This window comes from Exiguobacterium sp. s91 (assembly GCF_018618915.1).
GTDB lineage: Bacteria > Bacillota > Bacilli > Exiguobacteriales > Exiguobacteriaceae > Exiguobacterium_A > Exiguobacterium_A abrahamii.
This window is the reverse complement of the sequence record NZ_JACSMZ010000001.1, coordinates 571,961-1,033,333: the sequence shown is the minus strand read 5'-3', so window position 1 is coordinate 1,033,333 and position 461,373 is coordinate 571,961. Positions and strand designations below refer to the sequence as shown.

At 47.4% G+C, this 461,373-nt stretch carries 454 protein-coding genes, 1 tRNA gene, 1 other RNA gene, 1 pseudogene, 1 riboswitch and 6 other annotated features (2 of these 464 only partly in view); of the genes and pseudogenes, 54 read left to right on the top strand and 403 right to left on the bottom strand.

The window, feature by feature from the left end:
- From KNQ06_RS05135 to recU, 4 genes are all read right to left on the bottom strand, one after another.
- Positions 1 to 861, bottom strand: the 5' portion of a protein-coding gene (locus tag KNQ06_RS05135; protein ID WP_215147471.1) for a ribonuclease H-like domain-containing protein. The gene continues 345 nt to the left of window position 1, outside the view; the window shows 861 of its 1,206 coding nt (coding positions 1-861); it begins with the start codon at positions 859 to 861; its stop codon lies beyond the left edge, outside the window.
- The gene (locus KNQ06_RS05130) at positions 858 to 3,122 is read right to left on the bottom strand and encodes a DEAD/DEAH box helicase (RefSeq protein ID WP_215147468.1); all 2,265 of its coding nucleotides are present in this window, start codon (positions 3,120 to 3,122) and stop codon (positions 858 to 860) included. The genes KNQ06_RS05135 and KNQ06_RS05130 overlap by 4 nt, the downstream gene beginning before the upstream one ends.
- Before the next feature lie 103 nt (positions 3,123 to 3,225).
- Positions 3,226 to 5,892 (bottom strand): PBP1A family penicillin-binding protein, encoded by a 2,667-nt coding sequence (locus tag KNQ06_RS05125; protein WP_215147466.1) that lies wholly within the window; start codon positions 5,890 to 5,892, stop codon positions 3,226 to 3,228.
- Between the two features lie 20 nt (positions 5,893 to 5,912).
- Complete coding sequence (gene recU / locus KNQ06_RS05120) at positions 5,913 to 6,539, bottom strand: Holliday junction resolvase RecU (RefSeq protein WP_215148244.1); 627 nt, start codon at positions 6,537 to 6,539, stop codon at positions 5,913 to 5,915.
- Between the two features lie 74 nt (positions 6,540 to 6,613).
- On the opposite strand from recU, the gene KNQ06_RS05115 reads away from it, so the two are divergent.
- The gene (locus tag KNQ06_RS05115; protein WP_023468613.1) at positions 6,614 to 6,916 is read left to right on the top strand and encodes a DUF1798 family protein; all 303 of its coding nucleotides are present in this window, start codon (positions 6,614 to 6,616) and stop codon (positions 6,914 to 6,916) included.
- 175 nt (positions 6,917 to 7,091) lie between these two features.
- Positions 7,092 to 8,006 carry a DUF3800 domain-containing protein gene (locus KNQ06_RS05110; protein ID WP_023468614.1) on the top strand — a complete coding sequence of 305 codons (915 nt, stop codon included), beginning with the start codon at positions 7,092 to 7,094 and terminating at the stop codon, positions 8,004 to 8,006.
- A 187-nt stretch (positions 8,007 to 8,193) separates the two neighbouring features.
- Here KNQ06_RS05110 and nth read toward each other — a convergent pair whose 3' ends face one another.
- The 13 genes from nth to bshA all read right to left on the bottom strand — a co-directional run bounded on the left by nth (position 8,194) and on the right by bshA (position 21,144).
- Positions 8,194 to 8,850, bottom strand: coding sequence for an endonuclease III (gene nth / locus KNQ06_RS05105; protein WP_058704905.1), 657 nt, complete (start codon positions 8,848 to 8,850; stop codon positions 8,194 to 8,196).
- A gap of 4 nt (positions 8,851 to 8,854) precedes the next feature.
- Entirely contained in the window at positions 8,855 to 9,433 is a 579-nt protein-coding gene (locus tag KNQ06_RS05100; RefSeq protein WP_023468616.1) for a DnaD domain-containing protein, read from the bottom strand.
- A gap of 75 nt (positions 9,434 to 9,508) precedes the next feature.
- On the bottom strand, positions 9,509 to 10,798 hold the full coding sequence (asnS, locus tag KNQ06_RS05095) for an asparagine--tRNA ligase (protein WP_197273419.1): 1,290 nt from the start codon (positions 10,796 to 10,798) through the stop codon (positions 9,509 to 9,511).
- A 29-nt stretch (positions 10,799 to 10,827) separates the two neighbouring features.
- Complete coding sequence (locus KNQ06_RS05090) at positions 10,828 to 12,009, bottom strand: pyridoxal phosphate-dependent aminotransferase (protein WP_214723546.1); 1,182 nt, start codon at positions 12,007 to 12,009, stop codon at positions 10,828 to 10,830.
- Positions 12,010 to 12,023: 14 nt separating this feature from the next.
- Complete coding sequence (locus KNQ06_RS05085; protein ID WP_215147464.1) at positions 12,024 to 12,491, bottom strand: hypothetical protein; 468 nt, start codon at positions 12,489 to 12,491, stop codon at positions 12,024 to 12,026.
- The gene (locus KNQ06_RS05080) at positions 12,488 to 12,658 is read right to left on the bottom strand and encodes a YpmA family protein (RefSeq protein WP_012370646.1); all 171 of its coding nucleotides are present in this window, start codon (positions 12,656 to 12,658) and stop codon (positions 12,488 to 12,490) included. The genes KNQ06_RS05085 and KNQ06_RS05080 overlap by 4 nt, the downstream gene beginning before the upstream one ends.
- Before the next feature lie 62 nt (positions 12,659 to 12,720).
- A complete protein-coding gene (dinG, locus tag KNQ06_RS05075) occupies positions 12,721 to 15,537 on the bottom strand; it encodes an ATP-dependent DNA helicase DinG (RefSeq protein WP_353049186.1) in 2,817 nt (938 codons plus the stop codon).
- Positions 15,538 to 15,639: 102 nt separating this feature from the next.
- Positions 15,640 to 16,023: an aspartate 1-decarboxylase gene (gene panD, locus KNQ06_RS05070; protein ID WP_029341994.1), complete on the bottom strand. Its 384-nt coding sequence runs from the start codon at positions 16,021 to 16,023 to the stop codon at positions 15,640 to 15,642.
- Between the two features lie 2 nt (positions 16,024 to 16,025).
- Positions 16,026 to 16,856, bottom strand: coding sequence for a pantoate--beta-alanine ligase (panC, locus tag KNQ06_RS05065; RefSeq protein WP_215147460.1), 831 nt, complete (start codon positions 16,854 to 16,856; stop codon positions 16,026 to 16,028).
- On the bottom strand, positions 16,853 to 17,692 hold the full coding sequence (gene panB / locus KNQ06_RS05060) for a 3-methyl-2-oxobutanoate hydroxymethyltransferase (RefSeq protein WP_050677432.1): 840 nt from the start codon (positions 17,690 to 17,692) through the stop codon (positions 16,853 to 16,855). The genes panC and panB overlap by 4 nt, the downstream gene beginning before the upstream one ends.
- 248 nt (positions 17,693 to 17,940) lie before the next feature.
- Positions 17,941 to 18,912, bottom strand: coding sequence for a biotin--[acetyl-CoA-carboxylase] ligase (locus KNQ06_RS05055; RefSeq protein WP_215147458.1), 972 nt, complete (start codon positions 18,910 to 18,912; stop codon positions 17,941 to 17,943).
- Positions 18,882 to 20,015 (bottom strand): CCA tRNA nucleotidyltransferase, encoded by a 1,134-nt coding sequence (locus KNQ06_RS05050; RefSeq protein WP_251133478.1) that lies wholly within the window; start codon positions 20,013 to 20,015, stop codon positions 18,882 to 18,884. The genes KNQ06_RS05055 and KNQ06_RS05050 overlap by 31 nt, the downstream gene beginning before the upstream one ends.
- Complete coding sequence (gene bshA / locus KNQ06_RS05045; protein ID WP_215147456.1) at positions 20,002 to 21,144, bottom strand: N-acetyl-alpha-D-glucosaminyl L-malate synthase BshA; 1,143 nt, start codon at positions 21,142 to 21,144, stop codon at positions 20,002 to 20,004. The genes KNQ06_RS05050 and bshA overlap by 14 nt, the downstream gene beginning before the upstream one ends.
- A gap of 170 nt (positions 21,145 to 21,314) precedes the next feature.
- Between bshA and KNQ06_RS05040 the strand changes: the two genes are divergently transcribed.
- Positions 21,315 to 22,202: a YitT family protein gene (locus tag KNQ06_RS05040; protein ID WP_215147454.1), complete on the top strand. Its 888-nt coding sequence runs from the start codon at positions 21,315 to 21,317 to the stop codon at positions 22,200 to 22,202.
- A 42-nt stretch (positions 22,203 to 22,244) separates the two neighbouring features.
- On the opposite strand, the gene KNQ06_RS05035 is transcribed toward KNQ06_RS05040, so the two are convergent.
- The 26 genes from KNQ06_RS05035 to prsW all read right to left on the bottom strand — a co-directional run bounded on the left by KNQ06_RS05035 (position 22,245) and on the right by prsW (position 43,311).
- On the bottom strand, positions 22,245 to 22,925 hold the full coding sequence (locus tag KNQ06_RS05035) for a zinc metallopeptidase (RefSeq protein WP_023468628.1): 681 nt from the start codon (positions 22,923 to 22,925) through the stop codon (positions 22,245 to 22,247).
- 45 nt (positions 22,926 to 22,970) lie between these two features.
- A complete protein-coding gene (locus KNQ06_RS05030) occupies positions 22,971 to 23,573 on the bottom strand; it encodes a DUF1405 domain-containing protein (RefSeq protein ID WP_251133477.1) in 603 nt (200 codons plus the stop codon).
- Positions 23,574 to 23,627: 54 nt separating this feature from the next.
- Complete coding sequence (locus tag KNQ06_RS05025) at positions 23,628 to 24,419, bottom strand: menaquinol-cytochrome c reductase cytochrome b/c subunit (protein WP_058704896.1); 792 nt, start codon at positions 24,417 to 24,419, stop codon at positions 23,628 to 23,630.
- Positions 24,420 to 24,459: 40 nt separating this feature from the next.
- Complete coding sequence (gene qcrB / locus KNQ06_RS05020; RefSeq protein ID WP_012370658.1) at positions 24,460 to 25,131, bottom strand: menaquinol-cytochrome c reductase cytochrome b subunit; 672 nt, start codon at positions 25,129 to 25,131, stop codon at positions 24,460 to 24,462.
- 3 nt (positions 25,132 to 25,134) lie between these two features.
- Entirely contained in the window at positions 25,135 to 25,641 is a 507-nt protein-coding gene (locus KNQ06_RS05015) for a ubiquinol-cytochrome c reductase iron-sulfur subunit (protein WP_023468631.1), read from the bottom strand.
- Positions 25,642 to 25,745: 104 nt separating this feature from the next.
- Complete coding sequence (locus tag KNQ06_RS05010; protein ID WP_023468632.1) at positions 25,746 to 26,186, bottom strand: DUF2487 family protein; 441 nt, start codon at positions 26,184 to 26,186, stop codon at positions 25,746 to 25,748.
- A gap of 181 nt (positions 26,187 to 26,367) precedes the next feature.
- Positions 26,368 to 26,898, bottom strand: a complete 531-nt coding sequence (locus tag KNQ06_RS05005) for a ReoY family proteolytic degradation factor (protein ID WP_214723550.1) — start codon at positions 26,896 to 26,898, stop codon at positions 26,368 to 26,370.
- A gap of 28 nt (positions 26,899 to 26,926) precedes the next feature.
- Positions 26,927 to 28,189 carry a tetratricopeptide repeat protein gene (locus KNQ06_RS05000; protein WP_214723552.1) on the bottom strand — a complete coding sequence of 421 codons (1,263 nt, stop codon included), beginning with the start codon at positions 28,187 to 28,189 and terminating at the stop codon, positions 26,927 to 26,929.
- A gap of 35 nt (positions 28,190 to 28,224) precedes the next feature.
- Positions 28,225 to 29,481: a 3-phosphoshikimate 1-carboxyvinyltransferase gene (gene aroA, locus KNQ06_RS04995; RefSeq protein ID WP_214723554.1), complete on the bottom strand. Its 1,257-nt coding sequence runs from the start codon at positions 29,479 to 29,481 to the stop codon at positions 28,225 to 28,227.
- Positions 29,472 to 30,533, bottom strand: coding sequence for a 3-dehydroquinate synthase (aroB, locus tag KNQ06_RS04990; RefSeq protein ID WP_214770646.1), 1,062 nt, complete (start codon positions 30,531 to 30,533; stop codon positions 29,472 to 29,474). The genes aroA and aroB overlap by 10 nt, the downstream gene beginning before the upstream one ends.
- The gene (aroC, locus tag KNQ06_RS04985) at positions 30,530 to 31,684 is read right to left on the bottom strand and encodes a chorismate synthase (protein WP_215147452.1); all 1,155 of its coding nucleotides are present in this window, start codon (positions 31,682 to 31,684) and stop codon (positions 30,530 to 30,532) included. Before aroC ends, aroB begins: the two co-directional genes overlap by 4 nt.
- 19 nt (positions 31,685 to 31,703) lie before the next feature.
- Positions 31,704 to 32,480, bottom strand: coding sequence for a CheR family methyltransferase (locus tag KNQ06_RS04980; RefSeq protein ID WP_023468638.1), 777 nt, complete (start codon positions 32,478 to 32,480; stop codon positions 31,704 to 31,706).
- 192 nt (positions 32,481 to 32,672) lie between these two features.
- Positions 32,673 to 33,089 carry a nucleoside-diphosphate kinase gene (gene ndk / locus KNQ06_RS04975; RefSeq protein ID WP_058704890.1) on the bottom strand — a complete coding sequence of 139 codons (417 nt, stop codon included), beginning with the start codon at positions 33,087 to 33,089 and terminating at the stop codon, positions 32,673 to 32,675.
- Between the two features lie 93 nt (positions 33,090 to 33,182).
- Positions 33,183 to 34,145 carry a polyprenyl synthetase family protein gene (locus KNQ06_RS04970; protein WP_023468640.1) on the bottom strand — a complete coding sequence of 321 codons (963 nt, stop codon included), beginning with the start codon at positions 34,143 to 34,145 and terminating at the stop codon, positions 33,183 to 33,185.
- Between the two features lies 1 nt (position 34,146).
- Complete coding sequence (locus tag KNQ06_RS04965) at positions 34,147 to 34,854, bottom strand: demethylmenaquinone methyltransferase (RefSeq protein WP_215147450.1); 708 nt, start codon at positions 34,852 to 34,854, stop codon at positions 34,147 to 34,149.
- A 22-nt stretch (positions 34,855 to 34,876) separates the two neighbouring features.
- Positions 34,877 to 35,455: a heptaprenyl diphosphate synthase component 1 gene (locus tag KNQ06_RS04960; protein ID WP_023468642.1), complete on the bottom strand. Its 579-nt coding sequence runs from the start codon at positions 35,453 to 35,455 to the stop codon at positions 34,877 to 34,879.
- 140 nt (positions 35,456 to 35,595) lie between these two features.
- On the bottom strand, positions 35,596 to 35,868 hold the full coding sequence (locus KNQ06_RS04955) for an HU family DNA-binding protein (protein WP_012370671.1): 273 nt from the start codon (positions 35,866 to 35,868) through the stop codon (positions 35,596 to 35,598).
- An 85-nt stretch (positions 35,869 to 35,953) separates the two neighbouring features.
- A complete protein-coding gene (locus KNQ06_RS04950; RefSeq protein WP_029342012.1) occupies positions 35,954 to 36,688 on the bottom strand; it encodes a hypothetical protein in 735 nt (244 codons plus the stop codon).
- Positions 36,685 to 36,861, bottom strand: coding sequence for a DUF2768 domain-containing protein (locus KNQ06_RS04945; protein ID WP_034786022.1), 177 nt, complete (start codon positions 36,859 to 36,861; stop codon positions 36,685 to 36,687). The genes KNQ06_RS04950 and KNQ06_RS04945 overlap by 4 nt, the downstream gene beginning before the upstream one ends.
- Before the next feature lie 39 nt (positions 36,862 to 36,900).
- Positions 36,901 to 37,926 carry an NAD(P)H-dependent glycerol-3-phosphate dehydrogenase gene (locus KNQ06_RS04940; RefSeq protein WP_058704888.1) on the bottom strand — a complete coding sequence of 342 codons (1,026 nt, stop codon included), beginning with the start codon at positions 37,924 to 37,926 and terminating at the stop codon, positions 36,901 to 36,903.
- Between the two features lie 14 nt (positions 37,927 to 37,940).
- Positions 37,941 to 39,251, bottom strand: coding sequence for a ribosome biogenesis GTPase Der (der, locus tag KNQ06_RS04935; RefSeq protein ID WP_029342014.1), 1,311 nt, complete (start codon positions 39,249 to 39,251; stop codon positions 37,941 to 37,943).
- 123 nt (positions 39,252 to 39,374) lie between these two features.
- Positions 39,375 to 40,508: a 30S ribosomal protein S1 gene (rpsA, locus tag KNQ06_RS04930; RefSeq protein WP_050677442.1), complete on the bottom strand. Its 1,134-nt coding sequence runs from the start codon at positions 40,506 to 40,508 to the stop codon at positions 39,375 to 39,377.
- A 102-nt stretch (positions 40,509 to 40,610) separates the two neighbouring features.
- Complete coding sequence (locus KNQ06_RS04925) at positions 40,611 to 41,210, bottom strand: lysophospholipid acyltransferase family protein (RefSeq protein ID WP_214723560.1); 600 nt, start codon at positions 41,208 to 41,210, stop codon at positions 40,611 to 40,613.
- Positions 41,207 to 41,881: a (d)CMP kinase gene (cmk, locus tag KNQ06_RS04920; RefSeq protein ID WP_214723562.1), complete on the bottom strand. Its 675-nt coding sequence runs from the start codon at positions 41,879 to 41,881 to the stop codon at positions 41,207 to 41,209. The genes KNQ06_RS04925 and cmk overlap by 4 nt, the downstream gene beginning before the upstream one ends.
- A gap of 76 nt (positions 41,882 to 41,957) precedes the next feature.
- A complete protein-coding gene (locus KNQ06_RS04915) occupies positions 41,958 to 42,614 on the bottom strand; it encodes a flagellar brake protein (protein ID WP_214723564.1) in 657 nt (218 codons plus the stop codon).
- Positions 42,615 to 42,633: 19 nt separating this feature from the next.
- Positions 42,634 to 43,311: a glutamic-type intramembrane protease PrsW gene (gene prsW, locus KNQ06_RS04910; RefSeq protein WP_023468651.1), complete on the bottom strand. Its 678-nt coding sequence runs from the start codon at positions 43,309 to 43,311 to the stop codon at positions 42,634 to 42,636.
- 169 nt (positions 43,312 to 43,480) lie between these two features.
- On the opposite strand from prsW, the gene KNQ06_RS04905 reads away from it, so the two are divergent.
- Positions 43,481 to 44,449, top strand: coding sequence for an asparaginase (locus KNQ06_RS04905; protein ID WP_214723566.1), 969 nt, complete (start codon positions 43,481 to 43,483; stop codon positions 44,447 to 44,449).
- Positions 44,450 to 44,502: 53 nt separating this feature from the next.
- On the opposite strand, the gene KNQ06_RS04900 is transcribed toward KNQ06_RS04905, so the two are convergent.
- From KNQ06_RS04900 to KNQ06_RS04865, 8 genes are all read right to left on the bottom strand, one after another.
- On the bottom strand, positions 44,503 to 45,492 hold the full coding sequence (locus KNQ06_RS04900) for a YpdA family putative bacillithiol disulfide reductase (RefSeq protein WP_214723568.1): 990 nt from the start codon (positions 45,490 to 45,492) through the stop codon (positions 44,503 to 44,505).
- 121 nt (positions 45,493 to 45,613) lie between these two features.
- The gene (locus tag KNQ06_RS04895; protein WP_023468654.1) at positions 45,614 to 46,879 is read right to left on the bottom strand and encodes a Glu/Leu/Phe/Val family dehydrogenase; all 1,266 of its coding nucleotides are present in this window, start codon (positions 46,877 to 46,879) and stop codon (positions 45,614 to 45,616) included.
- 134 nt (positions 46,880 to 47,013) lie between these two features.
- Complete coding sequence (locus KNQ06_RS04890) at positions 47,014 to 47,958, bottom strand: D-alanine--D-alanine ligase (RefSeq protein ID WP_214723570.1); 945 nt, start codon at positions 47,956 to 47,958, stop codon at positions 47,014 to 47,016.
- A 139-nt stretch (positions 47,959 to 48,097) separates the two neighbouring features.
- Positions 48,098 to 48,688, bottom strand: coding sequence for an adaptor protein MecA (locus tag KNQ06_RS04885; RefSeq protein WP_195864803.1), 591 nt, complete (start codon positions 48,686 to 48,688; stop codon positions 48,098 to 48,100).
- A 56-nt stretch (positions 48,689 to 48,744) separates the two neighbouring features.
- Positions 48,745 to 49,629 carry a MerR family transcriptional regulator gene (locus KNQ06_RS04880; protein ID WP_195864802.1) on the bottom strand — a complete coding sequence of 295 codons (885 nt, stop codon included), beginning with the start codon at positions 49,627 to 49,629 and terminating at the stop codon, positions 48,745 to 48,747.
- 71 nt (positions 49,630 to 49,700) lie between these two features.
- Positions 49,701 to 49,895, bottom strand: coding sequence for a hypothetical protein (locus KNQ06_RS04875; RefSeq protein ID WP_023468658.1), 195 nt, complete (start codon positions 49,893 to 49,895; stop codon positions 49,701 to 49,703).
- A gap of 43 nt (positions 49,896 to 49,938) precedes the next feature.
- Complete coding sequence (locus KNQ06_RS04870) at positions 49,939 to 51,369, bottom strand: RecQ family ATP-dependent DNA helicase (RefSeq protein ID WP_251133474.1); 1,431 nt, start codon at positions 51,367 to 51,369, stop codon at positions 49,939 to 49,941.
- The gene (locus KNQ06_RS04865) at positions 51,369 to 52,391 is read right to left on the bottom strand and encodes a YpbB family protein (RefSeq protein WP_214770667.1); all 1,023 of its coding nucleotides are present in this window, start codon (positions 52,389 to 52,391) and stop codon (positions 51,369 to 51,371) included. Before KNQ06_RS04865 ends, KNQ06_RS04870 begins: the two co-directional genes overlap by 1 nt.
- Positions 52,392 to 52,619: 228 nt before the next feature.
- Between KNQ06_RS04865 and KNQ06_RS04860 the strand changes: the two genes are divergently transcribed.
- A complete protein-coding gene (locus KNQ06_RS04860; RefSeq protein ID WP_029342027.1) occupies positions 52,620 to 52,868 on the top strand; it encodes a ferredoxin in 249 nt (82 codons plus the stop codon).
- Positions 52,869 to 52,996: 128 nt separating this feature from the next.
- Here KNQ06_RS04860 and KNQ06_RS04855 read toward each other — a convergent pair whose 3' ends face one another.
- The 85 genes from KNQ06_RS04855 to smc form a co-directional block, all read right to left on the bottom strand.
- Complete coding sequence (locus KNQ06_RS04855; RefSeq protein ID WP_023468662.1) at positions 52,997 to 53,956, bottom strand: ABC transporter permease; 960 nt, start codon at positions 53,954 to 53,956, stop codon at positions 52,997 to 52,999.
- Complete coding sequence (locus tag KNQ06_RS04850; protein ID WP_029342028.1) at positions 53,956 to 55,026, bottom strand: ABC transporter permease; 1,071 nt, start codon at positions 55,024 to 55,026, stop codon at positions 53,956 to 53,958. The genes KNQ06_RS04855 and KNQ06_RS04850 overlap by 1 nt, the downstream gene beginning before the upstream one ends.
- On the bottom strand, positions 55,023 to 56,552 hold the full coding sequence (locus KNQ06_RS04845) for an ABC transporter ATP-binding protein (RefSeq protein WP_029342029.1): 1,530 nt from the start codon (positions 56,550 to 56,552) through the stop codon (positions 55,023 to 55,025). Before KNQ06_RS04845 ends, KNQ06_RS04850 begins: the two co-directional genes overlap by 4 nt.
- A gap of 66 nt (positions 56,553 to 56,618) precedes the next feature.
- On the bottom strand, positions 56,619 to 57,692 hold the full coding sequence (locus tag KNQ06_RS04840) for a BMP family lipoprotein (RefSeq protein ID WP_029342030.1): 1,074 nt from the start codon (positions 57,690 to 57,692) through the stop codon (positions 56,619 to 56,621).
- A 129-nt stretch (positions 57,693 to 57,821) separates the two neighbouring features.
- A complete protein-coding gene (locus KNQ06_RS04835; protein WP_023468666.1) occupies positions 57,822 to 58,541 on the bottom strand; it encodes a GntR family transcriptional regulator in 720 nt (239 codons plus the stop codon).
- Between the two features lie 222 nt (positions 58,542 to 58,763).
- A complete protein-coding gene (locus tag KNQ06_RS04830; protein ID WP_215147445.1) occupies positions 58,764 to 59,777 on the bottom strand; it encodes a BMP family lipoprotein in 1,014 nt (337 codons plus the stop codon).
- Positions 59,778 to 60,109: 332 nt separating this feature from the next.
- Positions 60,110 to 62,257: a DNA translocase FtsK gene (locus tag KNQ06_RS04825; RefSeq protein WP_215147443.1), complete on the bottom strand. Its 2,148-nt coding sequence runs from the start codon at positions 62,255 to 62,257 to the stop codon at positions 60,110 to 60,112.
- Positions 62,258 to 62,325: 68 nt separating this feature from the next.
- Positions 62,326 to 63,990 (bottom strand): ribonuclease J, encoded by a 1,665-nt coding sequence (locus tag KNQ06_RS04820; protein WP_023468670.1) that lies wholly within the window; start codon positions 63,988 to 63,990, stop codon positions 62,326 to 62,328.
- A 153-nt stretch (positions 63,991 to 64,143) separates the two neighbouring features.
- Positions 64,144 to 64,806: a M15 family metallopeptidase gene (locus tag KNQ06_RS04815; protein WP_251133473.1), complete on the bottom strand. Its 663-nt coding sequence runs from the start codon at positions 64,804 to 64,806 to the stop codon at positions 64,144 to 64,146.
- Entirely contained in the window at positions 64,806 to 66,065 is a 1,260-nt protein-coding gene (locus KNQ06_RS04810) for a lipid II:glycine glycyltransferase FemX (RefSeq protein ID WP_214770670.1), read from the bottom strand. Before KNQ06_RS04810 ends, KNQ06_RS04815 begins: the two co-directional genes overlap by 1 nt.
- Positions 66,062 to 67,510 carry a UDP-N-acetylmuramoyl-L-alanyl-D-glutamate--2,6-diaminopimelate ligase gene (locus KNQ06_RS04805; RefSeq protein ID WP_483299296.1) on the bottom strand — a complete coding sequence of 483 codons (1,449 nt, stop codon included), beginning with the start codon at positions 67,508 to 67,510 and terminating at the stop codon, positions 66,062 to 66,064. The genes KNQ06_RS04810 and KNQ06_RS04805 overlap by 4 nt, the downstream gene beginning before the upstream one ends.
- A 74-nt stretch (positions 67,511 to 67,584) precedes the next feature.
- Positions 67,585 to 68,817 carry a M16 family metallopeptidase gene (locus tag KNQ06_RS04800; protein ID WP_215147441.1) on the bottom strand — a complete coding sequence of 411 codons (1,233 nt, stop codon included), beginning with the start codon at positions 68,815 to 68,817 and terminating at the stop codon, positions 67,585 to 67,587.
- Between the two features lie 74 nt (positions 68,818 to 68,891).
- Complete coding sequence (gene pnp, locus KNQ06_RS04795) at positions 68,892 to 71,111, bottom strand: polyribonucleotide nucleotidyltransferase (RefSeq protein ID WP_215147439.1); 2,220 nt, start codon at positions 71,109 to 71,111, stop codon at positions 68,892 to 68,894.
- A gap of 138 nt (positions 71,112 to 71,249) precedes the next feature.
- A complete protein-coding gene (gene rpsO / locus KNQ06_RS04790) occupies positions 71,250 to 71,519 on the bottom strand; it encodes a 30S ribosomal protein S15 (protein ID WP_023468676.1) in 270 nt (89 codons plus the stop codon).
- Between the two features lie 123 nt (positions 71,520 to 71,642).
- Positions 71,643 to 72,572, bottom strand: a complete 930-nt coding sequence (locus KNQ06_RS04785) for a bifunctional riboflavin kinase/FAD synthetase (protein ID WP_214723588.1) — start codon at positions 72,570 to 72,572, stop codon at positions 71,643 to 71,645.
- Positions 72,573 to 72,588: 16 nt separating this feature from the next.
- Positions 72,589 to 73,497 carry a tRNA pseudouridine(55) synthase TruB gene (gene truB / locus KNQ06_RS04780; protein WP_214805148.1) on the bottom strand — a complete coding sequence of 303 codons (909 nt, stop codon included), beginning with the start codon at positions 73,495 to 73,497 and terminating at the stop codon, positions 72,589 to 72,591.
- A gap of 50 nt (positions 73,498 to 73,547) precedes the next feature.
- On the bottom strand, positions 73,548 to 73,889 hold the full coding sequence (gene rbfA, locus KNQ06_RS04775; RefSeq protein WP_023468679.1) for a 30S ribosome-binding factor RbfA: 342 nt from the start codon (positions 73,887 to 73,889) through the stop codon (positions 73,548 to 73,550).
- 39 nt (positions 73,890 to 73,928) lie between these two features.
- Positions 73,929 to 76,100, bottom strand: coding sequence for a translation initiation factor IF-2 (gene infB, locus KNQ06_RS04770; RefSeq protein WP_023468680.1), 2,172 nt, complete (start codon positions 76,098 to 76,100; stop codon positions 73,929 to 73,931).
- A gap of 15 nt (positions 76,101 to 76,115) precedes the next feature.
- Positions 76,116 to 76,418: a YlxQ family RNA-binding protein gene (locus KNQ06_RS04760; RefSeq protein ID WP_023468681.1), complete on the bottom strand. Its 303-nt coding sequence runs from the start codon at positions 76,416 to 76,418 to the stop codon at positions 76,116 to 76,118.
- Positions 76,411 to 76,680 (bottom strand): RNase P modulator RnpM, encoded by a 270-nt coding sequence (rnpM, locus tag KNQ06_RS04755; RefSeq protein ID WP_023468682.1) that lies wholly within the window; start codon positions 76,678 to 76,680, stop codon positions 76,411 to 76,413. The genes KNQ06_RS04760 and rnpM overlap by 8 nt, the downstream gene beginning before the upstream one ends.
- Positions 76,681 to 76,683: 3 nt before the next feature.
- Positions 76,684 to 77,793 (bottom strand): transcription termination factor NusA, encoded by a 1,110-nt coding sequence (nusA, locus tag KNQ06_RS04750; protein ID WP_058713731.1) that lies wholly within the window; start codon positions 77,791 to 77,793, stop codon positions 76,684 to 76,686.
- A 17-nt stretch (positions 77,794 to 77,810) separates the two neighbouring features.
- On the bottom strand, positions 77,811 to 78,278 hold the full coding sequence (rimP, locus tag KNQ06_RS04745; RefSeq protein WP_023468684.1) for a ribosome maturation factor RimP: 468 nt from the start codon (positions 78,276 to 78,278) through the stop codon (positions 77,811 to 77,813).
- 129 nt (positions 78,279 to 78,407) lie between these two features.
- Positions 78,408 to 82,697, bottom strand: coding sequence for a PolC-type DNA polymerase III (locus tag KNQ06_RS04740; protein WP_483299325.1), 4,290 nt, complete (start codon positions 82,695 to 82,697; stop codon positions 78,408 to 78,410).
- A 129-nt stretch (positions 82,698 to 82,826) separates the two neighbouring features.
- Entirely contained in the window at positions 82,827 to 84,527 is a 1,701-nt protein-coding gene (locus KNQ06_RS04735) for a proline--tRNA ligase (protein ID WP_047393839.1), read from the bottom strand.
- A gap of 34 nt (positions 84,528 to 84,561) precedes the next feature.
- On the bottom strand, positions 84,562 to 85,803 hold the full coding sequence (gene rseP, locus KNQ06_RS04730) for an RIP metalloprotease RseP (RefSeq protein ID WP_215147437.1): 1,242 nt from the start codon (positions 85,801 to 85,803) through the stop codon (positions 84,562 to 84,564).
- Positions 85,804 to 85,817: 14 nt separating this feature from the next.
- Entirely contained in the window at positions 85,818 to 86,972 is a 1,155-nt protein-coding gene (locus KNQ06_RS04725) for a 1-deoxy-D-xylulose-5-phosphate reductoisomerase (RefSeq protein ID WP_215147435.1), read from the bottom strand.
- A 14-nt stretch (positions 86,973 to 86,986) separates the two neighbouring features.
- Positions 86,987 to 87,787: a phosphatidate cytidylyltransferase gene (locus tag KNQ06_RS04720; RefSeq protein ID WP_023468689.1), complete on the bottom strand. Its 801-nt coding sequence runs from the start codon at positions 87,785 to 87,787 to the stop codon at positions 86,987 to 86,989.
- Between the two features lie 19 nt (positions 87,788 to 87,806).
- Positions 87,807 to 88,547: an undecaprenyl pyrophosphate synthase gene (locus tag KNQ06_RS04715; RefSeq protein ID WP_029342046.1), complete on the bottom strand. Its 741-nt coding sequence runs from the start codon at positions 88,545 to 88,547 to the stop codon at positions 87,807 to 87,809.
- Between the two features lie 79 nt (positions 88,548 to 88,626).
- Positions 88,627 to 89,184: a ribosome recycling factor gene (frr, locus tag KNQ06_RS04710; RefSeq protein ID WP_058704863.1), complete on the bottom strand. Its 558-nt coding sequence runs from the start codon at positions 89,182 to 89,184 to the stop codon at positions 88,627 to 88,629.
- 1 nt (position 89,185) lies between these two features.
- Positions 89,186 to 89,905: a UMP kinase gene (gene pyrH / locus KNQ06_RS04705; protein ID WP_029342047.1), complete on the bottom strand. Its 720-nt coding sequence runs from the start codon at positions 89,903 to 89,905 to the stop codon at positions 89,186 to 89,188.
- A gap of 111 nt (positions 89,906 to 90,016) precedes the next feature.
- Positions 90,017 to 90,898, bottom strand: coding sequence for a translation elongation factor Ts (gene tsf / locus KNQ06_RS04700; protein WP_023468693.1), 882 nt, complete (start codon positions 90,896 to 90,898; stop codon positions 90,017 to 90,019).
- An 82-nt stretch (positions 90,899 to 90,980) separates the two neighbouring features.
- Positions 90,981 to 91,715 carry a 30S ribosomal protein S2 gene (rpsB, locus tag KNQ06_RS04695; protein ID WP_012370721.1) on the bottom strand — a complete coding sequence of 245 codons (735 nt, stop codon included), beginning with the start codon at positions 91,713 to 91,715 and terminating at the stop codon, positions 90,981 to 90,983.
- A gap of 129 nt (positions 91,716 to 91,844) precedes the next feature.
- The gene (locus tag KNQ06_RS04690) at positions 91,845 to 92,273 is read right to left on the bottom strand and encodes a hypothetical protein (protein WP_214770683.1); all 429 of its coding nucleotides are present in this window, start codon (positions 92,271 to 92,273) and stop codon (positions 91,845 to 91,847) included.
- Positions 92,274 to 92,284: 11 nt separating this feature from the next.
- Positions 92,285 to 93,058 (bottom strand): FliA/WhiG family RNA polymerase sigma factor, encoded by a 774-nt coding sequence (locus tag KNQ06_RS04685; protein WP_215147433.1) that lies wholly within the window; start codon positions 93,056 to 93,058, stop codon positions 92,285 to 92,287.
- A gap of 13 nt (positions 93,059 to 93,071) precedes the next feature.
- Complete coding sequence (locus KNQ06_RS04680; RefSeq protein ID WP_214770686.1) at positions 93,072 to 93,554, bottom strand: chemotaxis protein CheD; 483 nt, start codon at positions 93,552 to 93,554, stop codon at positions 93,072 to 93,074.
- The gene (locus tag KNQ06_RS04675; RefSeq protein ID WP_029342053.1) at positions 93,547 to 94,155 is read right to left on the bottom strand and encodes a chemotaxis protein CheC; all 609 of its coding nucleotides are present in this window, start codon (positions 94,153 to 94,155) and stop codon (positions 93,547 to 93,549) included. Before KNQ06_RS04675 ends, KNQ06_RS04680 begins: the two co-directional genes overlap by 8 nt.
- Positions 94,148 to 94,576: a chemotaxis protein CheW gene (locus KNQ06_RS04670; protein ID WP_029342054.1), complete on the bottom strand. Its 429-nt coding sequence runs from the start codon at positions 94,574 to 94,576 to the stop codon at positions 94,148 to 94,150. Before KNQ06_RS04670 ends, KNQ06_RS04675 begins: the two co-directional genes overlap by 8 nt.
- Positions 94,577 to 94,587: 11 nt before the next feature.
- Positions 94,588 to 96,591, bottom strand: a complete 2,004-nt coding sequence (locus tag KNQ06_RS04665) for a chemotaxis protein CheA (RefSeq protein WP_215147431.1) — start codon at positions 96,589 to 96,591, stop codon at positions 94,588 to 94,590.
- Positions 96,592 to 96,612: 21 nt separating this feature from the next.
- Entirely contained in the window at positions 96,613 to 97,467 is an 855-nt protein-coding gene (locus KNQ06_RS04660; RefSeq protein WP_050677468.1) for a MinD/ParA family protein, read from the bottom strand.
- Positions 97,464 to 98,507, bottom strand: coding sequence for a flagellar biosynthesis protein FlhF (locus KNQ06_RS04655; RefSeq protein WP_214770692.1), 1,044 nt, complete (start codon positions 98,505 to 98,507; stop codon positions 97,464 to 97,466). The genes KNQ06_RS04660 and KNQ06_RS04655 overlap by 4 nt, the downstream gene beginning before the upstream one ends.
- A 3-nt stretch (positions 98,508 to 98,510) precedes the next feature.
- Positions 98,511 to 100,535, bottom strand: a complete 2,025-nt coding sequence (gene flhA, locus KNQ06_RS04650; protein WP_215147429.1) for a flagellar biosynthesis protein FlhA — start codon at positions 100,533 to 100,535, stop codon at positions 98,511 to 98,513.
- 14 nt (positions 100,536 to 100,549) lie between these two features.
- Positions 100,550 to 101,641 carry a flagellar biosynthesis protein FlhB gene (gene flhB / locus KNQ06_RS04645; protein WP_029342059.1) on the bottom strand — a complete coding sequence of 364 codons (1,092 nt, stop codon included), beginning with the start codon at positions 101,639 to 101,641 and terminating at the stop codon, positions 100,550 to 100,552.
- Positions 101,642 to 101,645: 4 nt separating this feature from the next.
- Positions 101,646 to 102,413 (bottom strand): flagellar biosynthetic protein FliR, encoded by a 768-nt coding sequence (gene fliR, locus KNQ06_RS04640; RefSeq protein WP_029342060.1) that lies wholly within the window; start codon positions 102,411 to 102,413, stop codon positions 101,646 to 101,648.
- A complete protein-coding gene (fliQ, locus tag KNQ06_RS04635) occupies positions 102,410 to 102,682 on the bottom strand; it encodes a flagellar biosynthesis protein FliQ (RefSeq protein ID WP_023468705.1) in 273 nt (90 codons plus the stop codon). The genes fliR and fliQ overlap by 4 nt, the downstream gene beginning before the upstream one ends.
- Before the next feature lie 11 nt (positions 102,683 to 102,693).
- Complete coding sequence (gene fliP / locus KNQ06_RS04630; protein WP_029342061.1) at positions 102,694 to 103,362, bottom strand: flagellar type III secretion system pore protein FliP; 669 nt, start codon at positions 103,360 to 103,362, stop codon at positions 102,694 to 102,696.
- Positions 103,359 to 103,850 (bottom strand): flagellar biosynthetic protein FliO, encoded by a 492-nt coding sequence (locus KNQ06_RS04625; protein WP_050677472.1) that lies wholly within the window; start codon positions 103,848 to 103,850, stop codon positions 103,359 to 103,361. Before KNQ06_RS04625 ends, fliP begins: the two co-directional genes overlap by 4 nt.
- Positions 103,847 to 104,212 carry a response regulator gene (locus tag KNQ06_RS04620; protein ID WP_029342063.1) on the bottom strand — a complete coding sequence of 122 codons (366 nt, stop codon included), beginning with the start codon at positions 104,210 to 104,212 and terminating at the stop codon, positions 103,847 to 103,849. The genes KNQ06_RS04625 and KNQ06_RS04620 overlap by 4 nt, the downstream gene beginning before the upstream one ends.
- A 12-nt stretch (positions 104,213 to 104,224) precedes the next feature.
- Positions 104,225 to 105,358, bottom strand: a complete 1,134-nt coding sequence (gene fliY / locus KNQ06_RS04615) for a flagellar motor switch phosphatase FliY (RefSeq protein ID WP_050677473.1) — start codon at positions 105,356 to 105,358, stop codon at positions 104,225 to 104,227.
- A gap of 1 nt (position 105,359) precedes the next feature.
- Positions 105,360 to 106,343 carry a flagellar motor switch protein FliM gene (gene fliM, locus KNQ06_RS04610; protein ID WP_029342065.1) on the bottom strand — a complete coding sequence of 328 codons (984 nt, stop codon included), beginning with the start codon at positions 106,341 to 106,343 and terminating at the stop codon, positions 105,360 to 105,362.
- 9 nt (positions 106,344 to 106,352) lie between these two features.
- The gene (locus tag KNQ06_RS04605; protein WP_029342066.1) at positions 106,353 to 106,802 is read right to left on the bottom strand and encodes a flagellar basal body-associated FliL family protein; all 450 of its coding nucleotides are present in this window, start codon (positions 106,800 to 106,802) and stop codon (positions 106,353 to 106,355) included.
- Positions 106,777 to 107,013 carry a flagellar FlbD family protein gene (locus KNQ06_RS04600; protein WP_029342067.1) on the bottom strand — a complete coding sequence of 79 codons (237 nt, stop codon included), beginning with the start codon at positions 107,011 to 107,013 and terminating at the stop codon, positions 106,777 to 106,779. Before KNQ06_RS04600 ends, KNQ06_RS04605 begins: the two co-directional genes overlap by 26 nt.
- Complete coding sequence (gene flgG / locus KNQ06_RS04595; RefSeq protein WP_149427591.1) at positions 107,010 to 107,861, bottom strand: flagellar basal body rod protein FlgG; 852 nt, start codon at positions 107,859 to 107,861, stop codon at positions 107,010 to 107,012. Before flgG ends, KNQ06_RS04600 begins: the two co-directional genes overlap by 4 nt.
- Positions 107,861 to 108,331, bottom strand: coding sequence for a flagellar hook capping FlgD N-terminal domain-containing protein (locus KNQ06_RS04590; RefSeq protein WP_029342069.1), 471 nt, complete (start codon positions 108,329 to 108,331; stop codon positions 107,861 to 107,863). The genes flgG and KNQ06_RS04590 overlap by 1 nt, the downstream gene beginning before the upstream one ends.
- On the bottom strand, positions 108,324 to 109,448 hold the full coding sequence (locus KNQ06_RS04585; protein WP_215147427.1) for a flagellar hook-length control protein FliK: 1,125 nt from the start codon (positions 109,446 to 109,448) through the stop codon (positions 108,324 to 108,326). Before KNQ06_RS04585 ends, KNQ06_RS04590 begins: the two co-directional genes overlap by 8 nt.
- Positions 109,449 to 109,461: 13 nt before the next feature.
- Positions 109,462 to 110,007, bottom strand: coding sequence for a MotE family protein (locus KNQ06_RS04580; RefSeq protein WP_214770710.1), 546 nt, complete (start codon positions 110,005 to 110,007; stop codon positions 109,462 to 109,464).
- A complete protein-coding gene (locus tag KNQ06_RS04575) occupies positions 110,004 to 110,438 on the bottom strand; it encodes a flagellar export protein FliJ (RefSeq protein ID WP_029342072.1) in 435 nt (144 codons plus the stop codon). The genes KNQ06_RS04580 and KNQ06_RS04575 overlap by 4 nt, the downstream gene beginning before the upstream one ends.
- 12 nt (positions 110,439 to 110,450) lie before the next feature.
- A complete protein-coding gene (gene fliI, locus KNQ06_RS04570) occupies positions 110,451 to 111,764 on the bottom strand; it encodes a flagellar protein export ATPase FliI (protein WP_214723607.1) in 1,314 nt (437 codons plus the stop codon).
- Positions 111,757 to 112,494: a FliH/SctL family protein gene (locus tag KNQ06_RS04565; protein WP_149427592.1), complete on the bottom strand. Its 738-nt coding sequence runs from the start codon at positions 112,492 to 112,494 to the stop codon at positions 111,757 to 111,759. Before KNQ06_RS04565 ends, fliI begins: the two co-directional genes overlap by 8 nt.
- On the bottom strand, positions 112,478 to 113,485 hold the full coding sequence (gene fliG / locus KNQ06_RS04560; protein ID WP_050677479.1) for a flagellar motor switch protein FliG: 1,008 nt from the start codon (positions 113,483 to 113,485) through the stop codon (positions 112,478 to 112,480). Before fliG ends, KNQ06_RS04565 begins: the two co-directional genes overlap by 17 nt.
- A gap of 4 nt (positions 113,486 to 113,489) precedes the next feature.
- Positions 113,490 to 115,058, bottom strand: a complete 1,569-nt coding sequence (gene fliF, locus KNQ06_RS04555; protein WP_214723609.1) for a flagellar basal-body MS-ring/collar protein FliF — start codon at positions 115,056 to 115,058, stop codon at positions 113,490 to 113,492.
- Between the two features lie 28 nt (positions 115,059 to 115,086).
- Entirely contained in the window at positions 115,087 to 115,374 is a 288-nt protein-coding gene (gene fliE / locus KNQ06_RS04550; protein ID WP_029342077.1) for a flagellar hook-basal body complex protein FliE, read from the bottom strand.
- Between the two features lie 17 nt (positions 115,375 to 115,391).
- Positions 115,392 to 115,790 (bottom strand): flagellar basal body rod protein FlgC, encoded by a 399-nt coding sequence (gene flgC / locus KNQ06_RS04545; RefSeq protein WP_029342078.1) that lies wholly within the window; start codon positions 115,788 to 115,790, stop codon positions 115,392 to 115,394.
- A 3-nt stretch (positions 115,791 to 115,793) separates the two neighbouring features.
- Positions 115,794 to 116,156: a flagellar basal body rod protein FlgB gene (gene flgB / locus KNQ06_RS04540; RefSeq protein WP_214723611.1), complete on the bottom strand. Its 363-nt coding sequence runs from the start codon at positions 116,154 to 116,156 to the stop codon at positions 115,794 to 115,796.
- Positions 116,157 to 116,406: 250 nt separating this feature from the next.
- A complete protein-coding gene (gene codY, locus KNQ06_RS04535) occupies positions 116,407 to 117,186 on the bottom strand; it encodes a GTP-sensing pleiotropic transcriptional regulator CodY (RefSeq protein ID WP_023468725.1) in 780 nt (259 codons plus the stop codon).
- Between the two features lie 16 nt (positions 117,187 to 117,202).
- Positions 117,203 to 118,576 carry an ATP-dependent protease ATPase subunit HslU gene (gene hslU, locus KNQ06_RS04530; RefSeq protein WP_058705424.1) on the bottom strand — a complete coding sequence of 458 codons (1,374 nt, stop codon included), beginning with the start codon at positions 118,574 to 118,576 and terminating at the stop codon, positions 117,203 to 117,205.
- Complete coding sequence (gene hslV, locus KNQ06_RS04525; RefSeq protein WP_023468727.1) at positions 118,569 to 119,120, bottom strand: ATP-dependent protease subunit HslV; 552 nt, start codon at positions 119,118 to 119,120, stop codon at positions 118,569 to 118,571. The genes hslU and hslV overlap by 8 nt, the downstream gene beginning before the upstream one ends.
- Before the next feature lie 14 nt (positions 119,121 to 119,134).
- Positions 119,135 to 120,013: a tyrosine recombinase XerC gene (locus KNQ06_RS04520; protein WP_214723613.1), complete on the bottom strand. Its 879-nt coding sequence runs from the start codon at positions 120,011 to 120,013 to the stop codon at positions 119,135 to 119,137.
- Positions 120,014 to 120,185: 172 nt separating this feature from the next.
- On the bottom strand, positions 120,186 to 121,490 hold the full coding sequence (gene trmFO, locus KNQ06_RS04515; RefSeq protein WP_215147425.1) for an FADH(2)-oxidizing methylenetetrahydrofolate--tRNA-(uracil(54)-C(5))-methyltransferase TrmFO: 1,305 nt from the start codon (positions 121,488 to 121,490) through the stop codon (positions 120,186 to 120,188).
- Positions 121,491 to 121,493: 3 nt separating this feature from the next.
- Positions 121,494 to 123,590, bottom strand: coding sequence for a type I DNA topoisomerase (gene topA / locus KNQ06_RS04510; RefSeq protein WP_029342082.1), 2,097 nt, complete (start codon positions 123,588 to 123,590; stop codon positions 121,494 to 121,496).
- A 47-nt stretch (positions 123,591 to 123,637) separates the two neighbouring features.
- Positions 123,638 to 124,465: a DNA-processing protein DprA gene (gene dprA / locus KNQ06_RS04505; RefSeq protein ID WP_214805163.1), complete on the bottom strand. Its 828-nt coding sequence runs from the start codon at positions 124,463 to 124,465 to the stop codon at positions 123,638 to 123,640.
- Between the two features lie 83 nt (positions 124,466 to 124,548).
- On the bottom strand, positions 124,549 to 125,466 hold the full coding sequence (gene sucD, locus KNQ06_RS04500; protein ID WP_023468731.1) for a succinate--CoA ligase subunit alpha: 918 nt from the start codon (positions 125,464 to 125,466) through the stop codon (positions 124,549 to 124,551).
- 13 nt (positions 125,467 to 125,479) lie between these two features.
- On the bottom strand, positions 125,480 to 126,640 hold the full coding sequence (gene sucC, locus KNQ06_RS04495) for an ADP-forming succinate--CoA ligase subunit beta (protein ID WP_215147423.1): 1,161 nt from the start codon (positions 126,638 to 126,640) through the stop codon (positions 125,480 to 125,482).
- An 87-nt stretch (positions 126,641 to 126,727) separates the two neighbouring features.
- Positions 126,728 to 126,988 carry an EscU/YscU/HrcU family type III secretion system export apparatus switch protein gene (locus KNQ06_RS04490; RefSeq protein WP_214723618.1) on the bottom strand — a complete coding sequence of 87 codons (261 nt, stop codon included), beginning with the start codon at positions 126,986 to 126,988 and terminating at the stop codon, positions 126,728 to 126,730.
- Complete coding sequence (locus KNQ06_RS04485) at positions 126,985 to 127,851, bottom strand: flagellar hook-length control protein FliK (RefSeq protein ID WP_214723619.1); 867 nt, start codon at positions 127,849 to 127,851, stop codon at positions 126,985 to 126,987. The genes KNQ06_RS04490 and KNQ06_RS04485 overlap by 4 nt, the downstream gene beginning before the upstream one ends.
- 12 nt (positions 127,852 to 127,863) lie before the next feature.
- Positions 127,864 to 128,616, bottom strand: a complete 753-nt coding sequence (locus tag KNQ06_RS04480; RefSeq protein WP_214723621.1) for a ribonuclease HII — start codon at positions 128,614 to 128,616, stop codon at positions 127,864 to 127,866.
- Between the two features lie 51 nt (positions 128,617 to 128,667).
- Positions 128,668 to 129,531, bottom strand: a complete 864-nt coding sequence (gene ylqF, locus KNQ06_RS04475; RefSeq protein ID WP_214723623.1) for a ribosome biogenesis GTPase YlqF — start codon at positions 129,529 to 129,531, stop codon at positions 128,668 to 128,670.
- 147 nt (positions 129,532 to 129,678) lie between these two features.
- Positions 129,679 to 130,218 carry a signal peptidase I gene (gene lepB / locus KNQ06_RS04470; protein ID WP_034786034.1) on the bottom strand — a complete coding sequence of 180 codons (540 nt, stop codon included), beginning with the start codon at positions 130,216 to 130,218 and terminating at the stop codon, positions 129,679 to 129,681.
- Between the two features lie 104 nt (positions 130,219 to 130,322).
- Positions 130,323 to 130,676 (bottom strand): 50S ribosomal protein L19, encoded by a 354-nt coding sequence (gene rplS / locus KNQ06_RS04465; protein ID WP_023468738.1) that lies wholly within the window; start codon positions 130,674 to 130,676, stop codon positions 130,323 to 130,325.
- Between the two features lie 112 nt (positions 130,677 to 130,788).
- Positions 130,789 to 131,517 carry a tRNA (guanosine(37)-N1)-methyltransferase TrmD gene (gene trmD / locus KNQ06_RS04460; RefSeq protein ID WP_023468739.1) on the bottom strand — a complete coding sequence of 243 codons (729 nt, stop codon included), beginning with the start codon at positions 131,515 to 131,517 and terminating at the stop codon, positions 130,789 to 130,791.
- On the bottom strand, positions 131,514 to 132,023 hold the full coding sequence (rimM, locus tag KNQ06_RS04455; RefSeq protein WP_023468740.1) for a ribosome maturation factor RimM: 510 nt from the start codon (positions 132,021 to 132,023) through the stop codon (positions 131,514 to 131,516). Before rimM ends, trmD begins: the two co-directional genes overlap by 4 nt.
- Before the next feature lie 62 nt (positions 132,024 to 132,085).
- A complete protein-coding gene (gene rpsP, locus KNQ06_RS04450) occupies positions 132,086 to 132,361 on the bottom strand; it encodes a 30S ribosomal protein S16 (protein ID WP_023468741.1) in 276 nt (91 codons plus the stop codon).
- Positions 132,362 to 132,454: 93 nt separating this feature from the next.
- Positions 132,455 to 133,804, bottom strand: a complete 1,350-nt coding sequence (gene ffh, locus KNQ06_RS04445) for a signal recognition particle protein (RefSeq protein WP_023468742.1) — start codon at positions 133,802 to 133,804, stop codon at positions 132,455 to 132,457.
- A 12-nt stretch (positions 133,805 to 133,816) separates the two neighbouring features.
- Positions 133,817 to 134,137 carry a putative DNA-binding protein gene (locus KNQ06_RS04440; protein WP_023468743.1) on the bottom strand — a complete coding sequence of 107 codons (321 nt, stop codon included), beginning with the start codon at positions 134,135 to 134,137 and terminating at the stop codon, positions 133,817 to 133,819.
- 99 nt (positions 134,138 to 134,236) lie between these two features.
- Positions 134,237 to 135,241, bottom strand: coding sequence for a signal recognition particle-docking protein FtsY (gene ftsY, locus KNQ06_RS04435; protein ID WP_215147421.1), 1,005 nt, complete (start codon positions 135,239 to 135,241; stop codon positions 134,237 to 134,239).
- Positions 135,238 to 138,801 carry a chromosome segregation protein SMC gene (gene smc, locus KNQ06_RS04430; RefSeq protein ID WP_215147419.1) on the bottom strand — a complete coding sequence of 1,188 codons (3,564 nt, stop codon included), beginning with the start codon at positions 138,799 to 138,801 and terminating at the stop codon, positions 135,238 to 135,240. Before smc ends, ftsY begins: the two co-directional genes overlap by 4 nt.
- Positions 138,802 to 138,927: 126 nt before the next feature.
- Between smc and KNQ06_RS04425 the strand changes: the two genes are divergently transcribed.
- On the top strand, positions 138,928 to 139,128 hold the full coding sequence (locus KNQ06_RS04425) for a DUF1128 family protein (protein ID WP_023468746.1): 201 nt from the start codon (positions 138,928 to 138,930) through the stop codon (positions 139,126 to 139,128).
- A gap of 70 nt (positions 139,129 to 139,198) precedes the next feature.
- Here KNQ06_RS04425 and rnc read toward each other — a convergent pair whose 3' ends face one another.
- From rnc to KNQ06_RS04370, 11 genes are all read right to left on the bottom strand, one after another.
- Positions 139,199 to 139,969: a ribonuclease III gene (gene rnc / locus KNQ06_RS04420; protein ID WP_023468747.1), complete on the bottom strand. Its 771-nt coding sequence runs from the start codon at positions 139,967 to 139,969 to the stop codon at positions 139,199 to 139,201.
- A gap of 56 nt (positions 139,970 to 140,025) precedes the next feature.
- Positions 140,026 to 140,265 carry an acyl carrier protein gene (gene acpP / locus KNQ06_RS04415; protein WP_029342095.1) on the bottom strand — a complete coding sequence of 80 codons (240 nt, stop codon included), beginning with the start codon at positions 140,263 to 140,265 and terminating at the stop codon, positions 140,026 to 140,028.
- 70 nt (positions 140,266 to 140,335) lie between these two features.
- Positions 140,336 to 141,067: a 3-oxoacyl-[acyl-carrier-protein] reductase gene (gene fabG, locus KNQ06_RS04410; protein ID WP_035396763.1), complete on the bottom strand. Its 732-nt coding sequence runs from the start codon at positions 141,065 to 141,067 to the stop codon at positions 140,336 to 140,338.
- Complete coding sequence (gene fabD, locus KNQ06_RS04405; RefSeq protein WP_035396761.1) at positions 141,064 to 141,984, bottom strand: ACP S-malonyltransferase; 921 nt, start codon at positions 141,982 to 141,984, stop codon at positions 141,064 to 141,066. Before fabD ends, fabG begins: the two co-directional genes overlap by 4 nt.
- A 16-nt stretch (positions 141,985 to 142,000) precedes the next feature.
- Positions 142,001 to 142,996, bottom strand: a complete 996-nt coding sequence (gene plsX / locus KNQ06_RS04400) for a phosphate acyltransferase PlsX (RefSeq protein ID WP_050677493.1) — start codon at positions 142,994 to 142,996, stop codon at positions 142,001 to 142,003.
- Positions 142,993 to 143,562: a transcription factor FapR gene (fapR, locus tag KNQ06_RS04395; RefSeq protein WP_023468752.1), complete on the bottom strand. Its 570-nt coding sequence runs from the start codon at positions 143,560 to 143,562 to the stop codon at positions 142,993 to 142,995. Before fapR ends, plsX begins: the two co-directional genes overlap by 4 nt.
- 85 nt (positions 143,563 to 143,647) lie before the next feature.
- A complete protein-coding gene (recG, locus tag KNQ06_RS04390) occupies positions 143,648 to 145,678 on the bottom strand; it encodes an ATP-dependent DNA helicase RecG (RefSeq protein ID WP_035396758.1) in 2,031 nt (676 codons plus the stop codon).
- Positions 145,662 to 146,558 (bottom strand): L-serine ammonia-lyase, iron-sulfur-dependent, subunit alpha, encoded by an 897-nt coding sequence (sdaAA, locus tag KNQ06_RS04385; RefSeq protein WP_023468754.1) that lies wholly within the window; start codon positions 146,556 to 146,558, stop codon positions 145,662 to 145,664. The genes recG and sdaAA overlap by 17 nt, the downstream gene beginning before the upstream one ends.
- A gap of 4 nt (positions 146,559 to 146,562) precedes the next feature.
- Positions 146,563 to 147,225 carry an L-serine ammonia-lyase, iron-sulfur-dependent subunit beta gene (gene sdaAB / locus KNQ06_RS04380; protein WP_215147417.1) on the bottom strand — a complete coding sequence of 221 codons (663 nt, stop codon included), beginning with the start codon at positions 147,223 to 147,225 and terminating at the stop codon, positions 146,563 to 146,565.
- Between the two features lie 100 nt (positions 147,226 to 147,325).
- Positions 147,326 to 148,999 carry a DAK2 domain-containing protein gene (locus KNQ06_RS04375; RefSeq protein WP_369815311.1) on the bottom strand — a complete coding sequence of 558 codons (1,674 nt, stop codon included), beginning with the start codon at positions 148,997 to 148,999 and terminating at the stop codon, positions 147,326 to 147,328.
- Positions 149,000 to 149,024: 25 nt separating this feature from the next.
- Positions 149,025 to 149,387: an Asp23/Gls24 family envelope stress response protein gene (locus tag KNQ06_RS04370; protein ID WP_023468757.1), complete on the bottom strand. Its 363-nt coding sequence runs from the start codon at positions 149,385 to 149,387 to the stop codon at positions 149,025 to 149,027.
- Positions 149,388 to 149,670: 283 nt separating this feature from the next.
- On the opposite strand from KNQ06_RS04370, the gene rpmB reads away from it, so the two are divergent.
- Together rpmB and KNQ06_RS04360 are read left to right on the top strand one after the other, a co-directional pair.
- Entirely contained in the window at positions 149,671 to 149,859 is a 189-nt protein-coding gene (rpmB, locus tag KNQ06_RS04365; protein ID WP_023468758.1) for a 50S ribosomal protein L28, read from the top strand.
- A gap of 140 nt (positions 149,860 to 149,999) precedes the next feature.
- The gene (locus KNQ06_RS04360; protein ID WP_064299638.1) at positions 150,000 to 151,403 is read left to right on the top strand and encodes an amino acid permease; all 1,404 of its coding nucleotides are present in this window, start codon (positions 150,000 to 150,002) and stop codon (positions 151,401 to 151,403) included.
- A 54-nt stretch (positions 151,404 to 151,457) separates the two neighbouring features.
- Here KNQ06_RS04360 and KNQ06_RS04355 read toward each other — a convergent pair whose 3' ends face one another.
- The 12 genes from KNQ06_RS04355 to gmk form a co-directional block, all read right to left on the bottom strand.
- Positions 151,458 to 152,060 (bottom strand): thiamine diphosphokinase, encoded by a 603-nt coding sequence (locus KNQ06_RS04355; protein WP_029342104.1) that lies wholly within the window; start codon positions 152,058 to 152,060, stop codon positions 151,458 to 151,460.
- A 1-nt stretch (position 152,061) separates the two neighbouring features.
- Positions 152,062 to 152,622 carry an energy-coupled thiamine transporter ThiT gene (gene thiT / locus KNQ06_RS04350; protein WP_023468761.1) on the bottom strand — a complete coding sequence of 187 codons (561 nt, stop codon included), beginning with the start codon at positions 152,620 to 152,622 and terminating at the stop codon, positions 152,062 to 152,064.
- A gap of 60 nt (positions 152,623 to 152,682) precedes the next feature.
- Positions 152,683 to 152,792, bottom strand: a riboswitch (TPP riboswitch).
- A gap of 22 nt (positions 152,793 to 152,814) precedes the next feature.
- Complete coding sequence (gene rpe / locus KNQ06_RS04345; protein ID WP_029342106.1) at positions 152,815 to 153,471, bottom strand: ribulose-phosphate 3-epimerase; 657 nt, start codon at positions 153,469 to 153,471, stop codon at positions 152,815 to 152,817.
- Between the two features lie 2 nt (positions 153,472 to 153,473).
- The gene (rsgA, locus tag KNQ06_RS04340) at positions 153,474 to 154,379 is read right to left on the bottom strand and encodes a ribosome small subunit-dependent GTPase A (protein ID WP_215147415.1); all 906 of its coding nucleotides are present in this window, start codon (positions 154,377 to 154,379) and stop codon (positions 153,474 to 153,476) included.
- Between the two features lie 25 nt (positions 154,380 to 154,404).
- On the bottom strand, positions 154,405 to 156,339 hold the full coding sequence (pknB, locus tag KNQ06_RS04335; RefSeq protein ID WP_215147413.1) for a Stk1 family PASTA domain-containing Ser/Thr kinase: 1,935 nt from the start codon (positions 156,337 to 156,339) through the stop codon (positions 154,405 to 154,407).
- A 2-nt stretch (positions 156,340 to 156,341) separates the two neighbouring features.
- Complete coding sequence (locus KNQ06_RS04330; protein ID WP_023468765.1) at positions 156,342 to 157,076, bottom strand: Stp1/IreP family PP2C-type Ser/Thr phosphatase; 735 nt, start codon at positions 157,074 to 157,076, stop codon at positions 156,342 to 156,344.
- Between the two features lie 18 nt (positions 157,077 to 157,094).
- The gene (gene rsmB, locus KNQ06_RS04325) at positions 157,095 to 158,426 is read right to left on the bottom strand and encodes a 16S rRNA (cytosine(967)-C(5))-methyltransferase RsmB (protein WP_215147411.1); all 1,332 of its coding nucleotides are present in this window, start codon (positions 158,424 to 158,426) and stop codon (positions 157,095 to 157,097) included.
- Entirely contained in the window at positions 158,423 to 159,805 is a 1,383-nt protein-coding gene (gene fmt, locus KNQ06_RS04320; protein ID WP_050677507.1) for a methionyl-tRNA formyltransferase, read from the bottom strand. Before fmt ends, rsmB begins: the two co-directional genes overlap by 4 nt.
- Positions 159,806 to 159,814: 9 nt before the next feature.
- On the bottom strand, positions 159,815 to 162,139 hold the full coding sequence (priA, locus tag KNQ06_RS04315; RefSeq protein WP_064299632.1) for a primosomal protein N': 2,325 nt from the start codon (positions 162,137 to 162,139) through the stop codon (positions 159,815 to 159,817).
- Complete coding sequence (gene coaBC, locus KNQ06_RS04310; RefSeq protein ID WP_133207524.1) at positions 162,136 to 163,326, bottom strand: bifunctional phosphopantothenoylcysteine decarboxylase/phosphopantothenate--cysteine ligase CoaBC; 1,191 nt, start codon at positions 163,324 to 163,326, stop codon at positions 162,136 to 162,138. Before coaBC ends, priA begins: the two co-directional genes overlap by 4 nt.
- Before the next feature lie 56 nt (positions 163,327 to 163,382).
- On the bottom strand, positions 163,383 to 163,586 hold the full coding sequence (gene rpoZ, locus KNQ06_RS04305; protein WP_149427612.1) for a DNA-directed RNA polymerase subunit omega: 204 nt from the start codon (positions 163,584 to 163,586) through the stop codon (positions 163,383 to 163,385).
- Between the two features lies 1 nt (position 163,587).
- Positions 163,588 to 164,205, bottom strand: a complete 618-nt coding sequence (gmk, locus tag KNQ06_RS04300; protein ID WP_174316772.1) for a guanylate kinase — start codon at positions 164,203 to 164,205, stop codon at positions 163,588 to 163,590.
- A gap of 169 nt (positions 164,206 to 164,374) precedes the next feature.
- Between gmk and KNQ06_RS04295 the strand changes: the two genes are divergently transcribed.
- The gene (locus tag KNQ06_RS04295) at positions 164,375 to 166,066 is read left to right on the top strand and encodes an Rqc2 family fibronectin-binding protein (RefSeq protein WP_215147409.1); all 1,692 of its coding nucleotides are present in this window, start codon (positions 164,375 to 164,377) and stop codon (positions 166,064 to 166,066) included.
- A gap of 63 nt (positions 166,067 to 166,129) precedes the next feature.
- Here the strand turns inward: KNQ06_RS04295 and KNQ06_RS04290 are convergent, their stop codons facing one another.
- The 4 genes from KNQ06_RS04290 to KNQ06_RS04275 all read right to left on the bottom strand — a co-directional run bounded on the left by KNQ06_RS04290 (position 166,130) and on the right by KNQ06_RS04275 (position 169,169).
- Positions 166,130 to 167,041, bottom strand: coding sequence for an FUSC family protein (locus KNQ06_RS04290; protein ID WP_058704466.1), 912 nt, complete (start codon positions 167,039 to 167,041; stop codon positions 166,130 to 166,132).
- Positions 167,038 to 167,940 (bottom strand): DUF4097 family beta strand repeat-containing protein, encoded by a 903-nt coding sequence (locus KNQ06_RS04285; protein ID WP_215147407.1) that lies wholly within the window; start codon positions 167,938 to 167,940, stop codon positions 167,038 to 167,040. The genes KNQ06_RS04290 and KNQ06_RS04285 overlap by 4 nt, the downstream gene beginning before the upstream one ends.
- A gap of 205 nt (positions 167,941 to 168,145) precedes the next feature.
- Positions 168,146 to 168,835 (bottom strand): metal-dependent hydrolase, encoded by a 690-nt coding sequence (locus KNQ06_RS04280; RefSeq protein ID WP_023468776.1) that lies wholly within the window; start codon positions 168,833 to 168,835, stop codon positions 168,146 to 168,148.
- 19 nt (positions 168,836 to 168,854) lie between these two features.
- Positions 168,855 to 169,169, bottom strand: coding sequence for a winged helix-turn-helix transcriptional regulator (locus tag KNQ06_RS04275; RefSeq protein WP_023468777.1), 315 nt, complete (start codon positions 169,167 to 169,169; stop codon positions 168,855 to 168,857).
- A 104-nt stretch (positions 169,170 to 169,273) separates the two neighbouring features.
- On the opposite strand from KNQ06_RS04275, the gene KNQ06_RS04270 reads away from it, so the two are divergent.
- Together KNQ06_RS04270 and KNQ06_RS04265 are read left to right on the top strand one after the other, a co-directional pair.
- Positions 169,274 to 169,765: a lactoylglutathione lyase family protein gene (locus KNQ06_RS04270; protein WP_023468778.1), complete on the top strand. Its 492-nt coding sequence runs from the start codon at positions 169,274 to 169,276 to the stop codon at positions 169,763 to 169,765.
- 2 nt (positions 169,766 to 169,767) lie between these two features.
- Entirely contained in the window at positions 169,768 to 170,739 is a 972-nt protein-coding gene (locus KNQ06_RS04265; RefSeq protein ID WP_215147405.1) for a zinc-binding dehydrogenase, read from the top strand.
- Between the two features lie 103 nt (positions 170,740 to 170,842).
- Here KNQ06_RS04265 and KNQ06_RS04260 read toward each other — a convergent pair whose 3' ends face one another.
- The 35 genes from KNQ06_RS04260 to KNQ06_RS04090 form a co-directional block, all read right to left on the bottom strand.
- On the bottom strand, positions 170,843 to 171,652 hold the full coding sequence (locus tag KNQ06_RS04260; protein WP_214858041.1) for a GNAT family N-acetyltransferase: 810 nt from the start codon (positions 171,650 to 171,652) through the stop codon (positions 170,843 to 170,845).
- A gap of 80 nt (positions 171,653 to 171,732) precedes the next feature.
- Positions 171,733 to 172,374, bottom strand: coding sequence for an orotate phosphoribosyltransferase (pyrE, locus tag KNQ06_RS04255; RefSeq protein WP_483299329.1), 642 nt, complete (start codon positions 172,372 to 172,374; stop codon positions 171,733 to 171,735).
- Positions 172,362 to 173,063: an orotidine-5'-phosphate decarboxylase gene (gene pyrF / locus KNQ06_RS04250; RefSeq protein ID WP_215147401.1), complete on the bottom strand. Its 702-nt coding sequence runs from the start codon at positions 173,061 to 173,063 to the stop codon at positions 172,362 to 172,364. The genes pyrE and pyrF overlap by 13 nt, the downstream gene beginning before the upstream one ends.
- Entirely contained in the window at positions 173,038 to 173,970 is a 933-nt protein-coding gene (locus KNQ06_RS04245; protein WP_215147399.1) for a dihydroorotate dehydrogenase, read from the bottom strand. The genes pyrF and KNQ06_RS04245 overlap by 26 nt, the downstream gene beginning before the upstream one ends.
- Positions 173,967 to 174,698 (bottom strand): dihydroorotate dehydrogenase electron transfer subunit, encoded by a 732-nt coding sequence (locus KNQ06_RS04240; RefSeq protein WP_215147396.1) that lies wholly within the window; start codon positions 174,696 to 174,698, stop codon positions 173,967 to 173,969. The genes KNQ06_RS04245 and KNQ06_RS04240 overlap by 4 nt, the downstream gene beginning before the upstream one ends.
- Positions 174,695 to 177,904, bottom strand: a complete 3,210-nt coding sequence (gene carB / locus KNQ06_RS04235; protein WP_055968653.1) for a carbamoyl-phosphate synthase large subunit — start codon at positions 177,902 to 177,904, stop codon at positions 174,695 to 174,697. Before carB ends, KNQ06_RS04240 begins: the two co-directional genes overlap by 4 nt.
- The gene (locus KNQ06_RS04230; protein WP_023468786.1) at positions 177,897 to 178,985 is read right to left on the bottom strand and encodes a carbamoyl phosphate synthase small subunit; all 1,089 of its coding nucleotides are present in this window, start codon (positions 178,983 to 178,985) and stop codon (positions 177,897 to 177,899) included. The genes carB and KNQ06_RS04230 overlap by 8 nt, the downstream gene beginning before the upstream one ends.
- Positions 178,978 to 180,249, bottom strand: a complete 1,272-nt coding sequence (locus KNQ06_RS04225; protein ID WP_215147394.1) for a dihydroorotase — start codon at positions 180,247 to 180,249, stop codon at positions 178,978 to 178,980. Before KNQ06_RS04225 ends, KNQ06_RS04230 begins: the two co-directional genes overlap by 8 nt.
- Positions 180,233 to 181,168, bottom strand: a complete 936-nt coding sequence (locus KNQ06_RS04220) for an aspartate carbamoyltransferase catalytic subunit (RefSeq protein WP_215147392.1) — start codon at positions 181,166 to 181,168, stop codon at positions 180,233 to 180,235. The genes KNQ06_RS04225 and KNQ06_RS04220 overlap by 17 nt, the downstream gene beginning before the upstream one ends.
- A gap of 123 nt (positions 181,169 to 181,291) precedes the next feature.
- Positions 181,292 to 182,605 carry a uracil-xanthine permease family protein gene (locus tag KNQ06_RS04215; protein ID WP_050677526.1) on the bottom strand — a complete coding sequence of 438 codons (1,314 nt, stop codon included), beginning with the start codon at positions 182,603 to 182,605 and terminating at the stop codon, positions 181,292 to 181,294.
- Positions 182,606 to 182,656: 51 nt separating this feature from the next.
- Positions 182,657 to 183,187, bottom strand: a complete 531-nt coding sequence (gene pyrR / locus KNQ06_RS04210) for a bifunctional pyr operon transcriptional regulator/uracil phosphoribosyltransferase PyrR (protein ID WP_035396895.1) — start codon at positions 183,185 to 183,187, stop codon at positions 182,657 to 182,659.
- A gap of 248 nt (positions 183,188 to 183,435) precedes the next feature.
- Complete coding sequence (locus tag KNQ06_RS04205) at positions 183,436 to 184,359, bottom strand: RluA family pseudouridine synthase (RefSeq protein ID WP_023468791.1); 924 nt, start codon at positions 184,357 to 184,359, stop codon at positions 183,436 to 183,438.
- Positions 184,356 to 184,832 carry a signal peptidase II gene (gene lspA / locus KNQ06_RS04200; RefSeq protein WP_023468792.1) on the bottom strand — a complete coding sequence of 159 codons (477 nt, stop codon included), beginning with the start codon at positions 184,830 to 184,832 and terminating at the stop codon, positions 184,356 to 184,358. Before lspA ends, KNQ06_RS04205 begins: the two co-directional genes overlap by 4 nt.
- 72 nt (positions 184,833 to 184,904) lie before the next feature.
- Entirely contained in the window at positions 184,905 to 187,640 is a 2,736-nt protein-coding gene (ileS, locus tag KNQ06_RS04195; protein ID WP_215147390.1) for an isoleucine--tRNA ligase, read from the bottom strand.
- 57 nt (positions 187,641 to 187,697) lie between these two features.
- Positions 187,698 to 187,938: a binding site (T-box leader), on the bottom strand.
- Positions 187,939 to 188,460, bottom strand: coding sequence for a DivIVA domain-containing protein (locus KNQ06_RS04190; RefSeq protein WP_023468794.1), 522 nt, complete (start codon positions 188,458 to 188,460; stop codon positions 187,939 to 187,941).
- Positions 188,461 to 188,485: 25 nt separating this feature from the next.
- Positions 188,486 to 189,256, bottom strand: a complete 771-nt coding sequence (locus KNQ06_RS04185) for a YlmH family RNA-binding protein (RefSeq protein ID WP_214723655.1) — start codon at positions 189,254 to 189,256, stop codon at positions 188,486 to 188,488.
- Positions 189,253 to 189,528, bottom strand: a complete 276-nt coding sequence (locus KNQ06_RS04180; RefSeq protein ID WP_023468796.1) for a YggT family protein — start codon at positions 189,526 to 189,528, stop codon at positions 189,253 to 189,255. Before KNQ06_RS04180 ends, KNQ06_RS04185 begins: the two co-directional genes overlap by 4 nt.
- Positions 189,529 to 189,530: 2 nt before the next feature.
- A complete protein-coding gene (locus KNQ06_RS04175) occupies positions 189,531 to 189,857 on the bottom strand; it encodes a cell division protein SepF (protein WP_231496839.1) in 327 nt (108 codons plus the stop codon).
- Between the two features lie 193 nt (positions 189,858 to 190,050).
- The gene (locus tag KNQ06_RS04170) at positions 190,051 to 190,722 is read right to left on the bottom strand and encodes a YggS family pyridoxal phosphate-dependent enzyme (protein WP_149427625.1); all 672 of its coding nucleotides are present in this window, start codon (positions 190,720 to 190,722) and stop codon (positions 190,051 to 190,053) included.
- Positions 190,709 to 191,485 carry a peptidoglycan editing factor PgeF gene (pgeF, locus tag KNQ06_RS04165; protein ID WP_215147388.1) on the bottom strand — a complete coding sequence of 259 codons (777 nt, stop codon included), beginning with the start codon at positions 191,483 to 191,485 and terminating at the stop codon, positions 190,709 to 190,711. The genes KNQ06_RS04170 and pgeF overlap by 14 nt, the downstream gene beginning before the upstream one ends.
- 84 nt (positions 191,486 to 191,569) lie before the next feature.
- Positions 191,570 to 192,724 (bottom strand): cell division protein FtsZ, encoded by a 1,155-nt coding sequence (ftsZ, locus tag KNQ06_RS04160; RefSeq protein WP_029342137.1) that lies wholly within the window; start codon positions 192,722 to 192,724, stop codon positions 191,570 to 191,572.
- A gap of 47 nt (positions 192,725 to 192,771) precedes the next feature.
- Positions 192,772 to 194,076: a cell division protein FtsA gene (gene ftsA / locus KNQ06_RS04155; protein WP_029342138.1), complete on the bottom strand. Its 1,305-nt coding sequence runs from the start codon at positions 194,074 to 194,076 to the stop codon at positions 192,772 to 192,774.
- A 229-nt stretch (positions 194,077 to 194,305) separates the two neighbouring features.
- A complete protein-coding gene (locus tag KNQ06_RS04150; protein WP_050677530.1) occupies positions 194,306 to 195,085 on the bottom strand; it encodes a cell division protein FtsQ/DivIB in 780 nt (259 codons plus the stop codon).
- 60 nt (positions 195,086 to 195,145) lie between these two features.
- A complete protein-coding gene (murG, locus tag KNQ06_RS04145) occupies positions 195,146 to 196,240 on the bottom strand; it encodes an undecaprenyldiphospho-muramoylpentapeptide beta-N-acetylglucosaminyltransferase (protein WP_149427627.1) in 1,095 nt (364 codons plus the stop codon).
- The gene (murD, locus tag KNQ06_RS04140; RefSeq protein WP_149427628.1) at positions 196,237 to 197,583 is read right to left on the bottom strand and encodes a UDP-N-acetylmuramoyl-L-alanine--D-glutamate ligase; all 1,347 of its coding nucleotides are present in this window, start codon (positions 197,581 to 197,583) and stop codon (positions 196,237 to 196,239) included. The genes murG and murD overlap by 4 nt, the downstream gene beginning before the upstream one ends.
- A 33-nt stretch (positions 197,584 to 197,616) precedes the next feature.
- Positions 197,617 to 198,579 carry a phospho-N-acetylmuramoyl-pentapeptide-transferase gene (gene mraY / locus KNQ06_RS04135; RefSeq protein ID WP_050677532.1) on the bottom strand — a complete coding sequence of 321 codons (963 nt, stop codon included), beginning with the start codon at positions 198,577 to 198,579 and terminating at the stop codon, positions 197,617 to 197,619.
- Positions 198,580 to 198,602: 23 nt separating this feature from the next.
- Positions 198,603 to 199,922 carry a UDP-N-acetylmuramoyl-tripeptide--D-alanyl-D-alanine ligase gene (locus KNQ06_RS04130; protein WP_244290044.1) on the bottom strand — a complete coding sequence of 440 codons (1,320 nt, stop codon included), beginning with the start codon at positions 199,920 to 199,922 and terminating at the stop codon, positions 198,603 to 198,605.
- A gap of 108 nt (positions 199,923 to 200,030) precedes the next feature.
- The gene (locus tag KNQ06_RS04125; protein ID WP_029342144.1) at positions 200,031 to 202,169 is read right to left on the bottom strand and encodes a penicillin-binding protein; all 2,139 of its coding nucleotides are present in this window, start codon (positions 202,167 to 202,169) and stop codon (positions 200,031 to 200,033) included.
- Positions 202,166 to 202,552, bottom strand: coding sequence for a cell division protein FtsL (gene ftsL / locus KNQ06_RS04120; protein WP_023468808.1), 387 nt, complete (start codon positions 202,550 to 202,552; stop codon positions 202,166 to 202,168). Before ftsL ends, KNQ06_RS04125 begins: the two co-directional genes overlap by 4 nt.
- Positions 202,553 to 202,565: 13 nt before the next feature.
- Positions 202,566 to 203,504, bottom strand: a complete 939-nt coding sequence (rsmH, locus tag KNQ06_RS04115) for a 16S rRNA (cytosine(1402)-N(4))-methyltransferase RsmH (protein WP_029342146.1) — start codon at positions 203,502 to 203,504, stop codon at positions 202,566 to 202,568.
- 161 nt (positions 203,505 to 203,665) lie between these two features.
- Positions 203,666 to 205,228 (bottom strand): bacillithiol biosynthesis cysteine-adding enzyme BshC, encoded by a 1,563-nt coding sequence (bshC, locus tag KNQ06_RS04110; protein WP_149427629.1) that lies wholly within the window; start codon positions 205,226 to 205,228, stop codon positions 203,666 to 203,668.
- Positions 205,229 to 205,257: 29 nt separating this feature from the next.
- The gene (locus KNQ06_RS04105; RefSeq protein WP_023468811.1) at positions 205,258 to 205,614 is read right to left on the bottom strand and encodes a DUF3397 domain-containing protein; all 357 of its coding nucleotides are present in this window, start codon (positions 205,612 to 205,614) and stop codon (positions 205,258 to 205,260) included.
- The gene (locus tag KNQ06_RS04100) at positions 205,611 to 206,420 is read right to left on the bottom strand and encodes a ketopantoate reductase family protein (protein ID WP_149427630.1); all 810 of its coding nucleotides are present in this window, start codon (positions 206,418 to 206,420) and stop codon (positions 205,611 to 205,613) included. The genes KNQ06_RS04105 and KNQ06_RS04100 overlap by 4 nt, the downstream gene beginning before the upstream one ends.
- Before the next feature lie 83 nt (positions 206,421 to 206,503).
- A complete protein-coding gene (rpmF, locus tag KNQ06_RS04095; protein WP_012370841.1) occupies positions 206,504 to 206,677 on the bottom strand; it encodes a 50S ribosomal protein L32 in 174 nt (57 codons plus the stop codon).
- A gap of 46 nt (positions 206,678 to 206,723) precedes the next feature.
- The gene (locus KNQ06_RS04090) at positions 206,724 to 207,248 is read right to left on the bottom strand and encodes a YceD family protein (protein ID WP_023468813.1); all 525 of its coding nucleotides are present in this window, start codon (positions 207,246 to 207,248) and stop codon (positions 206,724 to 206,726) included.
- A gap of 156 nt (positions 207,249 to 207,404) precedes the next feature.
- Here KNQ06_RS04090 and KNQ06_RS04085 point away from each other — a divergent pair, with 156 nt between their 5' ends.
- Positions 207,405 to 208,556 carry a tRNA(Met) cytidine acetate ligase gene (locus KNQ06_RS04085; protein ID WP_149427631.1) on the top strand — a complete coding sequence of 384 codons (1,152 nt, stop codon included), beginning with the start codon at positions 207,405 to 207,407 and terminating at the stop codon, positions 208,554 to 208,556.
- Here KNQ06_RS04085 and KNQ06_RS04080 read toward each other — a convergent pair.
- From KNQ06_RS04080 to KNQ06_RS04060, 5 genes are read right to left on the bottom strand one after another with little or no spacing between them, the layout of a single operon-like run.
- Entirely contained in the window at positions 208,529 to 209,527 is a 999-nt protein-coding gene (locus KNQ06_RS04080; RefSeq protein ID WP_215147385.1) for a SepM family pheromone-processing serine protease, read from the bottom strand. The two genes, KNQ06_RS04085 and KNQ06_RS04080, sit on opposite strands and share 28 nt — an antisense overlap.
- The gene (coaD, locus tag KNQ06_RS04075; RefSeq protein ID WP_029342153.1) at positions 209,527 to 210,018 is read right to left on the bottom strand and encodes a pantetheine-phosphate adenylyltransferase; all 492 of its coding nucleotides are present in this window, start codon (positions 210,016 to 210,018) and stop codon (positions 209,527 to 209,529) included. The genes KNQ06_RS04080 and coaD overlap by 1 nt, the downstream gene beginning before the upstream one ends.
- On the bottom strand, positions 210,015 to 210,596 hold the full coding sequence (rsmD, locus tag KNQ06_RS04070) for a 16S rRNA (guanine(966)-N(2))-methyltransferase RsmD (protein WP_074668417.1): 582 nt from the start codon (positions 210,594 to 210,596) through the stop codon (positions 210,015 to 210,017). The genes coaD and rsmD overlap by 4 nt, the downstream gene beginning before the upstream one ends.
- A gap of 46 nt (positions 210,597 to 210,642) precedes the next feature.
- Entirely contained in the window at positions 210,643 to 210,900 is a 258-nt protein-coding gene (locus KNQ06_RS04065) for a YlbG family protein (RefSeq protein ID WP_023468818.1), read from the bottom strand.
- Positions 210,901 to 210,924: 24 nt separating this feature from the next.
- Positions 210,925 to 211,365 (bottom strand): YlbF/YmcA family competence regulator, encoded by a 441-nt coding sequence (locus tag KNQ06_RS04060; RefSeq protein ID WP_214859713.1) that lies wholly within the window; start codon positions 211,363 to 211,365, stop codon positions 210,925 to 210,927.
- Between the two features lie 101 nt (positions 211,366 to 211,466).
- Between KNQ06_RS04060 and KNQ06_RS04055 the strand changes: the two genes are divergently transcribed.
- A complete protein-coding gene (locus KNQ06_RS04055) occupies positions 211,467 to 212,234 on the top strand; it encodes an ATP-grasp domain-containing protein (RefSeq protein WP_231681737.1) in 768 nt (255 codons plus the stop codon).
- 110 nt (positions 212,235 to 212,344) lie between these two features.
- On the top strand, positions 212,345 to 212,695 hold the full coding sequence (locus KNQ06_RS04050) for a YugN family protein (protein ID WP_023468821.1): 351 nt from the start codon (positions 212,345 to 212,347) through the stop codon (positions 212,693 to 212,695).
- Between the two features lie 145 nt (positions 212,696 to 212,840).
- On the opposite strand, the gene KNQ06_RS04045 is transcribed toward KNQ06_RS04050, so the two are convergent.
- The 9 genes from KNQ06_RS04045 to cyoE form a co-directional block, all read right to left on the bottom strand.
- Positions 212,841 to 213,098 carry a hypothetical protein gene (locus KNQ06_RS04045; RefSeq protein WP_023468822.1) on the bottom strand — a complete coding sequence of 86 codons (258 nt, stop codon included), beginning with the start codon at positions 213,096 to 213,098 and terminating at the stop codon, positions 212,841 to 212,843.
- A 6-nt stretch (positions 213,099 to 213,104) separates the two neighbouring features.
- Entirely contained in the window at positions 213,105 to 213,710 is a 606-nt protein-coding gene (locus tag KNQ06_RS04040) for an SCO family protein (RefSeq protein ID WP_023468823.1), read from the bottom strand.
- A 12-nt stretch (positions 213,711 to 213,722) separates the two neighbouring features.
- Positions 213,723 to 214,184: a DUF420 domain-containing protein gene (locus KNQ06_RS04035; RefSeq protein WP_023468824.1), complete on the bottom strand. Its 462-nt coding sequence runs from the start codon at positions 214,182 to 214,184 to the stop codon at positions 213,723 to 213,725.
- Between the two features lie 18 nt (positions 214,185 to 214,202).
- Positions 214,203 to 215,108: a cytochrome c oxidase assembly factor CtaG gene (gene ctaG, locus KNQ06_RS04030; protein WP_023468825.1), complete on the bottom strand. Its 906-nt coding sequence runs from the start codon at positions 215,106 to 215,108 to the stop codon at positions 214,203 to 214,205.
- 131 nt (positions 215,109 to 215,239) lie between these two features.
- Entirely contained in the window at positions 215,240 to 215,569 is a 330-nt protein-coding gene (locus tag KNQ06_RS04025) for a cytochrome C oxidase subunit IV family protein (RefSeq protein ID WP_029342160.1), read from the bottom strand.
- A 1-nt stretch (position 215,570) separates the two neighbouring features.
- Positions 215,571 to 216,200 carry a cytochrome (ubi)quinol oxidase subunit III gene (locus KNQ06_RS04020; protein WP_029342161.1) on the bottom strand — a complete coding sequence of 210 codons (630 nt, stop codon included), beginning with the start codon at positions 216,198 to 216,200 and terminating at the stop codon, positions 215,571 to 215,573.
- A gap of 1 nt (position 216,201) precedes the next feature.
- A complete protein-coding gene (ctaD, locus tag KNQ06_RS04015; RefSeq protein WP_174514739.1) occupies positions 216,202 to 218,070 on the bottom strand; it encodes a cytochrome c oxidase subunit I in 1,869 nt (622 codons plus the stop codon).
- Between the two features lie 35 nt (positions 218,071 to 218,105).
- Positions 218,106 to 219,137: a cytochrome c oxidase subunit II gene (gene coxB, locus KNQ06_RS04010; protein WP_081637364.1), complete on the bottom strand. Its 1,032-nt coding sequence runs from the start codon at positions 219,135 to 219,137 to the stop codon at positions 218,106 to 218,108.
- 64 nt (positions 219,138 to 219,201) lie between these two features.
- On the bottom strand, positions 219,202 to 220,134 hold the full coding sequence (gene cyoE, locus KNQ06_RS04005; protein ID WP_023468830.1) for a heme o synthase: 933 nt from the start codon (positions 220,132 to 220,134) through the stop codon (positions 219,202 to 219,204).
- A gap of 325 nt (positions 220,135 to 220,459) precedes the next feature.
- Here cyoE and KNQ06_RS04000 point away from each other — a divergent pair, with 325 nt between their 5' ends.
- Positions 220,460 to 221,353: a COX15/CtaA family protein gene (locus KNQ06_RS04000; protein WP_023468831.1), complete on the top strand. Its 894-nt coding sequence runs from the start codon at positions 220,460 to 220,462 to the stop codon at positions 221,351 to 221,353.
- 47 nt (positions 221,354 to 221,400) lie between these two features.
- On the opposite strand, the gene KNQ06_RS03995 is transcribed toward KNQ06_RS04000, so the two are convergent.
- From KNQ06_RS03995 to KNQ06_RS03980, 4 genes are all read right to left on the bottom strand, one after another.
- Positions 221,401 to 222,756 (bottom strand): cryptochrome/photolyase family protein, encoded by a 1,356-nt coding sequence (locus tag KNQ06_RS03995; protein WP_149427633.1) that lies wholly within the window; start codon positions 222,754 to 222,756, stop codon positions 221,401 to 221,403.
- 75 nt (positions 222,757 to 222,831) lie between these two features.
- Positions 222,832 to 226,266, bottom strand: coding sequence for a pyruvate carboxylase (locus tag KNQ06_RS03990; protein WP_149427634.1), 3,435 nt, complete (start codon positions 226,264 to 226,266; stop codon positions 222,832 to 222,834).
- Positions 226,259 to 227,530 (bottom strand): FtsW/RodA/SpoVE family cell cycle protein, encoded by a 1,272-nt coding sequence (locus KNQ06_RS03985; RefSeq protein ID WP_149427635.1) that lies wholly within the window; start codon positions 227,528 to 227,530, stop codon positions 226,259 to 226,261. Before KNQ06_RS03985 ends, KNQ06_RS03990 begins: the two co-directional genes overlap by 8 nt.
- 70 nt (positions 227,531 to 227,600) lie before the next feature.
- Entirely contained in the window at positions 227,601 to 227,879 is a 279-nt protein-coding gene (locus KNQ06_RS03980) for an Fpa/YlaN family protein (protein ID WP_023468835.1), read from the bottom strand.
- Positions 227,880 to 228,002: 123 nt separating this feature from the next.
- Between KNQ06_RS03980 and KNQ06_RS03975 the strand changes: the two genes are divergently transcribed.
- On the top strand, positions 228,003 to 228,464 hold the full coding sequence (locus KNQ06_RS03975; protein WP_215083907.1) for a hypothetical protein: 462 nt from the start codon (positions 228,003 to 228,005) through the stop codon (positions 228,462 to 228,464).
- 39 nt (positions 228,465 to 228,503) lie between these two features.
- Here KNQ06_RS03975 and KNQ06_RS03970 read toward each other — a convergent pair whose 3' ends face one another.
- Together KNQ06_RS03970 and KNQ06_RS03965 are read right to left on the bottom strand one after the other, a co-directional pair.
- The gene (locus KNQ06_RS03970) at positions 228,504 to 229,820 is read right to left on the bottom strand and encodes a PhoH family protein (protein ID WP_215147383.1); all 1,317 of its coding nucleotides are present in this window, start codon (positions 229,818 to 229,820) and stop codon (positions 228,504 to 228,506) included.
- Between the two features lie 40 nt (positions 229,821 to 229,860).
- Entirely contained in the window at positions 229,861 to 230,313 is a 453-nt protein-coding gene (locus tag KNQ06_RS03965; RefSeq protein WP_149427636.1) for a PNPOx family protein, read from the bottom strand.
- Positions 230,314 to 230,430: 117 nt separating this feature from the next.
- On the opposite strand from KNQ06_RS03965, the gene KNQ06_RS03960 reads away from it, so the two are divergent.
- Entirely contained in the window at positions 230,431 to 230,634 is a 204-nt protein-coding gene (locus KNQ06_RS03960; protein ID WP_029342171.1) for a YlaI family protein, read from the top strand.
- A gap of 43 nt (positions 230,635 to 230,677) precedes the next feature.
- Here KNQ06_RS03960 and KNQ06_RS03955 read toward each other — a convergent pair whose 3' ends face one another.
- From KNQ06_RS03955 to typA, 3 genes are all read right to left on the bottom strand, one after another.
- Entirely contained in the window at positions 230,678 to 231,772 is a 1,095-nt protein-coding gene (locus KNQ06_RS03955; protein WP_149427637.1) for a PQQ-dependent sugar dehydrogenase, read from the bottom strand.
- Positions 231,773 to 231,894: 122 nt separating this feature from the next.
- Entirely contained in the window at positions 231,895 to 232,248 is a 354-nt protein-coding gene (locus tag KNQ06_RS03950) for a YlaH-like family protein (protein ID WP_023468841.1), read from the bottom strand.
- Between the two features lie 26 nt (positions 232,249 to 232,274).
- On the bottom strand, positions 232,275 to 234,122 hold the full coding sequence (gene typA, locus KNQ06_RS03945) for a translational GTPase TypA (RefSeq protein ID WP_195864716.1): 1,848 nt from the start codon (positions 234,120 to 234,122) through the stop codon (positions 232,275 to 232,277).
- 184 nt (positions 234,123 to 234,306) lie between these two features.
- On the opposite strand from typA, the gene KNQ06_RS03940 reads away from it, so the two are divergent.
- On the top strand, positions 234,307 to 234,477 hold the full coding sequence (locus KNQ06_RS03940) for a DUF5325 family protein (protein ID WP_023468843.1): 171 nt from the start codon (positions 234,307 to 234,309) through the stop codon (positions 234,475 to 234,477).
- Between the two features lie 41 nt (positions 234,478 to 234,518).
- Here the strand turns inward: KNQ06_RS03940 and KNQ06_RS03935 are convergent, their stop codons facing one another.
- The 3 genes from KNQ06_RS03935 to KNQ06_RS03925 all read right to left on the bottom strand — a co-directional run bounded on the left by KNQ06_RS03935 (position 234,519) and on the right by KNQ06_RS03925 (position 236,172).
- Positions 234,519 to 235,304, bottom strand: coding sequence for an inositol monophosphatase family protein (locus KNQ06_RS03935; protein WP_215147381.1), 786 nt, complete (start codon positions 235,302 to 235,304; stop codon positions 234,519 to 234,521).
- A 124-nt stretch (positions 235,305 to 235,428) separates the two neighbouring features.
- Positions 235,429 to 235,617, bottom strand: a complete 189-nt coding sequence (locus tag KNQ06_RS03930) for a hypothetical protein (RefSeq protein WP_023468845.1) — start codon at positions 235,615 to 235,617, stop codon at positions 235,429 to 235,431.
- A 282-nt stretch (positions 235,618 to 235,899) separates the two neighbouring features.
- A complete protein-coding gene (locus KNQ06_RS03925) occupies positions 235,900 to 236,172 on the bottom strand; it encodes a UPF0223 family protein (protein ID WP_023468846.1) in 273 nt (90 codons plus the stop codon).
- 132 nt (positions 236,173 to 236,304) lie between these two features.
- On the opposite strand from KNQ06_RS03925, the gene KNQ06_RS03920 reads away from it, so the two are divergent.
- Positions 236,305 to 237,792: an aminotransferase class I/II-fold pyridoxal phosphate-dependent enzyme gene (locus tag KNQ06_RS03920; RefSeq protein WP_035406702.1), complete on the top strand. Its 1,488-nt coding sequence runs from the start codon at positions 236,305 to 236,307 to the stop codon at positions 237,790 to 237,792.
- A gap of 56 nt (positions 237,793 to 237,848) precedes the next feature.
- Here the strand turns inward: KNQ06_RS03920 and KNQ06_RS03915 are convergent, their stop codons facing one another.
- From KNQ06_RS03915 to pdhA, 5 genes are all read right to left on the bottom strand, one after another.
- A complete protein-coding gene (locus tag KNQ06_RS03915; protein WP_023468848.1) occupies positions 237,849 to 238,154 on the bottom strand; it encodes an SAV0927 family protein in 306 nt (101 codons plus the stop codon).
- Between the two features lie 110 nt (positions 238,155 to 238,264).
- On the bottom strand, positions 238,265 to 239,677 hold the full coding sequence (gene lpdA / locus KNQ06_RS03910; RefSeq protein ID WP_064299598.1) for a dihydrolipoyl dehydrogenase: 1,413 nt from the start codon (positions 239,675 to 239,677) through the stop codon (positions 238,265 to 238,267).
- 3 nt (positions 239,678 to 239,680) lie between these two features.
- On the bottom strand, positions 239,681 to 240,973 hold the full coding sequence (locus tag KNQ06_RS03905; protein ID WP_023468850.1) for a dihydrolipoamide acetyltransferase family protein: 1,293 nt from the start codon (positions 240,971 to 240,973) through the stop codon (positions 239,681 to 239,683).
- Between the two features lie 101 nt (positions 240,974 to 241,074).
- Positions 241,075 to 242,052, bottom strand: coding sequence for an alpha-ketoacid dehydrogenase subunit beta (locus KNQ06_RS03900; protein ID WP_023468851.1), 978 nt, complete (start codon positions 242,050 to 242,052; stop codon positions 241,075 to 241,077).
- Positions 242,053 to 242,055: 3 nt separating this feature from the next.
- Entirely contained in the window at positions 242,056 to 243,138 is a 1,083-nt protein-coding gene (gene pdhA / locus KNQ06_RS03895) for a pyruvate dehydrogenase (acetyl-transferring) E1 component subunit alpha (RefSeq protein ID WP_023468852.1), read from the bottom strand.
- Between the two features lie 377 nt (positions 243,139 to 243,515).
- Between pdhA and def the strand changes: the two genes are divergently transcribed.
- Positions 243,516 to 244,055 (top strand): peptide deformylase, encoded by a 540-nt coding sequence (def, locus tag KNQ06_RS03890; RefSeq protein ID WP_029342180.1) that lies wholly within the window; start codon positions 243,516 to 243,518, stop codon positions 244,053 to 244,055.
- Between the two features lie 45 nt (positions 244,056 to 244,100).
- On the opposite strand, the gene rnjA is transcribed toward def, so the two are convergent.
- Both rnjA and KNQ06_RS03880 read right to left on the bottom strand, forming a co-directional pair.
- On the bottom strand, positions 244,101 to 245,768 hold the full coding sequence (gene rnjA / locus KNQ06_RS03885) for a ribonuclease J1 (protein WP_035396693.1): 1,668 nt from the start codon (positions 245,766 to 245,768) through the stop codon (positions 244,101 to 244,103).
- On the bottom strand, positions 245,765 to 245,980 hold the full coding sequence (locus KNQ06_RS03880) for a DNA-dependent RNA polymerase subunit epsilon (protein ID WP_023468855.1): 216 nt from the start codon (positions 245,978 to 245,980) through the stop codon (positions 245,765 to 245,767). Before KNQ06_RS03880 ends, rnjA begins: the two co-directional genes overlap by 4 nt.
- Positions 245,981 to 246,153: 173 nt before the next feature.
- On the opposite strand from KNQ06_RS03880, the gene KNQ06_RS03875 reads away from it, so the two are divergent.
- The gene (locus KNQ06_RS03875; protein WP_064299596.1) at positions 246,154 to 246,930 is read left to right on the top strand and encodes a Cof-type HAD-IIB family hydrolase; all 777 of its coding nucleotides are present in this window, start codon (positions 246,154 to 246,156) and stop codon (positions 246,928 to 246,930) included.
- 39 nt (positions 246,931 to 246,969) lie between these two features.
- Here the strand turns inward: KNQ06_RS03875 and KNQ06_RS03870 are convergent, their stop codons facing one another.
- The 5 genes from KNQ06_RS03870 to KNQ06_RS03850 all read right to left on the bottom strand — a co-directional run bounded on the left by KNQ06_RS03870 (position 246,970) and on the right by KNQ06_RS03850 (position 252,396).
- A complete protein-coding gene (locus KNQ06_RS03870; protein WP_023468857.1) occupies positions 246,970 to 247,638 on the bottom strand; it encodes a potassium channel family protein in 669 nt (222 codons plus the stop codon).
- Positions 247,639 to 247,742: 104 nt separating this feature from the next.
- The gene (locus KNQ06_RS03865) at positions 247,743 to 248,765 is read right to left on the bottom strand and encodes a cytochrome d ubiquinol oxidase subunit II (protein WP_215147379.1); all 1,023 of its coding nucleotides are present in this window, start codon (positions 248,763 to 248,765) and stop codon (positions 247,743 to 247,745) included.
- A 12-nt stretch (positions 248,766 to 248,777) separates the two neighbouring features.
- Positions 248,778 to 250,175: a cytochrome ubiquinol oxidase subunit I gene (locus KNQ06_RS03860; protein ID WP_023468859.1), complete on the bottom strand. Its 1,398-nt coding sequence runs from the start codon at positions 250,173 to 250,175 to the stop codon at positions 248,778 to 248,780.
- A gap of 234 nt (positions 250,176 to 250,409) precedes the next feature.
- A complete protein-coding gene (locus KNQ06_RS03855) occupies positions 250,410 to 251,522 on the bottom strand; it encodes an N-acetyldiaminopimelate deacetylase (protein ID WP_215147377.1) in 1,113 nt (370 codons plus the stop codon).
- Positions 251,506 to 252,396, bottom strand: coding sequence for a transcriptional regulator CcpC (locus KNQ06_RS03850; RefSeq protein ID WP_053453890.1), 891 nt, complete (start codon positions 252,394 to 252,396; stop codon positions 251,506 to 251,508). The genes KNQ06_RS03855 and KNQ06_RS03850 overlap by 17 nt, the downstream gene beginning before the upstream one ends.
- 65 nt (positions 252,397 to 252,461) lie before the next feature.
- Here KNQ06_RS03850 and KNQ06_RS03845 point away from each other — a divergent pair, with 65 nt between their 5' ends.
- On the top strand, positions 252,462 to 252,857 hold the full coding sequence (locus KNQ06_RS03845; protein ID WP_023468862.1) for a disulfide bond formation protein B: 396 nt from the start codon (positions 252,462 to 252,464) through the stop codon (positions 252,855 to 252,857).
- 49 nt (positions 252,858 to 252,906) lie between these two features.
- Here the strand turns inward: KNQ06_RS03845 and KNQ06_RS03840 are convergent, their stop codons facing one another.
- From KNQ06_RS03840 to KNQ06_RS03810, 7 genes are all read right to left on the bottom strand, one after another.
- The gene (locus KNQ06_RS03840) at positions 252,907 to 254,178 is read right to left on the bottom strand and encodes an FAD-dependent oxidoreductase (RefSeq protein WP_215147375.1); all 1,272 of its coding nucleotides are present in this window, start codon (positions 254,176 to 254,178) and stop codon (positions 252,907 to 252,909) included.
- A gap of 115 nt (positions 254,179 to 254,293) precedes the next feature.
- Positions 254,294 to 255,112 carry an ammonia-dependent NAD(+) synthetase gene (gene nadE / locus KNQ06_RS03835; protein WP_215083893.1) on the bottom strand — a complete coding sequence of 273 codons (819 nt, stop codon included), beginning with the start codon at positions 255,110 to 255,112 and terminating at the stop codon, positions 254,294 to 254,296.
- Positions 255,113 to 255,145: 33 nt separating this feature from the next.
- Positions 255,146 to 255,592, bottom strand: coding sequence for a BsuPI-related putative proteinase inhibitor (locus KNQ06_RS03830; protein WP_215147373.1), 447 nt, complete (start codon positions 255,590 to 255,592; stop codon positions 255,146 to 255,148).
- 80 nt (positions 255,593 to 255,672) lie between these two features.
- Entirely contained in the window at positions 255,673 to 255,885 is a 213-nt protein-coding gene (locus KNQ06_RS03825) for a hypothetical protein (RefSeq protein ID WP_023468866.1), read from the bottom strand.
- 360 nt (positions 255,886 to 256,245) lie between these two features.
- Positions 256,246 to 257,337, bottom strand: a complete 1,092-nt coding sequence (locus KNQ06_RS03820) for a conserved virulence factor C family protein (RefSeq protein ID WP_215147371.1) — start codon at positions 257,335 to 257,337, stop codon at positions 256,246 to 256,248.
- Between the two features lie 86 nt (positions 257,338 to 257,423).
- Positions 257,424 to 258,137, bottom strand: coding sequence for an alpha/beta fold hydrolase (locus KNQ06_RS03815; RefSeq protein ID WP_058705378.1), 714 nt, complete (start codon positions 258,135 to 258,137; stop codon positions 257,424 to 257,426).
- A gap of 8 nt (positions 258,138 to 258,145) precedes the next feature.
- Positions 258,146 to 258,703 (bottom strand): GNAT family N-acetyltransferase, encoded by a 558-nt coding sequence (locus KNQ06_RS03810; protein ID WP_195864703.1) that lies wholly within the window; start codon positions 258,701 to 258,703, stop codon positions 258,146 to 258,148.
- Between the two features lie 132 nt (positions 258,704 to 258,835).
- On the opposite strand from KNQ06_RS03810, the gene KNQ06_RS03805 reads away from it, so the two are divergent.
- The 4 genes from KNQ06_RS03805 to KNQ06_RS03790 all read left to right on the top strand — a co-directional run bounded on the left by KNQ06_RS03805 (position 258,836) and on the right by KNQ06_RS03790 (position 262,720).
- Positions 258,836 to 259,567 (top strand): hypothetical protein, encoded by a 732-nt coding sequence (locus tag KNQ06_RS03805; protein WP_214723680.1) that lies wholly within the window; start codon positions 258,836 to 258,838, stop codon positions 259,565 to 259,567.
- A gap of 247 nt (positions 259,568 to 259,814) precedes the next feature.
- Positions 259,815 to 260,108: a hypothetical protein gene (locus KNQ06_RS03800; protein ID WP_050677561.1), complete on the top strand. Its 294-nt coding sequence runs from the start codon at positions 259,815 to 259,817 to the stop codon at positions 260,106 to 260,108.
- A 345-nt stretch (positions 260,109 to 260,453) separates the two neighbouring features.
- Positions 260,454 to 261,779, top strand: coding sequence for a branched-chain amino acid transport system II carrier protein (brnQ, locus tag KNQ06_RS03795; RefSeq protein ID WP_214723682.1), 1,326 nt, complete (start codon positions 260,454 to 260,456; stop codon positions 261,777 to 261,779).
- A gap of 65 nt (positions 261,780 to 261,844) precedes the next feature.
- Positions 261,845 to 262,720 carry a DegV family protein gene (locus KNQ06_RS03790; protein WP_215147369.1) on the top strand — a complete coding sequence of 292 codons (876 nt, stop codon included), beginning with the start codon at positions 261,845 to 261,847 and terminating at the stop codon, positions 262,718 to 262,720.
- 55 nt (positions 262,721 to 262,775) lie between these two features.
- On the opposite strand, the gene KNQ06_RS03785 is transcribed toward KNQ06_RS03790, so the two are convergent.
- From KNQ06_RS03785 to KNQ06_RS03775, 3 genes are read right to left on the bottom strand one after another with little or no spacing between them, the layout of a single operon-like run.
- The gene (locus tag KNQ06_RS03785) at positions 262,776 to 263,273 is read right to left on the bottom strand and encodes a hypothetical protein (RefSeq protein ID WP_055968682.1); all 498 of its coding nucleotides are present in this window, start codon (positions 263,271 to 263,273) and stop codon (positions 262,776 to 262,778) included.
- A complete protein-coding gene (locus KNQ06_RS03780; protein ID WP_133207554.1) occupies positions 263,273 to 263,893 on the bottom strand; it encodes a phosphatase PAP2 family protein in 621 nt (206 codons plus the stop codon). The genes KNQ06_RS03785 and KNQ06_RS03780 overlap by 1 nt, the downstream gene beginning before the upstream one ends.
- A complete protein-coding gene (locus KNQ06_RS03775) occupies positions 263,893 to 264,435 on the bottom strand; it encodes a phosphatidylglycerophosphatase A family protein (protein WP_034786059.1) in 543 nt (180 codons plus the stop codon). The genes KNQ06_RS03780 and KNQ06_RS03775 overlap by 1 nt, the downstream gene beginning before the upstream one ends.
- Positions 264,436 to 264,580: 145 nt before the next feature.
- Between KNQ06_RS03775 and KNQ06_RS03770 the strand changes: the two genes are divergently transcribed.
- Complete coding sequence (locus tag KNQ06_RS03770; RefSeq protein ID WP_023468877.1) at positions 264,581 to 265,093, top strand: YjcG family protein; 513 nt, start codon at positions 264,581 to 264,583, stop codon at positions 265,091 to 265,093.
- A gap of 4 nt (positions 265,094 to 265,097) precedes the next feature.
- Here KNQ06_RS03770 and KNQ06_RS03765 read toward each other — a convergent pair whose 3' ends face one another.
- Positions 265,098 to 265,316 carry a hypothetical protein gene (locus KNQ06_RS03765; RefSeq protein ID WP_023468878.1) on the bottom strand — a complete coding sequence of 73 codons (219 nt, stop codon included), beginning with the start codon at positions 265,314 to 265,316 and terminating at the stop codon, positions 265,098 to 265,100.
- Positions 265,317 to 265,428: 112 nt separating this feature from the next.
- Positions 265,429 to 266,202 carry an enoyl-ACP reductase FabI gene (gene fabI / locus KNQ06_RS03760; RefSeq protein ID WP_029342212.1) on the bottom strand — a complete coding sequence of 258 codons (774 nt, stop codon included), beginning with the start codon at positions 266,200 to 266,202 and terminating at the stop codon, positions 265,429 to 265,431.
- Between the two features lie 144 nt (positions 266,203 to 266,346).
- On the opposite strand from fabI, the gene KNQ06_RS03755 reads away from it, so the two are divergent.
- Entirely contained in the window at positions 266,347 to 267,516 is a 1,170-nt protein-coding gene (locus KNQ06_RS03755; protein ID WP_035396680.1) for an FtsW/RodA/SpoVE family cell cycle protein, read from the top strand.
- Between the two features lie 53 nt (positions 267,517 to 267,569).
- On the opposite strand, the gene KNQ06_RS03750 is transcribed toward KNQ06_RS03755, so the two are convergent.
- From KNQ06_RS03750 to yjbM, 3 genes are read right to left on the bottom strand one after another with little or no spacing between them, the layout of a single operon-like run.
- On the bottom strand, positions 267,570 to 268,454 hold the full coding sequence (locus KNQ06_RS03750) for an RluA family pseudouridine synthase (RefSeq protein WP_215147367.1): 885 nt from the start codon (positions 268,452 to 268,454) through the stop codon (positions 267,570 to 267,572).
- Between the two features lie 18 nt (positions 268,455 to 268,472).
- Positions 268,473 to 269,276: an NAD kinase gene (locus KNQ06_RS03745; RefSeq protein ID WP_023468882.1), complete on the bottom strand. Its 804-nt coding sequence runs from the start codon at positions 269,274 to 269,276 to the stop codon at positions 268,473 to 268,475.
- 10 nt (positions 269,277 to 269,286) lie between these two features.
- Positions 269,287 to 269,931 carry a GTP diphosphokinase gene (gene yjbM, locus KNQ06_RS03740; RefSeq protein ID WP_035396676.1) on the bottom strand — a complete coding sequence of 215 codons (645 nt, stop codon included), beginning with the start codon at positions 269,929 to 269,931 and terminating at the stop codon, positions 269,287 to 269,289.
- Positions 269,932 to 270,027: 96 nt separating this feature from the next.
- On the opposite strand from yjbM, the gene KNQ06_RS03735 reads away from it, so the two are divergent.
- Positions 270,028 to 270,609, top strand: coding sequence for a CYTH domain-containing protein (locus tag KNQ06_RS03735; RefSeq protein ID WP_323680069.1), 582 nt, complete (start codon positions 270,028 to 270,030; stop codon positions 270,607 to 270,609).
- A 94-nt stretch (positions 270,610 to 270,703) separates the two neighbouring features.
- On the top strand, positions 270,704 to 271,495 hold the full coding sequence (locus KNQ06_RS03730) for a DsbA family protein (protein WP_050677567.1): 792 nt from the start codon (positions 270,704 to 270,706) through the stop codon (positions 271,493 to 271,495).
- A 218-nt stretch (positions 271,496 to 271,713) separates the two neighbouring features.
- Here the strand turns inward: KNQ06_RS03730 and pepF are convergent, their stop codons facing one another.
- The 3 genes from pepF to cls all read right to left on the bottom strand — a co-directional run bounded on the left by pepF (position 271,714) and on the right by cls (position 276,061).
- Positions 271,714 to 273,516 carry an oligoendopeptidase F gene (pepF, locus tag KNQ06_RS03725; protein WP_050677569.1) on the bottom strand — a complete coding sequence of 601 codons (1,803 nt, stop codon included), beginning with the start codon at positions 273,514 to 273,516 and terminating at the stop codon, positions 271,714 to 271,716.
- Positions 273,517 to 273,580: 64 nt separating this feature from the next.
- A complete protein-coding gene (locus tag KNQ06_RS03720; protein ID WP_214723690.1) occupies positions 273,581 to 274,531 on the bottom strand; it encodes a competence protein CoiA family protein in 951 nt (316 codons plus the stop codon).
- Positions 274,532 to 274,549: 18 nt separating this feature from the next.
- Positions 274,550 to 276,061: a cardiolipin synthase gene (gene cls, locus KNQ06_RS03715; RefSeq protein ID WP_050677571.1), complete on the bottom strand. Its 1,512-nt coding sequence runs from the start codon at positions 276,059 to 276,061 to the stop codon at positions 274,550 to 274,552.
- A 68-nt stretch (positions 276,062 to 276,129) separates the two neighbouring features.
- Here cls and KNQ06_RS03710 point away from each other — a divergent pair, with 68 nt between their 5' ends.
- On the top strand, positions 276,130 to 276,852 hold the full coding sequence (locus KNQ06_RS03710) for an SDR family NAD(P)-dependent oxidoreductase (protein WP_047393679.1): 723 nt from the start codon (positions 276,130 to 276,132) through the stop codon (positions 276,850 to 276,852).
- A 62-nt stretch (positions 276,853 to 276,914) separates the two neighbouring features.
- Here the strand turns inward: KNQ06_RS03710 and mecA are convergent, their stop codons facing one another.
- The 3 genes from mecA to KNQ06_RS03695 form a co-directional block, all read right to left on the bottom strand.
- Positions 276,915 to 277,550, bottom strand: coding sequence for an adaptor protein MecA (mecA, locus tag KNQ06_RS03705; protein ID WP_369815310.1), 636 nt, complete (start codon positions 277,548 to 277,550; stop codon positions 276,915 to 276,917).
- 162 nt (positions 277,551 to 277,712) lie between these two features.
- Positions 277,713 to 278,111: a transcriptional regulator SpxA gene (spxA, locus tag KNQ06_RS03700; protein WP_012370920.1), complete on the bottom strand. Its 399-nt coding sequence runs from the start codon at positions 278,109 to 278,111 to the stop codon at positions 277,713 to 277,715.
- Between the two features lie 172 nt (positions 278,112 to 278,283).
- Positions 278,284 to 278,421, bottom strand: a complete 138-nt coding sequence (locus KNQ06_RS03695) for a hypothetical protein (protein ID WP_023468890.1) — start codon at positions 278,419 to 278,421, stop codon at positions 278,284 to 278,286.
- Between the two features lie 224 nt (positions 278,422 to 278,645).
- On the opposite strand from KNQ06_RS03695, the gene KNQ06_RS03690 reads away from it, so the two are divergent.
- Positions 278,646 to 279,179 carry an HD domain-containing protein gene (locus tag KNQ06_RS03690; RefSeq protein ID WP_215147365.1) on the top strand — a complete coding sequence of 178 codons (534 nt, stop codon included), beginning with the start codon at positions 278,646 to 278,648 and terminating at the stop codon, positions 279,177 to 279,179.
- 46 nt (positions 279,180 to 279,225) lie between these two features.
- Here KNQ06_RS03690 and KNQ06_RS03685 read toward each other — a convergent pair whose 3' ends face one another.
- From KNQ06_RS03685 to KNQ06_RS03665, 5 genes are all read right to left on the bottom strand, one after another.
- Complete coding sequence (locus KNQ06_RS03685) at positions 279,226 to 280,179, bottom strand: ABC transporter ATP-binding protein (protein ID WP_029342202.1); 954 nt, start codon at positions 280,177 to 280,179, stop codon at positions 279,226 to 279,228.
- Positions 280,179 to 281,252, bottom strand: coding sequence for an ABC transporter ATP-binding protein (locus tag KNQ06_RS03680; RefSeq protein ID WP_029342201.1), 1,074 nt, complete (start codon positions 281,250 to 281,252; stop codon positions 280,179 to 280,181). Before KNQ06_RS03680 ends, KNQ06_RS03685 begins: the two co-directional genes overlap by 1 nt.
- Positions 281,253 to 281,279: 27 nt before the next feature.
- A complete protein-coding gene (gene opp3C / locus KNQ06_RS03675; protein WP_050677572.1) occupies positions 281,280 to 282,311 on the bottom strand; it encodes an oligopeptide ABC transporter permease in 1,032 nt (343 codons plus the stop codon).
- Positions 282,311 to 283,237, bottom strand: coding sequence for an oligopeptide ABC transporter permease (gene opp3b / locus KNQ06_RS03670; RefSeq protein ID WP_058703812.1), 927 nt, complete (start codon positions 283,235 to 283,237; stop codon positions 282,311 to 282,313). Before opp3b ends, opp3C begins: the two co-directional genes overlap by 1 nt.
- Before the next feature lie 334 nt (positions 283,238 to 283,571).
- A complete protein-coding gene (locus KNQ06_RS03665) occupies positions 283,572 to 285,185 on the bottom strand; it encodes a peptide ABC transporter substrate-binding protein (RefSeq protein WP_047393676.1) in 1,614 nt (537 codons plus the stop codon).
- A gap of 271 nt (positions 285,186 to 285,456) precedes the next feature.
- Between KNQ06_RS03665 and KNQ06_RS03660 the strand changes: the two genes are divergently transcribed.
- Positions 285,457 to 285,837 (top strand): DUF3899 domain-containing protein, encoded by a 381-nt coding sequence (locus tag KNQ06_RS03660; protein WP_029342197.1) that lies wholly within the window; start codon positions 285,457 to 285,459, stop codon positions 285,835 to 285,837.
- Between the two features lie 56 nt (positions 285,838 to 285,893).
- Positions 285,894 to 286,099: a binding site (T-box leader), on the top strand.
- 51 nt (positions 286,100 to 286,150) lie between these two features.
- Entirely contained in the window at positions 286,151 to 287,152 is a 1,002-nt protein-coding gene (trpS, locus tag KNQ06_RS03655; protein ID WP_149427655.1) for a tryptophan--tRNA ligase, read from the top strand.
- 97 nt (positions 287,153 to 287,249) lie between these two features.
- On the opposite strand, the gene KNQ06_RS03650 is transcribed toward trpS, so the two are convergent.
- The 15 genes from KNQ06_RS03650 to recD2 form a co-directional block, all read right to left on the bottom strand.
- The gene (locus KNQ06_RS03650) at positions 287,250 to 288,893 is read right to left on the bottom strand and encodes a peptide ABC transporter substrate-binding protein (protein ID WP_215147363.1); all 1,644 of its coding nucleotides are present in this window, start codon (positions 288,891 to 288,893) and stop codon (positions 287,250 to 287,252) included.
- Between the two features lie 203 nt (positions 288,894 to 289,096).
- On the bottom strand, positions 289,097 to 290,524 hold the full coding sequence (locus KNQ06_RS03645) for a peptide ABC transporter substrate-binding protein (protein ID WP_215147361.1): 1,428 nt from the start codon (positions 290,522 to 290,524) through the stop codon (positions 289,097 to 289,099).
- A gap of 226 nt (positions 290,525 to 290,750) precedes the next feature.
- Positions 290,751 to 291,989: a beta-ketoacyl-ACP synthase II gene (gene fabF, locus KNQ06_RS03640; RefSeq protein ID WP_050677577.1), complete on the bottom strand. Its 1,239-nt coding sequence runs from the start codon at positions 291,987 to 291,989 to the stop codon at positions 290,751 to 290,753.
- Between the two features lies 1 nt (position 291,990).
- Entirely contained in the window at positions 291,991 to 292,935 is a 945-nt protein-coding gene (locus KNQ06_RS03635; RefSeq protein WP_050677578.1) for a beta-ketoacyl-ACP synthase III, read from the bottom strand.
- Between the two features lie 106 nt (positions 292,936 to 293,041).
- Entirely contained in the window at positions 293,042 to 293,740 is a 699-nt protein-coding gene (mtnN, locus tag KNQ06_RS03630) for a 5'-methylthioadenosine/S-adenosylhomocysteine nucleosidase (RefSeq protein WP_023468903.1), read from the bottom strand.
- 52 nt (positions 293,741 to 293,792) lie between these two features.
- Entirely contained in the window at positions 293,793 to 294,266 is a 474-nt protein-coding gene (greA, locus tag KNQ06_RS03625; protein WP_029342224.1) for a transcription elongation factor GreA, read from the bottom strand.
- 56 nt (positions 294,267 to 294,322) lie between these two features.
- On the bottom strand, positions 294,323 to 294,970 hold the full coding sequence (udk, locus tag KNQ06_RS03620; RefSeq protein ID WP_023468905.1) for a uridine kinase: 648 nt from the start codon (positions 294,968 to 294,970) through the stop codon (positions 294,323 to 294,325).
- A 16-nt stretch (positions 294,971 to 294,986) separates the two neighbouring features.
- Positions 294,987 to 295,625, bottom strand: coding sequence for an O-methyltransferase (locus tag KNQ06_RS03615; protein WP_023468906.1), 639 nt, complete (start codon positions 295,623 to 295,625; stop codon positions 294,987 to 294,989).
- Positions 295,626 to 295,696: 71 nt separating this feature from the next.
- The gene (mltG, locus tag KNQ06_RS03610; RefSeq protein ID WP_149427657.1) at positions 295,697 to 296,845 is read right to left on the bottom strand and encodes an endolytic transglycosylase MltG; all 1,149 of its coding nucleotides are present in this window, start codon (positions 296,843 to 296,845) and stop codon (positions 295,697 to 295,699) included.
- Between the two features lie 78 nt (positions 296,846 to 296,923).
- The gene (locus tag KNQ06_RS03605; protein ID WP_023468908.1) at positions 296,924 to 297,217 is read right to left on the bottom strand and encodes a DUF1292 domain-containing protein; all 294 of its coding nucleotides are present in this window, start codon (positions 297,215 to 297,217) and stop codon (positions 296,924 to 296,926) included.
- The gene (locus KNQ06_RS03600) at positions 297,204 to 297,491 is read right to left on the bottom strand and encodes a DUF1292 domain-containing protein (protein WP_023468909.1); all 288 of its coding nucleotides are present in this window, start codon (positions 297,489 to 297,491) and stop codon (positions 297,204 to 297,206) included. Before KNQ06_RS03600 ends, KNQ06_RS03605 begins: the two co-directional genes overlap by 14 nt.
- Positions 297,492 to 297,505: 14 nt before the next feature.
- Positions 297,506 to 297,928, bottom strand: a complete 423-nt coding sequence (gene ruvX, locus KNQ06_RS03595) for a Holliday junction resolvase RuvX (RefSeq protein WP_023468910.1) — start codon at positions 297,926 to 297,928, stop codon at positions 297,506 to 297,508.
- Positions 297,925 to 298,194 carry an IreB family regulatory phosphoprotein gene (locus KNQ06_RS03590; protein WP_029342229.1) on the bottom strand — a complete coding sequence of 90 codons (270 nt, stop codon included), beginning with the start codon at positions 298,192 to 298,194 and terminating at the stop codon, positions 297,925 to 297,927. Before KNQ06_RS03590 ends, ruvX begins: the two co-directional genes overlap by 4 nt.
- Before the next feature lie 34 nt (positions 298,195 to 298,228).
- Entirely contained in the window at positions 298,229 to 300,871 is a 2,643-nt protein-coding gene (alaS, locus tag KNQ06_RS03585) for an alanine--tRNA ligase (RefSeq protein WP_215147358.1), read from the bottom strand.
- A 57-nt stretch (positions 300,872 to 300,928) separates the two neighbouring features.
- Positions 300,929 to 301,139 (bottom strand) — a binding site (T-box leader).
- 42 nt (positions 301,140 to 301,181) lie between these two features.
- Entirely contained in the window at positions 301,182 to 303,407 is a 2,226-nt protein-coding gene (gene recD2 / locus KNQ06_RS03580) for an SF1B family DNA helicase RecD2 (RefSeq protein WP_215147356.1), read from the bottom strand.
- A 116-nt stretch (positions 303,408 to 303,523) separates the two neighbouring features.
- On the opposite strand from recD2, the gene KNQ06_RS03575 reads away from it, so the two are divergent.
- Positions 303,524 to 304,072, top strand: a complete 549-nt coding sequence (locus KNQ06_RS03575) for a VOC family protein (protein ID WP_023468914.1) — start codon at positions 303,524 to 303,526, stop codon at positions 304,070 to 304,072.
- A gap of 44 nt (positions 304,073 to 304,116) precedes the next feature.
- Here KNQ06_RS03575 and KNQ06_RS03570 read toward each other — a convergent pair whose 3' ends face one another.
- From KNQ06_RS03570 to cymR, 4 genes are read right to left on the bottom strand one after another with little or no spacing between them, the layout of a single operon-like run.
- Positions 304,117 to 304,782, bottom strand: a complete 666-nt coding sequence (locus KNQ06_RS03570; RefSeq protein ID WP_056062473.1) for a tetratricopeptide repeat protein — start codon at positions 304,780 to 304,782, stop codon at positions 304,117 to 304,119.
- Between the two features lie 13 nt (positions 304,783 to 304,795).
- Complete coding sequence (mnmA, locus tag KNQ06_RS03565) at positions 304,796 to 305,917, bottom strand: tRNA 2-thiouridine(34) synthase MnmA (RefSeq protein ID WP_214805221.1); 1,122 nt, start codon at positions 305,915 to 305,917, stop codon at positions 304,796 to 304,798.
- Between the two features lie 16 nt (positions 305,918 to 305,933).
- Complete coding sequence (locus tag KNQ06_RS03560) at positions 305,934 to 307,061, bottom strand: cysteine desulfurase family protein (RefSeq protein ID WP_149427659.1); 1,128 nt, start codon at positions 307,059 to 307,061, stop codon at positions 305,934 to 305,936.
- 13 nt (positions 307,062 to 307,074) lie between these two features.
- Positions 307,075 to 307,482 carry a cysteine metabolism transcriptional regulator CymR gene (cymR, locus tag KNQ06_RS03555; protein ID WP_029342236.1) on the bottom strand — a complete coding sequence of 136 codons (408 nt, stop codon included), beginning with the start codon at positions 307,480 to 307,482 and terminating at the stop codon, positions 307,075 to 307,077.
- Between the two features lie 60 nt (positions 307,483 to 307,542).
- On the opposite strand from cymR, the gene KNQ06_RS03550 reads away from it, so the two are divergent.
- Positions 307,543 to 308,880: a replication-associated recombination protein A gene (locus KNQ06_RS03550; protein WP_214805223.1), complete on the top strand. Its 1,338-nt coding sequence runs from the start codon at positions 307,543 to 307,545 to the stop codon at positions 308,878 to 308,880.
- 11 nt (positions 308,881 to 308,891) lie between these two features.
- Here the strand turns inward: KNQ06_RS03550 and KNQ06_RS03545 are convergent, their stop codons facing one another.
- The 19 genes and pseudogenes from KNQ06_RS03545 to KNQ06_RS03450 all read right to left on the bottom strand — a co-directional run bounded on the left by KNQ06_RS03545 (position 308,892) and on the right by KNQ06_RS03450 (position 331,168).
- The gene (locus tag KNQ06_RS03545; protein WP_023468920.1) at positions 308,892 to 309,656 is read right to left on the bottom strand and encodes a tRNA threonylcarbamoyladenosine dehydratase; all 765 of its coding nucleotides are present in this window, start codon (positions 309,654 to 309,656) and stop codon (positions 308,892 to 308,894) included.
- Between the two features lie 93 nt (positions 309,657 to 309,749).
- A non-coding RNA gene (gene ssrS, locus KNQ06_RS03540) (6S RNA) lies at positions 309,750 to 309,939 on the bottom strand.
- 74 nt (positions 309,940 to 310,013) lie between these two features.
- Positions 310,014 to 311,198 (bottom strand): DASH family cryptochrome, encoded by a 1,185-nt coding sequence (locus KNQ06_RS03535; protein ID WP_215147354.1) that lies wholly within the window; start codon positions 311,196 to 311,198, stop codon positions 310,014 to 310,016.
- A gap of 290 nt (positions 311,199 to 311,488) precedes the next feature.
- Positions 311,489 to 312,073: a DNA-3-methyladenine glycosylase gene (locus KNQ06_RS03530; protein WP_215083853.1), complete on the bottom strand. Its 585-nt coding sequence runs from the start codon at positions 312,071 to 312,073 to the stop codon at positions 311,489 to 311,491.
- A gap of 62 nt (positions 312,074 to 312,135) precedes the next feature.
- On the bottom strand, positions 312,136 to 313,902 hold the full coding sequence (gene aspS, locus KNQ06_RS03525) for an aspartate--tRNA ligase (RefSeq protein WP_064299564.1): 1,767 nt from the start codon (positions 313,900 to 313,902) through the stop codon (positions 312,136 to 312,138).
- The gene (gene hisS / locus KNQ06_RS03520; RefSeq protein ID WP_023468925.1) at positions 313,899 to 315,179 is read right to left on the bottom strand and encodes a histidine--tRNA ligase; all 1,281 of its coding nucleotides are present in this window, start codon (positions 315,177 to 315,179) and stop codon (positions 313,899 to 313,901) included. Before hisS ends, aspS begins: the two co-directional genes overlap by 4 nt.
- A gap of 42 nt (positions 315,180 to 315,221) precedes the next feature.
- Positions 315,222 to 315,443: a binding site (T-box leader), on the bottom strand.
- Between the two features lie 45 nt (positions 315,444 to 315,488).
- A complete protein-coding gene (gene dtd, locus KNQ06_RS03515) occupies positions 315,489 to 315,938 on the bottom strand; it encodes a D-aminoacyl-tRNA deacylase (RefSeq protein ID WP_058713802.1) in 450 nt (149 codons plus the stop codon).
- Between the two features lie 14 nt (positions 315,939 to 315,952).
- Positions 315,953 to 318,151 carry a RelA/SpoT family protein gene (locus tag KNQ06_RS03510; RefSeq protein ID WP_023468927.1) on the bottom strand — a complete coding sequence of 733 codons (2,199 nt, stop codon included), beginning with the start codon at positions 318,149 to 318,151 and terminating at the stop codon, positions 315,953 to 315,955.
- 141 nt (positions 318,152 to 318,292) lie between these two features.
- Positions 318,293 to 318,811, bottom strand: coding sequence for an adenine phosphoribosyltransferase (locus KNQ06_RS03505; RefSeq protein ID WP_023468928.1), 519 nt, complete (start codon positions 318,809 to 318,811; stop codon positions 318,293 to 318,295).
- Positions 318,790 to 321,099, bottom strand: coding sequence for a single-stranded-DNA-specific exonuclease RecJ (recJ, locus tag KNQ06_RS03500; protein WP_215147352.1), 2,310 nt, complete (start codon positions 321,097 to 321,099; stop codon positions 318,790 to 318,792). The genes KNQ06_RS03505 and recJ overlap by 22 nt, the downstream gene beginning before the upstream one ends.
- Before the next feature lie 72 nt (positions 321,100 to 321,171).
- Positions 321,172 to 323,383: pseudogene (gene secD, locus KNQ06_RS16950) on the bottom strand (protein translocase subunit SecD).
- A 153-nt stretch (positions 323,384 to 323,536) separates the two neighbouring features.
- Positions 323,537 to 323,827 carry a preprotein translocase subunit YajC gene (gene yajC, locus KNQ06_RS03485; protein WP_029342244.1) on the bottom strand — a complete coding sequence of 97 codons (291 nt, stop codon included), beginning with the start codon at positions 323,825 to 323,827 and terminating at the stop codon, positions 323,537 to 323,539.
- 71 nt (positions 323,828 to 323,898) lie between these two features.
- Positions 323,899 to 325,044: a tRNA guanosine(34) transglycosylase Tgt gene (tgt, locus tag KNQ06_RS03480; protein WP_029342245.1), complete on the bottom strand. Its 1,146-nt coding sequence runs from the start codon at positions 325,042 to 325,044 to the stop codon at positions 323,899 to 323,901.
- Positions 325,044 to 326,084, bottom strand: coding sequence for a tRNA preQ1(34) S-adenosylmethionine ribosyltransferase-isomerase QueA (gene queA, locus KNQ06_RS03475; RefSeq protein ID WP_023468934.1), 1,041 nt, complete (start codon positions 326,082 to 326,084; stop codon positions 325,044 to 325,046). The genes tgt and queA overlap by 1 nt, the downstream gene beginning before the upstream one ends.
- Positions 326,085 to 326,088: 4 nt before the next feature.
- Positions 326,089 to 327,084: a Holliday junction branch migration DNA helicase RuvB gene (gene ruvB, locus KNQ06_RS03470; protein WP_023468935.1), complete on the bottom strand. Its 996-nt coding sequence runs from the start codon at positions 327,082 to 327,084 to the stop codon at positions 326,089 to 326,091.
- Between the two features lie 4 nt (positions 327,085 to 327,088).
- On the bottom strand, positions 327,089 to 327,682 hold the full coding sequence (gene ruvA, locus KNQ06_RS03465) for a Holliday junction branch migration protein RuvA (RefSeq protein ID WP_023468936.1): 594 nt from the start codon (positions 327,680 to 327,682) through the stop codon (positions 327,089 to 327,091).
- A gap of 163 nt (positions 327,683 to 327,845) precedes the next feature.
- Positions 327,846 to 328,943: a quinolinate synthase NadA gene (gene nadA / locus KNQ06_RS03460; RefSeq protein WP_215147350.1), complete on the bottom strand. Its 1,098-nt coding sequence runs from the start codon at positions 328,941 to 328,943 to the stop codon at positions 327,846 to 327,848.
- Entirely contained in the window at positions 328,933 to 329,775 is an 843-nt protein-coding gene (gene nadC, locus KNQ06_RS03455) for a carboxylating nicotinate-nucleotide diphosphorylase (protein WP_215147348.1), read from the bottom strand. The genes nadA and nadC overlap by 11 nt, the downstream gene beginning before the upstream one ends.
- Complete coding sequence (locus KNQ06_RS03450) at positions 329,699 to 331,168, bottom strand: L-aspartate oxidase (protein WP_215147345.1); 1,470 nt, start codon at positions 331,166 to 331,168, stop codon at positions 329,699 to 329,701. Before KNQ06_RS03450 ends, nadC begins: the two co-directional genes overlap by 77 nt.
- Before the next feature lie 98 nt (positions 331,169 to 331,266).
- On the opposite strand from KNQ06_RS03450, the gene KNQ06_RS03445 reads away from it, so the two are divergent.
- Both KNQ06_RS03445 and KNQ06_RS03440 read left to right on the top strand, forming a co-directional pair.
- A complete protein-coding gene (locus tag KNQ06_RS03445; RefSeq protein WP_215147343.1) occupies positions 331,267 to 332,349 on the top strand; it encodes a cysteine desulfurase family protein in 1,083 nt (360 codons plus the stop codon).
- 24 nt (positions 332,350 to 332,373) lie between these two features.
- Positions 332,374 to 332,916, top strand: a complete 543-nt coding sequence (locus tag KNQ06_RS03440; protein ID WP_133207575.1) for a transcription repressor NadR — start codon at positions 332,374 to 332,376, stop codon at positions 332,914 to 332,916.
- 41 nt (positions 332,917 to 332,957) lie between these two features.
- Here KNQ06_RS03440 and KNQ06_RS03435 read toward each other — a convergent pair whose 3' ends face one another.
- The 23 genes from KNQ06_RS03435 to KNQ06_RS03325 all read right to left on the bottom strand — a co-directional run bounded on the left by KNQ06_RS03435 (position 332,958) and on the right by KNQ06_RS03325 (position 353,719).
- The gene (locus tag KNQ06_RS03435; protein ID WP_251133471.1) at positions 332,958 to 334,232 is read right to left on the bottom strand and encodes a hemolysin family protein; all 1,275 of its coding nucleotides are present in this window, start codon (positions 334,230 to 334,232) and stop codon (positions 332,958 to 332,960) included.
- A gap of 53 nt (positions 334,233 to 334,285) precedes the next feature.
- Complete coding sequence (gene obgE / locus KNQ06_RS03430; protein ID WP_149427670.1) at positions 334,286 to 335,581, bottom strand: GTPase ObgE; 1,296 nt, start codon at positions 335,579 to 335,581, stop codon at positions 334,286 to 334,288.
- A 15-nt stretch (positions 335,582 to 335,596) separates the two neighbouring features.
- Positions 335,597 to 336,079, bottom strand: a complete 483-nt coding sequence (locus KNQ06_RS03425; RefSeq protein ID WP_215147339.1) for a Spo0B domain-containing protein — start codon at positions 336,077 to 336,079, stop codon at positions 335,597 to 335,599.
- A gap of 68 nt (positions 336,080 to 336,147) precedes the next feature.
- Positions 336,148 to 336,426: a 50S ribosomal protein L27 gene (gene rpmA, locus KNQ06_RS03420; RefSeq protein ID WP_012370976.1), complete on the bottom strand. Its 279-nt coding sequence runs from the start codon at positions 336,424 to 336,426 to the stop codon at positions 336,148 to 336,150.
- Between the two features lie 14 nt (positions 336,427 to 336,440).
- Positions 336,441 to 336,779 carry a ribosomal-processing cysteine protease Prp gene (locus KNQ06_RS03415; protein WP_023468945.1) on the bottom strand — a complete coding sequence of 113 codons (339 nt, stop codon included), beginning with the start codon at positions 336,777 to 336,779 and terminating at the stop codon, positions 336,441 to 336,443.
- 3 nt (positions 336,780 to 336,782) lie between these two features.
- Entirely contained in the window at positions 336,783 to 337,091 is a 309-nt protein-coding gene (rplU, locus tag KNQ06_RS03410; protein ID WP_012370978.1) for a 50S ribosomal protein L21, read from the bottom strand.
- Between the two features lie 15 nt (positions 337,092 to 337,106).
- Positions 337,107 to 337,176: a sequence feature (ribosomal protein L21 leader region), on the bottom strand.
- A gap of 74 nt (positions 337,177 to 337,250) precedes the next feature.
- Entirely contained in the window at positions 337,251 to 338,591 is a 1,341-nt protein-coding gene (locus KNQ06_RS03405) for a ribonuclease E/G (RefSeq protein ID WP_215147337.1), read from the bottom strand.
- Positions 338,592 to 338,654: 63 nt separating this feature from the next.
- The gene (gene minD / locus KNQ06_RS03400) at positions 338,655 to 339,458 is read right to left on the bottom strand and encodes a septum site-determining protein MinD (RefSeq protein ID WP_029342255.1); all 804 of its coding nucleotides are present in this window, start codon (positions 339,456 to 339,458) and stop codon (positions 338,655 to 338,657) included.
- Between the two features lie 50 nt (positions 339,459 to 339,508).
- A complete protein-coding gene (locus KNQ06_RS03395; RefSeq protein WP_035406484.1) occupies positions 339,509 to 340,183 on the bottom strand; it encodes a septum site-determining protein MinC in 675 nt (224 codons plus the stop codon).
- Between the two features lie 3 nt (positions 340,184 to 340,186).
- A complete protein-coding gene (gene mreD / locus KNQ06_RS03390; RefSeq protein ID WP_023468949.1) occupies positions 340,187 to 340,690 on the bottom strand; it encodes a rod shape-determining protein MreD in 504 nt (167 codons plus the stop codon).
- Positions 340,683 to 341,567 carry a rod shape-determining protein MreC gene (gene mreC / locus KNQ06_RS03385; RefSeq protein ID WP_215147335.1) on the bottom strand — a complete coding sequence of 295 codons (885 nt, stop codon included), beginning with the start codon at positions 341,565 to 341,567 and terminating at the stop codon, positions 340,683 to 340,685. The genes mreD and mreC overlap by 8 nt, the downstream gene beginning before the upstream one ends.
- Positions 341,568 to 341,581: 14 nt before the next feature.
- Entirely contained in the window at positions 341,582 to 342,616 is a 1,035-nt protein-coding gene (locus KNQ06_RS03380; RefSeq protein ID WP_029342258.1) for a rod shape-determining protein, read from the bottom strand.
- A 162-nt stretch (positions 342,617 to 342,778) separates the two neighbouring features.
- A complete protein-coding gene (gene radC / locus KNQ06_RS03375; RefSeq protein ID WP_215148234.1) occupies positions 342,779 to 343,411 on the bottom strand; it encodes a RadC family protein in 633 nt (210 codons plus the stop codon).
- Positions 343,412 to 343,457: 46 nt separating this feature from the next.
- Positions 343,458 to 344,033 carry a Maf family protein gene (locus KNQ06_RS03370; protein WP_215147333.1) on the bottom strand — a complete coding sequence of 192 codons (576 nt, stop codon included), beginning with the start codon at positions 344,031 to 344,033 and terminating at the stop codon, positions 343,458 to 343,460.
- Between the two features lie 107 nt (positions 344,034 to 344,140).
- Positions 344,141 to 344,863: a YfgM family protein gene (locus KNQ06_RS03365; RefSeq protein ID WP_215083845.1), complete on the bottom strand. Its 723-nt coding sequence runs from the start codon at positions 344,861 to 344,863 to the stop codon at positions 344,141 to 344,143.
- Complete coding sequence (locus KNQ06_RS03360; protein ID WP_215083843.1) at positions 344,860 to 346,596, bottom strand: type IV pilus biogenesis protein PilM; 1,737 nt, start codon at positions 346,594 to 346,596, stop codon at positions 344,860 to 344,862. Before KNQ06_RS03360 ends, KNQ06_RS03365 begins: the two co-directional genes overlap by 4 nt.
- Before the next feature lie 18 nt (positions 346,597 to 346,614).
- Positions 346,615 to 347,370: a prepilin peptidase gene (locus tag KNQ06_RS03355; RefSeq protein WP_215147331.1), complete on the bottom strand. Its 756-nt coding sequence runs from the start codon at positions 347,368 to 347,370 to the stop codon at positions 346,615 to 346,617.
- Positions 347,371 to 347,427: 57 nt separating this feature from the next.
- The gene (locus KNQ06_RS03350; RefSeq protein ID WP_215083839.1) at positions 347,428 to 347,946 is read right to left on the bottom strand and encodes a type II secretion system protein; all 519 of its coding nucleotides are present in this window, start codon (positions 347,944 to 347,946) and stop codon (positions 347,428 to 347,430) included.
- A gap of 137 nt (positions 347,947 to 348,083) precedes the next feature.
- Positions 348,084 to 349,301, bottom strand: coding sequence for a type II secretion system F family protein (locus tag KNQ06_RS03345; protein ID WP_215083837.1), 1,218 nt, complete (start codon positions 349,299 to 349,301; stop codon positions 348,084 to 348,086).
- Positions 349,302 to 349,305: 4 nt separating this feature from the next.
- The gene (locus tag KNQ06_RS03340; RefSeq protein WP_058703845.1) at positions 349,306 to 350,352 is read right to left on the bottom strand and encodes a type IV pilus twitching motility protein PilT; all 1,047 of its coding nucleotides are present in this window, start codon (positions 350,350 to 350,352) and stop codon (positions 349,306 to 349,308) included.
- Entirely contained in the window at positions 350,349 to 352,013 is a 1,665-nt protein-coding gene (locus tag KNQ06_RS03335; protein WP_195864660.1) for a GspE/PulE family protein, read from the bottom strand. The genes KNQ06_RS03340 and KNQ06_RS03335 overlap by 4 nt, the downstream gene beginning before the upstream one ends.
- 8 nt (positions 352,014 to 352,021) lie before the next feature.
- The gene (locus KNQ06_RS03330; protein WP_029342268.1) at positions 352,022 to 352,336 is read right to left on the bottom strand and encodes a hypothetical protein; all 315 of its coding nucleotides are present in this window, start codon (positions 352,334 to 352,336) and stop codon (positions 352,022 to 352,024) included.
- 15 nt (positions 352,337 to 352,351) lie between these two features.
- Positions 352,352 to 353,719: a G5 domain-containing protein gene (locus tag KNQ06_RS03325; RefSeq protein WP_251133289.1), complete on the bottom strand. Its 1,368-nt coding sequence runs from the start codon at positions 353,717 to 353,719 to the stop codon at positions 352,352 to 352,354.
- A 190-nt stretch (positions 353,720 to 353,909) separates the two neighbouring features.
- Between KNQ06_RS03325 and KNQ06_RS03320 the strand changes: the two genes are divergently transcribed.
- Genes KNQ06_RS03320 through KNQ06_RS03310 form a run of 3 tightly spaced genes read left to right on the top strand, consistent with a single transcriptional unit; the run spans position 353,910 to position 356,610 of the window.
- Entirely contained in the window at positions 353,910 to 354,437 is a 528-nt protein-coding gene (locus tag KNQ06_RS03320) for a prepilin-type N-terminal cleavage/methylation domain-containing protein (RefSeq protein WP_029342270.1), read from the top strand.
- Complete coding sequence (locus KNQ06_RS03315; RefSeq protein WP_215083832.1) at positions 354,400 to 355,020, top strand: prepilin-type N-terminal cleavage/methylation domain-containing protein; 621 nt, start codon at positions 354,400 to 354,402, stop codon at positions 355,018 to 355,020. Before KNQ06_RS03320 ends, KNQ06_RS03315 begins: the two co-directional genes overlap by 38 nt.
- Before the next feature lie 18 nt (positions 355,021 to 355,038).
- Positions 355,039 to 356,610, top strand: a complete 1,572-nt coding sequence (locus KNQ06_RS03310) for a type IV pilus modification PilV family protein (RefSeq protein WP_214805248.1) — start codon at positions 355,039 to 355,041, stop codon at positions 356,608 to 356,610.
- A 48-nt stretch (positions 356,611 to 356,658) separates the two neighbouring features.
- Here the strand turns inward: KNQ06_RS03310 and KNQ06_RS03305 are convergent, their stop codons facing one another.
- The 30 genes from KNQ06_RS03305 to KNQ06_RS03160 form a co-directional block, all read right to left on the bottom strand.
- Positions 356,659 to 357,345: an ankyrin repeat domain-containing protein gene (locus KNQ06_RS03305; RefSeq protein ID WP_214805249.1), complete on the bottom strand. Its 687-nt coding sequence runs from the start codon at positions 357,343 to 357,345 to the stop codon at positions 356,659 to 356,661.
- 18 nt (positions 357,346 to 357,363) lie between these two features.
- Positions 357,364 to 360,975 carry a DUF5057 domain-containing protein gene (locus KNQ06_RS03300; protein WP_215147330.1) on the bottom strand — a complete coding sequence of 1,204 codons (3,612 nt, stop codon included), beginning with the start codon at positions 360,973 to 360,975 and terminating at the stop codon, positions 357,364 to 357,366.
- A gap of 82 nt (positions 360,976 to 361,057) precedes the next feature.
- The gene (locus KNQ06_RS03295) at positions 361,058 to 362,290 is read right to left on the bottom strand and encodes a bifunctional folylpolyglutamate synthase/dihydrofolate synthase (RefSeq protein WP_214771060.1); all 1,233 of its coding nucleotides are present in this window, start codon (positions 362,288 to 362,290) and stop codon (positions 361,058 to 361,060) included.
- Between the two features lie 54 nt (positions 362,291 to 362,344).
- Positions 362,345 to 364,981: a valine--tRNA ligase gene (locus tag KNQ06_RS03290; RefSeq protein WP_483299324.1), complete on the bottom strand. Its 2,637-nt coding sequence runs from the start codon at positions 364,979 to 364,981 to the stop codon at positions 362,345 to 362,347.
- A 50-nt stretch (positions 364,982 to 365,031) separates the two neighbouring features.
- Positions 365,032 to 365,261: a binding site (T-box leader), on the bottom strand.
- A gap of 54 nt (positions 365,262 to 365,315) precedes the next feature.
- Positions 365,316 to 366,626 (bottom strand): glutamate-1-semialdehyde 2,1-aminomutase, encoded by a 1,311-nt coding sequence (gene hemL / locus KNQ06_RS03285; protein ID WP_214771063.1) that lies wholly within the window; start codon positions 366,624 to 366,626, stop codon positions 365,316 to 365,318.
- Positions 366,623 to 367,612, bottom strand: coding sequence for a porphobilinogen synthase (gene hemB, locus KNQ06_RS03280; RefSeq protein WP_215147328.1), 990 nt, complete (start codon positions 367,610 to 367,612; stop codon positions 366,623 to 366,625). The genes hemL and hemB overlap by 4 nt, the downstream gene beginning before the upstream one ends.
- On the bottom strand, positions 367,609 to 368,289 hold the full coding sequence (locus KNQ06_RS03275) for a uroporphyrinogen-III synthase (RefSeq protein WP_214723757.1): 681 nt from the start codon (positions 368,287 to 368,289) through the stop codon (positions 367,609 to 367,611). The genes hemB and KNQ06_RS03275 overlap by 4 nt, the downstream gene beginning before the upstream one ends.
- A complete protein-coding gene (gene hemC, locus KNQ06_RS03270; RefSeq protein ID WP_023468972.1) occupies positions 368,279 to 369,205 on the bottom strand; it encodes a hydroxymethylbilane synthase in 927 nt (308 codons plus the stop codon). The genes KNQ06_RS03275 and hemC overlap by 11 nt, the downstream gene beginning before the upstream one ends.
- Before the next feature lie 83 nt (positions 369,206 to 369,288).
- Positions 369,289 to 370,629 carry a glutamyl-tRNA reductase gene (gene hemA, locus KNQ06_RS03265; RefSeq protein WP_029342279.1) on the bottom strand — a complete coding sequence of 447 codons (1,341 nt, stop codon included), beginning with the start codon at positions 370,627 to 370,629 and terminating at the stop codon, positions 369,289 to 369,291.
- Between the two features lie 214 nt (positions 370,630 to 370,843).
- A complete protein-coding gene (locus KNQ06_RS03260) occupies positions 370,844 to 371,986 on the bottom strand; it encodes an AI-2E family transporter (RefSeq protein WP_050677618.1) in 1,143 nt (380 codons plus the stop codon).
- Between the two features lie 27 nt (positions 371,987 to 372,013).
- Positions 372,014 to 373,447, bottom strand: a complete 1,434-nt coding sequence (locus KNQ06_RS03255; RefSeq protein WP_050677619.1) for a glycosyltransferase family 2 protein — start codon at positions 373,445 to 373,447, stop codon at positions 372,014 to 372,016.
- Positions 373,437 to 374,456, bottom strand: coding sequence for a HEAT repeat domain-containing protein (locus tag KNQ06_RS03250; RefSeq protein WP_214723759.1), 1,020 nt, complete (start codon positions 374,454 to 374,456; stop codon positions 373,437 to 373,439). Before KNQ06_RS03250 ends, KNQ06_RS03255 begins: the two co-directional genes overlap by 11 nt.
- Positions 374,456 to 375,202 (bottom strand): response regulator, encoded by a 747-nt coding sequence (locus KNQ06_RS03245; protein ID WP_214723761.1) that lies wholly within the window; start codon positions 375,200 to 375,202, stop codon positions 374,456 to 374,458. The genes KNQ06_RS03250 and KNQ06_RS03245 overlap by 1 nt, the downstream gene beginning before the upstream one ends.
- Positions 375,203 to 378,250 (bottom strand): hypothetical protein, encoded by a 3,048-nt coding sequence (locus KNQ06_RS03240; protein ID WP_251133469.1) that lies wholly within the window; start codon positions 378,248 to 378,250, stop codon positions 375,203 to 375,205.
- Positions 378,251 to 378,433: 183 nt separating this feature from the next.
- Positions 378,434 to 379,015: a ribosome biogenesis GTP-binding protein YihA/YsxC gene (gene yihA, locus KNQ06_RS03235; protein ID WP_023468975.1), complete on the bottom strand. Its 582-nt coding sequence runs from the start codon at positions 379,013 to 379,015 to the stop codon at positions 378,434 to 378,436.
- Position 379,016: 1 nt separating this feature from the next.
- Positions 379,017 to 381,326, bottom strand: coding sequence for an endopeptidase La (lon, locus tag KNQ06_RS03230; RefSeq protein ID WP_215147326.1), 2,310 nt, complete (start codon positions 381,324 to 381,326; stop codon positions 379,017 to 379,019).
- 69 nt (positions 381,327 to 381,395) lie between these two features.
- Positions 381,396 to 382,661 carry an ATP-dependent protease ATP-binding subunit ClpX gene (clpX, locus tag KNQ06_RS03225; RefSeq protein WP_023468977.1) on the bottom strand — a complete coding sequence of 422 codons (1,266 nt, stop codon included), beginning with the start codon at positions 382,659 to 382,661 and terminating at the stop codon, positions 381,396 to 381,398.
- Between the two features lie 234 nt (positions 382,662 to 382,895).
- On the bottom strand, positions 382,896 to 384,188 hold the full coding sequence (gene tig / locus KNQ06_RS03220) for a trigger factor (protein ID WP_023468978.1): 1,293 nt from the start codon (positions 384,186 to 384,188) through the stop codon (positions 382,896 to 382,898).
- A gap of 110 nt (positions 384,189 to 384,298) precedes the next feature.
- The gene (locus KNQ06_RS03215; protein ID WP_215147324.1) at positions 384,299 to 385,282 is read right to left on the bottom strand and encodes a hypothetical protein; all 984 of its coding nucleotides are present in this window, start codon (positions 385,280 to 385,282) and stop codon (positions 384,299 to 384,301) included.
- 28 nt (positions 385,283 to 385,310) lie between these two features.
- Entirely contained in the window at positions 385,311 to 385,835 is a 525-nt protein-coding gene (locus KNQ06_RS03210) for a hypothetical protein (RefSeq protein ID WP_251133468.1), read from the bottom strand.
- A 102-nt stretch (positions 385,836 to 385,937) separates the two neighbouring features.
- A tRNA-Arg gene (locus KNQ06_RS03205) sits at positions 385,938 to 386,011 on the bottom strand.
- A gap of 73 nt (positions 386,012 to 386,084) precedes the next feature.
- The gene (locus KNQ06_RS03200) at positions 386,085 to 386,594 is read right to left on the bottom strand and encodes a metallophosphoesterase family protein (RefSeq protein ID WP_050677624.1); all 510 of its coding nucleotides are present in this window, start codon (positions 386,592 to 386,594) and stop codon (positions 386,085 to 386,087) included.
- 5 nt (positions 386,595 to 386,599) lie between these two features.
- Complete coding sequence (locus KNQ06_RS03195; RefSeq protein ID WP_215147320.1) at positions 386,600 to 387,193, bottom strand: XTP/dITP diphosphatase; 594 nt, start codon at positions 387,191 to 387,193, stop codon at positions 386,600 to 386,602.
- Positions 387,190 to 387,945 carry a ribonuclease PH gene (gene rph, locus KNQ06_RS03190; RefSeq protein WP_087681203.1) on the bottom strand — a complete coding sequence of 252 codons (756 nt, stop codon included), beginning with the start codon at positions 387,943 to 387,945 and terminating at the stop codon, positions 387,190 to 387,192. The genes KNQ06_RS03195 and rph overlap by 4 nt, the downstream gene beginning before the upstream one ends.
- Complete coding sequence (gene racE, locus KNQ06_RS03185; RefSeq protein WP_023468984.1) at positions 387,946 to 388,752, bottom strand: glutamate racemase; 807 nt, start codon at positions 388,750 to 388,752, stop codon at positions 387,946 to 387,948. It abuts the gene before it with no gap.
- An 86-nt stretch (positions 388,753 to 388,838) separates the two neighbouring features.
- On the bottom strand, positions 388,839 to 389,102 hold the full coding sequence (locus KNQ06_RS03180) for a phosphocarrier protein HPr (protein ID WP_012371023.1): 264 nt from the start codon (positions 389,100 to 389,102) through the stop codon (positions 388,839 to 388,841).
- Positions 389,103 to 389,167: 65 nt separating this feature from the next.
- Positions 389,168 to 389,623, bottom strand: coding sequence for an acyl-CoA thioesterase (locus tag KNQ06_RS03175; RefSeq protein ID WP_215147318.1), 456 nt, complete (start codon positions 389,621 to 389,623; stop codon positions 389,168 to 389,170).
- A 56-nt stretch (positions 389,624 to 389,679) separates the two neighbouring features.
- On the bottom strand, positions 389,680 to 390,486 hold the full coding sequence (gene sdhB, locus KNQ06_RS03170) for a succinate dehydrogenase iron-sulfur subunit (RefSeq protein WP_023468986.1): 807 nt from the start codon (positions 390,484 to 390,486) through the stop codon (positions 389,680 to 389,682).
- Positions 390,486 to 392,249: a succinate dehydrogenase flavoprotein subunit gene (sdhA, locus tag KNQ06_RS03165; protein WP_023468987.1), complete on the bottom strand. Its 1,764-nt coding sequence runs from the start codon at positions 392,247 to 392,249 to the stop codon at positions 390,486 to 390,488. The genes sdhB and sdhA overlap by 1 nt, the downstream gene beginning before the upstream one ends.
- Before the next feature lie 19 nt (positions 392,250 to 392,268).
- Positions 392,269 to 392,886 (bottom strand): succinate dehydrogenase cytochrome b558 subunit, encoded by a 618-nt coding sequence (locus KNQ06_RS03160; protein WP_029342294.1) that lies wholly within the window; start codon positions 392,884 to 392,886, stop codon positions 392,269 to 392,271.
- 213 nt (positions 392,887 to 393,099) lie between these two features.
- On the opposite strand from KNQ06_RS03160, the gene KNQ06_RS03155 reads away from it, so the two are divergent.
- Positions 393,100 to 393,519 (top strand): DUF2507 domain-containing protein, encoded by a 420-nt coding sequence (locus KNQ06_RS03155; protein ID WP_214723770.1) that lies wholly within the window; start codon positions 393,100 to 393,102, stop codon positions 393,517 to 393,519.
- A 117-nt stretch (positions 393,520 to 393,636) separates the two neighbouring features.
- Entirely contained in the window at positions 393,637 to 394,251 is a 615-nt protein-coding gene (locus KNQ06_RS03150; RefSeq protein WP_023468990.1) for a PH domain-containing protein, read from the top strand.
- Between the two features lie 41 nt (positions 394,252 to 394,292).
- Here KNQ06_RS03150 and uvrC read toward each other — a convergent pair whose 3' ends face one another.
- On the bottom strand, positions 394,293 to 396,077 hold the full coding sequence (gene uvrC, locus KNQ06_RS03145) for an excinuclease ABC subunit UvrC (protein WP_047393598.1): 1,785 nt from the start codon (positions 396,075 to 396,077) through the stop codon (positions 394,293 to 394,295).
- Between the two features lie 82 nt (positions 396,078 to 396,159).
- On the opposite strand from uvrC, the gene KNQ06_RS03140 reads away from it, so the two are divergent.
- Positions 396,160 to 397,482, top strand: coding sequence for a dihydrolipoyl dehydrogenase family protein (locus KNQ06_RS03140; protein ID WP_215147316.1), 1,323 nt, complete (start codon positions 396,160 to 396,162; stop codon positions 397,480 to 397,482).
- Between the two features lie 14 nt (positions 397,483 to 397,496).
- The gene (locus KNQ06_RS03135; protein ID WP_050677629.1) at positions 397,497 to 397,874 is read left to right on the top strand and encodes a VOC family protein; all 378 of its coding nucleotides are present in this window, start codon (positions 397,497 to 397,499) and stop codon (positions 397,872 to 397,874) included.
- Between the two features lie 61 nt (positions 397,875 to 397,935).
- Here KNQ06_RS03135 and trxA read toward each other — a convergent pair whose 3' ends face one another.
- From trxA to zapA, 11 genes are all read right to left on the bottom strand, one after another.
- Positions 397,936 to 398,247 carry a thioredoxin gene (gene trxA / locus KNQ06_RS03130; RefSeq protein ID WP_023468994.1) on the bottom strand — a complete coding sequence of 104 codons (312 nt, stop codon included), beginning with the start codon at positions 398,245 to 398,247 and terminating at the stop codon, positions 397,936 to 397,938.
- Between the two features lie 161 nt (positions 398,248 to 398,408).
- On the bottom strand, positions 398,409 to 399,374 hold the full coding sequence (locus KNQ06_RS03125) for an electron transfer flavoprotein subunit alpha/FixB family protein (RefSeq protein WP_215147314.1): 966 nt from the start codon (positions 399,372 to 399,374) through the stop codon (positions 398,409 to 398,411).
- A 13-nt stretch (positions 399,375 to 399,387) separates the two neighbouring features.
- Complete coding sequence (locus KNQ06_RS03120) at positions 399,388 to 400,161, bottom strand: electron transfer flavoprotein subunit beta/FixA family protein (protein ID WP_050677631.1); 774 nt, start codon at positions 400,159 to 400,161, stop codon at positions 399,388 to 399,390.
- 74 nt (positions 400,162 to 400,235) lie between these two features.
- Complete coding sequence (locus KNQ06_RS03115) at positions 400,236 to 400,814, bottom strand: fatty acid metabolism transcriptional regulator FadR (RefSeq protein WP_215147312.1); 579 nt, start codon at positions 400,812 to 400,814, stop codon at positions 400,236 to 400,238.
- 71 nt (positions 400,815 to 400,885) lie between these two features.
- Positions 400,886 to 402,559, bottom strand: coding sequence for an AMP-binding protein (locus KNQ06_RS03110; protein WP_050677633.1), 1,674 nt, complete (start codon positions 402,557 to 402,559; stop codon positions 400,886 to 400,888).
- A gap of 198 nt (positions 402,560 to 402,757) precedes the next feature.
- Entirely contained in the window at positions 402,758 to 403,654 is an 897-nt protein-coding gene (locus tag KNQ06_RS03105) for a YitT family protein (RefSeq protein ID WP_050677634.1), read from the bottom strand.
- Positions 403,655 to 403,839: 185 nt separating this feature from the next.
- A complete protein-coding gene (locus KNQ06_RS03100) occupies positions 403,840 to 404,247 on the bottom strand; it encodes a DUF350 domain-containing protein (RefSeq protein WP_023469001.1) in 408 nt (135 codons plus the stop codon).
- Positions 404,248 to 404,257: 10 nt separating this feature from the next.
- A complete protein-coding gene (locus KNQ06_RS03095; RefSeq protein ID WP_214771082.1) occupies positions 404,258 to 406,624 on the bottom strand; it encodes an endonuclease MutS2 in 2,367 nt (788 codons plus the stop codon).
- Positions 406,625 to 408,340, bottom strand: coding sequence for a DNA polymerase/3'-5' exonuclease PolX (gene polX / locus KNQ06_RS03090; RefSeq protein ID WP_214771085.1), 1,716 nt, complete (start codon positions 408,338 to 408,340; stop codon positions 406,625 to 406,627).
- Between the two features lie 46 nt (positions 408,341 to 408,386).
- Positions 408,387 to 408,935 carry a CvpA family protein gene (locus KNQ06_RS03085; protein WP_050677637.1) on the bottom strand — a complete coding sequence of 183 codons (549 nt, stop codon included), beginning with the start codon at positions 408,933 to 408,935 and terminating at the stop codon, positions 408,387 to 408,389.
- Positions 408,936 to 408,938: 3 nt separating this feature from the next.
- A complete protein-coding gene (zapA, locus tag KNQ06_RS03080; RefSeq protein ID WP_029342308.1) occupies positions 408,939 to 409,175 on the bottom strand; it encodes a cell division protein ZapA in 237 nt (78 codons plus the stop codon).
- Between the two features lie 120 nt (positions 409,176 to 409,295).
- On the opposite strand from zapA, the gene rnhC reads away from it, so the two are divergent.
- Positions 409,296 to 410,216 (top strand): ribonuclease HIII, encoded by a 921-nt coding sequence (gene rnhC, locus KNQ06_RS03075; RefSeq protein WP_149427699.1) that lies wholly within the window; start codon positions 409,296 to 409,298, stop codon positions 410,214 to 410,216.
- Positions 410,217 to 410,239: 23 nt separating this feature from the next.
- Here the strand turns inward: rnhC and KNQ06_RS03070 are convergent, their stop codons facing one another.
- A complete protein-coding gene (locus KNQ06_RS03070; protein WP_149427700.1) occupies positions 410,240 to 411,706 on the bottom strand; it encodes a UDP-N-acetylmuramoyl-L-alanyl-D-glutamate--2,6-diaminopimelate ligase in 1,467 nt (488 codons plus the stop codon).
- 258 nt (positions 411,707 to 411,964) lie between these two features.
- On the opposite strand from KNQ06_RS03070, the gene KNQ06_RS03065 reads away from it, so the two are divergent.
- Together KNQ06_RS03065 and KNQ06_RS03060 are read left to right on the top strand one after the other, a co-directional pair.
- Positions 411,965 to 412,393, top strand: a complete 429-nt coding sequence (locus KNQ06_RS03065; RefSeq protein WP_023469008.1) for a MarR family winged helix-turn-helix transcriptional regulator — start codon at positions 411,965 to 411,967, stop codon at positions 412,391 to 412,393.
- On the top strand, positions 412,390 to 413,577 hold the full coding sequence (locus KNQ06_RS03060) for an MFS transporter (RefSeq protein ID WP_215147310.1): 1,188 nt from the start codon (positions 412,390 to 412,392) through the stop codon (positions 413,575 to 413,577). The genes KNQ06_RS03065 and KNQ06_RS03060 overlap by 4 nt, the downstream gene beginning before the upstream one ends.
- Positions 413,578 to 413,642: 65 nt before the next feature.
- Here the strand turns inward: KNQ06_RS03060 and pheT are convergent, their stop codons facing one another.
- The 8 genes from pheT to infC all read right to left on the bottom strand — a co-directional run bounded on the left by pheT (position 413,643) and on the right by infC (position 420,988).
- Positions 413,643 to 416,039: a phenylalanine--tRNA ligase subunit beta gene (gene pheT / locus KNQ06_RS03055; protein WP_149427702.1), complete on the bottom strand. Its 2,397-nt coding sequence runs from the start codon at positions 416,037 to 416,039 to the stop codon at positions 413,643 to 413,645.
- Positions 416,040 to 416,051: 12 nt separating this feature from the next.
- Positions 416,052 to 417,074, bottom strand: a complete 1,023-nt coding sequence (gene pheS, locus KNQ06_RS03050; protein ID WP_035396564.1) for a phenylalanine--tRNA ligase subunit alpha — start codon at positions 417,072 to 417,074, stop codon at positions 416,052 to 416,054.
- A gap of 308 nt (positions 417,075 to 417,382) precedes the next feature.
- A complete protein-coding gene (locus tag KNQ06_RS03045; RefSeq protein ID WP_369792088.1) occupies positions 417,383 to 418,168 on the bottom strand; it encodes a TrmH family RNA methyltransferase in 786 nt (261 codons plus the stop codon).
- Positions 418,143 to 419,225: a M42 family metallopeptidase gene (locus tag KNQ06_RS03040; protein ID WP_064299521.1), complete on the bottom strand. Its 1,083-nt coding sequence runs from the start codon at positions 419,223 to 419,225 to the stop codon at positions 418,143 to 418,145. Before KNQ06_RS03040 ends, KNQ06_RS03045 begins: the two co-directional genes overlap by 26 nt.
- A 12-nt stretch (positions 419,226 to 419,237) precedes the next feature.
- Positions 419,238 to 419,720, bottom strand: coding sequence for a dUTP diphosphatase (locus KNQ06_RS03035; RefSeq protein ID WP_023469014.1), 483 nt, complete (start codon positions 419,718 to 419,720; stop codon positions 419,238 to 419,240).
- A 118-nt stretch (positions 419,721 to 419,838) separates the two neighbouring features.
- Positions 419,839 to 420,198, bottom strand: coding sequence for a 50S ribosomal protein L20 (gene rplT, locus KNQ06_RS03030; RefSeq protein WP_012371057.1), 360 nt, complete (start codon positions 420,196 to 420,198; stop codon positions 419,839 to 419,841).
- A 37-nt stretch (positions 420,199 to 420,235) separates the two neighbouring features.
- Positions 420,236 to 420,430 carry a 50S ribosomal protein L35 gene (rpmI, locus tag KNQ06_RS03025; RefSeq protein WP_023469015.1) on the bottom strand — a complete coding sequence of 65 codons (195 nt, stop codon included), beginning with the start codon at positions 420,428 to 420,430 and terminating at the stop codon, positions 420,236 to 420,238.
- A gap of 27 nt (positions 420,431 to 420,457) precedes the next feature.
- On the bottom strand, positions 420,458 to 420,988 hold the full coding sequence (infC, locus tag KNQ06_RS03020) for a translation initiation factor IF-3 (protein WP_029342318.1): 531 nt from the start codon (positions 420,986 to 420,988) through the stop codon (positions 420,458 to 420,460).
- Positions 420,989 to 421,422: 434 nt separating this feature from the next.
- On the opposite strand from infC, the gene KNQ06_RS03015 reads away from it, so the two are divergent.
- The gene (locus KNQ06_RS03015; RefSeq protein ID WP_215147308.1) at positions 421,423 to 422,892 is read left to right on the top strand and encodes a catalase; all 1,470 of its coding nucleotides are present in this window, start codon (positions 421,423 to 421,425) and stop codon (positions 422,890 to 422,892) included.
- Positions 422,893 to 422,943: 51 nt separating this feature from the next.
- Here KNQ06_RS03015 and KNQ06_RS03010 read toward each other — a convergent pair whose 3' ends face one another.
- The 13 genes from KNQ06_RS03010 to KNQ06_RS02950 form a co-directional block, all read right to left on the bottom strand.
- Positions 422,944 to 424,149 (bottom strand): glycoside hydrolase family protein, encoded by a 1,206-nt coding sequence (locus tag KNQ06_RS03010; protein WP_214723784.1) that lies wholly within the window; start codon positions 424,147 to 424,149, stop codon positions 422,944 to 422,946.
- Positions 424,150 to 424,368: 219 nt separating this feature from the next.
- Positions 424,369 to 426,309: a threonine--tRNA ligase gene (gene thrS / locus KNQ06_RS03005; RefSeq protein ID WP_029342321.1), complete on the bottom strand. Its 1,941-nt coding sequence runs from the start codon at positions 426,307 to 426,309 to the stop codon at positions 424,369 to 424,371.
- A 310-nt stretch (positions 426,310 to 426,619) separates the two neighbouring features.
- Entirely contained in the window at positions 426,620 to 427,537 is a 918-nt protein-coding gene (gene dnaI, locus KNQ06_RS03000; RefSeq protein WP_023469020.1) for a primosomal protein DnaI, read from the bottom strand.
- Positions 427,538 to 427,549: 12 nt separating this feature from the next.
- Positions 427,550 to 428,911: a replication initiation and membrane attachment family protein gene (locus KNQ06_RS02995; RefSeq protein ID WP_214771098.1), complete on the bottom strand. Its 1,362-nt coding sequence runs from the start codon at positions 428,909 to 428,911 to the stop codon at positions 427,550 to 427,552.
- 72 nt (positions 428,912 to 428,983) lie between these two features.
- The gene (nrdR, locus tag KNQ06_RS02990; RefSeq protein ID WP_023469022.1) at positions 428,984 to 429,460 is read right to left on the bottom strand and encodes a transcriptional regulator NrdR; all 477 of its coding nucleotides are present in this window, start codon (positions 429,458 to 429,460) and stop codon (positions 428,984 to 428,986) included.
- Between the two features lie 13 nt (positions 429,461 to 429,473).
- Positions 429,474 to 429,842 (bottom strand): hypothetical protein, encoded by a 369-nt coding sequence (locus KNQ06_RS02985; RefSeq protein ID WP_023469023.1) that lies wholly within the window; start codon positions 429,840 to 429,842, stop codon positions 429,474 to 429,476.
- A 107-nt stretch (positions 429,843 to 429,949) separates the two neighbouring features.
- Positions 429,950 to 430,336, bottom strand: coding sequence for an adenosylmethionine decarboxylase (gene speD / locus KNQ06_RS02980; protein ID WP_023469024.1), 387 nt, complete (start codon positions 430,334 to 430,336; stop codon positions 429,950 to 429,952).
- Positions 430,337 to 430,594: 258 nt separating this feature from the next.
- Entirely contained in the window at positions 430,595 to 431,638 is a 1,044-nt protein-coding gene (locus tag KNQ06_RS02975) for a glyceraldehyde-3-phosphate dehydrogenase (RefSeq protein ID WP_058264727.1), read from the bottom strand.
- Between the two features lie 132 nt (positions 431,639 to 431,770).
- Positions 431,771 to 432,376, bottom strand: coding sequence for a dephospho-CoA kinase (coaE, locus tag KNQ06_RS02970; RefSeq protein ID WP_214771101.1), 606 nt, complete (start codon positions 432,374 to 432,376; stop codon positions 431,771 to 431,773).
- Positions 432,373 to 433,203, bottom strand: coding sequence for a DNA-formamidopyrimidine glycosylase (mutM, locus tag KNQ06_RS02965; protein ID WP_035396555.1), 831 nt, complete (start codon positions 433,201 to 433,203; stop codon positions 432,373 to 432,375). The genes coaE and mutM overlap by 4 nt, the downstream gene beginning before the upstream one ends.
- A 16-nt stretch (positions 433,204 to 433,219) precedes the next feature.
- Complete coding sequence (gene polA, locus KNQ06_RS02960) at positions 433,220 to 435,817, bottom strand: DNA polymerase I (RefSeq protein WP_214771104.1); 2,598 nt, start codon at positions 435,815 to 435,817, stop codon at positions 433,220 to 433,222.
- Between the two features lie 212 nt (positions 435,818 to 436,029).
- Positions 436,030 to 437,763: a two-component system histidine kinase PnpS gene (gene pnpS, locus KNQ06_RS02955; RefSeq protein ID WP_050677648.1), complete on the bottom strand. Its 1,734-nt coding sequence runs from the start codon at positions 437,761 to 437,763 to the stop codon at positions 436,030 to 436,032.
- The gene (locus KNQ06_RS02950; protein ID WP_369815309.1) at positions 437,760 to 438,479 is read right to left on the bottom strand and encodes a response regulator; all 720 of its coding nucleotides are present in this window, start codon (positions 438,477 to 438,479) and stop codon (positions 437,760 to 437,762) included. Before KNQ06_RS02950 ends, pnpS begins: the two co-directional genes overlap by 4 nt.
- Before the next feature lie 211 nt (positions 438,480 to 438,690).
- On the opposite strand from KNQ06_RS02950, the gene KNQ06_RS02945 reads away from it, so the two are divergent.
- Entirely contained in the window at positions 438,691 to 439,116 is a 426-nt protein-coding gene (locus KNQ06_RS02945) for a divergent PAP2 family protein (RefSeq protein WP_133207611.1), read from the top strand.
- A 59-nt stretch (positions 439,117 to 439,175) separates the two neighbouring features.
- Here KNQ06_RS02945 and KNQ06_RS02940 read toward each other — a convergent pair whose 3' ends face one another.
- The 11 genes from KNQ06_RS02940 to dnaE form a co-directional block, all read right to left on the bottom strand.
- The gene (locus tag KNQ06_RS02940; protein ID WP_035396552.1) at positions 439,176 to 440,315 is read right to left on the bottom strand and encodes a zinc-dependent alcohol dehydrogenase; all 1,140 of its coding nucleotides are present in this window, start codon (positions 440,313 to 440,315) and stop codon (positions 439,176 to 439,178) included.
- Positions 440,316 to 440,771: 456 nt separating this feature from the next.
- Positions 440,772 to 441,710: a malate dehydrogenase gene (gene mdh / locus KNQ06_RS02935; protein WP_214771107.1), complete on the bottom strand. Its 939-nt coding sequence runs from the start codon at positions 441,708 to 441,710 to the stop codon at positions 440,772 to 440,774.
- Between the two features lie 22 nt (positions 441,711 to 441,732).
- Complete coding sequence (gene icd, locus KNQ06_RS02930; protein WP_149427711.1) at positions 441,733 to 443,007, bottom strand: NADP-dependent isocitrate dehydrogenase; 1,275 nt, start codon at positions 443,005 to 443,007, stop codon at positions 441,733 to 441,735.
- A gap of 71 nt (positions 443,008 to 443,078) precedes the next feature.
- A complete protein-coding gene (gene citZ, locus KNQ06_RS02925) occupies positions 443,079 to 444,191 on the bottom strand; it encodes a citrate synthase (protein ID WP_053454034.1) in 1,113 nt (370 codons plus the stop codon).
- A 218-nt stretch (positions 444,192 to 444,409) separates the two neighbouring features.
- Entirely contained in the window at positions 444,410 to 444,880 is a 471-nt protein-coding gene (locus KNQ06_RS02920; protein ID WP_023469036.1) for a DUF441 domain-containing protein, read from the bottom strand.
- Between the two features lie 59 nt (positions 444,881 to 444,939).
- Positions 444,940 to 446,688: a pyruvate kinase gene (gene pyk, locus KNQ06_RS02915; RefSeq protein WP_050677653.1), complete on the bottom strand. Its 1,749-nt coding sequence runs from the start codon at positions 446,686 to 446,688 to the stop codon at positions 444,940 to 444,942.
- A gap of 65 nt (positions 446,689 to 446,753) precedes the next feature.
- The gene (gene pfkA, locus KNQ06_RS02910; protein ID WP_029342336.1) at positions 446,754 to 447,722 is read right to left on the bottom strand and encodes a 6-phosphofructokinase; all 969 of its coding nucleotides are present in this window, start codon (positions 447,720 to 447,722) and stop codon (positions 446,754 to 446,756) included.
- Positions 447,723 to 447,869: 147 nt separating this feature from the next.
- Positions 447,870 to 448,805 (bottom strand): acetyl-CoA carboxylase carboxyl transferase subunit alpha, encoded by a 936-nt coding sequence (gene accA, locus KNQ06_RS02905; protein WP_023469039.1) that lies wholly within the window; start codon positions 448,803 to 448,805, stop codon positions 447,870 to 447,872.
- The gene (accD, locus tag KNQ06_RS02900; protein ID WP_023469040.1) at positions 448,792 to 449,652 is read right to left on the bottom strand and encodes an acetyl-CoA carboxylase, carboxyltransferase subunit beta; all 861 of its coding nucleotides are present in this window, start codon (positions 449,650 to 449,652) and stop codon (positions 448,792 to 448,794) included. The genes accA and accD overlap by 14 nt, the downstream gene beginning before the upstream one ends.
- A 21-nt stretch (positions 449,653 to 449,673) precedes the next feature.
- The gene (locus tag KNQ06_RS02895) at positions 449,674 to 450,192 is read right to left on the bottom strand and encodes a FadR/GntR family transcriptional regulator (RefSeq protein ID WP_050677654.1); all 519 of its coding nucleotides are present in this window, start codon (positions 450,190 to 450,192) and stop codon (positions 449,674 to 449,676) included.
- Positions 450,193 to 450,294: 102 nt separating this feature from the next.
- Entirely contained in the window at positions 450,295 to 453,456 is a 3,162-nt protein-coding gene (gene dnaE, locus KNQ06_RS02890; RefSeq protein WP_214771109.1) for a DNA polymerase III subunit alpha, read from the bottom strand.
- Positions 453,457 to 453,602: 146 nt separating this feature from the next.
- Between dnaE and KNQ06_RS02885 the strand changes: the two genes are divergently transcribed.
- Entirely contained in the window at positions 453,603 to 453,797 is a 195-nt protein-coding gene (locus KNQ06_RS02885) for a YtzJ family protein (protein WP_023469043.1), read from the top strand.
- A gap of 65 nt (positions 453,798 to 453,862) precedes the next feature.
- Here the strand turns inward: KNQ06_RS02885 and KNQ06_RS02880 are convergent, their stop codons facing one another.
- Complete coding sequence (locus KNQ06_RS02880) at positions 453,863 to 454,798, bottom strand: DHH family phosphoesterase (RefSeq protein WP_149427714.1); 936 nt, start codon at positions 454,796 to 454,798, stop codon at positions 453,863 to 453,865.
- 63 nt (positions 454,799 to 454,861) lie between these two features.
- On the opposite strand from KNQ06_RS02880, the gene KNQ06_RS02875 reads away from it, so the two are divergent.
- Positions 454,862 to 455,170 (top strand): YtpI family protein, encoded by a 309-nt coding sequence (locus KNQ06_RS02875; protein WP_023469045.1) that lies wholly within the window; start codon positions 454,862 to 454,864, stop codon positions 455,168 to 455,170.
- Between the two features lie 51 nt (positions 455,171 to 455,221).
- Here the strand turns inward: KNQ06_RS02875 and KNQ06_RS02870 are convergent, their stop codons facing one another.
- On the bottom strand, positions 455,222 to 456,532 hold the full coding sequence (locus KNQ06_RS02870) for a DRTGG domain-containing protein (protein WP_023469046.1): 1,311 nt from the start codon (positions 456,530 to 456,532) through the stop codon (positions 455,222 to 455,224).
- A gap of 155 nt (positions 456,533 to 456,687) precedes the next feature.
- On the opposite strand from KNQ06_RS02870, the gene KNQ06_RS02865 reads away from it, so the two are divergent.
- Positions 456,688 to 457,791, top strand: coding sequence for a M24 family metallopeptidase (locus KNQ06_RS02865; RefSeq protein WP_149427715.1), 1,104 nt, complete (start codon positions 456,688 to 456,690; stop codon positions 457,789 to 457,791).
- Between the two features lie 429 nt (positions 457,792 to 458,220).
- Here KNQ06_RS02865 and KNQ06_RS02860 read toward each other — a convergent pair whose 3' ends face one another.
- Entirely contained in the window at positions 458,221 to 458,946 is a 726-nt protein-coding gene (locus KNQ06_RS02860) for an SDR family oxidoreductase (protein WP_214771111.1), read from the bottom strand.
- A 154-nt stretch (positions 458,947 to 459,100) separates the two neighbouring features.
- On the opposite strand from KNQ06_RS02860, the gene KNQ06_RS02855 reads away from it, so the two are divergent.
- Positions 459,101 to 459,538 (top strand): universal stress protein, encoded by a 438-nt coding sequence (locus KNQ06_RS02855; protein WP_029342342.1) that lies wholly within the window; start codon positions 459,101 to 459,103, stop codon positions 459,536 to 459,538.
- A 109-nt stretch (positions 459,539 to 459,647) separates the two neighbouring features.
- On the opposite strand, the gene KNQ06_RS02850 is transcribed toward KNQ06_RS02855, so the two are convergent.
- Positions 459,648 to 460,253, bottom strand: a complete 606-nt coding sequence (locus tag KNQ06_RS02850; protein WP_050678579.1) for a 3D domain-containing protein — start codon at positions 460,251 to 460,253, stop codon at positions 459,648 to 459,650.
- Between the two features lie 304 nt (positions 460,254 to 460,557).
- Positions 460,558 to 461,373, bottom strand: the 3' portion of a protein-coding gene (locus KNQ06_RS02845; protein WP_023469051.1) for an acetate kinase. Its footprint extends 396 nt past the window's final position; only the last 816 of its 1,212 coding nucleotides appear in the window; the start codon falls outside the window, past its right edge — the gene reads right to left on this strand; the stop codon is at positions 460,558 to 460,560.

Here is a 461,373-nt window from a genome sequence, read left to right as displayed (position 1 = left end):
CGCGATATTTTCTTGAATCGGAGAAGGCGCCTCTGCTCGATGTGTGACGAGTCGATTGCACGCATCATACAGTCCGACAAGCGTCAGACAGTCATCCAGATGATGTTGCAAGACCCCTGTCATGATATCCGGATGCTGGTGTTCGACGTACTGAAAGTAATGCATCGGCGCCAAAAATCCAGGTAAATCCCCTTCCCGTTCAAATCCGATTCGCTCTTCCATCGCTGTCAATCGATAGGAATCATACATTCCTTTAAAGATTCGTCGCGCGACATGAAGTAAATCGAGATGACCGACTTTCGGCAAACGCGGAACACGTTCCCGAACGAAGACATGACGTGTCTTGATTTGCGGCCAATCAAAACTTTTCCCGTTATAGGTCACAAAGCGGACATCATCTCCGATATCGTGCAGGAAGTGATGGTAAAAGGCTGCTTCAAAGTGCGGATGCGGTAAGAAATATTGTCGCATCAGCAATCCGCCCTGCTCAAAGCGCGCGAACCCGAGTAAAAAGATCGTCGTTCCGGTTCCTCGTAATCCTGTCGTCTCTGTATCAAAGAAAATGACCTGCTCGAGCGGGACATCTAACGCAAGCGGCGGATGCGGCAATTGTAAGGACTTATACACTTCAGCAAAGCTTCGGTCTCCATGTCGATCTGTTAATGCATATCGCTTGTCGATCCTGACGATCCACTCTTCTTCGAACGTCAAGATATCGGCCCCACGATCAATCCAGGCTTGCTGTTCGTCAGTCCACCCGATTGGTGTTTTCAGCGTCTCCACTTCAGGAGCGGAAGACACTTGATCCTCCGTTGCGGCGTCTGATGTAGATTTCAGCATACGTCTAAGACGATTTTTCATGATAGTTCCTTCTCCATTTCTGCTAACAACTGAATCGTTCGTTCTTTCTCGTCTGCTACGCCAACCATACCGATACAGGCAGGACAACCGTCCTGACACGGGCATGTGACGATCGAATCACGGGCGGCACGCAACATGACAGCGCGTTGCTTATAAATCGACTCCGCGAGACCGACACCTCCAGGGTAACGATCATATAGATAAACAGTTGGCTGTTGCGTGTGTGTCGCCTTGACTTGCGGCACGACGAAGACATCACTGGCATCACACATCAAATAAAGCGGTGCGACACGTCTGAGACTATTCGCGACTCCTTCTAGCACTTGTTCGAGCTCTGTCGAAGAGCGTGCGTGATCGGGTAACGTGAACCAAACACCTGTTGTATGAATTTCTCGTTCCGGTAAGTGAATCGGACCAGAGCCGATGTTCTCATGCGTACCAAACTTAATCTTCTTAAACATCGTCGCCATTCCGCGGACGCTAACATCGCCACGCGCAACACTATATTCTCCCTCTGCATACTGTTCATCTTCTTCGAGCACGGAAAGGTCGACTGAAAAATTAGCATCCGTATAATAATCAACGTCCACGGCACGGACGAATGCTTTTTTCTCTTCAAAATCCAAATGCTCAACTTGGTATTGATCAGCTCCGTGAAGATAAATGGCCTCGTCATGTAACAATGTCATCGCACTAAACGTATCCATTTCACCGATGACTCGATTCGGTACCTCGGTCTGATCGACGATGATGACGTTCTCTTGATCACTCGACCGAAGCGATATTCCATGAGCCGGAAACGCATCGTTCATCCAATAAAATCGATCGCCACGTTCGTGCAGGACACGCTCTTCGACTAAGTATTCGAGGATATCTTCCGTCTCGAGCGTTCCAAATGATTCTCCTTTCGTAAAAGGCAGTTCAAACGCTGCACATTTGACGTGATCGACAGCAATGATCAAATTATCTGGATCGAGTCGGGCTGCTTCCGGGGATTGATTCAAGAACAACTCTGGTCGTTCTGCGACGTATTGATCGAGCATACCGGAAGAAGCGACAAGAATGATTAACGCATCATCTTGGCGGCGCCCCGCTCGTCCTGCTTGTTGCCAGAGCGAAGCAATCGTTCCCGGATAACCATTCATGATACAGACTTGCAGTTGACCGATGTCGACACCAAGTTCGAGAGCGTTCGTCGAGACGATACCGGTGATCTCTCCTTGACGCAACCGTCGTTCGATATCGCGACGCTCACTCGGCAAATAACCGCCCCGGTACCCTTCGATCGATCGCGGACCGAGCTCATGCGGATAGATGCTTCTTAGATACGTCAGTAAGACTTCAACGCGAACGCGTGACCGTGCAAAGACGATCGTTTGGAACTTTTTCTTGATGAAACGCATCGCCAGTTGTTTCGTTTCAAGCGTCGCTGAACGTCGAATGCCGAGTTGTGCGTTGACGATCGGTGGTTGATAGACGAGAAAATGTTTACGTCCTGTTGGCGCACCGTTATCATCAATCAAACCGACTGTTTTTTCTGTCAGTCGTTCTGCTAGTTCCTGCGGATTAGCAATCGTCGCACTCGTCATGATGAAGACGGGATCACTACCATAATACCGACAAATCCGTCGCAGGCGACGAATGACATTGGCGACATGGCTACCAAACACGCCACGATATGTGTGAAGCTCATCAATGACGATATACTTCAAGTTTTCGAACAGTTCGATCCATTTCGTATGGTGTGGTAGGATGCCTGAATGTAGCATATCCGGATTCGTGATGACGATATTACCAGCTTTTCGTACTTTTGTTCGAATCGTCGGTGACGTATCTCCATCATAGGTAAAACATCGGATCGGCGCCTCTAATTGATCGATCAGTTCAAGTAATTCACTATTTTGATCCTGTGCGAGGGCCTTTGTCGGATAGAGATATAATGCCCGCGCGTTCGGATGCTCGAGCAGGTGCGATAAGACCGGTAAGTTAAAACAATAGGTCTTTCCGGAGGCAGTCGGTGTGACGATGACCGTCGATTCTCCCGCTTGTACACGTTCAAACGCTAACCCTTGGTGACGGTACAATTGCGTGATCCCACGTGTGCGAAGGGCTTGTCGTAAACGCTCCGGGAGTCGCTCTGGAAAATCGACATAGCGCCCAGCTGTCGCTTCCATCGTTTTCATATACGTAATCCGCTCCATGAACGAGCGGTCCTGTTTCAATTCTTCGAGAAATGCAACGAGCGTTTGTTTCGCTTGCATGCCTTCACTTCCTTCCACTTCTCATTATACAAAAAAAGAGGCAAGACCAAAGAACGAACTACTCGTCTTTGGTCTTGTCTACTTTACAAGTGACGCTCCTTTATTAATCTTCAGAGTCATCTCCACTGTTATTCGGATTGTTGGTATTGTTGTTTCGTTCCATCGAACCATTCGAATTATTTTGCGCGTTTGCTCCATCATTCGAATTCGGTGCATCTGTTGCTGGTTCGTCCGTCGTTGGTTCATCCGTCGTCGGTTCATCTGTCGTCGGCTCGTCCGTTGCCGGTTCATCCGTCGTTGGTTCGTCCGTCGTCGGTTCGTCCGTTGCAGGTTCGTCCGTCGATGGTTCATCCGTTGTCGGTTCGTCCGTTGCAGGTTCATCCGTCGTCGGTTCATCTGTCGATGGTTCGTCCGTTGCAGGTTCATCCGTCGATGGTTCATCCGTCGTCGGTTCTTCTGCTTCAGGATCGGTAACGGTTACCGTCGTCGAGACCGGACCAGATTCCTCTCCAGACGCTTTCGCTACGACTTGGAACGTTGACCGTCCTGGTTTCAAACCATTGATGGCAATTCGATTCGTCGTGCTCGTACCAATCGTTGATGTTTCACCGTCAGCATCTGTCATCGTCACTTCAAACGATACATCGTCATACCCATTGGCACGAAGCGCAGCATCATTATAGTTCCAAGTCAGTTCACCGCTCTTTGTGTCTTCATCGTAAGATGCTTGTAATCCAGTCGGAGCGGGTACCGTCTTTTTTTCAACGACAGGTTCCTTCGTCCCTTTCACGTACAATTCGTTTCCGATACTGAGGACAGAACTAGGTTGTTCAAATGGTGCTGGCGTACGATCACGTGTCTTCGTGATGAAGTCTTTCCAGATTTGCTGTGCCATCGTACTGTTGTACGGACCGCTAAGTCCGGCTCCATTGTTGTTTCCGGATTTCGTCGTCCCAGTCCAGACACTGATTGAGACATCCGATGTATATCCTGCGAACCAGACATCTTTATAGGCATTCGTCGTTCCTGTCTTACCGGCTGCATCAAATGACAATCCAGCACTCGGGAACGTACCACCTGGTTTTAAGACGTCACGCAGCATGTCCGTCAACATATACGCTGTATAGTCTTCCATTGCCTTTTTCGATTTGATTGGTGATTTGATTTTCGATCCATCACTATACTCAATCGATTTGATGACGTGTGGCTTGATATAATCGCCACCATTACCGAGTGTGGCATACGCTCCTGCCATCTGTGTCGTATTGAAACCGTGTTTCATCCCACCAATCGCATACGCAGGCGAAATCGACTCATCGTCTTTCATCTTTAAGCCAGATTTTTCAGCGAACGCCTCGACTGAATCACCACCGATTTCTTGATACGTTTGGATGGCCGGTGTGTTCGCCGAGATTTTTAACCAGTGGCGGATCGTATTCGTGCCACGGTATCCATCATAATAGTTTCCAATCTCTTTGCCGTTGACTTCTGTTGGTTTATCCGTCAATTGTTTCGCAGTCGACCACTTATCATTTTCGATCGCTGGTCCGTAAGCGAAGAATGGTTTTGCAGACGATCCCGGTTGATGCGGTTCATTCGCAAAGTTTCGTCGCGCTGTGCCTTTACCTGGATTTTTACCATCAACGACCGCAAGGATTTCTCCGGTTTGCGTGTTGACCGCTGTCGCAGCTGTTTCCGCATATTCCGGTAACTGAACGATTTGGTCTTTCTTGATCGCTTCATTCATATAGTCATGCATCGGTTTATCGATCGATGTATAGATCTTCAACCCTTGACCGTAAATGTCTTTTCCTTCTAAACCAAAATCATCTTCTAACTCTTTTGATACCATATCGAAGATGACGCTGTCGTACGATTCATCCTTCGTCGACTTCGGCGCCGGATTGATTAATTTTGAGATCGGTTGTTTGACCGCTTTGTCTCGTTGCGCTTGTGAGATGACGCCTGTCGTCAACATCGCATCAAGAACTTGTGTCTGACGCCATTTCGTCAGTTTTGGATCTCCTTTAATTGGATCGTATGCGGTCGGACGTTGTGGCAGTCCTGCGAGCATCGCAGCTTCTGCATAATTCAACTTATCAACTGATTTGTTGAAATAAGCTTTTGAAGCCGTCTGAATCCCAAACGAGTTTTGACCATAATAGTTTTTGTTCAAGTACATCTCTAAAATTTGATCTTTTGTATAGTCCTGCTCTAACCGGATTGCGAGCCATTGTTCTTGGACTTTTCGCGTGACCGTTTTATCGAAGCTAAGGAATGATTGTTTGACGACCTGTTGTGTGATCGTCGACGCACCTTCCGATCCGAAACCATCCGTCACGTTCGCGATGATGGCTCCGCCCAGACGACGGAAATCAATTCCGTTGTGCTGATAGAAACGACGGTCCTCAATCGAGATGAATGCGTCTTTAACGACTTCCGGTACTTCATCGATTGACACGTATTCTCGACTCGTTCCGCCTTTCGTAATCTCTTCCTTATTGCTCGCATAGATTTTCAATGGCAGAGCATCTCGAAGTTCTGTCTCATCGAGCTCAGGTGCCGTAGCAATCGCGTAAGCGGCAAATCCGCCTCCGACTAACATCATGACGATGAATAATCCGGTAGCGATCAGCAATAACTTTTTCCAAAGTGGACCTTTCCCACCGGAACCTCCACCTGACTTTTTCTTTTGGGGACGTTTCGTCCGTTTCATCTTTTTCTCAGATGACTTCGTCTCTTCACGACGTGCGACACGACTTCTTTCCATATGCTATCCTTCTCCTTCAATCAAAAAGTGTCTGAATTGAAATATAGTTCGTCCACTGCCTTTAAATAATCGATGGCAGGGTACGCGCCAGTCTCGACTTTGATACCGTCTCGTTCAATGATCGTCAGCGGAATTGATTTTCGTCCGCTTTCTAGCTGATCCCACCAGGGGAACACGTGCTCGACTGAAAGCACATATTGCACATTATACAGACTGAAACGAATGATGACAAAACAAATTCCTCCATGTTCGACACATTGTCGCATGTGTGCGATTTGATGGGGGTGAAAATTTTTTATCGGGAAGGACGTTTTATTCGTCGTCTCCTTCGCTTCGAAATCAATATATTTTCCGCGATAAACACCGTTATAGTCCGTCGTCGACGGTTGCTTGAAATAGGCTTCCTTGACGACCGCTGCCGAACGTTTCGGATAATCAACTTGGACGATTTGTAACGGAGTGGGTTTCTTGTGAATGATTGCCCGATTATGAGTCAGGTAAAACGTATTACTTTCATTCAATAATTTTTCGAGCGTCATCCCTCGATTCGAAAAGGTGGAATCGGTTGATCGCGCCTTCTTGATTCGGGTTCCATGCGACTCGAGTGGCTTTTGAAATTTTTTCCCATTCGGGTAATTCAAAACGATTCCCCTCCTATCGCGTTTATTGTACCATGATATGTGATTGTACCGTATCGGCCGAGAGGAGTAGTTAAAAACCAATGACAATTGAACCGTTATTACAAGAGATTGAACGTATTTATCAAGAAGGACGTGCCGGAACCGAATATGACTTCAATCGGGACGTCGTACCGTTCGTTGAACGAGCGGATCAACTGATTGCACAGTGGCAAACGAATGCCCAAGATAGTCCTTACTTACGACCTAGCATGGTCGAAAGCGCCGTTGATCAACTGAAGCAAATTTCCGTCCAAGCATTTCAGCCGAAAACGAGTCTGAAACGCTTCAATGAAACGATTAAATCCGTTCGTTATATCGATCGCTTAATGAATGGTGAAGAATAACGATTTAAAAACAGGAATTATCTTCCTTAAGTCGAACACCTAATCATACGAGGGAATGTTTCTACGGTTTCACTTATCAGGCTATGGCTTTTCAGCCGCCTAGCGTGTAAAGTGGCATCAAGAGCATTTCTTTCGAAAAGACTGTGTAATTATTGTGCAATTGGAGGAGATTCATTTGAACAAACGGGTACAATCGAACGTCAAAGGCGTTGACGTCAAAGGATTTCCTAAGAATTCGACCCCTGCCCCGAAGAAATACATTATGTTCGTCGACGAAACTGGGACACCGAAGGGTAATACACAATTCAATTTAACGGGTGTCTTGATGGAATATAAATATGCCATCGATTCGGACGAGACCGGTGAACCAAGTCCGCTTCGTCAACGTTTGATGGATTTTAAGGCAAAAGTTTTTGAAGATCCGCATATTCCCCTTCATTTGAAGGAGATTTTAAAAGCTGAGCATCCGTATGGTAAAGAAGATGGTATCACGATCGATATGTTACGTCATTTCTGGATCGCCTTACCAGAATTTTTAGTTGATATCGATTGTACGATCGTCAGCGTCGAAGTCGATAAACAGAAGCTACAAGACTTCTTCTCGACACCGAAGGATCCGTATGTCGTTGCCTTCGCCCATCTGATGAAGTCGTTTTATTCCTTCCTCGATGAGACAGAAGCAACGAGTGCGCGTGTCGTTCTTGAAAGCCGTGATGATTATCAAAACTTGCTCATTCAAAAGGCGTTCTTCGATATCTTCAATTCGGGAACGGTCCATCTCGACGTCGAAAAAAGCCGTCAAAAAATCAAAGGCTTCATCTTTGCTGAAAAAGACAGCGACCTCTACCAATCTGGTCTTGAGATTGCCGACTTGGTCTGCTTACCTTTATCTCGCGTCCGTCGTGGTGTCATCGAGGTAAAACCACGGTTTGTCCATTATGGGGACGAAAACCGGATTTTTAAAGCCATCAAAGATAAGATTTACATTCGACGCGATAGTCCGGACCAAGATTTCCGAAACTGGGGATTCAAAAAAGTACCGATCACGAAAAAGCGTCGTGAATGGTCCGATACTCCTTGGAATGGGTAATGACTCAAAAATTAGTCTCTACAAAGATAAGGGTGGCAGAATGATCTGTCACCCTTATCTAATAAAAAAGAATGACTCGTCTTTTCACGCTCTTTCCTCAGGTCTTGTTTGTCTCTGACAGCGCAAAATGCGCTTTTCCTGTAGGAGTTGCGTATGACGAGTCATTCTTTTTTATAGTCTGTCCCTTTTAGGGTGTAGCTATTCCTTTTGTCCGCTTTTTCCCCTCTCGACACATGTCGAGTAACGGGCACGCTTCACAGTTCGGACGTTGCGCCTTGCAGTGATAACGTCCAAAGAAGATGAATTGATGATGGAGCTTTGACCAACGCTCCCGTTTGAAACGACGCATCAGTGTTGCTTCGACCTGCGTGACATTATCCTTCCAGCGACAGATCCCGAGGCGTTTCGAGACACGTTCGACATGTGTATCGACCGCAAAGGCCGGTACATCGAAAGCAACAGACAGAACGACGTTCGCCGTCTTGCGTCCTACGCCAGGTAAGGCTTCGAGCCCGGCGCGTTCCGTCGGGACTTCTCCGTCGTGTTGCGCAAGGAGCTGTGCCGCAAGCGCCTTGATGTTTTTGGCTTTATTCCGGTACAATCCAAGTCGTTTGATTTTGTCCTCGATTTCCTCAACGGGTGCCGCAGCAAGCGAAGCAGGATCCGGATACGCTGCGAACAACCCAGGCGTCACCTGATTGACCAGTACGTCGGTCGCTTGTGCACTGAGTGCGACCGCTACGACCAGTTCAAATGGGTTGCGATGAATCAACTCACAAAATGCATCTGGAAACATCTCTTCTAACGTTGCTTCAATCCGATCGATTTCTGCCTTTCGTAACATCTCCTTAACCTCCCCGCCCTGCGAGATCCTCAAGCGTCTTGATCCCTTCACGTTCCCACGTCCGCAAAATTTGATTGATATAGGTCATTTTGCGGACATTATGATAGACCGCTTCTCGAAGTGCGGCAAGCACCAGCTCTTCTGAAATGTTCTCGATCGTCAACCACTGAATGATCTGCTCCATCTGAAACGGTGACATCATCCCGAGTTCCCGCTCGAATTGTTGGAAGACGGACGGGTTGATCGTATCAAAGTTCGGTGCTTCCTGTTCCGGTGGTGCCATCAGCTTTTCGTAAAGCGGAACAAGCGAATAACGTTCAGACCCGTTGACGTTCTCCATTGCCAGTAATCCTTTTTGTAATAAACCGAGTGTCGTCTCGATCGTTTCCGTCTCGGATAGTCCAAGTCGATTACTTAACTCTTCCGGTGACGGCATCTCCATGCCTTCTGCCCGGCAAGCAAACAATTGACCAATCAACGTGAACTCGACGAAACTGATGCCTAACCGTTTTGCCTCGGTGAACAATCGTTTCGGTAAGACGACCGTCCCTTCCTCGAATAATTGCACTAAATTATGATTCATCGTATTTCCTCGATTCTCTAGTCTAAACAAGAAATCGACCCGTCGAGACGATGGGTCGATGTTTTTCCTTACTGCTTATGGATAGAGGCGGTTCAGCAAACGTGGGAACGGAATCGTTTCCCGAACGTGCTCGACACCTGTGATCCAAGCGACTGTCCGCTCTAAACCAAGACCGAAGCCACTGTGTGGAACAGAACCGTATTGGCGTGTTTCGAGATACCATTTATAAGCACCTGTCTCGTCAAGACCATGCTTCTTCATCTCTGCGAGGAGTTTTTCATGATCTTCTTCACGTTGTGAGCCACCGACGATTTCCCCGTATCCTTCAGGGGCAATCAAATCATCACACAAGACGAAGTCTGGGTTTTCCGGATCTTCTTTCATGTAGAACGGTTTGATTGCTTTTGGCCAGTGCGTGATGAAGACAGGACGTGCGAAGCTGTTTGCGATTGCTGTCTCGTGTGGTGCACCAAAGTCATCGCCGAATTCGATATCGTCGAATCCTTGCTCCTTGAGCATGTCGATTGCTTCCGTGTACTTGACGCGCGGGAACGGTGCTTTAATGTTTTCAAGGACCGTCAAGTCACGTCCAAGCAACTCAAGTTCCGCACGACAGTTTTTCAGTGCCGATTGCACAAGGTGCGAAACATAGTTTTCTTGGACTTCGAGGTTCATCTCGTGATCGTGGAATGCCATCTCAGGCTCCATCATCCAGAATTCGATCAAGTGACGACGTGTTTTTGATTTTTCAGCACGGAACGTTGGACCGAACGAGAAGACCTTTCCAAGTGCCATTGCTGCCGCTTCCATGTAAAGCTGACCCGATTGTGAAAGGTACGCATCTTCCTCGAAATATTTCGTGTGGAACAATTCTGTTGTTCCTTCTGGTGCGCTACCTGTCAAGATTGGCGGATCCACTTTAATGAATCCTTCTTGGTTAAAGAATTCGTACGTCGCACGAATCAATTCGTTCCGAACGACCATGACCGCATGCTGACGCTTTGAACGCAACCAGAGGTGACGGTTATCCATCAAGAAGTCCGTTCCGTGTGCTTTTGGTGTGATCGGATAATCGATCGCTTCATGGATGACTTCGATTTTTGAAATTTCCATTTCATGACCGATCGCTGTCCGACCGCCATCTGATTTGATGACACCTGTCACCCATAGTGATGATTCCTGCGTTAAGCCTTTTGCTTGCTTGAATAAGTCTTCGCCGACTGTTTCTTTGACGACGACACCCTGCATGAATCCAGAGCCATCCCGAAGTTGGAGGAAGGCGATTTTACCGCTTGAGCGTTTGTTTGCTAACCAACACCCGATCGTCACTTCTTCTCCTACATATTTGTTTACATCCCGAATCATTGCTTTCAACAGTCAACATCCTCTCTCTATTAAACGGCTGTATGTGCCGTGATGAATCCTTCAATCCGGTCGAGTGCCTCTAGGACACGTGCCGGATCCGTCGCGTAAGATAGGCGGACATAGTCCGGTGCACCAAATCCTGAACCTGGAATCAAGGCGACCTTCGCTTCAGATAAAACAGCTGTACACCAGTCATCGACATTATCGAATCCACACATCTCGGCAGCTTGCTTTGCATGTGGGAACAAGTAGAATGCCCCTTCTGGCTTCAGACACGTCAATCCTTTGATTTCAATGAGTCGTGCATAGATTTTCTCAAGTCGTTCCTCAAAGATGACACGCATCGCTTCGACCGGTGCATCGCCTTCTGCATACGCAGCAACCGATGCTGCTTGCGCAATCGATGTCGGGTTCGACGTCGAATGGCTCGCTAAGTTCGTCATCGCTGAGATGATCTCTTTCGGTCCGATTGCATACCCGATCCGCCAGCCTGTCATCGCATGGGACTTCGAGACACCATTGATGATGACCGTCCGTTCGCGCATCTCTGGCAAGGACGCGATCGAGATATGTGTCGCACCGTTATAGAGCAACTTTTCATAAATCTCGTCACTGATGACGAGTAGATCGTGCTTGATCGCAACATCTGCTACCATCTCGAGTTCTTCTTTCGAATAGACCATTCCTGTCGGATTCGATGGTGAGTTCAAGACGAGTGCTTTCGTTTTTGGGGTAATGTGTTGTTCGAGCAATTCCCGTGTCACTTTGAAGCGAGACGATTCGTCCGTTTCTAAAATGATTGGTACGCCGTCACTAAGTTTAATCTGCTCTGGATAACTGACCCAGTATGGTGCCGGGACGATGACTTCATCGCCTGGATCGAGAATCGCTTGGAACAACGTTGATAGTGCATGCTTTGCTCCTGAAGCGACCATGACTTCTGAGCGTTCGTATGGCATCCATAAGTCACGGCGTGTCTTTTCGATGATCGCATCCTTCAAGGCAACCGTTCCGCCAGACGGCGTATACTTCGTATCGCCCGCTTCTGCTGCCTCGAATGCTGCTTGGATGATGAATTCCGGTGTATTGAAGTCGGGCTCTCCCGCACCTAAACCGATGATGTCTTGACCTTCTTCACGTAGTGCCTTGGCTTTCGCTGTGATGGCTAGCGTCGTAGATGGTGTCAATTGTCGTACGCGTTTCGATAACATGTCGCCCACTCCCTTTACTTGATTCGTAATCGTTTAATGAAAGAACCTTCTTGATACGTGTAATACGAATAATCATAACCTGTTGTCGTCTTTGAAACGATCTCGATGACAGCACGATCCTCAAAGCCGTACTTAGCAGACACGATGTCTCCTAGTTCCGGATGATCCGCGATGACAGTCTTGATAGCAATACCATCAGCAACTGGTCGTGTCTCAATCGTTCCTTTTTTCGGAACGAACGCCCGTACCGCCTGTTCGTTCTGCTTCATCGTAAAAACGACATATTGACGTTTCCCGTTAAAGACAGATTCGAACCGGACGTCCGTCGGTTTGAGTTCTTTTTTCAGACGCGCCTCTGCTTGTTCGGCGACGCTCTGTTCCCGGTCTTTTGCCTCAGCGATCGTCACCTGATAAACGGCGGAGCCAAGTACAGTCAAAAGGATGAGTGCACTTAGCAGACCAAGCGTGATTTTCCACTTCATGTGCGGTAGATGGTAAAGACCATCTGCTCCTTGTCTTTTTCATCGAGAGCAAGACCGAACATTAAATCTTCCGTTTTCAGTGTCCGATTCAACAAGTCGACGATTTTATACGTATCGTCATGGCGGTTCACTTTGACGGTCGCAAGTGTTTCAATTTTTGAATCCATCTGTATGTCCTCCCTCATTTTTCTCTATCTATTATAATGCGATAGGGTTTATCTGAATAGACTTAATCGCCATCATTCAAGAACAATTCTAGTTCTGCCGTCAGTTCATCAAGCGGTTTTGATAAAACAGGTACTTTCGGCAGACTCGTGACGAACCGTTTTCCATAACGCGTCGTCTCAATCCGGCGATCAAGTACGAAGACGACACCTCGGTCGTTCGTCGTCCGGATCAAGCGACCAAAGCCTTGCTTAAAGCGAATGATCGCTTGCGGTAAGCTGTATTCGAAAAATGATGATTTCCCGAGTTTTTCGATCCGTTCCGAGCGTGCCTGGACGATCGGTTGATCCGGTGGCGCGAACGGTAGTCGGACGATGACGAGACAACTGAGATCATCTCCTGGGATATCGACCCCTTCCCAAAAGCTAGCCGTCCCGAACAAGATACAAGCGTCGAGTTGCTTGAACTGTTTCATCAGTCGTTGCCGTGAACCTTGCGTGACTCCTTGCGAGAGTAACGTAAACCGGTCAGGTAACAGCGGTTTCGTCGCTTCATGCGTCAGTCTTAGCAAGTCATTTGAGGTAAACAAGACGAGCATCCGTCCTTCCGTCACCTCTGCGATTTGTAAGATGGCTTCCGCAATCGTCTCTGCGAATTCCGGCAATGGTACATCCTGTAGGAGCGGGAGATCCGTCGGAATCATCAATCGCACGTTATCAGCATATCCGAACGGCGACGGAACGACGAAACGACGTGTCTCAAACGCATCGAGCCCTAAACGGTTCTCAATGAACTGGAACTTGTTCGAGACAGTCAGCGTCGCAGACGTCAGGATACACGTCCGCTTCGAAAAGACGTCCCGTCGCAATCGCTCTGAAATGTCGATTGGCTGTGTGTAGACCCGTGTCAGTTTCCGGTTCTTAACGGACGTCTCGATCCAAGATACCGTCTCATCGTGCGGGGCAAGCATCGTCTCGAAGATGGCGAGCTCCGCTTCTTCGATTTGTGACGTGATCGCTTTTAAATCCGCGACGAGTGAACGTTCGCGATAACTCATCTGCTCCCGGTGTTCATGGAACAGTTTATGAATCGCCCGGATTGCTTGACGCAAACGCCGCAACACCAATTCAACCCGCTTGGCACTTTCCTGGACGGCACGCATCGAACGGTCGAGTCGCTTGAAGCGAATGCTGACCATTCCTTCCCGTCGTGCTTTGCGGGAAGCCAGTTCGAGCCCGTATGCTTGAATGATCATTAACAGCCCGTCTGCTTCTTCGAGTAACGTCGTTAGTGCCTCATCAACCGTCTCACTATGGGCTTCGACCATCTCGGCGATGTCCCATTCTTCCGACAGATCGAGCAAGCGGTGTAATAATTTTTTATCGGACGAATACCCGAGTTGTCGGAACAGACGATCAAATGTATGTCCATCAAAGACGAGACCAAAATGATGGCTCGCGACTTCTTCGATTTGGTGTGCCTCGTCAAGAATCAACGGACTTCCTTTCGGTAAGACCCCTGCTTCGAACTGCAGGTCACTAAACAACAAGGCATGGTTCGTGACGATGATCGTCGCATCCTTTGCTTGGCGAATCGCATGTTGGAAGAAGTCCCGGCTGTACCACGGGTCAAATCGTCCGAGCTGCGATTGGCTATCAGACTGGATCAACTGTTTAATGCCGATATTGCCTTGCGCTGCACCGCCTGGTAAGCTGACTTCTTCTAAATCTCCCGTTTCCGTCTCCGTCAACCAGACGAGCAGAATCGCTTTTGCGAGCGTGAAGTTATAAGCATCCTCTTGATCATTCAAGAAAAATTCGAATTTCCGTAAATCAATATAGTTACTTCGTCCCTTAAGCAATGCAATCTGGACCGGCGCATCGAACAGTTGACGCAAGAGCGGTAAATCACGCGCGAACAGTTGCTCCTGCAATTGAATCGTGTGCGTACTGACGACGATCGGGACTTCATGTTCGAGTGCGTAATGCGCTGCAGGAACAAGATAACCGAGCGATTTCCCGGTTCCCGTTCCCGCTTCGACAAGTAACGGCGTTTCTTGATCGAGTGATTGATAGACATGACGCATCATCTCGAGCTGCCCACGTCGCTCTTCATATCCTTCGAATAGACGAGGGAACGTCACGGCATTCAATTCATCAACGAATGGTCCGAACGGTTCAAGAACGGGTGGATGTGCCAACCGCTCCATCGTCTGGCGCTTTTTCAAAGCGATTTTACGGAAACGATCAAACTGTGAATCCTCCTCGATGCCGACTAAACGAATCGCATGGTCGATTTCCTCTTCGATGGCACTGAACAGGCGTGGTGATAAACGTCTTAAGTGCTTCAATGTCTCAAGCGGCAACGTATGTAGTCGTTTGAGTAGTTCAAGCAACAATTCAGCCGTCGCCGAAGCGTCACTCCCTGCCCGGTGCGCTTCTTGATGGGCAAGGTGTAATGACTCTGACAGATGCGACAGCGCGTGGCTTTCTGCTGTCGGAAGTAAGATTCGTGCGAGTTCGACCGTATCGATGACAGGACCTGTGTACGGCAAGTATCCTTCCTCTTCTAACGCATCGTTTAAGAAGTTTAAATCGAACTGCACATTATGTGCGACGAAGACACCACCATCGAGCAATGATAAGACACGCGGTGCGATGACATCGAATGTCTCGGCCTCTTTGACATCCTCATCCGTGATGCCCGTCAACTGGGAAATGAACGGAGGAATCGGTTGGGTCGGACGCACGAAGGCAGACAATTGTTCTGTCAACTGTCCATCTTCAATTACCGCCATGCCGATCTCAATCATCTCATCGCCAGCCTTTATGGAATGACCTGTCGTTTCCAGGTCGACTACGACGTACTTTTTCTTCAACACTGATCCTCCACCTTTTATCCATCCTCTCCATGACCGGATGGCATTTCATTCTTCATCTTAACAAAAAAAGAGACCCGCTGACATGATCGGGTCTCTAAAATTTCATAAGATCGTGTGGGCGATTTCTTGAGACAACATTTGTTTGATGTCGTTCTGTTCATTTAGAACAGCCACTTTTGGAACATGTGTCGCGATTTCTTCCGTCGATAGTTGTGCGTACGCCATGATGATGACCTCATCTCCGACTTGGAAATGGCGAGCTGCCGCACCGTTCAAACAGATGACACCTGAACCACGAGCACCTTTAATCGCATACGTTTCAATCCGTGCACCGTTCTGATTGTTCGTCACTTGGACTTTTTCATTTTCAAGAATCCCGACAGCATCGAGTAAATCTTCATCGATCGTAATCGAACCAACATAGTGTAAGTTTGCCTCGGTGACCCGAGCTTTGTGTAGTTTAGCGTGCATGAATGTGCGTAACATCGTCATGCTCCTCTCGTATATAGTAAATTATCGATCAAGCGTGCCGATGCAAACTGCACGGCGACAGCTAAGAGAATCGTAGTCGTTTGTTCCGTAACGTGTCCTAGTGATGGATAGTCGACGGCTTCGACGTAATCGATCGTCGTCCCTTCGAATTGAAGTGCTTCGCGCGTCCGATCGAGAACCGTTTCAACAGGCACCCCTTGATCGAGTGCTTGTTTCGCTTGTTGCAACGCCTGCTGGATGCCCGGTGCTTGCGCCCGCTCTGTTTCCGATAGATAGACATTGCGTGACGATTTTGCTAGACCATCCGCTTCGCGAATGATCGGGCAACGGACGATCTCAACCGGAACAAAGTAATCAGCGACATACGCTTCAATCAATGCGAGCTGTTGTGCATCCTTTAAACCGAAATATGCACGGGTTGGACGGACGACGTTCAATAGTTTGCTGACGACCGTCAACACACCATCAAAATGTCCTGGTCGTGATGCGCCGCATAAGACATCATCACCGGAGCGGACCGTAACACGAGCCATATCCAGCGGATACATCGTCTCGTTCGTCGGATAGAACAGATAATCGACCCCTTCTGCCTCCGCAATCTTCTGATCGCGTTCCGCGTCTCGTGGATAACGATCCAAATCTTCGTTTGGTCCGAATTGTGTCGGGTTGACGAAAATACTCAAGACGACGACATCGTTCTCTTGTCGTGCTTGTTTGAGCAAGGAGGCATGACCTTCATGCAAGAATCCCATCGTCGGTACAAAACCGATTGAACCGGCTCCCGCTAAACGTTCGCGTAACGTCTGGACGTCCTGGATGATTTTCATTCTTTAGTCCCTCCATAAAGCGCACCAATCAGTTCTTCGTCCATCTGGAACGAGTGTGCTAGTTCAGGGAAGGCACCGGCTTTGACGTCTTTGACGTAAGCAGCAATCGCTTCCGTTCCTGAAGTATTCCAATCCGTGTAGGCTTTGACGAACTTCGGTAAACGACCGACACCATACGTCAAGATGTCATGATAGACAAGTACTTGACCGGCGACGTCTGCACCGGCACCGATTCCGATGACCGGAATCGAGAGGAGCTCTTGAATGCGTTTCGCGAGCGGATGCGGCACACATTCGAGGACGAGCATCTTTGCTCCGGCACGCTCTGCTTCCAAACTGTCTGCAATCAGTTGTTCGGCTGCTTCTAATGATTTCCCTTGGACTTTGAATCCTTCAAGGACACCAACGGATTGTGGTGTTAATCCGAGATGCGCGACGCAAGGCATCCCAGCGTCCGTCAAACGACGAATCGTCTTTAAGATCTCCCCTGCCCCTTCCAGCTTCAAGGCATCTGCCTGCGATTCTTGGAAGATACGCGCCGCTGATTCAAGCGTGCGATCAAATGAACCATGATAACTTGCGAACGGCATATCGACGATCATGAACGTCTGTGGTGCGCCGCGGCGTACCGCGCGCGCATGATGAACCATGTCGTCGACCGTGACAGCAATCGTTGAATCATAGCCGAGGATGACGTTCCCGAGGGAATCGCCGACGAGCAACATATCGACTCCTGCTGCTTCCGATAGTTTTGCTGAAGGATAATCATACGCCGTCAACATGACGAGCTTCTCTCCAGCTTGTTGTTTTTTGAGTAATGGACCCATTGTGTGCATCGTGTTCTCTCCTTACGTGTGTAGGGAGGACAAAAGGAAAACGCCTTCTTCTCCAAAATAAATGCATGCGGAAAAGAAGGCGGAATAATTGAATATCGTCCTTCTGTCCCTGTCCGTTAAGATCAAGGCAGTTGAAACAGCTAAAACTGGCACCTGTCAATTCGGTATGGTTCCGGCAAGCGGATACCATCCGTGGCTTTATTATACATGACGGGAAAAGCTCTCTGCAAACCGTCTGATTCAAACCTTTATTCTTTTTCCCAGTAAATCAGCTCTGCCGAATGGAAACGGGTCTCCCCCGTTTCCGTCTCAATCCGAATCGTGCCCGTCTCGTCAATACCGATCAATGTTCCGGAAGCGGTCATCTGACGTGTCCGTAGCGTCACTCGTTCATGTAAGCGATCTGCGAGTGTTTCCCACTCCGAGACGAAAGATCCGAATCCTAGCTCGAGCCACTGCGTGTATAGTCGTTCAAATCGATTCAAGAAAGTCGCGACGACCTCCGCACGTCGGAAAGTTCTTCCTGATTCTCGGACGAGCGAGGTAGCACGGTCCTCGATCCCTTCCGGAAACTGCTCGTGATGCACATTGATGCCGATGCCAATGATGACTGAACTGATCCGATCCGCCTCGGTCTGCATTTCCGTCAAAATGCCTGCCACCTTACGACCGTTGATCAAGATGTCGTTCGGCCATTTAATCGTAACTGGAACATCGAATGTCCGGAGAGACTGTGCAAGTGCAATACCTGCTACGAGCGTTAATTGACCTGCTTGGTGCATCGGTACATCTGGTCGGACGAGTAGACTCATCGCGATGCCCTCATTTTTCGCCTCATGCCACGTTCTCCCTAGCTGTCCGCGTCCATTCGTCTGGTGATCGCATACGACGAGTGTTCCTTCCTGCGCTTGCTGTTGCGCTTGCTCATGTGCAATCCGCTGCGTCGTGTCCAGTTCTTCGAAATGAAGGATGTGGCGACCAAGACGTTCTGTCGTTAACCATTGTTCAATCGCAATCGGTGTCAGCAAATCGCCTTCATCGACTAATTGATAGCCTTGTTTTTTATTCGAGATGATCTGGTATCCTTCTTCCTTCAAAGTTTGCATATGTTTCCAAATAGCGGTACGTGAAATATTTAACGTCTCTGCTAATTCCTGTCCGGAGTACCACGTCCGCTGACGAAGTGCGATCAAGATTTGTTCTCGGACTGAGTGCGCCATCGCTCTACCTCCTTCAATAATGTTACGCGGTCGTTTGGGCAAGCGCGGGTGACGACACTGTATTCCAAATGCAAAAGTGCTTCTTTGATCTGTTGTTTTTGAAGACCGAGGCGGATCATGTCTTTTCCGTCGACAGCGAGCTCTTTACGACTGCGAATCGGTAAGTCTGATCGCTCCGGATAATCCGTTCCTGTCATTTCCCGAAGGATCATCAGTTCTTCGTCCGACAATTGATAACGATCCCAGTCTTGTAACGGTCGGTGTAACAGAGGTGTTAAACGCGTTGCGAGCTGCACTTGATGTTTCGATCGTTTCCAGCGTGTCAATTGATCTTTCGCGAGACCGGCATCGAGTACGAGTGTCCAGACAGCATCCTTTGAAACACCCCGAAACGACTGTTGCGCGAGTCCTGTGACGATTTCTGAAGTCATGCCGGGGAGGTAGCGTTCGATTCCAGTCCGGAGCATCGCCTGTAACGCCCGCTGTTTTCCAGGACCAAGTAAGAGTTTCTCGAACTCGATCGCAATCCGCTCAATCGCAACGGCCGCTAGGTGCGGAGCGAGTTCGACAATCGCTTGTTCAGTTGCCTCGTCAAGCGAGAAATCCAGTTGGCTCATGAAGCGGAACGCCCGCATCATTCGAAGCGCATCTTCATTAAAACGTTCGGCTGGTTCGCCGACCGTCCGGATGATCCGCTCTTCGATGTCACGCGCTCCTCCGAACAGATCGACACGACCGGTTGGTCTGAGTGCCATCGCGTTGATCGTAAAGTCACGTCGAGTCAAGTCCTCTTCCAAACTAACGCCAAGCGTCACCGCATCCGGTCGTCGGCGATCGCTGTACGTTGCTTCCGAGCGAAACGTCGTGATCTCGTACGGCACGTGGTTGAGAACGACCGTCACGGTTCCATGCTCGAGTCCTGTCGGAATGACGACAGGGAATAAGTCGATGATTTGTTCCGGTAACATCGAGCTCGCTAAATCATAGTCTCCTGGTGTCCGGTCGAGTAACATGTCGCGAACGGCGCCACCGACGATATAGGCTTCACCACCCGCTTGTTCGATCGTCTGAATGATATGATGTGCGCCTTCAAGCAAGTTCATGACGCGCACACACCCGTTCATAGACTTGTTCATAACGCAGCACGATCTCATTCGAATCAAAACGACGACGCGTATCACGAATGCCCTCTTCTGCCATCCGTTCCCGTAACATCGGGTCATCCGCGAGTTCACCGATTCGTGCCGCAGCCATTTTGACGTCGTAAGTCGGAACGATATATCCGGTTAATCCGTCCTGGATGACTTCCGGTAAGCCACCTGCTGTCGAGACGACACTCGGGACACCAATTGCCATCGCCTCAAGGACGACGAGTCCGAACGCTTCTTTTTCAGACAACAGGACATGAATATCACTAATGGCGAGCAATTGCGCGACATGTTCCTGTTTACCTGCAAAGATCACTTTGTCGTAAATGCCGAGTTCCTTTGCGCGACGTCTCGTTTGTCCCATCTCTGGACCATCCCCGACGAGTAATAGACGCATCTTCCGGCCTTTCGCTGCAATGGCGAACGCCGCAAGCGTATCATCGATTCGTTTGACCGGTCGGAAGTTCGAGATATGAATGACGACGACTTCGTCCGCTTCGATGCCGTAATGCCGCTTCAAGCGTTCATCCCGCATCGGATAATAGACACTCTCATCAATCGAGTTCGCAATGACATCGATGTCGTAGTGTGCGTTGAGCGTCGCATTCGTCTCAAGCGCTAGACTCTCGGAGACGGCCGTGACCGCGTCTGATCGTTCGATGCCGTACCGGATGGCCGGTTGCATCTCTAAATCTTGCCCGATGACGGTGATGTCCGTTCCGTGTAACGTCGTCACGACGGCGACACCTTTTTTCTTTGCCATGTTTCGTCCGAGATCTGCACAGACCGCGTGCGGAACGGCATAATGAGCATGGATGACATCGAGATCGAATAAATCAATGATTTCTGCGACTTTTGACGCTAACGTAATGTCGTATGGTGGATATTTAAAAACGGAATACTGGTTGACTTCAACCAAGTGGACCGTGATGTTTGGCCGATATTCCGTCAGGCGAAACGGCATGCTCGACGTAATGAAGTGGACGTCATGTCCACGATCCGCTAATTTCATACCGAGCTCCGTCGCGACGACCCCACTCCCGCCGACGGATGGATAACAAAGAATCCCAATTGCTTTTTTCATGATAAAACCACACTCTCTTTATGACTTCTATTCGTTTCTATTCTAAGCAATATCAATCGGAATGACCATACTGATCACTTTTCGACTGATTTTCATAGGAAAAGCTAGTCTTTTTCCGACCGTGCCGTTACCCTAGAGAAAGAGTCTTGATTTGAAAGGAGCATACGGAAATGGCACCTCCATTCCAATTTCCGATTCGGATCCAGAACATTTTCTGGATTTTGATCGGATCATTCATCTTTGCTTTTGGTATTTATCATTTTAACGTTCAAAATGAGTTAGCAGAAGGCGGTTTTACTGGGATTACCTTGATCTTAAAAGGACTGTTCGGATGGTCTCCATCGATCACGAACTTAGTATTGAATGTCCCACTTTTTTTCGTCAGTTATAAAATTCTTGGTCGGACGACCTTCGTCTACACGTTGATCGGTACATTCAGTTTTTCCTTCTGGTATGGATTAATTGCCAAATATTCACCACTCGTCATCGACCTGCGCGACGATATGGTGCTTGCTGCGCTTTTTGCCGGTGTCTTCATCGGCGTTGGTCTTGGTATCATCTTCAACAATGGTGGTACGACAGGTGGCGTCGATATCATCGCGCGTTTGACGAAACGCTACTTCGGTTGGTCGATCGGTCGAACTTTCTTGATTTTCGATTTCTTCGTCATCGTCGCATCCTTGACGTATCTCGACTACAAACAAGCGATGTATACGTTACTTGCCGTTTACGTCGGCGCCCGCGTCATCGATTGGATGCAAGAGGGCACTTATGCTGGTAAAGCAGCGATGATCATCAGTGATCACCGGACGGAAATCGCCGACGGTATTCATGCGACGATGAATCGTGGCACGACCCGTCTGATCGCAAAAGGCGGTTACTCTGGACGGGATCTCGAAGTACTGTACGTCGTCGTCGCTCGCAATGAGATCAATCGCTTGAAGACGCTCGTTAAAAGTGTCGACCAGCACGCCTTCATCACGTTGCATGACGTCTATGAAGTAACAGGAGAAGGTTTCACGTTCGACGAAAATCGGGTCCCAATCAAAGAAACGTAAAAAAACACGGATCGCTCAAACGAGCAATCCGTGTTTTTCGTTTTAGTCATCACTTGACGGGTTGAAGACGAGCAGTGCGAGACGAAGGAACTCGGCAACAGCAACGAGTGTTGCTGCCACGTACGTCCAAGCCGCTGCGTTCAAGACACGACGTGAACCACGTTCTTCTTCGGCATCAATGATGCCATGCTCCGTCAACTGCGCCATCGCTCGATTTGAGGCATCAAACTCGACCGGTAACGTGACGAGTTGGAAGATGACGGCACCGAGCATCAAGACGACACCAAGCATCGCAAGACCACTAAAACCAGCGAATAGACCGATCAACAACAGTGGGAACGATAAGTTCGATGTGATTGACGCGACAGGTGCGATCCGGTGACGGACACGCATCATGTTGTAATCCGTCGCATCTTGAATGACGTGACCGATTTCGTGCGCTGCAATCGAAACGGCTGAGACCGTCGAACCGTAATAGACGTCTTCCGACAAACGAACGACTTTGTTCGTCGGGTCATAATGGTCGGACATCGTTCCACCGATCGGCTCGAGACGGACGTTCGTGATGCCGTTCTGCTTCATGATGAAGTCTGCGACCTGCGCTCCCGTCACCCCACTCTGAATCGGAACATCTTGATATTTTTTATAGGTGCTCCGCACCCGCATCTGAGCCCAGATCGGGACGATGATGATGATCGCGAGATAGATCAAATAGTTTGCCACGAGACATCGTTCCTTTCTTTTTTTGATTATAGGTCTATTTTATGTTCAAGTGATCTTATTGTCAATTGAATCGCGCGCGACAAGCAGATATCCCATCAAAAGACATAATCCGGTCAACCAGAAAGAGCCGTAGCCGATCCACTGGATATGCTCCGCAAGCGCTGGGTAACGCGGCCATTGTCCGAGGACGTAATCGACGACATCGTTGTGAATGACCCAGATGGCGACGAGGACAAGATCCTTGACGCGAAACGTCATCAGCGGACTGTATAACAACGCCTGGAACGCCATCGCTCCGTGCGACACCATCAACATCAGTGCCATTGCTGTTAAGATTGGATCCTCCGTTCCGAGTTGATTCAACATCAACGCATTCATGACGACTGCCCAGACCCCATATTTGATCAATGTCACGAACGCGAGCGCTTCAAATAGGCGGGAACGTCGTCTGAAAATCCAGAAAAAGACGATGATCGTAAAGAACAGGGATGCTGTCGGGCTATCCGGAATAAATGGGTAGTAATACCACTTCGATGTCGCAAGTTGTGGTTCATACCAGTAGTAACCGTATAATGTGCCTGCTAAGTTGATCAACCCGACAATCCAGAGTACGGCTTTATGTCGGAGTAATGTCAAAATACCTTGCAATCGTTTCACCTCATCATCGACAAAAGCCGGAGGATTGCTCCCCCGGCTTTTGGCTTATTTATTGTTTTCGCCGCCTTCACCGTATGAAGCGATGAATTTCGCGAGTTCTTTACGATCCGCATCTGATCCTTTGTACTGACCAGCAGGCATCGAACCGATCCCTTTATCTGCGATTTCATAAATCTCTTCTTCTGTCTTCTTCGTACCGACGAGTGCCGGAGCTGCTGCTCCACCCTCGAGGTTTTTACCATGACAGTTGACACATGACTGGTTCGAATAAATTTCGTATCCTTTTGCCGCTGTATCAATTTCTGGTCCTTCGTTCATCGTCAACTCACCTTGTTTATGGATTGTATCCCAGTGAGTCGTTTGAACAGATTCCCAAGTCAAGAAGACGATCGAGACGACTGCGAGGAGCATCATGCTGACTGCGATCGGACGTTTCGCAGGACGACGTTCAAGACCTTGGTCGAGCCATGGCGCGACGAGAAGTGCTGTGAACGCAAGACCTGGGAGAATGACCGTTCCCATCAAGATATATGGACCTGCAGCGAATTGGTATTTCAAGAGCTGATAGAGGAATAGGAAGTACCAGTCCGGAAGTGGAATGTACGACGTATTCGTCGGATCGGCAATGTTTTGAAGTGGTGCTGCTTCTACGATTGTCAGTGTCATGAAGCCGATCAAGAAGACCGCTCCAACCATCCATTCGCGAAGTAAGAAGTTTGGCCAGAACGCTTCCGTTCGACCTGGATATTCCGAGTAGTCTTTCGACTTGTTCGGCATCCGGTTGTTGATCGACACCCGTGAATCGGTGACGAATTTCATTCCTTTACCACGATGCATCGTGTTCTCCCCCTTTTTTGTTGTCTAGATGATAGTCGGTTTAAAGTGGTCCAGAGATCCCTTGTTTACGGATCATCATGAAGTGGGCCCCGAGCAAGACGAACAATGCTGCAGGAAGGAAGAAGACGTGAATCGCAAAGAATCGAGCGATTGTACTTGCGCCGACGATTTCTCCACCCGCAAGGAGGGTCTTCGCGATACCACCGATGACCGGAATACTTTCAGCAATCTGAATCGTAACTTTTGTCGCGAACAACGCTTTCATGTCCCAAGGCAATAGGTATCCTGTCAGACCGAGAGCTAAGACGACGAAGAACAAGAGAACTCCGACGACCCAGTTCAATTCACGTGGTTTCTTGTATGAACCAGTGAAGAAGACACGTAATGTATGTAGGAACAACATTACGATAACGACCGACGCACCCCAGTGGTGCATACCACGAACGATTTGTCCGTGTGCGACTTCATTTTGAAGATAGTAGACGGACGCGTGTGCGTTGATGATGTCCGGTACATAATACATCGTCAAGAACATCCCCGAAAGAATCTGGATGACGATCGTAAAGAACGTCAATCCGCCAAAACAATAAACGAAAGCTGAAAAGTTATGTGCCGGGTTGACGTGCTCCGGTACTTCATGGTCGGCGATATCTCGCCAGAGCGGCGTAATGTCAACGCGCTCATCGATCCAATCATAGATTTTTTGCATCATCGCTTACGCACCTCTTTCGACTGGTTTACCAAGGTAGAGGAAACCATCTTTCTGCTGCATTTCATAACCATCGAGTGGTTTCGTCGGAGGCGTTCCTGGAACGTTGACGCCATCTTTCGTGTACCGACCGAAGTGACATGGGCAATAGAATTGCTCCGGGTGCGTCGGATCTGAACCGAAGCTGACTTGGCAACCTAAGTGTTTACAAATTGGTGAAAGGGCTAAAATTTCTCCCTTATCATCTTTGAACACCCAAGCTGACAACGTTTCTTCGAACTCATACCATGCATCTTGCGTTTGTTTCTTGAAGTCGACCCGTTTTGGTTCTGTCGTGATATCCGACAACTTCATTACTTTTACTTTATCGCCTGCTCCTGATTTCTTCAGGACTGGATCAACTGCGAAGTTGACCATCGGCATGACCATCGTCGCCGCCATGAAACCGCCGACGCCTGTCAATGTATACGTCAAGAACTGACGACGTGTTACGTTAGACCCGTTTTGAGCCATCTCGATCCCCCCTTGTGATGTACGCTGTGCCCCAAGACGACAGTACTTCACACAAATTTCTCACATGGTAATAGTATCTTAATAAAATCATTGCGTCAACCGCTTCATAGCGCGGTCCAACGGTTTCCTAACTGTTCGAGAACTTGTCCTACAAAATTCCCGACCATCTGACCTTGTTGGTCACGACTCATCGTCTCAAGAGCTAGACGTGGCACGTAGATAATCTCTTCGGCGGCAGTCTCCTTCCACCTTAAATCAGCAGTGATGAAGGTGATGAAACGGAATTGCCCGGAAGCAGCCGCTTGACGCCATCCTTCCAACTGTTCGATCGACGGTGCATCGATATAGGTCAGAGCAGGAACGAGCAACGCCCGTCCGGATAGCTGGCGTTCGACTTCGGACGCCACCGTCAATGTCATGTCTGCGCATTCCGCGTAAGCATGCATCGCCTCATCGAAACCGACCGGAAGCAAAGGCACGATCAGCGTATCGATGTACGCTTGCTCGCTTCGTGTCCGCTGTACGTCGGATGGTTTGAAACGCAAGTCATTTCCCCCTTTCTTCGTACTTACAATTCGTCACATTTAATGTATCATATCCGCATTTCCTCCTACTCTCTTAATGTGAACGTTTTATGAAATTCCACTCTATTTTTCTTCATATTTTGCACAAATCTTCACATACGAAAGGACCCTACTACCTCTGCTGGGCAATAGAGTCCTTCTGTTAAGGAAGTTGACTTCGAACGAGCCGTAACTGTTCGGAAAGAGAGTGGAATCGATGTTGATCGCGTGCATCCAGCGCTTCATCAATCAAGCGGACTAAACGTTCTTCTTCCTGCCGATTAACCGTGACCGCGATGAAATGTGTCGCTTCATCTGCTAAGCGCGGTTCAACAGCAACTTCTGGGCGAAACGGATTTTCTTCTAGTAAAGACAAATACTCGTCATCCATCATCATACCTTGGAAATTCAACTCGATATAGACATCTTCCGAGGTCAGGCGGATGTCATGATACGCTTTTTCTGGATCTAACGTTGTGACATCCCCTTTTTTGAAGAGAAACGGTTCCGCATCGAATCCGTATGTCGTCATGATAATTGCCTTCGGAGCGAAGGTCGCATTTTGGACGAAGTGTACTTGCTCGAGTTTTGCCTCATTACGCAGCCAATAATCGATAATCCATTTCGCTTCCCGTCGCTTTAACGTGTAATAGGTCAAGATGCGGCGTAAGAATCGCTGCTTTCTCTCTATCATCTCAATCCTACTCCCTTCTCCCGTGAAGTCATCCATCCATTCGTTCAACATAGTCGACGAGTTCGTTATCTTCTGGTGTCAACTTAGCAGCGCGGCGGAGAAGACGTTGTCCCTCTTCACGCCGTCCTTCCTCGACGAGTGCGAATCCATACTCTTTCAAGAAGAGCGCATCTTCCGTGAATGCACCTTCGACTATCGCATAATTCTCCATCGCTTGTGTGTATTCCTCTAAGGCATACAAAGCGCGTGCACGGTACCATGTTAGAATCGGAGCCGTGACGTGTTCTTCGATGGCAGAGATCGTCTCGATCATCGCTTCGTGGTCCTCGTCTTCAGCAAGTAACGACAGCAAACGTTCCGCTGCGACGATCGATTCCGGATTCAAGGCAAGCGCCTCACGTAGCGCTTGGACGCTTCCAGCGCGATCGCCGAGTTTTAGAAGGAACAAGGCTTCCATCGTCCGCAACTCATCATTGTAATCGTCGCGCTCCATTCCTTGTTTGATGACGTTCAGTGCTTCTTTTGTCAAACCAAGTTCGGCTTGGCTTTCCGCATATGGTACGTACGCCGACGTATAGTCAGGATCCTGTGCAATCAATTGCTGGAATGTCTCGACCGCTTTTTGATGTTGACCGACACGGTGAGCCGTCATCGCAAGACCAAACAGCGTATGCAGGTCGGAACGTTCTGCGACAGCACGTTCGTACAGTGGAATCGCATCTTCAAATTGTCCTGTCATCGCGAGTGATTCCGCGTAAAGGGCATCGAGCGGCAATTCAGCACGTAACTCTGGTCGCTCCGCGATTTCGGCGAATAACGGTACCGCCTGATCAAACGCACCAAGCGTCATGTAGAGCTCAGCCAAACCGTATGCTAGTAACGGTTCGTCCGGTGCAAGGTTACGCGCTTCCTTCAGCTTCGCTAACGCTACTTCGTCAAGACCTTGCGACTGATAGAGGTCAGCGAGTAATACGAGAGAACGTGGACCATATTCCGTGTCCATTGTGTCGACCTGTTCGAGGACGGAGATCGCTTCTTCTTCGCGATCCAAATCGATATAACATTCTGCTAGTAACAAGGCTACTCCCGCGTTACCCGCATATTCGACGTAAAGCGGCGCCAAGAGATCGACCGCTCGGTCAGACAAACCGAGTTCGATATAGAGATCGGCAACAGCGAGGCGGTCCTCATCCGTTCCTGTCTTTTCGAGTTTTTCTAATGCTGCTAACGCTTCTGAGGTGTGACCATGTTCTAATTCTTCGATGATGCCATTCAATAGTTGTTCATTCAAGGCAAACGCCCCACTTTCTGTCATCCGCCTATTGCTTACTCAGATTGGTCGGATTGAAGTTTCTTTAAATCATCATAGAACGTTGGGTAGCTGACTTCAACTACTTCGCGTCCATGAACCATAATTTCTGGATTGATCGTCGCCGCGATCGTCAACATCATCGCGAGCCGGTGATCACCTGCACTGTCGACTTCCGCTGCTTGCAGAGGTGTCGGTCCTTCGATGATCATGCCGTCATCCGTTGCCTCGATGTTCGCTCCAAGACGCTGTAATGCCGTCACGACGGTCTCGATCCGATCCGTTTCCTTGACACGAAGCTCTTGTGCATCACGAATGATTGTTCGTCCTTCAGCTTGCGTCGCAAGCAAAGCGAGTAACGGAATCTCATCAATCAAGGATGGAATCTGATCACCTTCGACCGTGATTGCTTGTAACGATGTCGTCTCGACGGTCACATCTGCCGTCTCCTCTCCACCGTCTTCTGAACGATGATTGATTTCGACACTTGCACCCATCTGGCGTAACGTCTGTAAAAAACCAATCCGTGTCGGATTCATCAAGACGTGGGTCGTCGTGATGCGACTATCCTGCCCGATTGCTGCTGCCGTCCACCAAAACGCTGCTGACGATGGATCGCCTGGAATGTCGAGTGACGTTGCTTGTAAGCGTACAGGACCTTGAACACGAATGTGCCGACCATCCTCACGTTCATCGATCGCTACGTCAACACCGAACTGCGGCAACATCCGTTCCGTATGGTCGCGTGACAGGATCGGCTCGATGACTGTCGTCTCACCCGTCGCATGCAGACCTGCGAGCAACACGGCACTTTTCACTTGTGCACTTGCGACTGGCAACGTATACGTCGTTCCGACAAGCGGCGTTCCTGTGATGTGAAGCGGCGCCGTCTCACCTGTGATGTTCGCTCCGAATAAGGCAAGCGGTTCCGTGATCCGTTTCATCGGACGTCTACGCAAGGAAGCGTCGCCATCGAGTGCATACGTCGCTTGACCGCCTGCTAGGATACCGCTCAAGAGACGAATCGTCGTCCCCGAGTTTCCGCAATCGATCGTTGCTTCTTGGAATGTATCCGTTCCGGTGATCCGAATTTCCTCTGGTGTTCGATCGATCTGTGCACCGAGCGCCTGCATCGCTTCTAGTGAAGCAAGACAATCGGCCCCTTCAAGTGCGTTTCTGACACGTGTCGTTCCCTCGGCGATTCCGCCGAACAGGAAAGCACGGTGCGTCATTGATTTATCGCCAGGTACTTGTACTGTTCCTCTTAAGCCCATTCTAGACACCTCACTGTTTGATTGAATGCTTGACGCAATCGTTCTTCGCTGATCGCTTCTAAAATGAAGCGCCCTTCTTTTTCAAGGACGAATCGAATCGTTGCTTGGTGGTTCTTCTTGTCGCGACGCATCAGTTCAAGGTATGTCTTAAACGATTGTCGATCCGGTAATTCCGTTCCAAGACGATGGAGCAATTGCCCAAGCTGCTTCGCCTGTTCGTCATTTCCTTCCAAGAACTTGACGAAGACGAGTCCGATCCCTACTGCCTCGCCATGCGCAAGACCAGGACTCGCATATTCAACGGCATGACCGAATGTATGTCCATAGTTCAAAAAGGCACGCATCCCTTGCTCCGTCTCATCTTGTTCGACGATATCCCGTTTCACATTGATCCCCCGTGCGAGCCAGTCTTCCAAATCGAGTCCTTTGACAGCATCCAGCGAAATATCGAGTAACGAATCCGCAAATGATGGTCGCGCAAGGAACCCATGCTTGACTAACTCAAAGAAGCCACTTCGCCATTCCCGGTCTGGTAATGTCTGAAGGAGCATTAAATCATACACGACACCACTTGGCTGATAAAATGCACCGACTAAGTTTTTACCGAGGGAGAGGTTGAGACCAACCTTTCCACCAACACTTGAATCGTGCGCTAACAGTGTCGTCGGAATTTGAATGAACGGGATGCCGCGCAAAAAGGTTGCCGCGACGAATCCCGCTAAATCACCAATCATTCCACCGCCAAACGCAAGGATCAGGCTATGACGTGTCATCCCATACCGAACCCCTTCTTCGAGTAGAGCGCCATAAACGGCAAGCGACTTACTGTGCTCCCCAGGCGCAACAGTGCTGATATGAACGTCGATCGACGGCGATGCATCCGCTAACGCATCCTGCAATCGATCCATCTGCAAGTGATGTACCGTTTCATCCGTGATGACCCAGATGCGGTCCGCCTCGTTCAGCGCTGAAAGATGCGATAACCGGGCTAATGCCCCATTTCCGATAAGTACTGGATATGACGTGTTCAACCGGATATCAAATTCGATCAAAACGTCCGAACCTCCTCTTTATAAGCGGCGACGGCAGCCTGAAGACGATCGAGTGTCGATGTCCCGAACATTTCAAGGATAGCGACCGCAATCTCAAATGCGACGACGGCTTCTAGAACAACCGATGCGGCTGGAACGGCACAGGCATCACTTCGCTCGATTTGTGCCGTGAATGCTTCCTTCGTCTCGATATCGACTGATTGCAGTGGACGATAGAGCGTCGGAATCGGCTTCATCGCAATTTGGACGCGAATCGGCATGCCTGTCGACATCCCGCCTTCGATTCCGCCTAGATGGTTCGTCCGCCGATGATAGCCGGATGCATCATGAACGATTTCATCTTGGACGGTACTCCCCTTGCGACGACCAAGTTCATATCCGTCACCAAAACCGACTGATTTCATCGCATTGACGCTAATGACAGCTTGTGCAATCCGGCTGTCGAGCTTTAGATCGTTTTGGGTGAAGGACCCGACGCCTGGCATCATGCCTGTCACGACGACTTCGATTTCACCGCCGAGTGTATCCCCTTCTTTTTTGGCCGCATCAATTTCCTCCATCATCCGTTTTCCTGCTTGTTCGTCAGCACATCGAACGGGTGAAGCGTCAATCGTTTCCTTATGTTCGACGGGATCCTTCCACGGTGCATCGATGCCACCGATCGACCGTACGTGCGAGAACACTTCAATCCCGAGTTCATTCAGTAATTGTTTAGCGAAGGCGCCGACGGCAACACGTGCTGCCGTCTCACGAGCGGAAGAACGTTCTAGTACATCGCGTAAATCGCGATGACCGTACTTCAATCCACCAACGAGATCCGCATGTCCAGGACGTGGACGCGTCAACGTCCGCGGGCGCTCCAACTGTTCTTCGAGCGGTTCCGCTTGCATGACTTGTGTCCAGTGCGTATGATCCTTATTCTCGATGAACAAACTGATTGGTGATCCCGTCGTATATCCATGACGAATCCCACCACGTGCATCAATTTGATCCTGTTCGATTTGCATGCGTCGTCCGCGTCCGTATCCGCCTTGGCGACGTGTCATTTCACGCTGGATGGCTTCGAAATCAATCGTGAGTCCTGCTGGCATCCCATCGATGATGACGGTCAACCCTTTTCCGTGTGATTCTCCTGCTGTCATGTAACGCATTCGCTTCATCCCTTCCTGTTTAACCGATTTTTTCGTAAAAGAAGCTCTGTTTCATCTTTAATCCAAACCGTTCGGGCTGGAAAATTTGTTCCGTTCCACCAACGAATAGGATTCCGCCTGGCTTTAAGGCCTCGACGAACGAACGATAGACGTGCGCTTTCGCTTCTTCTGTAAAATAAATCAGCACGTTGCGGCAGATGATTAAATCAAACCCTGTATCGTACCGGTCTCCTAACAGATTATGTTTACTGAAACGAACGAGTCGTTTGATTTCTGGAACGACTTCGAACGTTTGCTCTTGCTCGATGAAATATTTCTTTTTACGCGCTTCGACGACTTCATTTAATGCAGAAGCTCCATATCGACCAAGCTTGGCTTTTTCAAGAACGAGTTCATCCAAATCCGTTGCTTGAATCGTAAAGGCGGATGGATCGAGCCGTTCACTTAAAATCATCGCGAGAGAGTATGGTTCTTCTCCGGTCGAACAAGCTGCGCTCCACGTCCGGATTCGTCCATGTGCTCGCGACTCTAGGATCGGTAAAATATCTTGTTCCAATTGTTGCCAACGAATCGGATTACGGAAAAATTCACTGACATTGATCGTCATCCGGTCTAAAAACTCGTCGTATAACGATGTGTCCTTATCCATTGCCTGCATATAAGAAGCAAATGTACTATATCCTTTTTTGTCACGTAACGCCGTCAATCGCCGCTTCATCTGTGCTTCTTTATACTGACCGAGATCAATCCCTGATTTGGTCTTGAATCGTTGAATAAAAAGTTCATAATCTTCCAATTGGCACACCTCGCTCACTCTCGATATCGAATGGTCATTTCCATGACCGGTTCAACTTATTTTCTATAGTAGCATAAAGCTATAGGCATTCCAAAAAGCAATTAGACAATTGGGTCATTCCGTTTTACAAGAACACGACAAAAGGGATTCGATCAAATCGAATCCCTTCCCCGTTGTCTTTCTATTCATGTATTACGCGTTGACTGGTTGTCCTTGAAACCAGAGGGCAAGCTCACGCTCCGCACTCTCGACACTATCCGAACCATGGATGACGTTCTCGCTCATCGTGTTCGCGAAATCACCACGGATCGTTCCAGGTGCTGCTTCAAGTGGTTTTGTTTTCCCAATCATCAAACGCGAGACGGCGACGACGTCTGTACCCTCGACACGAAGTGCAACGACAGGACCCGATGTGAGGAAAGTGACCAACTCTCCAAAGAACGGTTTCTCCGCATGCTCTTCGTAATGTGCTTTTGCTAGCTCTTCTGTGACGTTCATCATTTTCATTTCACGAATGATGAATCCTTTGCGTTCGATCCGTCCAATGATTTCCCCAATCAATCCACGTTCTACGCCATCCGGTTTGACCATCAAAAATGTCTGTTCCATCTCTAGTTCCCCCTATGAAATGCTTTTAGAAAAGCGCTTACATAGTCAGTTTACTGGCTTTTGAGAAGAACAGCAAGAAATTTTTGACAATCTTTATCCTTTTCGTTTTCCAACGTAGCGTGCGACTTCTTCAAGCGATCGTTTAGCAGAAGATTTAGGTAATGGTTCGAGACGTTTGATGGCACGATGGATATAATGATCGACTGTTTGTTGCGTTCGTTCAAGAGCTCCCGAAGTTTGAAGAAACGATAATAAGGGTGCGACTTCTTCATGTGTTGGCATACTCTCGATTTTTGAAAGACGTTCATAAAAGACAGCATCTTCTGCACCATAAAAGACAGGTAACGTTTTGTGTCCATGACGCAAATCCTCTGCTACGGGCTTACCAAGTTCTGTGCGATTCGCTGTGAAATCAAGCAAATCGTCAGCAATTTGAAAAGCAAGTCCGATATCTCGTCCAAACAACCGTAACGCTTTCGTATCGGCTGCAGAACAGTTCGCAACAATTGCACCCAGGTGACAACTCGCTTCGATGAGAATAGCTGTTTTTCGTTCAATCCGTTTGATGTAGCGTTTAATTGATTGTTCCCAATCATATTGGTCATAGATTTGTTCAATCTCACCCTCGCAAATTTCACGCATCGTATGGACCATTACTTGGACAAGTTCCGGCTTTCCGACTTCACCAATCAATCGAATCGCCTCTCCAAACAGATAGTTCCCGGAATACAGTGCTACTTCTTCATCAAAGTATTGCATGACAGTCGGTTTCCCTCGTCGTAGTTCCGCGTCATCAATGACATCGTCATGAACGAGTGATGCCATATGGACGAGCTCAAGACTGGCCGCCACACGAATCAGCTCATCCCGATCTGCTTCACCGAATTTAGACGCTAACAATACGAATGCCGGTCGAATCCGTTTTCCACCAGCCTTCAACAGTTGCTTTCCAGCCGCATCGATCGTTGGTTCCTCAGAAGCGATATGACTGATCAGAAAACGATCGACTAAATTAACTTCCTTCGTGACATCACGGTATATGGAATGCAGTGACATCTCACCACTTCTTCCCAAGGTGCATCGCAGCAGCCCCACCCGCGAATGACTTGACTTCCACTTGCATGAAGCCTGCCTGTTCGAAGAGTTGTTTCAGTTCGACGCGGTCGAGGAACACTTCCGTCGATTCTTGTAGCCAGTTGTATTGATCGTATGATTTCGCAAGCAATCGCCCGACTTGTGGCATGATTTTTCCGAAATACAATGAATATGCTTCGCGGAAAATCGGTGCCGTCGGTTGACTCGTCTCGAGACAGACGACCGTTCCACCTGGTTTTAAGACACGATGCATCTCTTTGATGACCTGTAGATAATCCGGTACGTTTCGTAGACCAAAACCAATCGTCACATAATCGAACGAGTTATCACCGAACGGTAGATCCATCGCATTTCCGTGAATCAATTCGATGTTTTTCATATCGAGCGCTTCTACCTTCTCCACGCCGACTCTTAGCATGTTTTCTGAAAAATCAAGTCCTTTGATGACACCTGTCGGACCGGCTGCTTTCGCTAGTTGAATCGTCCAGTCCGCTGTCCCACAACAAAGATCGAGACATTTAGCGCCCGGGAAGACTTGCATCCGGCGCATCGTCTCGCGTCTCCATAGTTTATGCAGTCGGAAGCTGATGACTGAATTCATTTGATCATAGTTCGTTGATATCGATTGAAACACTTCATATACTTTTTTTTCTTTATCTTTTGCCTGCACACCGCTCACCCTTTCCAAGATCTCATGCTACCGCCATCTGCTCGAGATGCGATAACAGTAATTTCTGTGCGACCAGATCCAATTGTTCTGCCTGTTGTTGAATGATCTGTCGCCCCTGTCGTGTCAGCCATTCTCGTTTCGTGATTGCCGCGAGTCCTTGCATTAATCCGAACTCTGCTGTTAACCATAAGAGAACCCGTTCTTCCGTCGATGCATAATTCATTTCGTGAAGGGCACACTTTGCCTCGTTGACCCGTTGAATCGTCCGTCCGAGTGAAACGAGAATCTCTTTTGGTAACCCAGCTAGCTGTTCGAAAAAGTAGCTCGAGAATAAATCCCCTGCTAATACAAGCAACTGTCGCTCCTTCGAACCGCGTAGCGTTTCATTGACACGCTCATGCAGACGTAGCGCTACTTGTGCGAAATGAATCGCTTTGACGAGTGCTTCCGTATCCAGCGTGTCATGTTGAGCGACATCAATCAACCAACTGATCTGTTCACGATCGATGGAAGGGAAATCCACATGTCGAGCCAATCGTGTCGTTTGTTTAGTGGTGAGTGCAGTGATGATTTCATCCACGCGCAGCTCATGTTGTTCCATGCTTTTACCCCCCGATCTCCAGTGCCATCTCGTTGATGGACGTTCTTCTTTTTTAATATACCATAATCGGCGGGCTTTCACGCTTCTGAATGTCCACAAAAAAGCCGCCCGAGAAAATCTCGGGCGACTATGTAGCCGGATTACTTCACAGCATCTTTCAATGCTTTACCTGGTTTGAAGGCAGGTACTTTGCTTGCTGGAATCTCGATATCTTCTTTCGTACGTGGGTTGCGACCTTTACGGGCTGCACGCTCACGGACTTCGAAGTTACCAAATCCAATCAATTGGACTTTCTCTCCAGACTGAAGTGTCTCAGTGATCGATTCGAATGTTGATTCAACAACTTTCGTCACGTCTTTTTTTGTAAGACCTGATTTTTCGACGACTGCTTGAATGAGTTCAGTTTTGTTCATTACTTTCACCCCCTCCCAATCACTTCTTCGAGGGTAATCATACCCCATAAACGTTGCTATTACAACATTTTCGTGTAAATAACGTTCAATTTTCAGATTCTTCGCTCGATTCCTCTGAAAACACAGGTTCGCCTTTTTCGTTTATCGTGTAGCTTTGAGAATAGGCAGGAACAAAAGGTTGATCTTCATAGAGCAAATACCGAATATCCTGACCGACTTTCGGCTTTTTCTTCGCAGTTTGAACAGCTTTCTTCAACTCAGGTAAATAGTTGATGAAGAGGCGTCCTTGACCATCGACATAGATCGACAACTTTTCATCTGAATACGGACTTGGGACAGTCGGTTCTTTTTTGATGAATAGTTTTTTATAGTCAAGCGTAAACTGGTTTTTTCCGAACGATCCTTTAAACGGATACTTTTCGTTCTTCTTCCGATACGCATCAATCCGAACTTGGAGCTTCTGTAACTCTTCTGCAACAAGTAAATCCATCAACTTAACAGTCGGTTTCGTGTCGACATCGACTAACAGATAGATGAATGTTCCGCCACCTTCAAAACTGTTCGATGGTGGATCACTCATATAACGCGGAATGAGCCGCCCTAATTCGATTTGATAACGCTCCATGAGCGGAGTATCTGCTTCCATCGTCTTGATGGGCAAAACACCCGTGTCTTTTTGATACGCATCGACAGCATCCTGTACGGTACGCAACTGTTGCGGATACGGTACGCGGTTCGACGGTTTCTGACTGTCTGGAAACAGACAACCCGATAACAACGTCACCGGAATGAGCATGAGGATCACGAACCACTTCTTCATGCGCTTGGCCCCGCCATGACGATGAATACCATGATGATCGACGCAACGATGAAACATACGAATGCCAAAGTCGATACGAGAACCTGCCATATCCCCTTCAACTTCGTCCGACTGACCGTGACCAGCAAGACACTGATCGCAAAGAGTCCAATGCCAGCGAACGAGATCCACATTTTTATTAATCCTGGACTCAAGGTTTCCACCCCACTCCGTTAATCTTTCGTCGTGAAGAGATGCTCGATCTCATTTTTCTGTGGTCGTTGCATCAACTTTTTGACTTCTTCTTCCGGTGTATGACCGTCAAAGAGAACATGGTAGAGGGCGGAAGTGATTGGGAGTTCACACTGTTTCGTCTCCGCCAAATCATATGCCGCTTGAGTCGCGCGAACACCTTCGACGACCATTCCCATGTTTTCTAGCACCGTCTCTAATTTTTCACCGCGACCGATGGCATTCCCCGCACGCCAATTTCGACTATGAACCGATGTACAAGTAACGATCAAGTCACCCATTCCTGTCAATCCAGTGAACGTCATCGGGTTAGCTCCAAGCATCGTACCGAGACGTGCGATTTCGACCATTCCACGCGTAATCAATGCTGCTTTGGCATTGTCCCCGTAACCGAGACCATCCGTCATACCTGCGGCAAGCGCAATGATATTTTTGAGCGCCCCACCGAGCTCAGCTCCAATGATATCCGCATTCAGATAGACGCGGAAGTTTTCATTCGTAAACAGCTCCTGCACACGACCAGCCTCTTCTAAATCATCCGATGCGATGGTCACTGTCGTTGGTTTACGTAACGCGACCTCTTCGGCATGCGATGGACCCGTCAAGACACAAACCGCTTTGCGTTTCGCAGGATCGACCTCTGCTTCGATTAATTCTGACAACCGAAGATGGGTCTTTGGCTCGATTCCTTTTGACGCATGAATCAGAACGACTGGTTCCGTCAACAATTCATTCAATTGTCGGGAAACCGAACGAATCGCAGAGGACGGTGTGACGATCAAGATATGTGTTGCGCCTTCAACCGCCACTTTAAGATCCGTCGTCGCCTTCAATGATTGTGGTAACATGACACCCGGCAAAAATTGCGCGTTTTCATGATGTTCATTGATGCGGTCGACAGTTGTTTGTTCACGACCGTAAAGCATGACTTCCTGATCATTATCGGCTAGGACGAGCGAGAGCGCCGTTCCCCAGCTTCCCGCTCCGATGACAGCGATTTTGGTCATACTGACTCACCCCATTATTGTTTTTGACGAGCTAAAATCCGGATTGGTGTACCTGTAAAATCAAATGCTTCCCGAATCCGATTCTCAAGATATCGTTTATAAGAGAAGTGCAGCAATTCTGGATCATTGACGAACAAGACGAACGTTGGCGGACGTGAGGCGACTTGAGTCGCGTAGTTGATCCGAAGACGAACGCCTTTATCCGTCGGCGCTGGGTTCATCGCGACAGCGTCAACGATGACATCGTTCAAGACGCTTGTCTGAATCCGTTGTGCATGGCTGTGCGCTGCTTGTTGAATGACCGGTAACAACGTCTGCAAACGACGTTTTGTTTTCGCTGAGACGAAGACGATTGGTGCATAGTCAAGGAAACGGAATTCTTCCCGAATCTCTTCTTGCATCTTTTTCATCGTCTTATCATCTTTTTCGACAGCATCCCATTTATTGACGACAATGATGACCGCGCGACCTGCTTCGTGAGCATATCCCGCCACTTTTTTATCTTGCTCGATGATGCCTTCTTCGCCATCAAGCACGACACAGACGACATCTGCCCGTTCGATTGCTTTTTGAGCACGCATGACGCTGAAACGTTCTGTTGATTCATAGACTTTCCCGCGTTTTCGCATCCCGGCCGTATCGATGATGACGTATTCTTGCTCATCTCGCGTAAACGGTGTATCGATCGCATCGCGTGTAGTACCAGCGATGTTTGAAACGATGACACGTTCTTCACCGAGAATCGAGTTCGTCATACTTGATTTCCCGACGTTCGGACGACCAATCAAGGCAAACTTGATCGTGCTTTCGTCATATTCTAATTCTTCTTTATCTGGTGCGAGTTCAAGGACACGGTCGAGTAAGTCACCTAGACCAAGACCATGTGTACCAGAAATCGGGAACAAGTCTCCGAATCCAAGGGAGTAAAATTCATACATTAAATCACGCATTTCAAAGTTATCGACTTTGTTGACAGCTACGACGACTGGTTTGTTCGAACGGAATAACATGTTCGCGACTTCCTCATCCGCTGCTGTGATTCCTTCGCGTCCGTTCACCATGAAAATGATGACATCCGCTTCATCAATGGCGAGCTCCGCCTGATGACGCATCATTTGAAGTAGGGGCTCATCCCCGACTTCGATTCCACCTGTATCAATCAAATGAAAATGACGATTCAGCCATTCTCCAGTTCCGTAAATACGGTCGCGGGTAACGCCTGGCTTGTCTTCTACGATTGAAACCCGATCTCCAATCACCCGGTTAAAAATCGTCGACTTTCCGATATTTGGGCGACCTACGATCGCCACGACTGGAATTGCCATCCCAACACCTTCTTTCTCTTCTCTCGCTTCATAGCCGTTCTATTGTATCAAATCAAACTGTCATATACCATAACAAACCGCATATAAAAAGCGGACACGCTTGTGTCCGCTTTGTGTCATTGCTTATTCTTTCTTATCAGAATCGTCCTCAGTCAAGTCAGCGACCGAGAATCCTTCTGATTGATTCGTATAATCCGAATAATCGTCAGCGGATGATTCTTCCTCTTCAAGGACACGTGTTGATAGCGAAATCTTATGCTCATCAAGACGTACTTCAAGCACCTTCGCCTCGATTTCCTGTCCTTCTTCGAGTACTTCCGAAGGTGAACCGATGTGACGGTTCGCGATTTGCGAAATGTGCAAAAGTCCTTCTACTTGCGGCGCAAGTTCGATGAAAGCACCGAATTGGACGAGACGGCGTACACGTCCTTTGACGATATCGCCAGCTTCGATCTTCCCTTCCATCTGTTGCCATGGACCAGGTTGTGTTTCCTTGATCGATAACTTGACCTTTTCCGTATCACGGTCGACACCAAGTACTTTGACTTCGACTTTTTGACCTTCCGTGACGATATCCGAAGGACGTTCGACACGGTGGTGTGCCATCTCCGAAATATGAACGAGACCGTCAACGCCACCGATATCAACGAAAGCACCAAAGTCCGTTAAACGTTGGACTGTACCTTCGAGGATTTGACCTACTTCTAAATTTTCGAGTGTCTCTTTTTTCTTCGCGTTCAATTCGCCTTCAACGACGGCTTTGTGCGAGAGAATGACACGGTTCTTCTCTTGATCGAGTTCAACGACCTTGACTTCGATCGAACGACCAATGTAATCCGAGAAATCCTCGACATAATGCCGTTCGACGAGTGACGCCGGAATGAATCCGCGGACACCGATATCAACGACGAGTCCACCTTTGACGATGTCTTTGACGACAACTTCAAAGATCTCACCTGATTTATACTTCTCTTCTACTTGCTCCCACGCTTTGAGCGCGTCGATTTCTCGTTTCGAGACGACGACCTCTTCATCCGTGATTTTCTTGACCTTCACTTGTAGTTCATCTCCGACGTTCAGCACGCCGCGAATATCATCGAGATGAAGACTCGATACTTCGCTGATCGGTAAGATGGCTTCTGTTTTATATCCGATATCAATGAGTGCTTGCTTGTCTTCAATTTTCACGACCATTCCGGTAACTACCTGGTCCCGATGAATTTCAAAATCAGGCATATCTTTCATTTCTTCGACCATTCCAAAACAACCTCCTCACGATGAGTACAAGAAACGCCTGACATATGTCAATGCGTTTATCCTGCTTCTAACTTCTTACAATTCTGACTATTTGTCAAGGTATTAAGCGTGATTGAAGTAGACGGATTTGATTTCGTCCATGATTCGGTCAGAAATCGATTTCGCTGCGCCGCGTTGGTCACGTAAATCCGAAATATCAACCGGTTTTCCGATCGCAACGTGCATCCGTTTGAACGGACGGTATGATCCGATGATGGCAATCGGTAAAATCTGCGCATTCGATCGTAAGGCAAAGAACCCGACCCCTGGTTGTGCTGCTGTAAATTCACCTGGCGCAGAACGCGTTCCTTCTGGGAAAATACCGACCGTCTCATCTGAATTCAATAGTTCAATCGTCCGTTTCAAGGCTTGACGATCTCCTTGACCGCGACCGACAGGGTATGTTCCTGCCGCAATCATTAATTGTTTTAAGGCAGGAACTTTGAACAGTTCTTCTTTTGCCATGTAACGTACCGCACGTTTTGGCGGAATCGCACTGACGAGGAAGACCGGGTCCCAGTTCGAACTGTGATTGGCACAGACGAGTAAGGAACCGTCTTTTGGAATGTTCTCCTGCCCCGTCACTTTCACTCGAAAGACTGTTTTGGCAATGACCCAAACGACGAACCGCGCAATCCGGTAAACGGTATCTTGACGTTTCATTTTAAAACACCTTCCGTTAGTTCCATCAAACGGACGACGACATCATCAATCGTCATCTCTGTCGTATCGAGATAAAGCGCATCGTCAGCTTGGCGCAATGGTGAGACTTCACGCTCACTGTCTCGTTTATCACGTAACGCGATCTCTTCTTGAAGAATCGTGATGTCACTGTCCATCCCACGCGCGATATTTTCGCGGTGTCTTCGAGCTGCACGCTCTTCCACAGTTGCCGTCAAAAAGACTTTTAATTCTGCATCCGGCAATACGACTGTGCCGATATCACGTCCATCCATGACGATCCCACCGCGTTCAGCTAATTTCCGCTGTGCCGTGACGAGCGCAGCCCGAACTTCTTTTTGGCGAGCGACGAACGAGACATTATTCGTGATTTCGATCGAGCGAATCGCATCCGTCACTTCGCGATCACCAATAAAGACACGTTGCCCGTTTTCACCTGGTGTTAAACGAATATCAAGCGATTTCATCAATTCGCCGAGCACTTCACCATTGTTGAGGTCAAGCGATTGTTCTAGTGCTGCCAGTGTGACGGCCCGGTACATCGCTCCTGTATCGATATATACATAGTCAAGGCGCGCTGCCAATTGTTTTGCGATCGTACTTTTTCCAGCACCCGCTGGTCCATCTAAAGCGATTTGAATCTTTTTCATCATCCATCCAATCCTTCCATCTTCCCTATGATTGATAGGGATTCATTCTTCCGAACGTTATCATAGCAAAAAAATGCGGTTAGGTGAATGGATTCATGCCCCTTCTTGAACTTTTCATTTGCATTTGATAACAGTGACGCAATACAAGTTCACGACTTCTGTCGGGAATCATCGTAAATTGAAATGCTAATTCATATCGTTCTTCGCGCCGATCAACTCGGACGAGTTCAGCGATGACATCTAACGTACTCGATATGCCCTCACTTGTAGGCAAAATGAATGTCATTTCCACCTCTTCCTCTTTTTGAACCGGTAATTGATCCGACAAGATCATCATCCCTCCAGCCGATAGATCGAGCGTCACCGTTGTAAACGGCTCGAACTGCGTTTTATGAGGGTGTACAGCAACATCGAGTATTTGCGGTACTCGGACGAACTGACGTCGTTGGATGCGTTCGATTTGATCATCCTTCGGTCGTTTCAAAGCATATCGTTGACCGCGAAGTGGATCATTTTGTCGTTCAACGACGACCGTATCAAATCCAAATAATTTGCCCTTCTCCTTAAAGAAATAAAATGAAACTTCTTCTTGCTCTGACAAGATGAATGTTTTGAGTGTCGCGACCTCACTCGGTGCTTCAATCCAAATCAATCGATTCGTCACAGCCGTCACCTTTGAGCGACCTTGTCGATCCTCACTATTCGAAAGCATTACCAAATCCCCGATTTCCATCATACTACTTCGCTCCTACTCTCTATTCGATGCCATCTGAATGTTGTTTTTTTCGTTTAAATCGCCGATTTAAACGATTGGCACCTCGTACTTGAAATAATCCAATCGTCCATAGGATGACCATGAAGACGATCGGCAAAAAAGATATACCACCATTTTCCAATATTAACAAATTAAATAAGATATGCGCAAATACCGGAAGCGCAATCGAGAGCGACAACCAGCGATAAGGATGAGGCGAGAATTTCGCCATCCCCATGAAGAATCCCATGATGACCGCAAACAAAGCATGACCAGATACGGGTAAGAGTGCCCGAAACAGCATATGTTCGACTGTTCCATTCACCATCAGATATAAGATATTCTCAAGCGTTGCGAACCCAAGTGAACAGGCTACCGCATAGATGATCCCGTCGTAATAATCATTAAACCGTTGATGGATATAGACCGTATAAAAGACGACAAACCATTTGGCGAATTCTTCCGTAACAGCTGTTCGAATCAACTGCACCTCTTCACGCCCACCAAATTCGGTCTGGACGATATAGTCGATGAACATCAAGGGAAAGACGAGTAAAATACCGAAAATGAAACTTCGAAGGATATAGCCGACTGGCTCCGATTCATGTTCGTGACGTAGATAAAAATAAGTTAGGAGTGCGATGCCTGGGGCAACTCCGGAGAAAACGATTTGAACCACGCTTCCTCTCCCCCCTTTCTTCCTCATTTATAAGAATAAAGGTTTCTTGGAAAAAAGAAAACGTCCTCGTTGTTTCAAGAGGGAAAAAGGTTACAATATGGGAGAACGAATCGAATCCGTCATAGAAAGTAGGTGAAGGTCTTCTGTCTGTAGACAAGGACCCTTTAGCATGAAATCATTATTACTCATTCATACGGGTGGAACGATCGCAATGGCACAGGATCATTCTGGTCATGTCTTACCAAACGATATCAATCCACTCGACGCTTCACTCCCGCGTGCAACAGATATTGCCAACATTACGACGCGTCACTTCGCAAACTTACCTTCTCCGCATATGACACCTGACATCATGTTGCGTCTAGCCCATTTCATCGAGAGTGAGCTCAAGAAGGAACATTACGACGGCGTCGTCATCACTCACGGAACGGACACACTGGAAGAGACGGCTTATTTCTTACATTTGACGCTTGGTGCACCTGTTCCGATCGTTTTGACAGGAGCCATGCGTTCTTCTAATGAGGTCGGATCCGATGGTGAGTTTAATCTGATTACGGCACTTCGTGTCGCTGTCAGTGAAGCTGCGCACGGAAAAGGTGTCCTCGTCGTCTTCAACGGGGAAATCCATTCGGCATTCAACGTCACAAAAACGCACACGTCATCCGTCGATACATTCAAATCCGTTCATTTCGGAAATCTTGGGATGGTAACGAAGGATCATGTCTACTTATTCAATACACCGCTCTTGAAACAAACACATATGGTGACTTCGCTCTCAAAACGGGTCGCCGTTCTTAAAGTCTATGCCGGTATGGAACCCGACCTATTACTTGCTGTGAAACAACTCGGTTATGATGGACTCGTCCTTGAAGTCCTCGGTCAAGGAAATGTACCACCAAGTATCGTGGATGCCATCGCTGAATTGATTACCGTCATGCCGATCGTCATCGTCAGCCGTTGCTTCAACGGAATCGTTCAAGACGTCTACGGATATACGGGTGGTGGACAACAATTAAAAGAACTCGGCGTCATTTTCTCGAATGGACTGAATTCACAAAAAGCGCGGCTTAAACTGATGGTCGAACTCGAAATCGATGCTTCACAACTAGAACTCGAAGAATCATTCCGCGTTGAATAAATGAAAAAAACCTCTTGATCCGGAAATTCATCTTCCAAATCAAGAGGTTTTGTTTAGGCTTGTATCGATGCACCACGTAGCCGTTCAACGAGATGGTTAGCAATGTTTGCACCGTGAAAACGTCCATTTTCAATAAATATTTTATTGGCATCATATCCTGCTGCGACGACACCTGCGATGTAGATGCCCGGGACATTCGATTCCATCGTCTCTTCGTCGTGACTTGGAATACCTGTTTTACGATCAATCGTAATGCCTGTGTCAGCGAACAATCCGACATCGGGTGTGTAACCTGTCATCGCAAAAACAAAATCAGCACGGACGGTCTGTTTATCTCCATCTATTTGATAAACCACCTCTTGCTCCGTAATTTCTTCGATTGACGCTCCAAAAATCATCTTGACCTTTTCCGAACGAACGAGAGATTCGAAGTTCGGCAACACCCATGGTTTGATGGATGGACTATACTCCGGTCCACGGTAAAGGACGGTCACACGTGCTCCCGCTTTTTCAAGTTCAATCGCTGCATCAACGCTCGAATTTTTCCCACCGATAACGACGACATCTTGATCAAAATACGGATGTCCTTCCGTAAAGTAGTGCGAGACATGAGGTAATTCCTCTCCAGGAACATCCATTCGGTTCGGTAAACCATAATAACCTGTCGCAAGCACGACGGAGCGAGCTTCTCGGCTTCTTTTTTCCCCGGAACGCTCCGAGTGGATGATAAAATGATCCGCTTGACGTTCAATCCGCTCGACCGTCTCAAACGGACGAATCGTCAATTGTTTTCGTTTGACGACTTCTCGATAATAGACGAGCGCGTCGAGACGTCGCGGTTTTAATTCTTTATTGATGAACGGTACACCACCAATTTCTAACTTCTCACTACTTGAAAAGAACGTTTGATGCGTCGGATAACGATAAATCGCTTCGACGATATTTCCCTTTTCGAGCACTTCGACGTCTAGTCCCCGATCTTGCATTTCGATCGCTGCCGATAACCCACACGGTCCTGCACCGATTACGATACAATCTAACATTCGAATATCTCCTCTTCCGGTTGCTTTTTTTATATCTTAGCAAATCTCTACCATAGACGAAAGAAATTGCAATGCAAAACGCCCGCTCTTCGCAAAGAAGAAGCGGACGTTCATTATCATATTAGACCCAACCACGGAAACGAGATGCTTCCGCCATCTTCCGGACACCTACCATATAAGCGGCAAGTCGCATGTCGACATTACGCGTCTGCGCTGTCTGATAGACTTGGTTGAACGAGTTCACGAGTACTTTTTCAAGTTTCTCGTGTACTTCCTCTTCCGTCCAGTAATACCCTTGGTTGTTTTGGACCCATTCGAAGTAAGAAACCGTTACGCCACCACTCGAAGCAAGAACATCCGGAACGATCAGGATGTCACGTTCAGCGAGAATTTTCGTCGCCTCGTTCGTCGTCGGACCGTTAGCCGCTTCAACGACGATCGCTGCTTTGATATCGTGCGCATTGTCTTCTGTGATTTGATTCTCGATTGCTGCCGGAACAAGAATATCACATTCAAGTTCAAGCAATTCTTTATTCGAGATCGTATTTTTGAACAATGTCGTCACGGTACCGAACGAGTCACGACGGTCGAGTAGGTATGGAATATCGAGACCGTTTGGATCATGGAGTGCTCCGTACGCATCGCTGATCGCGATGACTTTTGCACCTAAATCATACATGAATTTCGATAAGAAACTTCCGGCGTTGCCGAATCCTTGAACGACGACACGTGCGCCTTCGAGCGAGATACCCTTTTTAGCAGCCGCTTCCCGAATCATGATTGCGACACCTTTCGCCGTCGCTGTCTCACGCCCGTGTGAGCCACCGAGGACGAGCGGTTTCCCTGTAATGAAACCAGGTGAGTTGAATTCATCGATTCGACTGTATTCATCCATCATCCATGCCATGATTTGCGAGTTCGTGAAGACGTCAGGTGCTGGAATATCCTTCGTCGGTCCAACGATTTGACTGATAGCACGGACATATCCACGGCTGAGACGTTCGATTTCACGGAAGCTCATCTCACGTGGATCACAGATGATTCCGCCTTTACCGCCGCCGTATGGTAAGTCAACGATACCTGCCTTCAGACTCATCCAGACGGATAATGCTTTGACTTCAACTTCCGTCACGTTCGGGTGGAAGCGAATTCCACCTTTCGTTGGTCCAACGGCATCGTTATGTTGCGCACGATATCCTGTGAAGATTTTCGTCGAACCATCATCCATCCGTACCGGAATCCGGACTGTCAACATCCGGAGTGGTTCTTTAAGTAATTCGTACATCTCGTCTGGATAACCAAGTTTCCCTAGTGCCTCCTTGACGATTTCTTGTGTCGCTTCCAGTACGTTCTTGCGGTGATTCGCATGTTGTTGGTCAGTGATCATTCCAACGTTCCTCCCCATAAGTGGCATCCCCTATGCCGTTTCCTTGTTCGGATAAAGTATACTCTTTTCTCGAACGTAATGAAAGGGGTTACGCCTATATTTGTAAGCGCTTTCTCACTTCTTTTCCTAGGATATCATTGATTTGGTTGTTTTGTTTGACGATGTCGTTCGATCGCCAGTTCCATGAAATATTCGACCAATTCCGGATATTCGATTCCCACTGCTCGTGCACCGTCCGGGAATAAACTGGTCGAAGTCATACCAGGAAGTGTATTCGTCTCCAAGATGACTGGATTTCCGGATTCCGGTACTAGGAAATCAGATCGCGAGTATCCTGCACAGCCAAGGACTTGATGCGCTTTAACAGCCCATTCTTGAAGTTTTTCTGTCGTTGTCTCATCCAGCTCAGCAGGACAAATATGCTCCGAACCTCCGATGGCATACTTGGATTCATAGTCATAAAAGGCGTTCTTCGGAATGATCTCGATGACCGGCAGTGCTTTTTCTGCACCTTTATGACCGACGACAGGGACTGTCACTTCACGCCCTTTAATGAACTGTTCGACAAGCACTGCATCGTCCGCTTCAAAGGCTTTAGCGATTCCTTCACGTAACATCGTCTCATCTTGAGCAATCGTCAATCCGTTTGATGAGCCTTCTTGTGCTGGTTTGACGACACAAGGAAATTGACCATTCCACTCTACGATTTTTGCTTCGATATCATCTCCACGCTCTAACAGCACATCACGGGCGATCGTAATGCCTGCTTTATCAAAGTGAACTTTCGAACGTGCCTTATCCATCGCTAGCGCTGACGCTAACACACCTGAACCTGTATATGGAATGTCTGCCAGTTCAAGCAATGCTTGTACGCGTCCATCTTCACCAATTTTCCCGTGAAGAGCGATGACAGCCACATCTACATCCAGCTGGAAGAGTTCATGCGCTTGATCAGGGTGGAAATCAACAGCCGTGACCTCATGCCCTTTACTGTTTAATGCTTCCATGATCGACTTTCCACTGTTTAATGAAACCTCCCGTTCTCCTGAAGTCCCACCGTATAATACTGCCACTTTCATCCTACTTCACTCCTTCTTCTTACGTTCAATGATTATCATACCATCCTTCTGACGATGAAAAAATACAAAATGGTGCCACTTCCAGCAGAACACAAAAAGGTGCGGCATCCCCCTATGAGGGAATGTCGCACTTGATGTTTTACATATTAAACTGTTCAGCTATCGTTGCGACGGCATGTTCCGCCTGAATCGTTTTCCCATACTCCGCCATGACAAGTGGACTTTTCGGGCTCGGTTCACCGTATTCAGACAAAATCGTCGTCACCGTCTGTTCGAGCGCCTCATTCATTCGTTCTTGGAAATAGAGATAATAGCTTCCCTCGAAGAAGTAGAGGCTACCACCTGTCTCTGTACGAGGCATATGTCGCAATAATCCATGACTCGCTTGAATGACGTCTTCTAGCGATTGTAGAGCATATAAGACGTGATGGACGATATCAACTGTCATACGGATTTCGACTTGATCGAACTCCTCGTTCATCTCTTCTGGCAAATCGCCTTCACGACGTACATCAACGAGCATCCCGTCATTCGGAAAGAATGTAACGAAAAATTCGAGTGTTCCTGCTGCTTGAAAACCAAAATTCGATTCGGCTTCTTCTAATAGATTACGCAATAAAGCTTGTCCCTTCCCGACAGCCAACGTTTCTGGTCGAACGTCGTGAAGCGATAACTCCTGCTTTGTGATGAAGACACGAAGGTGTCCTTGTTTCATTTGTTCAAACCTCATATAGACTCCTCCAGTCAAAACCGGAAACCTGATGTCTCCGTTCGCTATGAATCATACTATACACCAGTTGTCGGAGTGAGTCGACTTAACCAACTTTTCCAAGATTGATCGTCTGCACCAAGTAAATGTGGACCATACCGTTCCGGCAGCTGATCGACCGCATAACCTCCAAGACCAATCTCAAGATCCGGAAAATCAGCCATCAAACGTGCCAGCGCTTCATCGAGCAACGGTAAATGATCCGATAACGTGCAGGAAAGAATAACGGCTTTCGGTTGCAGCTGGTGTGTGACCGTCACCAAATCCTGAACCGGTATACCGGAACCGAGGAAAATGACATCAAATCCAGATTGTCGTAAATAAAGTGTAAAGAAAAGTAGTCCGAGTTCGTGTTCTTCTTCCGGCGCACAGACACAGACGATTCGTGGTAAGAACGGATTGATCGGCATCTGTAACGACAATGTCGAAAGGCGAGCTCTCAGAAATGCCGTCGCAAAATGCTCGTGCGCAATCGTGATCTCACCCGACTCCCACTTCACTCCTATCTCATGCAAAAGTGGACCGACGATGTCCTGAATCACTTTATCGAAGCTAAACATCGAGAATGCTTTATTCATGATGTCATGCGCATGTCGTTCTTCAAAGTTCGTCAATGCCTGAAATAACTGATCTCGCAGTTCGACTCCGTAATCGTGCGGTACTTCAGCCCGATTGACAGGCATCTCATACAACTGGATTGCTTTAGAGACAGATAACCCCTCTTTTTGTTTATCGACGATCCAGCGTAATTTCGCGACATCGTTATCACTATAGATGCGATGTCCGGATTCACTTCGATCCGGATCAAGCACCTGATATCTCCGCTCCCAAGCACGAATGGTCGTCGGGTTGAGTCCCACTAACGCAGCGACTGCTTTGATATTATATTTCCCACGATCCATGCATCGTGCCTCCTTCCCCTTCCTTTCTAGTATACGCTGAAAGGAAAAAAATCTCCGTTCACAATGTGCCCTTACATCATGAAACCGATGGAGACGAAGGCGATGATGATCGTGATCATGAGCACCGTCAACGTGATTGCTAACGGATTTTTTCGAAATGGTTGTTTTAATCGCTCGTTTCGAACGTGTTCGATACGCGAAGAACGCGGTGGAAGTGACTGATCCTCTTCGTTCTGATGCAACCGTCTCTGATCTTGTTTACTCAATGTTCATCACCTTTTCTTGAAAAATATAAGGATATTGTCTAGTTTACACCGAATCTGGTGATGAAAAAAAGACTTGTTCTAAACGCAATTTCCAATCTACCGGTTGATGCGTCCTTCTCTGCACTGGACTTTCCCACTCAATCGTTCCACATATATCACAACAACGTGGTTGTACGATTGCCTGCTCATCAAAATGATGCAACAACATCGAACGGCGACATTCGTTCCGGTGAATGTAGTCCATCATCTGGTTGATCTCTTGTCGTTTCAATTGTTTACGTTCTGTTTGCCACTGGATGATGCGTTCCTTCGACCACCCATTCTCGAGTTGTGATTTAAGTAAGCGGTATGCCGGATCTTCCGGATTAAAACGAAAACCACTTTCCATCTTGGCATAGGATTCGCCTTGATTCATTCCTTGTTGCAATTGATCGATCCACAAGACGGGCGCATATTGCGTGTCAATCAAGTACGTTTGTAGTTGTTCATCTTGAGCAGCGTAAAGTAAGATTGCAGTCGCCTCTTTACCGTCACGTCCGGCACGTCCGACTTCCTGCATGTAAGCTTCGATCGTCGCAGGCATCGTATAGTGAATGACCGTACGGACGTTACCTTTATCGACACCCATTCCGAACGCACTCGTACACACGAGACAATCAATCTCATCATGAAGAAACTGTTGTTGAACAAGCTGGCGATCTTCTATCGTCAACCCAGCATGATAATAGGTCGCGCCGTCAATGATTTCAGCAATTCGTTCCGCTTCTTTACGGGTCGTCGTATAGATGACGCATGGGCGAACGATGCGTTCCATCCACCGATTGACTGCCGCATCCTTTTCTTCTCGATCCACGCGATCGACAACGTATTGGATTTCTGGTCGGTTGACAGAACGACGGATGATTTGTGGCTCATGCATACGCAGTTGTGTTCGAATATCTTGCTCAACAGCACGCGTCGCTGTTGCCGTTAAGGCAAGACATGGTGGAAGACCTAGTTCTTGTCGAATGTGACCAAGTCTTGCATACTCCGGTCGAAATTCGTGTCCCCATTGGGAGATACAATGCGCCTCATCGACGACGAAGAGCGCGATATTGATCTGTTTTAGCCGAGCCCGAATCTGCGGCAGCGCCAGTTGCTCCGGTGATAAGTAAAGATATCGTAGATGTTCGAGTACAGATAAGATCTGCTCCTTCTCTTCTCGTGTCTCGACAGAAGTTAATTTAGCGACAGATCGCTCCCCTCTGCGCTTAATTTGCATAACCTGGTCTTCAATCAACGAGAGTAACGGAGACAAAATCAACGTCAGTCCTTCATTTTGTACATAAGACGGAAATTGATAACAGACAGACTTTCCTCCACCAGTCGGCAAAATTGCTAGTGTATCTGTTCCGTTTAGGATGGAATCGATGATTTGGCGTTGTCCAGGTCGAAATGCTTCGTATCCAAAATGACGATGCAATAACGCTTCCATTAAATCCCCTCCCATTTACTACGTGCTAAAACCAATCGAATCTGAAAATAAGATATCTCGGATTGCATCTCACTCTTGATCCGCTTCAGCGCGTAAGTTCCGAGTCGCTGTGCAATCTGTCGAACCTCTTCTTGCTGAGATAACGTAACAAAATGATCCAGCGGAAACGAAGGAGCATACATTGCAATCTCAACAAGATGATCTTCCATCGTACTATTTTTTAATCGTCTTCGGATCGCAACCGCTTCAACGGTTAATCCCTGTTGTAATAACTCCCATGTCGTTTGCGCAGACTGGGTCATTTTTGACGTGTGTAGATCAACACCTATTTGCTTTAGAAATGGTGTTTTTTCTAAGTCATCGATGCACTTTCGCCAAGCGATCGTAAATTCGTATTGAACACTCTCCACATCCGTTTTCATCATTTGAGCTAATTGCGGATAAGACCATCCTGCCTGCACGCCAGACAAGCGGTAACTGATTAATGTCGCTTCTCGCTCTGGTAAGCGCTCAAGGAGAAATATCAACTCTTGGTGCATATGATGTAACCATTCTGCTCGATTCGAGATGGTCGGAAGAACACTTTTTACCCATTCACGGATGATGGTTTCCTGTTGCACAGGAATAAACGGCTGTTTCGCTTCCAAACAAACCATCGTTTGAACCAAAAGGCTGAGTCGTTTCCACATCATCTCAGCATAACCACGAAGTTCACCACCTAGTTGATCAATGGTCGCACGATCCGTTTGCTCTACTAGTCGCGCGCCTTCGTACGTCAGTCGCAGTGTCTCTTGCCGCTCAATCCAATTCTTCTGCGCAAGTTCAGCCAAGATTGTTTCGAATCGCTGTTTACTGACTAATACAGTACCGAATACCGACTCTAAATCATAAAAATGAGCATCTTGCAGAGAAGTCGCTGATTTCTTTCCTTGAAAAACATGATAAAGACTGCGGTCAGATCGTTCATTTCGAAGGCGCTGGATCGATTCCAGAAAAATACGCTCGAGTAAAGAAACTTCCATATGTCACGCTCCCTCCTGTTGTATGTCGTTTCCAAATCAAAGATGATATGCTATTCCTGTTTCATCGTTACGTTTTAGAGAGGCCGTTTGCGGGCATGTGATGATATATACATTTTCTGCTGTCACTTGTGCTTCGTCATTGAAATGCAACGATGAGTCCGATACAATGACATATAGATGAGAACAGCGTGTTTCAATAATGTTTTCGTATAGAGAGGAGACCGTTCAATGGCTAAATTTACGATTGTCGACAAAGATACTTGCATCGCTTGTGGTGCTTGTGGAGCAGCGGCACCAGATATCTATGATTATGATGATGAGGGTTTGGCGTATGTCATTCTTGATGATAACAATGGTACTGCCGAAATTCCAGAAGCATTATTCGACGATATGATTGATGCATTCGAAGGTTGCCCGACGGATTCAATCAAAGTAGCAGATGAATCGTTCGAAGGCGATGCGTTAAAATTCGAATAAGTGAATAAAAAAAGATGTTTCCTCGCGAAGCATCTTTTTTTATTGGACTTTTTCTCATTCAATCTATCGATCATCTAAAAAAACGGATGTCACCAATTGGCAACATCCGGTCTATGATTAGTAAAAATTTAGCGTTTACCTTTGATATACGGTACACCGACAGCTTTTGGTGCATCCGCACGACCAACGACACCAGCAAGTGCTAAGATCGTCAATAAATACGGCGCAATCAACAGATACACTTGTGGAATTTGATCGAGTAACGGCAATTGCTGACCGATGATCGAAATCGCTTGAGCGAACCCGAAGAAGAGGGCTGCCCCCATGGCACCGAGTGGGTTCCATTTTCCGAAGATCATCGCCGCAATCGCGAGGAAGCCTTGACCGAGAATCGTCGTCACACTGAAGTTCAATGAAATCGACGTCGCGTAGACAGCACCAGCAAGACCGCCGAAACCACCAGAAATCATAACGCCGATGAAACGCATCTTCGTGACGTTGATTCCCATCGTGTCCGCTGCCATCGGGTGTTCCCCGACAGAACGTAAACGAAGACCAAATGGTGTCTTGAAGATGATGTACCATGCGACGAACGCGAGAACGATCGCGATATACGATGTGTAGTAGACGTTTGCGAAGAACATCTTCAAGACTGGAATATCAGACAAGAATGGTACATTTTCTTTCGAAATCCGGTTTGGAATCGAATCTGTCTGTCCTTTACTGTAAAGTGCACGGACAAGGAAGATCGCAAGACCAACCGCAAGCAAGTTGATCGCTACTCCAAGAACCGTTTGGTCTGCTCGGAAGAGGATTGCTGGAATCGCAAGGAACAGTGAGAAGACCGCTCCGACGACGATCGCGATGAGCATCGCAAGCCAAGGACTCGCAGCACCTAAGCCCATTTTCGATAAAGTCAATGCCGTGACGACACCTGTGAAGGCACCCATGACCATTAATCCTTCTAACGCGATGTTGACGACGCCAGAACGCTCACTGAAAATGCCGCCAAGTGCTGCAATGATTAACGGAGCCGAATAGGCGAGTGCGATTGGCACGATGATATAAAGTACTTCAAGAAAGCCCATTATTGACCGGCTCCTTTCGCTTTTTTAGATTCTTTCTTAACCGTGAACTTCTCGATGACGAGACGAATCGCGTAACCCGAAGCCACGAAGATGATGATGAATGCGATGATGATTTTGATCAGTTCCGGTGGAATACCAATCTGTTGCATCGACAGACCACCGATGTTGAGTCCTGCAAACAGTAACGCCGCGAGAACGACACCGATCGGGTTATTCGCACCTAACAAGGCAACCGCGATTCCGTCGAATCCAACACCTGTGAAGGACGCGTTCAATGTCATGTTTTGGAACGTCCCAAGACCTTCCATCGCTCCAGCGAGACCTGCGAACACACCTGAGATGACGAACGATAAGATGATGTTTCGGTTAACGCCCATCCCTGCATACTCTGCAGCATTTTTATTGAATCCAACTGCTCGGAGTTCATAACCAAGCGTTGTTTTCCACAAAATGAACCAGAAGACGAGGGCAGCGATGACTGCGATGAAAATCCCGTTATGCAATCGTGAAAAATCCGTCATCTCTTGTAAGAACGGTGAAGCAAGAGATGCTGATTCCTTGACTGACTCCGTCCGCTCGTTCGTAATACCGATGACATGACGTAAAATATCATTCGTCACATACAATGCGATATAGTTCATCATGATTGACGTGATGACTTCATGCACATGAAACTTCGCTTTTAAGATACCAGGAATCGATGCCCAAAGTGCACCTGCTAAACCTGCTCCAATTAGAGCAAGCGGTAAATGAATCGCCATCGGTAGATCAAACTCAATCCCGATCCAAACTGCGACCATCCACCCGACGAGAACCTGACCTTCAACCCCGATGTTAAAGAGTCCAGTCCGGAAAGCAAACGCGACAGCAAGACCGGCAAAGATCAACGGAGCTGCTGCTCGCAATGTTTCACCGATGCTGTATGGTTCGCCAAAAATACCATAGAATAACTGATCAAAACCGGCAATCGGATCATACCCGCCGATGACCATGACGATCGCCCCGACGACCATTCCAAGGATGATGGAAAGAATCGGAATGAGGATGCCGTAAAAACGCTCTAACTTCATGAATGACCTACCTCCTCTTTCTTACCGCCGGCCATCAAGAAGCCAAGCTCGATCTCATTCGTTTCTTTTGGATCCAAGAAGGCAACTGTTTTTCCTTCATAAAGAACGGCAATCCGATCTGATACTTGAAGAATTTCTTCGAGTTCGAATGAAATCAACAAGACAGCGCGACCTTTTTCGCGTTCAAGAACCAACTGTTCATGAATGAACTCGATTGCTCCGACATCAAGACCACGTGTCGGCTGTGCTGCAATCAATAGGTCTGGTGAACGATCGACTTCACGCGCAATGATCGCTTTTTGCTGGTTACCACCTGACAAGGCACGAGCAAACGTCTCTGGACTTGGAGTTCGGACGTCGAACTTCTCGATGAGCGTTTTTGCTTTTTCCATGACTTGTTTATAGTTCATGATGCCTGCTTTTGAATACGGTTGTTTGTAATACGTTTGTAAGACCATGTTATGTCCGATTGAATAATCGAGGACAAGTCCATGTTTATGACGGTCTTGCGGAATGTGACCGACACCTGATTCCGTCACTTTACGTGGCTTCAAGTTTTTGATCGATTTATTGTTGAGGAAGATTTCTCCACTATCCGCTTTACGGAGACCAGTGATGGCTTCAATCAATTCCGTTTGCCCGTTCCCGTCGATTCCGGCAATTCCGACGATCTCTCCGGCACGAATGTCGAGATTTAATCCATCGACGGCTTTGATGCCGCGACTGTCCTTGACGACTAGATCCTTGATGTCGAGAACGAGTTCTTGTGGAGTTGCCTTGGAATACTCCGCATTAAAGTTGACTTCACGACCTACCATCATTTCAGCAAGACGCGACTGTGTCATCGTCTCATCGATATCGACCGTTCCGATATACTTACCACGGCGAATCGTCGTACAGCGATCAGCTACTTCCATGATTTCCTTCAGTTTGTGCGTGATGAGGATGATCGACTTTCCTTCTGCGATCAAGCGATTCATGATCTGAATCAATTCTTTGATCTCTTGTGGTGTCAAGACAGCAGATGGTTCATCGAAGATCAAGATGTCTGCACCACGGTACAACGTCTTTAAAATTTCAACACGCTGTTGCATTCCGACTGAGATATCCTCGATTTTTGCATCAGGATCAACAGCAAGACCATACTGTTCAGAAATCTGGCGTACCTTCTCACGTGCAGTTGCACGGTCGATCTTAATTCCGGCACGTGGCTCTGCACCTAAAATGATGTTTTCAGTAACAGTGAAATTTTGAACGAGCATGAAGTGTTGGTGCACCATACCGATTCCAAGATCGTTCGCGACGTTCGGACTCGTAATATTGGCTTTTTCACCACGTACACGAATTTCTCCAGCCTCAGGCTGATACAAACCAAATAAGACGTTCATCAGCGTCGATTTTCCGGCACCGTTTTCACCAAGTAAAGCGTGAATCTCACCTTTCCGAAGCTGGAGCGTGATATTATCATTTGCGACGAAACTGCCAAACTCTTTTCTAATGTTCAGCATCTCAATGACGTATTCCAAGAAAATCCACTCCCATGTTTAGTTTAAAAGGGGGAGCCGCAATGCTAGCGACCCCCGCTTTCATTATTATTTCAGTGACGCTTCGTATTCTTTGTACTCGTCGTCTGTCGCTGGGACTTTAACGTCGCCATCGATGATTTGTTTTTTATACTCTTCGACTTTGTCGAGCGCTTCTTTCGAAACGTTGTCTTTCGAAGGTGCGATATCAACACCGCCGTCTTTTAGACCGAACTCAACAACTTTACCTGCTGGGAAGTTGCCGTCTTTCGTATCTTTTGAGACTTGCTCAACAGCTGTATCGACACGTTTGACCATTGACGTCAATGTGACGTTCTCTGGCATACCTTCTTCGACTTGGTCACGGTCTACACCGATAACCCAAACATCCTCACCGTTTTTCTTACGGTTTTTCGCTTCTGTGAATACCCCTTGTCCTGTACCACCAGCTGCATGATAGATGACGTCGACTTTTTTACCGTACATACCTGAAGCGATCGCTTGTCCTTTTTCAGCAGCGTTGAAGTCTTCTGCATATTGAACTTCGATGTCAGCGTCTGGGTTGACTGCTTTAACACCTGCTTTGAATCCACTCTCGAACTTCTTGATCAAGTCAGAGTTAACGCCGCCGACGAATCCGACTTTATCTGATTTCGTCGTCAAACCAGCAACGACACCAACGAGGAACGATCCTTCGTTTTCTTTGAAGACGATTGACGCGACGTTTGGCTTGTCAACGACCATATCGACGAGTGCGAAGTTGCTCTTTTTGAACTGATCCGCTACTTTACCGATATCTTCTCCCATCAAGAACCCGATACCGAGGATCAAGTCGTATTTAGCACGAGCTAATTGTTGAAGGTTCGGTTGGTAATCCGATTGTTTTGCAGATTGAAGATATTTGTAGCCAGTACCTTCTTTTAGGTCGTTGTCTTTTCCGAACTTCTGGATACCTTCCCAAGCAGATTGGTTGAATGATTTATCATCAACACCGCCTGTATCTGTAACCATACCTACTTTAAAGCCGTCTGATTTGCTGCCGCTACCTGAATCTTTTGAATCGTCGTTGCCACCACATGCTGCAAGGACCGAACTCATTGCTAAACCTGTTGCTGCTAATGCGAGAAGTGACTTCTTTTTCATCTGGAAAATCCCCTTTCGAATATGGTCATACAAAGTTCAAGACTACGTCTAGCACCCGAGGCTGGCGATGAGGAGCGTTACGTAGGTTATGACGGAAAGCGCTTTCAGTATTCATCCTAAAACAATGGCTCACACACGTTTACGGATGACGTGGAAATCAAACTTATCTGCTCGGAAATAGTTCGCTGAAAAAAGAACGGAACGGTCGAGCTCATCATAATGCGTTTGACGCAACGCGAGCAAAGGTTGGTCCGTATGTAATTGTTCAGCGATTTTCGGATCAATACGTGGCTCGATGTGCGTCACGGCATGCGTGACACGTCGTCCAAGTTCTTTTTCTAAAGCATCAAATAATGATGTCGAAGAGGTGAACTGCTCTTCATTTTTAATATAATGGCTTGGAATCTTATCGATACAATAGACGACAGGAACATCCCCTGCGAGTCGGATTCGTTCGATTCGATAAACCAATTCATCCGGACCAAGTTGAAAACGCTCTCGGTCGCGCTCAGTCGGTTGGACCATCTCGGATGATAACACTTCTGATGTCGGAACCATACCTGCGCGCGCAATCATTTCTGTTACGCTGTACAATTCTTCGATTCCAGAAGTAAACGGTGGTCTTGCATTGATAAACGTACCGACACCGTGTTTACGGATGACGATGTTCTCATCTTCAAGAATTCGTAAAGCCTCTCGAAGAGTAGCTCGACTGACGCCAAGTTGCTTTGAAAGTTCAAACTCTGAAGGGAGCTTCTCGCCTTCCTTGTAAACGCCGTCATCGATGTCAGACTTGATCTTTTCAATCACACGTAAATAAAGCAAACGATGATCTAATTTAATCGACATGACGCATCTCCATCCTCTATCTAGTTGTAACCAGTGCTCAGACTTCTGACGTATGAGAACTCCAGCCAAGATAAGTATATGACGCCCAACACAATCCTGCAATCATTTTGTAACAGGTTAGAAGTCTGACTTCTGGCGCTTTTGTAACCCTTTTCATAACGCAATCAATAATGGAAGAAAATAGGGCATTCTACCTAAGAATGCCCCTTCTTTTTTCAACGCTTATTGCTCAGGTACTTCGATTTTTCCAGAAACGACATCTGATTTTGCTTTCTCAAGCGCAGTCAACGTCTTCTTCGAAATCTTTTCAGATGGTACGATATCAACTCCATCTTCTTTCAGACCATAACGAATCGTTTTGCCGCCCTCGAGTTTACCATCCTTCGCTGCGTTTGCTGTATCTTCGACTGCACGGTCGACACGTTTGATGACAGAAGTTAATGTAACGTCTTCCGGCATACCCTCTTCTTTTTGGTCTCGGTCGACACCGATGACTGAGACGTTTTCACCGTTTTTCTTGCGGTTTTTCGCCTCTGTGAAGACACCGTTTCCTGTACCACCTGCTGCTGGGAAGATGATATCTGCGCCTTTACCATACATTCCAGCTGCGATCGCTTGACCTTTTTCTGGAGCTGCGAAGTCTTCCGCATATTGGACATCGATTTTAATCTTCGGATTGACGGACTTAGCACCTGCTTCGAAACCGGCACGGAAACGCTCGATGACGTCCATCTTCATCCCACCAACGAAACCGATATGATCTTTTTTCGTCTCCATTGCAGCAACGATCCCTGCAAGATATGCTCCTTCATTTTCCTTGAATGTGATCGACGTGACGTTCTTTCCTTCAACGACGTTATCGATGATTGCGAATTGTGTGTCTTTGAATTGATCAGCAACTGTTTTGATATCCTCATTGAACGTGTTCCCGATTCCGAAAACTAAATCTTCTCCCCCACGAGCAAGACGCGATAGATTCGGTTGATAATCTTGTTGCGATTTAGATTGTAGATAAGAGAACCCTTCATTCTTTTGAAGTTTGTTGTCTTTACCGTATGCTTGCAGACCTTCCCAAGCGGATTGGTTGAACGATTTATCATCGATACCACCCTTATCGGCTACCATCGCAACAGAGAATTGATCTTTTTGATTGGCTTTCTCACCTGAACCACCACAAGCAGCAAGACCAACCGTCGCTACTGACATCATCGATACGATTACCTGTTTCTTCTTCATTTCATCCATCTCCTCTGCAATTATGAGAGCGCTTTCATTATCTATTTGTGAAAAAGCTGCTCCCAGCCCTCGTGTTGAAGGTCGGTCACTCATATGACTGAGTATGCCAAAAACACTACTGAAAATCAACAGACGTCTGACAACTATTTTCATGAAAGCGATTTTATTTTTGATGCATTCATTAATTTTTCCAGTCATTTCTATTTATACAAAATCATCATGTCTTTTTTTCATGTATCCCTTCTTTTTTCGAGACATCGGTTCTTATCTATACATTTTCCTAGAAAAGAAAAGGAAGCCTTGGAATATTCCACGACTTCCTTTCTACTCGATTAACGTCCCATGACGCGGCGTGGTTTAGATCCTTCAGATGGACCAATCAGACCGTTTTCTTCTAACGCATCAATAAGACGGGCAGCTCGGTTGTAACCGATGCGGTACTTTCGTTGAATCATCGACGTTGATGCCGTCTCTTGTGTCAGAATGAACTGGACGACCTCATCGTAAAGTGGATCGTCGACCTCTGTTTCGCCCTCTGGTACATCTTTTGGAATCATCGCTTCAACATACTGTGCCTTTTGCTGACTGATGACATGATTGACGACCTTCTCGACTTCTTCGTCCGATAAAAAGGCTCCTTGTACGCGGACCGGTTTGTTCATGCCGTTACCAAGTAACAACATATCTCCTCGTCCGAGCAATTTATCAGCGCCTCCCGTATCAAGAATCGTCCGCGAGTCAGTCGCACTCGATACACTGAATGCGATCCGCGACGGGATATTCGCCTTGATGACACCGGTGATGATGTCAACACTCGGACGCTGCGTCGCAATGACCATATGAATTCCTGCTGCTCGCGCCATTTGTGCAAGTCGCATGATCGCATCTTCGACTTCGTTTGACGCGACCATCATCAAGTCAGCTAACTCATCGACGATGACAACGATGTACGGTAATCGTTGATGCACTTTCTCCTCTGCGTTCATCTTATCAATCAGTGCATTGTAGCCTTCGATGTTGCGCGCTCCGTTTTGACTGAAGATCTCATAACGGCGTTCCATTTCCGAGACGACCTGTTTTAATGCCTGTGCCGCTTTTTTAGGATCGGTGACGACGGGCGCTAAGAGGTGCGGAATGCCGTTGTAGACATTCAATTCGACCATTTTCGGGTCAATCATCATCAAGCGGACTTCATCCGGTCGTGCCCGCATCAATATCGAGACAATCATCCCATTGATACAGACCGATTTACCGGAACCCGTCGAACCGGCAACTAAGACGTGTGGCATCTTATTCAACTTCGCTGTCACCGTCTCACCAGAAATGCTTCGTCCGAGTGCAACGAGCAAACGATCGCTGTCGGATTGGACGCTCTCCGCTCCTAGTACTTCTCGAAGTGATACCATGGCGACTTCACGGTTCGGCACCTCGATTCCAACAGCCGCTTTACCCGGAATCGGTGCTTCGATCCGGATATCTTTTGCGGCTAACGCTAGCGCTAAGTCATCGGCGAGTCCCGTGATTCGACTAAGCTTGATTCCTTGTTTTGGTTCAATCTCGTACTTCGTGACACTAGGTCCGAGATGAATCTTTAAAACTTTTGCTCCGATCCCGAACGACTTTAAGGTTGCAATCAATTTCGTGGCATTGTCCTTCAGTCGTTTGTTCTCGCCGGACAAATCTTTTGATGTCGGTTCTGCTAACAAATCAAGCGACGGCAATTGATAACCGTCTGGTGTCTCTGTCATCGTCAACGGCCCTTGTGTTTCCGCTGCTTGGGGTTCAACGTGATCCGTGAAACCGATGATCGGAACGTCTTGAATGTTGACGGACGGATCTTCTGCTTCTTGTTCCGTTTCGATTGGTTCCTCGACAGTTGCTGGTCGCAACGTCTTCGTTTTTTTCTCACGAACCGGTTTCGATTTCAACTCTTTTTCGACACGAGGACGTGGTGTTCGTTCACGATTGCGAAACTCTTCTGCACGTTCCCGGAGCCCAAGCCACAGCTCACCATAAAACGATGGGCGTAGGATATGAACGGCCGTTCCGATGAAGAACAGACCAATCAAGAAGGCACCCGCGCTCGAAATATAATAAGCTGCGTTTTGATAGAGCCATCCATTGAGAATGCCACGCGGTGCTCCGAGCAATAGATCAATCCAGACGACTGAACCCATCAGTAACATCGACCATGCCCATTTCTGAGCACGCGACGCATTCGAGAGGAGTAAAAGTAGCACAGCACCGATTCCACCATATAATAAGGAACCGAACTGACCAATTAACCGCTCTCCTCCATCGGCTAGCGTCAGTCCGACTTTCCCGAACTCCCCGAAAGCGAGAACGAAAGCTAGTAATGAGACGATTGCGATGATGGTCGCATATGTACGATACGCAATCGGCTGACGTTGTTTCTTCGCTGCCGGTCGTTTCCGTGGCGGCGTTTTTTTTCGTACAGGTTTTCGTTTCGTCGTCGCCATACGTCATCCCTCCTGATAAAAAAACGGCTCAGTGGACCAGGTATTGGTCAATCTGAGCCGCTCGTTTGTTAAATCTCCATGATGATCGGAAGAATCATCGGGCGGCGTTTCGTCTGTTCATAGAGATAAGCACTGAGTTTATCTCGAATTAACGACTTCATCTCCGTCCAATCCAATTCTCCGTTTAATTTACCTTGTAGTTGTTTCGCAACGATTCGGTTTGCTTCGTTGATCATATCCTCTGATTCACGCATGTAGACGAATCCGCGAGAGATGATTTCTGGTCCCGATACGATCGTTTTGTTTTTCCGGCTGATCGTAATGACACAAAGGACGACACCGTCTTGCGATAACAAGCGACGATCACGAAGGACGATGTTTCCGACATCACCCACACCGATTCCGTCGATCAAGACGTTTCCAGCGTTCACTTTGCGTGACATCCGTGCTTTGCGCTTCTCGAACTCAACGACATCCCCATTCTCGATGATGAAGATGTTGTTCGCATTGACGCCAACCGTCTGTGCGAGACGACTGTGTGCCTTTTGCATCCGGAATTCTCCGTGAATCGGTAGGAAGAATTTCGGTTTGATCAAGTTGAGCATCAGCTTCAGATCTTCCGCATGACCGTGACCGGAAACGTGTACTTTCCGTTGGTTGTAAATGACATTCGCACCAGCACGGAATAAGAGATCGATCGTTTTCGAAACCGACTTTTCGTTACCTGGAATCGGCGAAGCCGCAACGACGACCGTATCGTTCAAGCGAATATTGACTTGCTTATGTGCGTTACGCGCCATTCGTGTCAAGGCTGCCATCGGCTCACCTTGCGATCCTGTCGTCAAGATGACGACTTGGTTATCGTCGAGGCGGTTGATGTCAGATAGATCAATCAATGTTTTCTGTTTGAAGCGTAAGTAATTCAGACGCTGTGCCACTTCGACGTTATTGACCATGCTACGACCAACGACCGCTACTTTTCGATTGTTCGCTTCTGCTGCCGCAAACACTTGTTGTAGACGATGAATGTTCGAAGCGAATGAAGCGACGATGACACGACCTGGTGCCTCATAGATGACGTCGTTCAGTTCAGAACCGACGATCGATTCTGATCCAGACATCCCTGGTCGCTCTGCATTCGTTGAGTCAGACAGTAAGCAAAGCACTCCCCGTTGACCAATTGCTGCAATCTTCCCGAAATCCGCCTGTTTTCCATCAACTGGTGTGTAATCGAATTTGAAATCCCCTGTATGGACGATCGCACCTTGAGATGTTTGAATACATACCCCGACTGCATCCGGAATCGAGTGGTTGACCCGGAAGAACGTAATAAAATGACCTGCAACGGTTAATTTCGTCTTGGCATCAATTGGACGAAGATCTGCCTTTTTCAATAAACCGGCTTCTTTTAATTTGTGTTCAATCAAACCGAGCGTCAAACGTGTTCCGTAAACCGGTACTTTTAAGTCACGCAAGACGTAACTGAGTGCCCCGATATGATCCTCGTGACCATGGGTAATGAAAATCCCCTGAATCCGCTCTTTGTTTTCTTTTAAATAACTGATGTCTGGAATGACTTTATCGATTCCAAGCATCTCGTCTCCTGGGAACATTAATCCGGCATCGATGACGAAGATGTCCTCGTCGAGTTCGACGACGTACATGTTCTTCCCGATCTCACCGGCGCCACCAAGAGCAAAGACGCTTACTTTTTCCGTCTTCTTCTTTGACACAACATGACCTCCTATAATTCATATTCACTTTTCGTGAGCCGTCCACTTATCACTATCACTATTCTAGCCGAATTTTCACAATCTGCCAACAATCGGACTAGGAAATCTAAAAAAAACGTCATTCCTGCCACATTACTCCAGGAATGACGTTGATCACGTATTCAACAAATCTTCGACCTCTTCCGTTCGTTTCGCTTTTTCCGAACGGCTTGGACGTTCACCAGCCTTCAGTTCGTCGAGCGAATATCCGAACGTCATCTCAAAATGAGGATAGTCGACGAATCGTTTCCAATCGCCTCCCCATTCGAAACCGAGCGCTTTTCCGATATCCGCGACTTCGCGCCAATCACTTTTCCCTGACTGATTCCCGTCATACTCAAGATCATATGAAATCTGGCCATTCACGAGCTGAACGAAATCGACAGCGAGTCCATAATTATGCATCGATTCACCACCACGTGCATTCGTGACGACTTCACCTGCCTTAGAACGTCCTTGTTCATAAAGCGCATTCTGTTGCTGAATCGAGCGGTATCCTTGCGTAATCTTGATATCGATATTGTAGCAAGAATGCGCCACACGGATCAGATCCTTTGCCCCCGCTTCGACAGCTGGGTGGAGACGCTTCAGGTTCGTCTCGCTTGCATTGATTAAGCGATCTTCTCCCGCTACGTCTCGTGGACAACTATCAATCCCGAGCTCCGGTTGATCCATTAAAATCGTCGGCATCCGATTCATGGATGCCGCAAGAAACAATCCAATCGCAAACATCGTCAATAAAAATACGATCCAACCGAAGATTGTTCCCCGTTTCATCAGCGGCGAAGCTTCTTCCGAAGTTTTTGTAGAATCGGTAACCCAGTCTCAAGCAACAGATAGAGCGGACGATTGAGTACATAATCGAACTCACCGATTTTTTCAATCATCCGGCTGCCCCAACCAGATTTAAAGGCGTAGAGTCCCGCGTAATGATCATCCGGGTCTGTCGAACCACTAACTCCACCGAAGTCATAGGAGAGCGCACCATGTTCTTTCGCATATTGCATCATCGTCCATTGCATCAAGTGGTTCGGCATGAACTCCCGGTACTCGTTCGATGAAGCGCCATATAAGTAATACGAGCGACGACCAGCAAGCGTCAAAAGACCACCAGACAGGATGATACCGTTTGGATGTTTAGCAGCAATCGTCATCAGTTCTGTCTTCGACTTCTCTGCTTTTTCGATTTGTGCTGTCGTCTGCTCCAAGCGATTGTTTAAGCTTTTTAGCTTCTTCTCGGCCGTCTCTTTCTCGAGCTGACGATGAATTTTCGAGAGTTCCTTGTCAGCTTGAAGTAATAAGGCTTCTGTATTCTCAAGCGCACGAACGACATCGAGTTTCGTCAAAAACAAGACTGCATCACCTTTTGGGTGAAGATGATCGTACAGATTTTCGAAATAATCCAGACCGCGGATTGAAAAACCATCCCTTTCGCCCGTCTCGACCATCAGCTTTGCGAATGTCTTTAGCCCTTCACGATCCGCTTGTTCGCATACGATCCCTTTGCGTTCAGCAAGGCGGACGTTGTAGCGGAACTTCGAATGGAAACCGTCGAAGATCTCTTTTTCTGTCCCTACAAGACTCGTCTCCATCGTAAAGCGTGGTTGCGCGTAGTCAAAACCGCCACCGAAGCCGTTATGTTTGAATCCGAGTCCTTGCATCTCCTGCAACAGACCAGGATATTCTTCCCGCTCGACGTTTGGATCAAATTTAATCGCAATTGCCTTCTGTTGTTTTGCGACACGAATCGCTTCGTCACGAAGGGCGCGAAGTGCGTCCGTATCTGTATAATCGACGACGAAACCGCGCGGTGCATAACAAAGCGTGAACGGTAGCTTCGGTACTTTCTTGAACAAAAGAAGACCAACTCCGGCAATCTCACCGGAAGCCGTTCCGACCGCGATACGTTCATGTGTCCATCCTGTCGCGCTTTTGACTTCTCCCCATGCCGGAAGCTGGAGTAAATCACCTTTGGGATGTGTTTTTACGAATGTTTCAAATTGATCTATGGTTACAACGATTGGTTGATAAGTCACTTCTGTTCCTCCATTTGCCGTATCATCTCTTTGACGATGATTTCCTCATCGAGCGGGAATTTCTCATCCCCAATGATTTGATATTTTTCATGGCCCTTACCGGCTAAGATGACGATATTATCTGGTCGTGCGAGTCGTGCTGCGTAACGCACAGCCTCTTCTCGATCACCGATTTCAACGAACTGATCGTGGGTCATCCCTTTGGCGATACCGGATGTAATCGAATCATATGCTTCATATCGTGGATCATCCGTTGTGATGACAACGGTTCCTGCGTACGTCGAAGCGAGTTCGCCCATTTTTGGTCGTTTCGTCACATCGCGATTTCCACCTGTCCCGATCAGGAAGACGATCTTTTCCTTCGGTACGTCAACGAGTGCTTTCAGACACTGTTCGATGCCATCAGGAGTGTGCGCATAGTCGACATACACGTTATATCCTTCAATCGGCAAGCGTTGCATCCGACCTTTTGCCGGACGGATTGCTGAAATCGCGCCTGCGATCGTTGCTAGATCATATCCGCAAGACAAGAGGATCCCTGTCGCAAGCAACAGATTATAGACGTTGAAGCGACCGATGAAATTCGCCGTGACATCGACTTGTTCTTCCTTGTACAGCATCGTGAACGTCGTTTGTTGAAGCGACTGTTCAATCGCTGTTGCTCGGAGGTCAGCTGCGTTGTCGATGCCGTATGTCATGACACGAGCACCTGTCATCATCTCATACAGCTCACTCGTCGGATCATCCGCATTCAAGACCGCAACTTTCTCTGTCGACAGCCGTTGACCGAGTTGTGCAAACAACAATCCTTTGGCACGCGCATAGTTTTCAAATGTTTTGTGGAAATCAAGATGATCATGCGTCAGATTTGTGAATCCCGCAACGTCGTAATCGACACCCGTTACCCGACCAAGCTCTAATCCATGTGAAGAAACTTCCATGATGACATCTTGGACATCTTCTTCATGCATCTGATGCAGAAATGCTTGTAACTCGGAGCTTTGTGGTGTCGTATTGCGACTTGGCACGACGCGGTCACCAATCTTGACTTCAACCGTACCGATGATGCCCGTCTTCCGACCAAGGTGCGCTAATATATCACGGACGATCGTCGTCGTCGTCGTTTTCCCATTCGTTCCCGTAATACCAATCATCCGCATCTTTTCAGAAGGATAATCATAGAATTTGCCAGCCAACTCGGCAATGGCACGTGATGTACTACGAACAAGAATGACAGGAATCGACACGTCGACCGGTTGTTCCGCAACGATCGCGACCGCTCCTTGTGCTTCCGCCTGTTTAGCATAGTCGTGTCCATCAACAGTATATCCTTTGATGGCGACGAACAATGTTCCCGGTTTAACATCCCGTGAATCGGTCGTAATGGACGTAACGTCCACTTCTACCATTCGTTCGATTTTTTGCGTCTGTATGACTTGAATCAATTCAGCTAAATTCAACGGTATTCCTTCTTTCTCGACATCGTCATTTCATATGTTTCATCTATTCCGTTCTGCTATCATGCTTCCTCTTCTTCGTCTGCCGGAAGAATATAGGCCTTTGCCGGTTCCTCCGAAAAGATGTGCTCAATCAGCCCTTCGATATCCGATGGACGAATCCGTTCGACATCCGCTAACACTTCTTCAAGTGATGGATGGCGATGTAGATGCAACTCATTTCGGGCGTTTCGATTCATGTGACTCGATGTGCCTTCGTTGCCTAGAATCAGAGAACCTTTCAGCTGTTCAATCCCATCTTCGAGTTCCTTCGTCGATAATCCATCCCGCTTCAAGCGATCAATTTCAGCAGCGAGGACCTGTTCGACCTCTTCGACCGATTCCGGAGACGTGCCGACATAGATCGTGAACGTTCCATGATCGTCAAACGTCGTGTAATAGGAAAAGACTGAATAGGCAAGACCGCGTTCCTCTCGGATTGATTGGAACAAGCGACTCGACATCGTCGCACCGAATGCATTATTGAGTAAGGCGAGGGCAGGCAAACGTGGGTCAGCAGAAGGAATCGCACGGAAATTATAACAAATATGAGCCTGTTCCGTATCCTTTTCCTTGCGAATCACACCATTTTGTAACCTTGGCTCTATCGTCTCGCGTGTCTTCGATCGTGATTCGAGAATCGACATCCGCTCTTGAATCTGCGCAATCAACGCGTCTGAGACGTTTCCGGCAACAGAAATGACGATTTGATCCGGAGCATACGCTTCTTCGAGATACCGCCCGATCATCGCTCGATCAATCCGAAGCACACTCTCTTCCGTTCCAAGAATCGGACGAGCCATGACATCCTCTCCGTAAGCCGCAACAGCTAATAACTCATGGACGAGATCATCTGGTGTGTCATCGTACATTTTAATCTCTTCAATGACGACCTTTTTCTCTTTTTCCAGTTCATCCGCGTCAAACGTCGATTCGAGGAACATATCCGCCAACACGTGAAAGGCTTCTCCTGCATGTTCATCTAATGTCTTGACGTAATAACACGTTTGATCCTTACTCGTGAACGCATTAATATTTCCACCAAGTCGATCAAAATAAACCGCAATCTCTTTTGCCGTATGGCGTTTTGTTCCTTTAAACATCATATGCTCGATGAGATGACTGATCCCATGCTCCTCGATCTGTTCCGTCCGGCTTCCTGCTTGAATGAAGATTCCGGTCGCGACGCTGCGTGCTTCCGGCATTCGTTCAACGATCAGTCGAACTCCGTTGTCTAATTGTAACCGTTCGATCATAGTAATTCCTCCAAATATAGGAAACAAGGTGGCTCTCGTTGCATTCTCTGCACCGTCGAGCCACCTTGGATTCATTAGTTACGACGTGGTGGACGTTGTCCGTCACGTGGTGGGCGTGAACCCTGATCCCGGCGTGGCGGGCGGTTCTCACGCTCTGTCTTTTTCTTTTCTTCATACGCTACACGATCTTCTTCGCTTAAGCCTTCGACGAGCAGGACTTTGTGCGAGGCGTTGACGCGTCCCTTGTCATCGATTTCTGTGACACGGACTTTTAGCTTATCTCCAAGTTTGACGACATCTTCCGTTTGACCGACACGGTTAAGTGCGAGTTCCGAAATGTGGACGAGTGCGTCTTTTCCTTTGAACAATTCGACGAATGCACCGAATTTCTCAACACGACGAACTGTTCCATCGAACTCTTCTCCGACGACGACTTCACGGACGATATCTTCGACCAATTGACGGGCACGATCGATGCCAGCTTGATCCGTCGATGCGATGAAGACTGTTCCGTCTTGATCGATGTCGATCTTGACGCCTGTCTCATCGATGATACCGTTGATGACTTTACCACCAGGTCCGATGACATCACGGATTTTATCTGGATTGATTTTGAGTGTGACGATTTTTGGTGCGTATTGTGACAATTCGACACGTGGTTCAGCGATGACCGTTTGCATATGCTCAAGAATGTGCAAACGACCAAGACGTGCTTGTTCGAGTGCTTCTTCGAGGATTTGACGCGTGATCCCGCCAATTTTCATATCCATTTGCAGAGCTGTGACACCTTCGTGAGTTCCAGCGACTTTGAAGTCCATATCTCCGAGATGATCTTCCATCCCTTGGATATCTGTCAAGATCGAGTAATTGTCGCCTTCCATGATCAAGCCCATCGCAATACCAGCGACAGGTGCTTTGAGTGGAACACCAGCATCCATCATGGCAAGGATCGAACCACAGATTGAAGCCTGTGATGAAGAACCGTTCGACTCAAGGACTTCCGACACGAGACGAATCGTGTACGGGAAATCGACTTCATTCGGAAGAACTGGTAAGAGTGCGCGTTCTCCAAGTGCCCCGTGACCGATTTCACGACGACCTGGTGCACGCATCGGACGTGCTTCTCCGACTGAGAATGGCGGGAAGTTATAGTGGTGCATGAAACGTTTCTCTTCCTTCAGACCAAGACCATCGATGATTTGAGCGTCACCCGCAACACCGAGTGTCGCAACAGACAAGACTTGCGTCTGACCGCGAGTGAACAAACCTGAACCGTGTGCACGTGGTAAGAGACCGACTTCTGAATCGAGTGGACGGATTTCAGCAAGACCACGACCATCTGGACGGACTTTGTCTTCCGTGATGAGACGACGGACTTCGTCTTTGACGAACTTGTTGAGAACGCCTGATACTTCTGCCAGTTGCTCTGCTGTGACTGACTCGTCAGCTGCATACAACTCGATGTATTTTGCGATGACTTCGTTGATGGCAACGTCACGTGCTTGTTTTTCTTCGACTTGAACTGCTTGTGTGACTTCTGCCAATGCTTCTGCTTTCAGGCGATTGACGATTGTCTCATCGAAGCTTGATACCGTGTAGTCGAACTTCTCTTTACCGACTTGTGCAACGATTTCTTCTTGGAACGCGATCATTTCCTTGATGACATCGTGTCCGAGCAAGATCGCTTCAAGCATCGCTTGCTCCGATACTTCCTTCGCACCTGCTTCAACCATGTTGACGGCATGTTTTGTCCCGGCAACTTGAAGGTCGATGTCGCTGACTTCCATTTGCGCTGAAGTCGGGTTCACGACGAACTCTCCGTCGACGCGACCGATCGTCACGCCTGCGATTGGACCGTCGAATGGAATATCCGAGATCGAAAGCGCAATCGAAGCTCCGATCATCGCAGCGACTTCTGGTGAATTGTCAGCATCTGACGAAAGAACCGTCGTCGCGACTTGAACGTCGTGACGGAAACCGTCCGGGAATAGTGGACGGATCGGACGGTCGATCAGACGCGAAGTCAAGATCGCGCTCTCTCCAGGGCGTCCTTCACGTTTGAGGAATCCACCTGGGATTTTCCCTGCCGCATATAATTTTTCTTCATAGTTCACTGTTAATGGGAAGAAATCTAAGTCCTTCGGTTGTTTTGATGCAACGACCGTAGCAAGAACGGCTGTATCGCCGTAACGAATCAATGCTGCTCCGTTCGCTTGTTTTGCTAATTGACCGATTTCAATCGTTAATGGACGTCCACCGAGTTCGGTCGAAAACGTCTGTTTTGTTTGTGACATGCACAAATCTCCTCTCACTGCTATCCGTTTTTTCATTCAAATCTAATTATGTAGGTTCTTGCGCAAAAAGTCCATGAATCGGCAAAAAAAAGAAACAGGAGACGATGCTCCTGCTTCCCTACCTCGTTCTCGTCGGGATTAGCGACGGAGACCAAGACGCTCGATCAACGAACGGTAACGTGCAACATCCTTGTTACGAAGGTATGTGAGCAAGTTACGGCGACGACCGACCATTTTCAAGAGACCACGACGTGAGTGGTGATCCTTTTTGTGTGTACGTAAGTGATCGTTCAAAGTTGTGATCTGTTCAGTTAAAACAGCAACTTGTACTTCCGGCGAACCAGTATCGCCTTGTTTCGTAGCATATGCTTCGATGATTTCGTTTTTACGTTCTTTTGTGAGTGCCATTGTCACTCCACCTCCATCTTATGAATGACCGTATTCCCGAGCATCGGATGGTGAGACCAGATGCCAAGTGAATCGGCTGTACGTGATCGTACTGACCTATCATAACGAACCCTGTCCGTACTGTCAAACGCTTAATCGTGTGTTTGCCTCTTCGCGGTCTCGTGCCAACTGTTCTTTCAATTGATCGATACCGTTGAAGGCTTTTTCATCGCGTAAATAAGCAATCCATTCAAGCGTCAATTCTTGACCGTAAAGATCCTCATCAAAGTCAAGAAGATGCGTCTCGATACTGACCTCTCCTGTCTCATAGAACGTCGGGCGTCTGCCGACGTTCGTCATCGCTTTGAAACGACGACCGTCCGCTAAGCGAACGAATGTCGCATACACACCAAGTTTCGGAATGACGTAAGAAAATTCCGGACGCATGTTGGCTGTCGGGAAGCCAATTTGTCGACCGCGTGCGTCACCGTGAATGATCGTGCCTTTGATTTGGTAAGGTTCTCCAAGCAAACGTGCAGCCGGTTCGACTTCTCCTGCAGCAAGTAAACGACGAATCCGGGTTGAGCTGATTTTTTCTGCTTCTTCTTGGAACTCTGCTACAACGGTGTGCGTGAACGTGCTCCGACTATGAAAATCAAGCGTCGTCATTTTTCCGGCTCCGAAGCGACCGTAGGAATAATCAAATCCAGCGACGACGTGCTCTGCTCCAGACGCAATCAGATATTCATCGACGAAAGCTTGTGGTGACAATTCCGAGAAAGGAATCGTGAACTCAATGACGTAAACACGATCGACACCAAGACGTTCGATTTTCTCTAATTTTCGTTCAAGCGGCGTGATGTAGCGGACCGGTTCATCCCCTTTACCAAGTACTTGTTTCGGATGTGGATCAAAGGTCATGACAGCCAAAGGAAGGCGACGAGCCTCCGCTTCTTTCCGTGCTGCTGCGATGACTTGCTGATGTCCGAGATGTACACCGTCAAAAAAGCCGAGCGCGATGACAGCAGGGTCTTTTTGAGGCTGTTCCGGATATGTCAAATGTATGATGTCCATGATGCTCTCTCCGATCTTAATCGATTTGTAGCATGACCTCGACGCGTGCTACCTGTTCTTCTGGAAGACGTCGATATAACGCTAAAGGTACGTCTTCTTCATTATAGACAGTAAACAGCTCGAATTCGACTGGAATGCTCGTCAGCTTGGCTCCATTTAAGACACGCTGCGCTGTTGCTGCGTCAACTGTCAATCGTGGCCATTTTTGGATGACGTGTTCGATCGGAAGGACGTGTTGCATCCGTTCTTCGACTGTCTCATACGATTCGAGTGTCTCGAGTGTGACGGTATCCGTCTCAGCAATCGCACCAGAACCTGTCCGGCGTAAGTCGCTCATGTGTGCGGCATAACCGAGTCGTTCTCCGATTTCGACTGCTAGTGTCCGGATATAGGTCCCTTTTCCACATGCGATATCGAGGCGGAAGCGACAAAGACCATCTTCGAACACGAGGTCCGATGTCCGTTCCAATCGATCGATACGGACGATCCGTGTCGGTCGCTCGACTTCAATCCCTTTTCGTGCATATTCGTATAGTTTCTTCCCGTTCACTTTGACTGCTGAATAATACGGTGGCGTCTGTTCGATCTCTCCTGTCAAGGCGCTCAGAATATCAGCGATTGCCGTTTCAGTAATACTTTCGGGTTCGACCGGTGTTTCACGAACGATCTCTCCGTGTGCATCTTCTGTAGTCGTTGCAAAACCGATCGTCACTTCCGCCGCGTAACGTTTTCCTTCATCCGTGATGAAACGGGCAAGTTTCGTCGCTCGACCGAGACAAATCGGTAAGACACCTGTTACTTCCGGGTCAAGCGTCCCTGTATGTCCGACTTTTTTCGTCTGAAACAAGCGACGTAGACGAAAGACACAATCATGACTCGTCATGCCGGCTGGTTTATCTAGTGGTAATACTCCGATGGGTTCCACGTGATGTCCTCCTTGAAAAAAGGCAACCACACGCGTGGTTGCCTTAGGTGTTAATCTTTGTTCAAATTCCGAAGCAACTCATCAATGCGTGATCCGTATTCGACAGAAGAATCGACCTCGAACAATAGTTCAGGTGTTTTCCGCAGACGAATCCGCGATCCGATTTCCTTACGCATGAAGCCTTTTGATTTTTCAAGACCGATGCGCGCATCCTCACGTGCTTTTTCGTCACCGAGGACTGAATAGAAGATCGTCGCTTGTTGCAAGTCTCCTGTCACTTCGACACCTGTGACGGTAATCGGCTTGACGCGTGGATCCTTGACATCCTTGATGAGCAGTTGCGTAATTTCCTTACGCACCTGTTCGGCGACACGATTCGAGCGTAAACTCATGTTTGTTCCCTCCAGTTCGGAAGAATGGATTCCGTTCTGTTACTTCCGTTTGACTTCTTCCATGATGAACGCTTCGATGACATCATCGACTTTTACGTCATCATAACGTTCGATCTTAATACCACACTCGTAACCAGCAGCGACTTCTTTGACATCATCTTTGAAGCGGCGAAGTGTATCGAGTTTTCCTTCGTAGATGACAATGCTGTCACGAACGACACGGACACCTGCATCACGCGTTAACTTACCTTCCGTGACATATCCACCCGCGATCGTACCGACTTTCGATACTTTGATGACATCGCGGACTTCAGCTTGACCGATGATTTTCTCGACGAATTCAGGATCAAGGAGACCTTTCATCGCTTGCTCGATTTCTTCAATCGCGTTATAGATGATCCGGTGAAGACGAATTTCAACCTTCTCCTGATCCGCCATTGATTTCGCGTTACCATCCGGACGAACGTTGAATCCGATGATGATCGCATTTGCTGCCGAGGCGAGGATGACGTCACCTTCCGTGATCGCACCAACACCTGAGTGTACGATGTTAATTTTAACACCTTCGACATCAATTTTCTTCAATGAACCGGCTAAGGCTTCAACTGAACCTTGGACATCACCTTTGATGATGATGTTGAGGTCCTTGACTTCGCCTTCTTTGATGCGGTCGAAGAGATCTTCTAAGCTAACTTTCGCTGAATCGCGACGTTGTGCTTCGATTTCACGTTGGTAACGTGCTTCACCGATTTGGCGTGCTTTTTTCTCATCTTCGAATGCGAAGAATTGATCGCCCGCTTTCGGGACATCGTTTAGACCTGTGATTTCGATTGGCGTCGATGGTCCGACTTCTTTGACACGACGACCGATATCGTTGACCATTGCCCGGATACGACCGAACGTGTGACCGACAACGATCGGGTCACCAACGCGAAGTGTTCCGTGTTGAACGAGAAGTGTAGCGACTGGACCGCGTCCTTTATCGAGTTTCGCCTCGATGACTGTTCCGCGACCGTTCATGTCTGGTGTTGATTTGTATTCTTGAACTTCTGAGACGAGAAGGATCATCTCGAGCAATTCGTCGATGCCGTCTCCTTTAAGAGCTGAAACCGGTACGAAGATCGTATCGCCGCCCCAGTCCTCTGCAACGAGTTCGAACTCTGTCAATTCTTGTTTGACACGGTCAGGGTTCGCACCCTCTTTATCCATCTTGTTGACAGCGACGATGATTGGAACGCCAGCTGCTTTCGCGTGGCTGATCGCTTCTTCCGTCTGCGGCATGACACCGTCATCGGCTGCAACGACGATGATCGCGATATCCGTGACATCTGCTCCACGTGCACGCATCGTCGTGAACGCCGCGTGACCTGGTGTATCAAGGAACGTGATCTTCTTGCCGTCGATCTCAACTTGGTAAGCACCGATGTGCTGCGTGATCCCGCCGGCTTCGCCTGCAGTGACCTTCGTGTTACGGATCGAATCGAGCAATGTCGTTTTACCGTGGTCGACGTGTCCCATGATCGTAACGACCGGTGGACGCTCAGACAATTCGTACTGGTCAAGGTTCAATTCGTATTGATCAAAGTCCGTCTCATCGACTTGGACAGTCTTTTCGACTTCAAAACCAAACTCTGTCGCGAGCAGTTCGACTGTCTCGTCATCAAGATCTTGGTTGATCGTCGCCATGACACCGAGACCCATCAATTTCATGATCAGTTCATTCGGTTTTTTCGCCATTTTTTCAGCGAGTTCACCGACTGTCAAGTTGTCAGAGTATTGAACGACGTTTGCCATCGCCTCTTCTTGCGCCCGGCGAGCTGCTTTCCGTTGACTCGACTTCGAGTTCGGATCCGCTACTTCAAGTTTGCGTGGTTCTGCTTTCTTTTGGTTCGGACGACGTTTGCCGCCACGGTTGTTACGGTTGCCGAATTCTGGGCGTCCGCCTTTGCTGTTACGTGATTGGTTACCTGCTGGTTTGTTTGTACTTCCTGGTCGGTTCGGTTTATTATCTGATTTCACTTGTTTTGGAGCCTCCGTCTTTTGAGCCCGATATTTTTCGGGATTAAATACTTGATCGAGTTGCTGTACTGTCTGTTCATCTAATACTGCCATATGATTCTTGACTGGTTTCTCCAGCTTTTCGAGCTGGGTGATGACCTGCTTACTTGTTACGTTTTGTTCCTTGGCGAATTCGTATACACGTTTACCCAAAGGATCCACCTCCAATTAGTCGTTCGAGAGGAGTTCAGTTAGCTTTTTCGCAAATCCGGCTTCATTGACTGACACGACAACACGCGCATCCTTTCCTAATGCTTGACCGAGAATCGTCCGGTCGGCGACTTCTAGGTAAGGAACCTGATAACTCGTACATTTATCTGTGACTTTCTTACGCGTGGCAGCCCCCGCATCTGCTGCTAAAAGAACAAGCTTCGCTTGTCCTCCTCGTACTTCTTTCAGTACGAGTTCTTCTCCCGTCGTCACTTTTCTAGCTCGATTCGCGAGACCGAGAAGGGATTCCCATTTACTCATTTGTACCTCCCGCGATTTCAAGCAATTCATCGTATAAGGCATCTGTCGTCTTGACCTTCAAATGATGATCAAGCGTCCGTTTTTTCTTCGCCGTCGCAATGACTGCCGCATCTTTCGATAAATAGGCACCTCGCCCATTCATCTTACCATTTAAATCGATGACGACCTCTTGTTCAGGTGTCCGGACGACACGAATTAATTCTTTTTTCGGTTTCATTTCTTGTGTGATGACACACTTACGTAATGGTACCTTTTTTTGCACGAATTATTCCTCGCCTTCGACTTGGACCGCTTCTACTACCGGCTCTTCCGTCGCGAAGACATCTTCGAGATCCATCGCTTCCGCTTCAGACTCGCTCTTGATGTCGATTTTCCATCCTGTCAATTTCGCTGCGAGACGCGCGTTTTGACCACGTTTCCCGATTGCAAGCGACAATTGGAAATCCGGAACGACGACGATTGTCGCTTTCGCTGGTTCGTTGACATAGACCGCAACGACTTGAGCTGGGCTAAGCGCGTTCGCGACATATTCTTTCGGATCATCCGAGTAACGGACGATATCGATTTTTTCCCCGTTTAAATCATTGACGATGCGTTGAACACGCGCCCCTTTTTGTCCGACACATGCACCGACTGGATCGATGTCATCCGCCGCGACTGCGATTTTCGAACGGTCGCCCGCTTCACGCGCCACAGACTTGACTTCGACTTCGCCACTTGAAATCTCTGGTACTTCGATTTCAAAGAGACGTTTTAAGAGACCTGGATGTGTCCGTGATACAAGAATCGATGCCCCTGATCCTTTGACCATTGGATCAACTTTCGTGACGTACACCTTGATGCGATCACGAATCCCGAAACGCTCGTTCGGCATTTGCTCGTGTGTCGTCAAGACAGCTTCGATACCTTCTAGGTTGACGTACAAGTTGCGTGCATCTTGACGCTCGACGATACCTGTCATGATCTCGTCTTCACGATCCGCGAAATGATTGTAGATGCGTTCGCGTTCTGCTTCACGCATTTTTTGTGTGACGATCTGTTTCGCCGTTTGTGCTGCAACACGACCGAAGTCGCCTGGCGTCACTTCGACTTTATGGAAATCGCCGAGTTCATATGTCGGATCGATCTCGTGCGCTTCTTCAAGCGAAAGTTGCTCTTCTGGTTGTGTCAATCGTTCGACGACTTCCTTAAGCGCGAAGACACGGATGTCTCCTGTCTGCTGGTCGAATTCGACCTTTACAGCCTCCGATTCTTTTCCGAAGTTGCGTCGGTACGCTGAAATCAATGCCTGTTCGAGCGCATCGATGATGATGTTCTTGTCAATTTCCTTCTCTTTCGCGATTTGATTGATCGCCTCGAGTAACTGTGGTCCCATCGTTCTCTTCCTTTCCGTCAGAACATTACCGCAAGTCGCGCAAGTGAAATCTTGTCGACCGGTATCTCAATTTTCAATTTTCTTGTTTTGACACGCACTTCGATTTCAAGCATCTCAGGTGTGTACGCGAGCAACGTTCCTTCGAATTCAACCGCATTCTTTACTGGATCGTGCGTTTTGATGTACACATGTTTCCCAATCGCCTTTTCGAAGTCCTCGTCTTTCTTCAGTGGACGTTCCGCTCCTGGACTAGCGACGTCGAGGTAATACGGCTCGTCGATCGGATCATTGTCATTCAATGCTTCCGATAACTGTTCATTGATTTTGACGCAGTCTTCAAGATCTACGCCACCCTCTTTGTCGATGGAGACACGTAGGAACCAATCCGCCCCTTCTTTGACGAATTCAACGTCGACTAGCTCCATCCCCTCTCGTTCGACGATTGGTTTTGCGAGCGCTTCGACCTTTTCCGTTACGTTCGTCATCTTCATCCTCCTTCAAAAAACAAACAAGAAAGGAGCAGGTCCCCCTACTCCTTCCAAGTCGTAGTATAAAAAACATTTCCTCACTCAATATAGCATAGGAAAGCGCTCAAAGCAAGTGTTCCTAAGGGCTTACAAGTCGAACAAGGAGAGCTGATTCTCGTCTGGTAACCCTTCGAGACAGCCTAGGTTATCGAGCGTCTCGATGATCGATTTCGACAATTTAGCGCGTTTTTGGAGGTCTTCCTTCGAGAGGAATTCGCCGCCTTTACGTGCTTCGACGATTTGCTTCGCAGCATTCGTCCCGAGACCTGTCACGGCATTAAACGGTGGTAACAACGTATCCCCATCAATGAGGAATTCCGTTGCACTTGAGCGATAGAGATCGACTTTTTGGAACGTAAAGCCGCGTTCGATCATCTCAAGCGCGATTTCAAGAACCGTGTACAATCCCTTATCCTTCGCCGTCGCTTCGAAACCTTTGTCCTTGATGTCTTGCAAGACTTTCCGAACGGCAGCAGATCCCTTATTCATCGCGCCGATATCAAAGTCACCCGCACGTACCGTAAAGTACGAAGCGTAGTAATACATCGGATGATGGACTTTATAATAGGCAATCCGGACAGCCATCAAGACGTAGGCAGCAGCATGGGCTTTCGGGAACATGTACTTGATTTTCTTACAAGAATCGATATACCAGAGTGGCACATCGTTCTCGATCATCGCCTCTTCCATGTCAATCGAGAGTCCTTTCCCTTTACGGACCGACTCCATGATTTTAAAGGCAAGTGACGGCTCAAGACCGGCGTAGATCAAGTAGACCATGATGTCATCTCGACAACCGATGACATCTTTTAGTTCACACGTTCCGTTGTAGATCAATTCGCTGGCGTTTCCAAGCCAGACATCCGTTCCGTGCGAGAGTCCTGAAATCTGAACGAGCTCTGAGAACGTCGTCGGTTTCGTCTCCTCTAACATTTGGCGAACGAACTTTGTCCCGAACTCCGGAATGCCGAGCGTCCCTGTTTTTGAATCAATCTGTTCCGGCGTTACACCGATCGATTCCGTCGAACTGAAGATTTTCATGACTTCCGGGTCATCGACCGGAATCGTCTTCGGATCTCGTCCTGACAGATCTTGTAGCATCCGGATCATTGTCGGGTCATCGTGACCGAGGATATCGAGTTTGAGTAAGTTATCGTGAATCGAGTGAAAGTCAAAGTGTGTCGTCTTCCATTCAGAACCCATATCGTCTGCCGGATACTGAATCGGACTAATATCGTAAATATCCATATAGTCCGGTACGACGATGATCCCACCCGGGTGTTGTCCGGTCGTCCGTTTGACACCGGTGACACCACTGACGAGACGATCGACTTCCGCATTCCGATACGTCAACTCATTCTCCGACTGATACCCTTTGACGTAGCCATACGCTGTCTTCTCAGCGATCGTTCCGATCGTTCCGGCACGATAGACGTAATCGTCACCGAACAGGACTTTCGTATAGGCGTGTGCTTGTGGCTGGTATTCTCCACTGAAGTTCAAATCGATATCCGGTACTTTATCCCCTTTAAATCCGAGGAACGTCTCGAAAGGAATATCATGACCATCCTTGAACAATGGGACATCACATTTCGAACAGGACTTATCCGGTAAATCGAATCCCGAACCAACGGAACCGTCATCGAAGAACTCCGATTCCTTACAATTCGGACAGACGTAATGCGGGGGCAATGGATTGACTTCCGTGATCTCGGTCATCGTCGCAACGAGACTTGATCCGACCGATCCCCGTGAACCGACCAAATAGCCGTCGTCGAGTGATTTTTTAACGAGTTTATGGGAAATCAGATAGATAACGGCGAATCCATGACCGATGATCGACTTCAACTCTTTTTCGAGGCGGGCTTCGACGATCTCTGGTAACGTGTCGCCGTAAATCCGGTGCGCCATATCGTACGACAAGTTTCGGACTTCTTCATCTGCCCCTTCGATCTTCGGTGTATAGAGATCCTTTGGAATGATGTCGATGTTCTCGAATTGCTCCGCGACAGCTTGACTGTTCGTGATGACGAGACGTTCCGACACATCCGGTCCGAGGAACTTGAAGTCGTCCATCATTTCCTTCGTCGTCCGGAAGTGTGCCGGTGGCAATTGTTTTCGCATATTCAGCATGTTTGCTCCACCTTGCGTCCGAATCAAAATCTCCCGGTACGTCGCGTCATGTTGATCGAGGTAATGCACGTTTCCTGTCGCGACTGGTAAAATATCATGTTCTTCCGCAACGCGGATGATCTTTTTGATCAGTTCGCGCAGTTCGAGTTCATTCTGAACGATTTCCCGTTCGATCAAATGACCATACATCGCGGGTGGCTGAATCTCGATGAAATCATAGAACTGCATCACTTTTGCTAAATCTTCGTCCGACTTGTTCAAGGCGGCATCAAACACTTCGCCATTATCGCAAGCTGATCCGATGATCAATCCATCTCGGTGTGCGACGAGTTGCGAGCGTGGTGTACGGACGACACGGTGCACGTGTTTCGTATGAGCAATCGAAATCAATTGGTACAAATTCTTCAAGCCCGTCCGATTCTTCGCATAGACCGTCGCGTGGTATGGTCGTGCCCGCGAGATATCTTTCCCCATCTCACGGTTGAGTGAGGCGTGTGTCTTCATGTCGAACATCTCATCCGCCATTTGCAGCAACTTGACCATCAAGTAGCCTGTCGCTTCCGCGTCATAAATGGCACGGTGATGCTGCGTCAATTCGATGTCAAATCGTTTCGCGAGTGTGTTCAATCGGTGGTTTTTTAGCGTCGGCATCAAGACACGGGCTAGCTCAAGCGTATCAATGACTGGCAAGACCGATTCATCGTGTCCACCGGATCGTAGTGTTGCATTCAAGAATCCGATATCGAATGAGGCATTATGGGCAACGAGAATCGAATCGCCGACCCAGTCCATGAATTCCTTGACGACTTGTTCCGGGTCTGGTTTTCCCCGGACCATATCATCGGTGATTCCTGTCAAATCAATCGTCGTCGCCGACAATAGATGCTTCGGATCCGCGAACGCTTCGAACTTATCGATGATATCACCGTCGTGGATCTTGACGGCTGCAAGTTCGATGATCTTGTTGTACATCGCCGATAAACCCGTCGTCTCGACGTCAAAGACAACGAATGTCGCGTCATCTAAGTTACGGTCCACGGGATGATAGGCGACTTGCACCCCGTCATCGACGACATTCGCTTCGATTCCATACAATACCTTGATATCGTTTTTCTTTCCGGCATAGTAGGCATCCGGGAAACTTTGGGCACCCGCGTGATCCGTGATCGCAACAGCAGGATGACCCCATTTCGCCGCGCGTTCGACGTATTTCGTCACGTTCATGACCGCGTCCATCTGGCTCATTTGCGAGTGCGCGTGTAACTCGACACGCTTCTCGCCTGCCCAAGGGTCAGCATGGGCTTCCATCTTCACTTCTGACAGTTGGGCAATCATCATACAAAGATCGCGCAGGAATGTATCGAACTCAACGCGGCCTGCCGCCTGGATCCACATCCCTTTTTTGATCGCAGAGAGAATCTTGACGTCTGTTTCGTCACGCGCAAACATCTTGACGACAAGGGAGTCCGTATAATCCGTCATCTTAAACGTAAAGATTGTCTTTCCGCTTCGTAATTCACGACTTTCAGCTGAGAAAACGAGACCTCGGATCGCGATCCGTCGTTCCTCGTCTTGGATCGTCTTGATTGGGACAATCTCATCTTGAATTGGTTTCCCGATCCGGATCTCAACCGGTCCTTCATCGTCATCCCGCGATTGTTCCCGCTTGAATTGCAACTCGAGCATCCGTTTTGCTTCTTCCATGTCTTCCTGTTTCACCTGATTGCGCAACGCTTCTTGTTTCGATTCGTTGATTTGAACAATCGGTTCACAGTTGAATTTCGGAAATCCGTAAGCACTGTAAAGTAACTGCAACTCACCACATAAGCTACTTTTTAAGAATCCTGCTTCCGGTTCACTCCGGACCGGAATGAATAATTTCTGTTCTTTGAACTCCGGTAAGACCCGTCCAAGTTGTGTCCGCATCGCCGATGAGACATCTGCGAGATCCTGCACGACGTATGGCCAGTAATCATGATACAGGCGTTCGTCTGGTCGACCATCCGCGTATAGGATGACTTTGACTTCGGCGAATTGCTGATACCGACTTATCAAACGACTCGTAAAGAGTTGATAGACGTTTTGGGGCAAAACGTGTGGCAAGCGGATCTCAAATGTCCAGGTTGCTTTTGCTTTATTGACGCGAAGCTTCTCAAGAACTGCTTCGTTAAAGTATTCTTCAATGATACCGTTCGGTAATTCCAAGTCACTCAGCAACAGTGACATGCGTTGTTGTGTATCCACTCGCAATTGTGCTGTCTGATCGCTTCACACCGTGACAGCAACTCCTCCTCCTCTTGCGGATTGCCCAAGGGGCGAATGGGTGTGAGACAAGAAAACAGTCACTTTATGAAAAGTGACCGTCTCCATTCTTTATTCTAAACCTTCATAGAGTGAACGAACAGCCTCAACGACTTGTTCTTGTCCAATTTCTTCTGCATCGCCACCGCGACGGGCTTTTAATTCGACGATTCCTTCTGCCGCTTTTTTGCCGACGTTCAAGCGAACCGGTAGACCGATCAAATCTGCATCGGCGAATTTGACGCCTGCTCGTTCTTTTCGGTCGTCAAGCAGGACGCTGAAACCTGCAGCTGTCAACTCTCGGTATAGTGTTTCTCCGAGTTCAAGCTGTTCTGCATTTTTACCATTGACGACAATCAAATGGACATCATATGGTGCGATCGCTTTTGGCCAAATGATCCCGCGCTCATCGTAATGCTGTTCGACGACTGCCGACAATGTCCGCGAGACACCGATGCCGTAACATCCCATGATGAGTGGTTGTGCTTTACCGCCTTCATCGAGGAACGTCGCTCCCATTCCTTCAGAGTAACGTGTTCCGAGTTTGAAGACTTGACCGACTTCGATGCCACGTGCGAATTTAACGTTTCCGTTGCCGTCTGGTGACGCGTCACCTTCTTCGACGAAGCGCAAGTCTGTATAGTCTGCTTCGAAATCACGACTTGGGTCGACATGGATATAATGCGTTTCCGCTTTGTTTGCACCACAGACAGCGTTCGTCAAGGCACGAATCGCGTAATCGGCGACGATCTTCATGTCTGCCCCAATCGGTCCGAGTGTTCCAGGCGTTGAGTGAAGCGCTGCTTCAATCTCTTCGTCGCTCGCCATCGTGATGTCGAGTGCTCCCAGATAGTTTTTCAACTTGATATCGTTGACTTCGTGATCGCCCCGGACGAGTGCCATGACAAGCCCTTGCTCCGTCTTGAAGATGACGGTCTTGATTGATTCGTTTGCTGGTAAATTCAGATGTGCGCTGACCGCTTCGATCGTCTTCGCATCTGCCGTATGCACTTCTTCAAGTGCTTCTGGTGCTTTGTCTTGCTTCGGATAGGCATCGATGGACTCTGCCATCTCTAAGTTCGCTGCATAATCCGATTGGTCCGAGTAGACGATCGTATCTTCACCGATTGCTGCTAACGCATGGAACTCATGTGTTCCACTACCACCGATTGCACCTGAGTCAGCGACGACTGGACGGAACTCAAGACCAACACGTGTGAAGATCCGCGAATACGTATCAAACATGTTTTGATACTCTTCGTCTAAGCTCTCTTGTGAAGAATGGAACGAATAAGCGTCCTTCATGATGAACTCACGACCACGTAATAAACCGAAACGTGGACGACGTTCGTCACGGTACTTCATTTGAATCTGGAAGAGATTGACCGGTAACTTTTTGTACGAGTTCAATTCATCGCGAACGATTGAAGTGATCAGTTCCTCGTGCGTCGCTCCGAGCGCGAACCGGCGATCATGACGATCCGTCAAGCGCATTAATTCAGGTCCATAGATATCCCAGCGTCCTGTTTCTTCCCATAGTTCAGCTGGTTGAATCGCTGGCATTAGTAATTCTTGCGCACCCGCCGCTTCTAATTCCTCGCGGATGATCGTCTCGATGTTTGCGAGTACTCGTTTTGCGAGTGGTAGATACGAATAGATCCCAGCGGCATTTTGACGCATGAATCCTGCACGAAGCAAGAGTTGGTGACTGATGGCTTCTGCATCAGATGGTACTTCACGCAACGTTGGCATGAATAGTTTTGATTGTTTCATAATGAGTCACGAACTCCTTTGACTGAGTGATTAATTAAAAGAATTTTTGAATGTCGTTCCAAGTGACGACGAGCATGAGTAGCATCAAAAGCGCAAAACCGACGAAGTGAACCAATCCTTCTTTTTGAGGATCAACTGGTTTACCGCGTAAGGCTTCAAGGAAGAGGAACAACAATCGTCCTCCGTCAAGTGCTGGAAGTGGCAATAAGTTGAAGACTGCTAAGTTGACGGACAACAATGCTGTCCATGTGAATAGCATCGAGAACCCACTATCTGCGACCTGATCGGTCATTTTGACGATCCCGACTGGTCCTGATAATTGATCGACGCCAACGACACCCGTTACGAGATCTCCAACAGCTCCGACGATAAGCGTCGACATCCGCCATGTTTCTGAAACGCCCGTTTGTAGTGCTGTTCCGAATGATTTTTCTGTCTCATTCGTGACACCGATGATGCCAACCTTCTGTTCCCCTTGCTGTTGCACTTTTGGCGTGATCTCAGTTGTCGTCTCTTTTCCATCACGCTCATATTTTACTTCTGTCGCTTTCCCAGCACGATCTTGGAATCCAGCACGTAAATCTGTCCATTTTGCTGTATCCTGTCCGTTGACCGAGATAATCCGGTCACCTTCAACAAGTCCTGCTTGATCGGCAGGTGAACCTTTTTGTACTGTTCCGATGACGCTTTCCCCTGTCGGAGAACCATTATATAAGGCAAGACCGAATAAAATGACGAACGCAAGGACAAAGTTCATGAACGGTCCTGCAGCAATCGCAAGGACGCGTTTCCATACGGATTTCGAACCAAATGTGCGGTCATATGGCGCAATTTGTGTCCGTGTCTGACCTTCGACAAGAAATGCTGTCGGTGAGACAGGATAGCGAACCGATGTCTCGTCTTGTAACCCAACGAGTTCGAGTTGACGCAACAAGTCAATCCGCTCGACAGTAACGACTTGATCGACTTGTGGCTGATCCGCATCGAAATAAATCGTCTCGATGACGCCGTCCTTTAACTGTAATCCGACGGTTTGACCTGATTTGATCTCTACGAGTTCAGGTTCTTCACCCGCCATCTTGACGTAACCGCCAATCGGCAACAGGCGCACCGTGTACAACGTCTCATTCTTAAACACTGAAAAGATCTTCGGTCCAAATCCAATCGCGAATTCCCGACAGAGAATACCTGCCCGCTTCGCCATTACGAGATGACCCCATTCATGGACGGCGACGAGTACACCGAACATCAGCACGATTGAAATAAAGGTCGTCATTACTTATCCCATCCTTAGTTAGCGAATGTAAGAGACGATACGAACTCACGCGCCCATCGATCAGCTTCAAGGATTTGATCCAAAGAAGGCTCCTCGATAAGCTCATGAGCTTGAAGCGCCGCCTCAACGCTCGCTTCGATTTCTAAAAAGCGAATGTCCCCTTTTAAGAAACGGTCCACCGCTTGTTCGTTCGCAGCATTGAGTACTGATGGCATCGATCCGCCGGCTTGACCCGCTTCAAAAGCAAGTCGTAACAACGGATAACGCTCAAATGATGCATCAGCAAAGTGTAAGCGTCCGATTTCCTTTAAGTTTAACCGTTCTCCCCCTTGGATTTCAAGGCGGGACGGATATGTAAGAGCGTACTGAATCGGTTCTCGCATGTCGGGCATACCAAGCTGAGCCATGATAGCTCCATCGTTAAATTCGACCATCGAGTGAATGATGGATTCACGGTGAATGACGACATCGATATCCGCATAGTCGACATCAAATAACCAGTGCGCTTCAATGACTTCGAACCCTTTGTTCATCATCGTCGCCGAATCAATCGTGATTTTTGCTCCCATCGACCAGTTCGGATGCGCGAGTGCTTGTTCGACCGTCACGTCTGCCAGTTCTTCACGTGATTGATCACGGAAGCTTCCGCCTGATGCTGTCAAGATGATTTGACGCACATCTTCTCGCCGCTCCCCGTTCAAGCATTGGAAAATCGCCGCATGTTCACTATCAACGGGTAAAATCGTCACGTTTTTTTCACGTGCAAGCTTCATGACAAGGTGCCCTGCCGTAACGAGTGTTTCTTTGTTCGCAAGACCAATCGTTTTACCCGCCTCAATCGCGGCAAGCGTTGGACGTAAACCAACAGCTCCTACGACCGCTGTAATGACCGTATCGACTTCAGGATGCGTTACGACATCAAGCAATCCTTCTTCACCGATGACGATCGTCGGCTGATAGTTTAACTGTTGCTCGAGTTCTTGACGTGTTGCCTCATCTTGGACTCCGACAAGCATCGGTTGCAAACGATTCAACCACGGTACAGCAACCGTCGTGTTGCGACCAAATGCAAAACTCGTCAATTCAAAAAGATCTGGATTAGCCGCAATGACATCAAGCGTCTGCGTACCAATCGATCCCGTTCCACCGATGATACTGATTTTCTTCATAATGAAGCGCCTCCTCAAGCAAAGATATCGAGTACGACGAGGACCGTAAAGACGATCATCATGCTGTCGAACCGATCTAGAATACCACCATGGCCCGGTAGTAACGTTCCAGAATCCTTCACACCATAATGGCGTTTGTAAGCGGACTGGACCAAGTCACCAAGTTGCCCAACGACGGCAACGATGATGGCAAGGACAATGACTTTCCCAAAACCGACTGTCGGTTCGATACTTTCAAACACGACACCGAGTAAGATGGCAAGTAGCACGCCACCGACTGCCCCTTCAATCGTCTTGTTCGGGCTGATTGACGGCCACAGTTTATTCTTGCCAAATCGTTTCCCGACGAAGTACGCCCCTGAATCCGTAAACCAGATCAAGAGAATGATCAAGAGCGACCACGTTAATCCATGTTCGAGTAAGCGGATGTAGGCGAACGATGCAAAACCGACACCGACATAAACCGCAGTCAGCAGTAAAAAGGCGACATCATCGAACGTAAAGACATTTTTCGAAAACACATTCCAAAAGAGACCGATCAATAAAATGATCATTGCCCAAGCGATTGGTGAAAGTCCGATTGGGAGTGTCCGATCGACTGCCTCTTCATAGATACCGACGAATGGTAATAATGTGCCGATCCCGAATAAAATCCGTGGAATGCGCGAGCCGCTCCATTGTCGCATCCGGACAAGCTCGGTATAACCGAGAATCGTTAGTACTGCCATAAACGCTAAAAAGGGAAGTCCACCGATGTACAAAAGCGCCAAAAAGATGGCGCCTGCCCATATCCCTGTGATAATCCGAGTTTTCATAAGCTAGTTCCTCATTTAATCAGACGCCGCCAAATCGGCGTGTCCGTTGATTGTAATCTTCAATTGCTGCCAAGAAAGCATCCCGACGAAACTCTGGCCACAAGACATCTGTAAAATAAAACTCTGCGTACGCCGCTTGCCAAAGTAAGAAGTTCGATAACCGTTGTTCGCCACTTGTTCGAATCACGAAATCGACATCGGTTACGGATCCTGTCATTAGCTCGCGCTCGATCGTCTCCGGTGTAATCGCGTCCGGTGACAATGTTCCTGCCTGAACCTGTGCGCCCAGTTTTTGCATGACTTGCACGAGCTCATCGCGTCCTCCATAATTCAGAGCGAAAATCAGACGAAGTCCTGTATTGTGTTGCGTATCCAGTTTCGCTTGTTCCACTGCCTCACGTGTGAAATGAGGGAGGCGTGACACTTCTCCTGCTACCTCGACTTTGACATTTTGCGCGTCTAACTCTTTTAAATCCGACTCTAAAAATTGTGCCGGTAGCTTCATGAGAAAACTCACTTCTTCTTCCGGACGCGTCCAATTCTCCGTCGAGAAGGCGTATAATGTCAGACTCTTAACGCCGAGTTCATTTGCAACCCGAACGACTTCACGAATCGATTTCATGCCTTCGCGATGTCCCATGATACGCGGAAGTCCGCGTTTTTGTGCCCATCTACCGTTTCCATCCATGATGATAGCGACGTGCTCAGGCACCCGGTCATAGGTTTCGGTTTCTTTCGTCTGATTCAACCATTGAAACATCCGTACTTCCTCCTCTCTCAATTATGAAGAAAGGGACTCTTCGTGTGACAAAGAGTCCCCCCCATGACGATCCGTCGCGTCATACTTCCATGATTTCTTGTTCTTTTTCCGTTGCTGTCTGATCAAGTTGTTTAACGAACTTGTCTGTCAACGTTTGAACATCTTCTGTGTATCCACGCAAATCATCTTCTGTCAATGCACCATCTTTTTCTTGTTTCTTTAACTGCTCGTTCGTATCACGACGAATGTTACGGAGGGCAACCTTACCTTCTTCCGTATACTTCTTGACGAGTTTGACGAGTTCCTTCCGGCGCTCTTCCGTTAGTGGTGGAATCGCAAGACGGATGACCGTACCATCAGATGATGGCGCAAGACCAAGATCAGCACGTTGAATCGCTTTTTCAATCTCGCTGACCATTGATTTATCCCATGGAGTGATCAAGATCAGACGTGCTTCTGGTGTGTTGACGTTCGCTACTTGATTGAGCGGTGTCGGTGCACCGTAGTATTCGACTTGAACGGGATCTAAAATCGCAACGTTCGCACGACCAGCTCGGAGTGTCGCAAGTTCTTTCTTAAGTGAAAGATGTGCTTTTTCCATCCGTTCTTCGGCTTGTTTTAAAATTTCTTTTGACATATTATTTCCCCCTTACGATTGTCCCGATTTCGTCACCGATGACGACACGTTTGATGTTACCTTCTTCCATCAACGAGAAGACGATGAGCGGGATGTCATTGTCCATACAAAGTGATGTTGCTGTAGAATCCATGACTTGAAGTCCATCCTTTAAGACATCCAAGTAAGAGAGCGTTTCGAACTTCTTCGCTTCTGGATCAACATTCGGGTCAGCTGAGTAGACACCATCAACGTTGTTTTTCGCCATCAAGATGACCTCTGCTTCAATTTCAGCTGCACGAAGAGCAGCTGTCGTATCTGTCGAGAAGTACGGATTCCCTGTACCTGCTGCAAAGATGACGACGCGTCCTTTTTCAAGGTGACGCATCGCACGACGGCGAATGTACGGTTCTGCTACTTGGCGCATCTCGATTGATGTTTGAACACGTGTTTCAACACCTACATCTTCTAAGCTGTCTTGAAGCGCAAGCGAGTTCATGACTGTCGCTAGCATCCCCATATAATCGGCGTTGGCCCGGTCCATCCCAAGTTCTGCACCTGTTTTGCCACGCCAAATGTTTCCAGCTCCGACGACGACCGCTACTTCAACGTTCAATTCAACTAATTCGCGAATCTGTTCCGAGATAGATTTGACGATGACAGGATTGATCCCAAACCCTTGATCTCCTGCGAGCGCTTCTCCGCTCAATTTTAACACAATCCGGTTATATTTCGGTTGCATGACTATGTCCCCCTTGCTAAATTCCGTAAAAAAGGAACACGAACCACTTCCACACGAAAGTGGATTGAAGCATACGTGTTCCTTCTCTTGTCATCAGGATGATCCCGATTCTTATTTTTTAAGTTGGTTCATAACTTCTTCAGCGAAGTTCTCTTCGCGTTTTTCCATACCTTCTCCAACTTCGAAGCGTACGAATGACACGACTTTACCGCCTTTAGATTCTACATATTTACCAACTTTGAAGTCTGGATCTTTGACGAACGTTTGATCGACGAGGCAGATTTCCTCGAAGAACTTGTTCATACGACCAACGATCATTTTTTCAACGATGTTAGCTGGTTTTCCTTCGTTCAACGCTTGCTCAGTGAGGACTTTTTCTTCACGCGCTTTTTCTTCTTCTGTGACAGAAGTACGGTCAACGTAAAGTGGACGTGCTGCTGCGATGTGCATTGCAACGTCTTTTGCAACTGTTTCGTCTGTCGTACCTTCGATGACGACGACTGAACCGATGCGTCCACCCATGTGGAGGTAAGAACCGAAGACTGCATCATCTGCTTTTGTGAAGAGCGCTACGCGACGGAGTGAGATTTTCTCTCCGATTGTTGAAGCTTCTTCTGAGATGTATGTGTCGATTGTTTTACCTGCTTCGTATTCAGAAGCAAGAGCAGCTTCTGCTGTCTCAGAACCGTTACGGAGAACAGCGTCTGCGATGTTTTGAACGAGTGTTTGGAAACGTTCGTTTTTCGCAACGAAGTCTGTTTCTGAGTTGATTTCGACGAGTGCCGCTTTGTTGCCGTCAACTGCAACTGCAGTCAACCCTTCAGCTGCAATACGATCGCCTTTTGCTGCTGCTTTAGCGATCCCTTTTTCACGCAAGAAATCTACTGCTGCGTTCATGTCACCGTCAGTTTCAACGAGTGCTTTTTTGCAGTCGAGCATACCTGCACCTGTTTTTTCACGAAGTTCTTTAACCATTGCTGCTGTAATAGCCATTCGATATTCCTCCTTATAACATCCTTAGTTTCAAAAAAAAGGTGATAAAAGGTCGATTCCCTTTATCACCTGGCATCACGAATTACTCAGCGTCTGCTACTACTTCTTCAGTAGTTTCAGGTGCTACGTTATCTTCGCCTTGTTTAACTTCGAGGATTGCGTCAGCCATTTTACCAGTGAGCAATTTGACTGCACGGATCGCATCGTCGTTCGCTGGGATGACGTAGTCGATTTCGTCTGGATCACAGTTAGTATCAACAATCGCAACGATTGGGATGTTGAGTTTGTGTGCTTCTGCAATCGCGATACGCTCTTTGCGTGGGTCAACGATGAAGAGTGCATCCGGAACGCCTGGCATATCTTTGATACCGCCGAGGAATTTCTCAAGACGAGTCATTTCTTTTTTAAGAATGATGACTTCTTTTTTAGGAAGAACTTCGAATGTACCGTTCTCTTCCATTTTTTCGAGTTGTTTCAAACGGTTGATACGTTTTTTGATTGTAGAGAAGTTCGTGAGAGTTCCACCCAACCAACGTTCGTTGATGAAGTATTGACCTGCACGGATCGCTTCTTCTTTCACAGTGTCTTGAGCTTGTTTTTTCGTACCAACGAAAAGAACGTTTCCGCCTTCTGACGCTACTTCACGGATGAAGTTGTATGCTTCGTCTACTTTTTTGACCGTTTTTTGAAGGTCGATGATGTAGATTCCGTTCCGTTCTGTGAAGATGTATTTTGCCATTTTTGGGTTCCAACGGCGTGTTTGGTGACCGAAGTGTACACCAGCTTCTAACAATTGTTTCATCGAGATTACTGCCATGATGAATTCCTCCTTTTGGGTTTTGGATGTCCTCCGCGATGATCGTCTATCCAGCTAACCTATTAAAGGCACCGCAGCTGGCGATACATGCGTGCGTAATTAACACCGTAGACTAATATAGCATAAAGATTACCGAGGGGCAACCTTCGTTTGATGAGAAAGTTTAGCAATCAAAGCAACCTCGCCCGTCCCCCGATTCAAAGACCGTGCAAGCGTCTCAAGATCCGCTCCTTCTCGTAGCGCCTGCTTGACATCCGTTAACGGTGGTTCTTGTGAAATGGATTGTTCAATTTCGACGGTTTCCGATTTCTCGTAAGTAGCCGCCTCCACCATATGTGGAGACGCATCCGGTACTTGATCAACCTGTTCGTTCGCTACATTTACGGATGTCTCCGTCATGGCGTTGACGTTCTCCATGAAATGTAATAAAACTTGTTCCGTCTCATTCTTTTCACGTTCCAACCGTGTAATTCGGTCTTTGAGCGCTGCCTGCTGGCGAAATAACACCAGCAGCGCATAACAAACTAAAGCAGCTAATAAAATATAAACGACAGTCATAATTCTTCCTTTCACATGGCGACACGATCTGCTAAGTAGGTACTTCCGAGCGCATTCTTCAACTTACGAAGCGCTTTTGAATGGATTTGTGAAATACGGGAAGTCGAGAGCCCGAGGACTTCACCAATTTCCGTAAGCGTCAATTCTTCATAATAGAATAACGAGACGACAAGTTGTTCTTTTTCGGATAACCCTTCGACTTCCTCTGCCAGTTTAGCGATCAACTCCCGCATTAATAACATATCTTCCGGTGTAGCAGTATCTGGATCTAAATAGGAGACGGTCATCGCCTTCCCCTCATCCTGTAGCGTGACTGCTTCATCGATCGATAATACATTCGCAAAATAGCTTTCTGCTAAAGCACCCTTGACCTCGTCAGGTGTCATGTCGACGATGGAAGAGACTTCGTCTAACGTCGGCGTCCGTTGCAAAGATTGTTCAAGGATCTCGACGGCTGCCTCGACCCGTTTTGCTTTTTCCCGTAAGGAACGTGGTAACCAATCGATTTTACGAAGCCCATCTAAAATAGCTCCTCGAATCCGAAAGGCGGCATACGTGTCGAATTTATTATTATGATTTTGATCGAATTTTTGAAGCGCATCGTACAATCCCATCATACCTAAACTTTTCAACTCGTCTCGATCGACACTTTTAGGCAACGTCGCACTTAAACGCTGAACGTGGTATTGAACAAGTGGTTCATAATTGTGAAGTAACAGATCTGCCACCGCAATATCGCGTGTGGTCAGCCATCGATCCCAAAGTTGTTGTAATTCCTCACGCATGACCATTCCTCCTCTAGATTTCCAGCGTCCCGACATTCACCGTCCGGATGACGAGACGCCCTGATTGTGAGTGGAACTCGATCGTTCGTCCATTCGTGCCGCCAACATCTTCGGCAACGAGTGGAATTTTGACTTGTTGAAGCATTGCTTTGACCGCAGCGATGTTTCGCTCACCGATCCGCATTGATTCATGTTCATACTTAAATTGAAACATCTGAGCCCCTCCCGCAATCTTCGCACGTAATCGGATGGCTCCACTTGCTCGTAATTCGCGGGCTACCTCTAGAATTGCCGTATCCGCGAACTTTCCGACTTCAAGCTCCCGATTCCGACTGATCGCTGAATCAGGCAACATGACATGCGCCATACTCGATAACCCTCGTTCCTGGTCATAGATGACGACGCCTACACACGATCCAAGACCCGCCGTCCGTAAAATGACGGGGCGTTTACAGATGGCGTACTCCGCAATCCCAATCCGTACGATTTCATCCATTCAAGTCCACACCCAATCGTTCGAAGACCGTCTGAAAGGCGTTCGCTTCAGGCAACAAAAGTAAATGTCCGGTCAAATCGTTTCCTGCACTAGACAAGTGCGTGTCGATATAGACAGCCATATTGCCTGGAGTCGTAGATTCAAGTAAGGCTACTTCAAGTAACGCACCAACCATATCAAACGCTGATGCAGGAACACTGACATGTAACGATAAATCAAGCCAATCGGAGATAGCCCGAGCATATGCTCCTATTAAAATATTCCCAATTTCTTCCCAAGCAGAAACCCCCATTTCGTGAGAATCGGAAAAAAAGTGGAATTCCGTCTGCATCAATTGGCTCACGAGCTTCTCTGCATCACGAAGTGGCATCAAAAAAAGTAACGTTGCTTGAATATCGCCAGAAAAACGTAACAATGCACCAGCGGTATACGTTTCCGCTCCTCCACTTCGCTCGATGATCGTCGTGAAATCCTCAAGTTCAGCGGAAGGTACCTCGATCTCAATCGGTTGTCCAAGTAAGGTCGAAAGTGCTGTCGCTGCGTGACCAGCTCCAATGTTGCCGACTTCCCGTAAAATGTCCCGTTCGTTTGGATTAAGCATGAACGATGTCCTCAAATAAGCGATTCGGTTCAATCAACGAAAACAATTGCTGATCGCCTTTTGCGACTGCAGTCAAATACGAGGCATCCTCCTGCTTTTGTTCACTGAGCGGTTCAATCCGAACATCCGTTGATTCGACGACTTCGTTTGCCCGGTCGACGATGAATCCAGCGTCCCCATGCTCCAAAGTGGCGATGATGATGCGTGTTTCTTCCGTTTCTTCCATTAATTCGAATCCAAGGCGGGCACGCAGGTCAATCACGGGAGTGACGACACCTCGCAAATTGATGACTCCTTTGACATAGGATGCAGCGTTCGGAATCCGTGTGATTGGGATGAGCCGTTCGATTGAACGAACAGACTGTACATCAATACCGTATGCATTATCTTCTAATTGAAAAACAACCCATTTTTGTTCCATCTTCGTTCCCCTCACTTCCGTAATAGTGCATTGCTGTCAATGATCAATGCGACTTGTCCGTCTCCAAGAATCGTCGCGCCAGAAATGGCACGGATGCCTTCTAGATAACTACCGAGTGGCTTCATGACGATCTCCTGTTGACCAATCAATTCGGATACGATCAACCCTGCTAATTTTTCGCCACTCCGGACGACGACGACCGAATAGGCTTCTGCCTCATGTTGTGGCAATCCGTAAACTTCATTCAGCGAAATAAGTGGAACCAATTGTCCACGGAAATCAAATACTTTTTCCCGGTGCGCTTGCAGGATCGCCGATTTACGTAAAGATGTCGTCTCGATGATGGCAGTCAGTGGAATTGCATACGTTTCTTGTCCGAGCTCAACGAGCATGGCTGAGATGATCGAGAGCGTCAATGGTAAACTGATACGGAAAATCGTTCCTTCTCCGCGGCGTGTCTCAACGAACACTTCTCCACCCAATGATTCGATCTTCGATTTGACGACGTCGAGACCAACACCACGACCAGACAAGTCCGTGACTTCTTCTGCCGTCGAGAAACCAGGTGCGAATAACAGCATCGAAGCCTCCTCGATCGTTAATTGCATCGCTTCTTCTTCCGTGATCAATCCTTTTTCAATCGCAATCCGTGTGACACGTTCGTGATTGATACCTGCTCCATCATCTTCAATCTCGATGAAGACTCGGTTTCCTGAATGGTAGGCACGAAGCGAAAGATTTCCTTCGACCGGCTTATTCGCTAAAATCCGTTCCGCTTTGTTTTCAATTCCATGATCGATCGCATTACGGATCAAGTGGACGAGTGGATCACCAATCTCATCGATGACTGTGCGATCAAGCTCCGTCTCAGCACCCGTAATGTGTAGTTTGATATGTTTTCCGACATCCTTCGAAACGGAACGCACCATTCGTGGGAATCGGTTGAATACTTGTTCGATCGGCATCATTCGTAAAGTTAAAACGAGTGATTGCAATTCGTTCGTACCTCGTTTGATCCGTTCGACCGTATCTGTCAATTCCGGTGAGCTGACTTCTGCTGCAATACGCTCCAATCGTCCGCGGTCGATGATGAACTCTTCGAACAGATTCATCAAACGATCAATCCGCTCGAGATTGACACGAATCGTTTTCGAAGCGACAGGCACAGATAGATCTGTCTGTTCTGGTGATTCCGGTGAAGCTGTTGGTGCAGGTACTGATGTCGCAACCGGCACTTCCTGTGGAAGGGTGGATGTCGCCACCTCTGCTTCTGGTGTTGATTCAAACACGTCCATCTTTACTGTTGCGACTTCAGAAACCGATGCAACCGCCTCTTGAATGACCGATTGCTCTTGTTGCGTCACGAATAAAACAGAGAATGACGTCTCAAAATGTTCTTGCTCCAGTTCATCAGATGTCGGATTCGACAAAATGACATCTCCGAGCTGTTGTAAACGATCAAAGACCATGTAAACACGTGCCGCTTTTAAGATGACGTCTGCTGAAAGTTCGACTTGGACGATATAGGCTTGATAACCGGACGCAATCGATTGTTTGACGACCGCTTCCGAATAGACATCACATTCGAATGTTGATGGTGCAGTTGATGGCGTAACCGAAATGATCTCTTCTTGTTCGGGACGAATGAACTGCTGTAATCGTCTCACTGTTTCCGTAACGTCAAGTTTCCCTTTTCCACCGCGACTGATGTCTTCTACCATCGTTTCCAGTTGCTCAGCAGCAACGAATAGGACATCGATCAATTCAGCTGTAGCGGGTTGTTTCTTTGATCTGACTAAATCAAGGGCGCTCTCCATCTCATGCGTCAAATCAGCGATCGCATCATATCCCATCGTTCCTGCCATCCCTTTTAGCGTATGGGCAGAACGGAAAATTTGATCGATGACCGCTTCATCGTCTAATCGTTCTTCAAAAACCAATAAGCTTGTGTTAATAGCTTGTAAATGCTCCATCGACTCATCGAGGAACAACCCCACATATTCATTTAAGTCCATGACTGATACCCTCCTTTAATCTTAACGGACATGATCTTTTCGTTTTTTCAGACGATGTAACAATCGATCTAAAAACTTCCGTTCTTTGACTTGTACACCTGTTAGAGACGTCGTGATATGATCGAGTCGCCAACTGACGTCACTCGTTCGATCCATCAAGTAAAATGGCATCTGTGCCTTGACTGCTTTGACGACTGTCGGATCTTCCGGCAAAAAACCGGTAAAGCGCAGTGGTTTTTGTAAAAATTGTTGGCTGACGAGCGCCAGTCGATCAAACGTTTCAAGTGCTTCTCCACCATTCGTCGCCCGATTGACGACTACGGAAATCGGAAGATCCGTCGCATGATGGTGTGCCAGTTTGACGAACGCATAACCGTCCATGATTGAAGTCGGCTCTGGCGTGACGATCAACCAGGCTTCGTCTGCACTACTGATAAAATCAAACGTCTGATGGTTGGCGCCGGCTCCTAAATCGAGCAACACAAAATCATACTCATAGAAAAATTGGAACTCCCGCAGTAGGAACACGACATCCTCCTTCGTCAGATTCGTCAGTTCTGCAAATCCACTCCCGCCATGAATGAAATGAAGGGATGGCGACTGTTCAACGATTGCGTGCTGGAGTGATTCTCGTCGTTTGACGCATTCCATCAAGGATGACTTCGATGATTTACCGAATAGAATACCAATGTTCGCCATCCCGATATCAAGATCAATCAAGAGTACTCGTTTTTCTTGTAACGATAATGCCACGCCAAGATTCACCGCGACATTCGTTTTTCCAACGCCACCTTTTCCACTCACGATGGCAATCGTCTTCGTTTCCTTGACAGTCACTTTTGATCGTAAGACACGTGCTTGATCTTCTCGCATCATCTCATCCCTCTCTCGACGATCATTCGGGATAACTCATCCGCCGTAGCGAACGTGATGTCTTCTGGCACTTCTTGCCCCGTTGTCACGCAATAGATTGGTAACTTCGTCTCTGTCATAAGCCCAAACATCGACCACAGTTCACTTGTTTCATCTGCTTTCGAAAAAACGATCCCTGATAAGGGAATCTTGCTGAAACGATCGTGGATCTGTAATAAATCTCGGTATTTCGATGTCAAACTAAGAACTAAAAACACATCCGTATCTTCAAAGTCATGACGACTTCGTAATTGCTCTACATATGCTTCATCAAGGAAATTTCGTCCCGCTGTATCGACAAGTACGATATCGCATGAAGCTAGCGCCTGCTTCGCTCGTTCGAAATCTTCCAGGTCGTATGCAACATGAATCGGAATGCCTAATATGTCGGCATATGTCTTCAGTTGCTCAATCGCTGAGATCCGGTATGTATCGGTTGTGATGAGACCAACTCGTTGATTTTTAATGAGCGTATGATGTGCAGCGAGTTTAGCGATGGTCGTCGTCTTACCGACACCAGTTGGTCCCGTTAACATGACATAACGTGCAGTCGATGTTGTTACACGTAATGCCGTTTTTACTTCTTCAGTTAAAAGATCGGTTAATTCCGTTTGCTGCGTTTGATAGTACGCAGTTAGTAATCGCTCATGCAATCGTTCAGACACTTGTTGTAACGCTGGTTCTGCCAACAGCGGCGCATAATGTCGCAATTCTTTTGGCAATGGTCGTTCGCCGACCGTAACGATCGTCGGACGCACGGGGATCGGTTGGATGGTTTCCACAATGTCCTTCCGACTCGTTGCTTGCTTCGAGACGATCGGTTCGTTCGACACATGTTCATCCACCGATGCAACCAGTTCCACTTTTTTCTTCGCAAATAAGCCAAAGAATCCGCCCACTTTGATATGCCGAGTATTTAATATGATGGCATCGTTACCGAGTTCGCGTTTGATGCGTTCCATGGCTTCGCTAACGGAATCCGCCGTGACTTTTTTGACTATCATCGCTTAAATCACCCCAATACTCTTAACTTCAATCGTCGGCATTAATTCGTTATAAGACAAAATCGGAATATCTGGAAAATACCGTTCTGTCAATTGACGGACGAACATCCGGATACTTGGAGAAGTCAGGATGATCGGATGCGCCCCGTACCGTTCGAATTCCGCTGCCCTCTCTTGCAATGTCTCGATGAAACGTGTCGCTTTTTCGGGATCAAGCGCTAAATAATTTCCGAACTCCGTCTTTTGGATGGCCGACTGGATATCCAGTTCCATCTCACTCGAAACCGTCACGACATGCAAGACATCTCCTTGCATGACTTGTTCCGTAATTTGCCGCGATAAGGATTGACGGACATATTCAGCAAGTAGTTCGCTGTCTTTCGTCACAGCTGCATAGTCCGCGAGCGTTTCGAAAATCAATGGTAGATTTCGAATCGAGACTTTTTCTTTTAATAATTGAACGAATACTTTTTGAAGTTCCCCGATTGATAACAGTTGTGGTGTTACTTCCTCGACCAAAATCGGATGCGATTCCTTCAAATGATCAACCAACTGTTTCGTCTCTTCCCGACCGAGTAATTCAGCGGCATGCTTCTTCAAGAGCTCCGTTAAATGTGTCGCAACGACGGATGGTGGATCAACGACCGTATAGCCTGACATCTCTGCTCGACTACGTGTCTGTTCATCGATCCAGAGTGCCGGCATACCGAATGCCGGTTCAACCGTATCGATCCCTCGAATTTCTGGATCATCGACACCCGGGCTCATCGCTAAATAATGATCGAGTAACAGTTCACCACTTGCCATCTCACTTCCGCGAATCTTGATTCGGTACTGGTTTGGTGATAACTGCAGATGATCACGAATCCGAACGGTCGGTAGAACGAATCCAAGTTCGAGTGCTAGCTGCCGACGAATCATGACGACACGATCGAGTAAATCGCCACCTTGCGCTTCATCAGCGAGTGGAATCAAACCGTAACCGAATTCAAATTCAATCGTATCGACATTCAGTAAGGAAATGACCGATTCACTCGAACGCAAGTTTTCGCTCGGCGCTTCCTCAACGGCGACCTCTTCTTGCATCGTCTTCGTCGTCTGCTTCATTCGCCAAGCGAAGAAGCCAAATAACGCTGCAATCGGCATCGTGACGTAATCGGGAATCGCTGTGAATAGTCCGAGTAAGAAGATTGCTCCAGCCGCGATTCCGACAAGTAATGGCGTCCGTGTCAATTGACCGATGACATCCTCACCAAGGTTTCCGTCGGATGTCGAGCGCGTGACGATGATCCCGGTCGCAACCGAAATCAAAAGTGCTGGAATTTGACTGACGAGACCGTCCCCGACGGTCAATAACGTGTACAGTTCGACTGAATCCGCCATCGGTAAGCCTTGCTGGACGACACCGATGATCATTCCGAAAATCAAGTTGATAATGACGATGATGATACCGGCAATCGCATCTCCCTTGACGAACTTTGACGCCCCGTCCATCGCACCATAAAAGTCTGCTTCCGATTGAATTTTTTGGCGGCGGGTCCGGGCTTGCACTTCGTCAATCATGCCGGAGTTCAGGTCGGCGTCGATTGCCATCTGTTTTCCGGGCATCGCGTCAAGCGTAAAACGTGCTGACACTTCCGAGACTCGTTCCGAACCTTTCGTGATGACGAGAAACTGGATCAAGACGAGTATCAAGAAGACGACGAAACCGACGAGCGCATTTCCGCCGACGACAAAATCACCAAATGCTTCAATGACTTCGCCACCGTTTCCGTTTGATAGGATCGCCCGTGTCGTCGAGACGTTAAGCGCCAGACGAAATAGAGTGACGATCAGCAACAGCGTTGGAAATACAGAAAACTCAAGTGCCTCTTTGGCATTCATCGCAACGAGTAATACCATCAAAGCAATTAAGATATTGATGATGATTAAAAAATCGAGCATGATAGCGGGCAGTGGGATGACGAGCATGAAGACGATCATGATGACGCCTAGCAGAACCGTTAAATCTCGTGTTGATATACTCATGATGCTTCATCCTTTCATTTTGCTTGTTTCAGTTGATAGACAAAGGCGAGTGTTTCAGCGAGCGCCTGATAGAACGTTTCATCCACTGCCATACCAATCTCTGTTTGAGCGAACAACGCCCGTGCCAGCGGACGATTTTCAACAATCGGGACATCAGCTGCTGTCGCCTTCTCCCGAATCCGGAACGCGACAGCATCTACGCCTTTTGCAACGACGATCGGTGCCATGTGTTTTCCGTCATCGTATTGAATCGCTACCGCATAATGGGTCGGGTTCGTGATGACGACGTCGGCATTCGGTATTTCTTGCATCATCCGCCGCATCGCCATCTCCCGTTGTTGTTGTTTAATCTTTCCTTTGATTTGAGGGTCACCTTCCGTGTTCTTATGCTCATCCTTTAAATCCTGTTTACTCATTCGAATCGACTTTTCAAAATCAAATTTTTGATAAGCGAAGTCCAGAATGGCTAACGCGATCAAGGCGATACTGACCGACAAACCGAGCAAAAATGTTAAATGACCAATGATAGCTAACGCATCGCCGATTGGTTCCGAGGTCAGCCTCGAAATCTCGACCTTGTTATTCCACAGAACAGTGCCACTCGTGACACCGATGACTAACAGTTTAAAAACGGATTTCAAAAACTCGACGAGTGCTTTAACGCTAACGATCCGTTTGACGCCTTGAAGCGGATTGATCCGGTCCAGCTTCGGCTGAATCGCCTCACCACTTAAGAGCACACCAATCTGAACGAAGTTTCCAAGGATCCCGATGACGACCGCTGTTAAAAAGAAGGGGGCGACTAAAATCCCCATTTGTATCAGCATCTCGACTAAAATCTGTTCAATTCGTCCCTCTTCGACGGCTTGCAGAACTTGACTTGCACTGAGACCATCTTGTAGGACGAGTACGAATCGCCGTCCTAGAAATGGACCGAAAAAATAGAGAACAAGAAACATCGCGAATAACATAAAACTGCTCGTTAAATCTGCTGATTTTGCGACCTGTCCCTTTTTACGCGAGTCATCCCGCTTTCGAGGTGTCGCTTTTTCCGTCTTCTCACCAGCGAAGTACTGAAGATCAAGGCGTAATCGATATGAATGCATGTCCTTAACCTCCTAGTAATCGAATGGCGTCTGCAAGTACATCTTGCAACAATGGAACGAATCGACCGATTCCTGTGATCGTCGCTCCTGCTAATAAAAACAGAATCGCGTATCCCATTAACAGTTTGACGGAAAAACCAATCGCAAAAATGTTGAACTGGGGTGCCGTTTTCGCTAAGAAACCGAGTGCGAGATCCACTAAAAAGAGTGAAACGACAAGTGGCATCGCCATTTGTAAGGCAGTCAACATCGCAAGTCCGACGACACGGATGACCAAACTCATTCCTGCGTCGCCTGATACCGCAATCAGACTGCCCGGCGGAAAGATTTGAAAACTCGTGTAGATGCCGTCCAGTAAAATGAGATGCATATCAGAAGCGAGCAGGACGAGTAACGTCAGCATGTAATAAAATCGTCCGACGATTGGTGACTGTCCGCCAAACATCGGATCATAAGCGGAAGCCATCGCAAGACCCATCTGTAAGTCAATGATCGAACCCGCAATTTGTGGGGCGTATAATAAAAAACTGGCAAGTAAGCCAAGAGCTAGCCCCACTAAGACTTCCGTTCCCATCCGAAAGAAAAAATCGAAGTCTTCTACACGAACGTCCGTCTTCACGGCGTAACTCGCAAAGTAAGCAAGACCCGCCGCAAGTGCTAATTTATGTTGCGCTGGTAATTGTCTTGATGAAAACAAAGGCGCCGCAACGAGAAAACCGACGATCCGTCCAAAGACGAGCAGAAAAACACTCAGGAAAGAAAGTAATGTCATTTTCGGGAAACCTCAGCGATTTGTTTGAATAGATCAATCGTAAAGGTCTGTAACTCCTGCATAATCCAAGGTCCAAAGAAGACGAGTGCTAAAAACACGGCAACAATCTTTGGAACAAACGATAACGTCTGTTCCTGAATCTGCGTCGTCGCCTGCAAAATACTGACGAGCAGACCGACGACGAGCGAGACGAGTAACAAGGGGGCCGATACTTTGAGTAATGTCCAGACAGCAGAACTCGCCAACTGAATAATCATTTCTTGAGTCATCTTTTCTCCCCCTAACGCATACTGACGAGCAGTGATTCAACAATCAGGTGCCAGCCATCGACTAAAATAAATAACAGCAATTTAAACGGTAACGCAATCATGACTGGCGGTAACATCATCATTCCCATCGACATCAAAACACTCGAGACGACCATGTCGATGACAAGGAAAGGAATGAAGATCATGAAGCCGATTTGGAAGGCTGTCTTCAATTCACTAATCGCATATGCTGGAACGAGTGCGACGAGTGGAATATCTTCAATCTTTTCCGGTTTTTCATAATTACCGTATTTTAAGAATAGTTCTAAATCATTCGTTCGCGTGTGCTTCGACATGAAGCGTTTCATCGTATCTCCTGCTTTATCAAACGCTTCATCTTGACTAATTTTATCAGCCATGTATGGTTTTAAAGCCGTCGTGTTTAATTCCGATATGACGGGCGACATGACGAAAAGCGTAATGAATAAGGCCAGTCCGACGAGTAGCTGGTTCGGCGGCGTCTGTTGTGTTCCGAGAGCCGAACGGACGAACGACAACACGACGACGACACGCGTGAAACAAGTCATTAAGATTAGTAACGAGGGCGCCAGTGATAACAACGTCAGTAATACGAGCAGTTTAATCGATGTTGCTGTTCCTGACGGAGTATCGAGTGAGATCAGGTTTTCAATCGTATTCATGAGCGCCCTCGATTCTTCTGCAGTTGCTCGAGTTGTTGTTTGAACGTCTCAAGAAATGGTGAAGGTGCTGATTTCGAAGATGACTCTTCAAGATCCGTCGGTTCGTATCCCTCTAAATCGTCCAGCGTGTCTAAGAGTTGTACGTTCTCCCCAACACCGACGACATAAATCTTATCCTGCACTTTCACTAACTGAACCGATCGATCCTTACCAAGTGGTACACCACCTAGATGGGTCAAACGTCCGGAATGTCTGACGCCTCGCGTCCGCTCGTGAATAAAACGTGTCACGAGGATGAATCCGCCGATCAAGACGACGAGAACGACGACTCCTTTAAAGATGGTCAATGCCATGGAAGGACTCTCATCGACTTGCTGAGTCGTCGGTGCATCGTTCTTGGTTGGATTTAATTTTTCTTCGACCGTTTCAGCCTGTACAGGAAATGTCAGCAGAAACAGAAGACAAATCAGCAAAGTCACTTTTTTCATGACGAGACAGTTTTCGAGACCGCTTCAAGCACACGATCCGCTTGGAACGGTTTGACGATGAAATCTTTTGCACCTGCTTGAATCGCGTCGATGACCATCGACTGTTGCCCCATCGCTGAACACATGATGACTTTAGCGGCAGGATTGAATGCTTTGATTTCTTTAAGCGCAGAGATTCCGTCCATCTCAGGCATCGTAATGTCTAGCGTGACAAGGTCCGGTGTCAATTCCTTATACTTCGTGACCGCTTCGCGTCCGTTTTCTGCTTCACCGACGACATCATAGCCGTTCTTCGATAGGATTTCCTTGATCATCATCCGCATGAAAGCGGCGTCGTCTACGATTAATACTTTTGCACTCATAATAGTTCCTCCTTAGAACATCCGAAGACGTTCTTTTGTATTTACGATTTCTGTAATGCGTACACCGAAGTTCTCTTCGATGACGACCACTTCACCCGTTGCGATCAATGTATTGTTGACAAGAACGTCAACTGGTTCCCCTGCCAGTTTATCCAGCTCGATGACAGAACCTTGTGTTAATTCCAATATGTCACGAACGGAGCGGCGTGTCCGTCCTAACTCAACCGTGACGTTCAACGGAACATCATATAACATTCCGATATTCCCTGGCGTGCCCTCTACTTCCATCTCACCTAACTGACTAAATTGAACTGGACTGACACCGACTGGCGTTGCTTTCGGTTCAGGTGGTGGGACGACCGTTCGTTGTTCCATCGCTGGTGCCGGTGTCGGTTGCGCTTGTGGTTGTGGTTGTTCTGGTTGCGCTTGTGCCGTTGCTTGTGGTGCAGGTTCTGCTTGTTGGGTCGTACTCGCGCTAAAGAGTTTTTGAATCAATTGTTTCGAGAAATCCAGTGGTGCTAATTGAACGATTTTTGAATCAATCATCGTGCCAATCTTCAAATCAAACTCGATGATGACCATGTTCTCCCAAAGAGAAAAGCTATCGACGATGCTCTTATCTTGTGAAAAATCAAAAATTTCAACAGCAGGTGGTGAGATATCGATTCGCATGGAGAACACTGTCGACATCGATGTCGCAGCAGCTCCCATCATCTGATTCATCGCTTCCTGTACAGCAGATAGAGCAATCGGATCCATCTCAAGCGATTCATCAATGACACCATCGCCTCCCATCATCAGGTTCGCGATGACAGAAGCATCTCGCTGTGTCAGGATCAGGACATTTTCTCCTTTGAATCCTTCTGTATAGCCGACACGCAACGCGACGTGCGGAATCGGATAACGACTTCGTAATTCTTCCATCGAAATCATCCGAACATGTGGTGTCGTGATTTCTACTTTTTGATTCAACAATGCCGATAAGGCCGTTGCTGAATTCCCAAGTGAGATGTTTCCGACTTCCCCTAGCGCATCGATTTCCATATCATCTAATATTTCCTCTGCGTCCGAATCTTGCGGTTCATCGTTTGATGGCGTTCCGCGTAACAACGCATCGATTTCATCTTGCGAAAGCATATCGCTCATGTTATTCCTCCTCAATTCGTTGTAAGACTTGCAAAGCGAGGTGTTTCCCGTTTAGTCCCGGTCGGGCTTTGAACATCTTCCGGTCATCGACGAATACATCGACGGCATCTGAGGCCCGCGTCTTCAGGGATAAACAATCGCCTACTTCGAGGTGTAACAATTCACCAAACGATAGCTCTGTTTGGCCGAGCACTGCTTTTAAATCGACGACGGAACTCATCAACTGCGTTTGCATGTGTTCAGACTCTTGATTATCTGCTGTCGTTCGCTTTTCTTGTTGCATCCAATAATGACTTGATAATTTCGGAAGAACGGATTCAAGGGTCACGAACGGCAGACAGACATTCAACGTGCCGCTCACTTCTCCAACCGTTACGTAAATCGAAACGAGGATGACCGTCTCATTCGGAGAAACGAGCTGTAGAAACTGCGGATTGATTTCTAAATCGTCGTACTCCGCCTCGACTTCCGTCACCGACTCCCAAGCGGCGCCATATTGGACGAAGGCACGTTTGAACAATTGTGTCAGAATACGCGTCTCGATTTCCGTCAAATTTTCAATCTTGTTCATCCCTTCACCCGGTCCTCCAAGTAATCGATCGAGCATCGCATAAGCAATGTTCGGATTGACTTCGAACAAGACTTTTCCATCAAGCGGATGAAGGTTCACAAGATTGATCAATGTCATGTTCGGAATAGAATGAATGAATTCATCGTACGGGAGTTGCTCGACTGTATTGACCGTGAACTGGACGTACGTCCGAAGTTGTGCAGAAAAATGCGTCGTCAACACTCGGGCGAACTGTTCATGGATACGCGTCAAATTCCGTAATTGATCTTTTGAGAAGCGAAGCGCTCGTTTAAAGTCATAGACTTTGACACGGCGCTGCTCCTCTTGGCTTCGGATTTCCTCGACTTCCATATCTCCGCTTGAAATGGCTGATAGCAAGGCATCGATTTCATGTTGGGATAATACTTCGCTCATGCTGCCACCTCACTGGATGATTTTTTTCGTCGTATAGACACGCTGGACATCACCTTCTTGAATGAGCTTCTTGAACTGCATCCGTAATCGTTCTTCGAGCTTCTCCATATCCGCTTTTGAGTCTAAGTCCGACTTTTTCATCGCAGATAAATCACCTAAGATGATGTTATTGATTTGAAACTTTCGTAATTCTAAATCATCACGTGTTGCTTGATCGTCTGTAACGATCGTAAATTGGACATTCAAAAAACGTTCATCAGCGATGTTCGTCGTCAAGTCGTCTGTCTGAAGACTTCGTGCATCAAGTTCTTCACCTGTCGGCTGTTCGACTTTTGCTTCTGTCGTATCATTAGCTAAAAAGTAATTCATGATCATATAACCTGCGCCAACCATCAGTGCTGCGACAATGATCATGATTAAAGGGATTTTTAGTTTACTCTTCTTCTTTTCCTCGGCCATCTTCGAGCCTCCTTACACTGTTCAAGCCCGCTAATCCGATTTGTTGATAAAAAGCGATTGCGATTGCCTTGACCTCTTCTATTGATTCCTTCACGACATAAATCTGTCCGCCAACGAGTTGAATCGTCGTATCCGGAGTGGAACGGACAGATTCGATCAGTATGGCGTTTAGTACGAGTGGTGCATTACGTAATGTCGTTAGCGTAATCATCGTTTCAGGTTGACCAATTCCTCAAGAACTTGGTCAGAAGTCGTGATGATTCGCGTATTCGCTTGGAAACCACGTTGAGCAATGATCATCTCCGTGAACTCTTCTGATAAGTCGACGTTTGACATTTCGAGCGTTCCAGATGTCAATTGCCCCATTCCGTTCAAGCTCGGTGTTCCAAGTACTGGCTCACCTGAGTTTTGTGACGCTGCGAACACGTTGACACCTGATTTTTCTAGACCACCCGGGTTAGCAAAGTTCGCGATCGTGATATAACCGACGTTTTGTAATGCTCCTGTCGTATCGACGTAAGTGACGAGACCGTCTTTACCGATTGATAAGTTACGTGCATCCGTTGGTACTTTTAGTTTTTGGAATCCTGCGCCACCTGCTTCCGGAAGGGGTACTGGCGGAGTACCGTTTGCAGCTCCTTGTGTCCCAGTACCGATTAAGTAGTTTCCGTCACCTGTAACTAAGTTTCCATCAAGATCCGTATAGAAGTTACCTGAACGGGTATAACGAATCCCTTCCGCTGTGACGACTTGGAAGAATCCTTCACCAGAAATCCCAACATCGAGAACGCGACCCGTATTCTGAAGCGCACCTTGGTTATACACATTATCGACTGTTGACATCGATGCTCCAAGACCGACCTGTTTCGGGTTCGTCCCACCGACATTGCCGCCTGCACCGGATGATGAACCGACCGATTGGCTGACGAGATCCTTAAACGTCACCCGTCCTTTTTTATAACCGAACGTGTTGACGTTCGCGATGTTATTCCCGACGACATCCAGTTTCGTCTGAAAGTTCTTAAGCCCACTGATTCCTGAATACATTGAACGTAACATTATTTTTCCTCCTTTGATTGAATCTGCGTCAACTCGTATACACTAATCTGTTTTCCGTTCGATAATTCGGCCATGATATCCAGCCCATCCCGTTTTACACTAACGACACTGGCTGTCTCTTCGACGGTCGTCGTCTGTTCTGCTCCAGAAGCATCGGTCGTCTTTGACTCTGCTTCATAACTGACGTTCTTACCAATCAGATTGCTGTAGGATAATAACGCCGTCGCATGTTGGTTCAAGACCATCGTGTCCATCGTCTTCCCGATTGCTTGCATCTGTTCAAGTGAAGAAAACTGCGCCATCTGAGCAATGAAATCCTTATCTTCCATTGGTGCCGTCGGGTCCTGATTCGACAGCTGGGCAATCAGAATTTTCATGAACATATCTTTATCCATTGCTTTATTCGTCGGTACTTGTGACTTTTCAGGAAGCTGGTATGAAGTACCATCTGTTTTGATTGCATCAGTCATCGTCTTCCTCCTCTTCTTCCTCTACTGGAGCGGGTGTTTCTTGATAAGGGGACTCATGCTCCTGCTGATCACGTGTGAAGGACTGTTGAAACTCCCGTGCACTAGATGCGATCATCCCCGTCTCGATCTTCACGACCGGGGTCTGCTGGTGTAAAGCTGTCTGCAATTTTCCGAGTTGTTGCTCGATCGATTGTTTCGCTTGTTCAGTACTCGCAAACAGTTTGATGGTCAATGCCCCCTCCTTACGATCGAGTTGAACGACGACCTCTCCAAGCTGCTCTGGATAAAGACGAATCGACAATCGAGTTGACCCGTCAGCACCTTTTAAGAACGGTGCCTGTTGAAGTGCAGCTTCAATCCGTTGTTGAATCTGTTCTGGTACGGGTAGCGGCACTGGACGAATCGTTTGCAACGGGGTACCTTTGTAAATCGGCATGCTCATTGGAGTCAGCGCGGCTTTTCCTTCTGGATCAACGGGCATGGTCGCTTTTCGCATGAGTGAAGCGAATGCCAACGGGAGCGGTGTCTTTCCTTTTGCCTGCTCAGCTACAGCTACAGCTACAGTGTCCGACTTGAGCGTTTCGACAATAGGACCAGGTTGCGGGAGCGTCTGTTTCACAGGCAACGCGGAAATGTCTCCTTCAATCGTAGTAAGTAATGGTTGTTTTAAGTTGTTCGTATGATGATCTTTCATTTTGATCGTATCGTTCGTTACTGTCTGCAAGACGACTTGCTGAAGCAATGGTGGCAATTGATCGAACTGATTTTTCGCCTGCTCGACATTTCCCTCAAGCAATTGTTTGACGAACGCTAGTAGTTGTTCCATTTTCTTTGGTTCTTGTTTTAACGCCTCTACTTCCGGTTGTTTTAGTAAAGAGAGAAGCTCGTCCGGTTGATCTACGAGTTCTTGTATCCAATCCGGTAATAGTGGTGTCTCCACTTTCGTCTCGAGTGCTGTCAAATCAGCTGAGAACGGTGACGATGACGCTGTTGGTAACTTCGTCAGATAATCCAGTAACGAAGCAAATTGACCACCAACCGTGGTCATCTCTCCTTTTTTCCCTGTTCCAGTATTCAAGTTCGGGGAGGATGATTGTATTACTTCCGTCATGTTCATCTGGCTTCCCTCCTTACTTCGTCGCGAGTAGCTGTGTTAAGGCCGCCGCTTTTTTAGCGTCCATCTTGGCAATGATCGCCGCCTGTTGTTCCGCATCGATGTCCTCGATGATCGGTACGACTTCTGTCGGACTGAGTTCGTTTAAGATGAGCGCAGCATCCTTTGGTGCCATTTCAGCATAGACATCTGTCACAGATGCTGCTTTTTTCTTCGTCGCCTTCGTTTGATCCGTCGTCGCGGGCGTCGGTGTTTGTTTTAAACGATCCCGTTCTGCAATCAAACGTTCGACTTCCTGTTCTTTAGCTTTTAAACTATCCGATTGTTCTTTGCTTTGATTGCGTAGTTTCTTGATTTCTTGATTCGCTACTTTCAGACGACGTTCGAGTTCTGCTGACGGATTTGCTTGATTCGTAGTCGTTTTTTCCGTTGCGAACGGTAAGGATAGCAATGGACGTCCATTCGCATAATTTAATACGAAATAAGCTGTCAGCAAGATTAAAATCAAAGGGATGATCAATAAAGGTAAGATCCATCCTTTTGACGTTTTATTTTCACTCATATCATCCGTCCTCTTCCAAACTGTAACAATGCCAGTTCATCTAATTGATTTTGTTCCGTCAATGCCTCGATTCGTTTCGTTTCAACCGTATGATTCTCTTGCAGACGACTAAACTTCTTCTCCTCGATCAACGCTCGTTCGAGTGCTTCCTGTGCGCGTTCATAGCGATTTTTCGATTGTGTCACGTACAGTTGTTGCCGTTCGATTTCTTGCTTCACGACATCTCGAGCCCGCTCTCGATATTGCGAAGACGTTAATTCGACGATGCCAATCTCATCTTGCGCTTTCAGAAAGGATTCATAACGGACGAGCAGATGGTATAGTTTTTCGACTTCGATCTCATATTGTTTTTTATGAAGGCTCAATTCTTTTGCGACGCGATCTTTCTCTGCTTCAGCCAAAGGAATGATTCGTTCATAAATCGTCTTCATCTTCCGCCCTCCTTACTGAATCGTTGCCATGAGTTGCTGACAAGCTTTCTCGAAGTCACTGTCTTCATGGATTTGTTGTTTTAAGAAACGGATCAGCTCCGGATATTTATCGACGGCACGATCAATTTCCGGATTCGTCCCTTTTTTGTAGGCGCCGATATTGATTAAGTCTTCCGAATCAAGATACGTCGATAACAGCTGTCGAAATGCGACGGCAGCTGTCTTTTGTTCAGCAGTCGTGATTTGATTCATGACACGACTGATGGATCGTAAGACATGAATCGCTGGAAACTGTCCTTTGTTCGCAAGATTACGATCAAGAACGAAATGACCGTCTAAGATCCCTCGTACAGCGTCAGCAATCGGTTCATTCATATCGTCTCCATCGACGAGTACGGTATAAAAAGCCGTGATCGAGCCGTCTTGTGTCTTCCCGCTACGTTCAAGCAATTGAGGAAGAAGTGCAAATACACTTGGCGTATATCCTTTTGATGCAGGTGGTTCACCTGTCGCAAGACCGATTTCTCGCTGCGCCATCGCAAAACGTGTGACGGAATCCATCATCAAGACCACATTCTTACCCTGATCCCGAAAGTATTCAGCGATGGCTGTTGCCGTATAGGCGCCTTTTAAACGAACAAGTGGCGGTTGATCACTCGTCGCTACGACCAAGATGGAGCGTTTCATCCCCTCTTCGCCAAGTTCTGCCTCCACGAATTCCTTGACTTCACGTCCTCGTTCACCAATCAAGGCAATGACGTTGATGTCTGCTGTCGATCGTTTTGCAATCATCCCGAGTAGTGTCGACTTCCCAACTCCTGATCCTGCAAACAAACCAACGCGTTGTCCTTGACCGACCGTTAGTAGCCCATCGATGGCACGGATGCCCGTCGAGAGAACATCACTGATACGAGGTCGCTCCAATGGACTCGGTGGTTTACGAACGATTGATGTCGTACGGAAATTTTCTAATGCCTCTCCGTCCAGTGGTCTCCCTAGACCATCAAGCACTTTACCAATCAGTTCATCGCCTACAGGGACGTGGAGTGGTTTTCCTGTCGCAAGAACGATCGAGCCTGGAGCAATCGATGTCGTTTCACCATACGGCATGAGTAGGACGTGACCTTCTCTAAAACCGACGACTTCCGCTTCAATCGTCTGGCGTTGTTGAATTTGGATCAAACAACGCTCGCCGATTGCGACAGCCGTTGGTCCACGTGATTCAATCATCAATCCAATCACTTGTACGACCTTTCCGGAATGCTGAACGAGTTCTTCCGGACGAATTTCTCGAACTGCGGCTTGAATCGCATTTACGTTAAACATGATGTAAAACCTCTTTGATTTTGGTTTGTAGGGCTTCAAAGCCACTTGTCAAACCACCTGTGATTGCTCCATTCTCCGAGTCGATCCGATAATCGCGTGCTTTAAGCGCTGGATCAAATCGTAATTGAATCGTCGCATTAGCACCTAGAACACCTTGGAGCTGCTCTTCAAGCAGAACGACCCGTTCAAAATCCGCTGGTGAAGCGTAGATAATGATCTTTTCACGATCTCGGAACTGAATGATCAACTGATGTAATAATTGGTATAATGCCTCTTCTTCTTCATCATGTAACTGCTCTAGAAACTGATGCGTCACCTGGAGTCCAAGCACACACAATTCATGTTCCAATCGCATCAATCGCTCTTGATTTTGCTCTTCGATTCGTGCAGTAAACGTATTTGTCGTTGCGATTTGCTCTTCGAACGTTGCTTGTCCTTCCGCACGTCCTGTTTCAAATCCAGCCTGGTGTCCTTCTTCATATCCTCGTTGACGTGCTTCCTCTAATGCCTGAAGACGTTCTTGTTCAAACTCACGCTGACGCTGTTCAAACTCTAGAACCATCACCTGGCGAAGACGTTCTAGTTCAGCTTGACCTTCAGCCATCCGCTCTTCATAGAACGTATCTGGAACGATTGCCGATTCTTCCTGAGCATTTCGGACTTGAACGAGTGTTCGTTCCTGTCGTTCAATCACAGCTTGTCTTTTGATGACGTTAGACAACAATATCATCTCCTCCACCACGAGCCACGACGATCTCACCCATGTCTTCTAAGCGGCGGATGATTCCGACGATTCGACTTTGTGCTTCTTCGACGTCTCGGAGACGAACAGGACCCATGAATTCCATATCCTCTTTGAACGATTCGACCATCCGTTGTGACATGTTGCGGTAGACCATATCCTTGACGTCGTCTGACGATACTTTGAGTGCCAACAGTAGATCTTCGTTCGATACTTCGCGAATGATGCGCTGAATCGCCCGTGCATCGAGCGTGACGATATCTTCGAAGACGAACATCCGTTTTTTGATTTCTTCTGCGAGTTCTGGATCCTGAATCTCGAGCGTATCGAGAATCGTTCGTTCGGTTGTCCGGTCGACCCCGTTCAATACTTGAACGACCGCCTCGATACCGCCAGACTGCGCAAAATCTTGCATGCCTGCTTGTGACAGATTCCGTTCGAGAATTTGCTCTACTTCGCTAATGATCTCCGGGTTCATTCTGTCCATCGTCGCAATCCGCCGTGCTACATCGGATTGTGCTTCTGCCGGTAGCTCCGAGAGAATCTGTCCTGATTTGGCAGGATCAAGATGGGCAAGAACAAGCGCGATTGTTTGCGGATGTTCATTTTGAATGAAGTTCAATAGCTGTTTCGGGTCTGCCTTTCGTGCAAACTCAAACGGTCGGACTTGTAACGTCGATGTCAGGCGATAGATGAGTTCCATCGCCTTTTCTTCACCAAGCGCCTTCTCAAGAACCGATTTAGCAAACCCAATTCCACCTTGAGTGATGTAGTTTTGCGCCATCGCTAGTTCATGAAACTCATCGAGAACGACTAACTTATCTTCTGGATCGACTCGTTTCATACTTGAGATTTGAAGGGTCAACCATTCCATCTCTTCTTCCGATAAATGTTTATATACACTGGCAGCGACTTCAGGACCTAACGAAATCATGAGAATCGCAGCCTTTTCCCGACTGTTCATTTCTAGCTTCTTCATCTCATCAATCCTCCGCTAACCAAGTACGTAATAATTTCGCAAACTCATCCGGATTGGATTCAGCGAGTTTTTCAAGCTGTTTTCGTTTGACTGCACCATCGCTCGTATCTTCTGTTGATAATTCCGGAATTTCCGTCTCAATCGGTGTCCATTCCTCAAGTTCTTCAATTTCATTCGCTCTCCGTCGACGCATGAGGAGGATGACTGCTCCAATGACGAGGATTGCCGCTCCACCAAGGGCGAACCAAACCCACATCGGTGTTGCCGTCGTCGTTTTCGTCGCTGCCGTCGTTTCCGCGAATGGTCGAGACATGACAACGACCTTATTGGCAAGTTCTGCATCCGTCAGCGTTGCTTTCGCATCTGTCTTCGTTAATGATGTCCGGATGATCGAGTACATCATCGTCTGTAAGTCAGTTTGTAGTTGTGGATCGATCTGATTCTGACCTTTTGGTGGCTCGACGATGATTTGAATTCCTAAATCACGAATCTCGTAAGGAGCTCCTGTGATTTGTTTTGTGATTCGATTGACTTCATAGTTGATGATATCGTGTGTTTTCTCACTCGTATCACCCGTCGTTCCAGTACCCGCCGGGAAATTCGTCGTCTCATTTTGCCCCGTACCTGCTGTACCAGCATTTGCAGAGCCTGTGTACGCTTCTGCTACTTTTTCAGCAGACGTGACGATCCCTTCGATTTTATCGGGATCTACTGGCTCAACAAGCTTTTGTTCTTCCTGACGTTTCGTGACATCGACATCTGCCGTAACTGAAACGAGTGCTTTTTGTGGACCGAGAACGACAGATAGCATCTGCTGAATCTGCTTGCGTAAATCGTTTTCCGTCGTTTTCTTCAGCGCCATCGGATCGGTTCCACCCGCCGTTTGCGTAGCAGATCCTGGCTCGTAATACGTAAAATACTGATCCATGATCGTAATGTTTTCTTCTTTAAGGTTCGGAATACTCTTTGCAATCAAATGATACAACCCTTGAACCGTCTGATTGTTAAGATTACTACCCGCGCTAGAAGTCAAGACGACAGAGACTGTTGAAGTTTCTTTTTCATCAGAGAGAAAAACACTTTTCTCTGGGAGAGTAATCATGACTTTCGCAGATTCAATCCCGTTGACTTGTGTAATCAAGTTTTCAAGTTCCGTCTGCATCGTATCGCGTTCGAGAATGTTCATTTCTTTATCCGTCGTTCCGAATCCAGCGTTTTCACTGAAGAAGGAATAGTCGATTTGACCGGATTTTGGTATACCAGCCGTCGCTAATTCGACTTTTAAGTTTTCAACGTTTGCTTCTGGAACAAGTATCGTCACGCCATTTGCTTCAGTGACGACTTCCGATGCGATTCCATCTTCATTTAGCTTTTCCGTCACTTGCCCCGCCTCTTGAGGGGATAGCTTCGAATAAAGAGGCGTCATTGTTGGTTTAGATAACCAGATGATCGCAACAATCAACGCCGCTAAAACGACGACGATGATTCCTAAAATCGTCGCCTTCTTCGCAAGTGACCATTCTTTCCATGTCGTATTCATTGCTCCCAATCGAGCTTTTAAACGTTCGTTCATTCAACATCTCCCACGCTTTCCTTAACAGTCACAGTTGCATACGCATCATTTCTTGGTATGCTTCGATGCCTTTGTTACGGACTTCAAGGGCGAGTTGCATAGAAAGCGATGCTTCTTCTGTTTTAATCATGATGTTATGTAGATCCGTCGTCTTTCCTGTCGCGAGATCGACGCGCGCTTGAGATGAGGCATGTTGCGTTGCATTCAGTCCGTTCATCGCCTCGCTGAGCACCTCACTAAAATCACTTGGTGTCGTCTTAGCGACTGTCTGCGTGGGTAGTACCATCTGCATGTTTTGAATTGGTTGAATTGCCATCTCTTCATCTCCTCTACTTATTTACCAATCTCCATCGCTTTGACGAGCATCGCTTTTGTCGCGTTCAAAGCCGTTACGTTCGCTTCGTAAGAGCGTGTCGCGCCCATCATGTCGACCATTTCTTTTAAGATATCGACATTAGGCATCTTGACGTATCCGAGTTCATCCGCATCTGGATGCGTCGGATTATATTCTAATTTGAATGGTTCAGGATCCTTCTTCAATTCACTGACCGTGACACCATTGGCGGTCTCTTTTAACACAGCGAGTTTTCTCGCATACGGTTGCCACTGTCCATTGACGAGCTCACCTCGTGTCGTTTGAGCATTCGCGATGTTCGCCGAGACTGTATCGAGCCGCAAACGCTGGGCAGTTAAACCGGACGCAGACGTATGAAATCCGTTGAACATACTCATCGATTACTTTCCTCCTCGGATAACAGACTGGATGCCAGAGAATTTACGATTCAACTGTTCGACCAACGCCTCGTACTCAATTTGATTGCGTGATAATTCAGACATCTCAAGGTCGATATCAACACCGTTTCCATCGTTGCGCATCGTATTCGGTCGATCAACGATGCTACCAGAAGTTCCAATCGTTGCGTGTCGTTTTAAACTCATTTTCATCTCTGAATCGAGCACATCTCCAAACGTGACTCGCTTTGCCTTATACCCGGGCGTATCGACATTCGCGATGTTTTTAGCGATGACTTCCTGTGCCATGACCGTTCGATTGACAGCTTGTGTCATTAAATTATAGTCAGACCCTAACCAATTCATCTTCTTTCCTCCACTCGTGGAAACTATATTCAAAATCACGACAAAAAGTAAGTCGTTAGTAACATATCTGAAATAATTGAAACAAATAGGTCAATGTTTGAAAAGAAGTTTTTTGAAAAATAGGGTAATGAGATGTTAATATTCTGTTTTTTATTCCCTTTTCTTATAAAAATGATAAATAATACCTAGTCAAACAAAAAAGACCTAGTGCTTAACTAGGTCTTCTCTCTATAAGCAGCAATTCCCTTTTTTAGTTCGATTTAATTCGTTCTAATTCATATAGGAAATTATCGTTTAAGATTTTGATGTATGTCCCTTTCATCCCGAGCGAACGTGACTCGATGACTCCTGCACTTTCGAGCTTACGAAGCGCATTGACGATGACGGAACGCGTGATACCGACGCGATCGGCAATCTTTGAAGCGACGAGTAATCCTTCATTTCCTTCCAGCTCTTCGAAGATATGCTCAATCGCTTCAAGTTCTGAATAAGACAATGAATTGATCGCCATCTGAACGACCGCTTTCTTGCGTGCTTTATCTTCCGCCTCATGAGCCTTTTCACGAAGGATCTCCATCCCGACGACTGTCGCACCATACTCCGCAAGCACGAGGTCTTCTTCGTTGAAGTCTTCTACCATACGACCGAGAACAAGTGTACCAAGGCGTTCGCCACCACCGATGATTGGTACGATCGTCGTCTTTGACGTTTCGAACGTATCACGGTTATCGACCGGGAATGCCGTATGTTCGCTATCGATGGCAATGTTTGCTGTTGTTTCAGTGACGTTAAATAATTTTTTCGTATAATCTTCCGGGAATTGACGTTCTTCTAAGAAACCACGGACCCGGTCATTTTCGATTTGTTGCTTGATTGCGATACCTAGTAACTTACCGCGCCGACTTACGATGAATGTGTTCGATTCCATGACTTCGCTGAGTCGATCAGCCATGACCTTGAAATCAACATGTGTGCTCGCTTCTTGTTGTAACATCGTATTCAGCTTCCGCGTTTTCGCCAATAAATTCATTTTTTCTTCCTCCACTTTATAAGATGAACTGACTTAAGTCTCGATCATCCGCTACTTTTCCAACTCGATCCGTCACGTATTGTGGCGTGATCGTTACATCCGTCTCCGGCATGTCTGCTGCTTCGAAGGATAATTCCTCAAGGACCCGCTCCATGATTGTATACAAGCGTCGCGCTCCGATATTATCCGTCTCATCGTTCACTTGTGCAGCAATCCGTGCGATTTCACGAATGGCTTCTTCTGTAAAGGTGACATGAACGTGTTCTGCCCCTAATAATGCTTTATATTGTTTGAGTAATGCTTGATTCGGTTCAGTTAAAATCTTAACAAAGTCATCTTCTGTCAAACTGTCGAGTTCGACACGGATCGGAAAGCGACCTTGGAGTTCAGGAATCAGATCAGATGGTTTTGCCATATGGAATGCACCCGCAGCGATGAACAAGATGTGATCCGTCTTGACTGGACCATATTTCGTAACGATCGTCGATCCTTCAACAATCGGTAAGATGTCTCGCTGAACACCTTCTCGTGAAACACCAGCTGAGTCATGTCCTTTTGTCGCAATCTTATCGATCTCATCGACGAAGATGATGCCCATCTGTTCTGCACGGCGGACAGCTTCGTCATGGACTTCGTTCAAGTCAAGCAATCGTTCTGCTTCTTCCGCTGTTAAAATCGGACGTGCTTCCTTGACTGTAAGCTGACGCTTCTTCGTTTTCTTCGGCATAACTTGTCCGAGCATATCCTGAAGATTCGCAAGCCCCTCCATACCTTGTTGCCCAGAGAATAAATCCACTTGACGTTCTTCGACATCGACCTCGATCATTCGATCCTCGAGTTGCCCCGTCAGCAATTGCTGACGAAGTAACGAACGGTCGGCTGTCGCTTCCGATGTATCTGGCTCTTGTTGCTTTTGGTTACCACCGAACAACATTTCAAACGGATTCGTTCCACCACCAAGACCAGATGACGATTTTTTACCAGACAACGCATCAACGATTCGTTCGTTCGCCACTGCTTCCGCTCGATCCTTAAGCGCTTCTTTTTTCTCATCTTTGACAAGACGTAGAGACGCTTCCACGAGATCCCGCACCATTGACTCCACATCACGACCGACGTACCCTACTTCCGTGAACTTCGTCGCTTCGATTTTGACGAACGGCGCACGGACGAGTTTCGCGAGGCGTCGCGCAATTTCAGTCTTTCCGACTCCGGTCGGTCCGATCATCAGGATATTCTTCGGTGTGACTTCATCCCGCATCGATGCATCGAGTAGTTGTCGACGGTACCGATTACGTAAAGCAATCGCCACCGCACGTTTAGCATCCGCTTGTCCGATGACATGTTCATTTAACTTCTCGACGATTTGTCTTGGCGTCAATTCATGCATGGTCATTGCCTCCGATCGTTTCTAGGATGATTTGATCGTTCGTAAAGACACAGAGTTCACCAGCCGTCTCAAGAGCTGCGCGGGCGATCTCCTCTGCTGTGAGATGACTTGCGTGTCGAGCTAACGCGCGACCTGCTGCAAGCGCATAATTACCACCTGAACCGATTGCGAGAATGCCGTCATCCGGTTCGATGACTTCCCCGTTTCCGGATACAAGTAAGAGATGTGTTCCATCCATGACGAGTAAGAGTGCTTCTAGTTGACGCAACATCTTATCGCCTCGCCATTCCTTCGCCAGCTCAACTGCTGCCCGTTGTAAGTTCCCGTTATACATTTCAAGCTTCGCTTCGAATTTTTCAAAGAGTGTGAACGCGTCCGCGACACTTCCAGCAAATCCGGCAATGACTTTGCCACCATAGAGGCGCCGTACTTTTTTCGCACTTTTCTTCATGATGACTTGGTTTCCGAAAGTCACCTGTCCGTCTCCGCTCATCGCGGATTGTCCGTTATGTTGAATCGCAAAAATCGTCGTTGCATGAAACATCAATGTTTCCTCCCTTAGGCACGAGGATGTGCTTGTTGATAAACATGTCGTAATCGTTCCGTCGTTACGTGTGTATACTGACCAGTCGTCGACAGCGATGCGTGTCCAAGTAACTCCTGGACCGCTCGCAAATCGGCGCCTCTTTCCAGTAAATCTGTCGCGAAACTATGACGAAGCGCATGTGGTGTCACATGTTTCCCAACGAGTTGTTCCCCTTTTTTCATGATTTTCCGAATCGCATCCGTCGTCAATCGACGCCCTGAATGAGACAAGAACAACGCTTGCTCATGACCTGCGATTGGATCTCGTGATGGTAAGTACAGTTCTAATGCATCTTTAGCAAAGGTTCCGATTGGTGCGATGCGTTCCTTCCCACCTTTTCCATACACATGGACGTAGGAGTGATCAGTCGCGAGATCACGAAGATCTAGTTGAACGACCTCGCTGACCCGCATACCCGTCGCATATAAAAGTTCTACTAACGCCACATTCCGGTTACCAAGCGTATCACTCGATCGAAAGGCGTCAAGGAAACGTTCATATTCCGTTGGGACGAGGAATGTCGGAAGTCCTTGTTGTCGTTTTGGTGCTTTTAATCCATCGAATGGATTAGGCTCATCGGTGTCACGTGTCAAAAAACGACCAAATTGTTTGAGGCAGGAAACTTTTTGTGCAATCGTCGCCCGCGCCAGCTCCTGATCGTAAAGAGCATACAAATAACGCCGTGCACTTGCCAATTCAATCGATCGTAACTGATGATCGCGGCAAAAAGCGGCGTATTGTCGAAGTGTTTGATCATAAGAGCGACCCGTGTTCGGAGATAATTGACGTTCAATATGAACATACCGCATAAAATCTTCTAGCAGTCGCTCAAAAGCAGTGTCTATCCCCATGAATGCGCCCCCTTCTGACCATTTCATTCTCGAATCGCCCTTAGCATAGCACAGACCAAGTAGTCTGACAATAGACCAAAAACCGAAAAATTAACGAAATTATCGCGCTTTTATGACAAATTAAGAAATGGGGAGAAAGAGCGCTGAATCACGCCTTTCTCCCCATCAAAAATCACATATCCGTGAAATCTTTGATTGCTTCAAGTGCTCGCTCTGCGTAGAGCGCATACTTCTCAGGTTTTTTCATCCGAACCGGATGACCAACGAGTGCTGGTACCAATCCGAAGTTGGCATTCATTGGCTGGAAGTTCTTCCCTTCCGTCGTCGTGATATAGTGCGACATCGCACCCATCATCGTTTCCTGCGGGAACGTAACCGGTTCCGCCTCATTGACGAGACGTGCCGCGTTAATTCCTGCTGTTAAACCGGACGCTGCTGACTCGACGTACCCTTCGACACCTGTCATTTGACCAGCAAAGAACAAGTCGTCACGTGTACGTGTCTGATACGTTGGTTTCAACAAATTCGGTGAGTTGACGAACGTGTTACGGTGCATGACACCATAACGGACGATTTCTGCATTCTCAAGACCAGGAATCAAGCGAATGATCCGCTTTTGTTCGCCCCATTTCAAATGTGTCTGGAAGCCGACAAGGTTGAACAATGTTCCAGCTGAGTTATCCTGACGCAATTGAACGACAGCATATGATCGTTTGCCTGTCTTCGGATCTTCCAGTCCGACTGGCTTCATTGGTCCGAACAAGAGCGTTTTCGGTCCGCGAGAAGCGAGAACTTCAAATGGCATACAGCCCTCGAAGTAAATCTCTTTTTCAAATTCCTTCAGTGGAACGACTTCCGCATTGATCAGCTCATCATAGAAGAGCTGGAATTCTTCTTCCGTCATTGGACAATTCAAGTAGGCAGCTTCGCCTTTATCATATCGTGATTTCAGGTAAACCTTCTCACGATCGATCGTGTCTCCATCGAGAATCGGTGCCGCTGCATCGAAGAAGTATAGGTAATCTTCACCTGTGAATTGTTTAAGTGATTCCGATAATGCCGCACTCGTCAACGGACCCGTCGCGACGATCGTCGGACCATCTGGAATCGCTTCGATTTCTTCATGATGGACGGTAACGTTCGGGTGGTTTTTCAACGTTTCCGTCACATATCCTGCGAAGTCATGCCGATCGACAGCAAGTGCTCCACCTGCTGGAACGCTCGCTAAGTCTGCTGCTTTCATGATCAAGGAATCGAGCTGACGCATCTCTTCCTTTAAGACACCAACTGCGTTCGTTAACTGGTTCGCTCGAAGTGAGTTCGAACAGACGAGTTCAGCGAATTGGTCTGTATGGTGCGCGGGTGTCTGTTTGACAGGCCGCATTTCATATAAATCTACTTGTACGCCGCGTTTTGCAAGTTGCCATGCTGCTTCAGAACCTGCAAGTCCCGCGCCGATTACCGTTACACGTTTCAACGGTCATTCCTCCTCTTGCTCCTGATCGATGCGTGTTTCATGATGTCCACAAGATGTACATTCTACTTTCACACCGTTCTTGATTTTCTTTTGTACCATCATACTACTACATACCGGACATGGTTCTTCGACCGGTTTATCCCATGAGACGAACTCACACTCCGGATAGTTCGAACAACCGTAGAACAAACGTCCTTTTTTACTACGACGTTCGACGATGTCGCCCGTTCCACATGTCGGACACTTCACACCGATCTCGACTTGGATCGGTTTCGTGTTACGACACTCTGGGAAGTTCGAGCACGCCATGAACTTGCCATAACGCCCCATCTTGATGACCATCGGATGACCACAGACTTCACAATCTTCTCCAGCCGGTTCATCTTTGATTTCAATCTTCTCGATTTCTGCTTCTGCTCGTGTCAGACGCTTTGCAAAGGATTTATAGATTGGATCGACGACTTCCGTCCACTGCATGTCACCTTTTTCGATCGCATCGAGTAAAGCTTCCATGTCTGCCGTGAACTGGACAGTGATGAACTCTTGGAAATAGTCGCTGATCATATCGATGACGAGTTCACCGAGTTCCGTTGGTAAGAATTTCTTCTCTTCAAGCGTCACGTAACCCCGTTTTTGAATCGTATCGAGCGTCGGCGCATACGTCGACGGACGACCGATACCGAGCTCTTCCATCGCCCGGACAAGACGTGCTTCCGTATAACGTGGCGGTGGTTGTGTGAAGTGTTGTTTCGGTTCGATTGCTGATTGTTTCAACTCTTCCCCTTCATCGAGTGGAGGAAGTAGTCCTTCCTTGACGTCTGAAACCGCCTCATCGTCCGTATCTTCGATGTAGACCTTCATGAAGCCCGGGAATTTAACGGTCGACCCGTTCGCACGGAACGTGACGTCGTTCGAGACGAGATCGATTTTGACAGTATCGAGAATCGCTGGCGCCATCTGGCTTGCGACGAACCGTTCCCAAATTAGTTTATATAAGCGGAACTGATCACGCGATAAATACGATTTGACGAGTTGTGGCTCGCGCATCGTCGAAGTCGGACGAACCGCTTCGTGTGCATCTTGTGAGTTCGCTGATTTCTTTTCTTTACGTTTCTCGCTTGCGATGTATTCTTTTCCGTACGCCTGCTCAATGAACCCGTGTGCTTCGAGATTCGCCGAATCTGACGTCCGTGTCGAATCGGTACGCATATACGTAATCAAACCGACTGTACCTTCTTTTCCAATTTCGATTCCTTCGTATAGCTGTTGTGCGATCATCATCGTCTTCTTCGCTCGGAAGTTCAGCTTACGTGCTGCCTCCTGTTGCAAAGAACTCGTCGTAAACGGTAACGCCGGATTCCGTTTCCGCTCTTTTTTCGTGACGGAATCAACTGTAAAGTCTTCTGAGAGTTGATTCAAGATTTGATCGACTTCTTCTTGCGAATGAAGTTCACGCTTCTTGCCATCGACTCCGTAGAAGTTCGCTTCGAGCTTTTCACCGTTTGCATCGAGTTCGAGTTTGATCGTCCAGTATTCTTCAGGCATGAACGCATTGATTTCTTGTTCACGATCGATGATCATCTTGACGGCAACGGATTGAACGCGTCCCGCAGATAACCCTTTTTTAATCTTCTTCCATAATAACGGACTCATGCTGTAACCAACAAGGCGGTCCAAGATACGACGGGCTTGTTGCGCATCGACAAGATCATAGTTGAGCTTGCGTGGTCGCTTGAACGAATCCTTGATGGCATCTTTCGTGATTTCATTGAAGACGACGCGGCACTCCGTTGATTCATCAACGCCTAATGCTTTAGCTAAATGCCATGCGATCGCTTCCCCTTCACGGTCGGGGTCGGCTGCGAGATAGATTTTTTGTGCTTTTTTCGCAGCTGTCTTGAGTTCTTTTAAGACCGGACCTTTACCACGGATCGTGATATATTTCGGTTCATAGTCATGTTCGACGTCGACTCCCATTTGGCTTTTCGGCAAGTCAATGACGTGCCCCATCGACGCTTTCACGGTATAGTTGGATCCGAGATAACGTTTAATGGTTTTTGCCTTAGCGGGTGACTCGACGATTACTAGATATTTTGCCATTGCAATCGCTCCCTATTAGAGGCGTACTCGTATTTTAATCTCACTTATCATAGTAGTCTCGATTCCCATTTGTCAACGTTCAGCCGAATACTTTTTGAAACTTCTTCCGGATCAAGGAGTGGAATCGCTCCTTCTGCGATCAATTGATTCGTTCCGGTAAAGAACGATTCCGTGGGACAACCCGGCAAACAATAGACATCTTTTCCTTGGTCAAGCGCATGACTGGCAGTATTCATCGTACCGCTTCGTTTCGCCGCTTCGACGATGATCAACGATGAAGATAATCCAGCAATGATCCGGTTCCGTTCTAGAAATTGAAATTTTTGAATAGGAGTTCCAGGTGGATATTCAGAGAGAAGAAGACCGTTCGAGAGGATGCGTTCAAAAAGAGAAGCATGGGAAGTAGGATATAGACGATCAAGTCCTCCTGCAAGAACCGCAATCGTTGTCTGCTGATGTTTTAAGGACAAGCGATGGACGAGGGCATCGATACCATAGGCACCTCCGGAAACGGTGGCGAGATCTGGATGAAAGAAGGGTTGCAAGAAACGCATGCGGGAAAGATGGTGCGGTGAGGGGGTTCGACTACCGATGATACTGACGCGTGGAAGTGTTAGGCGGGACGGATCACCGCGGTAAAAGAGGGCATAGACCGGTTGAGGGATCGTCAGTAACACAGTCGGAAACAGTGGATCTCCTTTGACTAGAATCGACTCTTCGATCCAATCAAGCTGTAATGCTTGTTCATACCGTTTTCGAAGACGCGTCGAAACGGGTAATTCATGACTTGGAACGATTCCAAATTGCTCAATCAATCGGACGATCGTGTAGGGTACCTGACACATGGCGAAGCGGATATACAGTTCACGTTTCATGAGATCAGCGCTCCTTATTTAAGCTTCTTATTTATATAGAAGAAAGCCGTCCTGATTTGATCAGGACAGCTCCTTTTTTTGATTTATTTGACTGTGCTGTTCGTCACGCACTCGTCATAGATCCCTGCTTCTTTGATGACACGGATTAACGTCTCACCAATGACAGCTGGTGTTTCTGCCACTTCGATTCCGTTTGCACGGAGTGTCTTGATTTTTTCAGCAGCTGTTCCTTTACCGCCAGAGATGATCGCACCTGCGTGACCCATCCGTTTGCCGGCAGGAGCTGTTTGACCACCGATGAAACCAATGACTGGTTTCGTCATGTTCGCTTTGACCCACTCAGCCGCTTCTTCTTCAGCTGTTCCACCGATTTCCCCTAACATGATAACGGCTTTTGTTTCTGGATCTTCGTTGAATGCTTTGAGCGTATCGATGAAGTCCGTTCCGTTGACCGGGTCGCCCCCGATACCAACAGCTGTCGATTGACCGATACCAGCAGTCGTCAATTGATGGACAGCTTCATATGTCAAAGTCCCAGAACGTGAGACGATACCGACATGACCTGGTGTATGGATATATCCTGGCATGATACCAAGTTTCGCGACACCTGGAGTGATGACGCCCGGGCAGTTCGGTCCGATGAGACGAACTGGTTTGCCTTCGAGGTAACGTTTTACTTTGACCATATCAAGAACTGGAATACCTTCCGTGATACAGATGATCAGCGCGATGTTCGCATCTGCTGCTTCCATGATTGCATCCGCTGCGAATGCTGGTGGTACGTAGATGATCGATGCGTTCGCACCCGTTTTTTCGACCGCTTGTGCGACCGTATCAAAGACAGGAACACCACCGAGTACTTCCGTACCGCCTTTTCCTGGTGTGACACCGCCTACGAGGTTTGTGCCGTAGTCGATCATCTGTTCACCGTGGAACATCCCTTGGTTACCAGTAATCCCTTGAATAATGACTTTCGTCGATTCGTTCACCCAAATACTCATCTTTAGCTCCCCCTTACTTCACGAGCGCAGCGATTTTTTCTGCGCCGTCTGCCATTGATGTAGCTGCTGTAATCGCTAGACCTGAATCTTTGAGAATTTGTTTCCCTGCATCAACGTTCGTCCCTTCAAGACGAACGACGAGTGGCAATTCGAGACCGACTTCTTTTGTCGCCGCAACGATACCTTCTGCGATGACGTCACATTTCATGATTCCACCGAAGATGTTGACGAAAATCCCTTTGACGTTCTCATCCGACAAGATCAGTTTAAAGGCTTCTGTTACTTTTTCCTTCGTCGCACCACCACCGACATCGAGGAAGTTCGCAGGATCACCACTGAAGTGTTTGATGATATCCATCGTTGCCATGGCAAGACCAGCACCATTGACGAGGCAACCGATGTTTCCATCGAGCGCGATATAGTTCAAATCACTCTTTGATGCTTCGACTTCGCGTGGATCTTCTTCTGTTTCATCACGTAACGCCACGATGTCCGCATGACGATACAATGCATTTGAGTCGAAGTTCAACTTCGCATCCAGTGCGAGGACTTCGCCATCCTTCGTCGTAACGAGTGGGTTGATTTCTGCGATCGAACAATCCTTGTCGACGAAGAAGTTATAGAGTTTCGTGACCATACCGACGAACTTGTTGACGAGCTTCACAGGAACACCCATTGCAAACGCAAGTTTACGCGCTTGGAATCCTTGAAGACCAACTGCAGGATCGACGACTTCTTTGATGATTTTTTCTGGTCTCGCTTCCGCCACCTCTTCGATGTCCATACCACCTTCACTTGATCCCATGATGACGACACGTCCTGTCACACGATCAAGTACGATTCCAAGATAGTATTCTTTGTCAATCGCACACCCTTCTTCGACGAGAAGACGTTGAACGACTTTTCCTTCTGGACCTGTTTGGTGCGTGACGAGCGTTTTGCCGAGTAACTCCGTCGCATATTCCTTCACTTCTTCTTGCGATTTCGCAAGCTTGACGCCACCTGCTTTACCGCGTCCCCCCGCGTGAATTTGAGCTTTGACGACTTTGATCGGGCCTGACAATTGTTCTGATGCATCGACCGCCTCTTCGACGGTGAAGGCTGCGATTCCGTTTGGTACGGGTACACCGTACGAACGAAGTAATTCTTTTGCCTGATACTCATGTACATTCATGAAAAAATCCCCCTTAACCCCTTTAGTTTCGGCTCTTTCATTGTAGTTAAAATTGGAAGCGCTGTCTATCGTTATCGACCGAAAGCTTTATTTTTTCAGAAGTTCATCTTGATCGAGACGATATAAAAAGGCGAATAACTCAGCGATGACACCGTATAATTCTTCCGGAATCTGTTCTGATACTTGAACAGCATCTAGTAACGTCATCAATGTTTCGTCCTGCCGGATCGGAATATCATGTTTTAATGCCTCTTCTAAAATCCGTTCTGCGATGTGTTCCGATCCCTTAGCAACGACTTTTGGGGCATGCATCTGTTCTTCGTATGATAGAGCTATTGCTTTTTTCATATATGAAGATCCACCCTTCCGTTACGCGTTGAGATATCATGCGGTACGCGCTCTTTCGTCTGTTCGACCCAATCGAATCGCGTCAATGCATAGCCTTGTTCCTCAAGACGAGTCTGAATTTGCGGTGTGTAGGCTTGCATGAACGTATTGACGTGCGCATTTGGATGAAAGACGGAAATCGAAACATTCCGGTCTACGATCAAGACGTCGACAGCGACCTCACCGAGCGTCGGTAATTGAAGATATAGGACGACGCGGGCATGATTTGGATCAAACGTCCGTTCGAACGGTGCTTCCATCATGAGATCAACATCTTCGAATGGTCCAAATTGAGGTAATTGAAATAAATAGACTCCTTTCCCTGCTTCGTTCGTTGCTTGGACGAGTTGTTGCGCTAAAATCTGATCACTCGTCTTTCGATCAAGCGTTCGACCTGTCTCGTCACCCTTTGCCAGTTGAACGAGTTCGGTAAGGGCGTGTTTTAACTGCTTCGCTTCTCCTTCCGTCACCGGTTGACCAATTTGCCTTAGGAGTTCCCGTGTTTCCGCAGTCGGTACCGTCTGGCGTTGTAAAAAGGAGTCGAGTAACTGGGGGAGAGCCGACTTTTGCGGAACAGACTCGGTCGAGATAATTTTTAAAACCGGTTGTCCCTCTGCTGAAACGACTTGAAAGCGATACATGTTCCCTTCTTTTAATTCAGCCGTCGTCCCTGCCGTCAAGACGCGTTGACCGACTTGGAGTTCCATTAATCCGTCCGGCAACAGCTTCAATACTTTACCGACGATGTTTGCTCCTTCCCGTAACGGTAGGTTCGCATGATCGATGATTTTAAATGGAAGTAAGGCACGATGTTCGATTTGCATGCTCGATTCCTCCTAAAGACGTTCTTTGACAGGACGGAATGTTTTCCGGTGAATCGGTGTGACGCCCAGTGTATCGAGCGCTTGTAAATGTATCGGTGTTCCGTAACCTGCGTGTGTTTCAAATCCATATCCCGGATACTCGATTGCGTATTGTTCCATCATCGCATCTCGTGTCTCTTTCGCAACGACACTTGCAGCAGCAATGGAGACACTTCGCGCATCTCCTTTGATAAGAGAGAGTTGTGGTGTATCGTCGTCGAGTGTCATCGCATCGACAAGTAAGGCATCCGGTCGTAATTGGTGTACTGCGTCTTGCATCGCCCGTTTCGACGCCTGATAGATATTGATTTCGTCGATTTCAGCCGGTTCGATGATGCCGATCGCAATCTCAGCAACTTCTTGCAGATGCTTAAGTGCCGCTTGCCGCTGTACTTTACTCATCTGTTTTGAATCCGTTAGTCCTGGATGATAGAATCCGTCTGGTAAGATGACCGCTGCTGCGACGACCGGACCAGCTAGTGGACCTCGCCCGACTTCGTCCACTCCTGCAATTCGAACGTATCCTTGCTGACGATACTCGTCTTCAAATGCGAGTCGTTCCTTGAAATCGATCCGTTGCTGCTCTTCGTGCGCAAATCGTCGTTCTGTCTGACGAAACAGTGTATGCACCCCTTTTCGCGTATCTGACGCCAGTTCCTGCTTTAACTGAATAAATTCTTCTAATGTTGCTTTTTGCAATCGTTCTTTTAATTCTGCTATCTTCATACATCCTGCTCCTTTGAAAAAAACTTGGACATCAAAAGATGTCCAAGTCCGTTATGCATGCGTTTCCCACTCTTCAACCGTTTCAAGCGTCACTCGACCTAGCTTTTCCGTTCGTAGTTCATGCAGGAGCATTTCGCTCGTCCGCTCGAAATCGACATAGCCACCTGAGACGAAACCACGTTTTTTACCGATTGCTTCGAGTACATCAACCGCTTCTCCCGATACTTCGTCGAGACGATAGCGCTCACGCAATTGCTCCGGATACCTTGTCTTTAGCTCACGAAGGGCAAATAGCGCGATATCGTCGATGTTTAAGATATCATCCTTGATCGCTCCTGTCGCTGCTAACCGATACCCGACGACTTGATCGTCGAACTTCGGCCAGAGGATACCTGGTGTATCGAGTAATTCCATCTCACCTGTCTTCATTTTGATCCATTGCTGGCGTTTCGTCACACCCGGACGGTCACCGGTGATTGCGATGTTCCGACCAGCGAGACGATTGATGAGCGTCGATTTCCCAACGTTTGGAATACCGATGATCAAGGCACGGATTGCACTCGGATTCCGACCTTTTTCTCGCATCCGTGCATGCTTTTCTTTCATTAAACGTAACGCACCTTCATGGATTTGATTCAATCCTTTGTTATGCTTCGCGTCAACCGCGACGACATCGACACCATCTGCTCGTAATGCGTTCATCCATTGTTCTGTCAATCGTTTATCCGCCATGTCTGCCTTATTGAGGACGATCAGTCGCGGCTTACCTGCCGTAATCTGTTCGACCATCGGGTTACGGCTCGACATCGGAAGACGTGCATCGACGAGTTCGATCACCACATCGATCAACTTTAATTTTTCTGTGACTTCCCGACGTGCTTTGGCCATGTGACCGGGGAACCATTGAATCGTCATATCCTTCACCTCGTTCATATATTCCTGGACTTCTTGCTGATCATACGATACATGAAAAAACATCCACTCCCTAGTATACGCAACTTAAGACAAGAAAAGAAGATGAGCTGCTTACTTTTAACGGCAAGCGTCTCATCTTCTTTCGTTTTAATCGACAGAGCGTACATCATTGAATGGATAGAAGACGAAGTTCGTCGTTCCGACGATTTGTTCTTCATCCACGAAACCGATATCACGACTATCTTTTGAATTTTGACGATTGTCTCCCATGACGAATACTTTCCCTTTTGGAACAGTCGTCTCTCCTGTTCGCTCTTCAAGCGTGAAGTCTTCCGTCAATGGCACACCACTCATCTGGGCTTTGTATTCTTTCAGATACGGTTCGGCGACCTTCTTATCGTTGACATACAACGTATCGTCTTTGTAATACATCGTATCTCCCGGAACAGCGATGACCCGTTTGATGTAGTCTCGCGTTTCCGTTGCATGGAAGACGACGATATCGCCTCTTTCTGGTTCATTAAAATAGTACGGGACCTTATTGACGATCATTCGATCCGCATTGTGTAAGGTCGGCATCATCGATTCCCCATCAACGATGACGGGTACGAACAGGAACGTTCGAATGATGAACGCGATGACGAGCGCTACGACGAGCGCCTTTACCCAACTGAATAACTCCTTCACGAATTCCACTCCCTTGATTAACGCAATTTCTTCCTAAGGACTAGTATACGCATAAACTGCAAAAAAAAGAAGCTTGTCCGGAGACAAGCCACTTTTTCACATGATTAACGACGAATTTCTTTAATACGCGCCGCTTTACCGCGAAGGTTACGGAGGTAGTAAAGTTTCGCACGACGGACTTTACCGTAGCGAACGACTTCGATTTGTGCAACACGTGGTGAGTGGAGCGGGAAAGCACGCTCAACGCCAACTCCGTAAGAAATTTTACGGACTGTGAATGTTTCACTGATGCCGCCACCGTGACGTTTGATGACTACGCCTTCGAAGAGCTGAATACGCTCACGCGTACCCTCGACGACTTTAACGTGTACACGGACTGTATCCCCAGGACGGAACGCAGGGACGTCTGACTTGATTTGTTCTTGTGTAAGTTCACGGAACAATTGTTGTGTGTTCATGAATGATTTCTCCTTTTTTCACCAATGTTCTTATCTTCATTTGCTTCAAGCATCCGACAGCGGAACATCGTTAATGGGTGGCTTTTGCCACATGTTTTAACTTATCATAGATTCAGTCGTTTGACAATCCTGAAATCGAGTCTAAATAACGTTGATCTTCATCCGTTAACGATGCATCCACGAGAAGATCAGGACGCCGCTCATATGTCCGCTTCAGCGACTGTTCCCGTCGCCATTTTTCAATTCGGGCATGGTTGCCTGATAACAAGACATCGGGTACTCGATACCCTTTATATTCTGCCGGACGCGTATAGTGCGGGTATTCGAGAAGTCCCGTCGAGAAGGAATCATCTTCGTGACTCGCAGAAGCACCGAGGACGTCCGGTAAGAGGCGAACGACGGCGTCGATCATCGTCATCGCAGCGAGTTCTCCTCCCGTCAAGACGAAGTCTCCGAGCGAGACCTCATCCGTCACCAACTGATCATGGATTCGCTGATCAAACCCCTCATAGTGGCCACATAAGAAGACAAGTTCTTCTTCGTTTGCCCATTCTTCCGCCATTCGTTGCGAAAACCGTTTACCGGTCGGTGTCATGACGATGATTCGTCGTTTTCGTTCCGGTAGACTTGCCATCGCATCGAAGACGGGTTGAGGTGTCAACAGCATGCCGGCTCCTCCGCCATACGGATAATCATCGACCTTACCATGTCGATTCGTTGAAAAGTCTCGAAAATTGATTGTTTCGAGTATGACGTGTTGATCGTCTTGCGCTCGCTTGACGATCGAATGATCAAGCGCTGAAAACATCTCTGGAAACAGCGTCAATACACGGATGTTCATTCCTCGATCAGTCCCGGAAGCGGCGTGATCTGAATGCGTTTCTGTTCGACGTCGACGGAAGCGACGACCTGCTCGATATACGGGATCAGGACATCTTTTTTTCCGTCGCGTTTGATCGTCCAGACGTCATTTGCGCCCGTTTCGAGAATGTCGGATACGACTCCGATTTTCGTCTCACCGTCATAAACCGTACAACCGATGATCTCATGATAGTAAAATTCATGCTCGTCTAAGTCCTGTAAGTCTTCTGCATGGACATAGAGTTTCAATCCTTTGTACTTCTCGACGTCATTGATATGATGCATCCCTTTGAACGTCACCATGATGAATTGTTTATGCTTTCGGTAGCCACTGATCGTTACCGGTGTATACGTGCCTTCAGAGCCGAGAAAGACTTCTTTTCCGACCTTAAAGCGTTCTTCCGGAAAATCCGTGCTTGCGAGTAACTTCAATTCCCCTTTTAGACCGTGCGTGTTGGCGATTTTCGCAATTTCCAACCATTCCATTCGTTTCACTTCCTTTCTTGAATTAAAAAAAGGAGGTAAGCTTTCGCTCACCTCCTAACGTCTTACTTCGCGAGTTTCGCGTTGTGGAATTTCTCCATGATACCAGCTTGTGAGAAGAGGTTACGAACTGTGTCCGAAGGTTTAGCACCTTCAGAGAGCCATTTAAGAGCTAGCTCTTCGTTGATTTTAACTTCTGCTTCTGGTTTAGCAACTGGATTGTAGTATCCGATTTGCTCGATGAAACGACCATCACGTGGTGCACGTGAGTCTGCTACTACCACACGGTAGAAAGGTGATTTTTTTGCGCCCATGCGCTTAAGACGAATTTTAACTGCCATTCGTAAGTCCCTCCAAATAATAAATGATTTTTTCGTTTAGTCAAATTGACAACTTCATTAGTATACAACGTTACAGCAAAAGAGAAAAGACTTTTAAAAGAATGGAAGGCCAAAGCCTTTCTTTTTCCCTTTGCCCATCTGTCCGGAAAATTGTTTCATCATTTTCCGCATGTCTTCGAACTGTTTAATGAGGCGGTTGACTTCTTGGATACTGCGTCCGCTACCACGGGCAATCCGCTTCCGACGGCTCGCATTCAAGATTTCAGGTTCAGTCCGCTCTCGTTTCGTCATCGATTGGATGATCGCTTCGACATACACGAGTTGCTTCTCATCGATTTGGGCGTTTTTCAACCCCTTCATCTTCCCTTTACCTGCCCCAGGGATCATTCCCAACAGTTCGTCGAGTGGACCCATCTGTTTCACTTGCTGCAACTGCTCGATGAAATCATCGAATGTAAACGATGCATCGCGCATTTTGCTTTCTAACTCTTTGGCACGCGTAGCGTCCATTTGTGACTCTGCTTTTTCAATCAGTGTCAGCATGTCTCCCATGCCTAGAATCCGAGACGCCATCCGCTCGGGATAGAATGGTTCGATGGCATCGAGCTTCTCTCCAAGACCGACGAACTTAATCGGTGCTCCGGTGACTGCCTTGATGGAGAGTGCTGCACCACCTCGCGTATCTCCGTCGAGCTTCGTCAGAACGACTCCCGTTACGCCAAGCTTCTCGTTGAAGCTCTCTGCGACGTTGACGGCATCCTGACCCGTCATCGAATCGACGACAAGGAAGATTTCATGCGGTTTGGCGATCTCCTTAACATCAACGAGTTCCTGCATCAGTTCCTCATCGACGTGTAAGCGACCTGCCGTATCGATCAACACGATATCGTGATGATGCTCTTTTGCATAATCGAGTGCACCGGTAACGATTTCTTGTGGACTAACCTGATCTCCCATCGAGAAGACCGGTAACTCCAATTGTTTTCCGAGTGTCTCTAATTGTTTGATTGCTGCCGGACGATAAATATCCGCCGCAACAAGCAAAGGACTACGATTATGTTTTTTACGTAAATGATTGGCAAGTTTACCCGTTGTCGTTGTTTTACCTGCCCCTTGCAGACCCGTCATCATGATGACGGTCGGAGGACGGTTCGCAAGCGTCAATGGTGACACTTCTGCACCCATCAGATTCGTCAATTCATCGTGGACGATTTTGACGACTTGTTGTCCTGGCGTCAAAGACGTCATGACATCCTGTCCGACGGCGCGTTCCTTTACATCATTTACGAATTGTTTGACGACCTTGAAGTTGACGTCGGCTTCGAGTAGCGCTAAGCGAACTTCGCGCATCATCTCTTTGACGTCTGCTTCAGAAATCTTACCTTTACCTCGCATTTTAGCGAGACTGGCTTGAAGCCGTTCCGATAATCCTTCGAATGCCATTAAGAATGCCTCCTACTCTAATTGCTCCAATGTCTCAATGATCACTAGGGCTTCACCCGGAAGGTCGCATTGCTTCAGCTGATCGAGTAACTGCTTTCGCCGTTCGTGTTTCTTGAACAACGATAGTCGTTCTTCATACTGCTCGAGCATGGCTTCCGTGCGTTTTATGTTGTCGTAGACTGCTTGTCGGCTGACTTCAAACTCATCGGCGATCTCACCTAAGGAAAAGTCATCTAAGTAATAGAGTGACATGTAATTCCGTTGTTTTGGCGTCAAAAGCTCCTGATAAAAGTCAATCAGATAATTCATCCGGTTCGTTTTATCAAGTGTCATTCGAGCACCTCCGCAATGTTAAGTGAAATTCCTTTACAGATAGTATAGTACAGCCCTCACAGTGTGTTGTCAAGTTTTTTTCTTTACATGAAACGTCGCTTATTCCGCGCTTTCTTCCGTGTCGACGTTTTCTTTTTCTTCAAAGACATCGCCGAACAGTCCATATACGAATTGTTCTGCGTCAAATGGTTGTAAATCATCGATTTTTTCACCGAGACCCACGAACTTCACCGGTAGATTCAGCTCGTTCTTGATCGCAAGAACAATCCCACCTTTTGCTGTGCCGTCAAGTTTCGTTAAAACGATTCCGCTAACGTTCGTCGCTTGTTTGAAGGCTTTTGCCTGCACCATCGCGTTTTGTCCTGTTGTTGCGTCAAGTGCTAGTAACACTTCATGGGGTGCGCCTGGAATCTCACGTTCAATGACGCGTTTGACCTTTTCGAGCTCGTTCATCAAATTGACCTTGTTTTGCAGGCGTCCCGCCGTATCACAAATCAGGATGTCGACCTTACGTGCTTTCGCTGCTTGGACGGCGTCATAAACGACAGCAGCCGGATCGGAGCCTTCGCCTTGGCGGATGACCGGTACACCGGAGCGTTCGCCCCAGACTTGCAGTTGATCGATCGCACCAGCCCGGAACGTATCTCCCGCTGCTAACATGACGCTCTTACCTTCTTGTTTTAATCGGTTCGCAAGTTTCCCGATCGTTGTCGTCTTACCGACCCCGTTGACACCAACGAAGAGAATGACATTCAGCTCATGATCAAGATCAAGGGCTGTCTCTTCTTCTTCGAATAACATGTTCGCGACGACTTCAACGAGGACATCCCGGACTTGTTTTGGATCCTTGACGTTACGTCGTTTGACTTCTGTCTTTAATTCTTCGACCAAATCCATCGTCGTCGTCACACCGACGTCTGCTTGGATCAACACTTCTTCTAACTCTTCGAAAAAGTCTTCATCGACTTCACGGAAGCGGTAGACGAGATCATTGACGGCACTCGCTAAACCGTCGCGTGTCTTCGTCAAGCCTTCCGTAAATTTAGTCGTGACTTCTTGTGTCGAAGTCGTCAAGCGGTCTTTCAGTTTTTTAAAGAAACTCATCGTTTAATCTCCTTTGGTTCTTCACTTAATGTACGTCGTGCCTCTTCTAGTTTAACGGATAACACTTCAGATATCCCGTTTTGCTGCATCGTGACGCCGTAAAGGACATCTGCCGCCTCCATCGTTCCTTTCCGATGGGTGATGATGACGAACTGTGTCTCGCGTGCTAGCTGATGGACGAACTCGCCGAATCGCGCGACGTTCGCTTCGTCAAGCGCCGCCTCGACCTCATCGAGGACACAGAACGGGACAGGACGTGTCTTTAGAATCGCAAATAATAAGGCGATTGCTGTCAAAGCACGCTCTCCACCGGACAAGAGCGACAAATTCTGCAGCTTCTTACCAGGCGGTTTGGCAACGATATCAATTCCACTCGTCAACAGATCACTCGGGTCAACGAGGACTAGATCGGCTTCACCGCCCCCGAATAACTCGCGGAATGTTTCCCGGAAGTGTTCTCGGACAGCATCATACGTTTGACGGAACAATCGAATGACTTCTCGGTCCATCTCTTCGATGACGCCATAGAGATCGGTTTTAGCAGCGACGAGATCATCCCGTTGCGCGGATAGGAACGTAAACCGTTCATCGACCTCTGCGAATTCCTCAATCGCACCGATGTTGACGATGCCGATTTCTTCGAGTTGGCGTTTGAGCAGATGAATTTCCTCTTTTGCCTCTTCATACGATAAATCAAGTGGTGCAATCAGTTCGAGCAGTAATCCCATCTCTTCCAGCATTTCTTGTCTTGTCTCAAGACGCGTGCTCGTTTTCCCTTGCGAGAGTCGTAGCTGCTCGAGTGCCTGTTTCGTCGTTTGTTGATCGTCCTTCGTCTTCGCTTCGCGGATCCGGATCAAGCGCAGGGATTCTGCTTGTACTTGAATCCGTTGCCCGATCGCGACGAGTTCGGTCTCGACCTGTTGTTGTTCCTGTTCCTGTTCGCGCTGTTCCGCGTGCAAGGCATCGATTTTCGCTTCGTCGAATCCTTCGAGGACATGACGCAAGTCACGGCGTTTATGACCACGTTCAAGCTTCGCGTGACTGACCTGTTCCGTCAGGCGTTCGATCTCTTGCGTAAGCTGCGCTTGTTTCATTTGAATCGTCCGCTCTTCGAGAACTGCTTCTGCTTGTTCCTTCTTCAGTTCGTCCATCGTGACGGCACCACGGGCTTGCGCATCCTTGAGACGATCTAAGGCTTGTCTGAGCTCCGTTTGACGCTCCGTCCATTTTGCGATCTCGACTTCCGACGTCTCGATGATCCGACGTGCTTCCTGTTCTTGTTCGAGTACACGTGCCATCTGTCGATCTTCAACTGATAATTCAGACGTCATGACAGCAAGATGACGGTTCGCATCTGCTAACGTATCGCGCGATTGTTCGAGTTGTCCTTGTAATGCTTGAATCGTTTCTGTCCGCGTCCGAGCAGTAGCATCAAGAGTCTGGATCGCCGCTCTCAGATCTTCCAAGCGGCGCATCTGCTCTCGAATGACCGCTTGCCCGCGCGTCAGTCCCTCTTTTAACTCATCAAGCTCGCGCGATTGACTGAACAATGGTGTGCCTTTTTTCCGACTTCCGCCAGTCATCGTACCGCCGACGTTGACGACATCTCCTTCGAGCGTGACGAGACGATAGCGATGTCCTGTCGAACGGGCGATTTGGTTCGCCTGTTCGAGTGACTCGACGACGAGTGTCGTACCGAGCAAGTTCATCTTTAATTTCGTCAACGTCTCGTCTGTCGTCACGAGATCACTTGCGATCCCGACGAACCCAGACATTCCACCGACTTGTTCTCGTACTGAACGATTGACTTCGCGTGCTTGGAGTGAGGCGAGCGGCATGAACGTCGCTCGACCGGCATTTAACCGCCGAAGCTCCTGGATCAGACGACGTCCTGTCGCATCGGTATCAACGACGATGTTTTGCATTGCCCCACCAAGCGCTGTCTCGATTGCCGCTTCAAACCGCGCCGGAACCGAAATCAACTCCGCGACCGCTCCGTAAATACCTGGGTGCTGATCTCGTTGTTTTAAAATCGTCTTCACGGCACCGAAATAACCGCTATAGTCGGCTTTGACGGATTCAAGGAATTCAATCCGGTCTTCCGTCTTATGCCGACGTCGCTCTAAATCCGCAACGGACTGTTCGACTTGTCGTAACGCATGTTGTTGTTCATTTCGTGCTGCAAGTGCCGTCGTCTCTTCTTCCGTTGCTTGGTCCAACTTCGTCCGGATCGAAGCGACATCCGCCTCTAGTCGAGCGACGTCTTCCTCGAGTTGACGACGCGTCGATTGTTTCGTACCGCTGTCCGCCGTAAATGAACGTTGTTGTTCTTCTGCCTGCATGAGATCTTGCTTCGCCCGATTATAGGCATTATTCGTCGCAGCTAATCGACTCGCCACTTCAAAGGCTTCCGAACGTAATACTTCGGCTTCCTTATCGAAATCACGATCGGTTTGTGTCAGCGCTTGATCGGCTCGTTCCCGTTCAGCTGTGATCCGCTTTGCTTCCTGATCGACTTCTGCTTGGCGTTCCTGTAAAGCGGTCAGTTCGAGTTCCAGTTCCTTGACGCGTTCTTCGACGACGGCAACCTCTTGTTCGAGTCGCTCTTTCGTCTCGGTCCCGTGTTTTTCACGCTCTTTCGCTAGGTTAAGGGCACCTTGGATCTCAACAAGTCGCGTCGAGACATGTCGAAGTTGCTCCTGCAACGCGTGTTCTTGTTGTCGTTCTTCTTCGAGCGTCGATTCTTGATTTTCTCGGGACAAGACGGTCTCTTCGTAAGTCGTCTTTTGAGACACAAGGCGTTCTTCACATTGTGCGATGTCACGCGCTAGTGTTTCGAGCTCCGTCTGATACGTCGTGATTTCATGCGCCAAGATACCACGCTCGAGGACATCATGCCGTTCTCGAGCGACGAGATACTCTTTCGCGAGCGCCGCTTGTTCACGTAACGGCTCGATTCGTCCGCCAAGTTCATATAAAATATCATCGACACGCGATAGATTCGCTTCCGTATCACTTAATTTCCGCTCGGCTTGCTTCTTGCGATGACGATACTTCAAGACGCCTGCTGCTTCTTCAATGACAGCACGGCGTTCTTCCGGTTTACCGGAGATGACTTGTTCAACTCGCCCTTGTCCGATGATTGCAAAAGCATCACGCGACAAGCCTGTGTCCATGAACAGATCAAGGACATCCTTCAGGCGACATGGTTTTTTATTTAAAAAATAATCGCTGTCTCCGTTGCGGCTGACACGCCGCGTGACACTGATTTCCTGATACGGCAACGCAACCGTTCCCGACTCGTTGTCTAAGACGAGCGTCACCTCGGCAAATTGTTTCCGGTGTTCAGACAGACTGCCGGCAAAAATGACGTCTTCCATCTTCGCCCCGCGCAGTGACTTCGCAGATTGTTCTCCGAGCACCCAACGAACAGCGTCCGATATATTTGATTTCCCACTTCCGTTCGGTCCGACGACTGCCGTGACACCCGGAAGGAATTCTAATTCAGTTCGACTGGCAAATGATTTGAAGCCATTGATTTCAATTCGTTTTAAGTACATCTTGATCACCCGTATGTTTAAATTTCTTTTGAATTTCTTTCAGTTTACCATAGCCGAAACGCTAGCAACATGATAGGTTTTAAGGTAGTATCACGCGAAACAAGAAGAAGAGGAGCGAATAACACGATGACGATTGAACAAATGATTGAAGCAATCTTAGATAAATTGAACATCATCAACAAAGGGGTCATTAAAGCAGAACAGTTCGACGGCTCAAAAAACGAGGACTTAAAAGAGATTTATGAGTTCGTCATGATGCGCGACTCGTTATCACTGGCAGAGGTCGATGCGATCGTCGACGAACTGAAATCCCTCAAAACTGTCTAATCAAGCGAACTTCACACGATAAAGGCCGATCATCTCTCACGCATTCGAGAGATGGTCGGCCTTTTGTTGCTTAAAACTGTTTCTTTAATTCAAGTAAGGCTTGTTTTGCCGCTTGTTGTTCTGCCTCTTTTTTCGATCGGCCTGTCCCGATCCCTTCCAGCTCATCCGCGACTTGGACACGCGAGATGAATTCCCGACTATGCGCCGGACCGCGCTCCTCGATGATTTCATACTCGATGACACCTAAGCCGACACGTTGAATCGCTTCCTGTAATTGACTCTTGAAATCTGTCTGTTCTTCAAAAAAGCCTGTCGCCACTTTCGGAAAAACCGCTTCGGCGAGGAATCGTTCGGCTGCTTCGATGCCTTGGTCAAGATACAAGGCGCCAATGAAGGATTCGAAGACATCCGCAAGTAAGGCTGGACGATTCCGACCACCGGTCAGTTCTTCCCCCTTACCTAACAGAATCATATCGGAAAACTGATAGTGATTCGCAAATTGGACGAGTGACGGTTCACAGACGATTGCCGCTCGCAATTTCGTTAATTCCCCCTCGGAACGTTCCGGGTAGTGTTCGAATAGATAGCGTGACACCGTCAACTCTAAGACCGCGTCCCCTAAAAATTCTAGGCGTTCGTTATCCCCTTCAGACTCGCGTTGTTCATTGACGAACGAAGAATGCGTGAAGGCTTGTTTTAATAGCTCGACATTAGAAAACGTGATATTCAGGCGCTCTTGTAACGCTTCGAATTTCTGCTCGATTTGAGCGAGCGTCCGAGCATCCTTGCGTCGTTTTACATAGGGTCCTTTTCGGACACGACGTCCTTTTTGATTCGTCATAGTTCCTCCTAAACAGCTAAAGCCCACCGCAAATTGCGGTGGGTCAGCTTCAATGATCAGACTTGTGTTTCGATGTAGTTGACGACATCGCCGACAGTCTTCAAGTTTTCTGCTTGCTCATCTTCGATCGTGATTTCGAACTTGTCTTCTAAGTCCATGACGAGTTCCATGACTTCGAGAGAGTCAGCACCGAGGTCGTCTTTGAACGATTTATCAAGTGTGATTTCACTTTGTTCTTTTCCTAATTTTTCTGCGATTGCTTCTTGTACGTCTACTAAGATTTGTTCTTTTGTCATTTTAAAATCCCTCCATGAGTTGAGTATATAAGATGATTGCCGATTTGGCAAAGTACTACCGTTAGTTATGTTACATCGTCATGCCGCCATCGACGGCAAGAGTTTGTCCTGTGATGTATCGTGCTTCATCTGAAGCGATGAAACTGACGAGTGAAGCGATATCGTCGGTTTGACCGAAGCGTTTCAACGGAATTTGCCCAAGTGACAGGTTCCGCTGTTCTTCCGTCAATTCGTCCGTCATGTCCGTTTCGATGAAGCCTGGACAGATGGCATTGACTGTGACGCCTTTACTAGCTAGTTCACGTGCGACAGATTTCGTCAGCCCGATCAGACCCGCTTTCGCTGCGACATAGTTCGCTTGCCCTGGATTTCCGGAAATACCGACGACTGATGCGATGTTGATGATACGACCGCTTGTTTTTAACAACGGACGTGTCGCGGCTTGCGTGACGAGAAACGCCCCTTTCAGGTTCGTATCGATGACAGCATCGAAATCTGCTTCCTTCATGCGCATCAGCAAACCATCACGCGTGATGCCGGCATTATTGACGACACAATCCAGTTGACCGAATGTGTCGATCGTCTGTTTGATCATCTGTTTGACAGCATCTGCTTCAGCGACATTCGCTTGAATCGCGAGTGCCTCTCCGCCAGCTTCCTTGATTTCACGGACGACAGCTTCCGCCTTGTCCGTGCTTCCTGCATAGTTGACGACGACACGGAAACCATCTGTTGCCAATCGCTTCGCGATGGCAGCTCCGATGCCGCGTGACGCGCCAGTAACGAGTGCTACTTTACTCAACGAATTCCCTCCGCTTCCAATTGCTCAAGTGTCGTGATGCTGATGATCTTTGCATCTTTTTTGATTCGTTTCACGAGACCGCTCAACGGAGATGATGGACCGAACTCGATGAATGTATCCGCACCTTCTTCGATCAGACGCTCGACGCATGATTCGAATCGAACCGGTGAGTAGAGCTGCTGAACGAGCAAACGAATCAATTCGTCTGGTTGATCGTGGAACGCACTGTCGACGTTCGAGATGAATTTCGTCTTCGCCGCTTCAAACGGTGACGAAACGAGAATGTCTTCGAATCGTGGTGCGAATGGTGTCATGAGTGACGAATGGAACGCACCTGAGACATCAAGCGGTAAGACACGTTTTGCTCCGAGCTCTTTTAACTTCGCTGTAGCGGATTCGACCGCTGCGATTTGTCCAGAGATGACGAATTGCCCGGGACAGTTGTAGTTGGCGATCTGGACGATCTCTCCCGTTGCCGCAATCGATTCGACCGCGTGATGGGCTGCCTCGACATCATTCATGCCGATGACCGCCGCCATCGTTCCACCCGTGACTTGATTCATGAGTTTTCCGCGTTCTCGGACGAGATAGACGGCTTCAGACGGTGTGATGACAGAAGCTGCGACGAGCGCACTATATTCTCCAACACTGTGTCCGAGTACGAAATCAGGTGTATGTCCTTGTGCTGCGTACTGCTGTGCGAGTAATGCACTGTGTGCGACGATGGCTGGTTGAGCGATGTCCGTCGCTTTCAATTCATCCTTCGTCCCTGTCGTCATCAGCGTCGTCAGATCCAGACCAATTCGCGTTCCGAGGTCAGCGAGTGCTTGGCGTGTCTCGTCTTGCGTGATGAGCGTCTGTCCCATTCCAGGGGTTTGTGACCCTTGTCCCGGAAACATCCAAACTGTTTTCCCCATCTCGTCTCACTCCTTCTTAACGTGCTTCTGTTGCCTTCGCTTGAACGATTTTGGCAACGACTTCTTGTTCGACCATCTTTTCAGCTTGAACGAGCGCTCGGCTGAAGGCGTAGGCATTACTTGAACCATGCGCCTTAATGACCGGAGCCGCTATGCCGAATAGTCCGGCACCGCCATATTCTTCATAAGCGAGCAACTGCTTCATTTTTTTCAACTTCGGTTTTAGTACGAGAGCGGCGAGCTTTGATGTCCAAGAGCTCATGAATTGTTCTTTCATGACACCCATGATCATACTGGCAGCCCCTTCTGTACTCTTAAGTAACGTATTGCCGGCAAAACCTTCCGTGACGATGACATCGACGTCACCGCTCATCGCTTCTCTCGCCTCGACGTTCCCAACGAAATGAATCGGTGCTGTCTCAAGTAGCGGATACGTTTCCTTCGTCAGTGCATTCCCTTTACCGGCTTCTGATCCGATATTCAGGAGTCCGACTTTTGGACGTGTGATGCCGCGAACTTGTTCTGCGTAGACAGACCCCATGATGGCATAATCGAGCAAATGCTCTGCCTTCGCATCCGGGTTGGCGCCAACATCTAAGATGACGACACCTTTCCCATTACGTGTCGGGAAAGTCGGGGCCAGTGCAGGACGGTCAACTCCTTCGATTCGACCGATAACGAACAATCCGGCAGTCATGAGCGCTCCCGTGTTGCCTGCTGAAATCAAGGCATCTGCCTCTCCTGATTTCACCAGGTTTGCAGCCACAACGAGTGAGCTATCTTTCTTGCGGCGAATCGCACGTACCGGTTCATCTTCTCCGGTGATGACGGATGCCGCGTGGACGATCGTCACGCGCGGATCCTCGATTGTGTATGAGCGTAATTTCAACTCATCTCCGACTAGTCGGATATCGATGTTTTCGTTTGGACGTTCTGCCAGATAGGCAACGACCCCTTCTACGATGGCACGGGGTGCGTGGTCGCCCCCCATAGCGTCAACTGCTAAAATCATTTCGATTCCTCCTTACTACTTCGATACACCGTGAACTCACCGATAAAGACACATTCTTCACCGACATAACTCTCCACCGTGATGTCAGAACGACCATCTTGACGATGGGAACTGACGAATGCCTTCGCAACGACGCGTTCTCCGACGTGAACGGAGCGTGTGAACTGAACGTTCGCACGTGTCGTCAACGCGAGTTCATCGTCGATGAGCGCAATCGCAAGCGAGTTTGCCTGCGCGAACAAAATATGTCCGCGGGCGATCGCATTCCGACTAAACGCATGTTCCGGCAAAATCTCAAGGATCGAGATCGCAGATGTATCGAGTTTCAGGTCAATCATATCACCAATGACTTCATTTTCAGTCAACGTACGCACATCATCCAGCCGTTCGGTCGCGACGTGTTTAATTCGCTCCCGTAATTCCGGAATCTTTAATTCCATCCGGTCGAGACGAATCGTCTGGATACTGACACGGAATCGTGTCGCCAGCGCTTCATCCGTGATGAACGGATTTTGCTCGATCGTCTGTAATAATTCTTGTTGTCTCTCTTTTTTAGGTACCCGCATGTATGTTCCTCCCACAAGAAGGATGACCACTATTATTACCTGGTACTAACAGTAGTATATATCCCTTGTTGTTCACTTTCAAGTATTATTCGATTCTTTCTCCTTCAAGTAGCCCTTGTCGTTCGATATAGTCACGCAAGACATCGTATTCCGGCGCTTGCCAAAAGGCGTCCGATCGCAGTAAGCGGACTGCATCTTGTCGCGCAGTTTCCATGACTTGTATATCGAGCGCAGGATCAGTCAAGACGAAGCGCGGTAATCCACTTTGTTCGGTACCGAAGAAATTTCCGGCTCCGCGCAGTTTTAAATCCTTTTCCGCTAGCTTGAAGCCATCGTTCGTCTCCGTCATCGTCTTGATCCGTTCTTTTCCCGTATCGGAAGAGGGATCGGCGATTAGAATACAGTAAGACTGGGCATCGCCTCGACCGACGCGCCCTCTTAATTGGTGTAACTGCGCAAGACCAAAGCGTTCTGCATCATGAATGACGATGATCGACGCGTTCGGAACGTTCACGCCGACCTCGACGACCGTCGTTGAAACAAGGATTTGAACAGTATTCTCCTTAAACGCCTGCATGACCTCGTCTTTTTCAGAAGAAGTCAAGCGCCCATGCATCAAACCGACATGATAGGGCTTGAACCGCTCGGTCAATGTCGCATGTAATTCGATCGCATTTTGAACTTCGAGTGATTCGGATTCCTCGATCAATGGCGTGATGACGTAGGCTTGTCGACCTTGCGACAATTCTTTCTCGACGAACCCGAAAACGCGTTCCATCTGTTGCGGTTTCGCCCAGTAGGTCTCGATTTCCTTTCGTCCCGCCGGCATCTCATCGATGATCGAAACATCCATATCTCCAAAGACCGATATCGCAAGCGTACGCGGAATCGGTGTCGCTGTCATATATAATACATCTGCCTGTTCAGCTTTCGCGCGCAACCGCTTCCGTTGTTCGACACCGAAGCGATGTTGTTCATCGGTGATGACGAGGTGTAATGCCTTGAACTGGACGGTGTCTTGAATCAGCGCATGTGTTCCGACCAAGACGTCGATCTCTCCTGTTACAAGAGCTTCGAGCAAGTGTGCACGCGCTTTCCCTTTAACGGAACTCGTCAGTAAACCGACCCGAATCCCAAGTGGTTCAAGCAATGGGGCGAGCGACGCTGCATGCTGTTCCGCTAAAATTTCGGTCGGCACCATCAAGGCGCCTTGTTTTCCGGCACGAACCGTCGCGAACAAGGCGATGGCAGCGATGACGGTCTTCCCGCTTCCGACATCCCCTTGCAACAACCGATTCATTCGTTCGCCGCGACCGATGTCGTCTAGGATCTCTTTTGTCACACGTTGCTGGGCACCTGTCAGCGGAAACGGCAGGCTCTTGATGAAATTGGCAATATCCGTTTCATGAAGGGGAAGAGCAATCCCTTGACCTTTCCGTCGTCCAAGACGTAACGCCTGTAATTTCAGTTGGAAATAGAGGCACTCCTCGTAGACATAACTGCGACGAGCAGCCGTTAACTCTTGTCGATTCGTTGGGAAATGAAGCGACTTTAACATCGTCATCCGGTCTTGTAACCGGTATGTCTTCCGGATACTATCCGGGATCCGTTCAGCTAATGCCTCAGTCTCCTTGAACGCCAAGTCGACGACGCGTCGGAATGTCTTCATCCGCATGTCACCCCGGAGCGAGTAAACGGGTGTCAATTCGCCTTCGATTGCCCCGAATTGCAATTCCGTCGCAGAGATCGTCATCCGGTGTAAGTCCCACTTGCCACTGACCGTCACTTCTGCTCCGAGTTGTAATTGGTCTTTGTAGAATGCCCGGTTGAACATCGTTACGGTCACACTATACCGTTCTTCGACGAGCAGACGGAACGTCAAACGGTTCTTTCCTTTTCCGTAATAGCGCACAAGTGGTTCAGATTGGACTTGACCCGTGAACTTGACTTTATCCTCATGGATTGCTTCCGTTAGACTTCCCGTCACGAAGTCGTCATAACGAAACGGGACGTGCTCGAGCACGTCCGCAACGGTGAGAATATTCATCTCTTCTAGTTTTTTCGCCAAATCCCGTCCGACACCTTTTAATGTCTTGACGTCACGTGATGGATTCATTCGATAACTCTCCGAAGATTTTTGCTTCGAGCCAGCGACCAGTCGGCGTATTCGCGAGTCCACCTTTTGCTGTCTCGCGAAGCGCAGACGGCATCATCTGACCAATCTCATGCATGGCTGAGATGACTTCATCACACGGAATCCGTGACGTGATTCCAGCGAGTGCCATGTCGGCAGCGACAACAGCATTCGCCCCACCCATCGCATTGCGTTTCACGCATGGCACTTCGACGAGTCCTGCAACAGGATCACAGACGAGTCCGAGCATGTTCTTCAGCGCGATCGCAAAAGCATGCGCTGACTGATCCGGTGTTCCGCCCGCCATCTCAACGATGGCAGCTGCTGCCATCGCTGTTGCCGAACCGACTTCTGCTTGACAGCCACCAGCCGCTCCGGAAATCGATGCATTGTTCGCGACGACGAAACCAAACGCACCGGATGTGAACAAGAAGCGTAACATCTGCTCACGCGTTGGGTTTAAGCGATCTTTGACAGCAAATAACGTGCCTGGCACGACGCCGGCACTCCCTGCCGTTGGTGTCGCACAAATTTTTCCCATCGCAGCATTGACTTCATTCGTTCCGATTGCCTTACTAACGGCGTCCAGTAATAAATCACCGGATAATCCTTTACCTGAAGCACGGTACCGTTGAAGCAAGACAGCATCCCCACCGGTCAGTCCTGTCACCGACTGGACACCGTCACCATCAAGTGAACGAGCGACTGCTTCTTCCATCACTTGCAGGTTTCGTTCCATCATCGCATAGACTTCATCTCGCTCTAAATGACGAACCGTCATCTCTTGCTCGATCATGACTTCCGAAATCGGAATATTTCGTTCCGTCGCGATGGCGACGAGTTCTTTTACGGATTTAAACATGTCTTCACTCTCCCATCATGACGGCACGCTCGACTTGAGGTAACCGATCGATTTCTTCCAACACTTCTGCCGTTATCCGGTCATCAATCTCAATTGCCATAAGTGCTTGTTTTCCTTTTTCATGCCGTGACACTTCCATATGCCCGATATTGATTTCGTAATCAGCCAAAATGCTCGTCACGGCTGCAATCGCACCAAAGCGGTCATGGTGTAAGACGACGAGTGCCGGTCCCCCACCGGACAAACGAAGCGGTACATCATTTAATTCCGTGATTTCAATCGTTCCCCCACCAATTGAAATACCAACCAATTCAAACTCTTCTACTCCATTCTTCAAATGGACACGAGCCGTATTCGGATGATCCGTCAACGCCTCACTCGTCTCGAAATGAATCTCAATCCCTTTCGACTTCGCGATATCGATCGATTGTGGAATCCGGTCGTCAAACGTATCGTATCCGAGAACACCGCCGATGATGGCGACATCCGTTCCATGTCCACGATACGTATCCGCGAATGAACCGTAAAACGTGATGTGGATGACAGTAGGCGTTTCCCCGAATAATTTACCCGCCATCAATCCAATCCTTGCAGCCCCTGCTGTATGCGAGCTCGATGGACCAACCATGACTGGTCCGATGATGTCAAAGACGCTACGATATTTCATTTCTTTTCCCCTCTCTATGAAACAAACGAAATCCCACCTCTATTATCGCAGATGGTGGGATTCGTGAAAAGGCTAGTCGCCCTTTTTCAGTATGATGGTTTTATTCGACGCTTAAAATGTACGAATAAAGTGGTTGTTTGCCGTCGTGGACTTCCACTTCAGCATCCGGATTGACCGATTCGATGTACGCGACGAGTGCGTCAACTTCTTCTGTTGAGACGCCTTCACCGTAAAGAACCGTGATGATTTCGTCGTCCTCAGTGACGAGTGTATCGACGAGTTTCTTGACTGCACCAAGACTTGAAGCGTCCGTAGCGACGATTTGTTTTTCAGCAATCGCCATATGGTCGTCCTTCTTGATTTCTACACCATCGATGTTCGTATCACGTACGGCATATGTGACTTGTCCCGACTTAACGGCTGCAATCGCATCTGCCATGTGCGCTTCGTTCTCTTCGACAGTCGCTTCTGGATTATAGACGATTGTTGCTGCTAAACCTTGTGGAACTGTTTTTGATTTCACGACCGTCACACCACAATTCGCAACAGATGCTGCTTGTTCAGCGGCCATGATGATGTTCGAGTTGTTTGGATAGACATAAACGTGTTCAGCGTGTGCATCCTCGATCGCCTTAACGATATCTTCCGTCGACGGGTTCATCGTTTGTCCGCCTTCGATGACGACACTGACACCGAGTGATTTAAAGAGTTCGCTGATTCCTTCACCCATTGCGACTGTCACGAGGGCTGCTTTCGCTTTTGCCTTCGGTGCAGCGACTGGAGTGACTTGGTTCGCACCTTCTTCTTCAAGGATCGTCGAGTGTTGTTGACGCATGTTTTCAATCTTAACAGCGACGAGTTCACCGAAACGTTGTCCTTTTGTGATGACTTCTCCTGGTGTTTCAACGTGGACGTGAACTTTAAGGAGTTCTTCATCCGCGACGACGAGCAACGAATCACCGAATTCCGCTAATTCGTTCCGGAAGTCTTCTTCGCTGAACGGTGCATTCGCAAGCTTGTCATCTTGGAAACGAACCATGATTTCCGTGCAGTAACCGTAATGGATTTCTTCTGTCGACATGAAGCTTTGAGCCGTTTTATGATGCTCTGCTTCGACGAGTGCTTCCATGACAGGCGCATGCGGCTTGTCGAGTTCTTTTCCTTCGAGTGTTGCGAGGAATCCTTCATAGATACAGACGAGACCTTGACCACCAGAGTCAACGACACCGACTTCTTTTAATACCGGAAGAAGTTCTGGTGTTCCGTCGAGCGATACTTTCGAAGCTTCGACGAGTTGACGCATCAACTCTAAGAAATCCGTCGTCGTCTCAGATTGTGCGATAGCAGCGACAGCTGTTTCACGGGCAACCGTCAAGATTGTTCCTTCAACCGGTTTCATGACTGCTTTGTATGCTGTATCGACACCTTTTTGTAACGCATCTGCGAATTCCTTCGTATCAATCGTTGTTTTGCCTTCGATTGATTTCGAGAATCCACGGAACAATTGACTTAAGATGACGCCAGAGTTTCCGCGCGCCCCCATCAATAATCCACGTGCGAAGACGTTCGCGACTTCCGATACAGAATCCGAAGTTGATTTACCTGCTTCTTTTGCACCTGAAGTCATCGTCAAATTCATGTTCGTTCCCGTATCACCATCTGGCACAGGGAAGACGTTCAATGAATCGACGAAATCTGCATTTTGATAGAGATTCGCCGCGCCATTTTGAATCATCTTGACTAACTGCGCTCCTGTTAAACGATCTACACTCACTAAAGTTTCCTCCTCTATTCCCGCCTTAGACATTCGTCAAGCGGACTCCTTGGACAAAGATGTTCACAGATGTCACGTCAAGACCTAGTGCCTGACTGAGCGTGTATTTCACGCGACTCTGTACGTTGTTCGCCACCTCTGAGATTTTCGTTCCATAGCTTACGATGATATGCATATCGATATGGACCTGCTCTGAAGCCTGTCGAACGATGACACCGCGTGCAAAGTTCTCACGTTTTAAGAGTTCAGCAAGACCATCCTTGATTTGAGACTGGGATGCCATACCAACGACACCAAAACATTCCATTGCTGCGCCGCCCGCAAGTTGCGCGACGACATCATTATCTACATCAATCTTTCCATAGGTCGTTTTCATCTCGATCGCCACCTGAGTAGCCCCCTTTGAATATTGTATTCTTCTCATAATTCTACTATAAGGACCTACTATTGAAAAGTCGCCGTACTGACTATACAATGAATAAGTGAAAAATAGTAGCGGTCAAATGAACTTTTACCATCATCCTCATCCATTATTTTAAATTTCGAGGTTGTCTGTCAAGTTTTTTTCTTGTCAGCTACTTTTTTTATGTTGCAACCGCCCTGACACCATGCTAAGATAGCAAAGTGTCTATTAGGACGAACGCAAAACAACATAAAAGGAGGCGGAACGCATGGCACGTAAATGCTACGTTACTGGGAAATCGCCAAAGTCGGGTAACAACCGTTCACACGCATTGAACAAAACAAAACGTACTTGGGGAGTCAACGTACAAAAAGTACGTATCCTCGTCGACGGTAAGCCGAAAAAGGTTTGGGTTTCAGCTCGAGCTCTTAAATCAGGTAAAGTCGAACGCGTATAAGGCGCAACCACCGGATGGGAATCTTCCCTTCCGGTTTTTTTATGCCCTCATTTATTTTTCTCATAAACTAATTGTCGCTTTTATTGAAAACGCTTACAATAGGAACGTACTTTATTTTGTCAGAATTGGGGGAAGTCATCATGCAACTCAAACGAGAGATGACGAGTCGACACCTGTTCATGATTTCACTCGGCGGAATCATCGGAACAGGCTTATTTTTAGGGTCAGGATTAACGATTTCACAAGCAGGACCTCTCGGGGCGGTCCTCAGTTACATCGTGGGTGGGACCATCATGTATCTGACGATGTTATGTCTAGGAGAATTAGCGGTCTATCTGCCGGTCTCGGGGTCATTTCAGACCTATACGACCCGCTTCATCGGACCAGGGGTCGGCTTTGCCGTCGGTTGGATTTATTGGCTCGGCTGGGCCGTGACGGTCGCACTCGAAATTACAGCTGCCGGCAGTTTGATGGACCGCTGGTTTCCGAACGTACCCGTTGTCGTCTGGTGTACCGTCTTTACGGTCTTGCTGTTCGGTCTGAATGCCGTCTCCGCCAAAGCATTCGGTGAAGCTGAATTCTGGTTCTCGAGTTTGAAGGTCCTCGCGATCCTGTTCTTCATCATTCTAGGTGGCGCTGCTTGGTTCGGCTGGTTACCGATGGAAGCAGATCGCCCAACATCGTTATTCGCGAACTTTACGGCAAGCGGTTGGTTTCCAAACGGGATTCTCGGTGTCTTGACGACGATGATTGCCGTCAACTTCGCCTTCCAAGGAACGGAATTGATCGGTGTTGCGGCTGGGGAGTCCGACACGCCCGAAAAATCGATTCCAAAAGCCATCCGCAATACAGTCTGGCGGACGTTCATCTTCTTCGTCTTATCGATTACGATCGTTGGTGCATTAATTCCGTATGAAACAGCTGGCGGAGTCAGCAGTCCGTTCATCATGGTCTTTGATGCGATCGGTATTCCGTACGCTGCTGATTTGATGAACATCGTCGTCTTGACGGCACTATTGTCCGTCGGAAACTCCGGATTATATGCGGCGACTCGGATGTTATGGGCGATGGCGCAAGAAGGGATGATTTCAAAGAAATTATCTTACGTCAATGCACGTGGTGTGCCGATGCGCGCGTTACTCTTTACGATGATGTTTGCGATGTTATCGCTCCTAACCGCGTTTTTCGCAGAGGATACCGTCTTCATTTGGCTCTTGTCCTTAGCCGGACTTGGCGCTCAAGTCGGCTGGATTTCGATTTCTGCTTCGCAGCTCGCATTTCGTCGTCAGTTCGTCCGAAACGGACACGATGTATCCGAACTGAAATTCAAGACACCACTCTATCCGGTGTTACCACTGATTTCGCTGACGTTAAACGTCGTCGTCCTCGTCAGTCTTGCGTTTCAAGCGGATCAACGAATCGCTCTATACATCGGTGTTCCTTTCTTCCTCGTCATGTGGGGAAGTTATCATCTCTTCGTCAAAGGAAAACATCTATCCGCCCAAAGCGACATCCGTGTCGCCCCTTCTCAACTCGAAGAATAATTTCATACAAAAAGAGGCCATGGATTTGTCCACGGCCTCTTTCCTATGATTGTGCTATTCCTTAAGCGTCCGCATCATCAATAGTTCTCCTTGATGGAGCTCTACCTTCGCTTCTGACGCACACCATTCATTACTGACGGTCAAGGAACCTCCGACCGGTACTGGATGTGCATCAAGTGGATATTTGACTCCGGATAAGCTTAAAGTAGATGGTACGAGTGGAATGAACGAAAGATAATGATAGCTCCCTGCTTCGACTGCATACGTTCCCTCAGCCAAGTATCGTACCTCTTCTCGTTTCGTCACGAGTCGTGCCTCTGGGTATCGCTTCAATAGATATACATTTTGGACGGTCATGTCGAGCCGCCCACCTGTCGCCCCGATAATGAAGGTATCCTCAAACTGTTTCTTCTCTGAGACTGTACGAAGTGCCAGTTCGAGATCCGTTTCATCTTTCTCGGCCGGATGAACGATTGCCCCTTCTGGTACATAACCAAGCGAATCAAAATCACCAATCGTCAGGTCGCATGTCAGCCCAAACGATTCAATCGTCTGAACACCACCGTCGACACCGACGATAAAATCACCTGGCTGACAAAACGTCCGTAAATCCGGCGCTTCTTCTCGCGGACCGGCACAGACGAGAATCGCCCGCATCTCAGACGCCTCGTGCCGAATAACGGAGTAAGCGTGGCGCAGTCGTAAATAAAAGACCCGCAACGACACCACAAAGAACGTAAGACGGTACCATGTATGTCGCGTTATAAATCAATGAATACGGTACGACTGGACCTTCGGCATACTCGGCAAAAAAGACGATTCCACTGATGACATGACAGATATAACGGAGTCCTGCGCCTAATAACGTCGCCAGGAGAACGAACGCCATCAAGCTTTTCTTTTGTCCATTGCGCGCGGCTAGTCTGACTTGACGCGCGAACAGACCACTTAATCCGACGACACCATACGCAATCGTATAGTCAAGCATCGGTTGAACGATCGTCAAGACTTGTGGAGCGAACATCAATTGAATCGTACCGACAAGCGCTCCCGTGACGACCCCTCCGACGACACCGTGGCGAAATGCCATGACGAAGATCGGTAACATCGCTAAGCTGATTGAGCCTCCTTGTGGCATTTTGAATGGAATCAGTAAATCAAAGACGACTCCGAGACTGGCGAAGATGGCAATTTCCATCATCATTTGTAACCGTTTCATGCTATTTTCCTCCTTCATTGTACGAGAGGACGCAAAAAGGCAGTACGACGAACGCCGTACTGCCTGCGTGCGCCACATCCCTACGTCCGTTTGAACGGAACAGGTTCGAAGGGTTAAAGTCTAAAAGACTCCTCTCAGCCGCTTTTCAAGCGACACCCCTTGCGGTCATCATATTTCGTTTTCTCGTTCTTATTATACGGCAGCCCCTTGACGAATGCTAGTGATCGCTTCCGCATAATCTGGTGCATTGTAGATTGCTGATCCTGCGACGAGAACGTTCGCACCGTTATCGATGCAAAGCTTTGCCGTTTCCGGATTGACGCCACCGTCAATCTCGATTTCAAATGTCAGACCACGATCTGCTTTCATTTGCGCAAGTGCTGCGAGTTTCGGCATGACACGCTCGATGAAGGCTTGTCCACCGAAGCCCGGATTGACCGTCATCAATAAAACCATATCGACATCCTCAAGGACGTGTTCAATCGTTGATAATGGCGTATGGGGATTCAAGACGACTCCTGCCTTTGCGCCCGCTGCTTTGATTTGTTGCAAGACACGATGGACATGATTCGTCGCTTCGACGTGGAACGTCACGATGTCCGCCCCTGCTTTGACGAAATCCTCGACGAAACGTTCTGGCTGGTCGATCATCAAATGGACATCGAGAATCATATCCGTCTTTTGACGTAAGCTGCTAAGCACAGGTAATCCAAATGAGATGTTCGGTACGAACTGACCGTCCATGACATCAAAATGGATATAGTCCGCGCCTGCTGCTTCGACTGCTTTAACATCGCGTTCGAGATTCGCAAAATCTGCTGATAAGATAGATGGTGCAATTTTAATCATCTTCAATACCTCCGGGCTCGATTCTTGATTTCGTCTATAAACATACCATAGTTCTCATAACGAGAGGACATGATTTCTTGGGCTTCGACGGCTTCCTTGACTGCACAACCGGGTTCATTCAAATGCAAGCAACCTCGGTATTTGCAATCATCTTGTACAGCCACGAATTCAGGGAAACTCCACCGTACATCCTCGATTTCCATATCATACGGAAAATCGAGGTTCGAGAAACCTGGCGTATCGGCAATCAATCCTTCGGCAAGCGGCATCAATGTGACGTGGCGCGTCGTATGACGTCCGCGTCCGAGTGATTTCGAGATCGCACTTGTTTCTAAATCAAGAGAGGGTTCCAGTGCATTGAGCAATGAACTTTTCCCGACACCGGATTGTCCGGCGAGAACGCTCGTTTTTCCAGCAAGTAACGGACGGACTTGCTCAATACCTGCCAACGTCTGACTTGATGTCTCGATGACCGTATACCCAATCTTCCGGTAAGCGGCAATCGCCTCTCGGACAGCCGGTCCTTTAACATCGTCCAGCAAATCCATCTTCGTCAATAGGATGACGGGTTGAATTTCCTTCGCTTCGATCAAAACGAGAAATCGGTCGAGCAAGTGCGCTGAAAAATCAGGTTCTGCCGCCGAGACGACGAGCAATGCCTGGTCGATATTCGCGACTGGAGGGCGTACTAAAAAGTTGTCCCGCTCCTTCACTTCGAGAATATATCCTGTCTCACTTTCGATATGAAGAACGACCTCGTCTCCGACGACTGGACTGATGCCGCGTTTTCGGAAATTCCCTCTTGCCCGTGAACGGACCTCTCCTTCTGGTGTCATGACATCATAAAAGCCACCCTGCAGACGTATGATCGTTCCTTCTCGATTCTCTTCGATGCGTTGTTCCGTCATCCTATGCACTCCTTTTTCATCACATTCATTGTGCGTCTTTTGCTTGATTGTACGTGATGGTTTTTGAACGATACACCGTATCGTCTTTATAGATCGTAATTTTTCCTTCTTCTCCTGGATCAATCGTCACCGGCACGTCGAATGTCTCATCTTGATCAATCGATTCCTCGATGACGGTCCGCTTCCCTTTCGCGTCTTCCGTCTCAATCCGGATGACTTGTTTCGGTGGTTCCTCGTCCTCGTTCTCGCTGACCGCATCATAGACGACCTTTTCAGGGAACGTTGCCGTCACCGTTTTTTCTTCCTCACCTTTTGAGATGAACACCGTCACGGAGTCGTTCGGTTCGACTTGTGCTCCTGCTTGCGGGAATTGACGAATGACTTGATCGAGCTTGACGTCACTTGAAAATTCTTGTTCAAACGTGCCGTCGAGACCCATTTCATCGAGATACGCTTTTGCTTCATCACTCGATAAGTTCGTCAAATCTTTCAATTCAAAGGACGAAGTTCCTTCTGAGACAGTGATTGTAATCGTCTGTTCTTTTGCAATCACTTCCGTCCCAGCAGAGATCGATTGCCGGATCACATTACCTCGCTCGATTTCATCCGACTTTTCACGTTCGACCTCGACTTTAGCGAATCCAGCCTCTTTTAATGTGGCAATCGCCTCTTTTTCAGCGTCATCTGTCACATCCGGTACTTCGACCGGCGCACTACCTGTAGAGACGACCAAGTTGACTGTCGAGCCTCTCTTGACTTGTGCGTTTTCACGCGGTGTCTGACTGATGACATCGCCTTCCTCGACTGTATCGCTATTTCGTTCTGTCGTCTCAACAACGAATCCTAGTTTCTCAAGCTTCGTTTCCGCTTCGTCTCCATCCGTCTTGACGACAGATGGTACGGTGACCGTTGGATCTGGCCACATCGCAAACGTCGTAGCTGCACCACCTAGCAATATGAGCAATAAGAGGACGATCCACCAACGTTTTTTCTTTTTCTTTTCCGGTGTTTTCGGTTGAACGGTCGTGACGGCGGGTGATTCTGGTTCCGCTTTTGATTCTTCTGGCACTTGTACAGGCGATAAGACCATCGTTTTTTCCAGCTCATCCTCTTCTGCACCTCGGATACCTTCGCTTGCTCGTTCGTCAGACAACGCCGTCACCATATCTGCCTTAAATGCTGCGACGGACTGTTGACGGTCATGCGGTGCTTTTGCGAGCGCCTGCATGATACAGTTCTCAAGCGCTTGTGGCACTTTCGGATTCAAGACGGATGGGCGACGCGGTGTATCTTGCAGATGCTTTAAAGCAATCGCAACCGGTGAATCACCTTCGAACGGGACTTGTCCTGTCACAAGTTCGTATAAGACAGCACCAAGTGAATAGATATCCGACTTCTCATCCGCAAATTTACCTTTTGCTTGTTCCGGTGAAAAGTAATGGACGGACCCAAGGACGGACATCGTATGCGTCAGCGTCGCATTCGACATCGCCACAGCGATTCCGAAATCCGTTACTTTGACGGTACCATCCTCTCGAATCAACATGTTTTGCGGTTTGATATCGCGATGGATAATTCGGTGTGCATGGGCGTGATCGATCGCATCACAAATTTGAGCGATGATATCGACGGCCTGCGGCACAGGTAATGCTTGATTTTCACAAAATGTCTTTAATGTCATACCATCGATATACTCCATGACGATGTAATAGATGGCATCTTCTTCGCCTACATCATAGACGGCAACGATGTTTGGATGATTCAAGCTGGTAGCAGCATGAGCTTCACGTTCGAATCGACGAATGAACTGTTCGTCATGCGAAAATTCGGTCCGTAAAATCTTAATGGCAACATGACGCTTTAAAATCTCATCATAGGCTTGATAGACATTCGCCATCCCGCCACTTCCAACTAGCCGTTCTATGCGGTAGCGGTCATTTAATCGATCTCCGTATCGCATATTCAGACCCTCTTTCTTTCTTTGAACCGGATGGCGGCAATCGTAATATTATCCGCGCCTCCTCGAGCATTCGCTTCTTTCACCAATCGTCCGACGATCTCATCAAGCGGTTCATCCTGTAAGATGATCTGTTCGATGACATCATCTGGCACTTCATCGGTCAACCCGTCACTACAGACGAGGACGAGGTCATAGTCTGGAGCATCTCTGACTTGAATGTCGACTTCGACCGTTTCGTTCGAGCCGACCGACCGTGTGATGACATTCTTACGTGGATGATTTTCGACTTCCTCATCCGAAAGTTCCCCCATTTGTCGTAACATGTTGACGTAAGAATGATCATCCGTCAATTGTTTTAACGCCGTACCTTCAAGGGCATAGACCCTACTATCTCCAACATGACCGATGACGAGCAAATCTTCGACCCAGCATACGCAGGCAATGGTCGTTCCGACGATTGCAAGTTGCTCGTCTTTTGAAAACTGAAGAATCCGGGCATTTGCCTCGGCTACACGTTGTTCTATCCATTCAGACAATTCCATCGGACGATTTGGCATGAGTGAAAAGGATGCTTCAAATACCTCGCGAACGATCGCACTTGCGATATCGCCAGCAGCATGACCTCCCATACCGTCCGCAACGACGGCAAGACCACGTTCAGCGTTCCCGACGAGTAATACCGTATCCTCATTTTTAGTCCTGACTTTCCCAGTAGTCGAAAGGTGAGCTAACTCCATGACAGTCCTCCGTTCGTGTCAATCTTCTCGTTTTTTAAACGCGGCAATATAGAAGCCGTCCGTTCCGACTGTCGTCGGTAACAACTTGAGTTCTGCTCGATCCCCGATCAGATGTCGCACGGATTCCGGCATCCGTGCCGCGAAGGATGTATCAAATTCAAATCCTTGATCGAGAATGAACGCTGTCTGGTCCTCGTTCTCAGTCGGATCAATCGTACAAGTCGAATAGACAAAGGTTCCACCCTTTTTAACGAGTGGTAAGACAGATGTCAGAATATCTCGTTGAATTTTCGGGAGTTGCTCGAGTTGTTCCGGGCGTTTCGTCCATTTGATATCTGGTTTTCTTCGAATGACACCGAGTCCTGAACAAGGTGCGTCGACAAGAATCCGATCAAACGATTCTACTTCAAAGCGGTCTCCTGCTTTACGAGCATCTAACGCTTCTGCTTGAACAGTCGTAAGACCTAATCGTGTCGCTTGCTGTTCAATCAATTTAATCTTATGTGGATGAAGATCAAGTGCCTGTAGTGTTCCCGTCGTCAAACCTTCAGCAATATGCATCGCTTTCCCACCAGGTGCGGCACAGCTGTCAAGTACATGATCAGATGTTTCTGCACCGAGTGCACGGGCGACGAGCATTGAGCTCTCATCCTGCAGAGAAAGATACCCACGGTCAATCAGATCCGTTTTTTGAACGCTTCCTCGTTCGATTTCGAGACCGTCTGGCGCGACCGTAGATGGTTTTGCCGTCACACCTTGGTCGAGTAGAAGCTCGATCGCTTCCTCTCGCGTCGTCTTCGTCCGATTGATGCGAACCGTGACCGGTGCAGGTGTGTTATTCAATTGACAGATTTGAAGCGTTTCTTCCGGACCAAACAGTTCAATCCAGCGTTCGACGAGCCACTGCGGATGACTCGTTTCGATGCTGATTCGTTTTGCAACAGGCTCAATCTCAGCAAAATGGGGCATTCCCGTCCGTAATACATTCCGGAGCACTCCGTTGACGACTTTCGAGACGTGGACTTTCCCACGTTTTTTAGCAATCTCGACAGCTTCATGGATGACGGCATGATCCGGTACACGATCAAGATAAAACAATTGATACACACTCATCCGTAACAACGGACGCATGAACGGATCAAGTTTTTTCTGTTTCGCTAGATACGGCTCCAAAATATAATCCAGTGTCAATTCACGACTGAGCGTCCCGTAGACGAGTTCCGTGAACAAGCCGACATCTGTTGCTGAGATAGCACGCTTTTCAAGCATCTGGTGGACGGTGATTGTCGAGAAGGCACCACCTTGACCAATTTTCATCAGTGTCGTTACTGCTGCGTCACGTACATTCATGCGTTCTCACCTACTTGTTGTCCGAGTTCAAGCGATTGACCGATCCCGCGCATGAACGTAGCACCGTCCATCCGTTTTTTTCCGGACGGCTGTAAGTCGATCAGCTTCAACGCTGTCTCCGAACCTGTCGCGATGACGGGACCATCCGCTTCTAAAGCGATGATTTCGCCTGGTCGTCCCGTTCCTTTGACTTTCGTCGCGAAAAAGACTTTCAATCGGTCATCACCAAGCATCGTATACGTACTTGGGAAAGGATTCATTCCTCGGATTTGATCATAGAGTGTCTCACCCGGTAACGTAAAATCAAGTCGTTCCCGCTCGCGTGAGATGTTCGGCGCAAACGTCGCTTCTGCCTCATCTTGCGCTTCCGGTGTCAATTCACCTGCGAACAGACGCGGTAAGGTCTCAAGCAATAGTCGCGCTCCTGCGTCCGCTAATTTTTCAAACATCGTTCCGACTGTATCGTTCTCTTCGATCGGAACAATGATTTTTGACAACATATCACCCGCGTCAAGTCGATCGACCATATACATGATCGTCACGCCTGTCTCTTTTTCTCCATCGATGATTGCTTGATGAATCGGTGCACCGCCACGATATTTCGGTAGGAGTGACGCATGGACGTTGATCGCCCCAAAGCGTGGTGCTTCCAAAATAGCTGTCGGTACAATCTGACCGTAAGCTGCCGTGATAATGAGATCTGGTTTTAAATCAAGGACGTCCTGATAGTCTTCACGAATCCGTTTCGGTTGCAACACAGGAATATCGTGTTCCATCGCGACGAGTTTCACAGGTGTCGGTTTGACTTCCCGTTTTCGTCCGACCGGCTTATCTGGTTGCGATACGACACCGACGACGTCATACCCAGCATCGATCACTTCACGCAGTGTCCCTGCCGCAAACTCAGGTGTCCCCATGAAGACGACGCGCGGTTTTTCTTGCTCGACAAGTTTATCTGTGAACAGGACACCGTCTAAATGATCCATCTCGTGCTGGATGGCACGTGCAAAAAAGCCGTTTGCCTTGATTTTGACCGTCCGCCCGAGACGATCTTGCGACTTGACGACGATGCGGTCGAACCGTTCGACCGGTCCGAAAATGCCTGGCATGCTGAGGCATCCTTCGTCATCGATTTGTGAACCATCGGCTTCGATGATTTCCGGATTGATCAGCTCGATCGGTCCTGTCTCATCATCCGTATGGACGACAGCTACACGGATCGGTTGATTGATTTGCGGTGCCGCTAAGCCGACACCATCATATTCGTACATCGTATCGAACATCCGGTCGATCATCTTACCGAGTTTTTTATCGAACTTCGTGACAGGTTCACATACCTGTCGTAATACATCATTTGGTACTTCTACTACTTTATACATACAGACACCTCACATGAATACAAATGGATTCAAGTCGATCGCGACTTGTGTTTTTGATTTTTGACGACGGGCTAAGATATCACGGAGATGTGTCCGGACATCTTCCTGCCCTTTATGTTTAATTAAGACCTGTTGTCGGTACATATTCTTCAGTCGAGCAAGTGGCGCATCGAACGGTCCATTGACGACTAAATCCTCCGATTCGAAAGCCCGCAGCTCAGAAGCAATCTGTTGCGCTTCTGCTTGTGCTTCGAGTGGATGTGTCGCTGAGACCGTGATCAAGCCAAGGAACCAGAATGGAGGGTGTCCCCCGAGTTTGCGCAACTGCATCTCCCGCTTATAGAACGTTTCGTAATCATGCTGTTTCGCCGTCTGAATGACGTAGTGCTCAGGATTATAGGTCTGGATGATCGACTGTCCGGCGAGTTGCCCCCGCCCGGCACGCCCCGACACTTGCGTGATCAACTGGAACGTTCGCTCACTTGCCCGAAAATCCGGAATACCGAGCGTCGCATCAGCAGCGAGCACCCCTACGAGCGTGACATTTGGAAAGTCGAGACCTTTTGCAATCATCTGTGTTCCGAGAAGAATGTTCCCTTCCTTACGCTCGAAGGCATCGAGTAACTTCTCGTGTGCGCCTTTACGAGACGTCGTATCTTGATCCATCCGAATAATCCGTGCTTCCGGAATCAAATGCGCCAACTCTTCCTCGATCTTTTGCGTCCCCGTTCCGAACTGACGAATCTTCGTCGATTCACAGGACGGACAAGTTTTCGGCATCGCCGCCTCGAATCCACAATAGTGGCACTTCAAGCGATCTTCATGTTGATGATACGTTAAATTGACGGCACAATGCGGACATTGAAGCGTCTCCCCGCAATCCCGACATAAGACGAATGTCGTGTACCCTCGACGGTTCAAAAGTAATACCGTCTGTTCCCCACGCTCGATTCGTTCTTTGATGCCTTCGACGAGCGCGAGGCTGAACGGAGTACGATTGCCCCGTTCAAGTTCCTTACGCATATCAACGATGTCGACCGGAGGCAGTTCCCCACCGAATCGTTCGCGAAGCGGTAAGTAACGATAGACCCCTTTTTGTGCCCGCGCATACGTCTCAAGTAATGGAGTTGCACTTCCGAGCACGACGGGACAACGATGATAGGCCGCTCGCCATTTTGCAACATCACGCGTATGATAGCGCGGATTCTCTTCTTGTTTATAGGTTGTTTCATGTTCTTCATCGAGAATGATGATTCCGATATTCGTCAGCGGCGCAAACACGGCGGACCGTGCACCGACGACGACATCGACCTCGCCTTGAGCGATTTTGCGCCACTCATCATACTTTTCTCCGAGCGATAGACCGCTATGCAGGACAGCGACCCGTTCTCCGAAACGACGTTTGAACCGTTTGACCATCATCGGTGTCAGACTGATTTCTGGAACGAGCAAGATCGCTTGTCTACCGCGTTCGAGTTGTGCATGAATCGATTCAAGATAGACTTCCGTCTTACCGCTTCCTGTTACGCCATGTAACAAAAACGTTCCGGTCTCAGCTTCAGCCGTAATCGCCGAGACAGCTTCCTGTTGCTTTTCCGTCAAAGAGGACGGCACAAAGATGTCTTGGACGAGATGTTCGTAAGGATTTCGCCGTACATCAATCGTCTCGACTTCAATGATGCTTTTTTTCTCGAGGGCGTTCAACGTCGCGCTCGTTGCGCCCGTCGCCTGCTTGATTTCACTCCAAAGCGCATTCGGAAATTCTTGGATATACGCATACAGTGCCGCTTGTTGACTCGCTTGTTTCGTAAAAGTTGCCTGTTCCTCTAGGAGACGAATACGTTTATCCGTCTTTGACGTCTTTTTCTCGCGAATGACCGGTTGAAGCGTCACGTCAGCTTGTTTCGCCGCTGTTAAGATGATTTGTTGGACTTCCGTTGGTAATTGACTCATTTTCTTACCATGATATGCCCGAAGTGGGCCCGACTCGACTATGACCAGTTTATCATAACTCACCTTCAACGCAGCCGGCAGCATCGCAAGCAGTGCCGTCGCCTGAAAACACAATGTCGTTTCTGATAGATAAGCCGACAGCTCGAGTAATTCTTGCGTATAGGTCGGCGTCTCATCTAAGACACGAACGATCGATTTGACGTTCGTCAAATCAGAGGTTGCTTTCGTTCCGACGACGATCCCAAGCAACGCACGTGGACCGAACGGAACCTCTACGCGCATTCCGGGAACAATCAGCTCCTGCCAGAGTTCCGGCACGGCATAATCAAAAGGACGATCGACGGTGGCCGCTGCGACATCGACGATGACTTCAGCTATCATGCCAATGCCTCCGCAAATTGGCGCATGAGCGATTTGGCGAGCGTCGATTTCAATTGTTGATCGTATCGCGTGACGGAATCATTCTTCCCAAAAACGACGACCTCATTTTCGTCGCTGACAAATCCGATGTCAGAACGAGAGACATCATTCGCGACGATGAAATCCGCCTTCTTTCGGACGAGTTTCTGTTTCGCGAACGTCTCGACGTCCGTCGTCTCCGCTGCAAATCCAACTAATACCTGATGTTCTTTCTGCTCACCGAGCGTCTTCAGAATATCCGTCGTCTCCTCGAGTTCAATCCGCAATGGTCCGTGAATTTTCTTCTGCTTCTGATCGTACTGGACAGACGGTCGATAGTCAGCTACGGCAGCGGACATGATGACGATGTCTTGCGTCTCATAGTCACGTAACATGGCTTCGAGCATCTCTTCTCCCGACTCGACGGCAATCGTTTCGACGCCAGCCGGTAGTCCGATCCGAAGTGGCCCGTGTACGAGCGTGACATCTGCTCCTGCGTCTCTTGCTGCTTCCGCAAGTGCAATGCCTGTCTTTCCTGAAGAGTCATTCGTCAAATAACGGACCGGATCAATCCGTTCAACGGTCGGGCCTGCACTGATCAAGACTTTTCGCCCGGCTAGATACTTATCTTCAAAGAAGGTTGAGAGTGTTGCGACTAAGTCTTCCGGTTCGGGTAAACGACCTTTCCCGACCCAACCACATGCGAGATTTCCGACTCCCGGTGCAATCACCTGGACACCGTCCTGCTTGAGTTGTTCGATATTGCGAACTGTCGCCGGATGTTCGAGCATGTTGACATTCATCGCCGGTGCGACGATGACGGGACACGTTGCTGCAAGGATCGTCGTCGTAATGAAGTCATCTGCGATCCCGTGCGCGAGTTTTGCAATCAAGTTCGCGGTTGCTGGTGCGACGACGATTAAATCCGCTTCGTCCGCTAAATCGATATGGGCGATTTTTGACGGATCATGCTCGATGAAGACATTGTCATAGACCGCTTTTCGCGTCAGTGCCTCAAACGTCGTCTTACCGACGAATTGTTGCGCATTACGCGTCATCGCGACTTGAACGTGTGCGCCTGCTTGAACGAGTTTGGAAGCGAGTGCTGCTGATTTATAGGAAGCGATTCCACCGCCGACACACAGTAGGATGTTTCGGTTGGTTAACATGTAGGTATCCTCCTTATTGAAAAAAACAGCCACGATGACAAGTGGCTGCTTCAAAATTAGTCTTGCGGTTGGTTCGTGACGGTTACTTCTTCGAAATAAAGCTCTTCTAAAGCTTTCCCGACCGGTTTATGCGATTTTGGGTTCATGACTTTCACGCGTTTCCCGTCTTGGATTTGACGCGCACGCTTAGCGGCAACTGTAACGATCGTATATTTCGATGGTACTTTCTTTTGAAGCTTATCAACTGATGGATATAACATATCACTTAACCTCCATGGCTTTTTTATATAGGGACGCGACACGTTCCCGACTGCAATGTTCCGCTGTGACGATTGCTTGAATACGATCACAGGCTTTATGAATTTCGTCGTTCGTCACGACATAGTCATACGCATCCATCATCTCGATCTCTTCTTTAGCGACGAGCAGACGTTGCTTAATGACTTCCTCCGATTCCGTTCCACGCCCTACGAGGCGGTTCCGCAATTCTTGGAGGCTTGGAGGTGCAAGGAATAAGAAGACAGCTTCAGGAAAATGTTCTTTGACCTGCATGGCCCCTTGAACTTCGATTTCGAGAATGACGTCTTTTCCTTCATCTAGGATCTGGTTCACCCATTCAACTGGTGTTCCATAATAGTTTCCTACGAATTCAGCATATTCCAAGAGTTGATTGTTCGCAATCATCTCTTCGAATTCTTCACGCGATTTAAAGAAGTAATGAACACCATCTACTTCTCCTTCGCGCGGTTGGCGCGTCGTACAGGATACCGAGTAATGCAGATCATTATCCTGATCTTCGCGCAAGGCACGACAGACCGTTCCCTTTCCGACACCACTTGGACCAGATAATACGAGTAATAAGCCACGCTCTTTGAAAATCACTTCAAAACCCCTCCATCTCACAAACTTCACATTGTTTCATATTAGCAGTAGAGACGGGAAGTTCGCAAGTCATCTTTTTTTAGCTCGACTGCTTTATCATACCATAACGATGCCATTTCTGTTACCTTTAGAAAGTGAGAACGAAATCAAGAAAGAAGGTAATCGTATGGCTTTTGACGGATTGATGACGACACGTGTCGTCGAAGAACTCCAACCACTCGTCGGAGGACGGATCAATAAGGTATACCAGCCTTATACATTGGATTTAGTATTCCAGGTCCGGGCTGAGCGAAAAAACGTATTGTTGCTCGCCTCTGCGAATGCCATGTATGCACGGATGCACATTACGTCGGAAGCGGTCAGCAACCCGAGTGAACCCCCACTCTTCTGTATGATGCTCCGCAAACATGTCGAAGGTGGGTTCATCGAATCAATTGAACAACTCGAACGTGACCGAATCATCGTCTTACGCGTCCGGTCTCGGAACGAACTCGGTGATGAGGAAGCGAAAAAAATCTATGTCGAGTTGATGGGACGTCACTCGAACATCATTTTGACCGATGGACAAGATAAGATCCTCGATGCGATCAAACACTTGCCACTCAGTCAAAATACCTTCCGGACGATCATGCCAGGGGTGACATACCAGCTTCCGCCGGCACAGGATAAAGTGGATCCGCTCACGGGAGATATCGAAAAGACACTCCACCGGATTGACTGGAACGCTGGTAAACTAGATCGACAGTTACTTGGTCTCTTCAGTGGTCTGTCTCCACAAATTGCAAAGGAAGTCGTCACACGGGCAGGTCTTGCCAACCGGACGAATCTTGCATCTGCCTTTCAAGATGTCCTGAAGGAACTCGATGGTCCTTATGTCTTACAACGGATGGAAGGTGGTAAGGAACGCTTCGCACCGGTCCGGCTAACGGAAGGATCCATCATCGACGAGAAGACGTTCGAGACGAGTGGTCAAGTCCTCGACGCCTTCTTCCATCAAAAAGCAAACCGCGATCGCGTCAAACAACAAGCAGCCGATCTCGAACGGTTCATCAAGAGCGAGTACGATAAGAATATCTTAAAGCGCTCAAAACTCGAAAAAGATTTAGAAGCGACGTTACGGATGGATGAATGGAAACATAAAGGGGAACTGCTGACGACCTATCTTTATCAGCTCGAACGCGGGATGAAGGAAGCGACCGTCGTGGATTACTATGATCCAGATGGTGCTGAGATCACGATCACGCTTGATCCTCGTTTCTCGCCGAATGAGAACGCGCAACGTTATTACAAACGGTATAACAAATTAAAAACCGCCAAAGTCGAAGTCGCGCGTCAGCTCGAGAAGAACCAAGCTGAGATTGCGTACTTCGAAGGCTTACTTGCGCAACTCGATGTCGCATCCCCGGAAGACATCCGGGAAATGCGCGAGGAACTCGTCGAAGAAGGTTATCTGCGCGAACGACAAAAGAAGAAAAAGAAACCGCAGCTCCCACAACTCGAAGCATACCGTTCTTCGACTGGTCTTCCATTCTTCGTCGGAAAGAACAATAAACAAAATGATTACGCGACGTTCAAGTTCGGACGCAGGTCCGATACGTGGTTACACACGAAGGATATCCCGGGATCACACGTCATCATTCAAAGTGATGCACCGGACGAGACGACGTTGAAGGAAGCAGCGATCGTCGCGGCTTATTTCTCGAAAGCACGTGAGTCGAGCCAAGTTCCGGTCGACTTCACGGAACTACGTTATGTCAAAAAACCGAGTGGTGCAAAGCCCGGATTCGTCATCTACACGGATCAAACGACTCTTTACGTCACACCTGATCCAGATGTCGTCCAATCCTTACGTCAATGATGCTACACAAAAAAGCGCTGTTTTTCCTAAATGTCACTTAGGAGAAACAGCGCTTTTTCATCTTCACTTCATTTTTTCTAACTGTTCCCGGTAATCGAGTAAATGCCCATGGATGATATCCTTCGCCTCGCTTAATTCTTGATCGAATGAGAACATCGCCTGTTTTCGTTCGTGAGAGAAGATGACATCGTAATGATGGCTGAGTAAGAAATCAATTTCCTGACCGAGCGTCTTTTCCTGTTCTTCTGTCATCGGGATATCCCGATGACTGGCAATGCTTTCAAGCAAGACGAGCAACTTGTCTTCAAGATCGACAAGCTCCTTCAGTCGAATGAACGCTTCACTTTGACCGCTCGCCACTAATGGATATTTTTGATCCTCTTGAAGCATCAACATCATTTCCTCATGTTTGAGGATTTGTTTACGGACGGCAAGCAAGCGTCCATCATCTTGCACAAGGCTTCGCCAATCTTCCATCAACTGTTGCGTCGTTTTTTTGACGAGTAAGAGTAAACGATCCTCATAGTGTGGCGGGAAGACGATGTAATTGACGAGGACGGCAGATAATACCCCAACGACAGTCAACAACGACCGTGATAAGGCATAGTGGACGTAGTCAGCGGTCGGGCTCTCGAACATCAAGACGATCGCAAAAGCAGCGAACGTCGACATATCCGTTCGTCCAATCATCGAATTGAGGACGAGCGAGACGACGACAGCGAGTCCGATCGTCAGTGGATTGGCACCAAGTGTCGCAACGATCGCGAGTCCACACATCAGTCCGAGTACCGTTCCGAAAATTCGATTGAAGACGATTTTAAATGAACGATGGATCGTCGGTTGCATCGCAACGATGGCTGCGACAGCCCCCATTCCTGAATAAATACCGAATACATACCAAGAGATGCTGAGTGCAAGAGCTACCGCGATACCGGTCTTGATCGTTCGAAGTCCAATCCGAAACTTTAATTTCACTCGAGCGTCACCTGCCCGACTTCACTATTGACTGTCACTTCCGGTTTTTCTTGTTTCGACAGTTCATAAATCGTCTCATCCTTATTCTTTTGTTTCGTATATCGGTCAGAGGCTTTAATATCGCCTCCCGTATCAATCGTGATCGTACCGGCTGCTTTATTTGGTTTTAGCTTCGTCGCGCCGTCAATCGTTGTGACGTCAAGACTCAACTTCGCCATATAGTCTGCCAGCGAGACACTCTCGCCTGTCACCTGCGCATGGACGGCGTCCATTTCCTTGACGGAAATCGCACGTGTAGCATTCAGTGTAATCTCATCACCTTTTACTTTATCGAGACTCATCGCTTCTCCGTCCATCTCGATCGTTTTTGCGTAGATGCCCATTCCTTTAAGTGTTCCAGCATCGACATCGACACGGTTCATATAACTTGGTAGTCCCACTTGAATCGTATAGTCTGCCGTTTTTTCGCTCGGACGATTGCCAAGTCGAGACAGCCAACCATCTCGTCCCGTCACCGTCACCGTATTCGTCGACGTACTGATTTTCAGTCGTTTTCCACTCGATGCACTATCGACGAGCTTGATTTGGACATTTCCATCTGTGCTTCGAACGAATTGTACCATTGCGTGCGGCGCCTCGATGGCGAGAGATTTATAGCGATTCGTCGTTTTGAATGTTTCGCCACGCGATAACAATTCCGTTGAGACGAGCAATGTGATCGAATAGATGACGACAAGTCCGAGAATGACACCACCGTATAAATAGAGCGGTCGCTTCACTGGTCCTTTTTCTCCAATCCGGTTCAACCGTGCATCCATCTTTTGTTTTTGTTTATTTTTTAAGCGTGTGAACGACGATTGTTTTCGTTTCCGCACACTCCTACTGTTATGCTCTTCCATGTCAGCCCCTCCATCTCATGTCTACCATTATTCCGAATATCTGAATCGGCTGTCAACAGCCCCCTTCTTATCATAGAAGAAGTTCACCGTTTCGCCATCGGGCGGAAGAAGGAAGCGTCATCGGATGAACCACTGACATTCCAGAAGAATAATCGACAAAAAGGAGAGGAACATTGACGTTTCCTCTCCTTTGCTTAAGAACGGATTATAATTCGAGTGACTCGCCGATCGCGAGCGGATGACCAGTTTGACCTTGCGCTTCAATCTTTTCACAGAATGCGTTCGCATCTTGTTTGATTAAATCAAATGTATCGTAGTGGATTGGTACGACGGCTTTCGCTTGCAACATATCTGCAGCGATCAACGCATCATCCGGACCCATCGTGAAGTTATCACCGATCGGTAAGAAGGCTAAATCGATTTCGTGATGGGCGCCATAAAGGGCTAAATCCCCGAACAGTGCCGTATCGCCTGCATGATAGATTTCCTTTCCTTCGATCGTCAGCAAGAATCCAGCCGGCATCCCCATGTACGTAATCGTCTGTTTTTCCTCATCGATGATACTTGATGAATGGAATGCCTGTGTCATCTTCACTTTACCAAACGGGAATTCAAACTGTCCGCCGAGATTCATCGGATGAACGTTGAGGCCTTTGAAACTCAGATACGTCGCCAGTTCATGAGTAGCAATGATTGTAGCTCCCGTGGCTTTTGCGATACGTTCCGCATCAAGCATATGATCGGCATGGGCATGGGTTAACAAAATAAAATCTGCCTTGACGTCATCTGGATTCGTCGTCGCTTTTTCGTTACCGCTAAAGAATGGATCGATGACGAGATGATGCCCGTTCGTCTCGATTGTTACTGTCGATTGTCCGTGATAAGTCAATTTCATGAGTGTCACTGCCTCTCGTTTAGGATTCGGATAATTGATTCCCTTCCCCCCACGCGCATAAACCTTTCATGGCCGGTTGCAGTGTAAATGCCGCTTCTGTCAATTTGTATTCGACGTGTAAGACGGCTTCATCATACTCAATCCGCTCGATCATTCCGAGACGTTCGAGTTCTTTTAATTGATCCGTCAAGACTTTCCGAGAAATCCCGGGAATGGCACGTTGTAACTCTAAAAAACGTTTCGGACCGTTCTCTAACGTGCAATATAATTGTGGACGCCATTTTCCGCCGATGATGGCGAGCGCCCGATTGACCGGAAATTGTTCTGTCGACATGTTGTTCTCTCCTCCACAGTAGTTACTTCAAAGTGCGTACTATGCAATCGAGTGTAGCGTAAGTTAGAGTATGCGTAAATCATTTTGCAAAAGGAGTGTTAAGCATGACGTATCCACGTAATTTTTCGCACATCGGTCTTTCTGTACCGAATCTCGACGAAGCCGTCCGTTTTTATCAAGAGGTGATGGGCTGGTATATCATCATGGAACCATCTGATGTCCTTGAAGATGATTCTGCCATCGGTGTCATGTGTACGGATGTTTTTGGTGCAGGGTGGAACAAGTTCCGGATTGCTCACATGGCGACGGGTGACCGCATCGGCATCGAGTTGTTCGAGTTCCCGAACAATGAACAACCCGAAAATAACTTCGAATTCTGGAAAACAGGCATCTTCCATTATGCGATTCAAGATCCAGACGTCGAAGGACTCGTCGAAAAAATCGTTGCCCATGGTGGCAAACAACGGATGCCAATCCGCGAATACTATCCGGGAGACAAGCCGTATCGAATGGTCTACTGTGAGGACCCATTCGGTAACCTCGTCGAAATCTACTCTCACTCGTATGAACTCACCTATTCGGAAGGAGCGTATTAAACATGAAAGCATGGTTAAATCACTCAGGTACAGCCATTGATCAATGGACATTCGAAGAGGTCGAGACACCGACGCCAGGAGAAGGTCAAGCCTTGATTCGTGTCAAAACCGTCGCGCTGAATCCCGTCGACTATAAGGCGACCAACAATCCAGCTTGGACGTTCCCGCATATTCCGGGCGTCGATCTAGCTGGTGTCGTCGAACAAATCGGTCCCGGCGCAGAAGTGAAAATCGGCGATCGTGTAGCGATTCATACGAACCTGCAACGCGATGGCGCTTTTGCTGAATATGCACTCGTCGATACACGTGCCCTCGCCCTGATTCCGGAAGACGTCTCATTCGCTGAAGCCGCTGCGATTCTTTGCGCAGGAATGACTGCCTATGAAGCCATCGTTCAGAAGATGAACACGACAGGGAAAGAAACGATCCTTATCCATGCTGGTGCAGGTGGTGTTGGTGGCATCGGCATTCAACTCGCGAAACGCCTGGGTCTTAAGGTCGCGACGACTGCTTCGACGGAAAATCATGAGTGGGTCAAGCGACTCGGTGCCGATCTTGCCATCGACTACAAAAAAGAAAATGTCACGGATGTCATTCGCGATTGGACGAACGGTCGCGGTGCTGACTTGATTTTCAATACGGTCGGTCGAGATGAAGCAACAGCGGATCTCGGACGTCTTGCCTTCTCGGGGCAACTCGCCTTCATCGCCGGTGGTCCCGATCAGTCGGTCGTCAAGCCGTTCACGCTCTCCCCTTCGATCCATGAAGTGGCACTCGCGGCTGCTTATGCCAGCGAAGATGACTGTGCGATCCGAAACCTCGGTCATATGGCAAGCGAGTTATTAAAACTCGTCGCAGCGAAAGAACTCGATCCACTCGTTACAGAAGAGATTCCAGCAGCTGACATCGTCAAAGGATTACAACGTTTATCTGAACGCCACGTCCGTGGTAAAATCATCGCTACATTCAATTGATTTCTCAGTTTGACATGAAACAGCCGATCGTCCTTAGATAACAGGATGATCGGCTGTTGTTGTGCATATCAATGTCTAGACATCGAAACAAGAAACTCGATACTTACCGGTAGCGGTCTTGTTTCTTGATATGTAAGGATCGTCCGACTAACTCGAAACCGACATGCTGATAGATCTTATTCGCTGTTTGATTCGACCAATCAGTGTAGAGCGTCACGACCGGATAAGACTGCAGTAGATGTTCAGATAGTTTGGCGACAAGATAAGAGGCATACCCATTTCCACGCAGTTCTTTCGGCGTATAGACGTACGAAATCGTAATCCCAGTTTGCGTCGGACGCGTCGCTGCTGCCATCGCGACAAGCGTATCTCCACGAAACAGTCCGAACAAGCTTCCTTGGTGGATGTGTCGCGTCATCGACTGATGGAGTTGCGTAAGCTGTCGCTCAGAAGGTCGCGTTTCAACTTCATATAAAAATCCGGACGCAAACGCTAAGGCTTGTTGTCTTTCATCGTCCGAAATCGGTCGAAAGACGACATTTTTCGGAACCTGCGGCATCTCGACCTTCGTCAATGCATACATCCCCTGTTCCATATGTACCTCATACATGGAATGTGGGAGTAACAGCGGCGCTAAGATAGCCTGTTCTCCGACGAATCCTGGACTATCCAGAATTCGCGCAAGCTTTCGGATTCCTTCTTGCGAGAACACATCCCCTGCGACGATGGCTTGCTCCGGTATCGTTTGCAATATGACGAGACGATGATCGCCTTCTTGTGCCGTTGCCATCAAGAGCGGTTCATCCCCACGTTCTAATATGCCAAGAATCAACTGATGAGTATCCGGACGTTCAAGCAAAAACGGGAGGACGACCTTTTTGAACTGTTCATAATCACGATAATGCGTCACCATAGTCGACGACCTCCTTTATTTTTCTAGTGTACCAAAACATTCACTAGAAATCGTAGGTCGTCCGACGGAATCTATCGATTTTAGACGTTCGCTGTAAAACGTTCGCTCCAAGCGACTGGATCTTTCGACCAATCCGCTAACTGTTTTTGCTCTTCTATAGTAATATCGCCTTGTTGTTGTGCGGTTTCGAGTAACGCTTCGAACGTCAGTAATGCATCCGCTTCAATCTTTGCGTCGCGGAGATTATTTGACAAGCGCTCCATTCCGTACGAGAAGATCGCTTGAATGCGAATGACATCTGCTCCCTTCGCTTGCAGAGCTTCCGCCGCTTCGATCGCAGACATCCCTGTCGATAATAAGTCTTCGATGACGACGACACGTTGTCCAGGTTGAATGACACCTTCGATTTGATTCCCTTTACCGTGTTTCTTATTCCCACTACGTACGTAGACCATCGGTAATCCTAACCGTTCTGCGACGAATGCTGCGTGTGGAATACCTGCCGTAGCGGTTCCAGCAATCACATCGACTGCAAGTCCCTTCACTTTCTCAGCGAGTGCATCGGCAATCAAGGAACGAACTGCCGGGTACGAGAGCGTCAAACGATTATCACAATAGATCGGTGAACGAAGTCCACTCGCCCATGTGTATGGATCGTTTGGCGATAAGGTGACGGCTTCAATACGGAGTAACGCACTAGCGATTGGATTTACCATGAGAATTGCCCCTTCCATTGTTCAAGTAACATGTGATAGACCTGTTCTGGATGTTCAGCACGCGTAATCGGACGACCGATGACTAAATCCGACGCTCCATTTTGACGAGCATCAAGAACGGTCGCGACCCGCTTTTGATCATCCGCTTGACTGTTCGTCGGACGAATGCCGGGTGTGACGAACCGAAAATCTGCTCGACAGGCTGGAACTAATTCTGGAAGATCGAGTGCTGAACAGACGATACCATCTAGTCCCGCTGCTTCTGCGAGTTGCGCATACGCACGAACGACAGTCGGCATCGCTCCTTCAATCTTTAAATTGCGTAACATCGCTTCATCCGTCGATGTCAACTGAGTCACGCCAATCAGTTGTGTCTCGGCGTTCGTCTCACGCAGTCCTTCTCGCGCCGCGATCATCATCTCTTTTCCACCAGCAACATGGACGTTCGTCAGTTCGACGCCTAGCTGTCCGATGGCCCGCATCGTCCGGCGTGCCGTTTCTGGAATGTCGTGGACTTTGACATCGAGGAACACCGCGTGTCCACGCTCGACGAGTTTACGGACGAACGTTCCGCCTGCTGCATAAAATAATTCCATCCCGATTTTAACGGCTGGTCGTGTCGCTTCAAACCGTTCGAGAAACGAAAAGACTTCTGCTTCGGTCGGAAAATCAAGCGCGATGTAAAGTTGATTCATATGCTTTCCCCCTGATGTCTAAAATATGATCGATGCCAAGTTCGTTCATCCGTTCTGGTAACTGCTGAATCAATTCTTGACAGATGTATGGATTGACGAAGTTTGCGGTACCAATGGCAACAGCCGAAGCCCCGGCGTAAATCATTTCGAGGACATCATCGACCTCCATCACGCCACCCATGCCGATGATCGGGATCGAGACGACTTGCGCGACATCATGAATCATCCGAATCGCGACCGGTTTGATCGACGGACCTGATAATCCACCAATACGGTTCGCAAGGATCGGCTGTCCCGTCCGGATATCGATTCGCATCCCAACGAGTGTGTTGATCATCGTCAGACCATCTGCACCAGCTGCTTCGACGGCACGCGCCATCTCGACGATCGAAGTGACGTTTGGTGATAGTTTGACGTAGACCGGTTTAGTCGAGACTCGTTTGACACGTCGGGTCAACTCAGCGGCAAGCAACGGATCCGTTCCGAATTGAATCCCTCCCGATTTGACGTTCGGACAGGAAATATTTAATTCCAGTGCATGAACGCCAGGATGCTGACTCATTTTCTCCGCGACGAGCTCATATTCTTCCGGTGTCGAACCCGCGACATTGGCAATGATCGCCGTATCGAACGTCTCGAGAAAAGGCAATTTATTCGCTAGGATGCCATCGACACCCGGGTTTTGGAGACCGATTGCATTCAACATCCCCATCCCACTCTCTGCGACTCGCGGCGTCGGGTTTCCGTAACGTTCTTCCCCCGTCGCTGCTTTAATCATGATCGCCCCAAGCTCTGATAAATCATACAACTTCGCATATTCCTCACCGAATCCAAAACATCCGGATGCTGGCATGATCGGATTTTTTAAAGAGAGACCCGGCAACTCGACACGCAATCGTTCCGTCATAATACGACCTCCTCTGCCCGAAAGACTGGACCATCGGAACACGTCTTGACGTATCCGCACGTCGGTGTTTGACAGACACAGGCAAAGCATGCTCCGATACCGCACCCCATTCGGTTTTCGATCGACAGATACTTATGTTCGATCGGTTGTTGCTGTAACGTTCGCAACATCGGTTCCGGTCCGCAGGCGAGTAGAACGTCGTAGTTTTCTGGACGTAAGGCTGCCGTGACGACTCCTGTCGTGCCATGCGTTCCATCGACGGTCGTGACCGTCGTCTTACCGAGTGCTTGGAATTCCGCTTCGTAAAAAACACTTGTTGCCGTATCAAATCCTAGAATCGCTTCACATGTCACGCCCCGGGCGACAAGTTGGCGCATCGTCTCATACAGCGGCGGGACACCGATTCCCCCACCAACGAGGACGACGCGTTGAGTTGGATGGATAGCAGCAATTGGAAACCCGTTTCCAAGCGGTCCGAGGGCATCGATCGTATCATCCGGACGCAAAGAGGCCAGTTCTGCTGTTCCTTGTCCGATTTCTTTAAAGAGAAACGTGATCAAATCATGGTCGACCCGGGCAATCGAGATCGGTCGGCGTAAGAGTGGCCCGACGCGAAGATGCATGAATCGCCCTGGCGCGATGACCTGAGGTTGCTCGAGGCGACAGACGAGTTCTGTCGCACCTTGAGCTACCGTTCGTCGAGAGACGACCGTCAAGAGTTGCTTCATTGGATCACCACTTTCTTTTCATGTGTGAAGGCTTGGATTGCACTGGCTTCAAACGAGCGACTTTCGATGACACGTAGAATTGCTTCCGCCGTATCGAGTGATGTCAGACAGACGACTTGATTCTCGGCTGCTGCCCGGCGAATGATGAAGCCATCTTTCGTGACTTGCGAGTCCCGACTCATCGTATTGATGACGTATTCGATCTCCCCTTTTTCAATCACGTCGAGCATCGATTCGGAAGACGAGTCGATTTTGCCGACCGTCTGGACCGGTAATCCTTGCTCCGTCAAGTACGCTGCCGTTCCTTCCGTTGCAAGTAACGTGAATCCAAGTGAGGCAAAGCGTCGTGCGAGATCCGTCATTTCTGCTTTATCTGGATCTGCGACTGTCAAGAGGACACGACCGTGCTCTGGAATCGCCATCCCTGATGCGAGCAACCCTTTATAGAGCGCTTTTTCGAGCGTCCGGTCCGTTCCGATGACTTCACCGGTTGATTTCATCTCCGGTCCGAGTGTCGGATCAACTTCTTTAAGCTTCGCAAATGAGAAGACCGGTACTTTGACTGAGACGAGTGGTTCTTCCGGTAGGACACCACTTGTTAATCCATATGAAGCGAGTGTCTCACCGAGAATGATGTCCGTTGCGAGCCGTGCGACCGGAAGTCCCGTCACTTTCGAGATGAATGGCACCGTCCGGCTGGCACGCGGATTAACTTCAAGGACATAGAGGGCGCCGTCCGCGTAGACGAACTGGATGTTGAGTAAGCCTTTGATGCCGAATGCTTTCGCAATCCGTGTCGTGTAGTCGACAATCCGGTCCTTGATGTCTTGGGAGACACGTTGTGGCGGATAGACACCAATCGAGTCACCCGAGTGAACACCGGCACGTTCGATGTGCTCCATGATGCCTGGAATGACGACATCCGTTCCGTCGCAGATCGCGTCGACCTCGAGTTCGATTCCTGTCAGGTAGCGGTCTACGAGGACTGGTCGTTCCGGTGAGGCGATGACCGCGTGTTTCATGTAATGTTCCAGTTCTTCTTGAGCATAAACGATTTCCATTGCCCGACCGCCGAGGACATACGATGGACGAACGAGGACCGGGTAACCGAGTGACGCTGCTGCCGTGACCGCTTCTTCAACCGTCACGGCCGTTTTACCTGGTGGCTGTGGAATGTCGAGCGCCGTCAATGCTGCTTCGAACTGTTTCCGGTCCTCAGCCCGGTCGAGATCCTCAAGCGATGTCCCGAGGATTTTTACACCTTCTGCTGCTAATGACTCGGCTAAGTTGATCGCCGTCTGTCCACCGAACTGGACGATGACACCGAGCGGACGTTCATTTCGGATGACTTCCAGTACATCCTCCGTCGTCAGTGGTTCAAAGTAAAGCCGATCGGAGATCGAGAAGTCGGTCGACACCGTTTCTGGATTGTTGTTGACGATGATTGCTTCGTAGCCAGCTTGACGAATCGCCTGAATCGAATGGACTGTCGCATAATCGAACTCGACGCCTTGACCAATCCGGATCGGACCTGATCCTAGGACGAGAATCGAAGAACGGTTCGTCGCGATGGCTTCATTTTCACGTTCGTATGTTCCGTAGTAGTACGGTGTATCGGACGCGAACTCTGCCGCACACGTATCGACCATCTTATAGACCGGATGAATCGCTTGTGCTTCACGCATCCGGCGAATCTCCGTTTCCGTTTGTCCGGTGATTCGGGCGAGCATCGGGTCACTGAATCCATACCGCTTCACATGCAGGAGTAGTTCAGGTGTCAAACCAGCTGCGACCGATTGCTCGAGCTGCCAAATATGGTGCAACTTCTCTAGGAACAGGCGATCAATCGCCGTCCAGTCATGAATCTGTTCGACGCTGTAACCGCGGACGAAGCCCGCGTACAAGGCGAAGAGTCGATCGTCGGTCGCTTGGCGAATCGCTTGTTGTAAGGCATCGTCTGCCATTTCGATGAAGCGTGGCATATACAGATCCGCTGTACCGATCTCGAGTGAACGAACGGCTTTTAGTAAGGCCTCTTCCATCGTCCGTCCCATTGCCATGACCTCACCAGTTGCTTTCATTTGTGTGCCGAGTGTCCGGTCTGCCGTTTCGAATTTATCGAACGGCCAGCGCGGAATCTTGGCGACGACATAATCGAGTGCCGGTTCGAAGGAAGCAAAACTTGTCTCGGTGATCGGGTTCTTTAATTCGGATAAGGCATACCCGACGGCAATTTTCGCAGCCAGTTTTGCGATTGGATAACCCGTCGCTTTTGACGCGAGTGCGGACGAGCGTGAGACACGTGGATTGACTTCGATGACATAGTAGTCGAAGCTCGTCGGATCCAGTGCGAACTGGATGTTACATCCACCCTCAATCCCGAGTGCACGAATGATATCGAGCGAGACGTTTCGTAGCAATTGATAATCGCGATCCGATAGCGTTTGTGTCGGAGCGAAGACGATCGAGTCTCCAGTATGAACACCGACGGGATCGAAGTTTTCCATCGCACAGACGATGATCGCCTGATTCGTCGCATCGCGCATGACTTCGAACTCGACTTCCTTCATCCCGGCAATTGATTTTTCTAGAAGTACTTGTGTTGCCGGACTTGCCTTGAGTCCCCCTTCGACGATTCGCGTGAACTCTTCTGGTGTGTTGGCGATTCCACCGCCCGTTCCTCCAAGCGTATACGCTGGACGGATGATGATCGGTAAACCGATCTGTTGCCGGAATTGTTGTGCCTCTTCAAGCGTATGCACGATTTCACTGTCCGGCACACCATGCCCGCGTTTAAACATCAGTTGACGGAACAAATCACGATCTTCTGCCTCTTCGATTGCTGACAATTTCGTACCGAGTAACTCGACACCATACTCAGCAAGGACACCGAGACGATCCAGTTCGACAGCCAAGTTCAGACCCGTTTGACCTCCGAGTGTCGCAAGCAAGGCATCCGGACGTTCCTTGCGGATGATCCGTGAGACGAACTCTGCTTGGAGGGGCTCGATGTAGACACGATCAGCGACCGTTGGATCCGTCATGATCGTTGCTGGGTTGGAGTTGACGAGGATGACTTCATATCCTTCTTCCTTCAAGGCTTGACACGCTTGTGTTCCAGCGTAGTCGAATTCAGCTGCTTGTCCGATCACGATAGGACCGGACCCGATAACGAGAATTTTCTGGATATCTTGACGTTTAGGCATGAGAGACCTCCTGTTGTTTCGTGATTTCTTCTAAAAACTGTTGGAATAGACCGTTCGCATCCATCGGACCAGGTGATGCTTCCGGATGATACTGGACGGAGAAGACCGCTGCTGTCGTATGACGGATGCCTTCGACCGTTCCGTCGTTGATCGCAAGATGCGTCACTTCAAGCACGGTATCGCGTAATGACTGTTCGTCGACGGCATACCCGTGGTTTTGCGACGTGATATCGACGCGACCTGTCCGGATATCTTGGACTGGATGATTCGCCCCTCGGTGACCGAATGGGAGCTTGAATGTATCCGCTCCGTGCGCTAGTGCAATCAACTGATGACCGAGACAGATGCCGAAGATGACGACTTTTCCCGTCAATTCTTGAATCATCGGAATCGCCGTTGGGACGTCCTTTGGATTCCCTGGTCCGTTCGATAGCATTACACCGTCCGGACGATAGCGTAAGACTTCCGTTGCACTGACGTCGTAGGGCACGACGACGACTTCACAGCCGCGTTTGACGAGTTCGCGGACGATTCCGAGCTTCGCACCGAAATCGACGAGAACGATCCGCGGTCCAGCACCTGGAATGATGTACGCTCGTTCCGTTGAGGCCCGCTTGACTTGATCCGTCTCGATAGGTGCGTTTTGAAGATGAACCAGTTCTGCTGCTAAATCGAACTCACCGTCAACGAGTCGTCCACGCATGACACCTTTCGAACGGATGTGCCGTGTCAATTGACGCGTATCGATTCCACTTAATCCTGGAATATCAAGATCTTGAAGTGCCGCATCGAGTGACATCTCACTCCGGAAATTCGACGGCGTCTGACAATGTTCACGGACGATCAGTGCTTTAGCGAGCGGACGCGTCGTCTCATAATCTTCTCGGTTAATCCCGTAGTTTCCAATCAACGGGTTCGTCAACACGATCATCTGATCGCAGTAAGATGGATCCGATAACATTTCTTGATACCCTGTCATTCCGGTCTGGAAGACGACCTCTCCTGTTGTTGTCGTATCTGAGCCAAACGCCGTTCCTTCAAACGTCATCCCATCTTCTAGTATCAGTGTCCGTTTACGCATGTGCTGTGTCCTCCTTGAATACGATTTCTCCCTTGACGAGCGTCATGACCGGGAATCCTTTTAACCGTTCTCCTGCGAACGGTGTGTTCTTGCCTTTTGAGCGGAATCGTTCCGGTGATACAGTACGCTCCGTTTCTAGATCAAGCAAAACCAGATCTGCTTCAGCCCCCACTTCGAGTTTCCCGTAAGGAAGTTCAAAGATGGCTGCTGCCTTATCCGTCAAATTCCGAATCAGTGTCTCTAGTGTCATCTCTCCTTCAGAGACGAGTTTCGTATAGAGCAATGGGAAGGCCGTCTCGAACCCTGTGATGCCAAACGGGGCGCGTTCGATACCGAGTGCCTTCTCTTCTGCCGCATGAGGAGCGTGATCGGTCGCGATGCAATCAATCGTTCCGTCCGCTAGCCCCTCGAGCAGTGCTTGGCGATCTGCTTCACTTCGCAAGGGAGGATTCATCTTAAAGTTCGGATCCTGATTCGGTATGTCTTCATCGATCAATACCAGATGGTGCGGTGTGACTTCTGCCGTCACCCGGATCCCTGCTCGTTTCGCGTCACGGATGACACGGACCGATTCCTTCGTCGAGACATGACAGACGTGATAATGACAGCCGGTCTCTTCTGCAATCAGGACATCACGTGCGATGTGGATGCTCTCAGCAAGCGACGGAATACCTTGTAGTCCTTCTCGTCGACTGTAGTTCCCCTCGTGCACACATCCTGCTTTTAGCGAATCATCTTCACAGTGGGCAACGATCGTTTTCCCGAGGCGTGCCGCTTGTTGCATCGCTGTCCGCATGACTGCTGCCGTCTGGACGCCGACACCGTCATCCGTGAACGCGACGGCATCTGTTAATTGGTCGAACGCGACGAGTTCTTGTCCGAGTTGATTTTTTGAAATCGCCGCGTAAGGCAAAACCCGGACGGACGCCGTCTCTTCAATCTTTTGGAACAACGCATCGAGTGTTTGACGATCGTCTGGTACGGGGCGCGTGTTCGGCATCGGACAAATCGTCGTGAATCCACCCGCTGCCGCCGCTGCCGTGCCGGTCGCAATCGTCTCCTTATGTTCGCCACCCGGTTCCCGCAGGTGGACATGGATGTCGACGAATCCTGGTGCGACGAATAAGCCGGACGCATCAATGACCGTTTCACTCGCTTGCGGTGTTGCTGCTAAATCCGTGATTTTCCCGGCATCGATTCGAATATCCCCCGTCCGGACTTGTCCCGCCTCGTACCATCTCGCATTCTCAATTCGTGTTGTCATCTGCATCGTCTCCTTTGATTGATTTCGTTGAAAAGCACCATTCCAGAATCGCCATGCGTGCAAAGACACCGTTTTTCATCTGTTCAAAGATCCGCGATCGCGGATGTTCGACCAGTTCGTCGGCAATCTCGACTCCCCGATTGACCGGTGCCGGATGAAGCACGATCGCGGAATTCTTCAGACGGTTCATCCGCTCATATGTCAATCCGTGCGTTGTGTGGTACACTGTTGGATCAAATCGCGTCGACCCGTCATGCCGTTCGTGCTGGACACGCAGTAACATCAAGATGTCGCACTGCTCGACTGCTTCATCCATCGGAAGATACGGTATGCCCATCGCAGGGTCGTACCACTCAACAGGTCCTGATCCATAGACGATGGCACCGAGTCGTTTTAAAATGTCAGCGTTCGATCGGGCGACGCGACTATGTTGTAAGTCCCCACAGATGACGACGACTTTTCCTTCGACCGTTCCGTACGTCTCGACCATCGTCATCAAATCGAGTAAGGACTGGGACGGATGTTGACCGCTTCCATCTCCCGCATTGATGATCGGAATATCGAGTGTCTGCATCAATTCTTCGTAATATCCGGTCGCTCCGTGGCGAATGACTAGACCGTCGGCGCCGATTGCTTCGAGTGTCTTACATGTATCGCGTAACGTTTCTCCTTTTTGCACGGAGGAAGTCGCCGTTTCGAACGGCAGTAGATGCATGTTCAGACGATGTTCTGCCATCTCAAAGGAAGAACGTGTCCGGGTCGAGTTTTCAAAGAACAGATTGACGAGTGTCTTATCGGAAAAATCTGGTGCTGGCTCGCCTCGTTTAAAAGCGAGACTGCGTTCAATCAAAGAATTGATTTCTGTCATGGATAAGCTTTCTAAATTGACGAAATGCCGGTTTTTTAGGATCGTCTTCATGTCATTCACTCCTCTTCAGGTCATGAAAAAGGCGCACCTTCTAAGTGAAGGTGCGCCGAAAGAAGGCAGAGTGATTCCCTGCTTCTTTTCATGGCCCTCACTTTATCGTTCTCTCGGAACGTCTTAAAAGTTGTTAGCTACCGATTGAGTTGTAGAGGTTTCCGTTGTTTCTTCGACCTGCTCTGTCGTTTTTGGAAGAACTAGATTCAGGATGATCCCAAGAATCGTCGCTAGTGCCATTCCTTCGAGAGAGAAGTTGCCGATTTTAAGCGCCGCGCCTCCGATGCCTGTGACGAGAATGACAGCTGTGATCGTCAAGTTCCGTTTATCGGCAAGATCGATCTTACTTTCCGTCAGCGTCCGAAGACCATTCGACGCGATGACTCCGAATAAGAGAATACTGATTCCACCCATGACCGGTGTCGGAATCGTCTTGATGAATCCTTCGACATATCCGAGGAATCCGAAGCTAATCGCAAGAACCGCCGCACCACCGAGGACGTAGACACTGTAGACACGAGTGATCGACATGACACCGTTGTTCTCACCATACGTCGTAACCGGTGGTCCGCCAAGCATCGAAGCGACTGTCTTCGCGATCCCGTCACCCAGTACGGTCCGGTGCATCCCTGGATCGAGGAGCGTCTCGCGCCCGATGATCCGTGATGTCACTTTTTGTTCGCCAATGTGCTCCGTCAGTGTGACGAGCGTCACGGGAACGATCAGAAGCAACGCGGCTGTATTCCACGATGGTGTGTAATTCAAGAACGGAATCGTGAAGTCCGGCACGTGGAAGAACGTTGCTTGTTGGAGTGGTGTGAAATCAATGATTCCGACCGATGCCGCAACGAGATAACCAACCGTGATCCCGAACAGGATTGGAATCGTGCTCCACATTCCTTTTAAGTACGTCATCGCAAGGAGTGTGACGCCAAGCGTGACCATCGCAACGAGGAAGTACAGTCCGTTGTACTTGCCGTCCGCTCCGTTCATCGCCATGTTGACAGCGGTAGGGGCGAGCGATAAACCGATGACCATGATGACCGGTCCGATGACGACCGGTGGGAGTAAGCGAAGCAACCAAGCAGCTCCCGTGTAGCGGATGAGGAGTGAGACAAGTCCATAGACGAGTCCAGCGACCATTCCGCCGATTAACGCATCCTCGACACCCCACCGTTCACTGACGGCAATGATCGGGGCAATGTAGGCAAAACTCGAACCAAGATATGTGGGTACTTTGAAGCGGGTAACGGCGAGGAAAATCAGTGTGCCGACTCCGCTTGCGACGAGCGCGACCGATGTGTTGAGTCCCGTTAAGAGCGGGACGAGCACGGTCGCACCAAACATCGCGAAGACGTGTTGTAGGCTGAGCATCAGCCAGTTTAGAGGGTGAGTAGGTACTTCTTGTACATCAAGTACTGCGGCATGTTTTGCCATATGGATGACTCCCTTTCTGGTCTCTCTGGACCACCTTAAAGGTTTTGAATTTTAGCGTTTAATGAATACTTGATCGGCTTCATCGACTTCGGCGAGCGCAACGACGACTTGTTCCTCACGGGATGTCGGGACGTTCTTACCGATGAAATCTGGTCGAATCGGTAACTCCCGATGTCCGCGGTCGACGAGTACAGCGAGTTGAATCATACTCGGTCTTCCATGGTCGACGAGCGCGTCCATCGCGGCGCGAACGGTGCGACCTGTGTAGAGCACGTCGTCAACGAGGACGACGATTTTCCCGGTGATATCTTCCGGTAAATCAGAACCTTTGATTTCTGGTTCTAAACTTCGTTTCGACAAGTCATCCCGGTACATTGAGATGTCGACGACACCGAGTAAGACCGGTTTTCCTTCGATTTGTTCGATGCGCTTCGCAAGTCGACGAGCGAGTGTCTCGCCTCGCGTCTTGATTCCGACAATCATCAAATCATGAATTCCTTTGTTACGTTCGATGATTTCATGGGCGATCCGTGTCAGTGCACGTCCGATCGCAGCTTCATCTAAGATGACGGCTGGTTTCATGGTTTCTCCTTTCATACAAAAGACCTTCTGCGTAAATCCGCAGAAGGTCATCGAAGACAGAATCATGGCATACGTGTTGTATGCATGCCTACGCACGATCGTGGTAGGTTCTCCCTTTCGCAGCCTCTCCGGACTCGATTAAAGGTGATACTAGTTAGGTAGGATCGTCACTCGGACGACCGAAGTGTCAGTAGAGGATGTCTCGCATCGCTCTCTAGGTGATACTCTACCGTTTTATTAGAAAAACGTCAAGACTCTAATTCAAGTTTTTTCAATTGACCGATTTCAAATGTCATCTCTTCTGGGAGCGGTGCTTCAAAGCGCATCCACTCACCTGTGCGTGGGTGTTCGAAACCGAGAACCGCAGCATGCAAGGCTTGACCGTTCATTTTCATCGTCTTGCGTGGACCATATTTCGGGTCACCCGCAAGCGGGAAACCGATATAACGCATATGGACACGGATTTGGTGCGTCCGTCCTGTTTCAAGTTTACATTCAACGACCGTAAAGCCTTCGTACCGATCGAGAACACGGAAATGGGTTACGGCAGACTTTGAATTCTTATCCGTTACCGTCATCCGTTGACGGTCGTTCTTATCGCGTCCGATCGGCGCTTCGATCGTTCCGAGTTCGTGCGGGATTTCACCGTGCACGAGCGCGATGTAGAGACGTTCCGTCGTCTTCTCTTTTAATTGATGCGCCAGTGACTCATGCGCTAAGTCGTTCTTAGCGACCATCAACAGACCAGACGTATCCTTATCGATCCGGTGAACGATTCCTGGACGTTTGACGCCATTGATGCCTGAGAGATCTTGACAGTGGTGTAATAAGGCGTTGACGAGCGTTCCTGAGACATGACCTGCCGCCGGATGGACGACCATCCCTTTTGGTTTGTTGACGACGATGACGTCCGAGTCCTCATACACGACTTCAAGCGGGATGTCTTCCGGTAAGATCTCGAGCTCCACCGCTTCCGGGATATGAACGACAATCGATTCCGTTCCCGATAATTTATAGTTCGGTTTGACGACACGACCATCGACTTCGACACGTCCCGCTTTCAACCATTCCTGTACTTGCGAACGCGACCAATCGTTTTGTTCTGCGAGCCATTTATCAATGCGCCCTGTCGCTCCATCCGCTTGTACGGACCATGTTTCTACTTCATTCATTTATCCATCGTTCCTTTCTTAGTCAACCGTTCTTCGAACATGACGCTGATCAGCATCGTGATGACACCAAACGTCAAACAGACGTCTGCGACATTAAAGATCGGAAAATTATAGCCGAACGGGAAGAAATGGAAGAAATCAACGACTTCTCCTCGTGCCATTCGATCAATGAAATTTCCGATCGCACCACTGAGCAATAACGCGATGCTCCAAGCAAATACCTTATTTTTCGTGCCTTCCTTGTAGAGGAAGTAAATCAATCCAATGACGACGACGACTGTAACGATGAAGAAAAAGCCGAATTTACCTTCGAGCATTCCCCACGCAGCGCCTCGATTTCGATACGAGTTTAGATAAAAGAAATCCGGAATGACCGTGATCGCTTGACCGATCGTCATGTTTTGAACGACGATCCATTTCGTCAACTGGTCGATTCCAACGAGTAAAGCAGCAATCCCTAAGTAAAGCCACATCCTATTGTCCTCCGCATCCAAAAATAATGAGGGACGTCCTGCGAAGTCGCAGTCGCCCCTCCCTTTGTATCATTATAAAGAATTGACGACTTCAGTACAACGTGGGCAAAGCGTCGGATGAGCTGGATCTTGTCCGAGTTCCGTCGAATATGTCCAACAACGTTCACATTTTTCACCGTCAGCTTTTTGAACCGTGATGCCGGTCGTCTCATACATCTTATCCGCCGTTTCCACGAATTCGAGTTGTGAGACTTGGAGTAACTGCTCAAGATGATCGATTGTTCCGAGCAAGGCTTTCGTCTCTTCCTTCGGTGCAAGCAAGAGTTTCGCTTCGAGTGTCTTACCGACGAGTTTCTCAACACGCGCTTCCTCGAGTGCTTTTAAGACATCATCGCGGAACGTCAGGAACGCGTTCCATTTCTCGATGAGGGCAAGTCCTTCTTCTGAGACTTCGACCGTTTCCGGAAGGTCTGTCAGGAAGATACTCTTCGTCTCAACAGCTGGTACGAATTCCCATGCTTCGTCTGCTGTGTGAGGCAAGACCGGTGCCATCAATTGCAACAAGGCAACGACTGTATCATACATGACCGTCTGAACCGCACGACGCGATGTCGCGTCTGCTTTTTCGATATACAGGATATCTTTCGTGTAATCGAGGTAGAACGACGACAAATCAAGGACACAGAAGTTGTGGAGCAATTGATAGACCGACATGAAGTCGTACGCATCATAAGCCGCTTTTACTTTTCCAACAAGTTGGTCCAGTTTCGTCCGCATGAAACGGTCTGACTCTGGTAAGTCTTCAAATGCGACGCGGTGCGTCGCAGGATCGAATTGATCCAAGTTTCCGAGGAGGAAACGAACCGTGTTGCGGATTTTCCGGTATGACTCTGAGACTTGTTTGAAGTTATCCATCGATGCCCGGACATCAGCTTGATAATCGACAGATGCCACCCACAAGCGAAGGATCTCTGCTCCGAATTGTTGCATGACTTGGATTGGTGCAATCGTGTTACCGATCGATTTCGACATCTTGCGACCTTGACCATCCAGAACGAATCCGTGACTGACGACCGCTTTGTATGGTGCTTTTCCTGTCGTTGCGACGGCTGTCGATAGCGACGAGTTGAACCAACCACGATATTGGTCAGATCCTTCAAGATAGAGATCCGCTGGACGTGTCAATTCAGGACGTGTCGCAAGGACACCGGCATGTGATGAACCAGAATCGAACCAGACATCCATGATGTCCGTTTCTTTTTTGAAGGTACCGTTCGGGCTTGCTGGATGTGTGAATCCTTCAGGAAGCAAGTCGACTGCTTCGCGCTCATACCAGACATTTGATCCGTGAGCTGCAAATAAATTCGCGATATGATCAATCGTTTCTGGTGTGACGATTTCCGTTCCATCTTCAGCATAGAAGATTGGAAGTGGAACGCCCCAAGCACGTTGACGTGAGATGACCCAGTCGCCGCGGTCTTTGAACATGTTGTGGAGACGTGTTTCGCCCCACTCTGGTATCCACTGGACGCCTTTGATTTCATCAAGGATTTCCGCACGGAAGTCTTTGATTGAAGCGAACCACTGTGGCGTTGCCCGGAAGATGACCGGTTTTTTCGTCCGCCAGTCGTGTGGATACGAGTGTTTGATGAACGACAGTTTTAAGAGAGCGCCTGCTTCTTCGAGTGCGAGACCGATTTCTTTGTTCGCATCCTCATAGAACATGCCTTCGAATCCAGGAGCTTCTGCTGTCATGACCCCTTTATCGTCGACTGGGCAAAGAACGTCAAGACCGTACGCTTGACCGATACGGAAGTCATCTTCCCCGTGACCTGGAGCCGTATGCACGACACCTGTCGCTTCCGCTGTAACGTGATCGCCAAGCATGACGAGTGATTCACGGTCGTACAATGGATGTTTTGCTTTCATGTATTCGAAGTCCGCACCATTAAAGATACGTCCGACTGTTGCGTCTTCCCATCCGAGTGCTTCGATGACTTCAGGAACGAGTGTTTCCGCTACGATATAGCCTTTTCCTTGATATTCGATCCGCGCATATGTCAGTTCCGCACTGACAGAGATTCCGAGGTTCGCTGGAATCGTCCATGGTGTCGTCGTCCAGATGACGAAATGATCCGTCGGCTCTAAGATGTTTTTCCCGTCCATGACTTGGAACGCGACATAGATAGCAGCTGACCGTTTATCTTGATATTCGATTTCTGCTTCAGCGAGTGCTGATTCAGAAGACGGTGACCAATAGACCGGTTTCTTCCCTTTGTAGATATAGCCTTTGTTCGCCATATCCCCGAATAAACGAATTTGAGCTGCTTCAAATTCTGGTTGCAGGGTGATATATGGGTTGTCATAGTCACCGAGAACGCCGAGGCGTTTGAACTGTTCGCGTTGGTGATCGACTTGTTCGAGCGCATATTTCGCACATAATTCACGGAATTCAGCGACCGTCATCGATTTACGATCAACACCGGCTTTTTGAAGTGCAGTTTCGATCGGTAATCCGTGTGTGTCCCAACCAGGCACGTACGGAGACTGGAAGCCATTCATTGATTTATAACGAACGATGATGTCTTTTAAGACTTTGTTTAATCCGTGACCCATGTGGATGTCACCATTCGCATACGGAGGACCATCGTGGAGGATGAACGTTGGCTTTCCAGCGTTCTTTTCCTGGACCGCAGCGTAGAGATTCATCTCTTCCCATCGTGCTTGCATATCTGGTTCACGTTTTGGCAAGTTGCCTCGCATTAAAAACTCTGTTTTCATCATCAATAAGGTTTCTTTGTAATCCATCTGACTATCTCTCACCTTTCGCTTTAAAAGTACAAAAAAAGCCAAGCTCATCCCTGAGATAGGGACGAGCTTGGCTGAACTCGCGGTACCACCCTACTAATCCCGCTCGCCAGTTTGACGACGCAGGACCGCTTAAGAACTCGATAACGGGAGTGAGCCGGCATGACTTACTGTTCAGCGAACGTTCAGTCATGCACTCCAAGGGGATACCCCATCTTTTTCGTTGCTCGGGCTTCCACCATTCCCCGATTCGCTGTCAACCGTCCAAGATGCGACGTGTCCTTGTCATTGATTTTATTTATACGACATCGTCGTCATTATACGCAACTGCTGGAACATCGTCAAGCGCTCCACGAGAAGAGAAATCAAACGCATCCCAGTCATGGCTCGTCAATAATTCCATCTGCGCATCGATCAATACTTTGAATCGATTACGATAGAGTTCGATTTTTTTGCGCATTTGCTCTACTTCGAAGTCCGTCCGTTGTGCCCGGCGTTGCGCCGCATCTTGCAACTGCTCTGCTTCACGTTCTGCTTGCTTTAGAATCAAGCTCGCTTCTTTTGAAGCATTGGCTTTGACTTCTTCAGCCGCTTCCTGTGCGACGATGATCGATTTATTCAATGTTTCTTCCATCGAACTGAAGTAATCGACGCGCGCTTGCATGTTTTGGATGACTTCCTGTTGCTGACGATTCTCACGTAACAACAATTCAAAATCCTTGATGACTTGATCTAGGAATTCGTTCACTTCATCTTCGTCATAGCCGCGAAACTTTCGTGTGAACTCCTTATTATGAATATCGAGTGGCGTTAATGGCATGATGAATTCCTCCTCCGCATTTATCTTATCCTTTTAAAATACCGTATTGTAGCTTGATCCGGTCACGTTTCGTTGATCCGAGGATTGCAATCAACTTGACGCGTCCTGTTCCACGCAAGGAAAGCAAGTCGCCTTCTTCTAGCATGAAACTCGAATCATCCACTACTTTGTAATTGACCTTACTTTCACCTTGTTTAATGAGCGTCTGTGCTTTTTGACGTGAGAAGCCTAAAATTTCACTCACGACCGTATCGAACCGAAGTGAACTGACGAACCCAAGTGTCTCTTCCCACTCTTGATCCTTCACTTTCAAACGGTCTTCCGCCTCAACACGCGAAAGACGAATCTTCGTCTTCCCTGCACGTTCGACGTTTGCTTCGATATAGGTCGCGACTTCGTCCGCGACGGCAAACTGTACTTGATCCTGAATGATGACGTCGCCGAATTTAGATCGTTTCAATCCGACGTTCAATAATGTACCGGTGACTTGACGATGAGAAAGTTCAACGAATTTAGTAGGATAATGAATGCGATAGATGGAAATGTCAAAGTCATCCGCGTTGTATTCATAATAATCTGGTGCGAGGATTGCCCGTTTACGTTCAGCGCCTTCGAAACCGCCCTCAAAAAAGAGGGCGCATTTCGAGCCGACGAGTTCTTGTGTGATTTGTTGTTCACGTGGATCTAGGAAATCCGTTAATTTGAACGTATAGGTCGCTTCCACGTGATCGATCCAGTTCAAGACTGAATCGACGAATTCCCGCTCGCTTCCACGATAATGATCGTATACGCTCATACTAAAAAGATTGCTCGGATACCCGATTGAGCCAAGTTCAAGACGAGGAAGGCTACAATCGGCGAGATATCCAGCATGCCCCCGATAGGCGGGATGATACGACGGAAGGGCGCTAGGAATGGCTCGACTAACATCGCGAGCACTTGTCCGAATTTAGAATCACGGGCATTCGGGAACCACGAAAGCAGGATATAAACGATCATAACGTAACTGTAATACTGTAATAACGTACTCAATGTACGACCAATTGCGTACATCACTTGAGAATCCATACTTACCACCCCTTATGATTAATATCATCTTCTCCAAGAAGATTCGAGATGCTACCAGCCAACTCGACGTTGTTCGGAACACAGAGGAGGGTATTCTGACTGATCGTCGTAATCGTTCCATCGAGAGCGAAGACGACACCAGATAAGAAATTGATCATCTGTCGTGATTGATCTTTTGACATACGCTGCATATTGACGATGACAGCACGGTTCTGACGAAGATGTTCCCCGATTTCCTGGGCTTCGTTGAAGACACGTGGTTCACTCAAGATGACTTGCGATTTCGTTTTTTTCGTCGCATGAAGCGGCACGATATTCGATTGTCTCACGCTGTCCTCCTTTTGAGTAACACTTGGGGTAGATTCCTCGTAATACTCTTCATACTCTTGTTGTGAAGCACCTCTACCTTTATTTATTGTAGCATCATTTTCATATTCAAGTTCATCTAAATCGTCGCTGTTGCCGAGAAATAGATTTTGCATTTTTGATTTAAAACCCATATCCATTCTCCCTTCTTCTCGTTTAGGTGTGAACGAGCGTCGTCCCGATTCGGACGAACGTCGCCCCTTCTTCGATGGCGATCTCAAAATCAGACGACATTCCCATAGATAACTCCGTACATGGAGCATACGACAATTTTTTCGCCTTGACCTCTTCTTGCAATGTTTTTAATGACCGGAATACCTCACGGATACGCGTCGTATCTTCCGTTAACGGTGCCATCGTCATCAGTCCGATGACACGAATCGCTGGATACTGACCGATTTCATGTAAGAACGACGGTACATCCTCAGGCGCGATGCCTTGCTTCGATTCTTCTCCAGAAACGTTGACTTGAATGAAACAATCAATGATTCGGTCCGTTCGTTTATTGATCTCTTCCGCCAAATGAAGACGGTCAAGGGAATGCAGCACGTCAATGGCATCGATGATCTGACGAACTTTACGAGTTTGTAGCGTACCGATGAAGTGCCATGTACAGGCGGTTCGTCCGAGCTCTGCCTGTTTTTCGAGCAATCCGTCCGGGCGATTTTCACCGAGATGGGTCACACCTGCTGCTAATAATTCAGAAGCAACTTGACTTGAGACTGATTTCGTCACGCCAATCAACTGTACCTGCTTTTCAGAAGAACTCTTTTCACTTGCTTGTTGCATTCGTTTCGTAACCTCTTGTACATTATCAAGAATTGACATCCAATGACTCCTTTACGATCAAACTTGCAAAGCGACCACCGTGGTCGCCGTGGCGATAAGAGAAGTAATCTTCCGCCTGACAGTGTGTACATAGACCTGTGTCAAGGACATCACCGACTCCACAACGCTCAGCTAGCGCAGCGTTCGTTTTTTGTAGCGATAACATCGCTTTTCCATCTTCCTTGCGTATGTAAGGAGACTCATCGAGTTCAAGCGCATCGATTGCATCGATGACGGGTTGATCGACTTCGTAACAACAATCACGGATCGATGGACCGATGACCATTTGAATCGATGAACGACTCGCACCCGCACGTTCCATTTGCTTGACTGTTTCCTCGACGATATTGCCAACAGTTCCGCGCCAGCCGGCGTGCGTATTCGCGATGATTCCTGTCGTCGGATCACAGAAGACAAGCGGCACACAGTCAGCGAACAGCATCATCAATAAGACATTTGAATCGGTCGTCACCAATCCATCTGTACCCGTAATCGCTGTTTCGTAATCCAAAGCACCGCGCCCAGAGTCAAGTGTCGTCACCTGTTCGACGTGATTTCCGTGAACTTGCTGTGCCCAAATCGAGTTCTCGAGGGAGAGATCAAGCTGACGTGCGATGACTTGTCGGTTCTGGATGACACCGTCGCGATCATCGTTGACATGTAATCCTAAATTTCCGTTCTCATGAGGGGCTGCGAACTTCGTCGTAAAGGCGGCACGTACGGTACCCGTCGGTGTATCCCATTTGATCCATTGTCCAAACATGTTCATGCCTCCTTTGATTTTAAAAAAAGAGGCGCCGCTTTCGCGACACCTCATCGTTTAGCAGTCGTGTCACTGGAACATCGATCAACGATTATTCCGGCGAAGGAATGATGGGATGTCCATCGTTTCTTCGACATCTGGCGCTTTAGCCGGTTCAGGATTCGAGCTGACAGGTGTCTCTTCGACTTGTGGTTTAGACTCCTCAGTTGGTGGTGGAGTCGCTTGTTTTTTCTTCAAGAGGTTTTTCATCATCTCTTGTGCCGATGGAATTTCGAAATCGAGTGGTTCGTTTTCGAATTCCGTCGCGATGACTGTGACGATGATTTCATCTTCTAGGTTATCGTTGATGACAGAACCGAAGATCAAGTTGACTTCCTCATCGGCTGCACTCTGGACGATTTGTGCGGCCTCCGTCACTTCGTACAAGCTGAGGTTCGCACTACCTGTGATGTTCATCAGAACACCTTTTGCGCCTTCGATCGATGTCTCAAGCAACGGACTCGAAATCGCTTTTTTCGCTGCTTCCGTCGCGCGGTGCTCGCCTGTCGCGACACCTACACCCATCAAAGCAGAACCTTTCTCAGTCATGATCGTCTTCACATCGGCGAAGTCGAGGTTGATCAGACCAGGTACGGCGATCAAGTCAGTGATACCTTGTACACCTTGACGCAAGACGTTATCCGCTTCTTTAAACGCTTCAAGCATTGGTGTATTCCGATCGACGATTTCAAGTAACTTGTCGTTCGGAATGACGATTAACGTATCGACTTTTTCTTTGAAGTTCTGGACACCTGAAACAGCATGTTGCATCCGTTTACGTCCTTCGAACATGAATGGTTTTGTGACGACACCGACTGTCAATGCGCCGATCTCTTTTGAAATCTCCGCGATGACAGGAGCTGCTCCTGTACCCGTTCCGCCACCCATTCCCGCTGTGACGAAGACCATGTCAGCACCAGAAAGGATTTCTGTTAATTGCTCACGGCTCTCTTCCGCCGCTTTTTTACCGATTTCCGGATTGGCACCCGCACCGAGACCGCGTGTCAATTTAGCACCGAGTTGTAGTTTTACGTCAGCTTGTGACATGTTCAATGCCTGCGCATCCGTGTTTACTGCGATGAATTCTACGCCTTGGACACCGTGTTCAATCATTCGGTTGACGGCGTTCGAACCGCCACCACCTACACCGATGACCTTGATTTTTGCTACTTGGTCCATCATTTCATCAAAATGCAACATAAAAAGGGCCCCCTAATATTTTTTACTCATTGGATTTTTTGTAGGCATTAACCAAAGAATTTCTCAAAGAAACTGCTGAATGACTTTTTCTCTTTTGGAGGCTGTTCACGTGTCGACCGTTCTTCTCGAACAGGTGTCGCTTGTTCGTTCATGAGCAGTGCATCCTGTTCACGTCCGTGTGCTACGACTTCCTTCTCTTCCGCGCGGTCGAAACCTGATTTCGATACGGCGCTTCGTGAAAGTACATAACGTAACATACCAGCTGCGACGGCGTACTTCGGATGACGAATACCAAGACTAGCAGGTTGATAGACATTGACGCTCTGCTTGAAGATTCGTTTTCCAAGCTGGTCGATTCCCGGCAGTGAAGAACTTCCGCCACACAAGATTAAACCGCTGTTCATATGAGCGTATCCGGCTTGCGTCATTCGTTTTTGAATCATCTCGAAGATTTCCTCAAGTCGCGCTTCTAACACGAAACCGATTTCTGATTGTGGCTCGAAACGATGTTCCCCGTTGATCGTGACGTAAGAAACTTTCTCTTCCGGATCACCGAGTGCTTCAAGTGCAACACCGTACTCTTCTTTTGCGAGCTTCGCATCTTGATATTTACAATTCATCTTATACGTCAAATCACGTGTCAGATGATCGCCACCGTATGGCAACGTCGTCGAGTAGACGAGATCATTCTTTTCATAGATGGAAAGTGTCGTCGTCTCATGTCCGATGTCGATGATTCCGACACCGAGTTCGAGTTCATCAATCGATGCTGCGATTCTAGATACCGCTAAACTCTCCAGCACATATCCAGCAAGCTCTAAACCAGCCCGTTCAATGGAACGTTTAATGCTATGTAGGATCGTCTTTGCTCCGATGATGAGCTTCCCTGTTACTTCGAGACGATAACCAATCATTCCTCTAGGATCAGTGATCTCCGTTTGCTGATCGACCGTAAACGTCTTCGGCAGGACATCGACGACACTGAGTTCGTTTGGAATTCGCATGACCATCGCAGAATGCAGAACATCTTTCACGTCATCATCCGTGATTTCATTGTCCTCACCTTTGATTGATGTCATCCCCTGGCAATCCTTCACTTGAATGTGTTCGCCAGAGATAGCAACATATACTTCACCAATTGGTTCACCAAGTGTACGTTCCACTTCCGTGACCGCTTGTTTAATGGCATGTACCGTTTGATCGATGTCAACGATGACACCTCGTTTAACACCCGCGGATGGTGCAGAACCTTCAGCAAGAACGTTCAGCGTTCCACCAAGTAGTTCACCGACGATGAGTTTCACCTCCGATGTCCCTATGTCGAGTGCGGCAATCGTACCTTTCGTTTCCATGGGAGTGACACCTCCACTTTCATAATACTAATCCTTTTTATTCCTAATTATATTCTAGGAACAGGACAGGCTTCTTCTCGTTTAAGTCTACACTATATAAATACTTACGAAAAGAAGTTATTGCCCGTCTTAGCGTTCGAATAGATTACGATTTGATGACGATTCGAACAACGGTCGACGAATGAAAACACACGTTTGTTTTTTTGTTCGTCAACCCTTTACGAATCTTCTATTTTTTCCCTTTATATGGTTTGAAATAGATACCGCCATCAATTGTAATTGTTCCCGTCTTTCCTTTCGGTAAGGCAGAAATGACCTTCACGTATTCATTCAAGGAATTTGAAAAGGCAGACGTACTGAGTAATACCGTATTCCCATCCGTCATGAATAACTTCAGACCGCCTTTGTCCGTCTTATCGTTTGCGACGATTTCTGAGATTCGGCTCCGTACTTTCGGCTCGATTTTAACAAGTTCCTTCGTCAATCGATTTAATGACTGATCCGTGAATCCTGTCAAGATCGGAGCATCGAATAGTTCTTCCTTCGACTTTCCAGGAATGATCGTCCCGTCCGCAAGCACGATCCGGTCTCCCGGTTTATCTTTCGCGTAAGCAATCTCTTTCTCTTCCGTCACCGTCACGCGATATTGATGCAAAAACTGTTTTTGCATCGTCGCTTCTTGAATACCCGGAACCTTCTCGATTCGCTCAAGAACGTCTTCTTCCGATACATTAAAGGCGTGTGTTTCCTTCACCTTAATCCCGGACGCTTGCAAGATATCAGCAGACTTCACATTGACATTACCCTCGATATCAAATTGAGCAACCCGAGAATAACTCGATTGTAGATAAAAGACGACACCGACCAATAGACCAATCAGAATCAGGACATAAATGAGTCTTCGGTTGGCTTTTTTGCGACGTTGTTCACGGATATAAGGTATCTTATCTTCGAGACTACGGACGTTCTCGTCCTCTTGTGGTCGTCCGACCGCTCTCCGTTCCCTCACGTCTCATTCCCCCTCTATACGTAACAGTTCATTTCCCTATCGGTCTTTTCCTGCAATAGTTTAGTTTTTTTGTGCCGTCAATCGTAACAATTCATCAACTAAGTCCCGTGAAGCGTTCGGCATACCGAGCGCAAGCGCCGCTTCAGACATCGTTTGTTGTTGTGCTAACGCTTTTTCACATGCCTCAAACAACCGATCACCTGTCAGTTCCTGTTCACGAATCAATAGACTCGCACCTGTCTCGACGAGCGATGAGGCATTGACCTCTTGATGATTTTCCGTCACGTAAGGACTTGGGATGAGCACACTCGGTAAGCCGAGTGTCGTCAGCTCTGCAAGCGTACTTGCTCCCGAACGCGAAATGACGAGTTGGCTGGCTTTTAAGATATTCGGTAAATCATATACGAATGGACGAAGTTGAATGCGTTCTGGTACGGAACCGACGCGTGACACAATCGTATCGTAATGAATTTGACCCGTAACGAAGAGGAGCGACCAGCCTGCTTGCTCGACCTTTGGCATCATATCGACGACTGCTTCGTTGATTGCGGGTGCGCCACGACTACCGCCATAGATGACGATGAGAGGGCGTCCTTCCTCAAAACCGAAACGTTGTCGCTCTTCAAGCGGATTGATGTTGAGCTCTGCCACTTCAGAAGCACGCGGATTTCCAATTAAAACCGTCTTCGCTTCATTCTTACCGAAGTGATGTCCAGACCCTTTAAAAGAGAGTGCAACCCGGTCCACATACCGAGCTAAGAATTTATTCGTGATACCAGGTAAACTGTTTTGTTCATGAACGAGTGTCTTGAAACCCATTTTTGCAGCCGTATACAATACCGGTCCACAAACGAATCCACCTGTACCGACGACGATATCCGGTTGGAACTGACGCAGTAGTCGACGAACACGCCGGACGCTCTTGACGAACCGGATACCGGTCTTGACGTTTTCGAACGACAAGGAACGACGGATGCCAGAAATCTCAATCGATTCAAATGGGATTCCCGCGCGACGGACGATATCCGCCTCGAGACCATTTTCTGTTCCGATATAGAGGACCTCACACGGCATGCGTTGTTCGAGCTCCCGGATCATAGCGAGTGCCGGATAAATGTGACCGCCTGTACCGCCTCCAGAGACGACGATTTTCATACTGTTGTTCCTCCTACTTCATGTACGGCACGAACGAAATGATCGCCGCGCTCTTCATATGTCTTGTATTGATCCCAACTTGCAGATGCTGGTGACAGAAGAATGATGTCGCCGGGTTGTGACACTTCAAACGCGACTTTCACCGCTTCATCCATCGCCTCAACAACGGTCGACGTATAGCCATTTTCTGACGCAAGCGTTCCGAATCGATGACCCGTCTCACCAAGTCCGATGACGTGTTTGACGTGCTTCATTGAATCGAGTAACGGTGTCAAATCCGCTCCACGCTCGAGTCCGCCACATAACCAGATGATAGGTGCCGTAAATCCGGACAACGCCGCTTCTGTTGCAACATTATTCGTCGCTTTTGAGTCGTTGTAAACTTTTCGACCAGCAATTTCACCGACGAACTGTGTCCGGTGCTCTACACCACCAAACGTCCGTAGAACGTGTTGAACGTCAGATAATGCTAAGTTAAACGGTTCGACGAGTGTTAAGGCTGCGAGAACGTTCTCGACATTATGCCCACCACCGAGAGCCAGTTCATCAACAGGTAAGATACTCGTCCCATTGATTGTCAACGTATCGTTCATGACTTCTGCGTACGCCGATTGACGACGAGAGAACAAGAGTGGCGTTACTTCAGCAGTCTTTCCGAGCGCATTAACGGACGTATCATCGGCATTCAAGACAAGACGATCCGTTTCTTTCATGTTCTTAAAGATCCGGGCTTTCGCTTCGCCATACGATTCAAAATCACCATGATAATCCAGATGCGCCGGTGATAAATTCAAAAACGCTGCCGTGTATGGTCGGAACTGCTCGATCCCCATCAATTGAAAACTTGATAATTCAATGACGATGATATCGTCCTGTTTCGCCTGACATGCGATTTCAATTGCCGGGAATCCAATGTTTCCTGCCAAATGTACACGCCGCGTACCGGTTTTCAACAATTCATGGACAAGCGTCGTCGTCGTCGTTTTCCCGTTCGATCCTGTGATGGCAATCCACGTCGCATCGGTTGCTTGATACGCCAGTTCTACCTCTGTCCAAACCGGAATATCGCGTCGCAAGGCTTCTTGTAGCAGATCAATGTGATACGGAATTCCTGGATTCTTGACGATCAAATCGATGTCGTCGAGTAGTGTGAGCGGGTGCTCACCGTAGACCGTCTTAACGTCGAGCGATGCAAGCGTCGCTTGATCACTCTCGGACGGCGTTTTCCCGTCATTGACCGTTACCTCTGCACCAACACTCGCTAAATACCGAGCTGCTGCGATTCCACTTTTCGCCGTTCCGAGAACGAGCACTTTTTGATCATTCCATTGTCGTTGTTCCATTGTTGAATCGCTCACTTTCTCTCTTCTTTTTTATTACACGAATAGATAGGCGATGAATGCCATCAAACAGCTGATTCCTGCGAATGTACCGACGATCCGCCATTCGCTCCAACCGACCATTTCGAAGTGATGGTGAATTGGGCTCATTTTGAAAATCCGTTTCCCTGTCGTCTTAAAGGAGATGACTTGTAGAATGACGGATAATGTCTCGACAACGAACACGATACCGATTAAGACGAGTAGTAATTCCAGTTTTAAGACAATCGATAGACCTGCTAGTGCAGCACCGAGTGCAAGTGAACCTGTATCTCCCATGAAGATCTTCGCTGGGTGCGCATTGAATAACAAGAATCCGATCAATGCACCGACTGCTGAGAAAGCAAAACAAGCAGCGCCTACTTCATCCGCGATAAACCAACTGTATAATCCGAAGAACAAGAATGTTGGAATCGCTGTGAATGATACGAGACCGTCCAATCCATCCGTCAAGTTGACTGCATTTGAGAAGCCAACTAACCAGAACAAGGCAACAAATGGATAGACGATACCGAAATCAAGCTCAAAATCGGTAAATGGAATCGATAGATACGTCGCATCACTCGTGAATCCACCGCTCAACCAGACGAATAACAATCCGACGACGATTTGTCCAATTAATTTTTGTTTCGAATTCAGACCAAGGTTACGTTTCTTGACGACTTTGATGTAATCATCAATGAAGCCGATGACGCCATAAGCAAGTGTTAAAAACAGTAACGATAATTGTGTCGTCGATAGATCGCCCATGACGACTGCACCGAGAACGCTGACGATCATCGCGACAAGAATGACGATTCCACCCATCGTCGGTGTTCCGGATTTGACCTGATGCCATTGCGGTCCTTCTTCCCGAATTTCCTGACCGAACTTCAATTGGTGTAGAAATGGAATCGCCTTTGGCATGACGAGTAGTACAACAAGAAATGCAAGAATAAGACTGATGAATAATGTGATCATAGCAGACACCCTTTTTTCAAAAATTAGTTTTCGTTCAGATAGGTTAATATCCGTTCAAGCGCCATCCCACGTGACGCTTTCAATAAAACGATTGTTCGTTCTCCGAGCAATGGACGCAATCGTTTTGCAGCATCCTCAACGGTTGTCGCGAATTGGATTTGAACAGACGGGTCGCTGATTCCTTCAGCAATCCACGCGCCTTTCTCCCCTACTAGGATAGCATGCGAGACAGGTAACGCAATCCGCTTTCCGACCGAGGCATGTAATAAGCGTTCTTGGTCCCCTAATTCATACATATCGCCGAGGACGAGAACGCGTGTCGTATACCCTTCCAGCGCAGTGACCGTCTCAATCGCTGCATTCATTGATGTCGGACTCGCGTTATACGCATCATTGATGACCGCAGTCTCTTCAAAGAGTAATCGTTCCATCCGCATCGGTGTCAATTCAACCGCATCGAACCCTTCTTGAATCCGGGCGTCCGTCACGCCAAGTGCACGTGCTGTCGCAATTGCATATGCTGCATTTCGGACTTGGTGTTTCCCTAGCACTGGTAGGTGAAAAGCGGTGCCATCGTAAGTAAAGGTCGTTCCAAAGAACGTTGCTTCCTTCGTTTCGATCCGGTACGTATTTCCGATTTGATAGCCGATCTTCTCCGCTTCGACTTCTGCGAGAAGTGGTTCGTCACCATCAACGAATAAATGACCACCTGGTTTGAGTCCGGATTGAATCTCAAGCTTCGCTTTGGCGATGCCACTGCGTCCACCGACTTGCTCCGCATGCGATTCGCCGATGTTCGTGACGAGTGCGATATCTGGCTCAGCTAGATTCGATAGGAATTCAATATCGCCAAACCCGTTCATTCCCATCTCAAGCACAGCGACTTCCGTATCAGCTGGCATCATGAGAATCGTTAATGGCATTCCGATATCCGAATTGAAGTTTCCTTGTGTCTTATGTGTCTTAAACGTCGTCTTGAGTACGCTCTCGACCATGTCCTTCGTCGATGTCTTCCCATTTGATCCAGTGATGGCGACAATTTTCGGCGCAATCTGCATTAAGTATCGTTTTGCGATTTGTTGCAGGGCAACCAATGGTTCATCGACTTCCAAGAAAACGATATCGATGTCTGGTCGATCAATGCCTTTCTTCCATAAGGTGACGATCGCTCCTTGGTTTTTTGCACCTTCAAGGAATCGATGACCATCGACGCGTGCTCCCTGAATCGGAACATAGAGACCGTCTTCCAGTTGTGCGCGTGAATCCGTTGCAAAATGACGAACGATACGATCATCTTTGACATCGAGATGCAACCATTCAGCGAGTTGCGTAATTGTTAACATGATATATACCTCCATTCGATGACAGCAAAAGAGGACGAATGCAAAAGTCAACGAATGACTCCTGTTCGTCCTCGTCTTCCTGTAGAAATCAGGAAACTTGCTCTACCGTTACTCTTTAGGTTCAGCTAGTTCGACCGTCAACTTTCCATTTTCCTTCACTAGTGTACCAGTTCGAGCCGATTGTTTGGTTACAAAACCTTTACCGATGACGTCGAGCTTCAAATCATATAAGCTGACAAGCTTTTTGACATCTCGTTGCGACCAACCGGTCAAATCCGGCATCTTGAACGTATTTGATGTTTTCAGCAAGACACGTTCTCCGCTGACGAATTCCTGTCCACGGGATGGAATCTGCGAAACGACTTCAGCACCATCGCCTAGGATGATCGCAACTGCCTCTTGTTCTTTTGCTAAATCAGTCGCTTGTCGAGCACTCTTCTTGATATAACTTGGCGTGATCTTCGCTTTGACATCCACCGAATCCTTTTGCGTTTCCGGTTGGATACTACGATACTGTAGTGCCGTATTCATGACACTTTTGAACACAGGACTCATGATGAGCGGACCAGAAACAGATGATTCGTTTTTCGATGGACGATCTACCGCGATGTACATGATCAATTCCGGATCATCTTTGGGGGCCATACCGATAAACGAGTGAATGAATTGTCCTTGAATATACTTTCCATTCTCAGAAATCTGAGCCGTTCCGGTCTTCCCAATGACCCGGTAATCTTTCAACTTATACATTTGACCTGTACCAAGCTTACTATTGACGACACCGTCGAGTGCTTCGCGTGTTGCTTTTGCCGCTTCAGCGGAGATCGGTTTACCGACGACCTCTGTTTTCGCTCGGTATGGTGCCTTATCCGTATGATCCGCTTTTTGGATGATATGCGGTTTGACCATCTCGCCGTCTCCAGCGATCGCTGTCGCTCCTTGAAGCAATTGCATCGGCGTGACCGCAGTCGATTGCCCCCATGAGGTGATGAGCGCATTCAACGGTTTAGACAAGTCGGATTGACTATTTACTTCTCCCGAGATGTCTATACCCGTTCGTTGGTCAAAATGAAACTTCTTAAAATAATCTTTATACCGTTCGATCCCAAGTTTTTCTGCTGTCAACTTCGAGAACATGACGTTTGAGGAGTGATAGACCCCTTCAATCATCGGAATGGTTCCCCAACCGACATCGTTATAATCCTTGATGACCGTTCCTTTGTAGTTATAACTACCCGATTTATACATCTCATTCGGACGAAAGACTCCCGCATCAATCGCCGCTGCGAGCGTAAAGATTTTCATCGTTGAACCTGGCTCGAATCGTGACGAGACGGCAAAATTCGTGAAATCTTTCATATCACGTAAATTCGGGTTGAACGATGGGCGATCCGCCATAGCGAGGATTTCACCAGTCTTCGCATCCATGACGATACCTGTCGCATTTTTCGGTTTGTACGTGTTGTACATTTTTTGCATCTCTTTTTCAAGCGACTGTTGGATTCGATGATCGATCGTCAAATAGAGATTCGATCCATCCTTCGGTTCGTTCGAGACACGTGACGCACCTTGAATCAGCGGATTACCGCTACGATCCTTTTCAAAGACACGGGCTCCGTAAGATTCACTTAAAGCATTATCATACTGCTTCTCGATTCCCATCTGACCTTGTAAAGCGACCCGACCATTTTCCTCGGTGATCTTTTGAACGAACCCCAGTGTATCAGACAAGAAGATGCCGTTCGGATAGTATCGTTTCGGCTCTTCAATCATCCGGATGCCAGGAAGCTTCAGATTGTCGATCTTCTCTTTTTGATCAAGCGTCAAATCATTTCCTTTTTTTCCGAACTCAATTTGAGAACGGTCTTTGTTTTCAATCAGATAGGTCTCCAGTTCCTTCGTCGTCATCCCAAGAATCGGCGCAAGACCTTCAGCCGTCTTTTTAAAGTCGACGATCGTCTCATCTGGATCTTTGACACCACCAAGTCGATAAACGCCAATCAGATGATAGGATGGAATATTGATCGCAATCGGGGAACCGAGACGGTCGAAAATCTCGCCACGTTCTGCTCCAAGCGTTTCTTGAGACTCCCATCGTTTCTTTTCCGCATATGCAATCATATCTTCACCGTGGAACTGTTTTGTCGTTGCTAAATACAAAAATCGGCCAATGAACACAAAAAAGAGAGTAGCAAATATCACCATGATAAAGGCTACTCTCCAACGGGATTTTTTCAGTGGATTCATTTAGGAATCACCTTGATGTTCCCTTTACGCATATCAAGACCCTGTTCTTTTGCAATCTTATAAATCCGTTCCGGAGAGCTTAAGTTCGTGACCTCTAGTTGTAAACGTTCGTTTTCTTTTTTGAGTGATTGTGTGACTTGGTTCTCTTTCGCTAAATCACGGCTCACATTATACGCTTCGTTATGCGTACTGATCGTCAAACTCCCAAATAACACAAGACCACCAATCATCGCGCTGTATAAGAATTTTTCAAAGGGATACAAGCGATACTTCGGACGGACGGCGACGCGACGCGCGATATCTTCCGTCTTTCGTGGTTCCTGAACAGGTTGTTGACGAACGGGTTGAACCGTTTGGACCGATTTACGAAGTGGTTCTGCCATTGGAATGCTCCTCTCAAGTTTCTTTCATTTTTTCAGCAACTCGTAATTTTGCCGATCGGGCGCGACGGTTATCATCGAGCTCTTCAACACCAGCCGTAATCGGCTTGCGTGTGACGAGTCGGAGTTCCGGCTCCATTTCGACGGGAATCATCGGTAACCCCGGTGGAAGCTCGGGTAATGATGATTTTTCTTTGATTGCTTGTTTACACATGCGATCTTCAAGTGAATGGAACGTAATGACACATAGACGTCCACCGACCCGTAATAAATCAATGGCTTGGTGTACCGCACGGTCAAAGACATTCAGTTCATCATTGACGGCGATCCGGATTGCTTGGAATGTCCGTTTCGCAGGGTGACCACCTTTACGTCGTGCTGGTGCCGGAATCGCATCCTTGATCAATTCGACGAGTTCGAACGTCGTCTCGATCGGTCGCTCTTCCCGCGCTTTTTCGATTTTGCGCGCAATCTGTTTCGAGAATTTCTCTTCCCCGTATGTAAAGAAGATACGTACGAGATCATTGTACGGCCACTCATTGACGACTTCGTAAGCAGAAAGTGGAGAAGATTGATCCATGCGCATGTCGAGACGTGCGTCGTGATTGTAACTAAATCCCCGTTCCCCTTCGTCTAATTGTGGTGAAGAGACACCGAGATCGAATAAGATGCCGTCCACTTTCTCGACGCCATGTGCTGCTAATTGCTCTTTCAGATAAGCAAAATTACTCTTTATTAAAGTAAAGCGACCTTCATACGCCGCGAGACGTTCTGCTGCATGAGCGAGGGCGACATCATCTTGATCAAATGCGTATAGATGACCTGTCGTCAATTGCTTGACGATCTCTTCGCTGTGTCCTGCTCCACCTAATGTACAATCGACGTAAATACCGTCGGGTTTAATCGCGAGTCCTTCGATCGACTCCCATTTCAATACTGTTTCATGCTCAAACATGTCCTGCCTCACCTTTCACTGTCCTTGAAGGACGTTACTCTTTTTCAATGTATCACATTCTCTCGTGAAAACGTTACGAAAATGAGACAGTTTCCTTGATTTATTTAACTTTTGTGTAATTTTCGCTAAAAAAGAGAAAAAACCTGCTAGTTTCAGCAGGTTTAAAGGAAAATCTTCAGTTGATCACTCGTAATTGCTTCATAGGCTGTTCTTAAGTCCCGAACAAAATCAAGACCATGGTGATTCAACCACGGGAGGACAGAATGAATTCGCTCTTGCGGCGCTCCATCAGGAAGAAGATGATAAGCCGTCTCTTTATATTGCCGTGTTTGTCGATCGAACCGACGTCGATCTTCTGCCAGTAGACTAGCGACTGCTTGATCGAGCTGTCTCTTGACCTTCTCACTCTTACTCGATGTCCGCAGTAGATCCTGTTCGAGCGAAAGGAATTCGGAGACGAAACTGTCTTTTAACATTGCTGCCGTCTGCATACGTCCTGTCATTTTCTCTTCTGAATAGAGCGGAATCGGAACGCCTGATCGGACGATTTCTTCGAGCGACACCTCGAGTTTAGCAAGACGTTTTTCATCGCTACGACGCACGAGTAACCCACCCATGCGGGGAATCAATAACGGCATCGTCCAATTCAGGTGATGAAAGAGCGGTCGTAAGCGTGTCCAGTATGCTAACTCCCCCGGACCCCCGATATAGGCAAGCGTCGGGAACAGGTAATCCTGCATCAATGGACGTGTGACGACACTGTTGGAGAAACGTTCCGGACTGGCGTACAGCAACGCGATCAATTCAAGCTCCGTATATTGCTTTCCTTGTTTCGTCTCGAATCCGTCTGCTGTCGGATACAGCAACTGACGACCGTGATCATCGACGAAAAGATGCGCCGCTTCCTCGTTCAAGAATGTATCCGGTAACTCTTGCGTCTGTGAAATACCATCCGTCAATGCTCGTCTAAATTCCGTATTGTCTTGAATCAACCGTTCAAAGAACGGAATCTCGAGTTCACGGACAGAATGTGTATCCGCATCAAAGAAGACGACATCAAAATCGATCAATTCACCGATCAGTTGTGAGAAAAACATCCCATACGATGTACACGCTTCAACGAGTTGCTTCAGGCGCGCAACTAATTGTTTCGTATGAACCGTTTCTGGCATTGCTCGGAATGCCTCTTCGATGATTTCAAGAAGTGCTGCTTGATCAAAAGAGAGCCGACTGACCGAGCGGGCAATCGATTCTGAAGGTGTGACAGCGATTTTACGCGTTTGATAATCCGCTGTCGGAACGTAAACATGGTTAATCTCATCAAAATCATGATCTTCGGTCGCGAGCCAAAAAATCGGAACGACAGGTCGCCCAAGTGTCGTTTCCGCCTGCTGCGCGACCTTCAGACAGGTCAACAATTTATAGATGGCATATAATGGTCCGCCAAAGATACCCGTTTGTTGCCCTGTAATGACAACTTGAGCTTCACCCGTACGAAGCTTCGCGACACGTTCCCGCAAACGCTCCGTCATGTTCGGATTTTGGCGTTCGAGTTCGTCTGTCAGTGCCGCAAGATGCGGGTAGTGACGTTCTTCAAGCAAACGGCTCCTCGACGCTAAACCACTCTCTCCAAGGTGGTCGACATATGTTAAGAATTCTTCTCGTGAAGCACGATGCATCAACGAGTTATCATCGTATAAGGCTTCAAATGGTTGTACCTTCAAACAAAATCCCTTCTTTCTTACCTAACTGGTCAGCTGATGAACAGTTGACGAATACCGAGTACGAACAGTATGAAATGGACGGGTAATGCCAGCAAGATGATGATCCGCCAACTGTGGCGAATCATTTGTCTCAAATCAACATCAAGTTGACGAATTCGTTGCCAGAGTGCATTCAACGCAAACACCAACAACACGACGATGACGATCCACCCTAAGTAATTTGTTCCGGTCAAGGCAATCAATGCAACATGAATCGCATACAGAACGATGAATGTTCCAAAGTCGAGTGCAAATCGAACGGCCTTCCCATGTTTCCGAAATAGAAGTAGAAAGACGAGATACAACGCAATCAGGCTGAATAAAGGAAAAATGATGAAGACTGTCACCGCGGACCCTCCCTCTGTTTGATCTGTTCATAATAAAAAGATAAACGTGGCGTCGCAGTCGTCGCCTGACGTAATGCGTATCCAAGTATCGGTTCTACTTCCGTTCGTCGTCCATACTCAAGATCTCGTAACATGGAAGAACGATTTTTGCTCGTATTCTTCATGATCCGCTCGATTTCGGAATAAGTAATGTCATGGTGCGGGAAAATCGTCCGCATTTCGTCAAATAATTGACGGGCTTCTTCTCGATAAGGCATCTCTAATAAGGATCCATTCTCAACACCGTAATAAGCCGTCACTGGATTGATGACGACGTTGATGAACAGCTTCGTCAATAAGACAGCTTCCATATCTGACTCGAATTCAAAGCACAGCTGCTTTGACGACAAGTTCGCTACCTCTTGATTCCCGTAGCGGATGCGTCCTTTTCCAGTATGCTGGACTTCAAACGGTGCAGTGCGCATGGCACCATGTTCGACGATACCAAATAAGACATGCGGCAATTGCTCTTTCCATTTCAAATGATCCATTCCATTTTGCAGGAACATGACGGGACACGTCAGCCGTTTAAGGAATGGAATCACACTTTTTATATCATACGACTTTGTCGCGACAAACACCAAGTCTTCTGACTCGAGCCGATCAATCTTCCGGATCCGTACGAGACGACTCGCTTGTCCATCGCGAATGATTGGTCGTTCCTCATCTTGTTCTTGTCGCACATAAAGCGTGACTGCATGATCTTCCGATAAATAAGAGGCAAGCAATAACCCGATGGCACCCGCGCCAATGATTCCAACATTCATCTATTCATATCCCCTTTCATGAAAAAAGCGACCTTAAAACCGATTTCTCGATTTGAAGGTCGCTTTTATACCGATCAATCAGCTTATTTGCTGACGATTTCTTTACCTTTGTACGAGCCACATGCTTTACAAACGCGGTGTGAAAGTTTCATTTCACCACAGTTTGGGCACTCGACCATACCTGGTACACGGAGTTTGAAATGAGTACGGCGAAGACGTTTGCGTGTTTTCGACGTTCTGCGGAATGGTACTGCCATCGTTGTCCACCTCCTTGAAAAAATACACTCGCCTTTACTTCAGAAATCAGGAATCCTGATCTTTTTTAAAGAACTGAGCGAGACCCGCGAGTCGCGGATCGATTTTTGGTTCGGTTTCCTCTGGATCTTCTTCAGAAAGAATCGTCCAGCCTTCCCCCTCAACCAACTGATTCTCTTCATCATCCCCATGCACTTGCACTGGCACATGAAGTAAAATCAATTCTTGCACGAGCGGTCGAAGATCGACCGTATTCCCGATCGGCACGTTGATGTCATCTGCTTCGTTCGAAACAGCATCGACCTCGAGCAGGAATGGCTCGATGGATTCAATCTCGAATGGATAAGCGACGTCATTTAGCGTCCGGGCATCCGGAAGCGTCATTTCGCCGGTAATCCGAAGATTGAATATTAATTGATTCGATGTAAACGATGCATTTGCACGAACGTGCACAGGTTGCACCGCCCGGATATCCGGATGGAGGGCGACTAGCTCATTGAGCTCGATCGTCTCGTTAACCTGAAGTTGACCCAGATTGCGCAATTTATTCAATTGCATCAGGGACCATTTCATCCGAATCACCTCAATTGCAACAATATGAATTATAGAGAGGACATCTTGTTTTGTCAATGTTTTTTCTTTACACTGAAATCGCTAGAGAACGAACACTTTTGGACGTCTTTATCCATATTACCGCACTTAATTCGGTTTGCAAAGGAGAAAGTTTTCATGAGGATGACAGCTATCATTTCAGAGTACAATCCGTTTCATAACGGACACTATTATCAAGCGACGACAGCACGACGGGAAACGGATGCCGACGTCATCGTCGCCATCATGAGCGGGACGTTCATGCAGCGTGGTGAGCCCGCCTTTACGGATAAATGGACACGTGCTCAGGCAGCGGTCGCGAGCGGTGCCATCGATCTCGTTCTTGAACTTCCCTTCTATTTTGCTGTCCAGCGTGCTGATCGCTTTGCACTCGGTGGTGTAACGATTGCCGAGACAATCGGCTGTCAGTCGCTTTCGTTTGGAAGCGAGTGCGGAGATATCGAACCTTTTCTCCATGCAGCAGCGGAACAGATCGAAGAGACACCTGCATACAAGCAAGCGTTACACGATGGATTATCAGCGGGTCTCTCTTCTGCTCACGCCGCCAGTCAAGCATTCAGGAGCGTCTCACGGACGCTTGATTTGACACAACCGAACAATACGCTTGGCTATTATTACGCTCGCGCCGCAAATACCCTATCGCTTCACACGACGAAACGGATTGGAAGTGGCTACCACGACTTATCCACCGGGGACATCATGAGCGCCACCGCGATACGCGCCCATCATCAGACACACGGTCAGCTGCTCGCACTTCCTGAACAGACCGAAGACGTCTTAGCAAGTGCCTCTTTCGCCAACTTCTCGCATTATTATCCATGGATTCGACAACGTCTACTAACGACTCCAGTAGCCGAGTTGATGCGAATCGCTGGGATCGACGCTTCGTTAGCACCACGACTCATCGAAGGGGCTAAACAAGCAACGACATTCGAGACCTTTCTGAATCACGTCAAAACACGCCGTTATACGCGGACGAGCCTGCAACGTGCCCTGATCTATCTGTTGACCTCAACGACAGTAGAGGAGGTCGCACGGATTGATTACGACCATATTGATTTCGTTCGTCCCCTCGCCTTTTCAGAACGAGGACGACAGGCACTCAAAACCATCAAAACGCGGACTACCGTCTTCAGTACCTTCACGAGTCATCCTTGGCTAACGAAAGAGAGCCAAGTGACAGCTGCATACGCACTGCCCTTGGCTCGCTACGACGCGTTGCTCGAACACCGTCGTTTTCCTTATTTTGCTGGAAGTTCTTCTAAATAATCAATCGCATCTTCGACTGTCTTGATCGGAACGAGCTTCATGTTCGTTCCGAGTTTTTTGATGGATGGTTTTGCTTCTTTGTAGTTCTCTCCTGCTGGCACGAACATGATTTCTGCTCCTGCCTCGTCAGCAGCGACGACCTTTTGCCATGCTCCGCCAATCGGTCCCACCTTGCCGCCTTCTTCAATCGTTCCCGTGCCGGCGATTTTATGCCCTTTCGCCAAATCCCCCGGCGTCAATTGATCATAAATTTCAAGGGTGAACATCATTCCAGCAGATGGTCCACCGACACCTTCGACCTGAAACGCAATATCAGGATCCGTCGTCACGTTTGAGATCGGAAGCGGTTCGTAAATACCTAGTCCGACTCGCTTGACCTCTTTAGATAACTGATCCACTCGAATCGTCGTCTTCTTGTCTTCCGATTTACGCGTGAACTGAATCGGAACAGCTGTTTTGGCTTTTTTCGCTTGAATCGTCTTCATGAAACCTTCAAATGACGTAATCGGTTTTCCGTCAACACTTGTAATCCGATCCCCTGCCTTCAGTTTCCCCTCGGCTGGACCACCGGGAATGACGCCGGAGACGTAGACTCCTTCGAAATCGACATCGACCTTTTGATCCGCCAATTCATACGCTTCGATCGTTGCGTTATGTTGCGCTTCTTCCATATACAGCTTCTGACGCGTTTCATACTGCGCGTCCGACTCGCCGTCGTACAGATAATCACTTACACTCGATGTTTCGGAGAACGGTAGAAATAAGCTTTCAATGAGAAAGTAAGGCGTGGACCGGCGTTGTGCGATCGTCAGCATCATCAAATCTCCCGGTTCCTTGTCGCCTCCAGACACATCGATCAAATCTTCCGTCGACGTCGCGTCACCCGGATAGGAGATGAAATAGGGAAGCGGTACGAAAAATACGATCAAGGCAGCGATGATTGCTGCTAAGGCAGGTTTCCAAGCTTTCATCACAGTTCTCCTTTCGTATATTTCTGACGTAGCGCTTCTTCGACAGAAGGCGGTACGAGATCGGCAACGGAAGCACCATATTTGGCAGCTTCCTTAACGATCGAAGAACTCAAGAAGGAATACTGATTATTCGTCATCATGAATAGTGTCTCGATTTGATCATTCATCTTCTTGTTGATGGAAGCGACTTGCATTTCGTATTCAAAATCCGAAACTGCTCGTAGACCGCGTACAATCGCGGTTGCTCCGACTTCCGCCGCATAATCGACCAGTAGACCATTAAAGGAATCCACCTTGATTTGAGGTAAGTGCGATGTCACATCGGCAATTAACTCCATCCGTTCCTGGACAGAAAAGAGTGGTTGCTTCGAAGAATTATTCAGTACGGCAACGATGATCTCATCAAAAATCGGAACGGCACGCTCGATGATGTCTAAATGTCCGTTTGTGATCGGATCAAAGCTACCTGGGCAAATGGCGATTCGTTTCATTCGTGGTCTTCCTCCGCTTCCATGAATTCGTACAATGTAATCGAGATGACAGCGGAATAACGAAGTCGGCGCACGACTTCTAGTCGTCCGATCTGGTCCGGTAATTCAACCGCTGAGTCATGTTCACAGACGATGACACCATTGTCCGTCAACATATTGTGTTGCTCTATGTACGTGACATGTTCCGTCAATCGCTCTTTTGCATAGGGAGGGTCTAGATAAATCAACTTAAACGGCTCTTCAGATGCGAGTTCCGTTAAAGCGATCGCTACATCTTTTTTTAAAACACGTGCTTGGTCCGTATAGCGCGTCGTTCGTAAATTATCTTGGATCGTTTGGATCGCTTTATGGTGTTGGTCGACGAACACTGCCTCATCGCATCCTCTTGAAAGAGATTCAATCCCAAGACCACCGCTCCCCGCAAACAGATCCAGTGCTCGTCCTCCATTGAAATAAGGACCGATGACGTTGAATAAGGATTCTTTTACCTTATCCGTCGTCGGTCGTGTTTGATCCCCTGGCACTGCTTTTAATCGTGTACCTTTCCGTTCCCCTGAAATGACTCGCATTTCCTTCATTCCTTTCAACAAAGAAGCGACGAGGATGTCCTCATCGCTCCATGGATTATGCTTCTTCTGGCATTTTACCTTTTTTGTTCGCGAACGTCTCCGTGATGAACGGTCGTTCTGAACGTTTGATCGATTCGACGAACGGGAGAGTCGAAATGACTTCCATCACCTGTTCATGCTGATCTAAATCGACATACAGATGAACGTATCGTTCACGTTTAGACGTAAAGTAGACGTTCCCGTAACGGCGTAATTGACGGGACGCTTTCATCGCATTGACATAGACGATGAGTCCCACTCGTTCCTTGATCACGCCAGCCTACCCCCTTCACCTTCGTTATCCGCTACAGCTACAGCTGCCACCGGTCGAACAACCTCCAGCGCATCCTTGATCGAAGAAAGGATTTCCCGTCGGTACTTTAATTTGCGGTGATACTTCTCCAGCGAGCTTCAGACTGATTTGTCCGAGTAACGTCTCGAGTTGTTTTTCCGCCTTTTTAAACTGCGCGACTTCCTCTTGTAAATCAAGTCGCCGTTTGACTTCATGGACTTTTTTCGTGATCGTCTGATAGTCAGGATGATACCGTCCGAATCGCTGTACGAGTTCGTAGTCCTCCTTGACTTGATGAAAATCGCGAATGACAGCCTGTGCCTCTGTTGACTCTTGCTGTGCTTGTTTCGCACATCTATATGCTTGCCCCGTTTCACTTTGAGCGAGAGATCGAATGAGGTCTTCCGCTGCGTTGATGAGGTCAATCGTCTTATCGGTATATATCACAACGAATCTCCTCCTTAACTTTACCATCTTATCATAACATTTCTCTCCCTCCTAGCCTGTTGAATTGTGTATAATTTGTTCAGAAGGAAGGAATGAACTTTATGCAACTGCTCTCTTTTAATATGTTCCGGACGATTGGAATCAAGACGGAACATGCCAAATCAGATTATCACTTTGATTCCTTAAAAAAAATCGAACAGGCGGATGTCGTCCTGTTCCCGGAATACTGGCAAATCCACTCGATCATCTACGGAATGAAAAAACCGATTTTCCCGTCGGCTGCTACGTTCCACTTAGGTCATGATAAGATCGAGATGACGCGGATTTTTCAAACCGTCATTCCGGATAACATCCCTCGGACCGGCATCTATGGAAAAAATGAATTCACCGTCGAACGTGTCTTACGTGAATTTTCGTTTCCGTTCGTTGCGAAGACAGTCCGTAGCTCCATGGGACAAGGTGTCCATCTCATCAAAAATGAAACAGACTGGAAGAAATACACGGATACACACGAGACGTTCTACATTCAGGAGTACATTCCGAATGAGAAGGACTTACGTGTCGTCGTCGTCGGCGATCAAGTCCTTGCTGCGTACTGGCGCGTCGGTGGTGCTCAGTTCTTAAATAACGTCGCTCAAGGTGGTGTCCTTGATTTTGATGATGTGCCACAAGGAGCAATCGACTTCGTGCTCGCTCTCGCGAAACAGCTCGATATCGATCACGCCGGTTTTGATCTCATCATCCGTGACGGACAGTGGTACGTTCTTGAGTTCAATGTCTTCTTCGGTGGAGAAGGACTGAATCACCTTGGTATCCACGCACCGGATACGATTCTTGAATATGTCGAACGAAAATATGGAAGTTCATGAATTCTTCAAAATGACTTCACATCTTTTACGTCATCGTTTCATTCATTATGGTATGATAGTTTGGAAAGACTAGTATCTACTAGCAAACTGGGGTATAGGGGGATTCAAACATGAAGTTTGAACAATATGGTATTGAAGGCAAGGAACTGAAGTTCGGTCTTCTCGAAACAATCATGGAACATCACCGCTTCGTTCGTGAAGGACAATGGGATTACGAACGCGCGATGTACGACATGAAGTATGAAAAACAATCAACAGGTGAAGTATTCTACCTGCGTGTTCCTGTCTATGCGATCCAAGGTGAGATTGAAGACCGCCATGCTGTCGTTCGTATGATGACACCACTTCTCGGTAAACACTACTATCCACACGGTGTCGAGTATGATGAGACGTTCCCTCCGGAAATCGTCAAAGACTGCGAACGTCGTTTAGCAGCATTGCTCGAAACACTCGAAAAATAAGATCCACACGTAGAGGTTCCGATGAGGAGCCTCTATTTTTTGTTCTTCGTTCCAAACAAAAAAGCTAACGACCTCGCATCATCCACGAAATCATTAGCTGTTCTGTCCACCTGATTGTTATTCTTTAATACACACGAAATAGCTTTTAACGCGCGACGAATTGTACATAAGATACGACATCGTCTCCGAGCTGAATCCCAAGCTGCTCGCGTACATGAAGATAAAGTGCGTGAAGTGACGTTGCCGGTGCATTGACCTTTACGCTAAATGCAATCTCTTCCCGGTCCATCCGTTTGATCCGGGAGTGATGGATTCCATAATCCTCGATCGCACAAGCAAGTAATTCCTCGATGGCTTGAATAGAGACGGTAACATCTCCTTGCATGTACTCTTCATAAGTCATCTGCCTTCACTCCTTTGCTAATTGTGTGACCGAAGACATGACCTCTTCTAAGTCGACCGGTTCATCCGGTGTCTTCGCCATAGACGAAATCGCCCGTACTTTATTCTCACGGTCCAAAATGAACATTTGTGTTCCGTGTGTCACCAAGCCGCTCTCAGCCTTCGAGTAATAGAAATTCAACTGACGTGTCAAACGATCGATGACGACTGGATCTCCCGTCAATACTCTCCACCCTTTGGCATCTGCTTCAAAGTTCGAAGCATACTTTTTCAAGACTTTCGGTGTATCCACTTTTGGATCAACCGTCACTGCGACGAGTTCGACGTCACTTCCGTACAATTCTTCGCTCCGAAGCTTCTTCTCAAGCTTACGGTAATCATTTAACGTCAACGGACAAATATCAGGACAGTTCGAGTAGAAGAACGTCAACACTTTGACTTTTCCGTCTTCCGAATTGAATGATTTTCCGTCTACGGCATTCGTTAATTCAAATGGTGTCGGTTCAGCGATGACAGGTAACTTTTCTTTCATGAAGAAATAATAATATCCCCCGGCTGCCGCAACTAAGATAAGGACGACGGCAGCGACCGTCAAGTAACTATTCTTTTTCAAGTTGGCTCCCCCTTAATGACTCCAGATCGCCCGGAATACGTTCGTCGTCTCACCCGGATCGTAGACGACATATAGTAAGCAATACACGATCACACCGGTAATGGCTGTCAAAAACCAAACGATTGAGGCAACCGGTCCGATTTTACGGTGACGTGCAAAGTTCTTCTTATACGCGTGATAGAGTGCCATCAAACCGAGCACCCCACCAGATGTCGCAAGAAGGATGTGGAAGATCAAGAATCCTGTGTAGTAGGCTTTGACGGACTCTGGACCGCCAAAGGCTGTGTTACCGAGCAGAATCGTACGCAAGGCATACATGATGAAGAATAATAAAGCGAGTGCAGCTGCAATCGTCATCACGGTTTGGTGAGCTTTCATATTACGACGCGTTTGGGCGATTAAAAACCAGCCAATCGCTACGAAAATCGCACTGATGACAATCAGCGACACACAAATCAACGGCAAATAACTCATGTTCCAACTTCCTCCAATTTAATCCGCTTTTGGTGTGAAGGACATGCCTTCATCCACGGCAGTACTTTTTGAACGGCGCACCCATGTAAAGAAGGTCAGTCCGAAGAATAGACCATACACGAGTTCTTGACCGAGCTTCATGAGGACACCACCAAAGCGTTGGTCCTCTAATAAGTCATCTGTCGTTCCGAGCAATCGTTCCAGGTTCAATCCGCTTAAATCATTGTTCGGCATACAGTAAGCGAGTACTTTCGCGAACGTCGCCGGATCCTGATACGCTTGATACTGAAAACTTTGACTGAAGATCATGAAGGCACAGGCTGGTGTCAACAACACACCATTCGCTACGATGTAGACCATCTTCTTCAGGTCAGAAAGGCTGTCCGCCTCATTGACCGGTGCAATGATCGGATACCACATCGTCATACTCAAGAAAATCAATGTTCCGTGGAACAGACGGTGAACGGTATAGTTCGTCAAGACATAATCAAAAATAAATGGCATGTGATAGAACGTAAACAAGGCATTAAAGACGACAAGTGCAATCAGCGGCTTGATGAAGAAGCGAAGAATCCTACCAAGATACGGTGTATCGAACAAGCGCTTATAAAGCCACTCTGGTATCGCAATCAACAAGAGCGGCGGTGCGACCATATAGACGAATACCATCTGCAGCATGTGTGCTGAGAACGTGATATGTGCTAGCAGGTCTAACGGACTTCCAAAACCGATGTAAAAAACGATCAATGCCGCGAGCATCGAAAACTTTTGCCCAAGCGTTGTTTCCGGCTCATCCGGACGACGCAACTTTTCTGTCACGACAGCATATAGGATATACAATCCAACGAGTATCAACGCATAATACGGACTCCATAAGACAGTCCATTCGAATTGCGAAAGTGCTCCCCTTAAATTGCCTAACATATTTTTTCACCCCGTTCCTTTCTCTTACAAACTAAGATTACCGTTCCCCTATTTCATTGTAAAGGTTTCTCATAAAACGATTCCAAAATAAAAGACCATCCTGCTAAACGTTAGCAGAATGGTCACATTTCTTACCAGATCAACAGACGAAGCGTCGCAACGATCGTCAAGGCGACGAAGATGCCAAGACCCATCATGACTTTGATCCATGTGTTGCCTTTGTTGTTCATATGCATGAACATGTAAAGCTGAAGGTAAACCTGAACGATTGCCATGATGATCAAGAAACCACCAGCTGCCCAGTGCGGCATGAGATCAGCCATGACAGCACCGAAAGCGATGAGCGTCAAGAAAATCATGAGTGCGAAACTGATGAGTTGCAGTTGTGTCTCACGACCACGTTCTGCTTTCATCTCAAGCTCGATTTGATTGCGCGTAAGTTGCGGTTCGTGTTTTTCCATCTTATTTCACCATCCCCATGAGGTAGACGACTGAGAAGATAAAGACCCAGACGACGTCAATGAAGTGCCAGTAAAGACTTGAAACATAGTACTTCGGCGCATTCACGACCGTGATGCCACGGTTCCAGTTCCGGATGAGCAATGTCGAGATCCAGAGAAGACCGAACAAGACGTGCGCACCGTGGAAACCGACGAGAGTGTAGAAGGCAGAACCAAATGCACTCGACGTGAATGTATGACCGATGTGGTAGTAGTGATTGAACTCATAAATCTCACCCGCTAAGAATGCTAGTCCAAGAACAAGTGTGATAATTAACCACATTTTCATCTTCTTGACATCATTACGTTTCATCGCCATCATCGCAAGAACACTTGTTAATGAACTTGTGAGAAGGAGCATCGTCATGATGAAGACGAGACCCATTTCGAAGATGTCATAACTGCGTAGACCTTCTTTTGCACCGGAGTTATGGAGACCGATGTATGTCCCGAAGAGAGAGGCGAACAAAGTCGTCTCTCCTCCAAGGAAGAACCAGAAGGCTACATATTTATTCTTACCCTCAAGTGTTGCTTTTTCAACATGATCCGGAATACCCGTGATTGGGTTATTCGGTACTGAATGATGACCCATCTTACTTCGCCTCCTTTTCTGCTTCAAGGCGTAGATCTTCTTCGACGACTGATTTCGGGATGTAGTATCCTTCATCATCGATCCAAGAACGGAGGAACATCGCGATCAATGTCATCGCAAGACCAATCAAGGCAACGACAAGACCAACAGTTCCATAGTCTAGGCGAAGAATGAATCCGAGACCTGCGAGGAATAGACCGACTGACATGACGAATGGCAAGATCGTGTTGTTCGGCATGTGGATATCGCCGACTTCTTCCGATACAGAAACTGTTTTGTTTCCTGCCATTTTTTCGAGCCAATACGTATCCAAACCTTTGACGAGTGGGATTTGAGCGAAGTTATACTCTGGAGTTGGAACTGGAAGTGTCCACTCAAGTGTACGTCCATCTCCCCAGACGTCGCGTTTTACATATTCTTTTGACATCAATGCTGCTGCAATCGAAATGACGAGAACGATCGTCGACACACCCATGAAGGCTGCCCCAATTGATGAAAGTAAGTTCATTGTTTCCCAGCCTTGGTTTGGCAAGTACGTGAAGACACGACGTGGCATACCTGTAAGACCAAGAATATGTTGCGGGAAGAACGTCAAGTGGAAGCCGATGAAGAACAACCAGAATTGAATTTTTCCCCAGAATTCGTTGAGCTGTTTCCCGAACATGAGTGGGAACCAGTAGTAAAGACCTGCGAAGAGACCAAAGACAACCCCACCAACGATAACGTAGTGGAAGTGAGCTACTACGAAGTAACTGTCATGGTACTGGTAATCGGCAGGTGCAACAGAAAGCATGACCCCTGTCATACCACCAACAAGGAATGATGGAATGAACGCGACCGAGTAAAGCATTGCGACTGGGAACGTCAACTTACCGCCCCATAGCGTAAAGAGCCAGTTGAAGATCTTGACCCCTGTCGGTACAGCAATCGCCATCGTTGCTACGGCGAAGATCGCGTTTGCGACCGGACCGAGACCAACTGTGAACATGTGGTGGACCCATACCATGAATCCGAGGAAACCGATCAACATCGTCGCAAAGACCATCGTCGTGTAACCGAAGAGACGCTTACGAGCAAATGTAGGAATGATTTCAGAGAAAATACCGAATGCCGGTAAGATCAAGATATAAACTTCCGGGTGACCGAAGATCCAGAAGAGGTGTTCCCAGATGACGATGTTCCCGCCCGCTGCCGGGTCGAAGAAGTGCGCTCCGAAGAGTCGCTCGAACGTCAAGAGGAACAATCCAACCGTAAGTGGTGGGAATGCGAAAACGATCAAGGCAGAAGCAACGAATGCTGTCCATGTGAAGAGCGGCATCCGCATCAGTTTCATACCTGGTGCACGCATGTTCAAAATCGTAACGAGGAAGTTAATTCCCCCCATAAGTGTACCGAAACCAGAAATCTGAAGTCCTAACGCATAGAAGTCTACACCGAGAGACTCAGGTACTGTCGAGAGTGGTGCGTATGCAGTCCACCCTGCGTTCGGTGCAGCGCCGAAGAACCAAGAAAGGTTCAACAAGACTCCACCGAAGAAGAACAACCAGAAACCAAGTGCATTCAAGAATGGGAACGCAACGTCACGTGCCCCGATTTGAAGCGGTACTGCTGCGTTCATGTATCCAATCAACATCGGCATCGCTGCCAAGAAGATCATCGTCGTACCGTGCATCGTGATCAATTGGTTAAAGAGTTCACCGCTGACGAAATCGTTCATCGGTTTAATCAATTGAAAACGAATCATTAGGGCTTCTACGCCACCGACTAGAAGGAAGAACAATCCAGACATGATGTAGAGAATCCCGATTTTCTTATGGTCGACTGTCGTTAGCCAGTCCATGATGCCGCTTTTTTTCTGCGGCATACCCATAGTATGTGTCCCCACTATGATTCCCCCTTAAAAAATTATTGGAGCTTTTTGTCCAATAGATAATCTGCCAATTCGCTCAATTCTTCATCGCTGATCTGATCTTCAGAGAATCCAGGCATTTTCGTACCTTGTTTCTCTTTTTGAGGATCGCGAATCCATTTTTCGAGGTTTTCTTTATCATGGTCGAGGTAACCCGCGATACGTTGACGATCACCGAAGTTCGTCAAGCTAGGTGCGACTTTTCCGCCACCATGACAGCTGAGACAGTTCTGGGCATAGACTTTCTCGCCAGTCGTCCAGTTCTTTTCATTCTTTTTATCAAGCTGCTTCGTCTCTGCTTCTTTCGCAGCTTTCATATCTTTCAACCAGTTGTCGTAGTCGTCTTGTTCAAGTGCAACGACTTTGAAGTCCATCAATGCGTGAGAAGGACCACACAACTCGGCACATTTACCGTAGTAAGTGCCTGCTTCTTTTGCTTGTAACCACATTTCGTTTTCAAGACCTGGGTTCGTATCTGTTTTACCAGAAAGAGCTGGTACCCAGAATGAGTGAATGACGTCTTTAGACGTCAAGTTAACAGCAACACGTTTACCGACTGGAATGACAAGTTCTTGTCCTGTCGAAACACCTTTGTCTGGGTATTCGAACTCCCACCAGTAGAGGTTTGCTGTAACGTTGATTTGTTCGTTTTTCTTCGCTTCTTTTGCATCTGCGAGTTCAACCGTTGTTTTGATCGTCGGAATTGCAAGAACGATCAAAAGAAGAATCGGAATGACTGTCCAGATGATTTCAAGCGTATGGTTCCCTTCGACTTGCTTCGGAACCGTGTTATCACCTGATTTACGACGGAATTTCATAAGTACGTAAATATAAATGACGGCTACGATCGCAAGGACGAACAACATGACCCACAAGCTAAGCTTGATGATCTCAAGTTGCATCTCAGCGCCTTCTCCGCGAGGCTGTAGCGCAGACAATTCCGGAATTCCACAACCTGATAACATGAGTGCCATCAAGCCGATTGGAAGAAGCCGGAAGAGCATTTTTACTGATTTTTTCACAACCATCCCCACTTTCTTTGTCCCCAATTTTGTCTTTCGTAATGGTGTACGTGAATTATGTCAAATCGTTTTAGAGAGAAACGAGTACGACCGTCACGATCCAAGCCGTGAAATAAAACAGTGAGAAGAAGAACATCTTCGACGCCCATTTGATTTCGGCTTGTTCATCTTGGATCTTCAGACCTTTCAGTCCCATATAGAGCCAATATCCACCGAGCAATGCCATGACGATCATGTAGATGATGCCATAGTGTGCTAAGAGGAGTGATGATGGAATGAGTACTGCAATCCACCATACAATTTGTCGTTTCGTGATCGCGAATCCGTTTACGACAGGTAACATCGGGATACCTGCTGCCCGATACTCCTCTGTCCGTCGCATCGCGAGTGCAAGGAAATGTGGTGGTTGCCACACGAACATGATGAGGAATAAAATCCACGCATCAATGTGAAGCGTCGGAGTGACTGCCGCAAATCCAATGATTGGTGGCACAGCTCCTGATATACCACCTACGACTGTATTGATCGTGTGCGTCCGCTTTAACCACATCGTATAAATCACGACGTAAACGAATGATCCGATCAATCCGAACACTGCCGCCACATGGTTGACGATCAACAACAATACCGTACCGGTCGCAAGAATACCGAGTCCTAGTGCGAGTATCCGCTGTCCATCCATCTTCCCAGTAACGCTTGGTCTTCCCATCGTCCGTTCCATCTTGTAATCGATGTCCCGGTCAATGTAGTTATTGAGGTAGCAACTTCCGGCAATGACCAATCCACTCCCGAGAAGCGTCCACAGTAACATCCACTTGGTTTGCCACAAGTACAACAGGACATCATCCGTTATGTACGATGCTGCTACGACATACCCCGCGAAGACCGTAATCAGATTGGCACGGACAATCCCCATTTTTGCTAGGGTAATATAGTCCTTGAATGTCGGCTGATCTGCTTGCTCGATCGCCATATCCAGTGCCTCTCCAGTAACTTTCGCCATGCTGTTCCCTCCTTTTCACCGTCTGCTTCCGTTTAGCACCTAGGCTTCACGTAATTTCTTCACAGAAATAACACAGACATGCCACGAAACGCCCTTTTCTCTATAAAAGATACCACATATCGAGGACCGTGACGTATGAAAATACTTTCGACATAATGAACAAAATGTGAAATCTATGTGATTTTCATCACAGTTCACTATATTTACCTAATACTAGAATAGCGTTGTTCTAAAAGATTGCAACCCTTTCAGTACTTTTTATGCGATACTAGACCTATGGAAATCCATGTATTTCGTATTTTTTTAGAAAGGTGGTGTCCAAATCTTGAATCGAAAACTTTCGATGTTTTCAGCCTTCGTCACGTTTACGATGATGATCGTCTTACTGATGGGTGGGACAGTCACAAAAACGGATTCGGGAGATGGTTGCGGAACGGATTGGCCACTCTGTCACGGGGAACTCATTCCGACGAACCCAAGTGTTGAAACGATGATTGAATATAGTCACCGCGCTGTGACTGGAGTCGTTGGACTCTTAATCATCGCCTTATGTCTCTGGACGCTCGTTGCCTTCAAGGATCGATTAGATACGAAGATCTTTGCGTTTCTTGCTTTCATCTTCATGTTGATTCAATCGATCGTCGGTGCTGGAGCAGTCGTTTGGCAACAATCAGACCTCGTCATGGCGTTACATTTCGGAATCTCTTTGATTTCCTTTGCTTCGCTATTGATTTTGACACTGTTGATCATGGAGCGTCCGGGTCAGGAATTCAGGGAATCTGTCCCAGCATTCTTACGGAAGCTCTTGTACGGTCTACTCATCTATACGCTGATCGTCGTTTATACGGGTGCTTACGTACGCCACGTCGGGGCTACATATGCTTGCGTTGGTTGGCCTGTCTGTTCTCAACCTTCCATGACATTCGAAGCGTGGGTGCAGATGATTCACCGGATCATGGCAGGATTACTGTTCCTGTTCACCTTATTCGTCCATGTCGTTGCGATTCGCTTAAAGCATCGGACGACAACGATTGGTATGGCGTTCGCGACGTTCTTCATTTCGTGCCAAGTCGCCACTGGGGCTTGGATCGTTCTTGGTGGACATGCAACGTATGTGCCGTTACTCCACGCCTTCTTGATCACATGTTACTTCGGGGTCTTATCTTACTTGACGTACCATGCATTCCGAACACGTAAGGCAAATAGTCGTCTTCAATAAGGTCGTAAAAAAAGGATGTTCCTCAAGCGAGGAACATCCTTTTTTCATTATTTGAATCGAGCAATCGCACGCTTTCGCGCTTCGTCATGTGCGACGATTGGTTCTGGATAGCCATAATCCTTGCGTTGCTCAGCAGTCGGTTCATGAATATACTGCTTTGATAAATCCTTGATTTCCGTGACATACTTTCGAATGAACTCTCCATCCTTATCGAACTTCTTCGATTGAGTCGTCGGATTGAAGACGCGGAAGTACGGGACGGCATCCGTTCCGACTGATGCTGCCCATTGCCAACCCCCGATGTTTGATGCCGCTTCATAATCAACGAGTTTCTGCTGGAAATATCGTTCGCCTTTCTGCCAATCGACCAACAAGTCTTTTGTCAGGAAAGAAGCGACGATCATCCGTAGACGATTATGCATCCACCCCGTTTGATTCAATTGCCGCATCGCTGCATCAACGATCGGATAGCCCGTCTTGCCTTCACACCACGCCTTGAAGCCCGCTTCATCTTCTTCCCATTCGATTTCCCGATATTGCGTATTGACGGCTTGTCGTTTTGATTCCGGGAAATGCATTAAAATCATGTAATAGAATTCACGCCAGATGAGTTCGGTGATGAAGGTCTGTTTCCCTTTTGATTCTTTTGCCTCCTGAACAGCCGCATAGACGGTCCGAATGCCGACTTCTCCAGTCCGTAAATAGCGAGAAAGTAAACTCGTACCGTCGACAGCAGGAAAATCACGATTCTCTTCGTAATCTTCAAGCGATTGTTCGATGAATTTCTTCAAGCGTTGTTTCGCCTGCTTTTCACCAGGATGGAAGACGGCTTCCGACTCTGCCTTTTTAAAATAAGCGTTGATGAAACTATTATCGTGCTGACGCTTTTGATAATGATCCCGCAGCGTTTGCCATTTCACTTCATATGGTGCAGGAATATCTTTTTTCATGAATGCATTCTTATATGGCGTGAATACTTTATAGAACTTTCCATCTTGCTTTTTAATGTCATGTGGGTGAAGAAGATGTCGGTCTAGTAGTCGCTCCGTCTGACGATCTTTACGCTTTTTAATGATTTTTTCATCTCGCGTCTTGAATGGTTCGACATATTCCGCATTAAATAACAAAACGTCCGCATCACCAGTTGCGTCTAAGAAAGCCTGTTCATCGCCTTCGATGAAACGGATTGGCATCTCTTTCTCTTTGCAGGCATCAGAAAACATCTCGAGCGCTTGGAAGAAATATTGTTGCCGTGCTTCATATTCTCCGATGTAATCCGGATTGAGCCAAAAGACGAACTCGACCGTCGCCTTCGGATTTTCATTTAGTAATTCAACAGCACGTGCCAACATGTGGTTATCTTGTAATCGAAAATCACTTCGTACCCAACAAATAATGTTCAATCGTATCCTCTCCCACTACGTATTGAATGAAAAACAGGCAGCCCGCCGAGCGTGCGCCTGTTTTTCGTTGTGACCTTATACGAATTCAATCAGTAAGTCTTGACTTGCGATGGCTTCGCCTTCCTTGACGTGGACGGCTTTGATTTCACCGTCTTCCGGTGCTTGGATCGTCGTTTCCATCTTCATCGCTTCCGTGACGAGGAGTTGCTCTCCTTTACGGACACGTGTACCCGTCTCGACGAGTACCTTCAGCACGCTACCCGGCATTGATGCACCGATTTGTTTCGCATTGCTTCGATCTGCTTTTGGACGACTTGATGAACTTTCCTTAATACTGATGTCTTTGACTTCGACTTCACGAGGAACACCGTTCATCTCATAATAGATCGTCCGCATCCCATGATCGTCTGGCTGACCGATTTGAATCAACTTGAGGTAGAGTGTCTTGCCTCGTTCGATTTCAACCTCGATCGTCTCCCCTAGACGCATTCCATGGAAGAACGTATTCGTATCAAGAACAGAGATATCACCATATCGCGCGACATACGAACTGTAGTCCATGAAGACTTTTGGATAGAGCGCGTAAGCGAGTGCATCAAATTCTGTAACTGGACGTTCAAGTTTTTCGAACAACTCATGTTTGATCGCATCAAAATTGAGTGGTTCCATCATCTTACCTGGACGTTCTGTCAGCGGAGCAGCTCCCTTGAGAATAGCCTGTTGAACGTCTTGCGGGAAACCATCTGGTGGAGTTCCGAGCTCCCCTTTCATCAGTTCGACGACTGAATCCGGGAAATCAAGTCCACTTGCACGGTGCAAGACATCCTCTTCTGTCAGATGATGTTGAACCATGAAGAGTGCCATGTCTCCGACGACTTTTGACGATGGTGTGACTTTGACGATATCGCCAAACAGCATATTGACACGCGCATACATCTCTTTGACTTCAGACCAACGATCCGCAAGTCCAACCGCTTTTGCTTGTTGCTGTAAGTTCGAATACTGTCCACCCGGCATCTCATGGTCGTAGACCGTTGGATTCGGTGCGATCATATCGAGTTCGAATGCTTGATACAGATGACGCACGTCCTGCCAATAATCCGAAATCTGTTCAAACTTCTGTGCTGATACGAGCGGTTGACGTGGATGACCACTTAAGGCATGAATCAAGCTACCACCCGCTGGCTGACTCGTCAGTCCCGACATGCTTGATGCCGCGACGTCTACGACGTCGACACCTGCATCAATCGCACGCGCATACGTATAAATCCCGTTCCCACTCGCATCGTGTGTGTGGAGATGGATCGGTAGCGATACCGCATCTTTAAGTGCTGATACGAGCGCGTAGGCTGCCTCCGGTTTCAAGAGACCCGCCATATCCTTGATGGCAATGATATGAGCGCCGCTTTCTTCCAGTTGTTTCGCTAGATTGACGTAATACGGCAGGTGATATTTCGGTCGATTCGCATCGAATAAATCCCCTGTATAACAGACAGCTGCTTCCGCGATTTTACCTGTCGGCAAGACCGCATCGATGGCAAGTTGAATCGACTCCGGGTTGTTCAAGCTATCGAAGATTCGGAAGACGTCGACTCCTGCCTGCGCCGCTTCCTTGACGAACGTGTGAATGACATTGTCCGGATAGTTTTTGTAACCAACGCCGTTCGCACCACGAAGCAACATTTGAATGAGGACGTTCGGCATCTTTTCACGTAATTTCATCAGACGAACCCATGGATCCTCCGATAAGAATCGGTAGGCGACATCAAATGTCGCGCCTCCCCATGCTTCGACAGAGAACAGTTCAGGTAGCAGTTTCGCTTCCGCCTCTGCAATCGCAACGAGATCCTTCGTCCGCATCCGCGTCGCAAGGAGCGACTGATGGGCATCACGGAATGTCGTATCTGTCAACATAACGTTCTCCTGAGCTGCCAACCATTTTGCGACGGCTTCTGGACCTTCCGCATCGAGAATCGCTTTTGCACCTGGTGTATAGTCTGTCGGGAGATTTCTCGGAATCCGGACGTCACGCGCAAGCGGCTTGTCCAATTTTCCGATTCCCGGGAATCCATTGACGGAAACCTCTCCGATGTACGTCAAAAGTTTCGTTCCCCGGTCTTGACGTTTCGGGAAGATGAATAATTCTTGTGTATCATCAATGAACGATGTATTGTAATCCCCGCTGACGAACGCATGGTGCTTCAAGACGTTGCTTAAGAATGGGATATTCGTCTTGATCCCACGGATTCGGAATTCACTTAAGTTTCGACGCATCTTCGCAACGGCTTGATCGTATGTCAAACCATGCGTCGAGATTTTAACGAGCAGTGAGTCATAATATGGTGAAATTTCCGCTCCAACATAAGCATTCCCACCATCGAGACGTACACCAAAACCGCCTGGTGAACGATAGGCTTTAATTTTCCCTGTATCCGGCAAGAAACCGTTCTCCGGATCTTCTGACGTGATTCGGCTTTGGATCGCAAAACCAAGCATCTTAATGTCTTCTTGTTGCGGAATACCAACGAGGTCGCTATGTAACGATTCGCCTTCAGCAACACGGATTTGTGTCTGGACGATATCAACGCCCGTGATCATCTCCGTAATCGTGTGCTCGACTTGGACACGTGGGTTGACCTCGATGAAATAGAACGATTCATCTTGTGTCACGAGAAATTCGACCGTACCCGCATTTTCGTATCCGACATGCTTCATCAATGTGACGGCTGCGTCACAAATCTTTTGTCGACCTTCGTCTGATAGCGTCACACAAGGTGCCACTTCGACGACTTTTTGGTGACGACGCTGTACAGAACAATCACGTTCAAACAAGTGAATGATGTTCCCATGGGCGTCACCGATGATTTGAACTTCAATATGTTTTGGTCGTTCGATTAATTTTTCGACGTAAATCTCATCCGAACCAAATGCTTTCAAGGCTTCAGATTTCGCACGTTCGATCATGTCTGGAAGCTCTTCTTCTGTCCGGACGACACGCATACCGCGTCCACCACCGCCAAGCGATGCTTTGACCATGAGTGGATAGCCTGCTTCCTTTGCGAACGCATACGCTTCATCAATGGATGAGATCGGACCATCCGTTCCTGGAATGACAGGAAGACCGGCTTCAATCGCTGTCGTTCGTGCCCGTACTTTATCCCCGAACTTATACAGATGCTCTTCTTGCGGTCCGATGAAGATGATTCCTTCTTCACGGCAACGTTTGGCTAGCTCAATATTCTCAGAGAGGAATCCATAACCAGGATGGATCGCATCACATTCGGCTTTTTTCGCTGTTGCAATGATATCTTCAATATCGAGATAAGCTTCGATCGGTTTTTTCCCTTCTCCGATCCGGTACGCTTCATCGGCTTTATAGCGATGAAGAGAACCCATATCCTCTCGCGAATAAATGGCAACGGTACGAATACCGAGTTCTGTCGCTGCACGGAAAACGCGAATCGCGATCTCCCCGCGGTTTGCTACGAGAATCTTCTGGATTTTAGTCAACTGATGCTCCCCCTTTAGTTAATGAGCTTGTGGCACTCATCGAACGTGCAGTCCGCACTTCTTTCTGATAAGCCACTCGATATTTGTTTTGCATGGAAATGTTCGCCATTACACCAAGCATCGTACTCATGACGAGTAACGATGACCCACCGTAACTGATGAATGGCAAGGTAACACCTGTACCTGGAAACAGACCGGACATGGCCGCGATATTGATACATGTCTGGATGAAGATGATACCGGATATCCCGAGAGCGAGCATGCTCGAGTAAAGCGAGACACACCGATTAGCGATGACCGCACCTTGAATCATCAAGTAGAACAGTAGACCAAGCACGACGAGGACACCGACGAACCCGAGTTCCTCCGAGATGATCGACATGATGTAGTCGGTTTCAGGTTCAGGCAAATAACCATACTTCTGAAAGCTATTCCCGAGACCTACTCCGAATAATCCCCCGTGGGCAATCGATATGACGGAGTTGATGAGCTGATACCCCTTCCCTTCTGCGTCAAGGAAGGGATTCAAACTTGCTTGAATCCGTTGCATCTGATTATCCGAAAAATTATTCCATGCGTACAAGAAGATGATTGGTACGGTGACGACACATAACATGATGTAACCACTCGGTAATCCAACTGCGAATAAAATCATCGCCGTGATGAGTAACAGAATGAACAATCCGCCGTCATCCGGTTGCATGCGAATGATGATCGCGTAAGGTGCAAGTAATACAACCATCGGAATCAAGATCCAGTCCGAGAAACTAAGTAAAATCCGTCTTCCTGGAGACGTCGCTGGAATTTGACGATGGATGAAGTGATGGACGATCCCAATCACGCCGTCCATTTTCCCTTTGTGCTTTTGATCAAAATAACTCGCAAGTCCGACGACGAGCACGAATTTACAAAGCTCGATTGGTTGAATCAAGAAGATACCGAAGTTCAACCATGCGCGAGCCCCGTTTAGTGGTGCCGAAAACAGCGTCGCCATCAACATCAACCATGTAATCGCGTACAAGAGTAAACGAATCACTGGTCCACGGAACACCTCATGATTGATTTGTGAAACGAAAAGGAACAGCACGATCGCCATCGCATCAAACATCAACTGCTTCTCAAAGAAGGACGTATTCGCATAATCTCCACCGTTCCACACGCTCGCACTATAGACCATGACCGTACTGATCGCCATGAGGATGAGCATCGTAAAGAAGAGACCATAGTCAAAAAATGCTCGTTTTTCTTTAAACTTCGCTAACATATGTACACGTCCTTTTTTCATTTTCTAAAAAAAAATACCCAAACGCCGCATTTCACGTTTGAGTAGAAAATCAGCACGTCTCCGCATCATGTAAATCAGATAATTGCTGTTCAAGTGATTCGAGTAATTGTTTCCCCTCACCCGCATCAATCAGTTCAAGACGTACCGCAAAATCAATTTGACGGGATAATCCGAACATTTGTGTATCCAATACTTCCTCGTAAAGAGGACATTGTGGCATCGTTAAATTCGCAAGCTGGACCTCGATCAACCGGCGGATTTTTTGTGCATCCGCTTCTAGTAGCTCAAGAGCGCGCTGGCGATGAACTGTCTCGATTTCAGTTGACAATCCAATCCCTCCTCATGAAATGACGCGTTCCTGTTATAGCTAAACTTTACCTTACTTTCGCCAACAATTCAACGTTTCGGTATAATGGATTTGTTGGACTTACACATTTAGGGGGTAGAACAAATGATTTTTCCGATTAACGGTAAAGTACGACATCAGTTAACGATTGATCCGACAGTCTGGATCTTTGATGAACGAAAGGTGGAAATCGAGAAAATCGGTCAACCAGCCGACACAAGTGAACAAGAAGCGTACTACGCGAAAATGGGGGCTGCGTGGGATAAAGGCATCATGGAAGGCAGTCGTACGGATCACAATCGTCCGATGACACGTGCTGAAAAAGAAGCTGCGCTTCAAGGGTCATTCGCCATGGCGCTTGCGCCGTTCATCCGGAATGCCGAGCTCTTACCGGACGCGATCGCTATTCGTTTCGAAGGCGAAGAAACGGTCGAACTTCCACTTGAACAACTCGACGAAGTGTATCTGCAGTTCTCACAAGAAGGCAAAGTGTTAGCAGATGGACCCGTTCATCTGTTACACGGACAACGGATCGTCAAATCCGTTCATACGGTTACCGTCATATAAGGAAAACGTGGTGCGCCTGAATAGACGCACCACGTTTTTTCATAGTAAATCGGCTGCGAGGCGTGCCAAGTTCGAGCGCTCCCCTTTGACGAGTTTGACGTGTCCCGTCATCTTCTCATTTTTGAGTCGTTCTACAGCGTAGGATAGACCATTGGAATACTCATCTAGATACGGATGATCAATCTGTTGCGGATCCCCGACTAACACGATTTTCGAGTTTTCACCGACACGTGTCAAAATCGTCTTGACTTCATGTTTCGTCAAATTCTGCGCTTCATCGATGATGATGAATTGTCCCGGCATACTACGTCCCCGGATATACGTTAACGCTTCCAGTTGAATCGTCTTCATTCCGGCGAGAATGTTACCTAGTTCGTCTCCCGATCCCGTATTGAAAAGGTGTTCGAGGTTATCATAGATGGGTTGCATCCACGGACGAAGCTTCTCTTCCATTTCACCCGGCAAGTAGCCGATATCGTTTCCCATCGGTACGACAGGACGAGCAACGACCAGTTTTTTATATTTATGCTCGTCTTCCACTTGCAGGAGACCCGCAGCGAGTGCAAGTAACGTTTTTCCGGTACCTGCCTTACCAACGAGTGTCACGAGTGGTACATCGTCACGTAATAATAACTCAAATGCCATCCGTTGTTGAACGTTTCGTGGAATGACGCCCCAGACTTGATCGACATCGATCGAAAGTGCCCGAATGATTGGCAGGTTCTGATCAACGACGGCGATGGCTGAAGCTTTCGACATGTTACTTTTTAAGATGACGAACTCATTCGGTTGCAATTTTTCTGGCAAGACATCCACCGAAAGCCGTTTGTCCTGATAGAAGGCATCAATATATTCCTGATCGACGGTCACTTCGATGAATCCTGTATAAAGACCGGTCAAATCAGCGATATGATCCGTCATATAGTCTTCAGCGACTAATCCATACGCATCCGCTTTGACGCGGACTAAGATATCTTTTGAGACGAGAATGACATCTCGTGGGGTCGCTTCGGTTTGTTGTTCCTGATGAATCGACCACGCCAGTTCAATGATCTTATTATCGTTTGATTCATGCGTAAACGGCGAACCTTCATGAATGGAGTCCCCGATATCGACGCGAAGAATACCGCCGTTTCCGAGTGGCACTCCCGCATGAAGCTGACCCGTTTCTCGTAATTGGTCTAAAATGCGAGCTGTTTCTCGTGCATTACGTCCAACCTCATCCATGTTGCGTTTTTTTCCATCTAGTTCTTCTAGTACGATCGCTGGTATGACGACGTCGTGCTCCTGGAATTGGAATAGAGAAAGTGGATCGTGAAGCATGACATTAGTATCAAGTACGTATATTTTTTTCATTCCATCGTTCGCCCCTTTAGAGTCGAGTTTGTGATGAATGTTACGCTTTTAGGATGCGATGAACGAGTTGATCCAACCGTTCAGCTGCCTGTTCATCGTATGTTTTTTCGATAGTTGGTCGTTGTGTGACAGCTGCTCCGTAAAACAAGATGTCACGTACCTCCTCAACGCGTCCCTCATAAAAAGCGAGTGGCAACGGAAGGTCTTCTTGCGGCGTAAACGCCTTGACGTCCGTACATGTTAAGCTGTACGTCGACTGATCTGCAAAAAAGATCAATGTGAAGACCGGATGTTCTCGTAATGTTTTAACGAGATGAGAATCTGCTTCGATTGTAAAACGAATCGTTTGTGAATCCGTCGCATGTACCCAACTGATTGCATGTGTGATGGGCCAATGTTTGGATTGATCATGCGTAATCAAAAAAACGAGTGGTAATTGCGATAGTGCTTCTAGTTGACCTGAGTTGAGCTGTTGTTCAACTTTATTTGCCATGACATCACCCCCTCTACGACTTAGTGATGATATTTCGATATATACTTCTCGTTTCCCTTTTTTACATCTGAATAATCTTCTAATATGATATACTAAGAAAAAAAGGGAGGACCTGGCATGCGAGTGAAATGTACGATTTGCGATAAGCGTGAAACGATTGATGATTGGTCCTTCACGGCGAAGCGATTACGCAATAAACCTGTTCGTGTCCACATTTGTGATGAGTGTCGATCACGCGTAGAAGAACGGACACTTGAACGCCACGCTTCTGGACAATTTCATTTATACCCGACTTGGGAAACGAAACGAAAACACTGGTAAACAAAAGGTCTGCGGGGAAATTCCCTGACAGACCTTTTGTTGTTCATCGATTGATTCGAACGAGTCGATCATCATCTGCCGATGGATTCCCTCTTCCGTCCGTATTATTTGTAATATAGTAAATCGATGTCTCGTCAATCCAGACATCTCGAATCCGACCTTGATTTTCGACGATCGTCTTGACTTGCTTCGTCTCTAGATCGATGGTTTGTAATCGTTGTCCGACAAGTGTTGCAAAATAAAGTGTATCCTCTGCTGTTGCAACTCCACTTGGTGCAACAGATTGTTCTCCTACTTCATACCACGGCGTCACCAGTCCGTCTGCTTGCTCTTTCCCTTCAATCGTCGGCCATCCATAATTCTTTTGTTCGATTCGATTGATTTCATCGTGCCCACTTTGCCCATGTTCGCTTGCATACAGTTGATCATCGACGAAAACAAGTCCTTGTGGATTCCGGTGACCGAGACTGTAGACGTATCCTTTTTGATTCCCCTCGAACGGTTCTCCTTCAGATGTGATGCGTAAAATCTTTCCTGCCAATGAATCAATGTCTTGCGCCAGTTCAGGATTCGCTGCGTCTCCTGCTGTGACGTAGAGTGCGCCTTCAGGTCCCCATTCCAGCCGTCCACCGTTATGAATCGTCGCTCCGGGAATATCATCGAGTAAGACACGTTCTTCCGTCCACTGGTCACCCTCTTCTTTTATCGCGATGACGCGATTCGTCGCTTGTCCTTGTTTGGCGTACGTATGGTAGACGTATGCCGTCTTATTGTCCTTAAAATCAGGATCAAGTACCATTCCAAGCAATCCACCTTCTCCTTCAGCGAGGACATCCTCTTTCAGCTGAAGGCGCATCCGTTCATAATCATCTTTTTCTCCTTTGACAATCGTTCCTTCTCGTTCCGTGATGTAAAATACTTCTCCTTCTCGGACAATATTCCACGGAGCGTTTAGCTCTTTAAATACGACGCCTTCTTGCGCTTGAGATGATTGCGTCGCTTCTTGATCACCTGAATCCTGTTGATTGTTTTCTTGTGTCGGCTGATTCGTTTCCTCTGTTGACGATTCTTCTGACGTTTGTGTACACCCCATCAGGATACCCGCTAACAGTAGGGGTATGACATACCTTATTTTCACTGTTTTCTCCCCCTTTTAGTATCATTGTTCCCGCTACGCTTTAAATCATGCATCTGAATTGGCTCAAAAAAAAGAACGAACCTCCGAAGAGATTCGTTCTTTTGATTCATGACATGCTTCCGTCAAGAAGCTGTCCGTTCACGTTCACGCTTGACCATCCACATCCGGAAGCGATAAATACCAAGTACGAAGACCATCGCTAAGAGTACTTCAGGAATCGGCCATGTCCAGAAGACAAGCGTCAATGCTGCCGAGAAGACGGCGAGCAAGAGATAGACGATCAGTGATTTCCACCATGCTAGTTCCTTAGCAAATCCTAACTTAAAGACGACAAGTGTCAAGATGACGACGGTAATCATTAAAGGATAAAATCCCGCTTCGATGTTATTCGGATCACTTCCGATACCGAGAAGTTTCGCGATGAACGGAATATCGTATTTCGAGAAATCAGAAGCAACGGCAGCTTGTGCATTCATTGCCAGTCCCCCTATTCGTTCAAGACTTAATCTTTACCTAGACGACGACGTTTTTCTTGCTTTTCACGTTCGTTCTTATTCAAGACTTGTTTACGGAGACGAACCGATTGTGGTGTGATTTCACAGTACTCATCTTCATTCAAGAATGTCAACGACTCTTCAAGTGAGAAGACACGTGGACGTTTAAGAACGTTCGTTGAATCTTTTGCAGATGCACGCATGTTCGTTAATTGTTTTGCTTTAACGACGTTGACAGCGAGATCGACATCACGGTTACATTCGCCGATGATCATACCTTCGTATACTTCAATACCAGGCTCGATGAAGATCGTTCCGCGGTCTTCAAGAGCTGAGATCGCGTAAGCAGTTGCTTTACCTGTTTCGATTGAGACCATAACTCCACTACGACGTCCACCAATATCCGCTTGGATGAACGGACGGTATTCTTCGAATGTGTGGTTCATGATTCCGTATCCGCGTGTAGCAGAAAGGAATTCGTTACGGTAACCGATCAAACCACGTGAAGGAACGATGAATTCCATTTTTGTTTGACCGTTGTCCATTGTTTGCATGTTCGTCAATTCACCTTTGCGGAGACCGATCGATTCCATGACAGAACCTGTGTACTCTTCTGGTGTATCGATGACGACGCGTTCGAATGGCTCGACTTTGACGCCTTCTTCTTCTTTGATGATTACTTGCGGTTTCGATACTTGAATTTCGTATCCTTCACGGCGCATGTTTTCGATCAAGATCCCGAGGTGAAGTTCCCCACGACCAGAAACGATCCAGCGGTCCGGTGAGTCTGTGTTTTCGATGCGAAGTGAAACGTCTGTTTCGAGTTCTTTTTCAAGACGCTCTTCGATTTTACGTGAAGTAACGAGATCCCCTTCACGACCAGCGAATGGCGAGTTGTTGACGATGAATGTCATTTGAAGCGTTGGCTCATCGATACGTAATAATGGGAGTGGATCAACGTGTGAAGTCGGGCAAACCGTCTCACCGACGTTGATATCTTCCATACCAGCGATCGCAATCAAATCTCCAGCTTTTGCTGTTTCGATTTCGACACGTTTTAGACCGAAGTAACCGAACAACTTCGTAACACGGAAGTTCTTTGTTGAACCATCAAGTTTTGAAAGCGAAACGCTATCGCCAACTTTGATTTCTCCACGGAAGACACGACCGACACCGATCCGTCCGAGGTAGTTATCATAGTCAAGCATCGTCACTTGGAACTGAAGCGGCTCCAACGTGTTATCGACAGGTGCTGGTGTGTGCTCAAGAATTAAATCAAGAACGTTTGTGATTGTATCTTCTTGTTTTTCCAATTCAGGTTCGAATGAACTTGAGCCGTTGACTGCCGATGCATAAACGACTGGGAATTCGAGTTGATCTTCGTCAGCTCCGAGGTCGATCAAGAGATCCACGACTTCATCGACGACTTCAAGAGGACGGACCATCGGTTTGTCGATTTTGTTGACGACGACGATTGGTTGAAGTCCTTGCTCGAGTGCTTTTTTCAAAACGAAACGTGTTTGTGGCATACAGCCTTCACGTGCATCGACGACGAGGATGACGCCATCAACCATACGCATGATCCGCTCAACTTCTCCACCAAAATCGGCGTGTCCTGGCGTATCAACGATGTTGATGCGTGTGTTTTTGTAGTCAATTGCAGTGTTTTTTGCAAGAATCGTGATTCCACGTTCCCGCTCGATGTCATTTGAGTCCATTGCGCGTTCTTCGACTTGTTCGTTCGTACGGAACGTTCCAGACTGTTTTAAAAGCTCATCGACTAATGTTGTTTTACCATGGTCAACGTGGGCGATAATCGCAACGTTGCGTAAATCATTTCGTACTAATGTTGTCATAGGTGTGTACCTCTTTCTATTCATTTAAATAAATCTTATCATACTTTCGGTCAACTTTAAGAGTATAGCACAGGTAGAGTCCTAATTGGCAATGACTAAGATTCGACATCACTCCGAAAGCCTTTTCATTATCCTTCATTCACGCTACACTGTTAACGTACTCACGGGTAGAGGGGGAAAAAACATGCGCCTGCTATTTTTATTACTCGCCATGCTTGCCGTAGGATCCATGGCAGCCATCGGCATCTTCATCGCGGAACAAAACGTACCGATGACGATCGCCTCTGTCATCTTAATGATTGTTGCGATGGGTGCCGGGTTCGTTTTAAAGGCACGTTTACGAAAACAAGCATGAACAAAAAGGTTCCTTTCGTTCAAGACGAAAGAAACCTTTTTTCAATCCTCTTGTGTTTGTACGAATGTCAACACATCTTCAACGAATGTCTGGCTACCTGCTAGCACACTCGTTTGTTCGAGAAATGACATCGATTCACCTGTGATCGTTCCGACACGCCCACCGACCTCTTCAATCAACAACTGACCGGCTGCGTAATCCCAAGGCATATTACGCATCGTGATATACCCGTCAACACGCCCTGCAGCTGTCCATGCGAGTTCAAGTGATGCTGCACCGATTGCTCGTACACCTACCGCGTGTCGTACGAGTGGCGAAAGACGATCCGTATTGATTCGACGATTTGGTGTCACCCAGGTCGCGTTCATACAGATGATTGCTTCTTTAACACTCCGCTCCTCGATTTGTGGTAATCGTATGCCGTTTTGATAAGCACCATGCCCTTTGATGACATGGAACAACTCGTCCGCCATGACATCGTAGACGAATCCATAACGTAACTCACCATCTATCATGATCGCAATCGAGATGGCAAACATTCGTTTTTGACGGATAAAGTTCATCGTTCCATCAATCGGATCAACGAACCAGATCGTGCCTTCGAGTGTATCGGGTCGAGCGATTCGCCCTTCTTCCCCATAAATATGATGATTCGGATAGCGATCTAAAATACCTTGAATCAATAAATCCTCGACGGCTTGATCAATCTCTGTCACTAAATCGCTTTTTCCGGTTTTTTGTTCGACGTGATACGAACCATCAATTTTTTCGCGAATGTACTTTCCCGCTCGTTTGATCAAATCTATCGCATCCAACTCAATCTGCATTTGAGTTCACTCCTTCATCGTTGTTTCCAGCTTCTTCTATAGTAACAAAAAAAGAAAACCAGCGAACAATTCGCTGGTTGAAGAGTTGATATTTTATTATAAGGTAGAGATCGGAACGTTGAAATCAAGCTTCAAGACGTACCATCTCTTGACGATATTTTTCGAGGCGCTCTTTACTTGCACCAACAGCTTCTGCGTCACTTGCCACCATCGCATCGTGTAATGTAGCAAGCTCATAATCGATTTCGAGACGCAATACAGGAATGCGTTTTTCTGCATCTTTTCTCTTGTATGCTTCTATCACTTGTTTCACAGTAACCACACTCCTTCGCGGGATAAACAGAGGTTTAATTTGTCAGACAATTGCGACTTATTAGTGGATTGAATCTATAATAGTACGATTCAACTTAGATGTAAAGCATCTAATTTTAAAAAATACAGTTTCACATATTTGTAAGACCAACGTCTTGTATGTAGTATATAGCCGCTTCCTTTCCACTTTAAACAAATGTTGATCATTTCCCGCACATTTCCAGTCGGATTAAAAGATAAGACTCCTATACGATCGCATAGGAGTCTTATCTTCATGATCCAATTATTTCTTCATACGAACAATCGGTTCTTCCTGACGTTTCGCTTGTTGCATCGTCCGATAACTCGAGCAACCGGTCTCTTCCATATAAAACTGATCCCACTGTTTTTCCTCGGATTTCGAGGTGACGATTTGCTTGAATTCACGATACGCTTCGAGCAATCGTTGTCTTTCAACACCTGTCTCATACGCTTGCTCGACTAAATTAAAGAAGTCGATGACTTTCACGATTTCTTCAGTCGACCAATCGGAATTGAGCGGATAATTCAATGCCATCATTCCCACTTCCTTTCTGCACTTTTCTATTTTACACGGAAAAGAAGCATAAAACAGTTGCAACCGTCCGAAAACTTGTTATAGTTAGCTTGTTTGATTGTATTTTTATTCGGTTTTAAGGGGGGAAATCTGGTGCAAACAAAAAGCTTAACACAGCTCGATACACCTTTATTCGATGCGCTACTTGCGCATGCGAAACGTCAACCAATTCAATTTCATATTCCCGGTCATAAAAATGGTCAGGGAATGGATCCAGCCTTTCGATCGTTCATCGGTCAGAATGCGCTCGATATCGATTTAATCAATATCGCTCCCCTTGATGATCTCCATCATCCAAAGGCAATCATTAAAGAAGCTCATCAATTGGCAGCTCAAGCCTTCCATGCCGACGAAACGTTCTTTTCCGTACAAGGAACTTCAACGGCCATCATGGCGATGATCATGAGTGTCGTCGGACCTGATGATAAAATTCTCGTTCCTCGGAACGTGCATAAATCGGTGATGTCAGCTATCGTTCTTTCTGGTGCGCATCCGATTTTCATTCACCCTGAATTCGATGAGACATTCGGAATCGCGCACGGTATCACACCAAGCGCGGTAGAACGTGCCCTTGCACTTCATCCCGATACAAAAGCAGTTCTCGTCATCAACCCGACCTATTTCGGCGTTGCTGGTGACTTAGAGAGCATCGTCAAGCTTTCCCATAGTAAAGGTATTCCGGTACTCGTCGACGAAGCACACGGCGTGCATATCGCATTCCACGAAGATATGCCGTTGTCAGCGATGCAAGCAGGAGCTGATCTTGCCGCAACTAGCGTGCATAAACTCGGTGGCTCACTTACAGGAAGCTCTGTCCTGAACGTTCGTCGCGGACTTGTCTCTCCAGATAAAGTTCAAGCAGTGCTCTCGATGTTGACGACGACATCGACATCTTACCTGTTGCTCGCTTCTCTTGACTGCGCTCGGCGTCATCTTGCGATCAACGGTGAAGCGATGAATCGTCGGGCACTTGAACTTGCGACACGGATGCGCTTTGGATTAGCGAAGCTTCCTTATCTCGCCGTTTTCGGTGAGTCCGATCTGCATTCGAGTGCGACGTTCGCCTTTGATCCAACGAAAGTGCTTGTTTCCGTCAAAGGGCTTGGCATTTCTGGTCACCTCGTCGAAGAGTTCTTACGTGAAGAACATCGGATCGAAGTTGAACTTTCTGATTTGAACAACATTCTCGTCATCATCACGTCTGGTGACTCAGAAGAGACGATTGATGCCTTTCTACATGCGATGTCGTTACTTGTCGCACGTTATCAAAATAATGGCGCCGAGACGACTGATCATTCGATTGTTCTTCCAGACATCCCAGCGCTCGCTCTCAGTCCTCGTGATGCATTCTATGAAGAGACAGAGACGATTCCGTTGGTCGATGCGGTCGGGCGGATTTCGGCTGAATTCATGATGGTATATCCACCTGGTATTCCTATCTTCATCCCAGGCGAAATGATCACGGCAGACAACCTTGCCTATATTAAAGAAAACATCGAAGCCGGTCTTCCGGTTCAAGGTCTTGAGGATCATTCGCTTGAGACGATCAAAGTCATTCAACAATCGAATGCGATTCGGTGAAGACAAGATAAAGCAGTAATCCTTATTCAATGAGGATTACTGCTTTTTTTGTCATTTCATTCTGCGTATTCATCGTTTGGTGAACAAGGAATGAATGCTGCGAGTGCTTCACCGATTACTTCGACATCCTCTCGTTCAATCGCAAATGTACGAATTAAGACATCTCCATTCAACACATCCTGTTGATCGAGTAACGCTGACTGACCACCGGTTAAACTGACGACAAGTACTTTCCCGAAGAATTGTCCCGTACAGACGACAGCAAAATCATAGCGGGCGAGTGCAGTCGTCCAGCCGACAAAACGAACCTTATCCATTTCCGATACGTAATACAGCTCCTCTAAGGTAGTCACGGATTCCATGTGCGTCCACCCTCTCCGATTTTTACTTTTTCTTTTCCTTTTTTGTATCAAGACCAAACAAAAAAACACCTCATACACGGTCGGCTCCCCGTGTATGAGGTGTTTCGATATTATTTAATGATGTGGATTGGGCTACCGATTGCAACTTCAGCAGTTTCCATTGCGATTTCACCGAGTGATGGGTGCGCATGGATTGTGAGTGCGATATCTTCAGCTGTCATACCAGACTCGATTGCGAGTCCCATTTCAGCGATCATATCAGATGCGCCTGTACCTGCGATTTGCGCGCCGATCAAGAGACCATCTGATTTACGAGTGATCATTTTCAAGAAGCCGTCTGGCTCGTTGAGTGCAAGTGCACGACCATTCGCAGCGTAAGGGAATTTAGACGCGATGTAATCGAGTCCTTCTTCTTTCGCTTGTGCTTCCGTGTAACCGACTGTAGCGAGTTCTGGATCTGTGAAGACGACCGCTGGAATCGCGCTGTAGTCGAGGTATGCAGGGTGTCCTGCAGCTGCTTCAGCAGCAATTTTAGCTTCGAATGAAGCTTTGTGTGCAAGTGGTGGTCCTGGAACGATATCACCGATTGCGTAGATGTTTTCGTTTGAAGTACGGCACTGATCGTCGATTTCGACAAGACCACGGTCGCTGACTTTGACTTCTGCCATTTCAAGACCAAGATCACCAGTGTTCGGACGGCGACCGACAGTAACGAGGACGTAGTCCGCTTCAACTGTTTGTGCTTCACCGTTGACTTCGAATGTTACTTTAACGCCATCTTCCGACTCTTCTACACTTTGAGCAAGTGCTTCGTTGTGGATTGTGATGTTACCTTTTTGTTTGAGCTTTTTCTTAACGACTTGCGTCATAGCAGGCTCGAAACCAGAAAGGATGTCTTTTGTTCCTTCAAGAATGACGACTTCTGTATCGAAGTTCGCATACGCTGTACCAAGCTCCATCCCGATGTATCCGCCACCGATGACGATGAGTTTTTTCGGGATTTCAGGAAGGTTCAATGCGCCTGTTGAAGAAAGGACGCGTTTTGACCATTTGAAAGCTGGAAGTTCGATTGGAGTCGAACCTGTCGCGATGATACATTTCTTGAATTTGTAAGGAGTCGAAGAATCTTCGTTGATGATACGGACTGTATCTTCTGATTGGAAGTAAGCTTCCCCAACGACAGTCTCGACTTTGTTCCCTTTAAGAAGACCACTAACGCCGCCAGTCAATTTGTTGACGACAGATTGTTTCCAAGATTGAACTTTCGAGAAATCGACAGTTGCATTCTCAGAAGTGATCCCCATATCGCTTGCACCTTTAGCATGCTGGAAGTTATGTCCTGCAGTGATCAAGGCTTTTGATGGGATACATCCAACGTTTAAGCAAACACCGCCGACGTTTTCACGTTCAACGATTGTTACTTTCATACCGAGTTGCGCGCCGCGGATTGCAGCAACGTAACCACCAGGGCCAGCCCCGATTACGAGTAAATCTGTTTCTTGTGCGAATTCACCTACTACCATTGCTTATCCCTCCATGATGAGAAGTTGTGGGTCGTTCAATAGGCGTTTAACTAAGTTAAGCGCGTTTTGTGCAGTTGCACCATCGATGAGACGGTGGTCGAAGCTGAATGAAAGTGCAAGAACTGGTGCAGCAACGATTTCGCCGTTTTTAACGACTGCTTTTTCAGCGATACGGCCGATACCGAGGATTGCAACTTCTGGGTGGTTGATGACTGGTGTGAACCACTGACCGCCAGCAGAACCGATGTTAGTGATCGTGATTGATCCGCCTTTCATCTCTTCGCCAGAAAGTTTACCTTCGCGTGCTTTACCAGCAAGATCGTTGATGTCGTCAGCGAGTGAGAAGATCGATTTACGATCTGCATCTTTAACGACTGGTACGACAAGACCGTTGTCTGTATCTGCAGCGATACCGATGTTGAAGTAGTTTTTGTAGACGATTTCTTCGTTTACATCGTCGATTGATGCGTTGATTGCTGGGTATTTTTTAGCAGCAGCAGTCAATGCTTTTACGACGAACGGAAGGTAAGTCAATTTCGTACCTTGAGCAGCCGCAACTTCTTTGAAGTTTTTACGGAGTGCTACGAGGTTCGTAACATCGACTTCGTCCATGAGTGTTACGTGTGGAGCTGTATGTTTCGAGTTAACCATTGCTTTCGAAATCGCTTTACGGATTCCTTTGATTTTCTCGCGTGTTTCAAGTTCAGGTTGAGCAGCAACGTATGGCTTAACTTCTGTTTTTGGTGCAGAAGCAGCTGCAGCTGGTGCTTTTTCTTCTGTTGCTGGTGCTTCAGAAGTTTGACCACCGTTTGCGAATGCATCGATGTCTTCTTTGACGACACGACCGTTGTCTCCAGAACCTTGGACTTCACGGATGTCGACACCTTTTTCACGTGCATATTTACGGACAGATGGCATCGCGATGACGCGTTCTGATTTATGGATTTGAACCTCGTTTGGTTTGTCTTCCACTTTTTGATCCGTATCTTGAACGTCTTTTGCGTTGTCTTCAGCTTTTGGTTGCTCTGCTTCTTCAGAAGGAGCAGAACCTTCGCCTTCGACTTCGAAAGTGATGAGGACGTCGCCAACGACAGCTACGACACCTTCGTCAACTTTTACTTCTTTAACAGTACCATCAACTGGTGATGGGATTTCAACGACTGCTTTATCGTTTTGTACTTCAAGAAGAACGTCGTCTTCCTTGACAGTGTCGCCCGCTTTTACGAACCACTTTACGATTTCACCTTCATGAATACCCTCACCGATATCCGGCAATTTGAATTCAAATAAACCCATTTGAATATGCCTCCTTTTAGTTCACTCTTCTAGTCGATTGTTATCTGTAAAAACGGAAGCAAGGAGAGAATGAACCCCTCTCCTTATTTTCCGAAATGCTCTTAGAAATTGTAGACAGTTTTGACTTTCTCAACGATATCTTTGTGATCTGGGATCCAGACGTCTTCACCTTGTGCGAATGGGAAGATTGTATCTGGAGCAGCAACACGAAGAATTGGCGCTTCGAGGTCAAGGATTGCACGTTCTTGGATTTCAGTTGCAACCATTGCAGCGATACCCGCTTGTTTTTGTGCTTCTTGAACGACGACGACACGGTTTGTTTTCTTGACAGAAGCAAGAATCGTATCGATGTCGATTGGGCTGATTGTCATCAAGTCGATGATTTCGACGCTGATGTTTTCTTTTTCGAGCTCTTCCGCTGCTTTAAGTGAAGCGTGTACCATCGCACCGTAAGTGACGATTGTTACGTCTGTACCTTCACGTTTAACATCAGCTTTTCCGAGTTCGATCGTGTAATCGCCCTCTGGCACTTCACCGCGGAATGAACGGTAGAGTTTCATGTGCTCGAGGAATACGACTGGGTCGTTGTCGCGGATTGACGCGATCAAAAGACCTTTTGCATCGTAAGGTGTTGAAGGAATGACAACTTTAAGTCCTGGTGACTGAGCCATGAGTCCTTCGAGGTTATCTGCGTGAAGTTCCGGTGTTTTAACACCGCCACCGAATGGTGAACGGATTGTAACAGGTGCACTGTATGTGCCGCCTGAACGGTAACGGAGACGCGCAAGTTGTGCTGCGACTGAATCGAATACTTCGAATACGAATCCGAAGAATTGGATTTCCATGATTGGACGGAATCCTGTCAGACTGAATCCGACAGCAAGACCACCAATACCTGATTCCGCAAGTGGTGTATCGAAGACGCGGTCTTCGCCGAGCTCATCTTGAAGACCTTCTGTCGCACGGAATACCCCACCGTTTTTACCGACGTCTTCACCGAACAAGAGAACTTGTTCGTCGCGTTTCATCTCGACGCGCATTGCGTCAGTGATCGCTTGGATCATCGTCATTTGTGCCATGGGTTATTTCGACTCCTTTGCTGTATACTCATCAAGCTGCTCTTGCAGGTTTTGTGGAAGCTTTTCAGCCATCACGTTGATGAAATCTGTAACTTTTTGTTTTGGTTCTTTGTCAGCTTGTGCAAGTGCTTCCTTAACGTCAGCTTTTGCTTGCTCGATGACTTCGTTCTCTTTATCTTCGTTCCAAAGACCTTTTGCTTCCATGAAAGCACGGAAACGGACGAGTGGATCTTGTGCTTGATACTCATCATCCATGTCTTTTGTACGGTAACGTGTTGGATCATCACCAGCGAGTGTGTGTGGTCCGTAACGGTAAGTCAATGTTTCGATCAATGTCGGAACACCGTTGAGTGCTTCAACACGAGCTTGTTTCGTAGCTGCGTATACAGCAAGAACGTCCATACCGTCGACTTGGATACCATTGATCCCAGCAGCGACAGCTTTTTGAGCGATTGTTTTCGCCATAGATTGTTTTTCGACAGGTGTCGAGATTGCGAAACGGTTGTTTTGAACGACGAAGATTGCAGGTGCTTTGAAAGCTCCAGCGAAGTTCATACCTTCATAGAAGTCCCCTTGTGAAGAACCACCATCACCTGTGTAAGTGATTGCGACTTGTTCTTTACCGCTTTTCTTAAGACCGAGAGCAACACCAGCCGCTTGAACGATCTGCGCACCGATGATGATTTGTGGCATTAAGACGTTAACACCTTCAGGGATCTTACCACCTGTGATGTGACCGCGTGAGAACAAGAATGCTTTGTAAAGTGGGAAGCCATGGAAGACCATTTGTGGAATATCACGGTATCCAGGAAGAATCCAGTCATCTTTATCCAAAGCGAATTGCGTACCGATCATTGACGCTTCTTGTCCAGCTACTGGAGCGTAGAAACCAAGACGTCCTTGACGGTTAAGTGAGATTGCACGTTGGTCCCAGATACGTGTGTATACGAGACGGCGCATTAATTCCGTAAGCTCTTCATCCGAGAGGTCTGGCATAGCGTCTTTATTGACGACTTCACCTTTCTCGTCAAGAATGCGGAACGTTTCAAAGTTTTCTTCCACGTTTTTAAACATGTTTACGTTCATCTTTTCACCTCATCCTTTCACTGCGTTCAGCGAAATATTCCTCTGACTGATTTGCCCACATGACAATAGTGTCCAAAAAACGAAGTCCCGTGTGACTATCCTTTGAACATGTGTCTGTGTACCTATTCAGTTGAGTAAACTGTATTATCATGAATCGACACGTTATAGTGTCTTGTTCATTACGTTACAAGTATAAATCTGTAACACCTTAAAATCAAAGGAAATGTTTTATTTTTTTCGCGTTTCACATTGTGAATTCAATCACAAAACTAGAATATTCCATCTTCTGTATCATTCGATATTTTCCTACTGTGTTAGTTGTCATCATTCCCCACTTTCCTATGCTATACTTTTTGTAGACGAAAGGAGTGTTGTTCATGATCACCATGAATGAAATCGTACGCGAAGACGTTCCTGCTCTTCACGAACGGTCAGTAGAAGTGACCTTCCCTCTCAGCGATGAGGATAAGGAAACGATGCGACTCATGCGCGAGTTCCTCGCCAACAGTCAAGATGATGAAATTGCGAAGAAATACGATTTACGAAGCGGCATTGGACTTGCAGCACCACAAATCGGTGTCAACAAGCGCATGTTCGCGATCCGCTTACCGGATGGTGATGATTTGCTGGAATTTGGTATCTATAATCCAAAAATCATCAGTCATTCCGTCGAGCAGACCTATTTAACGGGCGGCGAAGGATGTCTGTCCGTCGATCGTGAAGTCGAAGGACATGTACCGCGCTATATGCGTATTACCCTAACTGGCATCGATCATAACGGAAATCCTATAAAATTACGTTTAAAAGGGATGAAAGCAATCGTCTGCCAGCATGAATACGACCATCTAGATGGCGTCATGTTCTATGATCGGATTGATAAAAAAGAACCGTTCAAGGAATACGGTCCTGCCACGTAATTCAAAAATCCTCGTTTCCGTTTCGGAGACGAGGATTTTTTTGAATCAGACTTCCATGATGATCGGCATGACCATTGGATGACGTTGTGTTTTTTCTGTTAAATACGGTGTGAGCGTATCATTGATGACTTGTTTGATGTCCGTCCATTTCGTATTACGGTTCGCAAGCGATTGATCAAGCGAACGCTTGAGTAGACGTTCAGCATCTTTAATCAAATTACCCGACTCACGCATGTAGACGAAACCACGCGAGATGATGTCCGGTCCAGAGACGAGACGATTCGTCTTCGAGTCAAGCGTCACGACGACGACGACGAGTCCCTCTTCTGAGAGAATACGGCGATCGCGTAAGACGATGTTTCCGATGTCTCCGATTCCTTTTCCATCGACATAAACGGCATTCGCTTGAATCTTCCCAGTGATAGCGGCTGCATTCGCATCTAATGCGAGTACTTCACCGTTATCCATGACGAAGCAGTTCTCTTCCGGTACACCAGCATCCATCGCAAGCGACATATGCTTCTTCAGCATCCGGTATTCCCCGTGAATCGGCATGAAGTATTTCGGATTCAATAGACGTAACATGAGCAACTGCTCTTGTTGACTACCGTGACCTGATGTATGGATATCATTCAGTTTACCGTACATGACATCTGCGCCAGCTTTATATAGCTGATTGATCGTCTTTCCGACAGAAACGACGTTTCCTGGGATTGGGGACGAAGAGAAGATGACGAGATCATCCGGAATGATCGAGATTTGACGATGTGTTCCGTTTGCGATACGGCTAAGTGCAGCCATTGGTTCTCCTTGTGAACCGGTACAAAGGATCGTCAACTCATTTGATTTATAACGTTTCATCTCGTTCGGCTCGATGATCGTCCCCTTCGGTGCTTTGATGAAATCAAGTTCTTGACCAATCATCATGACCTTGTCCATGCTACGTCCGAAGACGACGATTTTCCGTCCTGCTTCTACAGAAGCATTGACGACTTGTTGCAGACGATAGATGTTCGACGCAAACGTCGCGAAGATGATCCGTCCTTCCGCTTTACGGAAGATGTCTGAGATCGTTTCCCCAACGACACGTTCACTCATCGTAAACCCTTCCACTTCTGCATTCGTTGAATCCGATAGAAGACACAATACGCCTTCTTTACCGAGTTCAGCCATTTTCGCTAAATCAGCCGGCTCTCCGACTGGCGTGAAATCGAACTTGAAGTCCCCTGTATGCACGATGTTCCCTTGTGGTGTTTTGACGACGACACCGAACGAGTTCGGAATCGAGTGTGTCGTACGGAAAAACGAGATGCTTGTCTTCCGGAACTTGATGACCGAATCTTCATCGATCTCATGCAGTTCCGCGTTGCGAAGCAAACCATGCTCTTCTAACTTCACCTTGATGAGACCCATCGCAATCTTACCAGCGTAAATCGGTAAGTTCACTTGTTTAAGCAAGAAAGGCAGACCACCAATGTGATCTTCATGACCGTGTGTGATGAAGACGCCTTTGACCTTATCCTTGTTCTTGATCAAGTACGTGTAATCTGGAATGACATAGTCGATTCCAAGTAATTCATCTTCTGGGAACATGACACCCGCGTCAATGACGATGATCTCATCTTGGAATTGAACGACATACGTGTTCTTCCCGATTTCCCCGAGTCCACCGAGTGCGAAAACGGCGGCCTGATGGTTTTTGACGAACTTCATTCGAACGTCGCAACCTTGAAATCAGGATGTTGTTGTTCGTATGTCAAAAATTCTCCGCTGACTTCGCGGATGAACTCGATGTTGATATCTTTGAGGTGGTCAATCGTTGATCGCACGTCACGAATGCTTTCCCCTTCTACATACATTGTTTCTGTCCGTTCACGAACAGGTGCTTCCGAACGAAGCGGTTGGTAAAATACTTTAAAAATCATGCCTAGCAACTCCTTATCAGTACATTGTTTTTTGTCCTTAGTACAGTATACACGATACATGGACTATTTTTCATCCTTATTCGGCATGTTCCCTTCCGGCAACACGCTTTTGGTTATGCTATACTTTCACATGAACAGGTCATTTCGACCAATTAAAAAGAGAAGGTGAAACCATGGCAAATCAGAAAGTCGTCTTTTTCGATATCGACGGAACCTTATTGCATGATGGTCATTTTGTTCCGGAATCAACAAAACAGGCAATTCGTAAGCTTCAAGAAAATGGTGTCTATGTAGCCCTTGCAACTGGACGCGGACCTGCGATGTTGTCTGGAATCCGTGAACTACTCAACATCGATACGATTATCGGCTATAACGGGCAAATCGTCGTTCATCAAAATGAAATCATCTACAAACGTCCACAACCTAAGACGGATTTAACGCATTTAACGCAACAAGCGAAAGAAAACGGGCATACACTCGTTTATCTTGGCGAAACAAAAGGCTTCACGACGAAATCAAATGACACGCATGTCGTAGATTCGCTCGGCGAACTCGACATGCCATTACCGATTCACGATGAAGAAGCTTTCTTATCGCATGATGTTTTCCAAACGCTCGTCTACTGTACGGCCGAAGAAGAAGCGGATTATGTTAAACGGTATGACGCATTCGATTTCATTCGTTGGCATCCACACGCAATGGATGTCATCAATGTCGGTTCCTCGAAAGCAGAAGGGATCAAACAATTCCTGAAATTGACGAATATTCGCCGCGAAGATACCTTTGCATTCGGTGATGCTTTAAACGATTTAGAGATGCTCCGCTACGTTGGAACCGGTATTGCAATGGGCAACGGGCTTCCAGAAACGAAAGCTGCCGCTGACTATGTCACGAAACCAATCCTTGAGGACGGTATCGCACACGGATTAAAAGAATTCCAACTCATTTAATTAAGTAAATGTAAAGCTGAGGCGCGCCTCAGCTTTTTTTTAGTTCTTCACTTTATGAATCGCACGCTCTAGACGGTCGAGATCCTCATTTTCACCAATGACGACGAGATAGTCCCCTTTTTCAATCATTTCATCAGCTTGTAGAGAAATCAGAACGTTTTCTCCACGTTTAATGGCGACGACGTTCGCTCCGTATTTGCTTCGTAGATCAAGGTCGATCAATGTTTGTTTTGCCATCCGGTCACTGACTTTAATTTCAACGATCGAAAATTCTTGAGATAAGTCGAGATAGTCAAGAATATTTGAACTCATTAAACCATTTGCAATCCGGACTCCCATATCCCGTTCGGGGTGAACGATGAAGTCTGCTCCGATTTTTCGTAATACCTTTTCGTGGTAATCGTTCGTCGCTTTAACGGTGATCGATTGTACCCCAAGCTCTTTTAAGATCAATGTCGTCAAGATGGATGCTTGAATATTTTCACCGATGGCAACGATGACATGATCGAAGTTTCGGATTCCTAGACTTTTTAAGACATTCTCATCCGTCGTGTCCGCGATGACGGAATGCGTCGCAATTCCCATGAATTCATTGACGCGCTCCTCGTCGGAGTCAATCGCTAAGACATCGTAGCCATTTTTCGATAATTCGCGGACAATCGAGCCACCAAAGCGCCCTAGTCCAATTACTGCAAACTCTCCATTCATTTTCACAACTCTCCTTCACAATCGCTCTTCCTTAGTAGTGTACCCGATTCAATTTAAAAATACTATAAACGCCCCTGCGATTCGCAGAGGCGTTTATTCATCCATTATTTTGAGGATTTCCCACGTACATAATCGTTATCGAACAAGAAGAGTCGTAAAATCAAGTACAACGCCGGAATCAAGAGTAAGAGTCCGAAGATGAAGACAACGACGAGTGCGGAAGCCATTGTTTCGTTAACGACCGCTTTGTTGATATCGATATATGGATACAAGATGTATGGTAAGTGCGTATAACCGTAACCAAACCATGCCACTCCATACTGTAGCATGACCGCGACGAAAGCAATTCCGTAATTCTTCTTCATGTAGACGAGTGTCACCGCAACGAGGAAGAAGATGAAACTAGCAGCGAACCACCACCAGTTCCCGTTTAAGATGTTCTCATAGTGCCATGCCGCTTGATTTTTCAATCCAAAGAAGACGAGTGCACAGACAAGAATCGTCGGACCACTCCAGAAGAGTGACCATTTACGAATTAGCGGAGTAGCCCCTTCATCCTTCGCTTTATCTGCGTAGAACAAGAGGAACATCGCACTGATATAGAGGACGGATACGATAGCGAGTGCTACGACCGACCAAGAGTAAAAGTTCGTAAATAATTTTGTTCCTAAAAACTCGACTGTTTCATTCGTTTTACGAATGAAACCACCTTGACTGATCGTCAATGTCGTTGACATCGCCGCCGGAATCAATAGACCAGTTGCTCCATATAAGAACGTATAGAACATGCTGTCGTTTGATCCATAATTGGCAAAAGCATAGAAGCTACCACGAATCGCAATCAATACGAGAACGATCGAGGCTGGCACGAGTAGTGCCGTACCGAAATAGTAAGCGGTATCCGGGAAGAACCCGACTAGTCCGACGAAGAAGAATACGAAGAAGACATTCGTTACCTCCCACACTGGTGAGAGATAACGAAGAATCAATCGATTCGTTAAATGATCCCGCTTCGTATATTTTGAATAAAAGGCGTAAAATCCAGCACCGAAGTCAATTGAGGCAACGATGAGATATCCGTACAGGAAAGTCCAGAGGACCGTAATTCCTAGTGTTTGAACGTCCAAATCGTTCCCTCCTTACTTGTTATCATCCACGAACATAGCTTCCCCACGTGCGTGGTGGTTTTCAGCAAGTTCTTGAAGTTCTTTTCCAACCGGGTTTTTCTTGAACATCCGTAATAATACGACTGTACAAATCGTACCGAGCATCAAGTACAAGGCACTGAATAGAATCAACATCGGACCGACGGCAGTTGATGTCGTCGCCGCATCTGCTGTCCGCATGATGCCGTAAAGTGTCCAAGGTTGGCGACCAATTTCAGCATACATCCAACCTGCTTCAATGGAAATCATCGCCAGAGGTCCACCGATGAAGACACCTCTTAAAATCCATTTGTTATAAGGATTTAATTTTTTCAAACGGAATGCCAAGATGAACAAGGCAGAGATGGCAGCCAAATACATACCAATCGAAACCATAATATCGAAGAAATAGTGAACGATCAGCGGTGCTTGATCTTCTTTTGCGAACTCATTTAGACCAATGACTTCTGTATCTGGAGCTCCACCCGCAAGGATCGAGAGTGCATATGGGATTTTGACGGCTCCCTTGATTTCATAACTACCGTCTTCTTGCTGATCAAGTATCCCACCAAAGATCAATTCTGCTTCACTTGTCGTTTCAAAATGCCATTCAGCAGCCGCGAGTTTCTCTGGCTGATATTTCGCCAAGTATTTCCCTGAGAAGTCCCCGACAAGTGCAGTCGAGAAGGCAAAAATCAATCCAGCCATAACCGTTAAGCGAAGTGCTTTTTTGTGATACGCTGTTTCCGCTGCTGAGAGTGTTTTTTTGCGGAGTAAGTGGAACGCCGCGATTGCCGCCAAGATGAAGGCGACTGTCAAATAAGCCGATACGATGACGTGTGTTGCTTTTGTAGGTGTTGCTGTATTGAACATTGCTTTTAATGGTTCAATTTGCGTTAGCGTTCCGTTGACTATCTTAAATCCTTCTGGTGAGTTCATGAAGGAGTTGACCGTCGTAATGAAGAATGCTGATGCTGTCGCACCGATGACGACTGGAATCCCGATCAACCAGTGTAACCATGGGTTTTTGAATCGATCCCATGTATACAGGTAAATACCGAGGAAAATCGCTTCAAAGAAGAATGCGAATGTTTCCATGAACAGTGGTAATGCGATCGTTTGACCAGCCACTTGCATGAGTGACGGCCAAAGTAGTGATAATTGCAATCCGATGGCCGTCCCTGTCACGACACCGACTGCGACGGTAACGACGTATCCACGCGTCCACCGTCTTGCTAATAAAATATAATCCGGATCTTTGCGTTTCAGACCGATGAATTCAGCTGCGAGTACCATGAGCGGTACCCCGACACCAATCGTCGCGAATATAATGTGAAACGCTAATGTGAGCCCTGTCAACAATCGACTGAGCAATACGGGATCATTGAACATGTATATAGCCCCCTCTTCCTAAAACATACTTCTCTATATGGTCTATAACCGTATCATAGAGAACATAACCCTTTATGTCTGTTTATAATGTTTGATGTAACAAATTGTTCACATGTGCACGTGATTTTTTTCACAAAATGTTCGAAAACTCCTATTCTTACATATATAAAAAGCTTTCCCATTCTTGATTTCGAAAGGGAAAGCTTAATGTCCTTCATTATTTCATAAAACTTTTTAAACATATTCTCGGAAATAATGATCGAGTAAATCAATCACAAATGGAATCGCGGATTCATCCGGATTCAAGGTTGGTTGGTGAAGTCCAGATGTCGGATTGTCGACTCCGAGCCAAAACATCATCCCTGGAATTTCCTTCAACATGAATCCGAAGTCTTCTCCTGTCATAGCTGCATCACATTCAATGTAGTTCGCATTCATCTTGACGAATGATGAAAATTTATCAACGATGTGTCGGTCATTGACGACCTCGTAATAACGATTTCCGAATTGTAGATCAATCTTGACGCCAAAGGAAGCTTCGATTCCTCGAATGATGTCACGAACGCGTTGTTCCAGTTTTTCCATGTCTTCTCCATTGAGTGCGCGCATCGTACCGTCAAGAACAGCTCTACCGGCGATGACGTTTTCCCGAATCCCGGCATCGACCTTTCCGATCGTAATGACGCTACAGTTCATCGGATTGATGGATCGACTGACGATTGTTTGCAATTGCATGATTAAGGCTGCTTGCGCAACGACCGTATCAATCGTCAAATGAGGAAAGGCCGCGTGACCACTTTGACCATAGATCGTGATATGGACTTCTCGAGCACTCGCGAACAAGACGCCGGGACGGCTCGCAATCGTACCGACTGGATATTCCGGTGCGACGTGAAGACCATACATCTCACTTGGACGATATTTTTCAAACAACGGACTTTTAATCATCGGTTCTGCCCCGCCCGGACCTTCTTCCGCTGGTTGGAATAAAAAGACGACATCATCCATGACCGGCAATTCAATGATTCGTTTCATCAATCCCAACGCAATCGACGTGTGCATATCGTGACCACAGGCATGCATGAAGCCTGGATGTTCCGAACAAAATGGAAGACCTGTCGCTTCTTCGATCGGTAACCCATCAATGTCTGCCCGGTATCCAATCGTCCGATTTCCAGTCAATCCTTTCACTCGAACGAAAACACCCGTTTCAAACGTGTCATACGTGACACGATCTGGTGGATAAGCACGAATTTGTTCCAATATAAAAGCTTGCGTCTTAAATTCCTTGAACCCTGGTTCTGGTATTTTATGAAGCGCGCGCCGCATTTCAATGGCGTATTCCATCTGACTGACTTCCTCCTTCTTCTTTTACGATGTCCCAAAATGCTTGAACTTGTTTTAGTTCAAGCATCGATTCCGTAGACAAAATCCATGTATCTCGCTTTAATACTTTTCCAGATGAGGTCTTCAACGGAAGTTGCATGACTTCATTCGAATGCTGAATCGTCGACTCAGGCAGGATTGCAAAACCAATTCCATGTAACGCCATCTGTTTACATGTCTCGATTTGATCGACGACAAGGGTCCGAGAAGGTGGACTTGCGAACCGATCTTGCCACCATTCTAAAATTTCTTGATAGTACGTTGAATCACTCTTGAACTGGATGAATGGTCGATCCGTCACGCGTAACTGTTCGATTGACGTCAACTCACTATCGACTAAATAGAGCGGATCCGAGAAAAGACGTTCTTTAACACCTTTCCAGTCCGGGTTTCCACGAATGATCCCGATATGAAAATGTTCCTCTAACATATGACGCATCATCTCACTGGACCATCCCGTGACAAGCTGAACACGGACATGCGGATAACGCTCAACGAAACGTTTTAAGACACGCGGGAGCCAATATTGCCCCATGATGGAAGCGACGGCAATCCGAAGCGTCCCATAAACGGCACCCTCTTCTGCTGTCAATTCACTTTTTAACTCAAGTTCCTTCCGATTCATCTCTTTTGCGAGACCGATTACTTTTTCTCCTTGTGGTGTGATGCTTAACCCACGCGATGAACGAATGAATAATTTTGTTCCCCAGCGTCTTTCAATCGCAACGAGACGTTGACTAAGCGCAGGTTGCGAGACGAATAATCGTTCAGCAGCGCGCCTCATATTCAATTCTTCCGATAAGGTGATCAACATTTCCATTTCCGACACTTGCAATGTGAGATTCGACTCCTCATGATATAAGATGGCATTAGTTTAACACGTTAGAAAGGACGATACATATGACACGCTATCATTTTATGTTCATCATCTCAACGATTGCAACGCTTGGCAGTCTCTATTTCAGTGAAATTCGCGGATTCATCCCCTGCCCTCTCTGTTGGTGGCAACGACTATTCATGTATACGACTGCCTTTTATTTGCTCATCTCGCTATTCCGGTCGAAAACGATCGATCCGCTCTTCGTTCGCCTGTATGTGCTTGCCGGCTTTGGTGTCGCCTTGTACCACGTCATCCTTGAGCGTTTACCTGATGGCGAAGCGTTATGTACAAGCGGCTGTCTCATCAAGTGGGTCAACTATTTTGGTTTCTTGACAATTCCGATGATGAGTCTCATTGCCTTCACATTACTCTTGATTCTAGCGTTCTATCCAGCACGTTCGAACAATGAAGCATAAGATACAAAAAAGAGAAGTCGATTCGACTTCTCTTTTTTGTCGTTTGACATCACGTCCAGCGATTGAAGACGCTGACGGCACTTGAGAACGCAAGCTCCGAGAGTTGTCCCGTACCTTCACACCAGTCCCCGACGAAAGCGACACCTGCATGATCCGGAATGTGAGTCGCAAGCGGCGTTTGCCCCATTTTCCATTTGATTTCTTGTACGACTGCTCGTTTGATCGTTCGTTCTGCGACGATACGTTGTCGCCAATCTGCAAAATGAGCGTCAAGCATCTGTTCGATTCCTGTTCGGACATGTCCAATATAATCAGGATCCTCAAGTCGATCGTGTTCAAGGTAGGCGATTGCTTGAAGAACTTGACTATCCTTCGGTGCAAGACTTGCATCATAATGCGATAAATCCGTGATGAACGCTCGATGCGAACGGTCGTAGATGTATGAATACGGTGTTTCGATATACGGATGAAGTCCAAGATCATACACGAATACTTCTACCGGTTCATGGCTCGCGTACGGTGTAACAAATCGCTGAATGTCAGTGGGAGTCGCCATTTTTAAGATTTCACGCGGTGGGACGGCAAAGATGATCCGTTCGACGTTCCATTCTTGTTTCTTTCGATCACGTACTAAGAATCCTGTCGTAGTCGATTCGACTGCTGTTATTTTTGTTTTTTTCAGGATCTCTCCGTGGTTCTCTAGGATGATCCGTTCCAACTCCTGTACTAGCCCTTGCCACCCACCTTCGATGTATGAGACAGGCTTGCGCGTCCGAAAAAGTTTTTGATAATACTCGAAATAGACGTCTGACGGGATTTTTTCGGGTTCTGCCGTAAAAAAGTTCGTTGATGCCAAATCAAGCATCAACTGTGCCACTTGTTCATCGACTCGTTCCGTTTTTAACCATTGCCCAATTGATTGTTGCGGATCCCCTCGTTCGACTCGTAAAATCGTTTTAATGATCTCCCAAGTGAAACGTACTTTGTTCGTTCCTTCGATGACTTCTGTTTTCAATAATCCCCAGGCATTCGCAGGAACTGCCGTCAAATGACCTGAAAACTCATATTTCGCACGACTCGCTGAGAAATCTAACCACGTCACTTCGATACCGAGCTGTTTCGTTAATTTGCGGAGAATCGATTGATCGCGCCCATAAATCGCATGAGCACCGTAATTAAACGTAAACCCTTTTACGGTTTGAGAGGTGGCACGTCCTCCGAGCAATCCAGCATCCCAGAGCGTGACCGGTGTTCCTTGTTTTGCGAATAATGCCGCTGCCGTCAAGCCGGATAACCCTCCACCTATGATACCAATCGTCATACTCTCGCCTCCTCAATCATCATTTCTTTTCTTTTCCCATAACGATTGAAGAAGAATCGAAGAACATGAAAAAAGACGTGATTTCACGATTGAAATCACGTCTCCTTATTTTGGATTAGGCTTTCCACCATTCATCGAGTGGTGAGACCGGCATATGATGCTTATGTCCAACACGTTTATACTGTGTCTCTAACTTTTCTTGACTTGCTTCTGAAATCGTCTTTCCTTCCAAATAATCATCAATTTCTTCGTATGTCATTCCAAGTGCCACTTCGTCTGGTAATGCCGGACGATTTTCTTCAAGATCTGCTGTCGGAACTTTTTCAATCAAGACTTCTGGTGCGTTCAAGTAACGTAAGAGTTGTTTCCCTTGCCGTTTATTCAGTCCTGTCAATGGCGTCAAATCACATGCACCATCACCGTGTTTCGTGTAGAATCCCGTCACAAATTCAGCTGCATGATCCGTTCCAACGACTAAACAGCCATAATGAGCGGCTAAATCATATTGGCTTTTCATTCGCTCCCGCGCTTTCGTATTCCCTTTACTAAAGTCGGAAAGTTCTGCACCTGTCGCTTCTTTGAACGCCTGCATCGATGCTTCGACTGCTGGTTTAATATTCACACGAAGCGAATGATCCGGTTGAATGAACGTCAAGGCTGTCTGTGCGTCTGCTTCATCTTGTTGTTCCCCGTAAGGCAAGCGGACCGCATAAAATGCGACATCTTTTCCCTCTTCTTTTCGTAACTCTTCAACTGCCAGTTGGCACAGACGACCGGCGAGCGAAGAATCTTGTCCCCCTGAGATGCCCAGTACGAATCCTTTTGCTCCTGTATGCTTGAGATACGCCTTCAAGAAGGCTACCCGCTCGTTTACTTCTTGTGCTGGGTCAATGACAGGCTTTACTCCTGTTACTTGGATGATTTCTTGTTGCATGAATCGCTTCACTCCTTCACATTATGTTGATCGTCATTTCGAATCAATCATTTGTTGGTCCGTCGTTTGTTTCGCACTTGCTCCTTTAAACTGACGGATTGTCGATACGCGAACTTCCGTGCTATCACCTAAAGAGGAGATCGGTAATTCAACTGTATACTGTTTCGTTTCACGTTTCGTGAACGTATCCTTTTCAATCGCTTGCGTGAATACTTGCTCTTTCTCAAAATCATACGTTACGTGTTGTTTCGCATCAATCAATTGAGCCTGAAAACGTTGTGAGGAAGGATACGTCACGTTCACACTGTGATCATTTGGATTCGTTAAAGAAATGTTTAATTGCATCATGTCGTCCTGCTTTATCGTTTTGACTGCAATCTGAATCGGTTCGTTCGTGGTTGTTGTTGCCTGTTGTTTCTTTTCTTGGCAACCTGCTAAACAAACAGTAAGCAGTAGCAGAATGAAAACGAGACGTTTCATCTCATCCCTCCTTTTATCTTTATCAATTTTATCATAAAAAAAAGCGAGAGAGGATTCTCCTCTCTCGCACGTTTATTCACTTATGCTACAGGTAAAGTCGATGGATTCATCTTGAATGAAAACAATTGCTCTAATCCTGTCGCAAAAAGTTCGTCACAAATATCCTCTGCCGCGTTTGCCGGTGCGACTAATGTGATCGTACGACTGTCGATTGTTTCGATCGTTACATATACCCCTGTTTTTGTCCGTTCCTTGTATCCTACTGCTAAATCTGTTTCAGCGAAAAGTAACATATCCCCGATTCTCCCCTTTTCTCATTCATAATGCCCAGCCAAGAGATGACCTACATGATTCGAATTCGTTATTGTAGATTAACTGTACCAAAGGGCAGGAAAAAGAAGAAAATTGTCATTCGACATTTCATTTCAAAACAATATTTCAATTTTATCAGGGATATTTTGGAATGCTTGATTTAGTTGTTAGATGCAAGCGTTTTAATAAGCATTTCCAACACATTTCATTTCGATTTCAAAAAGATGACAACATAATTTTGATTATTTTACCAGCGTTTTTAGACAACAGGGAAAATATACCTAGACAATCAGTGACTCATTTTGTCGAATGATTCTCTCAAGCAATTATTTTTTAAGTTCTTATGAACTTTCATCTATCATTCGATTCATTTGCTGCCAAACCGTTCCTAGTGCTTCTTCCCCACTTTCGATCCGCGTTAATGCGAGTTCGGCTTGTAGAGCCACTTCATATTCCCGGTCTCGGATGGCTTCACGCAGTCTTGGAATTGACTGTTCCGTTCCGACATCAAACAGGAAGCGAGCAGCTCGCCAGCGTACTAATTTATTTTTATCCGCTAACGCTTCCATCATCATTGGTTCAGCTTCTGGCATCGCCCAATCTGAAATCGTATCGCCTGCTGTCCGGCGAACGATCCCTGACGGATCATGCAGTGCACTCGTCAAATACTCTAACAGTTCTTCTCGGTGATCTTCGAACATCCCAAGCTTTACAATCGCTTGACGCCGAATTTGCATCTTCTCATCCTGTAACAGGCGAGCATAAGCTGGAACCCACTCCATCTCAACAGGTAGTTCATCGAGCGCCGCGAATCGTTCTTTCCAATCGGATGATTGAATCGCTTGACCGCTAAATGTAATATCTTCTCCTGCTGCGAGCGACTTGAGACGTTCGATACGTTCGACTGGATAGGCAATCTCAATCTCATTCGCTACTTCACGCAAGCTTTCGTCAAGGTCACCGTATCGAGGTGCTTGTTCTACCCAGCGTCGATCGCTAATGACATTTTGAACGAATGGTTGGACGAATAGCGCTGCTTCTCGGAAACGTTCCGACAGCCCTTCTCGTTTTTCTTCTAATCCTTTCACACCTTTGATTTGCATCGGTACGCCTAAAATGAACTGCACGAATAGATGGACAGGCTCATACTCAGCATCTGTCTCGTGCTGTTCAACGTCATTCAACGTTTCACCAAACGCACGTCGTATATCGATGACAAGCGAGCGCCAATCATATTTCGGATAACGCTCGATCGATAAAAAGTCACTGACCTGATAAACGAACTTAATGCCAGGTATTTCAAGTAATCGCTGAATGTGTTCCGGTGCGCCAAAGGCATGCTCGAATGTCTGCCCCTTTTCCGAAAAGACCTCATCAACGATGACTTTCATGTTATTTGGACTTGGTGTTGGTTCAATCGCTACGATTTTCATGTGTATCCCCTCCACTTCTATCATTTCAGATATCTCATCTGAAATGCAAAGCAAATGCCCTACAGACATGACCGTAGGGCAAAAACTTACTTGAATGCTTCTTCGATGATTGCAACGAAAGCATCCGGTGTCTCAAGCATCCCCATGTGTCCACTGTCTGTTGACCGATGTATGAGATGATCATTCTTTGGTGCAAATGCGCTTTCCTCTGAAATCAGTTGATCTTTCGTGCCGTGAATGATGACACCCTTCACGGTAGCTCTCGTCAAGACCTTCGTCATATCTCGCCGATCTCGCATCGCAGAGAGCGCACGGATAGCTCCTTCGACCGTCATCATGTACCCGATCTCAAGTGCTTCAGCGACAGCGAACTCATCTGCCCCTTCAGCGAATAAGGATGGAACAAGACCATTGACGAATTCTCTAACACCGACTTCTTCAACGCGCGTGATGTTTTGATTTCGTTTTTGTTTCGCTTGTTCATCATCTGCTTTAGCTGTCGAGTACACGAGACCGTATCCACTGATTTGATCCGCATACCCTTCTACGATTGCAGCTGTGATGTATCCACCAAATGAATGCCCGATGATGATCGGCTTTTCGATACCACGTCGATCAAGTTCATGCATGACCCATTCTGCAAAGCCTTCAATCGTATCCGGACCAACATCGAGTCCCTCATGTCCTGGTAAACTTAGTGGTAAGACATCAAAGGAATGTCGTAAATTTGCTTCTACCCGATTAAAATAATCTGTTCCTCCTGTAAATCCATGCAGGAGTACAAGTGTCTGTTTTTCCATTGACTACCTCATCCCTTCCATTCAGATGCGAGCATACGGTACATCGTTAAATCCATGAAACGCCCATGACTGTATGCATAATCTGCTAGTAATCCTTCTGCTTTGAATCCTAATTTTTGAACCAATGCGTTAGAAGCGAGGTTTTCAGGTGCGACGAGGGCGCTGATTCGATGGAGAGCAAATTCTTCAAAGCCATATGTCAGAACAGCTCTTGCCGCTTCCGAAGCGACACCACGTTGCCAATAATCTTGACTAACTTCAAAACCAATTTCAGCCCGATGGTATTGAGACAACCAGTTATGAAAACCGATCGTACCGATCAATTGATTCGTTTGTGCATCAGCAATTGCCCAGCGAATCGCTTTACCTTGCGTGAACTGTTCCTTAAAGTAACTGATGACATTTTTAGCTTCATAGACCGTCACGAGCGGATCTGATCCGTAATAGTACATGACTTTATCGTCCGATAGGATTTTAAACAATTCGCGTGCGTCACGGTTTTCGAGCTCACGTAATATGAAGCGCTCGGTCCGCAATTCCGGGAAAGGCTTTCGCAAGCCCCACATGCTCCATCACCTCTCTTTATGCTTCTCTATGTAGTATGCCCGTTTTCAGAAGTAAATATCCTTTCAGGCAATTCGAAGTTTTGCTACTATTAAATTATGAAGTAGTTAGTCATGGAAAGGAAGCGAAGTGGTATGTCGAGTGCGTTACTTTACTTATATGAGGACGAGGAAAATCAACGATTAACGATGTCAGGAGTACATTTCTCTGATTTCGCTGCAGCCGTCGATTTGAAACGTCCTTTACTCATTTCAGGAAGTGATTTCAAACAGACGAAACAATCGTTTCGAACGATGCTTCATTACATCGAAGCGCATGAGATCGAACAGTTTTCACAATCAACGGATGTCCAGCGTCATCCTTTGACTGCTATTGATATTCGATCCTCTCATTCGCTCGATGTATTGACGGATGTCGAAATCGCGGAGTTATTATTTTTAATGCATATGAAACGAGGGACACCTCTTCCTTTCCTTGACTCGATCGAGAATGAACTGGTCTATTTTAGCGAACACGATGGGCTTCATGCTTCTGTTTACTTGAAGGATTGGTCACGAGTAGAACAACTTATCTCCGATCTCGTACAACGGAAATTTCGTCAGCACGCACGATCCGTCGCCTCGATCGCCTTAACAGCTGAAATCATGATTCATATCCGTCATCTCCTCAAAGAAGGAGTATTGATTAATTTCGAAAGTGCAAAACGGTCTGTTTTCTCAAGAAATATCACGATTCCCGTATATGTAGCAGGACGCTACGAAGATATGAGCGTATTACATGAAGATTTTGAAGCGGAGAAAGAATCGATCCTTCGACGAGGAACGCTTGTTTGTCGCAAAAAGAAATGGAGTTTTGAGTTAGATTGACCTTTAGCATCTTTTTCTTTTAGAAAAGGATGCTTTTGTTCTATTTGAATTTTACATGACGATTCCCTCTCAAAAGGTATTCCTATCCATATGACAATATTGTTAAAAAATTTTTCGAATTTTCACATAAAATAAGACTAGCATCTTGTGAAGACTTCGCTATAATGAGGATAACCTTTTCAAGATAGAAGTTAGCCCCGGTTTTTTATAGGGATAGTACTGGAATCAGCAGAAGGAGGAATTCAATATGGATCAGTTAAAAGTGAACGGAATTGGCTCATTCACGAAATTTGCGACAAATGGGAACATCCTGAAATTAAAGGATGCGACACTCGGTGAAGTGAAATTGTCGCTGAATGAGGCGAGTTCAATGACCATCGCCCCTGTCGATGAAGAAAATGGACTTTTCATCATTAAAGGGCAACAGCAGGAATCGCTTGTTGAACTGACGTTACCACGTCAATCCTGTGAGGTCGTTCACGCTTGGCTCCTCCATAAATTGAAACGTCACAAAAAAACGCGCTCGATTGCAACGAGCTGATGTGTAATGTATAACGTCTTGGGTAGAGACCTCATCTCTCCTCAAGGCGTTATTTGTTTTCAAAAATTCGATGGTGAATTTTCAGAAAATATTGTTTTATTAATTTCTTCATGTTATCCTTAGAAAAATTCAAACAGGAGGTTTTAAACATGACACACGCAACGCTCATCCAAAAACGACTGATTGTGATTAAGAGTAGGGACTGAAGATTCATTTCTCGTTTGAGAAAATGAAGATCCAGGCCCTTTTCGTCATTTCGACAAGGCGTCTGAGCAAACGACGCCTATCCACAAACTTAGTGGATGAGGCTTTTTTTATGAAATTAGGATGAATGGAGGACAACACATGTTTAAGACAAAAGATACATTTGCTTTAGGATTTATGATTTTTGCTTTATTTTTCGGTGCGGGTAACCTAATCTTCCCACCGGAACTCGGTGCGCTTGCGGGTTCACAGTTCCTTCCTGCCATCCTTGGTTTTATCGTAACGGGTGTCGGTCTTCCTTTGCTCGGCTTACTTGCAGTTGCCTCTATCGGGGGTGGCATCAAAACACTTGCTGCACCACTCCCTCGTTTTGTAGGTGCTGCCTTGACGTTCGCACTCTATGTTGCAATCGGTCCCTTTTTCGGAATTCCGCGAACATCGGTTGTCACGTATGAGCTCGGAGTCGTACCATTTCTTGGTGCTCCCTCACAAATGACGTTGATCATCTCATCGAGTCTCTTTTTCCTTGCCACACTTTATCTTGTACTACGACCAGGAAAATTACTTGAGATCATCGGGCGTTTCATCACACCATTGTTACTGATTGCTCTTGCTGCATTAAGCATTAGTAGCATCATTTCGCCACTTTCGGGTGTCGCTTCACCAAACGAAGCGTATGAGACGACTGGACAGGCATTCATTCAAGGTTTCCTTCAAGGATACTTAACGCTTGATGCACTCGGCGCCTTGGTATTTGGTGTCGTCGTACTGCATACATTGAAAAGCCGAGGCGTTCATGAACGAAAAGCACAATTTAAAGTCGTCACTCGTGCCGGAATTATCGCTGCCACTGCTTTGACTCTCGTCTATGTCGGACTTGGAATGATCGGACGTAACACCTTTGCCGCCATCGGAAAAGTTGATGGTCCAGCACTTCTTCAGCATTATGCAAATACTGCCTTCGGCTCAATCGGTTTAGCTGTACTTGGTCTTGCAATTCTGCTTGCATGTTTGACGACATCAGTTGGTCTCGTCACCGCATTTGCAGAATATATGATGACGATTTCCAACCGTGTATCTTTAAAAGCGGCAAGTATCTTCACGACTGCTCTCGGTCTTACGGTATCGATCGTCGGATTGCAGACATTGTTATCCATCGCCGTTCCGGTATTGATGTTCCTTTATCCAATCGTCATCGTCTTGATCGCTTTGACATTCATGCGTCATCTGTTCCGTCGTAAGTCGGTCGTTTATCAATCAACTCTTGGTGTAACGATTTTCTTCTCATTCTGTAGTGCGTTGAATCAACTTTCGCTTTTCCCGGGAAATCTTAAAACGTTCTATCAATCCTTGCCTTTAGTGGATCAAAGTTTAGAATGGTTATTCCCAACACTCATCGCCTTCGGTATCAGTTCATGGTTTGGACACGTTTCCAGTGCTTCTATCACACAAAAACGCGCTAGCTAGTGATTCCGCTTTCATCGCTATGGTATGATGAACAAAATGGTTCTATTAATGGAGGCGTCATATACATGGATAAGATTGCTTGGATTACCGACAGCATGGCTTTTTTTGAGCCAGGAGAGGCTGAAAAAATCGGAGTCCATGTGATACCGACTTTACTCATTTTAAACGGAGAGTCTTACCGGGAGTATGTCGATATCTCGATTGAACAGCTTGATCAAAAAATGCGAGAAGATTCCCACGCTTCACCGACGACTTCTCAACCATCATTCGGTGATTTCGTAACCTTGTATGAACAATTGCTTGAAGATGGTTATGATTATGGGTATGCGATTCATATCACGAGTGGACTGAGCGGCACATATTCGAGTTCCGTCGCTGCAGCTGAAGCTGTCGGTTTCCCCTTATACGCGATTGATTCGTATACAGGTGCTGCGAATCAGCAAGAACTTGTCCGGATCGCACAACGACTCGTTGCTGCTGGTAAAGGTCCAGATGAAGTCATGCCTACGCTTGAGACATTCAAACACAAATCGCATTTTTATCTGATCATCGGAAATATGGAGACGATGCGACGGAGCGGACGTGTCTCAGGAAGTCAATTTTTACTAGCAAACATGCTCAATATTAAACCAATCGCTCAATTTAATGAGGAAGGACGACTTGTCCCATTTAAAAAAGTCCGTTCCATCAAAAAAGCTTTTAAAGAAATGGTCAGTGAAATTTCATCAAAAGTCAGTGCTCATGGTGTATATGATCGGACGCTTTATGTCAGTCATACGCTCGCTCATGCCGCTGCTGAAGAATTACGGCGCTTGATTTCTACAGAACACCCGGAGCTTCAAGTACGCATTACCCAATTTGGTCCTTCCATCTTGGCACATGCTGGCGCTGAGACGGTCGGTGTGTACTGGTTCGATGAGATTCCTTTACCAACAACTTGATATCTTGCACGAAACGATGAAAACCGGACGGTCTGCTTGAGACCGTCCGGTTTTTTCATGTCGTTTCATACTTACGAAATAGTTCTTCTAATAATACGGCTTCGTCCGTCGTCCGTTGAATCGGCTCATGCGGAAGCGTGATTACACTGGATAACGTCTCAGAAGGATATACATCAATCGAAACTTGTTCCATTTCGATGAGATACTCAAGGATGGAATCAAGTGATGTCTCCTTATTGAATTGACGAAGCCAATTTTCATATCGACGATCCACTTTTCCTTCTTTAAGCAAAATCTTTCCACCGTCAATGATCGCCCACTTCGGTGGCGCATCGATTTGAAAGAGTTCCAACTGCTGGTACTCTTCCATCGTTCGTTTCGTCACCGGAACAACACCGTTAATCGATACTAACCGTTTTAATCTAAGATGCGCTCGCATCGTCATAAAACGAGGTCGCCCAGCGACTCGCTCGACAAGCAACGTCGGCTTGTCGATGGAGCGCATCGTCTCTTCATCAAATAACAAACTATGATCAACATCTAACAGTAACATCAAGCCACTCCTTTTTTTCTACGGGAGACGATGAATGCATAGGAGCTACATAAAAGAATCGCAGCAAAACAATATCCACCGATGACATCTGAGAAATAGTGAACGTTTAAAATGATTCGAGAAGCTCCCATGGCGAGAAATAAACCAATCGTCACGATTGATACAAGTACCTTCCCACCTGTTTTAAGATGACGAAACGCAACGACGAGAAATCCAGCATATACGGCAAAAGCCATCGCTGAGTGACCACTCGGAAAACTGTATCCTACGCCACCAACCAATTCATTTAACGAGGGGCGCTCTCGGACAAAAGCGAATTTAACGACTTGATTCAATACACCTACTGATATTGCCATGATCACATACCAGATGCTTGCGATACGATCTCGCCACAATACATAACTTAGTATTCCAAGTAACACCGTCATCGTCATCGCCCCTGGACCCGATCCGAGTTGAGTAAACCAAGAAACGTAATCCCCTGGGACGTGTTGCGACATGTATGACGATAATTGGGCATCAAATAAAAAATAGCCTGTCATCCGAATGGAGACAGCGATGATCACGAACAAGACGACAGCAATGGATGCACCTATCCACGCCGCTCTCGCACCCCGCATCAGTATGTCCCCTTACGTTCTTCTAATTCTTCTGCTGAATAGTCTTCCTTATCTCGCAAGCGATGCGCTAGTCGTCCGGATGCGTTTGCTGCGATGGCCGCGACGATATCATCCATGAACGTGTTGACTTTTCCGTCCCCAAGCTTCGTATCGAGTTCTTTGATAATACCAACCTTTGCTTTATCCAAATAGCCGAACGTCGTAACCGCAATCGAACCATACGTGTTGACGGCACCAATCGCAATCGTCTCATCTACGCCAAATAGCCCTTCATCGCTTTGGATGATGGACAGGAGGGGTTCTGATAATAACCCTTTTTCCGCCAAGATGTCTAGTTCTGCTCCGACGAGAATCGCATGTTGTAATTCACGCTTTTCAAGAACACGTTCTACTGAACTGACACATGTTTCAATTGTCAGATCCACCGTGTAGGGGGCCTGCATTTGGTAAACGATCTCAGCGATTGCATGAATCGTCACCCCTCGTTCATGTAACTTATCGATAGCTGCCTGTTTGACCTCTTTTGAATGTGTTTTCTTCATGACTATATCCACCTCTCCAACAAAGTACTTCATTAGTATACACGGATTCTGAACCTCCTCTCAAACTTCTTTGACATCGACGCCAGAATCCGTCATGATTATTTTGTAAAGCGTTATCATTTCAGGGGAAAGTAGGGGATTTTCGATGAACATCGGGGTTGTATTGTTTCCATCGAAACGCGTTCAAGATTTTGCAAATTCATACCGAAAGAGATATGACTCGAAGTATGCACTGATCACACCTCATATCACGCTACGGGAGCGGATGGAAGTCGATGAGACAGAATTAGACCACATCGTGACGGAGTTGAATCGAATCGCGTCCGAAACGAAGCCTGTCAATTTGCACATCCAAGGAGCTCGTTCGTTCCATCCGACGAACAATGTCTTGTTCCTCAAAGTAATGCCGACGGATGAGTTAGAACAATTACATCGCGCTTTGCATACGGGACCACTCGAACATAAGCCGAAATACGATTTCTTGCCACACATCACAATCGGTCAAGAACTGTCGGATGTCGAACTGTTCGATGTACTAGAACGTCTCAAGATGGAAGATATCCGTTTCCAAGAGGACGTCACGAAAATGGCTTTATTGTATGAACTGGAGAACGGTGCTTGGAGTGTCTATGAGACATTCCGCTTCACAGGTCAATGAATGATTAAACTTCCCGGTCGAAGCTTCGACCGGGAAGTTTTAGTTCTGGTAATACACCGTATGCATTTGCCTGTTCTTCTAAAAAGTCGTCCGCTTCGTGTTCGCGGTAAGGGTCAGTTGGGCGTATCGGTTGAACTCGAGCGACTGGTTCAGTCTTTAGCTGTGGATCGACACGTACTTGACGATTGACATATTGTACGACTGTAAAATCGATTGCGTTCATCCTCTGCACTTCCTCTCTCCTTCTAGTGACACTTATATTTGGTAGTTCCCCGATCGAGCACAAAAAAAACCAAGCCTCCCGCATGGGATAGCCTGGCTTAATCGATCGTTTATTAAAGAATGTGGAATCCGCTATCGACGTGAAGAATTTCTCCTGTCACCCCACTCGACATTTGCGAAAGCAAGAACAGTCCACTTTGACCAATTTGTTCCGTCGTCACGTTACGATGAAGTGGCGCACGTTCTTCGATGCTATCAAGAATTGAATTGAAGTCGCCGACACCTTTTGCTGATACTGTCCGAATTGGACCAGCTGAGATCGCATTGACACGAACGCCTTGCTGACCATATTCAGCAGCGAGATAACGAACGCTTGCATCTAATGCGGCTTTCGCAACACCCATGACGTTGTAGTTCGGAACCATCTTCTCACCACCGAGGTACGTCAACGTGATGACGGATGCATCTTCCGTAAAGAAATCCTTCGCCGCCTTGACGACTGCTGTTAAGCTGTAAGCTGAGATATCAAGTGCTTGCGCGAACTGTTCACGCGTTACCCCAGAAAATTCGCCACGAAGCGCTTCTTTATCCGCGAATGCGATCGAGTGAGCGATCCCTGAAATCTTACCGTGGTCCGCATGAATCGTTTGGAAGACCTGTTCAATCTCTTCATCACTTGTGACATCACACGTATAATAAGAAGCCGGTCGTGATAATTCTTGTCCTAATTTTTCAAGTGGTGCCTTGAAACGTTCTCCGACATATGTAAATGCCAGGCTTGCTCCAGCAGCGTCGAGCGCACGTGCGATACCCCATGCAATCGAACGTTGATTAATGACGCCCATGACGACGTACGTCTTGCCTTCGAGTGAAGGATAAATATTCATGATAAAGTCCCCCTTGAATTAGTACCTGGTAATAAAACCTATCTTCAGGTTACAAAAACGTAACGCTTCTGTCAACCATCGCTCTTGATATTGCGGATTTGATAAATTACGGTAATATAGAGAATGATAGAAAGTAGGGATGAAATGAATCGATTCAAATCATTTACACAACGTTATGATCATACGTTGCTTTTTTTACTCGCCTGTCTGATGGTCATCAGTATCATCGCCATCTATACAGCACAACCTTCGCTTAAAGGTGCGATCAGTGCCATCAACTTCTCTGCCAAACAAATTCAATGGTACGTCATCGGCTTCATGGCGTTATCGGTCGTCATTTTCATCGATTATGAACAGTTGAAGCGATTCCACTGGTTTTTATATGGAGCAGGTATCGTATCATTGATCGGTCTTGTCGTTCTTCGAAACACACCAATCGTCACTGAAATCAAAGGGGCATACGGTTGGTATCAATTCCCAGTTATCGGTACGGTCCAACCGGCTGAGTTCATGAAGTTCTTTTTGATCGTGACGCTCGCTGCCGTCATTACCGAGCACAATGCGCGTTATGTTCAACATGAAAGAGATCTCTTGTTACTTATCAAGTTAGTCGCGGTTACAGCCTTGCCACTCGGTCTTATCATCATTCAGCCCGATTTAGGGATCGGTTTGATTCTATGCGTCATCTTAGCATGTGCGATGTTGTTATCAGGACTAAACTGGAAATGGCTTTTGACGATGTTCGGTCTGTTCGCAGGAGCCGTCATCATCTTCTTTTACCTGTTCTTTTTCCAAAATGATTTACTCGCAACCTTTTTCCCAGGTCACGCGATGAACCGGATCATGGCTTGGTTGCAACCGTTCGAATATGCGGATGATCTGTCGTACCAGCTCGTCCAAGCAATCAACGCGACAGGTTCAGGTCAAATGTTCGGCGTTGGATACGGGAAACTGCAAGTGTTCGTTCCAGAATTGCATACAGACTTCATCTTTACGACGATTGCCTCACACTACGGTTTCATCGGGGCTGCCATCGTCTTGATCGTCTTGTTCCTGTTCGTCTATCGCTTGATTCAGATTGCTCTCGAGACAGCTGATCCATTTGGTACCTATATCGTGACAGGATATGTCGCGATGTTTACGTTCCAAATTTTCCAAAACATCGGGATGACGATTGGTGTCTTACCGATCACAGGTCTTCCCCTACCGTTCATCAGTTATGGTGGATCAACGATGATCGTAAACCTCGTCGGTCTAGGATTGATCATGGCAATCGCCTCTCAATCTCGGATTTCCATGTTTGATGAAGACTAAACACAAATAAAAGGCAGTGGACCAAGTCCATTGCCTTTTATTTGTGTACTTTATCATTCCAGTCGGAGATCCTCAGGAAGTGGTGCTTCAAAACGAACCTGTTCTCCCGTCGCAGGATGAAGGAACGTTGCTGACGCACTATGAAGCGCCTGACGCGGAAGTAACGGGTTCCCTTGATACATCGTATCGCCAATCAAAGGATGCCCAAGAAAAGCAAGATGGACACGAATTTGGTGTGTCCGACCTGTCTCTAGTCGGATATCGAGTAATGAGATTTCTTGGTCAAAGGCTCGAACTAGACGGCTATTTAAGATATGCGTAATGGCTCGTTGACCATCCGGTCGTACCATCCGTTCCATGAAGGAATGATCGGTTTGACCAATCGGTTGATCAATTGTTTGTACCGGTACGTTTCCCGGTGCATACGCTAAATAATGTCGTTCTAATTCATTGGATCGTTGCATGAGACTCATCCGGTGATGGGCAAGCCCATGTTTCGCGAACAAGACAAGACCACTCGTATCACGATCGAGCCGATTAACGATATGGATTGCATACGGAATTCCTTGTTTTCGGTAATAACCAAGGACATAGTTCGATAATGAGCGTTCTGGATGCAGTCGAGACGGAATCGATGCCATGCCCGGCGGTTTATTGACGACGAGCAACCAATCATCTTCAAACAAAATATCAAGTTCCCCTTCTGTCGCCACCATATCCGGTGCTGGTGTCTCTTCCGGGAAGAAGACATGGACATGATCACCCGCGTGTAAGACGTCGTGGACGTTAACATGCTGACCATTACGCGTGATATCCCCATGATTTTTAATCGATACTAACATTTTTCGCGAAATCCCTAAGCGGGTCGTACAAAAATGACTGACACGCCAGCCATCCTCGTTGTCAGTCACCATCTGTTGTAGCTGAAATCCATTCATGTTTCCATTTCCTTTACTTTAACGTCTTTCGTCTGCCAGGAAAGATTCCCGCACCCGTTGCCAGAACGGGAAAGAACGAAAACGAGCAAATTTCACTTTTTTATCAGAGACCCGGCATCGAATCGATGTCACGTTTTGATGAATGATTGAAGCATAGTGGTCATAGGTCATCTGAAAATCAATCGGATTAACGGGACGAATTTCGACATCATGATGTTTCGGTAACAACATCGGTGAGCCGATCGTCCGGTAAACACGATTGTTGATGGAAGCCATCTCTGTAATTTGAATTGCTTCGAGCGCCGGGTGAACGATCGCTCCGCCGAGTGCCTTATTGTAAGCTGTCGAACCAGACGGTGTTGATACACACAACCCGTCCCCTCGGAATGTTTCGAAGTAGTCGCCTCGAATCGATAAATCGCAAACGAGCGTCTGATTAAAACTTTTAATCGTACACTCATTCAAGGCAAGCAGTTGGTTGTGTGAACCGTCCGCATAATCAATCGAGAGTTCAAGCAACGGGTATTGAACCGTCGCTAAATCCTGCTTCGCGATATGATCAATCAGTTCATCCATTTCTTCAGGGCGCCAATCCGCATAAAAACCAAGATGCCCCGTATGAATCCCAACAAGCGTAATTGTCTCTACTTGATCGAGATACGAATGAAACGCCTGTAACATCGTTCCGTCTCCACCGATCGAGACGACGATTTCCGGCTGGCTGACATCAAGAATACATCCCCGATCCGTCAATGCCTGCTCGAGTTGCTGTTTCAGCGCATGAGATCGCTCATCATCACGAGCCGTGATTGCAAAACGCATGGTCATCCCCCTACTCTTTTAATCGTTCAGACGCCTTAGCGTCGCGTTGAAAGACGAGTTGTGCATCTTGGATTTCTACTTTCAGCTGGCTCATCTCCGCATCAAGCAAAAATGCTGCCTCTGCTGCACGACGCAGACGCTCACGCGTCTCTTCCGGAATATTTCCTTGGTACTTATAATTCAACGAGTGTTCAATCGTTGCCCAGAAGTTCATCGCAAGCGTTCGAATTTGAATCTCGACTAACGTCGGAACTTCACCTTCGATCGTCTGTACCGGATAGGCAATGATGACGTGATACGATCGATAGCCACTATCCTTTTTTTGCGTAATGTAGTTCCGTTCTTCGACGATTTTAAAATCTCCGCGCGAGCGCAGCAGCTCAAGGACATGAATGATATCATCGACGAATTGACACATGATACGTAATCCGGCGATATCCTGCATGTCTTGTTCTAATGACTCACGCGCAATTGCTTTTCGTTCCGCTTTTTGAAGAATGCTCTTTACAGGTTTGACCCGTCCTGTGACAAATTCAATCGGTGAATGTTCTCCCCGTTGCTGAAATTGTTTACGAATCGCTTTTAGCTTAACTTTCAACTCATCGACCGCGATTTGATACGGTGCAAGAAATAAATCCCAATTTTCTTTTGTCATCTGATTTGTCACCACTTTTAATCGAATAGTATTGGTTCACTGCCTGTTCCTACCTCATTCATGTTATCATATTTTCAGACATTCAACTAGAAAGGCGTGATTCCGATTAGACAAGAATTGGAAATCGAATTTAAGAACTTATTGTCTGAACAAGAATATCTATCGTTATTTACCCATTATGCGTCAACAAAACAACCCATTTGGCAAGCAAATGATTATTTTGATACTCCTGATTTTGAACTTCGAAAAAAAGGTGCTGCTTTACGGATTCGTGAGAAAAAACAAGGGCTCGTACTGACTTTAAAACAACCTCATGAGGAGGGGTTGCTTGAAACGCATGTTACGTTATCATCAACTGAAGCAGAAGATCTATTCAAATACGGTCTAATTCATTCCGAAGAGATGAACGAACAGCTAAAGTCATTTGATTTACAGGGATCTTTAGAACATTTAGGTCGATTAGAGACAGAACGAATCGAAACCGTGCTCCCGGAAGGATTGCTTGTCCTTGATAAAAGTCGCTATCTCGGACATACCGATTATGAGTTAGAGTTTGAGGTCAGTAACTTCGAACAAGGGCAAAAGGATTTCGAGCGAATTCTTTCAGAACACGACATTCCACAACGCAAAACAAAAAATAAAATCGTTCGCTTTATGGAACGTAAAGCGCTTTCTTGATTTTTCGTGTAGAAATGAACAAGCAAAACCTTTGCTCTTTCTTTTTTTTCGTTGCTAAAATAGGGTAACGATAACAACAGGAAGGGGTGAACGGATGGAACACGCACAATGTAACGGATCTTATTGTTCATTGGACGAACCATCGATTCAACAACCGACGAAACCTCTGGAAATCTATCATTTTCTAGATGTGACACAAACGGATGGTTTACGGTTGATACCCGTTCTCAAGAAGTTAGAACTAGAATATGGCCATCTGTTCCGTCTTCGGACGATTGCAACGATTCCATGTGCTCCATCACGATCCGCATGCGACATGTCACCACTCGTCATTCTAAAAGCAATTGAGCTTCAAGGAAAAACGTTTGGTATGCGATTCATGCGACGCCTTCGAATGCTTCATAACGTCGAAGGAGAAAGTGCTTATAGTCGACCATCATTGATGCGGCTAGCAGAGGCATTAACGGAGTATGGTTTGGATTTAGATGAGTTCCATCGTGATGTCTCGTCGGATACGATTCAGCAAATGCTCGAGAAAGAAACCGAACTAGTCACCGAATGGGATGTTCGGATTCTTCCAACACTCGCTTTCGTTGGAGACGAAGAAGCGATCAAAGCAGAAGGACCTTATGAGTATTTGGTGTATGTCTCGATCTTAAGTGAATTGCTAGATCATACGATCGAAAAACAACCGAAGCCACCACTCGAACAATTCTTGAGACGGTATGAAACAGCAACAACGGCTGAAATCGCCTTTATTTATGACGCTCCTGAATCCCAGATTGAACACGAATTAAAAAAATTGGTCTTGCAACAAAAATGTGCTTCTCTATCGTACTGTGATGGAAAAGTATGGCGTCATTTAAAAGATTCGGCACATGCATGATAAAAACAACAAAAAGGACAGTGAAGCACGCTTCACTGTCCTTTTTGTGTTCAATCATAGATAAAAGAAAAAGTCCCTCATGACGAGAAGGACTTTTTCTTTTGACCATTGGATGGGGGAAAAAGAGAATCGACTGGGGAATGTGACCCTCTTCACAATATAAGTATATCGTGGTTCTCTTTTCTTTTCCACTCTTTGTTCACTTTGTCACAAAGATGTCACTCTGCTAACAAAGCTTCAAATTCATCTAGGACACGTTCAAATTGACGCAGTGCTGCTTCAACTGGTGCTTTTGTTGTCATATCAACACCCGCAGCTTTTAATACTTCGATTGGATAATCACTTGATCCCGCTTTTAAGAAATTGTTGATGTATCGCTCTACAGCAGGTTGTCCTTCTTCTAGAATCTGATCCGTCAAGGCAGCAGCAGCAGAAATGCCCGTTGCATACTGATAGACATAATAATTGTAATAGAAGTGTGGAATCCGAGCCCATTCTAGACCGATTTCTTCATCCAATACAATTTCTTCTCCGAAGTATTTTTGATTCAACGCATAATACGTTGACGTTAAGAATTCCGGTGTCAGCGATTGTCCAAGACGAGCCGCATCATGAATTGCATGTTCGAATTCAGCGAACATCGTTTGTCGGAACAATGTTCCACGGAATGTTTCGAGTTGATTGTTTAATAGATAGAGTTTTTCTTTACGATCCGTTACTTTCTTCAATAGATAGTCGTTCAACAATGCTTCATTCGTCGTTGAGGCAACTTCTGCGACGAAGATTGAATAATCACCATATGGATATGGTTGAGACTTCCGCGTGTAATAACTATGGACAGAATGTCCGAATTCATGTGCGAGTGTAAAGAGGTTGTTGATGTTGTCTTGCCAGTTCATCAAAATGAACGGCTGTGTATCATAAGCACCAGAAGAGTAGGCTCCACTCCGTTTACCACGCGTCTCTCGGACATCAACCCAACGTTCAGACAACCCTTCTTCGAGGATGTGCTTGTACTCTGCTCCGAGCGGTGCGAGCCCTTCGACCATCAATTGTTTCGCTTCCTCGTAAGAGACTTTCATCTCCACCTCAGAAACGAGCGGTGTGTACATATCATACACGTGTAGTTCATCGAGTCCGAGCACTCGCTTACGTAGGGCGACGTAACGATGGAGCAATGGTAAATGTTCATGTACCGCTTCAACTAATCCATCATAGACGGACTCAGGAATCGCATTACCGTGTAAAGCTGCTGCGCGTGCCGATGGGAACTTCCGGACATCTGCATAGAAGTTGTCTTTCTTAACTGACCCAGCAAGTGTCGAAGCGAGCGTATTCGTGTATTTCGCATATGTTCCATACATCGCTTTAAATGCTGCTTCACGGACCGAACGATCAGATGATTCCAGGAATGTGATGAAGCGACCATGTGTCAACTCTGTCTCTTCTCCGTCTTCCCCTTTGATTTTCGGGAATGTCAGATCTGCATTGTTCAACATACCGAACGTCGTACCGGATTGACCGAGTACTTCTCCTGCCTTTGCAAGAATCGCTTCTTCCGCTTCCGTCAGGACGTGTTCACGCTCTTGATTCAATTCATCAAATGCATGACGATACATCGCAAGATCTGGATTCTCATTAAGATACGTCTCAATCGTTGACTCAGGTACAGCTAATAGTTCTGGTGTCATGAAAGCAAGTGTTGCTCCGATTTGCGACGCGAGTGTTCGAGCACGGTCGTTCATTGCTTGGTAGAAACTATCTGCTGTATTTTCGTCATAACGCATGTGCGCGTATGTATAAAGCTTATAAAGACGTCTTGAGACTTCGTCTCGTAACTGTAACCCTTCATAGAGCGTTTCTGCACTCTGTCCAAGACGACCCTTATACTCGACGAGTAATGGGAGCATTGCTTTCACCGATTCGAATTCTTCTTCCCACGCTTCGTTCGTTGCGTAAATCGACTCTAGATTCCATGTTTCTGTAACGTCAACATCTTGACGTGTTAATACTTCTGCCATTTCCCTCACTCCTTTAATTCAGTTATACCTGTTTTCTTTTCGACAAACAATCGAAGTGCTCCTGCTAAAGCAGCTTATTCGCCTCCTCAATCCGCTCCATCCATTCCCTGACGAGAGCACCAATCAAATCTCTTTCAATCGATAGATTCAATTGGTGAAGCAGTTGATTTATGACATATTCCAGACGGCTCAAAGTGTACCGCCCTTTTATCTCTAAAAAGACGACGATTTGAAATTCAAAGGGATGGACGGGTAGAAATAATAGACGTGTGATGGGGAGAAAGGCAAAAGAGGGAAGATTTTGTAGATGGAAACCTGATTGATACAGTGGGATCTTGAGGATGCGTGGAGGTAATGAAGGATAAAAAGGACGTCGCCGATAGCGATGAACGATTCCTTGCCATCGAGCGATTGAAAATTTCCGAGGAAATGATGAAGGTTCTTTCGAAAGAAAATCAGATAATGAGAGCGGTTGAACCGTACAATAGACATGATGTTTTGCAAAAGGAACCGGATGTCGAAATCTCCGGATTTGATTCTCGACGATCAGATCCAAGTAATCATGTTGTAAAAATGCTTGTCGCATCCAACCTTGCAATCGCAACGTGACACCATGTGAAGGATGAAATCCGATCCACCGAACCGTTTGTTCTTGTTTCGCATCAAGCCTGGCTCGTCTGATCCATTCCTCTGCTGACATCGGAGAACGTTGAATTTCAATCCCGATTTTCTTTTCTGGTATCCACAGATCAAAACGTCTCTCCCCAGTCATCCATTCAATTTCGACTTGGACACCTGCGTTTATTAAAGAATCCGCAATCCGCTTTTTCCAAGACATATGCACGTTGCTTTCTCCTGAACAAGCTGAGATATGTGCAAAGTGTGGTCGTCGTCCTTGCCTGACGCGCAATGGCTTCAGGCAATACGGACAACGTAAGGACATCGTTTTTAATTCATGGATGGGAAATCTGTGAATCATGATGCGTTTACCAGAAGCATCAATGGCTTCAAACATCTGAATCGTCCCCTTTTACTAAAGTAACGGTGAGAATAAACGTGAAATCGATTCAATTAATCGACGGCGTAATGGACGCCGATGGAACATATCAGCATCAACTTGTGTCGAATGGCTAAAATCTTCATAAAAATCACGTGTCAGTTCATGGACAGAGTTCGTTCCATATAAGAAAGCATTCACTTCGAAATTCAAATGAAAACTACGTAAATCCATGTTCGCTGTCCCAATCGTTGCGATGGCGTCATCAACGACAATAACTTTCGAGTGCATGAACCCTTTATTGTACTCGTAAATTTTTACACCAGCTTGTAGCAAATCATCAAAATAAGAACGGCTCGCATAAAAAACGATTTTATGATCCGGGAAGCTCGGTAGTAGAATACGGACGTCAATCCCTGCCATTGCAGCTGTCTTCAGCGCTGTCATGAGATCTTCGTCCGGTATCAAATACGGGGAAGCAATATAGACCGATTCACGTGCTTCCGTGATGAGCCCGAAGTAAAGTGATTTCATTGCCTCATATGGCTCATCAGGACCGCTCGCAATGATTTGAACACCTCCTGTTGCTTCTTCAACGTACTCAAGTGGCTCCATGTAAAACGGTGTAAACAGCCGTTCACCGGTCATGTAATACCAGTCTTGCAAAAAAATCAGTTGGAGTTCAGAGACAGCCTCTCCCCTTACGAGAAGATGGGTATCACGCCAAAAACCAAAATGTTGATCACGACCGATATACTCATCCCCGATGTTGATTCCGCCCGTAAATGCAACCGTTCCATCGATGACGACGATTTTCCGATGATTCCGGTAGTTTGATTTACTCGAAATAAACGGTAAGACGACGGGGAAAAACGCACGAACCTCAACACCAGCTGCCTGCATCTTCTTGAAATAATGTTTATCCGTCGAAAAACAACCGACGGCATCATAAAGAAAGCGGACCTCGATTCCTTGCTTAGCCTTTTCAATCAACGCTTCCTGTAGCTGAAGCGCAAGTTGATCATCGCGTACGATATAGTACTCCAAATGAATATGATGCTGTGCTTGACGAATCTCTTCTAAAAGAATTGGAAACTTTTCCTGACCATTCGTCAAGATTCTTGTATGTGTATTATACGAAATCGGAAGGCGACTGATTGAATCGATAAGTGTCACAACTTTTCCATAATGTCCTTCTTGGAACACTGATTGGTGTACCCCTGCCTTAAACTGGGTACGATACTTAATGTAAGACTCTTCATCAAGCATTGCCTTCAGTCGAAACATTCGTTTTCGACGGTAGTTCTGACCAAATGTGAAATACACGAATACGCCAACGACAGGCAATGCCATCATGACGAGTGCCCAGACGAGCGTTCGTTCTGGGTTTCGATTTTCGAGTAGAATGATGACGAACACGCTCATGACGACCAAGATGATGACGATGGACAGCCACCCTACCATATAGACACTCCAATAGTAGGATAAAAAGGCAATCAAGCCGATGGTCAAGATGAGGGTCATGAGAAGTTGTACACGTCGTAGCATGAATCCCCCTCCTTTTATGTAGGTAGTACAAATCGTATTTAAACTGATGACAGAAAGGAAGCGTTTAAATGGGTACGTATATCATTACTGGTGCAACAAGTGGAATTGGTGAGGCAACTTCCCTTCAACTCATTCGGGAGGGACATACCGTCCTTGCGATTGGTCGCAATGAAGAAAAGGGATCCTCTCTTGAATCAAACGGAGAAGGACGTTTATATTTCTTCCCTGTCGACTTAGCTGATTCCTCTGCAATCGATGCGTTCTTTGAAGAAACACAAGAAGATTTCCCAGAAATCGATGGTATTTTCAACAATGCAGGTACTTTCGGGAAACCCGTTGCACCTGAACGTGTCTCCGATCAACAAAAAGAAGTATTCCAAGTGAACTATCATGCGCCCGAACGAATTATCCAGCTCGCGACGAAACGCTTCTCAAAGGGTGCTTCCATCGTCAATAATAGCGCCATCGTAGGTCATGTTAAGTTTCCAGCAATGCTACTGCCTTACGCTTCGTCTAAAAGTGCTTTACTGACGCTAACAAAGACATACGCCGCCCGCTTCCATGGTAAGTACCGATTTAATGCTATTTGCCCGGGACCAGTCGATACAGCGCTCAGTCATGCGTTATATGGCGGGAAAGATAAATTTGATCTCGCAATGAAACATCACCTTCGAGGTGAGCCCGCACAACCTTCTGAAATCGCTGAGGTCGTTTGTTTCTTACTATCAAACAAAGCAAGTTACATCAACGGTCAAGCGCTCATCGTAGATGGAGGCTATACCCTCACTTAATACCAGAACAAAAGGAGGTATCACGATATGTGATCCTCCTTTTCCTCGCACTTTTTCTGACCTTAGTTCGGAAAATGTTTCCGAATGAACGGAAAGACATCTGAAGCAATAATCTGTTTCCCGTATTCAGCTACAGGATGTATCGTTTGTTCGCTGAACTGGAGATACTCTGCGATTAAACTCATGACGTTTTCTTGCGCTTCTACGTTCACATCATCTTCGAAATGAACATGCAGTAAATAGAGTCCATCTTTTTGATAAAGCGCTGTTTCAAGTTCTGCGAATACAGGAGCATTCGCATATTGACTGAGCGCGATGATATGTTCGAAATCGCGAGTTTCAAATAAAACATCTTGGCTTAACTCTGTATCTTTATCTTCTGTCTCAGACATCGCTGATCGTAAAAGTGAATCGAGTTCGTCTTCATCGACTTGCTCACCATCAACTGCATTTTTCGCGATCGTTACAGTGACTTCAAGACCTTTTTCAAATGCTTGCACTTGTATCCATAGTGGACCTTCGAAGGAGATGGACTCTTTTTCATTCGCTTCGTCCATCATCTGCCAGAATAACTGTTCTCCCCGTTCCCGGTTATACCAAATCTCATCTCGGGCAAAACCACGGCGTTCGATGTCGGTGTACGTGATGAAGAACTTGACCGTATTGTCATTGACGCGTTCGATTTTCAAACTGTCCACTCCTTTCTTCTCGTTCCTTATCTAGAATACGAACGAGGACATGACTTGGATTCATAGTTTTGAATCCGAAGGATATATTTCTATTCCTTTGTTATCTTTATTTTAACCTTTTTTATCGGTAACAAAAAGCACACTGCTCACGAAGCAGCGTGCTTTTTAAAATTACTCGTTGACAAGACGCTGCGCTTCCAAAAGTTGGAACGTACGCACCTTGCGCGGTAAGAATCGACGGATTTCATCCTCGTTGTATCCCACTTGAAGGCGTTTTTCATCAATCAAGATTGGGCGACGCAATAATCCCGGATATTCTTGAATCAAATCGTATAGATGCTGCAACGATAAGTTTTCAACGGAAACATCGAGTTTCGAGAAGACTTTTGAACGTGTTGAGATAATCTCGTCCGTTCCATCTTCCGTCATGCGAAGAATCTGTTTGATTTCATCGAGCGATAATGGTTCTGAAAAGATATTACGTTCAACGAACGGGATTTCATGTTCTTCAAGCCACGCGCGTGCTTTCCGACAAGAAGTACAACTTGGTGAAGTATAGAGTGTTACCATTGAAAAACATCCTCCCCCTGATTTAACATCATTCAATACCTATGTGAATAAGCAGATATTGATGATGGTTCTATTACTTGACAGTTTACATCTAATAAAGCAGAAAACCTAGCTTTTTTATAAAGATGAAAGAACTTTTCGTAAAAAAGCTTGTTAAAGCCACCACGTGGCTTTAACAAGCTGGCGTGTGATCAAATGGCTGAGAAATCGTCTCTTTTGCTTTAGGAAGTTTCATTTCTTTCAGTTTTTTCTCTAAAATATCCCGCAAAAGGCGCTTCTTCAGCTTTTTCTTCTTGTCACGTTCTTTCATATTCCGACACCCCAATCGGCCCGAAACAGAACTAACAACCATACGAAAGCAAAATAATCATCTTCTACATTAGTAAGTATACCACGTATCTCAAAAATCTATTCCTACTTTAAGCAATTAAATATGTGAGATTGTCGATTGAGGAATGAAAAACAGTTGCAATTTCTTTCAAATTTCTGTAGAGTGTATAGAAATATCAACGCTCAGAAAGGAGTTTTTCATTCATGGCATTAACACTCGTTACGATTCTCGATCATCCGATCGCTCAAAAATATTTATCTCGTTCTGGCTTGAATCATGCGATTTCAGTAGCGGAACGCGCACTGACGCTTGCTACGAAACGCGGTTTAGATGCTGACACTGCTACGAAGGCAGCACTCTTACATGATATCGGTCATTACGAATGGTATACCGATGGCACTTGGAACTATGATTTATATCGCCAAAATGATATTCATGCCATTAAAGGAGCTGAACGTGCTCACAAACTGTTGATTCGCCTTGGTGAAGAACCAGCACGCGCAAAAGAAATTGCTCTCGCTGTTCTTTTGCATACGGATTCTTATCTTCCACCAGGTGCGATCAATCGAACACCTCTTCAACAACTTGTTCATGATGCGGATACGCTGGAAGAACAGCCGGGCGGACTCCATCATTACGAAAAAATTGACTTTGAAGAAGCCATGCATCGTCTTGATGCAATCGATTCAGTCGTCCATCGATTTGCTCATCTACCGCGTATTGCATCAGAAAATTAAAAGGCATTTCCACGATCAACGTGGAAATGCCTTTTTGCTTTAACGATTATACGAGTTGCGCTTGATACGCTTCAAGTTCTGCATCCGTCATCGAAACGAAGTGACCTGGCTCGATTTCACGAAGTGGTGGAATGCTCGAATCTTCATCCGATTTCCCAACCGGTCCACTCGTCGGGCGATCAAAGATGATCCGTTTACGTGTCCGCTCGTGCTCTGGATCCGGAAGCGGAATCGCAGATAAAAGTGACTTCGTATAAGCATGAACAGGATTCTCATACAGACGATCCGCATCACACAATTCAACGAGGTGACCCTGATACATAACACCAATCCGGTCTGAGATATACTTAACCATCGATAAATCGTGGGCGATGAACAAGTATGTCAAACTGCGATCACGTTGCAGTTTTTTCATCAAGTTGACGACTTGGGCTTGAATCGATACGTCAAGTGCTGAAATCGGCTCATCCGCAATGATGAAGTCCGGCTCTACAGCAAGTGCGCGTGCGATACCAATCCGTTGACGCTGACCACCTGAGAACTCGTGCGGGTAACGACTCGCGTGTTCTTTCGTCAAACCAACAGTCTCAAGCAAATCATATACACGGTTATTGCGCTCTTCTTTTGAGTTTGCTAAACCATGAATATCGATTCCTTCAGCGATGATATCACCAACCGTCATCCGTGGATTTAACGATGCATACGGATCTTGGAAGATCATTTGCATTGCACGGTTGAATTTCAATTTGTCTTTACGTGACTTCTTACCATGAACGTTTTCACCTTTGAAGATGACTTCGCCGTCTGTCGCTTCGTATAAACCAATGATCGAGCGACCAGTCGTTGACTTACCACAGCCTGACTCTCCAACGAGACCAAGTACTTCGCCTTCGTAGATATCAAATGAAAGTCCATCAACCGCTTTGACGACGCGTCCACGTCCAATATTGAAATGTTGCTTCAAGTTTTTTACTTCAAGTAATTTATTACGGTTTTCCATTATTTCAGACCGCCTTTCAGAAGCGATTTTGAGAACACGCTGTCCGGACGGTATTTTAACGCCAAGTCACGGATTGCAGCGGGTGGTTCAACGTATGGAGCTTGTGGATGTAGCAACCACGTCGCCGCTTCGTGTGTATCTGAGATTTTGAAGAAAGGTGGTTCTTTCTCGAAATCAATCTTCATCGCGTATTTGTTACGCGGTGCAAACGCATCACCGACTGGTGGATGCATCAAGTTCGGTGGAGTTCCTGGAATCGCCGGAAGATCTTGCGAACGGTCATCAGATGGACGCGGCATTGAGCCTAGTAGTCCCCAAGTATATGGATGACGCGGCTCGTAGAAGATCTCATCTACTGTACCTTTTTCAATCAATTTACCAGCATACATGACGGCTACACGGTCAGCCATGTTCGCTACAACACCTAAATCGTGCGTAATGAAGATGATTGCTGTACCCGTTTTTTGCTGAATGTCTTTCAATAACTCAAGAATCTGAGCTTGAATCGTAACATCGAGTGCAGTCGTCGGCTCATCGGCAATCAACACTTTCGGATTACATGCAAGTGCGATTGCGATGACGATCCGTTGACGCATCCCACCCGATAATTGGTGCGGATATTGTTTCAGACGCGCTTCTGGATTCGGAATTCCTACGAGTGTCAAAAGTTCGAGTGTACGCTTTTTCGCTGCGTCGCCTGTTAAGCCTTGGTGACGTTTTAATCCTTCAGCGATTTGTTTATAAATCGTCATTGTCGGGTTAAGTGATGTCATCGGATCTTGGAAAATCATTGCGATATCACGACCGCGGACTTTTTGCATTTCTTTATCCGAAAGCTTAACGAGGTCACGACCTTCAAATAAGATTTCACCTTGTGTGATTTCACCTGGTGGGTTTGGAATCAAACGCATGATCGCTTTTGAAGTAACCGATTTACCAGAACCAGACTCACCAACGATTGCGAGTGTCTCGCCTTTTTTCAAATCAAACGATACACCGCGGACGGCTTGTACCGTCCCGGCATACGTATGGAAAGCGACATTCAGGTCGCGAACAGATAAAATAGTTTCCATTGTGAATGAGCTCCTCTCTAGTTTCCGTTAGCGTCGTAAACGTGGGTCGAACGCATCACGCAGTCCATCTGCCAACATATTGAAGCTGACCATGAGGAGTACGATGACCGTCGATGGAACAACGAGCAAGAATGGGAACGTTTTGAGTTCTTTGTACCCTTCGTTGATCAATGTACCGAGTGACGGTTGTGGTGGTGCAAGTCCTAAACCGATGAAGCTTAAGAACGCTTCGAAGAAGATCGCACTTGGAATCGTGAACATGAGCGAGATGATGATCGTTCCCAAGGTATTTGGAATTAAATGTTTAAAGATCAATCGTGCGCTAGAAGCACCAAGTGTCCGTGCTGCAAGAACGAATTCTTGGTTCTTTAGTTTCAGGATTTGACCACGAACAAGTCGGCTCATCCCGATCCAGCCGGTAATCGTCATCGCAAGGATGATCGTCGTGATCCCTGGTTCAAGAATCAAGATGAACAAGATGATCAAGATCAAGTTTGGTACACCTGTTAAAATTTCAGCAATACGTTGCATGATGTTATCGACACGCCCACCGTAATAAGCAGAAATTCCGCCGTATGTGACACCAACGAGAACGTCGATGAGTGCTGCCATCAAACCGATGAATAACGAAATCTTCGTTCCTTCCCAGACACGCGACCAAAGATCACGACCAAGGTGGTCCGTTCCGAACCAGAAGTTCTCCGTCACCTGTTTTTGTTTATAGAAATCAATCGGCGTATCGCCAAGTGTCGCCATACCGTCAAAACCAGCCCACTCTAAACCAGTAACTTTAGGTGGAAGTTTAGCTTGTGTGATTGTTTGGGTATAAGGGTCATTACCGGATAAAGTAGGTCCGACCAATGACATGATTGCGATGATGATGATGACAGCAAGTGAGAGAATTGCCGCTTTGTTCTTGCGTAGACGCATCCAAGCATCTTGCCAGAAGTTTAAGCTTTTACCAGCAAGGCGTTCCCCTGCTTGTTCATTGAACTCAACGTGTTGGAACAGCGATGAATCAAACTGTTCTGCTTTTGCATTTGAATTTTGTTCAGCCATTATTTGTTACCCCCCAAACGGATCCGTGGATCAACGACACCGTACAGCAAATCGACGATCAAAATCATGAGAATGAAGACTGCTGAGAAGAACAACGTCGTACCCATGATGACTGTGTAGTCATTTTGTGTGATTGATGATACGAAGAGTTCACCAAGACCAGGTACAGAGAAAATCCGCTCAATGACGAGTGTTCCTGTAATCAATGCAGCTGTCATTGGTCCAAGAATCGTGATCGCCGGAATCAAGGCGTTCCGAACCATGTGTTTCCAAGTAATCGACTGACCATCTAGGCCTTTTGCTTTAGCTAACGTGACATAATCCTGGTTCGTAACTTCTAGCATCTCTGTTCGGACGAATCGAGCAATTGAGGCTGTAACCCCAAGTGATAACGATATGGTCGGCAAGATGGTATGCGCCGGGCTTTCCCAGAACGCGACTGGCAAAACGCCCCATTTCACGCCAACATAGTATTGAAGGAGTGAGGCGAATACGAAGGACGGTACCGAGATTCCGATAACCGATACGAACATTGCACCGTAATCGATCACTGTGTTGTGACGAAGCGCCGCGACAACACCTAAGACGAGTCCTAAAAATACTCCAAGTACTAATGCTTGAACTCCTAATTGAGCCGATGGTCCAATTCGTTCAGAGATTAAATCCGTTACCGGACGGCTATCATATTTGAATGAAATACCGAGATCTCCTTGGAACAAGTTAACCATATACGCTGCATAGCGTTGTGGCAGTGGATCATTCAAGTTGTACTTATCCCGAAGGATGTTCAACTGTTCAGGAGAAAGTTTCTCCTGGTTTTGGAACGGTGAACCTGGTAGCAGATCCATCAGGAAGAAAGTGAACGAAGCGATGAGTAAAAACGTCAGTACGCCGTAAACCAGGCGTTGAGCTAAATAACGGCCCATAAGATGGCACCCCCTATAAAGATTTTCTGTTTTTTTCGAAACATCAATAAAATCAGTATGACCCACAATTGTCGGAACATTCAAGAATTTTGTCATAAAAATTTAAAAATTCTTTTTTTATTGTGCTTTGATTTGATGTTCGCTTGGATGTTTTTCTAATTTCATCCAATAGTCAGAATTTTTCGTTTGATTCCATTATACTTTGCTAACAAAGTAATTAGAACTACTTTTTTACGAAACTTTCACATTTTCGATAAAAATGAGTTTCCATTCATAAAAAGTAGTATAAAACAGGAGCGTACCCGAACTGATCAGGGGACGCTCCCATTCTCGATTACTTAATATCAACGTATTTGTATTGGAAATCTGCTCCGAACACTTGACGGTTGAAATCTTTAACCGTCGGACGGCTCAAGTATGCAGAACCAGCTTGATAGATTGGCGCGATGGCTTGATCTTTCTCAATCAATTGCGCTTCCGCTTGTTTGAAGAGATCGAGACGTTTGTTTAAGTCAGACTCTTCATTCGCTGCGTTCAACAATTTATCATAAGCTGCAGACTTGTACTTGACGTCGTTTTGGCTATTCGTTGATTCGAAGATAGAAAGGTTAGACATTGGATCCTGATAATCCGGGCCCCAAAGTGAGTAAGAAACCTGGTAATCTCCTTTTGATTCAAGATCGAGTTTATTCTTGAACGGTTGTTGTTTGATTGAAACAGTGACGTTCGGAAGATTTTTCTCGATTTGACCTTTCATGTACTCACTGATCTTCTTCGCATCTTCATTGTCGAATGAAAGAAGTTCAATCGTCGTTTTCTTATCGCCGTTTGCTTTTTTCCAAAGATCAGCTGCTTCTTTTCCATCACGGTCGAACCAGTTGATGTCGCTCGTATAGTCTTTACCAGACGCATCTTTGATGAATTCTTTTGGAATGAAGCTTGTTGTTGGAATCGAACCGTTCGCAAGAAGCGTATCTGTGATTCCTTTTGGATCGATGGCACGAGCAATTGCTTTACGTGCATCAACATTTTTCATCGTTGCATCTTCGTTATTGAACTTCAAATAAGCGATTGAAGAACGAAGAGCTGTCTTGAATTCAGGCTTCGATTTGTAAGCTTCAACTTGCTCTGAAGTCAAACCAGCGTAATCGATATCATTTGAATCATAGAGGTTTACTACTGTTGACGTATCCTTGACGACACTGACCGTAACTTCGTCGAGTTTGACAGCGTCTTTATCCCAGTAGTTATCGTTTTTCTTCAGTACTCGTTTTGAATCCGTTTTCCAAGATTCCCAAACGAAAGGACCGTTATAGAGTAATTTATCTGGTTTAAGCGAGAAGTCTTTTTCATTCTTTTTGTAGAAGTCTTCACTGATCGGTGAGTACGTACCAAACGATGTCAGTGAGAGGAAATATGGCGCTGGACGCTCAAGTTTGACTTCTAACGTTTTGTCGTCAAGTGCTTTAACACCGAGCTCGTCGACAGCTTTTTTACCCTGCGTAACATCAGCGCCGTTTTTTAACGTGTCAAAGATGTACGAGTAACTAGATGCTGTTTTCGGATCAGCAGCACGTTTCCAAGCAAATTCGAAATCTTGTGCTTTGACGGGTGAACCATCAGACCATTTTGAATCACGAAGTGTGAACGTATACGTCAAGTTATCACTTGAGATATCTGTTTTTTCTGCAAGTGCTGGAATCGCTTTGCCGTCTTTATCGAGACGATAAAGACCTTCCATCGTGTTCCCGATCATGTTGAAAGCGACAGAATCCGTAGCTTTCGCTGGATCCACTGTCGTGATATCCGAAGAGTCTGTTAAGCGTAGATTTTTCTTTCCGTCTGTAGACCCTGAATCACTGTCTCCGCCACCTGTCGAACATCCAGCAAGCACTGCGCTTCCTGCAAGCATGACTGATAATGCGAGACCGACTGTTTTTTTCTTCATCGGTAAGTCATCTCCTTTTCAATTTCCAAGTTGCCATAATGCCTATGACATCAATAACGTCCCGTCGAAACTGCAATGTATTCCCCAAAATGCATTGACCTAGTTTCAAAAACTTAAACGAAGTGATAAATTGATTTTATGTGAGAATAGCATTAACGTCAAGTAAATAGTCACACTATTTGCTATTTTGCATCATTCGTTTGTTACCGATTCGTAACAGGATTAAAAATTTCGTATACTAAGATTATCAATGCATTTAAGGGGGATTTTCATGCGATCGACCTATTTCCGACCGGTCATCATTGCGGTCATTCTAGTCTTACTTTATACGATATGGGCGACTATCACCGATTCGACGCACGGTATTTTATACCATCTATCTGGTGGGTTGTTCATTGGAGGCTTTTTGCTTATGGCAATCGGATTCTTTTCCAATATGTCGGCTAACGGCTTCTTCCGTGGCATGACAGCTGGATTTAAAAAACAACGGGAGGCGAAGCTTCGAGAGATTGATGGCGATTACTACGAAGATGATGACGAAGAGGAAGAAGTCCTTCGTAAAAAGCAAAATCGAGCTTCTGCCCGAACGAAACCCTATGTTTCTAGTGGTATTATCTTCATCATCGTATCGCTGATCATCTCTTACTTTTAATCGAAATCACCGTGACGTACCTTCTATCGTATGGTAAACTTAAGTGAATTGAACAAGAAAACACGACGACAAAGAGTAGTAACTTAGGTACATCCCTTTCAGAGAGTCCATGGTGCTGGAAATGGACAGGTGATGCCTACGTGAATGGACTTTCGAGTGGCTGATTCGAATCAAGTAGAGTCAGATGGGTTTGCCCATTACAGCAAATTGAGCGGCTATGCGAATAGCAACTTGGGTGGCAACGCGATGAATCGTCCCTTGATTTTCAAGGGGCGTTTTTTATTTTGATTTTATTATTTGGAGGGATTTCATTATGAAAACGATTTTCTCAGGTATCAAACCAACGGGAACAGTAACACTCGGAAATTACTTAGGTGCGATGAAACACTTCGTGAATTTACAGGATGGTCATGATGCGTATTATTGTGTCGTTGACTTGCACTCGATCACGGTCGATATCGATCGTGTCGAACTGATGAACAATACACGCGCCCTTGCTGCACTTTATATCGCAAGTGGTCTGAATCCAGAAAAATCAACAATCTTTGTTCAATCAGAAGTCAAAGCGCATGCACAACTCGGCTGGATGTTGACGTGTCTCTCCGGGATGGGTGAGCTCGAGCGTATGACACAGTATAAAGATAAATCACAAGGAAAAGACCGAATCGGTGCAGGATTGTTTGTCTATCCAACACTCATGGCAGCTGATATCCTACTCTATGATGCGGAACTCGTTCCAGTCGGTGATGATCAAAAACAACATATTGAGTTAACGCGTGACTTGGCTCAACGTTTTAATAGTCGTTACTATGAGACGTTCACATTACCAGAACCAATCATCGCTGAGTCAGGAGCACGAATCATGAGCCTGACGACGCCAGACAAAAAGATGTCAAAATCTGATCAGAATCCGAAGGGCTTCATCTCGATGCTTGACGCACCAGATGTCATTCGTAAAAAAGTGAAGTCAGCCGTCACGGACTCGGAAGGTATCGTCAAATTCGATCGCGAAAACAAACCAGGTGTATCGAATTTGCTTGAGATCTACTCTTTACTCGCTGGCATCTCGATTCCTGATCTCGAAACCAAATACGAAGGTTCAAACTACGGAACATTTAAAGCAGATGTCGCGGAAGCTATCATTTCGGAACTTGAACCGATTCAACAACGCTACTATGAATTGATTGATTCTGAAGAACTCGATCAGATTCTTGACGCTGGGCGTGACCGTGCTGAAGCCGTTGCTGCTAAAAAGATCGCGAAAATCGAGAAGGCAATGGGTTTACAACGGAAACGTGCTAAGGTAAAAAAATAAGTCTTCTTCCAAAAGAGATCGGAATGCTCCGATCTTTTTTGATATTTTCAAACAAAAAACTGCTTCCGAATTAAATCGGAAGCAGTTTTTATTTTGCTTATTTTCCTTCGATCGAAGCCCATTTGTACGAGAAGTCTGCGCCGAAGTTATGCTCGACGACACCTTTGACGTATGGTTTAACGAGGAATGCACGTCCACGCTGATAAACAGGTGAGATCGCTGCAGAGTCGAGAAGGATTTTCTCAGCTTCTTGCAATTCAGACCAACGTTTCGTTGCATCTGTTTGTGTTTGAGCATCTTTGATGAGTTTATCATACTCTTCATTTGACCACTTACCACGGTTATATGGTCCGTCTGTCAAGAAGAGATCGAGGAACGTCATCGGATCTTGGTAGTCAGGTCCCCAGCCCGCGAGCGAGAATTGGAAGTCCCCTTTGTTTTCAAGATCAAGTTTGTTTTTGAATGGTTGTTGTTTGATTGTGACCTTCATACCTGGAAGGTTTTTCTCAAGTTCACCTTTCAAGAACTCACCGATTTTTTTCGAATCGTCGCTATCGTAGTTCAAGAGTTCAAGATCAACCGATTTTTGACCGATTTCCTTTAAGCCCTCTTCCCAGAGTTTTTTCGCTTCGTCTGCATTATATTCGTTGAATCCAGGATACTTGTCGCGGAAATCTTTTCCGTCAGCATCTTTCGCGAAATCTTTTGGTACGAGATAGTTCGCTGGAAGTGATCCGTTTGCGAGGATGACATCCGTGATTCCTTTTTTATCGTAACCCATGTCGATTGCGCGACGGATTTTTTCGTTATCAAGCGCTTTTACCTTCGTGTTGAGGTAGAGGTAGAAGATTGTTGATTCGCCTTTTGTTTTGAATTCTTTATTATCTTTGAACTGGGCAACGAACTCAGATGTTAAACCTGTGCGATCGATGTCACCTTTTTCGTAAAGGTTAACACCAGTTGCAACTTCTTTAACGACCTTAACGTTGATCGTTTTAAGTTTAACGGCATCTTTATCCCAGTAGTTATCGTTTTTGACCATTTTCCAGCCTTGCTCACGAGTCCACTCTGTTAATTTGAATGGTCCGTTATAGAGCGCTTTGTCTGCAGTCGAACCGAAGTCTTTTCCGATTTTCTTCGAGAGTTCTTCTGATTTCGGCATGAATGGTCCGAATCCAGTGAGTCCGAGGAAGTAATCTGCAGGTGCTTTTAACTTAACTTCGAACGTTTTGTCGTCGATTGCTTTGACGCCGACAGCATCACGCTCGCCTTTTTTCGTATTGTACTCTTCTGCACCTTCGATGTTGTAGAAGACGTATGCATACTGTGAAGCGTTCTCTGGATTAAGAACTTCTTTCCATGCATATTCGAAGTCTTTAGCTGTGATTGGAGTACCGTCAGACCACTTCGCATCACGTAATTTGAACGTGTATGTCTTTTTGTCTTCTGATACTTCATGACTCTCAGCGATACCTGGTGTTGGTTGCTGCTTGTCATCAAGACGGTAAAGACCTTCCATCGTGTTGTTCAACACGTTGAATGAAACCGAGTCTGTTGAAGTCGTCGGGTTAAGTGTCGGGATATCCGAACCTTCGATCAAGTTAAGAGTTTGATCACTAGATTTTTTGTCTGAACCTGTGTCGCCCGATTTGTCGCCTGAATCCGTTGTCGAACAAGCTGCGAGGAACGCACTTGATACGAGAGCTACTGAAGTAGCTAAAGCAAAACTTTTCTTCTTCATGTTACGATGACCCCCCTAGGTTTCTAAAAATGATACTGTCAGGTTTTTGACCGAAAAAAAAAGAATTACTATATTCGAATCAAACCCTTCGTTACAAATAGTTTACAATGTTCTGATAATTTTGCAAACCTTTTATCCGATTTTTCTAAATATTTTTTCAAAAAAGACTGGGACCTCACGAAAAAATGGTCCCAGCTCAGTGATTATTTTAGAATTTTCATTGCGCGAAGTAGGTATTCCGGTCCATAAATCGGTACTTCGATTCCTTGAATCGTATCAGAAACATATAATTTCTCTGTCGTCTGATACAAAGGAACGATGACGGCATCTTGATTGATCAACTGTCTTTCAGCTTGATGATATAACGCCTGTTTTTTCTTCATATCTCGTACCTGCCGTGCTTTTTCGATCATTTGATCGTACGTGTCAGATTGATAGTTTACGGAATTCAACGGATTATCTGATACGAACTGATTCAAATATGCAAGTGGACCTGGATAATCCGGCATCCATCCCGTTAACGTCATCGCGTACTGAGCTGACTGTTCTTTATCAATCTTCTCTTCAATCGAAGCTGGTTTAAGAACGATATCAATATCAGGCAACTGTTTCTCAAGATACGTCTCGAGCTGTTTCCCGATCCGTTTTGCCTGTGGATCATCAAAATTAAGCATCTCGATTCGTTGTTTCTTCTGTTGTTTACCATTTTCTTTTTTTACTTGTACCGGTTCTGTCATTAATACATTCGTATCTGTGACGACGAATCGATTCGTCGGAATGCCTGCATATCCTAAAGGAAGTTGAACGGACTCTTTTTCCATCAAGGCGTAAGCAATTCGTTTTCGGAGTGTCTTTTCGCGGAAGGCTTCATTTTTTTGATTAAATGCGATATAAAAGACACCGCTCCGCTTTTTTTGATAGGTTGGTCGAGAGACTTGATCTTCTTGTGTCTCGACACTCTCTTGTAACGGAAGAATCGCTGCTTTACTGTTCTCATACGTACTCCATTGCGTCTGATGATCAGAGATGATGCGGCTTTTCACTTCCTCGACTGTGACAACATTTTGTTGATGATACTGGTTGTTTTTCTTAAGCGTATATCCGTTTTTCGACATATTCTCTAGTGTAAACGCACCATTACCCGTGAGGTCTTGCCACTTCTTGGATTCCGGTTGAGGATAAAAGACGGACATCGCGAGCAATTCTTTTAGATTCGAAATCGGCTGATTCAGCGTGATGACAAGTTGATCGCGTCCTTTCGCCTTTACACCTAAACGCTCTGGCTTCATTTTTCCGTCATTGACGGCACGTCCATTTTCAAACACTTCAAATAAAAAACCATAAGGAGAATTCGTTTTATTAGCTGCGACACGTCGGAAACTATCGACAAAGTCTTGTGCCGTGATCGGCTGACCCTGCGCATTTTTCGTTTGTTTGAGTTGAATCGTATACGTCAGACGATCCTTTGAGACTGACATATCCTGTGCTAATCCTCTACGGACGGATGTCCCAGAAGTAAAGACATATAATCCTTCATACAGTTGTGCTAACAGTGTCTGAGAACGACTATCTGTCGCTAACGCAATATCGGATGTCTTCGGGAGTGATGATTCAATTAATTCAACCTTCACTGCTTGGGTCTCCTGATCTGTTTTGGTCTTTTGAGATGATGATAGACGATATATGAGCGTACCACTGAGACCAATCAATAAAAATAAGATCAATATCAGGATTGATGTTTTTCTTGTGATGTTAGTCATAAACGACTCCTTTCTGCGTCAAACACGCATTTCTCTATTGAATCAGAAAATCAGCAAAAAAGCGACCCCCTCGTTTTTTCAAGGGAATCGCTTAAGCTTAAGCTTCGTAACGTTTGAAGACGAGTGATGCGTTGTGTCCACCGAACCCGAGCGAGTTGCTCAGGGCGTAATTCAATTCGACGCTCCGTGCACCTTCCGTCACGTAATCAAGATCGCAGCCTTCACTCGGCTGTTTGAGATGAATCGTCGGGTGAACGGTTTGTTCTTGTAACGATTTGATCGTCGCAATCGCCTCGACGCCACCAGCGCCACCAAGTAAGTGACCAATCATCGATTTCGTTGAGTTGACGACAAGTTGTTTTGCCTGTTCACCGAAAACACTGTGAATCGCTTTTGTTTCAAGAATGTCGTTCATCGGTGTGCTCGTTCCGTGTGCATTAATGTATCCGACTGCTTCTGGTGCGATACCTGCATCTTGGATTGCCATTGCCATCGCACGCGCGCCACCGTCTCCATCTGGATCTGGAGCTGTGATGTGGTAGGCGTCAGCTGTTAATCCATACCCACTGACTTCAGCATAGATTTTTGCGCCACGTGCTACCGCATGCTCGTACTCTTCAAGAATCAAGATGCCTGCCCCTTCTCCCATGACGAATCCATCACGCCCTTCGTCAAACGGACGGCTTGCTGTCTCAGGATCGTGATTCGTTGACATCGCTTTGTTGGAACAAAAACCAGCAAATGCTAAGTTCGTGATTGGCGCTTCCGCTCCACCAGCGATCATGACATCTGCATCACCCCGTTCGATGACACGAAGTGCTTCCCCGATGGCATTCGTTCCTGAAGCACATGCAGTGACAGAACAATTATTCGGTCCCTTGGCTCCGGTATAGATTGATACCTGACCGCTTGCCATGTTCGGAATCATCATCGGAATGAAGAACGGGCTGACACGACGATGTCCACGCTCAAAGTAAATTTTTGCTTGTTTCTCGATTGTCTCAACGCCACCGATTCCTGATCCAATCCACACACCTGCACGTTCAGCAATCGACTTGATGTCGATTCCAGCATCTTGGACAGCTTCCATGCTTGCAACGAGTGAGTAATGAACGAATCGATCCATCTTACGTGCTTCTTTTGCCTCGATGAATTCTGTCACATCGAAGTTCTGCAATTCGCCAGTGACCTTCGTCGGATACTCATCGATATCGAGACGTTCCATCGGACGAATCCCGTTCGTTCCTTCTTTTAATGCTTCCCAGAATGTATTGGCATCGTTCCCGATTGGTGTCAGTGCTCCGATTCCTGTGACTACAACGCGTTTTCTCATCATCTTATGTGTTCTCTCCTTTAGTCCAAGTAATGTATGCTGCTCCCCAAGTCAATCCGGCACCGAATCCAGCAAGTACGAGCTTCGTACCAGGTGTCAGGCGTCCTTGTTGACGTGCTTCTTCGAGCGCGAGTGGGATTGAAGCAGCAGATGTATTCGCATGCTCATCGATGGTGACGATGACTTTCTCTTGCGGTATGTGCAGTCGTTCGCACGCTGCATCAATGATGCGTAGGTTTGCTTGGTGCGGAATCAAGATATCGATGTCTTCGAGCGTACTATCCGCTTTTTGAATGACTTTTTCAACGATTTCCGGTAATTTGCGAACAGCGAACTTAAAGACTTCACGACCATTCATCTCGATTGGTCCATCGATGTCCTTAAATAATAAATGTGCTCCGCGTCCATCTGTTCCAAGTTCAAAGGCATTAAGACCCGCTTGCTCAGTTGGTCCGATGACGACTGCCCCTGCACCGTCTCCAAATAAGATGGCAGTTGACCGGTCTGACCAGTCGACGATACTCGACATTTTTTCAGCACCGATGACGAGCGCATGTTTTCCTTCGACTGTTGCTAACATGCTAGCAGCTGTTTGTAATGCAAAGATGAAACCACTACATGCCGCACTAATATCGAATGCAGTCGCTCCGCGTGCTCCAAGACGCTCTTGAACGATACAGGCAGTAGAAGGAAATGCTCGTCCTGTTGCCGTTCCGACGACGATCAACCCGATGTCCTCTACTGTCAATCCAGCATCATCAAGCGCTTTCTGAGCAGCTTCTGTCGCTAAGTCAGTGACATCCACATCATCGGCTGCAATCCGTCGTGCCCCGATTCCTGTCCGTGTCCGAATCCATTCATCACTCGTATCGAGCGTCGTTGCTAATTCATCATTCGTCACGCGGCGTGACGGCAAAGACGTTCCTAATCCTACAATCCCGATCTTCATAAGGCATCCCCTTTTGTTATTAGTATCTGGTACTAATATAAAGCGTTAATTTGCTTTTGTCAAAGAAAAAAGGAAGAGCATGGTCTCCCGTGCCCTTCCCCATACCTCATTCTGCTAACGTCCGTACGACTTCCATGACCATTTTAGCGGAATTGATTGACGCAATCTCGAGGAACTCATCAAACGAGAGTGACGCTTCTTCATTGGCGCTATCTGAAATCGAACGCGTTACGACGAACGGAACACCGAACTGATGACAGACTTGTGCGATTGGTGCTGCTTCCATCTCGACGGCTGCGACTTCTGGGAAGTGCGCCTTGATTTGAGCAGAGCGCTCTGAATCGTGGATGAACGAATCACCTGTCGCAATCAATCCATGAACGACGCGAATTGCATCCATCCGCTCGATGACGGCTTCTGCCGTCGCAACAAGCTTCGGATCTGCTTGATAGGCAGCTGGCATTCCAGGTACCTGACCATATTCGTATCCAAATGCCGTCACGTCGACGTCGTGGTGACGTACTTCTGTTGAGACGACGACATCCCCGACCGTTAAGCCTTCCTTGAATCCACCTGCTGAGCCCGTATTGATGACAGCACTTGGTTTGTAGTGGTCTAGCAATAATGTCGTCCCGATCGCAGCGTTCACTTTCCCGATTCCTGACTTCAAGATGACGACAGGAACGCTATTTAAAAGACCTTCGTAAAAATGATAGTTTGCGATGACTGTATCTTTACGTTCTGATAACTCATTACGCAATAAGTTGACTTCCTCTTCCATTGCGCCGATGATTGCGATTGGCATAATTCATTCCTCCATCAAACAGAAAGCCGGATTGCTCCGGCTCCTGTGTTCTTTATTTGATCGATGTAATTTTTACTGCGTATTCGCCGCCTGGTGCTGGTACAGAGACTTGATCTCCGACTTGGTGCCCCATTAAACTTTTCGCGATTGGTGATTCGTTCGAGATTTTACCAGTGAACGGATCTGCTTCGGCACTACCGACGATCGTGTACGTATCTTCTTCGTTATCTTCAACACTTAAGAAAGTGACCGTCGTTCCGATACCGACAACCGAGATATCTTTCTCTTCTTCTGAGATGATGGCAACATTACGAAGCATCTCTTCAAGTTGAGCGATTCGGCCTTCGACCATCGCTTGCTCTTCTTTTGCTGAATCGTACTCTGCGTTCTCTGAAAGGTCACCGAACGAACGGGCAATCTTGATGTTCTCGACGACTTCTTTCCGGCGGACTGACTTCAATTCATTCAATTCATTTTCAATGTTCGCTTTACCTTCAAGCGTCATGTAGTATTGCTTTTCTGCCATTTTTGTCACGCTCCTTTTTATTCCACTAGTATAGTATATTCACATCTTTTTTGGAATCAATATCCTCTTTGATCGAGTGCTGAACGATAATCAAGAATCGCTCGAATCTTCGTCACGAGTAAATCGATAGCGACATGATTCTCGCCGCCTTCCGGTACGATGATGTCCGCATACCGTTTTGTTGGTTCACAGAACTGCAGATGCATCGGACGAACGACATTCGTGTACTGTTCAACGACTGAGTCGATTGAACGTCCACGTTCGTTGATATCGCGTTGCATCCGACGCAGAATGCGAACGTCCGCATCCGTATCGACGAACACCTTGATATCCATTAGTTCCCGTAACCGTTCGTCTTCAAGCGCTAAAATTCCTTCTACGATGATGACATCGCGTGGTTCGAGACGAATCGTTTCTTGTGCCCGCGTGTGGGCGACATAGTCATATACCGGTTTTTCAACGGCAATGTTTTCACGGAGCGACTGAATGTGCTCAATCAACAGACCATTATCAAAAGCGAACGGGTGATCATAGTTTGTCTGATACCGCTCCTCCATTGATAAATCACTTTGATCTTTATAATACGCGTCCTGCTCAATCATGACGATTGATTCACTTGGGAACGCATCGACGAGTGAACGTGCCACCGTCGTCTTCCCTGAACCCGTTCCGCCCGCTACACCAATTACTACCGGTTTTTGCATGTCATTCGTTCCTCCATCATTTCGACTTTTTCCGACTGACGGATACACCGTCACCGAGCGGAAAAATCGTCGTATCGTATTGTTCTTGTTCCATCATCCAGACCGTGAATTCCTTGACGAGACGCACGAGTCGACGTCTTCTTCGATCGAATGTCTTCGGATCAGACTCGAGGACATCTCCGTGTAAGAAGAGATTATCCGTATAGAGCACGCCACCCTCAGGAATGAGTCGCCCATATCCTGCAAAGAATTTTTTATACTGTCCTTTAGCTGCATCAATGAAGACCGCATCGAACTGGTCTTCAAGCGTTTCGGCTAATTCTACTGCATCACCAAAAATGATGTCAATCCGGTCCGCCACATCTGACCGGGCGATGAAGGTTTTTGCTTCTTCATACCGCTTTGCATTCCGTTCAATCGTCGTAATGCGCGCATCCGGTAGCGCACGGGCCATCCGAATCGCACTATATCCGATTGCGGTTCCAACTTCTAGAATGCGCTTCGGTTGTTGTAATCGCAATAGCGATAACAAGACTTCGGAACCTGTCAGTTCGATGATTGGTATATGATGTTCTTCCGCATAACGCTCCATTTCTTCTAACAGAGCATCTCGAGGATGAATCATTGATTCGACATAGGTCGTGAAATCATTCACGCCATTCACTCCCTCTTCCGCATAAACAGGTTGACTTGAAGCGAACTTCCCGCTTCAACCCAACCCGTTGCTCATTGCTCTTTACTCGCTTCGTATTCCACCCATTCCGGCTTATACTTAACGACGTTTCGTTGATGTTCTTCATATGTCTCTTCGTATAGAATCTGTCCTCTTGGATGTTTATCACTTGGTGGACGGGCGAAGAAATAGACATATTTCGTTTTATTCGGATTTAACACGGCAAGTACCGAATCTTTGCTGACCGTTGAAATCGGACCAATCGGAATCCCTTCGTACTTATACGTATTGTACTTCGAATTATTCTCGAGATCCTTCAGCGTCGTTAAGGCCGTATTTTCACCTGTGCCATACCAAACCGTTGGATCCGACTGTAACTTCATACCGTCATCCAATCGATTTTTGAAGACACCAGCGATTTCACGACGATCATCTGCTGTCGCCGCTTCACGCTCGACCATGGAACCGAGACTGAGTACTTCATGGAAGGTCATGCCAGACTTTTGAATGGCATCCTCATTCTCATCGTAGACTTTTTCTGTTTCATCGAGCATCGTCTCGACGATTTGATCAATGCTTTTTCCTTTATCAAACTCATACGTTGCTGGGAAGAGGTACCCTTCAAGTGCATACAGGACACCATTCTTCTTCACTTCATCCGTCAACATCGGATATTTTTCAATCATGCTGTCGATGAATGTCGCATCCGTCAATTCTTTACGGACCGTCTCTTCCTTGAAGTTCGTTGCTTTCGCGATCAAAGCAATTTGACGATCCATCGTGATGCCTTCAGGTAACGTGATTTTCACATCCGCTGCCTTCATGACCGTTCCCGTCTTTAATTCATTGATGATTTCATCCGGGGACATGGCTTGTGACAGTGTATACGTACCCGCCTGGAATGACGATTCATTCTTGTAACGGACGTAGTAACGGAAAATCGTCTCGTTTGCGATTAAGTCTTTTTCCTTTAGTAAAGAAGCAATCGAACTCGTCCCTGCTCCTAAAGGAATTTCGACTTTGACGGATTTCGTCGCTGTTTCATCGACTGGTTCAAGCGCATTTTTCAAAAAGACATAGACGACCGCACTGGCAACTAGAAAAATCGTCAACAATACAGAAAGGATGATTAGCGTAATCCGGCGTGATGTCCGGCGTCGCCTTTTTTCGATTTCAGCATTTTGCTTCCATTCGTTCTCCATCGGTTCCTCCTTCTTCTCTTAAAACAAGGTGACATCGTAAGAGAAAGTCTCTTACGACGTCACCTGTCATGAGTCGGGTTAGTCTAACTGGTCTTCGAGCGTGTTAAAGACTTCTTCGATTTCATCCCAAGTCGCTGTATCGTCTTCATCGATTGGTACGAGGTTGAAGTCGTTGTCTCCATCACCGTATTCGTCGAGTTCGTAAACGAAGATGTCGACTTCTTCTGCTTCGTCATAGTCTGCTCCGATTGGCTCGAGGAAGATGTATGTCTTGCTCGAACGTGGGCTTTCATAACGCAGACGTTCTACGAATTCGAAATCATTTCCTTCGCCGTCCGGAATTACGTAACGTGTTGGTTCATTCTGTTGCATCAGTGATCCGCTCCTTTAACGCAAGCTCGAGTTCATCCCAAGTTTGCTCATCATTTTCATCGATCAGGCTCAATTCGAAATCATCTTCGCCTTCTCCATATTCATCGATCTCACAGATGATCAGATCATCTGCTCCTTCGTCAGGGTTACCGATCATTTCAAGAAACAGATAGGTTTTTCCTGTACGTTCACTCGAGTAACGGTACCATTCTTCGAAAAGATGTTCGCCGCCCTCTTCATCTGGAAAGAGATACTGACGTTTTTCTTCAGCCATCGGTTTCTCCCCCTTCATCGGTTCGTCCGATCCAAGTACGATTGCAGGATCATGACGGCAGCCATCTTATCGATGACTTGTTTACGCTTTTTACGGCTGACATCGGCATCGATCAGCATCCGTTCTGCTTGCATCGTCGTCAACCGTTCATCCATGAAGACGACTTCAAGCCCGGTATGCTGTTCGATTTCCTTCGCAAAAGCTTCACTTGCTTCTGCGCGGGGACCGATGGAACCGTTCATGTTTTTCGGAAGACCAATGACTAGGATTTCGACATTGTATGTCTTCATGATGACATCGAGCCGTTTGAAGGCTTCTGGGTAATCCGGTTCCGTCCACTTGACCGTCTCGACGCCTTGCGCCGTCCAGCCCATCAAGTCACTGACAGCTACCCCGATCGTCTTCGAACCGACATCTAGTCCCATTGCACGTTTCATTTTGAATTTCCACTCTCCGCCAAATAAGATTTCACGAGTTCTTCGAGCAATTCGTCGCGTTCAATCTTACGAATTAAATTACGTGCGTCATTATGACGAGGAATGTAAGCAGGATCTCCTGAAAGGAGATAGCCGACGATTTGGTTGATCGGATGATATCCTTTTTCTTCTAAAGCATGATAGACCGTCAACAACACATCACGTGTCGCTGCTTTGTTATCGTCTTCCGGAAAGTTGAATTTCATCGTTTGATCCATCTGACTCACGTTCATCACCTCTTTCATATACACTACGTTTCTATTATGCCAGTGATTGCACGTATTGTGAAGCGTACGCGAGTGCTTCTTCTAATTTCGACGCATCTTTTCCACCAGCTTGAGCCATGTCAGGGCGACCGCCACCGCCACCACCGCAGCGTGTTGCGACTTCCTTGATCAATTTACCAGCATGATAGCCTTGGTCGATTAAATCTTTTGAGACGCTTGCGACGAGATTGACTTTCTCACCTTGCGCACTTCCGAGAACGATGATTGCTGATCCGAGCGAGCTCTTCAACTCGTCCATCATACCGCGAAGAGCATCCATATCTGAGACGTCGACGCGTTTCGCAAGCACACGCACACCGTTGATTTCCTCAACATCGTCTTTCAATGAAGCAGCTTCGATGTTCGCAAGTTTTGCTTGCAACGATTCATTCGCCCGTTCCGTCTCACGGAGCTGTTGTTGCAGTGCTTCGATGCGAACAGGAACTTCTGTCGTCTTCGTCTTCAAGACAGCTGCTGCTTGTTCGAGTGTTTCCAAGTGCTGATTCATGACACGATACGCGCCTGCACCCGTTACCGCCTCGATTCGGCGTGTACCTGCACCGATCCCGGACTCTGAAACGATCTTGAACAAGCCGATTTCTGCTGTGTTCCCGACGTGGATACCGCCACACAACTCGATTGAGTATGTGCCTGCTGAGACGACACGGACCGTTTCACCGTATTTCTCACCGAACAATGCCATCGCGCCTTTTGCTTTTGCATCAGCGATGTTCATCTCTTCGATATCAACCGGTAGTGATGCCCAGATTGCTTGGTTGACGTCTTGTTCAATCTTCGTCAACTCTTCTTGTGTCACTGCACCGAAGTGTGAGAAGTCGAAACGAAGACGATCTGGAGAAACGAGTGATCCCGCTTGGTTGACGTGTGTTCCGAGCGTATCTTTCAATGCTTTATGAAGCAAGTGTGTTGCCGTATGGTTTTTCGTGACGGCTTTACGCTCTGCTGCTTCGACGTTTGCAACGACGTCTGCAGCTTCCGTTGCGATCCCTGTACGAACGATGACCGTATGCAAGTTTTGACCGTTTGGTGCTTTTTGAACATCTTTGACATCAAGAACGAAGTCTTTGCCTTCGATTGTTCCTGTATCCGCGACTTCACCACCACTTTCAGCGTAGAACGGTGTGATGTCGAGAATGACTTGTGCTTCTTCACCAGCAGCGACTTCTGTGACTCGTTCTCCATCATGCACTAAAGCGATGATTTTCGCATCCGCCTTAAGGTCGGTATAGCCGACGAACGTACTTTTATCTTTTAGCGTCGAGAGGACTTCCGATTGCTGTTGCATCGAACCACTCTCTTCACGCGCTGCACGTGCCCGCTGACGTTGTGCATCCATCGCTAGTTTGAAGCCTTCTTCATCAACAGACATCTGATGATCTTCCGCATACTCGATTGTCAATTCGAGTGGGAAACCATACGTGTCATACAGACGGAACGCATCTTCGCCACTGATAACATGCTCACCGTTCGCCTTAGACGTCTGAGCGACTGTGTTCAAGATTGCAAGACCGTCATGAAGTGTCTCATGGAAACGTTCTTCTTCGTTTTTGATGACACGTTTGATGAAGTCTGCTTTTTCTGGAACTTGTGGGTAGAAGTCGACCATGACATTCCCGACCGTATCGACGAGTTCATACATGAACGGACGTTCGATTCCAAGCATCTTCGCATAACGAACCGCACGGCGTAGTAAACGACGAAGGACATATCCGCGTCCTTCATTCGAAGGAAGCGCACCATCACCGATCGCGAATGATACGGTACGGATGTGGTCTGCGATGACTTTGAATGCTACATCGAGTTTCGAATCATCACGGTAGATTTTACCGCTGATCTCTTCTGTTTTGTGAATGATCGGCATGAACAGATCCGTATCGAAGTTCGTCGGCACGTCCTGCATGACACATGCCATCCGCTCAAGTCCCATTCCTGTATCGATGTTTTTACGCGGAAGTTCCGTGTAGTTGCCGTGTCCATCGTGGTTATACTGACTGAAAACGATATTCCAGATCTCGAGATAGCGTTCGTTTTCGCCACCTGGGTAGAGTTCTGAATCGTTCGGATCGTCTCCAAAAGCAGGTCCACGGTCGAAGAAGATTTCCGTGTTCGGACCAGATGGACCTTCACCGATTTCCCAGAAGTTATCTTCAAGTGGAATGATCCGCTCAGCCGGTACACCGAGTTCAAACCAGATTTGACGCGCTGCGTCATCTTCCGGGTGAATCGTGACCGAGAGACGTTCCGGGTCAAGACCGTACCAGTCATCACTCGTCAAGAGTTCCCAGCCCCATTTGATCGCATCTTCACGGAAGTAATCACCGACAGAGAAGTTTCCGAGCATCTCGAAGAACGTATGGTGACGTGCTGTTTTCCCGACGTTTTCGATATCGTTCGTCCGGATTGATTTTTGTGCGTTGACGATACGTGGATTATCAGGAATGACACGACCATCGAAATACTTCTTGAGTGTCGCAACCCCTGAGTTGATCCACAAGAGCGATGGATCCTCGACCGGTACGAGTGAAGCACTCGGTTCGATCGCATGCCCTTTGCTTTGGAAGAAATCAAGATACATCTGACGGATTTGTGCACCCGTTAATGGTTTTAGAGCTTTCATGAACAGTTACCCCCATTGGTTTTATTTGGACGCAAAAAAGCGATGCCTTCATCCCTGAAAAGGGACGAAAGCATCGCTTCCGTGGTACCACCCTCGTTCGTAAGCAATCCATTGCCTACCTCGAACATCTGATAACGGGGATGACCCGCAGGTGTTTACACCCGACTCCGGAAGGAGCTTCAAAGGGACTCGAGAAAGTGATTGCAGCAGACTCACTTCTCTCTGGACTCGAGTTTTCCTTTTACTTATCTTCCATCAACGTGTTACGTCCATTCATCTATCGTGATTATTACCTATCGCACAGCATCCGTCAAGTCTTTGTCACCCCACCGAGTCGTTCAATCAATCGTGTTCGGCGCCGAGGCTCCTCTTCTTGCGACGCTTTATGAAACGCTCGTGGGTCGCCGAACAATAATAAACTCGACTTCGCACGGGTGACCGCCGTATAAATCAAGTTTCGGGAATGCTTGAATGCTCCCGTGAAATAGACCGGCATCAAGACGATCGGAAACTCGGACCCTTGTGCCTTGTGAATCGTAATCGCGTAGGCATGCGTGAATTGATCCCAGTCACTCCGGTTGTACTCGACTTCCGTCTGGTCGAAGCGGGCGATGATCTTATCCACCTTGTCGACGTTTTCTTTGGCGAAGAAGATATTGACGATTTCGCCGATATCTCCGTTATAGACGTTCTCTTCCGCATTGTTGACGAGCTGAAGAATCTTATCCCCGGTCCGGTAAATCCGCGTCCCTTGTTTGACTTCGCGTTTCTTTGGTTCTTCCGGATTGTAGACGCGTTGCAAGGCGACATTCAGTTCGTCGATTCCGACCTGACCACGGTAAGTCGGTGCCAGAACCTGAACATCGAATTTCGAATACCCTTTTGCAAGTGCTTTTTCCGCGAAGGCTGAGATGCCGCGTAACGTCTCTTGCGGGGACGCGGTGTAAAAGCGACGATCCGCAAGTGGTGATAACAAATCAGCTGACGTCGTCCGGTTCTTCAAATCGTGCGCGAGCCGTAAAATCGAAGAATCTTCCGCTTGGCGATGGACGACGTTCAAACGAACGACGGGAATCCCTTCCGTATCCATCAAGTCTGCCAGTACTTGCCCTGGACCAACGGATGGTAACTGATCGCGGTCACCGACGAACAAGATTTTCATACCGTTCGGCACAGCACGGAGCAGACTCGATAACAAGTAGATATCAATCATCGATGACTCATCGATGATCAGTACTTTCCCCGTAATCGGCTGATCTTCATTTAGTTGAAAGTTCGTTCCGTCATACTTCAACAGACGATGAATCGTCATCGCTGGGACGTCCGTTGCTTCCGACAATCGTTTAGCGGCGCGTCCGGTCGGTGCAACAAGGACGTACGGATAGACATCTCCCGTCTTGACACGACTTTTCTCAAGCGGCCAATCATGAATTTCTTGCAGGGCATGTAAAATCCCCTTGATGACGGTCGTCTTACCGGTACCGGGTCCACCAGTCAGAACCATCAGCGGTGCTTTGACCGCTAACTCGATCGCTTCCCGCTGTTGCGCCGCATATTCCATGCCAAACTGTTCTTCGAGATGCCCGATTGCTTCAAGGATCGTCGCGACATCGACTTCCTGTTCGGCACCGTTCGCCATGACGCGCGCCAGTTCCTTTGCCGCTCGGACTTCGGCATAAAAGATTGTCGGTAAATACAAACAGCCTTCTTCGAGCTTGACCTTATCTTCAGCGAGCAACAGTTCAATCGCTTGTTCTAGCCGTTCCCCTGGGTCTTCACCAAGCAAACGGGGTGCCCGCTGCAATAGTGAGTCGACCGTCGCAAAGGCGTGTCCCTCTCCTGCTTCTTGTTCTAATATGTGCATGATCGAAGCAGCGACGCGCTCCGGGTGTAATCCGATGAGTCCAAGATGTGATGCGATATGATCGGCTGTCTTAAAACCGATCCCATTCACTTCATACATCAAGGAATATGGATTCTCTCGTATTCGCGCCATGGCGTCCCCTTCGTAAGCAGCATAAATCTTTGCCGCTAGCTTCGGTGTAACATCAAACGGTGCTAAGAACAGCATCAACTGATCGACACCGTATAACGTGGCGAGTCGACTCAAGATGATGTCAGCTTGTTTTTGTTTTAACCCAGGCACCTGATTCAGTACCCGTTCATCCTTCAAAATGAGATCCACTGCCTCTTCTCCGAGAGCATCGACGATATTTTTCGCTGTCTTCGGACCAATGCCGGTGAACGAACCATTCGTCAAGAAGCGGATCGTCGCATGTTTTGTCATCGGAACCGATCGCCGAATCAGCTCCGCCTTCAGTTGTTTTCCGAATCGGGGATGATCGACGAGACGACCGAATGCTTGATACGTTCCTCCGAGTTCGATCCCAACCCCAGTACCCGTGATGACGAGCTCGGTTTCTTTCAGTTCAAAGTTCTTTTCTTTGACGGCGACCAATACAATGGAGTGTGCTTCTTCTTCAGAAGAAAAGAGCACACGTTTGACGCGCCCGACGACTTGATGGGGGTGCTCCATCACTCCACCTTCTTTCTCTCTTTTTCATTCGCTGCTTTCATCATAGCATTCGTTTACCGGATTTTAAATCAGGGAAAGATACCCTGAAACATTTCGTTAAGAGGAGGAGTTTAAGGATGGCACGTTTACCGATTGCAGGATTGTGTGAATTAGTACTTGAAGTCGAGGATATGGATCGTGCGGTCGGCTTTTGGAATGGGACACTAGGCATTCCAGTCGTCGAGCAATGGGCTCCTGAGGACGCTGAACCGAGCAAAGAACAATCTAAGCAAGATGGGGTTTGGGCAACGTGGCTCTACATTGGCGGTAACACTCGACTCGGTCTGTGGCTGAAACGGGACTTTACGATGGAAGAACGGACCGTCAAACACTTACCAGTGTCCGAATGGGACACGTTGTACGATGAAGGTGGTGTCCATGTCCACTGTGCTTTCTACGTTGAGAAGGACGAGTTCCAGCAAGCCTTGAATCAATTGCGGGAAGCATCGATCACCGTGAAGCTCAGAGAATGGGACGAACAGGAGACCTCGAATCAAAAAGAGCATTCTGCTTATTTCAAGGATACGGAAAATAACGTCATCGAACTGTACACGAAAAACATGGATGAAGCCTATGAAGACTTTTCCGGTCCACCACTTCGTGTCATCCGTGAAGTTGGGAATTAAATAGCATAAAAAAGACGACTCCAGGCGGAATCGTCTTTTTTATATCAGTCTGCTTGTTTTAATAACGCATCCATCTTCGCTTTCGCGTCCCGCGCAAGAGCGTGTTCCGGCTGGTAGGCAAGAACGGCTTCGAGTTCTGCATAACAGGCTTCCTGTTGACCGAGGAAAGCAAGGGCAATCGCATAATTGTATCGTGCATCCGTATGCGTTTCGTCAAGCATCAAGACGTGCTCGAACATCTCGACCGCTTCTTCCAACTTCTCGTTTTGCGCTAAGGCAAGTCCGTATTGGAATGCGATCTCGATATCGACACCGTTTAATTCTGACGCGCGCTGTAAACGGGGCAACCCGCGTACTGGATCACCAAGTTTTTGATACGTCATCCCGAGCATGAAATGGAGATCCGCGTCGTCAAGTCCATATAATAACGCTGCCCGCAATGATTCCTCTGCTTCGACGAGTTTGTCGGCAGCAAAGAACAAGGCACCTTTCGCATAATAGGCACTCGCAAACGTATTATCGATCATCAGTGCCCGGTCATAAAAACGAAGCGCACGATCAGCGTCGTTCATCGATTGGAGTAATGTTCCAAGATTGACGTACGCTGTCGGATCTTTTGGGTTTTGTTCGATCGCGTCGTTAAACGCTTGCGCTGCTAATTCATAATTTCCAGCTTCTAGATGCCGGAATCCCACTTCATTATAGTTCATCTTCTTTTGCTCCTTACGCTAGATAAGCGAGGCGTTCGCCTGCTTTATAGGCTGCATCGATCGTCGCACCACCGAGACAGATGTCTCCATCATAGAACACGACCGCTTGTCCTGGTGTGATTGCTCGTTGACGCTCGTCAAACGAGACATCGAGTCCCTCTTCGAGGACACGAACCGTGACCGCTGTATCTTGTTGACGGTAACGGAATTTCGCCGTACAACGGAATGTCTCACCGACCGGACGCTCAGATGTCCAGCTGACATCTGAAGCATGTAATCCTTCCGAATACAACAATTCGTTATGGAATCCTTGATCGACATAGAGGATGTTCTCCTCTAAATTTTTCCCGACGACGAACCAAGGCTCTCCGTCGCCACCGATACCGAGTCCATGACGTTGCCCCATCGTATAGTACATCAATCCATCGTGACGTCCCATGACGTTGCCGTCAAGTGTCCGCATCTCACCGGGTTGGGCCGGCAGATATTGACCGAGGAACTGTTTGAAGTTCCGCTCGCCAATGAAGCAAATGCCTGTCGAGTCTTTTTTCTTCGCCGTTGCGAGGTTCGCTTCTTCTGCGATCCGGCGCACTTCTGATTTTTCCATGTGCCCGATCGGGAACATCGCCTTCGCGATTTGCTCTTGCGACAATTGATTCAAGAAATATGTTTGATCCTTGTTTGCATCAACGCCTCGAAGCAATTTATGTTCTCCATCCTCATAGACGGCCCGCGCATAGTGCCCTGTCGCGACGAAATCGGCACCAAGACGCATCGCGTGATCGAGGAAGGCTTTGAACTTGATTTCCTTGTTACACATGACGTCCGGATTCGGTGTCCGACCGAGTTTATATTCATCGAGGAAGTACGTGAAGACCTTATCCCAGTACTCTTTCTCGAAATTGACCGCATAGTACGGAATGCCGATTTGATTGGCTACCGCGATGACGTCTTCATAATCTTCCGTCGCCGTACAAAAGCCGTTCTCATCCGTGTCATCCCAGTTTTTCATGAAGATTCCGATGACGTTATAGCCTTGCTCTTTTAATAAATGAGCGGTCACAGAAGAATCGACACCGCCCGACATCCCAACGACGACTGTCGTTTCACTCGGGGCTTTCGCTCGTGTATTCATTTATTTCACCTCTTAGTTAATTCTGAAACGATTTTACGACATCTTGCAAGGCTTGTGCGAGTAGTTCGACTTGCGCGAGCTCATTTCCGTGACCAAAACTGATTCGGACCGATGCTCGTGTCCGTTCATCTTCGCCATACATCGCCGATAAGACATGCGAAGGTGCGACGGATCCTGCCGTACATGCACTCCCGCTCGATACGGCTATCTGGCGCATATCGAGCATGATCAGGAACGGTTCGATCTCAATCTGCGGGAAGTAAAGATTGAGGACATTCGGTAATCCTTCAACACCGTTGACTTCGTAAGTGACGCCACTTTCATCCAATCGCGTCAGCAAAACGCTGCGCAACTGTTTGATGTGGTCCTGTTGTTGATCACGCTCCGCGATCATCAGTTCGAGCGCTTTCGCTAAACCGACGATTCCCGGTACGTTCTCTGTACCAGCACGACGCTTGCGTTCCTGTTCTCCTCCGAACGTTTGAGGAGCTAGCTTCACACCAGTCCGTACATACAACAATCCGATTCCTTTTGGACCATTGATTTTATGACCAGACGCTGATAAGAGATCGACCTGTAACGCTTCGACATCGATTGCTTGTTTCCCGAACACTTGCACCGCGTCCGTATGGAACAAAATACCGCGTTCTCGTAGAAATTGACCGAATGCCGCAATCGGCTGAATCGTTCCAACTTCATTGTTGCCGAACATGATCGAGACGAGTGTCGTATCTTCCCGTACCGCTTCTTGCAAAGCAGCCATTGAGACGACGCCTGTATCTGGAACATCGAGATACGTGACGTCATAGCCTTGTTTTTCGAGCTCTTCGAACGCATGTAATACAGCATGGTGCTCAAACCGTGTCGTAATGAGATGACGCCCTTTTTCACGCGCCGCCTCAGCCGCACCGAAAATCGCATAATTATCCGATTCCGTTCCACCACTCGTAAAAATCAGTTCGGTTGGTTTCGCGTTCAATTCTTGTGCGATCTGCCGGCGTGCTTTGTCAATTGCTGCCCGAGCAGACCGACCAGCCGCGTGGACACTCGATGGGTTGCCGTACTGTTCGAGCAAATAAGGCGTCATCGCCTCAAGGACTTCCGGACGCATCGGCGTCGTCGCCGAATGGTCAAAGTAATTCATTCGTTTTCACCTCTCAAATATAGAACATGTATCCTGTATCTTCTTCTTCCGCTAAGTCTTGTAGCGTTGTTGAATCGAGTACTTGATCGACTGCTTGCTGGATTTTATCCCAAAGTTTGCGCTTCGTGACCTCGTCACACGCATCGCCTTCGACGACCACGAGTGGTCCTTCAAGCAGACGGATGATTTCACCCGCTGTGATGTTTTGCGCTTCACGACCGAGCTTATACCCGCCGTAAGCACCACGGACACTTTTGACGAGACCTCCATTACGAAGGGGGGCAATCAACTGTTCAAGATAATGCTCAGATAAGTCATACATCTGCGCGATTTTTTTTAGGGATAATGGTTTAGATTCAGCTTCTTTCGCGAGTGCGATCATGATCGTCAGACCATATCGCCCTTTCGTCGAGATTTTCATCATGCGAAGGATCATCCTTTCTAGTATAGTAGTAGCTAAAAGTGGAAGGAGCGTATGTGTATGGCACATTTATTTGAATCCCAGTCACCTGCCGGACCGCTCGCGAATCGAATGCGTCCGCAGAATCTGGATGAAATCGTCGGACAACGCCATCTGATTGGAGAGACGACGCTCCTGCGGCGTGCCATCTTAGCCGATCGTCTCGGAACCGTCATTTTTTACGGTCCACCCGGAACCGGTAAGACGACGCTCGCGCGTGTCATCTCTAGTTATACGAAATCAGCGTTCGAACAATTGAACGCGGTCACAGCGAAACTGGAACAATTACGGGAAATTCTAAAAGCGGCCGAAGCCCGTCTTCAGTTCGAGGATCAAAAAACGATTCTCTTTCTCGATGAGATCCATCGATTCAATAAGATGCAACAAGACGCTTTACTGCCAGCGCTCGAAGCAGGTACGATCACGTTGATCGGGGCAACGACTGAAAATCCGAGTTTTGAGGTCAACGCCGCTCTGTTATCGCGGGCAACGGTTTTTCGTTTCGAACCCCCGACGCCAGATGACTTACGGATCGTCCTCGACCGGACCCTAAAAGACGAAGAGCGTGGTCTTGGCAAATATCCGATCACGATCACGGATGACGCGATCGATCATTACGTCAAGTTGTCGGATGGCGATTACCGGGCATTGTTGAATGCGCTTGAACTCGCCGTCTTAACGACACCGGAAATCGATGGTCAGATCACGATCGATCTCGCTGTCGCCGAGGAATCGATTCAACAAAAAGCATTGAAGTACGATAAGGACGGCGATCGGCATTATGATGTCATCTCCGCCTTCATCAAATCGATTCGGGGTTCCGATCCCGACGCTGCGCTCTACTGGCTCGCTGTCATGATTGAAGCGGGCGAAAGTCCGCGCTTCATCGTACGGCGTCTCTACGTCCATGCGGCAGAAGACATCGGTCTGTCTGATCCGCAAGCATTATTGATGGTCGATGCTTGCGCACGCGCGTGCGAGTACGTCGGTTTCCCTGAAGCAAGGATTCCGCTCGCTGAAACCGTCTTATATCTCGCGACGGCGCCGAAATCGAATGCTGTCATCTCAGCGATCGATCAAGCATTGACACTCGTCCGTCGTTCAGACGGTGGTCCGGTACCGCCGCATTTGCGCGATGCCCATCATCCAGGGGCAGCAGCACTTGGAAATGGCGTCACCTATCAGTATCCGCACGACTTCGAACATGCCTATGTGCCACAGAATTACTGGCCGGAGAACCTTGCCCGGACAAAACCAGTCTTTTATCGTCCAAGCCCACGCGGTTTTGAGAAACAACTGCAAGCTCGACTTGATTTTTGGCACAAACAAACAGCCACACATCAGAAAAAGCGACCATAAGGTCGCTTTTTTTAACGAACGCGTTCGATCGTCACGCCGGCTTCACGGACGATCTCATTGATGACGTAGCTCGCTGCGATCAATCCACCAACTGATGGAACAAACGCATTCGAACTTGGCGGCATCTTTGCCTTACGAATTGCAGCCGCATCGTTTCCGACGACTTGACGGACTTCTTCGATGATCTTAACGGGCGGTTCATCAGAGAAGACGACAGGAACACCTTTATGAATACCGGCTTTCCGAAGTTTCGTCCGAATGACCTTCGCTAGTGGATCATAACTTGTATCTTTGATGTCAACGATCTTGATGCGTGTCGGATCCATCTTGTTCGCCATCCCCATGCTTGAGATGATCGGGATGTTGCGTTTCTTACATTCCTGAATCAAGTGAATCTTGAACGAGACCGTGTCCGATGCATCGATGACATAATCCGGCTGCTGTTCGAAGAACGACTCGAATGTTTCTTCATTGTAGAACATCTTCAAGCGAACGATTTCAAGATCCGGATTGATTAACGCAAGACGTTCTGCCATCGCATCGACCTTCGGTTGACCAACCGTCGGAAGCAAAGCATGGATTTGTCGGTTGACGTTCGTGATGTCAATATCGTCCTTATCGACGAGAATCAAACGACCTACGCCACTGCGGGCAAGTGCTTCTGCTGAGAACGATCCAACACCACCGATACCCAGAATAGCGACGGACTTGGATGCCAATGCGTCAAGTCCAGTTTTACCGATTGCTAGTTCATTACGCGAAAATTGATGTAACATCTCATAACCTCACAATACTCATACTGTTTTACTCGGAATTATATCATAAAAAAAAACGTCATGCGACGTGTCAAACAACAAAATAATAAGACGATGGGACCCGAAGTGCCGTGTCGATACCTTATTTTTGAACCTGCTGTGCAGGTGGGTGTCTTATCCGATTCCTATTCGTACGTCCTCCTGCTGTGTTACGAGGCATGTACTACTAGTTGGAACGTCAAACTCCCTATCAAAAAAGAGTGGCTCAAAGATAAAAGGCGGCTCTCGTACAATTCAGGAACCCCATCTGATGCATTTAATATAGCATCCTCCCCTCTGAAATGCAACTACTTCCCACTCCAGAAAAAGATGCTTTTTTCAGGTCCAACGTTTCGTGAAGTGTTGATTCGGATCATATCGTTGTTGTTGGAATGCAGGATCGAATCGTGGTGTGCGTGTTGCATTCCCGACACCCGCGATGAACGCCCAGTTCCCATAGTTCGAAGCGACATCATAGTCGATCAACTGCTGTTCGAAATATCGCGCTCCGATGCGCCAGTCCTGCTTTAATTCATGAATCAGATAACTGGCAACGATCTGCCTGCCACGGTTCGACATCCATCCCGTCTCGCGAATCTCGTTCATGAAGGCGTCGACGAATGGCACACCGGTTTTTCCTTCTATCCAGCGTTCGACAGCTGCTTGGTCCGCCTTCCACGTGTATTGACCTTCTTGTAATCCGCTCGCACGGAACAGACGGCTTCCTGTCTCACGCATCGTCAAATGGAAGAAGTCACGCCATAACAGTTCGAAATACAACCAGTACGTCGATTCATTCGCTCCCTTTTTTCGCTCGGCTTCCTGCAATTCAGCCATGACGCGACGCGGCGAGAGTGATCCGTTCGCTAGCCAGGCAGACAGCTTCGAAGAATCATTTCGTAAGAACCCATTCCGTGTTTCTTTATAGGTGAATACAGGCTCAGCAAGGTATTCCTGAAGGCGCGCTCTCCCTGCTGACTCTCCACCACGGAACGGGAACGCGATTTCGGGATTCGCTTCGACCGATTCTTCTTTTACTAACTGAATACCGGTTGGTGGATCGAGTGGATCGTAGAAGGTCCCTTTCGCCTCGACACGTTTTCGAAATGCCGTAAAGACACGCTTTAATTCATCACTTCCGATATCTTCCCGTCGATGTAATGTCTGTGTCTCAAAAGAACGGACGGCATACTTGTCTTCGATATACTGTTCACTTGCCACTTCTTCTGTGCCGGTCATCTTATGGAAATAGACGGTATCATCCGCTTGCAGGTAAGAATCGAGTGTCTCAATTGTCTCCCCTTCTACTATATCTAACGTAATCCCGATTTGAGACAGATGACCCGCTAGGTTCTCTAGTGTCTCTTGTTCGAACCGTGCTTGTTGTGTACCTCTTTTAAAATCGCGTTTCTTTTGGTCTTTAACGTATACGGCACGAATGACGTCATGTTCTTCACACGCACTCTGAAGTGCCTCATGATCATCGACACGTAAATCATGACGATACCAAACGACTGCTCCCATATTGATCGACTCCCTTCTCCTTATACTATGACCCGACCAAGGTAGATAGAAAACCACTTGATGTGCCGATGAGGTTTTAAGACGTTGTTTTCGTGGAATATGATTAGTACAACAAATCAGAGGAGTGAATGAATCAATGGCAGCAAAACGCGGTAAACTCAGAACATTAATGACGCTCGTAACGACGGTTGGTCCAATCGTCTATAAATTCTATAAAAAACAGCAGTCGAAAAAATCAATCAACAATCCTAAATAAAAAATGGACGTCTCCTTATCGGAGCGTCCATTTTTTAACGTTTACTTACCCCTTCACTCGCCTCTACATAAAACCGCCATGGATAGGCTGTCGCTTCTCCTGCATTCGGAATACCGATCCGTGTCGTCTGGACGACCGCGTCGACTGAGTCAGCAACAAGTCGGAACCGTGCTTGATAGAGATCCTGACCTGAATCCGCTGTCGTGAGACCGAATCCTTGGCACAGTTTCGCCGGTCCATTGACGAGATTGCGTCGTTGCGCCGCCGTCAACTCTGCGTAGGAACAACCAAAACGACGTTCAGCGACGAGATCGTGCCCATTGATGATTTCCGCACCTCGTAGTAACAGTCCGTATCCTTCCCCTTCATGTCCACAAACGATATTCATGCAGTGATGCATACCATATGTGAAATACACATAGAGATGCCCCGGTGGACCGAACATCGGTGCCGTCCGTTTCGTTGGTTTTCCGGAAAACGAATGCGCTGCTTGATCGTGAGGACCGAGATAGGCTTCGACCTCGACGATCCGCATCGTCACCTCATCGACGGTGATCTGTGTTCCTAAGAAGTCTGGACCGACTTCAACCGGAGACCGTTCAAAAAAGTGTCGTTCCATCCGTTCATCCTCCTTCATGAAACAAGCGAATCTCCCATACCGGAAGATTCGCTTGTCGTATCTTAAGATTGTTTGACCGCTGTTCGAATCGAGAGATCGTTTAATTGTGCATCCGAGACTGGGCTTGGTGCTGCCGTCAACAGATCACTTGCTGATGCTGTTTTCGGGAAGGCAATCGTATCACGCAAGTTTGAACGTCCTGCGAGTAACATGACGAGACGGTCTAGACCAAGTGCGATCCCCGCATGTGGTGGTGTTCCGTATTCGAATGCTTCCATCAAGAAACCGAACTGCTCGTTTGCTTCTTCTTCTGTGAAGCCAAGCAACTTGAACATCCGCTCTTGGATATCCCGTTCGTAGATCCGTTGTGATCCACCGCCGAGCTCGTATCCGTTCAAGACGAGGTCATACGCGACGGCGAGGACTTTTCCAGGATCCGTCTCGAGCAATTCGAGATCTTCACGACGTGGCATCGTGAACGGGTGGTGGTTTGCGTAGAAACGACCATCTTCTTCTTCATACGTGACGAGCGGGAAGTCCGTCACCCAAAGGAAGTTGAAGACCGACTCATCAATCAAGTCTAGTTCCTTCGCTAACTTCTGACGGAGCGCACCTAAGCTGTCTGCTACGATCGATGCTTTTGCTGCGACGAACAACAATAAGTCGCCTGCTTCCGCATCTGTCGCCGCTGTCAGGCGAGCAGTTGCTTCTTCGTCGAAGAACTTCGCGATCGGACCGTTTAGTCCGTCTGCTGTCACTTTGACCCACGCGAGACCTTTTGCACCGTAGATTGCCGTGAATTCTTGTAACTTATCGATGTCTTTCCGCGAGAAGCGCTCAGCTGCACCTTTAACGTTCAATGCTTTGACTTCGCCACCAGCTTCAAGTGCCATGTCGAATACTTTGAATCCTGCACCTTTGACGGCTTCCGCGACATCGATCAATTCGAGACCGAAGCGTGTATCCGGCTTATCCGAACCATACCGGCTCATCGCTTCCGCATATGGCATCCGTGGGAACGGTGTCACGATATCTTTACCAAGCGTTTCCTTCATGACACGCGTCATCATCGATTCCATCATCGCATACAAGTCTTCGATGTCCATGAAGCTCGTCTCGATGTCGACTTGCGTGAATTCAGGTTGACGGTCTGCCCGTAAGTCTTCGTCACGGAAACACCGTGCAATTTGGAAGTACCGTTCAAAACCAGACACCATCAGCAATTGTTTGAACAATTGCGGTGATTGTGGCAAGGCATAGAACTCACCTGGGTGAACACGACTCGGAACGAGATAGTCACGTGCGCCTTCTGGTGTTGATTTCGTTAAGATTGGTGTCTCGACTTCCAAGAAGTCTTGCTCATCGAGGAAGTTCCGCATGATGTTCGATGCTTTCGAACGGAGACGGAATGTCTCTTGAAGCGACGGACGACGCAAGTCAAGATAACGATATTTAAGACGTAAATCTTCTGACGTCTGCTCTGCTTCTTCACTGATCGGGAATGGTGTCATCTTCGCTGCGTTCAAGATGACGACTTCATCCGCGACGACCTCGACTTGCCCAGTCGGGATGTTCGGGTTCGGATTCTCACGGGCGATGACGTGTCCTTTGATGTCGAGGACATACTCTGAACGAATCGATTCCGCAAGGCGATGTGCCTGCTCGTTTTCCGGTTGGAAGACGATTTGGACGATGCCACTCCGGTCGCGGAGATCAAGGAAGATCAATCCTCCTAAGTCACGTCGTTTTTGAACCCATCCTTTAAGTTGAACGTGTTGTCCGATGACTTCTTCTGTCACCTGACCGTTCATATGCGTGCGTCCGATCATTGTGCTTCCTCCTTTAATTTCGCGACGATCGTATCAGCGACTGCTGATAACGGAACGTCCGTCTGTTCCCCTGTAGCCATGTTCTTTAGCGCTGCTGCACCACGCTCAACTTCTTCATCCCCGAGGATGACCGTATAGCGTGCTTTCAAGCGATCGGCTGCCTTGAATTGTCCTTTGAACTTTCGACCGAGATAATCCCGATCCGCGACAAGTCCTTCGAGACGCATCAATTGTAAGAGACGTGTTGCCGTCTTTTCGACTTCGTCACTGCCTTGCGCGACGATGAAGACATCGATTTGATCATCGACTGCCGGTAAGACGTTCTCATTCTCAAGTGCCATCAATAAACGTTCGATGCCGATTCCGAATCCGATTCCCGGTGTTGCCGGTCCACCGATCTGTTCGACGAGACCGTTGTATCGTCCACCGCCACATAGTGTCGTGATTGCTCCGAAGCCTTCTGCTTCTGACATGATCTCGAACGCCGTGTGATTATAATAATCGATTCCGCGAACAAGCGTTGGATCAACGACATACTCGATGCCGAGTGCATCTAAGTGAAGCAATACTTCGTCGAAGTAAGCTTTTGATGCCGGGTTTAAGTAATCGAGAATTGATGGTGCTGTTGCCATGCTCGGGTGATCGCGGTCGACCTTACAGTCAAGGACACGAAGTGGATTCGTTTCGAGACGGTTCTGACAGTCCTGACATAACTCGTGAACGACCGGTTTGAAGTGATCGACAAGTGCTGCCCGGTGTGCGGCGCGACTTTCGTTATCCCCGAGTGTATTGATGACGAGCTTGAGGTGCTTCAATCCGAATGAACGGTAGATGCTCATCGCGAGACTGATGACTTCCGCATCGATCGCTGGTTGTTCACTACCAAGTGCCTCGACTCCATATTGGTGAAGCTGACGGAAACGACCTGCTTGCGGACGTTCATAACGGAACATCGGTCCAATGTAGAACAATTTCGTCGGTTGGTTCGGTGAACCGAACAGTTTGTTCGTCACGAATGAACGAACGACAGCAGCCGTTCCTTCTGGACGTAACGTCAACTGGTCTTTTCCGCGTTTCTCAAGCATGAACATTTCTTTTTGAACGATATCCGTCGTCTCACCAACGCCACGTTTGAAGAGTTCTGTCTCCTCAAAAATCGGCGTCCGGATTTCCTTATAGTTGTAACGCTTACTGATATCACGTAATTGTTGCTCGATGTACTGCCAGCGTTCGACTGTTCCTGGAAGGACATCAAACGTACCGCGTGGTAATTTCATCTCAAATTCCTCCTTTTTTGAATACAAAAAAGTCCTCGTCCGCAAAGGGACGAGAACTTGAAGATCCCGTGGTACCACCCTGGTTGTCAAATCACATTTGACCACTCGGTGCAGTTAACGCCTGCGTACGACCTTCCCTACTATCAGTTCAGGAAGATACCTCGGAAGGGTCTTTCATCGAGTTCGTCTGTTCGCCCTTCCAGCCAAGGGGCGACTCTCTAAGCAGACAAGGTCTTGATTACTCCTCTTCGTCTTCGGTCGTATGAATCATTTGGTTACGTCTAATATTGCCTCGTCTCTCGGTTCCTGTCAAGCGTTTGCTTCTTTTTCAAGAATCAATGTCACCGGTCCATCATTGACGAGCGCGATATCCATCATCGCACCGAACTGACCTGTCTCGACCGTCAGTCCTTGCGCACGAAGACGTTCATTGAACGCTTCATACAATTCGTTGGCAAGATCCGGTTTCGCCGCTTCCGTGAACGCTGGGCGACGTCCTTTTTTGACATCACCATACAGCGTGAACTGCGAGACGGATAGAATCTGACCGTCGACATCTTGCAACGAGCGGTTCATCCGTTCTTCTTCATCTTCAAACACGCGGAGTCCTGCGATTTTATCAGCTAACCAGTTCACCTGATCGATCGTGTCTTCGTGCGTGACACCGACAAGCAAGAGAAAACCTTGCTTGATTTGACCGATGACCTCCTGATCGACTGTGACACTTGCTTCTTTGACTCGTTGTAATACGACTCGCATGACTCATCCGCTCCTTACGTCATCATGACGCGATGCACAGCATACACGTCAGAGATTTGTTTGATCCGATCGACGACTTTTTGTAAATGGTTGACGTTGTTGATCGCGATCGTCATCGTGATTTTGGCTTGTTTACTGTCGTCGCCTTTCCCGCTGACGGCAACAATGTTCGTATTCGTCGCAGATACCGACTGCAGGACATCGTTCAATAATCCAGCCCGGTCGAATCCAGAAATTTCGATTTCGACGTTATAACTCTTAACGGCTTTGCCTTCGTGTTCCCACTCGACTTCGAGCAAGCGTTCTGGATTTTGTTCATGAATGACGTTCAAACAATCCGTCCGGTGAATCGAGACACCCCGTCCACGTGTGATGTACCCGACGATGTCGTCCCCTGGTACTGGATTACAACAACGACTCATGCGAACGAGCATGTTATCGATTCCTTTGACACGAACACCTTCTGGATTTTCCTTCTTCGGACGATCAAACGTCTTCATCTCACTGATCGCTTCGTTCAGTTCAAGATTTTTAGATTCTTTGTCTTTGCGTAACTTTTCCGTCAATTTATGAGCGACTTGGGCAGCTGTCAGACCATGATACCCAACGGCAGCATACATGTCTTCTTCTTGCGCGAAGTTGAACTTCCGCGTCACGTCTTCGAGCGTCTTCTCATTGATGACTTCCTTCGGCTCGAATCCGAGTTTCTTGACTTCTGCTTCGATCAGTTCCCGTCCTTTAGAGACGTTCTCTTCGCGTTGCTGACGTTTGAACCATTGACGGATCTTGTTCTTCGCCTGACTCGACACACAAATCTTGAGCCAGTCCTTACTTGGACCATAACTGTGTTTTGATGTGACGATTTCAATGATGTCACCTGTCTTCAGCTTATAATCAATCGGTACCATCCGTCCGTTGACTTTCGCTCCGATCGTCCGGTGACCGATCTCTGTATGAATCCGGTAGGCATAATCAATCGGAACAGAGCCTTTCGGCAATTCGATGACGTCGCCTTTTGGTGTAAAGACGTACAACATGTCACTAAAGAAGTCGACTTTGACCGATTCCATGAATTCTTCAGCATCCGCCGTATCCTTCTGCAACTCAAGGATTTCCCGGAAATGGGCAATCTTATCCTCAAAGCCTGATTTCGCTTCCTGTTCCTTGCCTTCTTTATACGCCCAGTGAGCGGCAATCCCGTACTCGGCAATAAAGTGCATGTCCCGTGTCCGAATTTGGACCTCGAGCGGCTCGCCTTTCGGTCCGATGACCGTCGTATGCAGCGATTGATACATGTTCGGCTTCGGCATCGCGATATAATCCTTGAAACGTCCCGGCATCGGTTTATATTGCGTATGAATGATTCCGAGAACAGCGTAACAGTCCTTGATTGAATCGACGATGATGCGTACAGCCATCAAGTCATAGATTTCACTGAACTCTTTTTTCGAGTTTTGCATCTTGTTATAAATGGAATAGATATGCTTCGGACGTCCATCGACTTCCGCTGCGATTTGTACATCATCAAGTACTTCGTTGACCTCTTCGATGACCGAACTGACGAGCGCTTCGCGTTCCGTCCGTTTTTGTTTCATCATTGAGACAATCCGGTAGTACTGTTGTGGATTGATATAACGCAAACTGATGTCTTCGAGTTCCCACTTGATCGTCGAGATCCCGAGACGATGCGCAAGCGGTGCAAAGATTTCGAGCGTCTCTTCTGCCTTTTGCACCTGTTTTTCCTTGACCATATGCTGCAACGTTCGCATGTTGTGCAGACGGTCAGCCAGTTTGATCAAGATGACGCGAATGTCTTCTGCCATCGCGATGAACATCTTCCGGTGGTTTTCAGCCAATTCTTCGCGTTTCGATTTATATTTGATTTTCCCGAGTTTCGTGACGCCGTCAACGAGCATCGCGACGTCGGGTCCGAATCGTTCCGTTAATTCTTCGAGTGTAATGTCCGTATCTTCGACGACATCATGAAGAAGCGCAGCGACAATCGTCGTTGCATCCAAACCAATATCGACTAAGATACCGGCAACTTGTACCGGATGAATGATGTAGGGTTCACCAGAACGGCGGAATTGCCCATCATGTTCGTCTTTCGCGAATTGGTAAGCCCGTTCGATGTCTTTGACTTCAGCTTGCGTCATGTATTCCGCACATCGAGCGAGAAGGTCTTCTACATTTACGATTTGTTTGTTTGTCATCCCTTTTCCTCACCCAGTCCCCGGGATCGTCTGCAACGGAATCCCTAATATATAGTTCTTATTATCGTGAAATCTTGAGAATATGTCAAAATAAAAAGAAATACCCCCTTGGTCACCATCTACCAAGAGAGTATATATGCTTTAGTCTTCGTAGCGAATCAATGAGAGAACGTCGTATCCTTCGAGTTTCTCACGTCCACCAAGACCATCGAGTTCAATCAAGAATCCGATTCCGGCAACCGTTCCGCCTAATTTTTCAATCATTTGGATCGTCGCTTCGATCGTACCACCTGTTGCAAGCAAGTCGTCAAGGATGACGACGCGTTGTCCTGGTTGAATCGCATCTTCATGCATCGTCAAGACGTCTTTTCCGTACTCAAGACCATACTCGACACGGACTGTCTCACGTGGTAACTTTCCTTCTTTACGGACAGGTACGAATCCTATTTCCATCGCGTAAGCGGCTGGGCAACCAACGACGAATCCACGTGCTTCTGGACCCGCGATGACATCAGCACCTTTACTGCGTGCATATTCGACGAGTGCATCAACCGATTGTTTGTACACTGGTCCGTTCTGCATGAGTGATGTGATGTCTTTGAAACTGATTCCTTCTTTCGGCCAGTTTTCGACCTCTTTTATATGCTGTTTGAACTCCATGTCTTTTCCTCCTGCTTCGCCGCTTCTACCAAAGTATCAAAACGCTCTTTCAACTGAGCGAGTGACGAATAAATGTATTGTTGCTCGAGCTCTTGACGCGCTTCATGACGCTGGTACGTCGGAGCTTCCGTCAGATCTCGTTTTGCAGCATTTGGGTTCACACCCGGCAGCCCGTCCTCCATTGTAACAAGAAAATCAAGTTCCGAGAATACCGAATGCATAAAGTTAATCGATCGTTTCGTCCATTTTCGCGATTTCGACAAACGTACGAGACCAATCCGGAGCTCGTCACGTGGACATTTCGCGAAATACTGGAAGTAATGCTTGAAGTCCTCGCGCGACGGAATCGTCTCAAAATAATAGCCCTCGTCCTTAAAGGCACAATAAATCCGCTCTGCCTGTTGGACGTATGGATAAAATGCCGCTTCTTCTTCCGGTAGATCGAGGAAGACGATGTTTTGGCGAATCGGTCCGTTCAACGGACGTTCCGCGTACTTCTCCTTCACCTCATCAGTAAAGGCAACGAATGTCGTCGTCTCATGCGGTAACGCGAATAGTTCGCTCAGCGGTCGCTTCCCCCCACGGTAATCGAACACTTGAACATCTTCGACAGCGACATCTTGAATCATCAATTGTGGTTTACGGAACCCATTCCATTCATTGATGTTCAGACTGCCCATCAAGTGAATCTCCGATAAAGTCGAGACTTCATCGACGAGGTCGCCGAAGCCGAAGCCGATCGCATCGAGTTCCTTCCCGTCGCCTGATAATAGTGCTTTGACATGCGTCAAATCACGACCGATCCGTTTCATATCACGGATCTTCGCTTGCTCGATGACGATTCGTGGCGCAGGATTTCCCATCCCGAACGGCGCGAGTCGCTGAATATCCTCAATCAACTGAATCGAGACATCGCTGACCTGTAGACGTAAATCGACATCGATTGTCGCGATGAAGGCATCGTCTGGCAACGTACTGGCTTGTTCATTCAAACGTTGACGTAACGCCTCGACGTCATCGGAAGAGAGCGTCATACCAGCAGCAGCGGGATGTCCTCCGAAATGCGGCAAGATATCTTCACATTTCGTCAGTTCAGCGAAGAGATCGAAGGCAGGGATTGAACGTCCAGATCCTTTCGCTGTTCCTTTTTCAGCATCGTGACACAGCATGATGACGGGACGATGATATTTTTCAACGAGTCGCGAGGCAACGATCCCGACGACACCTGGATTCCAGTCTGCCGCATCGACGACGAGCACGCGGTCCTCTTTAAAACATTCTTCGACAAGCGCCGTTGCTTCCTCTGCAATCTGCTTGACGATATCTTGACGTTGTTTATTTTGTTGGTCGAGTTGTTTCGCGAGATGAAGTGCCTCGTCCTTGCTTTCCGCTAGTAACATCTCAAGCGCTGGCATCGCTGAATCCAGACGACCTGCCGCATTAATCCGCGGACCGAATGCAAATCCGACCGATTCTTCCGTCAGTTCGTCTTCCGTCAAACTACAGACGTCACGTAACGCAAGGATACCCGGACGTTCACTTGCATTCAGCGCCTCGATGCCGCGAATCGCAAGCAACCTGTTCTCTCCGACGAGCGGTACGAGATCGGCAATCGTTCCGAGCACCGCAAGATCGAGTAACTCGACGGGTTCCCGGTCAAGCAGTGCATGCGCGACTTTAAAAGCAACGCCTGCCCCAGCAAGTTTTGAGAATGGATAATCTGAGTCGACACCCGGATGAATTAAGGCAAAGGCATCAGGTAACGTTTCTTTTGCTTCATGGTGATCGGTAATGATTAAGTCGACACCGAGTTCCTTGAGGACAACTGCTTCGTGGATGCCGGAAATCCCACAGTCGACGGTGATGACGAGGCTGAACCCTTCTTCCGCTGCCCAGCGAAACGCGGCTTCGTTTGGTCCATAGCCTTCCGTGAATCGGTTCGGGATATAACACTCTGCCATTCCTCCGATTTCAATCAAGGCGTGCCAGAGAATCGCAGCGGAACTCACGCCGTCGACGTCATAATCACCATAAATCAAAATCATTTCGCCTTCGTTGACGGCACGTTGAATCCGTTCGACGACTTTTGGCATGTCTTTAAAAGCAAATGGATCATGGAATGTCATTTGATCCGTCTCTAAAAAATCACGGGCGGCTTCACGAGTCGTGAATCCCCGTTGGACAAGTAGTTGTGCGACGTGCGGTGAGATCGTGCCATCCGCCGTCAATTGTTCGATTTGTTCTGAATCGATGACTTTATCAAGCCATGTTTTTTTAGCATGGTACATCTCAAACCCTCCAATCAACTTCCCCATTATAATTGAAAATCCGCACCAGCGATAGCTGATGCGGATACTCTTTTAAGAAGCGCGTTTTGTACGACCAAGTGTCCGACCTTTCATGACGAGCCAGAGCTGCGCGGCGATGAAGATCGAAGAATACATTCCCATGATCAACCCGACGAGCAGGGCGAGACTGAATCCACGGATTGCTTCGCTACCGAAGATGTAGAGTGCCGCTGCCGTCATGATGACCGTGACGACCGTATTGATCGAGCGAATGATCGTCTGTTGAATCGATTCATTGACGATGTGTGCCAATTCATCAAATGAGACTTTCCGTCCACCTTTTTCAGCAAGTCCGAGATTTTCTCGTACCCTGTCGAACGTAACGATCGTATCGTTGACCGAGTAACCGATGATCGTCAAGACGGCTGCGATGAAGTACAGATTGACTTCGATCTGGAACAGCGAGAAGAAAGCGATGATCATCAATGCATCATGTAGCAATGCGAGTACTGTCGCAATCCCGTAGAGCGGTTGGAACCGGAATGAGACGTAGATGACGATCCCGAGTGACGCGAGTAAGACCGCATAAATCGCGTTACGCGCGATTTCTTGACCAACTTGCGCCGAAACTGTCGAAATGCTTGGTTCTTTTTTGTATTTGGCTTCAATCGTTTGTTTCATTTCAGAAATCTGCTGTTGGCTGAATTCACCAACGAACGTGACGTTCGCTAACTTTCCGCCTTGAGCGAATTGAATACCATCGATTTCTTCCGCATCAATCCCGGCATCTTCAATGACAGAGCGGACGTCCGCTTCCTTGATTTGATTCTCAGAAGAAATCTCAACACGCGTTCCTTGCGTGAAGTCGATCCCGAGGTTCAGACCACGGAACGACAACAAGAGGACCGACACGATGACAAGCGCGATCGTGATTGCGAAATAGATTTTACGATGTTTGACGTAATCGAATTTCGTAGGATTAAAGCTCACGGATTTCACTCTCCTTTACACCGAACCATGATTTCTTCTTATCGAACCATCGGCTACTGACAAGGAGTTGCATCAGGTAACGTGAGACAAAGACGTTCGTGACGAACGTGACGGCGATCGAAACCATCAACATGATGGCGAATCCTTTGACCGTACTTGTACCAAAGTAGTACAACACGCCAGCAGAGATCAACGTCGTCAAGTTGGCATCAAGAATCGTACCGAACGAACGACGGTTACCGGCTTTGAATGCGGACAAGACAGATTTACCACTTCGTAATTCATCCTTGATCCGCTCAGCAGTGATGATATTCGCATCGACCGCCATCCCGACTCCAAGAACGAGTGCCGCAATCCCCGGTAACGTGAGGACGGCATTGATCCCGTTAAAGAAGATCATGACGAGATAGATGTAGAACAGCAACGTAATGATCGAAACGAATCCAGAGATCCGGTAGAACAAGAGCATGAACAAGAAGACCGCAGCTACACCAATCGCTGACGCGAAGAGCGTCTGATCAAGTGCGTCTTGTCCAAAAGCAGCAGAGACCGATGTCGAGTAGATTTCCTCGAGTTTGACCGGTAATGCACCGGCGTTTAGGATCGACGATAATTGTTTCCCGTACTCGGCATCGATATCGCCACCAGAAATGATCGCTTTATCCGAATTGATCGGTTGTGTGACCGATGCATCCGAGACGATTTTCGAGTTTGCTTTTTGAATTTCTTTTTCATACGAATCGCCTTTCTCATAATCGAGCCAGATGACGAGACGATTCGCAGGTGGTTGCATTTGTGAGACTTTTTGTGTCACTTCATAGAATTTCTCTTTTGATTTCATCGTCAACTCAACGAGTGGTTCATTCGTGTTCGGATCATACCCGACTTTTGCCCCTTTGGCTTTTAAGTCTGATCCGTCAAGCAACAACTTATCGTTGATGTCACGGAATGACAATTGTGCTGTCGAAGAGAGGATTTGACGCGCTTCCGTCTGATCCTTGACGCCAGCAAGCTGAACGCGAATCCGGTTATCGCCTTCGATCCGGATGTCTGGTTCAGAGACACCGAGGACGTTGACACGGTTCTCGATTGCCGTCAGCGTTGCACTCATCGCATTTTGATCGATGACGTCTCCTTCTTTCAGCGGTTGTACTTCATACAAGACTTCGAAGCCACCCTTAAGGTCAAGGCCGAGCTTCGTATCCTTCAACAACCATGACGATGTCGTACCGATCAGTACGAGCAACGCGATGACGACGATGAAGAATGTGGCAAGTTTCCCTTTCTTGATCATGCTACATTGTCCTTTCTCTAGTTCCCAGTATATTTTCAGACAACTTTGTTCTCCTACCCTAGCTTACAAAAGAAATGGTAATCTTAGCAAACGTTTTTCTCATATATAAACAGAAAAGACGCTCCGGAATCCGGAAAGCGCCTTTTCAATGCCTTATTCGACAGTTTCGTCGTCCATGACAGTCGTTGATTTTTTCGTCACTTCTGCGACAGCACTTCGGTTGAATGTCAATTGTGCATTACCTGACTTCAATGTCACCGTCATGTCGTCAACTTTTTGGACAACCCCGTGAAGACCACCGATCGTAACGATCGAGTCGCCGCGTGAGAGTTCATTTTGCATCTGACGCACTTGCTTCTGGCGTTTGTTCTGTGGACGGATCAACAAGAAATAGAACACCACGAAGATCAAGATCATCGGGAGGAATGTGATTAAGCCTTCCATCTGATTCAGCTCCTTTATCATTCAAATCACGTTCATTATACCGTGAAAGAATTGATTTGTCAGACGATTTGTTAGAAATTCTTTGCGTTCGGTAAATTGTAACCGTATTCTTCGAAAAATTCTTCCTTGAAATCGAGCAGACGATCCTCACGAATCGCTTGGCGAACGCCTTCCATCAACTTGACGAGGAAGTGAAGATTGTGTGTCGAACACAGATGCAGACCGAACGTTTCTTGCGCACGGATCAAGTGATGGATATACGAACGCGAGTAGTTCTTACACGCGTAGCAATCACATTTCTCATCGAGCGGACGGAAATCACGTGCATACTTCGCGTTCCGGACGACGAGACGTCCTTGTGATGTCATCAATGTGCCGTTTCGTGCGATCCGTGTCGGTAAGACACAGTCGAACATATCGATTCCGCGGATCGCACCCTCGATCAATGCGTCCGGTGAACCGACGCCCATCAAATAACGTGGTTTGTCTTCCGGCATGAGTGGTGTCGTGAATTCGAGCGCACGGTACATGACGTCTTTTGGCTCTCCGACTGATAGACCACCGACCGCATAACCAGGGAAATCAAGGGCAACGAGGTCTTTTGCACTTTGACGACGTAAGTCTTCGTATTCTCCACCTTGGATGATACCGAACAACGCTTGATCGTGTGGACGTTCATGCGCAGCAAGACAACGTTCTGCCCAGCGGCTCGTTCGTTCGACGGATGCTTTCATGTACTCGTGAGAAGCTGGGTACGGTGGGCATTCATCAAACGCCATCATGATATCTGAACCGAGTGCATTTTGGATTTCCATCGCTTTTTCCGGTGACAAGAACAATTTGTCCCCGTTCAAGTGGTTACGGAAATGAACACCCTCCTCAGAAATGTTCCGAAGATCAGCAAGTGAGAAGACTTGGAAACCACCTGAGTCCGTCAGAATCGCGCCATCCCAGTTCATGAATTTATGCAGACCGCCCGCTTCCTTGATGACATCATGTCCTGGACGCACCCAGAGGTGGTACGTGTTCGCGAGGATGATGTTCGCGTTCATGTCCTTGATTTGTTCCGGTGCCATCGTCTTGACCGTCGCTTGCGTTCCGACCGGCATGAAGACCGGTGTTTCAAAACTACCGTGCGGCGTGTGGACGATTCCTAACCGCGCTCCGGATTGTTTACATGTCTTGATATGTTCGTATGTTACCGCGTGTTTTGTCATTAGTTTCGTTCCTCTCTCGTTAAGAACATCGCATCACCGAAGCTAAAGAAACGATAGCCGTTCGCGACTGCTTCTTCATAGGCATGCAAAATGTGTTCCCGTGTCGATAATGCGGACACGAGCATGATCAATGTTGATTTCGGTAAGTGGAAGTTCGTGATCAGACCATCAATCCCTTTGACTTCCTGACCCGGAAAGATGAAGATGTCCGTCCAGCCCGTTGCTTCGACGAAGTCGCCATGGTCACGGATGACCGTTTCAAGCGTCCGTGTCGATGTCGTCCCGACCGCGATGATTCGTCCGCCTTGTTTCCGTGTTTCGCGTAGCAAGGCTGCTGAACTTTCCGGCAGTTCGTAGTACTCACTGTGCATCTTGTGACTATCGACGTCGTCGACCGAGACAGGACGGAATGTGCCAAGTCCTACATGTAGCGTCAACGGTGCGATCCGGACGCCTTTCGCTTTAAGCGCTTCGAGCAATTCCGGTGTGAAGTGAAGACCGGCCGTCGGTGCTGCCGCACTTCCGCGTTCCCGAGCATAGACCGTCTGGTAACGATCTTGATCCTCGAGTTGTTCATGAATGTACGGTGGCAGTGGCATCGTTCCGAGTTGGTCGAGCACTTCATAGAAAATGCCGTCATAGAAAAACTTCAGGATTCGTCCCCCGTCTTCAAGTGCTTCGACGCACTCAGCACGGAGTAACCCGTCACCAAACGACAAAATCGTTCCTGGTTTGACGCGTTTTGCCGGTTTCGCCAGTGTTTCCCAGACATCGTCACTCGTTTGCTTCAAGAGTAACAATTCGATCTTCCCACCCGTCTCTTCCTTCACACCAAAGAGACGTGCTGGTAAAACTTTCGTATCGTTGATGACGAGTGTATCACCTTCGCGGAAGTGGTCGACGATATCATGGAAGTGTTGATGCTGAATCGCACCCGTCTCCCGATCGAGAACCATCAATTTCGAACTCGTCCGGTCGAGCAATGGCACTTGGGCAATTTGTTCTTCTGGTAAATGAAAATCAAATAAGTTTACATCCATTGGTTCAATTTCCTTCTTTCAGTCCTAAATGTTGGCGGGCGAACGGTGTTAAGACACGTCCGCGCGGAGTACGTTGTAAAAAGCCTTGTTGCAGTAGATATGGTTCATATACATCCTCAATCGTCTGCGCATCTTCACCAATCGTTGCAGCGATTGTCTCAAGACCGACCGGACCACCGGCAAACCGTTCTGCAAGCGATCGTAGTAAACGATGGTCGACATCGTCGAGCCCAAGCGCATCGACATGCAAACGATCAAGTGCACTTGTCGCGAGCACGGCATCGATCTCGGTTTGATGGGCGACTTGAGCGAAATCACGGACACGCCGTAACAATCGGTTCGCGACACGTGGTGTTCCACGTGAACGAAGCGCGATGGCTTCTGCTGCAAGACGATCCGCTTCGAATCCGAACAATCGTGACGTCCGGGTCACGATAGCAGACAACTCTGACATCGTATAATATTCAAGCTTCAGCGTCACGCCAAAACGATCGCGGAGCGGTGCCGATAGCATCCCCGCACGTGTCGTCGCTCCGACGAGCGTAAACGGTGGTAAATCAATTCGAACACTGCGTGCGAGTTCCCCTTGACCGATGACGATATCGAGACAATAATCCTCCATCGCCGGATACAGAATCTCTTCGATTGATCGACTCAATCGATGAATCTCGTCGATGAAGAGGACATCACCCGGTTCCAGTGATGAGAGAATAGCAGCTAAATCACCCGGTCGTTCAATCGCAGGACCGGCTGTCGTCTTGATGCCGACTCCCATCTCGTTTGCGATGATTGTCGCAAGCGTCGTCTTCCCGAGACCCGGAGGACCATAGAGAAGCACGTGATCGAGTGTTTCCTGACGAATTTTTGCCGCCTCGATGAAGACACTTAAATTTCCTTTTGCTTTCTCCTGCCCGATATATTGCTCGAGCGTCTGAGGACGCAGACTCCACTCTTCTTGATCTTCCGCATGGGCGGATTCTGACAAAATGCGCTCTTCCATGTCCTCACCTCACATTCAATAACAACTGGAGTGCCCGTTTGACATATTGATCTGTCGACAGGACTTCTGCCTGCAACGCTTTTTTGACTTTCTCGACTTCTCGATCACTGTAACCAAGCGCCGTCAGAGCTTCACAAGCTTCATTCAGCTCAGCATTGCCTTGTGCGAACAAGCCTTCGCTCGGTACGTAATCCGGTGCGAGCTCGGCTAACTTTCCTTTTAGGTCGAGCGTCATTTGCTTCGCTGTTTTCTTGCCGACACCTGGGAATTTAACGAGATAACTTTCTTTCTCTTGTTCAATCGCTTCAACGAGCGCATCGACATTCCCTGATGCGACGATTGCGAGCGCTCCTTTAGGTCCGATTCCTGTGACACCGAGCAACTTCGTGAACAAGGCACGCTCACGACGGGAACGGAATCCAAATAAGACTTCTTGGTCCTCACGGACATAATGATACGTATATACGATGATCTGTTCGTCTCCGGTCCGATAAAAAAACGGGTTCGGTGCTACGATCTTGTAGCCAATCCCGCCAACTTCTACCGTCACGAATTCCGCACAGACATAAGCGACTTCGCCGCGTACGAATTCTATCAATGTGGAACGCTCCCATCCTTAAACAAACTCTCGTGTTATTGTAGCATACATCTTCGTTTGGCTTCAAAGCGTTCTTCAGCAAAAATCAACACATACGTTCGCTCTCTCGATCAGAAGACAAAAAAGCGTGATCGTTCGCACGACCACGCTCTCCCCTTTATTTTTATGAACGCGCAAGCATCCGTTCGAGTGCCAACACGGCATGCCGCGTCGTCTCTGCGTCGACTTTAATGACGTTGACCGGGTCACCTGCTTCGACTTGTTCGAGCGCCCACGCCAAGTGCGGTAAGTCGATCCGGTTCATCGTCAGACACGGACACATGAACGGATTGAGTGATACGATATCGAGTTCCGGATGAGTCGACGCGAGGCGATTGACGAGGTTCATCTCTGTTCCGATCGCCCACTTCGTTCCCGGGGCAGCCTGTTCGATTTGTTGAATGATGTACGCCGTTGATCCGTTGAGATCTGACGCCGTCACGACTTCATGCGAGCATTCCGGGTGGACGAGAATCTTTCGCTCCGGATCCGTCTTGCGGAACTGTTCAATCTGACCGACCGTGAATTTCTCATGGACCGAACAGTGTCCTTTCCATAAGATGACGCGGACGTCCTGGTCCTCCCCATCAAAAACGAGTTCATCCTTGATCGGATCCCAAATCGCCATCTGTTCTAACGGAATTCCGAGTGCGTGCGCCGTATTGCGACCGAGGTGTTGATCCGGCAAGAAGAATAAGATGTCGCGTTCAGCAAGCGCCCACTCGACCATCTGGACAGCGTTCGATGACGTCACCGTCGCCCCACCGTGACGACCGACGAATGCTTTGATGGCTGCCGTCGAATTGACATACGTCAACGGTAAAATCGACTCCCCGAACCGTTTCGTCAAGATCGTAAAGGCACGCTCCGTTTGTGTATCGTTCGCCATATCCGCCATCGAACAACCAGCACGCATGTCAGGCAAAACGACCGTATGTGACGCATCCGTCAGCATGTCTGCCGTCTCTGCCATGAAGTGAACACCACAAAAGACTGTATATTCCGCTTCTGTCATCTGCTTCGCGACTTGCGCGAGCTGGAGCGAATCTCCCGTCGCATCCGCGAACTGGACGACTTCATCTTTTTGATAGTGGTGGGCAGGTAAGAATAAGCGACTGCCCATCCGTGCTTTGACCCCTTCGATGATCGCGATCAAGTCTGCTTCTGATTGCTGTAAGTATGACGCTGGAATTCCCTCGTGACGTAATAGATCAAATGACATCTTTTTTTCCTCCTTCGATTTTCATGCTGATATCGAGTGCTGTTGCTGAATGAGTAAGTGCTCCAAGTGAGATGACGTCTGCTCCGCTATCCGCGAAGTCCGATAATGTGTCTACCGTGATCCCACCGGATAGTTCGATTGTGATATGCGGTGGAATCAATTGCCGGAGCTGTTTAATTTCTGCTGGCGTCCGATTATCGAGCATGATGATATCGACTTCTGCAGCCACTGCCTCAAGCACTTCCGCTTCCGTCTCGACTTCAACTTCGATTGGTGTCGTATGTCCCGCGACACGTTTTGCTCGCGTCACCGCTTCCGTAATCGATCCCGCTACTGTGATGTGGTTGTCCTTGATCATGACAGCGTCATCGAGACGTCCGCGATGACTATATCCACCCCCGACGCGAACGGCATGTTTTTCGAGCATTCGTAATCCAGGGGTCGTCTTTCGTGTATCCGCGATTCGGATTCGTCCTGCTGCTACCTCGACCGCTTGACGTGTCTTCGTCGCAATCCCGGATAAGCGTTGCACTAGGTTCAAGGCGACCCGTTCTCCGCTTAAAATGTCCTGTAACGAACCAGACCACTCGGCAAGGAGTGTTCCTCGCGTGACGATCGTCCCTTCCGCTACATGAATCGTCACGTCGACTTGTAAGAGATGTGCCATCTCCCGAATGATGTCGACTCCGCAAAAGACACCGTCTTCCTTTGCTAGAAAACGACCGGTCCCACGTTCTTGTCCCGTCAGACATCCTTCACTTGTGATATCCCACTGTCCGATGTCCTCGATTAAAAATGCTTCCAGTTGTTGCCGTAACTGCCACTTGTTCAACGTTCTCATCCTCTCCTGTCAACCGACTCCTTGCTCCTTCAAGCAACAGACATGCCGTTACGTGACGTAATCGATTCTCTTCTGCTTCCTGTCCGGATTCGTCTAATGTCCAGCTTTTTAACTCTTCTAAACTATCTTCTATTTGCTTAACATCCATTTCGACACTAATGACCTGTGATAGACGGTCTGTTACGGAACGAAGTGTTCCTGGGCGTCGTTTGACTTGTTTGACTAAAAGTTCCGGTAACAACTTAAGCTGTTCTGCTACTGCTTTCCCCATGACGACACATTCAAGGAGCGAGTTCGACGCCAGACGATTTCGACCGTGTAGTCCAATCGATGCTGTCTCGCCGACCGCGTAAAGTCCTTCGACATGCGTCTGCCCCGTCAGATCCGTTTCGATCCCGCCCATTAAGAAATGAATGCCTGGTGCGATTTCAACGAGATCCGGATTTATGTTCAGTTTTTCACATTTTTTAACAAACGTTGGAAACCGTTTTGTCCGATCGATGACTTTTGACGTATCGAGATAGACTGGTTCACGTTTTCGCACCTCATGGATTCGTTTTGCGACTTCATCTCGCGCCGCTAAATCTTGCATCGGATGATCCGCCATAATCCGGTCGCCATTTTTCGTTACAAGCGTCGCTCCTGCACCTCGCAATGCTTCCGTGATCAAACCTTCCGAACGACCTGCATGAACGAGTACCGTCGGATGGTGCTGAATATAACCGAGATCACGAATCGTCGCCCCCGCTTCAAAGGCGAGCGCAATCCCGTCTCCTTGAATCGATGGATCATTCGTCGACGCCGCGAATAATCCACCCACTCCACCGGTCGCGAGAATCGTTGCGCGCGCCACAATCTCGATCGGCTCTCCATGGCTATATCCGACTGCACCTACTACCTGCCCATTTACTTGAATCAACTCTGTGATACGTGTCTGCTCGAGAATCGGAAATGGTACTTGCGGCATCAACGTCTCCATGATCCGTTTACCAGTCTCGTCGCCGCCAGAGTGATAAATCCGAGGCAAACGATGTGCTCCTTCACGACCGAGCAAAAACTCTCCTTCGGACTGATCGAATGGAACGCCTTGTCGTAACAAAAATTCCATCGCCTCGGTTCCCGATCGGGTGACGTAATCGACGACGGACGGATTGATACGCCCTTTTGCTGCTTGGCACGTATCTTCAAAGTGACCACGATGATTGAATTCTGCATAAGCGGAAGCAATCCCACCTTGTGCTCGGACGGAATTCGTCTCAAACCGCGAATCTTTCGAGACGAGTAATGCGTCCATCCCTGATGGAAGATGCAGGGCGACTGAAATTGCGGCAAGTCCCGTTCCAATGATCAACACATCCGTCTCAAGCCTTTTATGTAAAGACATATGTTTTACACCTCTATATCTAAATGTTTACTATTGACTTGACAATAAGTTTGGCATACTTTTAGCTGAGTGACAAGACGAAAGGACAGGATTTTTTCATGATCTATCTCGATTACGCAGCGACGACTCCGCTGCATCCACAAGCACTCGATCATTATCAACAAGCCGCTCAGTCGTTCTACGGCAACAGTTCTTCTCTTCATGACATCGGTGGGAACGCTGAACGTTTACTCGAACGAGCCCGTCAGTATCTGATGCAACAATTGGCTCAACAAGAAGGAACCGTCATCTATACAGGGAGTGGATCAGAAGCGAATTATATTGCTTTGACACATCTGATGCGACAGAGTAACAAATCAGTTGTCTTGACACTTCAATGTGAACACGACTCGGTCTTGCTTCCGCTTGCACGCTGGGCACAAGAAACACGACACCTTTCTTTATTACCGGACGGAACGTTCGATTGGGAACAGTTCGTCGCAGCTTGTACGGACGAAATCGGTGTTGTCTCGATTCAACATGTCAATTCGGATACGGGATTTCGTTTTCCGGTCGAACGGATCGCAGCATACTGTCAATCGCGCGGGATTCTGTTTCATTGCGATGGTGTCCAAGGATTTTTAAAAGATGCAATCAACATCGACGCTTTTGATGCCTACACGATGAGTAGTCATAAAGTGTATGGACCAAAAGGATTGGGTGCCCTGTATTTGCGGCGTCCACTCTTCAGCCCTTATTACGAGGGACACCACGAATTCGGAATCCGTCCAGGCACAGTAGACGTTCCAGGAATTGCCGCGTTCATCGCTGCCTGTGAGGCGTCTCGATTAGAAAATCCAGGAATCCAAGCTTCAAGCCGTCGATTTCGTGGTATGCTAAAAAAAACATTGTCTTCGTCTCGTTACACGATGATTGAGTCGCCGACGCAACTCGCTTCCATCTGCGCCATCCATACGAAGCAACGGGACGGTCAATACGCGTTGCTCGCCTTGAATCGTGCTGGAATCGCGGTTTCCGCTGGTAGTGCCTGTCGGGCTGGAGAAAACGGTCCGAATGCGACATTACGTGCCATCGGCTTTGACGAATCAGCGGCTCATGGGTTGATTCGACTCAGTTTTGGAAGACACACGACGAACGAAGAAATCGAACAGTGCATTGATGTGTTGAACACAATTTCATGACACTGGAGAAAGGTAGGAGACATGATGGGGAAACGCATCTCCGGAGAAGAACGCCGGAAATCATTACTTCGTATGATTGAGGAAAGTGAGCAACCTGTCACAGGAACGGCACTGGCGAAACAAGCAGGTGTCAGTCGCCAAGTGATCGTGCAGGATTTATCATTGTTAAAGGCAAAAGGATATCCTGTCATCGCGACAGCTCGTGGCTATTTCATCAATGATCCGGAAGTCGACGGTTCAAAATTACGTCGCAAGATCGTTTGCCGTCACGGCATCGATCAGTTAAAGGATGAGTGTGACGCCATCGTTGACGAAGGGGTCGTCGTCCGCGATGTCATCATCGAACATCCCGTCTACGGCTTCATCACTGGAGAATTGATGCTGAAAAGCCGCCGAGATGTCCGCGTACTGCTAGAGCAGCTAAAGGAGACGCAAGCCACTCCACTCTCGAGCCTGACGGACGGAGTCCATATTCATACACTGGAAGCGGAGCATGAAGAAGCACTGGAAGCAGCCATTGCGAAACTCGATCGTCTCGGAATTCTCGTTTCGGAGCTCGATGTCTGAACATACAAAAACCGCCTATTCCAAAGGAATAAGCGGTTTTTTTATCGTTCAATCGGTTCAAGTCGTGTCTCCGGCATCGTAGATGGCGGATCGAACGTTGCTAAGACTTTGCGGACGCGTCGGTTTTCGATATGCAAGACGGTCAACGTGACACGTTCATAACGCATCGCCGTTCCGACGTCCGGCAATTGTCCGCTTTCCTCCATGATCCATCCCCCAAGAGACTGGGCGTCCGTGTCCGGCATCGTCAATTGAAATTGCTGACAGAAGTCTTCAATGTCATACTCTGCTAGACATTCGTATTGCTCTGGACCAATCCGTTTCGTATATTCCAATGATTCATCGTGTTCATCCCAAATCTCCCCGACGATTTCTTCTAAAATATCCTCAAGGGTGATCAGACCTGCCGTCCCTCCGAATTCATCAAGGACGACTGCCATATGTGACTGTTTGACTTTGAGTTCCGGTAATAAATCCATCAATCGTGTCTGTGGTACGACGAACGATACCGGTCGAATCCATTCTCGGATATCAACGGAGCCGTTCTTCACGTATGCACGCAGAAAGTCCCGCTCCGATAATACACCGATGACGTGATCAATCGAATCCTTATAGACCGGTAGACGAGAATAGCCACCCTTCTGGACCTCTGCAAGGATGTCTTCAAGCCGCGCATCAATATCGATTGCCTGAATATCCATGCGTGGTGTCAGTGCATCCTCAACCGTCACATGTTGAAAATCAACCGCTTGGTGAACGAGTTCCGCCTCTGCAAGCCCCATGATCCCCTCTTCCTGACTGATATCAACGAGTGCCTTGAGTTCCTGTTCGGTCACGAGCGGTCCTTTCGGATCTGCTCCAATCAACCGAAGCGCAAACTGACGTAAGCGGAGTAACAGAAAAACGAGCGGTCGAAAGCACAGTAAGAAGAAACGAAGCGGACGTCCGATTAATAACACGTAACGTTCCGTATGCTCACGGGCATACGACTTCGGAATCAATTCTCCAAACAATAGCATCAAAAAGAACAGCGCGAGAAAGGCAACGGTTTGTGTCGCTATCGTCTCGACGAACTGAATGATCCACCAACCACCAAATAAGATAAAGGCGACGTTGACGATCGTATTCCCAATCAAAATCGAAGTCAGTGTCTCTTCGTAACGTTGAAGTAAGCGAAACACACGGGACGCACGCGCGTCCCCTGCTTCTGATTGGTGCAACAACCGCAACCGATTGACACTCGCGAGTGCTGTCTCGGCTGAGGAAAAGAACGCGGATAACATGAGAATCGGAATTAACCAAACGACTGAAATCATGGGCAATGGGTCCACGATGCTTTCACACTCCGTTTCCTAATGGAATGAACCGCTTAGAATGATGACTCGACGAATTCGAACTCGAAATCACGGATTCGAACGACGTCGCCGTCGATCGCACCAAGACGACGCAACTCTTCGTCGACACCCATTTGACGCAGTGTCCGAGCGAAACGTTTAATCGATTCTTCACGCATGAAGTTCGTCATCGTGAAGAGTTTTTCGATGCGTGGTCCTTTGATGACGAAGCAATCGTCTTCATCTTTCGTGATCGTAAAGCCAGCTTCTGGTGCTTCGTAACCGTAGACGACACGTGGTGTCGCTGTTTTCTCTTCGAGTTCCTCAAGACCGAATTCTGGTGTTGCATCGACGAGGTCAGCGATTCGGAATAACAGATCGCGTAAACCTTGACGTGTTGCTGCTGAAATCTCGAATACTTCAAGCTCTGGGAAAGCTTCCTTGAAGGCTTCAAGATGTTCTGCCGCATCTGGCATGTCCATCTTGTTCGCGACGACGACTTGCGGACGTTCTGTTAAGCGGAGATTATAGTCCGCGAGTTCTTTATTGATGATGTTGTAGTCTTCGATTGGATCGCGACCTTCCATCCCGCTCATGTCGATGACGTGGACGATGACTTTCGTCCGTTCGACGTGACGGAGGAACTGGTGACCGAGTCCGACACCTTCACTTGCACCTTCGATCAATCCTGGCAAGTCAGCCATGACGAAACTACGGCTATCTTCCGTTTCGACGACACCGATGTTCGGTGTGATCGTCGTGAAGTGATATGCGCCGATTTTCGGACGTGCGGCTGAAACGACGGATAACATCGTTGATTTTCCGACGCTTGGGAAACCGACGAGACCGACGTCTGCTAGCATCTTCAGCTCAAGTTTCAAGTACTTCTCTTCTCCTGGCTCACCGTTTTCAGCATGCTCAGGTGCTGGGTTGGCTGGTGTCGCAAAACGTGTATTTCCACGTCCGCCACGTCCACCTTTTGCGACGATCGCTTGTTGTCCGTGATGGACGAGGTCAGCGATGACCGCATTCGTATCATCATCGTAGACGACTGTACCGGGTGGGACCTTGACGATTAGGTGCTCGGCTTTACGACCGTGCATCCCTTTTGACATACCGTTTTCACCTTGAACCGCTTTAAAGTGGCGTTTGTAACGGAAGTCCATCAATGTCCGAAGCCCTTCGTCGACTTCGAGGACGACGTGAGCCCCGTGACCACCGTCACCGCCAGCAGGACCGCCGTCCGGAACGTATTTCTCGCGACGGAACGCTACTTGCCCACGTCCTCCGTCACCTGCTTTTACATAAATATTTACCTGATCGACAAACATGTCGGATCCCTCCTCTTACTTCTCTTCCTCAAACGGAAGACTTTCAATCTCAATCACACACTCATTTTCCGTCTGCGACTCGATTTCCATCGGCGTCACTAGATCCTCAAGGCGCGACATATCTAGTAGATCCCGATAGATCTCGATGGTCACGCCCTCGTGGAAGGTCACGGATACTTCTCCTACTCCTACATCAATCATGGCGATGGCCGCTTCGACGAGTTGCTTCAGCCGCTTATCTTCCATGTGGGGTGCTCCGATGACATCATACGTCACAGTTTTGCCTGACCATTCAGCTTGCAGTAACGCCAGTGCGGTTTTCGGCAATCCGATTCGCGCTAGACGTCCTTCCCGTGATGCTTGCTCCCGGTACGCCGAACAGATCGACTCGACTGCTTGTTCGTCTCCGATCGCGCCATACGAACGGACGAGTTGTATCCGGTTCAACCACTCGTGACGAAGAGTCTTCAAAAGATCAAGTACCTGCTGTTCCTCCATCGGTCGTTCCCTCCTAAAAAAAACAGACCCTAACCCTCGAAAGTGGCTAGAGTCTGCTTCGTCGATCCTTATGCTGGGTAAACGCTGACTTGTTTCTTGTCGCGTCCGAGACGTTCGAAACGAACGACACCAGTTGCAGTTGCGAAAAGTGTATCATCGCCACCACGTCCGACGTTCATACCTGGGTGAATCTTCGTACCGCGTTGACGGTAGAGGATTGAACCAGCAGAAACAGTTTGACCGTCTGCACGTTTCGCCCCAAGGCGTTTCGATTGCGAGTCACGACCGTTCTTTGTCGAACCTACCCCTTTTTTCGATGCGAAGAACTGAAGATTAAGTTTCAACATGTGGAATCCACCTCCTATACTTGTTCAAGTTGGATAAACTCACCGTAACTTTCAGCGATGGTACCAAGTTGGACCAAAGTCGCTTCCAGTAACAATTGGGTGCGCTCACTGACATCCGGTGCTAAGTCAGCGTACGGTTCTACATAAAAGTAGCCACCCTCTTGTTGTTCTGCCATTTCAAGGAGCAGGACCTGCCCGAGTAATGCTTCTATGGCATTGTATGCCCCGAAGATCACCGACGAGACGCCGGCACAGACAAGGTCGAGACCTGGTTCTGCGAACTCGGCATGTCCTGTCACTTCGATGGAGCGGACGAGTTCCGCTTCATCTCGTCGAATCTTGACACGTATCATGGCTTACGCTTCGATTTTCTCGATGCGGACCTTCGTGTAAGGTTGACGGTGACCTTGCTTACGACGGTAGTTCTTTTTCGCTTTCATTTTGAAGACAGTGATCTTTTTCGCGCGAGCGTGTTTGATGACCGTTGCTACGACCTTCGCACCTTCTACGAGTGGAGCGCCGACTTTAACATCGTCACCACCAAGGATCAATACTTCACCAAATTCAACTGTGCTGTCGACGTCTGCGTTTAATTTCTCAACGTAGATTTCTTGGCCAGCTTCAACTTTGACTTGTTTACCACCAGTTTTGATAATTGCGTACATTACGTGCACCTCCTCTTAGGAACTCAGACTCGCCATCACGGGCAGCGGATGCTTTAAAACCCGGTCTGTGCGGTTGTAGTCATTTGGGTGCTTCCAAACGAACTAACGTTATTCAGAATACCAAACGTTCTTCTACCTTGTCAATGCTGTTCTGAAGGATTATTCCGATCGCTTGATGAAATCGAGACAGTCCTGTGACGACCCCGTGAACAGGACCGCTGGATCGCCTTCGAGCACATGGACTTCGAGCGGTTGACGAGAGATGAATTCGTCTTGCAACAGATGCCGTGGTGCGCGAATCACGACCGCTTCCGCATAGGTCGCAATCTCAAGTAACTTCGGTTCAATCAAGCGATAGACACTCAATCGCGTCCACTGTCCGGATTCCTGTGAGCGTTCCTGTAGCGATTTCCCGTGACGTTGTCGTGTCAGTTCGCATAAGCCCATCTTCGTAAAGCCATAGACTTCGATTTGTTTCGTCTCGAGCGCCGCTCGTTCTTTGAGGAGTTGCGTCACCCGTGTCTGACCTTTACTAGAGCCACGTAAAAAATCGATCGCAATCATACCGCTAATGTTGCGCAACCGTAATTGGCGCATGACTTCGACGGCAGCCGCTTCATTGATTTGATCAAACGTCCGCTTTTGTTCCTTGACGGAGATCGTCTTCCCACTGTTGACGTCGATGACAGTCATCGTCTCGACCTCTTCAATCAAGAGATACGCTCCCCCGTCAAGCCAGACGACCCGTTGCATCGCCTTCTCGATTGCGCCATCGATCGCTTCCATCTCAGGTAAGCGTCCTTTTCGTAGCGACCGTTCGACGGACAGACCAAGCAATTCCAGGCGTTCCTTTTCCTGACGCGTCATGACGAGCGCATCGGTGACATGTGGAAGTCGTTTTGCTTCTTGAACGATCAGTGCCTCGTCTTGTTCAAGACGCGGTGCCTGCAAAAGTTCTTTATGTCGTGTCCGTAATGACTGAAGCTCTTGCTTCAATTCGTCAATTGATGCTTTTGCTGCCTCCGTCCGGTAGAGAATCCCCTCTTCGTCCGTCGTCGTCAATTGCTCCGCCAGTTGACGCTGAACGACGAGATCCAGCTTTCGACTGAAACGGATGCGTCGCCCGTACGGGAAATAAACGAGATAACGTCCACCATAGGTGATGTTCTGCGTCACTTTGTGTTGTTTCGGTGCGACTCCTTCCTTGACGACCTGGACGAGTAACGTCTGTCCGACCTGGACGGCTTGTCCGATCGTCGGTACGTCCGGATAGCGACGAAGTGCTTCCACCGTTTCATTCAGCGGTAAGTAAAGCGGTGTGCCGTCAGTCGCAATCAAAAAGGCTGCTCCGAGCGTCGGATGCAACCGGTCGACCTTGGCATAGACGAAAGTGCCAACCCGGATCTCATCGCGCATCCGCTCATGATATTCAATTAATCGACCGCCTTCGACCAATGCCAATCGTTCAAGCGAAGCGGTCTGTTCACTAATCCATCGCATACTGATCCCTCCAAAAAAATTAGACTAGGCGCGACGATGTCGTCCTAGTCTAATTTCCCATTCTTATTTCATCCCAAGCATCTTCTTCAATTTGACGAAGAAGCCTTTTTGCGGTTGTTCATTTAAATCAAGCAGTGGTACAGATTCTCCGAGAATCCGGCGAGCAATGTTCCGGTAGCCGAGTCCAGCCCGGTTATCCGGATTCATCGTCACAGGCACACCACGGTGGGAAGCGGCGATGACTTCTTCATCATCGATGATCAGACCAAGCAGATCGATCGAAAGGATACGCATGATTTCATCGATGTCGAGCATATCACCTGATGCCATCATGTGTGAACGTACCCGGTTGATGACGAGTTTCGGAACGATGTTTCGTTCTGAGCGCTCGAGCATCCCGATGATCCGGTCCGCATCTTGAACGGCTGCTTTTTCCGGTGTCGTCACGACGACGGCTTCATCGGCTCCAGCGATCGCATTCATGAAGCCTTGTTCGATTCCGGCAGGGCAATCGATCAAGACGAAGTCGTATTCGAGTTTCAGTGTATCGATGATTGCCTTCACCTGTTCGGGTGTGACGGAGGACTTATCCTTTGATTGAGCAGCAGGCAACAGATACATCTCTTCAAAACGTTTATCGCGGACGAGCGCTTGGTGCAACTTACATTGCCCTGTCACGACGTCAACGATGTTATAGATACTCCGGTTATCGAGACCAAGCACGATATCCAGATTACGTAACCCGATATCCGTATCAACGAGGCAAACGGAATGTCCCATCAATGCAAGTGCTGTTCCGATGTTTGCAGTCGTCGTTGTCTTTCCGACGCCACCTTTACCGGATGTGACGACGATGGCGCGTCCCATGTTCGTCTTCGCCTCCATATGTACCTGTTCTTTCACTTGTTCCATATCCGTCACCCTCTTTCACTATCAATCGCAAACTGATCCATCCGCGCGAGCGGAACGGTTTGAAGGCGGGAGAATTCCACCCCGTCTTCGCCTAAAAATGCACAACCCATATCGAGAGCAGGAATCGGTGCGTCGTCCGGTTCTTCGTGGACGGTGCCAGCGACTGCGACCCATTTCGGTTGCAATACACTCGCAGCGATGACGGCTTCCGTATTGCCACCTTTACCTGCATGAACGGTACCACGTAAAGCACCGAGACAATAGATACTTCCTGTCGCATGGACGACCGCACCCGGATTGATATCTCCGATGATGACGATCGATCCTTCGACGTCTAATACGTGCCCACTGCGTGCCGTTCCACCGAAGTAATGAAACGTTCGCTCTCCGTACAAGGCTTTTGCCTCGTCCTTCGTGATGCACTCACTATCATAGCCTTTGAAAGAGAAGGAATCATGTCGCGCGACGATAGATTCGACGGCCGTCAACACCCCTTCATCGACATAACGTCGACCGAAGAAGAAGGTGATCGGTACGGCGCGTCCGTTCTCGACGGATTTGTCCGCAAGCGTCAACTCTAAATCGTCAAGAAATTCATCCACACTGCACCTTTCATTCACATAGACGGCGAGGCCACCACGATGACCTTTCATCGTTACATAACGTTTACGCTCAATCATGACTCATCCTCTTTTCTCGTCAAGGGTCGACTGCACGAGTCGGGTCATCGGATAATACAGGATGATGATCCCGATCAACTGCGCAACCAGACTCCTTGGAATGATCTGTGTCGCGAGCTCCTGGAAGGAGACTCCGACACCCACGACCGAAGCCGTGAAGAAATATATATCGAGCTCATACAAAATGGCACTGAACGTGAACGTGACAAGAATCGTCAATACGTTCTCCTTTACATATTTTAGCACGAAGCTACTAAAAAGCGGAATGGCGGATAACGCAAATAAGTAAATGCCGATGATATCGGAATACACGAAATCATACAGCAATCCGAAAACGAGTCCGAATCCGAGTGCCTGTTCAAGTTTTCCGTACCGACCGAGGAACATCAGCCCGATCAATGTCGCATGGATGACGTACGGCGAACCATCTCCGAGTGGTCCCGCGAACAACGTCCCTTCTAAGATAAAAAGAAGGAACACGGCGAAAAACAACTTAACGTTATTCACGAGTGTCCCCTCCCTTATCGGTCTCAGCGAAAGGTTCCTTCGCTTCGCGCTCAATCACGAAGACATGACCGAACTGTTCGAAGTCTGCTGCCGGTTTGACGTATGCGATTTTTGAAGCCCCATACTGATCGGATTTCACTTCCTCGATTTTTCCGATGACGATTCCGCTCGGATACTTTCCACCGAGACCGGACGTCGTGACGGTCTGCCCTTTTTTCAGCTTCGCATCATTCGGAATTTTCGTGAACTTGAGTAATTTCGTCTCTTCATCAAAGCCTTCGATCGTACCGAAGACTCCTTTTCCTTTCGTGTCATCTGCCGTTGCCGAGACGTTATTCGTCCGACTTGTATCTGACATCAACTGCACGAGGGATGTATAAGCACTCGCCTGGATGACGCGACCGATCAGTCCATCTGCTGTTACGACGGCCATGTTCGCCTTGACTCCTTTTTGTTCGCCGATGTTAATCGTGACGAACCGTTGCCATTCGGACGATGTCCGACCGATCATCTCTGCCGGTAACAATTTGTAGTCGCGAATCGATCCGTTCAGGTCGAGCATGTCTTTCAATTCTTTATTCTCACGTTCAAGATCACGGACTTTGACGGCATTGCCGGCATAGTCACTTAAGCGTGATTTCAAGTGTTCGTTCTCTTTGTACACGTCACGCACTTCTTTAATCGAAGTGACCGTATCATCAATCCAGCCAATCGGTGTCGCGAAAAGGCGTTGACCGACGCCCACGGTATCACGCACGAAGCTTTGATACCAGTGGGATTGGTTACGCCCTTGTAGCGAAATCCCGATCAAGATCACCAAAAGGAGAAAACTAAGGAGTGTGATGAGCAGTTTTCGATTATTTAAAAATCGCTTCATCGCTCATCCCGTCCTTATCTTTTTTGCGAGATGCCTGATTTCGAACGAAGGACATTCATCATCTCGAGTGATTTTCCTGTACCGATTGCGACACAATCGAGTGCATTTTCTGCAACGAGTGTCAAAATACGTGTTTCGTCTTCGATGACAGCGTCGAGGTTCTTCAAGAGTGCCCCACCGCCTGTCAAGACGATTCCGCGGTCCATGACGTCTGCTGATAATTCAGGAGGCGTCTGCTCAAGCGTGTGTTTGACACCTGCAAGAATCGCTTCGACCGTATCCGAGAGTGCGTCACAAATTTCCGCACTTGTGACTTCGATCTGTTTCGGAAGACCTGTGACGAGGTCACGTCCACGGATTTCCATCGTTTCGTTCTCTGACTCTTCATCGATGCGAGCGTAACCGATCGTCATTTTCAACGTCTCAGCTGTCCGCTCCCCGATCATCAAGTTGTACTTCGATTTGATGTAACGAATGATCGACTCATCCATCTCATCACCACCGACACGGATCGATTGGCTCGTGACGATACCACCGAGTGAGATGACAGCAACTTCTGTTGTACCACCACCGATATCAACGACCATCGAGCCTGTTGGTTCTGAAACCGGAAGACCAGCTCCGATTGCTGCTGCGAATGGTTCTTCGATCGTATAAGCTTCACGCGCACCTGCAAGTTTCGCTGCATCTTCGACCGCACGTTTTTCGACCGATGTGATACCACTTGGTACACAGATCATGACGTTCGTCTTAGAAGAGAACAAGCCTTTTTTCTTCGAAGCTTGATCCATGAAATATTTGATCATCGTAGCGGTTGTTTCATAATCCGCGATAACCCCGTCTTTCATCGGGCGTCGTGCAGTCACGTTACCCGGCGTACGACCGATCATGTTTTTTGCCGCGTTACCGACAGCTTCAATTTTCCCTGTATCCGTACGGAAGGCGACGACGGACGGTTCGCGGACGACGATTCCTTGCCCCTTTACATACACAAGCGTGTTAGCCGTACCTAAGTCAATGCCGATTTCACGGCTGAATGATCCAAACATTATTCAAAAAACCCCTCTCTGAGAATACACTTCACTAATTATAACGGAAAAGCCTTCATTGGAAAGCGTTAAAACGTTACAGCTTGTTTACAGTTCGCCTTAGAAAACACACAAAAAAACGTCTGACGGAAAGAATCGAAACTTTCCCTTCAGACGTTATTCTTACATAAATCCGCGCTGTTTCATACTAATAAATTGTCCATGCCCGATGATGATGTGGTCAAGACAACTGATTCCAATGAGTCGTCCCGCCTCAACGAGTCGCTCGGATACCTCGATATCTTCCCGACTTGGCGTCGGGTCCCCAGACGGATGATTGTGGACGGCGATGAAGTTCGCAGCCGAGCAGCGAATCGCTTCCCGGAAGACGTCTCGCGGGTGGACGATCGACGTGTTCAATCCTCCGATGAATAACGTCTTTTTCGAGACGACCTCATTTTTCGTATTCAAATACAGGCAGATGAAGTGTTCCTGCTGATAGAGGCGCATCTCTTCTAACAACAGTTCCGCTGCGTCTTCCGGTGAGCGGATCGTCGGCCGTACCCATTTCGGTTCCGTGACGAGACGACGACCAAGTTCTAGTCCAGCCATGATTTGTAGTGCCTTCGCCTTCCCGACCCCAGGTGCTTTTTCAAGTCCGCCGACTCCGGCTGCCTCGAGTTCGATCAATGAAGGATAGATGTGCAGTAATTCTTCCGCGATTTCAAGTGGTGTCCGGTCGCGCGTCCCGCTTCGGATGAGACACGCCAGTAACTCGACTGTCGTCGCTTGTGCCAAGCCTTTCAACTGAACCATATCCTTCGGCCATTCAATCACAGCATCCGACCTCTCTGTTTCAGGATTACGCAAACATCGGCTTGATTTCAAAGAACGCGAGACGTTTTGTGATCTCGTGGATCGGCAGTCCGACGACATTATAGTAATCGCCCTCGATCGCCTCGACGAACAGACCACCCATCGCTTGGATGCCATAGCCACCCGCTTTATCATAGGGCTCGTTCGTCGCGATATAGCCTTCCATCCACTCGTCTGGTAATGCACCAAAACGGACGTGCGTCGTCACGTCGAACGTCTCTTCCTTCTCTCCGAAGCGAATCGTCACGCCTGTCACGACTTCATGAGCACGTCCTGACAGACGCGCAAGCATCGCCCGCGCTTCAGAAATATCCGCCGGCTTCTCAAGAATCATGTCATCGATCGCGACGACCGTATCGGCAGCCAGAATGACACCATCTGCTGTAATCGCTCGCGCTTTCTTTTGTGATAGATGGCGGACGTATTCATGCGGTGACATCGGGTATGGTGCTTCTTCGACGACATTCGCCGGTACGACTTCATGAGGAATCCCGATTTGTTGTAGGAGTTCCGTCCGACGTGGTGAAGCCGATGCGAGAATCAAGTGTGGTTGCGTTATCATCAGTATCACGTTCTTTCCCGTTAATTTCGAATCGGATAATTCGAGTCATCGTTTAGTCTAACAAAAAACAAGCGGTCCCTAACAGTCTAGGAACCACTTGTTTTATCTTAATTTCCTGTCACATCGACAAACGGATCCGACTTCGGTGTCTTCTCCTCGAGTGGGGTTTGCTTATCCGGCGTCAGCTTCGTCAAATCCGGACGATAATACGATTCGATCTCGACTGTGAACGAGAGCATCTCATCCTCAAGTAAGACTGTTCCACTGCCTGGACCTGGTTCTTCCGGTCCTGACAACTGGATTTGGCGTAAGACCGTGATTCGATCCGTCCGCTCAATTTGTTTTAAGAATGCCATCAGTTCAACATACGATGGGGCTTCGACTGTTAGTGATGCCGGAAGCGGTGTTGCATTCGCTGTGACCGGTGCTACGGCAGTTGTTTCAGCCTGATCTGATTCCGTCGCCATCGCTCCGTCAACTGCAGGCGTTGATGTCACCGGTGACTGCGGTGCTGCCTCTGTCGCCTGACCAAACGTGATCGACTGGACTTTGACACCGGCAATCTGACTCGACGCATTAATTGCATCGATGACGTCATCGTTTGACGCCGTCACCGGAACTTTTTGCTGCAAAAAGCTCGATTCAGCGACGTCGACTTTCTGTTCGTTCGCTTTCGCTTGCTCGAGTACCATCTGTTCTCGCTTCAACGTCGCTTCTTTTTCTTGCAATGTTTGATGCGTCGTATACGTCGTATAACCGAAGTAACCGACCGCACCGAGGACGATCAAGATCGTTAGACCGAGGAGGATGAAGCTACTATAACGTTTCAATTGTCCGGTACCTCCTCGATTTCAGTCGTTACATTCGGATCAGTCGTCTCCGTCGTATCGGTCTCAGGAGTCGCTTCCGTCGAGCCATCCGTTTCCGATTCAGACGGCTGATCTTCTTTTGGTACTTCCGGATCAGCCTCGTTCGTCTCACCTTTGACGACTTCCGTCGGGTTGACGTTTAACGAGAATTGTCCGATATAACGGGGTTCTTCTGATTTGGCATCGTCAGACGGTGTAATTTCCGTCGTCGGGACTTCTTGTCCGGTCGTCGGATCAACCGTCGTTGTCGTGACGACGTCTGCCTTTTCATTCATCGTTCGTGTCGTCACGCTGGCAAGATTCGTTCCTGAGAAGACTTTATCCGTCAGTAGCTCGCGATAAAAATCGTTCAGTTCATCAAGCGTCTCGAATTGTGTCGTCATCGTCACGGCATGATCTGCTCCATAGGCGAATTGAAGAATGTAACCGCGCTCCGGGAGATAACGGGTAATCCGCTCAAGTGTTGGTACAGCAGGACGAGGCGTCGTTTCGAGTCCTTCGACCGTCTGTTTAAGTTGTGCAACTTCTTGTTTCGCCGATTGATCCGATTCCGACTGCAACTGACGGACGATCTGGATTTGATCGTTCGTCGATTCGACGCGGTCCGCGAATTGATCGGTTTGCCAGTAGAGATAGCCACCGGCGAGTCCTCCGAACAATAAGAGGATCAATGAAGCGACGAGTGGGTACTTCGGTGCTTCATCGTTTTCCGGTAACAAGTTGATGCGGTCTTTTCGCGGTGAAGCAAGACCAGCGAGTGGTAAGTAGGCCCGTGGAATCGACTGTCCGTCAATCGTCATCATGTCTGGAATCTCATCAAGGTTTAAATCGAAGTTTGACCGGAAACGCGTCGCCAGTTCATCACGGAACGGGAAGTCGCCGGCAAGGACGACGTTCGTGATTTCCCGTCCTTCGCGCGCGAGTGAAAAACGATAGAAATCGAGCACTCGTGAGAACTCGAGCAACATCTCGTCTAAGACGAGTTCGACCGTCGGATCATCTGAACGGTAACGGTAATGCAGTTGGTCGTCGATGACATCAACATCCCACGCGTCAGCCGCAAACGTATCAACGGAGCGAATCAAACGCGGCACGTGATCTTCGATGATGATCAGCTGATGGTTTGTTGCATTCGCATTCCAGATCAATAACGTATCGGCTTCCGTTGCGACCGGATGATGGGCTTCAATCCCGAAGTAGGTTGCGAGCGGTTGTGGTTCAGCTGCGACCAGTCGTAAATGCTTTTGTTTGAACAGTTGCGTATATTGCTTCAGCGCCTCGTTTGGCGCGGCATAGAGCATGATTTCTCGCTTGCCGTCTTCTTCCAGAACCGTGTAATCAAAATACGGTTCTTCAAACGGCAAGACGATACTATGTCCAATTTCCATGAATAAGTAACCGCGAATTTGATTCGTCTCGATCGTTTCCGGAATATCGAGTTTCCGGGCGAGAACGAGTGAACCATCAAGCGCCAGCACCGCTTGCGAGCCACGTGGTACTTTCAGCTTCGTCAGTAACCCGTCAAAGATGAAATCAAGCGAGGCTTCCGGTTGCAACCAGCCTCCTTGCAGTGTTCCCGGCGGCAGCGCGATGACTGCCCGGCGCTTAATGACGCCTTTTTTGACGACTGCACCGAAAATTGCGACATCGGTGAAATTAAAGTAAATATATGTACCTTTACGCCGTTGCGCCATATGTACATTCTTCCTTTCTTAAAGCAGCAAATCGAGGTACCACGATACCCAATCATCCGCAAAATAATATGTCAGTAATGTCCCGACGGCAATCGACGGAACGAAGGGAATTGGTTGTTTCCGTTTCACGCGTCCGAGTCCAAGTAACGTTAAGCCAAGAACGGAACCGACGAATGCCGAGACGAACAAGGCAATGATGACGTGAAGCGGTCCAAGGAAGATCCCGAGCAGTCCGAACAACTTGACATCCCCTGCCCCCATACCACGCCGGGAAGCAAGAAAGATGACGAATAATAGAACGAATCCGACGATTCCACCAATAATTGGATTATACCAGTTTTCGAGTGGAGAAAGGTAGCGCACAATCAAGGCAATCGGCAAAAAGATGAGCAAAATTTTATTCGGGATCAGCATGTAGGCTAAGTCCGACATCGTCAAGATGAACAACAAGCTCGTCAGGACGAGCGTCAATGCGAGTTCCATCGACCAGCTAAACTGCCAGAAGGCATAGGCGTAAAGAATTCCTCCAAGTAATTCAAGCGCTGGATACTTGATTGAGATCGACTGTCCACAAGAGCGGCACTTCCCACCGAGCACAGCGTAACCGAGTACCGGTGTTAATTCGAGCGGTCCAAGAACATGTCCACACGTTGGACAATGAGAGCGCGGATGAACGATCGACTCCCCGACCGGAACGCGCAGACCGACGACGTTCGTAAAAGACGTGATGAGTAAGCCTAACAAGAAAAAATAAACCGTGAAGACGATCGTCATGACACGACCTCCCTTTCAAAAAAGTTCAGAAAAAAACCCCCGAGGAGGGGGTAGGAATTATTTCACTTCAACAGCTGATCGTTTAAGATCAGATGGATCTTTTTTCTCAAAGTAAGTATTTGTCGATTTTTTACTTGTGAGCGTGACTGTATAAGTATATTTTCCAGCACTTTCTTTCACAAGTACATAAGAATCTTTATACTCTGCATCTGAATTTAATGAATCTTTCATTTCATCGATATACTTACTTAATGATTCTTTACGAACTGGAACATCGGTACTAACTGCTGTTGATTTAATTTCGTTTCCACCTTCGTTGATTCCCAAGATAATTGATTCACCTGCTTGAATCGGATTTGACGAAGTATACAACTTCGCAGCCGATACTAATTGCTTCGCATCTGAAACGACTGCATCCTTACGCGAGTTCTCGATCAAACCACCGATTGCGACGACAGCGATTGCTGCAATGATTCCTAAGATAACGACGACGACGAGTAACTCGATCAACGTCAGTCCGCGCTCATCACGCATTTGTTTTGCATCTAACCAGATTTCTTTTAACCGTTCTACCATTTCATTATGCCTCCCTAGTACTTTTTTACTGTTCTTGGCTAGTAGGTAATACTATCCAGACGAATACTATTATAGTAGCACCATATTTTTTGTAGATTATGTCTTTTTTTCACAACAGGTAAATGTTTTTACAGTTGTCAACTTGCTTGAATATCCGAGTAAATTTTAAACATCGGTACGACGACGGCAATGACGATGACCCCGACAATCGCGGCCAGCACAACGATCAGCAACGGCTCAATGATCGACTTTAAACGGTCCGTCGTCGTCTCGACCTCGGTTTCATAAAAGTTCGCGACCTCCGTCAACATGGAATCAAGACGCCCTGATTCTTCACCGATTGCAATCATCTGCGTGACTAGAGGTGGAAAATATTTGTTTTTCTCGAGTGGTTCGTGCATCGGAATCCCGCGTGCCATCGCTTCGTTGGCACCGGCAATTCCTTTACGGATGATTCGGTTCGTGACGATCCGTTCCGTGATATCAAGCGACGCCAAAATCGGAACCGATGCGTTCAAGAGAACAGACAATCCACGCGTCATCAAGGCAATTTGTGACTTTTGAATCAATGGTCCAAAGACTGGGATCATCAATAAGAATCGATCAAAGAATAAACGTTGCCGTTCGTTTTTCAAATTGAAATACAGTAGACCAATCAAACCGAATGCAATCAACAGCATCACCCACCAATAGGCGACGAAGAAGTCCGACACCGCAACGACGAGTTTCGTGATCAACGGCAGTTCACTCCCGAGCTGATCGAAAATTGACGCAAACGTCGGCACGACGTTCATCATCAAGAAGACGACGACACCAACGGCGACAAGCGAAACGACTGCTGGGTAAATCAACGCCGAGATGACCTTCCGTTTGATTTCATATTGTTTCTCAAGTTGAGTGACGATGTTATCGAGTGCTTCCTCAAGATTACCACTCGCCTCTCCCGCCATCGCCATACTGACGAAGAATGTATCAAAGACACGAGGGTGCTTTTCGATCGCTTGCGAAAACTGGATCCCACTTCGTAAATCGTCCTCGACCTCAACAAGCGCGCGTTCGAGTGGTTTCGACTCCGTCTGTTTTCGGAGAATTTCTGTCGCCTTGACGATTGAGACACCGGACCGCACAAGAGTCGCGAACTGACGCGCATACATGACGAGGTGTTCGATTTTCGGTTTGGCACTGAGAAACGTAATCTCGGTGTTCAAGCCTTTCGATTCTTGTTTTTCAAGCGAGGTCACAGCAATCTGATCCGTCCGCAACCGTTCTGCGGCTTCTCGTTTCGTCAGCGCTGTAATTTTGCCTTTTTTTCGTTTGCCGGCAATCGTCCGACCTTCATAAATGAATACTGCCATGTGTTCACCCCGATATGTACGGTGATGCAGCAGAAGCCGGAATCAATCCCCGACTGACGAGATCCTGCAATGCCATCTGCATCGTCTGCATGCCGTATTGTTTACCCGTCTGCAGGACGGATTGAATCTGATATTCCTTACCGGTCCGAATTAAGTTCGAGACAGCTGGTGTATCGACCATGATCTCAAGGGCTGCGACGCGTCCTGAACCGTCTGAACGCGGCATCAGGCGTTGCGAGACGACGCCCGCAAGAACGTTCGCCAGTTGAGCCCGAATCTGATCTTGTTGCTCTGACGGGAAAACATCGATGATTCGGCTGACTGTCGAGGCAGCCGTCGACGTATGGACCGTTGCAAAGACGAGGTGACCTGTCTCTGCTGCTGTCACGGCGGTCGCGATCGTTTCAAGGTCCCGCATCTCTCCAAGCAAAATGACATCCGGATCTTGACGGAGTGCTGACCGTAACCCGGTTGCGAAACGTGGCGCGTCAATCCCGATTTCCCGCTGATCGATAAGGCTTTTATGATGACTATGTAAATACTCAATCGGATCCTCCAGCGTAATGATCCGTTTATACATCGTCTGATTAATTTCATTGATCATCGCTGCAAGCGTCGTCGATTTTCCGGAACCCGTCGGACCCGTCACGAGAATCAAGCCGTGTGGTTTCGTTAAGAATCGTTTTAAGACAGGCGGTAACGCTAATTGCTCAAGCGTCGGCACCTCGGTCGGAATCGTCCGAAACGCCATCGACAAAGCGCCCCGTTGGTAAAAACAGTTGACCCGGTACCGAGCGACACCGGTCACACCGAACGAAAAGTCGATGTCCCGGTCCTGTTTCAGTTGTTGATACATCTCTTCCGTGATCAGTGATTGCACAAACCCATCAATGATGATCGGTTTCATCTTTTCTGTCCCAAACGGTGTCAACGTTCCGTTGATTCGAAAGACGGGTGGTGATCCCGCCGTCAAGTGAACATCGGACGCTCCTCGTTCTTTTGATGAGCGCAAAATATCTTCGATTTGTGCCCGTTCCATCGTACTGTTCATTCTGAAATCACCGTCCGTAAAATCTCTTCTGTCGTCGTGATCCCGTCTGCGACCTTTGATAGACCATCTGCTAGCAGGAACCGTTGACCTTGTTCCTTGACGTACGCCGTGATATCACTTTCCGTCGATTGGTTCATGATCATCCGGCGCAACACTTCATCGACCATGATGACCTCTTGAATCGCAACCCGTCCACGGTACCCCGTCATATTACAAGACGAGCAACCACGTCCACGCATGACCGTCGTCGCTTCGATTCCCTCTTGATCAAATAACTCTTGTTCTCGTTTCGAAATCGGATGGACTTCGCCACAATCACGGCAGACGCGGCGAACAAGTCGTTGTGCAATCAATCCACTGACAGAAGCAGCAACAAGGAACGGTTCGACACCCATATCAATCAATCGCGTGATCGAACTAACGGCAGAGTTCGTGTGTAAAGTCGAAAGAACCAAGTGTCCTGTCAACGAAGCACGAATAGAAATCTCAGCCGTCTCGATGTCTCGAATCTCCCCGACCATGACGACGTTCGGATCCTGACGAAGGATCGAGCGAAGACCACTCGCAAACGTCAACCCAATCTTCGCGTTGACTTGAACTTGATTGATCCCATCGACCTGGTACTCGACCGGATCTTCAACAGTGATGATGTTGCGCGACTCGTCATTCAACTCATTTAACGCAGCATACAACGTCGATGATTTACCGGAACCGGTCGGACCGGTGATCAAGATAATCCCATTCGGGCGCTTCAGCATCTCTCGGAACTGTGATTCGTTTCGCGAACTAAAACCGATTTTTGAAATCGAGATGTTCGAGTTCGAGCTGTCAAGAATCCGGATAACGACCTTCTCGCCGTAAACGGTCGGCAAGGTCGAGACACGGAAATCATATGGTAATCCGTTAAAGACATATTTAATCCGTCCATCCTGTGGCAAGCGTGACTCGGTGATATCGAGTTCACTCATGACTTTGATCCGGGTCGTCAGAATGCTTTGAATCTGCTTCGGATAGTTGTTCTCCGTTCGTAATTCTCCATCAATCCGAATCCGGATCGTCATCGACGTTTCCTGCGGATCCATATGAATATCCGATGCACGCTGGGCAATCGCGTTCTCTAGAATTTGATTGACGAGCCGGATGATGGGTGCATCTTCACGCGTCACGACATCACGGGATTGATCCGACTCCATCATGTCGTCGGATTCGAGTAGCTCCCGTAACGACGAATCAATGTCGTAGTATTTCAGGATTGTTCGTCTGATTTCGTCACGCGTCGCGATTCCGACATCGATTGATAGACCGGTCTGCATCCGCAAATCGTCGATCGCGATCAAATCCATCGGATCCGCCATGGCGATAAATAGACGATTTCCTTCCCGGTAAACCGGGACGAGTGTATGTCGCTGTGCGAGATCTTTTGAAATCAGTTTCGTGACGGCGACGTCAACTGGATAGTTGTACAGCTGGATGATCGGAATCTTCAATTGGTGATGTAGCGCCTCTAGTAATTGTTGTTCCGTCAAGTGACCAAGTCGAAGGAGTGCATCCCCGAGTTTTTCGGTCGACCGTTTGACCATCAACGCCTCTTCGACTTGTTGCTCCGTCACGAGGCTTTCTTCGATCAACATTTCCCCTAAACGTTTTCGTTTCATTGCCATTTAACGTGTCATCCTTCCGCGTGCCATGTTTCTTCTTCCTCTAACACATCCGGTTTTTGATGTTTTTCATCCATTACACTCGTTACCGCTGCCGTCAACAGACATAAGACGACAATTCCGACGAGAACGAGTGGGTTCGTAATCCAGTCGAGCTGGATGCTGAAGTAGATCAACGTCACGATCAAGATCGCCGCAACGGATAAAATCGCCTTTGTCGTCACAGTCGTCACGTAAGGGATCGTCACCGCAAACATCAGACCACAGATGATTGTCGCTAGACCGATGATGATACCGAGTTCAATTGCTATCGTCGTCCAGTTCATCTTGTTTCCTCCTTCTTATCCGACAGGTTCCCCTGTTGTTTCACCTTCTACTGGTGAAGCAGGATCACCCGTTTCGTTATTGTCAGGTGTATCGGGTGACGTCGGACTTGTCGGAGACGTTGGTGTATCTGGCGTCTCGACGCCATCTGTCTGCGGTTCATCCGTCGTTTGATCGTCTGTACCGTCTGTATTCGTTGAATCATTGGAATCATTCGTATCCGTCGAATCATCGGAGTTCGTGTCGTCTTCCGGTTCAGGTACGACGACAGGTGCTTGTTCTTCTTGACTACTCTTTGTGACGATTGCTGGGATGGCTGCGTAGAAATCAAGAGACAATAACTGCTTCTTCTCACCTTGAGCCGTCTTCGTCACGCGATAGACTTCAATCGATTTCCCTTCTTCTCCCGCTTGTGTATCACTCGTCGTTCCAGCTGTAAGCGTTGCAGAATAACGTGTGATCGTCCGGAATGGAATCGTTTTTTCGCCTTCAAGGACGGTCGTGACTGTTTCCTTGAACGGTGTGCCTCGCAATTCAAGCGTGACATCACTTCCATTTTGGGTCGCAATGACACGATAAATTGATGCTTGTGTATTACGAACGGCAAAATCTGTTTTTTCATCAATTTTGACGTCATATCCTAGTGTGATGCCATCTGGTAATGCCGCATGCGGCATCCGTTCGACGATTTCAAATGGCGTCTTTGCGAACAGTTCGTATAACTTGCTACCGACATACGAGCCTGCGACTGCATCCATACCGTACGTCTTGACATTCATTAATTGTCCCGGCTTGATTTCCACATTCATCATTGCCGTGATCATCTGTTCTTCAGCAGCAGACCGCGTCGAGAATGAAACCGTTGAAACGACCTCACCTGTTGGATCGACTGCAGCTTCCGATTGAGCAGGATCAAAGTTTCCTTCCTGTAACGTTTTACTCGTATCGATTAACCATGTCTTAAAGGCAACGAGTTGCTCATCCGAGTAACTGATCGGCTGCGTCGCTAAAAAATTCTCAAACGATGCTTCATCTACCGTTACCATCAAGTCTCCACCTTTTTTCAAAGAAGCTTTTTTGACAGAATCAGCGGCGTTGATCGTCACGACTTCTGTTGGAATCGGTGTCGTCTCTTCTCCCGTTCCAGTCGTCAGCGGCGTTTTCTTCGTCCACTCCGTAATCGCTTTCTCAACTTTCGATTGTGCTTCCTTTCGATCCATGCCACTAACTGGAACCGATCCAATTCGTGCCGTCTCAGAAAACGTCGTAGGTGCCGTTGCTTTACCGGTAAAGGAAATCAAGGCAAACGATGGTACGTAAATCAGGGCTACCAGTACAAGTAGCAAAAGTGTATGTATAGCAAAACGCTTCGGATTAATCATCATCTGTTTCCTTTCTGTATGAATTTAATCATTTCAGGTGCCTAGTATTTCCATTATAATGAATATTATGATGAAACATAAGTCCTATCCTGACAAATCCTTTCATGATCTGTGAATAGGTGCTGTTTTTGATTTTCTAGAAAAATCATTTAGGATCTTTCATCTTCATCTATCATGAAGTAGAGGTGAATCCATGCAACGCGAGCAAGGCGGTTTTTCGCTAATCGAAGTATTAGTCAGTATTACGATCTTATCTATTATATCGGTCTCTCTGATCAGCATTTTTTCTCAGTCACTAGCTGCCTCACGCGACAGTACGGAGTTGACGTTTGCGAATTATCTGGCAAAAAACGCAACCTCTTATATCAAACGAGAAGCTTTAGAAGCGACAAGTGATGAACCCTTCGCCTTCAGTTCTCTATCTACACAGGCAGACAAAGCGACTTATCTGAATGGAAAATATGTCATTCCAGAGCCCACGTCTCCTTCTTGTGAACTATCGGCTATTTGCTCATCAATCTTTACTAATCCTGAAATCAATAATATTGCCTTTGAAGTCAAATACAGTGTGACACCTCGGAAACTCGAAGGAGTCGTTAATCCGAATCTCCTCGACCTCCATGTATTCGTCTACATAGAAGGAACAACTGAACCGATTACATCATTGAAAGGATCGATTACGAATGCGACGCTCAATCAAAGTTTTCCGACAACAAAATGACGGCTTCTCGCTCGTCGAACTACTCGTCGCCATCGTCATTGCCTCGATTTTCAGTGCTGTCATCCTGACTGTGTTCATCTCTGGTACGAAAAGCTTTCGGGCAACTGGAATCATCAGTGAACTGCGTAGTGAAGCTGATAGTCGAGTCGGTATCATATTAAACGAAATCAGTGGATTTGATGCGATTCGGATCGATGAAGCAAAACAGTTATCGTTTTATAAACGAACACTTCCTGTTTTGAACGCAGACACTGGATTACTTGAACGCGCCAGTGGATTTGAACCTTTTAACGCAACAGAAGAAGCATCTGCTTCAGAGAAGGAAGCGACACCCGTCCGTTATACGTTCGCAGAACAAACTTTAGACAGCACCGAACTAACGTACGAATCGACACCACAGTCGATCGACGACCAAACGGAATTACTTCAAACGTTCAAGTTATCGAGTCCCGAGTATCAAACCATTACATCAGGAACATATCCGGGGCGCTACGTCATTCACGGTATTTTAACGATTACAACTACAATTCAATCGACAGATCAAGAAGAAGTCCAGACCTTCACGAGTACGATTGGATTTTAACTCAGAAAGGAACACGGTATGCGTAAATCCGAACAAGGCTATACATTACTTTTCGTTCTTGTGACTTTAACCGTCCTGTCTGTCCTCGCTGTTGCGACGATTGGCATCAGTTTACAGTCAACTCGCCTAACCGAAATCCGCGAGACGGATATCGATGTCGAGACGACGACACAAAATGATCTTGATTTAGCAGTCGCCTCCCTCCAGAATATCGTTTCAAAGACGACTGGGACTTCACCAACGACTTCTTCTCAAGCATTATTTGAGAATCTCGACAGCTCTATCGTCTTACCCTTAAAAACAATCGTTCCGAACGTGACCGTCAAGCTAAATGAAGCCGCATCGAACGTTCGTGTCAAAGCGCTTGATTTAACAGCGACAGTTTCAAAACAAAAAGGCGATCAGCCAGCAATCAAAAAAACGTATCGACAACGTGTCTATTTGTCTGCGATTCCTAGTTTTTTGTACTATACGTTAGGTTCAGATGATCAAGTCATCTTAAATGGCGCTCCCTTGATCGAAGGTAATATTTTTTCCCGCAACGCCCTGCAAGCAACTGCGACCCCGATATTTAAATACAACGATGAGGATGGGATCTTCACTAATACCAAAGCACTTCCTTATATCGCAGGTCAGGTACGCGTTTTTCAAGAGAAGAATCAGCCATTACTGAAGTGCGGAGATTACCTTGTGTGTGATAAAACGATTTTTGATCCGAAAGGTGCAACAGAGCTAGTATCAACGAAAGAAACACTCGTTCCGTTCGATTTTGATTATGCGTTGAACGACTTTCTGAAACTACCGGTGAATACGCCTCTTACACAAGTCGCGTCTACATTGAAAAACTCCTCGATTCCACAATCTATATTAACGGGACCTTTTTTAACAGAACTTGATACAAAGCGACAAATGATTAGTCCAGCATTAAACACAGGCAATACCGTGACATTGACAGATGATCTTGTTCAAGAAACACTCGAACCTTTAATCATTAACGGGAACTTAACGATCTCTTCCTTGAACCCTTTGACCCAGCCGCTTGAGATCAAGCGTCCTCTCGTCGTTCTTGGCAACTTACTGATTCGAGGAAATGTTGGATTTGCAACGACGATTTATGCGACCGGAACAAGTCGTCTGGATGACGCAAACATTCAAGGGCTGACTTCAACAGCTAAACAAAATACATTGATTTTACTCAGTAAAGGAAATCTCGTCATTAACCGCGTCAATAAATTTTCGACGCCCCAAACAACTACACCTGATTTAAATGCCTTTCTATATAGTGATGACAATCAAAAAAATACGATTTACTCTGTAGGTTCGACGATGAATGTACGCGGTGGTATTTTTACGAAGGGTAATCTAGAAGTCAACGCCTATCGTGGAAAATTGGACTTACCAGAAAATGCGTTTCCTGCAAACGTAAGAGAACTCGAAAAACTGATGGTCGCTAACAAATCATCTGACTTTGAAGCATCCCGTCTACGTATGGCGTATGATGCGACGGTATTAAAAAATCCAACAGCCTTACTTCCACTTAATCGAGCGGTCCAATTGTATGTCGAAACACCAAAACGCGTTCAACCGTAACACACATAAAAAAGAGTCATTCGCTTGCGACGAATGACTCTTTTTTGACTAGAATTTTGTTGCTCGGTATTCCTTAGCGAACTTTTTCACCTTTTTGCTTTCTACCGTTGCACCGTTCTGTTCTAACATGGCGTACAAATCTTTTCGATTTTGTTTGACCGTTTCATAGACAGGTTTCTCTTTCCCACGATTCGAATCAGCTCCTGCTTCTAACAACAGTTCAATCGCTGCCTCATTTTGATCTAGTGTCGCATAAAAGAGTGGTGTATGACCAAAGTCATCGATCCGATTGAGCTCTTTTTTCGACGCTTTTTTTATCAAAAGAGCATACGCATCAATCGATCGATTCACACTCGTTGCAACATGAAGAACCGACTGACCTTGTGCATTCAATTGGCTGATTTTTGCACCTTCTGCCAACCATTCAGCGACCGTGCTACGCGGCGCGAACTGCGCCGCATAAAACCAGTTCGCTTTATTTTTTACGGTCTGCTCATCAAGAAGGAGTTTTGCTTTGTCAAAAGCGAGTGTTTCCTGGAAGCGACGGATGTAACGATTTTTCTCCTTTGTTGATAAAGAAGCATCTTTTAATGCGTTCGCAAGTCGTTCTGGTTTTTCTGAACGCAGTCCTTGTTCCAGTGCTGCTTGTTGATTTGATTTCGTAACATATATCGCTCCCCCGATTCCAATAATGATTAAAATCAAGAGGATGACAATGATTCGTTTGCGTTTCATAGATAGCGTCCCCACTTCTTAATAAACATCTCCATCCAAGTCTGACGTTCCTGACTCAGAACCGATCGTCACCTTGAATGTCGTCGTTAGTGGTGTTTTTTGATTGTCTTTCATGACTTCGAGCACATCTTTGTTTTCTTTTAATGCCGTTACTTTGATGCGTGCCACACCTGGACGAAGTGGTTGTAGCGCTTGTCCTGTCGGATCAATTTTGACGTACTCCTTACCCTGAAGCACTTCCAACCGATAGAAGCGTTCTGTCGTCGTCACTGGGAACCAGCGCAGAATCGGTGATTTTTTATCATCCTTCATCGTCATCGCGATATCATCGGCTGTCAGATTGAGTGGGTTCTCACGTACTCGTACAAGCGTCTTCGCGACTGTATCCGGGAAATCAGTTAACTTCAACAACGCTTCGACCGGTCCGTTTGGTGTGCCGGTTTTACCCGTGATCGTATAACCCGATGCCGTCTGTTTCAATTCAATTGCATTACTAACAGTTGAAGTCGTAAATGGTAATGGATAGTTCGGATTGAATGTCGCCGTTACATCTTGATTCGATCCAACCCACAGTTCCAGATTACTTGGGGAAACGGATAATTCTGGCAACTTGACTTGAATCGTATACGTCGTTGATTGGGCAAGATAAGTCGAGCTTCCAGCTGTCGCAGGTACGACGGCTTTGACCGTGACTGTGCCTGGTGTTTTTCCTGTCAACTCCAACGTATTCTTAGTTAAGCCACTTGTCGTAACACGCGAATCATTCGTTATGATCCACTGAATCGGCGTATTGCTTCCCGATACCATCGAAGCGATTCCTGTCATTGATTTTGTTTCGCCGACATATAACGTATCTGGCACGTTTCGGACGATGAGTCCTCCGAACACATCATTGATGACAAGTTCAGAAGTCGCCGTCAACTCTTTACCGTTTCCGACTGGTACGACGAGTTTAATTTGTGTCGTCCCGACTTTTTTCGGCTTGATGACACCAGCTTCATCGATAGATGCGATTTCTGAATCTACGATTGACCATTTTAACGTGCCGTACTGACTACCTATAGGACTGATTTCTGGTAAAACTTTATATGATGGTGTCGTGATATCCATCTTGACGGACGGAATTTTCGCACTTGTCGCATAGGATGGTGTCAGTGCATAACCAATCGTCGGAAAAGCTTGTGGATCATTGGTGACAGTTGTTGATTTATCTTTTCCGTTCTTTTTATCTCGGTAGACGTTTTTCGTTGATGTCAGCGTATTATCTTTTTTATCAAGCACATGAACTCCTGCAGTGTCTTTGGCACGCACTTTGACAGTGAATGTTACTTCTGATTGATCTGCGATCCATTCCCCTTTATGAACACCTGAAATCGCCTCATCGTATTCGATATCCGGTAGTCTCCCTTTTATCGTCTGACCAGTTATATTCGTTCCTGTCAGACCCGTCGTTGAGAGTATCTCAAGGTTACTAGGAAATTGTTCATTGAACAGGATATTTTCCATCGTTACTGAGAATTGTCCCATGATGTATCCGTTGTTACCAATGGCATCCTTTTGCATCATCGGAGACGTTTTGACGGTGTAGGTGATATCCGCTGTTTCCCCTTTTGGAATCGTAGCTGGATCAATCGAGCGCGAAAGGACGAAAGGCATAGATGCAGCGGGACGAACGACTTGAACCGTTCGTGTCTCAATTGTTTTGGCTCCTCGTTGATCCTCTGCTTCAATCCGGATCGTCACACTCGTCTTCCCTTTGAGCTTTGAATCGAATGATTGACTAACGAACGAGTTATTTTTCAATTTATTGTTTTCAAAAACTTTCTCATCATCAATGTAGATGCGCGTCTTTAACTCACGATCTTGTAGGTCGTAGTCGTTGACTTGATACGAGATCGTCAACGGTTCGTTCTCGAGGTAACTTGATTTATCCGTTGGTAAGATATTCTTGATTAAAGGCTTATGGTTCGCACCAATGAAAGCACGGTACATCGTGTTTGAGAATAGTTCTTTTTCTTGTTGTTGATTAAAGCTCGAAGTATGCCCTGCTCCTGAATACGTAACGTTTCCTTTGGTATACATATAATAGTGGTTGCGTGCATCACCAATTGTTCTTCCGGCAGCCTGATTCGAACTACTGAGGTTGTTTTCACGGATGTTATACCATGGAATCAAGTCCGGTTGTTCAAGATCCAGACCAAAGTATTGATTGTGTGTCGTTGCGATAGCAACCGTATCAGCTAAGGCAAATGGATAAGAAGTCATGACGCCCGCATTTTGTTTGACTGCTTGACCCGATGTTCGAGGTGCCGCGTACCCCATGTTCGTAAAGTTCTTTTGACCTGCGAGATCTGCAAACTTTGTTTCCCAGAATAGCTCTGGTTTGCTGGATTGTGCCGGTCTAAAGATCGTATCATGTGTCAGCATCAATCCTTGCTCCGTATTCGTGAAGTTAAGAATAGCATCTGATGCAGGATTACTGAGTGAAGCGGCACCATACGAATCCTGAAAACCAAAGATTAGCATATCGTATGCTGTATTGAGATTTTTCGTTGAGTATGTTTTGTTGAACGTGTCCGCAGAAATGACTTCTACATTGAAGTCATATAACCCATCTTGTTTTAGTAAAGTTCCTGAGTTCATAAAACCGTTGATTGAACCGGTCGTTCCAGAACGCGTGACTTGTAAAATTTTCGCTTTAGCTTCTTGGTCCTGCATCAAGAAACTACCACTTTTGTAATCTACAAGTCCATCTTTATTACTAATTTTAAGTTTCCAGTTTCTTGGTCCCGTATAACTAGGAGTATCAAAGGTGTATGAAATTTTTCCAGAAGTACCTTTCATCTCTTTAGCCCAAGGTATAACTTTTTCTGATTCATCAAATTGATCGTTACTATCAAAATCAATATATAAGTCTACAGAAAATTCATTAGAATATACATTTGTGACTTCGTATGCAAATTCAATTGATTTGTTTGGAACAGCCATATTTCTTTTATCTACACTCATTAATGAAAGTCCATCTTGCGAGACTGCTACCTTACTTAAGCGCGGTCGCTCGATTTTTTCTTCTTGCAATCGAAGAACTGCCTGTTTTGTATCTGTATAAACAATTGCATCACCCGATATCGTGCTTTGCTTAAAAATCGAAGTGAAATTACTTGTTTCATGTGTTAACACATCAGCGTGTAAAAAGACTGGTAATCTTTTTTGAATATAGTACGTCAAAATTTCATTCGCTTTTAACTGCGTAATATCATTTTCAATTCTACTCGTATTATGTTTTTTGGAAGTATCAGATACTTTGACAGAATACCGATCTTCTCCCGTAAAAACAGACGGATCAAAAACGATCGCATCAAATGCGCCATCAAGTGGAAAACGAGACGCATTCAACTCTTTGACCGTCATCATCTTGATTTCATATTGACTAGTATTCAAGTCTTTTAACAGTGACAACGATGTAATGGTCGTTCCCGGATCAATCCGGTTCGTCGTCGACCAGTCATCTCGAATCTCTAAAATCTTAAACTTTTCACCCGTTGCCGCTTTGGAATGTGGCTCATGTATATACGTAAAACTTGAAAAAATCAGTAAGATGGCTAAGGCTAGACGGACCCACTGTTTCATCACTTATCGTCTCCTCATCGTGTCATTGAGATATGGGACTATACTCCCCCATTTCATTATAACGAGAGAATGCGGATTTTCCCTATTTTGTAAAAATAGAAGCGTGATAATGCCGCACTTCACTGATGAAATAGAGTGATCCCGTCACGACGTATGTCCGGTTTACTTCTAATTGCTCGAAGAATGCTTCGACTGTCGTTACGTTTGCTCCGTCTTGCTTCAACTCATCAAGTGTCCGCGCACGCGGAAAATCAAATGTCGTTTCGTAAATATCTGGTGTGATGTTGCGTAACTGCTCAAGCATCGCTGTCCGATCTTTGTCACGCAAAATCGAACAAAGCAACGTCACCGGCTTCGATTCCTCTTTTAAGCGTTCAACGAGTGCCGTGATGCCTTCCGGGTTATGGGCACCATCGAGAATGATCCGTGGTTTGCGGGAGATGATCTCAAACCGTCCCGGATGTTTTGCTTCCCGTAATCCTTTTCGGATTGCCGCTTTCGACCAGCCGAGGCGCCGCGCACAAATGACAGCGTTCGCCGCATTATGAACTTGATGATGGCCTTCGAGCCCTAAGCGTGTCTCTGGTATTCCATCGTATGTCGCCCAGGTACCCGTCTCTTTTAATCGATAACGGATGATCGCTTCCTGACTCCATTTCAACGTTGCATTTCGGTCACCGCAATATGCCATTAACGGCACCGTCAGTTCTTCTTGCAGTTTCCCGGCAATGACCGGTGTCCCCTGTTTAATGATCCCGAACTTTTGTAAGGCGATCTCTTGGAGCGTATCTCCGAGAATCGCTTGATGATCGTGGCCGATTGATGTGATGATCGCTGCGACCGGCTTCTTGAAGACGTTCGTCGAATCATACAACCCACCGAGTCCGACTTCATAGATGACGAAATCGGGACGAATCTGATCAAAATAATAGAAAGCAAGTCCTGTTAATGCCTCGAACTCAGTGACCGTACCGAGTGCCGGATCGATGCGCCCGATGGCAGCTTGAACAGCGATCGCAGCTGCGACGAGATCATCTTCTGCAATCGGTACCCCGTTCAACATGATCCGTTCCTCGAACTGAATGATATACGGCGACGTAAACGTCCCGATTCGTAATCCTTCCGCTATCCCCATCTCACGTAAGAACGCAACCGTCGATCCTTTTCCGTTCGTGCCAGCGACATGAATCGTCGGAATCGCGTCCGGGTCAATCTGTAATCCCAGTAACATCGCCTGCATCCGTTCAAGACCCGGTTTGACACCGAATGCTAGTAAGCTCGATAACCAATCCAATACATCTTCTCGCGTCCTCATGCTGTTCGCTCCTTTAAAAAAAGTGGCTCAAGGAGACTTGAGCCACTGCTGTAATTAGTGTGAGAGTTCGTTGATACGTGCTTCGACAGCTTGACGTTTTTCCGTATAATCAAGTGCCTTCGCTTTTTCTTCATCAATGACATGTGCTGGTGCTTTGCCGACGAAGCCAGGGTTGTTGAGTTTTTTCTCGACCCGTTCGACTTCTTTCGTATACTTGACGAGTTCTTTATTCAAGCGCGCGATTTCTTCCTCGATGTTGATCAAGTCCGCGAGTGGGATGAACAATTCTGCTCCCGTTACAATCGCACTCATTGCTTTTTCTGGCGCCGGCATCTGTTCTTCAATCCGGAGTTCAGACGCGTTCGTGAACTTTTGCAAGTACGAGCTGTTTGACGACAAGTCGTCTTGAACACGTGCGTCATTCGTCGAGATGAACAGTTGGATCTGTTTCGACATCGGTGCGTTCACTTCCGCGCGGATGTTACGAACCGAACGGATGACGTTCTGAACTGCTTCGAATGCTGGAACAGCTTCCGGGAAGTCGAGTGATGCCTCGCGTGTTGGCCATGCAGCACGTGTGATCGTCTCACCTTCATGCGGTAAGTGTTGCCAGATTTCTTCCGTGATGAACGGCATGAATGGATGCATCAGACGCATGATCCGGTCGAGCGTATAGGCAAGAACCGAACGCGTCGTCTGCTTCGCTGCTTCATCTTCCCCGTTGAGCGGTAATTTCGCCATCTCGATGTACCAGTTACAGAAGTCTTCCCAGATGAAGTGATAGAGAATACGTCCCGCTTCACCAAACTCATATTTGTCCGACAGACGCGTCACATCGTCGATCGTCGTCTGTAAGCGTGTCAGAATCCATTTATCTGCGAGTGACTTCTCGCCTGTCAAATCGATCTGATCAAACGTTAGACCATCCATGTTCATCAAGGCAAAACGGCTTGCGTTCCACAGTTTGTTCGAGAAGTTCCATGTTGCTTCGATTTTTTCCCAGTAGAAGCGGAGGTCGTTCCCTGGCGTTGATCCTGTCGTTAAGAACCAACGGAGTGAATCGGCACCGTACTTCTCAATGACATCCATCGGGTCGATTCCGTTCCTGAGGGATTTCGACATCTTGCGTCCTTCCGAATCACGAATCAATCCGTGGATCAAGACGTCTTGGAATGGACGTTGTCCTGTGAATTCGTACGATTGGAAGATCATCCGTGATACCCAGAAAGCGATGATGTCATAACCCGTAACGAGTGTCGATGTCGGGAAGTATTTTTGATAATCGGCTGCGTCCGTATTCGGCCACCCCATCGTCGAGAACGGCCAAAGCGCTGAAGAGAACCATGTATCGAGGACATCGTTGTCTTGCTCCCAGTTCTCGATATCGGCTGGTGCTTCCTTGCCAACGTAGACTTCGCCTGTTTCTTTATGGTACCAAGCCGGAATCCGGTGTCCCCACCAGAGTTGACGGCTGACACACCAGTCACGGATATTTTCCATCCAGCGTACGTACGTGTTTTCAAAGCGTTGTGGAACGAAGTTAACCTTGTCTGGCCCTTGTTGCTCCTCAAGTGCTTTTTGCGCGAGTGGCTCCATTTTAACGAACCATTGGAGTGAGAGATACGGCTCAACGATCGCGTCTGAACGCTCCGAGTGACCGACAGAGTGCAAGTGTGGTTCGATTTTGATTAGAACACCTTCTGCTTTTAAATCTTCAACGATTTGTTTTCGGCATTCGAAACGATCCATGCCTTCGTATTTCCCTGCGTTCTCGTTCATCGTTCCATCTTCATTCATGACGAGGACACGTGGTAACTCGTGACGGTTACCGACTTCGAAGTCGTTCGGGTCGTGTGCTGGTGTGATCTTAACGACACCTGTACCGAACTCCATGTCGACATAGTCATCGGCAACAATCGGAATCTCGCGACCAACGATTGGTAACGTGATCGTTTTTCCGACGAGGTGAGCATAACGCTCATCCTTCGGGTTCACGGCGATCGCTGTATCACCGAGCATCGTCTCAGGACGTGTCGTCGCTAGTTCAACGTGACCTGAACCGTCCGTTAGTGGATAGCTGAAGTGATAGAACGCACCTTCGATATCCTTGTAGATGACTTCGATATCCGAGATCGCTGTTTTCGTCGCTGGGTCCCAGTTAACGATGTATTCGCCGCGGTAGATCAAGCCTTTTTCGTAAAGTTTCACGAAGACTTCTTGAACCGCTTCCGACAATCCTTCGTCGAGCGTGAAGCGTTCACGCGAATAATCGAGTCCAAGACCAAGTTTTGCCCATTGTGCACGGATCGTTGACGCGTACTCTTCTTTCCATGCCCATGATTGCTCAAGGAATTTCTCACGACCCATTTCAAGACGTGATTGTCCTTCTGCCCGCAGTTTTTGTTCGACTTTTGCTTGCGTCGCGATACCGGCATGGTCCATTCCTGGTAGATAAAGGACGTCAAACCCTTGCATCCGCTTCATCCGTGTCAGCATGTCTTGTAACGTCGTGTCCCACGCGTGACCAAGGTGCAATTTACCTGTGACGTTCGGTGGTGGAATGACGATCGTGTACGGCTCTTTTTCTGGATCCTGATCGGCTTTGAAATAGTCACCTTTCACCCAAAAGTCGTACCATTTTTCTTCCGTTGCCTGCGGATCATACTTCGTTGGCATTGATAATTCCTGCATCCTGATCGCTCCCTTTTTGTCCATAATAAAAACGGCTTCTCTCGTCCTATGCTAAGGACGAAAGAAAGCCGTTGCTTTTTTCCGCGGTACCACCTTAGTTCATCCAAAATTGGATGCCCTCGAGCCACGTAACGTGTGGAGGACGGATATCGCTCGTAAGACTCACGATACCAGCTCGTGGGGTGACCTTCCTCCTGTTCGCCCGTCACATCTTTCAGCCAAGGATGTGTTCTCTACACCGGTACGAATACAGGACTACTCTTCCCGTCATCGCTGTTGCCATTTTCTTCTTTACTCATTTTAGCCGAGAGTTCAAGTAATCGTCAAGAACTGCTTAACGACCAAATTCAACTTGGAGTTCTTGGAACGTCAATTCGACGGCTTCGATCGTCCGTTCGATGTCTTCGTCCGTATGGGCGATCGACAGGAAGAGACCTTCGAATTGTGACGGTGGTAAGAAGACACCACGCGCCGCCATCTTTTGATAATACGAACGGAACATCTCAAGGTTCGATGTTTTCGCTTTTTCGAAGTTCGTGACACGTTCATTCGTAAAGAAGACACCAAACATCGCGCCTGCGCGGTTCGTCGTCAGCGGAATGTTATATTTCGCCGCAGCATTCAGGTAGCCTTCTGACAAACGGCTCGCTTTCCGGTCGAACTCTGCATAGTGTTCTGGTTTCAATTGTGTCAATGTCGCTAGACCCGCTGCCATCGCGAGTGGGTTCCCGGATAATGTACCCGCTTGATAGATTGGACCTTGTGGTGCGATCTGTTCCATAATGTCACGACGTCCGCCGTAAGCCCCGACTGGCATGCCGCCGCCGATGACTTTACCGAGACATGTGATGTCCGGTGTGACACCGAAATGTCCTTGCGCACAGTGGAATCCGACACGGAAACCGGTCATGACTTCGTCAAAGATCAATAAAGCGCCGTTTTCCGATGTGATCTCCCGTAAGCCTTCGAGGAAGCCTGGTTCTGGTGGCACGAAGCCCATGTTCCCAGCAGCCGGTTCGACGATGACACCAGCGATATCGTCGCCGTGTTTTTCGAACGCGATCCGGACAGCGTCCAAATCGTTGTATGGAACCGTCAGCGTCATGCTCGCGATTTGCGCCGGAACGCCTGGTGAATCCGGTAGTCCGAGTGTCGCGACACCTGACCCTGCTTTGATCAAGAGCGAGTCGCCGTGACCATGGTAACAGCCTTCGAATTTGAGGATTTTCGTCCGACCTGTATAGCCGCGTGCGAGACGAAGGGCAGCCATCGTCGCTTCTGTCCCTGAGTTGACCATCCGGACGACTTCGACCGATGGAACACGGCTGATGACGACTTCCGCCATCGCTGATTCGATTTCCGTTGGTGTCCCGTAGCTCCAGCCACGTGTCGCTTGTTCTTGGATCGCTGACGTGACGATTGGATCGGCGTGACCAAGGATCATCGGTCCCCATGACAAGACGTAATCGATATACTCTTTTCCGTCGATATCATAGAGCTTCGATCCTTTCGCATGATCTGCGAAAATCGGTGTCATCCCGACCGATTTATAAGCACGAACCGGGCTGTTGACGCCACCCGGCATGAGCGGGAGCGCCCGCTCGAATGCTGCTTTTGATTTTGAGTTCTGGTTAATTAAGCTCATTTCGACCCCTCCAGGTAACGACAAATGTCTTTTGCGAAATAGGTGATGATTAAATCAGCGCCTGCTCGTTTAAAGCCAAGCATCGTCTCAAGGACGATTCGTTCTTCGTCGATCCAGCCGTTCAAGGCTGCTGCTTTCACCATGGCATACTCACCCGATACGTTATAGGCGACGATCGGTAAATCGATTCGTTCACGCACATCACGAATGATATCCATGAAAGCGAGCGCTGGTTTGACGATCATGAAGTCAGCTCCTTGATCGACGTCCGCTGTTGCTTCACGGAACGCTTCACGACGGTTCGCTGGATCCATTTGGTAGCCTTTCCGGTCGCCTTCTCCTGGTGCGGAGTTTGCCGCATCACGGAATGGACCATAATAAGCAGACGCATATTTAACGCCGTAGCTCATGACAGGAATATGGCTGAAGCCATTCTCGTCCAACCCTTGGCGAATCGCTGCGACGAATCCGTCCATCATTGATGATGGAGCGATGACGTCAGCACCCGCCCGTGCTTGCGAGATCGCTGTCTTGACGTGGAGCGGTAATGATGCATCATTATCAACCGTACCATCGGCGACGATACCGCAGTGACCCGTTGACGTATATTCACATAAGCATGTGTCGGCAATGACCGTTAGCTGCGGTGCAACATTCTTAACGAGACGTGTCGCTTCTTGAACGATCCCATGATCGTGAAACGCACCTGATCCTTGCTCGTCTTTTAAATGGTCGTGCGGAACACCGAATAAGATGACGGATTCGATTCCAAGTGCAACGACTTCTTCGATTTCAGCCGTCAAGTGATCGAGTGATAAGTTGAAGACGCCAGGCATCGAGCTGACTTCGCGTTTGATATCTTCGCCTTCAGCGACGAAGATCGGATAAATCAAATCTGATTTATGCAATTGATTCTCGCGGACGAGTGACCGGAGTGATGCGGTATGACGCAAACGACGGTGACGTGCGTATTCTAATGTGTTCATGCTGATTCCTCCTCAATGATACGATCAATCATGCCGTCTACCGTGAATTCACGGGCGACATGGATCGGTTGAAGTCCGGCTGCTTTTGCTGCTTGCTCCGTAATCGTCCCAATGACGATGAACGTCGTCTGTGGGGATAATGGAGCAATCGCTTCGACAGCGGAAGGACTCTGCAGTCCAATATAGGCGGCAGTTCTGACAAGTGCTTCAGGTAGCCGACGGGTGACGGTTTCATACGTGATGATATCTTCGACCGTATATCGATTCAGTTTTCGTAACTGATCGACCGGTGCTTGCCGGGATCGGTTCCCTCGTGCAAAGACGATATGATCGCCGTCAGACAAGTGTGGTCCGAGTTCTGCGACGAGTGCGTCTCCTGTAAAGGTCGACGGACAGAAGTCTGCTGTTCGACCGTACTTCGCAAGTGCGTCTGCCGTCTTTCGTCCGACGACCGCGATACGCGTTTCTGCTAATTCAGGCAACGCATCAGCAATCCGGTGGACACCATTCGGACTCGTCACGATGAGCCAATCAATTCCCTTCGGCAATGTAAACGAAACCGGTCGCGTTTCAATGACAGGATAATGCACTGACTCGATCGCGACGGCGCGCAGTCGCGCCATCTGCTCGGTCGTCGGTGGTCGGCTGCCCGTGAAGAGTACCTGCTTACAAGTCATCCGGAAGTGTCGCGAGAATCTCACGACCGCCCGAAGCAAGCAGACGTTCGGCAACATCTTGACCGAGTTGCATCGGGTCTAGACCTGATTCGCGCTCGAGTAGGATTTGCTCTCCATCGACGGATCCAATGAATCCGACGAGTGTCGTTGACATGTCTTCGTTGATCGTTGCAAATCCACCGACCGGAACGTGACAACTACCTTCGATCGCCGCTAAGAAAGCGCGCTCTGCGTAAGCTACTTTTTCTGTCATCTGATCATGGATCAGGTGCAAGAGATCACGTACTTCTTGGTCATGTTCGCGACATTCGATACCGAGGATTCCTTGACCGACGGCTGGAATCATGTCATCTGTCGAGAGATATTCCGAGACGACGTCTTCAGACCAACCCATCCGTTGTAGACCAGCTGCTGCGAGTAGGATCCCGTCAAACGGACCATTCTTTAATTTATCGAGTCGTGTGTCGATGTTTCCACGAATCGATTCGATTTTTAAATCAGGGCGGAGTTTTAGCAATTGCGAGCCACGACGTAAGCTACTCGTACCGACAACCGCACCTTCCGGCAAGGAAGCAAGACCTTCGCCTGTTTTCGTAATCAAGGCATCACGCGCATCGACACGCGCTGGTGTTGCACCGATGATGAGACCGTCCGGTAATTCAGAAGGTAGATCCTTCATGCTGTGAACGGCAAAATCGATTTCTTCGTCAATCATCTGTTGCTCGATCTCTTTTACGAATAATCCTTTACCGCCGACTTTCGAGAGCGTCACATCCAAAATACGGTCCCCTTTTGTGATGATGTTCTTGATTTCGAACTCATACGGCGCGCCGGCTTGTTTCAACTGGTCAATGACCCATTTCGTCTGTGTCATCGCTAGCTTCGAGCTTCGCGATCCAACAATGATTTTTCGCATGCTAAAATCCCCCTGTACAATGATAAAGGGGCGGCACAAGTCCGCCCCATGCATTTTCTATTGTAACACAAATCGTGCTTTGTTCACCGGTTCACAGCTTTTGCGGAAGGTGTCGTCTCTTCTGATGTCATCACGTCATCTTCGAGCCCTTCGAACAAGTCTTCGTTAAGTGCGAACGTATCCATGAACTGCGCAATCCGCTCATCGGCATCTGGCTTCGCTGCCGCATCTTTAATATAAGACAACGGTTCACGCAACAACTGGTTGATGATTGATTTCATGTGTTTGCCAATGACGGTTTTTTCACGTTTCGACATCTCCGGTAACTTCCGTTCCAAGCTTTGCATCGTTTCTTGTTGAATCCGTAACGCCTGGTCTCGTAATTCCGTGATGATCGGCACGACACCAAGTGTCGTCATCCAACCTTCGAACTCAGCGATTGCCGCTTCAATCCGTTGTTCGATCTTCGCTGCTTCCTTCATCCGTTCCGCCATGTTTTGTTGGACGATTGATGTCAAATCATCGACATCGTACAAATGAACACCTGGCAAGTCACCGACGGTCGGTTCAATATCGCGTGGTACGGCGATGTCGATCAAGAGGAATGGACGATCGTGACGGAACAGCTGTGCTGCCGCGATGTCTTCCCGTTTGATGATGGCACGTTTTGCACCCGTTGAAGAGATGACGATGTCTGCCCGAAGCAAACCGCACTGCATCTCGTTAATCGAATGTGCCGATCCTTCGAACCGATTCGCGACCTCTTCTGCTTTAGCTAACGTCCGGTTAAAGACCGTGATATCGCGTGCCCCTGCTTCATATAGGTTAAGCGTCGTCAATTCGCCAGTTTCTCCCGCACCGATGACGACGATTGATTTATCTTCAAGCGATCCGAGTAACTGTTCGGCAAGCGTGACAGCAGCAGCACTGACAGAAACGGCATTTTCACCGATTCCAGTTTCTGCGTGAGCCCGTTTGGCGAGCGTGACCGCTTCTTTGAAGAGTTTATTGAAAACCGTTCCTGTCGTTTCAAGCTTTTGCGCCATGAAGAAGCTTGTCTTGACTTGACCAAGAATCTGCGTTTCACCGACGATCATCGAATCAAGCCCACTTGTCACGCGGAACAGATGCTTCATCGCATCAAACCCTTCATGAATGAAGAGATACGGCTCGAGTTCCTCCATCGTCAAACCGAACCAGTTTGCAAGGAAACGTTTCGTATAATACCGTCCTGTATGTGGCTGATCCGTCACGACGTACAGTTCCGTCCGATTACATGTCGAGACGATGACACTTTCAAAAATACTTTTTTCATCGCGCAATGCGACGACCGCTCCCTTCATCTCATGCTCCCCAAATGAGACTTGTTCGCGTATTGATACAGGCGCTGTTTTGTTATTCAAGCCGACCACTACGATATGCATGCGCTCTACCCCTTACGTCCAAAGATTTCGTTCCGATCTATCTTTTCGTTCTCTATCCTACATTATAACCATTATAAAAAAGATTCCAATCAATTTATAAACTAAAATGAGTCGAAGTTGTGAAATCTTCTTCATTTTTTCTCTTCTTCTACCTTATCCCTCTCTCATGAAAATCACAAACCCTCTGCTCCTAAAAAGAGCAGAGGGTTACACTTTACTTCAAGGATTCAGGTGATACCGTCACGTCCGGTACGTCGAGACGCTGCTGACGTAAACGATAGATCCGAGCGATATTTTGAACGACGACTTTTGAAACTGCGTATGTTGGAACCGCCAAGATGACACCGATGATTCCACCGATTTTCCCAGCAACGAGCAAGACGATGATGATCGTCAACGGATGAACCTTGAGTGTCTTTCCTTGGACATAAGGAGAAATCAAGTTCGACTCGATTTGCTGCGCGACGACGATCGTGATGATCGCATAGACGGCTTTGATCGGATCATCGATGAACCCGACGATGACCGCCGGTACGGCACCGATGTAGGGACCAAGATACGGAATGATGTTCGTGACCGTACAGAATAAGGCAAGCAGTAACGCATATTGAATATCTGCGATGAAGAAGCCAATCAATGACATGAGACCGACACAGATCGAGACGATGACCTGTCCATTGACATAATGCTTCACTGTCACGTGCATGTCGTGCAAGATTTTACGCGTTTCTGTTTCATAGCTTTTCGGCAACAGCTTCACGACGGAATCCGGAAACTTATAGCCGTCAAGCAACATGTAAACTAAGATGAACGGCACTAAGACGATGATTAAGACGGTCGAAGAGATGACACCGAAAATCGTTCCGACAGACGTCGAGACAGACTTAAAGACTGTACCGATATACGATGTTGCTTCATTCGTCCACTTGTCAAACAAGTCCGTGTTCTCGTGAACCCATGTCGAGATGAATCGGTTGTTCATCAATTGATCGCGTAAATTTAACGTCTGATCACGCAATTCAACGACGAGTGTCGGAATGCTCGTCGCAAAATCCGTCACCTGTTCGACTAAGATGGGTCCGATTGATGCAACCGCAATCGTCAGGATCGAAATGAAACCAAGCAAGACGATTAGCACGGCAAGACCACGCTTCTTGACTCGTTTTTGTAGTGCGTCCACAATGCCAAGCGTAAAGTAATAGAAGATCCCTGCGATGATCAATGGCGGGAAGATCAAGGCTAACATGACACGAATTGGCTGGAATAAAAATGAAATTTTCGTTCCAACCCAGATGACGAGAAAAATCACTAATATCCAGATTAATGCTTTAAACCACTTGTTTCGTAACAACTCCACCTAACTTATCCCCCTCATACCTATTCGTCAGCCGACTTTTTCCTCGGTGACGTCTTCGAGACGCTGACGCTCCATCTGACCCCAGTTTCCTCGACCAGTCAAGAATTGAATCAATCCTCCTAGCTTGAAGAAGACGAGAATCGGACGGTACCAGAACGACTCGGTTAAGGACCATAGATACAACCGAATCAATTCCTTGACGTTCTTGAATCGGTGCATCGTCCACTCTTCCAATAATACGGCACCTGCTGACAATAGGGAACCATAGAGTAAAGCGACGACCAGCAAGACGATCCCAAATTCAAAGTTGAGTGTACCGACGAGTAGGTTGAGCGGAATGATGAAATAACCGATCAGTTCGACGATTGGTCCGAGTAGTTCAATCAAAAAGAAATACAACATCGAGACGCTACCAACAGAACCATATTTCGGATTGCCAATCATTCGTTTATGCGTCCACAACGTCTCAGCAAGACCACGATGCCAACGTGTTCGCTGTGACCGTAACACTTCCATCGATTCTGGAGCCTGTGTCCAGCAGACTGGCGCCGGAACGTACTCGATGCGTTTATCGAGCTTATTTTCCTTCATGTACCGGTGTAAGCGGACGACAAGCTCCATGTCCTCACCGACGAGACCTTCTTTATATCCACCAGCCTGTACGACAATATTCTTTTGGAACAATCCGAAGGCGCCGGAGACGATCAATAAGATATTGAAACGACTAAGACCAAGGCGACCGAACAAGAATGCACGGAAATACTCGATCATCTGCATCAGGACGATCCGTTGCTTCGGTGTCCGAATCTCAACGATTTCGCCGCCTTCAATCGTACAACCGTTAACGAGGAAGATCGAACCACATGTCGCGACGACTTCTTCATCTGACTCAACGATCGGTTTCATGACTTTTAATAACGCATCGCGCTCTAAAATCGAATCCGCGTCGAGCGAACAGAAATAGGGATAACTCGAGTAATCAATACCGGCATTCAAGGCGTCTGCCTTTCCACCATTCTCTTTATCGATGACAATCAAACGACTATCAATGCGGGAACGGTAGACTTGTTTGACCGGCTTTGAACCAATCAAGATACGTGGATATTGAATTTCTTTTTCCAACTCATACGCGCGAAACAGCTCATCCATCGTTCCGTCTTTTGAACCATCGTTAATGACGAGTACCTCATGCTCTGGGTAGTCAAGGGCTAGCAAGGCTTGGACACTTGAGACGATCGTATATTCTTCATTATAGGCTGGAACAAGGATACTGACCGGTCGTGTATAGAGAGACCGCATCAATGGTAAATAGGAGCTTTCTTTTCGGCGGAACCGTTGCCGTCGCACCATCTGAGCAGAAATCAGATACAGCGTCGAATAGAATACGATGACGAGTAACATATAGATCAATACTGTCCATGAGAGGACTTCAATAATGGCTTGGATTGTCTCAGACGACATGATGCTTCATCTCCTTTGCCAACCGTTCGGTCGCTTTTTGACGCGCATAGCGGTCGGGGTGTGTACTTGAAACCTTCGCCAACTGTTCGATCCCACCACAAGCAAGTAACGCATCAAAGGCTGCCGTCCGGACCCACCATGATCGACTGCCGACAAACGGCAGGATCGCTGGTATCGCATCATCTGGAACGACGTGCTCTAAGAAACGAAGGGCAAGCATTTGCTCAACCCAACTTGATTCTTCTTCCAAGTAAGGCACATACAATTTCCAGTCTTCCTCAAGTCCAATCCGTGTGAGCGCGCGAAGGGCTCGCTTTCGGACTTCTGGATTCTTATCAGTCGTTTTATCGCGTACGAGCGCGATATAACGTGTCTCATCTCGATCAAAGATCAACTGGAGTATTGCTAGTCGAAACGATAGTGTAAGTTCATCGAACGATGTGACCCATTCTTGTAAGTCGTGACTACGACCGATCGCAAGAATCGCACCAAAGAAGCTGATATCATTTTCTTGTTTAGCAATCGCAATCGCATCTTGCGGGGATAAGGAGACAAGTGTCCGGACGATGACATCGCTCTCCTCTTTTTCAATTGCCTTTCCCCAACGGGCATGAATCATCGGTGCGACTGCGACCAAACGGAATTGAGAAACGGCTTCATAGGCGTTCAAGCGACGATCAATCCGCCGATGCTTCAATTGTTGCTCATAATACGCTTGCATATTAGAAGCGACGAAAGCTTGTATACGTTCAAGATGCACCGGCGTTGCCGTCAAGTTAGACAACGCGAACAATTCAAGCTCCGCTAAATCTTCGTTTCCTTTTTGAATCGTTGGCATGTCTTGACGTTCACTTGTCGCATAGTCATAGATGTCATCTCGAAAGGCAAGCTGCCAATCGCGACGCGCATGCTCACGATTGGCGCGTTTTCGTTTTTGAACGACAAGATAGATCAACGCTCCACCTTGTAAGAAGATGAGTACGACGATGAATACTAGAATCGCCTGCATCATCGGCCGTCCTCGACTTTGCGAATCCACGCACGGAACTCTTCGATTTTCAGTGGAAGCGTCATGATGTAATCAACACCACGATCAATCGCTAGGACATGATCACGTTCGCGGTTATACATCGAGATCATCATCGATTGGAATGGTGCGACACTCTGTTGTTTCGCTCGCAGCAGTAATTCCAATCCATCTGCTCGCGGCAATGCGGACGTGAACACGAGTAAGTACGGACGGGATGCTACATACTCATCAAGGAACGTCTCCGCTCGCTCGAACGTCATGAAGCGTTCGAAACGGTCCGTCAATTCCCGTTCCATCATCCGACGGATATGCGGATCTTCCGTTACGACGACAACGTCTGCGATATGATGGATCTTCTTATAACGCGCAAGGCGATCGAGAACAAGCTCCCTCGACAGCGTCGCCGGCAGAACTTCACGTGCGTTCTCTAACCCATAGAAAGAGGGTTCCGTATTAAAGTAAACGACGGGAATCCGCTCCTCAATGACGGGTTTGCTCGCGAGAACGACATCGGCATAAGAGATGTCCGTCCGCACGCACCATCCTTCCTCGATCAGACCATTGACCGTCTCCGGCATTTGTCCGACCGTGTGTACGAATAAGGTATTCGTCGTTGATTCTCGGACAGCCTCTTCCGTCCATTCGATCGTCGAACTGACCTCACGATCTTGAGTTGTTGATTCAAACGACTGATTGATTAATTTCCACATCTCTTCACGTCGCATTTAGTTTCCTCCCTCAGTGAATGCTTTTTTCATCGTATGATAGATAGGTTTCAATTCTTCCCGTTGCTGTGGATTCGTCCACTCGGCCCAGTTGTAGAAACCACGATTCTTCTCTGGAATACGTGTCTCACCGACTTGACCTGTGACTTCGATTCCTTCCGTGATCATCTTCGATTCGAGTCCATCTTTCCAGAAGTCTCCGATGATTTCATGTTTACTTGGATCACGCATATTCAAGACCATCCATGGAATACGAAGTTCAACGGTTGGTTTCGTGACATCTGAGATATCCGTTAAAATGTCATCTGGTTCTCCTTCATGTAAAACACCTGTGTCCCATTTGACGGCTGGTTTGACGATTTTTTTCGTCACCGGGTCTCGTCTTGCATAATCGAGCATTTGATAGATCGGAACGAACTTGCCGCTGTCTTTTTGATCAGACGGAGGTTTCACCATCTCAAACGGCATCTTCAGACCGTAGTGGTATCGGAAGATGTCATAGCGAGCATCGACATCGATACGCGCTGTCTGATCGATCGTCAGGCGGTATTCAGCTCCTTCGTCAAGCGTCAACGAACCGACTTTCGTGTTCCCATCATTCGGTTTCGTCGATAGTGCAAGTGTCGTCGGCTCTGCTTTCTTCCGGTCGATGCGTAAGTAGAGATAAGCCTCGTCGGAAGTCATATAAATCGCTCGATCCTTATTTTCAGCTACTGGTGCATACCCTTTCCAATCATCCAATTTCCCATCAATGATGATGTCTGAACGGAGGAATCCAAGCATCCCGAAATGTTGTTCACTTGTTTGAACATTCGACCAACGTGGACGGGTATCCGCATCGTCATAATCCATTGTGTTCCATGTTCGTTTGAACCATTCGTCTTGCCAGATGAAGACCAGTCCACCAGCCGTCTTGACGTCCTTGATGTCTTGATAGAGCTGCGCGACGAGTTCGCCTTGTTTCTTTTCACTGACATGTCCCTGGTCGAAACCGTTCGGTCCAAGGTGTGTCTTCCCGCGTGAACTTGGAATACCGAATTCCGATACAAGTAACGGCATATCATGATAGTCTTTCATTTCTTTCAAATAACGAGCGTAGGATTCAGAGCTCTTATCTGCTTTTTGACTGTATTCTTCCTTGATGAACGAAGGGTAATACGGATAGATGTGATAAGACGCAAACAAACCACCTGGGAAATCCTTCGTTGCTTTTAAATGATTGAAGTCGATCGAGACGAGATCTTGCTCTTCTTCGACCTCTTTCGGGTGTTTCAATGGATCCGTCGTCGGCCAGTTCGTCGAACCAATTGGTCGAGTCGTTCCGTACTCTTTGATTTCGTGTGCTGTCGCTGTATCCATCCGACCAGCAAGCCACGATTCGAACGGTGACGCCTCTTGTGTCGTCGTCACGTATTTCCCTTCGAATCGCGTGCCTTTGTTCTTTTTATTCGTCTCGACGACGGCTTCCGGTAACCATTCGATTCCGAAGACGAACGCTGAAACGTATTGCGAGACGTCTGAAGTATATGTTCCGGAAGCATGACCGACGACTTCCTTGACGACCGCGTTACCATGAATGACATCGACCATTCGTTTGGCTTCCGTATCGGTCATCTTCAAGAAGTCTGGTTCAAAAGCGTTCTTCAACTCTTCGAATGGTTTTTCCTCGACCCACATACCTTGCATCAAATAAATCGGTTGCTTCGCCCGTTCGTTATACGCTTTTAATGCATCGTAAAAAGCAGGAGGATGCAATGTATACACGCGAATCGTATTGACACCCAACTCGCCGATTTCCTTTAGCCAACGATCGTATTCATTACGACTGATGGCATGTTCCCCGGGAAATGCACCCGGTCGACCGAGTCCGACGTTAACGCCTTTGACGAAATACGGCTTCCATTCGCCATCTTGATACATCTCAAGCGTGTCTTGTCCTTCTCGTGCCCGAGTTCGTAATTCCTGATTGCCGACTTTCGTTTGTGAGAGTGGTTTTACTTTTGCAGCTTGCGTCGAAACACGTTTTGTATCTTCTAGAATTCGCGTCAATGTCGGGGCATAAATCTTCCAAAAGAATGCTGATTCACTCTCTGCACTATCGAGGATGAACTGTTTACGGAACCAATCAAGCCCACTATATCGATAGTAGCGCGGGATGTCCGCGACATCTGTATAGTCACCAGCAAAATAGTGTCCACTTCCTTGCGTAACATACGCAGGGAACTCAAGCGGCAACTGATATTTCCGAAGCATCGCTTGGGTCTGCTTTGACGGTTTCCAAGAAAAATGCGCTTGTTGCTCGCCACCATCTAGCTCTAAAATCTCAAACCAGTAGTTATAACGCACCTCATCTTTTGCATTGCCCTTGTTTTTATCCCATTTATAAAGTAATGGTGTGTCATCATTGACGAAAAAAGCTTTTTCCGTTGAGTCATTGATGAAGACATAACCTGGACCAGATAGTTTGAATTCTTTTTCTTTCGCCTGTGCTTTTAATTGAGCTACGACGTTCTTCTCAAGACCTTGCAATTTTGTTAAATCCGGGAAAAAACGACCAATCCATCCTGTCCAAGCCGTTCCGAACAATTGACGAAACGCATTGGACCGTTCGACTGACGTCGGACTTGCCGCCGTATTGAACTCCGCCACGACGGTTTTCCCTTGCGAAATCGCTTCGGTCGCGAGCTCGACGTCTTCCGTCGTCAAGCCACCACGATGTTCTTTTTTTCCGTTGACGTCATATGACTTTCCATACGTATCCGTAAACAACAGCACATCTGCTTTAGAAGCCTGTTGTAGCATTTGCTTCCCTTGTGTACCGTCATAACGATTAATATAATCCGAATACTTATAATCTTGCTCTTGCGCATTTCGGATTTTCAAGTGATTCAATAACCACGTCGTTCCAGCGTGCTCTCGCTCATCTGTACCGTTCGTATAATCAAATAGCGCGATATTTAATGTCTTTTCCTGCTTTAAGAACCAAATGGCAAATGGTGTCAGAATAAGTAATATGACGATTGCAAACGTCCATTTATAACGCCTCATATTGGCATAGCCTCCCACTAGAACAATTTGTTCCTATCATTGTAACGTGAATTAAATAATGTTCATATAATGGAAATCAAAAATGATGGAAGGAAATGATTAGATGCTATTTATAGATTACTTTAACCCTAATTAAAAAACGTTCTGCTCTCCTATTGCCGGAGAACAGAACGTTTCGTTATTTTACAGTAGACGATAAATCGCTTCCCATGCGGCATCGACTCCTTCTCCTGTCTCAGATGAGAAAGGAATCAAGGTATCTTGACCGTCAAATTGCAATTTACGTTTGATTGCCGCGATATGTTTATCACGTTGACTCTTTTTGATCTTATCGAGTTTTGTCGCAACGACGATGACCGGTAGATCGTAATACTTCAAGAAATCATACATCGTCACATCATCCGCAGACGGATCGTGTCGGATGTCGACGAGCTGTACGACACCTTTGAGGATTTCCCGTTGCGTGAAGTACTTCTCCATCATCTTGCCCCATGCTTCACGCTCCGTCTTCGAGACTTTCGCATACCCGTAACCCGGTACATCGACGAACATGACTTCATCATTGATGTTGAAGAAGTTCAAGGTTTGCGTCTTACCTGGTTTCGAAGATGTCCGTGCGAGTGCTTTTCGCTGGACCAGCTTATTGATGAAGGAAGACTTTCCGACGTTCGATCGCCCTGCGAGTGCCACTTCTGGCAACAATGGCTCCGGATAATGTTCCGGATTGACGCCACTCGTAATAAAATCAGCTTTATAAATTTTCATGTTACTCTCCTTTTAATGCATGTTCGAGCACGTGCTCCATCGTCGCGACCGGAATGAATTCCATTCCTGCGCGAACGCTTTCCGGGATATCATCGATATCCCGCGTATTGTCTTGCGGCAGCAGAACGGTCGTCAAGCCCGCACGATGTGCTGCGAGTGACTTCTCCTTTAATCCACCGATCGGTAAGACACGTCCACGCAACGTGATTTCACCTGTCATCCCGACATCCCGGCGAACCGGACGTTTTGTTAAAGCGGAAATCAATGCTGTCGCGAGTGTGATCCCAGCAGATGGACCATCTTTCGGTACAGCACCTTCAGGAACGTGGATGTGGATGTCTTGCGTTTCGTAGAAATTCGGTTCGATGCCAAGGGACGTCGCATTCGCTCGGACGAAGCTATAAGCGGTCTGAGCCGACTCTTGCATGACATCACCGAGTTTCCCGGTTAACTGCAATTTCCCTTTACCCGGAGCAAGGCTGACTTCGATCGTCAACGTATCGCCCCCAAAAGCAGTATACGCTAAACCAGTCACCGCGCCAATCATATCTTCGAGCTCGCCTTGACCATAGCGGTAGATCGGTTTACCTAAGAAATCATCCAAATTACGTTTTGTCACCGTCACCCGTTTCTTCTCACCCATCGCGATTTGTTTCGCTGCTTTCCGGCAAAGTGAGCCGAGAACACGTTCGAGATTCCGGACACCGGCTTCTCGTGTATAACGCCGGACGACTTCTTCTAGCGCGTCTGCCTTGACTGTTAATTGACTCTTTTTCAGACCATGTTCAGCCAGTTGCTTCGATAAGAGATGACGAACGGCAATTTCCGTTTTCTCTTGTTCCGTATAGCCACCGATTTGAATCAGTTCCATCCGGTCGAGCAATGGTCCGGGGATATTCGAGACATCGTTCGCTGTCGCGATGAAGAGAACATTCGATAGATCGAACGGTTCTTCGATATAGTGATCAGAAAAGCTGTTGTTTTGTTCTGGATCAAGAACTTCAAGCATCGCGGACGACGGGTCACCACGGAAGTCATTTGACATTTTATCGATCTCATCGAGCAGGAAGACCGGGTTGTTCGTTCCTGCTTGTTTTAAACCACGAATGATTCGACCTGGCATCGCACCGATATATGTCCGGCGATGTCCACGGATCTCCGCTTCGTCGCGCACGCCACCAAGTGAGACGCGGACGAACTTCCGCTCGAGCGCTGTTGCAATCGAACGGGCAAGCGACGTTTTCCCGACTCCCGGAGGACCAGATAGACAGAGAATCGGTCCACGTAATGAGTCCGTTAATTGACGAACGGCAAGATACTCAAGGATCCGTTCTTTGACCTTCTCTAGACCATAATGGTCCTTTTCAAGCTGTTCCGAAGCAGCTGAGACGTTCAAGAAATCATCGGTTGCTTCATTCCATGGCAACGAGAAGAACCATTCAAGATAGTTACGAATGACGCCATGTTCGGGACTCGTCGCTGGTACGACAGCTAAACGACTGATTTCCTTCTCAACGTTTGCAACCGTCGTTTCTGGTAAATCAAGCATCGCTAGCTGTTCCCGGTATTTCGTCGCATCACTTTCAACAGAAGCCGACTCGCCACCGAGTTCTTGTTGAATCGTCTTCAATTGTTCCCGCAAGTAATACTCGCGTTGCGATTGTTCAATCGTCTTCTTCGTCCGTTCACGCATCTCGCGTTCGAGTTCGACGACTTCATATTCGTGCTTCATGACGTCAAGCAACATCAACCCTCGTTCGACTGGATCCTGTTGTTCGAGAAACTCCTGTTTCTTCGAGATATCGATTGGTAACTTCGACGTGATATAGTCCGTTAATGAGTCGAGACGTTCGTATGTCTCGAACCGACGACGTTCATCCGTTCCGATTCCTTTGATCCGAGAGACGAGCTGACCGAACTGTTCTTTAATCAGACGAACGAGTGCTTCTTGTTTCGCCCCTTTGATGTCCATCTTCTCGATTGGTTCGATGACGGCTTGATATCCCTCGTCCGTCTCCTCGACGTTTTCAATCCGGACGCGTTCCTTCCCGATGACGCGGACACGGACCGTATCATTCCCGAGTTCACTCATCTTCGCAATTTGAACGAGTGTACCAACCTGGTGCAGCCCGTCGACAGACGGCTCTGCTTCTGGGTCACGTTGCGTGACGACGACGAGATCAATTTCGTGTTCCTTTGATGCAAGTAAGGCTTTTAAGGATACCGGACGCCCGACATCAATCGTCAATCCGATCAACGGATACGCAACGACACCGCGTAACGGTAAAAGTGGATATTGTTTTTTCTTCATTCGAATTCCTCCTAAACAAAAAGACTCGGAAAGGCGTACAAGTAGCCTCCGAGCCGATTTGTCACGGTGTTACGCCGTTTCTTTTTCTTTCCCATGTTCAATTGTACCATCTTTCAACTCAAGCGTTGGACCGCGTTTACCAGTCAACGTTTCTGCTGTAATGATGACTTTCGCGATGTCTTCACGCGATGGGATTTCGAACATGATATCAAGCATAGTTTCTTCGATGATGGAACGAAGACCACGCGCACCTGTTTTACGTTCGATTGCAAGTTTTGCAATCTCAAGAAGTGCATCTTCCGTGAAGTCGAGTTCGACATCATCGAGTTGAAGCATTTTCTTATATTGTTTCACGAGGGCGTTTTTCGGTTTCGTCAAGATTTGAACGAGTGCCTCTTCATCAAGTGGCTCGAGCGTCGCCATGACCGGCAAACGACCGATGAACTCTGGAATCAAACCGAACTTTTGAAGATCTTCTGGTAATGCAGCTGCCAGAATTTCTTTTTGTGTAAGGTTACGGTTCTCTGAATCGTTTCCGAATCCGATGACTTTTTTACCAAGACGACGTTTGATCGACTGATCGATACCATCGAATGCGCCACCGACGATAAACAAGATGTTCGTCGTATCGATTTGGATGAATTCTTGATGTGGGTGTTTTCGTCCACCTTGTGGCGGTACACTCGCAACCGTTCCTTCCAAAATCTTCAGCAAGGCTTGTTGGACACCCTCACCAGATACGTCACGTGTAATCGACGGGTTTTCTGATTTACGAGCGATCTTATCGATCTCATCAATGTAGATGATTCCTTTTTCAGCCTTCTCAACATCATAGTCCGCTGCTTGGATGAGTTTCAACAGGATGTTCTCGACGTCTTCACCGACATAACCGGCTTCCGTCAAACTTGTTGCATCTGCAATCGCAAACGGTACGTTCAAGATACGTGCCATCGTTTGGGCAAGAAGTGTTTTACCGCTACCTGTTGGTCCAATCATGACGATGTTCGACTTCGAAAGCTCGACATCATCTGCGCGACCACCAGCATTGATTCGTTTGTAGTGATTATACATCGCTACAGACAACGACTTCTTCGCTTTTTCTTGACCGATGACATAATCGTCAAGTGTCGTACGAATTTCATGCGGTTTCGGAACATTCTTTAGCTCGACTTCTTCTTCAGTGCCGAGTTCTTCCTCTACGATTTCATTGCAGAGTTCGATACACTCGTCGCAAATGTAAACGCCAGGTCCAGCAACAAGTTTGCGTACTTGTTCTTGTGTCTTTCCACAGAAAGAACATTTTAGCTGACCTTTTTCTTCGTTAAATTTAAACATAAAGGTCCACCCCTTTAACGTGGAAATTGTATGGATGCCTGTAGCATCCCGTCTCACGTTTTACTATTTATGATTGTAGCATGAACAAGGAAAGTCTTTCAAATCCTGGACGAACGATTTACAGTTTGATGTTCTGAACCAAGGATCGTTTGTCCTTGTTTGACCTATCGTACAAAAAAATCGACTCCAAGACCAGAAATTGGGCTTGAAGTCGATCGAAAACCATGAAATGGCTTATTTTGCTTTTGCGTTGTCGACGAGAACATCGATAGCTTTACGGAATTGAAGATCGCCTTTAAGCGTTTCAAGACCACCTTGTGGTGCAAGCATCGTTTCAAGTTGATCTGCAGGGATGTTGTAGAGTTCTGACATTGATTGAAGTTCAGTTTGAGTTTCCTCATCTGTTACTTCGATTTTCTCGTCAGCAACGATTTGCTTGAGGACGAGACGTGCTTTAACGCGCTCTTCCGCTTGCTCTTTCATTTCAGAACGCATTGCCTCTTCTGTCGTTCCAGTCAACTGGAAGTACATGTTGAGGTCGATGCCTTGTGATTGAATACGTTGTGTGAACTCTTGAACCATACGCTCGACTTCGTTTTCGACCATGACTTCTGGAAGATCAACTGTCGCATTTTTCGTAGCCGCTTCGACTAACTCATCGCGCATTGAAGCATCAGCTTCTTGTTTGCGTGTGTTTTCGAGACGCGTACGGATTTTTGTTTTCAACTCGTCGAGTGAAGAAACTTCTTCATCCATTTCTTTTGCGAACTCATCTGTCAATTCAGGGAGCTCTTGTGCTTTAACTTCGTGGATCGTTACTTTGAATGTAACTGGTTTTCCAGCGAGTGATGCTTCGTGGTATTCTTCTGGGAATGTCACTTCAAGATCTTTTTGCTCGCCAGTTTTTAAACCGACCATTTGCTCTTCGAATCCAGGAATGAAGTTTCCAGAACCGATGACGAGTGAGTAGTTCTCAGCAGTTCCGCCGTCGAATTGGTTTTCCCCATCGAAACCTGCGAAGTCGAATACGACTGTATCGCCATTCTCGATGACGCCATCTTCTTTAACGACGAGTTCTGCACCGCGTTCTTGTAATGTTTTGAGTTCAGCGTCGACGTCTTCGTCAGTAACGTTCGTTTCAACTGCTGTGTACTCAAGACCTTTGTACTCACCGAGTGTAGCTTCTGGCTCGATGACGAACGTGATTTTGAATTCGACTGGCTTGCCTTTTTCGAGTGTTTCAACGTCGATGTTCTCAAGCGCGATTGGCTCGATTCCTGATTCGACGACTGCACCTTCGATTGTGTCCTTGTAAAGGATATCGAGTGCATCTTGGTACAGTGCTTCTTCACCGTACATTTTGTTGAACATTGCGCGTGGCATTTTTCCTTTACGGAAACCAGGTGTGTTCAAAGTCTTAACGACTTTCTTGAACGCTTGGTCTACCGCTTTATCAAATGCTTCAGCAGGCGCTTCATACGTGAGGACGCCGAGGCTACCTGATTGTTTTTCCCATTTTGCAGTCATGCTGAGTCCCTCCAAAATTGTCAATTAGCGTACATGTGTGTACAACAAGTCACATTATAGCACAATCGTTCTGACGATTACCACTGTTGAACGAATCGTTTCCAGATGTCTCAATCGAAGTAAATCTGCTCGAATGCGATGACTTCTGGATAAAGGATATGTGCCGCTCGGTATAACCGCTTCGCCAGCGGACTGAGGATACGTTCCGGTTCTTCACGTTCAAATGTCAGACCTGCGAGTTCTTCGCATGCTGCGAGCCATTTCTCCATATCTGATCCGATTCGTTCTCGTTCTTCAAGATGAATCAGTTGATCCGATCGCAAGACGAGCAACGCTCGGAACGGATCCATTCGCTCTAACGTATGCATCGATGCCAGTAACGCTTGTTGCTCCTGTTGATGTACCATCAGGATTTCTTTTAAATCTTCGCGTGACGAGATCGTCCAGTCTACAGCTAAGTGTGGCACATGAATGCTTATCGGATATGACACGTGATCCAGCACGCTTCCCAATAACTGATCAATGACGAGTAGACTTTGATGTTCGGTCTCTTGCGCCTGAAGATATTTCTGGGTGATGTATGCAATGAGCTCAGAGGTCCGTTCGAATTCAATACCGGTCAAATGGCGCATTTGTTCGACCCAACTCCCATGTCGTAACACATGCATCAGTTCCGTTGCTGATGTTACCTCACGCTGCGCAACAGGGTTGTTTTGAACTGCCGGCTTTTGTTCGCGAACACGCATCTGTTGTTTGATTTCATCTAATCGAAGCGCGAGCCCATACGGCAGATACGGTGACGCCGAGCGCAAAGCGAGTTTCATCGGATAACGTTCTCCGAGTTCATAAAGAAAGAGTGCGAGCACTTGCTCGACACCCTCGACTTCAAGAAATCGTTCTGCCACTGTTTCAAATCGTTCCCGGTCATGCATTAAGAGTGGTTGAATGACATAGAGCCGGTGTAAGACATCTTCTCCTGTCAATTGGTCAGTCTCTAATTCCATAATCAATTGTTCTTGTTTAGAAGCGGGCAAACGAAGAATGCGCGCTCGCTCTACTTCTAGTTCATGTTCCATCCAGCGCGATGTCCCCATATTCCGGCACTCCTTCATGTTCAACTTCTTATTTCGTAAATGGATCGAGTAAAGACGTCCAGTTCGTGATTGCTTCTTGAAGTTGTCCTGCCTGCTCGATTCCTAATCGATTCAACGTATCTAACGAGACGTCCGCTTCAAGTAATCGAGCGATGTCTTCCGATTGATTCACGTACTGCTCGAGTTTTGCACTTAAATTTTGCAATTCTTGCGGCGGATTTTCAAGTCCCGCTAATCGTTGATCGATTTGATCCAGTTCTTGATTGAACTGATCAATCGTTCCGTTTTCCTTCAACTTTTCGATTTGTTGATCGAGTGCCTGTTCAGGGTTCGCAGATTCACGCGCTGTCGTAGCCGCCTCATTCAAGGAAGCCGACAAATCTGACGTGACTTGGACCGTGTCTTTTGCAATGCCTTGAAGTTCTCCAGCGTAATCGACACTATTTTTTACATCGTTGACCTGTTGTTTTGCATCGTCGACTGTATTTGAAATCTCACTACATCCAGCAAGAAACGTACTTAGCACGAGGACTGCTCCAACTTTCTTCCACATAGCATTCATCCCTTTCGAGTTCATGATACCTTAATTATAATCGAAAATCGGAATAAAAAAAAGAGACCACCCTCGTAAGGGCAGTCTCTATTTTAATTATAGCGTCCCAAGAGGGATTCGAACCCCCGACCGACGGCTTAGAAGGCCGTTGCTCTATCCTGCTGAGCTATTGGGACGTGTCAACACGAATAAACTATACTAGAACAATTCTTTCGTGTCAATCACATTACAAACATTGCATTTATTTTATTACAAAAATGTTCCGTCCAGATGCAGGGCATTCACTCGATCGCCATTCACATCGAGAAAATCGACAGAATAACGGTTTTGATCCACTTCAAGAATCGCATACGTCTTGTCTGGTCGATGACGTGGCATCCGGATTGAACCTGGATTGATGAATAACACGCCGTCCCGATATTCAGCCTTCGCAACATGGGAATGACCATATAAGACGATATCCGCCTGCTTTTCCTTCGCATGATGCTGTAAGACATCTAGACTGTATTTGACGTCCTGACGATGTCCGTGGACACAAAGGATGGTACGACCATCTATTTCCGACATGACTTCTTCCGGAAAATCGTGTCCGTAATCGCAATTCCCTCGCACAACACGATATGGATATAATGATTCGATGTCGCGCGTCAATTGGGAGTCCCCACAATGAAATGCCAAATCCACGTCTTGGTGACGTTCGAATATCGTAAGCAGTTCTTGTTCTAGTCCATGGCTATCACTAACGATCAACGCTCTCATCTTCATCACACTCCTAAGAAAGTAGTTAAGTCCTGTTCGAGCTTGCGCAATGCATTGCCACGATGACTAATCATCGCTTTTTCTTCTTTCGTCAACTCAGCAGCCGTCTGTCCGCTTGCCGTGACGAACAATGGATCATAACCGAAACCGTTCGAACCCGACGCTTCAAAACCGATTCGCCCTTCCATCGTCCCACGAACCGTCAATGTCTCACCCGTTGGTTTCGCTAGCGCGAGGACACAAACGAAGCGTGCCGTCCGCTCTTCCTCCGGAACACCTTTTAACTTTTCAAGTAGTAGAGCATTGTTCGCCGCATCCGACTTTTCAAGACCCGCGAAGCGTGCCGAGTAGACGCCGGGAGCGCCATCTAAAGCATCGACTTCAAGACCTGAATCATCAGCAAGTACCGCGTGACCAAAGTAGGCTGCTGCCTCTGTCGCTTTTAAGAGTGCATTCTCCTCGAATGTCTCACCTGTTTCATCCGTTTCCGGAGCATCAGCGTGATCGAGTAACGACTCGACTGAATAACCGAGACGACCCAGCATGCTTTCAAGTTCCTTCACTTTACCTGCATTGTGTGTTGCGACGATGACCTTCATCTATGTTCCCCCACTTCTTCTCCTACATACCACCAAGAGACACCGAGTGCATCTCGACCAGCATCAATCAGTTCCTTAATTCCTTTTTCCCCAAGTTCGAGCATATCGAGCATCTCTTGACGGGAAAATGTCGACTCTTCTCCTGTTGCTTGCATCTCGACGATTTTACCCGATGAGGTCATGACGAGATTGAAGTCGACTTCCGCCGCAGCGTCCTCTTCATAGCATAGATCGAGCAAGACATTCGACTCGACGATTCCAACCGAGATGGCTGCGATGCCCTCTTTGATCGGTGTATCTGTCAGTTTCCCGGCTTGGATCAATTGATCGACTGCTCGGACGAGTGCCAAAAAACCACCAGTGATTGATGCCGTTCGTGTCCCGCCATCTGCTTGAATGACATCACAGTCGATCCAGATTGTTCGTTCCCCGAGCTTCTCTAAATCGACGACTGCCCGAAGCGAGCGGCTGATCAGACGTTGGATTTCCATCGTCCGTCCCGTCTGCTTGCCGCGGACGGCTTCTCGTGCGGTCCGCTGAGCCGTTGCACGTGGTAACATCGAATATTCCGCATTGATCCAGCCCTGGCGTTTACCGCGAAGGAACGGTGGCACCTTCTCCTCGACGGTCGCTGTACAGAGGACTTTCGTATCGCCCAGTTCAATCAAGACAGAACCTTCTGCGTGTTTATTGACATCAATCGATAATTGAATAGGACGGAGATGGTCCGCCGTTCGTTGGTCTATCCGCATTTAATCTTCCTCCGTTCCAAGCACGATGCGCTCCGCATGGATGGTCTGATCGAGCCAATCCGTCGCAATCTGATCAAATGAGCGGATATCGCCTGTCGCGTAATAACGATGTTCCGGAATTTGTGTCACATCTGCTGAAATCGTATTGTAATCAAGTAGTGCTGCTACCTCGAGCGCTGTCTCGTCTCCTGAAGAGATTAGCTGGACGCCTGGTCCGATGACCCGTCCAATCACATCTGCTAGGAGCGGATAATGGGTGCACCCGAGGATCAATGTATCCATATCGTAATTCATCAATGGTCGTAATGTATTGGCAACGACACGTTCGACGTACGCACCATCTGTCTGCATCGACTCGACGAGCGGAACGAATGGCGGGCACGCTAACGATTCGACGACGACTTGCCCTTCGACGTGGCGTAACGCCTTCTCGTAGGAATTACTTGTAATCGTCATCTTCGTTCCAATGACACCGATTCGTTTCGTACGCGTCACCTTGACTGCCGCACGGGCTCCAGGATCAATGACACCGATGACAGGTATATTTAAACGTTCTCGCGCTTCTTTTAAGACGACAGCCGTGGCTGTGTTACAGGCGATCACGATCAATTTCACATCTTGTTGCACGAGATAATCAATCATCTCCCACGTAAACTCACGAATCTCTTCTTCTGGGCGAGGACCATACGGGCATCGTAATGTATCTCCGACATAGATGATTCGTTCGTGGGGCAACTGTCGCATCAACTCACGTGCGACCGTCAACCCACCGACTCCGGAATCTAGTACTCCAATCGCTCGATTCACTCTTCTCCACCTCTTTCTATCTTTCCTATGGTAACAAAAAAGGACGACGGTGCAAGACCGGCGTCCGAGAATGTACGATTACAGGATTACTGAGCAAGACCTTCGCTAGTCAGCATATCTGAAAGAGTCGTGATTGCTTCAGAAGCATCGTCACCGTTTGCAACGATTTTGATATCTGAATCTTTCGCGATTCCGAGTGAAAGAACACCCATGATTGACTTCAAGTTGACAGTCTTTCCGTTGTATTCCAAGTTGATGTCTGATTGGAATTTAGAAGCTGTGTTGACGAGCTGAGTAGCCGGACGAGCGTGAATGCCTGAATCCGCGATGACTTTGAATGTTTTTTCCATGATTAAGAAATCTCCCTTCACTAATAACGTACTAGTGAGTCGTTTTCGAATATGTGAACTCATTATCAAATGATAACGGATTCGAATCGATTCTGCAAGGAATTTTTATATGCTTCACTCCACGGGAATGCTTTCCCGGCACGGTCGATTTGTACCATCGATGTCCGTCCTGTGAACATCAGTTCACCTTGCTCATCAAACGCTCCATAATGGACGTCACACGATGCACTACCGACATGTACCGGGTACGCATAGACAGCGAGACGTGCCCGTGGGTAGACTTGGCGAATATAGTTACACTGAGCATCGGCGACGACGATGATGCCGTCATCTGCCAGCGAATATCCTGTTTCCTCTAACATCAATGTCCGAACGTCCTCAAAATAGACGAACGGTACCCGGTTATTCATATGACCATAGGCATCCGTCTCCGCAAAACGAACGGCGACGTCGAGTCGTGTGCCATGTTTCATCTGTTCAAGCCATGATTCAAGTTCTGGAATATAAGCTGGTACGCGCACAATGAGTTCCTCCTATCTGAATGAAAAAAGAAGGAGCAAGCTCCTTCTTTGATAAATCATGAACTAACTGCTTCACCTGTCCGTCCTTCGTCACTACCGAAGAACTTCTTGAATGAATGAAGTGTCGTCTGACGGTTCATCGCTGCGATCGAAGTCGTCAACGGAATCCCTTTCGGACAAACCTCGACACAGTTTTGAGCGTTACCGCACTGCATGATCCCGCCATCTTCCATTAACGCTTCAAGGCGTTCTTCCTTGTGGAAGGCACCTGTCGGATGCGAGTTGAATAGACGAACTTGTGAAATCGATGCTGGTCCGATGAATGTTGAACGATCGTTGACGTTCGGACATGCCTCGAGACACACACCACACGTCATACATTTCGATAACTCATATGCCCATTGACGTTTGTTCTCTGGCATCCGTGGTCCTGGACCTAAGTCGTACGTTCCATCGATTGGAACCCATGCTTTGACTTTCTTCAGCGCATCGAACATGCGTTGACGGTCGACTTGAAGGTCACGAACGATTGGGAACGTCTGCATCGGTTGAAGGCGGATTGGCTGTTCGAGTTTATCGACGAGTGCCGTACACGACTGACGTGGTGTACCGTTGATAACCATCGAACAAGCGCCACATACTTCTTCTAGGCACCCCATGTCCCAGTTGATTGGTGTCGTTTTTTCACCGGCTGCATTGACGGGGTTCCGACGAATCTCCATTAAAGCAGAGATAACGTTCATGTTCGGACGGTACGGAATTTCAAACGCTTCATCATACGGTTTACCATCTGGTCCATCTTGACGTTGAACGATGAATTGAACCGATTTTTGCGTAGTAGATGATTCGAGTGGTGTCGCCATTATGCTTTCACCTCTTTCTTCGACTTCTTGCTGTAGTCGCGTTTCCGTGGTGGAATCAACGACGTGTCGACGTCTTCATAGAAGATTTCTGGATGACCATTCGTATAACGCGCCATCGTCGTCTTCAAGAACTGTTCATCATTACGTTCCGGGAAGTCCGGTTTGTAGTGCGCTCCGCGACTCTCGTCACGTTTTAAGGCACCGAGCGTGATTGCTTCGGCTAGGTCGAGCATGTGATCGAGCTGACGAATGAACGATGCCCCTTGGTTACTCCAACGTGCTGTATCCGTTGCCGAGATTCGTGTGAAGCGATCGCGGAGTTCCTTGATTTTTGTAAGCGTTTCTTCGAGCTTATCGTTATACCGGACGACCGTGACGTTATCCGTCATGATCTCCCCAAGCTCACGGTGGATTTGATACGCATTTTCCGTACCTTCCATTGATAGGATATCGTTGAAACGGTTGATTTCTTCGATCTTATGCGCTTCGACGACGTCCTCGCTCATCTCATGAACCGATGTCTCGAGTTCGTTCATATATGCGATTGCAGATGGTCCAGCGACCATTCCGCCGTATACCGCAGAGAGAAGCGAGTTCGCTCCGAGACGGTTACCGCCGTGCATCGAATAATCACATTCACCAGCTGCGAACAATCCAGGGATGTTCGTCATTTGATCGTAGTCGACCCATAGTCCACCCATTGAATAGTGAACAGCCGGGAAAATCTTCATCGGTACTTTTCGTGGATCATCACCGACGAACTTCTCGTAGATTTCAAGGATCCCACCGAGTTTGACATCGAGTTCTTTTGCGTCTTTATGTGATAGATCCAGATAGACCATGTTCTCCCCGTTGACGCCGAGTTTTTGATTGACACAGACGTCAAAAATCTCGCGTGTCGCGATATCTCGTGGAACAAGGTTTCCGTACGCCGGATATTTCTCTTCAAGGAAGTACCAAGGTTTACCGTCTTTATACGTCCAGACGCGACCACCTTCACCTCGTGCTGATTCACTCATGAGACGTAATTTATCGTCTCCAGGAATCGCTGTCGGGTGAATCTGAATGAACTCACCGTTCGCGTAGATTGCTCCTTGACGATAGACAGCTGCTGCTGCTTGTCCTGTGTTGATGACCGAGTTCGTCGATTTTCCGAAGATGACCCCAGGACCACCCGTCGCGAGGATGACAGAGTCCGCGGCAAATGCCTCGATTTCCATCGTCCGGAGGTTTTGACAAACCGCTCCACGACAGATGCCATTGTCATCGATGATGGCACGAAGGAATTCCCATCCTTCATATTTTTCTACCAAGCCTTGCGCTTCGAACTTACGAACCTGTTCATCTAATGCGTACAACAGTTGTTGGCCTGTCGTCGCTCCAGCGTATGCCGTCCGGTGATGCAACGTTCCTCCGAAACGTCGGAAGTCGAGTAAGCCTTCCGGTGTCCGGTTGAACATAACACCCATCCGGTCGAACATATGAATGATCTTTGGCGCTGCTTCCGCCATTTTTTGAACAGGTGGTTGATTTGCGAGGAAGTCCCCACCGTATACCGTGTCATCGAAATGCTGGTATGGTGAATCCCCTTCCCCTTTTGTATTGACCGCTCCGTTGATGCCACCTTGTGCACAAACAGAGTGTGAGCGTTTGACGGGTACGAGTGAGAATAACTTAACTGGTACGCCTTGCTCCGCTGCTTTTATCGTAGCCATCAGACCGGCAAGCCCTCCGCCGATGATGACAAGATTCTTGTTCGCCATGTTGTCAGTTCCCCTTTCCTTACAACACGCCTGCAAACGTTAAGATCGAGCGTACGCCTACAAACGATAAACCGATGAATACGAGTGCTGCCACGTAAGACATCGCCCGTTGAGATGCTGGTGACTGCGTGATTCCCCATGTGATGCAGAACGTCCAAAGTCCGTTCGCAAGGTGGAATGTCGTCGCCAAGATCCCGACGATATAGAACGCGAGCATGAATCCGTTATCGACGATGTTCTGCATCATGCTTGCATCCACTGGTGTTCCCATCGCAGCGGCAATACGTGTTTCCCAAACGTGCCACGTGATGAACACGACAAGGAATACACCGCTGAACCGTTGCAGTACATACATCCAGTTCCGGAAGTATGTATAACGCCCTGTGTTCGCAGAACCGGTGAATGCGATATACACGCCGTAGACGCCATGCAAGATGATCGGAATGAAGATGACAAAGATCTCTAAGAACAATCGATACGGAACGTTCCCCACGAATTCCGCGGCCTTATTGAAGTCTTCCTCACCACGTACGATGAAGTAGTTCGTCGTTAAGTGCGAAAGTAAAAATAACCCGATTGGAATGACGCCGAGCAGTGAGTGTATCTTACGACTCACGAAATCACGATGATTCGCCATCCAAATCCCCCCTTTTGTTTGCCAATCAACCGTTGGCGCATTTTGGTAGAAAAGCGCTTTCATAAGGAAATTCGTCTTTTCATCACTTATTCTACTCCTGTCCTTTTTAGAAGACAACCCGAGCCGTTGCATTTAACTGCAAATTTTTTTAGGAAAACAATGACCGGCAAGAATCATCTCGGTATAATGGTTCACAGATAGGAGTGAATCATGATGGATGCTACACCAAATCAAACACCACTTTTCGGTATCGAATTGATCCGAGATTATGTGCTGACCGATCTTCTCGGATCGGATTATCGGCAAGTCATCTACTGGGCAGGTAAACGTTTAGCGCGTCAATTCCCTGTCGTAGATGAATCTGAATTAGCCTCATTTTTTGAACAAGCAGGTTGGGGAACGCTCGAAATCAAGAAACGTAAAGGAACTGCCATCTCATTGGTGCTGTCTCCTCCTGATACGACGAGAGATGAACGACCACAAGGGTACTTCCAACTCGAAGCCGGTTTCCTCGCTGAACAGTTCTCTCGTTTTAACGGATGTGTCGCGGAAGGATATGCCGAGTTAACTAAAGAGCTCGTTCAAATCACGGTCCAAATCGACCCTAAAGATCCACTCGAACCGCTCAAGTAAAATTTACATAGAACGTGACAGGAATCTTAATTTTCAACATCGAAATAGATTCATGAAACCTTTTGCAGCAAGTGCTCGTAAAATCAGTCGTACACAAATCGCGAGGAGGAACTTCACATGTTCAAAAAACTAGCAGCAGATTTAACGGGATTCAGTGATATCGGACAAGTCATTCATCCTGATGATTTCGACAAGGCAGCCGCTGACGATTATGTCTTACATGAAGACGGCGAGAAAATCTATTTCTTGATCAAATCCAAATCTGACGAGTATTGCTTTACGAATCTGGCTTTGATTCACCTCGATGGTGAAAGTGCCGTCAGTTCGAAACGCGTCTTGTATCGCTATCCTTACGCACACTATCCGATTCGCCACGTCATGTTCGAAACGGCGGGAACGGTCGATCTTGATGTCGAGATTAAATTCGAGATCGGTGGCAAACATTATTCGATCGACGTCGATAAGAAACAACTCGAACATGTGAAAGATCTTTACAAAACACTTCTTGCGATCGCTGAAAAACAGTATGAAGGACAAAAGATGCTCGAATTCGCAAACAGCTCATTGAATCATTCGGTCACGATTCTCGGCGGACTTCGTCAAGGTGATATGAACGTGCCGCAAACATTCAAGGAGTTGTCTGAACAATCCTTCGAGTGGCTACAAGGTCACTACCATCAGTGGAACCAGCGTGACTTCGGTTCATACTACGAGAAGTACATCAACAACTAATTATTTTAAAATGCCGCCCTCTTCAAGAGGACGGCATTTTTTCATTCTTCATTTGCTTGACTTAAATATTCAGCGACGGTTTCCGCTAACTTGACAGGTAATCCTGCTTCCGCCAACTGTTCGATCGTTGCGCGTCGCAAGCTACGCATCGATCCGAAATGACGAATCAACTGCTGGCGTCGTTTCGGTCCGACTCCTGGTATCTCGTCGAGCAAGGAACGGGTCATCCCTTTTGAACGGAGCGAGCGGTGGAACGTGATCGCAAACCGGTGGACTTCATCTTGCATGCGTTGAAGTAGATAAAACGCACTTGAACGCGGACTTAGTTCAATTAACCGTGCACCTTCTCCGAACAACAACTGACTCGTCCGGTGTTTGTCATCCTTTTTTAATGACCCGACCGGCAGGGATAAACCGAGTTCATCTTGAATGACTTCTAAAGCAGCATTCAACTGTCCGACTCCTCCGTCAATCAGGACGAGATCTGGAAGGCGCGCTCCTTCAAGTAACAACCGACGATACCGACGGCGCACGATTTCCCGCATCGATTCATAGTCATCGGGTCCTTGCACCGTCCGGATTTTGAACTTCCGGTATTCCTTCTTAAGCGGTTTACCGTCTTCAAAGACGACGAGCGCCGAAACGGCGTCTGCTCCTTGAATGTTCGCATTATCGATGATCTCAATCCGGGACAATGGATGAACGTCGATCGCGTCAGCGAGTTCTTCGACTGCTTGAACGGTCCGTTTCTCGTCTTTCGCTAACAACTCGAAGCGTTCAGAGATCGCATTTTCAGCATTCTTCGTCGCTAAATCAAGTAATTTCCGTTTTGATCCTCGGACCGGAACATGAATTTTAATCGATAGCGCCTCTTTGAGCAACAGCTGATTGACGAGTGGCGGTACATAGACTTCACTTGGCTTGATATTCTTTTCGTAGAACTGGACGATGAAACTCTCGAGCTCTTCTGCCGGTGTACCATAAATCGGGAAAAGCGAGACATCACGTTCGATCATCTTTCCGCCGCGAAGGAAGAAGACTTGGACACACATCCAGCCTTTATCGACATGGATTCCGAATACGTCGCGTGACGTCAAATCCGCTGTGATCATGTTTTGTTTGTTCATGATCGACTCGATCGCCCGTACTTGATCGCGCAATTCTCCGGCACGTTCGAATTCCATCGTTTCGGCCGCGTCCGCCATCTTCTGTTTCAAGTCTTCGACAAGCTCTTTCGTGTCGCCCGACAAGAAACGTCGGATTTCTGAAACGAGCGCTTTTTGTTCCGACTCGAGATTCGGGATTTCGCATGGACCGAGACACTGACCGATATGGTAGTACAGACAAAGTTTTTTCGGCATCGGTTGGCATTTACGTAGCGGATATAAACGATCTAGCAGACGTTTCGTCTCGTTTGCCGCATACGCATTCGGATAAGGACCAAAATAATGACCACCATCTTTTTTCAACTTACGTGTCGTGATCAGGCGAGGATATGTCTCATTCGTAATTTTCAAGTACGGATACGACTTATCATCCTTCAACATGATATTGTACTTCGGATCATGTTTCTTAATAAGCGTCATCTCAAGCAACAACGCTTCTAGTTCACTAGCTGTGATGATGTATTCGAAGTCACGGACTTCCGCGACGAGACGTTCCGTCTTAATATCATGTGCTCCCGTGAAATAGGAACGGACACGATTCTTTAGATTTTTTGCTTTTCCGACATAGATGACTTCGCCGAATTCATTTTTGTGCAGATAACATCCTGGCTCATCAGGCAAAAGGGATAGTTTCGCTTTGATATGTTCTTGATGTCCCAAATAAATGTCTCCTTTCACCGTTTTTAGTTTTATTCGTTCGGGTAAATACCATACATTGATTATGACATACGGAGGATGAAAAATGCGTACATATGATTGCATTGTGATCGGAACAGGTTCCGCTGGAAATCAAGCGGCTTATAAATTCGCTGAAAAAGGACTACGTGTTGCCATCGTGGAGAACTTCACTCCAGGTGGCACATGCGCACAACGTGGATGTGACGCCAAAAAAATCTTACTGACGGGTAGTGAGACGAAAGACGCTGTCGAGCGATTGCTCGGATACGGCGTAAAGGGTCTGATTTCGATTGATTGGCGCCAATTGATGGAGCGAAAGAATGAATACACACGCGCCATCCCGGAGCAAACACGAAAGCGGTACGCGGAAACGGACATCGACTATTTCCATGGAGAACCGCATTTCGTGTCTTCACATCGCCTTCGAATTGGTGAAGAAGAAATCGAAGGGGAACAGTTTTTAATCGCAACCGGTCTAAGACCTCGCGAATTAACTGTACCCGGTAGTGAGCGTTTCATAACAAGTAATGAGTTTCTTGAACTGAAAGAACTTCCACGACGACTCGTCTGCATCGGCGGTGGTTATATCTCGTTCGAGTTCGCCCATCTCGCTCGTATTGCTGGCGCAGACGTCACGATCGTCTTACGTTCTAACCCCTTAAAACAATTCGAGAGCGAATTGGTCGATGTGCTGTTAGAAGCCACACGGGCACTTGGTATCTCCATCATCAAAGAAGCAGAGGTCGTCGCTTACGAAGAGGAATCACTTCATTTATCGAACGGCGACGTATTGAAGACCGACGTCGTCTTGAATGCGACTGGACGTGTCGCAAGTATCGACCAGCTTGGTCTCGAAGCCATCGGCGTTGCGCATAACGAAAAAGGAATCCATGTCAATGCGTACCTTCAGTCTTCCGTCGAACATATCTATGCCGCAGGAGATGTCGCTGTCAGCGGGAATCCCGCATTGACGCCGTTTGCTGGAACCGAAGGACGACTCGCTGCCGATAACATGCTCGAAGGGAACAACCGGAAACTGGAGCTGCTCCCTGTACCTAGCGTCGTATTCACTGCTCCGAACCTCGCCCTCGTCGGTGAAACGGAAGCTGCTTTGAAAAAAGCAGGTATTCCTTACCGTGGTCGCTTGATCGATACGTCCTCCTGGCAAACGAACGCACGGATCAAAGACAGTTTTGCTCGGGCGAAAGTGCTCGTCGGGGAAGATGATCAAGTACTCGGCGCACACTTCATCGGTGTCAATGCAGCGGAACTAGCAAACTATTTCTCGTTTGCGATGCAACACCGGATTCCAAGTACTTCGATGCAACAGACTGGATTCGCTTACCCGACACCGGCTTCAGACATCGCTTCGTTATTCGAGGATTGACAGGAGGCTTTTTAATGATTCAATACGGCTATACGATTTTATACGTTGAAGACACTGCGCAGACGCTGACATTCTATCGAGACGTTCTTGGCTTATCCGTCAAGGCGGAGCACGGGAGCTACATCGAGTTCGAGACCGGTCAGACGACACTCGCCTTCAATACGCGTGAAGACGTGCAACAGTTGATTCCGGATTACACGATACCGAGTGGAAAAACACAACAGACGTTAGAGATTGGTTTCATCACGGATGACGTCCCTACTCTATTTCAGAAGGTGGTGGAGGCAGGATATGAGACCGTCCTCGCGCCTGCACAAAAACCATGGGGGCAAGTCGTCGCCTATGTCCTCGACCCCGATGGTCACCTGATTGAACTTTGTACGCCAATGTAATCTAAAAAAAACAGACCATTCTGCCTGTGCAGAACGGTCTGTTTTGATATGCAGGAAAGAATTAGTTAGATGTTTCAACGAATTCTTTAAGTGCGTCTTTTGGCATGAAGCCCATTGTTTTGTTGACAGGTTGTCCATCTTTGAAGAGAACGAGTGTCGGGATACTTTGAACTTGGAATGCTCCAGCTACTTCTGGGTTTGCATCTACGTCGACTTTGACGATTTTTACATCTTGCATGTCAGCATCGAGTTCTTCAAGAACAGGTGCGAGCATACGACATGGTCCACACCATGTTGCCCAAAAATCAACAAGGACGAGTCCTTCTTGTGTTTCTTCTTTAAATGATTGGCTAGTTGCGTGTACGATTGCCATTGATCATAACCTCCTAATGAGTAGATCGACCCGGTAAAAAAATGGGTGATCTCTTTATTGATTCGAGTATATCATAGCAGTCTCTTCCAACAAACGAAACTGCTCACGCGAAAAATCCGCAAAAACAACCGGCACCATGATAATGGTACCGGCCTTCAAACTTATCCGTGAACGAGCATTTTTTTGAATTCAGCTGTCAATAATGGCACGACGTCGAACAAATCTCCGACGATACCATAGTCCGCGACAGAGAAGATGTTCGCTTCCGGGTCCTTGTTGATTGCAACAATCACTTTGGCATTTGACATCCCTGCTAAGTGTTGGATCGCACCTGAGATCCCACACGCGATATAAAGGTCCGGTGTAACGACTTTACCTGTCTGACCGATTTGAAGCGCATAGTCGCAGTAATCCGCATCACAAGCACCACGCGAAGCACCCACTGCTCCTCCGAGGACATCTGCTAGTTCTTGTAACGGTGCGAAGCCGTCCGAACTCTTGACGCCTCGTCCACCTGCGACGATGACTTTTGCCTCTGACAAATCAACGCCGCCTGTTGCTTTGCGTACGATGTCTGCGACGATTGTCCGTAAATCCTTCAGTTCAACCGTAACCGACTCGACCATTCCTTGTGAACTACCTGCTTCGAGCGGATCGATGTTGTTCGGACGGACTGTAAAGAGTGTCTTGCCTTCTGCGACTTTGACTTTTTCAAATGCTTTCCCCGAGTAGATCGGGCGAATGAATGACGCATCTGCGCCTTCCCCTTCAATCGCCGTCACATCACTGATCAAACCGGCTTGTAGTTTTGCCGCGATCTTCGGTGATAGATCCTTGCCGAGCGACGTATGACCGAAGACGAGCACGTCGGGTGACGTTCGATTCATCAACTCGAGGAAGACTTGTCCATAACCGTCTGGCGTGTAGTGTAAAAGACGCTCATCCTCGACGACGAGGACTTGGTCCGCTCCGCGTGATGCTAGAGCATCGGCATCCTTTGCGACATCGTGTCCAATCAGGACCGCGATGACTTCATCTGCGACACGTCGCGCTGCTGCGATTGCCTCAAACGACACATTCCGTAAACTACCATCCCGTGATTCTGCGAGTACTAATGCTTTTGTCATTCGTTTCTCCCCCTTAGACCACTTTTGCTTCGTTACGTAATAATGATGCGAGCTGCGCGACTTGCTCGTTCAGTTCACCTTCGAGGATCTTACCAGCTGCTTTGTTCGGTGGTAAGAAACGCTCAATCGTCTCTAGACGTGGTGCGAGTTCGTCTTCATCAAGTTCGAGATCATCGAGTTCGAGTTCTTCAAGCGGCTTTTTCTTCGCCTTCATGATCCCTGGAAGACTTGGATAACGTGGTTCGTTCAATCCTTGTTGCGCAGTGACGAGTAACGGAAGTGTTGTTTCGATCGTCTCCGTATCCCCTTCAGCGTCGCGTGTCACGACAGCTTTCGTACCGTCGAGCTCTAGTTTCGTGATCGTCGTCACGTAAGGGATATCAAGTAGTTCTGCGACGCGAGGCGCCACTTGACCACTTCCGCCATCGACTGCGACGTTTCCGGCGATGACGAGATCAACCGTTTGTTCCTTCAAATAACCAGCGAGCACTTCAGAAATCGTGAAATGATCTGCCTCTTCGATATCATCTTCAATCGAGATACGAACTGCTTGATCCGCTCCCATTGCGAGTGCTGTTCGTAATTCTTTGTCCGCATCTTCCGGTCCGACCGTCACGACCGTTACCGTTCCCCCTTGTGCATCACGGACACGAATCGCTTCTTCTACCGCATACTCATCGTATGGGTTAATGATGAACTCAGCGCCATCCTCATCGATTTGACCATTCTCGAGTTGGATTGCTTCTTCCGTATCGAATGTGCGTTTCAACAGTACATAGATTTCCATCTCATGCTCCCCCTTGTCGTCTATTCACCATCATTCTTTGTATCCGCTTACATAGTTGTTGTCATGAAAAGGGCTTAACTCAGCCCTTTGATCAACATCCGATGAATCCCGTCGCGTGTCTCAAGCAACTCATATTTGAATCCACTTGCCATCCAGCTCGTCACGACCTCATCGATCGTTCCGAAAATCATCTGACGTGCTAATCGATAATCCAGATCGTTTGAAAACTCACCTGTCGTCATCCCGTGCTTAACGACCCGGTCAATCAGATGCAAGTACGGCTTTAAGACGGCAGCGATGTTTTGACGCATGGCTTGGTTCGATTGACGCAACTCAATCTGCGTGACGACCGCTAAATCATAGTCGACGGATAATTGCTCGAGGTGTGCCTCAATCAATGCTGCCAATTGTTCCGTCGCTGATGTATGGCTCGCGATTTGTCCTTCGGAATATTCGATGAAGCTTCCCATTTTCGCTTGGAATAGCGAAATCAAGAGATGTTCTTTATTCTTGAAGTACAGATAGATCGTTCCATCCGCAACCCCGGCTTCCTTTGCGATGGCAGTCACTTTCGCTCCATGGTAGCCGTTCTTGGCGATGACTTTTACGGCGGCATCAATGATGCGGTCACTCTTTGACATTGTTCGTTTCATTCCACTATCTCCTAACGCATAAAATGAATGATGGTTCATTCATATTTATTCTATCATGTCATTTTATCCTGTCAACTGCTTTCTTCGAGTTGTTTGGCACGTTCTTCTTCAACGAGAACACGGCGGAGAATCTTACCAACGAACGTCTTCGGTAACTCTTGCCGGAATTCATACTGCTTCGGCACTTTGAACGATGCTAACTGTTTACGACAGAATTGATCGAGTTCTTCTTCCGTGACCGTCATCTCATCCTTGACGACGATGAACGCCTTGACGGTCTCTCCGCGGTAGACATCCGGAACACCGATGACGACCGCTTCTTTGACGGCTGGGTGTTCATATAGGATTTCTTCGACTTCACGTGGATAAATGTTGAATCCAGAAGCAATGATCAAATCTTTTTTCCGATCGACGATTCGGAAATAATGATCCTCACCGATATATCCAAGGTCTCCCGTATGCAACCAACCGTTTCGCAGAACAGCTTGCGTATCTTCTGGTCGTTTCCAGTATCCTTTCATGACTTGCGGACCTGTGACGATAATCTCACCAATCTCACCTGGAGCAGCTGGTGTCTCTCCGTCCGCTTGGACGATTTTCGCTTGCGTATCGGGTACCGGAATACCGACCGTTCCAGGAATCCGACGATCCCAGATACAGTTCGTATGCGTCACCGGACTCGTTTCAGACAGACCGTATCCTTCAACGATCCGCCCACCCGTCAGCGCTTCGAATTTTTCCTGCACTTCGACTGGTAGAGGAGCTGAACCAGAAATACAGGCTTCAATCGAAGAGAGATCATACTTCTTCAGCTTCGGATGATTCAATAGACCAACATACATCGTCGGAGCACCTGGGAACAGATTCGGTTTTTCCTTATGAATCGTCTTGAGTACCTGTTCGATATCGAATTTCGGAACGATGATTTGTTCATAGGCATTAAATATGCCGAAATTGAGGTTACACGTCATGCCATAGACATGGAAATAAGGAACGACTGCTAACAGCTTCCGTCCATCTCCTCGATTATATTTATAGAACCAGTTGTCGATCTGTTCGACGTTTGCACTCAAGTTAAAGTGTGTCAACATGACACCTTTGGGAGCGCCTGTCGTTCCACCCGTATATTGGAGAACCGCGACGTCCTCCTTCGGTTGAATCGCGACTGGTGTAATCGGTTCATACCCCCGCAAAGATAAAAACGGGATCGAACCTGTCGTATCAATGATGATGTTGTTATCTTTCCGTGCTTTAATCGGATAGAGTTTATTTTTAGGGAAGGGAAGGTAATCCGCGATACTTGTCGTCACGACGGTCTTGAGTGTCGTCGACGCCTTGACACGAGACGCTTTCGGATAGAGTAGATCGAGCGTCACGAGCATATGTGCTCCTGAATCGACGAGAATCTGTTCAAGTTCACGGTCTGTATAGAGTGGGTTCACTTGGACGACGATACCACCTGCATAGAGAACAGCATAATAACTGATCATATACTGGGGACAGTTCGGTAACATCAGTCCGACGCGATCCCCTTTTTTTAGTCCGTGCTCTTGTAATAGGCTCCCAAGTGCGCGGGCCTCGTCACGTACTTCACGAAACGTCATACGTTTTCCTAAGAAACTCAAGGCACGTTGTTCTGGAAAATCAGTCGCTGCCTCATCGAGTGCCTGATAAAGAGGTAATTCTCGATAATCAATCGATGCGGGTACTTGCTCGGGATAATCAGATAACCAAACGGATTCCATACGTTTCCCTCCCTGATAATGAATTACTATTCATTTTTATTATACGTTGAATCGAATTCGACATGCCAGTAAAATCCAAAAAAAGAAATCAAATCTGCTTGTTTTTTTCGATTCGTTCAATTAGAAATCATCATACAAAAAAGCAGCACCACCCTTTCTCGTTTCCGAAAAAGAAGAAGCACTGCTTTTTAATAGACATCACCGGGATGGATACGTAAATCCTTCACCAATGACTTCGCGCACTTTATGAATGACGACGAAGGCGCGGGGATCCGCTGCTTCGACGATCTGTTTCAACGGTGCCAGTTGTCGTTTATCGACGATCATATACAACATATCATTCTTTTGTTTCGTGAAATGACCGTGACTGTGGATGACCGTCGCGCTACGACCGAGTGTCTCTGTCAGGATCGTCGCGATCTCCTCTTGGCGATGACTGATGATCGTGACCGCTTCGCGGACATTTAATCCTTCGCTGACGAGATCAATCAAGTACGAGCCGATGATGATTGCAATCAACGTGTATAGCATCGTCTCTTCTCCGAATAGGAACCCTGATGCACCGACGACCGCGACATCGATGATAAACATCGAGACCGCGATACTGAGATTCAAGTATTTATTCATCAGTCGAGCGATGATGACTCCCCCGCCCGTCGTTCCTCCAGCACGAATGACGAGACCAATCCCAACACCAATCAGAATTCCCGCATAGACCGTACCGATTAAACGGCTATCTGATGAAGTTGCAAGACTTGCTGTTGAGGAGAGGACAAATGATGTGACGGCGACCGAGATGACGGAGTAAAGCATCGTCTTCCGGCTGAGGAATCGATAACCGACGACGAACAGCAAGGCGTTCGCAATCAGGGAAACAAGTCCCGTATCCCAGCCATAGAGGTAGTAGAAGATGACCGTGATCCCGATCAATCCACCTTCAGATAAATCGTTCGGAATCGTAAAGTAGTTGATTCCAAAGGCGAGAATCGCCGACCCGATGATGACCCAGAAGATGTCCTTCCAAGAAATCAATTGCATCGCCTCAAAAGCACGGCGTCTCGTTTCTGTCGTTGTTGATGTTTTTCGTACGTTCATATGCGTTCCTCCTTTTTTGATTAGGCGTGGCTTCCAATAAAAATTCCGTACTGAAACGATGTCAGTACGGAATGATCACACGGTAAGACCGGTTCTTTTAATTAAATACAATCCAAAGGATACCGACGACCAAAAAGGCGATCGAAACCCCGAACATGATTTTCGCTAAACGTTCTAACACGGATTCACCCCACTAACGCTGATCCGATGACGTAGGACATGCCGATCGATAAGGCACATGAAATGATACCGACAGCAATGTTGCCGTTCTCGATTTCACGGTCTACCGGCAAATTCGGTGTCAGGAATTCAAAGATCCAGTATGTCGATATCAACAGTAAGAAGCCAAAAGCACTTTCAAGAAATATCGACCCGACCCGTTCTTCCCCTTGAACAGCGAAATGAACGATATTGGCGAGTCCGATGATTTTTCCACCTGTTGCTAACGCAACGGCGATGTTGCCACTCTTGATATGTTCCCAGTTTTTATACCGGGTTGTCAACTCAAAAAGTGCAAGTCCTAAAATGATCAGTAATCCCGCGACCGAATAGAGCGCTGTCGTGTAGACATAGACGTTCTCAAAAATGTTCATCTTGCTTTCCTCATTTCAGTTCGATGATCGTCACACCGTGTCCGCCTTCACCTTGACCACCTAAGCGGTGACCTTTGACGTGACGATGACCTTTCAAGAATTCTTGGACACCTTGACGCATCGCTCCCGTACCCAGACCATGGATGACACGAATGTGGTCGTAGTTCGATAACAAAGCTTGGTCCATGAAGCGTTCAAGCTTCGATAATCCTTCTTCAACACGGACGCCACGTAAATCCAGTTCAGCTGAAGGCGCCGATTGTTTCGTCACACTCGTACCACCAGAACGCCCTTTTGTTTGAGGACGTTTTGGAGTACTGCCGATCTTCGCAAGATCTTCCGGTTTGACGTTCACCTTCATGATGCCGACTTGAACGGTGTACTCGCCGTTCGCCTGTTGGTTGATGATATAGCCTTTTTGATTGAACGTCGTGACTTTGACTTCTTCGCCTTTATCAAAACGTGGCGTTTGATCGTATTTCGCTTTTACTTTAGCAATCCGCTTCTCTTGCAGACTCGGCTTCGCATCTTCAAGTTTTTTACGTGCCTCGATCAGTTCATGCTCTTTGACGGCACCAGCATCACGCAATTCTTTCAAACGTTTAATGACGCCTTCAGCCTCTTTTTGGGCACGTTCGACTGCACGTGCTGCTTTTTCTTCCGCTTTTGCCAGAATCTCATTTTTCTCTTCCTGAATCTCTGCTTGTTCTTGCTCGAATTGCTCACGCTCTGCAACGAGTCGTTTCTTCTCTTCTAGCAACTGAGCCTCTAACGTTTCAGCACGCTGTTTCGCCTCTTCCAGTCGTTCGATCATCGTTTCGACGGATTGGGCGTCGCTACCGATTTGACCACGTGCCGCGTCGATGATCCGGTCTTCGAGTCCAAGACGTTTTGAAATCTCGAACGCGTTCGAGCGTCCTGGTACACCGATGAGTAAGCGATACGTCGGGCTGAGTGATTCGACATCGAATTCCATCGACGCGTTGACGACTCCTTCTCGGTTATAGCCGTATGCTTTTAATTCCGAATAGTGCGTCGTCGCTGCAACACGTGCTCCGCGGCGTTTCACTTCATCAAGAATTGCAATCGCCAGGGCAGCCCCTTCTGTCGGGTCCGTTCCCGCACCCAATTCATCAAACAGCACCAAACTCATGAAATCGATTTTCTCCATCATCGAGACGATGTTCGTCATATGCGAGCTGAACGTCGACAAGTTTTGTTCTATCGACTGTTCATCCCCGATATCGGCATAAATCGCATCGAAGACACTGAGCTCCGTCTCATCTGCTGCCGGCACGTATAGTCCTGATTGCACCATCAATTGCAAAAGACCAATCGTCTTTAAGGTAACCGTCTTACCACCGGTGTTCGGACCTGTGATGACGAGAGATGTAAAATCGCCACCTAGCGAGACAGTGATCGGTACGACCTCTTCTTTTGGAATGAAGGGATGTCGTGCTTCCTTCAGAATGATATGGCGATTTTCATTCAAGCGTGGTTCGACCGCTCCAATCTGATGACCGTACAACGCTTTCGCCATGATGAAATCAAGTTCTGCTAGTACATCGAGATTGATGCGCAGCGAGTCGCCGACACTCCCGACAAGTGCTGATAATTGTGCGAGGATTCGTTCGATTTCAGCTCGTTCTTTCAAACGCGCTTCTTGGATCTCGTTGTTCGCAGAAACGACGGCTTGTGGTTCGATGAACAACGTTGCACCGGACGCCGACTGATCATGAACGATCCCACCGAACGCTTGACGATATTCTTGTTTGACCGGGACACAGTAGCGATCATTTCGCATCGTCACGATTGCGTCAGATAGCATCTTCGCTTTACTACGTAAGACACTATCGATTTTTGAACGAACTTGTCCTTCGAGCGAACGCAACTGACTACGTAACGCTCGTAATTTATCACTTGCCGAATCTTGAACAGTTCCTTGGTCGTCAATGGCATGGCGAATCCCCTGTTCGATCTCAACGAGCTTCGTGATCTGTTCGATTCGACTGTCGAGTCGTGGTAATCGTAGATCCGGATGATCTTCATGCAATCGTTCTTGGAACGCCTTCACTTGACGTCCTGAATAGACGACGTCTGCAACGGATAAGAGTTCACTCGTCGAGAGGACCGAACCAATTTCTGCCCGTTTCACTTCACTGCGGACATCTGTCAATCCACCGAACGGGTAACGGTCACGCAATCGGTAAACCGTCGTTGCTTCCGTCGTGACGGCTAACAATTCCTTGACCTGCTCGAACTCTTCCGCTGGATGCATCGCTCGAACGAACTGTGCTCCAAGTGAGCTTGCTGTGAACGATAACATGTTTTCTTTTAACTTCTCATATTCTAAGACGCGTAATGCGTTGGCATTCATTTAATCCACTCCTAAACGTTTTCGACCGAAGAAGGCAAGTGCTGCTTCAGCGCTCCACGTATTGATGACATCAGACGCCTCCAAATAGGCTTTACGTGCATGGAGGACTCCAAGTTTCATATCTTCTAACATTTCTGGTCGGTGTGTATCCGTATTGATCAAAATTTTCACACCAGCAGCCTTCGCTTTTGCTAGGGAACTTGCCGTCAAATCGAATCGTGCAGGGTTTGCATTCATCTCAAGCGCTGTTCCTGTCTCGGCTGCTAGTTCGATCAAGCGATCGACGTTAACGGCATAGCCCTCTCGTCTACCGATGATTCGTCCTGTCGGATGGGCAATCAGAGAAATGTAAGGATTACGACACGCATTCTCAAGCCGTTGCATGATCTCTTCTTCCGTCTGATCGAATTTCGAATGAATCGAGGCAATGACGTAATCCATCTCTTTTAAGAAATCATCTGCATAATCGAGCGACCCATCAGGCAAGATATCCATCTCGACGCCACATAAAATCGTCATCTCGGGATGTTTCTTGCGTGCTGCTTCGATTTCGACCCGTTGCGCACGTAGACGCTCTTCCGTCAATCCATTGACGAACTTCATATACTTACTATGGTCGGTGATCGCCATCCATGTATACCCTCGTGCAGCACACGCATCGACTAGTTCTTCAACAGATAATGTTCCATCTGACCATGTCGTATGCATGTGCACATCTGCTTGAATATCCTGTTCCGTTAAAAGGTGTGACAAATCCTGCTCGAACTCTTGACGCCCTGCTCGTAATTCAGGTGCGATGAACGGTAAGTCGTACCGCGCAAACAATTCTTCTTCCGTCTTCGGCTGTACTAATCCTTGCTCGGTTTCAACGCCATATTCAGAAATGCTCTCTCCCCGTTCTTTGGCGAGCTGACGCATCCGGACATTGTGATCCTTCGAACCCGTGAAGTGATGTAATGTGGATGCGTACGCCGCGTCATCGACGATTCGGAAATCAACCGCGATATAATGGACGTCTCGTTTTAAGACGAGTGATACTTTCGTGCTGCCGGCAGCGATGACTTCATCGATGAGCGACAGTTCCAAGAGTTGCTCCTTGATCCGTTCCGGTTCGTTCGTCGAGAGGATGAAATCAAGATCCTTGCACGTCTCTTCTGCTCGGCGGAAGCTTCCACCAACTTCGAAGCGAATGATTTCATCGAACGACGCAAGGGTCTGATTTAATTCCGCAACGACCTTCCGCATGACACCATACGGTAATCGTTCTGGTCGTGTTTCAAACGTTTCGAGCGCTTTGACGTACTTTTCGACCGTCTTCTTACCGAATCCAGGCATCGCTTCGACTGTACCATCCGCTAATTTCTCTGCAAAGGAATCCGCATCAATGACGCCGACTTCATGCAATTTAGCAAGTTTCTTCCCACCAAGACCTGGGATCTTCAGTAAAGCAATCAGTCCTTCCGGTACTTCTTGTTCGAGTTCCGTCAGTGCCGTACTCGTTCCCGTTTCCCGGTACTCCTCAAGAACAGCAGCCGTTCCTTTACCAATCCCCTTCATCGCCGTGAAATCGTCGATTGCCATGAAGTCAGCATCGGATGCCTCGAGGATACTTGCTGCTTTTCGGAAAGCATTGATCTTAAACGGATTTTCCCCTTTAACCTCTAGATAGACTGAGATTCGTTCTAAGTGACGCATTGCATCTTGAATCGTACGCATGTGCAATTCTCCCCTCAAAAAAAGCTCCCATTTAACGGGAGCATGTTTATTTTATCAATCCAACTTTGTCCATCAGCCAATTCGCAAGGAGCGGTGTATGTTGGATGATGAAGCTTGCCAAACTCGAGTCTGCGATCGCATCCTGTATCGACTGAATCGGAACGAATGCTGCGAGGAACAAGAGTAAGAAAATGAAGATGTACATCTCGATAAAGCCGAAGACGCCACCTAATAATCCTTTGACTTGTTTTAAAATCGGAATGTTCGTCAACGAATCAAACATCGACAACAAGATTGCTAAGATGATTTTTGTACCGAAGAACAGGACGACGAACCAAAAGGCTTTGTAGAACACCTCATCGAGTCGTGCTGAACTTGGAATTGCGAACATCGTCAAGTCGATTCCCGCATCATCTAGTGTCGACGGATACGGTACCCACAAACGGAATTTCGTCGCCAATTCTTCATAAAACGACAAGGCGACGATGAAGGAAATGATCAGGCTGAGCAAATGCCCGGCCTGCAATACGACTCCCCGTCGGACACCCGTCATGACGCCTAAGGCGAGAAGTAATAAGATAACGAAAGAAATCATAGTTTATAGTTCACCCAAATTCTTTTTTATTTTTACGTAATCACTACCAATATTAAGCGCCGCTAGGACGGCGATTTGACGAACGTCGAGTTGTGGTGCTTGTTCTCGGATTTCTCGAATTTTCGTATCGACGAGGAGACCCACTTCGCGTACGTGTTCTGGCGACTCCGTTCCGACAATCGTATAATCATTGCCTGCGATATGAATCGTCGTCCGGTTCAACCCTTCTGAATCAGCCATTTTTCTGTCCTCCTCATACTTTGCTTCTTTCATATAGTACCATCATTTTCGTTTTAGGAAAAGAAGTCCCCCATCGGTCTTAAGGATGGTATGCTTAATCCCGGAAAGGGAGGTTATCTCGTGGGAACTACCGTTTTACGCTTATCTAAAGAAAAGCAAGACCTCGTCATACAAGAGTTTAAACAAGGACAGACGAAGAGTCCACCGTATGCCCGCTTCGCCGCTAAAGTACCTGGATGTGTCATCACGATTTACAATTCTGGAAAAGTGATGTTTCAAGGAACGGAAGCTGAAACCATCGCTTCACGCTTCGGTACGGCTACACCGACTAAATCGAAGGAACCACTTGTTTCAACGTTACCAAATGGTTTCTCGGAATGGTCCGTCGCTGGCAGTGACGAAGTCGGAAAAGGCGATTTCTTCGGTCCACTCGTCGTCGTCGCTTCCTTCGTTGATCGAAAGCAGATTGCACTTCTTCACGAACTCGGTGTTCGAGACTCCAAACATCTGAACGATACCGAGATTCGTCGGATTGCTCGCGATCTCCATGCTGTCATTCCGTACACATATCGTATCCTACACAATCCAGAATACAATCAGATGCAACGAACGATGACACAAGGAAAGATGACTGCCCTGATGCATAATGATGTACTCGAGCGACTTCTTGACCAACTGGAGACGAAACCAGAAGCGATTTTGATTGATCAGTTCGCTGAAAAGACTGTTTACTACAAACACTTGTCTGGTGTCGTCAATCCCGTTCGAGAAAATGTCTACTTCTCGACCAAGGCGGAACAACTCCATGTCGCCGTCGCTGCCTCATCCATCATCGCTCGCGCCATCTTTTTGAAGGAGATGGACAAGTTGAGCGAGACAACAGGTGTCGTCATTCCGAAAGGTGCTGGTGCTAAAGTGGATCAAGTCGCCGCTTCACTGATCTTACGTTATGGAGCTGACAAACTTCGTGACTGGACGAAAGCCCATTTTGCGAATACGAAAAAGGCACAACAACTAGCCACGAAACGAAACCGACCATGACCTTAACGGAATGGTCGGTTTTTTTAAATGACGGACTCCCCTTCAGACAGTCGTTCTAATTCCGCAAGAAGTATATGTTTTTCATTAAAAGGAATCGTTTTTGTACCGATTCGTTCTACCTCATCATGACCTTTCCCGACAATGACGATTCGTTTCCCTTCGTGCGCCAGATGCGCTGCTTGTACGAGCGCTTCATGACGGGACGTATGACAACCTACTAAATGTTCACGTGGAATATCAACGATTAGCTCTTCGATGATTCGATCCGGATTCTCTGTCCTCGCATCATGGACCGTTGCGATGATGTGTTCACAATATTTGCTTGCGATCCGCCCCATCTCCGCTCGTTTCGTTCGATCACGCTCTCCAGCTGCACTTAAAACGACCGATAGCGACTCTCCGGAAGAAGTGAGTGCCTGTAAACATTTTTCTAGACCATCCGGTGTATGGGCATAATCGATATAAATCTCACAAGGTGCCCAGTCCAGTCGTTCGAGTCGTCCTTTCGGCAATTCCAGTTCTGGAATATGACGAATCAAGGTATAGAGATTGGCATCGCCTGCCCGCAACAATCCCATCGCCGCCGCTAAATTCGCTGCATTGAATTCACCTAGTAAAGCTGTCGGCACACGCGTCGTCGTCTCGTCGATCCGCACATTGACGGTGTCCGTCAACCACTCGACCGCGATCTGTGACGTCCGGTGTGGTTGCGTCGTATACCAGATGACGGGTTGTAAAGGCGCAGCTTCTCGCATGACGCGACTCCAACCATCTTCTCGATTCAAGACGATGGTCCGACCATTTGACGTAGCAACTTGTTGAAACAACAAAGCTTTCGTCTTGGCGTAATCCTCCATTGAATGATGGTAATCCAGATGATCATGCGTCAGGTTCGTAAATGCTGCCGAGTGGAAAGACACTCCCTCGACTCGACCTTCGGCTAATGCGTGAGAAGACACTTCAATGATGCAATCAGTCACGCCTTTTTCAACCATTTCATACAACAGTCGATGTAAGATGATGGCTTCAGGCGTCGTATTCGGCGTCTCAATGAGTTCCTCATCAATTCGTGCACCGACCGTGCTGATCATGCCGGCTTTTATACCTGTTGCTCGAAAGAGATCATACGCCAATTTCGTCGTCGTCGTTTTTCCATTCGTTCCGGTTACACCGTATACACGCATCTTTTGACTCGGTTGATTGTAAAAGCGATTCGCGACTTGACCTGCAAGTCGTTTCGTATCCGGCACAGTAATGACGGGAACCGGGCAATCCGGAAACGATCGTTCAGCTAAAATCGCCACAGCACCGTTTTGGATTGCCTGATTGATATAATCGTGACCATCAACCGTGTAGCCGTTGATACAGATGAATAATCCGCCAGGTCTGATTTGTCGCGAATCGGTTGCGATATTCGTGATGAGTGGATTGATTGCTTCCTTTATAGTGAATGGTAATAGTTCAGTCAGGAGCTTCGCTAGTCGATTCATGATGTACTCTTCCCTTCTTTGTCTCTTCTCTATGTCAAGATGAATTAGTCAACCGATCACATAAACAGTCGTATCCATTGTTTCAAGTAAATCAAATACTCTTTTACGGAACATACCCGCTTTAAGACTTGCTTAATCTTTTATCATGCTAGAAAATTATTCTCTTCAATGCATGAAATGAGCGTTTCTTCCCTTGCACCTCTTAATCAGCTTTGATACACTCTTAAAGTTAACTAGTTAACTAAAAGGAGAAATAGGATGCTCTATACACAAGAAGATGTACTCGGACAACTATCAAAAGTCTCACGTCTCGTAAAACGAGAGATTGATGCTACCTTGCTTCCCTACTCGTTACATACGGGTCAATGGGCACTAATAAAAGCAGTTGCATTACTACAACCTGTTTCACAAGTCCAACTGGCCGATTATCTAATCATTGAAAAACCAGCTGTGACGAAAACCGTCTCACGTCTTGAGACGCTTGGTTTCATCACTCGGATAAAAGAAGGACGAACACACTTTGTCTCATTGACACCTCTAGCCATTGAACGGTTCGACCAAATCGATGCTGCGGTCCAAGAGACCCACCAACGCTTACTCGCCTCCTTCTCCCTTACCGATCAGCAACAGCTCGGTGAGTGGATGACGCACCTACTTACTCTACATCGACAGGAGGAATCTTCATGATCGCTCGGTTATTCTCGCGTCATTACGTCATGACGCTGATCATTAACCTATTGCTCTTCATCACGTTTTATCTACTCAATGCCTCACTTCCACTACTCGCTGCTAAGCAGTTTCCGGTCTCCGCTTCAGCCCTCGGATGGATTGTGACGAGCTTCATCCTGGCAACCGTCTGTTCTCGTCCACTGATTGGTCACTGGTTAGATCGTTATGATTTAAAGCGTGTCTTAATGGTCTCTGCAAGTCTCTTTGCATTAATGAGCCTCTGCTACTTGCTTGTCTTACCACTGGAATCATTCTTCTATTTAATCGTCATCCGTGTCATCCATGGCTTTAGTTTCGGGATGCTATCTTCTTCAATTAGTCTCGCCGTTACGACATTGATTCCAAAGACACGTCAAGGAGAAGGGATGGGCTATTTCGTCCTATCGATGAACTTGGCATCCGTCCTTGGTCCCGTCATCGGTCTAACCTTCATCCAGGAAAAAGCATTCATTCTTTACTTCGTGACGGTTGCCGCCCTAGCGATCATCTCCTTCTTGTTAATGACGCGTCTGCCACTGACGAGTCAACATATCCCAAGCACGTTCGCGTTTCGTTTAAGTCAGTCTCTCTTCTTATCGCGTCCGCTTTTGTTGGTGGCGACTCTGTTGGCAGGCGTTGCGATCTCTAGTACATCTGCGTTCATTTCACTGTACACGGACTCGATCGGTCATATCGCATATGCTTCTTATTTTTATGCGCTAGTGGCTCTCGGGATGGTCGCGATTCGACCGATTGCTGGAAAACTGTTCGACCAGCGAGGAGCTGCATTCGTGTTGTTGCCATCGTATGTTCTTTATATGATGGGCTTTGTCATTCTCGGCATGTATCCTTCATTGGCTGGTTTATTGCTTGCAGCCGTCATTATTGGAGTCGGTTCTGCTTCTATCTTCCCTGGTCTTCAAACCGTTCTCTTGAACTTCGCACCTCCCGCACAGAAAGGAAAAGCCATCTCGACCTTTTTCCTTGCTTATGACACAGGTTTTGGAATCGGTGCCTTGATTCTTGCTACGGTCGCAAGCGGTATCGGCTATTCCAATATGTTCTTGTCCTGTAGTCTGATTGTTCTCGTAAGTGGTCTACTGTATTTCACCTTTACGAAACGACAAGCTGCTTCATCTGAAACAGAAGAACTTGCTTCTTGAATCTGTCGTCAAACGAAAAACAGCCGCCTTCCTCTGAAAGGAAAGCGGCTGTTTGTTTATCCTGATTATGCGCGAAGTTCCGCATTGAACGTTTCTTTCACTGCATCTACGACTCGCTGTTGCGCTGTCGTGATTTCTTCATCGACTAACGTCCGTTCTTTGTTTTGATAACGGAGGGAGAAAGCAAATGATTTTTCATTCTCTCCGACGTTCTCACCCGTGTAGACATCGAACAATTCGATCGTCTTAAGAAGTGGACCGGCTGCTTCCGTCATGACATCGATGATGGATTGCGCCGTCACTGATCGCTCGACGACGATTGCTAAGTCGCGTGTCATTGATGGGAAACGTGAGATTTCCGAGTAGACCTGCTCTTCTTTCGAACGTAGTGCCATCGCCTCTAATTCAAAGACGTACACTTCTTTTAGACCATACTGTTCTTTTGACAGACCAGGATGCACTTGACCGACGAATCCGATCGCTTCTCCGTCAAGCAAAATGCGCGCCGTCCGTCCTGGGTGCATCGATGGAATGCTCGCTGCCTCGAACGTCAACGTGATACCGACTGCAGAAGCGAGTGTCTCGACGATTCCTTTCATGACGAAGAAATCTGTTTTGACGAGCGTTCCGTGCGCACGGTGTTGTTCTGACACACCGACTGCGACGCCACCGATCATTTCTTGTTCAATCGGGAGTGTCTCAAGTGACGCATCCCGTTGCAGATAAACACTGCCGAGTTCATAAAACGCGACATCGGCATGCTGTCGTGCGACATTATGCTGCGCGACTTCAAGGAGTCCCGGAATGAGTGACGTCCGCAGTGTCGAACGTGCTTCACTGATTGGCATCGCCAGTTTGACCGGATGCAAATCTTCTCGTTCATTGAATTGCATCGCGCGTTGTTCGCTCGTCAATGAATACGTGATGGCTTGCGAAAGACCTGCTCCCTGCAATGTCCGGCGTAAATGACGACGGTGAATGTTCCGTTTTGGTAAGAAGCCACGGCTCGCTTCAGACGGTAAGCTTGAAGTCAGTGCATCATATCCGTAGAGACGAGCGACTTCTTCCGCTAAATCAGCTGGAATTTTCAAGTCTTGGCGGCGAGTCGGTACGCTGACTGTCAAGGCATCACCCGATAATTCAACACCGAGACCAAGACGTTCGAGTAACGTTTGCATGACCGTTCCTTCGATCTCCATACCAAGACGGTGATTGATGTACGAGACACTCGCTTCAATCAAGTGATCGTCAAGCTCGAGCGTTCCAGCTTGAGCGACACCAGCCTGAACCGTTCCACCCGAGAGTTCAGCAATCAAAGTTGCAGCCCGATCGAGTGCTAACAAGACACGACGTGGATCAACGCCCTTTTCGAAACGGGCACTCGAGTCCGAGCGAAGTCCAAGAACACGGCTCGTCTTCCGGACGGAAATCGGTGCGAAGTAAGCTGATTCTAAAATGATCGATGTCGTGTTTTCATCGACTTCGGTATTCGCTCCACCCATGACACCAGCAAGCGCGACCGGGTGTTCACCGTCAGTGATGACCAGCATCGAAGAATCGAGCGTCCGCTCTACTTCGTCGAGCGTCGTGAACGACTCTCCTGCGTGCGCTTGACGCACGACGATCCGTTTTCCGAGTTTTTCAGCATCAAATGAATGAAGCGGTTGACCTGTCTCGAGTAAGACGAAGTTCGTAACGTCGACGACGTTGTTGATCGGACGAATGCCGTTCGCAATCAAGCGGTTTTTTAACCAAGTCGGTGACTCTTGAATCGTCACGCCTTGAATTTCTCGTGCCGCGTAGAACGGGCAGTCCTCTGAATCAAGCGTCACGTCGACTGCCGTCGCAGTTTCTGCTTCGTTGACTTCAACGACCGGGAAAGTCGGTGTCGTATCGTAAAGCGCCGCCACTTCGTGTGCGACACCATACATGCTGAGGCAGTCCGAACGGTTCGGCGTTAATCCAAGCTCGAGGATTTCATCACGTAGACCGAGTAACTCCAAAACGTCTTGTCCTGGTGTGACTGGTTCACGGAACGTATGGATCCCGTCCTGCTCATCTTCTCGGATATATTTCTTTTCGAATCCGAGTTCTTCGAGTGAACAGATCATCCCTTCTGAGACGACACCTCGCAATTTGGCACGTTTGATTTTAATACCTGGCAGGCGAGCTCCGACGCGTGCGACGATGACATCTTGTCCGGCTTCGACGTTCGGTGCACCACACACGATTTGGACCGGTTCGTCTTGCCCGATGTCGACCGTCGTGACATTCAATTTATCTGCTTCTGGATGTTTTTCTTTCGTTAATACACGTCCGACGACGATGTTGTTCAACGCTTCATCCCGGACATCTACGCCTTCGACTTCGATTCCGCTCTTTGTAATCAAATCAGCCAAATCTTGTCCTGATGTGTGACTGACATCCACATATTCGTTCAACCATTGTTTTGAGACTAACATCTGCGTTCCCCCTTAAAACTGTTCGCTGAAGCGAACGTCATTCGTATAGAAGTGGCGAATATCATCGACACCGTATTTCAACATGGCAATCCGTTCGATACCCATTCCGAATGCGAAACCTGACATTTTCGTGCTATCATATTCGGCCATTTCGAGAACGTGAGGGTGAACCATTCCAGCGCCCAGAATTTCAATCCATCCCGTCTGTTTACAGATGTTACATCCTTTACCGCCACATTTGAAGCACGAGACGTCGACTTCGACGGACGGCTCCGTGAACGGGAAGAAACTTGGGCGTAAGCGGACTTCACGTGCTTCACCGAACATCTGCTTCGCGAAGGCTTCAAGCGTTCCTTTTAAGTCTGCCATCGAAATCGATTCTCCGACGACGAGTCCTTCGACTTGCATGAATTGGTGCGAATGTGTCGCATCATCTTCGTCTCGACGATAGACTTTACCTGGGCAGAGAATGCGGATCGGTTCTCCTTTCGAAGCGAGCATCGTCCGTGCTTGGACCGGTGACGTATGCGTTCGCATCAAAATTTCTTCCGTGATATAGAACGAGTCTTGCATGTCACGTGCCGGGTGATCCTTCGGTAAATTCAACATCTCGAAGTTGAACAGATCTTGCTCGACTTCTGGACCTTCGGCAATCGTATAACCGAGTCCGACGAAGATGTCTTCGATCTCATCCGTCACCTGTTGCAAGAGGTGCGCATGACCGACCTTTTTCGGACGTCCTGGTAACGTGACGTCAATTGCTTCCGCTGCCAGTTTCGCATCCATTTCTTGTTGTTTGACAGCTGTCAGACGTTGTTCCAATTGCTCCTGGATCGCTTGACGGACCGTATTAGCGATCTCACCGACGACTGGTCGTTCTTCCGCTGATAACTTTCCCATTCCTCGTAATACTTCTGTGATTGGTCCCTTTTTCCCGAGATACTTGACTCGGACGTCATTGAGATCTTTTTGTGTTGTTGCCTGATCGACTAATGTCAACGCTTCATCGCGTAATGCTTCTAATTGCTCGCGCATCTTTCCCACTCCTTTAGTTGAAGATATAAAAAAACGTCCCTCCGGCAAATGCCGAAGGGACGATGTAAACACCGTGGTACCACCCTTGTTTGACTTTTCAATCGAAAAGTCCTCCAATTGCGCGATAACGGGCGCATCCCGTCACGATCTCTCGTGCGACTCCGGAGTGAATTCGGTTAGCAGATTCACGAAGCAGTTTTCAGTCTACGACCGCTTCTCCCTGATTGAATCGTTCCCTAACGTACTCTGTTCCATCAACGTCCATGATGTATTCCTGATGTTCACTTTAGCATGAACGCTTGTCGGTTTCAATCCACGCTTGCAAAATGATAAAGCAAAATGCCAGCCGCTACTGCCGCATTCAATGACTCCGCTTTACCACGAATCGGGATGTAGGCACGCTCATCACAATAAGAGAGCAATTCTGGCGCAACGCCTTGTGCTTCGTTCCCGATGATCAAACCGAGTGCATCCATCGGTGCGATCGTTTGATAAGACGTCGCTCCTTCTAACGCCGTGCCAATTACCGCAATTCCTTGCTCGTGCAGTGCATTGACTGCCTCTTCGAGCGGCATGGAGATAACCGGTAGATGGAACAGCGATCCTTGCGTCGCACGGATGACTTTTCCGTTATAGACGTCAACTGTTCCCGGTCCGACGACGACACCATCGAATCCAGCTGCGTCAGCTGTCCGAATCATCGTCCCGACGTTCCCTGGATCTTGCAGACGATCGAGCAACAAATAGCGTCCTCGTTCTAATTGCGCCGAAGCTTGTTTCATCTCACAGACAGCGAAGATGCCTTGCGACGTTTCAGTCTCAGCCAGTACTTTGATGACGGCATCATCAATCGTAAAGACATCGGCATTTCGTTTCCAAGAACCGGGTACTTGATACGATTCACGCACGATCAATTCCTTGACGATTCCAGCGCGAACAGCTTCTTCAATCAAGTGTTCTCCTTCAATTAAGAAACGGTTCGTCTGCAGACGTCCTTTTTTCGTTAAGAGTTTTTTCCATTGTTTAACGATTTCGTTCTTTGCTGATGCGATGTGCTTCATTGTTTTATTACCCCTCGTAGATCGCTTGGACAGTCTCCGCATCCAGACGTTTTGTCACAGCAACGACTAGATCGACGGCTGCTTCGAAATCGGCTTTATGCATGATTGAGACATTCGTGTGCAGGTAACGAATCGGTACAGTCAATGCAAGTGATGGAACACCTGTATTCGATAAGTGGAACTTCGCTGCATCCGTTCCGCCACCTGGTGTTAAGTCCAGTTGATACTTGATATTTTCTTCTGTTGCGACTTTCGTCACGAAATCGATCAATCCACGATGTGCGATCATCGACGCATCGAACATGATGACTTGAACGCCTTCACCTAATTTCGACAATGCTTCACGATCGGTCATTCCTGGCGTGTCACCCGGGATACCTGTATCGACAGCAAAGGCGATTGATGGTTTGAGCAGGTGCGCGACAGTTTGAGCCCCACGTAATCCGACTTCTTCCTGAACAGTCGCGCCTGCGAAAATCGTGTTCGGATGTCCATCTGCTTTTAAGCGTTTGATTGCTTCGATTGCGATGGCACAACCAATCCGGTTGTCCCACGCTTTTGCCATCAAGAAGTTCTCATTTTTCATCACAGTAAATTCGCAATGTGGAACGACCGTATCACCCGGACGAATTCCCCAACCGTCGACTTCTTCTTTTGATGAAGCACCGATATCGATGAACATGTCTTTAATGTCGACCGGCTTATTGCGCGCTTCCGGTGGTAAAACATGAGGTGGTTTTGCACCGATTACACCTGGAATGACTTCACCAGATGACGTCACAATATTCATACGCTGTGCCAAGAGGACCTGACCCCACCAACCGCCGAGTGGTTGGAAACGAAGGAATCCTTTTTCATCAATCTTCGTGACCATGAATCCGACTTCATCCATGTGACCCGCAATCAATACACGTGGTGCATCTTCGCCTGCGCCTTTATGTTCAGCAAAGAGACTACCGAGACCATCTTGGTGGAATGCTTCTGCATGAGGTTCTAAATATTCACGCATGAGGCTCCGGACTTCTTTTTCGTTTCCCGGTACACCTGTTGCGTCCGTGAGACGTTTTAGCATATGTAATTGTTCGTTCATCTGATTTCCTCCTTAGTAACCGTTGTCTTGTCGCACATGGTTTGCTTCATTTTTAGAAATGTAAGCCTTGAAAATCATATCCTGTGTAAAGCCTAGTGTAGCACCTAATGCAAGGTATGCACCAATCAGAACATCATAACTTTGTTCCGTCCGCGAGATCGCAAAGACGTTCGTTTTGTTATAGACGTCTAAAAAAGCATCTGTTGCTGTCAAATAGAAGTCACCTTCAGTAAAATGACTTTTCTTGTAATCAAGTGCTAGACCTAGTGAGAGTAGAAAATGGACGCCATCGACATATTCCTCAAGAATTGTGACTTGAGCGGATGGTCCCTTCTTCGACCAGAACTTAAAGCAACGTGTCTCGTTCGCAAGTTCACCGAGTTCGACCAATAAGGCGAGCAGACGCTCGTCGAATTGATTGCCTGTCAATTGATGTTCTGACTGAATCCGTTTATCCAACTGTTCTTGCATCTCAAAAAGTGTCAACCAATCCATCTTTAATTCTCCTTCTATCTAAAAAAATCATATGACCGTCTCATCGACGTGCCTTCTTATTTTATCATTAAATCGAAAAAAACGTCGGAGAATTAAATTCCCCGACGAATTGTAGAACTTAAGCGTTCAATTTTGCTTTTGCTGTGTCAGCAAGTGAAGCAAATGCAGTTGCATCTGTAACTGCGAGGTCAGCGAGCATCTTACGGTTAACGTCGATACCTGCTAATTTAAGACCATGCATCATGCGGCTGTAAGAAAGACCGTTGATACGTGCTGCCGCATTGATCCGAGTGATCCAGAGGCGACGGAAGTCACGTTTCTTTTGACGACGGTCACGGTAAGCGTACATGAGAGATTTCATGACTTGCTGTTTCGCAACCTTGAAGAGTGTATGTTTCGAGCCGTAGTAGCCCTTAGCTAATTTGAGTTGTTTTTTACGACGTTGACGAGTCGTATATCCGCCTTTTACGCGTGGCATATAAATTCCCTCCTAAATCTGTATACGATTGGATAAATTACTTCGCGATCATGTGACGGATGCGTTTGAAGTCACCCGTAGATACCATGCTAGCTTTACGTAATTTACGTTTCGCTTTTGTTGATTTGTTACCGAACAAGTGGCTTGTGTAAGCACGACCACGTTTCAATTTGCCAGAAGCAGTACGTTTGAAACGTTTAGAAGCACCGCGGTGCGATTTCATTTTAGGCATGAGAGATTCCCTCCTACTTCGATTCGATTAGTCTTCTTTCTTAGGAGCAAGCACGAGGAACATGCTGCGTCCTTCCATCTTCGGTCTCTGTTCCACAACACCGAACTCACTTAAATCCGTTGCGAGGCGTTCGAGAACGCGTTTACCGATTTCCGAGTGAGTGATGGCACGACCGCGGAAACGAATGCTCGCTTTCACTTTGTTACCATTCTCCAAGAATTTCTTCGCATTACGGAATTTCGTTTGGAAGTCGTTCTCCTCGATCGTCGGGCTAAGACGAACTTCTTTCATCTGAATCACTTTCTGATTCTTCCGAGTTTCTTTGTCCTTCTTTTGCATCTCGAAACGGTATTTACCGTAGTCCATGATCTTACAAACTGGCGGCGTCGCTTGTGGAGCGACCATGACGAGGTCAAGTTCCGCTTCCTCTGCGAGACGTAGCGCTTCGTTGCGTGATTGGACACCTAGTTGAGCACCATCCGCTCCGATAAGACGAACTTCCCGGGCACGGATGCTTTCATTGATTAACAGATCTTTGCTAATGGTTAGCACCTCCATCGTGCATTGCACGAAAAATGAATGATAGAAAACGCTATAAAAAAAGCGTCGGCAGTTCTTCCCGCCCACACTCATAAGGAACGTCAAAGCATAGCAGTCGCTACACGTTGCGTATCTTCATGATGAACCAGTACGAGTCGTCATACATGGTGAGAAGCGGGATGCTTCTGCTTTGTTGTCATTTCACTTTGCTATCATAGCACTTGTTTTCCCGTGATGTCAAGCCGCTTTCTATGTTCTTACAGAACGTTGCTCACATACTTGATTATAATAGCAATCCTTTGACGGATAAGCAAGAAGTTTCTAACCTGTTTTTCACGGGTACACTCTTAACATGGAAAAAAAGATTCAGAACATTCGCAAGCAAAATTGTTTATTTAGAATGATTATTGTTTTATAATCAATTTAATCTTACATAAGGGGGAGAATAACAGATGACTGAAAAACGATTAACGACCAATCAAGGTGTACCAATCGGAGACAACCAGAATTCACGTACGGCTGGACGTCGCGGACCAACGTTATTAGAAGACTATCAATTAATTGAAAAGATGGCCCATTTCGACCGGGAACGTGTACCTGAGCGCGTCGTACACGCTCGTGGATTTGGTGCTCACGGTGTCTTCACTGTCAAAAACTCAATGAAAAAGTACACGAAAGCAGCGTTTTTACAAGAAGAAGGGACAGAAGTTCCTGTCTTTGCCCGCTTCTCGACTGTTATTCACGGCACGCATTCTCCAGAGACGCTCCGCGATCCACGTGGGTTCTCTGTCAAATTCTACACAGAAGAAGGAAACTGGGATTTCGTCGGGAACAATCTTCCTGTCTTCTTCATTCGTGACGCAATGAAGTTCCCGGATATGGTGCACTCGCTTAAACCAGATCCGCGCACGAACATTCAAGATCCTGACCGTTATTGGGATTTCATGACACTTCGTCCGGAATCGACGAACATGCTCATGCATCTCTTTACGGATGAAGGCATTCCTGCAAGCTACCGTAAAATGCGTGGTTCTTCCGTCCACTCATTCAAATGGGTGAACGCTCATGGCAATACGGTTTACGTCAAACTACGCTGGGTACCGAAAGCTGGTATTCATAACCTCTCAGCAGAAGAAGCAACGGAAATTCAAGGAAAAGACTTTAACCACGCTTCAAACGATACGTTCCAAGCGATTGAAGACGGAGATTATCCGGAATGGGATCTGTTCGTACAGGTACTCGATCCAGCTGACGTCGATCAGTTCGATTTCGATCCGCTTGACGCGACAAAAGATTGGTTTGAAGATGTCATTCCGTTCCAACACGTCGGTACGATGACATTGAACAAAAACGTCGACAACTACTTCGCTGAAACAGAATCTGTCGGCTTCAACCCAGGTGTCTTGATTCCAGGGATGTTACCATCTGAAGATAAGTTGTTACAAGGTCGTCTGTTCTCTTACTCAGACACACAACGCTACCGTATCGGAACGAACTACCAACAACTTCCGATCAACTGTCCGTTCGCACAAGTGAACAACTACCAACGTGATGGTGCAATGCCAGTCGGTCAGCAAACGAGTCCGGTGAACTACGAACCAAACCGTTATCAAGAAGAACCAAAAGAAACACCAGAGTATACGGAAGAAAACCAGCCGTTACTTGATGATAAACACGGTCGTCTCGAAATCGAGAAGACGAACAACTTCGGTCAAGCCGGCGAAGTATACCGTCGTTTGACAGAAGACGAGCAAGCAGCTCTTCTGAAGAACCTCGTCAGTGATCTCGAGCAGGTTCGCCATGAGAACACAGTCTTGCTCGCAATCTGCAACTTCTACCGTGCTGATGCTTCACTCGGTCAGAAACTATCAGAAGCGCTTCAAGTCGATATCGAACCGTTCTTGCAACAAATGCGTTCGTAATATGACAGACACAAGCACCCTCGACGCTAGTCTTGGGTGCTTTTTTGTGTCTTAGTATGGAATGAAATCGTAGCGTTCTGCCGTCTTGTACGTGAACTCATTAAGTTTCTTGAATAAGACGATTTGATCGAGGCCAACCTGCTTGACTGTATTTTGTTGCATATAACGTTTTTGCTCTGCCGTGAACGTATTATAGATCGGAGCATAGCCATTGCTTTGGAACGGTTGCATTTGAATCGCCCGATCTGCGTCTTCAAATCGATTGTAGCGAATCGTTCCTCCGACAACTCCTCTACCGAGAATCGTCATCGCTTTTCCATCCGCCCGGTGCACGTTTCGAATCGTATTATAACGGACCGTTGGATTCTTCCAGTTCATCATCGAAATCGCATAATCCTTTGTTCCATCAATCGTATTTTTTTCGATCCGCACATTCGTGTGTAATCGATTTTCTGTATATTGATGTGTGCCAATTGCCACGTTGATGTTACGAAACAGGTTATTGCGAATCGTGATATCTGCATTCGGAGTTCCATCTTGTTTCGACCACTTCCAGTTGAACCCCTTTGTGATTGGGTCTGGTGTATCGAGATTAATCGATTCATTCGGACCTGTATTCGGTATCATGACGGCGTCGACGAATTTCATGTTTTCGATGACTGCCTTTTTCGTCGCATCAAGTTCCATTGCATGTGAACCCTTTTGATTCCGTACTGTGATGCCACCAATATACAAGTTTTGATTATGAGCAATAGCGAACGCTGAACCACGCGTATATCGATTCAAGTCGATTTGTGCATTCCCTTTTCCGATGATTTTAACGTTTTGTGAGCCATCATACTTTCCGACCTTTTTGTTCAAACGCAATACGGATGGAGCAACAAGATCAAATACACTGGTCGTTGAACTAATCTTCGTCGTTCCTGTCTCCGTCGTCTTCTTGATGATGACGCCATCTTCCAAGATCACCGTCGTATTGGACGGAATACCGACACGTAGTGGAGACAGATATGTTCCTTTCGTCAAGACGAGTGTCCCGCCCCCCTCTTTTTCAAGACGTTCCAAATAAGAGCGCATCGTATAATGGTTGCGCGTCTTTGCGTTATAAGTCGTATATTTACGAATCGTCGGGTCAATCGCTTCTGTTTTTGGTGTGATCCGGTACGTCTTTTTAGTCGTCGCCGCATCCGCTTCACCCGGATGAATACCGATTACCAATGAAGAGGTGATGAGAACAGCAAGAGTCGTCTGTTTCATTTTTTGTAACTTCCTTCCCATCCTTCAAAACATTCCATCCAATGAAGGTTTATTATAGCATTTATCCAATTAAAGGAAAAATAATTTTCGGTTATGTTGAATAGATTCAGCTGAATGATCTACCTTTGTCATCGGCATGCCGCTTCCTTCTTTTAAGTATCACATCACAAAAAAAGTCCGCCCTACAGTAGCAGGACGAACTCTTTCATGAGGCTAGAATTATTTTGAACGGTTCGCGATTTCTTGCTCTAAATCAGCGACGAATTGTTCAAGTGATGCGTTGCTTGAGTCTTTTGAACCGTAGCGACGAATGTTGACTTCGCGCGATTCGACTTCTTTGTCACCTAGAACGAGCATGACTGGTACTTTATTGACTTGTGCTTCACGAATCCGGTATCCGAGTTTCTCGTCACGGAAATCTGTTTCGACACGAATTCCTTTTTTCAGCAAGATCGCTTTGATTTCACGGGCATAGTCTTCATGCACTTTAGAAACCGGAATCAATTTCACCTGGACCGGTGCGAGCCATGTTGGGAACGCGCCTTTGTATTCTTCGATCAAGTATGCGACGAATCGTTCCATCGTCGAAACGACACCACGGTGTAAGACGACCGGACGGTGATCTTGTCCGTCATTTCCTTTGTACGTCAATTCGAATCGCTCTGGTAAGAGGAAGTCGAGTTGGACTGTCGAAAGCGTCTCATCTTTACCAAGTGCTGTCCGAACTTGCACGTCAAGCTTTGGTCCGTAGAAGGCAGCTTCGCCTTCTGCTTCGAAGTATTCGAGTTCGAGCTCATCCATTGTTTCTTTCAACTCACGTTGCGCCATTTCCCAAATCGCATCGTTATCGAAGTACTTCTCTTTGTCCGCTGGGTCACGGTACGAAAGACGGAATTTGTAATCCGTGATTCCGAAGTCAGCATAGACTTCTTGAATGAGGTGAACGATGGCTTTGAACTCATCTTTCATTTGGTCAGGACGGACGAACGTATGTCCATCGTTAAGGACCATATAACGAACACGCTGAAGACCAGTCAAGGCACCAGACATCTCATAACGGTGCATACCACCAAGCTCCGCGACACGAAGCGGTAAATCACGGTACGAACGCGGTTCGTTCTTGTAGACCATCATGTGGTGTGGACAGTTCATCGGACGAAGAACGAGTTCTTCATTGTCCATCTCCATTTTCGGGAACATGTCATCTTGATAGTGATCCCAGTGACCCGATGTCTTGTATAGATCGACTGAACCGAGAACCGGTGTATAGACGTGCTCATATCCAAGTTCGAGTTCTTTATCGACGATATAACGTTCGACCGTCCGACGGATCGCTGCTCCTTTTGGTAGCCACATCGGGAGTCCTTGACCGACTTCTTGAGAAGTGAAGAACAAGCCAAGTTCCTTCCCGAGTTTACGGTGATCCCGCTCTTTCGCTTCAGCAAGGAAGTGGAGATGTTGTTTCAACTGATCTTTTGTCGCCCATGCTGTACCGTAAATCCGTTGTAACATCTTGTTTTTTGAATCCCCACGCCAGTAAGCACCAGCAATGCTCATCAATTTGAAGACTTGTAGCTTCGCTGTTGCTGGAACGTGTGGTCCACGGCAGAGATCGAAGAATTCGCCTTGACGGTAAATCGTCAAATCCTGATCAGCAGGAATCGATTCGATCAATTCGACTTTCAACGGATCATTGAGTTCTTTATAGATTGCAAGTGCTTCGTCACGCGAAACGACTTCGCGTTCGATCGGCAAGTTCTCACCCGCGATTTTATTCATCATTTTCTCGATTTCTGGTAAGTCTTCTTCTGTCAGACGACGTTCCATATCGATGTCATAGTAGAAACCATTCTCGATTGTCGGTCCGATCCCAAGATGAATCGTTTCATCTGGATACAGACGTTTGATGGCTTGTGCCATCAAGTGAGCTGAAGAGTGACGAATCAAGTCGAGCCCTTCTTCTGAATCCGGCATGATCAATTCGATTGTGCCGTCCTCTTCGATTGGACGACGGTAATCGATTGCGTGCCCGTTTAGTTTGGCAGCAAATGCTTTTTTACGAAGTCCTGGGCTGATTGAAGCAGCAACTTCTTCTGCTGTCGTACCGACTGCGAATTCCTTTACGGCGCCATCTGGAAATGTAAGTGCGATGTTTGACATGACTGTTTCCCCCTTTAACAAAATAAAAAAGACTCATCCCTAAAAAGGGACGAGTCTTAATCTCGTGGTACCACCCTCGTTCCCGGACCAATGTTGGTTCGGCTCGAACACGCGTTAACGGGCGTGAAGCGCAAACGGATTAGCCCCGTTCGTGCTATGAGGGAGTAAAGACATGAATGATGCCATGAGAAGCTTCCACCATTCTTCTCTCGCTAGTTTGGTTCATTTCATACTTCATATCCTCAATCGTTGCATCGTCTATTGACGTGTCATTAGTATAACGAATCGGTCGCTTCCTTGACAAGGAAAATTAGTAGCGACGTCGATTTTCACCGAGGAACTCGATCGGTTGCGTCGTCGTCCGGATCCGCTCCATCAGTCGTGCGGCCTTTAATTTATCACCTTGATCGTTCGTAATCCCGAAATGGAGCTCGAGTTCATCATAAGATAAGTTTGAGCTGAACAATGTCGGCAGACGATGCATCATGCGGTATTGCAAAATGATTCCGAACAATTCATCTCGTACCCACGGACTGATCGATTCTGCACCGATATCGTCAATCAACAAGACTGGAATCGTTTGGAATCCTTCAAGGAACGTATCGAACGAGTCCGACCGGATCCGTCGTTTCGCTTCAGCAACGAATCCCGGGGCATGGACGAGAATCGTTGCAATCCGTTCTTTCTTTAGTGCATTCCCGATCGCAGCCAAGAGATACGTTTTCCCGACACCAAAGCTACCGTGCAGGTACAGTCCCTTTACATGCTCTTTTGAGCGCAAATGATTGAGGAACTGCGACGCCGCACGTAAAGCGAGCTTCCGGTCCGTCGTCGACAAGTCGAAATCGCTGAAGTTCGCATCGCGCACTTCGTCCGGCAGGAACAGACTCTTGAACTTTTTCTCAAGTGCACGTTCATCTTCTCGGTCTTTGAGCGCTTGTGACTTCTCATACGAAACGACGATCTGTCCTTTCTCGACGTGCAGGATCGGCTGATAGCCTTCGATGACGGCTTTACTTTCGATCAGTCGATTCCCATCCATCTGTTCCGCGTATTCGTTCAGTTTGAGCATTCCCCGCTCGATCATCCGTTGATCGATCTCTGGATGGGTCCGTAAGAACATGACGACCCCCGGATGAGACAACACCCGTTGTTGAATCGCTCGAACCGATTCTGCAACGTCCGGTCGACTTAATATTTTTTCGATAGATGATTGGATATGTTCCATGTCCCGACTCCTTTAGTTCCCCTTCAGTTCTCGTAAGATTCGTTCCATCTCTTCATCGTCTGGAACATCCGCTTCGAAACTCGCTTTTTTAGAGGCTTCATACTGTTGCTGTTTCGCCTTCTCTTCTTGCAACCACTTCGGATTCGGACCGCCGTTCGTATTGCTGGCCCGTCCCCGACGTCCACCAACGGTCTGACGCGCTCGTTCTTGTTTTTGCTCCTGCTTCTTCGCAATCAAATCATCTTGCTCCTGCGTCTTCGCCAGTGCCTCGGATGCTGTCACGTACCCTTTCTGTTTCCAATCATCGACGATGGATAAGAGGAAGTTCTTACTGAAGCGATTGTCTTTTTTGACGACGAGCGCATAGTAGTAGGCGGCATTGACGATCCCAGACGACATCTCATAATCGATGATCAATTGTTGGATCAACTCTTCATCTCGCTCTGATAACGCTTTGACCTTCCGCAACTTCGCGACATAATGCTTCGGATGGGTGCTTTCCATCGTTTCTGTCGCTTCGACGTCTCCGACCTCGATTGTATCGAGTGAGGCGACCTTCGCTTTTTTCTCGCGGCTGAGTTTTTGTTTCGCTGACAACATCATCTGTTTGCAACGTTCTTGTTTCTCAGCATCGGTCATCGGCAAGTATGCTTCGTGACGGAAACGGGCATTCAACAGTTCCGCCATCAATGCTTCATTCGACTGCGTGACGTACGCAAGCTTTACGAGCAGATGATCGATTGCCTTTGAGTAAAAGTTCCGTGGTAAAAAGCGATCGGTTTGACGTTTCATCTCTTCTAAATCAAACGAATAATCGAATTCATATACTGCTCGTTCCTGTTTCGCATAGGCCTTCGGTTGATGCGCAGAAGCAAGACCAGCTTTCACATCGAACACTTGATCAAACCTGACCGTCCGATCAACGATATTCTTCGGAAGCGGCTCGGTCCGGAAACGATGCTGTAACGACCGGAACCGGATTTCACCGACGCGGTAGAATAGCAGACTCGATAACACTCCGTCATTCAAGAAAGTGTTTGGCGCAAGCGGCACTCGGATTTGATAGATGTAGCGATACGCGGCTTGGCGCGCTTCGAACGTCCGGATCAAACCGATCCCTTCTAGCTTGAATAACTCTTCCTTGAATTCATCGACGGAAAAACCAAGTAGCGTTCCGAGTTCTGCATGGGAGATGTATTGGGATTTTGTTTTTCCCGGAATCATCTCGCTCCAAAACGTTTGATAGAGTCCAAGTGCTTTGACACCAATGATCGGCTGGTACAAATAATATAAAGATTGATAGGCTTCACGGTCGACGACACCATTGCTCATCACTAAGCAAAGATCGGTACCGGAAAGTTCACGTTCTACCATCTGACTCGTCCTTTCCTTAGGGAGAAAAAGAGAGGTGCGCTGACCGGACAGACGACCTCTCTTATATCACGTTCAATTTTCACGGTCATTTTCTTGATGTCGCTCCATCAGCTCAGAGAGCTCTTGGAAGAAGACATTGATGTCCTTGAATTGTTTATAAACACTCGCAAAGCGGACGTATGCCACTTCATCGACGGAAGCTAATTCATTTAACACGAGACGTCCGACCTGCTCACTTGGAATCTCATGCTGAGCCGTCGCCCGCAATGCCTTTTCGACCCGACTGACGACTGTTTCTAGCTGTTCAATCGAAATCGGTCGTTTTTCACAGGCACGCACTAGTCCCCGCAAAATTTTATCACGATTGAACTCGTCGCGTGTTCCGTCTTTCTTTACGATGATTAAAGGGGTCTGTTCGACCATTTCGAAAGTCGTAAAGCGATAGCCGCAAGACTCACATTCACGTCTCCTCCGAATCGAACCGAAATCCTGGACCGGTCTTGAGTCCAGTACTTTTGTTCCGTTAAAATTACAGGCTGGACAGCGCATGCCGTACCTCCGTTCACGTGATTTCTTTTGTTCCAATCATTTTTAATCGATATCCCGCATCAAGTGATGCATAGATTCGCTCGATGTGTTTTTCGAGATCAGGTCCGAGAAGACTTTCACGATGTAAGAATAGATCGACGGCCGTACGTCCGCCCGCCACCATAATGACGGTCGCGAGTCCGTCGACTTCTTTTAATGTAAAAGCGAGTTCTCCACGTTCCGCGTCAACACGACGAACTGTCCCGCCCTCTTGCTTTAAGATATTTTCTAAACCAGCAAACAACATCTCGACTGTTGCCGCATAGTAGTGTGTGCGTAAATTTTCGTTTTTATGTGTATCGGATGTCTCTAGCTGTTTTTGCAAGCGTTCCTTCAGTCCCATGGTCATCCTCTTTTCTTTGTTTCTTCTACTATTAAGAATAACAGACGTCAGACATATTAAAAAGCCCTCGTCTGAACGACGAGGGCTTGACGAATTCGTGTGTGTTGTCAGTTGACGTGCTGGACAGTAGCCGCTGGAACTTGAACTGGTCCCATACCACGTGGAATTTCGACATTTTCACGGATTTTCGCATCGAGCTTTTCAGCAATGTAGTTCGCTGCGATGGCTGGATCGATCCGATCCCCACAAGTAAAGACATCAACCGATGCATACCCGTGCTCTGGGAAACTGTGAATCGTCAAGTGCGATTCAGAGATAATGACGACGCCACTGACGCCGTGTGGTGCAAACTTGTGGAATGCTACTTCTCGTACTTCTGCACCTGCTTGAAGTGCTGCGTCAACGAAAAGTCGTTCAACGAATTCCATGTCGTTCAATTTTTCAGGATTACAATCCCAAAGTTCTGCAATAATGTGTCTTCCCATAGTATCCATTTGTGGATCCCCCCTACATTCAATGGTCTTCAAAGTAGTTGATCACTTACTTTGCGCCTGAGTCGTTCGCACCCACGGGGGAAAGTTAGTCCAGAGAGGTCCTAACCCTTTAAGCTGCGATTGCCAGACCGATTGAAGTTCACGATTTGAATTATAGCGAGTATCAAAAAGATACACAAGGATAAATTTCAAAAATTAATACATTTCTAGAAAAAAAACGGGACAGGTCCCGTCGTTACTGGGATCTGCCCGTTGTCATTAATTCAATTCAAGTTCTTTTTCAACCGTTCCCATCGCCTCTAAGTGCGCCGAAACAAGGTGTACGAGGTCGACGACGCGGCAGGAGTAACCCCATTCATTATCGTACCAAGCGAGGACCTTCACTTGACGACCACCCATGACCATTGTCGAGAGTCCATCGACGACCGTCGAACGCTCTTCTCCGTTGAAGTCGATCGAAACGAGCGGTTCCATCGTCATTCCGAGAATGCCTTCAAGCGCACCGTCCGCTGCTTTCGTGAACGCTTCGTTCACTTCAGCAACTGTCGTATCGCGACTGACTTCGACGACGAGATCGACGAGTGAGACGTTTGGTGTCGGAACACGAAGCGCGAGTCCATTCAATTTTCCTTCCAAATGTGGCAAGACGAGAGAAATCGCCTTTGCCGCACCTGTCGATGTTGGAATGATCGATGATCCACATGCACGGGCGCGTCGTAAATCCTTATGCGGATTGTCAATATTATTTTGATCGTTCGTAAACGCGTGAACCGTCGTTACGAGACCCGATTCGATTCCGAATGCCCGGTCGATGACTTGCACGACAGGTGCGAGACAGTTCGTCGTACACGATGCGTTCGAAACGATAGCATCTGTTTCATGATCATACATGTCGTCATTGACACCCATGACGATCGTCCGGACATCCCCTTTAGCAGGTGCCGTGATGACGACCTTTTTTGCGCCTGCCACTAAATGCTTCGCAGCACCCGTATCTGAGTTGAACTTTCCTGTCGCTTCGACGACGATATCGATGCCGAGTTCCCCCCACGGCAATAGTTCAGGATTGCGTTCACTGACGATTTGAATTTGTCTTCCGTCAACCATCAACGCCCCATCGATGATGTCGACCGAATAATTGAATTTCCCATGTACCGTGTCGTACTTGATTAAATGTGCGAGTGTTTCGACTGGATAACTTGCATTGATTGCTACGACTTCGCTTTTCCCCTCAGCGATCAGACGTCGAAAGACCATTCGACCAATTCGACCAAAACCATTGACTGCCACCTTGACTCCCATGTGCGGATCCCCCTTCAATGTGACGGATGTAGCTCCGTTTACAGATAGAACTATATCATGAAATGTAAGCGATTTCATTATGTTCTCTAAAAAAAGTGAGAGAAGATGGAAACTTCTCTCACTTCACACTTTTCATGTACCACTCTCATGCTTATCGGTGTCATATAATACTAACCACTTATCAATTTGTTGATATAACGAATCAAGACTCCCATCATTGAAGAACACATCATCCGCAAGCTCTTTTTTCTGTTCAATGCTAAGTTGCGAATGAATACGTGCATATGCTTCTTCTTCCGATAGGTCATTACGTTGCATCAATCGTCTTAACTGCATGTTTTCCGGACAATACACGACTACGACACGGTCGAACAGCGTCCGCCAATCGCCTTCAAGTAACAACGGAATATCAAATACGACGAGCGAATGTCCTGAACGTTCATAGGCATCTGCTTCATCAAGCATCTGTCGTCGAATACTTGGGTGCATCAACTGATTCAGCTGTTGTCGTTTTTCGCTATCCTGAAAAATGATTTGTCCAAGTTTTGGACGAACGAGACGTCCTTCCTCGAATGCTTCCGGGAAGGCCATCTTGACCCCATCATAGGCTCGCCCTCCTGGTTCAATGACTTCTCGCGCAACAAGATCCGCATCGATGACCGCTATTCCTTTTTGCTTCAGATAACTAGAGACCGTACTTTTACCGGTGGCGATACTGCCCGTCAGACCAACCCTCATAAGGCGACCTGTTGGCACGTCGGACAGAAGTGCGTTCCTCGTCCACCGACTTTGATTTTTTCAATGGCAGTGCCGCAACGGGGACATGGTTCGCCCTTTTGACCGTATACCGCGAGTTGAAGCTGGAACTCACCTTTTCCGGAAGGTGAGACATAACTTCGGATCGTACTTCCCCCTGCTTCTACCGCTTGTCGTAAGACGTCGACACCGGCTTGATGGATGCGTGAAATATCATCAAGCGTCAAGGCACCAGCCTTCGTCAACGGATGGACACGTGCCGCATGCAGGGTCTCATCGACATAGATGTTACCGAGACCAAGGAAGATGGATTGGTCGAGCAGTGCCGTTTTGATTGGACTTCTTTTTTTACGAATTAAATTCTCCGCTAACACTTCTGCTGTGAACTCCGGATCAAACGGTTCACGCTCCAGCTGTGCCAGTGGAGCAGTCTGCATCGCTGTTTCCTTATCACGCAATTCCATCGTTCCGAACTTCCGGACGTCATTGTAATGCAGCTCCGAACCATCCGTGAATCGGAAGACGACATGGGTATGTTTATCCCGCTCGACCGGTTGTGGATACGGGAAGTACTTCCCTTCCATCCGCAAATGGCTGACGAGATAAAAACGATCAAAATCAAAGAGTAGGAACTTACCGCGACGTTCGACGCGTTCGATCCGTTCTTGATGTAAGGCATCTGCAAATGGTGCCACTTCCATCCCCCGAATCATTTTCGGGTGGTAGACTTTGACGGAAGAGACTGTTTTTCCAGAGACCGAACGTTCTAAACTGCGGCGAACGGTCTCGACTTCAGGTAATTCAGGCACGTCTATTCCTCCTTGCTTACTTCGTTTCGTACCACGTATGTCCTGCGCCCCCATCGACGCGTAGCGGTACGGATAGTTCGACGGTCTGCTCCATCGCTTGTTTGACAAGCGCTTGTAAAGCGTCGAGTTCCTCGTCTGGTGCTTCAAAAATCAATTCATCGTGTACTTGTAATAACAAACGCGCTTTCAGATCAGATGCCTGTAAGGCAGCATGAACATCAAGCATCGCTTTTTTAATGATATCCGCAGCCGAACCTTGAATCGGCGTATTGATTGCCGTACGTTCCGCAAAACCGCGTAAGTTGAAGTTTTTCGAATTGATATCCGGAATGTTACGGCGACGGTTCATCAACGTTTCGACGAATCCATTCGCTCGTGCCGTTTCAATCGCCGTATCCATGAACTGTTTGATTTGCGGGAACAGCTCGAAATAACGATCGATGAACGATTGTGCTTCCTTCCGCGTGATGTTCAAGTTTTGTGACAGTCCATAATCGCTGATTCCATAAATAATGCCGAAGTTGACGGCTTTCGCCTGACGCCGCATATTTCCTGTGACATCCTCCGGTTCAACACCAAAGACACTACTTGCCGTTTGAGTATGGATATCCTCATCATGTAAGAATGCATCGACAAGCGTCTGATCCTGCGACATATCGGCCATGACACGTAATTCGATTTGTGAATAGTCGGCAGCGTACAGTGACCAGCCTGCCTCACTCGGAACGAAGGCTTTTCGAATCTTCCGTCCTTCTTCGATCCGAATCGGGATATTCTGAAGGTTCGGATTGACCGAACTTAAACGACCTGTCTGGGCAATCGTCTGAGCAAAACGGGTGTGAATCTTTCCGTCTTCCTTGATGACTTTTTGTAAGCCTTCGACATACGTCGACTGTAATTTTTGGAGCTCCCGGTATAACATGATGTGATCGATGACCGGATGCAGCGGACGCAGTTTTTCAAGGACGTCTGCGGCAGTCGAGTAGCCGGTCTTTGTTTTCTTGAAGGCGGGCAGTTCGAGTTTTTCAAACAGAATCACACCAAGTTGTTTCGGTGAATTGATATTGAACGACTCACCTGCCGCTTCAAAGACCAACGTCTCAAGTTCTGTAAGACGCCCGGCAAGATCTGCTTGCATCGATTGGAGCGTCGCGACGTCGACACGAATCCCGGTCCACTCCATCTCAGCGAGGACACCTGACAATGGACGCTCTAGTGTTTCATACAGCTCATATTGCTGATTCGCCTTCAACTCTTCCCGAACTTTCGGGAACAATAACTCAATCATCCGTGCCTTTTCTGCAAGATAAGGATGTAATACGTCATCCGCTGGGGCTAGACGTTTGGCTCCCTTACCGAGGACTGCTTCTTCGTTCGGTGCCATCAATGCATAATGACCAGCAATTGAAGCGAGCGTCGTGCCACCACTTAAGTTCAATAAGTAACCCGCTAATAACAGATCCTCATAACCGTTTAAGGTTAAGCCGTGCTTACGCAACGTGAATGCGACTTGTTTGGCATCAAGACAAATCTTCCGATGTTCCGACTCGATCCATTGGCGGAATGCCGGATCCTCGACCAGCGTTGGGGCAGCAACATAGATCGTGTCAGGCGTTGCGATCGCAAACCCGATGATGTCCTCTTCCATGTAATCCTCTCGCAACTGTTCAGCAAGCAACACCGCATCGGTGACGTCTTCAGGAAGTGAAGTGATCGTCACGACGTTCAACTGCTCTTTATCCTCTTCTTTGACGACAGGGGCGAATCGATTCGTCAACGATTTGAAGCCGAGCGACTGGAACAACGAATACGGCACTTGGGTATCAACGTCGCGAATTTGCAAATCATCTAGCGTCGTCTCGAGCGGGACATCGACTTTAATTGTCGCAAGTTCTTTCGATAGTCGTGCTAACTCTTCGTTCGCGATGACTTTTTCCTTCTGCTTACCTTTTAAGTCTTCAACATGTTCATACAGTCCTTCGACAGAACCATATGCCGAAATTAATTTAACTGCCGTCTTTTCACCAATCCCAGGAATCCCTGGAATATTATCCGACTTATCCCCCATTAACCCTTTCAGGTCAATCATTTGAATCGGTTTGAGACCACCATACGTCTCTGCGAACAGTTCCTCCGTCATGCACTGGACGTCCGTGATCCCACGCTTCGTGATCAAGACTTCGACCTTATCCGTGACAAGTTGAAGTAAATCTTTATCACCTGTGACGATCCGCGTCCGATCCGTCGGCATCGTTCGTGCGAGCGTACCAATCAAATCATCTGCCTCATAACGATGGAGTTCCATCATTTGAATACCGAGCGCTTCACAGATATCCCGGACGATCGGGAATTGCTCACGTAGTTCGGACGGTGTCTTTTCCCGACTTCCCTTATACTCCTGATAGACATCATGACGGAACGTTTCACTCGAAGCATCAAAGGCAACGAGCATATGTGTCGGTTGTTCTTCCTCGAGCAACTTCAATAACATCATCGTAAAGCCATAAGCTGCGTTCGTATTTCGTCCTTGCGCATCCGTCATTGGTGGTAAGGCGAAAAACGCCCGATAGGTCAACGAGTTCCCATCAATCAATAGCAATTTATTTTCCATCATCTACGCCCCTTTAATCGATTTTCTGTTCCTATTGTATCACTCTACACACATTTGTTCGCTAAAAATGACCAAAAAAAGACGATTGACTCACGGGGAGTCAATCGCCAAGGGCATGACGACATGGGAGCTGATCCAGTCGCCATACAGATGATGAAGAAGGTACTTTCATCATAAGATACGTCTATTAAGGAAATGTGAATCCACTGTGAAATTCAGCCATGTTTTGGTAAACGAATCGTAAATGTCGTCCCTTTCTGCTCTTCTGAAGCGACTTCGATTTCACCATGATGAAGGTCGACGATGTGTTTGACGATAGCTAGTCCAAGACCCGTTCCCCCAGAATTGCGGCTTCTTGCCTTATCGACGCGATAGAAACGTTCGAAGATCCGTTGGGTTTCTTTCGGATGGATGCCAATTCCGTCATCTTTGATGATGAGCTGGACAGACTCTTCCCCATCCTCGAGCTGAATCCAGACGTTGCCACCATTTGGCGTATAATTCAACGCATTCGCGACCAAGTTGACGACGACCTGTTTCAATCGATTCAAATCTGCTCGAATGAAGACTTCCTCTTCCGTTTCGATATGAATCGTCATCTCTTTTTCTGTTGCTCGTCGGTCCAGGAGTGCTGCCGTTTCCCGAACGAGACTTGTCACATCAACGATTGCTGTCTCGAGTTGATAATTATCCTGTTCTAGACGAGAGAGTTCAAGCAAGTCTTCCACCAATGTCTGCATCCGTTCCGATTCGTCATGAATGATCCGTAAAAATTGTTCTCGGATTTCCGGAACCTCTTGCGCACCATCGAGTAACGTTTCCGCAAACCCTTTGATGGACGTCAACGGTGTCTTTAATTCATGGCTGACATTCGCGACGAAGTCTTTGCGCATTTGTTCCAGTTTTTTGATTTCCGTGATGTCGTTAAAGACAACGGTCGTTCCCTGCACGCGACCGTTCTTATCGAAAATCGGAGCGGCACTGACCATGAACGTCCGACTATTGATGCCGAATCGCACACTCGACTGCTTTCGATTTGGTTTTTCCGTCAGATAGACATCTTCAATCACCTGGCTCATCTTTTCGTTTGGAAGTACACGATAGTACAGCTTCCCGCTAGACGGTTCATGAATGTTGAACATTTCCCGATACGTCCGGTTGACGAGCAGGACATAGCCTTTTTCATCAATCAACATGAGACCGGCTCCCATGTACTCGATCAAGGATTCAAGACGCGCCCGTTGCATCGCTTCACCAGAAGATGCGTTCTCGAGATTGCGCGCTAGTAGATTGATGGAGCGCCCTAAATCGCGTGATTCGTCGGGTGCCGACAACTCATAGACGCGTGACTTGTAATTTCCATGCGACAGTTCGTGCAGGACATCGGTTGCCTCCGCGATCGGTCGAAGGAATCGTTTCGTCGATCGATAAATCGTCAAGAATATAACCAATAACGACGCAACTAGAGAAAGGATGATGACCGTCCAAATCCGTGAATAAATGACGTTTAAGTCTTTTGCGTAACGAATGAAACTGACGTACACCTCGCCACCGTCCGCTGTCGGAACAGGCTTCGTGAATTGGACGACACTGTCATCTGTTTTCGATTCAAACGTCCCCTCATCAGGAATCGCTGAAAAATTAAGAGTCGCGACTTTTAGTTTCGTCACATCAACCGGTGTACCAGCAATGATCTCACCCCGACCATTGAATAAAATCATGTCGAAGTTCGATTCAGCGTACAATTGATTTACGTACTGGGCCATCTCCGAAACATCGCGTCCTTGTAAGATTGTCTCGACAAGAGAAGTCTCATCCATCAATTTTTCTTTTTCATTTTGGACATAGAACTCTTTGAAGGATTGTCCAAGTAAGAAACCGAGTGCAATCAGCACGAGACTGATGAACGAAAACATTTTAAAGATGAACCGCTTGCGATACTTACTCATTCCGGTTTCGGCTCCTCCATCTTATACCCGAGACCACGAATCGTTTTGATATAAATCGGTTTTTTCGTATTCGGCTCGATTTTTTCACGAACATGACTAATGTGCACATCCACGATTCGTGTATCGCCGACGAAATCATAGTTCCAGATTGCGGATAACAGTTGATCTCGTGTCAGGACACGTCCCTTATTTTTAGCAAGATATACGAGCAATTCGAATTCTTTAGGTGTCAGTTCAAGACGCTCTTCTGCTTTGAAAGCTTCGTAGTTATCTGGAACGATCTTGACATCACCAATCAGAATCGTCCCATCCGTCACTTCTTCCGAAGGTGTTGTCTGATGACTCATTCGTCGTAAAATTGCTTTCACACGGGCGACGACTTCACGTGGGCTAAATGGTTTTGTCAGATAATCGTCCGCACCGAGTTCAAGACCAAGGACTTTATCGAACTCATCATCCTTTGCCGTCAGCATCAAGATCGGCGTATTGATTTTCTGTTGGCGTAGCCGTTTACATACTTCAAGACCGTCGAGTTCCGGCAACATGAGATCCAGTACGATCAGTGCGGCATCTTGTTTTTCCGCTAATTTTAAACCTGACATCCCATCATGTGCCGTTTCGACGATGAAACCAGCCTGTTCTAGATTAAACTTCAATAGTGTTGCAATCGACAATTCATCATCTACCACGATAATTTTATCTTTCAAACCTTGCATCCCCCTCAAGTTTCGTTCTTTCGAATGAGGAATTCCGTGGAATCCGCTTCGTCTGTCTTCATCTTACCGACTTTCACAGGAAAATCACAAATCTTTCTGCTGTTTCTTTACACAATCTTTAAAGGAGATGCCGAATCCAACTAGATCGTTCGTGTAAAAGCTAATAAAATGGGGAAACAATACATATCGTTAATTGTAGGAGGTAGAATGTATGGAATGGAACCATCCCCTTTTTGCAGCCATCACGGCGTGGTTCATCGCTCAAGCAGCGAAGCTTGTCACGAGTTTGGTTCGGACACGAAAGTTCGACCTGGAAATCATGTTTGCTTCCGGTGGTATGCCTAGTTCACATAGTTCGACTGTCGTCGCCTTAGCCGTTGTCATCGGTTTTCAGGAGGGCTTCTCGTCTTCGATTTTCGCACTGGCTGTCATCTTTGCGACAATCATCATGTATGATGCGACCGGTGTCAGACAAGCAGTCGGTGTTCAGGCAAAACTACTCAATGATTATTTCAAAGGAATTCGCCATGAGACTCCTCTCCTGAATGAGCTCGTCGGTCATACCGAATTTCAGGTGTTCGTCGGTCTGTTACTCGGACTAGCCGTCGGTATTCTGTGGCCCGTCTTCTTCTTTTAATCCTATGATGTACAACAGCCCATCCAAAAATCGGATGGGCTGTTTGAGTATGATATAGCTTATGGTTTCAAGACGACCTTGATACATCCATCTGTCCGATCATTAAATGTCTGATAGGCAGAAGCAGCATCATCAAGTGCCACTCGGTGTGTCACGATATCCGTCGGATCAAATTCTTGATTGATGATTTTCTGGAACAGTTCCGGCATCAAATGAACGACTGGTGCTTGTCCCATTTTCAGCGTAATATTTCGGGTAAAGAAATCGCCAAGCGGAAACTGATTATATTTTTTAGCGTAGACGCCTGTCAACTGCACAGTACCAAATTTCCGGACAGCGTCCTTTGCAATGTCAATGGCACTCAACGTTCCACCTTGCAGACCAATCTTTTGTTCAATTTTTTCTACAGGGGACATCTTCCCATCAAAACCGACGCAATCAATGACGACGTCTGCTCCACCTTGTGTTAGCTCTTTAATATACGCACCACTTTCTGCGTGATCCGAGAAATTTACTGTCTCGACTTTATTCGTGACTTTAGCATGATTTAATCGATACACTTGATCATCCACCGCAATGACTCGCTTTGCTCCTTGCATCCATGCAAATTTTTGTGTCATTAGTCCAACTGGTCCTGATCCGAGTACGACGACCGTATCTCCTTTTTTCACACCCGCATGCAGGACACTCCAATACGCCGTAGGTAAAACGTCAGATAAGAACAATAATGCCTCATCTTCTAATTCGCATGATTCAGGAATCACGAGTGGCATGAAATTCCCGAACGGAACTTTTAAATATTCCGCCTGACCACCGGGATGTCCACCAAACTCTTCTGTAAAACCGAAGTACCCACCTGTATCGACATGGGGATTTCCGTTCGAGTTATCACATTGACTCTCCATATCATGTTCACAAAAGAAACAGTGACCACAAGCAACATTAAACGGTAACACGACGCGGTCGCCACGCTTGACCTTCGTCACACCTGGTCCAACCTCTTCAACGATGCCCATCGGTTCATGACCAATGACATAATCTTTGTGAGCCGGCATATTTCCTTGATAGATGTGTAAATCTGATCCACAAATTGCAGTCGATGTGATTTTGACGATGATATCATCGTTTTTATCAATCGATGGATCCTGGACTTGTTTAACTTGAACATCTTTTGCTCCTTGGTACGTTACGGCGCGCATGTGGCATCCCCCTTAGTGGAATAAAATGACGTACCTTTGTCCTTACCCTAATACAATCATCTTTTCTACATGTTTATTAAAATTGGAACTTTTCGCCTATGTGTATCGTATGTTGTGAAAAACACACTTTACACAATAAACCTATGAATGAAAGGAGGCACTCACGTGGCACGATGCACCGTTTGTCGTCAATCCTGGTCTGCTCGAACAATCTATCATTTAATCTGGTCTGCTCACGGACTGCCCTGTCCACATTGTCAAAACTCACAACACCTACATATGGAACACCAAGGTTACTTCCTTCGAATCGGATACTTGATTCCTTGGCTGACGTTTCTTCTTATATTGGTCTGCCCTTGGTATGCCAAGTTATCGCACTATGCTTCTCCTCATCGATTATGACGAGATGAAAAAAGACGAGCTTGTCGAAAGTGACAAGTTCGTCTTTTTTTAGAATCAAGATTTTAATAAGTCGAGTACAGAGCGGACTGTAGAGGCAGAGCGATTCAAAGCCTCTTGCTCCTCAGTCGTCAGTTCGAGTTCATAGACATGCTCGACACCGTTTCCGCCAAGAATGACCGGTACACCGAAATACATATCGTCATATCCATATTCGCCTTCGAGATAAGCAATGGCAGGTAGAATACGTCGCTGGTCCTTCAAGATCGCCTCGACCATCTCAGCAATTGCTGCTGCCGGTGCGTAGTAAGCGGAACCGTTTCCGAGTAACTGAACGATTTCACCGCCGCCTTTACGTGTTCGGTCAACGATCGCATCTAACCGCTCCTTGGATATCAGTTTCTCGATTGGAATACCTCCCGCCTGAGAATAGCGCAGTAGTGGCACCATGTCATCCCCGTGTCCGCCGAGTACGAATCCCGATACATCCTTTACAGAAACGTTCAGTTCCTCTGCTAAGAATGTCCGGAAGCGTGCTGTGTCGAGGACACCGGATTGACCGATGACACGCTCTTTCGGAAAACCAGATGCTTGATAGACCGTATACGTCATCGCATCGACAGGATTCGTCAAAACGATGATGATCGATTCCGGTGCATGCGCAACGATTTCCTTCGTCACAGCTGTCATGACGGCAGCATTCGTACTCACGAGGTCCTCGCGGCTCATACCCGGCTTCCGAGCGATACCGGCAGTGATGACGACGATATCCGCACCGTTGATGTCGGCATAGTTCGATGTCCCTTTTACTGAAGCATCAAACCCGAGGATCGGCGCTGCCTCTTGTATATCGAGCGCCTTTCCTTTCGTCGGATTCTCTTGCTCAGGTCGGTCGACGAGGACGACATCTCCTAGCTCTCGCTGAGCAAGATAGAGTGCTGTCGTTGCGCCCGTAAAGCCACTTCCTATGACTGCGATCTTCTTCCGTCTGTTCATCGACTCATTCCTCCTGATCGGATTACATGTTTTTGATGAGTTCGTCCGCGAATTCAGAACACTTCACTTCAGTCGCACCATCCATGAGACGTGCGAAGTCGTATGTGACGACTTTCGATTCAATCGATGTTTCCATCGATTTGATGATGAGATCTGCCGCTTCGTTCCAGCCGAGGTGACGGAACATCATTTCGCCTGACAAGATGACAGACGATGGGTTGACTTTATCAAGTCCAGCGTATTTCGGTGCTGTACCGTGAGTGGCTTCAAAAATCGCATGACCTGTCATGTAGTTGATGTTTGCTCCAGGTGCGATTCCGATACCACCGACTTGTGCAGCAAGTGCATCCGAGATGTAGTCACCGTTCAAGTTCATTGTCGCAACGACATCGAACTCTTTTGGACGAGTCAAGATTTGTTGTAAGAAGATATCAGCGATTGAGTCTTTCACGATCAACTTACCAGCAGCTTCTGCGTCTGCTTGTGCTTTATTCGCAGCATCTGTTCCTTCTTCTTCCTTGATGCGATCGTACTGGTTCCAAGTGAAGACGTGCTCTGCGTATTCACGCTCAGCAAGCTCATAACCCCAGTTTTTGAAAGCACCCTCAGTGAACTTCATGATGTTTCCTTTATGAACGAGCGTCAACGAAGCGCGTTTGTTCTCGAGTGCATATTCGATTGCTGCACGAACGAGGCGTTCTGTTCCCTCTTTTGAAATCGGTTTGATTCCAAGACCAGATGTCTCAGGGAAGCGGATTTTATTGACACCCATTTCGTTTTGAAGGAACTGAAGCAGTTTTGCAGCGCCTTCGCTACCTTCTGCGTATTCGATTCCTGCGTAGATGTCTTCAGTATTTTCACGGAAGATGACCATGTCTGTATCTTCTGGGCGTTTAACCGGTGAAGGAACACCTGTGAAGTAACGAACTGGACGAAGACATGTGTACAAATCAAGCTCTTGACGTAGAGCAACGTTCAACGAACGGATTCCGCCGCCGACTGGTGTCGTCAGTGGTCCCTTGATTGCGATGATGTGCTCACGAATGAGATCGAGTGTCTCTTCTGGTAACCAGTTGCCTGTTTTGTTGAATGCTTTTTCACCAGCGTAGACTTCTTTCCATTCGATTTTCTTCTCACCGTTGTATGCTTTTTCAACTGCCGCATCAAACACACGTACAGCTGCGTTCCAGATGTCAGGTCCTGTTCCGTCACCAATGATGAACGGAATGATTGGAGCGTTTGGAACTTGAAGTGTACCGTTAGTTACTGTGATGTTTTCGCCTTGAAGTGTAGCCATGTCTAAAAATCCCCCTTAAGTAATTGTAATCTACATCAAAAATCAGGAGAGGATTGCTCCTCCCCGTCCTTTTAACGTTCTTCGATGGACACGTATGTCCGGTGCGTTTCACCCGTGTAGTCTGCACGCGGGCGAATCAGACGGTTATCGCTATACTGCTCTAAAATGTGCGCCAACCAACCTGACATCCGACTTACTGCAAAGATTGGAGTGAATAGTTCTGTATCAAGTCCAAGTGCATGGTACGTAGAAGCGGAATAGAAATCAACATTTGGTTTCAATCCTTTTTCCGATTGGACGATTTCGTCGATCTTAACTGACATCTCATACCATTTCGGCTCCCCGATTTGAGCAGTCAGCTGACGACTCATTTCTTGAAGGTGCTTCGCACGTGGGTCGCCGTCCTTGTAGACACGGTGACCGAAGCCCATGATTTTTTGCTTGTTCTCAAGTTTATTATGAACATACTCGTCAACCTTTTCAACCGAATCAATTTCTAACAACATCTTCATGACGGCTTCGTTCGCGCCACCGTGAAGTGGTCCTTTTAATGCGCCCATCGCTGCCGTCACACCTGAGTAGACGTCAGAGAGTGTCGCGACACACACGCGTGCTGTGAACGTCGAAGCGTTCAACTCGTGGTCAGCGTGAAGAACGAGCGCTTGGTTAAAGGCTTTTTCTGCAACTTCCGTTGGCTCTTCACCAGTCAACATGAACAAGAAATTTCCTGCGTATGAAAGACCTGTTTTAGGTGCGATCGGCTCTTGTCCTTTTTTGATACGAGCGTAAGCTGTGACGAGTGTTGCGATTTGTGCCTGTAATTTGATGGCTTTAGCGTAATTCGCCTCAGTCGACATATCTTCCGATGTCTCATCGTAAAGCGCGAGTTGAGAGAGCGCTGTTCGAATCGTCGCCATCGCATTCGCCGACTTCGGTGCTGCCTTCATCGTTTCAAGAACGGCAGTCGCAACCGTTGCTTCGGAAATAAGTGCTTCCGATAGTTGCTTCAATTCCTCTTCTTTTGGTAGACGGTCGTTCCACAACAAGAAGACGACTTCCTCAAATGAGGCGTGCTCCGCCAAATCATCAATCGTATAACCGCCATACGTCAATTGACCATCGATGATCGAACTGATTTTCGATGAAGTCGCGACGATTCCTTCTAAACCTTTAGTTTGCGTCATGACAATAATCCCCCTTTTTTTCCCCAGAAATTTAAAACGCTTTCATTTCCGTATTGAAAAAAAGACGTCCACTCAAGAGTCGTTCCCCATGCTTGTAGCGCTGTACTCTTGAATAGACCATCTTGTTTCTGTTCTTAGTATAAACAAAAATACCCAAAAAGTGAATGAACTTGCATACTATTATCAAAAAATTAATTCAGTTACTTTGCTGATTCGGCTCATCCTGTGAACGCTTTTGCGATGACATCCCACATTCCAATGACGAGCGCCGCGATTCCAGCACCAATCAATGGTCCGACCGGTACCCCACGGAAAAGTCCTACTGCAAGAATCGTTCCAGCTAGCAAGGCTGTCGTCACGAGTGGATCTTCTTTCATCAGTCCAACACCGTGTGCCGCGACGATTGCAACAAAAATTCCTGATAAAAATGAGATGATGCCGATATGTCCCCGAATACTTTGGAGCAACTCCTTAAATCCGATATCCCCTGCTGCAATCGGTACGAGGATCGCTGCCGTGATCAATGTGACGCCCCACGTGATTCCTTTTGCCTGCAAGGACGGAAACAGTCTACCATCCAGCCCGATTGCCTTGATGATCAGCAGGAAGGCTGCAGCAATGATTAATGATTTATTTTGTGCGATGACCCCGATGAAGACGAGGGCAATCAAAAAAAGATAAGCTTCCATACGTCCTCCTCATACAAAAAAAGACGGACATGACCTAAGTCACGTCCGTCATGAATGGATTATGCGTTATATAGTTTACCTGTCAATGGATCGATTGAGATCATTTGACCGTCTTTGAAGACTGTCAATGCATCTTCGACACCAACGATGACTGGTTTACCGAGTGATGGTCCAACGATTCCAGCATGGCTTGTCAATCCGCCATCAACTGTGATCATCGCTGCAGCCATCTCGATTGCAGGCATCATGTCACGATCAGTTGAGTTCGTAACGAGGATCATGCCTGGCTTCGCTTTAGAGTTTGCTTCTTCAGCATTGTTTGCGATGACGACTTCGCCAACGACTCCACGCTCACCGATCCCACGACCGTTTGCGATCTCTTTACCGACGATGTGGATTTTCAACATGTTCGTTGTACCAGCAGTCAAAGCAGGGATACCAGCTGAGATGACGACGAGATCACCGTCTGTGACGAAACCAGCGTCTTTTGCTGTGTCCGCAGCAAGTGTCAACATGTCATCCGTGTTGTCTGAAAGATGATCAACGACGATTGGGTACACGCCCCATACGATGTTCAACTGACGTGCGACACGTGCGCTTGGTGTAACAGCGACGATGTTTGGCTCTGGACGGTATTTCGAGATACGTGCAGCCGTGTAACCCGATTGTGTCGGTGTCAAGATTGCTTTTGCGTCCAAGTTGATCGCAGTGTGCGTAACCGCTTGAGCGATTGCATCCGTCACTGTGTGCTCACTACGTGTCTGACGATCTTTCAACAAGAGCTTGTAGTCGAGCATTTTTTCTGTACGTTTTGCGATCGAATGCATCATTTGGACAGATTCGATTGGGTAGTCCCCTGCTGCTGTCTCACCTGAAAGCATGATTGCATCCGTACCATCAAGAATCGCGTTCGCGACGTCTGATGCTTCAGCACGTGTTGGACGTGGGAAACGTTGCATCGAGTCAAGCATTTGTGTTGCTGTAATGACTGGTTTACCGAAGTCGTTACAAAGCTTGATCAAGTCTTTTTGAGTTGGCGTGACTTCTTCCGTTGGAATCTCGATACCGAGGTCACCACGCGCTACCATCAAACCGTCCGAAATCGCAAGGATTTCTTCGATGTTATCGACACCTTCTTGGTTCTCGATTTTCGGGAAGATTTTGATGTGGCTCGCGTTGTTTTTCTCAAGCAATTGACGAATCGCAACGACGTCTGACGCACGGCGCACGAAAGATGCCGCGATCAAATCGATATCGCTCTTGATACCGAACTCGATATCCGCAATATCTTTTTCTGTCAAAGCAGGAAGGTTAACCTTCACGTTTGGCAAGTTAACGCCTTTTTTCGTCTTGATGACGCCTTCGTTTTCGATTGAACAACGAAGCTCACGGTTCGGAAGTTTTTCAGTGACACGAAGACCGATGAGACCGTCATCAAGCATGATCATCGAACCAACTTCGACGTCATCATAGAGTCCTTCATACGTGACAGAGAATTTATCTTTCGTTCCGACGATTTCGTTTGCGTCTCCGCTAACGATGATGACTTCTTGACCACGTTCGAGAAGCGCTTTTCCTTCTTCAAACGAATGTGTACGGATTTCTGGTCCTTTCGTATCAAGAAGAATCGTAACGATTTTGTTTGCTTCTTTCGCTGCACGACGGATATCCGTGATACGTGCACCGTGTTCTTCATAATCGCCGTGTGAGAAGTTCAAACGAGCGACGTTCATACCTGCTTCAATCATTTCTGGAAGACGTTTTTCTGACGCCGGTCCAATCGTACATACAATTTTAGTTCTACGCATATTCCATAAACCTCCTACGGTGTTTGGCCAAGTTCTCTTGTCCATTCCAATCCTATCGACGTTCGTTAAATCGAAAGCTGTTTTGAAAGCTCGAGAATATCAAGATCCAGCTCATGTTTATTTTCGTCGAGTGCCTCATCGATATCGAGATCGATCATCTTACCACCACGTACACCTACGACACGTCCTTGTTTTCCTTGAAGTAGGATTTCGATGGCATGCGCCCCCATCCGACTTGCAAGTACACGGTCCGCTGCCGTTGGTGCTCCACCACGTTGAACGTGACCAAGAACCGTGACGCGTGTATCGAGACCTGTTTCTTTTGCGATAGCGTCTCCAACGTCCTGAGCACGACCTGCACCTTCAGCGACGATGACGATTGAGTGTTTCTTACCGCGATTGACACCACTTTGAATGCGATCGAGGACTTCTTTTAAATCTTCAGGACGCTCAGGAACAAGAATCGATTCTGCTCCACCAGCAAGTCCTGCATATAATGCGATATCACCCGCATCGCGTCCCATGACTTCAATGACATACGTCCGCTCATGCGACGATGCCGTATCACGGATTTTATCGATCGCTTCAAGCGCCGTGTTGAGCGCTGTATCAAAACCGATCGTATAGTCCGTTCCAGGAATATCGTTATCGATCGTACCTGGAAGTCCAATTGTCGGGAAGCCAAGTCCCGTCAATTTTTGGGCACCACGATACGACCCGTCTCCGCCTACGACGACGAGTGCATCAATTTCAAATTTCTTAAGATTGACGACCGCTTTTGCTCGTCCTTCTTCTGTACGGAACTCAGGGCAACGTGCTGAACGTAGGAACGTTCCGCCTCGTTGAATGATGTCACCGACTGACCCAAGGTTCAACTGGACGATGTCCCCGTTGATTAATCCTTGATAGCCGTTATAAACACCAAATACTTCTAAGCCATGAAAAATCGCTTTACGCGTGACAGCACGCACCGCGGCATTCATACCTGGTGCATCGCCGCCACTCGTTAAGACAGCAATCCGTTTTAAACTCACGTTAATCACCTCTCCATTAATCTGAATCTAAAATAGCACGTTGTTTTCTTGTTTTACAACAGGGCAGATTGCATAAACTTTCACTTGTTTTTTCATTACCGATTCCGGAAATGAGGAATATCAATCATGATAGCGATTACATGGTGCTTATGTGCCAATTTGGTGATATTTTTCGGTCCGCTGATCAATGAGCTCTTCCTTGGTCAGGTGAACCAATGATTCGAGCTTCTGTACCAATACAGTTTTTAATTTATCCGCCTGTAATGACACATCGAGATGCGCCCCTCCGACGACTTCTGGAATGATGGCATCAGCGATCCCGAGTCGTAATAAATCAGGTGCTGTGATCTTCATCGATTCTGCCGCTTTCTCCGCAAGACTTGCATCTTTCCACAACAATGCTGCAGCACCTTCAGGAGAGATGACCGAATACGTTGAATTCTCGAGCATCAAGAGTTGGTCACACACTCCGATTCCTAAAGCACCACCTGATCCACCTTCACCGATGACGATTGAGATGATTGGAACCGTCATACCAGCCATCTCAAACAGGTTTTTCGCGATGGCCTCACTCTGACCACGTTCTTCTGCTGCACGTCCTGGGTAAGCCCCTTTCGTGTCGATGAACGTAATGATCGGTCGATTGAATTTCTCCGCTTGTTGCATGAGACGTAGTGCTTTTCGATACCCTTCCGGATGTGGCATCCCGAAATTACGACGAATGTTTTCTTTTGTATCTTTTCCGCGTTGATGACCGATGATCGTCACCGGACGACCATTCAGTGTTCCGATTCCACCGACGATTGCCGCATCATCATATCCATGACGATCGCCGTGCAGTTCGATGAAATCTTCACAAATGGATTCAATGTAATCGAGTGTTGTTGGACGTTCTGGATGACGTGCCAATTGAACGCGATTCCACGCTTTCATATTCCCGTAAATATCGAGTTCTAACCGATGAAGGCGTTCTTCAAGAAGTTGAAGTTCTTCCTTGAAGTCTAGTCCTTGTGTTTCCGCCATATCATGGAGCTCAAGAATTTTTTCGCGTAACGCGATGACTGGTTGGTCAAATGGTTGCATGGTTCGTTCCCTCCGCATGTAGCTTTAAGATTCGCGTATAGTACGTTTTCAGATCATGTCGTGATACGACATCGTCCAGTTGACCTGCTTGTAATAAGAATTCTGCTGTTTGGAAATCTTCCGGTAGTTTTTCACGTATCGTCTGTTCGATGATCCGTCGACCTGCAAATCCGATCAACGCCCCCGGTTCAGCGATGTTAAAGTCACCGAGCATCGCAAAACTTGCTGATACCCCGCCGGTCGTCGGATGAGTCATACAAGAAATATAAAGTAGTCCAGCATCTGAATGCTGTTTTAAGAAGAGACTCGATTTCGCCATCTGCATGAGACTAACCATTCCCTCTTGCATCCGTGCTCCACCTGAAGCGGAGAAAATCGTGACAGGTAGACGATGTTTCGTTGCGTAACGAACCGCTTCAGAAATCGCAGCACCAACCGCTGCACCCATCGAACCCATCCGGAATCGTGCATCCATGACACAAGCGACGAGTGGGTGACCATTCACATTCCCGACGCCACAGACGATCGCTTCCTCAAGACCCGTTCTGACTTGGTCGCCCTTTAATTTTTCCGGGTAATCCTGGAATCCAAGCGGATCCGCTTGAACTGCCGGTAAGTCGAAATACGTCACCGAACCTTCATCGAATAATTGCGTAAAACGTTCTTGCGCGGTCAACGGGTGATGATACCCACATGAACAGACACGTAAGTTCGCCTCCAGTTGTTTCGTATATTGGATTAATTTACATTTCGGACACTTCGTCATTAGGCCAACTGGCACATCGACACGCTGCTCCTTCGAAGTCAGCGTGACGAACTTTTTAGGTTTTCGAAAAAATGCTTGCACGTTCAGTTCCCCCTTGTCATCCTATGGGCGGTTCAAGAGTTGTTCCCGTTCCGCCTGCGTATAGAGTTCCCCTTGACCGAAGCTTTTATGGAAGGCATTGACTTGTCGCCAGATTCGTTCAAACAAATCGTTATCGACCGTCTGAATCAACGTCTCACGAAACGCTGCATCGGATGATACGACTGGTGCAAGCACCGAAAGGTCATCCAGCTGCGCGAGCGCTGCTTGCTCAAGCAAGCGGAGCGTTCCTGCCAAGTCTTCGAACTTCGAATCGCCAGTCACTAAGAATTGAGCGATGATTTGAATATAGGTATGATCGTCACGGTTCAAAAGAAAGCTTCCGCCTCCATGTCGTGTCTCGACGATCCCTAAATAAGCGAGCGTCCGTAATGCTTCTCGTACGGACGGTCGACTGATGGATAGTCGTTCTGCCAGTTCCCGTTCCGATGGAATACGGTCTCCTGGAACTAATCCATCTTGTTCGATCATCAATTTAATCGCCGCGATATTGGCTTCAAACGCATTTCGTTTCTTCTCCATATCGATACGGCACCACCTTTCTGACCCTTCAGTCGGTTGCTTCAATTGGTGGCATTGGTCAGACCAATTACCCCTTATTATAACAAATCTTATTACCTAGTACTAGTTTGAGCGGGGGACATTTTTCAGGACGACACGATCCTCGCCAAACCGAATACGTAGCCGAGCTAGTAATTCCTCATCATGCTGAACTGCATAAAGCGGCGGTAATGATTTCGTCTCGCGTGAATCCGCGTAGCGAACGACGACTGGAATATCGCCTGGTGCCGCTTCAAGTAACTGCTCGAGTGCGGCCAGCTCATTTTTTGATGTTAACTTGACGAACAGCACATCTTGCCCAAGCGGACGGAGACGTTCCAAAATGAACTGGCGCTCCCCATCGCGATCTTGAACTTTTAGTTCAATCAGTAAGACGTTCCCTAAATAAAGCGATCGACGGAATCGTTCATATTGATTCGGGAAGACGACGACCTCCTCATTCGAATACCCGTCGACTGCCTGAATGACCGCCATCGTTTGACCACGTTTCGTCTTGAACTCTCGAATCTGATCAATATAACAGACTAAATAATGTGTTTCCGAACCGACTCCAAGGTCATGGAAATAAACAGATTCAACCGGAGCTTTCATCGCTGTCGTCAATGGCGAATACGTCAGCCAGAATCCAAGCGCTTCCCGTTCTAATCGTGCCCAGTCGGAATCGCTTCGTTTCGATGACTTCTGTGTCCGGCGTTTCCCGAGGGTTGCCAGTTCGTCCGGAAGTAATGTATTCGATGACTCAGTGAAATACTCGAGTACCTCTTGTTCGGCGAGTCCGCGATCGCCGTGCGTCGCTCGGTCTAGCGCACCACTGTAGAGTAACAATTCAATTTTCGCACGTTCCTTCTTGCCCCATCCGACGTGGGTCAATAGATCAGCAATCGTCGCTGTGTGCTTCGATGCTTCCTTTACACGCTCGAACTCTCGTTCTGAAATGCCTTTGATCACATGGATACCGAGTCGAATCCCTTTGCCTTCTAGTGAAGAACGGTAATCCGAAATCCAGACGTCCGGCGATAGGACAGGGAGACGTCGTTCACGCATCAATCGGACGAGGCGCTCCGGTTGTTCGACCGAGACGAGCAAGAAAATGTGCGGGAAATGCGCTTTGATATACCCGAGGGCATAACTAATCTTTGAATAGGCGACTGCATGGCTTCGGTTGAATCCATACCCAGCGAATCGCTCAATTTGTTCATAGAGTGATTGTGCGATCGCATCATCGAATCCATTCGACTTTGCTCCTTCGAGAAAACGAACCCGTTCCTGTTCGAGCGAATCCGTACTTTTCTTAGAAATCGCACGTCGTAATAAATCTGCTTGTGCCAGTGTAAATCCAGCCACTCGACGGGTGATTTCCATGACTTGCTCTTGATAGACGATGATGCCATACGTTGGTGCAAGTACGTCTTCTAATACGGGATGCAACATTTGATAAGGTTGACCAGCTTTTCGTTTCGCGTACAGATCAATGAATTTCATTGGTCCCGGACGATAGAGTGACATCGTTGCCACCAAATCCTCGAACCGATTCGGTTTGACTTCGCGCAACGTCTGTTTCATACCTGTCGACTCGAATTGGAAAATGTCATCCGTCTCGGCGCAGGCAAAGACTTGGAATGTCGCGCGATCTTCTTCCGGTATTTGCGCGAGCGTAAAGGATGGCTGTTCCCGACGAATCAATTCTTCCATCCGACGCAAACGACTGAGATTTCGTAGTCCTAACAAGTCAATTTTCAACAATCCTTGACGTTCCAACGCCTGCATCAAGAACTGCGTCACATACCGTTCATTTGGTCCCGTTTCAACAGGTGTCGTCTCGACGAGCTGTTCAGATCCAATGACGACACCGGCCGCGTGAACCGAACGTTGTCGCGGAAGACCCTCGACCGCTTGCGCCAGTTGCAACAATTGCCGGCGCTTTTCGCTTCCAGAGAACCAACGATATGTCTGTTTATTTTGTTCGATCCCTTGTAACGTCGTTGATTTTCCAAGCTGTTTAACTGCAGCATCTAACTCATCCTTCGAAAATGCTAGCGTCCGTCCGACGTCTCGCAAAGCGGCTTTGGCACCGAGCGTCGATAATGTACCAATTTGAGCGACGTGGTCTTTTCCGTAACGCGTTACGAGATCCTCTAATACTTCTTCGCGTCGTTCATCTTCGATATCGATATCGATATCCGGCATGGAAATCCGCTCGGGGTTCAAGAATCGTTCGAATAGTAATCCATATTTCAATGGATCCACCGTCGTGATCCCAAGCGCGTAGCTGACAAGTGATCCAGCTGCTGAGCCCCGACCGGGTCCAACGAAGATGCCTTTCGCTTTTGCGCTACGTACGAGTTCTTCAACAATTAAGAAGTAATCGGCAAATCCTGTCTTATGGATGACTGATAGTTCATAAGCGAGGCGTTCCCGTGCTTCTTTACTTTCATAACCATGTGCGAGTAAACCTTCCTCAGCACGTTTCCGTAACAACGCATTCGAGTCTTCCGCGACACGTGGCAGTGGACGTTGTTGAAACGGTAATTCTAAGCGTTCAGAAGTCGCAGCAAACTGCTCTATCATAGTAATTTCTCGCTCGGTAAAGTCTTCGAGTAATTCTTCTCGGGTCTTTAAATGCATCAGACGATCTGTCTTTTGGTCTTGGAACGTCGTCGCCTCACCAATCGCACGTATTGCTTGATACGCTGGCGCTTCATCTCGACGAATGTAACGAACAGGATCGACTGGGATGGTCTCAACACCAAGCGCTGCTGCTACTTCGCGGTAACGCGCACGACTCTCTCGTTCGACCGTTGAGCGACTAGAGGTCACGCCCATATATGTACGCGCTCCTTGAACGTGTCCCATCCATTGAACGAAGGAACGACGTAGACGCGTCGCATCTTCAGAGGCTTGACGCAGTGGCACAAGCACCGCGATCAGTGATGAAACTTCAGTCTCCCCTTGTTGACTGGCTAGTCGATACAGTTGACGCAGTCCATCAGAAGAAAAAGCAAACCATAAGATACAAAATTCTTCTTCTTCGATTCGCTGCTCCCATCCGACGATCGGTTGCATATTTCGACGCTGACATGCATCGATGAATGCGGGAACTCCTGTCAATGTCGTTTCACAGATGACCGCTCGTCCGATGTGTCGACGGACTAGTTCATCGAGATAGGGCTCGATTCGAACTAAACTCTGCAATGGACTAAACTGCGTTCGAACATTTATATGCATCTTCCATTCTCCTTTCTCTTCTGATGGATGTTTTTAAAAGTTTTCAGAACATTCATATCTAACTGACTCAAGTACTCGCCATCTGATTTATTATTCGATACAATAAGTATAGAAATATCATGACGGGTACGGAAGGAGCGTTTCTCATGATTTTGAATCGCAGTCAAATCGCACGTGAAAAAGTCGAACAATTAAAGCTCGGTGTTACCGCTTTTACTGAAACGGAAGAAATCGCTGAGAAGATTCGCAAATCTGTCGCTGAACTTCAACTGAATGTCATTGAAGATCACACAGATCGTGGCGTTTGGTTCATTCCGCAAGACGAAACAAAAACGCAATAAGCGTAAAAAGGCTGTTCGCTTCGCTTCCTCAATGAGAGGAGTGAGACCGAGCAGCCTTTTTCCATTTAAAACTGGAAGTTAGCAGCGACCTCGTCCAGACGACGGATGACACGTTCGACCTCACTCAACTGTCCAATCGTTGCACCAGACGCCATCGGATGTCCACCACCATTGAATTCTTTTGCTACTTCATTGATGACGGGACCCTTCGAACGAATCCGGACGCGAACCTCCGTGTCCGTTTCAAGGAACAATGCCCAACACTTCATGCCTTTTAAACCGGCAAAACTATTGACGAGCAACGATGCTTGCTCAACCGTCGCCCCAAACTGCTTCAACGTATCTTGTGTCAATACGACATAACCGACACCTTGATCCGTCAATTGAATATGTTGAAGGACATATCCTTGTAAATGAAGCGCTGCAAGTTCTGTTTCGTACATATTGCGATACAACCAGTCCGTATCGATTCCTGCATCAATCAATTGCGCTGCGACTTCAAATGTTCGTTTCGTCGTACCACGGAATTGGAAACGTCCTGTGTCACCGACGATCCCAGCGTAGAATTGAATGGCAGCTGATGTTGGAATCTCGTATCCCCATTCGTTCAATAAATGAACGAGCAATTCCGATGTCGAACTCATCGTCGTATCGACGAGTTGCACTGGTGCGTATGGATCTTCATCCGGATGATGGTCGATTTTAATGACGTCTTTTCCTGTCATCGCAACCTTCCCGTCAATCCGCGCTTGATTCGCTGTATCCAGAATCACGACTAACGCCTCTTTGTATAATTCATCGTCTACTTGATCGAGCTCTCCCATGAATGACAATGATGTCGCCATCTCACCTGCTGACAAAACTGTTTTTTCAGGGAACTGATTTTGTAGAGTCAATTGTAAGCCGAACTGACTACCGAGTGCATCGGGATCTGGTCGTTCATGACGATGAATGATGATCGTATCTGCCGCTTCAATCATTTGTTTGATTTGCTCTTTCACTGTGCACAGCTCCTCTAATCTTGATATGATATGAGATGAAGACAAAAAGGAGGTCCTTTTAACATGCAATTCATCCTCATCGCCCTCATCGTTTTCTCGCTTGGTGGGTATTTGTTAGCAAAACGCCGCGCGTTCCATACGAAAAGCACGAACCGAAAATACTTGTTCAATACGCAAGCGAGCATTTGGTTGAGCTTGTTCGTCATCCTATTCGCCGTCAACCAGTTCGTTTCCGGAAACGGATTAACGACACTCGTCGGGAAAATCGTTTGTTCCATTTTAATCATCGTCGGTGTTGCTTCATTCATCGCCGGATTCATCCGTTACAAAAAGATTTATCCGTATGTCGTCCGCGAGATGGAGCAATCCTGAGCTAGATTCAGAGGAACCGAAGTCCATTGACTTCGGTTCTTTTTGATTCATTTAACGATCGATGAGTTGGGATGTCACGAGTGCCTTCGCAACGATTTGTGTGCCTTGATACATCTCGACATCGACTTTCCCGAATTTTCGACCGACGTCAAAGACATTCGCCCGGATCGTTACCGTGCTCTCGATTTGAACAGGTTTAATGAAATAGATGCTGACGTTCTCGATGACAAGGTCACCTTTTTTCATATGGCGCAACATTCGCGTCGCTCCTTCGACTAGAAGCGTCGTCAACACCCCACTCGAAGCAGTCCCCATGAAGTTCGTCATTTGCGGCGAGACCTCAAGCGATAAGTACGGTCCCCGTTCGTCCTCTGCCGCCTTGATCTGTCCTGTAATTAGATCGTCGAACGTCTCTCCGACTTGTGGCTGACGATTCGCGAGTTGCAGTGCCTTGAGGACGTCTTGACGGCTAATGATCCCGAGCAATCGACCGTACTGGTCGATGACCGGTAACATCTCGATTCCTTCCCAGACCATCTGATGCGCAGAATTCGTGACACTCGTTCGAATACCCACCGTGATCGGATGACGGGTCATGACTTTTTCAACAGCCCAATCATGCGGACGGTCAATGATGTCCTTCGCTGTCACGACACCGACGACCTTCATTTGTTCATCGATGACGGGATAACGGTTGTGTTTCGTCTGCTCATTCAACTCGTGCCAGCGTGAAATCGGATCCGTCGTCTGTAAATAGAACGTATCATGCAACGGAATTAAAATATCCGAAACGAGTAAAATCTCCTTTTTGATCAATCGATCATAAATCGCACGGTTGATCATCGTCGCAACCGTGAACGTATCGTAGGACGTCGAAATGATCGGCAACTCCATCTCATCCGCTAATCGTTTTGCATCCTCCGTCGTATCAAAGCCACCGGTAATCAATACAGCAGCTCCTGCTTCAAGCACGAGTTCATGTGCTTTTTCGCGGTTTCCGATGATGACGAGACTATCGACATCGATATAGCGCATCATGGCTTCGAGCTTCATTGCGCCAATGACGAATTTCGTCAGCGTCTTGTGTAATCCATTTCGACCACCGAGCACCTGACCGTCAACGATGTTCACGACTTCCGCGAATGTCAGCTTCTCGATATTTTCTTTTTGTTTCTTTTTAATCCGAATCGTTCCGACTCGCTCAATCGTCGAGACGAACCCTAAATTTTCTGCTTCCTTGATGGCGCGATAAGCCGTCCCCTCGGATACGGTCAAATCCTTCGCGATTTGTCGGACGGAAATCTTTGTTCCGACATCAAGATCTTCGATATGTCGAATGATCTGTTCGTGTTTCGTAGGCATACTGTATCCCTTCTTTTCCTTTTTTCTACTCTCCTGTCATTATACTGTACTACTCTAAAGATGAAAACGTGTACTAGTCTGATTTACGATAAATGTTTTTCGAACCGGACGATGATATACTTATGTAGAAAATGAGTAGAGAGGTGGAATCATATATGAGCGAACGTACGAACCAAATCAGTGAATTCCTGAAAGAACAAGGAATCGACTTAGCCGTCGTCACTTCGAAGGCAAATGTCTTTTATTTCTCAGGAGTCTACGCTGAACCCCACGAACGTGTCATGGCGGTCCTCGTAGATGTAACCGGCAAACATGTATTATTCTGTCCGGCACTCGAAGCAAGTATCGTTGCAGCGAGTCCTTGGGAAGGAGACGTCGTGACGTATGAGGATCACGAAAACCCGTTTGATCGATTAGCAGAATTATTCGCGACATTCGAACACTCGAATAACCGAATCGGTATCGAAGGGGAACACATGACGTTCAGTCGCTATCAGGAACTAAGCTCACGTCTCGAGAACGCAGCCATTCTTGATATCGGTGAGTCTTTACAAGCGCTTCGTCTGAAGAAAACACCGGAAGAAATCGCTATTCTTCAAGAAGCCGCAGCACTTGCGGACGAAGCAATCGAAATCGGTAAACAAGCGATTCGCCCGGGGATCACGGAAATCGAAGTCATTGCGGAAATCGAATATGAAATGAAGAAAAAAGGTGTCCGCGAGATGTCATTTGATACGCTTGTTTTATTTGGTGCAAACAGTGCTGATCCGCACGGTGTACCCGGCGACCGTGTCATCCAAGAAGGCGACTTCGTCTTATTCGACCTTGGCGTCGTTTGGAAAGGCTACTGTTCCGATATTACACGGACCTTCATTTATGGCGAAGCGAACGAAGAACAGAAAAAGATCTATGAAACGGTTCGCCAAGCACTTGAAGCCGCGACAGAAGCGAGTCAGATCGGCACGACACTCGGTTCATTAGATAAGGCAGCCCGTGACGTTATTACAAACGCTGGCTACGGACAGTACTTCACGCACCGTGTCGGGCACGGACTCGGAATCGAGGTTCATGAATTCCCGTCTCTCGCGTCAAACAATCTACTGACGGCTGAAGCTGGTATCGTCTACACACTCGAACCAGGCATTTATGTTCCAGGTGTCGGTGGCGTCCGTATCGAGGATGATATTCATCTCACTGCGGAAGGTCCAGTTGCGTTAACTCGCACACCAAAACATCTTCAATCCATTCCGTCATCTTAACTCAAGACAAACACCTAATCCATCTCTTGGATTAGGTGTTTCTGATTATAGACAAAATGGCTGACTAAAAAAATGTCTCGTCTTTTCACGCCCTTTCCTCAAGCGAGACACAAGCCAGTTTTCCCGCTTCATTCAAGCAGGAAAACGGGTCTTGTTTGTCTCTGACAGCGCAAAATTGCGCTTTTTCCTGTAGGAGTGGCGTGTGACGCGTCATTCTTTTTATACCGAAGGATTTGAGGAGCGTTTTGTTCACTCGACATCGCTTCCTCGGGAAAAACAAGCAAGAGCGACCCTGCAGCGGAGCGATGCTTGTCCCAGGAAAACGATTCGAGACGAACAAAAAAAGCGCAATCCTTCTCGTTAGAGAAAAATTGCACCTTATCTTCAGTCTCAAACATCTAATCCATTGCTTGGATTAGATGTTTTTGCTTATTTACGGGATTGATGGACGACATTGACGCCACCTGTCACATCGAGGATTGCTCCCGTAATCATACTTGATTCTTCTGCCAACAAGAAGGAGATCGCGCGAGCGATATCTTCTCCGACACCCGTTCTTCCGACCGGCGTCGCCTCATCTTGCTCCGCTTCAGAAATTTGCTTCGTCTTATTGTCACCGACGATGTTTCCCGGGTTGACCATGTTGACCGTGATGCCGTGTTCCGCTTCTTCAAGCGCTACACTCTTCGTCAAACTCACCATCCCGCTTTTAGCAGCAGCGAACGCCGCCCGGCATACCCATCCCGGCGCTGTTGCACTCTCCGGGAAACCGTACGTAATGATTCGACCATAGGCTTGCTTACGCATGACGGGTAATACTTGACGTAACAGCCAAAAACTAGCTGTCAGATTTCCGGTGATCACTTCATTCCATTCCTGATCAGTATAATCCACTAATGCTTTTCGTTCGAATATATAAGGTCCTGCATTAAGTATCAACGCATCAATCCGACCATGCTCGTTGATTGCTTGTTGGGTTGCGCGTTCCAATTCTTCTTGATTCGTCACATCCGCTTGAATCGTCATGAGATTCGGATGTGTAAATTCGGGTTCGGAACGATGAAACGCCGTCACTTTCCAACCTTCTTCCAGTAACTGGCGCGTCACTCGTTCTCCCAGTCCTTTTGTACCTGCTGTAATTAACGCGTGCCTCATCTTGGCATCGCCCCCTTTCACTGACTCCATCTTACGACGGAACGGAAAGGAAGGACAATTTTTAGAACTCACTGAATGTTTCATCCGCTCCTAGTAAGAGAATGGTATAATTAGGGTGTACTCATCATATCGATTACGAAGGGATGGATTCATCATGGCAATCGTCTATCATAATGTACTCGTAGCAGTAGATGGCTCAAAAGAGGCAGAACGTGCCTTCGAGACGGCAATCGATGTTTCATTGCGAAATGATGCAAAATTGATCATCGCACACGTCATTGATACACGGACATTCGCAACAGTTGAAGCCTATGACCGCACCATCACGGAACGTGCCGAATCTTACGCGAAGGAATTGCTAGACGAATACGTCAAGACCGCTCAAGATCGCGGTGTACAGGAAGTCGAAGTAGCGATTGAATACGGCTCACCGAAAGTAACGATCGCTAAAAAGCTTGCCCCTAATCACGATGCCGATTTAATCATCTGTGGCGCAACTGGTTTAAACGCTGTCGAGCGTTTCTTCATCGGTAGTGTCTCTGAAAGCATTACGCGTTACGCAAAATGTGACGTCTTGATTGTCCGTTTATGAATCACTCTTCTACAAAAAGCCTTTCTTCCTTCATTTCAAAGGAAGCAAGGCTTTTTTGACGAGCTACTTAATCAAAAAAACCATCGAACCAATGTCCGATGGTTTAAAATCATTTGTATTTTACTGTAACCGTACGACGACCCCAGTTGAATGCTTCTGAACGAGAGTAGTAAAGGATATCCATCTTCTTCCCTTTGATGGCACCGCCAGTATCAGCAGCTGTATACGTCCCTTTTAATTTCCCTTTGTAATACACTTTCACTGTCGAACGAAGTGGAATGACACGTGGATCAACCGCTACGACTTTCTTTTTCGAGCTTTTGATGTTCCAACCGATTGCTGTCAGATTACCACTACCTGGATCATACGGTGTGTAAGCTGTTGCGCTCACGTTCGTGATTGTTTTCCAACCACCTGTCGATTGTTTTTTCGAACTGCTTGACGTTACGACTTTCGAGTAGCTTGCGCTAAGGTAAGCTGTTTTACCTTTGTAACTTACTTTATACCAGTTACCTGTTTTTGCTTTGTACGATAACGTTTGGTTCTTATATAGAAGACCGAGCTTTTTCGAAGAAGTAGTAGCTTTCTGACGAATGACTAGGCTATCGACTGTTGACTTGACGCTTTTCTTAGTTGCAGCCTCTGCTTGAAGACCTGCAAACGAACTGAGTGCTAACACGACCGTTAAAACACTTGCGAGCATCCGTTTCATCATGTATTTTCTCCTCCATCATTGTTTCGTGTTTGTTAACTGAGATTAATATACATGACAAAACGAGGGAGTGCCGTTACATATAGACCACAAAAATATGTCTGTACTATTACTTTTATGTTACAAACGACTCATTTTTTTAAGAAATCGACCTTTTTTGGGTTTATTTTTACAAAGATGACGATTCATTTTTCGTTATATGACAAACATCGTAACAATAGATCGTACGTTCGTATATTTCCTTTCATAGATTTCATTAAAAAAAGGACTGAATCGTTGGAATAACGACTCAGTCCTTTTGAAACGATTATGCGTTTTGAGCAACTAATCCACCAACACGAACCGTGTCGCGTGCAATCATCAATTCCTCATTCGTTGGAATGATGATGACTTTAACTGGTGAGTGTGGGTAGTTAATGAAGAGTTCTTCTCCACGAGCTCCGTTGTTGAGTGATGGATCCCAGTAAACGCCCATGAATTCAAGACCACGTAAGACACGCTCACGGATTGAATCTGAGTTTTCTCCGACGCCGGCTGTGAAGATGATCGCATCGACACCGTTCATCTCAGCAGCGTATTGCCCGATGTAACCGTGGATACGGTTCGCAAAGATACGGAGTGCCATCTCTGAACGATGGTTCCCTTCTTTAGCAGCTGTCTGGACATCACGCAAGTCACTTGAAAGACCTGAAAGACCGTAGATTCCAGACTCTTTGTTCATGACGTTCAAGACGTCTTCTGCTGTTTTCCCTGTTTTCTCCATCAAGAATGGAATCAACGCTGGGTCAAGTGAACCAGAACGTGTTCCCATCGTGATCCCTTCAAGCGGTGTGAAGCCCATTGTCGTATCGATTGATTCGCCACCTGAAACTGCTGCGATTGATGCTCCGCTACCTAGGTGACATGAGATCAAACGGAGGTCTTTTAACGGACGACCGAGTAATTCAGATGCACGTTCCGTAACGTATTTGTGGCTCGTACCGTGGAAACCATATTTACGGATACCGTATTCTGTATAGTAATCATACGGCAAGCTGTAAAGGAAGTTTTCTTCTGGCATCGTTTGGTGGAACGCTGTATCGAAGACTGCCACTTGTGGTACTTCCGGAAGTAATGCTTGGAA

Bases quoted from the DNA above. Each gene is read 5' to 3' on its own strand.
- KNQ06_RS05130 (WP_215147468.1), bottom strand. From the start codon at position 3,122: ATGCAAGCGAAACAAACGCTCGTTGCATTTCTCGAAGAATTGAAACAG.
- KNQ06_RS05125 (WP_215147466.1), bottom strand. From the start codon at position 5,892: ATGGAAAGAAGTCGTGTCGCACGTCGTGAAGAGACGAAGTCATCTGAG.
- KNQ06_RS05115 (WP_023468613.1), top strand. From the start codon at position 6,614: ATGACAATTGAACCGTTATTACAAGAGATTGAACGTATTTATCAAGAA.
- nth (WP_058704905.1), bottom strand. From the start codon at position 8,850: ATGTTACGAAAGGCAGAAATCGATCGGATTGAAGCAACGTTAGAAGAG.
- KNQ06_RS05100 (WP_023468616.1), bottom strand. From the start codon at position 9,433: ATGAATCATAATTTAGTGCAATTATTCGAGGAAGGGACGGTCGTCTTA.
- asnS (WP_197273419.1), bottom strand. From the start codon at position 10,798: ATGATTCGGGATGTAAACAAATATGTAGGAGAAGAAGTGACGATCGGG.
- KNQ06_RS05090 (WP_214723546.1), bottom strand. From the start codon at position 12,009: ATGTTATCGAAACGCGTACGACAATTGACACCATCTACGACGCTAGCC.
- KNQ06_RS05085 (WP_215147464.1), bottom strand. From the start codon at position 12,491: ATGAAGTGGAAAATCACGCTTGGTCTGCTAAGTGCACTCATCCTTTTG.
- KNQ06_RS05080 (WP_012370646.1), bottom strand. From the start codon at position 12,658: ATGGATTCAAAAATTGAAACACTTGCGACCGTCAAAGTGAACCGCCAT.
- panD (WP_029341994.1), bottom strand. From the start codon at position 16,023: ATGTTACGCACATTCATGCACGCTAAACTACACAAAGCTCGGGTCACC.
- panC (WP_215147460.1), bottom strand. From the start codon at position 16,856: ATGAAAATCATCCAGGACGTCCAGACGTTACGCGAACGTTTAGCGGGA.
- panB (WP_050677432.1), bottom strand. From the start codon at position 17,692: ATGCACACAATGGGTCCATTACTCAAAAAACAACAAGCTGGAGAGAAG.
- KNQ06_RS05055 (WP_215147458.1), bottom strand. From the start codon at position 18,912: ATGGCGCACTCAGTCCGAGAACAAATCTTGATCGCACTTCGTCAGCGG.
- KNQ06_RS05050 (WP_251133478.1), bottom strand. From the start codon at position 20,015: ATGAACTTGCTTGAAGGCGCACATCATATCATTCAGACGATCGAACAA.
- bshA (WP_215147456.1), bottom strand. From the start codon at position 21,144: ATGAAAAAAGCAATTGGGATTCTTTGTTATCCATCCGTCGGCGGGAGT.
- KNQ06_RS05040 (WP_215147454.1), top strand. From the start codon at position 21,315: ATGGCACCTCCATTCCAATTTCCGATTCGGATCCAGAACATTTTCTGG.
- KNQ06_RS05025 (WP_058704896.1), bottom strand. From the start codon at position 24,419: ATGCATCGTGGTAAAGGAATGAAATTCGTCACCGATTCACGGGTGTCG.
- qcrB (WP_012370658.1), bottom strand. From the start codon at position 25,131: ATGATGCAAAAAATCTATGATTGGATCGATGAGCGCGTTGACATTACG.
- KNQ06_RS05015 (WP_023468631.1), bottom strand. From the start codon at position 25,641: ATGGCTCAAAACGGGTCTAACGTAACACGTCGTCAGTTCTTGACGTAT.
- KNQ06_RS05005 (WP_214723550.1), bottom strand. From the start codon at position 26,898: ATGATAGAGAGAAAGCAGCGATTCTTACGCCGCATCTTGACCTATTAC.
- aroA (WP_214723554.1), bottom strand. From the start codon at position 29,481: ATGGGCTTAAGAGGAACAGTACAAGTACCTGGCGATAAATCAATGACG.
- aroC (WP_215147452.1), bottom strand. From the start codon at position 31,684: ATGCGTTACATGACAGCAGGAGAATCACACGGAAAAGGGTTGACCGTC.
- ndk (WP_058704890.1), bottom strand. From the start codon at position 33,089: ATGGAACAGACATTTTTGATGGTCAAACCGGATGGCGTAGAACGTGGA.
- KNQ06_RS04970 (WP_023468640.1), bottom strand. From the start codon at position 34,145: ATGTCACTGCATTCCATATACCGTGATGTCACGAAGGAAGTTAATTTA.
- KNQ06_RS04960 (WP_023468642.1), bottom strand. From the start codon at position 35,455: ATGGAACAACATGAGCTGCGCGTGGATGAAATCATCACTGCACTCACC.
- KNQ06_RS04955 (WP_012370671.1), bottom strand. From the start codon at position 35,868: ATGAACAAAACTGAACTCATTCAAGCAGTCGTCGAAAAATCAGGTCTT.
- KNQ06_RS04950 (WP_029342012.1), bottom strand. From the start codon at position 36,688: ATGAAGAAGTGGTTCGTGATCCTCATGCTCATTCCGGTGACGTTGTTA.
- KNQ06_RS04945 (WP_034786022.1), bottom strand. From the start codon at position 36,861: ATGTGGATCTCGTTCGCTGGCATTGGACTCTTTGCGATCAGTGTCTTG.
- KNQ06_RS04940 (WP_058704888.1), bottom strand. From the start codon at position 37,926: ATGACCAAAATCGCTGTCATCGGAGCGGGAAGCTGGGGAACGGCGCTC.
- der (WP_029342014.1), bottom strand. From the start codon at position 39,251: ATGGCAATTCCAGTCGTGGCGATCGTAGGTCGCCCAAATATCGGAAAG.
- rpsA (WP_050677442.1), bottom strand. From the start codon at position 40,508: ATGGTCGAAGAAATGAAAGATATGCCTGATTTTGAAATTCATCGGGAC.
- KNQ06_RS04925 (WP_214723560.1), bottom strand. From the start codon at position 41,210: ATGAAACGTCAAGATACCGTTTACCGGATTGCGCGGTTCGTCGTTTGG.
- cmk (WP_214723562.1), bottom strand. From the start codon at position 41,881: ATGATGAAAAAGATTCAAATCGCTTTAGATGGACCAGCGGGTGCTGGA.
- KNQ06_RS04915 (WP_214723564.1), bottom strand. From the start codon at position 42,614: ATGATGGAAATCGGGGATTTGGTAATGCTTTCGAATAGTGAGGATCGA.
- KNQ06_RS04905 (WP_214723566.1), top strand. From the start codon at position 43,481: ATGAAATCATTATTACTCATTCATACGGGTGGAACGATCGCAATGGCA.
- KNQ06_RS04900 (WP_214723568.1), bottom strand. From the start codon at position 45,492: ATGTTAGATTGTATCGTAATCGGTGCAGGACCGTGTGGGTTATCGGCA.
- KNQ06_RS04895 (WP_023468654.1), bottom strand. From the start codon at position 46,879: ATGATCACTGACCAACAACATGCGAATCACCGCAAGAACGTACTGGAA.
- KNQ06_RS04890 (WP_214723570.1), bottom strand. From the start codon at position 47,958: ATGAAAGTGGCAGTATTATACGGTGGGACTTCAGGAGAACGGGAGGTT.
- KNQ06_RS04885 (WP_195864803.1), bottom strand. From the start codon at position 48,688: ATGAGGTTTGAACAAATGAAACAAGGACACCTTCGTGTCTTCATCACA.
- KNQ06_RS04880 (WP_195864802.1), bottom strand. From the start codon at position 49,629: ATGGATCGTGGGAAATATAATATCAAAGCAGTCGCTGCGTTAGTGGGA.
- KNQ06_RS04870 (WP_251133474.1), bottom strand. From the start codon at position 51,369: ATGGAAGCGTTATTGCATCGTCATTTTGGATACGAAGCATTTCGACCT.
- KNQ06_RS04865 (WP_214770667.1), bottom strand. From the start codon at position 52,391: ATGGAAGTTTCTTTACTCGAGCGTATTTTTCTGGAATCGATCCAGCGC.
- KNQ06_RS04860 (WP_029342027.1), top strand. From the start codon at position 52,620: ATGGCTAAATTTACGATTGTCGACAAAGATACTTGCATCGCTTGTGGT.
- KNQ06_RS04855 (WP_023468662.1), bottom strand. From the start codon at position 53,956: ATGGGCTTTCTTGAAGTACTTTATATCATCGTGCCAATCGCACTCGCC.
- KNQ06_RS04850 (WP_029342028.1), bottom strand. From the start codon at position 55,026: ATGAAGTTAGAGCGTTTTTACGGCATCCTCATTCCGATTCTTTCCATC.
- KNQ06_RS04840 (WP_029342030.1), bottom strand. From the start codon at position 57,692: ATGAAAAAGAAGTCACTTCTCGCATTAGCAGCAACAGGTTTAGCAATG.
- KNQ06_RS04835 (WP_023468666.1), bottom strand. From the start codon at position 58,541: ATGTCGATTAAATTAGATCATCGTTTGCTTTATTTACGTGTGATTGAA.
- KNQ06_RS04830 (WP_215147445.1), bottom strand. From the start codon at position 59,777: ATGAAGAAGAAACAGGTAATCGTATCGATGATGTCAGTAGCGACGGTT.
- KNQ06_RS04825 (WP_215147443.1), bottom strand. From the start codon at position 62,257: ATGGCGACGACGAAACGAAAACCTGTACGAAAAAAAACGCCGCCACGG.
- KNQ06_RS04815 (WP_251133473.1), bottom strand. From the start codon at position 64,806: ATGAAACGGGGAACAATCTTCGGTTGGATCGTATTTTTATTGACGATG.
- KNQ06_RS04800 (WP_215147441.1), bottom strand. From the start codon at position 68,817: ATGATCGAACGGTTACAATTAGACAACGGAGTTCGACTGATCGTTGAA.
- pnp (WP_215147439.1), bottom strand. From the start codon at position 71,111: ATGTCACAAACAAAACAGACGTTTTCGACCGAACTCGGTGGACGTCCA.
- rpsO (WP_023468676.1), bottom strand. From the start codon at position 71,519: ATGGCACTCACAAAAGAACGTAAAAACGAAATCATCGAAGCATATGCT.
- KNQ06_RS04785 (WP_214723588.1), bottom strand. From the start codon at position 72,572: ATGGACATCATACATTTGACATATCCGGAACAGCCTCAAAAAGACCCT.
- rbfA (WP_023468679.1), bottom strand. From the start codon at position 73,889: ATGAGTTTACGCTCGAATCGTGTCGCCGAACAGGTGCGTAAGGAAATT.
- KNQ06_RS04760 (WP_023468681.1), bottom strand. From the start codon at position 76,418: ATGAGTAAATGGGAATCCCTTCTCGGTCTCGCGAATCGAGCTAGAAAA.
- nusA (WP_058713731.1), bottom strand. From the start codon at position 77,793: ATGGGACCACAGTTACTCGAGGCGATCAATCAAATCGCGAAAGAGAAG.
- rimP (WP_023468684.1), bottom strand. From the start codon at position 78,278: ATGACGAACGTAACGGAAAAGGTCGAAGCGCTCGCAAAACCAATCGTC.
- KNQ06_RS04735 (WP_047393839.1), bottom strand. From the start codon at position 84,527: ATGAAACAATCAAAACTATTCATGCCAACGTTGCGTGAAGTACCATCT.
- rseP (WP_215147437.1), bottom strand. From the start codon at position 85,803: ATGACGACCTTTATTTCAATCGTGCTGATGTTCGGTGTACTCGTCGCC.
- KNQ06_RS04725 (WP_215147435.1), bottom strand. From the start codon at position 86,972: ATGAAGAAAATCAGTATCATCGGTGGAACGGGATCGATTGGTACGCAG.
- KNQ06_RS04720 (WP_023468689.1), bottom strand. From the start codon at position 87,787: ATGAAAACTCGGATTATCACAGGGATATGGGCAGGCGCCATCTTTTTG.
- KNQ06_RS04715 (WP_029342046.1), bottom strand. From the start codon at position 88,547: ATGTTTCAATGGTTGAATCAGACGAAAGAAACCGAAACCTATGACCGG.
- frr (WP_058704863.1), bottom strand. From the start codon at position 89,184: ATGTCAAAAGAAATTTTAAAACAAGCCGAAGAACGGATGGAAAAAGCA.
- pyrH (WP_029342047.1), bottom strand. From the start codon at position 89,905: ATGCAACCGAAATATAACCGGATTGTGTTAAAATTGAGCGGAGAAGCG.
- tsf (WP_023468693.1), bottom strand. From the start codon at position 90,898: ATGGCTATTACAGCAGCAATGGTTAAAGAACTTCGTGAAAAAACAGGT.
- rpsB (WP_012370721.1), bottom strand. From the start codon at position 91,715: ATGGCAGTAATCTCGATGAAACAATTGTTAGAAGCTGGTGTACACTTC.
- KNQ06_RS04690 (WP_214770683.1), bottom strand. From the start codon at position 92,273: ATGACTGTCGTTTATATTTTATTAGCTGCTTTAGTTTGTTATGCGCTG.
- KNQ06_RS04685 (WP_215147433.1), bottom strand. From the start codon at position 93,058: ATGCGTGAGGAATTACAACAACTTTGGGATCGATGGCTGACCACACGC.
- KNQ06_RS04680 (WP_214770686.1), bottom strand. From the start codon at position 93,554: ATGGATGAAATCGTACGGATTGGGATTGCGGAGTACGCCATCTGTAAA.
- KNQ06_RS04675 (WP_029342053.1), bottom strand. From the start codon at position 94,155: ATGCTTAATCCAAACGAACGGGACATTTTACGGGAAGTCGGCAACATT.
- KNQ06_RS04670 (WP_029342054.1), bottom strand. From the start codon at position 94,576: ATGGAACAAAAATGGGTTGTTTTTCAATTAGAAGATAATGCATACGGT.
- KNQ06_RS04665 (WP_215147431.1), bottom strand. From the start codon at position 96,591: ATGGACTTAAATGAATATGTGGGGTTGTTCCTCGATGAGTCGATGGAG.
- KNQ06_RS04660 (WP_050677468.1), bottom strand. From the start codon at position 97,467: ATGATGCGAGAAGATCAAGCACGTGTCTTACGATCAAAAGTGACTGTC.
- KNQ06_RS04655 (WP_214770692.1), bottom strand. From the start codon at position 98,507: ATGATAGTCAAAAAAGTCACGGCGGATTCCGTTAGCGAAGCCATGGAA.
- flhA (WP_215147429.1), bottom strand. From the start codon at position 100,535: ATGAGTATATCAACACGAGATTTAACGGTTCTGCTAGGCGTCATCATG.
- flhB (WP_029342059.1), bottom strand. From the start codon at position 101,641: ATGCATTCATATCGATTACGCCTTGATCTTCAGTACTTCGCTGGTGAG.
- fliR (WP_029342060.1), bottom strand. From the start codon at position 102,413: ATGACATTACTTTCTTTCCTGAGTGTTTTTCTGCTCGTCTTTGGACGG.
- fliQ (WP_023468705.1), bottom strand. From the start codon at position 102,682: ATGACTCAAGAAATGATTATTCAGTTGGCGAGTTCTGCTGTCTGGACA.
- fliP (WP_029342061.1), bottom strand. From the start codon at position 103,362: ATGAATACGATTGAAAACCTGATCTCACTCGATACTCCGTCAGGAACA.
- KNQ06_RS04625 (WP_050677472.1), bottom strand. From the start codon at position 103,850: ATGAAAAAAGTGACTTTGCTGATTTGTCTTCTGTTTCTGCTGACATTT.
- KNQ06_RS04620 (WP_029342063.1), bottom strand. From the start codon at position 104,212: ATGAGTGCAAAAGTATTAATCGTAGACGACGCCGCTTTCATGCGGATG.
- fliY (WP_050677473.1), bottom strand. From the start codon at position 105,358: ATGAGCGATATGCTTTCGCAAGATGAAATCGATGCGTTGTTACGCGGA.
- fliM (WP_029342065.1), bottom strand. From the start codon at position 106,343: ATGAGCGAAGTATTATCCCAACATGAAATCGATGCCTTGCTATCAGCC.
- KNQ06_RS04605 (WP_029342066.1), bottom strand. From the start codon at position 106,802: ATGGCCGAGGAAAAGAAGAAGAGTAAACTAAAAATCCCTTTAATCATG.
- KNQ06_RS04600 (WP_029342067.1), bottom strand. From the start codon at position 107,013: ATGATTACGCTAACGACATTACGTAATGCACCACTCGTACTAAACGCC.
- flgG (WP_149427591.1), bottom strand. From the start codon at position 107,861: ATGTTACGTTCAATGTATTCAGGAATCAGTGGGCTTAAGAACTTTCAG.
- KNQ06_RS04590 (WP_029342069.1), bottom strand. From the start codon at position 108,331: ATGACTGATGCAATCAAAACAGATGGTACTTCATACCAGCTTCCTGAA.
- KNQ06_RS04585 (WP_215147427.1), bottom strand. From the start codon at position 109,448: ATGAACATGACGGAAGTAATACAATCATCCTCCCCGAACTTGAATACT.
- KNQ06_RS04580 (WP_214770710.1), bottom strand. From the start codon at position 110,007: ATGAGTGAAAATAAAACGTCAAAAGGATGGATCTTACCTTTATTGATC.
- KNQ06_RS04575 (WP_029342072.1), bottom strand. From the start codon at position 110,438: ATGAAGACGATTTATGAACGAATCATTCCTTTGGCTGAAGCAGAGAAA.
- fliI (WP_214723607.1), bottom strand. From the start codon at position 111,764: ATGTTTAACGTAAATGCGATTCAAGCCGCAGTTCGAGAAATTCGTCCG.
- KNQ06_RS04565 (WP_149427592.1), bottom strand. From the start codon at position 112,494: ATGATATTGTTGTCTAACGTCATCAAAAGACAAGCTGTGATTGAACGA.
- fliG (WP_050677479.1), bottom strand. From the start codon at position 113,485: ATGAAGAAGCTAGAAATGAACAGTCGGGAAAAGGCTGCGATTCTCATG.
- fliF (WP_214723609.1), bottom strand. From the start codon at position 115,058: ATGAACGAACGTTTAAAAGCTCGATTGGGAGCAATGAATACGACATGG.
- fliE (WP_029342077.1), bottom strand. From the start codon at position 115,374: ATGGCAATTCAACCAATTCAAAACATGCAGATGGTACTACCCACGCAG.
- flgC (WP_029342078.1), bottom strand. From the start codon at position 115,790: ATGAGTATGTTCAACGGATTTCATACGTCTGCGTCCGGTTTAACTGCC.
- flgB (WP_214723611.1), bottom strand. From the start codon at position 116,156: ATGAATTGGTTAGGGTCTGACTATAATTTAATGACACAAGCTGTCAAT.
- codY (WP_023468725.1), bottom strand. From the start codon at position 117,186: ATGAATTTATTGGCGAAAACGCGGAAGCTGAATACGATGTTACAACAA.
- hslU (WP_058705424.1), bottom strand. From the start codon at position 118,576: ATGCATGAATTGACGCCAAGACAAATCGTCGAGAAGTTAAATGAACAT.
- hslV (WP_023468727.1), bottom strand. From the start codon at position 119,120: ATGTTTCATGCAACGACGATTTTTGCGATTCAACATAACGGACAATCC.
- KNQ06_RS04520 (WP_214723613.1), bottom strand. From the start codon at position 120,013: ATGGGGATAGACACTGCTTTTGAGCGACTGCTAGAAGATTTTATGCGG.
- topA (WP_029342082.1), bottom strand. From the start codon at position 123,590: ATGGCAAAATATCTAGTAATCGTCGAGTCACCCGCTAAGGCAAAAACC.
- dprA (WP_214805163.1), bottom strand. From the start codon at position 124,465: ATGAAACGTGAACTGTATATCCGCTTCGCCATGTGTCAGGTACCCTAC.
- sucD (WP_023468731.1), bottom strand. From the start codon at position 125,466: ATGAGTATTTGGGTGAACGAATCGACGAAAGTCATTATTCAAGGGATT.
- sucC (WP_215147423.1), bottom strand. From the start codon at position 126,640: ATGAATGTACATGAGTATCAGGCAAAAGAATTACTTCGTTCGTACGGT.
- KNQ06_RS04490 (WP_214723618.1), bottom strand. From the start codon at position 126,988: ATGAAAAAAGCAATAGCTCTATCATACGAAGAACAGATGCATGCCCCA.
- KNQ06_RS04485 (WP_214723619.1), bottom strand. From the start codon at position 127,851: ATGCAAATCGAACATCGTGCCTTACTTCCATTTAAAATCATCGATCAT.
- KNQ06_RS04480 (WP_214723621.1), bottom strand. From the start codon at position 128,616: ATGAAGATAGCAGAATTAAAAGAACGATTGCAAAAAGCAACATTAGAA.
- ylqF (WP_214723623.1), bottom strand. From the start codon at position 129,531: ATGACGATTCAATGGTTCCCCGGTCACATGGCCAAAGCACGTCGGGAA.
- rplS (WP_023468738.1), bottom strand. From the start codon at position 130,676: ATGAACACACAACAATTGTTCCGTGAACTTACACAAGAACAAATCAAG.
- trmD (WP_023468739.1), bottom strand. From the start codon at position 131,517: ATGAACATCCGTGTATTGACGCTGTTTCCAGAGATGTTTTCAGCGCTT.
- rimM (WP_023468740.1), bottom strand. From the start codon at position 132,023: ATGGAATGGTTGGAAATTGCGAAAATCGCCAACACGCACGGTCTAAAA.
- rpsP (WP_023468741.1), bottom strand. From the start codon at position 132,361: ATGGCAGTTAAAATTCGTCTTAAGCGCATGGGCGCAAAAAAATCACCT.
- ffh (WP_023468742.1), bottom strand. From the start codon at position 133,804: ATGGCATTCGAAGGATTATCGGAACGGCTTCAAGCCAGTCTCGCTAAA.
- KNQ06_RS04440 (WP_023468743.1), bottom strand. From the start codon at position 134,137: ATGACACTTGATAAAACGAACCGGATGAATTATCTGATTGACTTTTAT.
- ftsY (WP_215147421.1), bottom strand. From the start codon at position 135,241: ATGAGTTTCTTTAAAAAACTGAAAGACCGCTTGACGACTTCGACACAA.
- smc (WP_215147419.1), bottom strand. From the start codon at position 138,801: ATGTACTTAAAACGAATTGAAATCAATGGCTTCAAATCATTTGCCAGT.
- KNQ06_RS04425 (WP_023468746.1), top strand. From the start codon at position 138,928: ATGACGATTGAACAAATGATTGAAGCAATCTTAGATAAATTGAACATC.
- rnc (WP_023468747.1), bottom strand. From the start codon at position 139,969: ATGACGAATCAAAAAGGACGTCGTGTCCGAAAAGGACCCTATGTAAAA.
- acpP (WP_029342095.1), bottom strand. From the start codon at position 140,265: ATGACAAAAGAACAAATCTTAGTAGACGTACAAGAAGCAATCGCAGAA.
- fabD (WP_035396761.1), bottom strand. From the start codon at position 141,984: ATGGGGAAAACAGTTTGGATGTTTCCGGGACAAGGGTCACAAACCCCT.
- plsX (WP_050677493.1), bottom strand. From the start codon at position 142,996: ATGATTTTAGCAGTTGACGCTATGGGGGGCGACCACGCACCCCGTGCC.
- fapR (WP_023468752.1), bottom strand. From the start codon at position 143,562: ATGCGGGTACCTAAAAAAGAGAGACAACAAGAATTATTACAGACGATC.
- recG (WP_035396758.1), bottom strand. From the start codon at position 145,678: ATGAATCCATCACGTGACGTCAAGACATTAAAAGGTGTCGGACGGGAT.
- sdaAA (WP_023468754.1), bottom strand. From the start codon at position 146,558: ATGTTTAAATCCGTAAAAGAACTCGTCGCCATCGCGACGGAACGAAAT.
- sdaAB (WP_215147417.1), bottom strand. From the start codon at position 147,225: ATGAAATATCGTAGCGTCTTTGACATCATCGGACCAGTCATGGTTGGT.
- rpmB (WP_023468758.1), top strand. From the start codon at position 149,671: ATGGCACGTAAATGCTACGTTACTGGGAAATCGCCAAAGTCGGGTAAC.
- KNQ06_RS04360 (WP_064299638.1), top strand. From the start codon at position 150,000: ATGCAACTCAAACGAGAGATGACGAGTCGACACCTGTTCATGATTTCA.
- KNQ06_RS04355 (WP_029342104.1), bottom strand. From the start codon at position 152,060: ATGCGGGCGATTCTCGTCTGTGCCGGTCCGCGAGAAGAAGCGCCGGAT.
- thiT (WP_023468761.1), bottom strand. From the start codon at position 152,622: ATGAAACGGTTACAAATGATGATGGAAATTGCCATCTTCGCCAGTCTC.
- rpe (WP_029342106.1), bottom strand. From the start codon at position 153,471: ATGATTAAAATTGCACCATCTATCTTATCAGCAGATTTTGCGAATCTC.
- rsgA (WP_215147415.1), bottom strand. From the start codon at position 154,379: ATGACGGAACAACGCATCGAAGAGAATCGAGAAGGAACGATCATACGT.
- pknB (WP_215147413.1), bottom strand. From the start codon at position 156,339: ATGCGATACGGAGATCGATTAAATGACCGCTACCGCATAGAACGGCTA.
- KNQ06_RS04330 (WP_023468765.1), bottom strand. From the start codon at position 157,076: ATGGAGTTAGCTCACCTTTCGACTACTGGGAAAGTCAGGACTAAAAAT.
- rsmB (WP_215147411.1), bottom strand. From the start codon at position 158,426: ATGAATGTACGTGACGCAGCAGTAACGACACTGATGAAAATTGGTCAA.
- fmt (WP_050677507.1), bottom strand. From the start codon at position 159,805: ATGTATAAAGTAGTAGAAGTACCAAATGATGTATTACGACAGGTATGT.
- priA (WP_064299632.1), bottom strand. From the start codon at position 162,139: ATGATAGCTGAAGTCATCGTCGATGTCGCAGCGGCCACCGTCGATCGT.
- coaBC (WP_133207524.1), bottom strand. From the start codon at position 163,326: ATGTTAACCAACCGAAACATCCTACTGTGTGTCGGCGGTGGAATCGCT.
- rpoZ (WP_149427612.1), bottom strand. From the start codon at position 163,586: ATGTTATATCCATCAGTTGATAAGCTTCAAAAGAAAGTACCATCGAAA.
- KNQ06_RS04295 (WP_215147409.1), top strand. From the start codon at position 164,375: ATGGCTTTTGACGGATTGATGACGACACGTGTCGTCGAAGAACTCCAA.
- KNQ06_RS04285 (WP_215147407.1), bottom strand. From the start codon at position 167,940: ATGGAAGAGCATAACAGTAGGAGTGTGCGGAAACGAAAACAATCGTCG.
- KNQ06_RS04280 (WP_023468776.1), bottom strand. From the start codon at position 168,835: ATGAAATTGACTTATCACGGACAATCGACAGTAACAATCGAGACGAAC.
- KNQ06_RS04275 (WP_023468777.1), bottom strand. From the start codon at position 169,169: ATGTCGACAGAACAATTTCCGGTCAATCGGGCGCTCGCCATCATCGGC.
- KNQ06_RS04270 (WP_023468778.1), top strand. From the start codon at position 169,274: ATGACGTATCCACGTAATTTTTCGCACATCGGTCTTTCTGTACCGAAT.
- KNQ06_RS04265 (WP_215147405.1), top strand. From the start codon at position 169,768: ATGAAAGCATGGTTAAATCACTCAGGTACAGCCATTGATCAATGGACA.
- KNQ06_RS04260 (WP_214858041.1), bottom strand. From the start codon at position 171,652: ATGGTGACGCATTATCGTGATTATGAACAGTTCAAAAAGGTCGTCCTC.
- pyrF (WP_215147401.1), bottom strand. From the start codon at position 173,063: ATGAATCAACTTTACATCGCGCTTGATTTTCCGACCGAAGCAGAAGTC.
- KNQ06_RS04245 (WP_215147399.1), bottom strand. From the start codon at position 173,970: ATGACGGAACGATTGCGTGTCGAGTTGCCGGGTCTCTCTTTAAAAAAT.
- KNQ06_RS04240 (WP_215147396.1), bottom strand. From the start codon at position 174,698: ATGAAGCAACTCTTGACGGTCGTCTCTCGACGAACGGTAGCTCAAGGT.
- carB (WP_055968653.1), bottom strand. From the start codon at position 177,904: ATGCCTAAACGTCAAGATATCCAGAAAATTCTCGTTATCGGGTCCGGT.
- KNQ06_RS04230 (WP_023468786.1), bottom strand. From the start codon at position 178,985: ATGCGTAAACGGACACTGATACTAGAAGATGGGATGACGTTTGAAGGA.
- KNQ06_RS04225 (WP_215147394.1), bottom strand. From the start codon at position 180,249: ATGACAACACGAATTGAGAATGCGAGATGGTACGAGGCGGGACAAGTC.
- KNQ06_RS04220 (WP_215147392.1), bottom strand. From the start codon at position 181,168: ATGAAGACGATCCTAAAAAACCGGCATTTCGTCAATTTAGAAAGCTTA.
- KNQ06_RS04215 (WP_050677526.1), bottom strand. From the start codon at position 182,605: ATGGCAAAACATGCCGCAGTACTTGATGTACAAGAAGTACCTACTCAC.
- pyrR (WP_035396895.1), bottom strand. From the start codon at position 183,187: ATGAAACCAGCCGTCATCTTAGATGAAGCTGCGATCGGACGTGCACTG.
- KNQ06_RS04205 (WP_023468791.1), bottom strand. From the start codon at position 184,359: ATGAATGAAGTAGAAACATGGTCCGTACAAGCGGATGGAGCGACAGGG.
- lspA (WP_023468792.1), bottom strand. From the start codon at position 184,832: ATGTGGCTTTACTTAGGGATTGCTGCTTTACTCGTTGGAATCGACCAG.
- ileS (WP_215147390.1), bottom strand. From the start codon at position 187,640: ATGGATTACAAAGAAACCTTATTGATGATGAAAACAGAGTTTTTAATG.
- KNQ06_RS04190 (WP_023468794.1), bottom strand. From the start codon at position 188,460: ATGCCATTAACGCCACTCGATATTCATAATAAGGAGTTCACACGAAAG.
- KNQ06_RS04185 (WP_214723655.1), bottom strand. From the start codon at position 189,256: ATGAGCGTATACGATCATTATCGTGGAAGCGAGCGGGAATTCGTCGAT.
- KNQ06_RS04180 (WP_023468796.1), bottom strand. From the start codon at position 189,528: ATGGATTCTCAAGTGATGTACGCAATTGGTCGTACATTGAGTACGTTA.
- KNQ06_RS04170 (WP_149427625.1), bottom strand. From the start codon at position 190,722: ATGTCAATTCTTGATAATGTACAAGAGGTTACGAAACGAATGCAACAA.
- pgeF (WP_215147388.1), bottom strand. From the start codon at position 191,485: ATGTTTGGACAATGGATCAAATGGGATACACCGACGGGTACCGTACGT.
- ftsZ (WP_029342137.1), bottom strand. From the start codon at position 192,724: ATGTTGCATTTTGATGAAATGATGGACCAAGTAGCAAAAATCAAGGTC.
- ftsA (WP_029342138.1), bottom strand. From the start codon at position 194,076: ATGGAAACGAAAGGTACGATTGCCGCACTCGACATAGGGACATCGGAG.
- murG (WP_149427627.1), bottom strand. From the start codon at position 196,240: ATGAAAATCGTCGTCTCTGGAGGCGGTACAGGCGGTCACATTTATCCG.
- murD (WP_149427628.1), bottom strand. From the start codon at position 197,583: ATGGAACAACGACAATGGAATGATCAAAAAGTGCTCGTTCTCGGAACG.
- mraY (WP_050677532.1), bottom strand. From the start codon at position 198,579: ATGATCACATTATTCATCAGTCTTATTCTTGCATTTCTTGTTGTACTA.
- KNQ06_RS04130 (WP_244290044.1), bottom strand. From the start codon at position 199,922: ATGTTAACAATTACGCAACTCGCTGAATGGTTGCATCTCGATGTCAAA.
- KNQ06_RS04125 (WP_029342144.1), bottom strand. From the start codon at position 202,169: ATGAATCCACTGAAAAAATCCCGTTGGAGAGTAGCCTTTATCATGGTG.
- ftsL (WP_023468808.1), bottom strand. From the start codon at position 202,552: ATGGCAGAACCACTTCGTAAATCGGTCCAAACGGTTCAACCCGTTCGT.
- rsmH (WP_029342146.1), bottom strand. From the start codon at position 203,504: ATGTTTGAGCATGAAACAGTATTGAAATGGGAGTCGATCGAAGGACTC.
- KNQ06_RS04100 (WP_149427630.1), bottom strand. From the start codon at position 206,420: ATGAATGTTGGAATCATTGGCGCGGGTGCCATCGGGTTATTGCTTGCC.
- rpmF (WP_012370841.1), bottom strand. From the start codon at position 206,677: ATGGCAGTACCATTCCGCAGAACGTCGAAAACACGCAAACGTCTTCGC.
- KNQ06_RS04090 (WP_023468813.1), bottom strand. From the start codon at position 207,248: ATGAAATGGTCCCTGATGCAATTGAATAAATTGCGCAATCTGGGTCAA.
- KNQ06_RS04085 (WP_149427631.1), top strand. From the start codon at position 207,405: ATGAGGATGACAGCTATCATTTCAGAGTACAATCCGTTTCATAACGGA.
- KNQ06_RS04080 (WP_215147385.1), bottom strand. From the start codon at position 209,527: ATGAAAGCTTGGAAACCTGCCTTAGCAGCAATCATCGCTGCCTTGATC.
- coaD (WP_029342153.1), bottom strand. From the start codon at position 210,018: ATGAAACGAATCGCCATTTGCCCAGGTAGCTTTGATCCGATCACAAAC.
- rsmD (WP_074668417.1), bottom strand. From the start codon at position 210,596: ATGAAGGAAATGCGAGTCATTTCAGGGGAACGGAAAGGTACACGATTA.
- KNQ06_RS04055 (WP_231681737.1), top strand. From the start codon at position 211,467: ATGCAACTGCTCTCTTTTAATATGTTCCGGACGATTGGAATCAAGACG.
- KNQ06_RS04050 (WP_023468821.1), top strand. From the start codon at position 212,345: ATGAAGTTTGAACAATATGGTATTGAAGGCAAGGAACTGAAGTTCGGT.
- KNQ06_RS04045 (WP_023468822.1), bottom strand. From the start codon at position 213,098: ATGACTTATGAAGAGTACATGCAAGGAGATGTTACCGTCTCTATTCAA.
- KNQ06_RS04035 (WP_023468824.1), bottom strand. From the start codon at position 214,184: ATGAGTTATTTGCCGTTGATTTGTGTGTCGCTGATTGTCATCAGTGCG.
- ctaG (WP_023468825.1), bottom strand. From the start codon at position 215,108: ATGTTAGGCAATTTAAGGGGAGCACTTTCGCAATTCGAATGGACTGTC.
- KNQ06_RS04025 (WP_029342160.1), bottom strand. From the start codon at position 215,569: ATGGAAAAACACGAACCGCAACTTACGCGCAATCAAATCGAGCTTGAG.
- KNQ06_RS04020 (WP_029342161.1), bottom strand. From the start codon at position 216,200: ATGGGTCATCATTCAGTACCGAATAACCCAATCACGGGTATTCCGGAT.
- ctaD (WP_174514739.1), bottom strand. From the start codon at position 218,070: ATGGGTATGCCGCAGAAAAAAAGCGGCATCATGGACTGGCTAACGACA.
- coxB (WP_081637364.1), bottom strand. From the start codon at position 219,137: ATGGTTGTGAAAAAATCAGTAAAAATGCTCTTCCGGCTTCTTCCAATC.
- cyoE (WP_023468830.1), bottom strand. From the start codon at position 220,134: ATGGCGAAAGTTACTGGAGAGGCACTGGATATGGCGATCGAGCAAGCA.
- KNQ06_RS03985 (WP_149427635.1), bottom strand. From the start codon at position 227,530: ATGTTAGCGAAGTTTAAAGAAAAACGAGCATTTTTTGACTATGGTCTC.
- KNQ06_RS03975 (WP_215083907.1), top strand. From the start codon at position 228,003: ATGATTTTTCCGATTAACGGTAAAGTACGACATCAGTTAACGATTGAT.
- KNQ06_RS03970 (WP_215147383.1), bottom strand. From the start codon at position 229,820: ATGAAAAAAATATACGTACTTGATACTAATGTCATGCTTCACGATCCA.
- KNQ06_RS03965 (WP_149427636.1), bottom strand. From the start codon at position 230,313: ATGGCAAATAAAGTTGAACAACAGCTCAACTCAGGTCAACTAGAAGCA.
- KNQ06_RS03960 (WP_029342171.1), top strand. From the start codon at position 230,431: ATGCGAGTGAAATGTACGATTTGCGATAAGCGTGAAACGATTGATGAT.
- KNQ06_RS03950 (WP_023468841.1), bottom strand. From the start codon at position 232,248: ATGAATGCACAAGCTGCCGTTGCTTCTGATTTCTCGAAATACGATATT.
- typA (WP_195864716.1), bottom strand. From the start codon at position 234,122: ATGACAACATTAGTACGAAATGATTTACGCAACGTTGCGATTATCGCC.
- KNQ06_RS03940 (WP_023468843.1), top strand. From the start codon at position 234,307: ATGCGCCTGCTATTTTTATTACTCGCCATGCTTGCCGTAGGATCCATG.
- KNQ06_RS03935 (WP_215147381.1), bottom strand. From the start codon at position 235,304: ATGCAGATTGAGTTGGATGCGATAGATTTGATCAAACGAGCGGGAAAG.
- KNQ06_RS03925 (WP_023468846.1), bottom strand. From the start codon at position 236,172: ATGGCATTGAATTATCCGCTCAATTCCGATTGGTCGACTGAAGAAATC.
- KNQ06_RS03915 (WP_023468848.1), bottom strand. From the start codon at position 238,154: ATGGAATCCGTGACTACCTTAGAGGAGCTGTATTACGTATCGGAAATG.
- lpdA (WP_064299598.1), bottom strand. From the start codon at position 239,677: ATGGTAGTAGGTGAATTCGCACAAGAAACAGATTTACTCGTAATCGGG.
- KNQ06_RS03905 (WP_023468850.1), bottom strand. From the start codon at position 240,973: ATGGGTTTATTTGAATTCAAATTGCCGGATATCGGTGAGGGTATTCAT.
- KNQ06_RS03900 (WP_023468851.1), bottom strand. From the start codon at position 242,052: ATGGCACAAATGACGATGATCCAAGCGATCACTGACGCAATGCGCGTC.
- pdhA (WP_023468852.1), bottom strand. From the start codon at position 243,138: ATGAACGTAAACATGTTTAAAAACGTGGAAGAAAACTTTGAAACGTTC.
- def (WP_029342180.1), top strand. From the start codon at position 243,516: ATGATCACCATGAATGAAATCGTACGCGAAGACGTTCCTGCTCTTCAC.
- rnjA (WP_035396693.1), bottom strand. From the start codon at position 245,768: ATGAAGTTCGTCAAAAACCATCAGGCCGCCGTTTTCGCACTCGGTGGA.
- KNQ06_RS03880 (WP_023468855.1), bottom strand. From the start codon at position 245,980: ATGATTTTTAAAGTATTTTACCAACCGCTTCGTTCGGAAGCACCTGTT.
- KNQ06_RS03875 (WP_064299596.1), top strand. From the start codon at position 246,154: ATGGCAAATCAGAAAGTCGTCTTTTTCGATATCGACGGAACCTTATTG.
- KNQ06_RS03870 (WP_023468857.1), bottom strand. From the start codon at position 247,638: ATGAATGGAGAGTTTGCAGTAATTGGACTAGGGCGCTTTGGTGGCTCG.
- KNQ06_RS03860 (WP_023468859.1), bottom strand. From the start codon at position 250,175: ATGTTCAATGATCCCGTATTGCTCAGTCGATTGTTGACAGGGCTCACA.
- KNQ06_RS03855 (WP_215147377.1), bottom strand. From the start codon at position 251,522: ATGGAATACGCCATTGAAATGCGGCGCGCGCTTCATAAAATACCAGAA.
- KNQ06_RS03845 (WP_023468862.1), top strand. From the start codon at position 252,462: ATGACACGCTATCATTTTATGTTCATCATCTCAACGATTGCAACGCTT.
- KNQ06_RS03840 (WP_215147375.1), bottom strand. From the start codon at position 254,178: ATGACGATTGGTATCATAGGTGGAGGGTTATCCGGCTTGACGGCAGCG.
- nadE (WP_215083893.1), bottom strand. From the start codon at position 255,112: ATGCAACAAGAAATCATCCAAGTAACAGGAGTAAAGCCTGTCATTGAC.
- KNQ06_RS03830 (WP_215147373.1), bottom strand. From the start codon at position 255,592: ATGAAACGTCTCGTTTTCATTCTGCTACTGCTTACTGTTTGTTTAGCA.
- KNQ06_RS03825 (WP_023468866.1), bottom strand. From the start codon at position 255,885: ATGTTACTTTTCGCTGAAACAGATTTAGCAGTAGGATACAAGGAACGG.
- KNQ06_RS03820 (WP_215147371.1), bottom strand. From the start codon at position 257,337: ATGAAAATCGTAGCGATTGAACCAACACCAAGTCCAAATAACATGAAA.
- KNQ06_RS03815 (WP_058705378.1), bottom strand. From the start codon at position 258,137: ATGGAAAAACAGACACTTGTACTCCTGCATGGATTTACAGGAGGAACA.
- KNQ06_RS03810 (WP_195864703.1), bottom strand. From the start codon at position 258,703: ATGTGGGGCTTGCGAAAGCCTTTCCCGGAATTGCGGACCGAGCGCTTC.
- KNQ06_RS03805 (WP_214723680.1), top strand. From the start codon at position 258,836: ATGTCGAGTGCGTTACTTTACTTATATGAGGACGAGGAAAATCAACGA.
- KNQ06_RS03800 (WP_050677561.1), top strand. From the start codon at position 259,815: ATGGATCAGTTAAAAGTGAACGGAATTGGCTCATTCACGAAATTTGCG.
- brnQ (WP_214723682.1), top strand. From the start codon at position 260,454: ATGTTTAAGACAAAAGATACATTTGCTTTAGGATTTATGATTTTTGCT.
- KNQ06_RS03790 (WP_215147369.1), top strand. From the start codon at position 261,845: ATGGATAAGATTGCTTGGATTACCGACAGCATGGCTTTTTTTGAGCCA.
- KNQ06_RS03785 (WP_055968682.1), bottom strand. From the start codon at position 263,273: ATGTTACTGTTAGATGTTGATCATAGTTTGTTATTTGATGAAGAGACG.
- KNQ06_RS03780 (WP_133207554.1), bottom strand. From the start codon at position 263,893: ATGCGGGGTGCGAGAGCGGCGTGGATAGGTGCATCCATTGCTGTCGTC.
- KNQ06_RS03775 (WP_034786059.1), bottom strand. From the start codon at position 264,435: ATGAAGAAAACACATTCAAAAGAGGTCAAACAGGCAGCTATCGATAAG.
- KNQ06_RS03770 (WP_023468877.1), top strand. From the start codon at position 264,581: ATGAACATCGGGGTTGTATTGTTTCCATCGAAACGCGTTCAAGATTTT.
- KNQ06_RS03765 (WP_023468878.1), bottom strand. From the start codon at position 265,316: ATGAACGCAATCGATTTTACAGTCGTACAATATGTCAATCGTCAAGTA.
- fabI (WP_029342212.1), bottom strand. From the start codon at position 266,202: ATGAATATTTATCCTTCACTCGAAGGCAAGACGTACGTCGTCATGGGC.
- KNQ06_RS03755 (WP_035396680.1), top strand. From the start codon at position 266,347: ATGAATCGATTCAAATCATTTACACAACGTTATGATCATACGTTGCTT.
- KNQ06_RS03750 (WP_215147367.1), bottom strand. From the start codon at position 268,454: ATGAATGGATTTCAGCTACAACAGATGGTGACTGACAACGAGGATGGC.
- KNQ06_RS03745 (WP_023468882.1), bottom strand. From the start codon at position 269,276: ATGCGTTTTGCAATCACGGCTCGTGATGATGAGCGATCTCATGCGCTG.
- yjbM (WP_035396676.1), bottom strand. From the start codon at position 269,931: ATGACAAAAGAAAATTGGGATTTATTTCTTGCACCGTATCAAATCGCG.
- KNQ06_RS03730 (WP_050677567.1), top strand. From the start codon at position 270,704: ATGGAACACGCACAATGTAACGGATCTTATTGTTCATTGGACGAACCA.
- pepF (WP_050677569.1), bottom strand. From the start codon at position 273,516: ATGGCAGAAGTATTAACACGTCAAGATGTTGACGTTACAGAAACATGG.
- KNQ06_RS03720 (WP_214723690.1), bottom strand. From the start codon at position 274,531: ATGTTTGAAGCCATTGATGCTTCTGGTAAACGCATCATGATTCACAGA.
- cls (WP_050677571.1), bottom strand. From the start codon at position 276,061: ATGCTACGACGTGTACAACTTCTCATGACCCTCATCTTGACCATCGGC.
- KNQ06_RS03710 (WP_047393679.1), top strand. From the start codon at position 276,130: ATGGGTACGTATATCATTACTGGTGCAACAAGTGGAATTGGTGAGGCA.
- spxA (WP_012370920.1), bottom strand. From the start codon at position 278,111: ATGGTAACACTCTATACTTCACCAAGTTGTACTTCTTGTCGGAAAGCA.
- KNQ06_RS03695 (WP_023468890.1), bottom strand. From the start codon at position 278,421: ATGAAAGAACGTGACAAGAAGAAAAAGCTGAAGAAGCGCCTTTTGCGG.
- KNQ06_RS03690 (WP_215147365.1), top strand. From the start codon at position 278,646: ATGGCATTAACACTCGTTACGATTCTCGATCATCCGATCGCTCAAAAA.
- KNQ06_RS03685 (WP_029342202.1), bottom strand. From the start codon at position 280,179: ATGGAAAACCGTAATAAATTACTTGAAGTAAAAAACTTGAAGCAACAT.
- KNQ06_RS03680 (WP_029342201.1), bottom strand. From the start codon at position 281,252: ATGGAAACTATTTTATCTGTTCGCGACCTGAATGTCGCTTTCCATACG.
- opp3C (WP_050677572.1), bottom strand. From the start codon at position 282,311: ATGGCTGAACAAAATTCAAATGCAAAAGCAGAACAGTTTGATTCATCG.
- opp3b (WP_058703812.1), bottom strand. From the start codon at position 283,237: ATGGGCCGTTATTTAGCTCAACGCCTGGTTTACGGCGTACTGACGTTT.
- KNQ06_RS03665 (WP_047393676.1), bottom strand. From the start codon at position 285,185: ATGAAGAAAAAAACAGTCGGTCTCGCATTATCAGTCATGCTTGCAGGA.
- KNQ06_RS03660 (WP_029342197.1), top strand. From the start codon at position 285,457: ATGCGATCGACCTATTTCCGACCGGTCATCATTGCGGTCATTCTAGTC.
- trpS (WP_149427655.1), top strand. From the start codon at position 286,151: ATGAAAACGATTTTCTCAGGTATCAAACCAACGGGAACAGTAACACTC.
- KNQ06_RS03650 (WP_215147363.1), bottom strand. From the start codon at position 288,893: ATGAAGAAGAAAAGTTTTGCTTTAGCTACTTCAGTAGCTCTCGTATCA.
- fabF (WP_050677577.1), bottom strand. From the start codon at position 291,989: ATGATGAGAAAACGCGTTGTAGTCACAGGAATCGGAGCACTGACACCA.
- KNQ06_RS03635 (WP_050677578.1), bottom strand. From the start codon at position 292,935: ATGAAGATCGGGATTGTAGGATTAGGAACGTCTTTGCCGTCACGCCGC.
- mtnN (WP_023468903.1), bottom strand. From the start codon at position 293,740: ATGCCAATCGCAATCATCGGCGCAATGGAAGAGGAAGTCAACTTATTG.
- greA (WP_029342224.1), bottom strand. From the start codon at position 294,266: ATGGCAGAAAAGCAATACTACATGACGCTTGAAGGTAAAGCGAACATT.
- udk (WP_023468905.1), bottom strand. From the start codon at position 294,970: ATGCAAAAACCGGTAGTAATTGGTGTAGCGGGCGGAACGGGTTCAGGG.
- mltG (WP_149427657.1), bottom strand. From the start codon at position 296,845: ATGGAGAACGAATGGAAGCAAAATGCTGAAATCGAAAAAAGGCGACGC.
- KNQ06_RS03605 (WP_023468908.1), bottom strand. From the start codon at position 297,217: ATGCAACAGAATGAACCAACACGTTACGTAATTCCGGACGGCGAAGGA.
- KNQ06_RS03600 (WP_023468909.1), bottom strand. From the start codon at position 297,491: ATGGCTGAAGAAAAACGTCAGTATCTCTTTCCAGATGAAGAGGGCGGC.
- ruvX (WP_023468910.1), bottom strand. From the start codon at position 297,928: ATGAAACGTGCAATGGGACTAGATGTCGGTTCGAAGACGATCGGGGTA.
- alaS (WP_215147358.1), bottom strand. From the start codon at position 300,871: ATGAAAGCTCTAAAACCATTAACGGGTGCACAAATCCGTCAGATGTAT.
- recD2 (WP_215147356.1), bottom strand. From the start codon at position 303,407: ATGGAGCACCCCCATCAAGTCGTCGGGCGCGTCAAACGTGTGCTCTTT.
- KNQ06_RS03575 (WP_023468914.1), top strand. From the start codon at position 303,524: ATGGCACGTTTACCGATTGCAGGATTGTGTGAATTAGTACTTGAAGTC.
- KNQ06_RS03570 (WP_056062473.1), bottom strand. From the start codon at position 304,782: ATGAACTATAATGAAGTGGGATTCCGGCATCTAGAAGCTGGAAATTAT.
- mnmA (WP_214805221.1), bottom strand. From the start codon at position 305,917: ATGAATACACGAGCGAAAGCCCCGAGTGAAACGACAGTCGTCGTTGGG.
- KNQ06_RS03560 (WP_149427659.1), bottom strand. From the start codon at position 307,061: ATGAATTACTTTGACCATTCGGCGACGACGCCGATGCGTCCGGAAGTC.
- cymR (WP_029342236.1), bottom strand. From the start codon at position 307,482: ATGAAAATCTCGACGAAAGGGCGATATGGTCTGACGATCATGATCGCA.
- KNQ06_RS03550 (WP_214805223.1), top strand. From the start codon at position 307,543: ATGGCACATTTATTTGAATCCCAGTCACCTGCCGGACCGCTCGCGAAT.
- KNQ06_RS03545 (WP_023468920.1), bottom strand. From the start codon at position 309,656: ATGTTACATCAATTTTCGCGTAATGAACTAGCAATCGGTAAAACTGGA.
- KNQ06_RS03535 (WP_215147354.1), bottom strand. From the start codon at position 311,198: ATGGGAGCAGTCGTTTGGTATCGTCATGATTTACGTGTCGATGATCAT.
- KNQ06_RS03530 (WP_215083853.1), bottom strand. From the start codon at position 312,073: ATGGAACGACACTTTTTTGAACGGTCTCCGGTTGAAGTCGGTCCAGAC.
- aspS (WP_064299564.1), bottom strand. From the start codon at position 313,902: ATGATCGGACGCACGCATATGAACGGTCAGGTGACAGAAGAAGTCATC.
- hisS (WP_023468925.1), bottom strand. From the start codon at position 315,179: ATGAAATTACCACGCGGTACGTTTGATGTCCTTCCAGGAACAGTCGAA.
- dtd (WP_058713802.1), bottom strand. From the start codon at position 315,938: ATGCGAGTCGTATTACAACGAGTCAAAGAAGCAAGTGTCACAGTCGAT.
- KNQ06_RS03510 (WP_023468927.1), bottom strand. From the start codon at position 318,151: ATGACAAACAAACAAATCGTAAATGTAGAAGACCTTCTCGCTCGATGT.
- KNQ06_RS03505 (WP_023468928.1), bottom strand. From the start codon at position 318,811: ATGGAGTTCAAACAGCATATAAAAGAGGTCGAAAACTGGCCGAAAGAA.
- recJ (WP_215147352.1), bottom strand. From the start codon at position 321,099: ATGTACCATGCTAAAAAAACATGGCTTGATAAAGTCATCGATTCAGAA.
- yajC (WP_029342244.1), bottom strand. From the start codon at position 323,827: ATGGAAGGCTTAATCACATTCCTCCCGATGATCTTGATCTTCGTGGTG.
- tgt (WP_029342245.1), bottom strand. From the start codon at position 325,044: ATGACAAAACACGCGGTAACATACGAACATATCAAGACATGTAAACAA.
- queA (WP_023468934.1), bottom strand. From the start codon at position 326,084: ATGGATGTAAACTTATTTGATTTTCATTTACCAGAAGAACAAATTGCC.
- ruvB (WP_023468935.1), bottom strand. From the start codon at position 327,084: ATGGAAGAGCGCATTTTGTCAGAATCCGCCCATGCGGAAGATCAAGAA.
- nadA (WP_215147350.1), bottom strand. From the start codon at position 328,943: ATGTCATTTGATCTATTACGTCACGAGGGAATTCCAGCGTCATACTTA.
- KNQ06_RS03450 (WP_215147345.1), bottom strand. From the start codon at position 331,168: ATGTCTTTACATAAAAGGCTTGAGACGGATGTGTTGATCATTGGAACG.
- KNQ06_RS03445 (WP_215147343.1), top strand. From the start codon at position 331,267: ATGATCTATCTCGATTACGCAGCGACGACTCCGCTGCATCCACAAGCA.
- KNQ06_RS03440 (WP_133207575.1), top strand. From the start codon at position 332,374: ATGGGGAAACGCATCTCCGGAGAAGAACGCCGGAAATCATTACTTCGT.
- KNQ06_RS03435 (WP_251133471.1), bottom strand. From the start codon at position 334,232: ATGATTTCAGTCGTTTGGTTAATTCCGATTCTCATGTTATCCGCGTTC.
- obgE (WP_149427670.1), bottom strand. From the start codon at position 335,581: ATGTTTGTCGATCAGGTAAATATTTATGTAAAAGCAGGTGACGGAGGA.
- KNQ06_RS03425 (WP_215147339.1), bottom strand. From the start codon at position 336,079: ATGGAGGAACAGCAGGTACTTGATCTTTTGAAGACTCTTCGTCACGAG.
- rpmA (WP_012370976.1), bottom strand. From the start codon at position 336,426: ATGTTGAAACTTAATCTTCAGTTCTTCGCATCGAAAAAAGGGGTAGGT.
- KNQ06_RS03415 (WP_023468945.1), bottom strand. From the start codon at position 336,779: ATGATACGTGTCAAGATTCGACGAGATGAAGCGGAACTCGTCCGCTCC.
- rplU (WP_012370978.1), bottom strand. From the start codon at position 337,091: ATGTACGCAATTATCAAAACTGGTGGTAAACAAGTCAAAGTTGAAGCT.
- KNQ06_RS03405 (WP_215147337.1), bottom strand. From the start codon at position 338,591: ATGCGATGGATTAGTGAACAGACCGCTTCGCTTGAACGATTGGCATTG.
- minD (WP_029342255.1), bottom strand. From the start codon at position 339,458: ATGGGACGCGCCATCGTCGTCACATCCGGTAAAGGTGGCGTCGGAAAG.
- KNQ06_RS03395 (WP_035406484.1), bottom strand. From the start codon at position 340,183: ATGATTGAGCGTAAACGTTATGTAACGATGAAAGGTCATCGTGGTGGC.
- mreC (WP_215147335.1), bottom strand. From the start codon at position 341,567: ATGAAGCGATTTTTAAATAATCGAAAACTGCTCATCACACTCCTTAGT.
- KNQ06_RS03380 (WP_029342258.1), bottom strand. From the start codon at position 342,616: ATGTTTGGATCATTCAGCCGTGAAATCGGCATTGACTTAGGTACGGCT.
- radC (WP_215148234.1), bottom strand. From the start codon at position 343,411: ATGGTTCAGTTGAAAGGCTTGGCACAAGCGACGACAGTCGAGTTACTG.
- KNQ06_RS03370 (WP_215147333.1), bottom strand. From the start codon at position 344,033: ATGATAACGCAACCACACTTGATTCTCGCATCGGCTTCACCACGTCGG.
- KNQ06_RS03360 (WP_215083843.1), bottom strand. From the start codon at position 346,596: ATGGCGCAACGGCGTAAAGGTACATATATTTACTTTAATTTCACCGAT.
- KNQ06_RS03355 (WP_215147331.1), bottom strand. From the start codon at position 347,370: ATGACGATCGTCTTCACGGTTTATTTTTTCTTGTTAGGCTTACTCATC.
- KNQ06_RS03350 (WP_215083839.1), bottom strand. From the start codon at position 347,946: ATGGTAGAACGGTTAAAAGAAATCTGGTTAGATGCAAAACAAATGCGT.
- KNQ06_RS03345 (WP_215083837.1), bottom strand. From the start codon at position 349,301: ATGGCAGTATTCATTTATGAAGGTCGGACGATTGCCGGCAAACGAAAA.
- KNQ06_RS03340 (WP_058703845.1), bottom strand. From the start codon at position 350,352: ATGAACAGTACGATGGAACGGGCACAAATCGAAGATATTTTGCGCTCA.
- KNQ06_RS03335 (WP_195864660.1), bottom strand. From the start codon at position 352,013: ATGGCAATGAAACGAAAACGTTTAGGGGAAATGTTGATCGAAGAAAGC.
- KNQ06_RS03330 (WP_029342268.1), bottom strand. From the start codon at position 352,336: ATGAACTGGACGACGATAGCAATTGAACTCGGTATCATCATCGGTCTA.
- KNQ06_RS03325 (WP_251133289.1), bottom strand. From the start codon at position 353,719: ATGATGATTAATCCGAAGCGTTTTGCTATACATACACTTTTGCTACTT.
- KNQ06_RS03320 (WP_029342270.1), top strand. From the start codon at position 353,910: ATGCAACGCGAGCAAGGCGGTTTTTCGCTAATCGAAGTATTAGTCAGT.
- KNQ06_RS03315 (WP_215083832.1), top strand. From the start codon at position 354,400: ATGCGACGCTCAATCAAAGTTTTCCGACAACAAAATGACGGCTTCTCG.
- KNQ06_RS03310 (WP_214805248.1), top strand. From the start codon at position 355,039: ATGCGTAAATCCGAACAAGGCTATACATTACTTTTCGTTCTTGTGACT.
- KNQ06_RS03305 (WP_214805249.1), bottom strand. From the start codon at position 357,345: ATGAAACGCAAACGAATCATTGTCATCCTCTTGATTTTAATCATTATT.
- KNQ06_RS03300 (WP_215147330.1), bottom strand. From the start codon at position 360,975: ATGAAACAGTGGGTCCGTCTAGCCTTAGCCATCTTACTGATTTTTTCA.
- KNQ06_RS03295 (WP_214771060.1), bottom strand. From the start codon at position 362,290: ATGAGGACGCGAGAAGATGTATTGGATTGGTTATCGAGCTTACTAGCA.
- KNQ06_RS03290 (WP_483299324.1), bottom strand. From the start codon at position 364,981: ATGCAGGAATTATCAATGCCAACGAAGTATGATCCGCAGGCAACGGAA.
- hemL (WP_214771063.1), bottom strand. From the start codon at position 366,626: ATGAGCTTAATTAACCAGAACTCAAAATCAAAAGCAGCATTCGAGCGG.
- hemB (WP_215147328.1), bottom strand. From the start codon at position 367,612: ATGAACACATTAGAATACGCACGTCACCGTCGTTTGCGTCATACCGCA.
- KNQ06_RS03275 (WP_214723757.1), bottom strand. From the start codon at position 368,289: ATGACTTGTAAGCAGGTACTCTTCACGGGCAGCCGACCACCGACGACC.
- hemC (WP_023468972.1), bottom strand. From the start codon at position 369,205: ATGCGAAAAATCATTGTTGGATCGCGAAGCTCGAAGCTAGCGATGACA.
- hemA (WP_029342279.1), bottom strand. From the start codon at position 370,629: ATGCATATCGTAGTGGTCGGCTTGAATAACAAAACAGCGCCTGTATCA.
- KNQ06_RS03255 (WP_050677619.1), bottom strand. From the start codon at position 373,447: ATGTCGTCTGAGACAATCCAAGCCATTATTGAAGTCCTCTCATGGACA.
- KNQ06_RS03250 (WP_214723759.1), bottom strand. From the start codon at position 374,456: ATGCAGGCGATTCTAGTATTCATCGTCGTACTCATCTTCTTACAAGGT.
- KNQ06_RS03245 (WP_214723761.1), bottom strand. From the start codon at position 375,202: ATGCGACGTGAAGAGATGTGGAAATTAATCAATCAGTCGTTTGAATCA.
- KNQ06_RS03240 (WP_251133469.1), bottom strand. From the start codon at position 378,250: ATGAGGCGTTATAAATGGACGTTTGCAATCGTCATATTACTTATTCTG.
- yihA (WP_023468975.1), bottom strand. From the start codon at position 379,015: ATGAAAATTTATAAAGCTGATTTTATTACGAGTGGCGTCAATCCGGAA.
- lon (WP_215147326.1), bottom strand. From the start codon at position 381,326: ATGAAGAAAAAACAATATCCACTTTTACCGTTACGCGGTGTCGTTGCG.
- clpX (WP_023468977.1), bottom strand. From the start codon at position 382,661: ATGTTTAAATTTAACGAAGAAAAAGGTCAGCTAAAATGTTCTTTCTGT.
- tig (WP_023468978.1), bottom strand. From the start codon at position 384,188: ATGACTGCAAAATGGGAAAAACAATCAGGTAGCCTCGGCGTCCTCACG.
- KNQ06_RS03215 (WP_215147324.1), bottom strand. From the start codon at position 385,282: ATGGGGACATCGCGCTGGATGGAACATGAACTAGAAGTAGAGCGAGCG.
- KNQ06_RS03210 (WP_251133468.1), bottom strand. From the start codon at position 385,835: ATGTGGAAGAAAGTTGGAGCAGTCCTCGTGCTAAGTACGTTTCTTGCT.
- KNQ06_RS03200 (WP_050677624.1), bottom strand. From the start codon at position 386,594: ATGAGAGCGTTGATCGTTAGTGATAGCCATGGACTAGAACAAGAACTG.
- KNQ06_RS03195 (WP_215147320.1), bottom strand. From the start codon at position 387,193: ATGAAGGTCATCGTCGCAACACACAATGCAGGTAAAGTGAAGGAACTT.
- rph (WP_087681203.1), bottom strand. From the start codon at position 387,945: ATGCGGATAGACCAACGAACGGCGGACCATCTCCGTCCTATTCAATTA.
- KNQ06_RS03180 (WP_012371023.1), bottom strand. From the start codon at position 389,102: ATGGAAAAAACATTCAAAGTCATCGCGGATTCAGGCATTCACGCTCGT.
- sdhB (WP_023468986.1), bottom strand. From the start codon at position 390,486: ATGGCGACACCACTCGAATCATCTACTACGCAAAAATCGGTTCAATTC.
- sdhA (WP_023468987.1), bottom strand. From the start codon at position 392,249: ATGGCGAACAAGAATCTTGTCATCATCGGCGGAGGGCTTGCCGGTCTG.
- KNQ06_RS03160 (WP_029342294.1), bottom strand. From the start codon at position 392,886: ATGGCGAATCATCGTGATTTCGTGAGTCGTAAGATACACTCACTGCTC.
- KNQ06_RS03155 (WP_214723770.1), top strand. From the start codon at position 393,100: ATGGATGCTACACCAAATCAAACACCACTTTTCGGTATCGAATTGATC.
- KNQ06_RS03150 (WP_023468990.1), top strand. From the start codon at position 393,637: ATGTTCAAAAAACTAGCAGCAGATTTAACGGGATTCAGTGATATCGGA.
- KNQ06_RS03140 (WP_215147316.1), top strand. From the start codon at position 396,160: ATGCGTACATATGATTGCATTGTGATCGGAACAGGTTCCGCTGGAAAT.
- KNQ06_RS03135 (WP_050677629.1), top strand. From the start codon at position 397,497: ATGATTCAATACGGCTATACGATTTTATACGTTGAAGACACTGCGCAG.
- trxA (WP_023468994.1), bottom strand. From the start codon at position 398,247: ATGGCAATCGTACACGCAACTAGCCAATCATTTAAAGAAGAAACACAA.
- KNQ06_RS03125 (WP_215147314.1), bottom strand. From the start codon at position 399,374: ATGACAAAAGCATTAGTACTCGCAGAATCACGGGATGGTAGTTTACGG.
- KNQ06_RS03120 (WP_050677631.1), bottom strand. From the start codon at position 400,161: ATGGAAATCTATGTACTGTTGAAACGCACATTCGATACGGAAGAAGCA.
- KNQ06_RS03115 (WP_215147312.1), bottom strand. From the start codon at position 400,814: ATGAAACGAACAATGTCAAAGAGTGACCGCATCATTGATGCCGCCGTA.
- KNQ06_RS03110 (WP_050677633.1), bottom strand. From the start codon at position 402,559: ATGGAATCCGTTTGGTTATCTGATTATCCCGAGCAAGTACCCGCATCG.
- KNQ06_RS03105 (WP_050677634.1), bottom strand. From the start codon at position 403,654: ATGAACGTACGAAAAACATCAACAACGACAGAAACGAGACGCCGTGCT.
- KNQ06_RS03100 (WP_023469001.1), bottom strand. From the start codon at position 404,247: ATGAACATTTTTGAGAACGTCTATGTCTACACGACAGCGCTCTATTCG.
- KNQ06_RS03095 (WP_214771082.1), bottom strand. From the start codon at position 406,624: ATGAATGCCAACGCATTACGCGTCTTAGAATATGAGAAGTTAAAAGAA.
- polX (WP_214771085.1), bottom strand. From the start codon at position 408,340: ATGCGTACGATTCAAGATGCAATGCGTCACTTAGAACGAATCTCAGTC.
- KNQ06_RS03085 (WP_050677637.1), bottom strand. From the start codon at position 408,935: ATGATTTCTTTCGTTATCTTATTACTTCTCGCCTTAGGCGTCATGACG.
- zapA (WP_029342308.1), bottom strand. From the start codon at position 409,175: ATGGCTGATTCAGAAGGGTTGAACCGGACGACGATTCATATCGCAGGC.
- KNQ06_RS03070 (WP_149427700.1), bottom strand. From the start codon at position 411,706: ATGAATCGACTAGCGAAGCTCCTGACTGAACTATTACCATTCACTATA.
- KNQ06_RS03065 (WP_023469008.1), top strand. From the start codon at position 411,965: ATGCTCTATACACAAGAAGATGTACTCGGACAACTATCAAAAGTCTCA.
- KNQ06_RS03060 (WP_215147310.1), top strand. From the start codon at position 412,390: ATGATCGCTCGGTTATTCTCGCGTCATTACGTCATGACGCTGATCATT.
- pheT (WP_149427702.1), bottom strand. From the start codon at position 416,039: ATGTTAGTCTCAAAACAATGGTTGAACGAATATGTGGATGTCAGTCAC.
- pheS (WP_035396564.1), bottom strand. From the start codon at position 417,074: ATGCGCGAGCAATTAGAAGCATTACGCGATGAAGCGTTGACATTAGTC.
- KNQ06_RS03040 (WP_064299521.1), bottom strand. From the start codon at position 419,225: ATGAACGAACAATTACATATGCTAAAACGTCTCACGGACGCAACAGGT.
- KNQ06_RS03035 (WP_023469014.1), bottom strand. From the start codon at position 419,720: ATGGATTGGTTGACACTTTTTGAGATGCAAGAACAGTTGGATAAACGG.
- rplT (WP_012371057.1), bottom strand. From the start codon at position 420,198: ATGCCACGCGTAAAAGGCGGATATACGACTCGTCAACGTCGTAAAAAA.
- rpmI (WP_023469015.1), bottom strand. From the start codon at position 420,430: ATGCCTAAAATGAAATCGCACCGCGGTGCTTCTAAACGTTTCAAACGT.
- infC (WP_029342318.1), bottom strand. From the start codon at position 420,988: ATGGAGGTGCTAACCATTAGCAAAGATCTGTTAATCAATGAAAGCATC.
- KNQ06_RS03015 (WP_215147308.1), top strand. From the start codon at position 421,423: ATGACTGAAAAACGATTAACGACCAATCAAGGTGTACCAATCGGAGAC.
- KNQ06_RS03010 (WP_214723784.1), bottom strand. From the start codon at position 424,149: ATGAAACAGACGACTCTTGCTGTTCTCATCACCTCTTCATTGGTAATC.
- thrS (WP_029342321.1), bottom strand. From the start codon at position 426,309: ATGTCAAACATCGCACTTACATTTCCAGATGGCGCCGTAAAGGAATTC.
- dnaI (WP_023469020.1), bottom strand. From the start codon at position 427,537: ATGGAACATATCCAATCATCTATCGAAAAAATATTAAGTCGACCGGAC.
- KNQ06_RS02995 (WP_214771098.1), bottom strand. From the start codon at position 428,911: ATGGTAGAACGTGAACTTTCCGGTACCGATCTTTGCTTAGTGATGAGC.
- nrdR (WP_023469022.1), bottom strand. From the start codon at position 429,460: ATGCGCTGTCCAGCCTGTAATTTTAACGGAACAAAAGTACTGGACTCA.
- KNQ06_RS02985 (WP_023469023.1), bottom strand. From the start codon at position 429,842: ATGGGACTGAAGGAACGCTTGCAAAAACAGCTAGAGACATCCGATACA.
- speD (WP_023469024.1), bottom strand. From the start codon at position 430,336: ATGGATACTATGGGAAGACACATTATTGCAGAACTTTGGGATTGTAAT.
- KNQ06_RS02975 (WP_058264727.1), bottom strand. From the start codon at position 431,638: ATGGGAGTCAAGGTGGCAGTCAATGGTTTTGGTCGAATTGGTCGAATG.
- coaE (WP_214771101.1), bottom strand. From the start codon at position 432,376: ATGAGGGTTGGTCTGACGGGCAGTATCGCCACCGGTAAAAGTACGGTC.
- polA (WP_214771104.1), bottom strand. From the start codon at position 435,817: ATGATGGAAAATAAATTGCTATTGATTGATGGGAACTCGTTGACCTAT.
- pnpS (WP_050677648.1), bottom strand. From the start codon at position 437,763: ATGAGTAAGTATCGCAAGCGGTTCATCTTTAAAATGTTTTCGTTCATC.
- KNQ06_RS02950 (WP_369815309.1), bottom strand. From the start codon at position 438,479: ATGCAAGGTTTGAAAGATAAAATTATCGTGGTAGATGATGAATTGTCG.
- KNQ06_RS02945 (WP_133207611.1), top strand. From the start codon at position 438,691: ATGGAATGGAACCATCCCCTTTTTGCAGCCATCACGGCGTGGTTCATC.
- KNQ06_RS02940 (WP_035396552.1), bottom strand. From the start codon at position 440,315: ATGCGCGCCGTAACGTACCAAGGAGCAAAAGATGTTCAAGTTAAACAA.
- mdh (WP_214771107.1), bottom strand. From the start codon at position 441,710: ATGAACAGACGGAAGAAGATCGCAGTCATAGGAAGTGGCTTTACGGGC.
- icd (WP_149427711.1), bottom strand. From the start codon at position 443,007: ATGGCTACACTTCAAGGCGAAAACATCACAGTAACTAACGGTACACTT.
- citZ (WP_053454034.1), bottom strand. From the start codon at position 444,191: ATGACGCAAACTAAAGGTTTAGAAGGAATCGTCGCGACTTCATCGAAA.
- KNQ06_RS02920 (WP_023469036.1), bottom strand. From the start codon at position 444,880: ATGGAAGCTTATCTTTTTTTGATTGCCCTCGTCTTCATCGGGGTCATC.
- pyk (WP_050677653.1), bottom strand. From the start codon at position 446,688: ATGCGTAGAACTAAAATTGTATGTACGATTGGACCGGCGTCAGAAAAA.
- accA (WP_023469039.1), bottom strand. From the start codon at position 448,805: ATGCAACCATTTGACCAACCAGTCATCGCGTTACGCGAAAAAATTCTT.
- KNQ06_RS02895 (WP_050677654.1), bottom strand. From the start codon at position 450,192: ATGGAGAAGAAACGAAATGCGTTTGAAGCCAATATCGCGGCGATTAAA.
- dnaE (WP_214771109.1), bottom strand. From the start codon at position 453,456: ATGCATATAAATGTTCGAACGCAGTTTAGTCCATTGCAGAGTTTAGTT.
- KNQ06_RS02885 (WP_023469043.1), top strand. From the start codon at position 453,603: ATGATTTTGAATCGCAGTCAAATCGCACGTGAAAAAGTCGAACAATTA.
- KNQ06_RS02875 (WP_023469045.1), top strand. From the start codon at position 454,862: ATGCAATTCATCCTCATCGCCCTCATCGTTTTCTCGCTTGGTGGGTAT.
- KNQ06_RS02870 (WP_023469046.1), bottom strand. From the start codon at position 456,532: ATGCCTACGAAACACGAACAGATCATTCGACATATCGAAGATCTTGAT.
- KNQ06_RS02865 (WP_149427715.1), top strand. From the start codon at position 456,688: ATGAGCGAACGTACGAACCAAATCAGTGAATTCCTGAAAGAACAAGGA.
- KNQ06_RS02860 (WP_214771111.1), bottom strand. From the start codon at position 458,946: ATGAGGCACGCGTTAATTACAGCAGGTACAAAAGGACTGGGAGAACGA.
- KNQ06_RS02855 (WP_029342342.1), top strand. From the start codon at position 459,101: ATGGCAATCGTCTATCATAATGTACTCGTAGCAGTAGATGGCTCAAAA.
- KNQ06_RS02850 (WP_050678579.1), bottom strand. From the start codon at position 460,253: ATGATGAAACGGATGCTCGCAAGTGTTTTAACGGTCGTGTTAGCACTC.